This is a genomic window from Kitasatospora sp. NBC_01539 (assembly GCF_045040525.1).
GTDB lineage: Bacteria > Actinomycetota > Actinomycetes > Streptomycetales > Streptomycetaceae > Kitasatospora.
In genome coordinates this window covers 7,093,621-7,553,478 of the sequence record NZ_CP109390.1, presented here as the reverse complement: position 1 = coordinate 7,553,478, position 459,858 = coordinate 7,093,621, and the positions used below count along the sequence as shown (strand labels likewise).

At 74.9% G+C, this 459,858-nt stretch carries 370 protein-coding genes, 2 tRNA genes, 6 pseudogenes and 2 riboswitches (2 of these 380 cut by a window edge); of the genes and pseudogenes, 173 read left to right on the top strand and 205 right to left on the bottom strand.

The genetic code is table 11. The features are described from left to right. Positions 1-482 carry the end of a hydrogenase expression/formation protein HypE gene (hypE, locus tag OG335_RS32695; protein WP_405014748.1) on the top strand. 592 nt of this gene lie to the left of the window's left edge, so 482 of the gene's 1,074 nt are visible here — the last part of the coding sequence; the start codon falls outside the window, past its left edge; its stop codon occupies positions 480-482. A gap of 284 nt (positions 483-766) precedes the next feature. Then, complete coding sequence (locus OG335_RS32690) at positions 767-1,393, top strand: histidine phosphatase family protein (RefSeq protein WP_405014747.1); 627 nt, start codon at positions 767-769, stop codon at positions 1,391-1,393. Positions 1,394-1,454: 61 nt separating this feature from the next. Here OG335_RS32690 and OG335_RS32685 read toward each other — a convergent pair whose 3' ends face one another. The 5 genes from OG335_RS32685 to OG335_RS32665 form a co-directional block, all read right to left on the bottom strand. Continuing rightward, a complete protein-coding gene (locus tag OG335_RS32685; RefSeq protein ID WP_405014746.1) occupies positions 1,455-2,051 on the bottom strand; it encodes a hypothetical protein in 597 nt (198 codons plus the stop codon). 380 nt (positions 2,052-2,431) lie between these two features. After that, complete coding sequence (locus OG335_RS32680) at positions 2,432-3,187, bottom strand: hypothetical protein (RefSeq protein WP_405014745.1); 756 nt, start codon at positions 3,185-3,187, stop codon at positions 2,432-2,434. A 114-nt stretch (positions 3,188-3,301) separates the two neighbouring features. Continuing rightward, positions 3,302-4,381 (bottom strand): Gfo/Idh/MocA family oxidoreductase, encoded by a 1,080-nt coding sequence (locus OG335_RS32675; protein ID WP_405014744.1) that lies wholly within the window; start codon positions 4,379-4,381, stop codon positions 3,302-3,304. Between the two features lie 136 nt (positions 4,382-4,517). Beyond that, positions 4,518-4,859, bottom strand: a complete 342-nt coding sequence (locus OG335_RS32670; protein ID WP_405014743.1) for a hypothetical protein — start codon at positions 4,857-4,859, stop codon at positions 4,518-4,520. Positions 4,860-5,116: 257 nt separating this feature from the next. After that, the gene (locus OG335_RS32665; protein ID WP_405014742.1) at positions 5,117-5,281 is read right to left on the bottom strand and encodes a hypothetical protein; all 165 of its coding nucleotides are present in this window, start codon (positions 5,279-5,281) and stop codon (positions 5,117-5,119) included. 684 nt (positions 5,282-5,965) lie between these two features. Here OG335_RS32665 and OG335_RS32660 point away from each other — a divergent pair. The 4 genes from OG335_RS32660 to OG335_RS32645 all read left to right on the top strand — a co-directional run bounded on the left by OG335_RS32660 (position 5,966) and on the right by OG335_RS32645 (position 11,261). Then, positions 5,966-6,799 (top strand): glycoside hydrolase domain-containing protein, encoded by an 834-nt coding sequence (locus OG335_RS32660; RefSeq protein ID WP_405015607.1) that lies wholly within the window; start codon positions 5,966-5,968, stop codon positions 6,797-6,799. A 253-nt stretch (positions 6,800-7,052) separates the two neighbouring features. Then, positions 7,053-9,161: a SpoIIE family protein phosphatase gene (locus tag OG335_RS32655; protein ID WP_405014741.1), complete on the top strand. Its 2,109-nt coding sequence runs from the start codon at positions 7,053-7,055 to the stop codon at positions 9,159-9,161. Positions 9,162-9,271: 110 nt separating this feature from the next. Further along, on the top strand, positions 9,272-10,513 hold the full coding sequence (locus tag OG335_RS32650; protein ID WP_405014740.1) for a PP2C family protein-serine/threonine phosphatase: 1,242 nt from the start codon (positions 9,272-9,274) through the stop codon (positions 10,511-10,513). A gap of 442 nt (positions 10,514-10,955) precedes the next feature. Continuing rightward, the gene (locus OG335_RS32645; protein ID WP_405014739.1) at positions 10,956-11,261 is read left to right on the top strand and encodes a DUF4193 domain-containing protein; all 306 of its coding nucleotides are present in this window, start codon (positions 10,956-10,958) and stop codon (positions 11,259-11,261) included. Positions 11,262-11,306: 45 nt separating this feature from the next. On the opposite strand, the gene OG335_RS32640 is transcribed toward OG335_RS32645, so the two are convergent. Together OG335_RS32640 and OG335_RS32635 are read right to left on the bottom strand one after the other, a co-directional pair. After that, positions 11,307-12,017: a DUF4232 domain-containing protein gene (locus OG335_RS32640; protein ID WP_405014738.1), complete on the bottom strand. Its 711-nt coding sequence runs from the start codon at positions 12,015-12,017 to the stop codon at positions 11,307-11,309. 200 nt (positions 12,018-12,217) lie between these two features. Next, positions 12,218-13,690 carry a glycine hydroxymethyltransferase gene (locus OG335_RS32635; RefSeq protein WP_405014737.1) on the bottom strand — a complete coding sequence of 491 codons (1,473 nt, stop codon included), beginning with the start codon at positions 13,688-13,690 and terminating at the stop codon, positions 12,218-12,220. A 20-nt stretch (positions 13,691-13,710) separates the two neighbouring features. Further along, positions 13,711-13,804, bottom strand: a riboswitch (ZMP/ZTP riboswitch). A gap of 206 nt (positions 13,805-14,010) precedes the next feature. Here OG335_RS32635 and OG335_RS32630 point away from each other — a divergent pair. The 6 genes from OG335_RS32630 to OG335_RS32605 all read left to right on the top strand — a co-directional run bounded on the left by OG335_RS32630 (position 14,011) and on the right by OG335_RS32605 (position 27,629). Then, the gene (locus tag OG335_RS32630) at positions 14,011-14,790 is read left to right on the top strand and encodes a potassium channel family protein (RefSeq protein ID WP_405014736.1); all 780 of its coding nucleotides are present in this window, start codon (positions 14,011-14,013) and stop codon (positions 14,788-14,790) included. A gap of 280 nt (positions 14,791-15,070) precedes the next feature. Further along, positions 15,071-15,937: a DUF4132 domain-containing protein gene (locus OG335_RS32625; RefSeq protein ID WP_405014735.1), complete on the top strand. Its 867-nt coding sequence runs from the start codon at positions 15,071-15,073 to the stop codon at positions 15,935-15,937. A gap of 65 nt (positions 15,938-16,002) precedes the next feature. Then, entirely contained in the window at positions 16,003-20,859 is a 4,857-nt protein-coding gene (locus tag OG335_RS32620; RefSeq protein ID WP_405015606.1) for a DNA-binding protein, read from the top strand. Positions 20,860-20,947: 88 nt separating this feature from the next. Then, positions 20,948-22,111 (top strand): AAA family ATPase, encoded by a 1,164-nt coding sequence (locus tag OG335_RS32615; RefSeq protein WP_405014734.1) that lies wholly within the window; start codon positions 20,948-20,950, stop codon positions 22,109-22,111. Between the two features lie 8 nt (positions 22,112-22,119). Beyond that, a complete protein-coding gene (locus OG335_RS32610) occupies positions 22,120-25,695 on the top strand; it encodes a DUF5682 family protein (RefSeq protein WP_405015605.1) in 3,576 nt (1,191 codons plus the stop codon). Then, positions 25,692-27,629, top strand: coding sequence for a hypothetical protein (locus tag OG335_RS32605; protein ID WP_405014733.1), 1,938 nt, complete (start codon positions 25,692-25,694; stop codon positions 27,627-27,629). The genes OG335_RS32610 and OG335_RS32605 overlap by 4 nt, the downstream gene beginning before the upstream one ends. A gap of 107 nt (positions 27,630-27,736) precedes the next feature. On the opposite strand, the gene OG335_RS32600 is transcribed toward OG335_RS32605, so the two are convergent. Then, the gene (locus OG335_RS32600) at positions 27,737-28,033 is read right to left on the bottom strand and encodes a hypothetical protein (RefSeq protein WP_405014732.1); all 297 of its coding nucleotides are present in this window, start codon (positions 28,031-28,033) and stop codon (positions 27,737-27,739) included. Between the two features lie 70 nt (positions 28,034-28,103). Next, positions 28,104-28,520 (bottom strand): hypothetical protein, encoded by a 417-nt coding sequence (locus OG335_RS32595; RefSeq protein WP_405014731.1) that lies wholly within the window; start codon positions 28,518-28,520, stop codon positions 28,104-28,106. 360 nt (positions 28,521-28,880) lie between these two features. Here OG335_RS32595 and OG335_RS32590 point away from each other — a divergent pair, with 360 nt between their 5' ends. Both OG335_RS32590 and OG335_RS32585 read left to right on the top strand, forming a co-directional pair. Further along, complete coding sequence (locus OG335_RS32590) at positions 28,881-30,446, top strand: glycoside hydrolase family 43 protein (protein ID WP_405014730.1); 1,566 nt, start codon at positions 28,881-28,883, stop codon at positions 30,444-30,446. Positions 30,447-30,479: 33 nt separating this feature from the next. Beyond that, positions 30,480-31,538, top strand: a complete 1,059-nt coding sequence (locus OG335_RS32585) for a hypothetical protein (protein WP_405014729.1) — start codon at positions 30,480-30,482, stop codon at positions 31,536-31,538. A 75-nt stretch (positions 31,539-31,613) separates the two neighbouring features. Here the strand turns inward: OG335_RS32585 and OG335_RS32580 are convergent, their stop codons facing one another. From OG335_RS32580 to OG335_RS32565, 4 genes are all read right to left on the bottom strand, one after another. Next, positions 31,614-32,705, bottom strand: a complete 1,092-nt coding sequence (locus tag OG335_RS32580) for a PQQ-dependent sugar dehydrogenase (RefSeq protein ID WP_405015604.1) — start codon at positions 32,703-32,705, stop codon at positions 31,614-31,616. A gap of 430 nt (positions 32,706-33,135) precedes the next feature. Further along, entirely contained in the window at positions 33,136-34,215 is a 1,080-nt protein-coding gene (locus OG335_RS32575; protein WP_405014728.1) for a glycoside hydrolase family 19 protein, read from the bottom strand. Positions 34,216-34,551: 336 nt separating this feature from the next. Continuing rightward, the gene (locus tag OG335_RS32570; RefSeq protein ID WP_405014727.1) at positions 34,552-35,793 is read right to left on the bottom strand and encodes an FUSC family protein; all 1,242 of its coding nucleotides are present in this window, start codon (positions 35,791-35,793) and stop codon (positions 34,552-34,554) included. A 168-nt stretch (positions 35,794-35,961) separates the two neighbouring features. Beyond that, positions 35,962-36,633, bottom strand: coding sequence for an esterase/lipase family protein (locus OG335_RS32565; RefSeq protein WP_405014726.1), 672 nt, complete (start codon positions 36,631-36,633; stop codon positions 35,962-35,964). A 274-nt stretch (positions 36,634-36,907) separates the two neighbouring features. On the opposite strand from OG335_RS32565, the gene OG335_RS32560 reads away from it, so the two are divergent. The 6 genes from OG335_RS32560 (at position 36,908) to OG335_RS32535 (ending at position 48,212) form a co-directional block, all read left to right on the top strand. Next, positions 36,908-39,667: a LuxR C-terminal-related transcriptional regulator gene (locus tag OG335_RS32560; protein ID WP_405014725.1), complete on the top strand. Its 2,760-nt coding sequence runs from the start codon at positions 36,908-36,910 to the stop codon at positions 39,665-39,667. 262 nt (positions 39,668-39,929) lie between these two features. Beyond that, the gene (locus OG335_RS32555) at positions 39,930-41,915 is read left to right on the top strand and encodes a discoidin domain-containing protein (protein WP_405014724.1); all 1,986 of its coding nucleotides are present in this window, start codon (positions 39,930-39,932) and stop codon (positions 41,913-41,915) included. Positions 41,916-42,365: 450 nt separating this feature from the next. Continuing rightward, complete coding sequence (locus OG335_RS32550) at positions 42,366-43,676, top strand: ABC transporter substrate-binding protein (RefSeq protein WP_405014723.1); 1,311 nt, start codon at positions 42,366-42,368, stop codon at positions 43,674-43,676. 180 nt (positions 43,677-43,856) lie between these two features. After that, complete coding sequence (locus tag OG335_RS32545; protein WP_405014722.1) at positions 43,857-44,828, top strand: carbohydrate ABC transporter permease; 972 nt, start codon at positions 43,857-43,859, stop codon at positions 44,826-44,828. Beyond that, positions 44,825-45,724, top strand: a complete 900-nt coding sequence (locus OG335_RS32540) for a carbohydrate ABC transporter permease (protein ID WP_405014721.1) — start codon at positions 44,825-44,827, stop codon at positions 45,722-45,724. Before OG335_RS32545 ends, OG335_RS32540 begins: the two co-directional genes overlap by 4 nt. Positions 45,725-45,818: 94 nt before the next feature. Beyond that, complete coding sequence (locus tag OG335_RS32535) at positions 45,819-48,212, top strand: glycoside hydrolase family 2 protein (RefSeq protein WP_405014720.1); 2,394 nt, start codon at positions 45,819-45,821, stop codon at positions 48,210-48,212. Between the two features lie 26 nt (positions 48,213-48,238). Here OG335_RS32535 and OG335_RS32530 read toward each other — a convergent pair whose 3' ends face one another. The 3 genes from OG335_RS32530 to OG335_RS32520 all read right to left on the bottom strand — a co-directional run bounded on the left by OG335_RS32530 (position 48,239) and on the right by OG335_RS32520 (position 51,060). Then, positions 48,239-48,607, bottom strand: a complete 369-nt coding sequence (locus OG335_RS32530; protein ID WP_405014719.1) for a DUF6083 domain-containing protein — start codon at positions 48,605-48,607, stop codon at positions 48,239-48,241. A gap of 349 nt (positions 48,608-48,956) precedes the next feature. Next, on the bottom strand, positions 48,957-49,466 hold the full coding sequence (locus OG335_RS32525; RefSeq protein ID WP_405014718.1) for a hypothetical protein: 510 nt from the start codon (positions 49,464-49,466) through the stop codon (positions 48,957-48,959). A 76-nt stretch (positions 49,467-49,542) separates the two neighbouring features. Beyond that, on the bottom strand, positions 49,543-51,060 hold the full coding sequence (locus OG335_RS32520) for an alkaline phosphatase (RefSeq protein WP_405014717.1): 1,518 nt from the start codon (positions 51,058-51,060) through the stop codon (positions 49,543-49,545). Between the two features lie 409 nt (positions 51,061-51,469). Here OG335_RS32520 and OG335_RS32515 point away from each other — a divergent pair, with 409 nt between their 5' ends. The 4 genes from OG335_RS32515 (at position 51,470) to OG335_RS32500 (ending at position 55,952) form a co-directional block, all read left to right on the top strand. Then, positions 51,470-52,948, top strand: coding sequence for an APC family permease (locus tag OG335_RS32515; protein WP_405014716.1), 1,479 nt, complete (start codon positions 51,470-51,472; stop codon positions 52,946-52,948). After that, positions 52,945-53,385 (top strand): hypothetical protein, encoded by a 441-nt coding sequence (locus tag OG335_RS32510; protein ID WP_405014715.1) that lies wholly within the window; start codon positions 52,945-52,947, stop codon positions 53,383-53,385. The genes OG335_RS32515 and OG335_RS32510 overlap by 4 nt, the downstream gene beginning before the upstream one ends. Before the next feature lie 64 nt (positions 53,386-53,449). Further along, positions 53,450-54,799 carry a dipeptidase gene (locus tag OG335_RS32505; RefSeq protein ID WP_405014714.1) on the top strand — a complete coding sequence of 450 codons (1,350 nt, stop codon included), beginning with the start codon at positions 53,450-53,452 and terminating at the stop codon, positions 54,797-54,799. A 31-nt stretch (positions 54,800-54,830) separates the two neighbouring features. Then, positions 54,831-55,952 (top strand): M24 family metallopeptidase, encoded by a 1,122-nt coding sequence (locus OG335_RS32500; RefSeq protein WP_405014713.1) that lies wholly within the window; start codon positions 54,831-54,833, stop codon positions 55,950-55,952. Between the two features lie 100 nt (positions 55,953-56,052). Here the strand turns inward: OG335_RS32500 and OG335_RS32495 are convergent, their stop codons facing one another. Continuing rightward, the gene (locus tag OG335_RS32495; protein ID WP_405014712.1) at positions 56,053-56,721 is read right to left on the bottom strand and encodes a response regulator transcription factor; all 669 of its coding nucleotides are present in this window, start codon (positions 56,719-56,721) and stop codon (positions 56,053-56,055) included. Positions 56,722-57,096: 375 nt separating this feature from the next. Between OG335_RS32495 and OG335_RS32490 the strand changes: the two genes are divergently transcribed. Together OG335_RS32490 and OG335_RS32485 are read left to right on the top strand one after the other, a co-directional pair. After that, entirely contained in the window at positions 57,097-58,926 is a 1,830-nt protein-coding gene (locus tag OG335_RS32490; RefSeq protein WP_405014711.1) for a SpoIIE family protein phosphatase, read from the top strand. A gap of 463 nt (positions 58,927-59,389) precedes the next feature. Further along, the gene (locus OG335_RS32485; RefSeq protein ID WP_405014710.1) at positions 59,390-59,794 is read left to right on the top strand and encodes a PPOX class F420-dependent oxidoreductase; all 405 of its coding nucleotides are present in this window, start codon (positions 59,390-59,392) and stop codon (positions 59,792-59,794) included. Positions 59,795-59,849: 55 nt separating this feature from the next. Here the strand turns inward: OG335_RS32485 and OG335_RS32480 are convergent, their stop codons facing one another. The 8 genes from OG335_RS32480 to OG335_RS32445 form a co-directional block, all read right to left on the bottom strand. Beyond that, a complete protein-coding gene (locus tag OG335_RS32480) occupies positions 59,850-61,499 on the bottom strand; it encodes a glycoside hydrolase family 13 protein (protein WP_405014709.1) in 1,650 nt (549 codons plus the stop codon). A 73-nt stretch (positions 61,500-61,572) separates the two neighbouring features. After that, the gene (locus tag OG335_RS32475; RefSeq protein ID WP_405014708.1) at positions 61,573-64,539 is read right to left on the bottom strand and encodes a carbohydrate-binding protein; all 2,967 of its coding nucleotides are present in this window, start codon (positions 64,537-64,539) and stop codon (positions 61,573-61,575) included. Positions 64,540-64,760: 221 nt separating this feature from the next. Further along, positions 64,761-65,651, bottom strand: coding sequence for a carbohydrate ABC transporter permease (locus OG335_RS32470; protein ID WP_405014707.1), 891 nt, complete (start codon positions 65,649-65,651; stop codon positions 64,761-64,763). Positions 65,652-65,663: 12 nt separating this feature from the next. Further along, positions 65,664-66,629, bottom strand: a complete 966-nt coding sequence (locus tag OG335_RS32465) for a carbohydrate ABC transporter permease (protein WP_405014706.1) — start codon at positions 66,627-66,629, stop codon at positions 65,664-65,666. Between the two features lie 89 nt (positions 66,630-66,718). Then, positions 66,719-68,083, bottom strand: a complete 1,365-nt coding sequence (locus OG335_RS32460) for an ABC transporter substrate-binding protein (RefSeq protein ID WP_405014705.1) — start codon at positions 68,081-68,083, stop codon at positions 66,719-66,721. Between the two features lie 198 nt (positions 68,084-68,281). Then, a complete protein-coding gene (locus tag OG335_RS32455; RefSeq protein ID WP_405014704.1) occupies positions 68,282-69,298 on the bottom strand; it encodes a LacI family DNA-binding transcriptional regulator in 1,017 nt (338 codons plus the stop codon). Between the two features lie 132 nt (positions 69,299-69,430). Next, positions 69,431-71,767 carry an AbfB domain-containing protein gene (locus tag OG335_RS32450; RefSeq protein ID WP_405014703.1) on the bottom strand — a complete coding sequence of 779 codons (2,337 nt, stop codon included), beginning with the start codon at positions 71,765-71,767 and terminating at the stop codon, positions 69,431-69,433. A 151-nt stretch (positions 71,768-71,918) separates the two neighbouring features. Continuing rightward, positions 71,919-74,774 carry an RICIN domain-containing protein gene (locus OG335_RS32445; RefSeq protein ID WP_405014702.1) on the bottom strand — a complete coding sequence of 952 codons (2,856 nt, stop codon included), beginning with the start codon at positions 74,772-74,774 and terminating at the stop codon, positions 71,919-71,921. Between the two features lie 539 nt (positions 74,775-75,313). On the opposite strand from OG335_RS32445, the gene OG335_RS32440 reads away from it, so the two are divergent. Both OG335_RS32440 and OG335_RS32435 read left to right on the top strand, forming a co-directional pair. Continuing rightward, positions 75,314-76,981, top strand: coding sequence for a sodium:solute symporter family protein (locus tag OG335_RS32440; RefSeq protein WP_405014701.1), 1,668 nt, complete (start codon positions 75,314-75,316; stop codon positions 76,979-76,981). A 36-nt stretch (positions 76,982-77,017) separates the two neighbouring features. Next, positions 77,018-77,356, top strand: a pseudogene (locus OG335_RS32435) (hypothetical protein); the annotation flags it as partial. Positions 77,357-77,621: 265 nt separating this feature from the next. Here OG335_RS32435 and OG335_RS32430 read toward each other — a convergent pair. The 3 genes from OG335_RS32430 to OG335_RS32420 all read right to left on the bottom strand — a co-directional run bounded on the left by OG335_RS32430 (position 77,622) and on the right by OG335_RS32420 (position 79,609). Further along, positions 77,622-78,200: a YdeI family protein gene (locus tag OG335_RS32430; RefSeq protein WP_405014700.1), complete on the bottom strand. Its 579-nt coding sequence runs from the start codon at positions 78,198-78,200 to the stop codon at positions 77,622-77,624. 34 nt (positions 78,201-78,234) lie between these two features. Further along, positions 78,235-79,260: a LacI family DNA-binding transcriptional regulator gene (locus tag OG335_RS32425; protein WP_405014699.1), complete on the bottom strand. Its 1,026-nt coding sequence runs from the start codon at positions 79,258-79,260 to the stop codon at positions 78,235-78,237. A gap of 190 nt (positions 79,261-79,450) precedes the next feature. Further along, complete coding sequence (locus OG335_RS32420) at positions 79,451-79,609, bottom strand: hypothetical protein (protein ID WP_405014698.1); 159 nt, start codon at positions 79,607-79,609, stop codon at positions 79,451-79,453. A gap of 317 nt (positions 79,610-79,926) precedes the next feature. On the opposite strand from OG335_RS32420, the gene wecB reads away from it, so the two are divergent. The 4 genes from wecB (at position 79,927) to OG335_RS32400 (ending at position 83,784) form a co-directional block, all read left to right on the top strand. Beyond that, complete coding sequence (gene wecB, locus OG335_RS32415) at positions 79,927-81,153, top strand: non-hydrolyzing UDP-N-acetylglucosamine 2-epimerase (protein ID WP_405014697.1); 1,227 nt, start codon at positions 79,927-79,929, stop codon at positions 81,151-81,153. Positions 81,154-81,209: 56 nt separating this feature from the next. After that, positions 81,210-81,506: a hypothetical protein gene (locus tag OG335_RS32410; RefSeq protein WP_405014696.1), complete on the top strand. Its 297-nt coding sequence runs from the start codon at positions 81,210-81,212 to the stop codon at positions 81,504-81,506. Continuing rightward, complete coding sequence (locus OG335_RS32405; protein ID WP_405014695.1) at positions 81,503-82,885, top strand: glycosyltransferase; 1,383 nt, start codon at positions 81,503-81,505, stop codon at positions 82,883-82,885. The genes OG335_RS32410 and OG335_RS32405 overlap by 4 nt, the downstream gene beginning before the upstream one ends. Positions 82,886-83,016: 131 nt before the next feature. Further along, the gene (locus OG335_RS32400) at positions 83,017-83,784 is read left to right on the top strand and encodes a response regulator transcription factor (RefSeq protein ID WP_405014694.1); all 768 of its coding nucleotides are present in this window, start codon (positions 83,017-83,019) and stop codon (positions 83,782-83,784) included. 80 nt (positions 83,785-83,864) lie between these two features. Here OG335_RS32400 and OG335_RS32395 read toward each other — a convergent pair whose 3' ends face one another. The 3 genes from OG335_RS32395 to OG335_RS32385 form a co-directional block, all read right to left on the bottom strand. Beyond that, positions 83,865-85,109 carry an ATP-binding protein gene (locus OG335_RS32395; protein WP_405014693.1) on the bottom strand — a complete coding sequence of 415 codons (1,245 nt, stop codon included), beginning with the start codon at positions 85,107-85,109 and terminating at the stop codon, positions 83,865-83,867. A gap of 106 nt (positions 85,110-85,215) precedes the next feature. After that, complete coding sequence (locus OG335_RS32390) at positions 85,216-85,818, bottom strand: GNAT family N-acetyltransferase (protein ID WP_405014692.1); 603 nt, start codon at positions 85,816-85,818, stop codon at positions 85,216-85,218. Positions 85,819-85,907: 89 nt separating this feature from the next. Continuing rightward, a complete protein-coding gene (locus OG335_RS32385; RefSeq protein ID WP_405014691.1) occupies positions 85,908-88,133 on the bottom strand; it encodes a CBM35 domain-containing protein in 2,226 nt (741 codons plus the stop codon). Positions 88,134-88,598: 465 nt separating this feature from the next. Here OG335_RS32385 and OG335_RS32380 point away from each other — a divergent pair, with 465 nt between their 5' ends. Continuing rightward, entirely contained in the window at positions 88,599-89,804 is a 1,206-nt protein-coding gene (locus OG335_RS32380; RefSeq protein WP_405014690.1) for a GH12 family glycosyl hydrolase domain-containing protein, read from the top strand. Between the two features lie 114 nt (positions 89,805-89,918). Here the strand turns inward: OG335_RS32380 and OG335_RS32375 are convergent, their stop codons facing one another. The 3 genes from OG335_RS32375 to OG335_RS32365 form a co-directional block, all read right to left on the bottom strand. Further along, a complete protein-coding gene (locus OG335_RS32375; RefSeq protein WP_405015603.1) occupies positions 89,919-90,554 on the bottom strand; it encodes a DUF6939 family protein in 636 nt (211 codons plus the stop codon). A 197-nt stretch (positions 90,555-90,751) separates the two neighbouring features. After that, entirely contained in the window at positions 90,752-91,969 is a 1,218-nt protein-coding gene (locus OG335_RS32370) for a hypothetical protein (protein ID WP_405014689.1), read from the bottom strand. A gap of 100 nt (positions 91,970-92,069) precedes the next feature. Next, the gene (locus tag OG335_RS32365) at positions 92,070-93,710 is read right to left on the bottom strand and encodes an endo-1,3-beta-xylanase (protein ID WP_405014688.1); all 1,641 of its coding nucleotides are present in this window, start codon (positions 93,708-93,710) and stop codon (positions 92,070-92,072) included. A 302-nt stretch (positions 93,711-94,012) separates the two neighbouring features. Here OG335_RS32365 and OG335_RS32360 point away from each other — a divergent pair, with 302 nt between their 5' ends. From OG335_RS32360 to OG335_RS32340, 5 genes are all read left to right on the top strand, one after another. Then, positions 94,013-95,305 (top strand): extracellular solute-binding protein, encoded by a 1,293-nt coding sequence (locus OG335_RS32360; RefSeq protein WP_405014687.1) that lies wholly within the window; start codon positions 94,013-94,015, stop codon positions 95,303-95,305. A 181-nt stretch (positions 95,306-95,486) separates the two neighbouring features. Next, entirely contained in the window at positions 95,487-96,461 is a 975-nt protein-coding gene (locus tag OG335_RS32355) for a carbohydrate ABC transporter permease (protein WP_405014686.1), read from the top strand. 21 nt (positions 96,462-96,482) lie between these two features. Then, positions 96,483-97,382 carry a carbohydrate ABC transporter permease gene (locus OG335_RS32350; RefSeq protein ID WP_405014685.1) on the top strand — a complete coding sequence of 300 codons (900 nt, stop codon included), beginning with the start codon at positions 96,483-96,485 and terminating at the stop codon, positions 97,380-97,382. 59 nt (positions 97,383-97,441) lie between these two features. Further along, on the top strand, positions 97,442-99,187 hold the full coding sequence (locus tag OG335_RS32345; protein WP_405014684.1) for a glycoside hydrolase family 43 protein: 1,746 nt from the start codon (positions 97,442-97,444) through the stop codon (positions 99,185-99,187). 104 nt (positions 99,188-99,291) lie between these two features. Then, entirely contained in the window at positions 99,292-100,326 is a 1,035-nt protein-coding gene (locus tag OG335_RS32340; RefSeq protein WP_405014683.1) for a LacI family DNA-binding transcriptional regulator, read from the top strand. A gap of 28 nt (positions 100,327-100,354) precedes the next feature. Here the strand turns inward: OG335_RS32340 and OG335_RS32335 are convergent, their stop codons facing one another. Beyond that, complete coding sequence (locus OG335_RS32335) at positions 100,355-101,653, bottom strand: wax ester/triacylglycerol synthase domain-containing protein (RefSeq protein WP_405014682.1); 1,299 nt, start codon at positions 101,651-101,653, stop codon at positions 100,355-100,357. A 393-nt stretch (positions 101,654-102,046) separates the two neighbouring features. Here OG335_RS32335 and OG335_RS32330 point away from each other — a divergent pair, with 393 nt between their 5' ends. Then, a complete protein-coding gene (locus OG335_RS32330) occupies positions 102,047-103,321 on the top strand; it encodes a macrolide family glycosyltransferase (protein ID WP_405014681.1) in 1,275 nt (424 codons plus the stop codon). Then, the gene (locus tag OG335_RS32325; protein WP_405014680.1) at positions 103,318-103,800 is read left to right on the top strand and encodes an acyl-CoA thioesterase; all 483 of its coding nucleotides are present in this window, start codon (positions 103,318-103,320) and stop codon (positions 103,798-103,800) included. The genes OG335_RS32330 and OG335_RS32325 overlap by 4 nt, the downstream gene beginning before the upstream one ends. A gap of 160 nt (positions 103,801-103,960) precedes the next feature. On the opposite strand, the gene OG335_RS32320 is transcribed toward OG335_RS32325, so the two are convergent. Next, positions 103,961-106,417 (bottom strand): ATP-binding protein, encoded by a 2,457-nt coding sequence (locus OG335_RS32320; RefSeq protein WP_405014679.1) that lies wholly within the window; start codon positions 106,415-106,417, stop codon positions 103,961-103,963. 186 nt (positions 106,418-106,603) lie between these two features. Here OG335_RS32320 and OG335_RS32315 point away from each other — a divergent pair, with 186 nt between their 5' ends. Beyond that, the gene (locus OG335_RS32315; protein WP_405015602.1) at positions 106,604-107,047 is read left to right on the top strand and encodes a carboxymuconolactone decarboxylase family protein; all 444 of its coding nucleotides are present in this window, start codon (positions 106,604-106,606) and stop codon (positions 107,045-107,047) included. A 116-nt stretch (positions 107,048-107,163) separates the two neighbouring features. Next, positions 107,164-107,625 (top strand): iron chaperone, encoded by a 462-nt coding sequence (locus OG335_RS32310; protein WP_405014678.1) that lies wholly within the window; start codon positions 107,164-107,166, stop codon positions 107,623-107,625. A 153-nt stretch (positions 107,626-107,778) separates the two neighbouring features. On the opposite strand, the gene OG335_RS32305 is transcribed toward OG335_RS32310, so the two are convergent. Both OG335_RS32305 and OG335_RS32300 read right to left on the bottom strand, forming a co-directional pair. Beyond that, positions 107,779-109,536, bottom strand: a complete 1,758-nt coding sequence (locus tag OG335_RS32305) for a glycosyl hydrolase (protein ID WP_405014677.1) — start codon at positions 109,534-109,536, stop codon at positions 107,779-107,781. A 171-nt stretch (positions 109,537-109,707) separates the two neighbouring features. Next, positions 109,708-110,349: a TetR/AcrR family transcriptional regulator gene (locus OG335_RS32300; protein ID WP_405014676.1), complete on the bottom strand. Its 642-nt coding sequence runs from the start codon at positions 110,347-110,349 to the stop codon at positions 109,708-109,710. A gap of 101 nt (positions 110,350-110,450) precedes the next feature. On the opposite strand from OG335_RS32300, the gene OG335_RS32295 reads away from it, so the two are divergent. Further along, on the top strand, positions 110,451-111,233 hold the full coding sequence (locus OG335_RS32295; protein ID WP_405014675.1) for an MBL fold metallo-hydrolase: 783 nt from the start codon (positions 110,451-110,453) through the stop codon (positions 111,231-111,233). Positions 111,234-111,298: 65 nt separating this feature from the next. On the opposite strand, the gene OG335_RS32290 is transcribed toward OG335_RS32295, so the two are convergent. The 3 genes from OG335_RS32290 to OG335_RS32280 form a co-directional block, all read right to left on the bottom strand. Further along, on the bottom strand, positions 111,299-112,408 hold the full coding sequence (locus OG335_RS32290) for an amidohydrolase family protein (protein ID WP_405014674.1): 1,110 nt from the start codon (positions 112,406-112,408) through the stop codon (positions 111,299-111,301). A gap of 108 nt (positions 112,409-112,516) precedes the next feature. Then, complete coding sequence (locus OG335_RS32285) at positions 112,517-114,115, bottom strand: FAD-dependent monooxygenase (RefSeq protein ID WP_405014673.1); 1,599 nt, start codon at positions 114,113-114,115, stop codon at positions 112,517-112,519. Positions 114,116-114,521: 406 nt separating this feature from the next. Then, the gene (locus OG335_RS32280; protein ID WP_405014672.1) at positions 114,522-115,424 is read right to left on the bottom strand and encodes an IclR family transcriptional regulator C-terminal domain-containing protein; all 903 of its coding nucleotides are present in this window, start codon (positions 115,422-115,424) and stop codon (positions 114,522-114,524) included. Positions 115,425-115,542: 118 nt separating this feature from the next. Between OG335_RS32280 and OG335_RS32275 the strand changes: the two genes are divergently transcribed. Beyond that, positions 115,543-116,247, top strand: a complete 705-nt coding sequence (locus OG335_RS32275) for a GntR family transcriptional regulator (protein ID WP_405014671.1) — start codon at positions 115,543-115,545, stop codon at positions 116,245-116,247. Between the two features lie 262 nt (positions 116,248-116,509). On the opposite strand, the gene OG335_RS32270 is transcribed toward OG335_RS32275, so the two are convergent. Beyond that, complete coding sequence (locus OG335_RS32270; protein WP_405014670.1) at positions 116,510-117,280, bottom strand: FadR/GntR family transcriptional regulator; 771 nt, start codon at positions 117,278-117,280, stop codon at positions 116,510-116,512. 166 nt (positions 117,281-117,446) lie between these two features. On the opposite strand from OG335_RS32270, the gene OG335_RS32265 reads away from it, so the two are divergent. From OG335_RS32265 to OG335_RS32245, 5 genes are all read left to right on the top strand, one after another. Continuing rightward, complete coding sequence (locus OG335_RS32265; RefSeq protein WP_405014669.1) at positions 117,447-118,373, top strand: VOC family protein; 927 nt, start codon at positions 117,447-117,449, stop codon at positions 118,371-118,373. Positions 118,374-119,039: 666 nt separating this feature from the next. Next, positions 119,040-120,212 carry a S1 family peptidase gene (locus tag OG335_RS32260; RefSeq protein ID WP_405014668.1) on the top strand — a complete coding sequence of 391 codons (1,173 nt, stop codon included), beginning with the start codon at positions 119,040-119,042 and terminating at the stop codon, positions 120,210-120,212. 296 nt (positions 120,213-120,508) lie between these two features. Next, a complete protein-coding gene (locus OG335_RS32255) occupies positions 120,509-123,034 on the top strand; it encodes a SpoIIE family protein phosphatase (protein WP_405014667.1) in 2,526 nt (841 codons plus the stop codon). A gap of 31 nt (positions 123,035-123,065) precedes the next feature. Then, complete coding sequence (locus tag OG335_RS32250) at positions 123,066-124,241, top strand: sulfite oxidase (protein WP_405014666.1); 1,176 nt, start codon at positions 123,066-123,068, stop codon at positions 124,239-124,241. A gap of 64 nt (positions 124,242-124,305) precedes the next feature. Next, positions 124,306-124,836: a CGNR zinc finger domain-containing protein gene (locus OG335_RS32245; RefSeq protein ID WP_405014665.1), complete on the top strand. Its 531-nt coding sequence runs from the start codon at positions 124,306-124,308 to the stop codon at positions 124,834-124,836. Between the two features lie 81 nt (positions 124,837-124,917). On the opposite strand, the gene OG335_RS32240 is transcribed toward OG335_RS32245, so the two are convergent. Next, positions 124,918-125,793 (bottom strand): DUF1015 family protein, encoded by an 876-nt coding sequence (locus tag OG335_RS32240; protein WP_405014664.1) that lies wholly within the window; start codon positions 125,791-125,793, stop codon positions 124,918-124,920. Between the two features lie 676 nt (positions 125,794-126,469). On the opposite strand from OG335_RS32240, the gene OG335_RS32235 reads away from it, so the two are divergent. The 16 genes from OG335_RS32235 to OG335_RS32160 all read left to right on the top strand — a co-directional run bounded on the left by OG335_RS32235 (position 126,470) and on the right by OG335_RS32160 (position 145,053). Next, positions 126,470-127,843: a cystathionine beta-synthase gene (locus tag OG335_RS32235; RefSeq protein WP_405014663.1), complete on the top strand. Its 1,374-nt coding sequence runs from the start codon at positions 126,470-126,472 to the stop codon at positions 127,841-127,843. Between the two features lie 171 nt (positions 127,844-128,014). Next, a complete protein-coding gene (locus OG335_RS32230) occupies positions 128,015-129,157 on the top strand; it encodes a Glu/Leu/Phe/Val dehydrogenase dimerization domain-containing protein (protein ID WP_405014662.1) in 1,143 nt (380 codons plus the stop codon). Between the two features lie 164 nt (positions 129,158-129,321). Next, on the top strand, positions 129,322-130,089 hold the full coding sequence (locus tag OG335_RS32225) for an SDR family oxidoreductase (protein ID WP_405014661.1): 768 nt from the start codon (positions 129,322-129,324) through the stop codon (positions 130,087-130,089). Between the two features lie 67 nt (positions 130,090-130,156). After that, entirely contained in the window at positions 130,157-131,440 is a 1,284-nt protein-coding gene (gene thrC, locus OG335_RS32220; RefSeq protein ID WP_405015601.1) for a threonine synthase, read from the top strand. A gap of 101 nt (positions 131,441-131,541) precedes the next feature. Then, positions 131,542-131,823, top strand: a complete 282-nt coding sequence (locus tag OG335_RS32215) for a MoaD/ThiS family protein (protein WP_405014660.1) — start codon at positions 131,542-131,544, stop codon at positions 131,821-131,823. Positions 131,824-132,112: 289 nt separating this feature from the next. Continuing rightward, positions 132,113-133,237, top strand: coding sequence for a Glu/Leu/Phe/Val dehydrogenase dimerization domain-containing protein (locus tag OG335_RS32210; RefSeq protein ID WP_405014659.1), 1,125 nt, complete (start codon positions 132,113-132,115; stop codon positions 133,235-133,237). A gap of 3 nt (positions 133,238-133,240) precedes the next feature. Next, positions 133,241-134,293: an NAD(P)-dependent oxidoreductase gene (locus tag OG335_RS32205; protein ID WP_405014658.1), complete on the top strand. Its 1,053-nt coding sequence runs from the start codon at positions 133,241-133,243 to the stop codon at positions 134,291-134,293. Then, positions 134,290-135,432: a sulfotransferase family protein gene (locus tag OG335_RS32200; protein WP_405014657.1), complete on the top strand. Its 1,143-nt coding sequence runs from the start codon at positions 134,290-134,292 to the stop codon at positions 135,430-135,432. The genes OG335_RS32205 and OG335_RS32200 overlap by 4 nt, the downstream gene beginning before the upstream one ends. A gap of 58 nt (positions 135,433-135,490) precedes the next feature. Further along, on the top strand, positions 135,491-136,717 hold the full coding sequence (locus OG335_RS32195) for an ABC transporter substrate-binding protein (RefSeq protein WP_405014656.1): 1,227 nt from the start codon (positions 135,491-135,493) through the stop codon (positions 136,715-136,717). Beyond that, positions 136,714-138,450 carry a thiamine pyrophosphate-dependent enzyme gene (locus OG335_RS32190; RefSeq protein WP_405014655.1) on the top strand — a complete coding sequence of 579 codons (1,737 nt, stop codon included), beginning with the start codon at positions 136,714-136,716 and terminating at the stop codon, positions 138,448-138,450. The genes OG335_RS32195 and OG335_RS32190 overlap by 4 nt, the downstream gene beginning before the upstream one ends. Positions 138,451-138,460: 10 nt before the next feature. Next, positions 138,461-139,915, top strand: a complete 1,455-nt coding sequence (locus OG335_RS32185; protein WP_405014654.1) for an FAD-binding oxidoreductase — start codon at positions 138,461-138,463, stop codon at positions 139,913-139,915. Beyond that, a complete protein-coding gene (locus OG335_RS32180; protein WP_405014653.1) occupies positions 139,912-141,279 on the top strand; it encodes an APC family permease in 1,368 nt (455 codons plus the stop codon). The genes OG335_RS32185 and OG335_RS32180 overlap by 4 nt, the downstream gene beginning before the upstream one ends. After that, complete coding sequence (locus tag OG335_RS32175) at positions 141,276-142,451, top strand: pyridoxal phosphate-dependent aminotransferase (RefSeq protein WP_405014652.1); 1,176 nt, start codon at positions 141,276-141,278, stop codon at positions 142,449-142,451. Before OG335_RS32180 ends, OG335_RS32175 begins: the two co-directional genes overlap by 4 nt. A 12-nt stretch (positions 142,452-142,463) precedes the next feature. Continuing rightward, positions 142,464-142,976 carry an adenylyl-sulfate kinase gene (locus tag OG335_RS32170; RefSeq protein ID WP_405014651.1) on the top strand — a complete coding sequence of 171 codons (513 nt, stop codon included), beginning with the start codon at positions 142,464-142,466 and terminating at the stop codon, positions 142,974-142,976. Between the two features lie 118 nt (positions 142,977-143,094). Continuing rightward, positions 143,095-143,643, top strand: coding sequence for a CGNR zinc finger domain-containing protein (locus OG335_RS32165; RefSeq protein WP_405014650.1), 549 nt, complete (start codon positions 143,095-143,097; stop codon positions 143,641-143,643). A gap of 87 nt (positions 143,644-143,730) precedes the next feature. Then, the gene (locus tag OG335_RS32160) at positions 143,731-145,053 is read left to right on the top strand and encodes a cation:proton antiporter (protein WP_405014649.1); all 1,323 of its coding nucleotides are present in this window, start codon (positions 143,731-143,733) and stop codon (positions 145,051-145,053) included. A gap of 117 nt (positions 145,054-145,170) precedes the next feature. Here OG335_RS32160 and OG335_RS32155 read toward each other — a convergent pair whose 3' ends face one another. Further along, entirely contained in the window at positions 145,171-145,542 is a 372-nt protein-coding gene (locus tag OG335_RS32155; protein WP_405014648.1) for a DUF2511 domain-containing protein, read from the bottom strand. Positions 145,543-145,987: 445 nt separating this feature from the next. On the opposite strand from OG335_RS32155, the gene OG335_RS32150 reads away from it, so the two are divergent. After that, complete coding sequence (locus tag OG335_RS32150; RefSeq protein ID WP_405015600.1) at positions 145,988-148,093, top strand: TerD family protein; 2,106 nt, start codon at positions 145,988-145,990, stop codon at positions 148,091-148,093. A gap of 25 nt (positions 148,094-148,118) precedes the next feature. On the opposite strand, the gene OG335_RS32145 is transcribed toward OG335_RS32150, so the two are convergent. The 3 genes from OG335_RS32145 to OG335_RS32135 all read right to left on the bottom strand — a co-directional run bounded on the left by OG335_RS32145 (position 148,119) and on the right by OG335_RS32135 (position 149,379). After that, positions 148,119-148,643, bottom strand: a complete 525-nt coding sequence (locus OG335_RS32145) for a GNAT family N-acetyltransferase (RefSeq protein WP_405014647.1) — start codon at positions 148,641-148,643, stop codon at positions 148,119-148,121. A gap of 87 nt (positions 148,644-148,730) precedes the next feature. After that, on the bottom strand, positions 148,731-148,994 hold the full coding sequence (locus OG335_RS32140; RefSeq protein WP_405014646.1) for a hypothetical protein: 264 nt from the start codon (positions 148,992-148,994) through the stop codon (positions 148,731-148,733). 70 nt (positions 148,995-149,064) lie between these two features. Beyond that, positions 149,065-149,379: a WhiB family transcriptional regulator gene (locus tag OG335_RS32135; protein ID WP_405014645.1), complete on the bottom strand. Its 315-nt coding sequence runs from the start codon at positions 149,377-149,379 to the stop codon at positions 149,065-149,067. A 695-nt stretch (positions 149,380-150,074) separates the two neighbouring features. On the opposite strand from OG335_RS32135, the gene fusA reads away from it, so the two are divergent. Continuing rightward, positions 150,075-152,216, top strand: coding sequence for an elongation factor G (gene fusA, locus OG335_RS32130; RefSeq protein ID WP_405014644.1), 2,142 nt, complete (start codon positions 150,075-150,077; stop codon positions 152,214-152,216). 78 nt (positions 152,217-152,294) lie between these two features. On the opposite strand, the gene OG335_RS32125 is transcribed toward fusA, so the two are convergent. After that, positions 152,295-153,908, bottom strand: coding sequence for a peptide chain release factor 3 (locus OG335_RS32125; protein ID WP_405014643.1), 1,614 nt, complete (start codon positions 153,906-153,908; stop codon positions 152,295-152,297). Between the two features lie 315 nt (positions 153,909-154,223). Next, positions 154,224-155,075, bottom strand: a complete 852-nt coding sequence (locus OG335_RS32120; RefSeq protein ID WP_405014642.1) for a class II glutamine amidotransferase — start codon at positions 155,073-155,075, stop codon at positions 154,224-154,226. 292 nt (positions 155,076-155,367) lie between these two features. Between OG335_RS32120 and OG335_RS32115 the strand changes: the two genes are divergently transcribed. Then, positions 155,368-156,057 carry an alpha/beta fold hydrolase gene (locus OG335_RS32115; RefSeq protein ID WP_405014641.1) on the top strand — a complete coding sequence of 230 codons (690 nt, stop codon included), beginning with the start codon at positions 155,368-155,370 and terminating at the stop codon, positions 156,055-156,057. 21 nt (positions 156,058-156,078) lie between these two features. On the opposite strand, the gene OG335_RS32110 is transcribed toward OG335_RS32115, so the two are convergent. Further along, a complete protein-coding gene (locus OG335_RS32110) occupies positions 156,079-156,600 on the bottom strand; it encodes an AAA family ATPase (protein ID WP_405014640.1) in 522 nt (173 codons plus the stop codon). 534 nt (positions 156,601-157,134) lie between these two features. Here OG335_RS32110 and OG335_RS32105 point away from each other — a divergent pair. Next, the gene (locus OG335_RS32105) at positions 157,135-157,773 is read left to right on the top strand and encodes an HNH endonuclease family protein (RefSeq protein ID WP_405014639.1); all 639 of its coding nucleotides are present in this window, start codon (positions 157,135-157,137) and stop codon (positions 157,771-157,773) included. A 72-nt stretch (positions 157,774-157,845) separates the two neighbouring features. Here OG335_RS32105 and OG335_RS32100 read toward each other — a convergent pair whose 3' ends face one another. The 7 genes from OG335_RS32100 to OG335_RS32070 form a co-directional block, all read right to left on the bottom strand. Next, positions 157,846-158,106 carry a DUF6087 family protein gene (locus OG335_RS32100; protein WP_405014638.1) on the bottom strand — a complete coding sequence of 87 codons (261 nt, stop codon included), beginning with the start codon at positions 158,104-158,106 and terminating at the stop codon, positions 157,846-157,848. A 173-nt stretch (positions 158,107-158,279) separates the two neighbouring features. Further along, positions 158,280-159,590, bottom strand: coding sequence for an SUKH-4 family immunity protein (locus OG335_RS32095; protein WP_405014637.1), 1,311 nt, complete (start codon positions 159,588-159,590; stop codon positions 158,280-158,282). Positions 159,591-159,663: 73 nt separating this feature from the next. Next, entirely contained in the window at positions 159,664-161,469 is a 1,806-nt protein-coding gene (locus OG335_RS32090; protein WP_405014636.1) for an ATP-binding protein, read from the bottom strand. A gap of 170 nt (positions 161,470-161,639) precedes the next feature. Continuing rightward, complete coding sequence (locus OG335_RS32085) at positions 161,640-163,058, bottom strand: SUKH-4 family immunity protein (RefSeq protein WP_405014635.1); 1,419 nt, start codon at positions 163,056-163,058, stop codon at positions 161,640-161,642. A gap of 86 nt (positions 163,059-163,144) precedes the next feature. Continuing rightward, on the bottom strand, positions 163,145-168,361 hold the full coding sequence (locus OG335_RS32080; protein WP_405015599.1) for a toxin glutamine deamidase domain-containing protein: 5,217 nt from the start codon (positions 168,359-168,361) through the stop codon (positions 163,145-163,147). 105 nt (positions 168,362-168,466) lie between these two features. Beyond that, positions 168,467-168,847 carry a WXG100 family type VII secretion target gene (locus OG335_RS32075; protein WP_405014634.1) on the bottom strand — a complete coding sequence of 127 codons (381 nt, stop codon included), beginning with the start codon at positions 168,845-168,847 and terminating at the stop codon, positions 168,467-168,469. 247 nt (positions 168,848-169,094) lie between these two features. Further along, a complete protein-coding gene (locus tag OG335_RS32070) occupies positions 169,095-169,955 on the bottom strand; it encodes an alpha/beta fold hydrolase (protein WP_405014633.1) in 861 nt (286 codons plus the stop codon). Positions 169,956-170,580: 625 nt separating this feature from the next. Between OG335_RS32070 and OG335_RS32065 the strand changes: the two genes are divergently transcribed. The 3 genes from OG335_RS32065 to OG335_RS32055 all read left to right on the top strand — a co-directional run bounded on the left by OG335_RS32065 (position 170,581) and on the right by OG335_RS32055 (position 175,578). After that, positions 170,581-172,608: a ricin-type beta-trefoil lectin domain protein gene (locus tag OG335_RS32065; protein ID WP_405014632.1), complete on the top strand. Its 2,028-nt coding sequence runs from the start codon at positions 170,581-170,583 to the stop codon at positions 172,606-172,608. A gap of 181 nt (positions 172,609-172,789) precedes the next feature. Then, positions 172,790-174,349 carry a ricin-type beta-trefoil lectin domain protein gene (locus tag OG335_RS32060; RefSeq protein WP_405014631.1) on the top strand — a complete coding sequence of 520 codons (1,560 nt, stop codon included), beginning with the start codon at positions 172,790-172,792 and terminating at the stop codon, positions 174,347-174,349. A 116-nt stretch (positions 174,350-174,465) separates the two neighbouring features. Further along, positions 174,466-175,578, top strand: coding sequence for a ricin-type beta-trefoil lectin domain protein (locus OG335_RS32055; RefSeq protein WP_405014630.1), 1,113 nt, complete (start codon positions 174,466-174,468; stop codon positions 175,576-175,578). A 227-nt stretch (positions 175,579-175,805) separates the two neighbouring features. On the opposite strand, the gene OG335_RS32050 is transcribed toward OG335_RS32055, so the two are convergent. Then, positions 175,806-176,420, bottom strand: coding sequence for a helix-turn-helix domain-containing protein (locus OG335_RS32050; RefSeq protein ID WP_405014629.1), 615 nt, complete (start codon positions 176,418-176,420; stop codon positions 175,806-175,808). A gap of 98 nt (positions 176,421-176,518) precedes the next feature. On the opposite strand from OG335_RS32050, the gene OG335_RS32045 reads away from it, so the two are divergent. The 4 genes from OG335_RS32045 (at position 176,519) to OG335_RS32030 (ending at position 179,300) form a co-directional block, all read left to right on the top strand. Then, positions 176,519-177,565, top strand: coding sequence for an NAD(P)/FAD-dependent oxidoreductase (locus tag OG335_RS32045; RefSeq protein ID WP_405014628.1), 1,047 nt, complete (start codon positions 176,519-176,521; stop codon positions 177,563-177,565). A 64-nt stretch (positions 177,566-177,629) separates the two neighbouring features. After that, on the top strand, positions 177,630-178,274 hold the full coding sequence (locus OG335_RS32040; RefSeq protein ID WP_405014627.1) for a class I SAM-dependent methyltransferase: 645 nt from the start codon (positions 177,630-177,632) through the stop codon (positions 178,272-178,274). A gap of 130 nt (positions 178,275-178,404) precedes the next feature. Then, complete coding sequence (locus OG335_RS32035; protein ID WP_405014626.1) at positions 178,405-178,617, top strand: hypothetical protein; 213 nt, start codon at positions 178,405-178,407, stop codon at positions 178,615-178,617. A gap of 107 nt (positions 178,618-178,724) precedes the next feature. Then, complete coding sequence (locus tag OG335_RS32030; protein WP_405014625.1) at positions 178,725-179,300, top strand: GNAT family N-acetyltransferase; 576 nt, start codon at positions 178,725-178,727, stop codon at positions 179,298-179,300. A gap of 163 nt (positions 179,301-179,463) precedes the next feature. On the opposite strand, the gene OG335_RS32025 is transcribed toward OG335_RS32030, so the two are convergent. Then, positions 179,464-179,537: transfer RNA gene (locus tag OG335_RS32025), tRNA-Met, on the bottom strand. A 208-nt stretch (positions 179,538-179,745) separates the two neighbouring features. On the opposite strand from OG335_RS32025, the gene OG335_RS32020 reads away from it, so the two are divergent. Then, complete coding sequence (locus OG335_RS32020) at positions 179,746-180,141, top strand: nuclear transport factor 2 family protein (RefSeq protein ID WP_405014624.1); 396 nt, start codon at positions 179,746-179,748, stop codon at positions 180,139-180,141. Between the two features lie 117 nt (positions 180,142-180,258). On the opposite strand, the pseudogene OG335_RS32015 reads toward OG335_RS32020, so the two are convergent. Beyond that, positions 180,259-180,543 (bottom strand): annotated as a pseudogene (locus OG335_RS32015) (helix-turn-helix domain-containing protein); the annotation flags it as partial. Positions 180,544-180,695: 152 nt separating this feature from the next. On the opposite strand from OG335_RS32015, the gene OG335_RS32010 reads away from it, so the two are divergent. Further along, positions 180,696-180,866, top strand: coding sequence for a hydrophobic protein (locus tag OG335_RS32010; RefSeq protein WP_405014623.1), 171 nt, complete (start codon positions 180,696-180,698; stop codon positions 180,864-180,866). Positions 180,867-181,118: 252 nt separating this feature from the next. On the opposite strand, the gene OG335_RS32005 is transcribed toward OG335_RS32010, so the two are convergent. Beyond that, positions 181,119-182,636, bottom strand: a complete 1,518-nt coding sequence (locus OG335_RS32005) for an alkaline phosphatase family protein (protein WP_405014622.1) — start codon at positions 182,634-182,636, stop codon at positions 181,119-181,121. A 194-nt stretch (positions 182,637-182,830) separates the two neighbouring features. On the opposite strand from OG335_RS32005, the gene OG335_RS32000 reads away from it, so the two are divergent. Continuing rightward, positions 182,831-183,598 carry a GntR family transcriptional regulator gene (locus OG335_RS32000; RefSeq protein ID WP_405014621.1) on the top strand — a complete coding sequence of 256 codons (768 nt, stop codon included), beginning with the start codon at positions 182,831-182,833 and terminating at the stop codon, positions 183,596-183,598. Positions 183,599-183,669: 71 nt separating this feature from the next. Here the strand turns inward: OG335_RS32000 and OG335_RS31995 are convergent, their stop codons facing one another. Together OG335_RS31995 and OG335_RS31990 are read right to left on the bottom strand one after the other, a co-directional pair. After that, entirely contained in the window at positions 183,670-185,499 is a 1,830-nt protein-coding gene (locus OG335_RS31995; protein ID WP_405015598.1) for a SpoIIE family protein phosphatase, read from the bottom strand. Positions 185,500-185,694: 195 nt separating this feature from the next. Next, the gene (locus tag OG335_RS31990; RefSeq protein ID WP_405014620.1) at positions 185,695-186,459 is read right to left on the bottom strand and encodes a TetR/AcrR family transcriptional regulator; all 765 of its coding nucleotides are present in this window, start codon (positions 186,457-186,459) and stop codon (positions 185,695-185,697) included. A 216-nt stretch (positions 186,460-186,675) separates the two neighbouring features. Here OG335_RS31990 and OG335_RS31985 point away from each other — a divergent pair, with 216 nt between their 5' ends. Continuing rightward, the gene (locus tag OG335_RS31985) at positions 186,676-187,596 is read left to right on the top strand and encodes an NAD-dependent epimerase/dehydratase family protein (RefSeq protein WP_405014619.1); all 921 of its coding nucleotides are present in this window, start codon (positions 186,676-186,678) and stop codon (positions 187,594-187,596) included. 107 nt (positions 187,597-187,703) lie between these two features. Here OG335_RS31985 and OG335_RS31980 read toward each other — a convergent pair whose 3' ends face one another. Next, on the bottom strand, positions 187,704-188,390 hold the full coding sequence (locus OG335_RS31980; RefSeq protein WP_405014618.1) for an epimerase: 687 nt from the start codon (positions 188,388-188,390) through the stop codon (positions 187,704-187,706). 323 nt (positions 188,391-188,713) lie between these two features. Beyond that, complete coding sequence (locus OG335_RS31975; protein ID WP_405014617.1) at positions 188,714-189,328, bottom strand: NUDIX domain-containing protein; 615 nt, start codon at positions 189,326-189,328, stop codon at positions 188,714-188,716. Between the two features lie 313 nt (positions 189,329-189,641). Between OG335_RS31975 and OG335_RS31970 the strand changes: the two genes are divergently transcribed. The 6 genes from OG335_RS31970 to OG335_RS31945 are packed head-to-tail and all read left to right on the top strand — an operon-like array spanning position 189,642 to position 197,410. Then, positions 189,642-190,856: an ROK family protein gene (locus OG335_RS31970; protein ID WP_405014616.1), complete on the top strand. Its 1,215-nt coding sequence runs from the start codon at positions 189,642-189,644 to the stop codon at positions 190,854-190,856. Positions 190,857-190,881: 25 nt separating this feature from the next. Continuing rightward, a complete protein-coding gene (locus tag OG335_RS31965) occupies positions 190,882-191,679 on the top strand; it encodes an ABC transporter permease (protein ID WP_405014615.1) in 798 nt (265 codons plus the stop codon). Beyond that, complete coding sequence (locus tag OG335_RS31960; RefSeq protein WP_405014614.1) at positions 191,676-192,455, top strand: ABC transporter ATP-binding protein; 780 nt, start codon at positions 191,676-191,678, stop codon at positions 192,453-192,455. The genes OG335_RS31965 and OG335_RS31960 overlap by 4 nt, the downstream gene beginning before the upstream one ends. 58 nt (positions 192,456-192,513) lie before the next feature. Beyond that, entirely contained in the window at positions 192,514-193,530 is a 1,017-nt protein-coding gene (locus OG335_RS31955; protein WP_405014613.1) for an aliphatic sulfonate ABC transporter substrate-binding protein, read from the top strand. Beyond that, positions 193,527-195,038, top strand: coding sequence for a sulfatase-like hydrolase/transferase (locus OG335_RS31950; protein ID WP_405014612.1), 1,512 nt, complete (start codon positions 193,527-193,529; stop codon positions 195,036-195,038). Before OG335_RS31955 ends, OG335_RS31950 begins: the two co-directional genes overlap by 4 nt. After that, complete coding sequence (locus tag OG335_RS31945) at positions 195,035-197,410, top strand: family 43 glycosylhydrolase (RefSeq protein WP_405014611.1); 2,376 nt, start codon at positions 195,035-195,037, stop codon at positions 197,408-197,410. The genes OG335_RS31950 and OG335_RS31945 overlap by 4 nt, the downstream gene beginning before the upstream one ends. A gap of 108 nt (positions 197,411-197,518) precedes the next feature. Here OG335_RS31945 and OG335_RS31940 read toward each other — a convergent pair whose 3' ends face one another. After that, positions 197,519-198,943, bottom strand: coding sequence for a hypothetical protein (locus tag OG335_RS31940; protein ID WP_405014610.1), 1,425 nt, complete (start codon positions 198,941-198,943; stop codon positions 197,519-197,521). Positions 198,944-199,325: 382 nt separating this feature from the next. Here OG335_RS31940 and OG335_RS31935 point away from each other — a divergent pair, with 382 nt between their 5' ends. Further along, entirely contained in the window at positions 199,326-199,793 is a 468-nt protein-coding gene (locus OG335_RS31935) for a DinB family protein (RefSeq protein WP_405014609.1), read from the top strand. A gap of 18 nt (positions 199,794-199,811) precedes the next feature. Here OG335_RS31935 and OG335_RS31930 read toward each other — a convergent pair whose 3' ends face one another. The 3 genes from OG335_RS31930 to OG335_RS31920 form a co-directional block, all read right to left on the bottom strand. Continuing rightward, positions 199,812-200,366, bottom strand: a complete 555-nt coding sequence (locus OG335_RS31930; protein ID WP_405014608.1) for a TetR family transcriptional regulator — start codon at positions 200,364-200,366, stop codon at positions 199,812-199,814. Beyond that, complete coding sequence (locus OG335_RS31925) at positions 200,363-201,868, bottom strand: MFS transporter (protein ID WP_405014607.1); 1,506 nt, start codon at positions 201,866-201,868, stop codon at positions 200,363-200,365. Before OG335_RS31925 ends, OG335_RS31930 begins: the two co-directional genes overlap by 4 nt. A 159-nt stretch (positions 201,869-202,027) precedes the next feature. Then, positions 202,028-202,837, bottom strand: a complete 810-nt coding sequence (locus OG335_RS31920) for a peptidoglycan recognition protein (RefSeq protein ID WP_405014606.1) — start codon at positions 202,835-202,837, stop codon at positions 202,028-202,030. A gap of 318 nt (positions 202,838-203,155) precedes the next feature. Here OG335_RS31920 and OG335_RS31915 point away from each other — a divergent pair, with 318 nt between their 5' ends. Continuing rightward, positions 203,156-204,163 carry an endonuclease/exonuclease/phosphatase family protein gene (locus OG335_RS31915; protein ID WP_405014605.1) on the top strand — a complete coding sequence of 336 codons (1,008 nt, stop codon included), beginning with the start codon at positions 203,156-203,158 and terminating at the stop codon, positions 204,161-204,163. A gap of 64 nt (positions 204,164-204,227) precedes the next feature. After that, positions 204,228-205,169 carry an NAD(P)-dependent oxidoreductase gene (locus tag OG335_RS31910; protein WP_405014604.1) on the top strand — a complete coding sequence of 314 codons (942 nt, stop codon included), beginning with the start codon at positions 204,228-204,230 and terminating at the stop codon, positions 205,167-205,169. Positions 205,170-205,238: 69 nt separating this feature from the next. Here OG335_RS31910 and OG335_RS31905 read toward each other — a convergent pair whose 3' ends face one another. From OG335_RS31905 to OG335_RS31895, 3 genes are all read right to left on the bottom strand, one after another. Next, positions 205,239-206,447: a glycoside hydrolase family 64 protein gene (locus OG335_RS31905; protein WP_405014603.1), complete on the bottom strand. Its 1,209-nt coding sequence runs from the start codon at positions 206,445-206,447 to the stop codon at positions 205,239-205,241. Between the two features lie 423 nt (positions 206,448-206,870). Next, on the bottom strand, positions 206,871-207,704 hold the full coding sequence (locus OG335_RS31900) for a PhzF family phenazine biosynthesis protein (RefSeq protein WP_405015597.1): 834 nt from the start codon (positions 207,702-207,704) through the stop codon (positions 206,871-206,873). Positions 207,705-207,850: 146 nt separating this feature from the next. Then, a complete protein-coding gene (locus OG335_RS31895; protein ID WP_405014602.1) occupies positions 207,851-208,162 on the bottom strand; it encodes an EthD family reductase in 312 nt (103 codons plus the stop codon). 263 nt (positions 208,163-208,425) lie between these two features. Here OG335_RS31895 and OG335_RS31890 point away from each other — a divergent pair, with 263 nt between their 5' ends. After that, positions 208,426-209,328 (top strand): LysR substrate-binding domain-containing protein, encoded by a 903-nt coding sequence (locus OG335_RS31890; protein WP_405014601.1) that lies wholly within the window; start codon positions 208,426-208,428, stop codon positions 209,326-209,328. 86 nt (positions 209,329-209,414) lie between these two features. Here the strand turns inward: OG335_RS31890 and OG335_RS31885 are convergent, their stop codons facing one another. After that, positions 209,415-210,425 (bottom strand): YihY/virulence factor BrkB family protein, encoded by a 1,011-nt coding sequence (locus OG335_RS31885; RefSeq protein ID WP_405014600.1) that lies wholly within the window; start codon positions 210,423-210,425, stop codon positions 209,415-209,417. Between the two features lie 74 nt (positions 210,426-210,499). Then, positions 210,500-212,389 (bottom strand): Na+/H+ antiporter NhaA, encoded by a 1,890-nt coding sequence (gene nhaA / locus OG335_RS31880; RefSeq protein ID WP_405014599.1) that lies wholly within the window; start codon positions 212,387-212,389, stop codon positions 210,500-210,502. Positions 212,390-212,541: 152 nt separating this feature from the next. Between nhaA and OG335_RS31875 the strand changes: the two genes are divergently transcribed. Beyond that, positions 212,542-213,762, top strand: a complete 1,221-nt coding sequence (locus OG335_RS31875; RefSeq protein WP_405014598.1) for an antitoxin — start codon at positions 212,542-212,544, stop codon at positions 213,760-213,762. A gap of 78 nt (positions 213,763-213,840) precedes the next feature. Here OG335_RS31875 and OG335_RS31870 read toward each other — a convergent pair whose 3' ends face one another. The 3 genes from OG335_RS31870 to OG335_RS31860 all read right to left on the bottom strand — a co-directional run bounded on the left by OG335_RS31870 (position 213,841) and on the right by OG335_RS31860 (position 216,868). Next, positions 213,841-214,662, bottom strand: coding sequence for an SDR family oxidoreductase (locus OG335_RS31870; protein ID WP_405014597.1), 822 nt, complete (start codon positions 214,660-214,662; stop codon positions 213,841-213,843). Between the two features lie 236 nt (positions 214,663-214,898). Then, positions 214,899-215,798 carry a hypothetical protein gene (locus OG335_RS31865; RefSeq protein ID WP_405014596.1) on the bottom strand — a complete coding sequence of 300 codons (900 nt, stop codon included), beginning with the start codon at positions 215,796-215,798 and terminating at the stop codon, positions 214,899-214,901. After that, the gene (locus OG335_RS31860; RefSeq protein ID WP_405014595.1) at positions 215,795-216,868 is read right to left on the bottom strand and encodes an SPFH domain-containing protein; all 1,074 of its coding nucleotides are present in this window, start codon (positions 216,866-216,868) and stop codon (positions 215,795-215,797) included. Before OG335_RS31860 ends, OG335_RS31865 begins: the two co-directional genes overlap by 4 nt. A 194-nt stretch (positions 216,869-217,062) precedes the next feature. Between OG335_RS31860 and OG335_RS31855 the strand changes: the two genes are divergently transcribed. Continuing rightward, entirely contained in the window at positions 217,063-217,434 is a 372-nt protein-coding gene (locus tag OG335_RS31855; protein WP_405014594.1) for a hypothetical protein, read from the top strand. A gap of 35 nt (positions 217,435-217,469) precedes the next feature. Here OG335_RS31855 and OG335_RS31850 read toward each other — a convergent pair whose 3' ends face one another. The 3 genes from OG335_RS31850 to OG335_RS31840 all read right to left on the bottom strand — a co-directional run bounded on the left by OG335_RS31850 (position 217,470) and on the right by OG335_RS31840 (position 220,573). After that, complete coding sequence (locus OG335_RS31850; protein WP_405014593.1) at positions 217,470-219,044, bottom strand: protein kinase domain-containing protein; 1,575 nt, start codon at positions 219,042-219,044, stop codon at positions 217,470-217,472. A gap of 7 nt (positions 219,045-219,051) precedes the next feature. Next, positions 219,052-219,792, bottom strand: a complete 741-nt coding sequence (locus OG335_RS31845; RefSeq protein ID WP_405014592.1) for a serine/threonine protein kinase — start codon at positions 219,790-219,792, stop codon at positions 219,052-219,054. 205 nt (positions 219,793-219,997) lie between these two features. Continuing rightward, entirely contained in the window at positions 219,998-220,573 is a 576-nt protein-coding gene (locus tag OG335_RS31840; RefSeq protein ID WP_405014591.1) for a helix-turn-helix domain-containing protein, read from the bottom strand. 128 nt (positions 220,574-220,701) lie between these two features. Here OG335_RS31840 and OG335_RS31835 point away from each other — a divergent pair, with 128 nt between their 5' ends. Next, complete coding sequence (locus OG335_RS31835; protein ID WP_405015596.1) at positions 220,702-221,559, top strand: EamA family transporter; 858 nt, start codon at positions 220,702-220,704, stop codon at positions 221,557-221,559. A gap of 132 nt (positions 221,560-221,691) precedes the next feature. Here OG335_RS31835 and OG335_RS31830 read toward each other — a convergent pair whose 3' ends face one another. The 13 genes from OG335_RS31830 to OG335_RS31770 form a co-directional block, all read right to left on the bottom strand. Continuing rightward, entirely contained in the window at positions 221,692-221,922 is a 231-nt protein-coding gene (locus OG335_RS31830) for a DUF6480 family protein (RefSeq protein ID WP_405014590.1), read from the bottom strand. 211 nt (positions 221,923-222,133) lie between these two features. Then, the gene (locus tag OG335_RS31825) at positions 222,134-224,080 is read right to left on the bottom strand and encodes a protein kinase domain-containing protein (RefSeq protein ID WP_405014589.1); all 1,947 of its coding nucleotides are present in this window, start codon (positions 224,078-224,080) and stop codon (positions 222,134-222,136) included. A gap of 266 nt (positions 224,081-224,346) precedes the next feature. Then, on the bottom strand, positions 224,347-224,907 hold the full coding sequence (locus tag OG335_RS31820) for a DUF305 domain-containing protein (protein ID WP_405014588.1): 561 nt from the start codon (positions 224,905-224,907) through the stop codon (positions 224,347-224,349). Positions 224,908-224,995: 88 nt separating this feature from the next. Next, a complete protein-coding gene (locus OG335_RS31815) occupies positions 224,996-226,330 on the bottom strand; it encodes a DUF1996 domain-containing protein (protein WP_405014587.1) in 1,335 nt (444 codons plus the stop codon). Between the two features lie 364 nt (positions 226,331-226,694). Continuing rightward, a complete protein-coding gene (locus OG335_RS31810) occupies positions 226,695-227,663 on the bottom strand; it encodes a protocatechuate dioxygenase (protein ID WP_405014586.1) in 969 nt (322 codons plus the stop codon). Positions 227,664-227,817: 154 nt separating this feature from the next. Continuing rightward, positions 227,818-228,795, bottom strand: coding sequence for an endo alpha-1,4 polygalactosaminidase (locus tag OG335_RS31805; RefSeq protein WP_405014585.1), 978 nt, complete (start codon positions 228,793-228,795; stop codon positions 227,818-227,820). Beyond that, a complete protein-coding gene (locus OG335_RS31800; protein ID WP_405014584.1) occupies positions 228,792-229,499 on the bottom strand; it encodes a spherulation-specific family 4 protein in 708 nt (235 codons plus the stop codon). Before OG335_RS31800 ends, OG335_RS31805 begins: the two co-directional genes overlap by 4 nt. Continuing rightward, positions 229,499-230,407 (bottom strand): NAD-dependent epimerase/dehydratase family protein, encoded by a 909-nt coding sequence (locus OG335_RS31795; RefSeq protein WP_405014583.1) that lies wholly within the window; start codon positions 230,405-230,407, stop codon positions 229,499-229,501. The genes OG335_RS31800 and OG335_RS31795 overlap by 1 nt, the downstream gene beginning before the upstream one ends. Before the next feature lie 3 nt (positions 230,408-230,410). Beyond that, a complete protein-coding gene (locus OG335_RS31790; RefSeq protein WP_405014582.1) occupies positions 230,411-231,124 on the bottom strand; it encodes a sugar phosphate nucleotidyltransferase in 714 nt (237 codons plus the stop codon). A gap of 44 nt (positions 231,125-231,168) precedes the next feature. Continuing rightward, complete coding sequence (locus OG335_RS31785) at positions 231,169-232,182, bottom strand: GDP-mannose 4,6-dehydratase (RefSeq protein ID WP_405014581.1); 1,014 nt, start codon at positions 232,180-232,182, stop codon at positions 231,169-231,171. Between the two features lie 115 nt (positions 232,183-232,297). After that, positions 232,298-233,932 carry a hypothetical protein gene (locus tag OG335_RS31780; RefSeq protein WP_405014580.1) on the bottom strand — a complete coding sequence of 545 codons (1,635 nt, stop codon included), beginning with the start codon at positions 233,930-233,932 and terminating at the stop codon, positions 232,298-232,300. Then, on the bottom strand, positions 233,929-235,560 hold the full coding sequence (gene pelF / locus OG335_RS31775) for a GT4 family glycosyltransferase PelF (RefSeq protein ID WP_405014579.1): 1,632 nt from the start codon (positions 235,558-235,560) through the stop codon (positions 233,929-233,931). Before pelF ends, OG335_RS31780 begins: the two co-directional genes overlap by 4 nt. A gap of 129 nt (positions 235,561-235,689) precedes the next feature. Then, positions 235,690-237,906, bottom strand: a complete 2,217-nt coding sequence (locus OG335_RS31770) for a hypothetical protein (RefSeq protein ID WP_405014578.1) — start codon at positions 237,904-237,906, stop codon at positions 235,690-235,692. A 649-nt stretch (positions 237,907-238,555) separates the two neighbouring features. Between OG335_RS31770 and OG335_RS31765 the strand changes: the two genes are divergently transcribed. The 10 genes from OG335_RS31765 to OG335_RS31720 all read left to right on the top strand — a co-directional run bounded on the left by OG335_RS31765 (position 238,556) and on the right by OG335_RS31720 (position 251,438). Further along, a complete protein-coding gene (locus tag OG335_RS31765; protein ID WP_405014577.1) occupies positions 238,556-238,729 on the top strand; it encodes a hypothetical protein in 174 nt (57 codons plus the stop codon). A gap of 121 nt (positions 238,730-238,850) precedes the next feature. Then, positions 238,851-239,252, top strand: coding sequence for a YciI family protein (locus OG335_RS31760; RefSeq protein ID WP_405014576.1), 402 nt, complete (start codon positions 238,851-238,853; stop codon positions 239,250-239,252). A 5-nt stretch (positions 239,253-239,257) separates the two neighbouring features. Further along, positions 239,258-240,535 (top strand): RNA polymerase sigma factor, encoded by a 1,278-nt coding sequence (locus OG335_RS31755; protein ID WP_405015595.1) that lies wholly within the window; start codon positions 239,258-239,260, stop codon positions 240,533-240,535. Positions 240,536-240,771: 236 nt separating this feature from the next. Further along, positions 240,772-241,989, top strand: coding sequence for a radical SAM protein (locus OG335_RS31750; protein WP_405014575.1), 1,218 nt, complete (start codon positions 240,772-240,774; stop codon positions 241,987-241,989). Between the two features lie 87 nt (positions 241,990-242,076). Continuing rightward, a complete protein-coding gene (locus tag OG335_RS31745; protein WP_405014574.1) occupies positions 242,077-243,633 on the top strand; it encodes an NAD(P)-binding domain-containing protein in 1,557 nt (518 codons plus the stop codon). Next, positions 243,630-244,919, top strand: a complete 1,290-nt coding sequence (locus OG335_RS31740; RefSeq protein WP_405014573.1) for a sugar efflux transporter — start codon at positions 243,630-243,632, stop codon at positions 244,917-244,919. The genes OG335_RS31745 and OG335_RS31740 overlap by 4 nt, the downstream gene beginning before the upstream one ends. After that, the gene (locus OG335_RS31735) at positions 244,813-246,459 is read left to right on the top strand and encodes a PIG-L family deacetylase (RefSeq protein ID WP_405014572.1); all 1,647 of its coding nucleotides are present in this window, start codon (positions 244,813-244,815) and stop codon (positions 246,457-246,459) included. Before OG335_RS31740 ends, OG335_RS31735 begins: the two co-directional genes overlap by 107 nt. Before the next feature lie 20 nt (positions 246,460-246,479). Further along, entirely contained in the window at positions 246,480-249,038 is a 2,559-nt protein-coding gene (locus tag OG335_RS31730; protein WP_405014571.1) for a glycoside hydrolase family 3 N-terminal domain-containing protein, read from the top strand. A gap of 333 nt (positions 249,039-249,371) precedes the next feature. Further along, positions 249,372-249,779 (top strand): STAS domain-containing protein, encoded by a 408-nt coding sequence (locus OG335_RS31725; protein WP_405014570.1) that lies wholly within the window; start codon positions 249,372-249,374, stop codon positions 249,777-249,779. Between the two features lie 261 nt (positions 249,780-250,040). Beyond that, a complete protein-coding gene (locus OG335_RS31720) occupies positions 250,041-251,438 on the top strand; it encodes an MFS transporter (protein ID WP_405014569.1) in 1,398 nt (465 codons plus the stop codon). A gap of 77 nt (positions 251,439-251,515) precedes the next feature. On the opposite strand, the pseudogene OG335_RS31715 reads toward OG335_RS31720, so the two are convergent. The 3 genes and pseudogenes from OG335_RS31715 to OG335_RS31705 all read right to left on the bottom strand — a co-directional run. Continuing rightward, positions 251,516-252,067, bottom strand: a pseudogene (locus OG335_RS31715) (isochorismatase family protein); the annotation flags it as partial. 41 nt (positions 252,068-252,108) lie between these two features. After that, positions 252,109-252,720 (bottom strand): GDSL-type esterase/lipase family protein, encoded by a 612-nt coding sequence (locus OG335_RS31710; RefSeq protein ID WP_405014568.1) that lies wholly within the window; start codon positions 252,718-252,720, stop codon positions 252,109-252,111. Positions 252,721-252,857: 137 nt separating this feature from the next. Next, the gene (locus OG335_RS31705) at positions 252,858-253,886 is read right to left on the bottom strand and encodes a phosphotransferase family protein (protein WP_405014567.1); all 1,029 of its coding nucleotides are present in this window, start codon (positions 253,884-253,886) and stop codon (positions 252,858-252,860) included. A 224-nt stretch (positions 253,887-254,110) separates the two neighbouring features. On the opposite strand from OG335_RS31705, the gene OG335_RS31700 reads away from it, so the two are divergent. Both OG335_RS31700 and OG335_RS31695 read left to right on the top strand, forming a co-directional pair. Next, complete coding sequence (locus OG335_RS31700; protein WP_405014566.1) at positions 254,111-255,235, top strand: hypothetical protein; 1,125 nt, start codon at positions 254,111-254,113, stop codon at positions 255,233-255,235. Positions 255,236-255,512: 277 nt separating this feature from the next. Beyond that, complete coding sequence (locus OG335_RS31695) at positions 255,513-256,907, top strand: FAD-dependent oxidoreductase (protein ID WP_405014565.1); 1,395 nt, start codon at positions 255,513-255,515, stop codon at positions 256,905-256,907. Positions 256,908-256,934: 27 nt separating this feature from the next. Here OG335_RS31695 and OG335_RS31690 read toward each other — a convergent pair whose 3' ends face one another. The 3 genes from OG335_RS31690 to OG335_RS31680 form a co-directional block, all read right to left on the bottom strand. Beyond that, a complete protein-coding gene (locus OG335_RS31690; RefSeq protein WP_405014564.1) occupies positions 256,935-257,714 on the bottom strand; it encodes an MBL fold metallo-hydrolase in 780 nt (259 codons plus the stop codon). Between the two features lie 129 nt (positions 257,715-257,843). Beyond that, complete coding sequence (locus OG335_RS31685) at positions 257,844-258,224, bottom strand: RICIN domain-containing protein (RefSeq protein ID WP_405014563.1); 381 nt, start codon at positions 258,222-258,224, stop codon at positions 257,844-257,846. A gap of 45 nt (positions 258,225-258,269) precedes the next feature. Beyond that, positions 258,270-258,686 carry a YidH family protein gene (locus tag OG335_RS31680; RefSeq protein WP_405014562.1) on the bottom strand — a complete coding sequence of 139 codons (417 nt, stop codon included), beginning with the start codon at positions 258,684-258,686 and terminating at the stop codon, positions 258,270-258,272. A gap of 351 nt (positions 258,687-259,037) precedes the next feature. Between OG335_RS31680 and OG335_RS31675 the strand changes: the two genes are divergently transcribed. After that, positions 259,038-259,229: a hypothetical protein gene (locus OG335_RS31675; RefSeq protein WP_405014561.1), complete on the top strand. Its 192-nt coding sequence runs from the start codon at positions 259,038-259,040 to the stop codon at positions 259,227-259,229. A 210-nt stretch (positions 259,230-259,439) separates the two neighbouring features. Here the strand turns inward: OG335_RS31675 and OG335_RS31670 are convergent, their stop codons facing one another. The 3 genes from OG335_RS31670 to OG335_RS31660 form a co-directional block, all read right to left on the bottom strand. After that, positions 259,440-260,930: an NAD(P)/FAD-dependent oxidoreductase gene (locus tag OG335_RS31670; protein ID WP_405014560.1), complete on the bottom strand. Its 1,491-nt coding sequence runs from the start codon at positions 260,928-260,930 to the stop codon at positions 259,440-259,442. Between the two features lie 32 nt (positions 260,931-260,962). Next, positions 260,963-261,619: a helix-turn-helix domain-containing protein gene (locus tag OG335_RS31665; protein WP_405014559.1), complete on the bottom strand. Its 657-nt coding sequence runs from the start codon at positions 261,617-261,619 to the stop codon at positions 260,963-260,965. Positions 261,620-261,741: 122 nt separating this feature from the next. Further along, entirely contained in the window at positions 261,742-264,108 is a 2,367-nt protein-coding gene (locus OG335_RS31660; RefSeq protein WP_405014558.1) for a SpoIIE family protein phosphatase, read from the bottom strand. A 428-nt stretch (positions 264,109-264,536) separates the two neighbouring features. Here OG335_RS31660 and OG335_RS31655 point away from each other — a divergent pair, with 428 nt between their 5' ends. Beyond that, on the top strand, positions 264,537-265,658 hold the full coding sequence (locus tag OG335_RS31655; RefSeq protein WP_405014557.1) for a chitinase: 1,122 nt from the start codon (positions 264,537-264,539) through the stop codon (positions 265,656-265,658). An 85-nt stretch (positions 265,659-265,743) separates the two neighbouring features. On the opposite strand, the gene OG335_RS31650 is transcribed toward OG335_RS31655, so the two are convergent. Beyond that, positions 265,744-266,328 carry a hypothetical protein gene (locus tag OG335_RS31650; protein WP_405014556.1) on the bottom strand — a complete coding sequence of 195 codons (585 nt, stop codon included), beginning with the start codon at positions 266,326-266,328 and terminating at the stop codon, positions 265,744-265,746. A 145-nt stretch (positions 266,329-266,473) separates the two neighbouring features. On the opposite strand from OG335_RS31650, the gene OG335_RS31645 reads away from it, so the two are divergent. Further along, a complete protein-coding gene (locus tag OG335_RS31645) occupies positions 266,474-266,890 on the top strand; it encodes a YchJ family protein (RefSeq protein WP_405014555.1) in 417 nt (138 codons plus the stop codon). A 14-nt stretch (positions 266,891-266,904) separates the two neighbouring features. Here OG335_RS31645 and OG335_RS31640 read toward each other — a convergent pair whose 3' ends face one another. Beyond that, positions 266,905-267,342, bottom strand: a complete 438-nt coding sequence (locus OG335_RS31640) for a hypothetical protein (protein ID WP_405014554.1) — start codon at positions 267,340-267,342, stop codon at positions 266,905-266,907. A 112-nt stretch (positions 267,343-267,454) separates the two neighbouring features. Here OG335_RS31640 and OG335_RS31635 point away from each other — a divergent pair, with 112 nt between their 5' ends. After that, complete coding sequence (locus tag OG335_RS31635) at positions 267,455-267,829, top strand: RNA-binding S4 domain-containing protein (protein ID WP_405014553.1); 375 nt, start codon at positions 267,455-267,457, stop codon at positions 267,827-267,829. 208 nt (positions 267,830-268,037) lie between these two features. After that, a riboswitch (ZMP/ZTP riboswitch) is annotated at positions 268,038-268,125 on the top strand. Between the two features lie 20 nt (positions 268,126-268,145). Further along, positions 268,146-269,006 carry a bifunctional 5,10-methylenetetrahydrofolate dehydrogenase/5,10-methenyltetrahydrofolate cyclohydrolase gene (locus OG335_RS31630; protein WP_405014552.1) on the top strand — a complete coding sequence of 287 codons (861 nt, stop codon included), beginning with the start codon at positions 268,146-268,148 and terminating at the stop codon, positions 269,004-269,006. Positions 269,007-269,064: 58 nt separating this feature from the next. Here OG335_RS31630 and OG335_RS31625 read toward each other — a convergent pair. The 5 genes from OG335_RS31625 to OG335_RS31605 form a co-directional block, all read right to left on the bottom strand. Continuing rightward, positions 269,065-269,141, bottom strand: a tRNA-Met gene (locus OG335_RS31625). 191 nt (positions 269,142-269,332) lie between these two features. Continuing rightward, positions 269,333-270,478 carry a CapA family protein gene (locus OG335_RS31620; RefSeq protein WP_405014551.1) on the bottom strand — a complete coding sequence of 382 codons (1,146 nt, stop codon included), beginning with the start codon at positions 270,476-270,478 and terminating at the stop codon, positions 269,333-269,335. A gap of 150 nt (positions 270,479-270,628) precedes the next feature. Continuing rightward, positions 270,629-271,687: a LacI family DNA-binding transcriptional regulator gene (locus tag OG335_RS31615; protein ID WP_405014550.1), complete on the bottom strand. Its 1,059-nt coding sequence runs from the start codon at positions 271,685-271,687 to the stop codon at positions 270,629-270,631. A gap of 142 nt (positions 271,688-271,829) precedes the next feature. Further along, entirely contained in the window at positions 271,830-273,224 is a 1,395-nt protein-coding gene (locus OG335_RS31610; RefSeq protein WP_405014549.1) for a DUF1996 domain-containing protein, read from the bottom strand. Positions 273,225-273,302: 78 nt separating this feature from the next. Then, positions 273,303-276,794, bottom strand: coding sequence for a discoidin domain-containing protein (locus tag OG335_RS31605; RefSeq protein ID WP_405014548.1), 3,492 nt, complete (start codon positions 276,792-276,794; stop codon positions 273,303-273,305). A gap of 377 nt (positions 276,795-277,171) precedes the next feature. Between OG335_RS31605 and OG335_RS31600 the strand changes: the two genes are divergently transcribed. The 6 genes from OG335_RS31600 to OG335_RS31575 all read left to right on the top strand — a co-directional run bounded on the left by OG335_RS31600 (position 277,172) and on the right by OG335_RS31575 (position 284,439). Then, a complete protein-coding gene (locus OG335_RS31600; RefSeq protein WP_405014547.1) occupies positions 277,172-278,473 on the top strand; it encodes an extracellular solute-binding protein in 1,302 nt (433 codons plus the stop codon). Between the two features lie 80 nt (positions 278,474-278,553). Next, positions 278,554-279,519: a carbohydrate ABC transporter permease gene (locus OG335_RS31595; protein WP_405014546.1), complete on the top strand. Its 966-nt coding sequence runs from the start codon at positions 278,554-278,556 to the stop codon at positions 279,517-279,519. Then, positions 279,516-280,349, top strand: coding sequence for a carbohydrate ABC transporter permease (locus tag OG335_RS31590; RefSeq protein WP_405014545.1), 834 nt, complete (start codon positions 279,516-279,518; stop codon positions 280,347-280,349). Before OG335_RS31595 ends, OG335_RS31590 begins: the two co-directional genes overlap by 4 nt. After that, positions 280,346-282,784 carry a beta-glucosidase gene (locus OG335_RS31585; RefSeq protein ID WP_405014544.1) on the top strand — a complete coding sequence of 813 codons (2,439 nt, stop codon included), beginning with the start codon at positions 280,346-280,348 and terminating at the stop codon, positions 282,782-282,784. The genes OG335_RS31590 and OG335_RS31585 overlap by 4 nt, the downstream gene beginning before the upstream one ends. A 130-nt stretch (positions 282,785-282,914) precedes the next feature. Continuing rightward, entirely contained in the window at positions 282,915-283,913 is a 999-nt protein-coding gene (locus tag OG335_RS31580) for a Gfo/Idh/MocA family protein (RefSeq protein ID WP_405014543.1), read from the top strand. A 25-nt stretch (positions 283,914-283,938) separates the two neighbouring features. Then, complete coding sequence (locus tag OG335_RS31575; RefSeq protein WP_405014542.1) at positions 283,939-284,439, top strand: NUDIX domain-containing protein; 501 nt, start codon at positions 283,939-283,941, stop codon at positions 284,437-284,439. 15 nt (positions 284,440-284,454) lie between these two features. On the opposite strand, the gene OG335_RS31570 is transcribed toward OG335_RS31575, so the two are convergent. Further along, positions 284,455-284,856 carry a pyridoxamine 5'-phosphate oxidase family protein gene (locus tag OG335_RS31570; protein WP_405014541.1) on the bottom strand — a complete coding sequence of 134 codons (402 nt, stop codon included), beginning with the start codon at positions 284,854-284,856 and terminating at the stop codon, positions 284,455-284,457. 129 nt (positions 284,857-284,985) lie between these two features. On the opposite strand from OG335_RS31570, the gene OG335_RS31565 reads away from it, so the two are divergent. From OG335_RS31565 to OG335_RS31555, 3 genes are all read left to right on the top strand, one after another. Continuing rightward, a complete protein-coding gene (locus tag OG335_RS31565; RefSeq protein ID WP_405014540.1) occupies positions 284,986-286,407 on the top strand; it encodes a DUF2252 domain-containing protein in 1,422 nt (473 codons plus the stop codon). Positions 286,408-286,590: 183 nt separating this feature from the next. Continuing rightward, positions 286,591-287,802, top strand: coding sequence for a cytochrome P450 (locus OG335_RS31560; protein ID WP_405014539.1), 1,212 nt, complete (start codon positions 286,591-286,593; stop codon positions 287,800-287,802). Beyond that, positions 287,799-288,059, top strand: a complete 261-nt coding sequence (locus OG335_RS31555) for a ferredoxin (RefSeq protein ID WP_405014538.1) — start codon at positions 287,799-287,801, stop codon at positions 288,057-288,059. Before OG335_RS31560 ends, OG335_RS31555 begins: the two co-directional genes overlap by 4 nt. A gap of 136 nt (positions 288,060-288,195) precedes the next feature. Here OG335_RS31555 and OG335_RS31550 read toward each other — a convergent pair whose 3' ends face one another. Further along, positions 288,196-289,410, bottom strand: a complete 1,215-nt coding sequence (locus tag OG335_RS31550) for an MFS transporter (RefSeq protein ID WP_405014537.1) — start codon at positions 289,408-289,410, stop codon at positions 288,196-288,198. Positions 289,411-289,577: 167 nt separating this feature from the next. Further along, positions 289,578-291,476: an FUSC family protein gene (locus OG335_RS31545; protein WP_405014536.1), complete on the bottom strand. Its 1,899-nt coding sequence runs from the start codon at positions 291,474-291,476 to the stop codon at positions 289,578-289,580. A 188-nt stretch (positions 291,477-291,664) separates the two neighbouring features. Here OG335_RS31545 and OG335_RS31540 point away from each other — a divergent pair, with 188 nt between their 5' ends. Both OG335_RS31540 and OG335_RS31535 read left to right on the top strand, forming a co-directional pair. After that, a complete protein-coding gene (locus OG335_RS31540) occupies positions 291,665-292,021 on the top strand; it encodes a DUF805 domain-containing protein (RefSeq protein ID WP_405014535.1) in 357 nt (118 codons plus the stop codon). 323 nt (positions 292,022-292,344) lie between these two features. Next, positions 292,345-292,623, top strand: coding sequence for an acylphosphatase (locus OG335_RS31535; protein WP_405014534.1), 279 nt, complete (start codon positions 292,345-292,347; stop codon positions 292,621-292,623). A 183-nt stretch (positions 292,624-292,806) separates the two neighbouring features. On the opposite strand, the gene OG335_RS31530 is transcribed toward OG335_RS31535, so the two are convergent. Beyond that, the gene (locus OG335_RS31530) at positions 292,807-293,610 is read right to left on the bottom strand and encodes a RimK family alpha-L-glutamate ligase (protein WP_405014533.1); all 804 of its coding nucleotides are present in this window, start codon (positions 293,608-293,610) and stop codon (positions 292,807-292,809) included. Then, on the bottom strand, positions 293,607-294,518 hold the full coding sequence (locus OG335_RS31525; RefSeq protein WP_405014532.1) for a RimK family alpha-L-glutamate ligase: 912 nt from the start codon (positions 294,516-294,518) through the stop codon (positions 293,607-293,609). Before OG335_RS31525 ends, OG335_RS31530 begins: the two co-directional genes overlap by 4 nt. A gap of 387 nt (positions 294,519-294,905) precedes the next feature. Between OG335_RS31525 and OG335_RS31520 the strand changes: the two genes are divergently transcribed. After that, the gene (locus OG335_RS31520) at positions 294,906-295,568 is read left to right on the top strand and encodes an AAA family ATPase (RefSeq protein ID WP_405014531.1); all 663 of its coding nucleotides are present in this window, start codon (positions 294,906-294,908) and stop codon (positions 295,566-295,568) included. A gap of 210 nt (positions 295,569-295,778) precedes the next feature. On the opposite strand, the gene OG335_RS31515 is transcribed toward OG335_RS31520, so the two are convergent. The 10 genes from OG335_RS31515 to OG335_RS31470 all read right to left on the bottom strand — a co-directional run bounded on the left by OG335_RS31515 (position 295,779) and on the right by OG335_RS31470 (position 308,158). After that, positions 295,779-296,675, bottom strand: coding sequence for a phosphate ABC transporter ATP-binding protein (locus tag OG335_RS31515; protein ID WP_405014530.1), 897 nt, complete (start codon positions 296,673-296,675; stop codon positions 295,779-295,781). A gap of 31 nt (positions 296,676-296,706) precedes the next feature. Beyond that, the gene (locus tag OG335_RS31510; protein WP_405014529.1) at positions 296,707-297,480 is read right to left on the bottom strand and encodes a sortase; all 774 of its coding nucleotides are present in this window, start codon (positions 297,478-297,480) and stop codon (positions 296,707-296,709) included. Between the two features lie 185 nt (positions 297,481-297,665). Continuing rightward, complete coding sequence (locus tag OG335_RS31505) at positions 297,666-299,348, bottom strand: substrate-binding domain-containing protein (protein ID WP_405014528.1); 1,683 nt, start codon at positions 299,346-299,348, stop codon at positions 297,666-297,668. A 28-nt stretch (positions 299,349-299,376) separates the two neighbouring features. After that, on the bottom strand, positions 299,377-300,687 hold the full coding sequence (pstA, locus tag OG335_RS31500; protein ID WP_405014527.1) for a phosphate ABC transporter permease PstA: 1,311 nt from the start codon (positions 300,685-300,687) through the stop codon (positions 299,377-299,379). 135 nt (positions 300,688-300,822) lie between these two features. Continuing rightward, positions 300,823-301,953, bottom strand: a complete 1,131-nt coding sequence (gene pstC / locus OG335_RS31495) for a phosphate ABC transporter permease subunit PstC (RefSeq protein WP_405014526.1) — start codon at positions 301,951-301,953, stop codon at positions 300,823-300,825. A gap of 85 nt (positions 301,954-302,038) precedes the next feature. Next, entirely contained in the window at positions 302,039-304,570 is a 2,532-nt protein-coding gene (locus tag OG335_RS31490) for a hypothetical protein (RefSeq protein WP_405014525.1), read from the bottom strand. A 373-nt stretch (positions 304,571-304,943) separates the two neighbouring features. Next, positions 304,944-305,561 (bottom strand): hypothetical protein, encoded by a 618-nt coding sequence (locus tag OG335_RS31485; protein WP_405014524.1) that lies wholly within the window; start codon positions 305,559-305,561, stop codon positions 304,944-304,946. Positions 305,562-305,769: 208 nt separating this feature from the next. Continuing rightward, positions 305,770-306,828: a PstS family phosphate ABC transporter substrate-binding protein gene (locus tag OG335_RS31480; RefSeq protein WP_405014523.1), complete on the bottom strand. Its 1,059-nt coding sequence runs from the start codon at positions 306,826-306,828 to the stop codon at positions 305,770-305,772. A 620-nt stretch (positions 306,829-307,448) separates the two neighbouring features. After that, positions 307,449-307,745, bottom strand: a complete 297-nt coding sequence (locus OG335_RS31475) for a hypothetical protein (protein ID WP_405014522.1) — start codon at positions 307,743-307,745, stop codon at positions 307,449-307,451. Positions 307,746-307,816: 71 nt separating this feature from the next. Beyond that, positions 307,817-308,158 (bottom strand): hypothetical protein, encoded by a 342-nt coding sequence (locus OG335_RS31470; protein ID WP_405014521.1) that lies wholly within the window; start codon positions 308,156-308,158, stop codon positions 307,817-307,819. Between the two features lie 367 nt (positions 308,159-308,525). On the opposite strand from OG335_RS31470, the gene OG335_RS31465 reads away from it, so the two are divergent. Beyond that, complete coding sequence (locus tag OG335_RS31465; RefSeq protein ID WP_405014520.1) at positions 308,526-309,281, top strand: hypothetical protein; 756 nt, start codon at positions 308,526-308,528, stop codon at positions 309,279-309,281. A gap of 105 nt (positions 309,282-309,386) precedes the next feature. Here OG335_RS31465 and OG335_RS31460 read toward each other — a convergent pair whose 3' ends face one another. The 3 genes from OG335_RS31460 to OG335_RS31450 form a co-directional block, all read right to left on the bottom strand. Beyond that, positions 309,387-310,034: a response regulator gene (locus OG335_RS31460; protein WP_405015594.1), complete on the bottom strand. Its 648-nt coding sequence runs from the start codon at positions 310,032-310,034 to the stop codon at positions 309,387-309,389. A 32-nt stretch (positions 310,035-310,066) separates the two neighbouring features. Next, positions 310,067-311,719, bottom strand: coding sequence for a sensor histidine kinase (locus OG335_RS31455; RefSeq protein WP_405014519.1), 1,653 nt, complete (start codon positions 311,717-311,719; stop codon positions 310,067-310,069). 280 nt (positions 311,720-311,999) lie between these two features. Further along, complete coding sequence (locus OG335_RS31450) at positions 312,000-314,600, bottom strand: SpoIIE family protein phosphatase (RefSeq protein WP_405014518.1); 2,601 nt, start codon at positions 314,598-314,600, stop codon at positions 312,000-312,002. A gap of 584 nt (positions 314,601-315,184) precedes the next feature. Between OG335_RS31450 and OG335_RS31445 the strand changes: the two genes are divergently transcribed. The 3 genes from OG335_RS31445 (at position 315,185) to OG335_RS31435 (ending at position 317,140) form a co-directional block, all read left to right on the top strand. Further along, positions 315,185-316,123 carry a polysaccharide deacetylase family protein gene (locus tag OG335_RS31445; protein WP_405014517.1) on the top strand — a complete coding sequence of 313 codons (939 nt, stop codon included), beginning with the start codon at positions 315,185-315,187 and terminating at the stop codon, positions 316,121-316,123. A gap of 98 nt (positions 316,124-316,221) precedes the next feature. Beyond that, entirely contained in the window at positions 316,222-316,572 is a 351-nt protein-coding gene (locus tag OG335_RS31440) for a hypothetical protein (RefSeq protein WP_405014516.1), read from the top strand. 28 nt (positions 316,573-316,600) lie between these two features. Continuing rightward, complete coding sequence (locus OG335_RS31435) at positions 316,601-317,140, top strand: RBBP9/YdeN family alpha/beta hydrolase (RefSeq protein ID WP_405014515.1); 540 nt, start codon at positions 316,601-316,603, stop codon at positions 317,138-317,140. An 87-nt stretch (positions 317,141-317,227) separates the two neighbouring features. On the opposite strand, the gene OG335_RS31430 is transcribed toward OG335_RS31435, so the two are convergent. Next, positions 317,228-317,623, bottom strand: a complete 396-nt coding sequence (locus OG335_RS31430) for a nuclear transport factor 2 family protein (RefSeq protein WP_405014514.1) — start codon at positions 317,621-317,623, stop codon at positions 317,228-317,230. Positions 317,624-318,023: 400 nt separating this feature from the next. Here OG335_RS31430 and OG335_RS31425 point away from each other — a divergent pair, with 400 nt between their 5' ends. Together OG335_RS31425 and OG335_RS31420 are read left to right on the top strand one after the other, a co-directional pair. Beyond that, positions 318,024-318,875 carry a RimK family alpha-L-glutamate ligase gene (locus tag OG335_RS31425; protein WP_405014513.1) on the top strand — a complete coding sequence of 284 codons (852 nt, stop codon included), beginning with the start codon at positions 318,024-318,026 and terminating at the stop codon, positions 318,873-318,875. Between the two features lie 123 nt (positions 318,876-318,998). Continuing rightward, positions 318,999-319,394 carry a DUF3224 domain-containing protein gene (locus OG335_RS31420; protein WP_405014512.1) on the top strand — a complete coding sequence of 132 codons (396 nt, stop codon included), beginning with the start codon at positions 318,999-319,001 and terminating at the stop codon, positions 319,392-319,394. Positions 319,395-319,541: 147 nt separating this feature from the next. Here the strand turns inward: OG335_RS31420 and OG335_RS31415 are convergent, their stop codons facing one another. Beyond that, positions 319,542-319,937: a transglycosylase family protein gene (locus tag OG335_RS31415; protein ID WP_405014462.1), complete on the bottom strand. Its 396-nt coding sequence runs from the start codon at positions 319,935-319,937 to the stop codon at positions 319,542-319,544. A 430-nt stretch (positions 319,938-320,367) separates the two neighbouring features. Beyond that, positions 320,368-321,048 (bottom strand): lysine transporter LysE, encoded by a 681-nt coding sequence (locus OG335_RS31410; protein ID WP_405014511.1) that lies wholly within the window; start codon positions 321,046-321,048, stop codon positions 320,368-320,370. Positions 321,049-321,284: 236 nt separating this feature from the next. Here OG335_RS31410 and OG335_RS31405 point away from each other — a divergent pair, with 236 nt between their 5' ends. Beyond that, positions 321,285-322,874, top strand: a complete 1,590-nt coding sequence (locus OG335_RS31405) for a sigma-70 family RNA polymerase sigma factor (protein WP_405014510.1) — start codon at positions 321,285-321,287, stop codon at positions 322,872-322,874. A gap of 109 nt (positions 322,875-322,983) precedes the next feature. Then, a complete protein-coding gene (locus tag OG335_RS31400; protein WP_405014509.1) occupies positions 322,984-323,115 on the top strand; it encodes a DUF6126 family protein in 132 nt (43 codons plus the stop codon). Positions 323,116-323,174: 59 nt separating this feature from the next. On the opposite strand, the gene snpA is transcribed toward OG335_RS31400, so the two are convergent. After that, entirely contained in the window at positions 323,175-323,816 is a 642-nt protein-coding gene (gene snpA / locus OG335_RS31395; RefSeq protein ID WP_405014508.1) for a snapalysin, read from the bottom strand. A 218-nt stretch (positions 323,817-324,034) separates the two neighbouring features. Between snpA and OG335_RS31390 the strand changes: the two genes are divergently transcribed. Next, complete coding sequence (locus OG335_RS31390; RefSeq protein WP_405014507.1) at positions 324,035-325,024, top strand: LysR family transcriptional regulator; 990 nt, start codon at positions 324,035-324,037, stop codon at positions 325,022-325,024. Positions 325,025-325,299: 275 nt separating this feature from the next. Here the strand turns inward: OG335_RS31390 and OG335_RS31385 are convergent, their stop codons facing one another. Beyond that, positions 325,300-326,493: an ROK family transcriptional regulator gene (locus OG335_RS31385; protein WP_405014506.1), complete on the bottom strand. Its 1,194-nt coding sequence runs from the start codon at positions 326,491-326,493 to the stop codon at positions 325,300-325,302. 171 nt (positions 326,494-326,664) lie between these two features. Between OG335_RS31385 and OG335_RS31380 the strand changes: the two genes are divergently transcribed. Together OG335_RS31380 and OG335_RS31375 are read left to right on the top strand one after the other, a co-directional pair. Next, positions 326,665-326,946: a hypothetical protein gene (locus tag OG335_RS31380; RefSeq protein WP_405014505.1), complete on the top strand. Its 282-nt coding sequence runs from the start codon at positions 326,665-326,667 to the stop codon at positions 326,944-326,946. Between the two features lie 225 nt (positions 326,947-327,171). Next, positions 327,172-328,449, top strand: coding sequence for a D-arabinono-1,4-lactone oxidase (locus OG335_RS31375; protein ID WP_405014504.1), 1,278 nt, complete (start codon positions 327,172-327,174; stop codon positions 328,447-328,449). A 326-nt stretch (positions 328,450-328,775) separates the two neighbouring features. Here the strand turns inward: OG335_RS31375 and OG335_RS31370 are convergent, their stop codons facing one another. Next, positions 328,776-329,279: a MarR family winged helix-turn-helix transcriptional regulator gene (locus OG335_RS31370; RefSeq protein WP_405014503.1), complete on the bottom strand. Its 504-nt coding sequence runs from the start codon at positions 329,277-329,279 to the stop codon at positions 328,776-328,778. 60 nt (positions 329,280-329,339) lie between these two features. Here OG335_RS31370 and OG335_RS31365 point away from each other — a divergent pair, with 60 nt between their 5' ends. Beyond that, a complete protein-coding gene (locus OG335_RS31365) occupies positions 329,340-330,776 on the top strand; it encodes a DHA2 family efflux MFS transporter permease subunit (RefSeq protein ID WP_405014502.1) in 1,437 nt (478 codons plus the stop codon). Positions 330,777-330,783: 7 nt separating this feature from the next. On the opposite strand, the gene OG335_RS31360 is transcribed toward OG335_RS31365, so the two are convergent. The 7 genes from OG335_RS31360 to dacB (OG335_RS31330) all read right to left on the bottom strand — a co-directional run bounded on the left by OG335_RS31360 (position 330,784) and on the right by dacB (OG335_RS31330) (position 339,181). After that, the gene (locus OG335_RS31360; protein WP_405014501.1) at positions 330,784-332,094 is read right to left on the bottom strand and encodes a M20/M25/M40 family metallo-hydrolase; all 1,311 of its coding nucleotides are present in this window, start codon (positions 332,092-332,094) and stop codon (positions 330,784-330,786) included. A gap of 34 nt (positions 332,095-332,128) precedes the next feature. Beyond that, positions 332,129-332,962: a M55 family metallopeptidase gene (locus tag OG335_RS31355; protein ID WP_405014500.1), complete on the bottom strand. Its 834-nt coding sequence runs from the start codon at positions 332,960-332,962 to the stop codon at positions 332,129-332,131. Next, a complete protein-coding gene (locus OG335_RS31350) occupies positions 332,950-333,987 on the bottom strand; it encodes an LD-carboxypeptidase (protein WP_405014499.1) in 1,038 nt (345 codons plus the stop codon). Before OG335_RS31350 ends, OG335_RS31355 begins: the two co-directional genes overlap by 13 nt. A gap of 9 nt (positions 333,988-333,996) precedes the next feature. Next, positions 333,997-334,980, bottom strand: coding sequence for an ABC transporter permease (locus tag OG335_RS31345; RefSeq protein ID WP_405014498.1), 984 nt, complete (start codon positions 334,978-334,980; stop codon positions 333,997-333,999). Further along, on the bottom strand, positions 334,973-335,899 hold the full coding sequence (locus tag OG335_RS31340; protein ID WP_405014497.1) for an ABC transporter permease: 927 nt from the start codon (positions 335,897-335,899) through the stop codon (positions 334,973-334,975). Before OG335_RS31340 ends, OG335_RS31345 begins: the two co-directional genes overlap by 8 nt. A 61-nt stretch (positions 335,900-335,960) precedes the next feature. Then, entirely contained in the window at positions 335,961-337,598 is a 1,638-nt protein-coding gene (locus tag OG335_RS31335; protein ID WP_405014496.1) for an ABC transporter substrate-binding protein, read from the bottom strand. Further along, positions 337,592-339,181: a D-alanyl-D-alanine carboxypeptidase/D-alanyl-D-alanine-endopeptidase gene (dacB, locus tag OG335_RS31330; RefSeq protein WP_405014495.1), complete on the bottom strand. Its 1,590-nt coding sequence runs from the start codon at positions 339,179-339,181 to the stop codon at positions 337,592-337,594. Before dacB (OG335_RS31330) ends, OG335_RS31335 begins: the two co-directional genes overlap by 7 nt. A gap of 203 nt (positions 339,182-339,384) precedes the next feature. On the opposite strand from dacB (OG335_RS31330), the gene OG335_RS31325 reads away from it, so the two are divergent. Beyond that, entirely contained in the window at positions 339,385-340,974 is a 1,590-nt protein-coding gene (locus OG335_RS31325; protein ID WP_405014494.1) for a glycoside hydrolase family 10 protein, read from the top strand. Between the two features lie 168 nt (positions 340,975-341,142). Beyond that, on the top strand, positions 341,143-342,195 hold the full coding sequence (locus tag OG335_RS31320) for a hypothetical protein (RefSeq protein WP_405014493.1): 1,053 nt from the start codon (positions 341,143-341,145) through the stop codon (positions 342,193-342,195). Between the two features lie 7 nt (positions 342,196-342,202). Here the strand turns inward: OG335_RS31320 and OG335_RS31315 are convergent, their stop codons facing one another. The 9 genes from OG335_RS31315 to OG335_RS31275 all read right to left on the bottom strand — a co-directional run bounded on the left by OG335_RS31315 (position 342,203) and on the right by OG335_RS31275 (position 352,753). After that, positions 342,203-343,066, bottom strand: a complete 864-nt coding sequence (locus OG335_RS31315; RefSeq protein WP_405014492.1) for an amidohydrolase family protein — start codon at positions 343,064-343,066, stop codon at positions 342,203-342,205. Beyond that, positions 343,057-344,061, bottom strand: a complete 1,005-nt coding sequence (locus OG335_RS31310; protein WP_405015593.1) for an aldo/keto reductase — start codon at positions 344,059-344,061, stop codon at positions 343,057-343,059. The genes OG335_RS31315 and OG335_RS31310 overlap by 10 nt, the downstream gene beginning before the upstream one ends. 13 nt (positions 344,062-344,074) lie before the next feature. After that, on the bottom strand, positions 344,075-344,830 hold the full coding sequence (locus OG335_RS31305; protein ID WP_405014491.1) for an SDR family NAD(P)-dependent oxidoreductase: 756 nt from the start codon (positions 344,828-344,830) through the stop codon (positions 344,075-344,077). Next, on the bottom strand, positions 344,827-346,230 hold the full coding sequence (locus OG335_RS31300; protein WP_405014490.1) for an enolase C-terminal domain-like protein: 1,404 nt from the start codon (positions 346,228-346,230) through the stop codon (positions 344,827-344,829). The genes OG335_RS31305 and OG335_RS31300 overlap by 4 nt, the downstream gene beginning before the upstream one ends. Before the next feature lie 12 nt (positions 346,231-346,242). After that, on the bottom strand, positions 346,243-347,094 hold the full coding sequence (locus tag OG335_RS31295; protein WP_405014489.1) for a fumarylacetoacetate hydrolase family protein: 852 nt from the start codon (positions 347,092-347,094) through the stop codon (positions 346,243-346,245). A 224-nt stretch (positions 347,095-347,318) separates the two neighbouring features. Continuing rightward, positions 347,319-347,990: a FadR/GntR family transcriptional regulator gene (locus OG335_RS31290; protein WP_405015592.1), complete on the bottom strand. Its 672-nt coding sequence runs from the start codon at positions 347,988-347,990 to the stop codon at positions 347,319-347,321. 101 nt (positions 347,991-348,091) lie between these two features. Then, positions 348,092-350,191 carry an NAD-dependent DNA ligase LigA gene (gene ligA / locus OG335_RS31285; RefSeq protein ID WP_405015591.1) on the bottom strand — a complete coding sequence of 700 codons (2,100 nt, stop codon included), beginning with the start codon at positions 350,189-350,191 and terminating at the stop codon, positions 348,092-348,094. Positions 350,192-350,318: 127 nt separating this feature from the next. Beyond that, positions 350,319-351,929 carry an FAD-dependent monooxygenase gene (locus OG335_RS31280; protein ID WP_405014488.1) on the bottom strand — a complete coding sequence of 537 codons (1,611 nt, stop codon included), beginning with the start codon at positions 351,927-351,929 and terminating at the stop codon, positions 350,319-350,321. Between the two features lie 200 nt (positions 351,930-352,129). Next, positions 352,130-352,753, bottom strand: coding sequence for a TetR/AcrR family transcriptional regulator (locus OG335_RS31275; RefSeq protein WP_405014487.1), 624 nt, complete (start codon positions 352,751-352,753; stop codon positions 352,130-352,132). A 235-nt stretch (positions 352,754-352,988) separates the two neighbouring features. Here OG335_RS31275 and OG335_RS31270 point away from each other — a divergent pair, with 235 nt between their 5' ends. The 4 genes from OG335_RS31270 (at position 352,989) to OG335_RS31255 (ending at position 355,798) form a co-directional block, all read left to right on the top strand. Beyond that, positions 352,989-353,507: a DUF6584 family protein gene (locus OG335_RS31270; protein WP_405014486.1), complete on the top strand. Its 519-nt coding sequence runs from the start codon at positions 352,989-352,991 to the stop codon at positions 353,505-353,507. Positions 353,508-353,556: 49 nt separating this feature from the next. Beyond that, positions 353,557-354,018: a GNAT family N-acetyltransferase gene (locus tag OG335_RS31265; protein ID WP_405015590.1), complete on the top strand. Its 462-nt coding sequence runs from the start codon at positions 353,557-353,559 to the stop codon at positions 354,016-354,018. Between the two features lie 105 nt (positions 354,019-354,123). Beyond that, positions 354,124-354,810, top strand: a complete 687-nt coding sequence (locus OG335_RS31260) for a DUF6445 family protein (protein ID WP_405014485.1) — start codon at positions 354,124-354,126, stop codon at positions 354,808-354,810. 205 nt (positions 354,811-355,015) lie between these two features. After that, on the top strand, positions 355,016-355,798 hold the full coding sequence (locus OG335_RS31255; RefSeq protein ID WP_405014484.1) for a polysaccharide deacetylase family protein: 783 nt from the start codon (positions 355,016-355,018) through the stop codon (positions 355,796-355,798). An 84-nt stretch (positions 355,799-355,882) separates the two neighbouring features. On the opposite strand, the gene OG335_RS31250 is transcribed toward OG335_RS31255, so the two are convergent. The 10 genes from OG335_RS31250 to OG335_RS31205 form a co-directional block, all read right to left on the bottom strand. Next, entirely contained in the window at positions 355,883-357,643 is a 1,761-nt protein-coding gene (locus OG335_RS31250) for a discoidin domain-containing protein (RefSeq protein WP_405014483.1), read from the bottom strand. 214 nt (positions 357,644-357,857) lie between these two features. Further along, positions 357,858-358,874 carry a LacI family DNA-binding transcriptional regulator gene (locus tag OG335_RS31245; RefSeq protein ID WP_405014482.1) on the bottom strand — a complete coding sequence of 339 codons (1,017 nt, stop codon included), beginning with the start codon at positions 358,872-358,874 and terminating at the stop codon, positions 357,858-357,860. A gap of 415 nt (positions 358,875-359,289) precedes the next feature. After that, on the bottom strand, positions 359,290-360,345 hold the full coding sequence (locus tag OG335_RS31240) for a LacI family DNA-binding transcriptional regulator (RefSeq protein ID WP_405014481.1): 1,056 nt from the start codon (positions 360,343-360,345) through the stop codon (positions 359,290-359,292). A gap of 246 nt (positions 360,346-360,591) precedes the next feature. Then, positions 360,592-361,080: a hypothetical protein gene (locus tag OG335_RS31235; protein WP_405014480.1), complete on the bottom strand. Its 489-nt coding sequence runs from the start codon at positions 361,078-361,080 to the stop codon at positions 360,592-360,594. Further along, positions 361,077-361,700, bottom strand: coding sequence for a Rieske (2Fe-2S) protein (locus OG335_RS31230; protein WP_405014479.1), 624 nt, complete (start codon positions 361,698-361,700; stop codon positions 361,077-361,079). The genes OG335_RS31235 and OG335_RS31230 overlap by 4 nt, the downstream gene beginning before the upstream one ends. Further along, positions 361,697-362,314 (bottom strand): 4Fe-4S dicluster domain-containing protein, encoded by a 618-nt coding sequence (locus tag OG335_RS31225; protein ID WP_405014478.1) that lies wholly within the window; start codon positions 362,312-362,314, stop codon positions 361,697-361,699. Before OG335_RS31225 ends, OG335_RS31230 begins: the two co-directional genes overlap by 4 nt. A 5-nt stretch (positions 362,315-362,319) precedes the next feature. Then, positions 362,320-364,638, bottom strand: a complete 2,319-nt coding sequence (locus OG335_RS31220) for a molybdopterin oxidoreductase family protein (RefSeq protein WP_405014477.1) — start codon at positions 364,636-364,638, stop codon at positions 362,320-362,322. After that, a complete protein-coding gene (locus OG335_RS31215; protein WP_405015589.1) occupies positions 364,635-365,678 on the bottom strand; it encodes an MFS transporter in 1,044 nt (347 codons plus the stop codon). The genes OG335_RS31220 and OG335_RS31215 overlap by 4 nt, the downstream gene beginning before the upstream one ends. A 247-nt stretch (positions 365,679-365,925) precedes the next feature. Beyond that, positions 365,926-367,797 (bottom strand): hypothetical protein, encoded by a 1,872-nt coding sequence (locus OG335_RS31210; RefSeq protein WP_405014476.1) that lies wholly within the window; start codon positions 367,795-367,797, stop codon positions 365,926-365,928. A gap of 70 nt (positions 367,798-367,867) precedes the next feature. Next, positions 367,868-369,940 (bottom strand): SpoIIE family protein phosphatase, encoded by a 2,073-nt coding sequence (locus OG335_RS31205; protein WP_405014475.1) that lies wholly within the window; start codon positions 369,938-369,940, stop codon positions 367,868-367,870. Between the two features lie 162 nt (positions 369,941-370,102). On the opposite strand from OG335_RS31205, the gene OG335_RS31200 reads away from it, so the two are divergent. Further along, positions 370,103-371,782, top strand: a complete 1,680-nt coding sequence (locus OG335_RS31200; protein WP_405014474.1) for a SpoIIE family protein phosphatase — start codon at positions 370,103-370,105, stop codon at positions 371,780-371,782. Positions 371,783-371,789: 7 nt separating this feature from the next. Here OG335_RS31200 and OG335_RS31195 read toward each other — a convergent pair whose 3' ends face one another. Together OG335_RS31195 and OG335_RS31190 are read right to left on the bottom strand one after the other, a co-directional pair. Beyond that, positions 371,790-372,452, bottom strand: a complete 663-nt coding sequence (locus OG335_RS31195; RefSeq protein WP_405014473.1) for a hypothetical protein — start codon at positions 372,450-372,452, stop codon at positions 371,790-371,792. Positions 372,453-372,510: 58 nt separating this feature from the next. Next, on the bottom strand, positions 372,511-374,586 hold the full coding sequence (locus tag OG335_RS31190; protein WP_405014472.1) for an MDR family MFS transporter: 2,076 nt from the start codon (positions 374,584-374,586) through the stop codon (positions 372,511-372,513). A 100-nt stretch (positions 374,587-374,686) separates the two neighbouring features. On the opposite strand from OG335_RS31190, the gene OG335_RS31185 reads away from it, so the two are divergent. Both OG335_RS31185 and OG335_RS31180 read left to right on the top strand, forming a co-directional pair. Beyond that, the gene (locus tag OG335_RS31185) at positions 374,687-375,211 is read left to right on the top strand and encodes a 2'-5' RNA ligase family protein (RefSeq protein ID WP_405014471.1); all 525 of its coding nucleotides are present in this window, start codon (positions 374,687-374,689) and stop codon (positions 375,209-375,211) included. A 47-nt stretch (positions 375,212-375,258) separates the two neighbouring features. Continuing rightward, positions 375,259-376,794, top strand: a complete 1,536-nt coding sequence (locus OG335_RS31180; protein ID WP_405014470.1) for an ATP-dependent DNA ligase — start codon at positions 375,259-375,261, stop codon at positions 376,792-376,794. Here the strand turns inward: OG335_RS31180 and OG335_RS31175 are convergent. Then, positions 376,771-377,733 carry a pseudouridine synthase gene (locus OG335_RS31175; RefSeq protein WP_405014469.1) on the bottom strand — a complete coding sequence of 321 codons (963 nt, stop codon included), beginning with the start codon at positions 377,731-377,733 and terminating at the stop codon, positions 376,771-376,773. The genes OG335_RS31180 and OG335_RS31175 overlap by 24 nt on opposite strands. 108 nt (positions 377,734-377,841) lie before the next feature. Here OG335_RS31175 and OG335_RS31170 point away from each other — a divergent pair, with 108 nt between their 5' ends. Both OG335_RS31170 and OG335_RS31165 read left to right on the top strand, forming a co-directional pair. Beyond that, positions 377,842-381,549 carry a SpoIIE family protein phosphatase gene (locus OG335_RS31170; protein ID WP_405014468.1) on the top strand — a complete coding sequence of 1,236 codons (3,708 nt, stop codon included), beginning with the start codon at positions 377,842-377,844 and terminating at the stop codon, positions 381,547-381,549. 188 nt (positions 381,550-381,737) lie between these two features. Next, complete coding sequence (locus tag OG335_RS31165) at positions 381,738-382,040, top strand: hypothetical protein (protein ID WP_405014467.1); 303 nt, start codon at positions 381,738-381,740, stop codon at positions 382,038-382,040. A gap of 68 nt (positions 382,041-382,108) precedes the next feature. On the opposite strand, the gene OG335_RS31160 is transcribed toward OG335_RS31165, so the two are convergent. The 5 genes from OG335_RS31160 to OG335_RS31140 are packed head-to-tail and all read right to left on the bottom strand — an operon-like array spanning position 382,109 to position 387,750. Beyond that, positions 382,109-382,876, bottom strand: coding sequence for a 3-oxoacyl-ACP reductase (locus OG335_RS31160; RefSeq protein WP_405014466.1), 768 nt, complete (start codon positions 382,874-382,876; stop codon positions 382,109-382,111). A gap of 5 nt (positions 382,877-382,881) precedes the next feature. Next, positions 382,882-384,246, bottom strand: coding sequence for an aldehyde dehydrogenase family protein (locus OG335_RS31155; RefSeq protein WP_405014465.1), 1,365 nt, complete (start codon positions 384,244-384,246; stop codon positions 382,882-382,884). Beyond that, positions 384,243-384,956, bottom strand: coding sequence for a gamma-glutamyl-gamma-aminobutyrate hydrolase family protein (locus tag OG335_RS31150; protein ID WP_405014464.1), 714 nt, complete (start codon positions 384,954-384,956; stop codon positions 384,243-384,245). The genes OG335_RS31155 and OG335_RS31150 overlap by 4 nt, the downstream gene beginning before the upstream one ends. Beyond that, entirely contained in the window at positions 384,953-386,311 is a 1,359-nt protein-coding gene (locus OG335_RS31145; RefSeq protein ID WP_405014463.1) for a glutamine synthetase family protein, read from the bottom strand. The genes OG335_RS31150 and OG335_RS31145 overlap by 4 nt, the downstream gene beginning before the upstream one ends. Then, entirely contained in the window at positions 386,308-387,750 is a 1,443-nt protein-coding gene (locus OG335_RS31140; RefSeq protein ID WP_405015588.1) for an amino acid permease, read from the bottom strand. Before OG335_RS31140 ends, OG335_RS31145 begins: the two co-directional genes overlap by 4 nt. A 446-nt stretch (positions 387,751-388,196) precedes the next feature. Here OG335_RS31140 and OG335_RS31135 point away from each other — a divergent pair, with 446 nt between their 5' ends. Next, positions 388,197-388,913 carry a FadR/GntR family transcriptional regulator gene (locus OG335_RS31135; RefSeq protein WP_405015587.1) on the top strand — a complete coding sequence of 239 codons (717 nt, stop codon included), beginning with the start codon at positions 388,197-388,199 and terminating at the stop codon, positions 388,911-388,913. Positions 388,914-389,028: 115 nt separating this feature from the next. Here the strand turns inward: OG335_RS31135 and OG335_RS31130 are convergent, their stop codons facing one another. The 3 genes from OG335_RS31130 to OG335_RS31120 all read right to left on the bottom strand — a co-directional run bounded on the left by OG335_RS31130 (position 389,029) and on the right by OG335_RS31120 (position 392,750). Next, complete coding sequence (locus tag OG335_RS31130) at positions 389,029-389,424, bottom strand: transglycosylase family protein (RefSeq protein ID WP_405014462.1); 396 nt, start codon at positions 389,422-389,424, stop codon at positions 389,029-389,031. Between the two features lie 477 nt (positions 389,425-389,901). After that, positions 389,902-391,185, bottom strand: a complete 1,284-nt coding sequence (locus tag OG335_RS31125) for an acyltransferase family protein (RefSeq protein ID WP_405014461.1) — start codon at positions 391,183-391,185, stop codon at positions 389,902-389,904. 149 nt (positions 391,186-391,334) lie between these two features. Then, positions 391,335-392,750, bottom strand: coding sequence for a DUF6777 domain-containing protein (locus OG335_RS31120; RefSeq protein ID WP_405014460.1), 1,416 nt, complete (start codon positions 392,748-392,750; stop codon positions 391,335-391,337). 165 nt (positions 392,751-392,915) lie between these two features. On the opposite strand from OG335_RS31120, the gene OG335_RS31115 reads away from it, so the two are divergent. Beyond that, positions 392,916-394,229, top strand: a complete 1,314-nt coding sequence (locus OG335_RS31115) for a streptophobe family protein (RefSeq protein WP_405014459.1) — start codon at positions 392,916-392,918, stop codon at positions 394,227-394,229. On the opposite strand, the gene OG335_RS31110 is transcribed toward OG335_RS31115, so the two are convergent. From OG335_RS31110 to OG335_RS31100, 3 genes are read right to left on the bottom strand one after another with little or no spacing between them, the layout of a single operon-like run. Further along, positions 394,214-395,317: a serine/threonine-protein kinase gene (locus tag OG335_RS31110; RefSeq protein ID WP_405014458.1), complete on the bottom strand. Its 1,104-nt coding sequence runs from the start codon at positions 395,315-395,317 to the stop codon at positions 394,214-394,216. The two genes, OG335_RS31115 and OG335_RS31110, sit on opposite strands and share 16 nt — an antisense overlap. Then, positions 395,314-395,844, bottom strand: coding sequence for a hypothetical protein (locus tag OG335_RS31105; protein ID WP_405014457.1), 531 nt, complete (start codon positions 395,842-395,844; stop codon positions 395,314-395,316). The genes OG335_RS31110 and OG335_RS31105 overlap by 4 nt, the downstream gene beginning before the upstream one ends. A 7-nt stretch (positions 395,845-395,851) precedes the next feature. Next, positions 395,852-398,200, bottom strand: coding sequence for an FHA domain-containing protein (locus OG335_RS31100; RefSeq protein ID WP_405014456.1), 2,349 nt, complete (start codon positions 398,198-398,200; stop codon positions 395,852-395,854). A gap of 169 nt (positions 398,201-398,369) precedes the next feature. Between OG335_RS31100 and OG335_RS31095 the strand changes: the two genes are divergently transcribed. Together OG335_RS31095 and dacB (OG335_RS31090) are read left to right on the top strand one after the other, a co-directional pair. Next, positions 398,370-398,645, top strand: coding sequence for a hypothetical protein (locus OG335_RS31095; RefSeq protein WP_405014455.1), 276 nt, complete (start codon positions 398,370-398,372; stop codon positions 398,643-398,645). 313 nt (positions 398,646-398,958) lie between these two features. After that, on the top strand, positions 398,959-400,575 hold the full coding sequence (dacB, locus tag OG335_RS31090; RefSeq protein ID WP_405014454.1) for a D-alanyl-D-alanine carboxypeptidase/D-alanyl-D-alanine-endopeptidase: 1,617 nt from the start codon (positions 398,959-398,961) through the stop codon (positions 400,573-400,575). An 82-nt stretch (positions 400,576-400,657) separates the two neighbouring features. On the opposite strand, the gene OG335_RS31085 is transcribed toward dacB (OG335_RS31090), so the two are convergent. The 6 genes from OG335_RS31085 to OG335_RS31060 form a co-directional block, all read right to left on the bottom strand. Continuing rightward, positions 400,658-401,833 (bottom strand): hypothetical protein, encoded by a 1,176-nt coding sequence (locus tag OG335_RS31085; protein WP_405014453.1) that lies wholly within the window; start codon positions 401,831-401,833, stop codon positions 400,658-400,660. A gap of 83 nt (positions 401,834-401,916) precedes the next feature. Next, the gene (locus OG335_RS31080) at positions 401,917-402,987 is read right to left on the bottom strand and encodes a hypothetical protein (protein WP_405014452.1); all 1,071 of its coding nucleotides are present in this window, start codon (positions 402,985-402,987) and stop codon (positions 401,917-401,919) included. 16 nt (positions 402,988-403,003) lie between these two features. Continuing rightward, positions 403,004-404,662: a protein kinase domain-containing protein gene (locus OG335_RS31075; protein WP_405014451.1), complete on the bottom strand. Its 1,659-nt coding sequence runs from the start codon at positions 404,660-404,662 to the stop codon at positions 403,004-403,006. 179 nt (positions 404,663-404,841) lie between these two features. Further along, complete coding sequence (locus OG335_RS31070) at positions 404,842-405,144, bottom strand: dsRBD fold-containing protein (RefSeq protein ID WP_405014450.1); 303 nt, start codon at positions 405,142-405,144, stop codon at positions 404,842-404,844. Beyond that, the gene (locus OG335_RS31065; protein WP_405014449.1) at positions 405,141-405,311 is read right to left on the bottom strand and encodes a hypothetical protein; all 171 of its coding nucleotides are present in this window, start codon (positions 405,309-405,311) and stop codon (positions 405,141-405,143) included. Before OG335_RS31065 ends, OG335_RS31070 begins: the two co-directional genes overlap by 4 nt. A gap of 155 nt (positions 405,312-405,466) precedes the next feature. Continuing rightward, positions 405,467-405,970 (bottom strand): phosphohydrolase, encoded by a 504-nt coding sequence (locus OG335_RS31060; RefSeq protein ID WP_405014448.1) that lies wholly within the window; start codon positions 405,968-405,970, stop codon positions 405,467-405,469. An 80-nt stretch (positions 405,971-406,050) separates the two neighbouring features. Here OG335_RS31060 and OG335_RS31055 point away from each other — a divergent pair, with 80 nt between their 5' ends. Then, positions 406,051-406,686, top strand: a complete 636-nt coding sequence (locus OG335_RS31055) for a uridine kinase (protein WP_405014447.1) — start codon at positions 406,051-406,053, stop codon at positions 406,684-406,686. Between the two features lie 36 nt (positions 406,687-406,722). Here OG335_RS31055 and OG335_RS31050 read toward each other — a convergent pair whose 3' ends face one another. Then, positions 406,723-407,511: a DNA-formamidopyrimidine glycosylase family protein gene (locus OG335_RS31050; RefSeq protein ID WP_405014446.1), complete on the bottom strand. Its 789-nt coding sequence runs from the start codon at positions 407,509-407,511 to the stop codon at positions 406,723-406,725. Positions 407,512-407,591: 80 nt separating this feature from the next. Next, positions 407,592-409,076: a bifunctional phosphatase PAP2/diacylglycerol kinase family protein gene (locus OG335_RS31045; protein ID WP_405014445.1), complete on the bottom strand. Its 1,485-nt coding sequence runs from the start codon at positions 409,074-409,076 to the stop codon at positions 407,592-407,594. Positions 409,077-409,198: 122 nt separating this feature from the next. On the opposite strand from OG335_RS31045, the gene OG335_RS31040 reads away from it, so the two are divergent. Then, positions 409,199-410,260 (top strand): NAD-dependent epimerase/dehydratase family protein, encoded by a 1,062-nt coding sequence (locus OG335_RS31040; RefSeq protein WP_405014444.1) that lies wholly within the window; start codon positions 409,199-409,201, stop codon positions 410,258-410,260. 111 nt (positions 410,261-410,371) lie between these two features. On the opposite strand, the gene OG335_RS31035 is transcribed toward OG335_RS31040, so the two are convergent. The 3 genes from OG335_RS31035 to OG335_RS31025 all read right to left on the bottom strand — a co-directional run bounded on the left by OG335_RS31035 (position 410,372) and on the right by OG335_RS31025 (position 413,619). After that, a complete protein-coding gene (locus OG335_RS31035) occupies positions 410,372-411,526 on the bottom strand; it encodes a lytic polysaccharide monooxygenase (protein ID WP_405014443.1) in 1,155 nt (384 codons plus the stop codon). Between the two features lie 252 nt (positions 411,527-411,778). Then, positions 411,779-412,933: a sensor histidine kinase gene (locus OG335_RS31030; protein WP_405014442.1), complete on the bottom strand. Its 1,155-nt coding sequence runs from the start codon at positions 412,931-412,933 to the stop codon at positions 411,779-411,781. Positions 412,934-412,938: 5 nt separating this feature from the next. Further along, positions 412,939-413,619, bottom strand: coding sequence for a response regulator transcription factor (locus OG335_RS31025; protein ID WP_405015586.1), 681 nt, complete (start codon positions 413,617-413,619; stop codon positions 412,939-412,941). A gap of 239 nt (positions 413,620-413,858) precedes the next feature. Between OG335_RS31025 and OG335_RS31020 the strand changes: the two are divergent. The 3 genes and pseudogenes from OG335_RS31020 to OG335_RS31010 all read left to right on the top strand — a co-directional run. Next, positions 413,859-414,446, top strand: a pseudogene (locus OG335_RS31020) (glycosyltransferase family 2 protein); the annotation flags it as partial. Then, positions 414,420-415,100, top strand: a complete 681-nt coding sequence (locus OG335_RS31015; RefSeq protein ID WP_405015585.1) for a DUF2064 domain-containing protein — start codon at positions 414,420-414,422, stop codon at positions 415,098-415,100. The pseudogene OG335_RS31020 and the gene OG335_RS31015, both read left to right, overlap by 27 nt. Positions 415,101-415,104: 4 nt before the next feature. Continuing rightward, positions 415,105-415,758 (top strand): class I SAM-dependent methyltransferase, encoded by a 654-nt coding sequence (locus OG335_RS31010; RefSeq protein ID WP_405014441.1) that lies wholly within the window; start codon positions 415,105-415,107, stop codon positions 415,756-415,758. Positions 415,759-415,765: 7 nt separating this feature from the next. Here OG335_RS31010 and OG335_RS31005 read toward each other — a convergent pair whose 3' ends face one another. Both OG335_RS31005 and OG335_RS31000 read right to left on the bottom strand, forming a co-directional pair. Next, positions 415,766-416,710: an ADP-ribosylglycohydrolase family protein gene (locus OG335_RS31005; RefSeq protein WP_405015584.1), complete on the bottom strand. Its 945-nt coding sequence runs from the start codon at positions 416,708-416,710 to the stop codon at positions 415,766-415,768. Positions 416,711-416,745: 35 nt separating this feature from the next. Further along, the gene (locus OG335_RS31000; protein ID WP_405014440.1) at positions 416,746-417,462 is read right to left on the bottom strand and encodes an SMI1/KNR4 family protein; all 717 of its coding nucleotides are present in this window, start codon (positions 417,460-417,462) and stop codon (positions 416,746-416,748) included. Between the two features lie 568 nt (positions 417,463-418,030). On the opposite strand from OG335_RS31000, the gene OG335_RS30995 reads away from it, so the two are divergent. Then, entirely contained in the window at positions 418,031-418,921 is an 891-nt protein-coding gene (locus OG335_RS30995) for a GNAT family N-acetyltransferase (protein ID WP_405014439.1), read from the top strand. A gap of 33 nt (positions 418,922-418,954) precedes the next feature. Here OG335_RS30995 and ligD read toward each other — a convergent pair whose 3' ends face one another. After that, complete coding sequence (gene ligD / locus OG335_RS30990; protein WP_405014438.1) at positions 418,955-419,854, bottom strand: non-homologous end-joining DNA ligase; 900 nt, start codon at positions 419,852-419,854, stop codon at positions 418,955-418,957. Positions 419,855-419,945: 91 nt separating this feature from the next. On the opposite strand from ligD, the gene OG335_RS30985 reads away from it, so the two are divergent. Next, positions 419,946-420,128: a Ku protein gene (locus OG335_RS30985; RefSeq protein ID WP_405014437.1), complete on the top strand. Its 183-nt coding sequence runs from the start codon at positions 419,946-419,948 to the stop codon at positions 420,126-420,128. Positions 420,129-420,491: 363 nt separating this feature from the next. On the opposite strand, the pseudogene OG335_RS30980 reads toward OG335_RS30985, so the two are convergent. After that, positions 420,492-421,106, bottom strand: a pseudogene (locus OG335_RS30980) (hypothetical protein); the annotation flags it as partial. 694 nt (positions 421,107-421,800) lie between these two features. Here OG335_RS30980 and OG335_RS30975 point away from each other — a divergent pair. Continuing rightward, a complete protein-coding gene (locus OG335_RS30975; protein WP_405015583.1) occupies positions 421,801-422,910 on the top strand; it encodes a molybdopterin-dependent oxidoreductase in 1,110 nt (369 codons plus the stop codon). Further along, positions 422,910-423,323, top strand: a complete 414-nt coding sequence (locus OG335_RS30970) for a hypothetical protein (protein WP_405014436.1) — start codon at positions 422,910-422,912, stop codon at positions 423,321-423,323. The genes OG335_RS30975 and OG335_RS30970 overlap by 1 nt, the downstream gene beginning before the upstream one ends. A gap of 37 nt (positions 423,324-423,360) precedes the next feature. Here OG335_RS30970 and OG335_RS30965 read toward each other — a convergent pair whose 3' ends face one another. Further along, positions 423,361-423,777: an SHOCT domain-containing protein gene (locus OG335_RS30965; protein WP_405014435.1), complete on the bottom strand. Its 417-nt coding sequence runs from the start codon at positions 423,775-423,777 to the stop codon at positions 423,361-423,363. Positions 423,778-424,023: 246 nt separating this feature from the next. After that, the gene (locus tag OG335_RS30960) at positions 424,024-424,608 is read right to left on the bottom strand and encodes a helix-turn-helix domain-containing protein (protein WP_405014434.1); all 585 of its coding nucleotides are present in this window, start codon (positions 424,606-424,608) and stop codon (positions 424,024-424,026) included. Positions 424,609-424,715: 107 nt separating this feature from the next. On the opposite strand from OG335_RS30960, the gene OG335_RS30955 reads away from it, so the two are divergent. Both OG335_RS30955 and OG335_RS30950 read left to right on the top strand, forming a co-directional pair. Next, positions 424,716-426,239 carry an MFS transporter gene (locus OG335_RS30955; RefSeq protein WP_405014433.1) on the top strand — a complete coding sequence of 508 codons (1,524 nt, stop codon included), beginning with the start codon at positions 424,716-424,718 and terminating at the stop codon, positions 426,237-426,239. Further along, on the top strand, positions 426,236-426,391 hold the full coding sequence (locus tag OG335_RS30950; RefSeq protein WP_405014432.1) for a DUF6131 family protein: 156 nt from the start codon (positions 426,236-426,238) through the stop codon (positions 426,389-426,391). Before OG335_RS30955 ends, OG335_RS30950 begins: the two co-directional genes overlap by 4 nt. A 141-nt stretch (positions 426,392-426,532) precedes the next feature. On the opposite strand, the gene OG335_RS30945 is transcribed toward OG335_RS30950, so the two are convergent. Next, positions 426,533-427,399: an S-methyl-5'-thioadenosine phosphorylase gene (locus OG335_RS30945; protein ID WP_405014431.1), complete on the bottom strand. Its 867-nt coding sequence runs from the start codon at positions 427,397-427,399 to the stop codon at positions 426,533-426,535. A 155-nt stretch (positions 427,400-427,554) separates the two neighbouring features. Between OG335_RS30945 and OG335_RS30940 the strand changes: the two genes are divergently transcribed. After that, a complete protein-coding gene (locus tag OG335_RS30940; RefSeq protein WP_405014430.1) occupies positions 427,555-428,277 on the top strand; it encodes an alpha/beta fold hydrolase in 723 nt (240 codons plus the stop codon). Positions 428,278-428,437: 160 nt separating this feature from the next. After that, entirely contained in the window at positions 428,438-429,034 is a 597-nt protein-coding gene (locus OG335_RS30935; protein WP_405015582.1) for a YdeI family protein, read from the top strand. 145 nt (positions 429,035-429,179) lie between these two features. Here OG335_RS30935 and katG read toward each other — a convergent pair whose 3' ends face one another. Beyond that, the gene (katG, locus tag OG335_RS30930) at positions 429,180-431,414 is read right to left on the bottom strand and encodes a catalase/peroxidase HPI (protein ID WP_405014429.1); all 2,235 of its coding nucleotides are present in this window, start codon (positions 431,412-431,414) and stop codon (positions 429,180-429,182) included. 519 nt (positions 431,415-431,933) lie between these two features. Here katG and OG335_RS30925 point away from each other — a divergent pair. Then, positions 431,934-432,344, top strand: a complete 411-nt coding sequence (locus tag OG335_RS30925; protein ID WP_405014428.1) for a Fur family transcriptional regulator — start codon at positions 431,934-431,936, stop codon at positions 432,342-432,344. Positions 432,345-432,528: 184 nt separating this feature from the next. On the opposite strand, the gene OG335_RS30920 is transcribed toward OG335_RS30925, so the two are convergent. The 4 genes from OG335_RS30920 to OG335_RS30905 form a co-directional block, all read right to left on the bottom strand. Next, entirely contained in the window at positions 432,529-432,936 is a 408-nt protein-coding gene (locus OG335_RS30920) for a VOC family protein (RefSeq protein ID WP_405014427.1), read from the bottom strand. 10 nt (positions 432,937-432,946) lie between these two features. Further along, the gene (locus OG335_RS30915; RefSeq protein ID WP_405014426.1) at positions 432,947-433,393 is read right to left on the bottom strand and encodes a helix-turn-helix transcriptional regulator; all 447 of its coding nucleotides are present in this window, start codon (positions 433,391-433,393) and stop codon (positions 432,947-432,949) included. Positions 433,394-433,491: 98 nt separating this feature from the next. Beyond that, a complete protein-coding gene (locus OG335_RS30910) occupies positions 433,492-434,706 on the bottom strand; it encodes a serine hydrolase domain-containing protein (RefSeq protein ID WP_405014425.1) in 1,215 nt (404 codons plus the stop codon). A gap of 258 nt (positions 434,707-434,964) precedes the next feature. Next, positions 434,965-436,011, bottom strand: coding sequence for a magnesium and cobalt transport protein CorA (locus OG335_RS30905; RefSeq protein ID WP_405014424.1), 1,047 nt, complete (start codon positions 436,009-436,011; stop codon positions 434,965-434,967). A gap of 480 nt (positions 436,012-436,491) precedes the next feature. Between OG335_RS30905 and OG335_RS30900 the strand changes: the two genes are divergently transcribed. From OG335_RS30900 to pntB, 3 genes are all read left to right on the top strand, one after another. Further along, entirely contained in the window at positions 436,492-437,031 is a 540-nt protein-coding gene (locus tag OG335_RS30900) for a hypothetical protein (RefSeq protein ID WP_405014423.1), read from the top strand. A gap of 462 nt (positions 437,032-437,493) precedes the next feature. Then, a complete protein-coding gene (locus OG335_RS30895) occupies positions 437,494-439,062 on the top strand; it encodes a Re/Si-specific NAD(P)(+) transhydrogenase subunit alpha (protein WP_405014422.1) in 1,569 nt (522 codons plus the stop codon). Between the two features lie 5 nt (positions 439,063-439,067). After that, a complete protein-coding gene (pntB, locus tag OG335_RS30890) occupies positions 439,068-440,531 on the top strand; it encodes a Re/Si-specific NAD(P)(+) transhydrogenase subunit beta (RefSeq protein WP_405014421.1) in 1,464 nt (487 codons plus the stop codon). A gap of 123 nt (positions 440,532-440,654) precedes the next feature. On the opposite strand, the gene OG335_RS30885 is transcribed toward pntB, so the two are convergent. From OG335_RS30885 to OG335_RS30870, 4 genes and pseudogenes are all read right to left on the bottom strand, one after another. Then, on the bottom strand, positions 440,655-441,230 hold the full coding sequence (locus tag OG335_RS30885) for a hypothetical protein (RefSeq protein ID WP_405014420.1): 576 nt from the start codon (positions 441,228-441,230) through the stop codon (positions 440,655-440,657). A 576-nt stretch (positions 441,231-441,806) separates the two neighbouring features. Beyond that, positions 441,807-443,243: a non-reducing end alpha-L-arabinofuranosidase family hydrolase gene (locus OG335_RS30880; RefSeq protein ID WP_405014419.1), complete on the bottom strand. Its 1,437-nt coding sequence runs from the start codon at positions 443,241-443,243 to the stop codon at positions 441,807-441,809. 1,033 nt (positions 443,244-444,276) lie between these two features. Beyond that, positions 444,277-446,376, bottom strand: a complete 2,100-nt coding sequence (locus tag OG335_RS30875; RefSeq protein WP_405015640.1) for a hypothetical protein — start codon at positions 446,374-446,376, stop codon at positions 444,277-444,279. Between the two features lie 186 nt (positions 446,377-446,562). Then, positions 446,563-446,778, bottom strand: a pseudogene (locus tag OG335_RS30870) (hypothetical protein); the annotation flags it as partial. An 80-nt stretch (positions 446,779-446,858) separates the two neighbouring features. On the opposite strand from OG335_RS30870, the gene OG335_RS30865 reads away from it, so the two are divergent. The 3 genes from OG335_RS30865 (at position 446,859) to OG335_RS30855 (ending at position 450,734) form a co-directional block, all read left to right on the top strand. After that, positions 446,859-447,059, top strand: a complete 201-nt coding sequence (locus tag OG335_RS30865) for a hypothetical protein (RefSeq protein ID WP_405014418.1) — start codon at positions 446,859-446,861, stop codon at positions 447,057-447,059. A 414-nt stretch (positions 447,060-447,473) separates the two neighbouring features. Next, positions 447,474-448,973: a hypothetical protein gene (locus OG335_RS30860; RefSeq protein WP_405014417.1), complete on the top strand. Its 1,500-nt coding sequence runs from the start codon at positions 447,474-447,476 to the stop codon at positions 448,971-448,973. A gap of 516 nt (positions 448,974-449,489) precedes the next feature. After that, complete coding sequence (locus OG335_RS30855) at positions 449,490-450,734, top strand: PP2C family protein-serine/threonine phosphatase (protein ID WP_405014416.1); 1,245 nt, start codon at positions 449,490-449,492, stop codon at positions 450,732-450,734. A 31-nt stretch (positions 450,735-450,765) separates the two neighbouring features. On the opposite strand, the gene OG335_RS30850 is transcribed toward OG335_RS30855, so the two are convergent. Then, on the bottom strand, positions 450,766-452,028 hold the full coding sequence (locus tag OG335_RS30850) for an RNA polymerase sigma factor (RefSeq protein WP_405014415.1): 1,263 nt from the start codon (positions 452,026-452,028) through the stop codon (positions 450,766-450,768). After that, a complete protein-coding gene (locus OG335_RS30845; RefSeq protein ID WP_405014414.1) occupies positions 452,025-452,396 on the bottom strand; it encodes a YciI family protein in 372 nt (123 codons plus the stop codon). The genes OG335_RS30850 and OG335_RS30845 overlap by 4 nt, the downstream gene beginning before the upstream one ends. A 392-nt stretch (positions 452,397-452,788) precedes the next feature. Here OG335_RS30845 and OG335_RS30840 point away from each other — a divergent pair, with 392 nt between their 5' ends. Beyond that, complete coding sequence (locus OG335_RS30840; RefSeq protein ID WP_405014413.1) at positions 452,789-453,688, top strand: helix-turn-helix domain-containing protein; 900 nt, start codon at positions 452,789-452,791, stop codon at positions 453,686-453,688. Between the two features lie 98 nt (positions 453,689-453,786). Then, on the top strand, positions 453,787-454,770 hold the full coding sequence (locus OG335_RS30835) for a hypothetical protein (protein WP_405014412.1): 984 nt from the start codon (positions 453,787-453,789) through the stop codon (positions 454,768-454,770). Between the two features lie 151 nt (positions 454,771-454,921). On the opposite strand, the gene OG335_RS30830 is transcribed toward OG335_RS30835, so the two are convergent. The 3 genes from OG335_RS30830 to OG335_RS30820 are packed head-to-tail and all read right to left on the bottom strand — an operon-like array spanning position 454,922 to position 457,661. Next, the gene (locus tag OG335_RS30830) at positions 454,922-455,680 is read right to left on the bottom strand and encodes an ABC transporter ATP-binding protein (protein WP_405014411.1); all 759 of its coding nucleotides are present in this window, start codon (positions 455,678-455,680) and stop codon (positions 454,922-454,924) included. Then, positions 455,656-456,582 (bottom strand): ABC transporter permease, encoded by a 927-nt coding sequence (locus OG335_RS30825; protein ID WP_405014410.1) that lies wholly within the window; start codon positions 456,580-456,582, stop codon positions 455,656-455,658. Before OG335_RS30825 ends, OG335_RS30830 begins: the two co-directional genes overlap by 25 nt. A 5-nt stretch (positions 456,583-456,587) precedes the next feature. Continuing rightward, the gene (locus OG335_RS30820) at positions 456,588-457,661 is read right to left on the bottom strand and encodes an ABC transporter substrate-binding protein (protein ID WP_405014409.1); all 1,074 of its coding nucleotides are present in this window, start codon (positions 457,659-457,661) and stop codon (positions 456,588-456,590) included. A gap of 1,004 nt (positions 457,662-458,665) precedes the next feature. Between OG335_RS30820 and OG335_RS30815 the strand changes: the two genes are divergently transcribed. Next, positions 458,666-459,196, top strand: coding sequence for a flavin reductase family protein (locus OG335_RS30815; RefSeq protein WP_405014408.1), 531 nt, complete (start codon positions 458,666-458,668; stop codon positions 459,194-459,196). Further along, on the top strand, positions 459,193-459,858 hold the 5' end (the start) of the coding sequence (locus OG335_RS30810) for an LLM class flavin-dependent oxidoreductase (RefSeq protein ID WP_405014407.1). It continues 693 nt past the right edge of the window; only the first 666 of its 1,359 coding nucleotides appear in the window; the start codon lies at positions 459,193-459,195; the stop codon falls past the right edge of the window. Before OG335_RS30815 ends, OG335_RS30810 begins: the two co-directional genes overlap by 4 nt.

Genomic DNA, 459,858 nt, shown 5'->3' with positions numbered 1-459,858 from the left:
GCGTCGCGATCATGAGCGTGCGGGAGGGCCTCGAGTTCGGCGTGCAGATCGAGAGCGACTGCGCGCCGCTCGGCGGGCTGGTCGAGGCGATGCTGGCCGCGACCCCCGACCTGCACGTGCTGCGCGACCCCACCCGGGGCGGCGTCGCGGCGGCGCTGAACGAGATCGCGGCGGCGGCCGGCGTCGGCGTGGTCGTGCAGGAGCAGCGCGTACCGGTGCCGGACCAGGTGGCCAACGCCTGCGCGATCCTCGGCCTCGACCCGATGTACGTCGCCAACGAGGGCAAGCTCCTCGCCTTCGTGCCGCGGGAGCACGCGGACGCGGTGCTCGCCGCGATGCGCGCCCATCCGCGGGGTTCCGGTGCGGTGGTGATCGGCGAGTGCGTGGCCGAGCACCCCGGCATGGTCGTCGCCCGGACGCCCTTCGGCGGCACCCGGGTCGTGGACCTGCCGCTCGGCGAGCAGCTCCCCCGTATCTGCTGAGCCCGCCGGTCCGGCGGCCGGGAACCACCGGCCGCCGGGCAGGAGCGCGGCCGTGCAGGCCGGCATCCCGCCGGGTCGGGCGGGAAGGGCGGGGGCGGTCTCGGCCGGGCCTGCGACGGTTGAAGGGCGGGGCGGTCTCGGTCGGGCGGCGCCCGGGCCTGCGACGGTTGCCGGTGACGGCCGGGTGCGGTAGAAAACCGGTCGTACTCACGGGTAAGGAGCCCTGCATGGCCGTCCGCGCCGCCGGAGAACCGTCCCGCCGCACCGCAGGGACGGGCTGACGCGTGCCGACCGTCCACCTGCTCCGGCACGGCCAGGCCTCCGCCCACGCCGCCGACTACGACGTGCTCAGCGAGCTCGGCCGCGAGCAGGCCCGCCTGCTCGGCGGCGAACTGCACCGCCGGCAGGGCCGGATCACCGCGATCGGCACGGGCACGCTCGTCCGCCAGCGCGACACCGCGGCGATCGCCGCCGCCGCGGCCGGTCTGGCCCTGCCCGCCATCGAGGACCCGCGCTGGAACGAGTACGACCACCTCGCGCTGCTCGACGGGACGGCGCACGGCCCCGACTTCCAGGGCCGGCTGGACACCGCCCTCACCCGGTGGGCGCAGGACCCCGACGGCAGCTGGCCGGCGTTCCGCGACGGCGCGCGGGCGGCACTCGACGAGCTCGCCGGCCGGCTCGCGAGCGGCGAGAGCGGCCTCGTCTTCACCTCCGGCGGGGTCGTCGCGGCGATCTGCGCGAGCCTCCTCGGCCCCGGACCCGGCGGGTTCGTCGCCCTCAACCGGATCACCGTCAACGCCTCGGTCACCACGGTCGTGGTCGGACGCCGGGGCGCGCACCTGCTGAGCTTCAACGACCACGCGTACCTGCACGGCCGGGGGCGCAGCGACCTGGTGACCTTCCGCTGAGCAGCCCGGCCGGGCCGCGGTGTCCCCGTCCGGCGGCCCCGCCGGGCCGCCGGACGGACGGTCAGGCGCCGGGCCCGTCGGCCTCCTCGTCGGCGGGCAGCGGCAGCGCGGTCGCCGTGACGGTCGGCAGCAGGGCGGCCAGCTCGTCGAGGTGCCGGGCGAGGTCGGCGCCCTCGGGCAGCGGCTGGTAGAGGAAGCAGACCTCGTCGCCGATGACCGACACGGCCGGGGCGCCCGCCCGGAGGAGGCGTTCCACCAGGTCGGTGCCCTGCAGCCGGGTGTCCAGCGCGGCCGGGTCGTCGGCGAGCGGCAGGTACGGGCCGGGCCCGATCGACCGGACGCCGACCGCGGCGGCGCTCCAGCCGCGCTCCAGCCGCAGGTGCCGACAGGCCTCCGGCAGCGGGTAGACCACCGCGAGCCAGTACTCGTCGTCCCGTTCGTGCCGCCTGACGAGCACCGTCGCCTCGGCCCGGTGGCCCTCGGTGGCCGTCAGGACCACGTGGCAGCCGGCGCGCATCCACGGGTAGTGCCGCCGGTGCGAGCCGCCCGGCTCACGGAACCGGTACGTCAACTCCCAGCCGGGGCGCTCCGCGAGCGCCCTCATGGCCTTGCGGAGCCGTCCGACCCGGCGTGCGAGGCCGGCGGCCCTGACCGCCATGACCGTACAGAACACGACAACGACTGCGAGCACGCCGAGATACAGCACGCCGGTCCCCTCCCCCTCGGCGACGCGCCCCGCACGCACCGCCCTCCGACCACGATAGGCCGCCGGGGCGACACCGGGTGGCCGTGCGCCCCGAACCCACGTCCGGCGACGGCCGCGGGCGGTGACATGATCCTTGGCCCGCCCCGCCTCCCCCGACGGGTGTCCCGTGCCAGCCGCCTTCGCAGCGTCATGCCGCGATCCTGCGCACCCGCCCGGCAGCGGCATCCGCACCGTCGCCGACCGCTGCACGGCCCCTGCACGGCTCCGGTACGGCGGCCCCACGGCTCCGGTACGGCGGGCCCGTACACGGGACCGCCGCTGCAGGGCGCGGGTCAGTACACGGTGCCGCTCAGCCGGGCGATGCCGCCGAGGACGAGTCCGTCGCGGACGGCCCGTCCGAGCGCAGCCATGTCCTCCGGCGCGATCGTGCCCTCGCCGCCGGGCAGCACCACGAACCGGACCACCCCGGTCGTGTGCGCGGCGCGCCGCCACTCGCGTGAGGTGGCGACGCCGCCGGGCCTGGCCCACCAGAAGGCCGCGCCGTGGTCGTAGGTGACGGCGTGGATGCGGCCGGACACCACGTGCACCGTCCAGCCGGGGAGTTCCTCGGCGGGCACGGCACCGGTGATGTCGAGCGGCGGCAGTCCTTCGGTGAGGCGGTCGGCGAGGTGGCCGAGGAGGCCGTGCGGGTACGGTCCGCCGGGGTGGTGGACGGCGGCGGGCTGGACGTGGCCGGGCCCGCCGGACATGGCGGGGACGAGCACGTCCTCGGCGCGCGGCCGGTCGTCGGAGGTCACCGGCCCGCCCGCCGGGGCCCGGCCCGCCGCCACCCGGGCGGCGTCGAGCTGGGTCGGCGCCCACACTCGGCTCGGGGCGCACGCGGGGTGGGTGAGCAGGGCGCGGCGCTGCGCACCGGTGGGCCCCTCGACGAGGACGCCGGGCACCGGGTCGTCCCGGCGCGGGTCGAGCGGGCCGTCGCAGACCGCGCAGCCCCCGGCCGCGGGCGTGGCCGTGCCGAGCAGCCGTCGCACACCCGGGCCCGGAACTGTGCTGCCGTACGGCGGAGTTGCGCGGGGGTCCTGGTGCACGGCGTCTCCTGCGGGGCGTCGTCCGGCGGAACGGGCGGGTGGGCCGTCGCCGGCACGGCGTCAGCGTAGGCCACCTGCGGTGCCGCCGTGGCCGGCCTGCGCCTGCCGGTCCGGTCAGCGGGCCCAGGCCTCCGTGGAGGTGACGACCGTGCCGCCGCCGGCCGCGGCCTCGTCGATGGCGAGGCCGATCAGGTGGTCCTGGCAGCCGTCGGCGAGCGGGTACGGCGCGGGGCCCTCGTCGCGGGCCCAGGCGGCGGTGGCGAGGAGCAGCGAGGCGATCGCGATCTCCTCGTCCATCAGCCGCAGTCCGACGAACGGGTTGCGGTAGACGACCTCGCCGTCGAGGGCGATGTGTTCGGTGTCGTGGCCGTCGAGGTTGAGGTCGTGGCCGAGTTGGGAGCGGCGCAGCGTCGAGGTGAGGACGGTCTCCGGCGCGGTGAGGCGGACGACGGTGTCGTCGGCGATCTCGCCGTGGCTCCCGCGGACGAGGATGCGGCGCAGGCGCAGCCGGTTGTGCCACTGGTTGTCGGTGAAGTCGTACAGGCCGGAGGGGCCGCCGAAGTCGAGGGTGGCGAGGGTCGTCGTCGCGGGCCTGGGCGTGTCGTCGCCGGTCCAGCCCGCGCGGGTCAGCGGGTCGACGAGCGGCGCGGTGTGTCGGCTCGCCCGGACGGTGACGGGTTCGAACCCGGTGCCGAGCAGCCCGCGGATCATCGAGACCGCGTGGTAGCCGTGGGTGGAGGACACCTGGACGGAGGTCGGCGTGCCGATCGTGCCGCGTTCGACGACGGCCCGGCGGGCGGCGTGGCCGGGCATCAGCAGGTACTGCTCGGCGACCTGGACGGCCTGCCGGTCGCCGACCCGTGCCCAGAGGGCGCGCAGCCCGTCGAGGTCGGGGGCCGGGGGTGTCTCGGAGAGGACCCTGGTGCCGGCTTCGACGGCCTCGGCGACGACGGCCGCGTTGACGGCCCACGGCACCGCGCTGACGACGAAGTCGGGCCGGGTCGCACGGACGAGCTCGGCCGGAGAGAGGTGCGCGGGCACGCCCCAGGTGCGGCGGACCTCCTCGGCAGCCTCGGGGCGCCGGACGGCCGCGCCGACGAGCGTCAGCCTGTCGGGCAGGAGGGCGGCCAGCCTGGCGAAGAACCCGGCGCGCCAGCCGCTGCCGATGATGCCGAACGTCGCTGGTGTGTGCACCGGTCGCCTCCTGCGTGATCTTCCCGACCGGTCACTGTAGTACCGGCACACGCCGCCGGGCGCCGGCCGGCCCCGCCGGTGGTGCCGTCGGTGCGGAGGACGGTGGCGGGGGCCTCGACGGGGCCTGGGCTACGGCCTACCGCGCGCCGCGTCGGCGGCGGCCGCCCATCAGTGCGGTGCCCGCCACGGCGACGACCACGCCTGCCGCCATCACCCCGCGCGAGGAGCGCCAGGACAGCACGGAGAGGTGCGAGCAGGCGGACAGCAGCGAGCCCGAGCTCAGCCAGGAGCCGGCCGAGCCGACGGAGAGCGCCGAACCGGCCGAGCCGATCGAGAGCACCGAACCGACGGAGCCGACGGAGAGGACGGAGCCCACCGAGCCGATCGAGAGCACCGACGCCCTCGACCAGAGGGAGAGCAGCGAACTGCCGTCGCCTGCACCGGCGGAGGGGGCGGGGCGTGCGGGGTCCTGGGCCACGGCACCGATCGTAGCCTGCGGGCGCGCCACCGCGCCGGACCTCGGGCAGGCCGGCCGGGGACGGGCCCGGGGTCGCGCACCTGCTCGGCCGCCGGGCCCGCAGGTGTTACGGTGCGCGGTACGCCGCGAGCGGGAGGGCCGCCGTGCCGCGCCCGGTCCGCGCGGCGGGCCGTCCCGGTGCAGATCCTCGGTCGGGGTGCCCCCGTCGTCCGTCCGCCGCCGAGGAGATCCCCGCCCATGCCCGTGCGCACGGTCCGTCAGCGGTCGTTCCCGTCCCGGTCGGCCGAGCACGTCGCGGTGCCGCCGGTGCACACCGATCCGTGGGCGAGTCCGGCCCGGCGGCGGCATTTCGCCTGCACCGGCTGCGAGGTCACCTGGGCGGGCAGCGGGGCCGAGTGCTGGTGCTGCGGGGGGACGAGCACGGCGACGAGTCCGAGTCTCTCGGGGGTCCTGGAGTTGCTCGCCGGGCCGCCCGGTGCGGCCGACCGGTGGGCCGGGCCGGGGCTACCCGAGCGCCGCCACCAGCCACAGGACGTAGCCCGCCATGACGGCGGCCCAGCCCAGTCCGACGGCGAGGACGATCCAGCCCCCGACGCGTTCCGGCTTGTCGGCGCTGTCCATCCGCACCCCCTGTCCGACGCCTGCGACGCCCGTCACGGTAGTGGCGGAGCGGTCGGGCGCGCCTGAGTAGCCGTACTCAGATGCGGCCCGCCTGCCGGACTCGGCGGGAGGCGGGGCGCGTGGCGGCGCGTGGTGCGGCAGCCGTCACCCCGGGTCGGAGCTCGGACGGCGCAGGGTGATATTCATGCAGTCCGAACGACCTGCAGTCCGATCGGCACCACGCGTCGGCACTGCCCCTTCCCCCTGCGAGGAACCCCGTGGCCGACGGCCTTCTCCGTGAGCGGCGCACCGCCGCCGTGTCCGCCGCCTGCCTGCTGCTGGCCGGGGGGCTGGCCCTGGGCGGCTGCGCGACGACGGACGGCACGGCCGCGGGTGACGCCTCCGGCGCGACGGCGGTCGCCGCCGCCGGGGACGCGGGCGGTTCGCCGTCCGTCTCCGCCCCGGCGTCGGCCTCGGCGTCGGCCTCCGTGTCGGCGTCGGCGTCCGTGTCGGCCTCGGCGTCCGGTTCGGCGAAGCCCTCCGCGTCCGCCGGGTCCCCGGCCTCGCCCTCGGCCGGCACCACGGCCTCCGCACCCGCCGCGGCGCGGCCGGCCGGCACCTCCTCGGGCAGCGTGTTCACCGGCCTCGCCTTCGACACCTGCACCGCCCCCTCCGCCGCCGCCATGAACGCCTGGCGCGGCACCTCCCCCTACGGCGCGATCGCCGTCTACGTCGGCGGCAGGAACCGCGGCTGCGCCCAGCCCCAGCTCACCGCCTCCTGGGTGCGCACCGTGAGCACCGCCGGCTGGAAGCTCATCCCCCTCTACGTCGGCGCCCAGCCGCCCTGCCAGACCGGCTCCAGCCCCGAGAAGATCACCGCCGCCACCGCCGCCACCCTCGGCGCCACCGACGGCGCCGACGCCGTCGCCAAGGCCTCCGCCCTGGGCATGCGCGCCGGCAGCACCCTCTACCTCGACGTCGAGGCCTACAGCGCCGCCGACACCGCCTGCGCCGACGCCGTCCTCACCTACACCCAGGCCTTCGACCGCGCCGTCAGGGCCCGCTCCTACCGGCCCGGCTTCTACGGCTTCGCCTCCTCCAGCGCCGCCGGCATCGCCAGGGCCGCCGCAGCCGGCAAGCCCGACCTCCCCGAAGCCCTCTGGTACGCCAAGTACGACGGCGCCGCCGACACCACCGGCAGCTTCCCCTACGCCGCCGGCCTCTTCACCGGCCACCGCCGCGGCCACCAGTACCAGGTCAACCAGCGCGAGACCTACGGCGGCGCCACCCTCACCGTCGACCGCAACGCCTGGGACGCCCCCGTCGCCGTCACCGGCTGACCGCCCCCCACGACTCCGCCCGGACCGGGCCGCTGACCCCCCGTGGGCGGCCCGGCCCCGGCGAACGGCACCGGCACCAGTACCGGGACCAGCACCGCGAACGGCTGCGGGAACGGCCCCGGGAACGGCACCCGTCGCCCCCGGCCGACGGTGGTGCGGCGGGGTGCGGCCCCGGCGCGGTGCACCGGCCGTCACCCGCTCGCCCCGCCGACCGGGCAGCCGATGGCCGATACTGAAAGCGTTTGGGGTCACCATGTCAACGACTGGGCAGCCGGAGCCGATCCGGGCGGTGGCCGCCGACTCGGGCGCGGCCCGGGACGCCGGCGGATGGATCGGCGACGTCCCGATGGCCATGGCGGCGACCACGGCGGACGGCCGCATCGTCGCGTGGGACGCGGTGGCGCAGCTCGTGCTCGGCTACCGCGCGGACGAGGCCGTGGGCCGTCACATCTCGGAGGTGCTGCACCCCGGGGTGCACCGCGGCATGACGCGTGCCCTGTGGGAGCGGGCCGCGACGGGTCAGGGCATCATGGGCGCCGTCACCGCCCGTCACCGTGACGGCTCGTTCGTGCAGCTGGAGATCTGGGCGCGGCCGTGCACCGGGGCGGCCGTCGGCGCCGACGTGGTGGTGTTCGCCGCGGAGGCGCGCAGCACCGCGCGGGTGCGGGGCGCGTCGGCGGTCTGGGACGGGCTGTTCGCGCGGTCGCCGATCGGGATCGGCATCTTCGACACCCACCTGCGCTTCGTGCGGGTGAACCCGGCGCTCCAGGCGATGAACGGGCTCGCCGAGGCCGACCACGTGGGGCGGACCCTGCCCGAGGTGCTGCCGGCGGTGAACGCCCACGCCATGGAGGAGCACATGCGCACGGTGCTGGCGACGGGCACGCCGGTGCTCGACTTCCGCCGCATCGGGCGCACCGCCGCCGACCCGGGCACGGACCGGGTCTGGTCGTGCTCGTGGGTGCGGCTGGAGGACGGCCAGGGCACGCCGGTGGGCATCACGGCCTGCCTGGTCGACATCACCGCCCAGGAGGAGGCCCGGGCCGAGGCGGAGGCCGGTCGGCAGCGGCTGGCGATGCTGGCGGAGGCCAGTACCCGGATCGGCACCACGCTGGACCTGGAACGCACCGCGCAGGAGCTCGCCGCCTTCGCGGTGCCGGGCCTCGCGGACACCGTGACCGTCGACCTGCTGGAGGCGTTCGACGGGGGCGGCGACCTCGTCTCCGGGCTGTTCGGCGGGGCCACGCTGCGCCGTGCCGGCAAGGCGCCCGCCGCCGGCTCGCCCGTGGCGGACGTGCTGGGCGCGGTCGGCGACCGGTTCGTCTTCCCCGCGGCGGCGCCGTACACGCAGGCGTTCGCGCGGCGCCGGCCGTTCGTGGTCACCGACCTGGACGAGACGGCCGCCGGGGTCGCGGCACCGTTCTCGTCGGTCGTGCGAAACCTCCGGGCCCGGGGCGTGACGACGCTGATGATGGTGCCGCTCGTCGCCCGCGGCCTGGTGCTGGGCGTGGCGACGTTCTACCGCAGCAGCGACGGGCCGTTCGACGAGTCGGACGTCGCCCTCGCGGGCGAGCTGGCCGCGCGGGCCGCGGTGTGCGTCGACAACGCCCGGCTCTACGCGATGGAGCACGACACCGCGCTGGTGCTGCAGCGCAGCATGCTGCCGCAGCACGTGACGCCGCCGCCCGGCATCGAGATCGCGCACCGCTACATCGCGGCCTCGGACGTGAACGAGGTCGGCGGCGACTGGTACGACGTGGTGCCGTTGCCCGACGGCCGGGCCGCCCTCCTGATCGGCGACGTGATGGGCCACGGCATCGCGGCGGCGGCCGTGATGGGCCGGCTGTCCAGCACCGTGCGGGCGGTGGCGCGGCTGGGACTGCCGCCGGTGCAGGTGCTGCAGCAGTTGGAGACCGCGCTCGCCGACCTCGCCGAGCCGATGCTGGCGACGTTCCTGTACGCGGAGTGCGATCCGGTCACCGGGCGCTGTCTGGTCACCCGGGCCGGGCACCCGCCACCGGCCGTGGTGACGCCCGACGGCCGTGTGCACCTGCCGGAGATGCCCGCGGGCGCGCCGCTGGGCATCGGCGGCGTGCCGTTCACCACCACCGAGCTGCGGCTCGAACCGGGCAGCCTGCTGGTGCTCTACACCGACGGCCTGGTGGAGGCGCGCGGGCGGGACATCGACGAGCGGCTCGCCGAGCTGCTGCACGTGCTGGGCGGCCGTCCGCCGGAGTCGCTGCACGGCGTCTGCGAGCAGCTGATCGGCCGGATGGTGCCGTCGGGTGCGGAGGACGACGTGGCGCTGCTGGTGGCGCGGATCGGCGGCGCGGCGTACGGTCCGGGCGGGCCGCCGGGGTGAACCCGGCCGGGGCCGTCCCTCCGGCGTCCCGACACGCGGCGGTCCGCGCTGCCGCCCCGCGGTCGCCGGACTAGATTGAGGGCCCGGAAAGATCGCGATCGAGGAGCGGTGTGGCAGCGCCCGGTGTCGACTACGGCGCGGCGTTCAGGGCCGGGCCCAGCCCGATGCTCGTCCTGTCGCCGGAGCTGATCATGCTGGACGCCAACGACGCGTACCAGGCGGTCTCCGGGCGCACCCGCGAGCAGCTGCTCGGCCGCCGTCTCTTCGACGTCTTCCCGGACAACCCCCGGCACCCCGACGCCGGCGGGCCCAGCGCCCTGCGCGCCTCCCTCGACCGGGTCCTGGAGACCCGCGAGCGCGACAGCATGGCGCTGCAGCAGTACGACGTCGAGGACCTCGGCCACCCCGGCGAGTACGCCGAGCGCTACTGGAGCACGGTCAACACCCCGGTGCTGGACGGGGCCGGGGAGGTCGCGTTCATCCTGCACCGGGTGGAGGAGGTGACGGCCCTCGTCCGGCAGCTCCGGGGCGCACCGCCCGAGGGTCCGCTGAGCCCCGCCGACCGGATGGCCGCCGACCTGCTCGCCCGGTCCGAGGAGCTCGCCCTGCTCAACGAGGACCTGCGGCGGGCGCACGCACGGGAGCGCGAGGTGGCGCTGGCCCTCCAGCGGGCCCTGCTCCCGGCGGTGCCCGCGACGTACCGGCCGTCCGCCGCGGTGCGCTACCGGCCGGCCGCCACCGCGCTGAACGTCTGCGGCGACTGGTACGACCTCGTGGACCTCGACCGTCGCTCCAGCGCCGTGGCGGTGGGTGACGTCGTCGGGCACGGCCTGGAGGCCGCCGGGGTGATGGGCCAGCTGCACAGCGCGCTCAGCGCCGCCGTCCGGGCCACCGGGCGGCCCGCCCGCGCCCTGGAGACCCTGGCGCTGTTCGCCGCGTCGGTGGAGGGCGCCCTGTCGACCACCGTCGTGCAGATCGTCGTCGACCGGCGGATGCACACCATCCGGTACAGCTGCGCCGGACACCCGCCTCCCGTCCTGGTGCAGGCCGACGGCACCGCCGAGCTGCTCGACGCCGCGACCGACCCCCCGCTGGGCGCCTGGGACGAGTCCCTGCCCCGGTCGGAGGCGGAGGCGCACTACCGCCCCGGCGCCACACTGGTGCTCTACACGGACGGCCTCGTCGAGCGGCGCGGCGAGGACATCGACGCAGGGCTGGGCCGGCTCGTCGACAGCGTCACCCGGCACCGCCGCCTGGAGCCGGAGCAGCTCGCCGACGCGCTCCTCACCGACCTGGGGGCCGACGACGGCCAGAGCGCCGACGACATCGCGGTGGTCGTGCTGCGCCTGTGAGGGGCGGGGGTGTGCGGGCCGCCCGTGCGGGGGTGACCGCCGGCGGGTCGGCCGGTGCCGGGCCAGGCCGTGGCCGGGCCTCGCGCGCCGCCCGGGCAGGCGTCCCGTCCGCCGCCGCTCCCGCTCCCGCGCCCGATGGGCGGCAGCGTCGCGCCGGGAAGGCACGGCGCCGGGACCGGCGGGCCGGAGGGGTCCGCACGGTCCGGCAGGCGCCTCGCACGGTTCGCACGGCCTGCTCGTACATCTGATTCGTGGGCGGACCGGGAGTCGGACGGGTGATTCGGGGATAAAGTCGGGCGGGATTTTCTACCATGGGATTTCCGGGGTATTTCTCCTCCGCGGCGAACCGCCGCGACCAGGCCCGACAAATGTCGCGGCGGGCCCGCCTCCGGGAGAGGCTGGTGCGGCTACGGGGTCACCCATTCCACGGAAGGACAGTACTGTGGCAACCGATTACGACGCCCCGCGCGGCGGCGGCGACGAGAGTTCGGACGACAGCATCGAGGAGCTGAAGGGACGCCGCTCCGAAAGCTCCGACGGCAAGGTCGACGTCGACGAGTTCGACGCGGCCGAGGGCCTCGAACTTCCGGGTGCCGACCTGTCGGGCGAGGAGCTGACCGTCCAGGTCCTGCCGAAGCAGCAGGACGAGTTCACCTGCTCCACCTGCTTCATGGTGCGCCACCGCAGCCAGCTCGCGGGCGAGGACGCACAGGGCCGGCCGGTCTGCAAGGAGTGCGCGGGCGGCTGACCGCCCGTCCGTGCCGCCCGGCGACCGGGCGGCACGGGCCCGCGGTCAGGACAGCACGGTCGCCGGGAGGATCTCCGAGACCTGCACGGTGCCGCCGCAGGGCTGGAAGGCGAACGGCACCTTCTTGTCGGCGTCGGCCAGCGGGTCCACCGGTGCCCGGAAGACGAATCCGGCCGCCTTGGGGCACGGCGCGTCACCGACCGGCACGTTGCTCCACTTCACGAAGAACGCCGCGCTCTGGCCGGGCGCCAGCACGATCGTGCCGCCCTCCTGCCCGAGGTCACCGAAGCCCGCGGGGATCGCGCCGACCGTCAGTGGCAGCTCGGGCGCGGCCGGCGGGCCGTACGGGACGAACGTGGGGCGTCCGTCCATCGAGCAGGCGGCGGCCGAGACGTTCTTCACCACGAACCGCTGCACCATGGTGCCCGCGGCGCCGTCCGAGGTGGAGGCGGTCACGGTCAGCCAGGGGTTGACGCAGTTCTCCGTCTCGCCGCCGCCACCACCGCCACCGGCGGGCGAGCCGGTGGCGGGGGCCGGCTTCTTCGGCTTGGCCGAGGCCGACGCCGGGGCGGAGGAGGCGGCCGCGGACGGCGCGGCGCCGGACGCCGACGGCGGCACGGACGGCGAGGACGCCGCGGTGACCGCGGTCGTGACGGACGCACTGCCCGCGTCGTGGGCCGTGCTCCCGCAGCCCACGACGGCCCAGGGGGCGGCCAGGGCCAGGGCGACGGCGAGACTGCGGCGGCGAGTGTGCACAGAGGGGTCCTTCGGTCGGTCCACGCGGTCGGCGGCGGGACGCCGCCCTGCCGCAACCACGGCCGGCCTGCGCCACGGCCGACATCCCACACCCCGGCCGGGTCCGGAGTCCAGCACGGATCCATCACCACTCGCCCGTCCGGGGGCGGATGCGGCGACGGCCGCGCCCGGCCCGGCGCACCGCCGGGCCGGGCGGCGCGTCACAGCGCGCCGAGGCCCGGGTAGAGCGGGAAGCCGGCCAGCAGGTCGTCCGCACGCTTCGCGACGGCCTCGCGCACCTGCGGGTCGAGCACGTACTGCGCCTTGGACGGGCCGCCGGCCGCGGTCCGCGCGGGGGTGGTGCCGCGCAGCACGGTGTCGATGAGGTCCGCGATCTCGTCCATCTCGGCGGTGCCGAGCCCGCGCGTGGTGAGCGCGGGAGTGCCGATCCGGACGCCGGAGGTGTACCAGGCGCCGTTCGGGTCGTGCGGGACGGCGTTGCGGTTGGTCACCACGCCCGCGTCCAGCAGCGCCGCCTCGGCCTGGCGGCCCGTCAGGCCGTGGCCGGAGACGTCGGCGAGCACCAGGTGGTTGTCGGTGCCGCCGGTGACGAGCGCCGTGCCCCGGCGCAGCAGCCCCTCGGCGAGCGCCTGCGCGTTGTCGACGACGCGCTGCGCGTAGTCCCGGAACTCCGGGCGGCGGGCCTCCGCGAGGGCGACCGCCTTCGCCGCCATGACGTGCGGGAGCGGGCCGCCGAGCACCATCGGGCAGCCGCGGTCGACGTGCTCGGCCAGCTCGGAGGTGCACAGCACCATGCCGCCGCGCGGGCCGCGCAGCGACTTGTGGGTGGTGGTGGTGACGATCTGGGCGTGCGGCACCGGGTCGAAGTCGCCGGTGAGCACCTTGCCCGCGACCAGGCCCGCGAAGTGCGCCATGTCGACCATGAGGGTCGCGCCGACCTCGTCGGCGATCTCGCGCATCAGGCGGAAGTTCACCCGCCGCGGGTAGGCGGAGTAGCCGGCGACGAGGATCAGCGGGCGGAACTCGCGGGCGGTGGCGCGCAGCGCGTCGTAGTCGATGAGTCCGGTGGCCGGGTCGGTGCCGTAGCTGCGCTGGTCGAACATCTTGCCGGAGATGTTGGGGCGGAAGCCGTGCGTGAGGTGGCCGCCGGTGTCCAGCGACATGCCCAGCAGGCGCTGGTTGCCGAACTCGCGGCGCAGCTCGGCCCAGTCCCGCTCGCTCAGGTCGTTGACCTGCCGCACCTGTGCGCGGGCCAGCGCCGGGCTCTCCACGCGCTGGGAGAGGATCGCCCAGAAGGCCACCAGGTTGGCGTCGATGCCCGAGTGCGGCTGCACGTAGGCGTGTTCGGCGCCGAAGAGGGCGCGGGCGTGTTCGGCGGCCAGCGTCTCCACGGTGTCGACGTTGCGGCAGCCCGCGTAGAAGCGGCGGCCGACGGTGCCCTCGGCGTACTTGTCGCTGAACCAGTTGCCCATCGCGAGGAGCACGGCGGGCGAGGCGTAGTTCTCGCTGGCGATGAGCTTCAGGGAGGCCCGCTGGTCCTGGATCTCGGCGCCGATGGCGTCGGCGACGCGGGGTTCGACGGCGCGGACGGCCTCGATCGCGCTGCGGAAGGCGGTGTCCGCGGTGGGACCGACGGCGGTGTGGGGCGCGCGGGGGTAGCCGGACTCGGCCAAGGCTGTCTCCTCATGACGATTCGGACGGCCCAGGCGCACGGCGACAGCGTGAGAGACACGGAGCCGCTTCCCGATGGTCGAGTCCATCCCTGCGCGCCAGTCACGGCTCGCGGCGAGCCTACCAACCCGGGCGGGGCGGTGTGCACGGGGAGCGGCCGCGGGCGGTGCCGACCGGCCGGACCTGCACGGGAGTGCAAGCGGCCGGGCACGGATCGTGCAGGAGACCGGGCCCTCCCGTGAAAGGATGCCGGTGCGGCCGCCGACCGGGGCGCCCTCGCGCGTGCGGCGGTCCGCCGGCACCGTGCGGAGGAAGGCGGCCCATGACGACGCGACGTGAGCGCTGGGAGCGGCGCACGCAGGCCCCGCTGATCGCCCTGTCCGGGCTCTTCGCGATCGCGTACGCGGTGCCGGTGCTCGTGCCGCACGCGCCCGCCCCGCTGCTGCGCGGGGCCGCCTGGACGGAGTGGGCGGTGTGGGCGGTGTTCGCCGCCGACTACGCGGCCCGGCTGATCCTGGCCGAGCGCCGCTGGGAGTTCGTCCGGCGCAGTCCGTTCGACCTGGCGTCCGTGGTGCTGCCGCTGGTGCAGCCGTTGCGGCTGCTGCGGCTGGTGTCGACGCTGCTGCTCGCGGGCCAGCGGGTGCGGATGGCCTCGCAGGTGCGGCTCACCACGTACGTCGCGGGCGTGGTGGTGGGGCTGCTGGTGTTCGGGTCGCTGGCCGTGCTGGAGATCGAGCGGACCTCGCCCACGGCGACCATCCTGACGCTCCAGGACGCGCTCTGGTGGTCGTTCACGACCATGACGACCGTCGGGTACGGCGACCTGACGCCGACCACCGGTCTCGGGCGGCTGCTGGCGGTCGCCCTGATGCTGTCCGGCATCGCGCTGCTCGGTGTGGTGACCGCGAACATCGCGGCGTGGTTCATCTCCCGGTTCGAAGCCGAGGACCGTATCGACCACCTCAACCACCGGGCGATCCAGGACCTCACCGCCGAGGTCCGCGAACTCCGCCTGCAGGTCGCCGAACTGAGTGCGGCCTCGGGCCGGGACGGCCTGACCGGACCGCCGGCCTCGGCGGAGGCGGCCGTCCCCCTGGCGTAGGGCGTGTCCGACCGTTCGCGGCGGATCGGCGCGCGGCGCCGTGCGCCCGTCGGGAATGGCCGGACCCGCTCTGGTGCCGACCGTTCGTCAGCACAGGACCTGTGGCACGTCCGGGTCCACCCGCCGGGCGTGCCCGGGGGCCGGCCGGCGGGGCCGCACCCAGCGCGTGCGTTGTCCGCGGCAGCCGCTAGCGTTCCGGCATCACCTGCGGCGGAGTGTCCGACTCCCTCCGCGTCTGCGGTGGTTTTCGACGACTTGCACGAGACCGAGGTGGGGACCGATGGGTTGGCTGGCGGCGGGCGAGGGGTACGAGGTGGCCCTCGTGGAGGGCCGGGTGACGGCGCGGGCGACGGCCGGGCGTTCGGCCGGGAGGCAGCTGAAGACGCTGCCGAAGGCGGTGCGGGAGCACCCCGAGACGGACCGGCTGCGCCGGTTCGCGGAGTGGCTGGACCGGCACGCCGCGTCGTGCGTGGCGCAGGTGGACACCTGGATGGTCTCCTCGCTGCCGGTGCCGACGGGGCTGATCGCCCGTGTCTGGCCCGACGAGGCCTGGCAGGCCGCGCTGCGCGACCTGGTGGTCGTCGGCGACGACCCGGACGAGACCGGCTTCCTGCGCGACGCCACGGCCGACGGCTCGCTGAAGCTCGTCGACCTGGACGGTGAGACGGTGCGCATCGCCCCGGAGACGGTGACGCTGCCGCACCCGGTGCTGCTGCCCGACCTCGACGACCTGCGCGAGTTCGCCGCCGAACTCGGCGTCGTGCAGCGCGTCGAGCAGATCCACCGGGCGACCTGGCTGCGGCCCGACGACCTCGCGCCGACCGCCGCCGAGATCCGGGACTTCGCGGGCGGGCGGTTCCCCTCGCGGTTCGGCCTCGCCGCCCGCGCCTCCTCGCTGGGCTACCGGGTCTCCGGCGGCTACGCGACGTGCCGCGTGCGCGACACCGGACGCACCGTCGAGGCCTCCGTGTGGATCGGCGAGCCCTACTGGGACGGCGACTCGGAGACCGGCGCGCTCAGCTGGCACGACGGCGACGGCAAGTCGCTCCGCCTGCCGGACGTGGGGCGGGTCGCGTGGTCCGAGGGCATGCGGATGGCCGCCGCGCTGTACGCCGGCCGCACGGTCGAGGAGGGCAAGGGCGCATGAGCGGCATCACGGACACGGGTACGGACACGGGTACGGGCACGGACACGACGGGGGCGGCAGTGGCGATGACCGAGGCGGAGGCGGCGGACCTGCTGCAGGCGGGCGCGGTGCTGCCGCCCGGCACGGTGGGCGCGGGCGACCGGGCGGTGCCGCTGACCGCGCGCACGTACCGTCACCCCGGGCTCGACGGCCGGGTCGTGGTGCGGCTCGTCCCCGGCGAGCTCGGCGCCGCGGAGGACCTCGCCGCCGGCTACCTCGGGCTGGAGACCGGCGCCGAACCGGCCGGGGTCGGCCTGGGGCTGCGTCAGGCACTCGGCTTCCCCGAGTGGGTGCTCGCGCACCACCCGCAGGACGGCCACCACGCGCTCGGCATCATGCCCGAGCTGGAGCGGATCGCCCGGCAGGCGAAGTCCAAGCCGAAGGCCGCCCTCGACGCGTACCAGGAGGTCGCCGGACGGCTCGCCGCGGCCGTCCCGCACTTCCTGCCGACGTTCTACGAGCAGGCCGGCCGGACGTTCCTCGGCGTGGAGAACGCCACCTACGCCGCGCAGCTCTTCTCCAGGGCCCGCCGGGCCGAGGCCCAGCACGGCCTGCGCCTCGACGAGGCCCGGCTCGACGCGGTGTTCCTGGAGTTCGCCCTCGCGGGCGCACTGCCCGTCAAGGTGCTGACCGGCTACGCGAAGGAACTCGCCGCGCGGGTGCCCGCGCAGGAGGCGTTCGACCGCTTCCGGGTGCTGTGCGTCCGGCGTACCGCGGGCGGCCTGCAGCCCTCCGCGCAGATGGCCACCGACCTCCGGAAGCTCGCCCGCGCGGCGGGCGCCGACCCCGACACCGCCGAGGGCGCCTACCTGGCGGAGCTGCTCACCCTGCCCGCGACGCTGCGCGCCGCCGCCGGCTGGTGGAAGGGCCACCGGGCGGCCCTGGTGTCGCTCGCCCGGCGGGACGCCGCGGTGCGCGGGCTGATGCTCGGCCTGATGCCCACCGGCGACGACCGCGAACTGCCCGCCCTGTGGCTGGAGATCCTCACGGAGTCCGGCGCCGACGCCGGACTGTGCGACGACACGCTGCCCGCCGGGGAGCGGCCCGCGGACGGCCCGAGCGGCTGGTTCGGGCGGTTCAACACCTGGCGCGGCCGCGGCTGGGGCCGCCAGCCGCGCATCCCCGCGCTCTACCCGCTCGTCGACCGGATGGCCCCGGCGCTCCGCGCCGACCTGGCCGCCTCCGGCGGCGCACTGGGCTTCGTCGAGGCCGACGTCGACCTGCTCGACCAGCTGCTCGCCCTCGGGCTGCCGGTCGCCGACCCCGTCGACAACACCACGCTCGGCCTGAGGCGCTGGGCGCAGGACGACGTGGAGCGCCGCGACCTGCTCGCCCTGGCGGCGGACCCGCGGTTCCGGCCGGCGTTCCGGCGCGGCGCGAACCACTTCTCCGACGACCGGGAGAGCCGCACCGCGCTCGGGGTGCTCGCCCGTTCCCCGGGCGGGCGGCCGATGCTCGCCGAGTGGACGGCGAGGGTCGCGGAGGCCTCCTCGGCCAGCGGCCTGCCCGGCCTGCCCGCGGCGCTGGGCCGGCTGACCTGGCTGCCCGGCGAGGTGCTCGTGCTCGCCGAGAAGGAGGTGCGCGCGGCGGCCGCCTTCGACCTGTCGCAGACCCTCGCCCGCACCCTGCGCGCCGGCCTGCTCGACGAACTGGGCTGGCCCGCCTGGGACGACGCCGCCGCCTCGCTCGTGCCGCGCAAGGACCTCGACGAGATCGTCGTCGCCGACGCCTGGCCGCACCTGGTGGCCGCCGGCCCGGCGCAGGCCCGCGTGCTCGGCGCCGAGGGCACCGTCCTCACCCACGACCTGCGGATACCCGCCGGCGACTCCAACCGCGACACCGGCTTCGCCTACGTCGACGGCTCGCTCCTCGTGCAGTGGCACTCCCGCGCCGCGCAGCACCGCATCACCGGCTACTGGCACACCGACGCCGACCGGACGTTCGCCATGCCCGAGAACACCCGCACCCGCGGCATGCAGACCAACTGGCTCGGCACGCTGCGCAGTTACGGCCTGCCGCTGCCCGGCGGCGGTCGCACGCTCGGCGAGGGCGTCGTGCACGTCGGCGACACCGCGCTGCCGGGCGAACGCCACGTCATCGGCGACGGCACCTCCTACTGGGTGTGGGCCTCCCCGGGCGACGGCCTCCCGTACGCCTGGACGGAGTACGACCCCGCGACCGGGGCGACCGGCCGGGCCTCGGCGCCCGCCTTCCTCGCCGACGCACTGCGCGACACCCCGACGGGCAGCACCCTGCACAACGGCTGGGTGATGCCCGCCCCCGACGGGGGCGTGCTCGGCTGGCGCGTCGTGCGGCTGCCCGACGGCACGCTGCGCGGCGAGGACACCGCCGGGCGGCACGTCACCCTGCCCGCCGGCAGCGACGTGCCGGCCCGTCTGCTGTGCTTCCCCGGCGCGGAGCGTCCGCTGGCCGTGGTGCGGCAGAGCTACCAGGTGAAGCTGGTCGACGCGGACGGCGTGGTCACCGCGGAGGCCCGGACCGACAACCTCCCCGGCGTCTTCGCCGAGGGCTCCCTGATCCTGCCGCCGCTGCGGTACTGGCACTGCCTGCAGCCGCGGGACGTCGACGGCTCCCTCGCGCTGCGCCGCGTGGACGCGGAGACCGGGGCCGCGCTCCTCAAGGCCGCCGCCGCGGCGGACCCGCGACGGCCCGGCGACCTGCCCGCGGCCGTCCGGGCGATCCTGCCGCAGGTCGGCGACGACGCCCTGGTGGCGGGCGTCACCGGTGTGCTGCGCTTCGCCGCGCAGCAGCAGAAGGTGCTCGACGCCGTCGCCGAGCGCCTCGCCGAGGAGCTGGCGGGCGGGCGGAAGTCCGAGGAGCCGACCGGCCCCACCGATCCCGAACTCCAGGACGCCCTCAACGGCCTCGGCTCCTTCGGCTACTGGTACGGCCGCGAGAACAGCCGCAACGTCGGCACGCAGCTGCAGTTCCTCACCGCGGCCCTGCGGCCCGACCACCCGGCCGTGCCCGCGGGCACCCTGCACGTGCACGGCGCCCGCGCGCCCTACGAGCAGATCGGCTGGACCACGCTGCCGCAGCTGCCGGAGGTGCTCGCGCTGCGGGCTGCGTCGGACACCACCCCGCCGGACCACCGCGCCACCCTGACGGCGTTCGCCGGGGCACTGCTCGGCACCGGCCTCGGAGCGGACGCGCCGCACTGGCGGACGCTGGGCGTCCACCTCGACGGCCACCACCTGTCGGGCCCGGACGGCGAGACCCGCGACGGCAACCGCGAGGCGCTGGTGGCGCTGGGCGGCGGGGCGTTCCTGCTGTTCGCGGACTCCGAACTGTCGACCACCGGCGGCACCTCGTCGACCGTGCTCTTCCACGACCCGACCGGGCGCTTCGAGATGCCCGCGCCCTACACCGTGCGCTCGGTGGCGGCGACCGGCACGGCCGCGGACGGCCGGGCGGCGGCCGTGCTCGCCGAGGCGGCGGTCCGCGGGCCCGCGCCCTGGCAGCCCGCCGCGGCCGAGCGGTTCGCCGAACTGACCGGGGTCACCCCGACGACCGCCGCCCTGGTGGTCGCGGGCCTGCCGCAACTCGACGCGTACGAGCGGAACTTCCTGCCCGCCGCGACACGCGCCCTGCTCGGCCTGAAGGTGACCGACGCCGCGGTCGCCCGCAACGAACTCCGGTCGCTCTCCGCCGACGTCCGGCGGCGGCTCGTCGCGGCACTGCTGCCCGCCGACGCCACCGCGCTGTGGACCGACGGGCCGGACGCCGAGGCCGCCGCCGAGGTGTGGAACGCCGCGGTCGGACGGCGCGTCGCCGTACCCGAGGCACTGCTCGGCGAGGCCGTCCGCGCGGTGCGCTCCGACTGGGCGCCCGGCCGCTCGCTGCCCGCCCTGCTCGACCCCGCGCAGTCGCCCGAGCTGAGCCGCGACCTCGCCTGGACCGTCCGCGGCGACCGCTGCGTGCCGGTGCAGCAGGACGAGTCCGGCTTCACCGCGCAGACGCTCGTCGGCGCGGTCGCGGCGGCCGCCTGGCTCGCCCACCGGCTGCCCGCCGGCGACCCGCTGCGCGCCGCGCTGCCCGCGGCCCTCACCGCGGTCCGCGCCCGGCTGGCCAACCCGGAGCTGATCCTCGACCTGGGACGCTACGTCGACCTGCCGGCCTTCCGGAAGGCCGCCGGCACCCCGACCGAGCTCGGCGAGGGCTACGAGCGCTACGGCGCCGTCCTGATGGCCACGCACGACGACCGGCCCGCACCCGGCATCCGCACCAGCCTGCTCGACGAGGCCGGCGAGGACCCGTACCTGCCGGCCCTGCGGATCGACGGCGAGCAGCCGTTCCCCGCGGAGACGGCCCTGCGCATCGCCTCGTCGGACGGCTTCGCCGCGCTGCTCGCCGACCCCGGCGAGCCGGCGGCCGGTGCGCGCGGCACGGACGGCACCTGGTGGCCGCAGGACCCGTCGCGGTCGGTGCCCGACCTCGTCGCGCAGACCGCCGCCGAGCACGGCATCGGCGAGGACGCCGCCACCGTGCACCTGATGCTGCTCGCCATGCCCGACCCGACGGACCGCAACACCGCCCGCTGGACGGGCTGGCGCCCGGCCCGCCTCAAGGCGGCCCGCGCCGAACTCGCCGCGAGCGGCCTGGTCGTCGAGGCCACTCGCACCCGGGCGGGCCGGACGCTCTTCCTGCCCGGCGGCTGGACGGAGCTCCGCACGCCGCACCTGCCGGTGGAGACCTGGAAGCTGCCGCTGCTCGGCCCGGCCGGCGGACCCGGCGCCCCCCTGGGCGTCGTCGTCCCCGTCGAGCCCGCCGAGACGCTCTACCGACGCGCCTGGCAGCGGCTCACCGACGGCGACCTGCCGCGTTTCGAGGAGCTCAAGGTGCGGCGCGGCCGCCGCCGCTGACCCTCCGCCCCACCGGGTGCGGCGCCCCCGCCGGGCGCCGCACCCCTCCCGGCGACCTCTCACCGACCCCTGAACCCGGAGAATCCCCATGACCGTGACGACCGAGAAGCCGGCCCGGCAGATCCTGCCCGCCGAGGAGCGGTACGCCGCCGAACTCGCCTTCCTCGCCGCCCACGACGACGGCCCCCGCCCGCCCGGCTGGGCCCTCACCCCGAGCGCCGTGGTGACCTTCGTCTGCGGCAGCGCGGGCGAGGCCCTCACCCTGACGCCGGCCCGCCGCAAGGACGGCGGCCTGCCCGCCAAGCTGGTCGTCGCACCGAAGTTCGTCGGCGAGCGCGCCCTCGTCGAGCGCTGCGTCGTCACCCTGGCCGGCGAGCGCGGCCTGCTGCTCGTCGGCGAGCCGGGCACCGCCAAGTCGATGCTCTCCGAGCTGCTGGCGGCCGCCGTCAGCGGCACCAGCGAACTCACCGTGCAGGGCACCGCGGGCACCACCGAGGACGCCTTCCGCTACGGCTGGAACTACGCGCTCCTCCTCGCCCAGGGCCCCACGCCGCAGGCGCTCGTCGCCTCCCCCGTGCTCACCGCGATGCGCTCCGGGCGGGTCGCCCGCATCGAGGAGGTCACCCGCTGCCTGCCCGAGGTGCAGGACGCCCTGGTGTCGATCCTCTCCGACCGCCGGATCAGCGTGCCCGAGCTCTCCGGCACCCCCGACGCGACGGCCTCCGCCGTACCCGGCTTCACCGTCATCGCCACCGCGAACCTCCGCGACCGCGGCGTCTCCGAGATGTCGGCCGCGCTCAAGCGCCGCTTCAACTTCGAGACGGTGCGGCCGATCGCCGACGCGGACGCGGAGACCGCGCTCGTCCGCACCCAGGCCACCGCCGCCGTGCAGCGCGCCGGCGCGGCCTTCGGCGTCGACGACGCCGTGCTCGACGCCCTCGTCACCGTCTTCCGCGACCTGCGCACCGGCCGCTCCGCCGAGGGCTGGGACGTGGAACGCCCCGGCACCGTGATGTCGACCGCCGAGGCCGTGCACGTCGCCTCCTCGCTCGGCCTGGCCCGCGCCTACCTGCCCGGCGGCGGCGACGTGCTCGACCTCGTGCCCGGCCACCTGCTGGGCGCCGTCCGCAAGGACGACGCCGCCGACCACGGCCGCCTGCTCGGCTACTGGGACGGTCCGGTGCGCCGCCGCGCCGAGGACGGCTCCGCCCTGTGGCGCCGCCTCTGGGACCTGCGGGAGAACCTCCGTTGACCGGGCCCCTGACCCTCACCGCCGACGGCCCCGGCAGCGCCGCCGGCACCGCCGGCACCGATCCGCGGGACGCCGTCGAGGCGCTCGCCGCCTCGGCGCGGCCGTACCTCGTCGGGGTGCGGCACCACAGCCCGGCGCTGGCCGCCGTCGTGCCCGCCCTGCTCGACGCGGCCGACCCGCAGGTGGTCTGCATCGAGCTGCCCGCCGACTTCGCCTCCTGGCTGCCCCACCTCGCCGCCCCCGGCACCCGGGCCCCCGTGGCCCTCGCCGGCGCGGGGACGGACGGCCGGCTCGGCTTCTACCCGTTCGCGGACTTCTCGCCCGAGCTCGCCGCCCTCCGCTGGGCGCACGCACGCGGCGTCGAGGTGATCTGCTGCGACCTGCCCATGGACGACCCCGGCTGGTCGGCGCCCGAACTCCCCGGCAGCGCACTCCCCGAACACGGACGGCCCGACCACGCACGGCCCGCCGCCCGCCCGTACGCCGACGGCCTCGCCGCCTCCGGCACCGGCCGCGACGGCGACGACCTGTGGGACCGCACCGTGGAGGTCCGCGCGCCCGGCGCCACCCCGGAAGCCGTCCGGCGGGCCGCGCTCGCCGTCGGCTGGGCACTGCGCCGCGACGCCGCCGACCGCGGCGGCGTCCCCGCGGGCGACCTCGCCCGCGAGGCCCACATGCGCCGGGTGATCGCCGCGGCGGGCACCGGCGGGCGCCGGGTCGCCGCCGTCGTCGGCGCCTTCCACGGCCCCGGCCTGCTCACCCCCGACCCCCCGGCCGACCCGCCCGGGCCCGCCCTCGCGGAGCCCGGACCGGCCGTCACCACCTCGCTCGTGCCCTACACCTTCGGGCTGCTCGACGCCCGGTCCGGCTACCCGGCCGGGATCCGCGACCCGCGCTGGCAGCAGGCCGTCCTGGAGGCCGGCGGCGACCCCGACCGGGTGCGCGACGCCGCCGCCCGGGCCATCACCGACGTCTGCCGCGAGCTGCGCGCCGCCGGCCACCCCGCCGGCACCGGCGAGGCCGCCGAGACCCTGCGGCTCGCCGGCGACCTCGCCCGCCTGCGCGGACTCCCCGCCCCCGGCCGCGGCGAACTCCTGGAAGCCGTCACCGCCGTGCTCGGCCAGGGCGAACCGCTCGGCCGCGGCCGGGCCCTCGCCCGCGCCCTGGAGACCGTGCTGGTCGGCACCGACCGCGGACGCACCGCCCCCGGCACGCCGCGCTCGGGCCTCGGCCCGTCCGTGGAGGCCGAGCTCGCCGAGCTCCGCCTGCCCGACCCGGACGACCCCGAGGCCCGCGAGCTGCGCCTCGACCCGCTGCGCTCCCCGCTCGACCGGCGCCGCGAGACCCTGCTGCAGCGCCTCGCCGTCTGCGGGGTCGGCTACGCCGAGCCCACCGAGGTCGCCGGCACCGGCGACGGCACCGCGCTCACCACCCGCTGGCGCGCCTCGTGGACCCCCACCGCCGCCGCCCGGCTCGACCTCGCGGGGGTGCGCGGCGTCACCGCCGCCCTCGCCGCCGCCGGCACCCTGCGCGAGCGCACCCGCCACGAGACGGCCGAGGGCGGCCCGAGCTGCACCCAGCTGCTCGACGGCCTGCGCGCCGCCGCCGCCTGCGACCTGCCCGACCTCGTCGGCGAACGCCTCACCGCAGCCGGACGGATCCTGCCCGACTCCGCCACCCTGCCCGAACTCCTCACCGCCCTCGACCTGCTGGAGGCCCTGCGGCGCGGGCACCTGCCCGGCACCGACGAGGCCGGCCGGGCGCAGGCCGCCGAACTCGCCACCACACTGCTCGACGCGGCCGTCCGCGGCCTGCCGGGCCTCTCCGGCAGCGACGACCCCGGCGACGCCGCCGCCCTGGTCGCGCTCGCCACCCGCGCCGGCGAGCACCGCCTCGGCCTGCGCATGGACGACGCACTCGCCACCCTCGCCCGCACCGGCTCGCCCCTGCTGCAGGGCGCCGCCCTCGCCGCCCGCGTGCTGCTCGACCTGGACGGCCCGGACGCCCTCGGCGCCCGCGCCGCCGGGTGGATCGACACCGCCACCGGCCCCGACGCCCGCCGCCGGCTGGCCCGGCTGCTCACCGGCCTGCTCACCGCGGGCGGGCCGCTGCTGCAGTACGCGCCCACCGCCCTCGGGCCCCTGCTGGAACGCGTCGACCGGCTGCCCGACCGGGGATTCCTGGAGCGCCTGCCCGCGCTGCGCGCCGGATTCGACGCGCTCAGCCCCGCCGGGCGCGGCCGGCTGCTGGAGACCGTCACCGAGCGGCTCGGCGACCGCCCCGACCTCACGCTGGCCGCCCCTCCCGCGCTGCTCGCCCTCTGGACGGCCGCGGACTCGGCGGCCGCCGCCGCCCTCGACGCCCTCGGCCTGGGCCGCGGCCGGGCCGCCGACACCGGCACGTCGCCGGTCCTGGCCCCGGCACCGGACCAGGGTCCCGCCGACCGGCCCGCACCGGACCCGGCCGACCGGCTCGCGCCCGCCGACCGCTGGCGGCTGCTCCTGGGCCGCGAACCCGAACGGCTGCCCGAGGGCGCCCGCCGCTACGCGCACGCCCTGGACGAGCTGTACGGCGCCGGACGCGGCGAGGGCGCCCGCGACCTCGGCGGCACCACCGGCCCCGGCGGCAGCGAGGCGTCCTTCCCGACCGCCCGCGAGTGGGCGGAGGAACTCGACGCGCTCTTCGGCGGCGAGATCCGCGAGGAGGTGCTCGGCAGCGCCGCCGAGGCCGGCCGCACCGACGTGCTCGCCGAGCTCGACCCGGCCTCCGTACGGCCCTCGGTGGAGCTGCTCACCTCGGTGCTCAACCTCGCCGGCGGCCTGCCCGAGCAGCGCCTCGGCAAGCTCCGCCCCCTGGTCCGGCGGCTGGTCGACGAACTCGCCCGCGAACTCGCCACCCGGCTGCGCCCCGCGCTCAGCGGGCTCGCCACCCCGCGGCCGACCCGCCGCCCCGGCGGCCGGCTCGACCTGGCGCGCACCCTGCGGGCCAACCTGGCGCACACCCGCCGCCTCGACGACGGCCGCACCGTCGTCGTGCCGGAGCGGCCGGTCTTCAGCACCCGCTCGCGCAAGGAGGCGGACTGGCGACTGATCCTGGTGGTCGACGTCTCCGGCTCGATGGAGGCCTCCGTCATCTGGTCGGCCCTCACCGCGGCGGTGCTGGGCGGCGTGCCGACCCTGTCGACGCACTTCCTGGCGTTCTCCACCCAGGTCGCCGACCTCACCGACCGGGTCGACGACCCGCTGTCGCTGCTGCTGGAGGTGCGCGTCGGCGGCGGCACCCACATCGCCGCGGCGCTGGCCCACGCCCGTTCCCTGGTGACCGTGCCGAGCCGCACCCTGGTCGTCGTCGTCAGCGACTTCGAGGAGGGTGCACCGCTCGGCGGGCTGCTCGCCGAGGTGCGCGGCCTCGCCGCGTCGGGCGTCCACCTGATGGGCTGCGCGGCCCTCGACGACACCGGCAACCCGCGCTACTCCGTGCCCGTCGCCCGGCAGCTCGTGACCGCCGGCATGCCGGTCGCGGCCCTCAGCCCGCTCGCCCTGGCCCGCTGGGTCGGCGACCGCCTCCGTGGAGAGAACCGATGAGCCCGGACCCCGGCCCCACCCTGCCACCGGTCGCCCCCGACGTGCTCGCGGCCGCCGTCGAGTCGCTCACCTCCCGGCTGCGCAAGAAGCTCGACGCGGCCGTCGAGCAGTACGCCACCCTCCCCGTCACCGCCGCGGAGGGGGGCGGCGCAGCCGTCCGCTGCGGCGAGGACGCGCTCGTCACCCTCACCCCCGGCCCCGACGGCGCCGTGACGGCGGAGGACCAGGCGCACTGCAGCTGCCTGCTCGCACCGCGCTGCCTGCACCGGACGGCGGTGCTCCACTGCTGCCCGATCGCCGACCCCGCGGCTGCCGCCGCCGGGGATCCGACCGGTGGTCGGGAGCACGACCGTCAGGAGGGCGGGGGTCAGGAGGGCGGGGGTCAGGAGGGCACGGGTCAGGAGGCCGACCGTCAGGAGGCCGGGGGTCGGACGCCGGCACCCGGCCCGGAGTCCGGCACCGCCGCCGCGCCGACCCCCGCACAGCTGCGCGCCGCCGACGCGCTGTGGTCGGCCGCCGCCGCCGTGCTGGCGGCCGGGGTGCCCGCCGCCGGGGCCGTCCCGCAGGCCGAACTCCTGCGGGCCGCCCACACCGCCCGCCTCGCCGACCTGCACCGCGCCGAGGCCGCCGCGCTGCGCGTCGTCCGCGGCCTGCGCAGCGCCCGGGCCCGGCACGACGGCCACCGGCTGGCCGACCTGGCCGCCGCGCTGCGCGACCTGCTCCTCACCACGGCCCTGCTGCGGGCGGGCCGGGCCGACCGGGCGCTGCTCGGCGGGGCCCGCCGCAGCTACCGGCCGGGCGGTGCGCTCCGCGTGCACGGCGTGTGCCGCGAACCGGTGCTCACCGCCACCGGGTACGGCGGCGTGGTCACGCACCTGGTCGCGGAGGACGGGCAGTGGTTCTCCGTCGCCGACGTCCGGCCCGGCGGCCCCTCGCGCGCCCGGGGAGCGGCCACCGCCCCGGTGTCGGTGGGAGCCGCGGCCATCGACCACGCGCAGCTCTCCCGCGGCGGACTGCTGGTGTCCGGCGCGACCGTCTCGGCGGACGGCCGGCTCGGTTCCGGACGCGGCGTCCGCGCGAACCCGGTGGCCGGGCTCGACTGGTCGTCCGGCCCGCTCGGCGCGCTCTTCGCCCGGCCGCTGGCGCAGGCCGCGGCGGAACGCCTCGGGGAGGGCCCGCTCGCCGACCCGGCGGAGGAGGGCCTCCTGGGCCGCCCGGTCGGCTGCGACCTGGTGGTGCTGGGCGGCGCCGGTGACGCCGTCCTCGCCCGCGAGGTGGACCCGGTCGACCGGCAGGCCCGCGGACCGGTGATCCGGCTCGCCGCCGCCAACGGCCACCCGGAGCTGGCCCACACGGCCAACCTCGGCCTGCTCGCCCGGCATCCGGGCACGCTCGTCCGGGTGCTGGGACGCGTCGACCCGGACCGCGCCGCGACCCTGCGCCCGCTGGCCGTGGGCCCCGTGCCGGGCAGCGAGGCCACGCTGCGCCTGCCGGCGGCGTGGCAGGGCCGGGCCGACCTCGGCTACGACCTGCTCGTCGGCGCGCACTTCCCGCCGGCCGCGGTCGACGTGCCGCTGCCGCAGGCCGGGCCCGACCCGCTGGCCGACGCACCGCTGTGGCGGGTCCGCCGGCAGGTGGAGCTCGGGGTGGCGGGCGGGCGCCGCGCCGTCGCGGAGGCGGCCCGCAGCGGTGGCGCCCGGACGGACGGCGCGGCACTGCGCCGGACGGGCTTCCACCGCGCCGCCGTACTCGCGGCGGACCTCGCGGCCGCCGCCGACCGGCGCGGGCGCGACGTGTTCGGGCGCCTCGGCGACGGCACCGCCGACGCGGAGGGCTACGCGGAGGCCTGGCTGGCGGCGGCCGTCCACCTCACGGGCGCCGAGCGTGAACTCGTCCGCGCCACGTGGGGAGGCCCGGACGGAGAGGGGGGCTGACCCGGTTCCGCCCGTGTCCCGGGACTGCCACGCCTCGGGCCGGCCACGCCTCCGGGCGGCCACGCCTCGGGGCGGACGGGGCGGGCCCGGCCGGGCCCGCCCCGCGGTCAGGACATGACCAGGTTGAAGGTGCGGTAGGAGCGCGCGACCGCGGGCGGGAAGCCGTCCTTGCGCAGGATCGGCGCGAGGAGTTCGGCGAACTCCTCGAAGGCCTCCTGCGAGGCCCACACGTCGACGACGAGCCAGCCCTGCTCGGTGGGCGCGGCGGTGTGGCTCAGGAGTCCGCGCACCGGCCAGTCCGCCCGCCGGTGCAGTCCCTCGGGGTGCCCGGCGATGTCGGCACAGGCCTGCCGGTACTGGGCTTCGGAGACGCCCGGAAACTCCAGCAGGACAACGATCGGCATACCTCCCAGGAGAACCCCGCGCGGCACACGGCGCCAGTGCGCCGATGCGGCGGGACCCCGCGGGCGGCGGTCAGATGTGCGGCACCGTCGGGCCGCCGACCGTGCGGGCGGCACCGAAGGGCGCCAGGCTGGCGGCCGCGGAGGCCATCGTCGCGGAGAGCAGGGCGGCGGTGCGGCTCGCCTCGTAGAGCTGTTCACGGGCGTCGCGGGCGGCCCGGATGACGTCGTACTCCCGGTTGTCTGCGGGGCCGGGCCCGATCCGGCCGGCCGCCTGCTCGCTGCTGAGGAAGGTCTCCAGCTGGTCCAGGAGTTCCGGCAGGCGGCCGGTGAGGCCCGCGAGGGCGGCGACCACCTCCGCCGCCTCGGCGGTGTGCAGGAGGCCGGGCCGGCCTCCCTCGTGGGCGGCGAGGTCCGCGGAGCGGATCAGCTCGGCCGCCTCGCACGCGAGTTCGGCCACGGACAGCTGCGGCGTGACGGGACCGGTCATGGGGCTGCTCCTTCGCTGCGTGGTGCGGTGGATTCGCGTCTGCCCCGGCCCGCAGCCGGCGCACGGGCGGAAACCGGCCATTCCACCGGCGGCGCGCGGTGCACGAACGCTGCGGATCCCGCGCCCCTCGCCGATCCCTGACGGGTCTTGACGTGGGCGGGGGCGGCCCGTAGCGTCACCGAACGCGTTCGAGAAAGATGGCGAAAGTTTCCGCCCGCACCGCCCGCACCGCCCGCACAGCCCCCACAGCCCCCACCGCCCGCACAGCCCCCACCGCCCCCGCCGTCCCACCCGCGAAGGGAGACCCGCGGCCACCCCGCTCCCGGATCGCCCCGCGGGCGGCCCCGCGGCGCACACGCCATGACCGGAACGCACCACCAGTCGGCCCGCAACCCCGTGCTGCCCGGCTTCCACCCCGACCCGTCCGTCTGCCGGGTCGGCGACGACTACTTCCTGGTGACCTCGTCCTTCGAGTACTTCCCCGGGCTCCCCCTGCACCACAGCCGCGACCTCGTGCACTGGCGCCCGATCGGGCACGCCGTCGACCGGCCCGGCCAGCTCGCCCTCGACGGCGTCCGGCCCTCCGGCGGCCTCTACGCGGCGTCCCTGCACCACGCCGCGGGCCGCTTCCACCTGGTCTGCACGCTGGTCGACGGCCGTCACCGCTCGGGGAACTTCCTGCTGACCGCCGACGACCCGGCCGGCGACTGGTCCGACCCGGTGTGGCTGCCCGAGGCCCCCGGCTTCGACCCCTCGCTCTTCTTCGACGAGGACGGCTCGGCCCACCTGCTCGGCACCCGGCAGGTCCACGACGACGGCCGCACCGAGATCTGGATGCGCGCCCTCGACCTCGACGCCGGCCGCCTCACCGGCGAGGAGCACGTGCTCTTCCGCGGCGCCCTCGTCGACGCCCGCTGGGCGGAGGGCCCGCACCTGTACCACCGCGACGGCTACCACCACCTCGTCCTCGCCGAGGGCGGCACCGAGCACGGCCACGCCGTCACCACCGCCCGCAGCCGCACCCGCACCGGCCCGTACGAGAACAACCCGTGCAACCCGGTGCTGACGCACCGGCACCTCGGCCGGCACCACCCCGTCACCGGCACCGGTCATGCCGACCTCGTCCGCACTCCGGCCGGCGACTGGTACGCGCTGCTGCTCGCCTCCCGCCCGTACGGCGGCGGGCCGCACGCCAACCTGGGCCGCGAGACCTTCCTCGCCCGCGTGGTGTGGGAGGACGACTGGCCGGTCGTCAACCCCGGCAGCGGGCGCCTGGAGGAGCACACCGAGGTCGCGCTGCCACCGCACCCCTGGCCGGAGGCGGACCCGGTCGACCACTTCGACGGTGCCGTGCTCGGCCCGCAGTGGAACGTGCTGCGCACCCCCCGCACGGCCTTCCACAGCCTCGGTGCCCGGCCCGGGCACCTGCGGCTGGAGCCGCTGCCGCAGACCCTGGCCGAGCCCGCCACGCCCGCCTTCGTCGGACGCCGCCAGCAGCACCGGGACTTCACCGCGGAGGCGCTGCTCGACTTCGAGCCCGTCGCCCCCGGCGAGCAGGCCGGCCTGGTCGTGCACCACGACCCGGGCCACCACGTGCGGCTGCTCGTCGACCGCGGCCCGTCCGGCGGCCGGGTGGTGCGGCTGACCGTCCGCGACCGGGGCACGGACACCGTACGGGCCGAACTCCCCCTCGGGCCGGGTCCCGTACTGCTCGGCGTCACCGCCCGCGGGCAGGACCTCGCCTTCACCCGCACCCCGCAGGGCGGCCCCGCCGCCGAGGTCGGCCGCGTCGACGGCCGCATCCTCAACAGCGGTCACACCGGCAGTTTCACCGGCACCTACCTGGGGGTGTACGCGACCTCGCCGCACCCGACGGCGGCCCGCGCCGACTTCGACTTCTTCCGCTACTCCCCCGGCCCCGGCTGAGCACCGTCGGCGGCCCGCACTACGGTGGGCGGCATGATCTTCGCACGATGGACGCCCGCACGGTCCGTGGAGCAGCTCGCGGCGGCACTCGCCGCCGGGGACGGGCCGCGCAGCGAACGGGCGTTCGCCGCGCTGCTGAAGGCCGCCGGCCGGGCCCGTCCCGCCGAACTCGCCGCGGCGGGGCCCGCGCTGGCCGGGCTGCTGCCCTCCCTGCCGCCGGAGCCGCGCGGCCTCGCCGCCGTCCTCGTCGGCGCCTGCGTCGAGTCCGGTGCCGACCCGGCGGCCTGCGCGGGCCCGGTGCTCACGGGGCTGGCCGGGACGCTGCGCGAAGCCGTCCGCTTCTCCGTGCTCTGGTCCGCGGTCAGCTCCGACGACCCGCCGGAGTTCTCCTTCGAGGAGGCCGACGGCCCCGGGCGGGCCGACGCCGCCACGACCGCGCTCGGCGGCCCCGAGGCGCCCGGGGTACGGGCCGCGGTGGCCGCCCGGGGCACCCTCGACTCGTGGGAGCGCGCCGCCGTCGCCGTGCTCGCGCACCCGGCCGGTCGTGCCGCCGTACCGGACCGGGCCGCGCTGCTCGCGGACGTGGACGCGCTCGGCGGCGCCGACCGTCTGCGGTGCCTGCAGTACGCGCTGCTGGTGCTCGACGACGAGCCGCTCGTCGTGCTGCACCGGCCGACCGGCCGGGGCTTCGCCCTGCGGATGAGCGGTGTCGGCGACACGTTCCAGCTGCACACCCTGCTCGCCGACGTGCTGATCAACGGCGGCCACCTCGCGGGCACGGGCCCGACCGCGCAGGCCGCGGCGCTCTGCCGCACCGACAACGTCGCACCCGAGCGCCGGCCGACGACCACGGGCTCCTTCAACCTCTGCGGCCCGGACGGCACCTGGATCTGGAACGAGGGCACCCCGCAGGACATCCCGGTGGTCGACGGCGTGCGGCTGCTCGTGCTCGACCCGCCGCCGTACGTCCGTCACTGGCCGGCCGGGCGGTTCTTCCCGGGCATGGCGGCCGACCTCGTCCTGGAGCGGGTCCTCACGCCCGACGAGGCGCGGGCCCGTCTCGACCGGACCGCCCCCGCCGAACGGTGCTGAGCCCGGCCGGGAAGCGCCCCGACGACGGAGCCGAGTGGCGTCCGGTACGCGGCGCGGCCGGGCGAGGGACCGGCCTCAGCGGGGGTCGACGCGGAGGATGCGGTCGTCGCCCGGCTTCGGGTCGCCCCGGCCGTCGGTGTTGCTGGTGGTGACGAGGAGGGTGCCGCCGGGTTCGACGACGACGGTGCGCAGCCGGCCGTCGGTGTGGTCGAGGTGGGCGACGGGGGTGCCGGCGCGGTCGCCGTCGAGGGGGATCTGCCAGAGCCGCTGCCCCCGCAGGCCGGCCATCCACAGCGAGCCGGAGGCGTAGGCGAGACCACTGGGCGAGGCGTCGACCGGGTGCCACTGGACGACGGGGTCGGTGTAGCCGTCCCGGCCGGCCTTGCCCTCGACCACCGGCCAGCCGTAGTTCGCACCGGGGCGCACGAGGTTGAGCTCGTCCCAGGTGTCCTGGCCGAACTCGCTGGCCCAGAGCCGCCCTTGCGGGTCCCAGGCGAGGCCCTGGACGTTGCGGTGGCCGAGCGAGTACACCGGCGAGCCGGGGAAGGGGTTGCCGGGCGCGGGGGCGCCGTCCGGGGTGATGCGGAGGATCTTGCCGCCGAGGGAGTCGCGGTCCTGGGCGAGCTCGCGGTGGCCGGTCTCCCCGGTGCCGACGTACAGCATGCCGTCGGGGCCGAAGGCGATCCGGCCGCCGTCGTGGTTGTTGCCCTTGGGGATGCCGGTCAGCACGGTGGTGGCGTCGCCGAGCTGCGCCCCGGCCGGCCGGGACGTGTCGTAGTCGAAGCGGACGATGCGGTTGTCGTCCCGGGACGTGAAGTAGGCGTAGATCCGTCCCTGGCCGTCGACCGCGAGCCCGAGCAGGCCGGCCTCCCCGCCGGGGTCGACCCCGGGCACGGTGCCGACGTCGGCGCGGGCGCCGGTGGCCGGGTCGACGCGGAGGATCCGGCCGGTGTCACGGGAGCCGACCAGCAGGTCGCCGTCCGGCAGACGGGCCACGCCCCACGGCGTGTCCAGGGCGTCGGCGACGGTCAGCGCCCCGCCCGCGGACACGGGCGCACTCGACCGGTCGGAACCCGTGGAGGCGGTGGAACCGGTGGAGGCGGTGGAGGCCGACGCGCAGCCGGCGGCGAGGAGCAGCGCGAGGACGGCGCCGGTCGCGGTGCGGATGTTCACGGGGGCCTCCTGCGTCGGCCGGTGCTCCGGTCTCCTTCCAGCACACCACACTCCGGCCCGGCGCCCGGGCGGGTCCACGCATCCGGCCGGTGCGGCGTGCCGGGGCGGGTCGGCGGTCCCGGCGGGCGCGGGCCGCGGCGGGTGGCCGGCCACGGCGGGGGCCGGTAGCAGGAGCGGGCCGGGCGCGGCGGGCGCGGCGAGGGGGTGCGGACGGCGGCGGGCGGGCCCGTGCGGCCGCCGCGGCGGGCCTCGCGGGCGGGGGCGGTTCACCGGAAAGGATGACGGCGTTCCGCGGGGCGGACGGCGGGTGTGCGGCCGGGCCCGTCCGTTGCGGGGCGCACCGCGGGGGAATCCGCCGGAACGCGCCGTAGCGGGCGCCCCCGGATCGGGGGACGCCCGCGACGGACCGGTGACCGGTGACCGGTCAGCAGCTGAGGTTGCTGCCCGCGGTGGTACCGAGGATCTGGACGAAGCTCTGGTACGAGTTGATCCGGCTCTGCACCTGGGCGGGGTTGCCGCCGTTGCACTCGATGCTGCCGTTGATGCTGCGGATGGTCTCGCCGAAGCCGGCGCCGTTGACCATCGCGTTGTGCGGGGTCATGGTGCCGGGGCCGCTCTGGGTGTTCCAGTACCAGAGGCCGGTCTTCCAGGCGATCGCCGAGTCGGTCTGCACGAGGTTGGGGTTGGCGAGCAGGTTGATGCCGAGGGCGTCACCGGCGGCCTTGTAGTTGAAGTTCCAGCTGAGCTGGATCGGGCCGCGGCCGTAGTAGGCGGCCTGGCCTGCGGGGCAGCCGTACGACTGGCTGGTGTCGCAGTAGTGCGGGTAGTTGGCGGTGTTCTGCTCGACGATGTAGACGAGGCCGCCGGTCTCGTGGCTGACGTTCGCGAGGAAGGCCGCGGCCTCCTGCTTGCGGACGGTGTCGCTGCCGGTGTTCGTGAAGGCCGGGTAGGCGGAGAGGGCCGCCTTCAGGCCGCTGTAGGTGTAGAAGGAGTTCCGGTTCGGGAACATCTGGTTGAACTGCGCCTCGCTGACCGGGAATCCGCCGGGGTTGGCGGTCTGGGTCGGGGTCGGCGTGCTGCCGCCGGAGCAGGTGTAGGGCTCCCAGTACCAGGTGCTGATCACCGGGTCGTAGCCCGGGTTGTCGTGGGTGGCGCGGTAGAGGCCGCCGTTGGTGTAGCGGACGATCGCGCCGGTCGCGTAGGTCTGTCCGGCGACCCAGGCGGGGTAGGTGCAGCTGCCGCCGGTCGGGGTGGGGGTGCTGCCGCCGCCCCCACAGGTGCCCTGGTCGGCCCAGACGCCGGAGGAGCCGCCGGGGGTCTCGTTCTGGGTCCACCACTTGGCGGTCCAGTTGTGGCCGTTGTACGAAGCGGAGTTGCCGTTCGTGTAGACGGTGCCGGAGTTCCACGGCGTCGTACAGGTCGCCGCGGAGGCCGCGGACGGCAGGACGAACGCCAGGCCGACGACGGCGGCCACCGCCGCCAGGAATGCCAGGAATCGCTGCATGGTTGACACGTAATCACCCCTTCGTGCGGTGGGGGCCGCACGGTTCGTGGACAGGTGGGGCCGCCCGCACGCGGACCTCGGGGCGCACCGATCGGTGCGGACCGCCGGGACGGGGCTGAGGAGACTCAACCGTACTGGTCTATACCTGTCAAGAGGGTAGGTATGGACCAGTACGGACATGACCCGTCATCAGCAGTGCTCGCAGGCCTCGTTCGTCCCCGCCCGGATGCTCAGCCCGGACGCTCCGCCCGGTCGCGCCCGGGCGCTCCCGGGCGTGTCAGCCGTTCACCGGCGCCGGTGCTCCCCCGGCTGGCCCGCCCCACCCGGTCGCCCCGATCAGTCGCCCTGCCCGGACCCCCTGAACCGCTCGCCGCGGGCCAGCCGTCGCAGCCCGGCGAAGCGGCCCAGCCGGTTGAGGCGCTCCCGGTTGACCACCGCCGCCCGGTCGAGCTCCTCCATCAGCCGCCGCGACCGGTGCTCGGGCGCCAGCTCGTCGAGGATCCGGTCGACCTCCGCGAGCACCGAACCGTACAACTGCCAGGCCGTCGGGTCGGCCTGCACATGGCTCAGCAACTGCTGCGCCACCCGCTCCCGGCTCGCCCAGGCCGCACCGAGCTCGGACGCCAGCCGCGACTCCGCCTCCTCGGCACTCCGGCTCACCTGGGTGCTGACCAGCACGGCGAAGCTCACCATCGCGCCGCCGACATGATTCAGCAGCTCCTCCAGCGAGACGGCGACGTCCCGGGGGAACAGCAGCTCCTCGTCGCCGCGCCGCTTCGCGAGGTCGGTGAGCGACCGGGCCAGCACCCGGACGACGACCACGCAGATCTCCAGGGTGTCGAGGCCGGTGCGCAGCACCAGACGCGACAGCAGGCCCTCGCTGATCCGGGGGTTGAGACGCAGGCTGTCCTCGGCCTGGCGCAGCGCGCCGTCGACGTCCGCGATGGCCTGGTCGAGGCGGCGGGCCTCGTGCAGGCGGGCGGCGGCCTCCTCGACCGGGGCCGGGCCGCCGAGCTCCTCCGCGATCTCCAGCAGCAGGTGGCGGGCGCGGCGGGCGAGGTCCTCGATCGACTCTCCGGCGGTGTCGACCCAGACGGGCGGCGCGAAGACGACGTTGAAGGCCAGGCCGACGCCCGCGCCGATGAGCGTCTCCAGCACCCGGTCCCACGCCTGGGAGGCGAGCCGGGTCACGCCGAGCACGAGCATCGCACTGATCGCGACCTCGTTGACGAACTCGTCGACCCGCACGAACCGTCCGATGATCAGCGAGGCGAGGATGATCAGGCCGAGGCTCCACCAGGACAGCCCCACCACGGCGCTGAAGCCGACGGCGATGAGCACGCCGACCACCACCGAGTTGACCCGGCGCACGCTCGTCGTCAGCGTCGAGTAGACCGTCACCTGCACGACGAGCAGGGCGGTCAGCGGGGCCGTCAGCGGCGCCGGCTCGGCGCTGAGCTGCACGGCCACCACGTACGAGATGGTGGCCGCCACCGTCGCCCGCACCGTCAGGACGACGGCCGGGTCCTTGATCCACCTTCGTACGGCCGCGTCCAGCCGTGTCCACAGATCGCGCATTCCTCCCTTGTACCCGGCACGCGGCCGCGAACCGTGCCGACGTGGCGCGGCCCTCCGGGTGCGGCGGAAACGCCGCCGCCCCGCCCCGCCCGCGGGGGCGACGGGACGGGGCGGCGGCCGGGGCGTCAGCCGGGAGGCGTCACGCCGGCGGGGGTGCGGGAACGCGGCTCACGTGGACAGGTACGAGCGCACCTGCGCCAGGACCACGAGGTCGGTCAGGAACCCGATGTGCGTCTGGCAGGCGACCGTGGTGTTGGTGCCGCCGCTGACCGCGGTGCTGGTGTACGGCAGGATCACGCCGTCGCACGGGGACAGCCAGGTGCGGTACGAGGTGGTGCCCGGCGTCTCGTCACCGCTGTTGAGGGTGGCGAGGAAGCTGGAGCCCGGGTACATCTCCTGGCAGGACGGGTAGATCAGGCAGGCGCCGGCGTAGGTGGTGCCGTGGTTGGCGCCGGCCAGCGAGGCCCAGTGCGCGACCTTGGTGTTCCCGCCGAGCTGCTTGACGTACCAGCGGGTGACCAGACCGCCCATCGAGTGGTTGACGATGTCGACCTTGTCCGCGCCGGTCCTGGCGCGGACCTGGTCGACGAAGGTGCCGAGCTGGGCGGCGCTGATCTTGTTCGACTGGTTGAAGTCGTAGTCGAAGGTGAACAGCTGCGAAGAGCTGTAGCCGCCGCTCGCGAAGGACGACAGGGCGGTCGTCCAGTTGGTGGCGTTGCCGGTGTAGCCGTGCACGAAGATCACCGGGCGGGGGCCCGCGGCGTGCGCCGTGCTCGTCGGAAGGACGAAGGCCACGACGGCGGTCAGGCACAGGAACAGGGAGCCGAAAATCCGGCGCATCCCTACCTCCAGGGGGGTTGGGTGGGGGTCGACCCTGACAGGGCGCCAGGAACGGCCACAGTCTCCGCCGCGCCCCGCACCCCCGAATCGGTGAAAGCACCGGTCACCGTCCTGTCCGCCATCCTTGTGCCGGTGCCCAGTGCGGGCCCCGCCCCACTGGGCAGCCGGACAGCCTTCCTCCCCGGCACCTGGACCGGAGGCGGCCCGGTCTGCTGTCTTGGCTCTCGCCGGGGCCGAGTCCGATCGCCCCCGGGCACCACGAGAGGGGCCACCCGTGCACGGTCGCGACGCCGAACTCCGCGCCCTGGACACCCTGGTCACCGGTGCCCGGAACGGCGCCGGCGGCTGCCTCCTCGTCACCGCCCCACCCGGCCGCGGCCGCACCGCCCTCACGGCGCACGCCGTCCGCGCCCACGACGGGCACGGGCTCGCGGTCACCGCACCCGGCCACCCCGCCGAGAGCCGCCTGCCCGGCGCCGCACTCGACCTCCTCACCGCCGCCCTCACCCGGCACGGCGCCGGCCCCGGCCCCACCCCCGGCACCACTCCCGCCGCACGGGCGGCCGGTCTCCTCGACCAGCTCCACCGGGCCGCCCGCACCCGGCCGCTCCTCCTCGCGGTCGACGACGTGCACCACTGGGACGGCCCCTCCCGCGCCGCCCTCGGCATCGCCGCCCGCCGGATCGGCCCGCACGGACCCGCGGCACTCCTGCTCACCGCCGACTCCCACCACCTGCCCTGCCCGCACCTGGACGGCCTGCCCGAGCTCCGCCCCGGCCCGCTCACCACGGCCGCCTCCGCCGCGGTCGTCCGCGACACCGCGCCCTGCGGCGTCCACCCCGCCGTCCTGGACGCACTCGTGCACGAGGCGCTCGGCAACCCCGGCCGGCTCACCGCCCTCGTCGCCCGGCTCACACCCGACCAGCTCACCGGACGCGACCCCCTGCCGTCCCCCCTGCCCGCCACCCCGCTGCTGCGCCGCTACACCGCCCGCCTGCGCACCCTGCCGCGCACCGAACGGCCCGCCCTGCTGCTCCTCGCCGCCGAGGACGACGCCGACATCGGCACCGCGGGCCCGCAGACCCTGCAGAGCGCCCTCACCGCGGCCGGCTGCGGCGCCCTCCCCGAGGCCGAGCGGACCGGCGTCGTACGGACCGGCACCGACGGCGTGCCCCGCTTCACGGACCCGCTGTGGCGCACCGCCGTCCTCCGGTCGGCCTCGCCCGCCGAACGCCGCGCCGCCCACCAGCGACTCGCCCGGGCCAGCGCCGAGTACGGCCCGCACCTCGCCCACCTGTGGCACACCGCGGCCGCCGCCCCCGCCGCGGACCGGCGCACCGCCGACATCCTCGACGCCGCCGCCCGCACCGAAGCCCGCACCTCCGCCCCCGGCCCGCTCGCCGCCCTGCTCACCCGCGCCGCCGAACTCGGCCCGCAGACGGCCGTCGCCGCCGACCGGTACACCCGCGCCGCCGAACAGGCCCGCCTGGCCGGCCGCCACCACCACGCCCGCCTGCTGCTGGCCCGCGCAGACCGGCTGCCCCGCGACCCCGCCACCCGCGGCCGCGCCGCCTACACCCTCGGCATGGCCGGGCTGGCCGACGGGCCCGTACGGCAGGCCCGCGCCGCCCTCGGACTCGCCGCCGAACACCTCGCCGGCACCGACCCGCTGCTCGCCCTCGACGCCCGCCGCCAGGCCGCCGAGGCCGCCTGGACGGCGGGCGACCAGGCCGCCTGCCGCACCGAACTCGCCGAACTCATGGGCCGCTGGCCCGAATCCGGCGACGGCACGTCCACCGGCCCCGGCATCCTGCGCCACGGCGCGGACGGCGCGGTCGCCTCGATGGACCGCCACTACACCCGCGGCATCCCCGCGCTGCGCCGCGCCGTCGCCGACGCCGGGCACGAGACCCGCTCCGCCCCGCTCGCGCAGGCACTCGCCGCGGCCGCCGTCCTCGGCGACGCCGCCGCCGCCCGCGACCTCGCCGCCCGGGCGATCGCCCTGGCCCGCAGCCGCGGCCACGCGGCCGCCGTGCCGCACCTGTGGCAGCGGCTCGCCTTCGCGGAGCTGTACGCCGGGTGTCCCGAACGGGCCGGTCAGCACGCCCGGCACGGGCTGGCCGCGGCGGAAGGCTCCGGTCAGGACAACGCGGCCGCGCACCACCGGGCCGTGCTCGCGCTGGCCGCCGCCACCCGCGGTGACGCGGAGGAGTGCGCCGACCACGCCGCCGCGGCCGCGCGGACGGCCGGCGCGCACGGCCTGGCGACCGCCTCGACCGTGGTCACCTGGGCACTGGCCCGGCTCGACCTCACGGCCGGACGCCCCGACCGGGCCGCGAGCCGTCTGCTCGCCCTCACCGCGCCCGGCCCCGCGCAGGGGCACTTCTCCGTCCTGCTGCTGACCGTGCCCTGCCTGGTCGAGGCCTGCGCACGCACCTCGCGCACCGAGGAAGTACGCCCCGCCCTGAGGGAGTTCACCGTGTGGGCGACGTCCGGCGCCGGCCCGCACGCCCGGGCCCTCGCCGCGCACTGCCACGCCAGGCTCGTCGAGGCGGAAGGCGCCGGCGTCGACACCGTGGCGCGGCTGTACCGCGAGGCCCTCGCCCTGCACACCTCCACCGACTCGGTCTTCGAGCAGGCCCGTACGGCGCTGCAGCTCGGCAAGGCCCTGCGCCGGCACCGGCGGCCCGCGCTGGCCCGGCACCACCTGCGGGAGGCACTGGTGGCGTTCGAGCACTGCGGCGCCCGCCCGTGGGCCGAGGACGCCGGGCAGGAGCTGCGCGCGGCGGGCGCCGGCCACGCGCCCGGGGCGCCGGGTGCGGGGGGCGCGTCGGCCGAGCCGGCCCGGCGGCTGACGGCCCAGCAGGAGCACATCGCGCAGCGGGCCGCCGAGGGCGCCACCAACAACGAGATCGCCCGGGACCTCTCGCTCAGCCCCCGCACCATCGAGCACCACCTGCGCAACATCTTCGCCTCGCTGGGCATCCGCTCCCGCACGCAGCTCGGCCCGCTGCTCGCGGGTCGCGGGGCCTGACCCGGCCGCCCCGCCGGACGTGCCCGGGCCGCCGCGCTCTGCGCGAGGCCCGGGCTGCGGGGCGCAGGTCGGGGCGAACGGCCCGCAGGCGGGTCATGGCGCATTTCTTGCAGACACCTGACCATATTTTTCTTTCCTTGTTCTGTTCATTGCAGCCAGGTGTCGCGCTCGTTACGATCCCCGACACCGGACCCCGGCGGCACGGACCGTCCAACGGATCATCCGTGCAACGGAGTTGAGCAGCAACCAGAGGAGAGACCAGATGGGTGTCACACGCCGGGTGTTCCTGCAGGCCGCCATGGTGGCCGGCGCCGCGGGCACCACCGGGCTCGCCGCAGCCGCCCTCGCCGGGCCGGCCGCGGCCGCGAGCGGCCCCGGCGACGTGGTCGGCAAGGTGACCGTCGGCTACCAGGGCTGGTTCGCCTGCCCCGGCGACGGCGCCCCGATCAACGGCTGGTGGCACTGGGCGCAGAACTGGGGCCAGACCCCGTCCCCGTCCAACCACAGCATCGTCGCCTGGCCGGACGTCCGCGACTACGCCGCCACCTACCGCACCGGCTTCGGCAACCTCGGCAACGGACAGCCCGCGACCCTCTTCTCCTCGTACGACCAGCAGACCGTCGACGTGCACTTCGGCTGGATGAAGCAGTACGGCATCGACACCGCCGCACTCCAGCGCTTCAACCCGACCGGCGGCGAGGGCCCCACCCGCGACGCGATGGCCGGCAAGGTCCGCAGCGCCGCGGAGGCCAAGGGGGTCAAGTTCTACGTCATGTACGACGTGTCGGACTGGACGGCCATGCAGTCCGAGATCAAGACCGACTGGACGGACAAGATGCGGGCCCACACCGCGTCGTCCGCGTACGCCCGGCAGAACGGCAAGCCGGTGGTGTGCATCTGGGGCTTCGGCTTCAACGACAACCAGCGGCCGTTCGCCCCCGCCGCCTGCCTGGACGTCGTCAACTGGTTCAAGGCGCAGGGGTGCTACGTCATCGGCGGGGTGCCGACCTGGTGGCGCACCGGCGACCGCGACTCGCGGCCCGGCTTCGCCGACGTCTACCACGCCTTCGACATGCTCTCGCCCTGGATGGTCGGCCGGATCGGCAACGCCGGTGACGCCGACAACTTCTACAACGTCGCCACCGTCCCCGACCTCGCCGAGTGCACGGCCCGCGGCATCGACTACCAGCCGTGCGTGCTGCCCGGCGGCGTCTCCGGGCGCCAGCGCGCCCACGGCGACTTCATGTGGCGGCAGTTCTACAACATGGGCCGCGCCGGCGTGCCGAGCGTCTACATCTCCATGTTCGACGAGTACAACGAGGGCAACCAGATCGCCAAGACCGCCGAGACGCAGGCCTGGGTGCCGGCGGGCTCCGGCTTCCTCGCCCTCGACGAGGACGGCACCGCCTGCTCCTCCGACTACTACCTGCGCCTCACCGGCGACGGCGGCCGCATGCTCAAGGGACAGACCGCCCTCACCGCGACCCGCCCGACCCCGCCCATGACCGGCGGCGGCGGCGGCGACACCGTGCCGCCGACCGCCCCCGGCAGCCTGCACACCACCACCGTCACCGACACCACCGTCACCCTCGCCTGGACGGCCTCCACCGACAACGTCGGCGTCACCGGCTACCGCATCCGCCGGATCACCGGCGGCACCCCGGCCGTCGTCGGCACCGCGGCCGGCAACGCCACCGCGTACACCGTCACCGGGCTCACCGCGGCGACCGCCTGCACCTTCGACGTGCAGGCCCTCGACGCGGCCGGCGCCGTCTCCGCCGCCTCGAACCAGATCACCGTCACCACCGCGGCCGGCAGCTCGCCGGCCGCCGACCTCGCCCTCAACCGGCCCACCTCCGAGAGCGGCCACACCCAGGTCTACGGCTCCGCCAACGCCACCGACGGCAACCCCGACACCTACTGGGAGAGCACCAACAACGCCTTCCCGCAGTGGCTCCAGGTCGACCTCGGCACCGCGGCCGTCGTGCGGCGGATCGTCATCTCCCTGCCTCCGTCGGCCGCCTGGGGCGCCCGCACGCAGACCGTCTCGGTGCAGGGCGGCACCGACGCCACGAGCCCCGCCGTCCTCACCGCCCCCGCCGCGTACGGCTTCGACCCCGCCACCGGCAACACGGCGACCGTCACCCTGCCCGCCGCCGTCACCGCGCGGTACGTACGGCTGACCTTCACCGGCAACACCGGCTGGCCCGCCGGGCAGGTCGCCGCACTGAAGGTGTACGGCTCCTGACCCCACCGCCCCCTCGCTCCCCCCGCGCACCGCTCCCCCGCTCCGCAGGCTTCCGACGGTCCGCCGGGCGGGGGAGCGGCGTTCCCGCGCGCCGCGCGCCGCACGCCGCCTGCCGGGCACTGCGGCAAGCACTGCAACGGTTCAGAGGTCAAGGTCCAGGCGGTGGCCGGGATGGGCACCCCGGCGCCCCGAAGCGGCGGCCGGACCCGCCTGCGGCGTCGCCGCAGGCGGCAGCGGCCGACCGCCGCGGGAGCACCCCAACATGTGTCCACGACCGGCCCATCCGCCACGCCCGCCCGGATAACGGTTGAGCATCGGCGGCAATTCGACCTCTTTACGCTCCCCCACCTCCGTGCCACAGTTCCCGTCAACTGAAGCGCTTAAGCGCAGCGGCGCGGTACGCCCTCAGACCGCCCGGACCGTGAACGGATCTGATCGGAGATGGTGGGGATGACCAGACGTGCGCTGGCCGCGGCGGCGCTTGCCGGCGCGGTGCTGATCACGGGGTGCGGGGGCAGCGGCGGCACCACGTCGGGCTCCGCACTTCCGCCCGCCGACGCCGCGCAGGTGTCGGGCGACATCACCGTGCTGACGCACCGTACGGATCTCATCGCCGACGGCACGATGAAGAAGTACGCCGACGAGTTCACCAAGGTCTACCCCAAGGTCCACGTCACGTACGAAGGCATCACGGACTACGAGGGCGAAGTCAAGATCCGGATGAACACCTCCAACTACGGTGACGTCCTGCTCATCCCGGCCGCCATCGCGAAGAACGACTACCCGAAGTTCTTCGCCCCGCTGGGCGCCGCCGCCGACGTCTCCGGGACGTACGACTTCACCGCCAAGGCCACCGTCGGCGAACAGGTCTACGGCCTCGCCTCGTTCGCGAACGCCAACGGCTTCGTCTACAACAAGTCCGTCTGGGCGCAGGCCGGCATCACCACCTGGCCCAGGACCCGGGAGGAGTTCCTCGCCGACCTGCAGGCGATCAAGGCGAAGACCGGCTCGACGCCGTACTACACCAACTACAAGGACGGGTGGCCGCTCACCGCGTGGACGAGCGCCGTCGGCACCACCGGCTGCGACACGCTGGCCAACGACAAGCTGGCCGCCGGCGACCCGTGGGCGGAGGGCAGCGACCTGCGCGCGAGCGACACGCTGCTCTACGACATCGTGCACGGCAAGCTCGCCGAGGAGGACCCGGCGACCACCAACTGGGAGAACTCCAAGACCCAGCTGGCCACCGGCAGGATCGCCACGATGTGGCTCGGCTCCTGGTCGATCGTCCAGATGCAGCAGGCCGCGGTCAAGGCGGGCAAGGACGCCTCGGAGATCGGCTACATGCCGTTCCCGGCCCAGAAGGACGGCGCGTTCTGCTCGGTGGTCGCCCCCGACTACCAGTACGCCGTCAACGTCCACTCCGCGCACAAGCCCGCGGCGCGCGCCTGGATCGACTGGATGCTCACCAAGTCCGGCTACGCGGACGCCAGTCAGGCCGTGTCGGCCGTGAAGGGCGCACCGATGCCGCCCACCCTCAAGCCGTACTCCGACGCGGGCGTGAAACTGGTGACGCTGTCGGAGGAGAAGACCGCGCTCGTCAACACCATCGACAACGCCGCCGAGATCGGCCTGCAGAAGCCCGACTACCGCCAGCACCTGATCGACGTCGCCCGCGGCGCCGCATCCGGCGACCTCGCCTCGGAGTTCGCGGCGCTGTCGAAGAAGTGGAACGCGGCCCGCAAGGACGCCGGTTCCTGACGCCCCATCAGCCAGCGGCCGCGCAGCGACACCGCGATCTCCACCCGGCGGCCGGCCCGCACCGGGCCGGCCGCCGGCACCGCGCCGCAGCCGTCCGCGTCCGGCACCCCACGCGCACGCGCACCTCCACGCGCACGTCCAGGTCCACGTCCACGATCCACTCCGCGGAGAGAGGCAGGCATGAGCCGGCAGAGCACAACGACCGGGCGCAGCACGGACGGGCTCGCCCCGGCCGACCTCCCGCCGCCGGTCGGCGCCGGCCCGCGGCGGCCCTCCCCGGGGGCCCGGCGCCGCGCGCCGCGGCTGACCCCGTGGCTGTTCCTCCTCGCGCCGCTGGCGCTCCTGGTCACCTTCACGTACGTGCCGATCGCCGGGATGCTCTCCTACAGCCTCACCGACTGGGACGGCGTCAGCCCGGACAAGGCGTGGGTCGGATTCGACAACTACGTACAGCTGTTCACCCGGCCCGAGCTGTTCCGGGTGTTCTTCGTCAGCGGCTACTACCTCGCCGCGTCGGTGCTGCAGATGGCGGTGGCGCTGTACTTCGCCACGCTGCTCAGCTTCAGCACCCGCTTCCGGAACCTCTTCAAGGGCGTGCTGTTCTTCCCGTACCTGATCAACGGGGTCGCCGTCGGTTTCGTCTTCCTCTACTTCTTCCAGAGCGGCGGCACGCTCGACTCCGTGCTGTCGCTGCTCGGCCACCACGGCAGGCACCTGTGGCTGGGCGATCCCGACCTCGTCAACGTCTCGCTGTCGGGGGTGTCGGTCTGGCGCTACCTCGGCCTCAACTTCGTCCTGTTCCTGGGGGCGATCCAGTCCGTCCCGTCGGAGCTGTACGAGGCGTCCGAGCTGGACGGCGCCAACCGCTGGCAGCAGTTCCGCCACATCATCGCGCCGGGCATCAGGCCGGTGCTGAGCCTGAGCGTGATCCTGGCGGTCTCCGGCTCGCTGTCGGTCTTCGAGATCCCGTACGTGATGACGGGCGGCTCCGGCGACAGCAAGACCTTCGTCATCCAGACGGTCAAGCTCGCGTTCCAGTTCAACAAGACCGGGCTGGCCTCGGCGGCGGCCGTGGTGCTGCTGCTGATCATCCTGCTCGTGACGTGGGTCCAGCGCCGGCTGGTGCCCGACGAAAGGGTCGATGTCGTATGAGCGTCGCCTCCCCTGCCCGCCCGTCCCGCCCGGTCCCGCCCGCGGCACGCGCCGGCCGCCGGGCGGGCGGCCCGCAGACCCTGCTCGGGGTGCTGAAGTATTTCTCGCTGGTCCTGGCCTCGCTGGTGGTGCTGCTGCCGCTGGTGGCGGTGCTGATGACCTCGCTGAAGACGCCTGAGGAGATGGCCGCGGGCAGCGGCGCCCTGACCCCGCCCGGCGACTGGTTCAACCTCGCGAACTACGGGACGGCCTTCCGCGACGGTCACATGCTGACGGCCTTCGGCAACACCCTCTTCATCCTGGCCTTCTCGATCACCGGCACGGTGCTGATCGGCTCGATGACCGCGTACGCGATCGACCGGTTCGACTTCCGGCTGAAGAAGGCCGTCGTGGGGCTGTTCCTGGTGGCGACGCTCGTGCCCGGGGTGACCACGCAGGTGGCGACCTTCCAAGTGGTCGACGGGCTGGGCCTGTTCGGCAGCCGGTGGGCGCCGATCATGCTGTACACGGGCACCGACATCGTCGCGATCTACATCTTCCTCCAGTTCATCCGCTCGATCCCGGTGTCGCTCGACGAGGCCGCGCGGATCGACGGGGCCAACTCCCTCACCATCTACTGGAAGATCATCCTGCCGCTGCTGAAACCGGCGATCGCCACGGTGGTCATCATCAAGGGCATCACGGTCTACAACGACTTCTACACGCCGTTCCTCTACATGCCGGGCGAGGACATGGGCGTCATCTCCACCGCGCTGTTCCGCTTCAAGGGGCCGTTCGGCGCGCACTGGGAGGCGATCTCGGCGGGCGCGATCCTCGTGATCCTGCCGACCCTGCTGGCGTTCCTCCTGCTGCAGCGCTTCATCTACAACGGCTTCACCCAGGGCGCCACCAAGTGACCGCGCCGCCCGCGGCGGACCGGCCCCGCCACGGGCGGCGCGGTGACCGCCCCGCGTTCCCGTCCACGACGCCCACGATGCCCAGGAGGACCGCGTGACCGCCTTCCGTGCCCTGCACGACGGCTGGACCCTCACCGCCGTCTCGCAGGACGTCCAGATCGCCGACGTGCCCGCTGCCGTGCCCGGGTGCGTCCACACCGACCTGCTGGCCGCCGGGCTCGTCGACGACCCGTACCTCGACGACAACGAGACCCGGCTGGCGTGGATCGGCCGCACCGTGTGGGAGTACCGCACCACCTTCACCTGGACGCCCGACCCGCACGACCGCACCGACCTCGTCTGCCGCGGCCTCGACACCGTCGCCACCGTCACCCTCAACGGCACCCGCCTCGGCAGCACGGCCAACCAGCACCGCTCGTACCGCTTCCCCGTGCGCCACCTCCTGCGGGAGGGTGCCAACACGCTGACCGTGCGGTTCGACTCCGCCTACGCGTACGCCGAGGCGCTGCAGGCCGCGCTCGGCGACCGGCCCGGCCCGTACACCGAGCCGTACCCGTTCATCCGCAAGACCGCCTGCAACTTCGGCTGGGACTGGGGCCCGACCGTCGTCACCGCGGGCATCTGGAAGCCCGTCGGCCTGGAGAGCTGGAGCGGCGCCCGCCTCGCCGAGGTCAGGCCCGAGGTCACCCTCGACGGGCCGGACGGGCACGTCCGGGTGCACGTACGCGTCGAACGCGCCGACGAGCGGCCGGTCACCGTCCGCGCCGCCGTCGCCGGGGTCACCGGCGAGGCCGTCCTCGCCCCCGGGGCGCGCACCGCCCGTCTCGACCTGCACGTCCCCGCCCCCGACCGGTGGCACCCGCGGGGCCACGGCGCGCAGACCCGCTACGACCTCGCCGTCGACCTGCCCGGCCGGGACTCCTGGAACGCCCGGATCGGCTTCCGCGAGGTCGCCCTCGATCCGGCGACCTTCACCCTGAGCGTCAACGGCACGCCGGTGGAGGTGCGCGGCGCCAACTGGATCCCCGACGACGCGTTCCCCAACCGTGTCACCCGCGCACGGCTCGCCGACCGCTTCGGCCAGGCCCTCGGCGCCAACGTCAACCTGCTGCGGGTCTGGGCCGGCGGCATGTACGAGAGCGAGGACTTCTACGAGCTCGCCGACGAACTCGGCCTGCTCGTCTGGCAGGACTTCCTCTTCGCCTGTGCCGCCTACCCCGAGGAGGAGCCGATCCGCTCCGAGGTCGAGGCCGAGGCACGGGAGAACATCGCCCGCCTCGTGCACCGCCCGTCCCTCGTGCTGTGGTGCGGAAACAACGAGAACATCGAGGGCCACGCCGACTGGGACTGGCAGGACAGCCTCGCCGGACGCAGCTGGGGCGCCGCCTACTACTACGACCTCCTGCCCCGGCTCGTCGCCGAACTCGACCCCACCCGCCCGTACTGGCCCGGCACGCCGTACTCCGGCCGCCCCGACCTGCCGCCGAACGACCCCGCCGAGGGCACCGTCCACATCTGGGACGTCTGGAACCGCGAGGACTACACCCGCTACGGCGCCTACGCGCCGCGCTTCGTCGCCGAGTTCGGCTTCCAGGGGCCGCCCGCGCACGCCACCCTCCGGCGGGCCGTCAGCGGCGAACTCCACCAGGACGCACCGCTCGTGCTGCACCACCAGAAGGCGACCGACGGCAACGCCAAGCTGCTGCGCGGCCTGGGCGCCCATCTCCCGCAACCGTCCGGCTACGACGACTGGCACTACCTCACCCAGCTCAACCAGGCCCGGGCCATCACCTACGGCATCGAGCACTTCCGCGCACTCGCCCCGCACTGCCGGGGCACCATCGTCTGGCAGCTCAACGACTGCTGGCCGGTGACCTCCTGGGCCGCGGTCGACGGCGACGGCCGCCGCAAGCCGCTCTGGTACGCGCTGCGCCGCGTCTACGCCGACCGGCTGCTCGCCGTCCGCGACGGCGAGGTGGTGCTCGTCAACGGCGCGGCGGACCGCTGGAAGGGTGAACTCTCCGTCACCCGGCACCGGTTCGACGGCACGCTGCTCGCCGGGGAGGTCCACGCCGTCGACCTCGACGCGCACGGCGTGCTCCGGCTGCCCGCCATGACGGACGGCCCGGCCGACCCGGCCCGGGAGTTGCTGGTCGCCGCGATCGACGGCCACCGCACGGTCGCGCTCTGCACCGAGGACCTCGAAGCCGCCCTGCCGGAGGCGGAGTTCGACGCCCGGGCGGAACGCGTCGACGGCGGCTACCGGGTCACCGTGACGGCCCGTACGCTGCTGCGCGAGCTCGCGCTCTTCCCCGACCGGCTCGCCGCCGACGCGTGGGTGGACGACATGATGCTCACCCTGCTGCCCGGCGAGCAGGCCGCTTTCCACGTGACGACCGACGCCGTGCTCGACCCGACCGCCCTGGTCTCGGCGCCGGTGCTGCGCTGCGTCAACGAGCGCCGTGCCGGGGGCGCGTGGGAGCGCTGACCCGTCGGCCGGCGGGGCCGGCCGGTTCAGGCGCCGAGGCTCCGGGTGCTCCGGCTGCGCACGCTCCGAAGGTACGGGTCCCGCGGGACCGGTCCGGCCGGGCAGACGTCCGGGTGGCGGATCCGGCAGTGGTCGGACGGGGCGGCGGCGCGCAGGTTGACCACCGTGCCGTCGCCCGCGATCCGCCAGCGGTGGCCGGGGGGCACCAGCAGGGTGGGGTGGTCGCCCGGTTCGACCAGCATCCAGCGCCCGTGCACGGTGCGGTGCCACCGGGCGGCCGCTCCGCAGGAGGCGCACACCGCGCGGCGGCCCTCGACGGCGTCGTCCGCACGACGACCTGCGGCGGCGGCCCGGACCTGCGCCATCGCCCCGTCGAGCACCAGTCTCAGCACCACGGGCTCCCGCGGTCCGGGCGGCGGCCCGGTCTCGCCACCCTGCCCGCACCGGGCGCCGTGCCCGCCGTACGCCCCGCACCGGCCGCACGGTTCCTGACCGCCCATCTCCCACCCTCCCTCGGCGGACCGGACGCCGGCTCTCCCGTCCGGCCTGTCCCCCGCCCGCCGGAACCGACCGTAACCGGAGATCACGACACGCAGCGGGGCGAACCGGATTTTCCACCCTCACCGGGGACACCGCCCACCCGGCGGCCGTCGACGCCCGCGCGGCGGCAGGTGCCGCGCACCCTCCCGACGGTCTCCTTCCGGGTCGTGGCCCCGTCCCGCCCCGCTCGGGGCCGTGGTGCCGCTACTCGTTGACGAGCACCGGCAGCGAGAGCACGGCGGCGGCCGGGGTGCCGGTGAGGCCGCGGCCGGTGACGGTGACGTCGATGCCGTCACCGGCGGCGCGCGGCCCGTCGTGGCGGCCGGTCGCGGCCTCCTCCTCCTGGTACTCCAGGGTGCCGGTGCCGACCAGGTGCCCGGCGGCGTCGTAGTAGGCGGCGCGGAGTTCGAGGGCGAGCACGTCGCTGACGTCCGAGGTCACGGCGAGGTGGCCGGTGACCGTGCCGTCCGCGGCGAGCTTCAGGCCGGTGAGGCGGACCCGGTCGGTGAACGGCCCGTCCTCCAGGCGGACCTCGCCCGGGCGGGGCGCGGCGGACAGTGCGGCCGCCGGGGCGGCGGCCTGTCGCGGCGCGGGCAGGGAGACGGTCGGCAGCGCCTCCGGGGGCTCCGGTGCGGCCGGGCTACCGGAGCATCCGGCGAGGAGGACCGGCGCGAGAAGGGCCGCGGCGAGGAGGCCGGGGTGACGGTGCTTCATCGTGCTCCTGGGAGTGGGGTGGGGCCGGGAGGCGTGTGCCGCCTCCCGGCCCCGGTGCCGTCGGGTGCGGGTCAGGTCAGTGCCGCGGGGCCTTGCCGAACAGCGAGCGGTACATCTTGCCGTAGAGCTCGGTGTTGTCCTGGCTGGCGGCGAAGCGCTCGCCACCGGGGCCGTACGCGAAGATCGGCACGTCGGCGCCGGTGTGGTTGCCGGAGAGGTAGGTGAGCCAGAGGCTGGCGTCGGCGCTGCCGTCGGCGACGCCTGCCGGGTCGTCGGGGGTGCGGAAGGTGGCGGGGGCGAAGTTCTTCGCGTCCGCGGAGCCGGCGCCGTTGACGGGACCGGTGGAGCGGGCCGGGTCCTTGGCACCGCCGGCCGCGCGCGACGGCGAGCTGTTGTTCGCGGTGTTGCCGCCGTCGACGTTGACCGGCGGGGCCACCGCCTCGGCGTTGGTGTAGGAGCCCTTCTCGATGATGTTGAAGCCGGCGCACTCGTGGTCGGCGGTGACGACGACGAGGGTGTGGCCGTCCTTCTTCGCGAAGTCCACGGCGGCGGCGACGGCGTCGTCGAAGGCCTTGATCTCCCCGAGGGTCTGGGCCGCGTCGTTGGCGTGCGAGCGCTTGTCGATCTGGGCGCCCTCGACCTGGAGGAAGAAGCCGGTGCGGTTGCCCTTCGCCAGCAGCGAGACCGCCTTGCCGGTCATCTCGGCGAGGGTCGGCTCCTGCTTCTGCGGGGCGCCGTCCGGCAGGGCGGCCTTGGCCTGCTCGACCGTCAGGTTGCCGCGGTTGAAGAGGCCGACGACCTTGCGGCCCTTGGCGGCGGCGAGGTCGGCCCTGGTGGCGGCCTTCTGGCTGGCCGCGGTCTGGGCGGGCAGCGCGGCGTCGCCGAAGCTGCCGAGCACCTGGTAGCCCTGGGCCTCCAGGGCCTTCTGGTCGTCGGGCTCGAAGCGGGCGAGGCCGCCGCCGAGCACGACGTCGGCCGTGCCGTTGCGGGCGATCTGCTCGGCGATCGGCGTGACCAGGGTGCGGTCCGCGGGCGCGGTCTCGTAGCTGCCGTCGGCCTTCCTGGGCAGGCAGGCGGCGTCCGAGTAGACCGGGCCCTGGCAGCCGCGCAGCAGGGCGTGGCTGAACTGCCCGGCCGGGGTGGCGTCGGTGATCTCGGCGGTGGAGACGTTGCCGGTGGCGAAACCGGCCGCCTTCGCCTGCTCCATGAGCGTGGCGACCCGCTTCTCGTACGCGTCGACGCCGAGGGCGGCGTTGTACGTCTTCACACCGGACGACCAGGCGGTCGCGGAGCTGGCGGAGTCGGTGACGAGCGCGGGCTTGGCGCTGTCCTTCTCGACGGCGTAGGTGGCGACGGCGCCGGTGAACGGCAGCTTCTCCATCGCGAGACGGCCGGCCGCACCGTAGAAGCGCTCCCGGCCGGCGGTGACGTGGGTCCGGCCCATGCCGTCGCCGACGAGGTAGATGACGTTGCGGATGTCGGCGTGGCGGTCGCCGCGGTCGGACGGCGCGGAGCTGGCGGTGACCGCCGCGCCGCCGACCATGGTGCCCGAGAGGGCGAGCACGGTGGCGGCCTTCAAGGCCTTGCGCTGCATCAGGGTGTCTCCTCGACACGTCGGCGCGCGCGGCCGGTCGGGGCCGCTCGCACACCCGGGCCGGGCCGGGCGGCTGCGACGCTATGAGCACGAGGTGAACCCGCACCGCCGCCGGCATGACGGACGGTCGAACAGCTGACCGCGCGTCAGCGGCGGGAGGGGGCGGGTCGCGGATCCGGTGAGGGCCGGGCTCCCGCACCGAGGGGTGGGACCCGGCTCCGGCACGGCCGGGCGGAGGGGCGCAGCGGGCCGACGACGGGTCCGATCATGCCCGTGCGCGGCGGGCTGCGCCTTTCGGGTGGCCCGTTCCGGTTGTTCCGGCACCCCGACGGCCCGGGTGGGATGCGGCGGCCCCGGACGCCGGGAATGGTGGGTGGGCAGCCCTGTGGGCTGCCGGAAGGAGAGCGCGATGAGTGCGATGGACGTACCGGCCGACGGCGCGGGGAGGTCCGACACCACCACGCGGGCCGTGCAGGCCGTGTCCGCTCCGCGGCTGACCTGGCTGACGCTGGCGCTGATGACCACCAGTTCGGTGGCCAGCCTGCGGGCCGCGCCCACCATGGCGGTGTACGGCCTGGCGTGTGTGTTCCTGTACCTCGTCCCGGCGGTCGTGTTCCTGCTGCCGACCGCGCTCGTGTCGGCGGAGCTGGCGTCGGGCTGGAACGGCGGCGTCTACAACTGGGTGTCCCAGGGGCTGTCGAAGCCGCTGGGCTTCCTCGCGGTGTGGTGCCAGTTCGCGATGACGATCTTCTACTACCCGAGCCTGCTGGCGTACGTGGCGTCGACGATCGCGTACGTGATCAATCCGGCGCTGGCGAACAGCGGGCTCTACACCGCGATCGTGATCATGGTGCTGTACTGGACCGGCGTGTGGGTCTCGTCGAGCGGCACGAACGCCGTCGCGGGGCTCGCCTCCTGGGGTCTGGTCATCGGCACGCTGATCCCGGGTGCGCTGCTGGTGGTGCTCGGCATGGTCTTCCTCGGCCAGGGCAACCCGTCGGCGGCGCCGATGAACGCCGACCACATCCTGCCGGCCTGGACAGGGCTCGCCAGCCTGGTGCTGATCGTCAACAACTTCCTGAGTTACTCCGGCATGGAGATGAACGCGGTGCACGTCTCCTCGCTGAAGAACCCGGCGAAGGAGTTCCCGAAGTCGATGTTCCTCGCCATGGGCCTGGTCCTGCTGATCTTCATCCTGCCGGCCCTGGCGATCAGCTGGGTGGTGCCCTCGGACCAGCTCAGCCTCACCGCCGGCGTGATGCAGGCCTTCGACGCGTTCTTCCAGCACTTCCACATCGGCTGGCTGACACCGGTCGTGGCCGTCGGCCTGGTCGCCGCCTCCCTCGGCGGCATGCTGACGTGGCTCGCCGGCCCGTCGAAGGGGCTGCTGCTGATCTCCCGCCAGGAGGGCTACCTGCCGCCGTTCCTGCAGAGGCTCAACGCGCACGGCATCCAGCAGAACATCCTGGTCACCCAGGGCATCGTCACCACCGCCATCGCGCTGATGTACGCCTTCATCCCGAACGTCTCCAGCGCGTACTGGATCTTCTCGGTGATCACCACGCAGGTCTACCTCATCATGTACCTGCTGATGTTCGCCGCGGCGATCCGCCTGCGCCGCACCCAGCCCGACCACCCGCGCGGCTACCGGGCCCCGGCGCTCGTCGTGCTCTGCGTGACCGGCCTGCTGGCGTCGGCCGCCGCGATGATCATCGGCTTCGTGCCGTCGTCGCAGTTCAGCGGCGGCAGCGTCTGGTCGTACGTGCTCTTCATCGGCAGCGGCCTGCTGCTGCTGGGCGTGATCATCCCGTACGCGTTCCTGAAGTTCCGCAAGCCGTCCTGGCGCCGGCCGGAAGCGGAGGCGCAGGCCGAGGGAGGTGCGGCATGAGCCGGACCGAGATGGCCGCCCGGCACCGGTGGATCTACATCGGCGCGATCGTCCTCCTGGTCGCCATGGTGGTCATCGGCCTGATCACCTACACCCAGCAGCACGCCACCAACGAGTCCTACCGCAAGGCCGCGCAGCTCTCCGACGATCTCGTCGCGGCGGGCTACCCGGCCGTACCCGACCAGGGCCAGATCGCCCGCCTGCTCGGCACCGACGGCGGCGCCGTCTGCGAGAATCCGGCCGGCGCCCTCAAGAACGCCCTGTGGAAGGTCAACCTCTCCAACGGCGCCACCGGGCCCGGCCAGCGCCCGATCGTCGCCGACGCCCGGGCCGTCGAGGCCGAGGCCATCGTGCTGAACGTGTACTGCCCCGACCAGCTGGACGCCTTCCGCAACAAGCTGGACGACCTCGAGACCGACGACACCGTGAACAACTGACGCCGCGCCGGCCGTGCCCCGACCCGGGGACCGGCCGGCGTCCGCACCGAGGAGCCCCCAGCCCATGACCGACGACCTCGCCGGGCGGATCGCCGCCCTCATGCCCCGCGCCAAGGCCGACCTCACGGAACTCGTCGCCATCCCGTCCGTCGCCGACCCGCGGCAGTACCCGCCCGAGGCGTGCCAGCAGGCCGCCGAGTGGGTCGCCGCCGCCTTCACCGACGCAGGCCTGCGCGACGTCCACCTCGCCGAGACGCCGGACGGCAGCCACGCCGTCCTCGGCCACCGGCCGCCCCCGCCCGGCGCACCGACCGTGCTGCTGTACTGCCACTACGACGTGCAGCCGCCGCTCGGCGACGACGCCTGGAGTTCGCCGCCCTTCGAGCTGACCGAACGTGACGGCCGCTGGTACGGCCGGGGCACCGCCGACTGCAAGGGCAACATCGTCATGCACCTCACCGCGCTGCGGGCGCTCGGCGACGCCCTGCCGGTGGGCATCAAGTTCGTCGCCGAAGGCTCCGAGGAACAGGGCACCGGCGGCCTGGAGGCGTACGTCCGGCAGCACCCCGACGAACTGCACGCCGACGCGCTGCTGATCTGCGACACCGGCAACGCCGCCGTCGGCGTGCCCACCGCCACGACCAGCCTGCGCGGCCTCGCCAACGTCGTCGTGACCGTCTCCACCCTCACCGGCAACATGCACTCCGGGATGTTCGGCGGCCCCGCCCCGGACGCCCTCGCCGCACTCATCCGCATCCTCGACTCGCTGCGCGACGCCGACGGCGGCACCCGCGTCCAGGGCCTCGACGCGAACGGCCGGTGGGAGGGCGTCGGCTACGACGAGCAGCAGTTCCGCGCCGACGCCGGCGTGCTCGACGGCGTGGCCCTGACCGGCTCCGGCAGCGTCGCCGACCGGCTCTGGGCGCGGCCCGCGGTGACCGTGCTCGGCATCGACTGCCCGCCGGTGATCGGCTCGGCCGCCGCCGTCCCCGCCACCGCCCGCGCGCGCGTCAGCCTCCGGGTGCCGCCCGGCACCGACCCCGGCCACGCCCGCGACGCACTCACCGCCCACCTGCAGTCCGCCGCACCGTGGGGGGCGAAGGTCGAGGTGGAGACCGAGAGCACCGGCGCGCCGTTCAGCGCGGCCACCGGAGGCCGCGCCTACACGGCACTCGACCGCGCCGTGCAGGCCGTGTACGGCAAGCCGATCGCCTTCCTCGGCCAGGGCGGGTCCATCCCGCTGTGCAACGTCCTCGCCGACACGTACACCGACGCCGAGATCATCCTGATGGGCGTGGAGGAGCCGGGTTGCCTCATCCACGCACCCAACGAGAGCGTCGACCCCGGCGAGATCGAGCACATGGCACACGTCGAGGCGCTGTTCCTGCAGCACTACGCTGCCGGACGCGCCTGAACGCACCGCCGCACACCTCCGGAGGCCCGCCATGCCGCACCCGTTCACCACCGACGACTTCGCCGCCCGGATGGCCCGCGCCACGCGGGCCGCCGCAGAAGCCGGGCTCACCGGGCTGGTCGTCACGCCCGGACCCGACCTCACCTACCTCACCGGCTACCGCCCGACCGCCGTCACCGAACGGGTCACCGCCCTGCTGCTCGCCGACGGCCGGGAGCCCGTGCTCGTCGTGCCCAGGCTGGAACGCCCCGACGCGGAGGCCGCACCCGGCGCCGCCGCCGTCCGGTTCGCCGACTGGACGGACGGCACCGACCCCTACCGCACCGCCGTCGCCCCCGAACTCGACCCCGCCGGCCGGTACGGCATCTCCGACTCGGCCTGGGCCCTGCACCTCCTCGCCCTGCAGGAGGCCCTCCCCGACAGCTCGTACGCCTCCCTCACCGGCGCTCTGCCGATGCTCCGGGCCGTCAAGGACGCCGACGAGCTCGAACGCCTCGCCGCCGCCGGCGCGGCCGCCGACGCCGCCTACGAGCGGATCCTGAAGGTCGCCTTCGCCGGGCGCACCGAGAACGAGGTCGCGGCCGACCTCGCCGGCCTGCTGCGTGAGTACGGGCACAGCCAGGTCGACTTCACCGTCGTCGGATCCGGCCCGAACGGCGCCAACCCGCACCACGAGGCCGGCGGGCGGACGATCGGCGCGGGCGACACCGTCGTCCTCGACTTCGGCGGGCTGAAGGACGGCTACGGCTCCGACACCACCCGCACCGTGCACGTCGGCGAGGACGTGCCCGCCGAGGTCCGCGAGGTGCACGACGTGGTGCGCCGCGCCCAGCAGAAGGCCTTCGAGGCGGTACGGCCCGGCATCGAGTGCCAGGAGGTCGACCGGGTGGCCCGCGCCGTCATCACCGAGGCCGGCTACGGCGACTACTTCATCCACCGCACCGGCCACGGCATCGGGCTCACCACCCACGAGCCGCCGTACATGGTCGAGGGCGAACGGCAGGTGCTCGTGCCCGGCATGTGCTTCTCCATCGAGCCCGGCGTCTACCTGCCCGGCCGCTTCGGCGTGCGGATCGAGGACATCGTCACCGTCACCGCGACCGGCGGGCGGAGGTTCAACAACACCCCGCACGACCTCGGCATCGTCGGCTGAGGCCGCACGGTCGCCCCGGGCGCCGCTGCCCCGGCGCCGTTCCTCAGGGGCGACCGGCCTGGTGCCACTGCCCCGGCGCCGTTCCTCCGGGGCGACCGGCCTACGGGACGATGTCGTGCGCGACCGCGAACCGGGTGAGGTCGGCGCGCCGGCGTGAGCCGATCTTGTCGCGCAGCCGGTCGAGATGCGAGTGCACGGTGTGCTCGCTGATGCCGAGGCGGTGCGCGATGCCGTGGTCGGTCTCGCCGTTCGCGAGCAGCGCCAGGATCTGACGCTCGCGCTCCGTCACCCGGCACAAGGGCTCCGTCAGCGGACGGACGGCCAGCGCGGCGGAGACGTACGAGCACCCGGACGCCACCAGGCGGACCGCGGACAGCAGCTCCAGTTCGCCCGCTTGCCTGCTCAGACAGCCGCGCGCACCCGCCTGCATCTGCGGGACGACGTCCTGCTGCAGGCCCGAGCAGAGCACCAGCACCTCCGCCCCCAGCCCGCCCAGGCGGTGCACCACGGCGGCCAGCGGCGCCGGGGGTAGCTGCAGGTCGAGCAGGAGGACGTCGCCCGGGCGGAGGGTGGGGTTGGTGGGGGCGGGGGTGGCTGCGGGGTCGGGGGTGGGGGTGAGGTCGGGGATGGTCACGGTCTCCGCCTCCTCGGGCGAGGGGACCGAAAGGGTCAGCTGCAGGTCGGTGGCGGACTCGATCATCTGCGCCAGCCCGAGGCGGAACACCGGACAGTCGCCGACGACGGCGACGCGGATCGGTTGGGCACTCATGGGTGGTCCTCGGCCTGCCTGCCGGGCACGCTCGGCCCGGACGCGCCCGGCCACGGTACGGACGGCCCGCGCACCTCCAGTCTTCGCCCCTGTCGCGGACCCGGCATGCGGAGACGTCCGGCCGACCCGGGCGCCGCCGGAATCGGATCTGAAACCGGACTGGAACCGGCCCTGGAACCGGCCCTGGAACCGGACCCGACCTGGGTAGGACTGCCCCTGGCGCCATGGGTGCTTCCACCCCGTCCGGGGATCCGAGCCGTGGCGGGACTGGAGGCGCCTGGCAGGCAGGGGGCGACCCCCCGTGTGGATGCGCTCCGCCCGGCACGGCATGATCATGGGCAGAGTGGTTCCGGTCCCTCGAACGAGGAGGACGCGTTGCCCGCGGAGGCTTCGGGCCGGGACGCCGCCGACGCCTCGATCGACGCGGCCGCGGCCGCCCTGGCCACCGACAGCGCGGAGCTGATGTGCCACGTGCTCGACGCGGCACCGGTCGGGATCGCCTTCCTCGACACCGACCTGCACTGGCGCTACGCCAACCCGGCCTTCCGCGACGCGGCCGGACTGCCGCCGACCCGACCGGCCCGGCAGGACGGGCACGCAGGGCGGGACGAGCGGGGCGGGCCGCCGGAGCAGCCCGGAGCGCCGTCGGCGGCCGGCCTGGTCGGCCGCCACGCCGCCGACACGCCATCCACCGTCTCGGCACCCGGCCTTCCCGGCATCCTCCACCAGGTCCTCTCCGACGGCCGCCCGCGTGACACGGACGTCGGAGGACCTGCCGTGGCGGGTCGGCAGCTGTGCTGCCGGCGCCTGGACGTCGGCGGCCGGACCCTCGGCCTGATCACCGTGCTCCAGCAGCGGCCCGTGCCCGAGGAGCACCAGCGGCAACAGCAGGAGCTGGCCCGGGCCAGGGCCCGCCTCGCCGTCCTCGACGCCGCCGCCGACCGCATCGGCACCACCCTCGACACCGACACCACGTGCGCCGAACTCGCCGACTTCGCCGTCCCCTCGATCGCCGACCTCGCCGTCGTGGAGGTGCTGCCGCCGGAGGACGCCGAGCGGTCCCCCGCGGGAACCGGCCGTATCCGGCTGCACCGCGCGGCGACGGCCTGCACGCCGACCGTCCGGCCGCACCTCGCCACCCTCGCCCTCCCCGGTGGGCCGGTACGGCACGCGGAAGGATCCGCCGTCGCCCGCAGTCTCCGCACCGGACGCGCCGTCCACCTCGACATCACCGGGCCCGGCCCGGTCGTCCCCGGTACGGAGGCCGATCCGCCTGCCGCCGACCCGGTGACGCTGGCCGCGTACCGGACGGCCGGCATCGGCACCGTACTGAGCGTGCCGCTCACCGCGCGCGGCCGGACGGTCGGCGTCCTCACCCTTGCCCGCACCCGCGCACGGGGCCCACGCGCGGGCTTCGACGCGGACGACCTCGTGACGATCGCGGACCTCGCGGGGCGCGCCTCGATCGGCATCGACAACGCACGCCGCCACACGCGCACCCAGGGCATCACACTGGAGCTGCAGCGTGCGCTCCTCGCCGAACCGGGCAGCCCGCACCCCAACCTCGCACTCGCCTCCCGCTACCTGCCCTCCGGCACCAGTTCCGTGGTCGGCGGCGACTGGTACGAGACGGTGCGGCTGCCCTTCGGCCGCACCCTGCTCGTGATGGGTGACGTCATGGGCCACGGGGTCGAGGCCGCCGTCGACATGAGCACCTACCGCGCCGTCCTCCGCGACGTCGCCGGGATGGACCTGCCCCCGCACCGGATCCTCCGCCAGCTCGACGCCCTGATCTCGGAGAACGACTCGGCCCGGCCCGCGACCTGCGTGCTCGCCCTCGCCGACCCGGGACGCTCCCGCTGGACGTTCTCCAGCGCCGGGCACCTGCCGCCCGCGCTCGTGAGCGCCGATCGGCCGACCGAACTGATCGCCCTGCCGACCGGCCCACCACTCGGCACCGGCCTCGGCGGCTACGAGCAGGTGACCCGCCCACTCCTCGCCGACCACGTGCTGCTGCTCTACACGGACGGCCTCGTGGAGCGCCGCGGCGAGGACATCGACGACTCCCTCGCCCGGCTCGCGGCGCTGCACCTTCCGGTCACCGGCACGCTCGACGAGCTTCTCGACGCCGCCCTCCGCAAGCTCGCCCCGGACACCGCGGAGGACGACATCGCCCTGCTGGCCGCCCGGCTGCGCCGCCGCTGAGCCCGGACCACGGAACAGCCGCGCGGTACGGCGGCTCACCCGCGTTCCGGTGCCCGGTGCGGTCGGTGCAGTCGGTGCGGTCGGTGGCACACCGGGCAGCCACGGCGGCCATGGCGTCGCACCGTCAACGATCTCCCCTGCCATCAGTGCTCCCGGTATCTCGACGGATCGGCCTTCGTCGACAAGGAGGCCGCCACCGGGCAGGACGTTCCCTCCGATTTCCGGGCGGGCCGCCGACGACCCGAGGCGTCGGTGACCCGCCCCGCCGGGACCGGCACCGGCACCGGCACCGGCACCGGCACCGACCGGCGTACGGCCGTCCGCGGGACGGGCCCCACGGGCCGACGCGGTCGGCGGGGCCGCCACCGGGCGGCACCAGGGCGTGTCTGACGATTCGCGGCGGATCAGCGCGCGGCGTCGGGCGCCCGTCGGGAATGGTCAGGCACGCCCTAGACTGCCCGCCATGAACGCCACGCCCGAGGACGGGCTCGCACGCCTCGTCCGGCTCGCCTCCGGAAGCTACCTGCTCGTCACGACGTACAAGAAGGACGGCTCGACGGTGGCGACGCCGGTGTGGGTCGTACGGGACGGCGAGGCGCTCGGCATCTGGACGGTGACGGACTCGTGGAAGGTGAAGCGGATCCGCAACCGGGCCGACGTGCTGGTCGGCCCGTGCGACGTGCGCGGCAGGCCGACCGGCGAGCAGGTGCCCGGCACCGCGGAGATCTGCGGCCCCGAGCGGACGGCCGCGTACCGCACGCTGCTGCGCCAGAAGTACGGGTTCGTCGGCTGGATGACCCTGCTCGGCAGCCGGCTGCGGCGTGGCGACCGGGGCACGGTCGGCATCCGGATCACGCTCGCCGGCTGACCTCCGGCGGTGGGCCGGTGCACCGGTGACGGTGCACCGGCCCACCGGTCCGTCGTCAGGCCTGTGCGGTGGCGAGGAGCCAGGCGGCGGCGTCCGCGGGCAGCATGCCGTCGGTGCAGTCGGCGCTGCCGAGCACGACGTCCGCGCCGGCGGGCAGGGGCACCGGCTCCTGCGTGAAGTTGACGACGCAGGTGAAGGAGCCGTCCCGGGTGAAGGCGAGCACACCGGGCTGCGACGGCACCCAGGTGAGGGCCTCCGGCAGGGCGCCCACCCACGCGCGGCGCAGCCGCAGGGCCTCGCGGTAGAGGTTGAGGGTGGAGGCGGGGTCGGCGTCCTGGGCGGCGACCGACCGGTCGGTCCAGTCCGCGGGCTGGGGCAGCCAGGGGTCGGCGGCACCGGCCGGGGAGAAGCCGAACGGCGCTGCCGTGCCCGACCAGGGCAGCGGCACGCGGCAGCCGTCGCGGCCGCGGTCGGCGCCCTGCGAGCGGGCGAAGGTCGGGTCCTGGCGCAGGTGGTCGGGGATGTCCTCGACCTCGGCGAGGGCGAGTTCGTCGCCCTGGTAGATGTAGACGCCGCCGGGCAGTGCCATGGTGAGCAGGGCGGCGGCGCGCGCCCGGCGCAGGCCGAGGACGCGGTCGGTGGGGGCGCCGAGGCGCTTGTCCCCCATGTCGAAGGACGTGTCCTCGCGGCCGTAGCGGGTGACGTGCCGGATGGTGTCGTGGTTGGAGAGCACCCAGGTGGGGGGTGCGCCGACCTCGGCGTGGGCGGCGAGGGTGCCGTCGACGACGTCGCGGACGGCGTCGTGCTCCCAGGCACAGCACAGGAACTCGAAGTTGAACGCGGAGTGCAGTTCGTCCGGGCGCAGGTAGCGGGCGAACTGTCCGGGGGTGGGCAGCCAGACCTCGCCGACGAAGGCCCGCTCGCCGGGGTAGGAGTCGGAGATCTTCCGCCAGGAGCGGTAGATGTCGTGCACGCCGTCGACGTCCTGGTAGGGCAGGTCGGTGACGTCCGGGTCGGGGCCGACGTCGGGCAGGCCGGGCTTCTTGGCGAGGCCGTGGGCGACGTCGATGCGGAAGCCGTCGACACCGCGGTCGAGCCAGAACTGCAGCACCGACTCGAACTCCGAACGGACCTCGGGGTGCTCCCAGTTGAGGTCGGGCTGCTCGGGGGCGAACATGTGCAGGTACCAGGGGCCGGCGGTGCCGTCGGCCTCGGTGATGCGGGTCCAGGCGTTGCCGCCGAAGTAGGACTGCCAGTCGTTGGGCGGGAGTTCGCCGTGTTCGCCGCGCCCGGGCACGAACCAGAAGCGCTCGCGTGCGGCCGAGCCGGGTCCGGCGGCCAGGGCCTCCTGGAACCACACGTGCTGGTCCGAGCAGTGGTTGGGGACGAGGTCCACGATGACCTTCAGGCCCTGTGTGTGGGCCTCGGTGATGAGTTCCTCCGCCTCGGCGAGGGTGCCGAAGAGCGGGTCGATGTCGCGGTAGTCGGCGACGTCGTAGCCGCCGTCCGCCATCGGCGACAGGTACCAGGGGTTGAACCACAGGGCGTCCGCACCGAGGTCGCGCAGGTAGGGCAGGCGGCTGCGGACGCCCGCCAGGTCGCCGACGCCGTCTCCGTTCCCGTCAGCGAAGCTGCGCACGTAGACCTGGTAGATGGCGGAGTTGCGCCACCAGGCCGGTGCGGGGCTGTCGGGGAGGTGGTTCACGGGGGTCTCTCCTTGATCGGGGTTGGGCCGGTCCGCCCGGCGTCGGGCCGGGCGGACCGGGGGAATGCGGGTGTTACCAGCCGCTGTTGCCGCTGCCGCGGTTGACGGTGAACGAGCCGGCCAGGCTGAGGCCGCCGGACGGCGCGCCGGTGACGGTGACGCCGTTGAAGGTGCCGGAGCCGTTGGAGTTGATCTCCAGGCCGTACGTGCCGGTGTTGGTGATCTTGACGTTGCTCATCTGCAGGCCGGTGACGGTCTTCTGGTAGGAGATCAGCACGCCGGCGTAGGTGGAGTCGGCGATGTCGAGGTCCTGCACGACGACCGGGCTGGTGATGTCGCTGCTGCCCGGGTCGGCGTAGATCCACAGGGCGCCGAACCGGCTGTTCCAGTTGGGCTCCAGGCCGCCGGTGCGGGTGAGGGTGTTGCGCTTGACGGAGGTGGTGCCGGAGAAGGCGACCGGGGTGAAGCGGGTGCTGATGGCGATGCCCGCCGAGCCGGTCACGGTGTCGGCGAAGACGTTGTCCTCGATGCGGTTGCCGTTTCCGCCGTAGATGGCGGCGGCGTTGGCGAGCAGCGGTGCCTGTGCGGTGTTGTGGCGGAACGCGCTGTTGGTGACGGCCTGCGCCTCGGAGAACATCGCGAGGGCGTCGTCACCGGTGTTGCGGATGCTGGTGTTCCACACCTCGGTGTCGGTGGTGCCCTTGTGCAGGTTGACGCCGTCGGCGAAGGTGTCGCGGATGCGCAGACCGCCGACGTACAGGCCCTTGGTGGGGGCGTCGATCCACAGGCCGACCTTGGTGTGCTCGATCCAGACGTCCTGGACGGTCGAGCCGTTGCCGAAGTCACCCTCGATGCCGGCGTCGAAGTTGGCGTCGTCGCGGTAGGAGACGTCGCCGGCGATGGTCAGGTCCTGCACGGTGGAGGTGCCGCCCTGACCGAAGAGGCCGCCCTTGCCGTTGGCTCCGCGCAGCACCGTGTACCACTGGCCCGCGCCGCGCAGGGCGACGCCGGTGAGGTTGACGTGGCCGGAGATGTTGAACGTGCCGGACGGCAGCCACAGGCCCTTGCCCTGCGACTTCGCGGTGTTCAGCGCGGAGTTGAGGGCGTTGGTGTCGTCGCTGCCGTCGCCGGCGGTGACGCCGAGGGTGGTGGCGGAGACGAAGCCCGCGGGCATCGCCGCGGCGGCGGCGACCTGCTCGGTCTCGACGAGGTCGAGGGTGTAGGAGGCCGCGGTGTCGGCCGCGTCCTTCTGCAGCTTGATGACCGTGCCGGTCGGGAAGTCGCCGACGAGCTGGCGGGTCTCGTCGAAGTAGTGGTGCGGGGAGCCTTGCGACGGGGTGTTGGTGTAGGGGTAGGAGCCGTACACCCAGCTGTACTTGGAGGAGAGGTCGAGGGACTTCACCCGGGTGCCGTTGGCGTACACGCCGATGGTCGCGTTGGTGCCCGCGCCGTCCGCGCTGTCCGGGATCGAGTAGCGCAGGGTCAGCGCGTTGGCGGGCTTGGTCAGGGTGAACTGCACGTACTCGCCGGTGGAGTCGAGGACGACGGCGCTGCGGCCGGACGCCTCGGCGGCGACGGTGCCGTAGGTGCGGGTGGCGGCGAGCTTGGTGCCGTTGGTGGTGGTGGCCTCCGCCTCGTACGTGGTGTACGGGAGGGTCGCGCCGCGGGCGGCGTTGGCGGTGGAGCCGGAGACGTTCAGGCCGTCCAGGTCGAGGGCGCCGTTGTCGCCGCTCTCGGTGCGCAGTTGCACGGTGTTGAGGCCGGCCCGCAGGGGGACGGAGACCGTGGTGGAGGCCCAGCCGCCGTTCGTGGCGGGCAGGGTGAGCCGCTGCACGGTCAGGCCGTTGGCGCTCAGGGTGATGGTGGCGGCGGCGGATCCGGCGGTGCGGTAGCGCACGGCGGTCTGGTAGCTCGCGGCGGAGGGGGCGTTGACGGCGAGGACGGCGCGGGCGCCCTGGGCGGTGAAGCCGGTCAGGTAGCCGCTGCCCTCGAAGCCGGCCGCGGAGGAGGAGGCGGCGGGACCGCCGGAGAAGAACGCGTCCTCGGCCTGGTGGGTGAGGGAGCCGGTGGGCGGCGGGGTGGTCGGGCCGGTCGGCGAGGGGCTGGGGCTCGCGGTGCCGGTCGGTGCGGTGGGGGTGAGGCTGTCGAGGTTGATGTTGCCGCTGTCGGCGGTGGTGAAGGACAGCGCGACGGTGTTCGCACCGGCCTTCAGGGTGACGGCCTGGTCGACGGTCGCCCAGGTGTCCCAGTTCGCGGTGGCGGGGAGCTGGATCTGGCCGGCGTTGGTGCCGTTGACGATCAGGCTGAGCGTCTTGGTGGAGCCGGTGCCGTTGGCGTACCGGACGGCGACGCTGCCGGTGCCGGCCTGGCCGGAGGTGACGGCGAAGGCGGTGGAGGCGGTGCCCTTGTTGCCGTCGGTGTAGCCGCCGACGAATCCGGTGCCGGTGTAGCCGGTGTGGTCGCCGGCGACCACGGTGCCGCCGGACAGCGCGGCGGACTCGGCCTGGAGGGTGCCGCCCGCCGGGGCGGTGCCGGTGGTGGCGGTCAGGTTGTCGAGGTTGATGTTGCCGCTGTCGGCGGTGGTGAAGGACAGCGCGACGGTGTTCGCACCGGCGTTCAGGGTGACGGTCTGCTCGCTGGTCGCCCAGGTGTCCCAGTTCGCGGTGGCGGGAAGCGAGATCTGGCGGACCTTCGTGCCGTTGACGAGCAGGCTCAGGGTCTGCGCGGAGCCTGTGCCGTTGGCGTACCGGACGGTGACCGTGGCGGCGCCGGCGGCGGAGGCCTGCACGGTGAACGAGGTCTTGGCGGCGCCCTTGTTGCCGTCGGTGAAACCGCCGACGAATCCGGAGCCGGTGTAGCCGGTGTGGTCGCCGGCGACGACGGCGCCACCGGAGAGGGCCGCGGACTCGGCCTCCAGGACGACGGACGCGGCCTGGGCTCCGGGGGCGAGCGACCACAGGGCGAGACCTGCGACGATCGACGCGGCCGCGGCCACGGCCGTTGTTCTGATGGTGCGGGACTTGCCGGGTGCAGAGGACACGGGGGCTCCCGAAGGTCCACCGGCGCGCGGGGGCGACGGTGTGGGGTGGGTGGGGGTTCGGCGGCCGGTCGAGCCGAGCGGCTGTGCGGCCGGGCGCCGGGCTGGTGGGGGTCCGGGCGTGGGCCGGCGCGCGCCGGGTGCGGGGGAGCTGGTCGGCGCGCGCCGGAGCAGGAGACGGACCGCGGGGTGTCCGCCGTCGGGGCTGCCCGCAGTGGGGCGGATCAGCCCTTGAGGCTGCCGGCGGTCAGACCCGCCATGATGTTCTTCTGGAAGATCAGGAAGATCACCAGGAGCGGGACGCTCGCCATCACCATGCCGGCGAGGAGCTGGTTGGCCGGCATGTCGAGCGAGAGCGTGGCGAGGGCGACGGTGAGCGGCTGGCCCTTGGGGTCGGGCAGCGTCAGCATCGGCCAGAGGAAGTCCTTCCACACGCCGACGACGGCGAAGATGGAGACCACGCCGAGCACGGGCCGCGACAGCGGCAGGACGACGTACGCCAGGATGCGCAGCGGGCCGGCGCCGTCGATCCGCGCCGCGTCGATCATCTCCTCGGGGATCTGGTCGAAGAAGCGCTTCAGCACGAAGATGTTGAAGGCGTTGGCGCAGGCCGGCAGCCAGATCGCGAACGGCGTGTTGATCAGGTTGACGTGGATCAGCGGCACGTCCACCACGGTGAGGTAGGTGGGCACGAGCAGCGCGGACACCGGCAGCATGAGGGTGGCCAGCATCATGCCGAGCACGATGTTGCCGAGCACCGGCCGGAGTTTGGAGAGCGCGTACGCGGCGGCGACGTCCACGACGAGCTGGAACAGCAGCGCACCGGCCGCCAGCAGCAGCGTGTTGAGGAAGTACCGGCCGAGGCCGGTGCTGCTCCACGCGTCGGTGTAGCTCTCCGGGTGGAAGGAGTGCGGCAGCAGCGTGGGCACGGGCTCGGCGAGTTCGGCGGACGACTTGAGCGCGCCGGAGGCCATCCAGTAGAGCGGGAAGACGAACGCGGCGGTGAAGGTGACGAGCACGAAGGTCAGCACCGTGCGGTACAGGATGCGCCCGAGGGGGCGCTGCAGCTCGGCGGGGGCGACGAGGGTGCGGACCGGGGATTCGGCGGTGGCCATGGCGGTTTCCTCTCAGCCCTTCGAGCGGGTCAGTCGCAGGTACAGGCCGGCGAAGGCCCCGAGGACGACGAACAGGACGGTGCTCATCGCGCTGGCCAGTCCGAAGTCGTTGTAGACGAAGGCGTAGCGGTAGAGCAGCAGCAGGACGGTGACGGTGGCGTCGTTCGGGCCGCCGCCGGTGAGCACGAACGGCTCGACGAAGACCTGCATGGTGCCGATGATCTGCAGCAGCAGGGTGATCAGCAGGATGAAGCGCATCTGCGGGATCGTCACGTGCCACAGCCGCTGGCGGACGGACGCCCCGTCGAGCTGGGCGGCCTCGTACAGCTCGCCGGGGATGCTCTGGAGGGCGGCGAGGTAGATCAGCGTGGTGGTGCCCATGTTGGCCCAGGTGGAGACGAGGACCAGGGAGAGCATGGAGAGGTTGGACGACTCCAGCCACTGCTGCGGCGGCAGGTGCAGGATCTTCAGCGCGTTGTTGAAGAGCCCCGGGCCCGGATCGTAGAACCAGCGCCACAGCAGCACCGTGACGATCGGCGGCAGCATGACCGGCAGGTAGACGGTCATCCGCAGGTAGGCGCGGCCGTGCCGGAGTTCGTTGAGGACGACGGCGGTCACGAAGGGCGCCGCGAACCCGAGGACCAGGGCCAGGACGGTGAACCACAGGGTGTTGCGCCAGGCCGTGAGGAACAGCGGGTCGTCGAAGAGGCGCCGGAAGTTGTCCAGGCCGACCCACTCCGCGGGGGTGGCGAAGTTGACCTGCTGGAAGCTCAGCAGGAAGCCCCGCACGATCGGGTACCAGGAGAACACCCCGAAGGCCAGGACGCCGAGGCCCAGGAAGAGGTAGGCCACGAGGTTGTCGGTGACGCGGCGCCGGAGGCGGTCGCGGCGGGTGCGGTCGGAGCTGCGCGGCACGTCGGACTCGGTCCTGGGGGCGGGTGGCGCGGGACGGGCTGCGCCGAGGGGTTCGGCCGTCATGGTGGGTGGCTTTCGGGTCGTACGGAGGATCGGGGCGGGTGAGGGCGCGGCCGGCGGCGCCGGGGGTGGGCCGCCGGCCGCGCCCCTGCTCACTTGACGGAGGCCAGGATGGTGTTGGCCTTCTTCTCCGCGTCGGCGAGGAGCTGGTCGATGTTCGCGTCCTTGTTGGTGAGCACGGCCTGCATCACGCCGTCGAGGACGGTGTAGAGCTGCTGCGCGTTCGGCGGCTCGACCTTGACCTTGACGTCGGCGCTGCGGTCGACGAAGGGCTGGTAGTTCTTCTGCGGCACGTTGACGTACTTGGCGTGCGCGGCCTTGATCGTCTCGGCGCCCTTGCCGTTGAACAGGTCGGGCTGCGGGAGGCCGATCGGGATGTCGTCGGAGACCGCGGACTTCTTGGTGATCTCCTCCTCGCGGTCCGGGTTCAGGTACTTCCACTGGACCCAGGCGAGACCGGCCTTGATCTTCGCCGGGGTGTCCTTGGGGTTGAACATGAAGCCGTCGCCGCCGCCGAGCGTGCCGGTGCCGGGCATCGCGGCGAGGCCGAACTCGTCGTACTTGCGCTCGAACTGCTTGACGATGGTGGGGATGTTGTCCGGGCCGGCGAGGTACATGCCGAGCTTGCCGGAGCCCATCATCTTCTGGACGTCGGGGATCTCCAGGAGCTGGCGGCTGCCCATGGTGTTGTCGGTCCAGCGCATGTCGTGCAGGTACTGCAGGGCCTTGTGGCCCGCCTCGGAGTTGAAGGCGGCCTTCCAGGTGGAGCCGTCCTGCGTGGCGACGTCGCCGCCGAGCGAGTAGAGCCAGGAACTGAGGTGCCAGCCGCCCTGGTTGTTCTTGCTGAAGTCGGCGTAGCCGGTGACGCCGTCGCCGAGGGCGGTGATCTTCTGGGCGGCGGTGCGGACCTCGTCCCAGGTGGTCGGAGGCTTGTCCGGGTCGAGGCCGGCCTTGGTGAAGAGCGCGCGGTTGTAGACCAGGCCCATCGAGTAGTTGCCGGTGGGCAGGCCGTAGAGCTTGCCGCCCTTGTCCTCGAAGACGTCGAGCAGTTCGGGCTTCACGTCGGCGAGGGCCGGGACGTCCTTGACGTACGGGCTGATGTCGGCGGCCTGCCGGCGCTGGATCAGGCCCGCCGGGTCGGTGAAGTAGACGTAGAAGACGTCCTCCAGCTGGCCGCCGGCCAGCTTCGCGGCGAAGGTCTTCGGGTCCATCAGGCCCTCGTGGGCGTCGATCTTGATGTTCGGGTGGGCGGCCTCGAACGTCTTGACGTCGTCCTCGAAGTTCCGGCGGTCCACGGTCTGGGTGGCCGGCGGGAGGCCGTTGACCGAGATCGTGACGACACCGCCGGCCCCCTCGGCCGACGAACCCGAGGAGCTGCTGCCGCACGCGGTGACCCCGAGGGCGACCGCGGCGGCCAGCGCTGCGGCGGAGACTCGACGGGTTCTGTTGCTGTCCATGCTGTCCGGACCTTCCGTGGATCCTGCCGCCGGGCACAGCGATGCCCGGGAGCATCGCCGGGCCCGGCGCGGGTGGGTGAAGAGGCCCGATTGTTCGGCTCCGGGCACTCGACGATGCGCCGAGCGTAGACAGCCGAAACGCAAGCGGTCAACATATTCACGCAAGGTTTTGATAGAACGGCGGGACGGCGGAGGTGATCAGTGACTGCGAACGGCAGCCGGCGTGCAGGTCGACGACCGCACGATCAGCTCCGGCTCGAAGAGCAGCTCCTCGGAGGCCCCGGAACGGCCCTCCATCTGCTGCAACAGCTCCCCGGCCGCCGCCGCGGCCATGATCTGGATGGGCTGCCGGACGGTGGTCAGCGGCGGATCCGTCGCGATCATGTACGGCGAGTCGTCGAAGCCGATCACCGAGACGTCCTCCGGCACGGCGAGCCCCATCTTGCGCAGCCGGCGGATCGCGCCGAGCGCCAGCGCGTCGCTCGCACAGACCACGCCGGTCACGCCGGCGGCGATCAGCCGGGACACCGCGGCCGCTCCGCCGTCCATCGAGAACATCGTGTGGGCGACGAGTCTGGGCAGGTCAGCGATCTGCCCGCGGGCCCGGAGGAAGTCCGCGAAGGCACCCAGCTTGCGCACCGAGGGCACGTGGCCGACCGGCCCGAGCAGCATGCCGATGCGCTCGTGGCCCAGCGAGGCGAGGTGCCCGAGGGCCTGCCCGGCGGCGCTCGCGTCGTCGACCGTGACGCGCACCGCGCCGAGGTTCTCGTCCGCGGCGTTGATCAGCACGATCGGCACGCGCTGCTCCTGCAGGGCGCGGCCCTGCTCGGGCCCGGCGTCGGCGTAGCTGCCGCCGACGAACACGATGCCGGCGACGTTCTGCCGGAGCAGCATCTCGATGTAGTTGGCCTCCGAGACCCCGTCGGCGGTGCGGGTGCACAGCACGGGCATCAGCCCGCGCTTGCTGAGCGCTCCGGCGAGGACCTCCGCGAAGGCGGGGAACACGGGATTCTGCAGGTCGGGCACGACGAGCCCGACCAGCGGGGCCCGCTCGGAGCGGAACTGCGTCGGCCGTTCGATGCCCAGCACGTCCAGGGCGGTGAGCACCGCGTCCCTGGTGGCCTGCGCCACGCCCGGGCGGTTCCGCAGCACCCGGCTGACCGTCGCCGTGCTCACGCCGGCGAACTGCGCCACCTCGTCCAGTCTCTTCGTCACGGGCACAGCGTACAAAGATCGACGCAAAAATGCGACCGAACTTTGCAAGTCGAGCGATATTTTTGCGCCGGGACGACGACAGCGGCCCCCGGTGCGACGGGCGCACCGGGGGCCGGCAGGGAGCGGGACGGGTCAGGGCGCCCAGGGCCCGTCGACGGCCCAGGTGGAGTCGGCGACGTACGCCGGGGTGTTGGCGTCCCAGGCGTTGCCGCCGCCGTAGGTGGAGATCCAGACCTGGGAGTCGAAGTGGCGCAGGTAGCGGTCGGGGTAGTTGTACGCCGAGAAGCGCACCCCTCCGGTGCCGGGCCGCGCGCAGAACGTCGCGTCGGCGTTGTAGAGCGCACCGCTGCCGGCCTCGCGGTAGACCCGGCTGTCACGGTGGCGCAGGTACTCGCCGGGGAAGTTGCGGGACTCGAAGGAGTAGCAGCTGCCGTCGGCGAGGCCGGGGACGATCTTCCAGGTGGCGTCGGCCTTCAGCACGGCGCTGCTGTTGGCGTCGACCACGTCGGTGTTGGCGACGCCGTTGTAGTGCCGCAGGTAGCGGGTGGTGCAGCAGGCCGTGGTGACCCGCAGCGACTTGTAGCCGCCGGTCTGCAGCACCGGGTTGGCCGGGGTGGTGCGGGAGGCGTTGATCAGGGCGAGGTTGGCGGCCCGGACGCGGTTCTGGTCGACCTTGACCACCTGGCGGTCGTAGGTCAGGAGGCCGTTGGCCTCGTTCTCCACGTCGGTGATCTCGGTGTAGACCGAGGCGGAGAGGCCGGCCGGCATCTGGTTGACCCGCATCGAGTCCAGCAGGTTCACGAAGCGGTCGTTGAGCGCGGCGGTGCTCGCCTGGTCCTCGTAGCTGAAGCCGCCGCCCGGGTACCACTCGTGGCCGGCCACCTTCCAGCCGAGGCCGCCGAACTCGCCGAGCACGGCGGCGCGGGTGGAGGTGGGCACGGTGGCGCCGGGGCCGACGTAGACGTGGTTGTCGACGACGTCTCCGTTGCCGCCGTCGACGGCGCCGCAGCAGTTGACGCCGCTCATGTTGTCGACCAGGCGGGACGGGTCGTAGGCCTTGACGTCGTTCGCGATCCGGGCCTGGTCGTACTGGCCCCAGCCCTCGTTCTCGTCCACCCACTGGACGAGCGCGGGCGAGCTGCGGTGCTGGTCGATGATGCGGTGGTACTCGGCCTCCCACTGGGTGCGGGCGGCGGAGTCCGGGGTGCGGGTGTCCATCGCCGGCATGTCCTGCCAGACGAGCAGGCCCAGCTTGTCGGCCCAGTAGAACCAGCGCTGCGGCTCGACCTTGATGTGCTTGCGGACCATGTTGAAGCCGAGGTCCTTGTGCTTCTGCAGGTCGAACTTCAGGGCGTCGTCGGTGGGCGCGGTGTAGATGCCGTCCGGCCAGTAGCCCTGGTCGAGGGTGCCGGTCTGGAAGACGAACTGCCCGTTCAGCACCGGCCGCTTGACGCCGTTGACGGTGGCGACGGCGATGGAGCGCATGCCGGTGTAGCCGGCGACCGCGTCCACCGTGGTGGAGCCGGAGAGGAGTTCGGCGCGGACGTCGTAGAGGAACGGGTCCTCCGGGGTCCACAGGTGCGGGCTGGGGATCGACACCGTGAACTGGCTGCCGATCGGGCCGGTGCCGGTCGCGACGGTGGTGCCGCCGCTGGAGACGGTGATCCGGGCGGTGTGCCCGTTGATCCCCTCACCGAGGACGGTCACCCGCAGCGTGTTGTTTGCGAGGTTCGGCACCAGGTCGAGGCGGGTGATGTTGGCCGTGGCGACGGGCTCCAGCCAGACGGTCTGCCAGATGCCGGAGGCCGCGGTGTAGAAGATGCCGCCGCCGGAGTGCGGCAGCACGCCGTTGTTGTTGCGCTGCTTGCCGACCGCTCCGATGCCGGTCTGGGACGGGTCCCAGACGGACACGACGATCGTGTTGGAGCCGCCGTTGAGGTACGGGGTGATGTCGTACCCGAAGGCGTCGTAGCCGCCGCTGTGCACGCCGCCGGCCTGCTGGCCGTTGACCCAGACGGTGGTCTGCCAGTCGGACGCGCCGAAGTTGAGCTTGACCCGGCGGCCGCCCCAGTTCGACGGCACCGTGACGGTGCGCTTGTACCAGAGCTTGTCGTTCTGGCTGATCTGGCGCTGGATGCCGGAGAGCGCCGACTCGGCGACGAACGGCACCCGGATCTGCTCGTTGAAGCTCGCGGGCTGCCCGGCGTTCGCGGCGGTGACCGCGAAGTCCCAGATGCCGTTGAGGTTCATCCAGTCGGGGCGGGTGAGCTGCGGCCGGGGGTACTCGGGCAGCGGGTTGGTGGTCGAGACCTGGGCCGTCCAGGGCGTAGTCATCGGGGATGTCTTGGGTGTCCAGCTCGCCGCGCGGGCGTCGGGTGCACCGGCGGCCAGCAGACCGGCGACGGCCAGGGCCAGGACGGCGAACAGGGCGGTGATCCGCTGGCGCAGGGCGCCGGGGGGTGCGGACATGGTGGGTCGTCCTCCGGGTGGAGTCGGGTGGGGTGGATTTCGGTGGGGTGGAGTTCGGTGGGGTGGATTTCGGTGGGGGTGGGGTGGAACGCGGTGGGACGGGGTGGGGATCCGACGGGCCTCGGCGGGTGGGCGTCGGCACGACGGAGCGTCAGCGCATCCGCCACAGGTGGTCGGCGGTGCCGTTGTCGGCGTACTGCACGACGACGGCGCTGTCGGCGGTCGACATGCCGTCGACGCCCAGCACCTTGCCCGAGTTGCGGTTGCGGATCCGGAACCGGCCGGCGCCGTCGTGGACGAGCCGCCACTGGTGGTCGGCGGAGCCGTTGTCGGTGAACTGCACGACCCGGGCGCTGTCGGCGGTCGACATCAGGTCGACGCCGAGCACCTTGCCGGAGTGCACGTTGCGGATCCGGTACCAGCCGTCGGGGTCGGCGAGGAAGGTCCACAGGTGGTCGTCGGTGCCGGTGTCGCCGAACTGCACCACCTGCGCGCTGTCCGCGGTCGACATCCGGTCGACCCCGAGCACCTTGCCCGAGTTGCGGTTCTCGACGCGGAGTTGGCCGTCGGGGTGGAGCAGCCACAGGTGGTCCGCGGAGCCGTTGTCGGCGAACTGCACCACGCGGGCGCTGTCGGCGGTGGACATGCCGTCGACGCCCAGCACCTTGCCCGAGTTGCGGTTGCGGACGCGGTACCAGCCGTCGCCGTTGTCGACGAGCTGCCACAGGTGGTCGGCCGTCCCGCTGTCGGCGAACTGCACGACCCGGGCGCTGTCGGCGGTCGACATCACGTCGACGCCCAGCACCTTGCCGGAGTGCACGTTGCGGATCCGGTACCAGCCGTCGCCGTTGTCGACGAGCTGCCACAGGTGGTCGTCCGTGCCGCTGTCGGCGAACTGCACCACCTGCGCGCTGTCGGCGGTCGACATGCCGTCGACACCCAGCACCTTGCCCGAGTTGCGGTTGCGGATCCGGTACGCGGCTCCGCCGGCCGTCCACACCGTGCCGTCCGGCGAGGCGGTGGGGAAGGAGGAGATCCGCAGCCGGGCGGCGGCCATCGGGATGAGCGTGACGGTCTCGACCGCGGCGGACGACCGGGCCGGGCTGTCCTGCAGGAGCCCGACGACGTGCTGGGAGTCGGCCTGCCACTCGGCGATCCGGCGGGCCGGGGCGGTGATCCGGTACGGATTACCGCTCTGGGTGAAGGGGTTGGCGGGCAGGGCGCCGCCGCGCGCGGTGAACGCCAGCGCCGCGGTCGGGGCGGACGGGTCGATCGCCAGGCCGTAGTTCCACGGGGTGGTGGCGTGCACGTCGTACTGCGGGAAGACGTCGGTGCCGCCGGTGCGGACGTAGTTCTCGCCGATCTGCAGCGCGTAGCCGAGCGGGCCGCGGGCGACGCTCACCGCGCGGTGGTTGGCGTCCCAGGTGCGGACGGCGAGGCGCTGCGGCAGCCGCAGGACGACCTTGTCGCCGTTGTTCCAGGTGCGGCGGACGGTGGTGAAGGCGGGCCCGGCGGGAGCGGCCACCGTCTGCCCGTTGACGGTGAGTTGCGGGTCGGGGCACCAGGACGGGACGCGCAGGACCAGCGGGAACGCGAGCGGCCGCGGGGTGGTGACGGTGAACGTCACGGTGTCGCCGAACGGGTAGTCGGTGTCCTCGCGGACGGTGACGGTGGTGCCGTCGGCGACCTTGGCGGCGACCGTGCAGGGCGCGTACATGGCCGCGCACAGGCCGTTGTCGGGGGTGCCGAGCCACAGCTCCTGGGCGAACCAGGGCCAGCCCATGCCGTAGTTGTGCGGACAGCAGCGGTACTGGTCGACGCCGGCCATGTAGGCCTGCATCGCGAAGCCGTTCTGGTACTGCCCCTGGCTCTTGGGCTGGTTGTCGAGGTCGACGCTGTTGGCGCTGGTGATGTAGTGGATCGCCTTGCCGTCCGGATCCAGCGACGGTGGCAGGGAGTTGAAGGCGAGCTCCTCGCAGCGGTCGGCCCAGAGCGGGTCGCCGGTGATCCGGGTGAGGAGTTCGTGGCTGGCCATGTACTCCACGACGCCGCAGGTCTCGAAGCCCTGCCGGGGGTCGCCGTAGCCGGAGCGGGCGTTCTCGTCGCCGGCGAACCCGCCGCCGGGGAACTGCCCGTAGCGGCCCATGACGTTGTCGTAGGTGCGGTAGGCGGCGGCCGTGTCGGCGGCGAGGCCGGAGCGCTGGGCGTACTGGGCGGGCTCGCGGAAGCCCTGGGCGATGTTGACGTTGTGCCAGCTCGGCACGGTGTTCGTCCAGTCGGCGCCGTTGCGGTGGATCTTGTCCATCAGGTCGAGCAGGAAGGACTCGCGGGTGCGGTTGTAGAGCCAGACGACGGTGTCGAGTCCGTCGCCCCAGCGCACCGACACCCAGCTCTGGTTGAAGGCGCCGGGCCCCTGCGCGTTCATGTAGCGCAGGAACCGCGTGAGGAACGGCACGATCCGGCTGTCCGCCGCGTACTCGTACCAGGAGCGGAACGCCTGGAGCAGCGGCAGGAACGGCCAGAAGTCGGGGCCGCCGCCGAGCGAGGTGCGCAGCGCGGTGGGGCCGAAGAAGCCGTCGGACTGCTGGGTGGCCACGATCGCGTCGATCCAGCGGCGGGTGGTGGCGAGGGCGTTGGCGTCGCGGGTGACGATGGCCAGATCCACGTACCCCCGGAGCCAGTACGGGACCTCCTCCCAGCCGCCGCGCTCGGGGTGGGCCCAGCCGGTGGTGGCGAGGTCGAGGAAGTGTGAGGTCTCCGGGTAGCGGCCGCACAGGCCGGCGAGCTGGAGTGCGAGCTGGCCGGCGAGCCAGCCGGCCGGCCGGACCGCGTCGGGGGGCAGCCGTAGCAGGGCGGTGGGGTGCAGCGGTGCGGCGTTGGGGCTGTACAGGCCGCCTGCGGCGGGCGGCAGGCCGGCCGCGACGGCGGGGGTGAGCTGCGGGCCGAGTACGAGGGCTCCGGCGGACGAGCCGACGACGGTGAGGAGTTGTCGCCTGGTCAGGGGCATGCGGGCTCCGGTCGGTGGGGGCCGTGGTGCGGCGGACGGATCTCCGGACGGGGTGCGCACCCGGTCGGGGCCGGGTGGCGGCGGGCAGGACGGACTCGCAGGTGTGCGGCACAGCGGCGGTGCGGGAGGCGCGGTGGTGCGGGGCCGACGGCGGTGCGGCGGCCCGCTCGGTGCGGGCACGCAGGGGTGCGGAGGCGGTGCCGGGTGTGCGGTGTCGCGCGGTCGGCGGAAGCGGGCCGGGGTCGCGGTGGCGGGTGGGGCCACTGCGGGTCCGGTCGCTTCCAACGTTGGAAATTGCTGCGCCAAGCGGAATGACAGCACGCGGGCAATCCCGGTGTCCAGACCTCGCGCACCGATCCGACCGATCGGATCCGGCCATCCGCGGCGCACCGTCCGGCACCGGGGAACGCCGCCGACGATCACCTCGCGGGCGCGGGGTTTGAACGCCCCGAAGCGGAACAGACGGGCCGATGTTCGTTTCTGTTCGATCACGCGCGCGGGCTTCCGGCCCGGCCACCGAGGAGAGGGGTCACCGACCGATGCCGACCCAACTGGCAGGCGCGATGCGCCTGGACGTCGACTGGCTCGACTACGCGATACTCGCCGTCTACTTCGCCGTCGTACTCGGCATCGGGCTCGCCGCACGACGCTCCGTCCGCACCAGCCTGGACTTCTTCCTGTCCGGCCGGTCGCTCCCCGCGTGGATCACCGGGCTCGCCTTCGTCGCCGCCAACCTCGGCGCCACCGAGATCCTCGGCATGGCGGCCAACGGCGCCCAGTACGGCCTCTACACCGTGCACTGGTACTGGATCGGCGCGATCCCCGCGATGGTCTTCCTCGGGATCGTGATGATGCCGTTCTACTACGGCTCCAAGGTGCGCAGCGTGCCCGAGTTCCTGCTGCGCCGCTTCGGGCCGTCCTCGCACCTGCTGAGTTCGATCATCTTCAGCGTCTCCTCGGTGCTCATCGCGGGCGTCAACCTCTACGCGCTGGCGATCGTCATGAAGGCGCTGCTGGGCTGGTCGCTGTGGCTGTCGATCGTGGTCGCGGCGGCCTTCGTCCTCGCGTACATCCTGCTGGGCGGGCTGTCGTCCGCGGTGTACAACGAGGTGCTGCAGTTCTTCGTGATCCTCGCCGCGCTGATCCCGCTGACCGTCGTGGGCCTGAAGCGGGTCGGCGGCTGGGACGGCCTGAGCGGCAGCCTGGGCTCCGCGCACGGCGGCGACTTCATGACCGCCTGGGGTGGCACGGGCGTCGGCAGCGCCAACCCGCTGGGCGCCAACTGGCTGACCATCGTGCTCGGTCTGGGCTTCGTCATGAGCTTCGGCTACTGGACGACCAACTTCGCCGAGGTGCAGCGCGCCCTGTCGGCCAAGAGCGCCTCCGCGGCGCGGCGCACCCCGCTGATCGCGGCGTTCCCGAAGATCCTCATCCCGGCCGTGGTCGTCGTCCCCGGTCTGATCGCCGCCGTCGTCGAGCCGAACCTCGGCCGGGACGGATCGCAGTACAACGACGCGATCCCGATGCTCATGGGCGAGTTGCTGCCGAACGGCGTGCTCGGCATCGCCGTCACCGGCCTGCTCGCGGCGTTCATGGCCGGCATGGCTGCCAACATCTCCTCGTTCAACACCGTGTTCACCACCGACATCTGGCAGCCCTACATCAAGCCGCGGATGTCCGACGCCCACTACCTGCGGGTCGGCCGGGTGGTCACCGTGGTGGGCGTCGTCGCCGGCATCGGCACGGCGTTCATCGCGTCCTCGTTCAGCAACATCATGGCCTACCTCCAGACGCTGTTCTCGTTCTTCAACGTGCCGCTCTTCGCGGTCTTCATCCTCGGCATGTTCTGGAAGCGGATGTCGCCGGCGGCCGGGTTCTGGGGGCTGCTCGCGGGCACCGCGGCGGCGATGCTCAACTACTTCTGGCTGTACCAGGGTGGCGTGATCTCGATCCCGAGCGACCAGGGCGCCAACTTCGTGTCCTCGATCGTGGCGTTCGTGGCCGGTGTGGTCGTGAGCGTCGCGGTCACGCTGATGACCCGGCCCAAGCCTGCGGAGGAGCTGCAGGGACTGGTGCACGGCACCCGCGCGCCGGACGCGGAGGAGCCGGCGGAGCCCGGCGACGCGGTCTGGTACCGCCGCCCGGCCGTGCTCGGCTGGGCCGCGGTGGTCGCCGCCGCCGCCTGCTACGTGCCGTTCTGGGCCTGACCGGGCCGTCCCCTCACCAGCGAAGGAGCCGTCACCATGTCCGACCACCACACCCCCGGCCTCGACGGAGCCACCGGCGGGCCCGTGCCCGGCGCCGGTCCGGCCGCGCCGGAGCAGCCCGCGGAGGCGGCCGCGCGGCGGGTCTCCGCCGGCGCGGCCCGGCTGTTCGACATCCGTCGCGTCATCGGCGGCCTGTTCGTGCTGTACGGCGCCGTACTGACCGTCGTCGGCGCCACCGACTCGGCCGCCGAGATCGCCAAGGCCCAGGGCATTCGGATCAACCTGTGGACCGGGCTCGGCATGCTCGCCCTCGGCGCCGCGTTCCTCGTCTGGCTGCGGCTCAGCCCGACCGAGCCGCCCGCCGGCCCGGTCGGGGACGGGCCGGCCCCGTCGGCCGGGCGTCCGGCGACGGGCACGGTCCCGGCGCCGCGGGACGGCCTGGCCACCGACACCGCGTCCGACACCGGCACAGGCATCGGCACAGGCACCGGGCGGCCCGACCGGACGGCCACCGGCGAGTAGCGCCGCGGGAGCGTCGGCCGGGCGGCGGGGCGGGGTACCGGACAGGTGCCCCGCCCCGCCGCCGTCGTCCGGCCACGGCCGCAGGACAGCCGTGGCCGGACGACGGCCGTGGCGGCGCCTACGGCGTCCCCCGGCCCTCCGTCAGCAGGCGGAGGGCGCGCTCCAGCCGCTGCCGGCGGGCCGCCGGGGTGAGCGCCTGCAGCAGCGGCAGCATGACGAGGTAGCGCGCCGTGCGGTCGAGCGCCTCGAAGGTCCGCCGGGCGGCCGGGTCGGCGTCGAGCGCGGCCGCGAGGTCGGGCGGCACCTCGGCCGTCCGCTGCGAGCCGTAGGCGGCCGCCCAGCGGCCGTCCTCCTGCGCCCGGCGTACCTCGGCGAGGCCCGGTTCGCGCATCCGGCCCTCGGCGGTGAGTTCGGCGACCTTCTCAACGTTGACCTGCGACCACAGGCTCCGGGGCCGGCGCGGCACGTACTTCTGCAGGTAGAACCGGTCGTCGAGGGAGCGCCGCAGGCCGGAGATCCAGCCGAAGCACAGGCCGGTGTCGACCAGTTCGTCCGAGGTGACGGACGGGATGCCGGAGTTCTTCTTCGCCATCCGCACCCACACGCCCTCGTGCCGCGTGTGGTGCTCCCCGAGCCACCGCTCGAACGCCCCGGCGTCGGGGAACGCGATGACCTCCACACCGTCGATCTCGTCCATGGGCGCCAGGCTAGCGCCCCGGAGTGACACCTCGTCAGCTCCCGTCTCCCGCGGGTCGGCCGGCGCTGGACTCCCGGACGACCAGACGGTGGCCGGGTCTGGCCCGCCTCGGTTCGCCGGCCCCGGCACCCGCCATCCGCTCCATCAGGGAGTCGACGGCGAGCCGCGCGATGGCCGCCTTGTCGGGGGCGATGGTGGTCAGCGGCGTCCCGGTGAAGCGGGCCTCCTCGATGTCGTCGAAGCCGACGACCGCGACGTCGCCGGGGATGCGCAGCCCCCGGTCGACGAGGGTGCGCATCGCGCCGACCGCCATCGTGTCGTTGTAGGCGAAGACGGCGTCCGGGCGGGCGTCACGGTCGAGGAGGGCCGCCATCGCCCGGGCGCCGTCCTCCCGTCCGTACGCGTCGGTGCCGACCACGAGGTCGTCCCCGCAGGGGAGTCCGGCGGCGGTGAGCTCCTCGCGCCAGCCGCGCAGGCGCAGGTGCGCGGGGCGGCGGGCGCTCTCCCGGCGGGCACCCAGGAAGGCGATCCGGCGGCGCCCGAGGTCGATCAGGTGGCGGACGGCGAGCCGCGCGGCGGCGACGTTGTCGATCGCGATGTGGTCGTACGGCGCGTCGTACTCGCGCTCGCCGAGCAGCACCAGCGGCGCGGTGTCGGTGCGGGCGAGGAGGTCCTCCGTCTCCAGCTCGATGGGGCTGAGGATCAGTCCGTCCATGACGTGCGCCCGGAAGCCCTGGCAGACCAGGACCTCCTGGTCGCGGCGGCCGCCCGTGTGGTCGAGGAGCACGGTGTAGTCGTGGCGCGCGGCGGCGTCGATGACGGCACCGGCGAGCTCGGCGAAGTACGGGTTGCCGAGCTCGGGCACGGCCAGGGCGAGGATGCCGGTGCGCCCCTTGCGGAGGTGACGTGCCGTCAGGTTGGGCCGGTAGCCGAGTTCGTCGATCGCCTGCTGCACCCGTTCCCGCATGGCGGGGGTGACGTGCTGATAGCCGTTCACCACGTTGGAGACGGTCTTGATCGACACGCCGGCGCGCAGGGCGACGTCCTTCAGGCTGACCACGGTGTTCCTCTCGGCGGGCGGTTCGGCCGGCGGAGCGGCTGGCCGCGGCCCGCCGGGGCCTCGGGGACAGTTCTACGCCGTCCGGGGCATCCTGCGCGGTACTCCCGCACGAGGTCGACCACAACCGGAAGGCGGCGGCCGTCGGCCGGGGTAGGGGCGGATGGGGCGCCCGTCGGCCCCCGTCGTGCGGTCAGCCCTGCCGGTGCCGGGCGGCTCCGGCGGGTCCGGCCGTCCGGGCGGGCCGCAGGTCGCGGCGACCGCGGTGCCGGGGGACGCGCCCCGGGGCGGTCGCCGTGAGCACCGCCGCCAGCACCAGCGGGGTGACGAGCAGCACCATGACGAGACTCATCGCACACCTCCGTGTCGGGACCTCTTCGAGCATCCGTCTGCCCGCGGCGGGCCCGCCGTATACGCAGGATCCCGCGAACGGCCGAACCGGCACCCTCCGACGGCGCCCGCGCCGCCTCGCGGCCGACACCACGGACCGCGACGCCCCACCCTCGCGGCCGACACCACGGACGGCCCGGCGAGGTCCTGAGGAGATCTTGAGGTTCGGCAGACCCGGGCCAGAGGTCCCGTCGGCACCGTGGGGAGCAGGCCGAAGGTCCGGGCCCTCGGTCCACCGCCGACAGCCCCGCAGCCGCCGAACCGAGCGAGGAGACCGCCATGCCCGCCGCTTCCCTGCCCCGCCGCCGCAGCTCCGACCAGGTCGGCGACGTCGCCGTCGTCCTGGGCACCCGGCCGGAGATCATCAAGCTGGCGAGCGTCATCCGCGGCCTCGGCCGGCGGGCCCGGGTGGTGTGGACCGGCCAGCACTTCGACGCCGAGCTGTCCGACCGGTTCTTCGACGGTTTCGGCCTCCCCCGGCCGCACCTGCGGATCGACGGCGTGGGCGGCACCGGCCGCGGCGCCCAGATCGGCACCATGATCAGCGCGATGGACCGGCTCTTCGCGGCCGACACCCCGCACGCGGTCGTGGTGCAGGGCGACACCAACAGCACCTCCGCGGGCGCCCAGGCCGCGCACTACCGCGGCGCCGCCGTGGTGCACGTCGAGGCGGGCCTCCGCTCGCGCGACCGCGCCATGCCCGAGGAGATCAACCGCCAGCTGGTCGGGGTCCTGTCCGACCTGCACTGCGCGGCCACCCCGCGGAACGCCGCCAACCTGGTCGCCGAGGGCGTCTCCCCCGAACGCATCGAGGTCACCGGAAACACCGTCGTCGAGGCCGTCCGGGAGTCGATGCCCACCCCGGGGGCGGCCCGCACAGTGGTCCGCCGCCACGCCGGCGCGGGCCCGTACGTGCTGGCGACGCTGCACCGTCCGGAGAACACCGACGACCGCGGGCGGCTGGCGCAGCTGCTGGACGAGCTGGCCGCACTGCCGGTGCCGGTGCTGCTGCCGCTGCACCCCCGGACTCGCGCACGGATCGAGGCCTTCGGGCTGTCGGCGTCCGCCGGGCGGCTGCGGATGCTGCCGCCGGTCGACCACCCGGAGTTCCTCGCCCTCGCCTCGCAGGCGCGGCTGCTGGTCTCCGACTCCGGCGGCGTCCAGGAGGAGGTGACGGTGCTGAAGAAGCCGCTCGTGGTGGTGCGCAACAGCACCGAGCGTCCGGAGTCCGTGGACGCGGGCTTCGCGACGCTCGTCCGCCCCGGGCCGCTGGTCGGGTCGACGGCCCGGGCCCTGCTGGCCGACGCGCGGCTGCCGGCGCGGCTCGCCGCCACGCCGTCGCCGTACGGCGACGGTACGGCCGCGGCGCAGATCGTCGCCGCCGCGATCTCCCTCGCCGACGCCCGCCGGTGGTCCGCCGTCGGCCGCGTGCCCGCGCCGCAGCAGGTCCGGCCGCCGGTCGGCCGCCGCGCCTCGGACCGGGCCGCCGTGGCGGCGGCCGCCTGACCCCGGCCGCTCCCCCGGCCCGCCGCACCGGCCCCGCTCCCCGTTAGGACGCTCCCGTGAACCCCACCTCCCGGCTGATCGCCCCCGCCCGGCCCGTCGCCGTCTGCACAGCCGTCGTCGCCGCCCTGCACCTCGGGCTCGGCCTGGCCGTGCCGACCGCGCTGCTGGCGGCCCTGGTCCTCACCGCCGCGGCGGCGATGGCCCTCCGGTCGCTGCGCCACGGCGGCGCGGACCGGGCGGACGCAGCCGCGGCCCGGCCCGGCACCGCACCGTCCGCACCGGCCGCACCGGTCGGGGCCGGGGAGGCCGCGACCGCCGCCTCGGCCGGGGCGCTCGGCGGGAGGACGCGATGACCGCCGCCGGCTGGTCCGAGGGCGGCGTGCAGTTCATCGTGCAACTGTCGTGGCTGCTCAGCGCGGTCTTCCTGGTGTACGTGCTGCTGCTGGCGATCCCGTTCGCCCGCCGCCGGCCGGACGGGCCGGGTGACGCCGGGAAGTTCGTCTGGCACCTGTTCATCCCCTGCCGCGACGAGGAGGCGGTGATCGGCCACACCGTGGCCTACCTGCGCGCCCACCTCCCGCAGGCCCACGTGTGGGTGATCGACGACGACTCCGGGGACGCCACGGCCGCGCTCGTCACGGCGGCCGCGGCGGGCGACCCGATGGTGCACCTGGTGCAGCGGCGGCGGCCCGACGCCCGCACCGGCAAGGGCCACGCGCTGAACGCCGCCTGGGCCGCACTCGACCGCACCCTGCCGTCGGGCCCCGACCGCGACCGGGTGATCGTCGGCGTGGTCGACGCCGACGGCCGCCCCGCGGCCGACTGCCTGGACGCCGTCAGTGCGGACCACCTCTTCGGCGACCCGCGGGTCGGCGCCGTGCAGGTCGAGGTCCGGATGGTCAACCGGCACGACCGGCGGCCGCTGCCCGACCGCGGCCGCCTGGCCAACCTGTACGCCCGCACCCTGGTGCGGATGCAGGACATCGAGTTCCGCGTGCCGATGGCCGCCCTGCAGCTCGCCCGGCGCTCCACCGCGACGGTCTGCCTCGGCGGCAACGGCCAGTTCACCCGCGCGACCGCCCTCGACACGCTCGCCGAGCAGCACGGCCGGCCGTGGAACGGCGCCCTGCTGGAGGACTACGAGCTGGGCGTCCAGCTGCTGCTGGCGGGCTGGCGGAACGCCTTCTGCCCCGAGACGTACGTCGACCAGGAGGGGCTGTTCCACACCCGCCGGTACCTGACCCAGCGCACCCGCTGGACCCAGGGCGGCATGCAGTGCGCCCGCTACCTGCCGCAGGTGTGGCGTTCCCGGCACATCGGCACCGCCGGTGTCGCCGAGATCGGCTACCACCTCGCGCAGCCGTGGATGCACCTGCTGGGCACGCTGCTCTACCCGGTGCCGCTCGTGCTGACCGCGGCGGCCTGCATCGCCGAGCCGGAGCGCACCGGCGCGATCATGGCGCACGGCGGCTGGCTGCTGCCCGCCGCGCTGGCCGCGGTGGCGTTCGCGCAGTTCGCCGTCTGGGGCCCGCTGTACCGGGCCCGCGCCGAGCGGGGCGCGCCGCTGGGCCGGTCGCTGCTGTGGGGCCTGGCGTACATCCCGTACATGTACGTGATGTACCTGACCACGTGGCGGGCGCTGGTGCGGCTGATGACCGGGCGCAGCGGCTGGGCGAAGACCCGGCGCAACGCCGAGGCGCCGACCGCAGGTCCCGTCGCCACGGAAGCCTGAGGGACCGCGGCCGGGCGCGGAGGACCGGACGGCGGAGGCCCGACCGCCCCGCTGCGCTGCCCGGGGGGTCGCTGCGGGGACCCGGCGCGCCGGTCGGGCTGTGGGCCCGCGCCGACGGGCATCATGGCGCGGTGAACAGCCCCACCCGTACGGTCCGGGTCCTGACGGTCGAGGACGACGAGGCGATCCGCATCCTCGTGGCGCTGACGCTGAGCGAGGCCGGCTTCGAGGTGCGCGAGGCCGCCGACGGACCCTCCGGCGTGGAGACCGCCCGGAGCTGGCGGCCGGACGTCGTCGTGCTGGACGTCAACCTGCCCGGCTTCGACGGCCTGGAGACCTGTCGGCGCATCCACGCCTTCTCGCAGTCGTACGTGCTGATGCTCTCCGCCCGCTCCGACGAGGTCGACAAGCTGGTCGGGCTCGCCACCGGCGCCGACGACTACCTCACGAAGCCCTTCTCCCCGCGGGAGCTGGCCGCCCGGGTGCAGGCGCTCGTCCGCCGCTCCCGCCCGACGTACCCGGCGCCGCCCGCGCCGTACGCGCCGTACGGGACCGGCACCGCGGCCGGGGCCGCGGGGACGCCTGCGGGGACGGCGCACGTGGTGGGCGGGCTGCTGGTCGACGTCTCCCGGCGGGAGGCCCGGCTGGACGGCACGGTGCTGGAACTGACCCGCACGGAGTTCGACCTGCTGCTCGCCCTCGCCGAACGGCCGCGGCACGTGGTGACCCGTGCCCTGCTCAGGGAGCGGGTCTGGGGCGACGACCTGCTGGCGGACGACCACGCCGTCGACGTGCACGTGTCGAACCTGCGCCGCAAGCTGCGAGCGGTCGGCGCGGGCGGTCTGCTGCGCACCGTCCGCGGGGTCGGCTACCGCCTGGACCCGCCCGCCACGCGCTGACGCCGTCCACGCCCGGGGTCGGGCCGTTCCCGGCCGGACCGTCCCGCCGCCGGTCAGGCCGCCGTCCCGTCGCCGTCCGGTCACGCGGTCCCGGAGGGCGGCGGCTCCGGTGCGAACGCCGGCAGGCGGACGCTGAAGACCGTACCTCCCCGCTCGCCCGGCCGGGCGGACAGCGTGCCGCCGTGCGCCTCGACGAGTCCGCGGCTGATCGCCAGGCCCAGACCGGCCCCGCCCGGGTCTCCGCCCGCGGTGCGCTCCAGACGCACGAACTTGTCGAAGACCCGGCCGAGCTCGTCCGGCGGGATGCCGGGGCCCTCGTCGTGCACCTCCGCGACGGCCTCCGGCTGCGGACCGGGACGGCGCCCGACCACGACGTGCACCCGGGTGCCCGCCCCGGAGAACTTCACCGCGTTGCCGACGAGGTTGCCGAACACCTGCACGAGACGGTCCCGGTCGCCCATGACGGGCACCGGGTCGCCCGCCACCGAGAGCGCGATCCGCTGCCGCACCGCCTCCGGTTCCAGGCCCGCCACGGCGGTGGCGGCCGCGGCGGTCAGGTCGGTCACGGCGCGGCGCAGCGGCAGGGATCCGACGGCCAGCCGCTGGACGTCGAGGATGTCGTCGACCAGGCGGCGCAGTCGGCCGGTGTTGTCCTGGGCCAGCGACACCAGCTTCTCGTCGCGCGGGCTGCCGACATGGCCGTCGAGCAGTTCGAGGGCCGCGTTGACGGCCGAGAGCGGGGTGCGGAGCTCGTGGCTGACGACGGCGACGAACTCGTCCTTCAGCCGGTCCGTCTCACGGCTGGCCCGGCTCATGTGCACGACGCCGATCTCGAGTTCGGCCCAGGCCGCGAGGTCGGCCAGCGCCGCCAGGTCGTCCGCGCCGACCGCCCGGGGCTGCAGGTCGAGGACGCAGAGGGTGCCGAGCAGGTGCCCGGACGGTCCGGCCAGCGGGTACCCGGCGTAGAAGCGGATCCCGGGCGGGCCGGTGACGAGCGGGTTGCCGCTGAAGCGGGGGTCGAGGGTGGCGTCCGGCACGACGAGCTGCCGCCCGGCGGCGACGGCCCGAGAGCAGAACGAGACGCTGCGCGGCTGCTGCGTGTCCGTCACACCGACGCATGACTTGTACCACTGCCGGTCCCGGTCGACGAGCGAGATCATCGCGATCGGCACCTGGAGCAGGCGCTGTGCCAGCCGGGTGATCCGGTCGAACCGCTCCTCCCGGGGCGTGTCCAGGATCGCCAGCGCGTGCAGGGCGGCCAGCCGGTCCTTCTCCTCGTCGGACAGCGGGCTGTCGTCCTGCGGCTCCGCCGGTTGCGCGGCCATCGCGTGGTCCTCCCTCCGGACGGCGTCCCGGCCCACCACGCTCACCCGCCCGGGGCCCGGCCGCAACCGGCGAGGCAGGTCACGGGCGGCTCAGGCCACGGGCGGCTCAGGCCACGGGAGCGTCGACGTCCCGGTTCGGGTCCGGGTCCGCGGGCGCGGGCGCGGGCGCAGGCGCCGGCGCCGGCGCCGGCGTGGTGATCCTCAGCTGCAGGGCCGGGTGGCGCGGCGGGACGAACCCGAGCTCCCGGTAGAGGGCGATGCCGTCGCCGGTGGCGTTGAGGTTGACCACGCGGACCTCGGTGTCCCCGGCGAACCACGCCGTCAGGGCGTCCAGGCAGGCACGGGCGTGGCCGAGCCGCCGGCGGCGCGGGTCGGTGCTGACGTTGGAGACGTGCCCCTGCAGCCCGCTGGGATTGCCCGGGCCGGGGGCGTGCCGGTCGCAGGTGCCCACCGCGCAGCTGACGACGCCGAGTTCCGGGTCGTCCACCACGAAGGCCGCGAACTCGTCGGGCCGGCCGAGCTGTTCGGCGAACCACCGGCGGGCCTCGGCCCGCCACGGTGCGGTGTCGTCACCGACCGCCAGGCCCATCTCCGCCAGCATCAGGACGCGGAGCCCGACGAGCGCGTCGACGTCGGCGCGCACCGCCCGCCGGGCCTGCGGTGCGGCCGCGGCCGGGGGCCGCCCGGCACCGGAAGTACGGGTCGTCATGCGGGCATTCTGCCGCGCCCGTGACCCTCCGCCGCGCCCGGCCCCGGCCCGGCCGGCTCCGGGGCGGCGCAGCGGGGGCGGTGGGTGGGTCAGGCCGGGCTCACCGTCAGGAAGTCCAGCTCGGCGAAGCCCACTGCCTTCTGCAGGCGCACCCGGTTGATGCCGGGGTGGAGGTGCACGGTGATGCTGCTCAGCCGCTCCGGCCGGTCCTGCTGCGGGGTGCCGAGCCAGGAGCCGGTCGGCGGGTAGGCGGTGTCGCCCTGCGCCGCGCCGTCGACGGAGACGTGGTGCGAGGAGGTCGCGGCGGTGCCGTTGGCGTAGCCGACGTCCAGCCGGTACGTGCCGTCGGCCGGGGCGTCGACGGCGAACTCCACCGCACTGGTGGCACTGTCGAGACCGCCGACGTACCCCGGCACGTAGTCGTACGGGAAGACGCTGCGGCGGGCGTCGGTCACCGTGGCGGACTCCGCCTCGTAGCGGTGCGTGTCGGGCCTGACCTCGATCCGGTCGACCTCGGCGTAGCCGGTGCCGTGGCCCAGGGTCACGGTGTTGCGGCCCGCGGCGAGCAGCACCCGCCGGGTGGCGGTGCGCAGTTGGGCGGGTGCCCAGCCGGTGGTGGCGGGGTACGCCACCTGGCCCTGCGGGCGGCCGCCGACGGTGACGGTGTGGGTGGCGTCACCGACCCCGGCCGCGTAGCGGACGGTCATGGTGTAGAGGCCGGCCTTCGGCGCGTCGACCGCGAAGGCGAGCGCACTGTCCGCATGGTCCAGACCGCCGACGTACGCGCCGCCGGAGGCGAGCACCCCGTCGCTGCCGCCGTGCAGGACGGCGTGGGTGCGCTGCGCGGCCTCGGCCTCGTACACGGTCGGGTCGGCGACGGCGGCCGCGGGCGGGGAGACGGTGATCCGGTAGCCGTCGTAGCGGTCCATCCGGTGGATCGGCACGGTGAGGTCGCCGTCGGCGTCGAGCGTGGCCGTACGGTCGACGAGCACGTGCGGGCCGCTCTCGGGGTCGCCGCCGGCCTCGACGGTGGGGTCGGCCTCGTTCGGGTCCTTCGACCAACGGGTGTACTCGACGCGGACGCGGACGTTCGGGCCGAGCCCGCGGGCGGCGAGCCCCTGGACCTTCACGTCGACGTCGGCGTCCTCCCCGCCGGCCAGCACGGTCACCGTCCTGGCCGCCTGGTCCCAGGAGGCGACGGCGTCGGCGGCCTGGTAGTGCCGGGTATCCCAGCGGCTCACGGCGAGGCCGTTGCCCTGCATGGACTTGAACCAGCTCATGAACCAGAAGCCGCCGTTGGGCCTCGGAGCCGCGCCGTAGGTGCGGCGCAGCGAGTTCCCGAGCAGCCCGGGGTTGGTGTAGACCCCCATGGTGGCGTAGTCGATGCCGTACCGGGCGAACTCCGCCCAGTGCTTGACCATGGTGCCGGGCACGCCCTCGAAGTCGCCGCTGCCGGGCCCGTACTCCTCGATCACGATGGGCTTCGGCGCGCCGGGCAGGTGCAACTCCTGCTCCAGCGGGCGGTAGTAGGAGGTGAGGGCGGCGGGCACGTCGCCCGGGCTGGGGCCGAGGCTGTGCCAGCCGATGGCGTCGGGCACGGTGCCGGTGTTCATCGAGTTGACCAGGAAGGCCCGCATGCGGGGCTGCCGGTCGGCGGACTCCCAGGGGTTGTAGTGCTCGTAGTTGGGCCCCATCACGCGGATCGTCGGGTCGATGGAGCGGATCGTGCGGACGGTCTGGGTCCAGAGGTAGTTGACCTTGCTGTCGTAACTGCCCGCCGGAAGGCCGGGGTCGGTCATGAACGCGCCCTGCAGTTTGTTGTCGGGCTCGTTGAGCGGCACGACGGCGTAGATCTGGCTGCGGTACGCCGCGAGCGACTGCATGCCGCTGCGGACCTGGCCGAGCCACTGGTCCATCGACTTCCACTCGTACGGCCAGCCGCCCATCAGGTCGTTGAACCGGGCGATCATCTTCACGCCGGTGCCCTGGAGGGTGCCGGTGACCGCCTCGGTGGAGGTCGGGTAGTGGGCGTCGCCGGCCAGGCTCTGGTGCTGGCTGAGGAAGACCTGGGACTGCGCCACGAGGTCCTTGGGGGTGGCCGGGACCGAGGCGACGCCGAAGAGCGTGCCGAGCCCGGCCTTGGTGAGCGGGCCGGACTGCCGACCGGTGTCGACGGTGATGACCTCCGGCACGGCCACCGTGTCGGCGGCGTGGGCGCGCTGCGGGCCGGTGCCGGGCAGCGGGAGCGCCGCGGCGGCCGTCAGGGCGGTGAGGGTCACGGCGGTGCGGAGCAGGCGGGCTCTGCGGAGGTTCATGGGCGACTCACCTCGGAGCGTGTGCGGGACGGGGACGGGGACGGAGACAGGGACGGGGACGGTGGACGGGGACGGGGACGGGCAGGCCGGTAGCGGGCCGCCCGGGGACGGACCGGCCGGAGGGACGGACGCGGGGCGGGACGGACACGGGGCGGGGCGACGCCGGGCCGGGGGCCAAGGCCGGACCGCACGGCCGAGGGCTGCCGCAGCGGCGGCGCGGTGCAGCGGCACCACCGGGAGCGTGTGGGCCCGGCGCGGCCCTGTCAATGCCGTCGGGCCATATTTGGGAGCGCTCCCACAATGTTTCGAAGAACTGTGCCGTTTGACCTGCACCAATGGGAGCGCTCCCGAATCTTCTGCCCGACGGCTTCCGAACCGCCGCCTCCGCTCCTACCGTTCTCGGCACGCACCGGGCCGACCGCAGCCCGCCACCCGGCCTGCCCCGCACCCACCCACGGAGGATCCATGACCTCGTTACTCGGCCGCGTACGCTCCGCTCTCACGGCCGTCGCCCTGCTGGTCGGCGCCGCCGTGCTCCCCACCGCCGTGGCCCCGCCGGCCCAGGCCGCCACGCAGCTGTGCGACACCTTCGGCTCCGTCCCGATCTCGGGCGGCCACTACATCGTGCAGAACAACAACTGGGGCGACAGCACCCAGCAGTGCCTCTCCGTCACGGACACGGGCTTCACCATCTCCTCGGAGAGCCACAACAGGCCCACCAACGGCGCCCCGGCGTCCTACCCGTCCGTCTACGCGGGCTGTCACTACACCAACTGCTCCAGCGGCAGCGGACTCCCGGTGCGGGTCGGCGACTTCGCCAACCCGCAGACCAGCGTCGCCTACCGCACCGTCAACGGCGGTGAGTGGGACGCCGCGTACGACATCTGGTTCGACTCCTCCGCCAACCCGGCCGGCCAGAACAACGGCGCCGAGCTGATGATCTGGGGCAACCACCGGGGCGCCCCGCAGCCCGCCGGGCAGAAGGTCGGCACCGCCAGCCTCGCGGGCGCCGGCTGGGACATCTGGGAGGGCCGCCTCACCAACGGCGGCATCGGCTGGAACGTCGTCTCCTACGTGCGCCAGCAGGGCACCAACTCCCTCCAGGTGAACATCAAGGACTTCACCAACGACTCCGCCGACCGCGGCTACCTGAACCGCAACTGGTACATGACGAGTGTGCAGTTCGGCTTCGAGCCGTGGATCGGCGGCACCGGCCTCGGCGTCGACTCGTTCTCCTTCACCACCAACGGCACCGGTGGTGGCGGAGGAGGCGGCACCGGCAACACCGTCGTCGGCCAGGGCAGCAACCGCTGCCTCGACGTCCAGGCCGCCGGCACCGCCGACGGCACCGCCGTGCAGCTCTACGACTGCAACGGCACCGTCGCCCAGAAGTGGCAGCGCTCCGGCAACACCCTGGTCAACCCGAACTCCGGCAAGTGCCTCGACGTCGCCGGGCAGGGCACCGCCAACGGCACCCAGGTACGCCTGTGGACCTGCCTCGACAACGGCGCCCAGCAGTGGCAGATCAACGCGAACGGCACCTGGGTGAACCCCAATTCGGGCAAGTGCCTCGACGCCGCGGGCCAGGGCACCGCCAACGGCACGCGGCTCCAGATCTGGGACTGCTACGGAAGTGGCACCCAGCCCAACCAGGTGTGGTCGCTCCGCTGATCCCACCTCGGCCCGCCCACCTGGCCGGAAGCGGGGCGGGCAGGGTACAGGTCCCTCCGTACCCTGCCCGCCCCTTCGCGCGTCGCGGCGGCCCGGCCGTCCGCCGTCACCCGGTCACGCGTCGCCTCCGGCCACCGGCGGTGCCAGGCCCGCCGGGGCCTCGACCCCGGACTCAACCCCGTCCCCGTCGACGTACTCGTCGACGTCCTCGTGCTCGGCTTCCCGGGGCCAGCGGCCCTCGATGTACAGCTTGACGAGTGCGGCGTGGGAGAGCGGGCTCGCGGGATCCGCGACATCGCCGTTGGTCGTGTAGTCGAGGAGCACGGCGTCCACCCCCGCGCGGAGCCGGTCGACCAGATCCGCCACGCGGTTCTCGAGGACCCATCGGTACGACGGCAGGTAGATGCGGCGCCGGGCCGTCTCGTAGGACAGGAGTCGGTCGCCCTGCAGCCCGGTGCGGTGACCCCGGACGGGGCCGTACCGGCGCACCGTCCGTTTCAGGCCCTTCATCGTGGTGACGTCGAGCTTCCCGGGGTCGACGTCGTGGTGCTCGAAGACCTTCAGGGCCTGCCAGATGCCCTCCGCGGACCGGGCGGTGAGGCCGGTGGAGTACGGCACCGGGATGCCGCCGTGCGGGTAGAAGGGGCTGAGTCGTACCCATGGCTCCGCGGCCCTGGAGGTGACGTCGATGATCTCGGCGCCGGGGAACTCCGCGGTCAACGAGGCGCGTCCTCGACGGCGGCCGGCCACACTGATCGACACTCTGCACGTCCTTCCTGGGGCTCCGTGCCTCCAGCATCGCGGACGCCACCGACATCCCTCCCCCGGGCGCGGCCGGTGACGGAGCCGCCGCCCGGCGGTGTGCTCGCCGGGCGGCGGACCGTGCGTCCGTGGTGCGGACCGTGCCGCGGCGCGGCCGGAGTTGCGGATACGGCTACGGCTACGGGTCAGCGGCAGTGGGTGGTGAAGCCGTTCGCCGCGAGGCCCTGGCAGAACGCGGTACGGGCGGCGGCGTAGCGGGAGATGCGGCCGTCGACGAACCAGGTGGTGTCCGGGGGGAAGTCGAAGGTGCCGTCCGGGACGGCGTCCCAGCCGTAGCGGAAGTCGAGGTCGATGTAGGTGACGGCGGTGACGACGCGGGAGAGGTCGTACGTGCCGGACTGGTTGGGGATCGGGCCGCTGTAGTTCAGCAGGCCGAAGAGGCGCTGCATCCAGAGCGCGCCGCGGGCCTGCTCCATGCCGTCGGTGGCGCCGTTGTCGGCGGTGAAGTTCATCATGCCGCCCTCGGAGACGATCATCGTCTTGCCGTGGTCCTTGGTGAACTTCATCATGCCGAGGACGTTGCCGTCGTAGTCCCAGTTCTTCCAGATCGCGGCCGGGTTGCCCCAGCCGTCGGTGCCGATGTACGGGTTGCGGCACTGCAGGGTGCCGGTGTCGTAGTTGTTCGGCGGGGTGCCGTTCCAGAGGTAGCCGTGGTCGTAGATCGGCAGGCAGAGCTCGTGCGCGAAGATCGAGACGCCGATCCGGTCAACGACCGTGTCGCCGGGGTAGAGCTGCGCGTACTCGCCGCGCACCGGGTGGTAGACGTACTGGACGTTGCCCTGGCGCTTCCGGCCGTCGATCAGGGAGCGGATCCGGGCGAAGGCGCCCTTGTACGAGGAGCAGCTGCTGTCGGTGCAGTGGAAGGCGCTGCTGACCTCGTAGTCGACGCGGAGCAGGAACGTCGCCTGCGGGTACTGGTTGACGAAGGCGATCAGGGTGGCGAAGCGGTCGGTGTACTGGCCGTTGGCGAGTTCCTGGGTGACGGCGCGCGAGCGGGCGGCGCGGTCGCCGCCGGTGTAGCCGGGCGGGTTGTCCTTCCAGCTGATGCCGATCTGCACGGTGCGGCCCTGGGAGGCGAGGAAGGCCGCGTAGTCGCGGTGGGCGGGCGACACCCAGGTGCCGGAGGCGACCTCGTAGTAGACGGAGCCGCCGGCGGGGGCGTCGGTGACGGTGCTCAGGTCGTCCCAGGACGCCTTGGTGGACTGTCCGGCGAGCAGGATGCGCTGGGGCGGGGTGGCGGCGCCGGCCTGCGGCGCGGTGGCGAGGAGGAGGCTCGCGAGGAGGGCGAGCAGCAGGAGCGGCAGGGTCGTCAGGCGGACCGGCCGGTGCAGGGTGGGGGGCACGGGGTCTCCGGGATGTGGGGGCGGGGGGTGGGGGTGGGGGTGGGGGTGGGCTGCGGCCCGGCCCGCCGGCGCGTGCCGGGCCGCAGGTTCTGCGGTGGTGTCAGACGGTGACGGTGTAGGTGGGGGTCGACACCTGGAACGTCTGGTCGGAGCGCTGGTAGTCGAACCAGTAGGTGACCTTGTCGCCGGACTTCAGCGTGACGGGTTGCTCCCAGCGGCCCGCGCCGGAGTTCCAGGTGAGGAAGTAGTTGCCCTGGGCGCCGCCGTTGACGGTGTAGTGCACGGTGACGAAGGAGGCGGTGAAGCCCGCCGGCTTGAACCAGATCGCCGGGGCGGAGCCGGTGGCCACGCCCTGGGTGTACGGCGCCTGGCTGCCGCTGGGGCTCGGCGAGGCGGTGGGCGACGGCGAGCCCGACGGGGAGGGCGGGTTGGACGGCGACGGCGAGTTCGACGGGGTCGGGGAGCCGGACGGCGGGGGCGGGGTGGAGCCGCTGCCGTTCACCCACTGGCCGCCGCGGAGCTCGTTGAGGAAGTTCGCGAGCACGGTCGGGTCGGCCTGGACGCGGGAGTCGCCCCAGTAGCCGTTGGAGCAGCCGGTGCCGCCGGCGGAGGCGCCGTCGGCGCACTGCCACAGGGTCTGGCCGTCCCAGTTGGTGTTGATGTAGGCGGCGGCGCGGATGACGTCGCGGTTCTGGTTGATCCAGGCGAAGTAGGGGGCGTACCACTCGTTCCAGACGGCCTGGCCGGTGGCGGCGGTCTTGTTCTTCTTGAAGATGCAGCTCTTGGTGTGGGCGCCGGTCTGGTAGCCCTGGGGGGCCGATTCGGCGATCATCACGGGCTTGCCGTGGGAGCGGGCGAAGTCGAGGACGCGGTTCTGCAGGGCGACGGGGGCGGTGTCGTAGCTGCTGCAGCCCCACTGGGTCGCGAGGGAGCCGGAGTTGTAGAACGAGGAGAGCGCGACCCAGTCGACGTACTGGTCACCCGGGTACCAGGTGTTGTAGTGGTCGGGGTCGGTGATGACGTAACCCCACTCGGGGTGGTCCGGGTTGGCGTTGAGCGGCCAGACGGCGCTCTGCCAGACGGTGGCGACGTTGTTTGCGCCCAGGGCGTCGATGCGGCCCTTGATGTAGACGAACGCCTGCTTGTAGAAGTCCGCGCTGTAGCAGTTCCACGGGCCGTCGAACTCGTAGCCGATGCGCAGGTAGACGGGGCGGTTGTAGCCCTTGAGCGCGGTGACCATCTGGTCGGCCTTGGCGCGGTACTGGCTGATCAGGCTGGGGCTGCCCGCGGTCACGTCGGCGTCGTTGCGGCCGATGACGGCGCGCAGCGGCTGGTTGTTGCAGCCGCTGGTGGCGTCGGAGAGGTACAGGCCGACGGCGAGCGCGGAGCCGGGGTAGGCGGCGAGGGTGGAGTTGAAGTCGACGCGGCCGGCGCCCCAGTCGGCGGGGCCGACGATGCCGGCGAGCGGCTCGGGGGTGCCGCCGAGGACGAGGTTGGTGTAGAGCGTGACGCCGCCGGGCTTGGGCGCGTTGAGCGACGCCTTGTCGACGACGTCGGTCTTGTACTGGGCGAGGGTGTCGCTGTCCTGGCCCATGATCGAGAGGATCTTGCCGTCGGCGGGCAGGTTGCGGGCGCTGACAGCGGCCTGGGCGGGCTGCTGCAGGGCCGGCGCGGCGAGGACGGCTGCCGCGGCGGCGAAGGCCGCGGCGGCGGCCAGCCCTGCTCTGCGGAGGGGGCGCATGGAGGTGCTCCTTGGCGTTCCGGTGGGTGGGCCTCGAATGGTGCTGACCTTCGAATCCTCGCGTCAACAGTGTCGTAAACATTCGTCCGTTTTCGCAGCTCGAAGCACGTCGCTCCGAAACAGGAATCCGACCCCGGCACGGCCTTGACCCGGTAGTGACCTGCCAGTTGCTCCGAAACTTGCATCGAAACAGTTGACATAAAGTTTCGCTGAACGGCAGGTTGTGCACGTCGCCACAGCCGGTCGGACCGGCCGGATCCGGCGCCACCCCCACCCTTCTCCCGCCCTTCCGGAGGCTCGCCATGGGTTCCCCCCGTGCCCGCAGATCCCTCTCGATCGCCGCCCTCACCGCAGCGACCGCCCTGCTCGCCACCTCGTGCTCCTCGGGGAGCGGGTCCGGCGACTCCGCCGGCGGGAAGATCACGCTGACCGTCGCGATCTTCAGCGACTTCGGCTACAAGCCGCTGATCGCGGAGTTCGAGAAGTCCCACCCGAACATCACGGTCAAGGAGCGGGTCTCCCAGCTCGACCAGCACCACAACAGCCTCTCCACCCAGCTGTCCTCGGGCAGCGGCGCGGCCGACGTCGTCGCGATCGAGGAGGGCTACATGCCCAAGTTCCGCGAGGTGAAGGAGAAGTTCGCCAACCTCGCCGAGTACGGCGCGAAGGACCGCAAGGACGCCTACCTGCCCTACAAGTGGGCGCAGGCCACCACGGGCGACGACTTCGTCATGGGCTACGGCACCGACGTCGGCGGCCTGGCGATCTGCTACCGCAAGGACCTCTTCCAGCAGGCCGGCCTGCCCACCGACCGCGACGAGGTCGCCAAGCTCTGGCCCACCTGGGACGCGTACTTCAGGACCGGTGAGACCTTCCACTCCAAGGTCGCCGACCACGCGTGGTTCGACTCCGCGGGCAACGTCTTCACCGCGATGATGAACCAGACCGAGTTCGGCTTCTTCGACGGCTCCGACACCTACATCGGCGACACCAACCCGAAGGTGAAGCAGTTCTTCGACGCCACCGGCGGCGCCGTCGAGAAGGGCCTGTCGGCCTCGCTCCAGCCGTTCAGCCAGCAGTGGAACGCGGGCATCAAGCAGGGCCGGATGGCGACGATGACCTGCCCGGCGTGGATGACCGGCCTCATCCAGTCCGCAGCCGGCCCGGAGGCCGCCGGGAAGTGGGACATCGCCTCGGTGCCCGGCGGCGGCGGCAACTGGGGCGGCTCGTTCCTCACCGTCCCCGAGCAGGGCAAGCACGTCGAGGAGGCCGCCGAGCTCGCCGCGTTCCTGACCTCCCCCGAGGCCGAGAAAGCGATCTTCCAGGGCCCGGCCGGCTCGCTGCCCTCGCTCACCGACGTCCTCAAGGACCCGGCCGTCCAGGGCACCAGGCAGCCGTACTTCAGCGACGCACCGACCGGGCAGATCTTCGCCGCGTCCGCGAGCGACCTCAAGCCGAGCTTCCGCGGCACCAAGGACCAGCAGGTGCGCGTGCCGTTCGGCAATGCCCTCGGCCTGGTCGAGCAGAAGAAGTCGTCCACCACGGAGGCCTGGGAGAAGGCCCTCGCCGAGGCCGGGAAGAGCCTCTCGCACTGACCCGGTGGCGCCGGTGCCCCTCCCCCGGGCGCGGCGCCACCCCACCGGCCGCGACGACGCCGTCGCACCCGGCCGGTGCCCCCGGTCACGGAGCAGCGCCCGACCCCGCTTCCGGGCGCTGCTCCGGGCCCCCGGCCCGTCCGCCCCGCTCGTCCCCCCGACCCACCCAGAGGAGTACGCCATGGCGGCCACCACCAGCCTCGGCGCCGCGGCAGGCCCCGACGCGGCAGGCCCTGCCGGGGCCGTCCCCGTCCCCGCGGCACGCCGCGCCGGCCCGCTGCGTCACCTGCCCGCCTACAGCTTCGTCGCCCCGTTCTTCCTGGTCTTCGGGATCTTCGGGCTCTACCCGCTCGCGTACACCTTGTGGGTCTCGCTGCACCACTGGGACCGGCTCACCGGCGACGCGGGCTTCGCCGGCCTGGAGAACTTCCGCGAGCTCTTCGCCGACCCCGACTTCTACACCGCCACCTTCAACACGTTCAGCATCTTCGTCCTCTCCACCGCGCCCCAACTGCTCGTCGCGCTCGGCGTCGCCTGGCTGCTCGACCGCCGGCTGCGCGCCCGCACCACGTGGCGGGCCCTGGTGCTCGTGCCGCAGTACGTGTCGGTCGTCGCCGTGGCGCTGGTCTTCTCCCAGCTCTTCGGCCGCGACTTCGGCGTCGTCAACTGGGCGCTGGAGCAGGCCGGTCTGATCACCGACCCGGTCGACTGGACAGCCGACACGTGGAGTTCGCACCTGGCGATCAGCTTCATGGTGATGTGGCGCTGGACGGGCTACAACGCCCTCATCTACCTGGCCGCGATGCAGGCCGTGCCGCGCGAGCTGTACGAGTCGGCGATGGTCGACGGCGCGGGACGCCTCCTGACGTTCCGCCGGATCACCCTGCCGGCGATCCGACCGACCGTGCTGTTCACCGTGGTCATCTCCACCATCGGCGGTCTGCAGCTCTTCGCCGAGCCGATGCTCTTCGACCAGCAGGGCAACGCCGAGGGCGGCACCGAACACCAGTTCCAGACGCTGACGCTGATGCTCTACAAGTACGGCTTCATCGACAACGACGCCGGCTACGCCTCCGCCGTCTCCTGGGTGCTGTTCCTGCTCATCGCCGTCATCGCCGGGGCCAACGCCCTCATCGTCCGCCGCTCCGGCCGCTGACCCACCGCCCGGGAGACCACCATGGCCACCGCCACCACCCCCGTACCCGCCGCGCACGCCGCACCCCGGCGCCGCGCCGCCCGCGGCACCGGACCGCGCCACCACGACAGCGCGGGCCCGCTCGCCTACCTGCTGCTCGCGGCCGTCGTGCTCGCCTCGCTCTTCCCGCTGTACTGGACGTTCGTCGTCGCCTCGCACGGCGACAACTCGGTGCTCTCCGGGGCGACCCCGTCGCTCGTGCCCGGCGGCCACCTGCTGGAGAACGTGCAACGCGTCTTCGACACCGTCGACTTCTGGAAGGCCCTCGGCAACTCCGTGACGGTCGCGGCCTGCACGGCCGTCAGCAACGTGCTGCTGTCGTCGCTGGCCGGCTTCGCGTTCGCCAAACTCCGGTTCCCCGGACGCAACGTGCTGCTCGTCGCCGTCATCGGCACCGTGATGGTGCCGACCCAGCTCGGCATCATCCCGCTGTACCTGCTCGTCACCGACATGGGCATGTACGGCAGGCTCTCGGCCCTGATCGTGCCCGCCCTGGTCTCCGCCGTCGGCGTGTTCTGGATGCGGCAGGCCATGACCGAGAACATCCCGGACGAACTCATCGAGGCCGCCCGCATGGACGGCGCCGGGGCGCTGCGCACCTTCCGGCACGTCGCCTGGCCGGGCGTCCGCTCGACGGCCTCCGTGCTCGGCATGTTCACCTTCATGTTCGCCTGGAACGACTACTTCTGGCCGCTGATCACCCTGCCGCCGGAGAACGGCACCGTGCAGATCGCGCTCAACCAGCTCGCCGCCGGCTACTACACCGACTACACGCTGATGCTCGCCGGTGTCGTCGTCTCCGTCGTCCCCGTGCTGCTGCTGTTCGCCGTGCTCGCGCGCAGGATCGTCGCCGGTGTGATGGCCGGCGCCGTCAAGGGCTGACCACCCCGTCCGCGCCACCGCCCACGCCCCCGGCACCTCCCCCCGACCCGAGGAGTCCCATGACCGCCGCCGCACCGACCGCAACCGCCGGCGCCACCGACGCGGCGCACCCGGCCGGCCCGTCGACGACGATCCGCAACCCCGTCCTGCCCGGCTTCCACCCCGACCCGTCGATCCTGCGCGTCGGCGGCGACTACTACATCGCCACCTCCACCTTCGAGTGGCTGCCCGGCGTCGCCCTGCACCACTCCACCGACCTCGTCACCTGGCGCCCGCTCGGCGGCGCCCTCGACGAGGCCCGGCTCCTCGACCTCACCGGCGCCCCCGACTCCGGCGGCGTCTGGGCGCCCTGCCTCTCCTACACCGACGGGCAGTTCCACCTCGTCTACTCGGACGTCAAGAGCCTGACCGGCGCCTACAAGGACGTCCACAACCAGGTGGTCACCGCACCCGGCCCGCAGGGCCCGTGGTCCGACCCGGTGGCGCTGCCCGGGCACGGCTTCGACCCGTCGCTCTTCCACGACGACGGCCCCGACGGCGACGGCCGCAGCTGGCTGCTCTGGCTGGAGTGGGACCACCGGCCCGGCACCAACCCGTTCTCCGGCATCCTCCTCCAGGAGTACGACCGGGCGGCGCGGCGCGTCACCGGTCCGGTGCACCACGTCTTCGGCGGCACCGAACTCGGCTGCACCGAAGGCCCCCACCTCTACCGCCACGACGGCTGGTACTACCTGCTCACCGCCGAGGGCGGCACCTCCTGGGGCCACGCCGTCACCGTCGCCCGCTCCCGCACCCTCACCGGCCCGTACGCGCCCGACCCCGCCGGGCCGCTGCTCACCTCCGCCGGCCGGCCCGACCTCGCCCTCCAGAAGGCCGGCCACGGCAGCCTCGTCGAGACCCCGGACGGCGAGTGGTACCTCGCCCACCTCGCCGCCCGCCCTCTCACCCCGCTCGGCGCCTGCGTCCTCGGCCGGGAGACCGCCCTCCAGCGCATCGTGTGGACGGCGGACGGCTGGCCGCGGCTCCACGGCGGCGGCAACGCCCCCGCCGTCGACGTGCCCGCGCCCTCCGCCGCCCGGCCCGACACCGCCGTCGACGCCGTCGCCACCGCGGTGGCGGCCGCCGCCGGGCACACCGGCTTCGGCACCGACCGCCCCGGCCCCGAGTGGATGACCCTGCGCCGCCACCCCGACCCGTCCTGGCTCACCGTGCACGAGGGCCGGCTGCTGCTGCGCGGCGACGAGTCGCCCTCCTCCCGGCACCGGCAGAGCTTGCTGGCCCGCCGCTGCACCCACACCGACTTCACCTTCGAGGCCACGGTCGACGCCGCACCCGTCTCCGCCCGCCAGGCCGCCGGCCTGGTGCACTTCTACAACACCGAGCTGTGGCACTACCTCCACCTCAGCTGGGACGACGCCCTCGGCCGCGTCCTGCGGCTCGGCGTGTGCGACCACGGACGCTACGAGGAACCGGCGGCCCCCGTGCCGGTCGGCCCCGGACCGGTCCGGCTGCGCCTGGCCGTCCGCGGCGCCGCCGCCCACTTCGCCTGGACCCCCGCCGACGGCACACCCGCATGGCAGGAGGCCGGACCGGAGCTCGACGCGGCCCGCCTCTCCGACGACTACGCCACCGTCGGCGACGACACCACCGGCCACTACACCAGCTGGGGCTTCACCGGCGCGTTCACCGGCGTCTGCGCCCAGGACCTCACCGGCGCCCGGTTCCCCGCCGGGTTCACCGACCCCGTCCTCCGCCCCACCGGCCCGTCCGCCGCGCAGCGGCCCGGCACGGGGCCACGGCCGTGAGCCCCGACACCCCGGCCGGCCGGGCGCACTATCCTGCTGTGACCCGGGGCAGGGCCGACGGCCCGCCCGCCCCCGGGCCGCGGACCACGAGGAACGGACGGCAGATGGCGGGCCAGACACGACACAAGGTGACGATCGGCGAGATCGCCGCCGAGGCCGGTGTCTCCAACGCCACCGTCTCAAAGGTGCTCAACGGGCGCAGCGACGTCTCCGCCGCCACCCGGCAGCGCGTCCAGCAGATCATGGACCGCACCCACTACCAGCGGCGGCGCCCCCGCCGCCGCGGCGGCCTCGTCGACCTCGTGATGAACGAACTCGACAGCCTCTGGTCGATCGAGATCATCCGCGGTGCGCAGGAGGCCCTCGCCGAGGCCGGCGTCGGCATGGTCCTCTCCGCGGTGCACGGCAGCAGCACCGGCACCGGGGAGTGGCTGGAGCAGATCGCCGGCCGCCGCTCGGACGGCGCCATCCTCGTCGTCTCCGACCTGACGCCGCGCCAGCGCGCCCGGCTCGCCGCCCTCAAGGTGCCGTTCGTCCTGGTCGACCCGGTCGGCACCGCGGACGCCGGCGTGCCGACCATAGGGGCCACCAACTGGGCCGGCGCGATCTCCGCCGTGGAGCACCTCATCGGCCTCGGTCACCGGCGGATCGCCCACCTCGCCGGGCCGCGTCAGCTGCTGTGCAGCCGGGCCCGCGCCGACGGCTACCGCGCCGCCATGGAACGCGCCGACCTGGCCGTGCCCGAGGGCTGGCTGCGCTTCGGCGAGTTCAACGACCGCTCCGGCCGCCACGAACTGACCGCCCTGCTCGACCAGGTCGCGGCGGCCGGCCAGGAGCCGCCGACCGCCGTGTTCGCCGCCAGCGACCTCCAGGCCTTCGGCGCGTACTCCGCCCTGCGCGACCGCGGGCTGCGGATCCCGCAGGACATCAGCATCGTCGGCTTCGACGACGTGCCCGTCACCCGCTGGAGCGACCCCACCCTGACCACCGTCCGCCAGCCGCTCCAGGACATGGCGGCGATGGCCGCCCGCACGCTGCTGCGCCTCGTCGACGGCGAGGAGGTCGATCTGCCCCGGGTCGAACTCGCGACCCGCCTCGTGGAGCGCGAGAGCACCGCCCCGCCGCCTGCCGGCAGGTGACCGGCCGCCTCCGCCGCCCGGCGGGCCGTCACACCGTGCCGGCCGCGTGGCGGGTACGGTCGGCGAGCCGCTCCAGTTCCCCGACGAACGCGCCGGCCAGGATTCCGGCGTCCCCACTGCCCGCGTTGGTGGCCACGCTCAGCGTGTGACCGCCGGTGCAGCCGCCCAGCGCGAAGGTCACCGTGCCGGCCGGAGGCACCATCGGGATCGCGGTGACGCTCCGTACCGGCCGGCCGGCCAGCGTCTCCCCCCGGTCGCGCAGGTGGACGTAGGAGCAGGCCGCCGGTGCGTACGCCGGGAGGAAGAACTTCCGGCGGAGCAGGGTCTGGGTGGCCCCGGGGAGGGCCGTGAACGCCCCCTCGACCAGCTTCCCGACCCGGTCGCGGCCGCGGGTCGCGGTGGTCAGCAGACCGGTCACGGCGGCGAGCCGCGCCGACGCGTCGGGCAGCGCCACCGGCGCGGGCACCCGGATGTTGGCGAAGGCGTTGCCGAGGTAGGCGCCGCGGTCGGCGGGCCGCTCGTCGACGGGCACCGACAGCCAGACCTTCGGCGATCCGGGCCGATCGTCGTCCGCCCGGCGCGGACCGGGCAGCGTCAGCCGCGACCGCAGCACGCCGGAGACCACGGCCAGGAACACCTCGTTGGTGGTGGCCCGGCGGTCCGGCACGGCCTCGCGGGCGGCGCGCAGCGCGTCGGAGGGCAGCCGTACGACGGTGAACGCCGGCTCCCGCACGCCCTGGTCCGGCATCGGCACCGGCCGCCCCGAGGTCAGCATGCCGGGCGGGCCGCCCGCCCACTCCGCGGCGCGGGCCGTCCGCCTGCGGTCGCCGGGGGCGGCGAGGGAGGCGGCGGCGTCCGGCGGGCGGCAGCCGTCGAGGAGGGCGCGCAGCAGGGTGGTGACGGAGCGTCCGTCGAGCAGGCTGTGGTGCATCCGGAGGAGCAGCGAGAACCCGCCGTCGGAGGTCCCGCGCAGGAGGTGGAGGTTCCACGGGGGCCGGCCGGCCGGGAAGGGGTCGTCGAACCAGTCCCGCACGCCGTCCTCCAGGGTGCCGTCCTCGCTGCGGACGTGCCGCGCCGGCTCGTGGTCCTCGCACACCGCCCAGCGGTGCCGGCCGGCCCACCAGGCCGGTCCGGTGCGGGCGCCGGTGGGGGCGACCAGGACCCGGCCGAGCCGCGGCAGGGCGCCCCAGCGCTCGTTCACCAGGGCCCGCAGCTCGTCCGGGGCGGGCGGCGTGCCGACCAGGTCGAGGGCGACCCCGGCGTGGGGCGGCCCGAACGGCCAGCGGGCCATCCCCTCCTCGAAGAAGGGAAGATGCGGTCCGGACATGGGGAGGCTCCTGGTGGCGGCTGTCGATGGCCGGCGCCACCGCGGCGGGGTGCCGGGCGGACGAGGACCCGGCGCCCCGGCCGCGGGTGCGCACGCTGTGCGGTAGCTCAACGCCCCGGTGCGCGGGGAGGTCACGGACCGCGCCCCGCGCGCGCCGGGCGAAGGTGCGCCGCGACGCCCCCCGGACCGTCAACACACAGGCCCGGGACGGCCCGGATGGAGTGATTCTGCCGCGGTTCGGGAGCGTTGGACGGCGGCGCACCTGTTGGATCGCCGGAGGGGTCGTCGACCCCGCCCGGAGGTGTGCCCTCCGTCATCCTCCGCCGTACGCCGAACCACCGACCGCGGTCGGGCTCGCGCTCCCGGCTCCGTACAGGACAGGACCTCCGCATCGTGCCTGGCACCGATCCGTCGCGACCCCCCGGGAACGGCACCGAGGGCGGCCGGCCGCCCGTCCGGGGCGCCGCCCACATCGCCGTGGTCAACCTGCCGATGCACGGGCACGTCAACCCGAGCCTGGGGATCGTCGAGGAGCTGGTGCGGCGCGGGCACCGGGTCAGCTACGCCATCACCGCGGACTTCGCGCCCCAGGTGCAGGCGGTCGGTGCCGAGCCCGTGCTGTTCCCGGCGCCGGTCGGCGACACGGAGCCGCCGGAGCAGCTGGCCGAGGGGTTCGGGATGGCCGTCCGGGTGTCGCTGGACTCGCTGCCCGCCCTGACGCGGGCGTACGCCGAGGACCGGCCCGACCTGGTGCTGTACGACGTCTACGGTTTCGCGGGGCTGCTGCTGGGGTCCCAGTGGCAGGTGCCGACGGTGCTGATGTCGCCCACCCACATGTTCTACGACACGCTCGTCCCGGAGATGTTCGGCGTGCCCCGCCTCGGCGACCTGCCGGGGTACGCGGAGCTGGCGGCCGCCTTCGCCGAGCGCGGGGTGAGCAGTTCGAGGATCCACGACATCGAGCGGGCCGAGCACGCCGTGGCCTGCCTGCCGCGCGCCTTCCAGCGCAGGGCGGACACCGTCGCGGCGCAGCGTGTCGCCTACGTCGGTCCCCCGCTGGGCGACCGCTCCCACCAGGGCGCGTGGCGGCCCCCGCAGGACGGCCGTCCGGTCGTCCTGATCTCGCTGGGATCGCAGTTCACCCGGCGGCCGGAGTTCTACCGGTCCTGCATCGAGGCCTTCACCGGCCTGCCCTGGCACGTCGTCATGAGCGTCGGCTCCCGGGTCGACCCGGACGGGCTGGGGCCGCTGCCGGACAACGTCGAGGTGCATCCGGAGGTGCCGCAGCTGGCCGTGCTCGCCCACGCCGACGCCTTCGTGACCCACGCCGGCATGGGGGGCACGATGGAGGCCCTCCACCACGGCGTCCCCATGGTGGCGGTGCCGCAGATGGCCGAGCAGCGCGTGAACGCCGCGCAGATCGAGCGCCTGCGGCTCGGCGTCCACCTGCCACGCGAGAACGCCACCCCCCGGGCGCTGCGGGAGGCCGTGCTGCGGGTGACGTCCGACCCGGCCGTCCGCGACGGCATCGCGGCCATGCGCCGGGAGATGGCCGGGGCGGGAGGGGCGCGGGCCGCGGCCGACCTGATCGAGCAGACCCTGCGGCCAGGCCACCGCGTACCGGCCGGCCGGACCGCGCCCACCCCCCTCCAAGGAGTGACCGCATGACCCAGGCCCTGGTGCCCGGTGTCCGCCTCGCAGGTGCCGACCGGACGGGCGACGCCCCCGCGCCCCGGGCGCACCTCTACCGGCGCACGGTCCGGGTGAGCGACCTGGACGTGATGAAGCACGTGAACAACGCCCGCTTCCTCGAAATGGTCCAGGACGCCCACATGGACCTGCTGTACCGGCACGAGACGCAGGCCGGCCTCGGACTCCACCCGCGGGTCGTCTACACCCGGCACGAACTCGACTACAGCGCACCGCTGCTCGTGGCGCCCGAACCGGCCGTCATCGCGACGACCGTCGGTCTGGTGAAACGTTCGTCCTTCCGGCTCGTCAGCCGGATCACCCGCGACGGCCGGACGTTCTGCACCTGCACGAGCACCCTCGTCGCCTACGACCCTGACGGCCGGTGCCCCCGGCGGCTCGACGCGGACGAACTCGCCCTCCTGGCCCGCCACACCGACCCCGACACGGCCGGGTGAGTCTCGCCGGGGCCCGGAGAACGGCATCGGGCTCGCTCCTGCCCCGGGCGCGGCCGGCCACCGGTCGCACGGGCCTGCTCGACTAGGATCTCCGACCACGGGCCGGGCCGCCCTGCGTCCCGGCCGGTCCCGGGGCACCGCCTCGGCCCGGGGGTGTCGTTCAGTGCGTGCCGGGGCCGAGGTCCCGCAGGAGGGACTGTCCGGTCGTGCGGTGCTCGGCGGCCGCGGCGGGGTCCGTCGTGTCGAGCAGGCGCGCGATGCCCTCGTGGGCGAGTGCCTCCTCGTGCCGGTGTCCCAGCTTCGGGGCGAGCTCCAGGGCCTGCCGGTGCAGTGCGAGCGCCTCGTCGGGCAGGCCCGCCAGTCGGCAGGTCTCGGCGTAGCCGTCGAGGAAGCGGATCTTCCAGTGCTCCTCGAACAGCTCGTCCAGCAGCGCGAACGCCTCCCGGTGGCAGGCGAGTGCCTCCTCGTACCGGCCCATCCGGCGGAGCGCGACGCCCAGGCAGTTGAGGCACCAGGCCTCGTTGTGCAGGTGGCCGTCCTCGCGGGCCAGCGCGAGTGCCGTGGAGAGGTGCTCCACCGCCTCGTCGGGGGCCTCGTGGGCGATGGCCACGCCGAGGGTGATCCTGGCGGTCAGGGTGGGCGGCCACGCGGGGTCGGTGTGCGGGAAGCCGAGCACCTCGCGGGCGCGCTGTGCGGCCTCCTCGCGGTGTCCCAGCTGGAGCATCGCCCAGGCCTCCGACGCGGCGGCGTGGGCCGCGCCCGCCGGGCAGCCGGCGGCCTCGTACAGCGTGCCTGCCAGTCCGAAGAGGTGGAGCGGCTCCTCGACGTGTCCCTCGTCCCAGCTCAGATAGCCGCGCCGCATGGCCAGTTCGGCTTCGGACCGGACGTCCCCCGCCCGGGAGACCCACGGTTCGGCCGCCTCGTACGCGGCGCCCGCCTCGGCCAGCCGGCCCGCGTTGTAGCGGGCGAAGCCCAGGTCGAGGTGTGCCTCGGCCAGGTGCAGGGGATCGCCCAGGCGCTCGGCGGCGGCCAGCGACCGCTCGAAGAGCGCGTTGAGGTGGGTCGTGCCGCAGCGCCGTACGAAGTAGGCGCGGAGGAAGCGCGGCAGCTCGCACACGTGGGTGTCGGCGCCGACGGCGGCGGCCGTCTCGAAGGCGGCGACCAGGCTCTCGTACTCCGTGACGAGCCAGGCGAACGCCGCGTTCCTGTCCGCGAACCGGGGCACCTCGGCCGGGGGACGGCCCGCGGTGGCGGGGCGGGCCGGTGAGAGGTACGGCATCGCGGCGTCGGCAGCGGCCGCGGTGTGCACGTAGTAGTCGAGCATCCGGCCGAGGGCCCGTTCCCGCTCGGCCGGTGCGTCCTGTTCCGCGCCGGCCCGGCGCGCGTGCTGGTGCACCAGGTCGTGCAGCCGGTAACGGCCTGCGGTCGGCTGCTGGACGAGGTGGGCGTCGAGCAGGTCCTCCAGCATCGCCCGGGCGCTGTGCAGCGGTACGTCCGCCAGTGCCGCGGCGAGGTACTCGTCGAACGAGGTGCCGGGCAGCAGGCCCAGCAGGCGGAACATCCGGGCCTGGGCCCGGTCCAACTGCCGTACGGACATGGCGAACGCGGTGTCGAACTCGTCCGCGCCCTGCGCCATCCGCTCGACGAGGATGCCGACCGTCCAGCCGGGCCGGTGGCGCAGCCGGGCGGCGGCCAGCCGCAGGGCCAGCGGCAGGTGGCCGCAGAGCCGCAGCACCTCGGCGGCGGACTCCGGGTCCCGGGCCAGCCGGCCGTCGGGGCCTGCGGGGTCGCCGCTGGCGCGGGCCAGCAGGGCGGCGCTCTCCTCGGGGCTCAGCACGTCCAGCGAGACCGGGGGCACCTCGTCCAGGCCGATCAGCCGGTTGCGGCTGGTGATCAGGACGACGGAGGGTCCGGCGCCGGGAAGCAGCGGGCGGACCTGGTCGGCGTCGGCGGCGTTGTCGAGGATCACGACGGCCCGCCGTCCGGCCAGTTCGGACCGCCAGCAGGCGGCGAGCTGTTCGACGCCTTCCTGCGGCACCCGCTCGGACGGGACGTCGAGTGCGCCGAGCAGCATCCGCAGCGCGGAGTCGGGATCGACCGGCTCGCGGCCCTCGGTGAACCCGTGCAGGTCCACGTAGAGCTGGGCGTCCGGGTAGTCGGCGGCGAGCCGGTGCGCGGCGTGCACCGCGAGGCAGGTCTTGCCGACCCCGGCCATGCCGTCGACGGCGACCACCCGGTGGGTGGCCGCCGCGGCGAGCACCGCGGCGAGCTGGGCCTCGCGGCCGGTGAAGTCGGGTGCGTCGCGCGGCAGGTCGTTGCGGGGCCGCGGTCGGCCCTGGCGGCTGCTCCGCGGGGGTGCCGGCAGAGGGTTGGAGGCGCGTTCCCAGAGGGGACGCAGCGGGCGGGGGTCGCGTTTGACGAAGCGGCAGAGGGCGACCACCGCGGGCCAGGGCGGCGGCGTCCGGCCGCCGAGGTAGCGCGAGAGCGAGGACGAGCTGAGGCCGGTGTCCCGCGCGAGGGCGCGGACGCCGAGGCCGGAGAGGTCCTGCAGCAGGCGCAGTCGCGCGGCCAGTTCGTCGTGCGGGTCGGCCTTCGCCGTCCGCAGGTCCACATCCATGAGACCCCCCGTCCCGTTCCGCCGGAAACATACCGGGCCCGGTCGCCGCTGCTCAAGGCCGTTGCGCCTGTCCCACGGTGTCCCACCGCCGTGGTGCCGCGCTACGGACGGGGCTGGAATGGGGTCATGCCCCGGGGAGCACGGGGCGGCGAACCGGAAGAGGAGTTGACCGAGGTGCAGTCCCGTATGCGGAACCCGGCCGTCGTACTGTCCGACGCGATGCAGCCCGTCCAGGAGATCCTCAGGGCCGCGCACGCCGGCGGGGTGGACGCGCAGACGCTGGAGCTGGTGCACCTGAGGGTCAGCCAGATCAACGGATGCAGTGCCTGTGTCGACGGCGGCGCCAAGGCGGCCCGGCGTGCCGGGGTGGGCGAGGAGCGGCTGGCCGCGGTCGCCGCCTGGCGGGACGCGCCGTACTTCACGGCGGCGGAGCGGGCGGCGCTCGCGCTGGCCGAGGCCGCGACACGGCTGGCCGACCGTCCCGACCCGGTGGGCGACGAGGTGTGGGACGCGGCCGCCACGTACTTCGACGAGAAGCAGCTGGCGGCGATCGTCCTGACGGTCGGCGTCACCAACCTCTTCAACCGGCTCAACGTGACGACCCGCCAGCCCGCCGGCGCGTGGGGGTGACGGCGGCCGGGGCCCGCCCGGGCGGCCCCCGGCCCGACGACGCACCACCACGGACCCCGCACCACGCACCACGCACCACTGACCACTGACCACTGACACCCTTGAAGGGGAACACCATGACCAGCAGCACCGGCACCTCCGCGACCGGCACGGCGTCCGACGGCTTCACGCCCGAGGAGCGCGACGCGATCAAGGAGCGGGCCCGTGAGGTGAAGGCGGCGCGCCGCGGATCGCGGACCCCCAGGGCCGACGACCTGGCCGCCGTGCTCGAGAAGATCGCCGGAATGCAGGAGTCGGACCGTGTCATGGCCGAGCGGCTGCACGCCGTGGTCACGACGAGCGCGCCGGAGCTCGCCCCGAAGCTCTGGTACGGGATGCCCGCGTACGCCAGGGACGGCAAGGTCGTCTGCTTCTTCCAGAGCGCGCAGAAGTTCGGCTCGCGGTACGCGACGTTCGGCTTCAGCGACCAGGCGAAGCTCGACGACGGCGCCATGTGGCCGGTCTCCTACGCCCTGACGGAGCTGACCGCCGCCGGGGAGGCGCGGATCGGCGCGCTCGTGAAGCGGGCGGCGGGCTGACGTCCGGCGCGGCCCGGACCGGCGGCCGCACGGGCGGCCGCGCCGGCCCGGTGCCCGTGTGACGGACCGCCGGGCCCGCCCCTCGGGGGTGGGCCCGGCGGTCCGGGTGCGTGCGGGTGCGGCGGGCGGGTCGCCCGTCGCGGCGGGGGTCGGTCAGCCGGTGCCGCAGCTGGGGGCGGTGGCCACCGTGTAGGCCGGCGCGGCACTGGTGATCAGGTAGAACTCGGTGCTCTGCCCGGGCTGCAGGACGGCGTTCCAGCCGAGGTTGGCGGCGCGGACGGCGGTGCCGGCCGTGGTGAGGTCGGCGCTCCACGACTGGGTGACGGTGCCGCCGGCGGGGAGGTTCCAGCCGACCTTCCAGCCGGTGGTGGGCGTGCTGCCGGTGTTGCGGACGGTCACGCGGTACTGGGCGCCGGAGTTCCAGCTCGCCAGTGTGGTGATCTCGGCCTGGCAGCCGCCGCTGTGCTTGAAGTCGCCGAGTTCGTCGAGGGTGACGACGTACGGGTCGTTGTAGACCCGCTTCAGGAAGTCCTGGGAGTTGCTGGCGCCGTCGGTGAGGAAGCCGCCGCTCCAGGTGACGAACCAGCTCCAGTCGGCGCGGTAGGCGCGCAGGAGGTCCGGGTCGGGGATGGTGCCGACCTCGCCGAGGGCGACCGGCTTGGTGTCCCGGCCGAGGGCGACGAGCCTGTCGTAGGTGCCGCTGACGGCGCCGTGGTCGCCGGCCGGCGGGTAGGAGTCGGTGCTGACGATGTCGACGACGTCGTCACCGGGGTACCAGGCGGGGTCGACGGAGTTCCACACCCACACCAGGTTGTGCAGGTGGTTGTGGTTCACCATGCGGTCGTACATGAGGCGGTAGAGCTCCTTGGCCGGGCCGGGACCCTTGGCGCCCCACCAGAACCAGCCGCCCTCGGCCTCGTGCAGGGGCCGCCAGAGCACGGGCACGCCGGCGTCCTGGAGGCGGGTGAGCTGTACGGAGATCGCGTCGATGTCGCGGATCAGCAGCCGGTAGTCGTCGGAGGACGGGTCGGCGAGCGCGGCGGCGAGGTCGAAGGTGGTGGCGTCGGTGTAGAAGCCGCGCCACCACTCCTTGCCGGGCTGGTCGATGAGGTGGCTGGGGGCGTTCCAGTGCCAGACGAAGGTGGTGATGCCGCCGCGGGCGTCCCAGGCGAGGGCGTTCTCGACCTCCCGGGAGGTGGTGCCGCGTTCGACCCGGCTGGGCGTGTAGTCGATGAGGTCGAGGCCCTCGACGGCCGGTGCGCGGCCGGTGGTGTCCTCCAGCCACTGCACGGAGGCGGTGTCCTGCTGGCCGCTGAGGATCCGCTTGCCGTAGGAGTCGCCGAGGTAGCGGAGCAGGGAGCGGGCCTCGGGGGTGGCGGCCGGGTCGACGGTCGTGCCGGTCAGCCGGTGCGGCGGCGGGGGCGGCGCCGGGGCGAGGGTGATGGCGTCGATCTGGTACCAGCCCCAGTCGTTCTGCAGGGAGATGGTGTTGGTGCCGGCCTTGAGCAGCAGTCGGCCGGCGGACGCGTCGGACCACGAGGTCGTCTCGTCGAGGGAGACCTCGCCGGCGCCGGCGCCGTTGAGCTGGAGGGCGGTCTTCTTGAAACCGTAGGGCGCGCGGTAGCGGACCGTCAGGTCGTAGAGGCCGCCGGGGCTGTTCGGCACGGTGACGGTGACGTTGTCGTCGCCGGTGTCGAAGCCCTCGACGTAGCCGGTGCCGGAGTAGCCGGGCTCGGCGGCGGCCGCCTGGACACCGTTGAGCTGTCCGTCCTCGGCCTCGTAGACGGCCGGGGCTGCGGGGGCCGGGGTGTCGGCCGCCGCCGCCGAGGCGGGGGCGAGGGCGAGCAGCAGGGGCAGCAGGACGCCGGCGGCCAGCGCTGCCGTGGGACGGGTGGGGCGGGTTGTGGGCACGGGTCGGCCTTTCGGACGGCTCGGCTGGGGAGGGGCCGCACCGGTCGGCGGTGCACCCAGCGCCACAGGGGAGCCTTGAGCCTCGGCGGCCCGCTGTCAACGGTTCGGACGGAACTTTGGGAGCGCTCCCATGGCCGATGGCGGCCACCCGCGAGGCGTCCCGGCCACCGGTCAGGGCGCCGACAGGGTGGCGGCCAGCACGCCGGCCAGCCAGCCCTCGTACGCGTCGGCGCTCCAGCCCCGGTCCGCGGTGAGCCGGGTGTACACCTGCGGGCCGGTCAGCACCCAGCAGGCGTCCGCCACCGCGCCGAGGTCGGCGGCCGTGCACTGCCCGCGCCCGGCGAGGCGGCCGACGAACGCGGTGACGCCGGTCAGACGCTCCTCCTCGGCCACCGCCAGCAGCTCGGCCACCTCCGGGCCCGCCGCACCGAGGACGGCGAACAGCGGGGCGGTCCGTTCGTGCACGCCGCGCACGAACGCGGCGTAGCGCCGCAGCGCCGTAGCCGGGTCGGCGGCGCGGAAGACCTCCTGGAGCTCGGGCCGCTCGGCCATGGCGAGCGGCGCGTCGTCCCCGGCGAGGGTGGTGTCCCACAGCGCCTTCATCAGGCCCGGCTTGCCGCCGAAGCCCTTGTAGACGGTCTCCGGCGAGACCCCGGCCCGCTCCGCCACGGCCCGCACGGTGGTGGCGGCGTACCCGTCGAGGAACACCAGCTCGCGGGCGGCGTCGAGCACCGCGGCGCGACTGCGCCGGGCGGCGGCCAGGCGGCGGCTGGAGTCGTACGGGCGGCGGGGGGCCGGCTTGGGTGCGGTCACGGGAGGCATTCTCGCAAGAATTCGATACAGTCGACTGTATTGAATGCTGTGCGCCCCGCCCCGCACCCGGACGGGACGCCACCCCACGCCCGGAGGATCCCGTGCCCCAGCCCACCCGCCACGCCCCCGCCGCCCGCGAGGTCGCCCCCGGGGTGCACCGCCTCGGCGACGACGTGGTCGGCTTCTTCCTCGTCGAGTGCGCCGACGGCCTCGTGCTGGTCGACGCCGGGCTTCCCGGCCACCTCCGGCAGCTGGAGACCCACCTGGCGGACACCGGACGCAGCACCCGCGACATCTCCGCCGTGCTCCTCACCCACGCCCACCCCGACCACACCGGCCTCGCCGGACCGCTCACCCGCGCCGGAGCCACCGTGTGGATCCACCGCGCCGACGCCGCCACCCTCGCCGACGGACCCCGCAGCGCCATGCGCCACGCCCGGCCCGAACGCTCCCTCCTGCCGTACCTGCTGCGCCGCCCCGCCGCCCTCGGCACCCCCCTGCACATGGCCCGCAAGGGCGCCTTCACCGCGAAGCCCGTCCCCGGGGTGCGCACCTTCGACGACGACGCACGGCCCACCGGCGTACCCGGCAGCCCACTGGCCGTCCCCCTGCCCGGCCACACCCCCGGCAGCACCGGCTACCTCTTCGCCGACCGCGGCCTGCTCTTCACCGGCGACGCCCTCGTGACGCACGACGGCCTGACCGGACACACCGGCCCCACCCTCGTCTGCCGCGCCTTCACCCACGACGGCGCGGCCTCCCACGCCTCGCTCGACCGCATCGCGGCCCTGCCCGCGACCCTGCTGCTGCCCGGCCACGGCGAACCCCTCGCGGGCGCGCCCGGCGACGCCGCCGAGCTCGCCCGCCGCACCGGGCTGCGCTGACCCCGGCGGGACGGACGCCGGCACCGGGGCCGGCGTCCGTCCGGTGTCCCGACACCCTCGGAGGCTCAGGCCACGGCGTGTTCCACTCCGCCGCACCAGACCCGTCGGATCGCGCGGGTGGCCCGGATGTCGGCCAGCGGGTCGCCGTCCACGAGCACGAGGTCGGCGCGCAGACCCGGCGCGATCACCCCGCGGTCCGCCAGGCCGAAGTGCCGGGCCGGCAGGGAGGTGGCGGCCCGCAGCGCGTCGGCGGTCGAGAGGCCCGCGGCGACCAGCAGCTCCAGCTCGCGGTGGAGACTCGCGCCGTGCTCCACCCTGGCCGGCACGCCGGGCTGCACGTTCGCGTCGGTGCCCGCCAGCACCGGCACACCCGCGCGGTGGAGAGCGCCGACGCTGCGGCTCGCACCGGACAGCGCGTCCGCCACGCCGCGGGCGACCGCGATGCCCTCCATCATCGTGAGGGTGGGGATCGCCACCCGGCCTCCGGCCGCCGCCCGGGCCACCTCCGCGGGGTCCAGCGGCCGGCCCAGCGGGATGTGCGTGATGTGGTCGACACCGGCGTCCAGGGCCGTCGTCCACGCGCCGTGCGAGGAGGCGTGCGCGACGACCGCCCGGCCGTGCGCGTGGGCCGCCGCGACCAGGGCTGCCAGCACCGGCCCGTCGATGCCGCCGTCGCCCGGGGCCTCCAGCACGACCTTCAGGTAGTCGGAGCCCTCGGCCACCCGGTCGGCGACGAACTGCTTCGCGTGCTCCGGATCGGTGACGACCGCGGTCCCCGCGAGCCCCGGGATCCGCGCGTGCGGGCCGCCGGGCCCGATCGCCGGGGTGCCCGCACTGCGGATGTCGGTCACGCCCGGCACGTTGCGCAGCGAGGCCGCCAGCTCCGGCGGCCAGGTGGCCATGTCGAGCGCGGTGGTGACGCCGTGGGACGCGAGCCGCTCCAGCGTCTCCGGGCCGTGCAGGTGCACGTGGGCGTCGATCAGACCGGGCAGGAGCACCGCCCCGCCGCCGTCGACCCGCACCACGCGGTCGGTGCCGGAGTCGGTGCCGGAGTCGGTGCCGATGACACCGCCGTCGATCACGACCGTGCCCGGCTCGCCGATCCGCCGCCCGTCGAAGACCCGGACACGGGTGAGGACGGTGCGGGTACGGGCAGTGCGGGTGTGCTGGGTCATCTGCGGGCTCCGATGCGGCGGTCGCGGGCGGGTCTCGGGTGGCGGTGAAGCACTCGGGATGGGTGGGGGGCGGGGCTGTCGGGGCCCGCGGGTCCGGCGGTCACCGGATCAGTCGCGGTGGCCGGTGAGGCGGTGCCAGAGCCTCTGCGGGTCCGGGGCGGCGGTGCCGCGCCAGGCGACGTGCTGGTCGGGCCGGACGAGGACGAGTGGTGCCCCGAACAGCTCCTCGGCCCGGTCGAACGGCACCTCCACCAGCGGCACTCCCCGCCGCCGGGCCTCCTCGGCGATCGGCCCGGCACCGGGCGCCGCGAGGTCGCCGACCAGGCTGTGGCCCGGGCCGAGGCGGTCGTAGAGCGACTCGGTCGGGCTCAGCCAGGTGTGCGGAAGGCGCTCGCCGGGCGCGGCGCTGGGCGTGTACGCGGCGTCGTCGTGCCCGCGCGGGGTGCCGTCGGCGACGATCGGCGAGCCGGCGTAGGAGGTGCCGAGCACGAGCCCGAGGCTGTGGAACTCGGCGTCCTTGGTGCGGTGCACCGCGGCCGCCACGAGCGGCCGGACCTCGGCGAACTCCTCGTCCGGGCCGAGCAGGCGCGGGTCGGCGAGTTCGGGGGTGAGGGTGCTCATGTTGCGGGTGGCCACGTCGATGGTGGCGGCGGCGACGGCGCGGCGTTCGGCCTCGTAGCTGTCGAGCAGATCGTCGGGGGCCCAGCCGTGCAGCACCGCGGCGAGCTTCCAGCCGACGTTGACGGCGTCGCCGATGCCGGTGTTGAAGCCGTGCCCGCCCCACGGCGGGTTCAGGTGGGCGGCGTCGCCGGCGAGGAGCACCCGGCCGACCCGATAGGCCTCGGCGAGGCGCATCCGGGAGCGCCACGGGTCGGCGGCGACCACCTCGATCGCGATCCCGTCCGTCTCGTCGCCGATCAGGTTGCGGACCAGGCCGACCGGGTCGGCGGCACCCTCCGCGGCGTCCACCCCGACCCCGATGCACCACCAGGTGTCGTCGAGGTCGAGCCGGCCGACGAGACCGGGCTGCTTCGGGTCGAGCACCCAGTACTGCACGGCGTCGCCGTGCGGCACCCGGGCGGCGAGGCCGGGCGCGCGGAAGACGATGTTGTAGTTGGGGCGGCTGTCGTCGTCCCCGCCGAGCAGCACGTCGAGCGCGTGCCGGACGACGCTGCGGGCCCCGTCGCAGCCGACGGCGTACAGCGCGCGCAGGGTGCGGGTGGTGCCGTCCTCGTCCCGGACGTCCACCGACACGCCGTCGGCGTCCTGCCGCAGGCCGGTGGCGGTGACACCGGTGACCAGGGTGGTCATCGGCAGCGCCGCGACGCGCTCGCGCATCACCGACTCGACGAGCGGCTGCGGCACCTGCTGGCCGCCCTCGGCGACGAGCTCGTCGTGCAGCAGGTCCAGCGCGAAGCAGCGGTCGAAGCGGGTGACCTCGCGGTGCAGCAGGGTCGTGCAGAACACGACCTCATCGGACCATGCCTGCGGCAGCGGCGCGCGCTCGCGCAGGGTCCGGGCGATGCCCCAGCGACGCATGTGCTCCATCGTGCGGGCGGAGGTGGTCTTGGCCCGGGGGCGGGTCCAGGAGACCGTGGGCCTGGTCTCGATCACGGTCGAGGCCACGCCGTGCGCGGCGAGTTCCAGTGCCGTGGCCAGGCCCACAGGGCCGCCGCCGACGATGAGCACGGGGATCTGGTCGTTCACTGGGCGGTTCCGTTCGCTCTCAGGGTGGGGTGAGGGCCCGCCGGGCACCGGCGGAACGCCCGGGTGCGGTGCGTTCGGGCGGGGGCACGGGCACGCGATGGCGCGGGCGCGGTGAACGCGCCGGGCGCGGTGGCGCGTCCCGTCGCGGGGTGGCCGCGCAGCCCGCGCCCGTGGGGTGGCCGTGCGCCCATCGTGGCGTGGAGCGGTGCCCCCTCGCGCCGTGCGTGCCATTGGTCGGCACGGTTCCCGGCGGGAAGAACCGCGGCTCGGCACGGCGCTCGGCACGGCGCTCGGCACGGCGCTCGGCACGGCGCTCGGCACGGCGCTCGGCACGGCGCTCGGCGCAACGCGACGCCCAGCGCCGCACGACACCCGGCGCCGCACGACGCTCAGCGCGACGCGACACTCAGCGCGGCGGGGCCGGGCGCCGGGCGCCGAGGCCGCGGGAGATGGCGCGGGCCGTGGCGCGGACCGCCGGGACGAGCCCGCGGACGTCCTCGCTCTCCGCCGGCACCACGATCGAGAGCGCCGCCACCACCTGCTCGCCGCCGTCCCTGATCGGGGCCGCCACCGAGACCAGCGGCCGGGGCAGAGTGCGGCCGACGGTGGCGTAACCGTCCCGGCGGACGGCGGCGAGGGTCAGCCGCAGCTCGGCCGCGGAGACCGGGACGCCCTCCGGCTCGGTGGACCACGGCCGGGAGAGGTACGCCTGCCGGTCGTCGAAGTCGGCGAAGGCGAGCAGCACCACGCCCACCCCGGTGGCGTGCAGGGGCAGGCGTCCACCGACCCGGTAGAGGACGGGACCGGCACCGTGCGCGGAGAGCCGCTCCACCAGCAGGGCGTCGTCGCCGTCCCGGACGGCCAGCAGCACGTGCTGCCTCGTCACGAGGTTGAGGTCCTCCATGTACGGCATCGCCACCGCGCGCAGCCCGTGCACCTGCGGGGCCAGGGAGGCGATCTCCCACAGGCGCAGGCCGACGACGAAGTCACCGCCGTCGGTGCGTTCGAGGACGCCCAGCCCGACCAGGGTGCGGGCCAGCCGCAGGGCGCTGCTCTTCGGGATGCCGGTGAGCCTGCTGAGCTCGCCGAGGCCGATCGACCGGCGGTGCGCGGTGAACGCGCCGAGCAGCGCGAAGGCGCGTTCGACGACCGGGTCGCCCTGCGTCGGCCGCTTGCCCCGGCTCCGGCCCGCGGACTCCGGGGCGGCGGGGAGCGGCGGGCCCGCGGACTCCGGGGCGGCGGCCGGATCCGGCCCTTCGGGGGGCTGCGGGGCGCCGTCGGGTTCGGGTGCCGAGGGCTTCGTGGTCATGCTTCCTCCCCACGGGCGACCGGGCGCCTCCGGTCCGCCACGGCGGGCCGCCTTCCGTCGATCCGGTGGACTTTCGAAAATATTGTCCCCCCGAACCGCAGAACCGTAGGGTGTCGGCATGTCGCAGCCCAGCAGCAAGGACACCCGTACCCACGGCACCTACCGGCGGCTCCGGGAGGACATCCTGGGCGGGCGCCTCACGCCGGGGCAGCGCCTGAAGTTCCCGGATCTGTGCCGCGAGTACGGCACCAGTGTCGGCGCCGCACGGGAGGCCCTGGTGCGGCTCGCCTCGGAGGGCCTGGTCCGGACGCAGGCCCACCAGGGCTACACGGTCACGCCTCTCTCGTACGACGACCTCCGCGAGCTGACGAAGGCGCGGGTCGAGATGGAGTCGCTGGTGCTGCGGCTGTCGATGGAGGAGGGCGACACCCGGTGGGAGGCGCGGGCGGTCGCGGCGCACCACGTGCTGCGGCGCACTCCCTACCTGGGCCCCGACAGCCCGGACCACCCGAGCGACGACTGGGCCGCCGCGCACGCGGAGTTCCACCTGGCGCTGCTGGTCGGCTGCACCAACCGGCGGCTGCTGGACGTCGCCCTCGGCCTGCGCGAGGAGGCGGAGCTGTACCGGCAGTGGTCGGCCCCGCACGGGCGGGAGCGGCACCGCGACCTCGCGGCCGAGCACCGCGACCTGCTGGAGGCCGTGGTCGACCGCGAGGCCGGACGGGCGGTGGAGCTGATCCGCGACCACATCGCGCACACGGCGCAGTTGCTGATCACCTGCGCCGAGGACGAGCCGGCGGCCGAAGCTCCCGCCGTCGGCTGAACCGCCGACGGCAGACCGCCGGAGGCCGGGCCGCGGGCGGCGGGCGGCCGGGCCGGGGCGACCAGGCCGCGGGCGGCCGGCCCGCGGGCGGCGGACGCGCCGGATCACGGCTGCCCGGGGGCGGCGGGCTCGGCAGGTGCCCCAGGTGTGCGCCACCGGCTTCCGCCCGATCCACGGCTGTTTCGAACACGGGAATCCGATTCGAATCCAGTGCCACTGGATGGCCCCGGACGCCGGGATCGGGGGCGGTCGCGGCGGGGCCTCAGAGCAGGGCGCCGCCGGCGGCGTGCCGGTCGGGCGCACTGGTGCTGTGTTCGGCGATCAGCCGCAGCGCGGCCTCGCGGTCACGCCGGTCGAGGGCGTCGACCAGGTCGCTGTGGAGGCGGTGGCGTTCGGCGATGTACTCGGCGAGGGGCTGGTCGCCGTGGGGCAGCACGGAGAGCGTGTGCGACTCGATGAGGTCGAGCAGGTTGCTGTAGAGCGAGCGGAGCAGCGCGTTCGGGCTGATGGCGGCGATCCGGCCGTGCAGGCGCCAGTTGGCTTGCACGAAGGCGACCGGGTCGCCGGCGCCGGCGGCCCGGGCCATCGCGTCGATGTGCCGGCGGAGGTCCGCGATGTCGGCCGGGGAGGCGTGCCAGAGGGCGTCCTCGACGAGCAGCGGGTCGAGGGCGTCGCGGATGCGGACCGCGTTGGCGACGTCGGCCTCCTGGGTGTCGAGGGCGAGCACCGAGTTGCCGAGCCGCACCATCGGGGAGGGCTCGGCGCCGAAGAGGCCGCCGCCCGGCCCGGGGCGGACGGTCACGAGGCCGCGGGACTGGAGCAGGCGCAGGGTCTCGTTGAAGGTGCCGACGGAGACCCCGCAGAGCGTGCGGAGCTCCTCCTTGGTGCCGAGCCGGGTGCCGGGTGGGGTGGCGGCGGCGAGTTCGGCGATCCGGTCGGCGGCGAGTTCGGCGCGGCTGGCGGCCACGGAACGGGCCTGGCCCGCGATTGCCTTGCGCGGCGTGCCCGACACGCCGTCCTGGTTGGCGGCCACGACCACTCCCCTCGGGTTCGATGAATTCATTATGAAGGTTACCGGCCAACACCCCTTGACGTCGCCGTCCATGGCGACGCAATATCGATGTAATCATCATGGTGAATTGGTGAGGCCGGTGCGCACTCCCGGCCTGCCGGCCCGCGCCCCTCCCGAGGAGCATCCCATGGCACTGCACCGCCTGACCTCCGTCACCATGGGGGTGCCCGACGTCGCCGAAACCGCCGCCTACTACACCGACTTCGGACTCACCCCCGAGGAGGACGGCTGGTTCGCCAGCCGCGACGGCGGCCGCCAGCTCCGCATCGTCCACAGCCCCGCCCGCCGCCTCGTCGAGGTGCGCGTCGGCGTGGACGACCCCGACGACCTCGCCGCGGCCGCCGCCCGCCTGCGGCGGATCGACGTCGACAGCCACACCTCCGGGGGCACCCTCACCGCCGTCGAGAGGGCCACCGGCGTCCGCGCCGTGCTGGAGGTCACACCCCGCCTCACGCAGACACCGCCCGAGCCCACCGCGCACAACGGGCCGGGCCGCGTCGAGCGGGCCGGTGCCCGCGCCTCCGGCATCGTGCGCACCGGGCCGGTGCGGCCCCGCAAGCTCGGCCACGTGGTCGTCGGCACCACCGACCTCACCGTCACCACCGCGTTCTTCCGCGACGGCCTCGGCTTCCGTGCCAGCGACTACATCAAGGACCACGGGGCGTTCCTGCGCTGCTCCACCGACCACCACAACCTCCTCGTCCTCGCCGCCCCCGTCACGTTCCTGCACCACACCTCCTGGCAGGTCGACGACATCGACGAGGTCGGCCGCGGCGCCCACGCCATGCTGGAGGGCCACCCCGAGCGGCACGTCTGGGGCCTGGGCCGCCACCACGCCGGCTCCAACTTCTTCTGGTACCTCAAGGACCCGGCCGGCAACTTCTCCGAGTACTACTCCGACATGGACTGCATCGTCGACGACCAGCTGTGGACGCCCGAGACCCTCGAAGGCGCCAAGAGCCTCTTCACCTGGGGCCCGCCGCCACCGCCGCCCTTCCTCCACCCGGACGACCTCGCCGCGCTCATGACCGGTGCCCACGGCACGGGCGGGTGACCGGACGACCACCGCGACCCCCGCCCCACCCCCCTGAACGACGTCGCGGCCGTCGGCTTCGGACCGGTCGGACAGCTGCTGTCGCGGCTGCCCGCCCGCGACGGCCGCGACGTCATCGCCCTGGAACGCCGGCACCGCCCCCTGGCCGCACGGGGACGAGGTCGGCCCCCGGCCCGGGACGCCCGCACCCGCCCGCCGCCCGCCCTACGACTCCCTACGACTCCGCCCCGGCCGTTGTGTCCATTCCGAGGTTGCCCTGCCTCACGGCCGGGGCGGTCCGGCGCGCACCGCTCTGGAAGCGCTCTCACATCCCGTGACCGCTCAGCCACCCCACGCGCCGGAGGCCGACGGCAGTGCATCCGCGCACGTCGGCACAGGTCGGTGCAGGTCAGCACCCTCGACCTGACACCGCGACGGGGCAGGAGGGACACCGGCCGGCCCGCCTGCCGGGACCACGCGACCGCCGCTCCCGGCCCGGCCGATGGCACCCGAGGGCGGCGCCACCGGTCGTACGGGCCGTCAACTTCTCCTTGAATTCGCCTGGTTGCCGTTATTGACGCGGACATTCAACGCTGTAAAACTCGCTGCAGCGGTCTAGACCCGTCGACCTGAGAGCGCTCTCTTCCACGCAGGCGACCCCTGCCCCCCACACGAGGAGAACCAGCGATGCGGCGCACCACCGGCATACAGGCGGCCCTTTCCGCCCTGCTCACCCTCAGCACCCTCGGGCTCGGCCTGACCACCGCGACCGCGGCACCCGGCCCGGCCCCGGCACCCGCCGTGGCCTCCCCGCTCAGCCCCGGCCTGGCCGACGCCCTCCAGCGCGACCTCGGGCTGACGGCCGGCCAGGCCGAGGCCCGTCTCGGCCAGGAGGCCACCGCGGCACGGCTGCTGCCGCAGCTGCGCACGACGGCCGGCGCCGCGTACGGCGGCTCGTGGTTCGACCCGTCCCAGGGCAAGCTCGTGGTCGCCCTCACCGACCAGGCCAGGGCGGCGGAGATCCGCGCGGCCGGCGCCGCGACCACCGCGGTCGCCCGCACCGAGCAGTCCCTCGACCGGGCCAAGACCGCCCTCGACGCGGCCGCCCGCACCACGCCCGCACCCGCCGCGGTGGCGGGCTGGCGGGTCGACCCGCAGCGCAACAGCGTCGTGGTCACCGTCGCCCCCGGCAGCCGCCGGGACGCCGCGGTCGCCGCGTTCCTGAAGTCCGCGGGCACCACCGCGGCGGTCACCGTCGAGGAGGGCGCCGCGCAGGCCCCGCGCACCCTCTCCGCGGGTGTCGTCGGCGGCGACCCGTACTACATCAACGGCAACACCCGCTGCTCGATCGGCTTCGCCGTGCAGGGCGGCTTCGTCAGCGCCGGGCACTGCGGCGGCACCGGGAGCAGCGTGGTGGGCTGGGACGGCTCCGCGATGGGCACCTTCGCGGGCTCGTCGTTCCCCGGCAACGACTACTCCTACATCCGCATCGCGAACGGCTGGTGGACGGTGCCGGTGGTGCTCGGCTGGGGCACCGTCAGCGACGCGCTGGTGCGCGGCTCCTGGCAGGCCCCGGTCGGGTCGTCGGTGTGCCGCTCCGGCTCGACGACGCACTGGCACTGCGGTGTCGTGCAGGGTCTCAACGAGACGGTCAACTACAGCCAGGGCGCCGTCCAGCAGCTGACCCGCACCAGTGTCTGCGCCGAACCCGGCGACTCCGGCGGTTCGTTCATCACCGGTGACCAGGCGCAGGGCGTCACCTCGGGCGGCTGGGGCAACTGCAGCTCGGGCGGCCAGACGTGGTTCCAGCCCGTCAACGAGATCCTCTCGCGGTACGGCCTGACGCTCGTGACCGCCTGACGGCCACCACCGCGTGACGCACGTGACCGCCTGACGGCCACCACCGCGTGACGCTCGTGACGGCCACCGCCGCGTGACGGCCACGACCGTCTGACGCACCGGCCGCGGCGGCGGGCCCGCCCTCCGGCGGCCCGCCGCCGTGGCGGTGCCGCGCCCGGGACCCGCACCGGGCCGGTGCCGCGGTGACCTCCGACGGACGCCACAACCCCCGCCGGCGCCGTACGCCACGGCCCCGACCGCCCATCGGGCGGATAATGGACGGGCGATCGGGGGCCGGCCTAGCGTCGAGGAGCGGGATGGACGCCGTCGAGGGGCACCGCCGCACGGACTCGCCGACCTCGCACACCCCGACCGGCCTCGCGACCGCGGTCACCGCCGGCGACGGGACGGTGCTGCGGTGGTCGACCGGCGCCGCGGCGCTGCTGGGCCGGACGGCCGCCGAGGTCTGCGGCCGCCCCCTGACCGATCTCCTCGCCACGGTGCCGACCGGCGCCGGTACCGATGCGTCCCCGGCCGACCGCGCCGCGCCCGCGCCGGTGCGGGCCGCGCTCGCACCCGGCACCGCCACGGCGGACGGCGGCGAGGTGCGGCAGGCCCTGCTGCGGCACCGGTCGGGCGCGGAGGTCCCGGTGACGCTGCGCGCCGTGACGTTCGACGGCAGTGACGAGCGGCTGGTGCTCATCGTGCCGGACGGCCCTGCCGGGGAGTCCGACGACGGCACCGCCCTGCTGCGGGCGCTGCTCACCCAGGACCGGATCGGTGTGAGCATCCACCGCCCCGACCTCAGCGTGGCCCGCGCCAACACCGGCCACGGCACCGCCGCCGCGCCCGCCCTGCCGGTCGGCGGCCACCTCGACGACCTGCTGACCGAGGGCGACGCGGCCGCCACCGAGGCGGCCCTGCGGCACGTCCTGGAGACGGGCCGGCCCCTGGTGGGTCTGGAGCACCGGCTCCGGCCCGCCCTGCCGGGGGCCGCGGAGCGGTCGGCGTCGCTCTCCGCCGTCCGGCTGGAGGACGCGCTGGGGCGGCCCACCGGGCTGGCCGTCCTGCGGACCGACGCCACCGAGCAGGCCCGGGCCCGTGACCGGCTGGAGCTGCGCCACCTCGCCTTCTCACGGGTCGGCGGGTCGCTGCGGGTGCACCGCACCGCGCAGGACCTCGCCGAGGTGCTGGTGCCGGCGTTCGGCGACCTGGCGTGGGTCGACCTCGCGGAGGCCGTCCTCGTGGGCGACGAGCCGCCGCGGCACCTGGGCGGCGGCGACCTGCACCTGCGGCGGCAGGCGGTGAGCCCCTCGGACGGCCGGTGGCCGGACGGGATGATCCGGCCCGGCGGGGTCATCCCGCCGTTCCCGGACGTGCCGTTCGTCCGGGCGATCCAGGTCGGCCGGGCGGTGGCCTTCGACCGGGCGGCGGTGGACCGCGGCCTGGTCGCGCCGGCCCACATCCGGGCGGCCGTCCCCGAGGGCGGGCACGCGCTCGCGGTGGCGCCGCTGTTCGCCCGGGGGCTGGTGCTCGGCATGGTCGCGGTCTGGCGCACCGCCCGTCCGGAGCCCTTCGACCGGGCCGACACCGACCTGCTGACCGAGATCGCGGCGCACGCCGCGCTGAGCGTCGACAACGCCCGGCGCTACACCCGCGAGCACCGGGCGGCGGCCGCCCTGCAGCAGCGGCTGCTGCCGCGGGCCGGGGTGCGCACCTCGACGGTGGAGACCGCGGGCAGCTACCTGCCGGCCGCGGGCGGTGCCGAGATCGGCGGCGACTGGTTCGACGTCATCGAGCTGCCCTCGCTGCGGGTGGCGCTGGTCGTGGGCGACGTCATCGGCCACGGGCTGCACGCCACCGCCACCATGGGCCGGCTGCGGACGGCGGTGCAGACCCTCGCCGACCTGGAGCTGGCGCCCGACGAACTCCTCGCCCACCTCGACGACCTGGTGGCGCGGCTCGGCGCCGAGGCGCGCCCGGAGGACAGCGACGGTGTGGGCGCCACCTGCCTGTTCGCGCTGCACGACCCGGTGAGCGGCCAGTGCGCCATGGCCAGCGCCGGTCACCCGCCGCCGCTGCTCGCCGACGCGGACGGCACCGTCCGCGCGGTGCCGCTGAGCCCGGGGCCGCCGCTCGGCGTGGGCGGGCTGCCGTTCGAGACGGCGACCGTCCGGCTGGCGCCGGGCAGTGTGCTCGCGCTGTACACGGACGGGCTGCTCGACCGGCCCGACCACGACCTCGACGCGGCCGTGCGCCGCCTGCGCGACAGGCTGGCCGCGTCGCTGCCGCGCGGCTCGCTGCAGTCCGTCGGCCGGGGCATGCTCGCCGACGCCGTGCTGCCGGCCCGCGACGACATCGCGCTGCTGCTGGCAAGGGTCCGTGCGCTGCCGCCGGAGGCGACCGCGCAGTGGGAGTTCCCGGCGGAGCCGTCCGCGGTCGCCCCGGCCCGGGCGGCGGTGGCGCGGCGGCTGGCGGACTGGGGGATGGCGGAGTCGGCGTTCGGCGTGGAGCTCATCGTGAGCGAGCTGGTGACCAACGCCGTCCGCTACGCCGGCGGGCCGGTCGGGCTGCGGCTCATCCGTGACCGCGTGCTCGTGTGCGAGGTGACCGACCCGAGCAACACCCAGCCGCGGCTGCGGCGGGCCCGCAACACCGACGAGGGCGGGCGGGGCCTGTTCCTGGTGGCGCAGCTCAGCAGCCGGTGGGGCAGCCGGTACGGCCCGTCCGGGAAGACGATCTGGGCGGAGCTGCCGCTGCCCGCCCCCGTCCGGCCGGCCTCCGGTCCGGCCGCGGCCCCGCACCCGGCGGGCACCGCCCCGGCCGCACCCGGCCCCGGATGACCGCCGCCGGTGCCGGGTCGACAATGGAGGCATGGAAACCGCCCCTGCGGGCCCGGAGCTCGCCGCCGTCAGCGCCCCCGCCCGGGTGGCGCGGCCGGGCGAGGGGATCAGCGCGGAGGAGCTCGTGCTCGCCTCCCGCAACCACGCGCTGCCGCTGGAGGCGCTGCGCGACGACGTGACCCCGCCCGGTCTCCACTACGTGCTCACCCACTACGACATCCCGCCCGCCGACGACCACCGCTGGCGGCTGTCCGTCGGCGGTCTGGTGCGCAGCCGGCTGTCGATCGGCACGGCCGAGCTGCGGGCCATGCCCGCGACCACGGTGCGCGTGACGCTGGAGTGCGCGGGCAACGGCCGGGCCGGGCTCGACCCGCGGCCGGTCAGCCAGCCGTGGCTGGACGGCGGCGTCGGCACGGCCGACTGGACGGGTGTGCCGCTGCGCGACCTGCTGCACCGCGCCGGGCCGGCCCCGGAGGCGGTGGAGGCGGTGTTCACGGGGGCCGACCACGGCGTGGAGCGCGGAGTCGAGCAGGACTACCGGCGGAGCCTGCCGATGGCCGTCGCCCTCGACCCGGACCGCCCGGTGCTCGTCGCGCACACGATGAACGGCGCGCCGCTGCCGCCGCAGCACGGCCGACCACTGCGGCTGGTCGTGCCCGGCTGGTACGGCATGGCGAGCGTGAAGTGGCTGTGCGGGATCACCCTGACCGACACCGCGTTCGCCGGCTACCAGCAGGCCGTCTCCTACCGCTACCGGCAGTCGGCGGACGACCCCGGGGAGCCGGTGACCCTGATCGCCCCGCGTGCCCTGCTGGTGCCGCCCGGCTTCCCCGACTTCCTGTCGCGCACGCGGGTGGTGCGCCCCGGGCCGGTCCGGCTGGAGGGCCGGGCGTGGTCCGGGCGGGCGCCGGTCACGGCGGTGGAGGTCAGCACCGACGGCGGCACGCACTGGGAGAGCGCCGTGGTCGAGCCGGCGGGCGCGCACCCGTGGGCGTGGCGCCGCTGGCACCACCCGTGGACGGCGGTCCCGGGCCGGCACCTGCTGACCGTCCGCGCGACCGATGCGGACGGCAACGGCCAGCCGTCGCGGGCTCCGTGGAACCGCGGCGGGTTCGGCAACAACCTGCCGCAGGCCGTGGAGGTGGTGTGCGCGGCCGGGAGCGGGACGTCCGGCGTCCGCCCCGGTGATGGCGCCGAACTCCCCTGATACAGTGGCGGGCCGGGGTGCCGCACCCCGTTCCGGTGCACAGGGCGATCAGCGGACGGAGCCGGTGGACGATCTCGAACTGGCCGTCAAACTGGTCAACACGGTCTACGCGCTGGCCGACCCGCCCGACCGTCTCACCGACGTCGCGTTCTACCGGGACGAGCTCGTCCGGCTCGACGCGGCCGCGCTCGCCGTGCAGTTGACCCCCTCCGATCTCCAGCCGCTGCGCGTGCTGCGCGAGCGGCTGCGCGGCGTCTTCCACGCGCGCACCGACGCGGAGGCCGCCCCGCTGGTCAACTCCCTCGTACGGGAGGCGAACGCGGTGCCGCAGCTGCTGCCGGACGCCCGCGGCGTGCTCACCCTCGACTGGGGCAGCGACCGCTACGGCTACTCGGCGCTCGCCGCCCGGCTGCCCGGCGCGCTGATGACCTTCGTCACCGAGAAGGGTGTCGGCCGGCTCGGGATCTGCGCGGCCGCGCCCTGCGAGTGCGTCTTCGTCGACCGGACCCGGCCGGGCAACCGCCGCTTCTGCTGCGAGGCGTGCAACGACCGCGCGGCGGCGGCCGCCTACCGCGGCCGCCGCCGCGCGGGCTGAGGGCCGCCGGCCCCGGCCCCGTCCCACCGGACCGGCGCCCCACCGGACCCGCCGTGCGGGCACCGCGCGGCGGACGCCGTGTCACACCCGGTGCACCGACCGGATCACCAGGCCCGCCGCGGGCGGCGGCGGACACGGGTGCCGGGTGCGGTCGACGAGCATGACGAGACCGGCGCCGCCGCCCGGCACCCGGCCGTCCCGCAGGCGGTGGTAGGCGAGGTAGCGGTGGTGGCCGTCCAGGACGGCGGCCCGGCGCCGCGCCAGGTCGGCGTCCACGGCCGCCCACTGCGCGGCCCCGCGGATCGCCCAGATCCGGTGGCGCACGCCGTCGGCCGTCCGGACGTCCGCGAGCGGCGGCCCGGCGGCCGCCGCGTCGACCACCCGGGTGGCCGGCCCGCCGCCGTCGTAGCCCAGCACGACCGGCTCCGCCTGGATGCCGACCACCCGCATCCGGGACAGCTCCTCCTCCACCCGGGCCGGGTCGGCCTCCTCGGCGGGCAGACCGACCGCGGTCGGCCCGACGGGCAGCGGCAGCGCGCCGAGCAGACCGCGGACCCGCCCTGACGGCCCGTCCTGCTCGTGCACGTACAGGGCGGGCGCCCGGTCGGGCCGGAGGGCCCCGGTGGCGAGCCAGCTGCGGAACCGCGCGGACGCCGGGCCGTACCCGGCCGCGGGGGCACCCGCCCCGTCCTCGGGGAGGACCAGCCGGAGGATGCTGTGCTCGCCCTCGGCGCGGTGGCGCTGTGCCTGTTCGGGGCGGAGCCCGCGGACCGGCGCCACGACGCGCTCCAGTGGTCCGGCGGTGCGGGGGTCGGGGCGCACCCCTCGGAAGGGGAGCAGGCGGAGCGGCCGGGGGCCGAGCGGGCCCGGAGCGCCGGGGTGGCCGGCCTCGGACGACGGCAACGACGGCGACGGCGACGGCGACGGGCGGGACGGTGCTGAGCTGCTGGTGGGCATGGACGCCTCCGTGACGGTCTGTGGGGGGAGCCGCCCGGCCGGGGCAGGGTCCGGGCGGCGGCGGCCGCGGCGGGGCCGCGGAGAAGGGCGGCGCGCACGATCCGGCGGCCCGGCGCGGGCGGGTGCCGCGCGGGGAGGTGGCGTACGGGAGGTGGGCTTCGGGGTGTGCGGGAACAGTAGCCGCGCCCCGGCGGCCGCGAACAGGCCCGGCCGCGCGGGCGGGACGGGATCAGGGCGCGGAACCGGCCGACGGATCGTCATGTCGGCGCTGGTAGGCCCGGGTTGAGACCACGACCGGCCCGTGGCGGTGGCGCCGCCATCCATCGGTGATGCCGATCGGAGTGCCTTGACCTGAGCGCGACGGGCAACCTACAGTCGACCGCATCATCAGCTAGACGCACTTAGCCAGGAACGAACTCCGGTCAGATTCGAAAGAAAACTGATTCCGGGGAGTATCTAAGGCTCGATAGCACGTGACTCGGCAGCGCCACCCCGAACGTGTCCCGGCCGGATGGGCCCGTGCGTCGCCCACCCGCCGGACCGGACACCTCGGAACCGGCCCTCGCCCATCACCGGCCCGTCCACGCCCCCGGGGTGTCGGCGCGGCACGGCCGGCCCCCGTCAGGTGCGCAGTCCGTCGTCCCGCAAGGCCACAGACCAGTCCGGGAGCCATGACATGCAGTTCGCTGATTCGATACTCGAGGCGATCGGTGACACACCGCTGGTCCGCCTCAGAAACGTCGTCGACACCCAGGCCCTCGTGCTCGCCAAGGTCGAGTACGTCAACCCCGGCGGCTCCGTGAAGGACCGCATCGGCCTCGCCATGCTGGACGCCGCCGAGAAGTCCGGCGCGATCCGGCCCGGCGGCACCATCGTCGAACCGACCTCGGGCAACACCGGGATCGGCCTGGCCATGGCCGCCCAACAGCGCGGCTACCAGTGCGTCTTCGTCGTCCCCGACAAGGTCAACGAGGACAAGCAGGCGGTCCTCCGCGCCTACGGCGCCCGGGTGGTGGTCTGCCCGACCGCCGTACCGCCCGACCACCCCGAGAGCTACTACAGCGTCTCCGACCGCCTCGCCCGCGAGATCCCCGGCGCCTGGAAGCCCGACCAGTACGCCAACCCGGCCAACCCGCAGGCCCACTTCGACTCCACCGGGCCCGAGATCTGGCGGCAGACCGGCGGCCGCATCACGCACTTCGTCGCCGGTGTCGGCACCGGCGGCACCATCACCGGCACCGGACGCTTCCTCAAGGAGGCCTCCGGCGGCGCCGTCCGAGTGATCGGCGCCGACCCGGTCGGCTCGGTGTACTCCGGCGGCGACGGCCGTCCCTACCTGGTGGAAGGCGTCGGCGAGGACATCTGGCCCGGCAACTTCGACCCGTCGGTGTGCGACGACGTCCTCGCGGTCAGCGACCACGAGGCGTTCGCCACCACCCGGGCCCTGGCCCGCACGGAGGGCCTGCTGGTCGGCGGCTCCTCCGGCCTCGCGGTCGCCGCCGCGGCCCGCGCCGCCCGGAGCCTCGGCCCCGACGACGTCATGGTCGTGCTGCTGCCCGACGGCGGCCGCGGCTACCTCTCCCGCATCTTCAACGACTCCTGGATGGACGCCCACGGCTTCGGCGTCGAGACCCCCGCCGGGGACTTCTGCGTCCAGGACATCCTGCAGGCCAAGCGCGACGCCCTGCCGCTGCTGGTCTTCGCCCGCCCCCACCAGACCGTCGGCGACTCGATCGCCCAGATGCGCCGGCACGGCATCTCCCAGCTGCCCGTCCTCCTCGACCGGCACCCGGCCAACATCGCCGAGGTGGTCGGCTCGGTCACCGAACTCGACCTCTTCGACGGACTCTCCAGCGGCCGGATCTCCTCCGGCGACCCGGTACGGGCGCACATGTCGGGGCCGATGCCGTTCGTCGGCGCGGCCGAGCCCGTCGCCACCGCCATCGGCGCGCTGACCCGCCACCCGGCGGTCATCGTCGCCGACGAGGGCAGGTCCAGCGACATCCTCACCCGGCACGACGTGCTCGGCTTCCTCACCCGCAACGGCTGACCGGCCGCACTGCCCGGCCCGCCGCCCTCCGTACCGCGACGTACCGCGACCCCGCACCAGGGCCTCGTACCCGGACCCCGTGGTGCCGGTGCCCGACCCGCACGGCGCGACGCGTACCGCAGCACCACCCGCACCGCACGACCGTCCCCCCACTCTCCGAAGGAGCACCTCATGAAGATCCGTGTGTTCGTCGACAACGACGAGTCCGACCTGCACGCCTTCGTCATCGTGGACAGCCTCGCCCAGGGGCGCGCGATGGGCGGCACCCGGATGACGCCCGGCGTCACCCCCGACGAGGTCGCCGAGCTGGCCCGCAAGATGACGATGAAGCTGGCACTCGCGGGGCTCGACATCGGCGGCGCGAAGGCCGGCATCGTCTGCGGCCTCCCGCTCGGCGCCGAACGCGACCGGGTGCTGGCCGAGTTCGGCAAGGCCGTCTCGCCGCTGCTGCACGGCGGGCTCTACCTCGGCGGCGACCAGGGCATCTCGCACCGCGACCGCGACGTCTTCTTCGACGCCGCCGGCTTCGACGCCACCCTCGCCACCCCCGCCGACGACGGACTCCCCTGTAGCTGGGCCGAGTTGTGGAAGAAGTGTTCGGACGTCACGGGGTTCGGCGTCTGCGAGGGCATCGACCAGGGCGTCGACAGCCTCGGCATCCGCGGCGAGTGCCGCACGGTCGCGATCCAGGGCTTCGGCTGCGTCGGCAGCGCCGTCGCCGCCGGCCTGACCGCACGCGGCTTCACCGTCGTCGCCGTCGCCGACCGCGAGGGCACCGTCAGCGCGCCGGAGGGCCTGCCGCTGGAGGCCCTGCTCGCCGCGACCGACAGCGCAGGCACCATCGACCGCAGCCGCCTGCCCGAGGGCCTGTGCCTCGACTCCGCGCCGGACGCCTGGCTCGACGTCGACGCCGACATCCTCGTGCTCGCCGCGGGCGGCGACGCGGTCACCGAGGCCAACGCGCACCGGGTGCGGGCGAAGCTCCTCGCCGAGGGCGGCAACTGCACCTGCACCCCCGGCGCCCAGGACGCGCTCGACGCCCGCGGCGTCAAGGTGCTGCCCGACATCGTCGTCAACACCGGCGGCGCCGCCGTCACCGGCCTGCTCCTGACCGGCCAGGCCCCCGCCGAGGCGCTGGCCGACGCCGACGCCCTCACCGCCTGGCTCTACCGCGAGGTCGGCCGGCGCATCCGCCGCAGCGTCGACGACCTCCTCGCGCTCGCCGAGGCGAACGGCAGCCGCCTGATGGACGCCGCCGCCGAACTCGCCGCCGACCGCCTGGCCGGACGGACCGCCCGCCCCAGCCTGGTCTGACCGACACCCGGCCCGGGCCCGCTCCGACCGGGGCCCGGGCCGGTCCGGCGGTATCCGGGAGAGGGCGGTATCCGGGAGAGGCGGCGGCCGCGCGGCGACGGCCCCCCTCCCGGCGCCCCCGGCACCCCGGCCGCACCCGGCCCCACGAATCCAGGGAGAGAACCGTGCGTTTCACCGACAAGGCACTGCTCATCACCGGCGGCACCGCCGGCATCGGGCTGCGCACCGCCGAGCGGGCGCTGGCGGAGGGCGCGCGGGCCGTCGTGGTCACCGGGCGCGACCGCGACCGGGGCGCCGAGGCCGTCCGGCGGCTCGGCGGGCGGGCCTGCTACCTGCCGCAGGACGTCACCGACGAGGACCGGTGGGCGGAGGTCGTCAAGGAGGCCGAGGCCGCGTGCGGCCCGCTGGACGTCGTCGTCAACAACGCGGGCACCGCCGGCTCCGCCGAACGCCAGGACCCGGAACACCTGTCGCTGACGGAGTGGCGGCACCTGATGGCGGCCAACCTCGACAGCGCCTTCCTCGGCTGCCGGGCCGCGATCCGGGCGCTGCGCGAACGCGGCGGCGCGATCGTCAACCTCTCCTCCACCGCCGGGCTGGCCGGCACGCCGGCCTTCGCCGCGTACGGCGCGGCCAAGGCCGGGGTCGCCCACCTGACCCGGTCGGTCGCGCTGCACTGCGCCCGCAGCGGCTACGCGATCCGCTGCAACTCGGTGCACCCCGCGCTGGTGGAGACGGACCTCCACGACCGCATCCTCGGCCACTTCCACCCCGACCGGGGCACCGCCCTGGCCGGCTACCTCGCACGCGTCCCGCTGGGGACGCTCGGCAGCACGGACGACGTGGCCGCCGCCGTCCTGTACCTCGCCTCGGACGAGGCCTCGTACGTCACCGGCACGCAGCTGGTGGTCGGCGGAGGACTCGGCAGCTAGCAGCCCGCCGGTGCGCGCGCCGCGGGCACCGGTCCCGAACCGCAGAAGTGAGGAAGAGCCCGTGAGCATCCTGGACCTGGGCCCGGAGGCCCTCGCCCCGAAAACCTCCGGCCGGACCCCCGGCCGGACCCCCGACCTCGGCCCCGCCACCGCGTTGAAGTGCCGGGAGTGCGGCAGCACGTACCCGCTGGACGCGCTCTACGTGTGCGGCGAGTGTTTCGGGCCACTGGAGGTGGCGTACGAGTTCCGCGGGGTCAGCCGGCGGTCGATCGAGGCCGGGCCGGCGAACATCTGGCGCTACCGCGGCCTGCTGCCGGTGCCCGCGGACGTCATGACGACCCGTAACACCGAGCCGGGCTGGACCCGGCTGATCCGGGCCGACAACCTGGCGCGCGAGCTGGGCATGCGCGAGCTCTGGATCAAGGACGACTCCGGCAACCCGACGCACTCCTTCAAGGACCGCGTCGTCGCCGTCGCGCTGGCCGCGGCGCAGGAGCTCGGCTTCGACGTGCTGGCCTGCCCGTCGACCGGCAACCTGGCGAACGCCGTCGCCTCCGCCGCCGCCCGGGCGGGGATCCGCTCGGTGGTGCTGATCCCGGCGAACCTGGAGGCGCCGAAGATCGTCTCCACCGCGGTCTACGGCGGCACGCTGCTGGCGGTCAGGGGCGACTACGACGACGTCAACCGGCTCGCCTCCGAGCTGGCCGGGGAGGAGGACTGGGCGTTCGTCAACGTCAACGTCCGCCCGTACTACGCCGAGGGCTCGAAGACGCTCGGCTACGAGGTCGCCGAGCAGCTGGGCTGGCGGCTGCCGGAGCAGGTCGTCGTGCCGATCGCCTCCGGCTCCCAGCTCACGAAGGTCGACAAGGCGTTCGGCGAACTGACGGCGCTCGGCCTGGTGGAGGAGCGCACCGTCAAGGTCTACGGCGCCCAGGCGGCGGGCTGCTCGCCGGTCGCGACGGCGTTCAAGGGCGGGCACGACGCGATCAGGCCGGTGCGCCCCGACACCATCGCGAAGTCGCTGGCGATCGGCAACCCGGCGGACGGCCTCTACGCGCTCGACGTGTGCCGCCGCACCGGCGGGGCCGTCGAGAGCGTCACCGACGAGGAGGTCCTCGACGCGATCCGCCTGCTGGGCCGCACCGAGGGCATGTTCGCCGAGACGGCCGGCGGCGTCACCGTCGCGACCCTCCGCAAGCTGCTCCGCGAGGGCCTGATCGACCCCGGGGCGACCACGGTGCTGCTGAAGACCGGTGACGGCCTCAAGACGCTCGACACCGTCTCCTCGCTGGTCGGCCCGACCGCGGTGATCGACCCGACCCTCGCGGCGTTCCGCGCCGCCGGCCTCTGACCCCGGCCGCACCCCCGCACCCCCGTACCCCCGTACCTCCGTACCTCCGCACCCGTCGGACCATCCCCCCCTGCACGCCGCCACACCCCGAGGAGCCCCCCGTGACCGTCACCGTACGCATCCCGACCATCCTGCGGACCTACACCGGCGGCATCGGCGAGGTGAGCGTGGCGCCGGCCGGCGCCACGGTCTCCGACGTCCTGTCGGCGCTCGACGGCGACTTCCCCGGCATCTGCGGCCGGGTCCTCGACGAGCGGGGCGCGCTGCGCCGCTTCGTCAACCTCTACGTGGACGAGGACGACATCCGCATGCTCGACGGCCTGGCCACCGGTACCCGGCCGGGCGCGCTGCTCTCGATCATCCCGGCCGTCGCCGGGGGCTGAGCGGCGGTGCGGTGCCGCCCGCCCCGACGTGCGGCACCGCCCCGGGCCGGGTCGGCCCCTCTGACGCCACCTCAGGTCGGCACGGATCAAACAAGGCTTTGACCCGTACTGCCACCCGAAACGTCCCATCACGCATTCCGATCACAACTGCTCAGCACAGAGGGCTTCTTGACGTGCCGTCATCATCGCTCTAGCGTCATACGTGGCTAATCAAGCTTTGGTCATGACGATCAGGCGGCCCCCTCCTCCTCGGCGGCGGGGGCCGGCCCGGCCGGGAGAGGAGCACCCCGTGACCGCACACCCCGTGACCGCACACCCCGCGCCCCTGCTGGCGACCACCGTCAGCTCCCCCGCCGACGCGCTCACCGGATGGGTCGTGGTGGACTCGCTGGTCGACGGCATCGCGATGGGCGGCACCCGGATGACCGGGTCCGTCACCGAGGCCGAGGTGGCCCGCCTCGCCCGCGCCATGAGCGTGAAGCTCGCCCTCGCCGGCCTTCCCGTCGGCGGCGCCAAGGCCGGCATCCGTGCGGTGCCCGGCCCCCGCGAGCCCGTCCTGCGGGCGTTCGGCCGGTCGGCCGGCCCGCTGCTGCACGGCGGCGTCTACCTCGGCTGCGACCTCGGCACCACGCACGCCGACCGCGACCTCTTCTTCGCCGCCGCCCGCTACGACGTGGAGCGCGACACCCGCACCCCCCGGCTGCCCGCCGACTGGACGACCCTGTGCGCCCGGTTCGTCGACATCACGGGCTTCGGGGTCGCCGTCGCGGCCCGTACCGCCGCCACGGCCCGCCTCGGCGGCGCCCCCTGCCGGGTCGCCGTCCAGGGCTTCGGCACGGTGGGCCGCGCGGTGGCCGGGGCCCTCGCGGACCGCGGGCACCGCGTGGTCGCCGTCGCCGACGCGCACGGCACCCTCCACGACCCGCGGGGCCTGCCCGTGGCCCGCCTCGCGGCCGCCACCGACAGCGCCGGCAGCATCCGCCGCGCCGGCCTCCCCGACGGCACGACCGCCGCGGCCGGACCGGAGGCGTGGCTCGACACCGAGGCCGACGTGCTCGTGCTCGCCGCCACCGGCGACGCGCTGCGCGCCGACAACGTGCAGCGCGTCCGCGCCTCCGTGGTCGTCGAGGGCGGCAACCTCTGCTGCACGCCCGAGGCCGCGGCGGCACTCTCCGCGCGCGGCATCGCCCTCGTCCCGGACGTCGTCGCCAACGTCGGCGCCGCGGCCGCCGTCGGCTCGCTGCTCACGGGTGCCGCACCCGCGGGCCTGACCGCCGACGGCCTCGTGCGGTGGCTCTTCGACCGCGTCGAGGCACTCGTGCACCGCAACACCCTCGACGTCCTGGAGATCGGCGCGGACGGCGGGGCCGACCCCGTGCCCGCCCTCCTCGCCCACCGCAGGAAGGCGGCCTGACCCATGACGACCTCCACCGACCGCCGGCCCGGCGCCGGGCCCACCGGATGGCACGACCTCGACGTGCGCCTCGCCCACAGCAAGATGGCGCCGCAGCTGCTGCCGGTGCTCGACGGCACCCCCGGCGTACGGCTGCACGTCTCCGAGACGGTGACCTCCGACGACGCCGACGTGCTCGTCGGCTTCCAGTTCCCGCCGGGCAGCCTCGCCGGCCTGGAGCGGCTGCGCTGGCTCCACCTGACCGGCACCGGCACCGACCACCTCGCCGCCGCGGGCCTGCCTCCCGGCGTGCTCGTCACCAACTCGGCCGCCGTGCCCGTGACGGCCGTCGCCGAGTACGCCGTCTCCGGGCTGCTCATGCTGCTGAAGGACCTGCCCGAGCTGGTGGGCCGGCAGGACCTGCCCTGGTACCGCTCGGGTGCGGTGCTGCTCGCCGGCAGCACCGTCGCCGTGGCGGGCACCGGCCGCATCGGCCGCGCCGTGGTCGGCCTGCTCGCCGCGCTCGGCGCCCACCCGGTGGCGGTCACCCGCCGCGGCGACGTGTCGGTGCCCGGCGCGGTGCGCACCGTCGCGGCGGCCCGGCTCGCCGCGGAGGCACCGCACCTCGACCACCTGGTCGCCTGCCTGCCGGGCAGCGCCGGCACCCGCGGGCTGATCGGCCACGACGTACTGGCGGCGCTCCCGCCGCACGCGGCCGTCGTCAACGTCGGACGCGCCGACACCGTGGACAACCGGGCCCTGCACGCGCTGCTGCGCGCGGGGGCCCTGCGCGGGGCGTTCGTGGACGTCCACGAGACGGAGCCGCTGCCCGCCGGCGACCCGGTGCACGCCGTGCCCCGGCTGGTCGTCTCCCCGCACCGCGCGTTCGCCTTCCCCGGCGAGCCCGGCGAGGTCGCCCGCACCTTCCTCGCGAACCTCGACGACCTCCGCGCGGGCCTCGCCCCCCGCGACCTGACCGGCCGTGACCCCCGCGACCCGACCGGCTCCGACCCCACCACTCCCGACCCCACCACTCCCGACCTCACCACCCGGCCCAGCGAGAGGAACGCGACATGACCACCGCAGCCGCACCCGCGAACGCGCCGGCCACGGCGCTGCCGGACGGCCCGGCGCCCTTCACCGAGGGCCTGCACCGGTTCGCCGACGCCCTGCGGGCGGAGGCCCGGCTCCGGCCGGAGGACGTCCAGCCGGTCTGGCGTTCGGTGCTGCGCTCGCAGGAGGTGCTGGCCGACACGGCGGCCCTGCACCGCAGCCGCCCCGACCTCGGCCGGATCGACCTCGGCGGGCCCGTCTTCGTCATCGGCTTCCTGCGTACCGGCAGCACCCTGCTGCACAACCTGCTCGGCCTGCACGAGCACCTGCACAGCCCCCTGCTGTGGGAGCTCACCAGCCACACCGACGCCGTGCGACTGCCCGCCGCCCACGACCGGCTCCGCGCCGAGGCGCAGGAGTACGTCGACGACTACTACCGCAAGGCGCCGGACCTGCCCGGCATCCACTTCATCGACTCCGGCCGCCCCGACGAGTGCCACCGGCTGCTCGCCAACACCTTCCACAGCATGGTGCTGGAGATGCGCTACCGGGTGCCCTCGTACGGCGAGTGGCTGCACCGCCAGGACCTCGCCGAGCCGTACGGCTGGCACCGGCGGCAGCTGCAGACCCTCATGAGCCTGCACCAGCGGGTCGACGGCACCACGCCGGTGCCCGTGCTCAAGTGCCCGTTCCACACGTGGTTCCTCGACGACCTGGTGCAGGCGTACCCGGACGCCCGCTTCATCCACCTGCACCGCGACCCGGTCGAGGTCGTCGGCTCCACCGCCAGCCTCTGCCGCACCCTGCGCGGCGCCCGCAGCGACGACGTCGACCTCGCCGAGATCGGCGACCAGTGGTTCACCCGGATCACCGGCCTCTCGCAGCAGCTCGCCGACGACCGCGACGGCCTGATCGCCGGCCGCCCGGTGCTCGACCTGCCGTACGGGCAGCTCGTCGGCGACCCGCAGGACGCGATGCGGCGGATCTGCGCGTTCCTCGACGTGCCGTACACCGCGGGTTTCGCGGCCGCGGTCGACGACCACCTCGGCTGGCGGCCCGCCGCGAAGCACGGCCGGCACGTCTACAGCCTGGAGGAGTTCGGCCTGTCCGCCGAGGCCGTCACCCGCTCCACCGAGGCCTACCGCCGGCGGTTCGGCGTCTGATCCCGCCGGCCGTCCCCGCCGGGGCGGCCGCCCGAGCGACCCCACCAAGGAGCTGATCGTGTCCCACTCGCAAGAGGCCGTCATACGGGCCGCCGAACTGATCGAACGGCAGAACCGCAGCGCCGGGCAGCACGCCCTGCCGGTCGGCGTGCTGACCCCGCTCACCCTGCCCGGCGACCCGGTCGCCGGCGAGCTGTGCGTGCGCGGCGCCGTGCTCGGCGCCCGCTACGCCGCCGAGCACGGGCTCGGCCCGGGGGTGCGGCTGTTCCTCGCCAACGACCAGGTCGGCGCCGACCTGGAGCACATGTCGCGCACCGCGGTCGGCGGGCTCGCCAAGCTCGCGTTCATCGACCGGGTCAGCGCCCTGATCGGGCAGTGGCACCTGCGCACCACGCCGTCGGTCGCCGCGATGGCCGAGGAGATCGGCCTGCCGACGTTCGTCGAGAACGGCCACAACACCGTCAACCTCGGCCGCCGGCACCTCTTCCGGACGTACTTCTCCATCGCCGACCGGGCGCCGCTGATGGCCGGGTTCATCCGCGAGCGCGGCTGGAAGCGCATCGCGCTGGTCGCCGCCGACACCGTCTTCGGGCAGATGCTCGCCGACACCCTGGAGCAGACCCTCCACAAGACGGTCGAGGGGGTGGAGGTGCTGCGCATCGACTTCGCGCAGGACGGCGTCAGCGACCTCGACGCGCAGCTCGGGGAGGTCGCGGCGTTCGCCCCCGACCTGCTGCTCAACGCGGCGGTCGTCCGCACCAACTACATGGTGATCGCCTCCGCGGTGGCCACCGGCGTGCTGCCGGGCGTGCCGATGATGGCGTGCTTCCCGTTCCCGATGCGCTCGCAGGACTACTGGGGCCTCGCCGGGGAGGCCGGTGCGGGCGTCGTGTGGCCCGCCACCCGCTTCAGCCCGGACTGGCCCGGCCTCGCCCCGGTCGGCCGCTGGTTCGTCGACCGGTACGAGAGCGAGTTCGGCAGCGCCCCGCCGGACAACGCGCTCAACGCGTTCACCGACGTCGTGGTGCTCGCCCAGGCCGCCGCGAAGGCCGCCTCCACCGGCCGCGCCGACCTCCAGCAGGCCCTGGAGGAGGGCACGTTCGAGACGTGGCGCGGCCCGGTGTCGTTCCGGTGGACGGAGGAGACCGGACACCACGACACCCCGGAGATCGTCCTCATGCACTACCGGCACACCGGCGACAGCGCCCAGGACGCGGTCGTGGTGTGGCCGCCGGAGTCGGCGACCGGCGACTACCTCGACCCCTCCACGGGGGTGACGCGATGACCGTCGCCGCCGCCTCCGGCGCGACCACCGCCGCCACGGACCGCACCCGCACCGTCGCCGGCGCCGTCCTGCACTTCCTGCGCGACACCCTGGGGTGCGACCGGCTGTTCACCGTGCCCGGCGAGGCGTTCCTGCCGCTCCTCGACGCCGCGGGCGACGACGGCCTGACCGTCGTCACCTCCCGCCACGAGGGCGGCGCGGCCTTCGGCGCCCTCGCCGACGCCCGGCTGACGGGCCGTCCGGCGGTCGTCGCCGTCAACCGCTCCCCCGGCGCGACCAACGCGTCGATCGCCCTCGACGCGGCCACCGCCGACCCGACGCCGCTGCTGCTGGTCGTCGGCGGCGCCGACCGCGGCACCGACCCCGTGCTCGGATTCCAGGGCACCGACATCGCCGCCCTGCTCGGCGGGATCGCCCCGGTCGTCGTCCTGGCCGGACCGGACGACCTGCCCGCCGCCTGCGCCCGGATCGCCCAGGCCCTCGGCGGGCCGGTGCCCGGCCCGGCCGTGCTGGTCGTGCCGGAGGACCTGTGGGACGAGCCCTCCGGCGAGAGCGGGCCCGCCACGCCCCGGCGGCCCGCCGCCCTGCGCCCGACCGGGCACGCCCGGCAGCCGCTCCGGGCCGCGCACGCCGCCGCCGGACGCGTCCGCGACCTCCTCGCCGGGGCCGACCGGCCGGTGCTCCTCGCCGGACGGCTGCTGCGCACCGGCGGCTCCCCCGAGCCCGGGCCCGCGCTCGGCCGGCTCGCCCACACCGCCGTCCTGCCGGTGCTGCTCGGCAACAAGCAGCAGGACCTGCTGGACAACCACCACCCGCACTACGCCGGGCACCTGCACCTCGGCACCCCCGCCGTCACCCGTGCCCGGCTCGCCGGGGCCGACCTCGTCGTGCTGCTCGGCGACCTGCCCGACGAGGTGCACCTGACCGGCTGGTACGACGGCCGGCAGCGCCTGGTCACCGTGCACCCGGACCCGCGCGGGCCGGGCGAACTCCTCGCCGCGGACCCGGCCGAGGTGCTCGCCGAACTCGCCGCCGACCCCACCGGGGCCGAGGCCCCCGGGGCGGCCGGCGAGGACGGGCGGCCCGACGGCGACCGCCGGGCCTGGCTGACCGGCTGGCGCACCCTGGAGACCGGACTCGCCGCGGCCGCCCCGCGCCCCCGCCCGGACGGCCTGGACTTCGCCCTGATCGCCGACGCCCTCGACCGGCGCCTGCCGGACGACGCCGTGCTCACCCTCGACGCCGGCAACTTCAGCAGCTGGATCCACCGGCACGTACGGCTGCGCCCCGGGCAGCGCCTGCTCGCCCTCGCGGGCGGCTCGATGGGGTTCGGCGTGCCCGCGGCGGCCGCCGCCGCACTGCGCCACCCGGACCGGGTGGCGGTGGCCGTGGTCGGCGACGGCGGTGTGCTGATGACCGGCAACGAGCTCGCCTCCGCGCAGGCCGGCGGCCGTCGGCCGGTGGTGATCGTCGCGGACAACGGCAGCTACGGCACGATCCGGGCGCACGCCGCCCGGCGCGGCGCCGCCACCGACTGCGCGACCGCCCTGCACACCCCCGACCTGGTGCGCTGGGCGCGCTCCTTCGGCCTCCCGGCCGAACTCGTGACCGAGCCGCACCAGGCCGACCCGGCCGTCCGCCGGGCCCTGGCCTCCCGTGACGGGTACCTCCTGCACGTCCGCACCAGCCTGCAGGCCGTGCACGCCAACTTCGACCTGCCGTCCTCCTGTTAGGAGAAGTCCGATGACCACACGACCGCCTCTCGTCCGGGAGGGCACGGCATCCGCCGGGGCCCCGCAGGGTGTCGCCGCGCACGCCGACGTGCTGCGCCTGATCGTCGGCGACCGCCACGTCCTCACCGGCCCCGACCTGCCCCTGCGCTACACGCAGGACCTGTGGGGCAGCGACCGCGTCGGGGTGGCCGCTGTGGTCGTCCGGCCCGGCACCGCCGAGGAGGTGGCCCTGGTCCTGCGCTACTGCCACGACCACCACCAGCCGGTCGTCGTGCAGGGCGGCATGACCGGCCTGGTCTCCGGCGGCGTGCCCGCCGCCGACGAGGTCGTGCTCTCCACCGAGCGGCTGACCGCCGTCGGCCCGGTCGACGAGGCGTCCGGCACCGTCTCCGCCGGCGCCGGCGTCACCCTCGCCGCCCTCCAGGAGCACGCCGCCGCGCACGGCCTGATGGTGCCGATCGACATCGCGTCCAAGGACAGCGCCACCATCGGCGGCTGCGTGGCCACCAACGCCGGCGGCGTCAACGTCGTCGGCTACGGCATGACCCGCCGGCACGTCCGCTCGCTGCGCGTCGCCCTCGCCGACGGCACCCTGCTCGACCTCTCCACCGACCTGGTCAAGGACAACGCCGGGTACGACCTCAAGCAGCTCTTCGTCGGCAGCGAGGGCACCCTCGGGGTCGTCGTCTCCGCGACCCTCGGGCTGCTCCCGGCACCCACCGGCCGCACCGGCGCGTTCTGCGCGGTCGCCGACGTCGACGCCGCCCTGCGCCTGCTCGGCGCGCTGCGCGGCCGGCTGCCCGGGGCGCTCACCGCCTTCGAGGTCGTCTGGGCCGACGCGTACGCGGTGCTCGACGGCACCGGCGTGCGGCTGCCGCTGCCGCTCGGCCACCCGCTGTACGTGTTGGCGGAGTGCCGCACCACCCGGCCCGACGACGAGGCGGCCTTCCTGGAGTGCCTGGACGACCTCGCCGACGAGCTCGTCGACTCGGCGGTCGCCTCCTCCGCCGCCGACCTCAAGGCGTTCTGGCAGGCCCGCGAGCGGATCCCGTCCGAGGTGCTGCGGATGCAGCCGCTGTTCGGCTTCGACGTGAGCGTGCCCGCGCGGGAGCTGACGGCGTGCCTGGAGACCGTCGGCGAGCGGCTGCGCGCCGAGTGGCCGCAGGTGCGGCTGCTGGTCTTCGGCCACCTCGGCGACGACAACGTGCACATCGCGGTCGCCACCGGCGAGAAGACCCGGGAGCGCAAGCCCGAGGTGGAGCACATCGTCTACGCGGCGGTGTCGGCGTGCGGCGGCTCCATCTCGGCCGAGCACGGCATCGGCTTCGAGAAGCGCGAGTACCTCGGCTACACCCGGTCCGCGGGCGAGCTGGAGCTGATGCGCACCCTGAAGGCGGCCCTCGACCCGCGCGGCGTCCTCAACCGCGGCCGGGTCCTTCCGTGGGACACGGAGGCGGCACGATGACGACCACCGAGACCGCCCCCGAGCCCGGTACGGGCCGCCGCGGGCTGACCCGCTGGCAGGCGATCCCGCTCGCGATCGGCTCGATCGCCGGCTCCGGCATCCTCTTCCTGCCGTCGGCGGTGTACGCCAGGGCGGGCCACAACAGCCTGCTGGTGTGGGCGCTGTCGACGCTGCTGTGCCTGCCGATGCTGCTGATGTTCGACGACATGGTGCGCAGCAACCCGGACGGCCGCGGCATCGAGGCGTTCATCCGGGCCGGGCTGGGCGACATGTTCGGCCGCTGCGTGCCGGTGATGTTCATCGCGCTGGTGATCGTGGGCCTGCCGTCCGGGGCGTTCGTCGCGGGCCGGTACGTGGCGCGCACCTTCGAGGTCGGCCGGACGGTGACCGTCGTCGTCGCGATCGCGGTGCTGCTCGCCGCCGTGCTGGTCAACCTGGCGGGCGGCCGGGCCAGCACCCGGGTGCAGACCGTCGCCACCTGGGGGCTGGTGCTGGTGGCGACCGTGCTGCTGGTGTCGGCGGTGCCGTCGGCCCGGGAGGGCCTGCACACGGTGGCGCCGGGCACCCAGCAGCTCGGGGTGGTGCTGCCGGGGGTGATCCTCGCCTTCTGGGCGTTCGCGGGTTTCGAGAACCTGACGTTCCTCGCCCGGGAGTTCCGCAACCCGGAGCGCGACTTCCTGCCGGTCAGTTCGGTGGCGCTGGCGGTGTACGGCGTGTTCACCATCCTGCTGACGGTCGCGATCGCGGTGACGGTGCCGCGCGCCGACGTCGACCAGGTGGTGGGGCTGCTGCAGCTCGCCTCGGTGGTCGGCTACGGCAAGATCATCATCTGGGCGGTCACCTTCATCGCGTGCAGCGCGATGCTGCTCAACGCCGTCGCCTGGGTCTGGGGCGCCTCCCAGATGGTGCGGGACGCCGCCGACAACGGCATGCTGCCGCGGGCCTTCGCCGTCCTCGACGGCCGCGGCACCCCGCGCCGCGCCCTCGCCCTGCTCGTGGCGCTGTTCTCGGCGACCTCGGTGCTGCTGAGCCTGCGGCCCGCCCTCGTCATCGACACCACCGCGACGGCCAGCGCGATCTTCATGCTGCTGTACGTCCTGAGCATCGTCTCCTACCTGCGGGTGCGCGGCCTGACCGTCCGTTCGGGGCTCAACCTGCTGCTGCTGGTCGTCATCGCGGTCAGCCTGGTGCAGTCCCGCTGGCAGGCGCTGTACGGCGTGCTGGCGCTGCTCGCGGCGCTCGGCGTCCAGGTGGTGCAGCGCCGCCGGGCCGCCCGCGCCGCCGGCACCACCGGCACCACCGGCACCACCGCGCCGGAACCCGTCGACGCCCACGGGCACGGCCCGGAAGGAAGCCCCCGATGACCCCGACCACGGCCGCCACGGCCCCCGCCACGCCTCCCGCTCCCGCTCCCGCCGCGGAGTCCGTCTTCGTCCGCATCCCCGCCCTCGCCGCGAAGTACGGCGCCGTCAACCTCGCGCAGGGCGTGTTCGACCACGGCCCCGACCGGGCCCTGCTCGACGCCCTCGCCGCCCTCGGCGACGGCACCGAGCACCAGTACGCGCCCAGCGCCGGGCACCCGCTGCTGCGCGCCGCCCTCGCCGGGTACCTGCGCCTGCACGAGGGCACGCCCATTGACCCGGACACCGAGGTCACCGTCACCGTCGGCGCCACCGAGGCCCTGCACTGCGTGATCGCCGCACTCGTCTCGCCGGGCGACGAGGTCGTCCTCGTCGAACCCGCCTACGAGCAGTACGCCCCCGCCGTGCACTCCGCGGGCGGCACCACCCGGGCCCTGCGGCTGGCCGGGCCCGACGACCGCATCGACGCCGCCGCCCTCGCCCGGGTGGTCACCCCGGCCACCCGCGCGGTGATCGTGAACACCCCGTGGAACCCGCTCGGCCGCAGCCTCGACGCCGACGAGTGGCGGGCCGTCGCCGACCTCACCCGCCGCGGCGTCGTCGTCGTCTCCGACGAGACGTACGAGCACCTCAACCTCGACGGCACCCCGCACACCGGCGTGCTCGCCGCGGTCGCCGACCCCGAACTCCGGGTGAAGATCTCCTCCGTCTCCAAGAGCTTCGCCGCGACCGGCTGGCGGATCGGCTGGGCCGTGGCCGGCCCGGAGCTGACCCGGCGCATCCGCGCCGTCCACCAGTTCGTCACCTTCTGCCCGCCCACGCCGCTGCAGGTCGCGGTCGCCGCGGTGCTGCGGGCACCCGGCACCCCGGCCGTCCTGGAGCGCCGGGCCCGCGACCTGCGGGCCCGGGTGGACGGCTTCGTCGCCGACCTCCGCGCGATGGGCCTGCCCGCCACCGCACCCGGCAACGGCTTCTTCGTCCTCGCCGACGTCGGCGAGGACGCCGAACGCTGGTGCGACCGCACCATCGCCGAGGCCCGGGTCGCCGCCCTGCCGATGTCCGTCTTCTACGCCGACCCGCCGGCCGCCATGGCCACCACCGTCCGCTTCGCCGTCTGCAAACGGCAGGAGACCCTCGACGAGGCCGTACGGCGGCTCCGCCGCCACCTCACCTGAAGGAGAAGACCGATGGCCACCAGCGCACGCACCGCCGGACCCGCCCCGGCGCCGCCGCCACCCGGCGGCACCCTCCGCTGCACCTGCCGCTCGGGCGCCACGGTCTGGCTGACCGGCCCGCCCGGCCCGCGCAAGGCCGCCCTCGCCCGCGCCGTCCGCGACGAACTCCGCGGCCGCGGCCGACGCGTCGAGGTGCTGTACGGCGACGAGCCGCCGCACCCGCCGCTCGCCGGACCGGCCCCGCACACCGCCGACGCCGACCGCCTGCGGATCGGCCTCGCCGCCGAGACCCTCGCCCGCAACGACGTCACCGTGCTGGCCCTCGCCCCGGGCCCGCACCCGCACGACGCCGACCCCGTCCGCGCACGCCACCACGCCGCCGACGTGCCCTACCTGGAGGTACAGGTCGGCCGCGGCACGGCCCGCACCGCCGGCTCCGCGGCCCACGTCGACGTCACCGGGCAGGACACCCCCGCGGCCGCCGCGGCCCTGCTGCACCTGATGACCGAACGGGGCCTGGTGTGAGTGCCCGCCGTGCAGGGACGCGCACGGCGTACGCGCTCACCGCAGCACCCCCGCACCAGCCCGCCCGGCCCGTCGAACGGCGCTGTCGCGGTCGGGGAGGCCGCCCGCAGGGACGGCCGTGAGCCCGGCCCGGCCGGTCGACGACCTCGACCTGGCCGTCGAACTCGTCAACAGCGCCTGCCCGCTGGCCGATCCCGCGGACCGGCTGGCCGACCTCACACACCTGCGGCAGCGGCTCACCGAACTCGGCGAGCACCGGCTGGCGCAGGAGACCGCACCGCACGACCTGCCGTCGCTGCGCCTGCTCCGCGACCGCCTGCGCGGGGTGTTCGGCGCCGGCAGCGCCACCGAGGCCGCCCTGCTGCTCAACGGCCTGCTCCGCGAGGCTGCGGCCGTCCCGCAGCTCACCACCGCCGCCGACGGCACGGCCCGCCTCGCCTGGGGCGCCGACCGCTCCGGCTACCCCGCGGTGGCGGCCCGACTGCCCGGCGCGCTCGCGGAGTTCGTCACGGCACAGGGTGTGCGCCGGCTCGGCCGCTGCGCGGCCGCTCCCTGCGCCTGCGTCTTCGTCGACCGCACCCGCCCGGGCAACCGGCGCTACTGCTGCGACCAGTGCACCGACCGGGCCTCCGCCGCCGCCTACCGCGGCCGGCGCAGGGCCCACTGACGGCCCCCGGGCCCGCCCTCGCCGGCGGTACGGGGTGCCGGCCCCCGCCCCGTCCCGTCCCGCCCCTCGTAGAAAGGCTTGCGGACCATGACCGCTCCCGGTCTCGACAGCACCACCGCCGTCGTCCTCGCCGACGTGGCCCTGATCATCGGCGCGGCGCACCTCTTCGGCCGGCTCGCCCGCCGCCTGCGCCAGCCCCCCGTGGTCGGCGAGATCGTCGCCGGGCTCGCCCTCGGCCCGAGCCTGCTCGGCCTGCTGCCGGGCAACCCGACGGACGTGCTCTTCCCCGCGTACGTCCGGCCGTTCCTCCACGTGCTGGCGCAGTTCGGCCTGGTGCTCTTCATGTTCGGCATCGGCTACCGGCTGGAGGCCTCGCACGTCCGCGGCAGCGGCCGGCAGATCACCCTCGTGTCGCTCAGCTCGGTGGCGCTGCCGTTCGCGCTCGGCGCGGGCCTCGCCTACCTGCTGTACCCCTGGTACGACCACGGCTTCCTGCACTCCACCGGCCCGCTCGGGCCCGCGGTGTTCCTCGGTGCCGCGATGTCGATCACCGCGTTCCCCGTGCTGGCCCGGATCATCAACGACCGCGGCATGCACCGCGAGCGGCTCGGCGGCATCGCCCTGACCTGCGCCTCCCTGCAGGACGCCCTCGCCTGGTGCCTGCTCGCCGCGGCGGTGGCCGTGGTCACCGCCGACCGGCCGCAGTCGCTGCTCGTCCTCGCCGCCGAGGCCGCGGCCTTCGTGCTGGTGCTGCGCTACGCCGTCCGGCCGCTGCTGGAGCGGCTGCTGTCGTCCACCGACCGGTGGTCGGGCGGCGCGGCCGCCGCGTACCCGGTGCTGATGATCGGCCTGCTGCTCAGCGCCTGGTGCACCTCGGTGATCGGGCTGCACGCGGTGCTCGGCGCGTTCGCCTTCGGCGCGGTGGTGCCGCGCGGCCGTCTGGAGGCGATCGCCCCGCAGGTGCCCGAGCGCATCGACCAGACCGGTTCGCTGCTCCTGCCGGTCTTCTTCACCCTCACCGGCCTGTCGGTCGACTTCAGCGGCCTCGGCGTGCGCGGTGCCGTCGCCCTGGCGGCGATCATCGTCGTGGCCTGCGCCGGCAAGTTCGCCGGGGCGACCCTCTCGGCGCGGCTCACCGGCTTCGACCGGGGCGACGCCCTGCGGCTGGGCGTGCTCCTCAACGCCCGCGGCCTGACCGAGCTCATCATCCTCAACGTCGGCCTGTCGCTGCACGTCATCGACCGGCGGATGTTCACCGCCATGGTCGTCATGGCCCTGGTCACCACCGTCATGACGGGCCCGCTGCTCGACGCCGTGCAGAAGCGCCACCCCGCCGCCGTACCGCTGCCGCCGAAGGCGCCGCCGGTGCCCACCGGGGCCTCGGCGTCCGCCACCGCGGCGCACAGCTGAGCGGGCGTCACCCGGGCGCGCCACCCGGGTCGGCCGGTCAGGGCGCCCGTCCGGTGGGCACCGGCGGCCGGCCGGACCGTCCCGGCGGGAGGCCGCCCCGGGTGCGGGGCTCTTCGGTCAGCAGAGCGCCTGGGCGGCGTCCAGCGCCGGCAGCATGTCCATGTGCAGACCGCCGCCGCCCTGGGCGTCCGCCCACACCGGCAGCGGCGCCGGATAACCGGCGTCCTGCGCAGGCCCGTTGAGGCCGTACTCCGTGCCGCCGGCCTCGAAGGTCAGCGCGCCGCCGGAACGGCAGTGCAGGGTGCCGGACGCCACGGTGAAGGGCCACGGCGAGACCGTGGACGCCGAGACCTCCCGGGTGTGCTCCTCGCCGCCCAGCATCCACCAGCCCGCGCCGCCCGCGACCAGCAGCCCGCCGACCACGGCATACACCACTCTGTTCCTGGACCGCGGCACCGCCCGATCCGCCGTCATCTCCAAGCCAGCCATCAGGCCCTCCTCGGTAGGGCGCTCAGCGTAGGGGCGGAGTGATCGACTGACCAGACATCGAGCACACTTCGTTTTCCCCATGATCACATCGGGCCGCTCCCGGCGCGGCACCACCGGCCCGACCGCGGTGACCTGCGGCCCACCCTCCACCCGGCGGTACGTCCCCGACCGACGCCCACGGCACATCGCCCGGCCCCGGGTCACCCCCGGGAACCGGCGGGCCCGCGCCGCACCCCCGCCGACCCGCGCCGCCGGCGCATCCGGAGCCGCAGTGATCACAAAATCTTTACCGCGCACGCTCCGTGTGCACTCAGGGGCACTAAGCTGCGGGCACCCCGGCATCGCGGGGCCTGCGGCCCGCATCAGCGGCCGCAGAGCGGCCGACGGCGCCCGGATCCCGGCTCCGGAATCGGCCCGGCACAGTGGGGGGACATCCGTGCAGGACATGGTCAAGGGTTCCAACGTGGGACTGGCCGCACTGGGTGGGAACACCGACTCCCTCGTGGTGAGCCTGGGTTGGAACAGTCCCGGCGGCGACGGCGACGCCGACGTCTCGGTCCTGCTCCTCACCGCGGACGGCAAGGTACGGAGCAACGCCGACTTCTACTTCTACAACAACCCCACCGCGGCCGACGGAAGTGTGGAACTGCTCGGCCAGACGCCGACCGAGCACGGCACGGAGGACCGCATCCGCCTCGACCTCACGGCCGTGCCCGACGGGATCGAGCGCCTCGTGGTCGCGGCCAGCCGGCACCAGCGCGGCGAGTTCGGCCAGTTGGAGGACCTGCGCCTGCAACTCGCCGACGGCGGCGGCGAATCGCTCCTCGGCTTCGCCATCACCGACGCCGGGCGGGAGAGCGCCTTCGTGTTCGGCGAGATCTACCGGCGGAACGCGGAGTGGAAGTTCCGGGCCGTCGGCCAGGGCTACGACACCGGACTCGCCGGGCTCGCCACGGACTTCGGCATCGACATCGACGAGGACGACGCGGACGCCGAAGCACAGGCAGAGACGGAGACGGAGACGGAGGCCACGGGCCCGGAGCCCGGCGGATCCGACACCCCGACGGCCCCGGCCGACACGCCCGCCGCCGTACCCGCCGGCGCGGTCGTCCCGGCGCAGGCCTCGGCTCCGCCCGCACTGCCACAGGCCCCGGAACCGGCCCCGGCCCCGGCCCCGGTGGACGCCGCCGCCCAGCCGCCGGCACCCAAGCGGCTGCGCACGGCGCGGAGGAAGGTGACGCTGCCGAAGGTGCAGAAGCCCTCCCTCGCCGAGAACGACGCCTGGCGTTCGGCACGCCTCTTCCCCGCCACGACGCTCAAGAGCGACCGGGAGCGCGAACTCCGCGCCACCTCCGTCCTGCTGTCGGTCATGGCCCAGGTGCCGGAGTTCGGCCGCCGGCTCACCGCGGGCTTCGGAGCGCCGGCCGGCCGGATGGAGACCTTCACCGAGGTGACGCTGCCCCACGGCGACACGCCCCGGCGTCCGGACGGCGTCGTCCGCGTGGAGCGGGCCGGGCGGCTCTGGACGGCGCTGGTGGAGAGCAAGACCAACGGCAACCCGCTGCGCGCCGAACAGGTCCAGGACTACATGGACATCGCGGCGCGCCGCGGCTACGAGGTGGTCCTGACGATCTCCAACGACGTGGCCCTGGAGGGCAGTCCGCTCGTCCCGGTGAAGATCGACGGGCGCCGCCGGCACAAGGTGGCGCTCCGGCACCTCTCCTGGGCCGAGGTCGCCTACCAGGCGAAGATGCTGATCCGCCACGAGGGCGTGGGCAACCCGGCCCACGCCTGGCTGCTGCAGGAACTCCTGCACTACCTCCAGCACGAGAACTCCGGCTGCCACGGCTTCCAGAACATGGGCCCCGCCTGGGTGCCCGTACGCAAGGGCATCGACGAGGAGACACTGTGCCGCGGCGACGACCGCGCCCGGCAGGTCGTGGAGAGCTGGGAACGGCTCATCCGGCAGGTCTGCCTCCAACTCGGCGGGGAACTCGGCGTCAAGGTGCTGCCCGTGCAGCGGTCACGGCGCAGCGAGGACCCGGGACTCCGACGGGCGGCCCTCGCCGACGGGCTCTGCGAGGACGGCCGGCTGCAGGCCGAGATCAGGATCGACGACTCGGTCGGCACCGTCGCCATCACCGCGGACCTGCGGGTGGGACGCCTGCGGACGTCCGTCGAGATCCCGGCACCGGAGCAGGGCTACCCGCTGTCCTGGGTCAAACGACTCGTCCGGCAGCTCGCGGAGGCCCCGGCCGACCTGCACGTCGAGACACTGACGGACGGCCCGGGGCCCGGGCCGCGGGGCACCCTGGAGCGGCTCCGGCCCGAGCCCGGCGATCTCCTCCCGAAGGACGCCGCGCAGATCACGGGCTTCCGGCTCTCCCTCTCCAAGAGCACGGGGAGCAGCCGGGGCAACGCCGAGACCGGCTTCATCCGCAGCGTCGACGCCGCGGTCGAGCGTTTCCACGGCGGGGTGCTCGCCCACCTCGACCCCCGTCCGGCCCGACGGGGGCAGCCGTCCGCCGCGAGGACGCCGACGACGGTCTGACGCCGGCCGGCCCGGGCACCCTCCGCTACGGGTGCCCGGGCCGGTGGACGTCGCGGCGCATGCAGACGCGCGGCCAGCGGTCCAGGCCGTGGTCCGCCTCCCGTCGGCGGACCTCCCGCAGATCCGGGCCGATCTCGGCGTCGGCGAGCGGGCGGAAGCCGCAGCGCTCGTAGTACGGGGCGTTCCACGGGACTTCGGCGAACGTGGTGAGGGTCAGCGCGGGCAGGCCGTCGGCGGCCGCCAGGCCGGCGAGGTGGTCGAGCAGCGCCCGGCCGACACCCCGGCGGGCCGCCGACGGGTGCACCGAGACCTGCTCCACGTGGAGGCAGCCGTCGACGGGCTCCGCGAGGAGGTAGGCGACCGGCCTGTCCGTGTCGTCCGCGGCGACCCAGGCCGACCCGGCCTGCGCGTACCGGGACAACTCCGCGACGGTGAACGGCTCGTCGTCCGCGATCTCCGGCATGCCGATCGCACGGAACGCCTCACCCGCCGTCCGCTCGATGTCCTGGAGCAGCGGCAGGTCGTCCGGCTGTACGGCGCGGATGTGCATGCGCTCATCCTGCCATTCCGGCCGCGGCCGGCCCGGCCGTCCGACCGGCCGTCCGACCAGCCGTGAACGACGCGGGACGGCCCCGGGTCAGCGGACGTCGCCCTGCCAGTCCCATCGCAGCGGGTCGCCGTCCCGCGGGGCGTAGCGGGCCCGGCCGCCGGGGCCGTGAGCGCCGAGTTCGGTGGGCAGGGCCGCACCCTGGGCGAGGTCGGCGGGGCTGCGGCCCGTCACGTCGAGGAAGAGGCCGTCGAGGGGGCCCGCCACGAGCTCGCGGTAGACGTGCCCGGGCCTCGGATTGGGGTCGTCGTAGTCGGCGCCGTACACACGGCCGCGCAGAAGTTCCTCGTCCATGCCGTCAGCATCGCAACCGGCACCGACAAATGCCGCGCGGGACGGCGCACCGCGGCGGCGCCGGTCCGTCTCACCGCCCGACGGGCATCCGGCGCCGCCGCGGTGCGCGCCGGGCCGGGCCGGCGAGTTCCTGGCGCTCGTCCTCGGTGAGACCGCCCCACACCCCGTAGCGCTCCTTGACGTGCAGCGCGTGCGCCAGGCACGCCTCGCGGACGGGGCAGCCCGCGCACACCTGCTTCGCCGCCCGTTCGCGGCCGTCGTGGGCGCGGCCGCGTTCGCCGGACGGATGGAAGAAGAGGCTGCTGTCGAGCGTGCGGCACGCCGCGTGGAGCTGCCAGTTCCAGTGGTGCTCGAAGGCGCCGGGCAGGCGCGAGACGGGGTTCATCGGGTTTCGTCCTCCGCGGTCGGTGTGCATGCGGTGCGCCCCGGCCGGGCGCTCCGGATGCCGGGTTCGCGGCAGCGCCTGCCCGGCCGGACGGCGAACATGCGGGGCCACCGGCCGGCATCCGTTCGCGGACGGAACGGGACGGGCGACCTCGTCGGGGGTGCCCTGCGGGCCCGTCGCCAGGATGCGGCTCTCCCGGGCCCGGAGGGCTGACCGGTACCGGGGGCTGACGGTGACGGCCCGTCCGTCGGTCACCGCCGGCGGACGGGCCGTCAGGAAATCCGGGTGCGGGCACCCGTCGCCCGTCCCTACACTCACCGGCAGAGCGCACCGCCCAGGGCCGCGGTGCGCACCGTGACCCAGCCGAGGAGGGACGTGCCGTGCAGGACCGCATCGCCGCCGTCGCCTCGCTGTCGCGCCACGAGGTGATCCTGGTGTCTCCGTCCGCCCGGTGCACGCTGCGCGGCCTGCACCGGATGTCCGTGACGAACGCCTGAGGCCCGTCGGCCCCACCGGGGACCGCAGCGGGACCGCACCGGGAACCCTTCGGAGACCGGAGGTACCGCGAGGTCCCCGGCAGGCCTCCGGCCGCGCCCTCCCCCGAGCGGGGGCGTGACCCCGCGCGGCGGAGCCGCGCCGTTCCGTCCGGCAATCGCGCCGCCCCTTTCCCGGATTCCTCCGAAAGGCCACGGGCCGTGCGCACCGACCTTCACCGCCACCTCACCACCACAACTGCCGCCGCTGCTGCCGCCGCTGCCGCCGCCGCCGCCGCGACCACCGTCCGCAACCTGGGCATCCTCGCCCACGTGGACGCCGGCAAGACCACCGTCACCGAGCGGATCCTCTACCTCACGGGTGCCACCCACAGGCGCGGCGAGGTGCACGACGGCACGACCGTCACCGACTTCGACCCGCAGGAGCGCGACCGCGGCATCACCATCTTCGCCGCGGCCGTCAGCTGCGCCTGGGACGGCCACCGGATCAACCTGATCGACACCCCGGGTCACGTCGACTTCTCCGACGAGGTGGAGCGCTCGCTGCGCGTGCTCGACGGCGCGGTGGCGGTGTTCGACGCCGTGGCCGGCGTCGAGCCGCAGAGCGAGTCGGTGTGGCGCCAGGCCGACCGGCACGGCGTGCCGCGGATCGCGTTCGTCAACAAGCTCGACCGTGCGGGTGCCGACCTCGACGCGGCCGTCGCCTCGATCCGGGAGCGCCTGCACCCGGTGCCGCTCGCGGTGCAGTTGCCGATCGGCAGCGAGGACGGCTTCACCGGCGTCGTCGACCTGCTGCGCATGCGGGCCCTGGTCTGGGCGGACGGCCACGACACGTACACCGGGGGCGAGGTGCCCGAGGGGCTGCGCGAGGAGGCCGTCCGGCGCCGACGCCTGCTGGAGGAGGCGGTGGCCGAACTGCACCCGCTCGCCCTGGAGGAGTTCTGCACCCGGGGGACGCTCTCCGCGGACACCCTGGCCGGGTCGCTGCGCGACCTCACCCGCACGGGCGAGGCCGTGGTCGTGCTCTGCGGCTCCGCCTACCGCAACCGCGGGATCGAGCCGCTGCTGGAGGCCGTCGTGGCCTACCTGCCGTCGCCGCGGGACGTGCCGCCGGTGCGCGGCACCGTCGACGGCACCCCCGGCGGTGCGGTGCAGGAGCGCGCCGCAGACCCGGCGGCACCGTTCGCCGGGCTGGTGTTCAAGGTCAACTCGACGGCCACCGGCCGGCTGACGTACGTCCGGGTGTACGCCGGGACCGTCCGGAAGGGGGACGTGGTGCTGGACGCCGTGGCGCGGCGCACCGAGCGCGTCGGGCGGATTCTGCGGGTGCAGGCCGACCGGCACGCCGAGGTGGACGCCGCCGTGGCGGGCGACATCGTCGCGGTGATCGGGCTGAAGGCGGCCCGGGCCGGCGCGACGCTCTGCGCCCCGGCCGCTCCGCTGGTGCTCGAACCGCCCTCGGTGGCCGACCCGGTGGTCTCCGTCGCGGTGGAGGCGGCACGGAGCACCGACACCGACCGGCTGGCGTCCGCACTGGCCCGGCTGGTGGAGGAGGATCCGTCGCTGTCGGTCCGGACGGACCGCGAGACGGGCCAGACCGTGCTGTCCGGCATGGGCGAGCTGCACCTGGAGGTCGCGGTGGAGAAGATCCGCCGCGCCCACGGGCTGGAGGTCGGCGTGGGCCGGCCGCAGGTCTCGTACCGGGAGACGGTCGCCCGGGGCGTGTCGGGCCTGGTGTACCGGCACGTCAAGCAGGACGGCGGCGCCGGGCAGTTCGCCCACGTGGTGCTCGACGTCGAGCCGATGGCGGCGGCGGAGGGCGCCGGCGCGGACGAGGGCCGGGAGCGGTTCGCCTTCGCGTCCGTCGTCGTCGGCGGCCGGGTGCCGAAGGAGTACGTGCAGGCGGTGGAGGCGGGCTGCCGGGACGCGCTGGCGGAGGGTCCGCTGGGCGGCCACCCGGTGACCGGGCTGCGGGTGACGCTGACCGACGGCGCCACGCACAGCAAGGACTCCTCGGAGATGGCGTTCCGCACGGCCGGGCGGCTCGCGCTGCGCGAGGCGCTGCGGGCGTGCGCGATGCAGCTCCTGGAGCCGGTCGTCGAGGTGACGGCCACCGTGCCGGACGACGCCGTGGGCGGCGTGCTCGGTGACCTGGCGGCCCGGCGCGGCCGGGTGTCGGGCTCGACGCCGCGGGGTGGCACGGCGGTGGTCACCGCCACCGTGCCGCTGGCCGAGCTGTTCGGCTACGCGACGCGTCTGCGCAGCCGTACGCAGGGGCGTGGCACGTTCACGACCCGGGCCACCGGCTATGCGCCGGCCCCGGGCGCGGCACCGGCCCGCTAGGGCGTCCGAAGGTGCGCGCACGGGTGCCCCGCCCCGCAGGAACGCGGGGCGGGGCACCCGTGGACGGCCGGGCGGGGGTCAGTCCGCGGTGGCGATCAGCGGTTCGAGCATCACGTCGGGCTTGGCACGCTGGAAGGAGTTGAGGTGCCACTTGTCGGCGAAGACGGCGAGCAGCACGTCGTCGGAGCGGCGGGTGAGCACCTCGGCCTGGGTGAGGCGGTCCTTGCCGAGCACCTCGGCGCCCTTCGGGTCGGTGACCCGGGCGAGCCGGTACGGCAGGTGGTCGAGGGTGATCGGCGAGGAGAACTCGTGCTCCATGCGGTGGAGCACGACGTCGAACTGCATCGGGCCGACGGCCGCCATGACGGGCGCCTGGTCGCCGCGCCGGTCGGAGGTCAGCACCTGGACGACGCCCTCCTCGTCGAGCTGCGAGACGCCCTTGCGGAACTGCTTGGAGCGGCTGATGTCCTTCGGCCGGGCGACCGCGAAGTACTCCGGGGCGAAGGCCGGCAGCCCCGGGAACTCGGCCTTCCGGCCGGAGTAGAGGGTGTCGCCCACGCGCAGCGCGGCCGCGTTGATCAGGCCGACGACGTCGCCGGGGTAGGCCGTGTCGACGACGGTGCGCTCGGCCCCGAAGACGGTGTGCGCGTACTTGGTGGTGAGGGAGCGGCCGCTCGCGGCACGGGTGACGTTCATGCCGCGCTCGAAGACGCCGGAGACGACGCGCACGAAGGCGATCCGGTCGCGGTGGGCCGGGTCCATGTTCGCCTGGATCTTGAAGACGAGGCCGGAGAAGTCCTCGCCGACCTCGCGGTCGCCGCCCTTGGCCAGCGGACGCGGGCCGGGGGCGGGCGCGATGTCGACCACGGCGTCGAGCAGCAGCTTCACACCGATGTTGGTGAGCGCCGCCCCGAAGAAGACCGGCGTGATCTTGCCGGACTCGAAGGCCTCGCGGTCGTAGCCGGGACCGGAGGAGAGCACGAGCTCCAGTTCCTCCAGCGCGGTCTGCCAGTCCTCGCCCTCCTGCTCGGTGGCCTCCTCCGCGGTGAGCTTCTCCTCGATCGCGGCGTGCGTACCGGCCGGCACCTTGGTGTAGCGCAGCATCTGGTCGGTGTTCTCGGCCTCGACGAGCCCGCGCAGGTTGCCCGCGTTGCCGACCGGCCAGACCACCGGCACGGGGGTGATGCCGAGGTGCGTCTCGATGTCCTCCAGCAGGGTGAGCGCCTCGCGGCCGCGGCGGTCCCACTTGTTGATGAAGGTGATCACCGGGACGCCGCGGTGACGGCAGACCGCGAAGAGCTTGCGGGTCTGCTCCTCCAGGCCCTTCGCGGCGTCGACCAGCATGATCGCGCAGTCGACGGCGGCGAGCACCCGGTAGGTGTCCTCGGAGAAGTCCGCGTGACCGGGGGTGTCGACGAGGTTCATCACGTGGCCGCGGTGGCCGAACTGCAGGGCGGCCGAGGTCACCGAGATGCCGCGCTCGCGCTCCAGCTCCATCCAGTCGCTGGTCACGCCGCGCCGCCCGCCCTTGGCGTGCACCGCGCCGGCCGAGGTGATCGCGCGGGCGTGCAGCGCCAGCGCCTCGGTGAGGGTGGACTTGCCGGCGTCCGGGTGGCTGATCACGGCGAAGGTCCGGCGGCGGCCGGCCTCGTTGAGGACCTGCAGGACGGGGATCGACTGTTCGCTGCTCACGTGTTCCTCGGGTAGGCGGGCATCGGACCGGTGACGCCGCTCCGCACCTGCCGGGCCGGGTCGTCGATTATCGGGCCGAAGGGCAATTCTAGCCAGCCCGGCCTCCATTCCCCGAACGGGACGGATCGCGCACCCCGGCGACCGCCTCCGGGCGCGGGGCGGGGCGAGGCCGGGCGGGGGCGGGGGCGGCACCGGGCGGCGACGCGGGCCCGTGGACCGGCGGACCGCGGACCGCGGACTGCCGGACCGGCGGACCGGCGGACCGGCGGATCGGCGGACCGGCGGACCCCGGGCTCAGGGCTCAGGGCTCAGGGCTCAGGGAAGCCGCGGGTGCAGGGTGTGCAGCGAGTCCTTCCCGTCCTGGACGGTGCCGTACGAGGACTCGGGCACCGGGTTCCACGCGCCGGGGAGATCACCGAGCGGTTCGGAGACGATGATCCGCGTCTCCTCCGACACCTCCTGCAGCACCGGGTTGTCGGGGTGCAGGGCACGCAGCGCGTGGACGCTGGAGCTGAAGAACAGCGAGCGCGAGTGCCGCTCGGTCGAGTAGCGGAAGGCCCACAGCCGGTCGCCGTCGGCGACGGCGACGGTCATCTGCAGGACGTCGGGCACACCGTGCCGGTCGGCGGTCGCCTCGATGAAGCCGATCATGCGCTCGATCGCTCCCGGGGCGTCGTCCTCCAGCCCGAACGTCAGCGCCAGGTGGAACATCACCTCCGAGTCGGTCGACCCCTCGATCGAGGGGAAGAGCGAGGCGTCGACCGCGAGCATCAGATCGCGCTTGAGCTCGGGGAAGCCGTTCACGGCCCCGTTGTGCTGCCACAGCCGGATCCCGTGCCGGAACGGATGGCAGTTCGTCTGCTGCACCGCCGTACCCGTCGACGCGCGGATGTGCGCGACGAACAGCGGGGAGCGCACGCAGTGCGCCAGCTCGTGCAGGTTGCGGTCGCTCCACGCCGGGCCGACCCCGCGGAACACCGCCGGCTCGCCGGGGCCGTGCGGGCCGCGCCGCTCGTCGGGGTACCAGCCGATGCCGAAGCCGTCCCCGTTGGTCGTCTCGACGCCCATCCGGGAGTGGCGGCTCTGGTCGATCAGCGAGTTGGCCGGCTTGTAGAGGAGTTCTTCCAACAGGATCGGGGTCCCCGAGTACGCGAGCCATCGACACATGCGTCCCACCGCCGTCCTCGCGCGAACGCCCGCCGCGCGTGGTGCGGGCGGGGCCGCGGCCGATCGTGCACCGCTCCCCAGGGTAGGTCCGCACGGGTGACGCCCGCCCGTCGACGGGACCCGGCCCGGCCGCCCCGCCGCACCACTGCACCGCTGCGCCGCCCCACTGCCACCACACCGCCGCGCTGCCGCCGGACCGCCGCCGTTCCGGGCCAATCCGCCGGGCCGTCCGCTCCGGATCCCCTGGGGGCGGCCGCACGGGCCGTCACCGACCGCGGAGGAGAGCATGGCGATGACGGCGGGGACCGGGTCCGTACGGGAGGGGAGCGGCCGGCTCGACGTGCACCGGGCGGCCGGGGAGCCGTGCGGAGCGGTGCTCCTCCTCCACGGCGGCCGGGCCGACGGCCTCGCCCCACCACCGCGGGTCGGCCTGGCCGCGCTGCGGATGCGGCCGTTCCGCGCCGCGATCCTGCGGGGGCTCGGCGACCGGCCGGTGATCGCCGCGTCCGTGCGCTACCGGCACCGCGGATGGAACGGCAGGCACGCGCACGCCGCGGCCGACGCCCGGGCGGCGCTGGACGAGCTGGCGCCGCTCCTCGGCGACGCCCCCGTCGTGCTCGTCGGCCACTCCATGGGCGGCCGGGCGGCACTCGCCGCCGCGGGGCACCCCCTCGTGGCCGGCGTCGTCGCACTCGCCCCCTGGTGCCGGCCGGACGACGGCACCGCGCACCTGCGCGGCCGGGCGCTCGCCCTGCTCCACGACGAACGCGACCGGGTCACCGACGCGCGCGCCACCTGGGTGTTCGGCGCCCGCGCCGCCGGGGCAGGGGCCCGGGTGCGGGCCGTCGCCATGCCGCGCGGCGGCCACACGATGCTGCGCGACGCCCGCCGCTGGCACCGCCTGACGGCGGAGTTCGCGGTGGCGATCCTCGACGGCCGCCCCCTGCCCTCACCGCCGGGCACCCTGGGCATCGACCCCTGACGGCACGGACGGCCTGCGGGCCTACTCCTGGACGATGACGCGCTCGCCCTCACCGACGGGTTCCTCGAAGGTGGCCGCGTAACGGTCCAGGAGTTCGTCGGAGACGGTGACGCTGTTCGCGTCGTCCCGCCGGTTGCGGACGGCCAGTCGGCGCCGCAGGGTCTCACGATCGGCCTTGAGGCGGATCAGCTCCCACCGGCATCCGTGGTTCTCGATCACCGCCTTGTACCGGTCCCGGGTGGCCCGGCTCCAGAAGCTGTAGTCGATGACGACGGGCCGTTCCGCCTCCATCAGGCGGATCAGCTCGCCCCACAGCTCCTGCTCGACGGCGGACCTGAGGTGCCCGTACTCCAGCGGGTCGAGTTCGGCCGCGTCATGGCCGATGCGTGCCCAGACCACCTCGTCGATCGACAGGCGGGTGTAGCCCCGGCGTTCGAGTGCCTGCGCGTACGTGCTCTTGCCCGAGCCGGGCAGACCGCACATCATCACGACGACCTTGCGCTCCGCGCTCTCCGGATGCGGCGGCCGGTCCTCTGCTTCCATGCGGGTGAGGCTAAGACCGACCGGCAATAGGGCCCGCGGCGTCGCGGCACCGGGGCACGCACCTCGCCGCGTTGTCGTCGGTCGCCGCAGCTCCGCTGCTGCTTCCTCCTCCGCCTTGCGATGCACGCACCCCAGCCCCGCTCCTTGACCCACGCTCCCTATCGCCGGCCGGTCTAACGCGCGGACGTACGGGGCACCTTGGGGTTTTTGCCGGGCGAGGCCGCTGCCCAGCGGACGGGTGGAGTGAACAGCCGCGCCTGATCGCGCACTTGCCTGCGCAGCCGTCAACTCACCTCCTGCGCAGCTCCGTTGGCGTGAGGCCGCGGGCCGCTCCGCGGCGACGCGCGCCCGATTCGCCCGGGAGCGACCCGTTCTGCGCCTTCGGCCGGTCTCCGGGCGCAGGGGCGACCGCTGGAAACGCGCGGGTCATGAACAATTCACGCGCAGACATCTACCCGCATAGACCTCGCGGGCCCCATCCTGGTCCGGCACCGCTCGCCCCGTCCAACTCCCCTGCCGCAGGAGCGATCTGTCATGCCCGGAACCATACGTCGCATTGCCAGCACCCTCGCCACCGCCGCCCTCGCCGCCGGCGCGCTCACCGCCACCACGGGCACCGCGCACGCGGCCCTCCCCACCCCGGTCTCCGCCGCGACCGCCCGCACCTACCTCGCCTCGCTGGCCGTCAAGACCGAGAACCGCACCGGCTACAGCCGCGACCTGTTCACCCACTGGATCACCATCTCCGGCTCCTGCGACACCCGCGAGACCGTGCTGAAGCGCGACGGCTCCAACGTCGTCACCAACTCCTCGTGTTCGGCCACCTCCGGCTCCTGGTACTCCCCGTACGACGGCGCGACCTGGACGAACGCGTCGGACCTCGACATCGACCACATGGTGCCGCTCGCCGAGGCCTGGGACTCCGGCGCCTCCGCCTGGACGAGCGCCAAGCGGCAGCAGTTCGCCAACGACCTGACCCGCCCGCAGCTCATCGCGGTGACCGACAACGTCAACCAGTCCAAGGGCGACCAGGACCCGGCCACCTGGCTGCCCTCGGTGAGCAGCTACCGCTGCACGTACGTCCGCGCCTGGGTGCAGGTCAAGTACTACTACGGCCTGGCCGTCGACACCGCGGAGAAGAACGCCCTCACCGGCGTGCTCAACGGCTGCTGACCCTTCACCGTCCGTGCCGTGCGCGCCCCCGCCCCGACCGGGCAGGGGCGCGCACCGCCGCACCTTGCAGTACTAGGCCTGCGGGAAGAAGGGCGGCCTGCCGTCGCCGGTGATCATCTGGTAGGCCGCGGCGTAGGTGTCCGCGACCGCGACGGGCTGCCACGTGCTGCCGTCCCACTCGACGACCAGGCGTGGCACGTCCCGGAAGAGCGGGTGTCCGCCGGGCCGGGGCTCGCCGTCGAGGACGAACGCGTCCCGGGTGCCGACCGGAGGCTTCAGGCCGACGCGGTCGGCGTACCAGTCGGGCAGTGGTTCATCGCCGGGGACGAGCACGTCGCGGATCCTCTCACCGGCGGAACAGAAGTCTGAGCCGAGGTTAGCCGCCGACGGCGAGAACGGCGCGCCGGGACGCGAGGCACCCGGGCCGTCCGGGGAGAGAGCCGAACGGCCTCCCGGCCCACGGACGGGCCGCCCGCTGCGGGCGGCCCGTCCGTGCCGCGGGTGCCTCAGAGCATGCCGTCCCAGAGCTGCTCGACGACGACCGCCCACCAGTTCTCCGGGTCCTCGAACACCGTGCCGTCCAGTGCGGCGAGTTCCTGCTGGAACGCGTCGACGGCGACCGCCGCCGCGTACGGGTCGAGGCCCCGCAGTGCCGGTCGGCGCGCGGCGAGCAGCGCCAGGCAGCGGACGTACGAGGCGAGGTCGGCGTTCAGGTAGCGGCCGGTGCCGTTGTCGGGGTCGACGGCCCAGATGCGGCCGACGCCCGCGCCGGTGCCCGTGCCCCCGTCACCGCACTGCACGGCGACCAGTGCGTGGCCGTCCGTGCCCAGCAGCACGTACTCCGCGAGGATGCCGCGGGCCTGTTCGCCCACCCGGGTGCCGCGGCCGGCCGCCGCGAGGTGCGCGGCGACGTCGGTCAGGCCCGGCAGGGCCGTGAAGAAGTCGTCGACGTGCGCCGGCACGCCCGCCCAGACGAGGGTGCCGCGGGCCGCCTCCGGGAGGGGGGCGCGCGCGGCGTCGTCGGCGTCGACCCGGTGCACGCCGTCCGGTCCGAACTGCTCGGCCAGGCGGCGGCCCAGCGCCGCGTCGCGTTCCGGCGCGGCGGCCGGCACGGCCCGCGGGAACGGCACCCGGTTGGGACGCGGCGGCGCAGGCCGGCCCGCGTCGCGGTACAGCTTCTCGGCCTGCTCCGTGAGCGCCCGCACCCCGGCGGCCCGCCGGTCGTAGCGCGGCCCGTGGTCGTGCCCGTACGAGAACGACGCCGCCGGGAGTTCGGCGAGCAGCCGGGCGGCGCAGTAGCCGCCGGGCAGTTCGCAGGGCCGCAGGTCGGTGTGGACGGCGAGGACGTCCTCCGGCCGCACCCCCCGCGCCCGCAGCTCGCGCCACGCCTCCGTCTCGGGGTGGCCGGTGCCGGGGGCGGACATCCGGAACAGGCTCAGCTCGGCGCCCTCCGCGTCCCGGTAGGTGAGGACGGCCGTCGCACCCGGCCCGACGGCGGGCCGCAGCGCGGGGTCGTACGAGCCCGCGCCGAGCTTGTCCCGGTAGAGCTGCACGACCTCGTCGACCGGCACGGACGGCCAGGTGGTGAGCTCGCCCGTCTCCCGGTCCACCACCGCGGACGCCGAGCCGATGTCGGCCGGTGCCCGCCGGGCGCCGCCGTCCGGGTCGGCCGGGTCCGCCTCGACGGCCTGCGGTTCGGCCCAGAGCACCCAGCCCAGGTCGAACTCGTGCACGCCGATCCGGTGCCACTGCTCCTCGGGCAGGGCACCGTTGACCCACTGGTGTGCCGCCTCGATCGCCTGCTCACGGGTCGTCACGCGGTCGCTCTCCTTCGGAGCCGGATGGAATGGTTCACAGTAGCCGCAGTGACCGGCGCGGCCCCGGGGCCGATCACCCCGGCACCGGCACGGCCAGCCGCAGCGCGGCCACCCCGCGGGCGTCGGCGAGCAGCAGCAGACCGTCCGGGGTGACGTCCGCGCCGCCGAGCGGCTGCGGGGACACGAAGGCGGCGAGCGGGGCGCCGCCGTCCCGCGGCCAGATCCGCACGTAGTCGCCGCCCACGCCGAGCCGCACCGGGCACGCCGCGCGCTGCTCCTCCGTCGCCGGCAGCAGTGCCTGCGGATCGGCGGCCACCGGCTCGCCGGTGCGGACGTCGTACGCGACCAGGCCGGGCTCGGCACCGGCCGCCGCCGCCACGGGGGTGCCGTCGGCGGTCGACGCGAACGTCACCGCCCGCGCACCGGGCAGCGGCCGCGTCCAGAGCGTCTCCCACGGCAGGTCGAGACCGAAGTCCGGCACGGGCAGGCCGTCCTGGCGGCACGCGTGTTCCAGCAGCGCGGCCCGCAGCACGGCGTCCGGCCGGTTGCGGGTGAACACCGGCGCCAGCCGCAGCCACGTACGGGCCAGGTCGGGCAGCGTGACGCCGTCGGCGGCCAGCCGCTCGGCCGCCGTCCGCAGCCGCACCTGATCGGTGTGGAGCAGGAACCCCGGGTCGGCGAGCAGTTCGGGCAGCACCCCGCCCTCCAGCGCGTGCCCGACGAGCTGCTCGCGGACGTACGCCGGGGCGGACGCCCACCGGGAGGGGCCCGCGTCGGTGCCCGGCAGGGTCGCGACCAGCGCGGTCGCGATCCGGCGCTGCACCTCGCGGACGGTCGTGCCGAACCGCTCGCGCACCTCGTCCGCGACCGCGGGGTGCACCAGGCGCACACCAAGGGTCCCGGCGCCGTCGGCCGGTTCGACGAACGGCGCGAGCAGGGCGCGGCCGCCCGCCAGCAGCGGGCCGACGTCCCGGCCTGCCACGGCGGAGGCGAGCGGCGCCCAGAGCGCCGACGGCAGTGCCGCGCCGGTGCCGGTCAGCGCCAGCGGCGCCAGCAGCCGGCGCAGCACCAGCTCCTGGCTGCCGCACCGCTCGGCGTGCAGGTCCAGGGCGTCGCCGACGTCGGTGGGGAAGGCCGCCGGGCCGCCCTCGGGCGCGGACCGCAGCGACCACGCGGCGAGCCGCACGACGAGCGGGCCGGCCGCCTGCGCGGCCAGCCGGGCGGCGTCTTCGGGCCGGTCGAGGAGGTGCTCGGCCTGCATCAGGAGCGCCTGCCGGTCGGTCCACGGCTCCTCGTCCAGGTCGAGGACCCGGAGCCGGTCGGCGGGCAGGTGTTCGGCGAGCCACCTGGCCTGCTCGCGCGGCACGTCGGCCAGCAGCCGCACGGCCGGGCACTCCGCGAGCGGCACCAGGACGTCCGCGGCCACGTCGGTGGCACCGGCCGGGCCCGGCAGCACACCGGCCCGGTCGACGTCCGGGACGACGACGGGCACCAGCGGCGCCCCCTCGCCGGGCAGCTCGCGGAGCAGCCGACGGACGTCCGCGCTGCGCTCCACCTCCATGCCGAACTCGTCCGCGACCGACCACAGCAGCTGCGCGGCGGTCAGCCCGGTCGCGGGGAAGACCAGCGGGGCCGGGAGGCCGGTCGGCGGCACGGTGGCCGGGTCGAGCGTGTCGACGTCGATCCGGGCCCGCTGCTCGGGATCGCAGAGCATCAGGAAGCCGGTCACCAGCCGGGAGCGGCCGCTGCCCGGCGCACCGGTCACGAGCAGCACCTTCGGCGCCGACGGCAGGCCGGCGTGCCAGGCGGCGAGCTCGCGCAGGGCGGCGGCCCGGCCCCCGGTGTAGGGGTGGGGCCGGTGGTCGGCCTGATCGGTCACGGTCGGGCTCCAGGGTCGTGGGACACGTGCGGGTGCGGACGTCGGTGCCGGTTCCGGTGCCGGGACTCTTCCGGTGCCGGGACCGTTCCGGCGACGGCCGGTGCCGGTCGGGTGACGGCGGGTCGGGTGACGGCGGGGCGGGTCGGGTGACGCCGGGGCGCCCTCCGGCGCTACACGAAGTCCTCGCGGTCCTGGAAGATCTCCTGCCAGAACAGCGAGGACGCCGTCACCGGGTCGAGCTCCTGCGCCCAGTCGCGCAGCAGCCGACCGGCGTCGGCGAGTTCCTCCGGGCCCGTCCCGTAGTAGTAGGTCGTGTAGAGGCGCAGCAGCGCGGCGAAGCGCTCCGCCGAGGAGGCGACCACGCCGTAGTCGTAGTCGCCCTCCCAGCGCTCCGGGTCGTAGAGGGTGACCCGGCCGGTGGAGCCGTCGACGGCGAACATGCTCAGTCCGTCCCGCGCGAGGACGTACGAGTGGGTGCCGTGCTCCCGCGCCTCGGGGTCGTCGGACGCGTAGAGCTCGGCGTTGCGGAGCTCGGCCGCGCCCTCGGTGCGCAGGTGCTCGGAGCCGAGCTGCAGCAGTGCGCTGTGGAACGCCGGGAAGCCGGGGCCGGTCAGGAAGTCGCGGGTGGGCGCGTGTTCGAGTCCGGCGGGCAGCGTCTCCGGGGCGGGCTTCCACAGGTGCTGCTCGCCGAAGCAGGCGGCGAGCCAGGTGTGGTCCGGTGCGGCGGCCGCGGCAGGGAGCGCCGCGGGGGCGAGCGCGGTCGTGAGGGTGTCCTCGGCCGGCATCGGCCATGCTGCGGGGCCGGCGGGGGCCGGGTCCTCCGCGGTCTCGACGGCGTAGCAGCCCCAGCCGCCGCCCAGCACGGCCAGCCGGTCGAGCCGGACGGCGTGCGTCACCTGCTCGTGGCAGGCCGGCAGGCCGGCGGCGCCGGCGCCCTGCCAGCCCTCCGGCGTGTTGCGGGCGGGGCTGCCGGCCTCGGGCAGGTCGGCGGCCACCACGGGCACGTACGGGCGGGGGTACTCGTCGTGCGCGTACGGGCGGTACAGCTTCGGGCCCGCGACGACCCGGCCGGTCCCGGGTGCGAGCGCGTACTCCTCGTACCCCTCCTCGTCGTCCGGTTCCTCGCGCTCCAGCCGGGCGAGCACGAAGGCCTCGTGGACGGCGAGCAGCGGTTCGCCGTCCCGCTCGACGGCCCGCAGCCCGACGACCTGCCCGCCCGGGGCGGGGCGGCCGGCCCGGGCCCCCGGCGGCACCCACCGCGACCAGACGGTGCGCCAGGGCAGCCGGGGCGCGGCCGCGAGGAGGGCAGCGGCGTCGGCGTCCCGGCCGTGGCTGACGAGCAGCAGGTGCAGCCAGGCCAGCCACTCCGGGTGCTGCCCGGGGCCGGGCCTGACGCCCAGCCGGTCGAGGTGGTGGATGTCCTCGGCGAGCGTGCCGCGGGGCACCCCGTCCGGCCAGACGGCGGCCATCCCGGCGAGCAGGCCGGCCCGGCCGACCTCGGCGAGGAAGACCGGGTCCTCGATGAGCACGGGCAGGTCGGCGGGGTCGAACGGCCGGTCGGGGTGGGTCGGCTCGGGTCCGGTGGTCATGCGATCTCTCCGTCAGGGCGTCGGGCCGGCGTCGCGCGGCGGCGTCGTGGTGTGCGGCCCCACGGTGTGCGGCGCAGTCCCGATTGTCACTCGGCGGCCGCCTGGTACTGGTTCCTCGGGCGGTCAGGATCGAGCTCGCCGGAGGTCGCCAGGTCGTACCAGAGGTCGCCGAGACCGTTCAGGTGGTCCTGCATGTCCTGCTTCATGCCCTGGGCGGCGGCCGCCCGGTTCTCCGGGGTGTCGAAGCCCTCGGCCATCTGCCCCTTGCGGTAGCCGACGCCGTAGCCGACGTCGGTGTCGGGCATGGAGCTGGTGAGGTAGGCCGAGCAGTGCCCGTGGCCCTGCCCGCCGCCGCAGGGCTCGCGCTCCGTCCAGAGGTGGCTGATGGTGTAGTCGTCGGTGTCGGCGTTGGCGTTGACGCGGTCGATCCAGTTGCCGAGGTGCGGCTCGGAGTGCTCCGACTGCCAGCCGAAGCCGTTCACGGGGATCGAACTGTCGACGACGTAGCGGACGTTGCCGTCGGAGTCGACGGTCTCGATGACGGCGAAGTTCTTGCCCGAGAAGTCGGGACGGTGCTCGCCGTCCACGAACGCCTTCGTCTCCTTGCGCAGCAGCCGCTCCGCCTGCTTCTCCGCCATCCCGTTGTGCTCTTCCTGGTAGCGCGCCGTCAGGTGCTCGCGGACCAGGCGGGCCGGGTCCGGCTCCCGGATCTTCTCGCCCTCCTTCAGCTCCGAAGGGTCCTTGTGGGCGTTGCCCCGGTCGCCGCCCCAGAAGTCGTGGCGTTCGTGGAGGTTGACGCCGCGGGAACCCTCGGTGTGCTCCTCGGCGGTGTCGCCGTCCTGGCTGCCGGCGTCGTCACCGTCGTGGCCGGCGTCGTCGGCATCGGGCATGTCGGTGTCGGAGTCGTGGCCGTCCTGGCCGGCGCCGTTCTGGCTGTCGGCATCCTGGTCGTCGTCGTGCGAAGGGTCGGCGTAGGCGTCGGGCAGGTGCTCGGGGCTCGCGCCGACCGCGTAGTCGGAGTGCACGGCGAGGCTGAGGCGGCCGAGGGACGCCAGGACGGCACCCTTCTCGTCGCGGTTGAGGTCCGCGAAGCCCGGCAGCCTCTGCTCCAGTTCGTTCCTGTCGAAGCCGACCTGGAACGGCTCGTCGCCGGTCCGGTTCTCCTGGATCCGGTCGGCGGTGTCCTGCAGGAAGTCGCCGAGCGACTTGTCGTCGGCCCTCTCCCGCAGGAAGTCGTGCGCCACGTCGAGGTCGGACTGCTTGACGGTCGCGTTCGGCCGGTCCCGCAGCCCCTGCTGCTCGCCGTCGCCGAGCATGTTGCGGTGGGTGTGGTCGGAATCCTGGTCCTGGTCGTACGGCGTGGACCCGAGCCTGTCGTCCGGGTCACCGTCCTGCGACCCGTCGTCGTCGTTGTCGCTGTCGTCGAGTTCGGTGAGCTCGCTCTCGGTGTCGCTGATCTCGGTGAGGTCGCTGCTCGCGTCGCTCGCGTCGTCGTGCTGCGTCGCGGGGGGCTCGGTCTGCGTGCCGTCGTTCGTGCCGTCGGTGCTGCTGACGTCCATGGCGTCGTCGTTCGGCTTCTGCCGCTTGGGCGGTCGCTCCTCGGACGGTCCCGCCTGGGGCTCGCCGGCGTCGTCGGCCTCCGCGTCCGCGTCGTCGGCGGTGCGCTTGCCCGCCGGGTCCTCGGGGCGACGGTCGGAACCGCCCGGGGTCTCCGCGGTGCGGTCGGCGCCGTCGGCACCGTCGCGGTGGGGAGTGCCGTCGCCGTCCGGGGTCAGCGGCCTGCGGTCGGAGTCCAGCGGGATCGCCCAGACGCCGTGGTCGCCGTCGTGCAGCGGCTTGTCGCTGCGGGCGCCGGTCTGGTTGTCGAGGTAGGTGATCTTGCCGTTGTGGTTGACGACGTTCCAGGCGTGGGCGCGGCCGTGGGCGTCCTGGGTGACGATGACGGCCTGCGACCCGTGGCCGGACTGCCGGAGCTGGTCCTCCAGCCGGTGGAACGCCTGGTCGCCGTTGCCCAGGTCGCGGAAGGGCGCGCCGAGCTGGCGCTCGGCCCGGTCGCGTCCGCCGCGCTCGCCGTCACCGGTGCCGTCGTCGCTGCGCGGCGCGGCGGCGGTCGGGTTGCCGCTGTACGTGTCGGCGCTGGACAGCGCCACGTCGAGGCAGTTGTTGTCGCGGCCGGGCTCCCGGTGGCCGTCGCCGTTCACCGCGCCGGGCCAGTCGCCGTGCGGGTCGGGGTGGCGCTGCGGGGTGCCGTCCGGGTTCTTCGGGATCCGGCTCTCCAGCTCCTGCTGGTGCCGCGGGTCGACCGGGGCCAGCCCGCCCGGTGTGTCGTGCGGACGGCTCGCCGACAGCGGCCGCTCGTGCGCGGGCGTGTCGTCGGCGCCCGGACGGTCGTCCGCGGTGGGGCGGTCGTCCGTGGCGGGGCTGGAGTCGTCGGTGGGGCGGTCGTCCGCGGTGGGGTCGGCGTGCTCGTCGGCCCGGGCGTCGTCCGCGGCAGGGCGGTCGTCCGTGGCGGGGCGGTCAGGCCGGGGGCCGGCCTCCGGGCTCGGGGTCGCGGCGGGCCGGTCCGTGGACGGCCGGTCCGTGGACGGACGGTCGGTGGACGGACGGGTGTCCGAGGTACGGGTGTCCGAGGTACGCGGATCCGGCCGGTCGGTGCCGCGGGCGGGCCGGTCGCCGAAGCCGGGGCGGTCGGGGGCGTCCCGGTGAGGGCCCTGGCCCGGCACGGTCGGACGGTCCGTCGCGGGCCGGTCGGAGGGTGCGCCGCCGGGCACCGGCCCGCCGCCGGGCCGCGTCGTGGTGGGGCTGCCGCCCGGGGCGGCGGAGGTGGGAATGCCTCCCGCGGGCACCGGGCCGGTCGTGGCGGGCGGGGTGTTCTGCTGTCCGGCGGGCCCCGTCGTGCCGTCGGGTGCCGGGGTCGGGGCGGAATGCACCGGCGGCGCCTCCGCGACGCCCGTCGAGGCGGTCTGGACCGAGCCCGCACGGTGCGATCCGTCCGGGGAGCCCGGGCGCGAGCCGTCGGAGGCCGGCATGTGCGGCACCGATCCCGAGGGCACGGTGCGCGGATCCGTACCGCCGTGCTGTGCGGGGGCGGGATCGGCGGTCGGACCGGGCGTCGCGGACCGCTCCTGGTGCGGGGCGGCGTCGGGCCGGGGTGCGGACTCGTGCCGCTGCGCGGGCCCGTCCGCGTCCGTCCGGGGCGGGGCGCCTCCGTCCGCCGTGTGGTGGGCGGGGCCGGGCGACTGCTCGGTGCCCCGGACCGGCCCGTACGACGGTGTGCCGCGGTCACCGTGGTGGCTCGGCCCTGCCGACCCGCCGTCGCCCGACCGTGCCGGGCCCGACGTGGAGCCGCTGTGGTCTCCCCCGCCGCCGTCACCGCCGTGGGCGGACGCGACATGCGCGGGAGCCGTGTGCGCGGGAGCCGTGTGCGCCGGACCGGAGGACGCGTCGTCGCCCCCGCGCACGGGACCGTACGACGGGGCCGTACGGCTGTCGCCGTGGCCCGCGTGGTCGGCGTGCGCCGGTGCGGGCGAGGAATCGGCCGTCGTACGGCCGTCCGTACCCGTCGGGCGCGGACCGGCGTCGGCGGACGTGTGGGTCGGCGCCGGCGACGAATCCGGTGCCGTGTGAGCCGGACGCGCGTCGGCGGACGTGTGGGTCGGCGCCGGCGACGAATCCGGTGCCGTGTGAGCCGGACGCGCGTCGGCGGACGTGTGGGTCGGCGGCGCTGCGGCGGTGTCCGACCGCGGCGGTGCGTCACCCTGCCGGGCGCCCGCGCCGTCCCCGGTCGACTGCGGACCGCCGTCGGACGGCCGTGCACCGCCGTCGGACACCGGGTCCGGGCGGGCATCGGTATCGGTGTGGGCCGAGGTGTCCGCGGCAGGCGCCGGACGGCTGTCAGGGCCGGTGCCGGTGTCGGCGGAAGGCGTGTGGGAGGCGGGCGCCACACCGTCGCCACCGCTCGGCGCGGGGCCGGACGGAGCCGGGGCGGAGTCCGTCGTCAGGCGCGTGCCGAACGGGTCCAGGGGCGCCGCGCCACGGTTGTCCGAGGCGTGCTGGGCAGCGGGCCGGCTGTCGCCGCGGTCGCCGCCCGTACCGGAGCCACCCGAACCGGTGTCCGCGGACGGACCGCCCTGACCCGCGCCCGAGTCGGAACCCGAACCGCCGTCGCCCGCGGAGGCGGGACGCGGCACCGAGGCCGACGGCGTCGGTGAGTTCGAGGAGCCGCTCGCCCCCGAGCTGTTGGGTGCTGACCCGTGGGGAGTGGAGCCGTTGGGCGTCGAGCCGTTGGAGGAGGACCCCGAGCTGTCGCCGCTGCCTCCGTGGCCGGAGCTTCCCGACGTGCCGGAGTCGCCCGAACCGCCCGTGCTCCCCGAACCGCCCGTGCTCCCCGAACCGCCCGTGCTCCCCGAACCGCCCGTGCTCCCCGAGGCGGACGGATTCCCCGAGCCGCCTGAGCCGCCGGTACTCCCCGAACCGCCCGAACCGCCGGAGTCGCGCGTGGTCCCGGAGTCGCCGGAGTCGCCCGAGCCGCCGGAATCCCCGGTGCTGCCGTTGGAGTCGCCGTGACCGGCCGCGTTGTCGATGTGGTGCCGCGCCGCGCCGCCGGCGCGGGAGCCGAGGCCGTCACGGAGCGACTCGGTGAAGGTCTGGTCCCAGTTCTTCGCGGACTCCTTCCCCTCCTCCCAGCCCGTCTTGACGGTGCGGCCGAGGTCGTAGCCGTCCTGCGCGCCGAAGCCCTGGTTGACGGTCTGCGCGATGAGGTCCGAGATCATCGCCTGCACCGCGGAGACGATCGGATCCTTCAGCGTCTCCATGATCGCCTCGATCAGGGCGTCCCGGAGCTCCTTCAGCAGCCGGCGCACGATCATCTTCGTCGCCTGCGTCGCGCCCAGCGCGCCGACCTCGGACAGGCCGAAGGTGAACGGCGCGGCGGCCTGCGCCGCGATGAGTTCCGCGGCCAGGATCACGAGCTGCGTGATCACCGCGATCTTGCACACCACCACGATCACCGCAGCGGCCTCGAACGCCGCCGCGATCAGCCGCGCCGCGGTGGCCGCATCCGCGAGGTAACCGTCCCCGCCCGTCGTGAACTTGTCGAACGCCGTCCCGAACGCCTCGATCGAGTCACCGGAGTTCGCCGACCGCACACTGTTCGCCGCACTCAGCGCACGGTAGTTGAGATCGTCGACCTGATCCGCGAAGTCACGCCACACCTGGGCGCACTCACGCAGCTTGTCCTCGTCCGCCTTCGGCCAGTCGAAGCCGAGCATCTCCAGGACCCACTCGACGCCGTCCGGCAGCATCAACGACACGGTTCAACTCCCCCTGAAGGCGTCCCCCTGCGGCGGACGTGCCTGGTGAACGGAAGCGGCCTGCGGCCGCCCGTCGGTGCGGACCCGGCGCCGAGGTCAGACGATCTGCGGGCGGTTCATGGACTGAATCTCGTTGCCCAGGGCGTCCGTACGCCCGCCGATGGCGCCCATCGCCCCGCTGGTCGACGCCTCGTTGGCCTCGTGGTTGTTCGCCATCGCCTGGAGCTTCTGGCCGATCTCGCCGATCCGCTGCGCGAGGGAGTCCATCGACTCCTGCATGCCGTCGCGCAGGCCTTCGTACACGATGCCGAACTTCTCACCCAGGCTGTCGTCGCCCCACGGCGGCTCGCCGCCCTCCAGCGCCGCCAGGCGGGACTTCATCTGGTCCGCCGCCTGCTGGAAGTCCTGACCGACGGACTCCAGCGCCCGGCCCTGGGCCCGCAGGTTGCCCTCGTCGACGATGATCTGCTCGCCCATTGCCCCGCCCCCGTCCACCAGTGCCGCCGGGCACTGCCCCATGACGCCATCTCAATCATCAGATCTTACGCACACGAGGGCACCCCCGGTTCCATGCCCGGGGAGTACGCGGATCCTTCACGGGTCACCCCGACCGACGGCACCGATCTTCACCGTCGCTCCCGCTCCGGCGTCCGCGACGGCGGTGGAGCGCCGACGAACGGCCGTTCCGGGGACGGCGACCCCGGCGGCCCCGGAGCCGGCGCCATCACCGCCACCGCCGTCCGGCCCCGGCGGTGTGACCGAGGATCGCGGGCACGATCGTCGCCCAGTCGGCCCGCTCGACCCCGTGGCCGGCGTCCTCCAGGGTCAGCAGCTCACCGTCCGGCAACTGCTCCGCGAGCGCCTCACCGTGGCCGAGCGGGAACAGCGGATCGGCGGTCCCGTGGATCACCAGCGCGGGCACGGCGATCGAGGACAGCGGTGCGTGCACACGCTCGCCGCCCGGAAGCACGTCGTGGTTGCGGGCCGCGGTGAAGTCCCGCGCGCGCTCGACGTCGCGTCGGGCGAGGCCGCGGACGGCGGCCTCGTCGAACGGCCGCCGGCCTCCGGCGAGCACGCGCGCGTAGGCGACCTGGTGGTCGACCACGGAGTCGGCGTCCGGCCCGGCGGCGTGCGCGGCCGAGACGAACCGGACGAACTCCTCGGTCGGAGGCGGGAGTTCGCGGTCGCCGGGCACGGCGGAGGTGGTGCTGATCAGCACGAGCGAGCGGACGCGCCGGGCGTGATCGAGCGCGAACACTTGCGCGAACGCCCCTCCGGCGGAGACACCCACCACGTGCGCGGCCGACACCCCGTGGGCGTCGAGCACCCGGCCGAGGTCGTCGACCAGGTCCGCGCCGGTGTACCCGGGACGGCCCGGCCCGTAGGTGACCGAGCGGCCGGTGTCCCGGTGGTCGTAGCGGATCACGAAGCGCCCGCCCCCGGCGAGCATCCGGCAGAAGCCCTCCTCCCACCAGAGCATCGAGACCCCGGCGCCCATCACGAGCAGGACCGCCGGATCCGGCGGGTCACCGAACGACTCGGTGCAGAGCTCGACGCCGTCCACCGCCACCATGCGCTCGGCCATTGCCGCGCCTCCTCGCCTCTCCCCGTCCCGTCCCGTCCCGTCCCCATGGTGCCCGGTAGCGGGGCATCGGGCCGCCGGAGGCCCCGCCCGGCCGCACGGCCCTCACGTCGGGTCACTCGATCGGGCTCTCCGATCAGGCTCTCCGATCGGGACTCGAAGGCGGTCGGGGCCGGGCGGTTTCGTTTTCGGCAGGTTCAGGGTGATTCAGGCTTCACTGCATCGCTGTTCAGGTATCGGAACAGACGCCAACGCCCGTTTCATCCAGGGGCGTTCGGCCCGCCTGTCCGGCCCGGTGGCCGCCGCAGGCGATTCGGGACGGGCGCCGGGGCTACAACTCCTGAAGCCCGGGGGCCGATTCGGTCCGCTCCGTTGACAACGTTGCCAGGCTCAACTTTGCTTACCCGCACACGACCCCCGACGGTCCGGTGACAGTCCGTCCGTTCAGCCCTGGAGCCGTAGCGATGTAGCGACGGCGCACCCTTCCCGCCCGGTCCGATCCGCCGCCGACCGGAACGCCCCACGACGCCCGACATCCGTGCGCGTGGCGTCCAGGCACGTCCCGACAACGTTGTCATTCGACCGCCCGGCAGATGCACCACCACCCGTTCATCCTTGGAGGCAGACGATGATCAGCATCATGCGCGGACCGCGCCGGCGGGAACGCGGCGGTGACGGTACGGCACCGGTGGCCGGTCCGCCCGCCGCCCGGGCCCGCCGACCCAGGAGGACGGCCGCGCTGGGCGCCCTGGCGCTCTCCGCGGCCGCCCTCTCCGGCGTGCTGCCGTCGGCCGGTCCGGCGGGCGCCGCCGACACGGCACGGCCCGGCCTGAGCTTCGCCGCCCCGGGCACCCAGGCGAAGCTCGGCACCGCGTACACCAAGGCCCTGGCCAACCTGCTCGACACCAACACGGTCGGCTACGACCCGGCGGTGTACAACTCCTCCGGCCTGATGACCGGTTCGCCACAGACGTTCATCCGTGCGGGCGGCGGCTACGCGCAACCCTGGACCAGGGACGCGGCCGTGAACTCGTGGAACGCGGCCAGCCTGCTGGAGCCCAAGGCCGCCGCGAACACGCTGTGGGCGGCGGTGGTCAGGCAACCGAACGGGCAGCTGATCGTCCAGCAGGACAACCAGCTGTGGGACCAGGTCATCTGGATGACCGGCGCCTGGAACCACTACCTGGTCACCGGCGACCGGACCTTCCTGACCAACGCCTACCAGGTGGCGACGAACACCCTCGACCTGCGCAAGAGCCAGAGCTTCAACGCGTCGTACGGACTCTTCCAGGGGCCGTCCTTCTTCAACGACGGCATCGCGGGCTACCCGGCGCCGCCGGCGGACAGCACCGAGAGCCACGGCGGCTACGTCGGCAGCTACTCGGCGACCAGCACGATGATGACGCTGAGCACCAACGAGCTCTACTACTCCGCCTACCGGAGCGCGGCCCGGATGGCCACCGCACTCGGCAGGTCCGCCGGCGAGGCCGCGGCGCTGAACTCGGCGGCCGACACGCTGAAGAACAAGATCAACCAGTACTTCTGGATCCCGGGCAAGGGCCTGTACGGCTACTTCGTCCACGGCAACGACAGCATGGCCGGTCAGCTGGACCAGACCGAGGAGGGCACCGGCCTGTCGTTCGCCGTCCTGTTCGGCATCGCCAGCAGCAGCCAGGCCCGGTCGATCATGCAGAACACCCACGTCCAGCCGTACGGGATCGCCGACACCTACCCCAACTACGCCCGTTACAGCGACGCCAAGCCCGGCCGCCACAACAACGTCGTCTGGCCGATGGTGCAGGGATACTGGGCCGACGCAGCCGCGCGCACCGGCGACCAGACCCGCTTCGCCAACGAGGTCCAGACGCTGGCCGGACTCGCCGTCGCGAGCAACCAGTTCGCCGAGATCTACAACGCGCAGACCGGCGCGGTGGACGGCGGGTGGCAGACCGGCGGCCACTGGGGCGCCGCCCCGGACCAGACCTGGTCGGCCACCGCCTACCTGCGCATGATCCACAACGGCCTCTTCGGGATGACGTTCACCTCCGACGGCATCACCTTCCAGCCGACCCTGCCCGCGGGATGGGGGGACGCCACCCTGTCCGGCGTCGCCTACCGGGGGGCGAAACTCACGGTCACGCTGCACGGGTCCGGCAACACCGTCACCGCGTTCAAGCTGGACGGCGCGACCACCGCCGGCACCTCGGTACCCGCCTCCCTGACCGGCACGCACACCGTGGACATCACCCTGACCGGCGGCCAGTCCGCCCAGGGCACGGGCACCGTCCTGTCCGCCGTGAACAGCACCAAGTGCGTCGACGTCAACGGCAACTCGTCCGCCGACGGCACCGCCGTGCAGCTCTGGGACTGCAACAACACCACCGCGCAGAACTGGACCAGGCAGCCCGACGGAACGGTCCGGGCCAACGGGTCGTGCCTCGACGTCAACGGCGCCGGCACCGCCGACGGCACCCTCGTACAGCTGTGGACCTGCAACGGGGGCGGCAACCAGCAGTGGACCGTCGTCAACGGCACCCTCGTCAACCCGGCCTCCGGCAAGTGCCTCGACGACCCCGGCTACACCACCGCGAACGGCACCCGGCTCGACCTGTGGACCTGCAACAACGGCGCCAACCAGCACTGGGCGATCCCCTGACCCGCCGACGGCCGACCGGCCGTTGAAGGACCGCTGAAGGACCACTGAAGATCCCGGTGCGATCCGGACTGCCGCCGGAAGTGGAAGGTCGGCACCGACGGAACCCTCACCGGCGTGCGGGGACAAGCACGGATCGGACCCGGACGACCACGGAGAAGCACGGGAGAGACGCATGCCGCACATGAAGAGGACAGCCGCGGTTTCCCTGTCGGCACTGGTGGCGGCGCTGGGCGGAGCCTGGGGCACCGCCGCCCCCGCGCACGCCGCCGCCCCTGCGCAGGTGCAGGCCGCCGCCCCTGCGCAGGTGCACGCCGCAGCCTTGGCGGCGACCACGGCGCTGCGCCTGGAGCCCCTGGGCGACTCGCTCACCTACGGCTCCCACAGCAGCGCCGGAAACGGCTACCGCCAACCCCTGTGGAACGCGCTGACGGCGGCCGGGTACCGGCTGGACTTCGTCGGCTCGGTCCGGGAGGGCACGATGGCCGACGCGGACAACACGGGCCTGCCGGGCTGGCGGATCGACGCGATCGCCAGTATCACGGACGGATCGCTGGCCACGTACAAGCCCAACGTCGTGACCCTCATGGCGGGCACCAACGACCTGGTGCAGAAGCACGACGTGTCCACCGCGCCCGACCGGCTGAGCGCGCTGGTCGACCGGATCCTGGCCGACGACCCCGGGGTGACCGTGCTGGTCGCCAACCTGATCGCCTCCACCAACCCCGACGTGGCGGCCGCCGAACCAGCCTACAACGCGGCGATCCCGCCGATGGTCAGGACCAGGCAGAGCGCGGGCAAGCACGTGCAGTTCGTCGACATGGGCGCGGTGACCACGGCCGACCTGGTCGACCCCGAGCACCCGGGGGACGCCGGCTACCGGAAGATGGCCGACGCCTGGAGCCGGGGGATCCAGGCGGCCGCCGCCGCCGGCTGGCTCAACCCGCCCGCCGCGCTGGGTGCGCCGAGCGCCGGTGCGGTCGGCGGGGTCTTCTCCGGCATCCGGGACAAGTGCCTGGACGTCGACACGGGGAGCAGCGCGGACGGCACGCCCGTGCAGCTGTGGAGCTGCAACCGCAGCCCGGCGCAGCAGTGGTCCGCGTACTCCGACAACACGCTGCGGGCACTGGGCAAGTGCCTGGACGCGACCGCCGGCGGCACGGCCGACGGGACGAGGACGCAGCTGTACACGTGCAACGGCTCGGCGGCCCAGGTGTGGCAGCCGTACAACGGCGGCTACCTCAACCCGGTCTCCGGCAGGTGCCTGGACGACCCGGGTGGTTCCGCCACCGACGGCACCCGGCTCGCCCTGTGGGGTTGCAACACCACGGCGGCCCAGCAGTGGGGGGCACCGGGGGTGGGGCCCGTCACCTCGGGCGTCGCGGGCAAGTGCCTCGACGACGCCGCGGGCTCGAACGTCAACGGCACCAAGGCCGAGGTGTGGGACTGCAACGGCTCGGCGGCCCAGCAGTGGGTCGCGCGGGGCGGCACGCTGGGCGCAGGCGGTCTGTGCCTGGACGTCAGGGGCGGCGCCACCGCCAACGGCACGCTCGTACAGCTCTGGGACTGCAACGGCGGCAGCGGCCAGAGCTGGAAGGCGGGCGCGAACTCGGCCCTGGTGAACACGGCCTCCGGCCGGTGCCTCGACATCCCGAACAGCGCCACCTCCAACGGCACCCAGCTCGTCATCTGGGACTGCAACGGCGGCGTCAACCAGACGTGGGCACCGCCCGCGAACGCGTAGCGGCCCGCCGTGCGCGCACCCGGCCCACGCCGCCGGGCGGGGCCGGCACACCCGCGACGCCGTGCGCGCACCGGCGCACGGAGTGATCCGATCAACCACCCTTGAGAGGACGAACGATGAAGAAACCGGTGGCGGTACTCACGACGGCTCTGCTGGCCGCAGGCGGTCTGGTCGGTGCGACGGCGGCTCCGGCCGCGGCCGACAGCAACACCCATGTGCGGCTCATGCCGCTGGGCGCCTCGATCACCGAGGGCGCCCTGAGCTCGACCGGCAACGGCTACCGGGGTCCGCTCTTCAACGAGCTGGCGGCCGAGGGCTACACGCCGGACTTCGTCGGCAACCTGCGCAACGGCACCACGTCCGACCCGGACCACGAGGGGCACTCCGGCTGGCGGATCGACCAGATCGCCGGCATCGCGGACGCCACGCTCGCCCGGTGGAAGCCCAACGTCGTCACGCTGCAGATCGGCACCAACGACCTGTCCCAGGGTTACCAGGTGGCGACGATCTCGGACCGGCTGCACTCCCTGATCGACCGGATCCTCGCCGACGTTCCCGGCGTGACCGTGCTGGTCAGCCCGCTGCTGGTGACCACCAGCCCCACCATCCAGGCGACCAGGGCCGAGTACGACCGGCAGGTCCCGCTGATCGTCAGGGCCGAGCAGGCCGCGGGCAGGCACGTCGGGTTCGTCGACACCGGCTCGGTGCGGGCCTCCGACCTGGCCGACGACCGCCACCCCAACGACGCCGGGTACCAGAAGGTCGCCGACGCGTTCAACGCCGCCCTCCGGACCGCGGACCAGGCCGGCTGGATCAAGGCCCCCGCCCCCAACGGCGGCCCGGTCAGGTCCGGGGTCGGCACCGCCGGCAAGTGCCTGGACGTCAAGGGCGGCAGCGCCGCCAACGGCACGCCGGTGGAGATCTGGACGTGCAACGCCACCGACGCCCAGTGGTGGACGCTGCGCGCGGACGGAACGCTGCGGGCCGTGGGCAAGTGCCTCGACGCCACCGGCTACGGCACCGCCAACGGCACGCCCGTGGAGATCTGGGACTGCAACGGCGGCGCCAACCAGGTCTGGCAGCCGTACAACGGCGGTTACCGCAACCCGCTGTCCGGCCGCTGCCTGGACGACCCCGGTTTCGCCACCGCCGACGGCACCCGGCTCGACCTCTGGGACTGCAACGGCGGCGCCAACCAGAAGTGGACGACGCTGCCGGTCGTCCAGTAGCGGGATCGGCAGCACCGGGCCTGCGTCGCGGTCTCCGGTTCGACGGCGGTCGCCGCCGGCCGGGGCGCAGGCCCGTACCGCTCCTCCCCCGTCGTCGGCGACGGATCGTTCGGACAGCTCGTTCGGACAGCCGGCGGTCGGGCGTGACCGGAGCCGGTCCTGGGCAAGGCCGCACCCGTCCGGGCAGCGGGGACGCCTCGGGCCCCGCGAGGTCCCCCGGCGTGTTTCTAGGGGCCGTCCTCGGGCGGGGGCCGGCGGGCGGTGGGCCTGGCCCGTACGTGCATGCGCTCGCCCTGCGGCCCGTAGAGGGTGAGGAGCTCGACGGGCCGGTCGCCCGCGTTGGCGATGCCGTGGGGCGTGCGGGTGTCGAACTCCGCGGCCTCGCCGGCCGTGAGCACGAGGTCCTGGTCGCCCAGGGCCAGCCGCAGGTGTCCGGAGAGCACGTAGAGCCATTCGTAGCCCTCGTGCACGCGCTGCTCGGGCGGGGAGGCGTCGGCCGGACGGCGCACCGGGAGGATCTGCTTGTATGCCTGGAGGCCGCCGAGGTGGCGGGTCAGCGGGACGAAGGTCTGGCCGTGGCGGGTGAAGGGCTCGGGGTGGATGCGCGGGTCGCCGGTGGCGGGTGCGCCGACGAGTTCGTCGAGCTGCACGCCGAAGGCCCTGGCGAGCGGCAGGAGGAGTTCCAGCGTCGGTTTGCGCCCGCCCGACTCCAGCCGCGACAGGGTGCTGACGGAGATCCCGGTCGTCCCGGCGAGCTGGGCGAGCGTGGTGCCGCGGGCGCGGCGCAGGGCGCGCAGGCGCGGCCCGATCGCGGTCAGGACGGGGGTGATGTCGTCGGCCATCCTCCCATTTGCCGATTCGGCAACGCTGTTTGTCAATCCCGTCGGCCGGGCGCAGAGTCGGTCCGTAAGGGCACGGCGGACGGACGGGCGGAGGACCGATGCAGGGCGGAACGGGAGACGGACCCCACTACGACGTGGTGGTGGTCGGCGGCGGCAGCGCAGGTCTGAGCGGCGCGTCGACGCTCGGACGGGCGCGGCGCTCGGTGCTGGTGGTCGACTCCGGGGAGCCCCGGAACGCCCCGGCGACGGGGGTGCACACCTACCTCGGCCTGGAGGGGGTGGCGCCCGCCGACCTGCTGGCGGCCGGCCGCGACGAGGTGCGCAGGTACGGCGGTGCCGTCCGGCACGGCACCGTGGTGACCGCCGAGCGGCACGAGCACGGGGGCTTCCGGGTGGTGCTGGCGGACGGCGGGGTGGTGCACGGCGACCGGCTCCTGGTCACCACCGGCCTGACCGACGTGCTGCCGCCGGTGCCCGGCCTCAGGGAGCTGTGGGGCCGCGACGTGCTGCACTGCCCGTACTGCCACGGCTGGGAGGTCCGTGACCAGCCGATCGGCGTGCTGTCGACCGGCCCGCTGGCCGTGCACCAGGCCCTCCTGTGGCGGCAGTGGAGCGCGGACGTGACGCTCTTCCGCCACACCGGACCAGCGCCCTCCGACGAGGAGGAGGAACAGTTGGCGGCCCGCGGCATCACGGTCGTGGAGGGCGAGGTGGCCGCCCTGGGGACGACCGGCGGGCGGCTGTCCGCCGTACGCCTGGCGGACGGCTCCGACGTGCCCTGCCGGGCCCTGGCCGTCGCCGCCCGCCTGGACGCCCGGGCGGGGTTCCTCGCCGGACTCGGGCTCGTGCCGGTCGGTCAGGAGATGGCCGGGCACGAGATCGGCGGCCGCATCCCGTCCGACCCGACCGGCGCCACGTCCGTCCCCGGGGTGTGGGTGGCGGGCAACGTCACCACCCTGACCGACCAGGTGATCGCCGCGGCGGCCGCAGGGGTGCGGGCGGGCGCCGCCGTCAACGCCGACCTCGTCGCCGAGGAGACCCGCCGGGCGGTCGCCGCCCGGCGGGAGGCCGTGTCGGTCTTCTCCGCCCCGTCGGAGCGCGAGGTCTGCGACCGCGTGCTCGGCGACCGCCGGCACGGGGTCTGACCCCCTCCCTCCCCCGGGCCCCACGTACACGTCCACGAGAAGTACACGAGAAGGAGAGCAGCACGTGACGACCGACGACACCCGGACGGCCTCGGCCCAGGAGTTCTGGGACACCCGCTACGCGACGGCGCACCGCATCTGGAGCGGCAACCCCAATGCCGCCCTGGTGCGCGAGACCACCGGCCTCACCCCCGGCCGGGCGCTCGACCTGGGCTGCGGCGAGGGCGCCGACGCGGTGTGGCTCGCCCGGCAGGGCTGGCGGGTCACCGCGGTCGACGTCTCCGCCGTGGCCCTCGACCGTGCCGCAGGGCACGCGGCCGACGCGGGTGTCGGCGATCTCGTCGACTGGCAGCGGCACGACCTGTCGGTGTCGTTCCCGGCGGGCTCCTTCGACCTGGTCTCCGCCCAGTTCCTGCACTCGCCGGCCGACCTGCCGCGGGAGCAGGTGCTGCGGGCCGCGGCGGAGGCCGTCGCGCCGGGCGGCGTCCTGCTGGTCGTCGGCCATGCCGGGCCGCCGTCCTGGGATCCCGAGCACCACCACGCCCTCGGCCTCCCGACGACCGACGAGGTGCTGGCGTCCCTCGAACTCCCCTCCGGGCACTGGGAGGTGCTGGTCAGCACCGAGTACGAGCAGCAGCTGACCGGCCCCGACGGCCGGCCCGGCACCCGGCGCGACAACACGCTCGTGCTCCGCCGCCTGCCAGCCTGAGCACCGGGCGCGCCGGGCCGGTCGGCGGCTCGGCGCGGCCGAACGTGTGGTGCGCACCGCGCCCCCGTGACCGGGCCGCCGCACCGGCGTTGTGCGCTCGGGACCTCACCACCCGCCGCACGGAGGCATCATGCGTACGACCGTCCGACTCGCCCTCGCCCTCACCGCCGCCGCGGTGCTCGCCGCCACCGCACCCGCCGGTGCTGCCGCGGCCGCACCCACCGCGGCCGAGCTCGCGCAGCAGCCGCACAGCATCCCCGTGCTGGCGGTCACCGACCTGGGCGCGCTGACCACGCTCGGCAAGCTGGGCTACGACTTCTCCGGGCTCCTCGGGCAGTCCTGAACCCCGCCGGGCAGGCCCGCCGGTTCGTGGTCGGCCGGTCCTCCGACCAGGCACGATGCCGCCACCCCGCCCGGCGCCGGGCGGGTCGGCCGTGAGAGCGTGAGGCCATGAGCGAGACGATCACGGTCACCACCTGGCACCTGGAGCAGACCTCCCCCGCGGACCTTCGGCCCACCCCGGCCCCGGCCGGCGCACCGCTGCAGGTCGTCAGGTCGGAGCGGACCGGCCCCGAGTTCGCCCGGTTCCTGTACACCGCCGTCGGCGGGCCCTGGACGTGGACCGACCGGCTGCCCTGGACGTACCGGCAGTGGCGGGACTGGCTCGACCAGGACGGCCTGGAGACCTGGGTCGCGTGGGTCGCCGGCAGCCCCGCCGGGTACGTCCAGCTGGAGCCGCTCCCGGACGGCGAGGTCGAGATCATCTACTTCGGCCTGCTGCCGGGCTTCATCGGGCAGGGCATCGGCAGCCACCTGCTCAGCCTCGGGACCGCCCGCGCCTGGGACCTCGCCGACCGGCACCCCGCCCGCCCGGCGACCCGCCGCGTGACCGTGCACACCTGCTCGCTCGACGGCCCGGCGGCGCTGCGCACCTACGAGGCGCGCGGCTTCCGGGTGTTCCGCACCGATGACGCCGAGCAGCCGGTGACCGCCGCCCCCGGCCCCTGGCCGGGCGCCGAGGCCTGACCCGGCTTCGTACGGATCCGGCCTCGCACGGATCCGCGGGCGCCCGCCGCCCCCTCACCCGGGGTGGGGCGGGCGGCGGGGCCCGGGCGGCGCAGGCCGCCCTCCCCGGGAACGACAAAAAGCCGGGCCCGGTGCGCTTTCGCGCACCGGGCCCGGCCGACAGTAGCGGGGACAGGATTTGAACCTGCGACCTCTGGGTTATGAGCCCAGCGAGCTACCGAGCTGCTCCACCCCGCGTCGTTGATCAGGACTGTACGGCACTCCCCGGCGAAACACGAAATCCATTGCGTCCCGCGCGTTCCACGAGGGATTCCGCGGGGTCGGCCACGACGACACGGGAGCGGACGGAGGGGGACGGCCAGGAGTGGACTCCCCCGCCGGGGCGGTGCACCGTGGAGGTGTCGGCCCTGTCGTCCCGTCGCACTCCGGGAAGGTGGCGATGATCATGGCTGAACACCCGCACGCCGCGCTCGTCCGCAGAGGATACGAGGCCTTCGTCAGCGGCGACATGGAGGCGATGGTCGGCCTGCTGGCCGCCGACGTCACCCACCACGTGCCGGGGGGCAACCCGCTCTCCGGCGACCACAAGGGGCGGGACGCCGTCCTCGACCTCTACCGGCGTCTCGGCGAGGAGACCGGGGGCACGATGCGCGCCGAGCTGCAGCGCGTCCTCGTGGACGGACGCGGGCACGCGGTGTCCGTCCACCGCTGGACGGCCACGCGCAAGGGGCGCGCACTGGACAGCACGGGGGTGCTGGTCTTCCGGATCCTCGGCGACCGGATCACGGACATCGACGAGTGCGTGGAGGACATGGACGTCGAGGACGCGTTCTGGTCGTGACCGGCCGCCCGCTCCGGGCGCTGCGCGCCGCAGGACCGTGGCGGCGTGGGGCTACGGGGACGGAGCCACCGCCGGGCCGGCCGACCGGGCGCCGTCCGTGCCGCCGTAGCCGTCCGCCGGAGCGTCCGGGGTCGTCCCGGCGAGCCGGAAGAGGTGCTGCTGCTCCTGGTCGGTGAGCCGGAGGGCGCGGGCGATACCGCCCAGGACCTGGGGGGAGGGGTGCCGGCCGCGGGCCTGTTCCAGCCGTGCGTAGTGGTCCACCGAGACGTGGGCGAGGCCGGCGACCTCTTCACGGCGCAGGCCCGGGGTGCGGCGGCGGGCGCCTGAGGGCAGGCCGAGGTCCTCCGGCCGCAGCCGTTCGCGTGTGCCGCGGAGGAAGGCCGCGAGGGCGAGCGTGTCCATCCCCTCACCGTACGGGGGCGCGGGCACCACCTGGAGCGGGGGTGGCGCGCGCGGCCGGCGGAGCGCCGGGCCCGGACGCCGACGGGCATGCATGCACCCGCGAAACCGGGGCATCCGCAGGGCTGTACGCAACCCGTCGAAAGGACGTTCCCATGCTGCCCCTGGTGCTGGTCCTCCTGCTCGCCCTGCTGCTGTTCGGCCTCGGCTTCGCGGTGAAGGTGCTCTGGTGGGTCGCCGTCATCGTCCTGGTCCTGTGGCTGGTCGGCTTCGTCGCCCGCGGCACGAACGCCGGGGGCAGCCGGGGCCGCTGGTACCGCTGGTGAGCCGGCCCCGGCAGGCCGCCCGGGCACGGGCTCGGCACGTGCCGCTCACCGTGCTCCTCGCCCGCCTGCTGGCGGCGCGCACCGCGGTGCTGCTGACACCCGGCACGCGCCGGTAGCACCGGTAGTACAGGCAGGGCCGGAAGTACGGGCCGGGCCGAGCGGGGCGGTACGGGGTTCGTCCCCCGTACCGCCCCGCTCGCCGCGTCCGGACGCCGACCGCCGACCGCTCGCAGCCGGACCGGCAAGGGCCCGTCAGAGGGTGGTGAAGGCCACCTGGTCGACCGTCCAGAAGGCGCTGTTGGTGCCGGTGTAGCGGAAGCGCAGCCTGGCGGTGGAGGCCCCGGCCGGCACGGTGACCGGGATGCTCTCGAAGGCGTTGCGGTCGGCGCGGTACGACGCGATCAGCTGCGGGGTGCCGGAGTCGAAGACGACGTACACGTCGCCGGTCTGCGGGCCGTCGACCCGGTAGTCCGTGGCGAAGGCCAGGGTGGCCCGGGTCGCGCCGGCGACCGGGTAGGCCGGGCTGATCAGGGTGGAGTCGAACTGCCCGGTGCCGTGCGCCTTGTCGTCCCACTCGTCGGAGTCGGCGACGGCGAAGACGTTGCGGGCGCGCACGTTGGTCTCGCGCGCCTGGCCGCGCTGCGCGGCCGTCCAGAACTCGTCGGTGGCGAAGGCCCAGCCGCGCCATTCGGTGACGCCGCCGGTCGGCAGCGCGGAGTTGTCGATGCTCCAGCCGCTCGGCGCGGTGTGCGTCCAGCCCTTGGTGGCGGCGGCGATGCCGGTCTCGTCGACGCGGGTCTGCAGCGAGGGGCGCAGGGCGTCGAAGGCGTCGGGCACGATCTCGTCGATCGGCCTGCCGTCGAGCTTCCAGGCGGGGTCGGCGGTGACGCCCTCGTGCTTCAGCACGGTCGGGGCGATGTCGACCAGCTTGACGTCCTGCCGGACGGAGCCCGCCGCATAGCCGGCGCCGTTCGCGATGACGAAGGTCTGCCGCTCGTAGGCGCTGTTGCCGCCGTGGCCGCCCGCGTCGGTGTGGCCGTGGTCGGTGGTGACGAGGATCAGCCAGTCCTCCGAGCCGTACGTGGGACGGGAGGTGACGGCCTGCACGACCTGGCCGACCAGCGCGTCGACGCTGTGGATCGCGTTGGCGTACTGCGTGCTCGCGCCGCCGTAGCCGTGACCGGCCGCGTCGACCTGGTCGAAGTGCACGAAGGCGGTGTCGGGGTTGCCGTTGCGCAGGTAGTCGGCCGTGTCGGAGGCGGCCTTGGCGTCGTTCTCGGCCTCGGCGATCCGCAGGTCGGGGCTGCCGTGGAACACGGTGTCGGCGATCGGGCTCCACGAGCCGACGACCAGGGTGGAGGCGGCGGGCTGCGCGGTCTCCAGGCGGGTGGCGAAGTCCGGGTGGAGGTCGTAGCGGGCCCCGGCGAAGGTGTTGTCCTTGACGAGGTGCTTGTCGGGCCAGACGCCGGTGGCGATGGTCGACCAGCCGGGGCCGGAGAGGGTGGGCGCCATCGGGTCGGCGTAGAGGCTGCCGGGGGCGGTGAGCCCGGACGCCATCAGGCCCTTGAGGACGGGGGCGTCCGCGGTGAGCAGCTTGTCGTACCGGGTGCCGTCGATGCCGATGACCAGGGTCTTCGCCTGCTTGGTGCCGTTCGGCAGGCCCTTGTACGGGCCGGTCGCGGCATCGGCCCGCAGGGCGCTCAGCGGTAGGAGGACGGCCGCGGCCGCCGTGGCGGCGAGGGCGGTCCGGAGGGACGGGGAGATGCGCACGGGTGCTCCTCGGTGGAGGGGGCGGTGCGGAACGGCACCGGCACCGAGCGTGGGGCCCTCCGGCGAGCCGTACGCCTCGCCGAGGGCACCGCCGCATGAACAGCTCCCGAAGTTCGGTCCATACCCGTTACCGTTCCGTGATATTCATGACGGCCTGTCACCCTGCCCCCGGCGGCGGCCTGTACGGTGGCGCCGTGAGCCACGGCACCCCGCACCCGCCGCCCGCGCCGGTCCGTTCCGGTGTGCCGGAGCACGGACGCGTGCCGAAGTACTACCTGGTCAAGGCCGAACTCGAGGAGTTGCTCACCCGGCTCGGGCCCGGCGGCGCACTGCCCACCGAGGTCGATCTCGCCGCCCGGTACGGCGCCGCGCGGGCCACGGTCCGTCAGGCCCTGCGCGAGCTGCTGCTGGAGGGCCGGCTGCGGCGGCGCGGACGCAGCACCGTGGTGGCCGGGCCGAAGATCGAGCAGCCGCTGTCGCTCGCCAGCTACACCGAGGGCGTCACCCGTCAGGGCCTGCGCCCGCACCGCACCCTCATCGGGCTGGACCGCCTCCCCGCCGACCCGGCGATCGCCGCCTGCCTGGGCGTCGCCGAGGGCGAGCCCGTCTGGCACCTCGAACGCGTGCTGCGGGCCGACGAGGAACGGATCGGCCTGGAGAGCACCTGGGTCGCGGTGGCCCGGGTGCCGCGCCTGGACGAGGACTTCGACCCGGCGGGCTCCTTCTACCGGTACCTCCGCGACCAGGGGGTGGCCCTCGGCGGCGCCGAGGAACGGATCGAGACGGTGCCGGCGTCCCCCCGGGAGGCCCTGCTCGTCGGCACGCCGCCGGCCCTGCCCATGCTGCTGCTGCACCGCCGCAGCCGGGACACCGCCGGACACCCCCTCGAACAGGTGCGGACGCTCTACCGGGGCGACCGCTTCAGCTTCACCCTCGACCTGGCCGCGCCGACGACGGACTGACCGCGCCGCGCTCCCACCCTCCCCCGGGCCGCGCCGTGCTCCCGCCCTCGCCCGGGCCGTGGCGGGCGCGGTCAGCTCCGGGTGCGCGGCAGGTTCTGCTCGGCCCAGATGACCTTGCCCTCGGGGGTGTACCGGGTGCCCCAGCGTTCGGAGAGCTGCGCGACGAGGAAGAGGCCGCGGCCGCCCTCGTCGGTGGCCGAGGCGTTGCGCAGGTGGGGGGAGGTGCTGCCGGAGTCCCCGACCTCGCAGATCAGGGCCCGGTCGTGGAGCAGCCTGATCCTGATCGGTCCGGCGGCGTGCCGGATCGCGTTGGTCACGAGCTCGCTGAGGATGAGTTCGGTGCTGAACACCAGTGCGTCCAGACCCCACGCCTCCAGCTGCCGGGTGGCGGTGGCGCGGGCGGCGGCGACGGCGGCCGGGTCCGTGGGGACGTCCCACTCGGCGATCCGCTCGACCGGCAGGCCGCGGGTGCGGGCGACGAGCAGGGCCACGTCGTCCTCCGGCCGGGAGGGCAGCAGCGCCTCCAGCACCGCCTGGCAGGTCTCCTCGGGCGATCTGCCGGGGTGCGCGAGGGCGGCGCGCAGCAGGTCGAGGCCGATGTCGATGTCGCGCGTGCGGGCCTCGACGAGGCCGTCGGTGAACAGCACGAGCTGACTGCCCTCGGGGAGTTCGAGTTCGGCGGTGGTGAACGGCAGACCGCGCAGGCCGAGCGGCGGCCCGACGGGCGTGTCCGGGATCTCCACCGTGCCGTCGCCGTGCACCAGGACGGCCGGGAGGTGCCCGGCCCGCGCCAGCTGGCAGCGCCGGGTGGCCGGGTCGTAGATCGCGTACAGGCAGGTGGCGCCGATGATCGCGGACTCCGCGCCGTTGGCGGCCTCCTCCTGGTCGATGCGGCTGACGACGTCGTCGAGGTGCGTCAGCAGTTCGTCGGGCGGCAGGTCGAGGGCGGAGAAGTTGTGCACCGCGGTCCGCAGCCGTCCCATCGTGGCGGCGGCGTGCAGGCCGTGGCCGACCACGTCGCCGACCACCAGCGCCACGCGGGCGCCGGAGAGCGGGATGACGTCGAACCAGTCGCCGCCGACCCCGGCGTGGGCGGGCAGGTAGCGGTAGGCGGCGTCGACGGCGCTCTGCTCGGGCAGGCCGCGGGGCAGCAGGCTCTGCTGCAGCGTCACGGCCATGGCGTGGCTGCCGGTGATCGCGGAGGTGATCTGCTCCTGCGTGGTGTACCGCACCTCGAAGAAGCCGTTGTTGCGGCCGAGCCGGAGGACGGCCACCCGGTCGGCCACCGCCTGGACGTCGTCGAGGTTGTGCGTGACGAGGATGACGGCGTGGCCCTGCTCGCGCAGCCGCCGGATCATGTCGAGCGTCTGCGCGCTCTGCTCCAGGCCCAGGGCGGCGGTCGGCTCGTCGAGGATGACGAGCTCCGGGCGGCCGATGAGCGAGCGCGCGATGGCGACGGCCTGCCGCTGGCCGCCGGAGAGCGACGCCACCGGGATGCGCACGCTCGCGAGGCGGACGGAGAGTCCCTCCAGCACGGCCCGTGAGCGGCGTTCCATCTCCACCTCCCGCAGGAGGCCGAAGCGGCGCAGCTCGTGGCCGAGGTAGAGGTTGGCGACCGCGTCGAGGCTCTCGCAGAGCGCGAGGTCCTGGTAGACGGTGGCGATGCCGAGGTCCTGGGCGTCGTGGGGCCGGCGGATGGCCACCGGACGGCCGCGCCAGCGGATCTCGCCCGTGTCGGGCGGGTTGACCCCGGCGATGGTCTTCACCAGGGTCGACTTGCCTGCACCGTTGTCGCCGACGAGGGCGACGATCTCGCCTGCGTGCACGTCCAGGTCGATGCTGCTGAGGGCCTGGACGGTGCCGAACCGCTTGCAGACCCCGCGCAGCGACAGGAGCGGCACGCGGGCCAAGGGAGCACCTCCGGTCGGGCGGCGGGGTCCCGGAGCCGTCGGTTCCGGGCCGTGCGCTGCCAAGTCTGCCCGTCCGGTCCCTCCGGCCGTGTCACCAACGCGCTGCGACAGGGTGACGCCCCCGGGAGCCGGACGGGGTGCGACCGGGCGGGGCCGTGCTGCCGCCGGCGCGGCGGGCCGTCAGCGTCAGGATGCGGACGGCGCCGCTTCCGCGCGGGCGGTCCGGTCGGGGGCGGTCCGGTCGGGGCCGAGGCCCAGGAGGATGCCCATGCGGCGCACCTCGTGGTCGAAGTAGGCCCGGTGGTCGCCGACGATCGCGGCACGGTGGCCGAAGAGTTCGAAGGAGACCGCGCCGAAGAGGTACGTCCAGGCGGAGAGGCCGGCGACGACGAGGACGTCGGGGGTGCCCTCGGGCAGGCGGCCGAGGAGGGGCTGCAGGGCGCGGTGCGTGTCGGCGGGCACGGGGGTGTCGTCGAGCGGGTGGTACGCGCCGGCCGCGGCGGCCTCGGCGAAGAGGCCGCCGATCAGGAAGGGCACGCGGATGCCGGGCGCGGTGGTGTCCGGCGGCGCCTCGTAGCCGGGGACGGGCGAGCCGTGGATCAGCGCGTACTCGTGCGGGTGGGCGAGCGCCCAGGCGCGGACGGCGTGGCAGACGCCGGTCCACCGGGTGAGGTACGGCTCGGCGCGTGTCGCGGCGGCGGCCGCGTCGGCGGCGTCGCCGAGGGCGTCGTAGGCGTCCGCGATGAGGGCGGTGAGCAGGGCGTCGCGGCCGGGGAAGTACCGGTAGAGCGCGGACGCGGAGGCGAGGCCGATGTCGCGGGCGACCCCGCGCAGGGAGAGGCCGGCGGGACCGTGCTCGGCGAGCTGGCGGCGGGCCGCCTCCTTGATGTCCCGGGTGAACTCGATGCGGGCCCGCTCGCGGGCGGTGAGGGCCTTGGGCGCGGTGGACATGCGGCTCATCCTGACAGCCTGCGAGAACACCTGCAACATTCGAGCACGCCCGCCTCCGACGAGAACGGCACAGTCGGACGAGAACACCGTTCTTGACAGCGGCAGCCGTATCCGCCAGTCTCTCCATCGAGCGAGAACGGTGTTCTCGCAACACCCGGCACAACAGCCGGCACAACAGTCGGCACAACGGCCGGACCCATTCCGTCGGAGGACCCAGTGAGCAAGCACCTGATCGTCGGCGCCGGACCGGTCGGCACCGCCGCCGCCCGCCTCCTCGCCGAGCGCGGCGAGGACGTCACCGTCGCCACCCGCTCCGGCGCGACCGCCGCCCCGCTGCCCGGCGTCACCCACGTACGGCTCGACGCCACGGACACGGCCGCGCTGACCGAGGCCGCGACCGGCGCGGCGGTGCTCTACAACTGCGCCAACCCGGCCTACCACCGCTGGGCCACGGACTGGCCGCCGCTGGCCGCCGCCCTGCTGCAGGCCGCGGAGCGCTCGGGCGCCGTGCTCGCCACGGTCGGCAACCTCTACGGGTACGGCGAGGTCACCGCCCCCATGACGGAGGAGACGCCGCTGAACGCGCACACCGTCAAGGGCCGTGTCCGCGCCCGGATGTGGGAGGACGCCCTCGCCCTGCACACGGCCGGGCGGATCCGGGCCACCGAGGTCCGCAGCTCCGACTACCTGGGCCCCGGCGCCGTCGCCGCCCTCGACTCCCGGGCGTTCACGCGGGCCCTCGCGGGACGCGGCGTGCAGGTGCTGCGCGACCCGGACACCACGCACAGCTGGACCTACACCCTCGACGCCGCCCGCATGCTGGTGACCGCCGGCACCGACGAACGCGCCTGGGGCCGGGCCTGGCACACCCCCACCGGTGCGCCGCGCACGCAGCGCGAGGTCGTCACCGACCTCTGCCGGGCCGCCGGTGTGACGCCCGTCGCCGTCAGCCGGATGCCCGACGCCGTGCTCGCGGTGCTGGGCCTGGTCAACCCGACCGTCCGCGCGCTCAAGGAGACCGCGTACCAGCTGGACCGGCCGTTCGTGGTGGACTCCTCCGCCGCCCGGCGGACCTTCGGCCTGGAGCCGACGCCGTGGGAGCAGGTGCTCGACGCCGTCGCCGCCGCCCACCGGTGACCCCGGCGGCGCCGGCGCCCACGCTCGGGCCGGCGCTGCGGCCGGTGCCGGGGCCACGGCCGGTACGGCAGCCGGTGCCGGGGCCACGGCCCGTACGGCAGCCGGCGTCAGGCCCGGCGCGAGGCCTCGGACTCCGCGAAGGCCACCAGGTCGCGGTTCTCCAGCACCCGGGTGCCGGGGTGGCCGTGCCGCGCGAGGCCGAGCACGGCGCGGCCGAGCTGCCCGGTGGTGACCACCACCGAGGGGAACAGCCGTCGCAGCACCGGCGCGACCGGGGTGAGGGCCGTCGCCGCCCAGCGGTACAGCGGCGTCCTCGACCGGACGCCGTGCACGGGCTGGACGAACGCGGGCCGGACGGCGTAGCCGTTCGGGAAGAGCGCCAGCACCGCGTTCTCGGTGCGGCCCTTGACCCGGGCCCAGCGGGTACGGCCCCGGCCGCTGCTGTCGGTGCCCGCACCGGAGACGTAGACGAAGGTCAGGTCGGGGTTCACCTCCGCCAGGGTCCGGGCGGCGGCGAGGGTGTAGTCGTGGGTGACGCGCTCGTAGTCGGCCGGATCCATGCCGACGGCGGAGACACCCAGGCACCAGAAGCAGGCGTCGGCGCCGGCGAACTCCCCGGCGAGCGGCGCGAAGTCGAGGAAGTCGGCGTGCACGGCTTCGCGGAGCCCCGGGTCGGCGAGGCCGGTCGGCGTGCGCCCCACGGCGAGCACCTCGGTGACCTCCGGGTCGCGCAGGCACTCCTGCAGCACGCCGTACCCGATCAGCCCGGTCGCACCGAACACCACGGCCTTCATGACCACTCCCTCTCCGCGGGCACCTCCGACGGGCCCGGGGAGAGGCTACGCCCGCCGGCCTGTCAGTGGGCGCCGAGGATCGCCAGCACCACGAGGCCGGTCAGCGCCACGAGCCAGGCCCACCACGTGTCCTTCAGGTCCATCGTTTCCTCCTCCGGGCGTCGATGCGCCGATCAGAGCACCGATGGCGGGGGCGGTCAACACCCCACGCACGGAGGGGTGCCCGGCACCACCCGGAGGCGCACGCGGGCCGGGGCAGGCCCGGCCGGGCACGGGGCGCGGAGCAGCGGGCCGGGGGCGCCCGGAGGCCCCGGGGCGCCCGGTCAGGCGCGGGCGGCGGGCCCGACCGCGCCCGGTACGACGGCGCCCGGTACGGCGATGCCCGGTCCGACCGCGCCCGGTGCGGCCGACGCCTCGACGCCGTCGCTGAGCAGCAGCGGCACGCCCGCCCGCCGTGCGCGGGACAGTGCCCGGAACCACGGGCGCTGGGCCGGCTGGAGCAGCGGCCGCCAGGCGGCGGGGCTGCGCCAGGCGTGGGTGTCGTGCTCGGTGCTGAGTGCGATCGGGGTGTCGGCGGGCAGCACGCCGCCGTCGAAGCAGAAGTCGATCACCTGCGGCCAGCCGTCGGCGGCCGCGCGGTGGTCGACGGCGAGGAGCCTCGGCGGGCCGTCCGCGACGATGCCGGTCTCCTCGCGGGTCTCCCGCACGGCGGTCTCGTGGGGCCGCTCGCCGTCGTCCGCGAGACCGCCGGGCAGCTGCCACCAGGCGGGGTGCCCGGGGTAGGGCCGGGCCTGGTGCAGCATCAGGACGCGGCCCGCCGGGTCGGTGAGCAGCAGGCCTGCCGAGACGACGTGCCGGGGCAGGCCCGCGGTGAACTGCGCCGCGGGCAGGAACGGCCGGAGGGGTGCCCCCGGCGCGGTCGGGGTGGTCGGTGCCATGTGCGGCCCTCCGGCGGTGCGGATCGGAGCGGAACGGCGGGGAGGGTTCCCGGGGCGCGGGCGAGCCTGCCCGGCCTCTCGCGCCCACCGGCCCCGCTCCGCCCTGCCCTGACCCGCCTGCCCCGCCCGGCCGATCATGGCGATGTTCGATCTTCGGCTTCAAGCCGGGAGATTCCGGTCGATTGCCCGCCTTTGACGGCTTTTCGATTCCGTCCGACCCGGCGTCACGGCGCCGGCGTTGCCGATCATTGCGGCCCGTTGCGGCGGCATGACATTTATTCCGGAGTGTTGACGTTAATTCGGGGCGCTCACCATGCTGTGGGGCATGCACCATCACGACGGCCCCCTGGCCCGGCTGCGCCAGGGCCACGAGACGCTCGTCCTCGACCTGTTGCGGCGGCACGGACCGCTCACCCGGGCCGGGCTCGGCACCCACACCGGACTCTCCCGCACGACGCTGTCCGACATCGTCGGCGGCCTCGTCGCGGGCGGCGCCGTGGTCACGGCCACCCCCGCGCCGGCCACCGGCCGCCGCGGGCGCCCGGTGGAGACCCTGAGCCTCAACCCCGCCGCCGGCCAGGCCGTCGGCATCGACTTCGCCCGCCGCGCGGTGCACGTCGCCGCGGTCAACGTCGCACACGAGGTGGTCGGTTCGGCGGGCGAGCCGCACCCGGCCGGGCTGCCGTGGGAGCAACGCGTCGCCATCGCCGAACGCCTGGTCGGCGGCCTCGCGGGAGGCGGGATCGGCCTGGGCTCGCTCACCGGCATCGGCGCGGGCGTGGTCGGGCCGGTCGGCCCGCCCGGCGAGCCCGACGGCTCCCCCGGCGGCACCGGCACCGTGCGCGCGCTGCTCGGCGCCGCGTTCGGCGTGCCGGTGCTGGTCGACAACAACACCCGGCTCGCCGCGCTCGCCGAATCCGTGTGGGGCTCCGCCACCGGCTCCCGCGACGTGCTGTACCTGCGGCTGTCGCACGGCGTCGGCGGCGGCCTGGTCGTCGGCGGCGCCCTGCACGGCGGCGCGTACGGCCTCTCGGGCGAGCTCGGCCACATCACGGTGGACCCGGCGGGCGCCCCGTGCGACTGCGGCGGCCGCGGCTGCCTGGAGACCGTCGCCTCGATCGGCGCGGTGCTGGAGGCCCACCGGGCCGCGGGCGGACGGGCCGCGGACGTCGCGGAGTTCACCGCCGCCGCCACGGCCGGCGAGGAGGCCGCGCTCGGGGTGCTGCGCACGGTCGGCGGCCACGTCGGCACCGTGCTCGCCGCGGTGTGCAACGCGGTCGGCCCGGGCGTCGTCGTGGTCGGCGGCGAACTCGCCGGGGCCGGCGCGCTGCTGCTCACCCCGGTCGAGGAGGCGCTCGCCGCGCACGTGCTGCCGCTCGCCCGCAGCCGGCTCGACCTGCGCCGCGCCGCCCTCGGCGAGTACGGCGGCGCCCTCGGCGGCATCGCCCTGGTACTGCAGGCCTCGCCGTTGCTCTCCCACTACCCCCATCGCACCCCCACCCGACCGGACGGCGAGGACACCCCGTGAACGGCACTCACCGAAGGGCACCGCGATGGCCGTGACCACCGCCGCGGGACGGCCCGCGGGCCGTCCCGCGGTCCGCCGGATGGCCCGCTCGCTCGCCCTCAACCTGCTGGCGGTCGCCGCCGGCCTCGCCGCCTGGTCGCTGCTCGCCAGGGCCGGCGTGCAGGGCCTGCCCGGGCCGGCCACGGTCGCCTCCCGGGCCGGCGAGCTGATCGCCGACGGCACACTGCCGGACGACACCCTGGCGAGCCTCCGCCGCGTCCTGCTGGGCTTCGCGCTCGGCACCCTGGCGGCCGTGCCGGTCGGCTTCCTGATGGGCTGGTACCCGACGGCGCGGGCGCTGCTGGAGCCGTACGTGCAGTTCTTCCGGACGATCCCGCCGCTGGCGCTGATCCCCCTGGCGATCGTGCTGCTGGGCATCGGCGAGGTGCCGAAGGTCTTCGTGATCTTCCTGGCGGCGTTCCTCTCCAGCGTGGTGGCCGCCTTCCAGGGCGTGGTCGACGTCGACGTCACCCTCGTGAACGCCGCCCGGGTGCTCGGCGCGGGCGACCGCGCGATCTTCCTCCGGGTGGTGATCCCCGCGGCGGCGCCGTTCATCCTGGTGGGCATGCGGATCGGCCTGGGCTCCGCCTGGGGCACCCTGGTCGCCGCCGAACTCATCGCCGCCCAGGAGGGCCTGGGCTTCCGCATGCAGCAGGCGCAGCTGTACTACGACCTTCCGACGATCTTCGTGGGACTGATCACCATCGGCGTCCTCGGCCTCGTCATGGACCGCCTGCTGCAGCTCGCCGAACGCCGCCTCACCCGATGGCAGGAACGCCGATGACCAGCAAGATCTCCTTCCGCGCGGTCTCCCGCACCTACCCCGTCAAGGACACCCTCTTCACCGCGCTCGACGCCGTCTCGCTCGACGTCGCGGACAACGAGTTCGTCACCGTCGTCGGCCCGTCCGGCTGCGGCAAGAGCACCCTGCTCGGCATGGCCGCCGGACTCGTCGCCCCGACCGCCGGGGAGGTGCTCGTCGACGGCCGGCCCGTCACCGGGCCGGGCCCCGACCGCGGCGTCATCTTCCAGCAGTACGCGCTCTTCCCGTGGCTGACGGTGCGCCGCAACGTCGAGTTCGGACTGCGCCTCGCCCGGGTGCCGGCCGCCGAGCGGCGGCGCCGCGCCGAGCACGCCATCGACCTCGTCGGCCTCGGCGACTTCGCCGACGCCCTGCCGAAGACGCTCTCCGGCGGCATGCGGCAGCGCTGCGCCATCGCCCGCGCGTACGCGGTGGACCCCCAGGTGCTGCTGATGGACGAACCGTTCGGCGCACTCGACGCGCTCACCCGCATCCAGCTGCAGGACCAGCTCCTCGCCACCTGGAGCCGGGAGCGGCGCACCGTGCTGTTCGTCACCCACGACGTCGACGAGGCGGTCTACCTGGCGCGCCGGGTCGTCGTCATGGCCTCCCGGCCGGGCCGCGTCCACCGGATCGTCGACGTCGACCTGCCGTACCCGCGGACCGAGGAGATCCGGCTCTCCCCCGCGTTCGCCCGGATCCGCAACGAGGTCTGGCACTCCGTCTACCACCAGGCCCCGGCCCCCTCGGCCGTCTGACCGCCCCTCACCTCGCCCCACCTCCACCGCACGACCCTTCCTAAGGACCTCCCACGCCATGCGTATACTCCGTCGCGCCCTCTTCGCCGCCTCCGCCGCGACCGTGCTGTCGCTCTCCGTCACCGCCTGCTCCTCCGGCTCCGCCGCCTCCACCGGCTCCACAGCCTCCACCGGTGGCGCCGCGAAGACCGCCAAGGTGCGGTTCGGATACATCAGCGACTTCAACGGCGCCAGCCTGCTCGCCATCGCCGACAAGCAGGGCCTGTGGAAGAAGCAGGGCCTCTCCCCCGAGCTGAGCGTCTTCACCAACGGCCCGCTGCAGATCCAGGCCCTCGGCGCGGGCGACCTCGACTTCGGCTACATCGGCCCCGGCGCGCTCTGGCTGCCCGCCTCCGGCAAGGCCAAGGTCGTCGCGATCAACACCCTCGCCTACGCCGACCGCGTCATCGCCCGGCCCGGCATCGGCTCGATCAAGGACCTCAAGGGCAAGAAGGTCGGCGTGCCGGCCGGCACCTCGGGCGAGATGGTGCTCAACCTCGCGCTCCAGCAGGCCGGACTCTCCCCGAAGGACGTCCAGAAGGTGCCGATGGACCCGTCGACCGTGGTCTCCGCGTTCGTGTCCGGGCAGATCGACGCGGCCGGCATCTGGTACCCGCTGATCGACACCATCAAGGCGAAGAAGCCCGGCCTCACCGAGATCGCCAGCACCCGCGACTTCACCGGACGGGCCTTCCCCACCGCGTTCGTCTCCGGCACGAAGACCGACGCGGGCCTCTCCGCGAAGGTCGTCAAGGTGCTCCAGGAGGCCAACGACTGGCGCGCCGCCCACCCCGACGAGGCCGTCGCCGCGGCCGCCGCCCTGCTCAAGCTCGACCCGGCCAAGGTCAAGGCCGACGCCGCCAACGTGCAGACGCTGACCACCGCCGACCTCGTCGCGAAGACGAAGGACGGCACGGTCGACGGCTGGCTCAAGGGCCTCGGCGACTTCTTCGTCTCCACCGGCCAGCTGAAGAACTCCCCGGCGCCGTCCGACTACTACGCGGGCGACGCCTACGCGGAGGCGTACGCCAAGTGAACCTGCTGTTCCTGATGACCGACCAGCACCGGGTCGACACCCTCGGTGCGTACGGCAACCCGCACGTGGCGACCCCGCACCTCGACCGGCTCGCCGCCACCGGCACCCGCTTCGACCGCTTCTACACGCCGACCGCCATCTGCACCCCGGCCCGCGCCAGCCTGCTCACCGGCCAGAATCCCTTCCGGCACCGGCTGCTGGCCAACCAGGAACGCAACGTCGGCTACCTGGAGGACCTGCGCGAGGACGTCTTCACCTTCCCCGAGGCGCTGAAGGCCCGCGACTACCGGCTCGGCCTCATCGGCAAGTGGCACGGCGGCACCGAGCGCAACGCCGCCTCGTACGGCTTCGACGGCCCCGACCTGCCCGGCTGGCACAACCCCGTCGACCATCCCGACTACCTCGCCTACCTCGCGGAGCGCGGCCTGCCGCCGTACCGGATCTCCGACCCGGTGCGCGGCACCTCGCCCAACGGCAACCCGGGCAACCTGCTCGCCGCCCGCCTCCACCAGCCCGTCGAGGCGACGTTCGAGCACTACCTCGCGACCCGGGCGATCGAGCAGTTGGAGCGGTACGCGGAGGACGGACGGCCGTTCTTCCTCGCCACGCACTTCTTCGGCCCGCACCTGCCGTACCTGCTGCCCGACGCGTACTACGACCTGTACGACCCGGCGCTCGTCGACATGCCCCCGTCGACGGCCGAGACCTTCGAGGGCAAGCCGCCCGTGCAGCAGAACTACTGCGACCACTGGGCGTTCGACACCATGCCGACGGAGGTCAGCCGCAAGCTCATCGCCGTCTACTGGGGGTACGTCACGCTCATCGACGAGCAGATCGGGCGCATCCTCACCCGGCTCGACGAACTCGGCCTGACCGACGCCACCTCGGTGTTCTTCACCGCCGACCACGGCGAGTTCACCGGCGCGCACCGGCTGCACGACAAGGGCCCCGCGATGTACGAGGACATCTACCGCATCCCCGGCATCGTCCGGGTGCCCGGGGCGCCGCCGCAGGTCCGCGACGAGCTCGTCTCGCTCACCGACTGCACGGCGACGATCCTCGAACTCGCCGGCGCCGACCCCTCGCCCGCCGTCGACAGCCGCAGCCTGCTCCCCCTGGTACGCGGCGAACGACCCTCCTGGCCTGCCGAGTTGGTGGCCGAGTTCCACGGCCACCACTTCCCGTACCCGCAGCGGATGATCCGCGACGACCGGTACAAGCTCGTCGTCAACCCGGAGTCCGTCAACGAGCTGTACGACCTCGACGACGACCCGCACGAGCTCGTCAACCGCCACCCCGACCCCGCCTGCGCCGCCGTCCGGGCCCGCCTCACCCGGCGGCTCTACGACCTCCTGCGGGAGCGCGGCGACAACTTCCACCACTGGATGGCCCCGATGTACGACATCGGCAGCCACCACGAGGACTCCACCCTCAGCGCCTTCGAACCCGACGGCACGGCCCCCGCCCCGCGGACCGGCCCGGCCCGGACGACCAGGGAGACGGTATGACCCGCACCCGACGGACCCGCACAGGACGGCTGCTGCGGCTGGCAGGCGCCTGTGCCCTGGCCCTGGGCCTCGCCACCGGCACCCTGCCCGCCGCCCACGGCGCCGACGACCCGCAGGCCGCACCGCAGGCCGGCGCCCAGGCCGCCACCTACACCAACCCGGTGTCCGCGGGCACCGTCGACACCTTCCCCGACCCCACCATGATCCGCGGCAAGGACGGCCTCTGGTACGCCTACGGCACCCAGAACCCCGTCTTCCAGAGCAAGGGCGAGGACGGCGAACGCATCCTGCCGATCCTGCGCTCCGCCGACCTCGTGCACTGGGACTACGCCGGGGAGGTCTTCACCCCCGCCACCCAGCCCGCCTGGCAGGGCGGTTCACGTCTCTGGGCGCCGGACATCCGCTACTTCGACGGCCACTACAGCCTCTACTACTCGGTGCCCGGCGCCGGCACGGTCGCCATCGCCACCGCGCCCACCCCGACCGGGCCGTGGACCGACGGCGGCTCCGTCCTGCCCTCCCCCAGCGGCTGCCCCAGCGGCAACATCGACCAGGCGCAGTTCACCGACACCGACGGCCAGCCGTACCTCTACTGGGGCAGCTACGACACCATCTGCGTCGCCAAGCTGAGCCCGGACCGCACCCGCACCCAGGGGGCCGTCACCCAGGTCGCCAGGGGCCGGCGCGTCGAGGGCGGCTTCACCGTCCACCGCGGCGGCTACTACTACCTCTTCTACTCCGACGCGGGCTGCTGCTCCGGCGCGTTCAGCGGCTACCAGGTCAAGGTCGGCCGCGCCACCAGCCCGACCGGCCCGTTCCTCGACGACCAGGGCACCGACCTCAACGCCCTGACCAGCAAGGCCGGGTTCGTCGCGGGCGCCAACGGCAACCGCTGGATCGGCCCCGGCCACAACGGCATCCAGACCGACCTCTCCGGCCAGGACTGGCTGGTCTACCACGGCATCCCGTCCGAGTCACCCGACCTGGCCCCCGCCTCCGGCGGCACCCTCAACCTCTCGCGCCGCCCCCTGCTGATCGATCGCCTCGACTGGATCAACGGCTGGCCCGTGCTGCGCGCCGGCGCCGGCCCCTCCGACACCGCCCAGACCGCCCCCGTCACCTCCTGGGCCGCCGGAGGCACCTTCAACGACCGCACCCTGAACGGCTGGCGCACCGAGGGTTCCGGCACCGCCGGCTGGTCCACGCCCACCGAGCAGGACTCCGGCGGCTACGCCGTGCACGCCGACAGCGGCACCGCGCCCGCCCACCTGGTGAGCACCGCGACCGCGCCGCCGAACGTCCGCGCCGAGGCCGAGCTGCGGGTCACCGCCCCCGGCGGCTCCGCCGGGCTCGACCTCGCCTACACCGGCACCGGCGACCGCGTCACCGCCTGGCTCGACCGCGGCCGCAACGCCCTCGTCACCGAGGCCCTCGTGGCCGGCGTCTCCACCGGTGAGCAGCTCACCGCGCTGCCCACCGGCTTCACCTGGAACACCTGGCACACCGTCAGCGCCGAACTCCGCGGCACCGCACTGACCGTGGAGGTCAGCCACGACCGGCTGCACGACCCGGTCGCCGTCCAGCAGCGCACCGTGCCCGCCGGTGCGGTGCGCTCCGGATCGGTCGGCCTGGCCGCCCGGGGGCCCGGCGCGGCGGGCGACAACGCCACGGCCACCGCGCTGTACACCCCGGTCACCACGCGCGTCGCCGACCCGGCGCCGGGCGCCCTGCTGCCCGCGTACAGCGACGAGTTCGACACCACGACCGTGCCGGGCACGACCGCCGGCTCGCCCTGGAGCTGGGTGCGCGGCCCCGCCGCCGGCGTCACGGCGGGGAGCGGCTCCCTCACCTGGCCGACCCAGACGGCGGAGCTCTACCTCGGCGACAACTCCGCCTCGGTGCTGCAACGCCCGGCCCCGTCAGGTGACTTCACCGTCGAGACCAGGATGGTCTTCGCACCCGGCCAGTCCTCGCAGCAGGCCGGCCTGGTGCTGTACGAGAACGACGACCGGTGGTTCAAGCTCGTCCACTCGGTGCTGCCGCTCGCCAACGGCAACGGCGCGCTGCTCCAGGTCAGCGAGTTCGGCAAGGAGGGCGAGCGCCCGACCACCACCCCGCCCACCGCGGTGGCCAACGCCCCGATGTTCGGCGGCCCGACCGCCGACACCCTGTGGCTGCGGCTCGTCCACCACCTCGACACCGCCCACAACGAGCACGAGGTACGGGCCGCCACCAGCCGCGACGGCGTCACCTGGACGTACGCCGGCGTGTGGACGCAGACCGTCAAGGGCCCGCTGAGGATCGGACTCGTCTCGATGAACAAGGCCGGGGCGACCGCCCGGTTCGACTACCTGCGCACCTACGCCGGGTAGCCCGGCCGCCCCGGAGGCCGCCCCGCACGACGCATCGTCGTGCGGGGCGGCCCGTCGTGCGGGGGCGGCCCGTCGCGTGGGGCGGCCGCGGCGCCGTACGCCGCGCCGTCAGCCGCGCCGCCGGGGGAACCGGCCGAGGAGCCCCCCGCCGACCGGAGCCGGCATCATCTCGTCGCGCAGGTGCGGGCCCGGGGCCGCCGCGCCGCGGCGGGGGCCGCCCGGCCCCAGGTGCGGCGCCAGCCGACCGATGTGCCGGGCGACGGCGGCCGGCGGCATCCCCCGGTCCGCCAGCACGTGTTCCAGCCCGCCCAGGGCGAGCCGCTCGCCGTCGGGGTCGCCGTTGGCGTGGCAGAGCCCGGCGCTCCGGGTGAAGCTGGCCATCGCGTCGTCGAGCCACCCTGCCCTGTGCTGCACATCGCCCAGACCCAGGTACGAGACGGACTCACCGCGCCACTCCCGGATGCCCCGGAACACCGCGGCGGCCTGCACCAGCATCGCCACCGCCTCCTGCGGCCGGCCGGCCTTCCCCAGCGCCGTGCCCCCGGAGAGCAGCGCCTTGCCCTCGTCCTGGGCATGGCCGGCCTCACGGAGCAGGGCCGCGGCACGACCGTGCTGGACCACGGCCTCCCCGAACCGACCCAGGTCCTCCAGCGCGCCGCCGTACCGGCTCAGCGCCGCGGCCTCACCGACCGGGTTCCCGCTCTCGTGGTGGAGCGCGGCCGCCCGGTGCAGGTGCCCGGTCGCCTCCGCCGCACGCCCCGTCCGGCGCAGGGCCCCGCCCAGCACCTCCAGCGCGTCCGCCTCACCGGAGGGGTCGCCCGCCTCGTGGAGGAGCGCGGCCGCGCGGAAGGCGTGGCCGGGCACCTCGTCCGGCCTGCCCTCGTCCGCCAGGACGGAGGCGAGTCCCAGGAGCGCACGCGCCTCACCCGCCGGCTCGCCCGCCTCGTGGTACAGCACGGCCGCGCGGTGCTGGTGGTCGACGGCCGCCTGCGCGTGGCCCTCGATGTGCCGGGCGAGGCCGAGCATCATCAGCGCGTCCGCCTCCGCCACGCCGTCCCCCGCGGCACGGTACAGCTGCGCGGCACGCGTGTACGCCCCGGCCGACTCCGCGTACCGCTCGTCACCGACCAGCGCATCACCGAGCCCGAACACCGCCTCGGCCTCACCCGCACCGTCCCCCGCGGCACGGTACAGCTCCGCGGCACGCGTGTACGCCCCGGCCGACTCCGCGTACCGCTCCTCGTCCGCCAGCACCGCGCCGAGCGACTCCAGCGCACCCGCCTCGGCCGCCCCGTCCCCGGCCCCGGCGTACAGCGCCGCCGCCCGGGCGAAGGCCGCGGCGGCCTCGTCCGGGCGTTCACCGTCCGCCAGCACCGCGCCGAGGTCGTGCAGGGCGCCGGCCTCGCCGGCCGGGTCGGCGGCCTCCCGGCAGCGGGCCGCCTCCCGGGTGAGGCGGTCGATCTCCCCGTCGGGCCCGGTCCCGGGATCGGGCTCCTCGCGGTGGCCGTGGGCCGTGCTGTCCTCGGTCGTCACGCCTGGTGCTCCTCACCGGTCCGGCTGGTGGGGGCACCCGTGACGGTGACGTGACGGCGGACCGTACGGGCGCACCGGCCCCCCTGGGGCGCCCTACTCGGACACCGTATGCCGGACGGCCCGGCGGACCAACCCCCCGGCCGCCGCCGGACGGCCGGGCGGGCGGCCTTCGCCGCTCCTCCGACTCCCCTCGCCCCCAGCGGATCCGACGGAAACCCGCCCTTCGCCGGCGGCGGGCCGGCGTGCGCGGGCCGCCGCCGCGACCGGCCACCGGATTCCCTCACCACACACCCGCCCCGACCCGTTACTCTGACCACCCGTGGAGCAATGGGGTGCAGATCTTTACGGAAATCCCTGCCATGACTGCGGCTGGGACTGGTTCTTGACGCCACGTCAGGCCGTCGACCGGGTCCGGGCGGTGCCGGCGGACATGGCGCTGCTGCTGGACGGGCGCAGCGGCGACGAGCGCCATCCGGACCTCGCGTGGACACCGGCCGGGTACGTCAGTCACGTGACCGACAACCTCCGCATCTGGGCGGAGCGGCTGGCGGGTGCGCGGCTGGCCGGGGTGGTGGACGTGCAGGGCTACGATCCGGACGCGCTGGCGGAGGCCCGCGGCTACGGCAGTGTGCCGGCGGCGGCGGCGCTGTGGTCGTTGCCGATCGCCGCGGACGCCTGGGCGCGGTCGGTGTCGGCGGCGCTGGAGGAGCAGGTGGTGCTGCGGCACGCGAAGCGCGGACCGCAGCGGGCGGAGGACGTCGCCCGCAACAACGCCCACGACGCGGTGCACCACCTGTGGGACATCCGGCGGATCCTCGCGCACGCGGACGGCGCCGGGGGCGGCGCGTAGCGGCCCCCGGCGCCGGGGTCAGGCGCCGTCGAGGAGGCGTTGGAGGCCGGGGGCGTACAGGTCCGCGAGGCGTTCCGGCGCGGTCTCCCCGAGGGCGCCGCCGTCGCGGTGGATGCTCGCGGTGGCGCCGAGGCCGAGCAGTTGCCCGACGACGAGTTCGGCCCGCAGCAGCGGGTCGTCGCCGGGGAGCAGCGCGGCGAGCCGGGTGGTGACCTGCTCGCGGAAGCGGTCGCGGAGGAGGGTCCGCTCGTCGTCCGTGCCGAGGGCGAAGACGACGCGCAGCAGCGGGTCGGTGCGGCGCTGCCGCCGGGTGTGGACGAGGGTGAGCACGAGGTGCCGGCCGAGGCGGTCGAGGGGGGCGTCGAGGAGTTCGTCGGCGTCGGCGGAGAAGTCGGTGGTGCGGGCGAAGAGCTCCTCCTTGGTGCCGAAGAGTTTGACGATGAGGGAGGCGCTGACCTCGGCGTCGGCGGCGATGCCGCGGAGGGTGACCTCGGCGTAGGGGTGGAGGGCGAAGGCGCGGCGGGCGGCGCGCAGGATGGCCTGGCGTCCGGTGGGGGCGGGGGTGCCGGTCATGCGCGGGGCTCCGCGGCCGTGCCGGCCTGCCGGGTGCTGCCGTGCCCGGTGGCGGCTCCCGGGATGCGGCCCGCGGGGACTTCCGGTCCGGCGGGCCGGCGGCCGGGCAGTCCGAGGGTGACGAGCAGGGCGAGGACGGCTGCGCCCGCGGCGACGAGGAAGACCACCAGGTAGGCGTGGAGGGTGGGCGCGGTGCGTCCGGCGGCCCGGAAGGTGAGGCTGGAGAGGACGGCGGCGACGACGGCGCTGCAGAAGGCCTGGCCGAGGGAGCGCATCAGGGTGTTGAGGCCGTTGGCGGCGCCGGTCTCGCCGGCGGGGACGGCCCGGATGACCAGGGCGGGCAGGGCGCTGTAGGCGATGGCGGTGCCGGCGGAGACGACGGTCGCGCCGGCGATGATCATCCACAGCTGGTGGCTGGTGAAGAAGCGGACGAGGTAGCCGGCGGCCATGATCGCGGAGGCGACGACGAGGGTGACCTTGGGCCCGAAGGTGGCGGAGATCCGGGCGGAGAGCGAGGAGAGGGCCACCATCGAGAGGCCGCCGGGGAGCAGGCACAGGCCGCTGACGACGATCGACGCTCCGAGGCCGTAGCCGGTGCTCGTCGGCTCCTGCACCATCTGGGCGGTGACGAGGGCGTTGGCGTAGAAGGAGAAGCCGATGAGCAGGGCGGCGATGTTGGCGAGGAGGACGGCGGGGCGGGCGGAGACCCGGATGTCGACCATCGGGGTGGGGTGGCGGAGTTCGTGGCGGGCCCAGAGCGGGCCGAGGAGGGCCGCGAGGGCGAACAGGCCGAGGATGCGGCCGGAGGTCCAGCCCCAGTCGGCGCCCTGGGTGACGGCGAGCAGCAGGCTCACCACGACGGCCGAGAGGCCGAGCGCGCCCAGCACGTCGAAGCGGCCCCTGGTGCGGATCGGGGATTCGGGGACCTGCCGGAGCACGAGGGCGATGTCGAGCAGGCCGAGGCCGGCGGACACCCAGAACATCGCGTGCCAGTCGGCGTGCTCGACGACGAGCGCGGCGACCGGCAGGCCGACGGCGGCGCCGATGCCGAGGGTCGAGCTCATCAGGGCGACGGAGGGCAGCAGCCTGGCGGGGGGCAGTTCGTCGCGCATGATGCTGATGCCGAGCGGGACGACGGCGAGGGCGGCGCCTTGGAGCGCCCGGCCGGCGATGAGCACGCCGATGTGGGAGCTGACCGCGCAGAGCACGGAGCCGAGCACGAGCACGCCGAGGGCGGCGAGGAGCACCCGGCGCTTGCCGTACATGTCGCCGATCCGGCCGAGGAGCGGGGTGCAGACGGCGCCGGTGAGCAGGGTGACGGTGACGAGCCAGCTCGCGGCGGCGGGCGTGCTGCCGGTCAGCGCGGGCAGGTGCGGCAGCAGCGGCACGACGAGGGTCTGCATGACGGCCACCACGACGCCGCAGAAGGCGAGCACGGCGACGAGGAAGCGCGGCGGGGTGGTCGGGGCAGGGGGGACGGCGGGGGCGTCCGGGTCGGACATGGCGCTCCGTACGGGCCGGTGGGGAGGGGTGCACAGCTGTTCACCGCCAAGGGTAAACACCTGTGCACCACGCCCGGCACCGGGGTGCCGCACAGGACGCACGGGGCCCGCGGCACGGGGCTCGCAGCACGGGCGCCCGGGGCACGGACGCCCGTGGGGTCAGACGGGGAGCGCGCTGTCCGCGGCCGACATGTTCTGCCGGGCGACGGCCTCCTCCTGCAGGCTCTCGGCGCGGTCGATGATCCCCGGGATCTGCGCGTAGAGGGACTCGCCCGGGCAGAGCGTGCAGAACGCGTCGCGGTGGCCGGAGACCGCGGTGAACTCGTGGGTCGCGCCGACCGGGAACCGGCTGCCGCTGTTGGTGGACGTCAGCGTGGAGCGGTCGCCCGGGTGGATGCCGTACGTGCCGAGCTTCCAGGCGGCGACGCGGGCGATGGACTCCAGCACCGCGTCGGGCACCGGGATGCCGGCCGTGTAGGTGCCGATCGCCGCGACGCCGACCGTGTCGCGGTTGAAGCCCATGGTGTGGGCGCCGACGACGGGCCGGTCGATGCCGCCGAGGCGGCCCTCGTAGACGGTGCCGAAGCGGTCGACGAGGAAGTTGTAGCCGATGTCGTCCCACCCGCGGAACTCCAGGTGGTCGCGGCGGATCGCCCGGAGGATGTCCGGCACGTCCTCCGGGCCGTACGAGTTCGGGTCGTCGGTGTGGTGGATGAGCACCGCCCGCACCTCCCGGTCGTACTGGACGGCGGGCGGGTTCGGCTCGGTCTGCCAGGTGGAGCGCAGCACGATCGGCGGCGCCTGGGGGACGGCGCGCGGGCGGGCCACCGGCTGCACCGGGGTGGGGGCGCCGCCGTCCTCGGACTCCGCCCGGCGCCACGGGCGGGCGGCGGCGGGCAGCGCGGTGACGGCCCCGGCAGAGACGGCTTGCAGCGCGCGGCGCAGCACCAGACGGCGGTCGATGTCCATGTCAGGAAGCTACGGGCAGTGCGGCGGCGGCGCATGCGGTCGCCGCCGCACGGGGAACGGACGCACCCGGCCGTCGCGGGCGCGGCGGGCCGCCCGCCTGACGGCCCGTGGGGCTGACGCGCCGTCGGACGGCCGGTCGGCCCGCGCCCGGCGAACGGGTGGCGGCGTGCAGCCACGCGGAGCAACGGCGCCGGGCGGGCGGGAACCGTCCGCCGGGGGCGCGCGTCTCCCCTGCACGTCGGCGGGCGGTGATCACGGGCGCCCCCGGCCCCGCGCGGACGGGCGTCCGCCGGGAGGCCGGGAGGGCAGGGAGTGCGGATGACCGGGGTGGCCACGGAGCACGGACCGATGGCGGGGGCGCCGGTGGTGGCGCGGCAGGGGCGCCGGTGGTGGCGGGTGCTGCGGACGGTGCTGCTGGTGCTGTGCGGGATCGCCCTCGCCGGACCGGCCGGGCTGGCCGTGGTGCGGCTCGGCGGGCTGGACGACGGCACCGACCTGGCGATGCCGGTCGCGGGCCTGCCTTACGCGGCGGCGGCCACCCTGCTGCTGGTGGCGGTGGCGGCCGTCCTGCGTGCCCGGTGGCTGACGGCCGTCGCCCTGCTCGTGGCGGCGCTGCAGGTGTGGTGGCTGGTGCCGCGGCTGGTCGCGGACGGCGGTGCGGTGCCGGCCGCCGCGCCCCGGCTGCGGCTCGCCACGAGCAACGCCTACCTGGGGCAGGTCGACCCGCGGGCGCTGGTCGGCCTGGTGCGGGCGGAGCGGATCGACGTGCTGGCCGTCGAGGAGCTGAGCCCGGGTCTGGCCTCGGCGCTCGACCGGGCCGGGCTGGCCGGGCTGATGCCGTACCGGATCCACCGGGACGGCTCGGACACGTCGCTGTACTCGCGGCTGCCGCTGGCCGACCCGGGCGGCACGGCCGCGACCCCGACGGCCGGCGAGGTGACCGTCGGCGGGCACGCCGTGCGGGTCGTCGCCGTGCACACCTACTACCCGCTGGGCGACTCCCGCCGGTGGGCGGCCGACTTCGACGGGCTCCGCACGGAGGCCCGGCGGCACCCCGGGCGGACGGTGCTCCTCGGGGACTTCAACGCGACGCTCGACCACGCACCGATGCGCGCCCTGCTCGGCAACGGCCTGACGGACACCCACGCCGAGCTCGGGCGCGGCTTCGCCGGCACCTGGCCGGCGGACCGGCCGGTGCTGCCGCCGGTGATCCAGATCGACCACGTGCTGCACGGCGGCGGCCTGACCGCGGTCTCCGTGGCCGAGCACACGCTGCCCGGCAGCGACCACCGGGCCGTCGTCGCGGAGCTCGCCGTCACCGGCTGAGCCCTCCCCTGCGGCACCCGGGAGTTGCGGTCCCGCGGGCCCGGCCGTTCGCCTACGCTCGGCGGTGGACCCGGCCCGCCGGCCGGGCCGCCACCGACCGCAGGAGGACACCACCGTGGACGTCGGATTCGTCGGGCTCGGCACCATGGGCCGCGAGATGGCCCGCCGGCTCCTCGCGGACGGGCACCGGGTGACGGTGTGGAACCGCTCGCCCGGGCCCGTCCGCGACCTCGCCGCGGCCGGGGCGGTCGCCGCGGACGGCCTCGCCGACGTGTGGCGGGCCGAGGCGGTGGTGTCGATGCTCGCGGACGACGCCGCGGTCGAGGCCCTGCTCCTCGACGAGGAGCACCTGGCGTCGGCCCGGGCCGACGTGCACGTCAACATGGCGACCGTCTCCCCCGCGCTGGCGGTCCGGGCGGCCGGGCTGCACACCCGGCACGGGGTCGGCTACGTCGCGGCGCCCGTCCTCGGGCGGGCCGACGTCGCCGCGGCGGGCAACCTCGCCGTGCTGGCCGCCGGCCGGGCGGAGCACCTCGACCGGGTGGCGCCGCTGCTCGACGCGATGGGCCGCCGCACGTGGCGGCTCGGGGAGCGCCCCGAGGTCGCCAACACCGCCAAGATCAGCGCCAACTTCATGCTGGTCTCCGCCGTCGAGGCGCTCTCCGAGGCGACGGCGCTCGGCGAGGCCAACGGGCTCGCCGCCGCCGACCTCCTCGACGTGCTGACCGGCACGGTCTTCCCCGGCCCGGTCTACGCCGGGTACGGCGCGATGATCGCCGAACGCCGTTACGATCCGGCCGGGTTCCGGCTCGCCCTGGGCCTCAAGGACGTCGGGCTGGCGCTGGACAGCGCCGCCGCCGCGCACGTGCCGATGCCCTTCGCCGGGGTGCTCCGCGACTCCCTGCTGGAGTCGATCGGCCACGGCCACGGCGACCGGGACCTCGCGGCCCTCGCCGAGACCGCCCGCCGCCGGGCCGCGCTCCCGCCCGCCGGGGACGGCGCGTAGCCGCCCCGACGCCACGGGTCCCCGCCGGGCATGCCCTCCCGGCAGGGACCCGCTGCGCGGCCGCACCCGTCAGTTGAGCGGGTCCAGCGTCATGTACGCCTGCTGCGGGCTGCCGTCGTGGACGAGCGACTCGTGGTGGCCCACGTCGTCGAACGCGAAGGCGTAGGCGTTGCCGTCGGCCATCTGCGCGTGGATCCTGCGCGCGTACTGGTTGGTGACGGAATCCTGGTAGAACCCCGCGGCGGAGGTGTCGGGCTGGTTGGGGTTGGTCAGCAGCGTCGACCGGTTGTACCCCGCGCACAGGGTGCGCGAGATCGGACCGCGGACCAGGTCGTTCGGCGCGTCGAGCAGCTTGTAGCAGCCGAAGATCGAGTCGGAGTCGGGCTTCTGGAAGCTCGTGACGACGGCCCCGGCGCTGTTGGTGAAGTTCATGGTGTTGCCGGAGACCCGCCCGTAGTACCTGGTGCCGGGCTGGTCGGCGAACGGCGTGACGGTGAGCGTGGAGGTGGCGTACTTGCTCCACACCCGGTTGACGTAGTCGTTCATGACGGTGGCGGGCAGCGCGCCCGACTCGATGCCGTGGCCGGGCGAGAGCGCTCGCAGGATCGTGCCGTCGGAGCGGGTCTGGACGAGGTTGGCCCAGCCGCCGGGCTGCGCCTTGAGCGCGGTGTAGAAGCCCTGGTAGCCCCCGGCCTTGAGGTGGCCGGTGCTGCGGGTGACACCGTCGCCGCCCTTGACGCCGACGGCGTACGGCACCGAGAACATGTCGACCTGCGTGCTGTTGATCCACAGCCCGGCGTCGTTGAGCGTGTACTCGGACCAGTTGAAGAGGATCGGGCGGTTCGGGTCGCTCGGGTTCTGCACGGCCGGCTGGACGAGGCCGCCGGTGGTGAGCTTGAAGACCAGCTTCTGCCCGTACGAGAAGTAGATGCGGCCGGAGAACTTCGGCATCCGGATCGTCCTGGAACCGCCGTTGGCGGGCCCGGCGATCGACGCGTCCGGGGCCGGCACCGGCGGGTTGGCGCCGCCCGGCCACGGGTGGAAGGCGCCGGCGGCGTCCGCCCAGCCCTGCTGACCGGTGGTCAGGAGGGTGCCCAGGTTGTAGATGTAGACCGGCTCGCCACGCCCGGAGCTGTTGGTGAACGTGAGCGGGATGGTGGTGGGGACGGCCGCCTCGGCCCGCCCGGCGGGGGCGGTCAGCGTCAGGCCGGCCGCTGCGGCGGCGGCCAGGGTGGTGGCGAGGGCCGCACGGCGGGTGGGTGCTCGTCTGGTGCCCATCGGGTCGTTCCTCCGGGGTCGTGGGGGTGGCGACGGCGGCCGGGCGTCCCCGGTGCGGAGCACCGGAGGGAGGGGGGACCGGCCGACGGCGGTGGTGACGCCGCTTCCTGAGAGCGCTCTCAGAATGCGACTCTCGACGGGACATGTCAATGGTCCAGACATGACGGGCCGGCCGGACGAGCCACATCGGCGGCCGTCCTCGCGCCCCAACCTCCGAACAGATCGCCGACGCCCGCCTCCCGCTCGGCACCGGAGAGACCCGAACCGCCGTCGCCGCCCGGCTGCGCGTCTCCCGATGGACACTCAGCCGCGCCCGCGGCGCCGCGTCCCGCCGGCGCCCGCCACCGGGTGCCGGCGCTTGACCGCGGCGGACAGCCCCGGCCCCGTGCGCGGATCGCAGAAGAGGACGGTCCGGTCGTCGCCTCAGCGTCCGTCGCGGACCACCGCCAACCCGCCGACCCGGGTCGTGATGCCCGCCGGCCCGCGTCGGGCCGAGGCGAGCACGCCGGCCGGTCGACCGAGAGCGTCGCCCTGCTCCACCTCGATCGCGACCGTCTGCGCCCCTGTCGTGTCGAGCAGGTGGGCGGCCAGGCAGCCGGTGCTGTTGGCGTTGGCGACGTCCTCGTCGACACCGATCGCCGGCGCGAACATCCGCGCCGCACCCGGCCGGCCGCCCACCGGCGGCACGTACACGAAACAGCCGAGGAGCCCGTACCGCCGGCACGCCGCCGTCAGCCTGCCGAGGTGCGGGTGGACCCGGAGCAGCGCCGACCGGTCGTGGACCGGTACCAGCATGCGTGGTGCGCCGGGCGAGGCGATCCGCGGCGCGTCGGTCGGATGCGGGTCGTCCGCGGTGAGCCCGAGCGCGGCGACGATCGCGGCGCGCTCGTCCGGTGCCGGGTGACGCAGCGCGACGAGGCCCTGGTCGAACCACACCTCGATTCCGGCGGGGCGGCGGATCGCGACGGTGTCGAACGTGCGCCCGCCGGTGTGCTGGCGGTCGTTCAGCTCGCCCAGCGCGGTGCGGGTCAACCGGACGGCCTGCGCGGCGACGGTGCCGTGGCCGCAGCCGGACAGTTCGGCGGTGGCGGTGAAGAACCGGACCGGCCGGCCACCGTCCGGCGTCCGCCCCGGGCCGAGGAACGCCGCGTGCGAGGTGCCGGCCGCAGCGGCGACCGCACGCCGGTCCGCGTCCGTCGCCGCCGGGTCGTCGTCGGTGACGGCCGTGGGGCTTCCGCCCCGGCCGTCGCGCCGCACGCACGCATCAACCACCGTGACATCCCGCCAGGACAACGGCCCACCTCCGACGCTCGACGAACCGGCGACCGCGAACGGCGGCCGCCGATGACCGGACCTGGCCCGCAACGGCCGACCGAACGCGTCCCGGAGCGTCCCGGCCTGCCTCAGCCGGTGCCGTCCTGCACCGGGTAGTCGATGACGACCGCACCGCCGGTGGCGTAGTTGACGACATCGGCGGCTACCCGCCGGCCTTCCGGCGACGCCCGCGCCGCGGCCATGGCGGCGGCGTCGGCGAAGTCGCCTTCGAAGACCGCGAAATACGGCGCTTCTCCCATGGCCGCCGCCACGTCGAAGCTGTAGCGCCACGCCAGCAGGCCGGGCCACTTCATGACCAGTGGAAGGTGGTTGGTCACGTAGTAGTCGCGGAAGTGGTCGGGGTCGGCGGGCTCGGGATACAGGACCACCACCTTATGCATGACGACCTCCGTCCGGCGACGAGACCGTCACACTCCGGGTGACCCGGGAGCTCCTGCCACGAACTGCCACCGACCTCGCCAGGTGCGGAGCACCGGGATCCGGGTGAGGACGGAGGCAATCGGCGGTGTGCGTGAGTCTGTTGTCCGGTACCGCGGTCGGTCGATTCGTCATATCCGCAGGTTAGGGCTCGATGTGCGGTCGGGGGAAAGACCGGTCCGGGATAGGCTCAGAACGGATCGTTATCAAACGGCAGGGAGGGCACGTGGCGCCGGATACGGTGAGCCTGCGGTACTTCCTGGTGCTGGCGCAGGAGTTGAACTTCACCCGCGCGGCCGCACGGATCGGCATCGCACAGCCCGCACTCAGCGCCCGGATGCGCCGACTGGAGGCGGAACTCGGCACGGCCCTGCTGGTCCGCAACACGCGCAGCGTCGTATTGACCACGGCCGGGGCGGCTCTGGCGGAGTCCGCGCCGCCCGCGCTGGCGGCGCTGGACCGGGCATGGGACACCGTCCGGAGCGCGGCGGCCGGTGAACTGGGCACGCTGCGCATCGGATACAGCCTCAGCGCCGGGGCCGAGACGGCACCGGCCCTGGTGGACAGGCTGATGCGCGGCAACAGCGGACTCGAGGTCGGCGCGGCCCCGATGGCGACACCGGAGATCTCCCCCGCGGTCGCCGACGGCCGCATCGATGCCGGGATCACCCGCGGTGAACAGCCGGGCCGTGGCGTGCGCCGGTTCCTGCTGCGGCGCGAGCGCATCGGGGTCCAGCTGGCGCAGCACCATCCGCTGGCCGAACACCCGGAGATCGAGCTCGCCGACGCGGCCGCGTATCCGCTGCGGCTCCCGGACCGTGCGGCCAACCCCGTGATCCACGATCAGCTGTCCGCACTGTTCCGGGACACCCGGCCACACCCCCGGTTCCACACGCCCGCAGTCTCCTTCGACATGTCTCAGCGCGACCTGCGCGACGGGGCCACCCTCGCCCCGGCCGGAGAAGCCGCGGTCACGGCATCACCGGCCGGTCTCACCTGGCGACCGCTGCGGGGCGCGCCCGGCCTGACGATCCACCTGGTCCTCCCACGCGAGCAGTCGCCACTGCACCGCCGCATCCGTGCCGTCGCCGGAACCCTGGCGCACGAGCTGCACTGGCTGCCGGACTGACGCGCAGGAGGCCGGACGACAGGCCCGCCGGACACGACAGGCCGGCCGGGCCGACGCGCCCGCCCGGGGCGGACGGGGCCCACCCGTCAGTCCTGCTCCCAGGTCTGCGTGGACCGCGGCTCCACGTACGGCTCCTCCCCCGCCGGGCGGCCGCCCGCGACGGCCCTGGCCCGGGAGAGCTCGGCGTCGAACTCCAGGCCCGCGAGGATCGCCAGGTTCGACAGCCACAGCCACACCAGGAAGACGATCACCCCGGCCAGCGCCCCGTACGTCCGGTTGTAGGAGCCGAAGTTCGCGACGAACACCGCGAAGCCGCCCGACAGCAGAAGCCAGACCACCACCGCCAGCACGCTGCCCGGCGACACCCAGCGGAAGCCCCGGCCGCGGACGTTGGGCGCCGCCCAGTACAGCACCCCGATCATCACCACGACCAGCATCAGCAGCACCGGCCACTTCGCCACCGACCACGCCTGCACCCCGGCGTCGCCCACCCCCAGCGCCTCGCCCGCCTCCCGCGCCAGCGGACCGGTGAAGACCACGATCGCCGCACTCGCGACCAGCAGCAGCAGCATGAGCACCGTCAGCCCGAGCCGCAGCGGCGTCAGCCGCCACACCGGCCGGCCCTCCCGGATGTCGTAGACGACGTTGGCCGCGCGGATGAAGGCCGCGATGTAGCCGGACGCCGACCAGAGGGCGCCGCCGAGCCCCACCACGGCGAGGGTGCCGCCCGCGCCGCGGTTGCGCTGCAGGTCCTCGATGCCGTGGTGGAGGATGTCGCGGGCCGGCCCGGGCGTCCAGTGCTGGAGGTTGCCCACGATGTCGTCGGTGGCCGACGGCCCGGCCAGCCCGACGAGCGACAGCAGCAGGAGCAGCGTGGGGAAGACGGCCAGCACGCCGTAGTAGGTGAGTGCGGCGGCCCGGTCGGAGAGTTCGTCGTCGAGGAGCTCGGCCAGGGTGCGGCGCAGCGCCCTCGCCCGTACCCGCAGGGGCAGCCCGGAGGGGCGGTCCGGTGCACGGCGCGGTGAGGTGCGGGTGCGGCCGGGTCTGCCGGCGGGCCCGGCCTTCGACGGCTCGGGGCGTGGGCGCGGTGTCTTCACGGGCGTCTTCTGTCCGCTGCGGCCGCGGCCAACCGTCCGCCGGGCCGGCCGCGGGGACGGCTGCCGGGCCGGCGTCAGCGCACCAGCGCGGCCCGCTCGCGGGCGGAGCGGACGGCCTCCTTCAGCCCGGCGATGTCGTACGCGCCGTGGTGGCGGCGGCCGTTGACGAAGAAGGTGGGGGTGCCGGAGACGCCGCTGAGGTCGGCCGACTCGACGTCCTCGGCGACCCGGGACGCCCCGGCGCGGGCCCGCAGGTCGCGGCGGAACCGCTCGGCCTCCAGGCCCGCCCGCTCGGCGTAGCGCATCAGGTCGGCCACGGTGAGGTCGCCCTGGTGGGCGAGCAGCAGGTCGTGCATCGCCCAGTAGCAGTCCTGCTCGGCGGCGGCCTCGGCCGCCTCCGCGGCCAGCTGGGCGTGCGGGTGGACGTCGTTGAGCGGCAGGTGCCGCCAGACGTAGCGGATGTCGCCGGCGCCGGCGAGCAGCTCGCGCACGACGGGCTCGGCCTGCCCGCAGTACGGGCATTCGAAGTCGCCGTACTCGACGACGGTGACCAGGGCGTCGGCGGGGCCGCGCACGTGGTCGCGGTCGAGGTCGACGGAGGCCGCGAGGTCGATGATGCCCTCGGCCGTGCCGAGCAGGGCGCGCATCCGGCCGCGCCGCGGCAGGAGGCCGATCACCCGGGTGACCAGCCAGGTCGCGGCGGAGGAGCAGGCGACCGCGGCGAGGATGCCGACCTTCGCCTCGTCGAGGCGGGGTCCGTCGAAGGCGAGGGTGGCGATCAGCAGCGAGACGGTGAAGCCGATGCCGGCGATCGAGCCGCCCGCGGCGACGGCCCCCCAGCCGACCGGGGGGCGGAGGCGGCCGCGGCTGGCGGCGGTGGTCAGCAGGGCGGAGCCCAGGATGCCGACGGGCTTGCCGAGGAGGTAGCCGAGGAGGATGCCGAGGGTGACGGGCGAGCGGAAGGCCTCGCCGAGCCGGTCGGCGCCGAGGGTGATCCCGGCGTTGGCGAGCGCGAAGAGCGGCACGATGACGTAGCTCGTCCACGGGTGGTAGACGCGCTGGAGGCGCTCGTTCGGGGAGATGGCGGTGGCGAGGCCGGCCCGCACCGAGCGTTCCAGCTCGGGCGTGGGCTGCTCGCGGAACAGCCGGAACAGGTCGCTGGCCCGTTCGAGGTCGCTGCGCGCCGCCGGGTAGGCGTAGGTGAGCAGGCCCATGGCGAGGCCCGCGACGACCGGGTCGACGCCGGACTCCAGCAGGGCGACCCACAGGGCGGTGGCGAGCAGCGCGTACACCGCGCCGCGGCGGACGCCCGCGGCGCGGGCGAGCAGCACGACGGCGAGGATGCCGACGGCCGCGAGGAGGGCGGGCACGGCGATGTGGCCGCTGTAGGCGACCGCGATGACGCCCAGCGCGACGAAGTCGTCGACCACGGCGACGGTGAGGATGAACACCCGCAGCGCGTCGGGCAGGCGGCTGCCGACGAGCGCGAGCATGCCGAGGGCGAAGGCCGTGTCGGTCGACATGGCGGCGCCCCAGCCGTGCGGCTCGCCGCCCGCGCCGGTGTTCACGGCCAGGTAGATCGCGACGGGCACGGCCATCCCGGCGATCCCGGCGATCAGCGGCAGGGCGATCCGGCGCCGCTCGCGCAGCTCGCCCATGTCGAACTCGCGGCGCGCCTCCAGACCGATGACGAAGAAGAACAGCGTCATGAGGCCGCTGTTCACCCATTCGCGCAGGTCGAGGGAGATCCCGTGGTCGCCGAGCCGCACGGCCAGCACGGTCTCCCAGAACGACTCGTACGTGCCGGGGGCGACGTTGGCCCACACCAGGGCGGCGAGGGCGGCGGTGAGCAGCACGGCGGCGCTGCCGGTCTCGGTGCGCAGGAAGTCCCGCAGCGGGGTCCGCATTCCGGTGCCGCACACGGTCTGTCCGGAGTGTCCGGGGAGCTCTGAGGGGACGGGCATGTGATCATTCTCCGCCCGGTCGGCCCCCGGTCGCGGCGCACCGCCGGACGGTCCCCGTGACGGCCCTCACACCGGGGGTCGCGGAGCGTGCCGGGCGGCCCCGGGAGTGCCTCGTCCCGCGTACGCGGGGCGGGGCCGGGTACACGGGTGCCATGGGACTTTTTCACAGGCGAGGTGGGTCCGACCCTTCCGGGCCCGGGCCCGGCGGGTCCGGGGGCGGTCCCGGCACCGGCCCCGACGGCGCCGGTGCGGGCGCGACCGTCCCGGCCGGGACCGGCGCCGGTGCGGGCGGGCCCGGGGCCGGGGCCGAACTGACACCGGAGGCGGCGGCCGAGGAGCTCGCGGCGCTGACGCGCGAGATGGAGGAGGGCTCGCAGGCCTCCCGCCGCCGCGCCCTGGGCCGGGCGACCGCGCTGGTGGTGTCGACGGGCCGGGCGCTGGGCCGCGGCGGGGCCCGGACGGCCCGGGCGACGATGGTCGGCGGCCGGGCGACGACCGAGCGGCTGCTGCAGGCGGCCCCGCGGATCCCCGTACGCGACCTGGCGACACTCCGGTCGCAGCACCCCGGGGCGCAGGACCCGGAGGCGCTGGCCGACCTGCTGGTCACCGGTGCCACGCGGGCCTCCGCGGCGGTGGGCGCGGGCGTCGGAGCCGCGGCGATGCTGCCGGTGCCGCCCGCGATGGCCGCGGAGATCGCCGCCGAGACCCTGGTGGTGGCCGCCGTGGAGATCAAGCTGATAGCCGAGCTGCACCAGGTGTACGGCGTGCCCGCCGTCGGCACGGCGGCGCAGCGCACGACCGCGTACGTGACGGCGTGGGCGGACCGGCGCGGCATCGACCGGACCGCCCTGACGAGCCCGGCCGGGCTGACGGCGATGGCGGGCCTGGCGGTCGGTTCGGAGGTGCGCAGCAAGGTGCGCAAGCGGCTCACCCGCAGCACGCTGCGCAAGCTCCCGTCGATGGTGCCCCTGATGGTGGGGGCGGCGCTGGGGGCGACGATGAACAGGCGCGACACCGGGCGGCTCGCCGCGCGGGTGCGCTCGGACCTGCGGAAGCGCGGGAGCGCTCCGGAGGGGTACTGGGAGGCCGCGGAGCCGTCCGGCGGGAGGGGCCCGCGCAAGCGCGAAGATGTGGATCTCGGCGCAGTCGGCGATGGTGGGAGGACCGGCAGTTCCGAAGGAGGAATCCCGATGTCCATGCTCGACAAGCTCAAGAACATGATCAAGGGCCACGAGGACACCGCCAGGCAGGGCGTCGACAAGGCCGGCGACGCCGTCGACGCGAAGACCGGCAACAAGTACCAGGGGCACGTCGACACGGCCCAGCAGAAGATCAGCGATCAGCTCGGCGAGCAGCCGCCCGAGCAGCGGTAGCCGCTCGCCGGACCGTCGGCCGCCGCCCCCGCAGCGCTGCGGGGGCGGCGGCTCCGTGTCCGTCCCGTCCCCGGACTGTCAGGTACCGAGGATCAGGGCGCGTGCGGCGGCCAGCTCGTCACGGGCCGCGTCCTCGACCGCGGCGAGGTAGCCGTAGGCGTCCTCCCCGAGGGGCACCCGCAGCGGCGTCCCCCCGGCGTCGACGATGCGCAGGAGATGGCGGGCGAAGTCCTCGGGGCGACTCAGCGCCGGGTCGGACCGCATGCCGCGCATCCCCTGGAGCATGGGGGCGGTGACCGCCTCGTAGGCGGGGATCCGGACGGCGGTCTCGGCCAGCGCCTCGCCGTAGCCGGTGGCGAAGCCGCCGGGTTCGAGCACGGTCACGCGGATGCCGAGCGGCCCCGCCTCGGCGGCGAGGGCCTGGCTCATGCCCTCCAGGGCGTACTTGCCGGTGACGTACGCCGCGAGGCCGGGGAAGGCCATCCGGCCGGCCAGCGAGGAGACGTTGACGATGTGGCCGCCGCCCTGCGCCCGCATCACCGGGAGGGCGAGGCGGGCCAGCCGCCAGGGGCCGACCACGAGGGTCTCCAGCTGGTCGCGCAGCTCCTCGTCGCCGACCTCCTCGACGGTGCCGAAGATGCCGTTGCCGGCGTTGTTGACGAGCACGTCGAGGCCGCCGAGGCGGTCGACGGCGGTGGCGACGGCGGCCTCGCACTGGTCGGGGTCGCGGACGTCCAGGGCGGCGGTGGTCACGTGCCCGGGGTGGCGGGCGGCCAGCTCGGCCACCGTGTCGGGCTTGCGGGCCGTCGCGAGGACGTACTCGCCCGCCTCCGCGAGTGCGGTGGCGAGGGCGTGGCCGAGCCCCGAGGAGCAACCGGTCACCAACCAGCGACGGGCCATGGACGACCGCCTTCCGTTTCGGCCGGAGGGGTGGGTGCTCCGGCGATGGGCCCGGCAGATGCCCCGCCGGGCCGGACCAGCCCGCCCACTCTGGCAGAGGCGGTCGCACCACCGCCGTGGTCCGGGGACACCGCGCGGAGCACGGCAGGGGCGCACGGAAGCGTTCCGGGCCGCCGGTGCGCCCCGCACGCGAACGGTCCGCACACGCGGCGACGGGCGCCCGGCGGCGGGCGCCGTCAGGCCAGCAGCCGCAGCCGCTCGCCGGCCGCCCCGACCGTGAGGCGCTGTCCCCAGGTCAGCTCCAGGGCGTCGGCCTCCATGCCGTCGCCGAAGACCACCAGCCGGTCCGACTCGACCGTGACGGCGAGCCGCTCGGCACCCCCCAGCAGGCCCTGCACGTGGTCCGTGCCCGTCACCGGGGACGGCCAGGCCTCGCGGACGAACCAGGCGACGCCCGCACCGGCCGGCTCCGGCAGGCGGATCGGCTTCCCGCGTTCGAGCCAGAGCGACCGGCACCAGCCGGTGGCGCCGGTGCCGGTGCCGACCAGCACCCCGGAGGACGCCTGGCTCTCCGCGGCGCCGCCCGGCAGGTGGATGCGGTAGCGGGCCGTCCCGTGCCCGCTCCGGCCCAGGTAGACCTCGTTGAGCGCGAGGAGCCGCTGCCCGTCGTCGGCGACCGCCTCGACCATCGTCCGCTCCTCCAGGCGCGACCCGGCACCCGGCCCGACCGCGGCACGCAGCAGCCGCCGGGCCTGCGCCGCGCCGTGGCGCACCAGGACGCCGGGGTTGCGGCCCGGCTCGGTGTCGATGCCCACCACCGGCTGCCCGGCGAGGTACTTGGCGGTGTTGGCCACCAGCCCGTCCTGGCCGACGACCACCACGACGTCCTCCGGCGTGAAGAGGAACCGGTCGAGGTCGCCGCGCTCGACGCGGGCGCTGCGCCAGTCCAGCGGGACGGCCCCGGCGACCTCGGCGAGCGCGTCCCGGGTGCGGTGGTGGCGCAGCTCGACGTCGACGAGGGAGCGGCCGCGCGACTCCAGGAAGAACGCGGCCTGCCCGCGGGAGCCGTGGCGCGCGAGCAGTTCCTCGTACTCGCTGCGGCGGTGGACGAGCACCACCCGGGGGGCGAGGGTCATCGCGGTGCGCCCGCCTCACCGGCGGGGGCGGCGGGGACGGCCGGGGCGGCTCCGAGCCGGGCGAGCAGGCCGGTGAGGACGTCGGGGGTGAGGGTGATGCTGTCGATCCGCGGCAGGTGCTCGGCGAGGCCGATCAGCGCGAGGGCGTGCAGCACCTCCGGGCCGGCCTCCCGGTGGGCCTCCAGCCAGGCCTGCCGGGCGGCGGCGCGGGCCTCGCCGAGGGCGCGTTCGGCCTCGGCCCGGGCGGCGGCGAGGAGCCGGTCGGCGTCGGCCTCGGCGGAGGCGAGCCGGGTGCGCCGGACCGCCTCGGCCTCGGCGCGGACGGCGTCGGCCCCGGCCTCCTGCTCGGCGCGGCCGCGGGCGTTGGCGCCCTGGCGGGCGACCAGCTCCTCCTCACGGCGGGCGAGTTCGATCTGGTTGGCCATCTCGTTCTCGGCGATGGCGCGTTCGCGTTCGACGGCGACCGCGCGGCGCTCGTAGGTGGCCCGGTCGGCGTCCTGCTGCACCTGCTCGCGCGCGGGGGTGCGCAGGGCGCGCTCCATCTCGGCCTCGGGGCGCAGCGCGGTGACGCGGACGGCGATGACGGCGAGGCCGATCTCGGCGAGCCTGGCCTCCGCGGCGAGCCCGTCGGCGATCCGCCGCCGCACGGCGCCGATGCCGTCCGCGAGGGCGGCGGCGAGCGGGGTGCGGGCGACGAGTTCGAGGGCGTGCTGCTGGGCGGTCTCGGTGAGCAGGGTGCCGATCTGCTGGAGGGGTTCGGCCCGCCAGGCGCCGGTGTCCGGGTCGATGCCGAAGTCGAGGCGGGCCGCGGCGACGGCGGGCTCGGTGATCCGGTAGGTGACCGCGGCCTGCACGGTGAGGTCCTGGAAGTCGGCCGTCCTGGCGTGGAAGAGCATGGCCAGTTCGCGGTCCTCGGCGGGGACTTCGGAGATGGCGGCGGTGCGCGGGCGGAACCAGAACGCGAGGCCGGTGCCCTCGTGGACGGTCCGGCCGCCGCGGAGGCACCGGATGTGGGAGGTGGGTGCGGCGCGCAGATGCCGGAACCCGAGGCGCCTGGTGATGTCGGCCACGGTCGGCCCCCTTTCTCGTCTCATTGACGATAACCGATCGGAGCCATTGTCGTCAATACGACGAAAAGAGGAGTCGCCGACGGCCCGCGCACCCCTGACAGATGTCGGGTACCGCGGGACGGGCCCGGCTGATTGCCTGGTGGAGGCGGGCACCGACGGATGCACCGCCTCCCCTCACCACGCAAGGAGAACCCATGTCCCGTGTCCGCACGCTCGCCCTCGCCGGGGCCGCGGCCGCCGTCGGCCTCGCCCTCAGCGGCCTCACCACCCTCCCGGCCGACGCCGCGAGCGGCTGCTACGGCATCGGCGGAGGCCGCTACAACTGCCAGGTCTGGAAGACCGCGCCCTCGTACTTCGCGGGCGACGTCCGCGCCGGCACCCTCAACGCCGGCACCAACTACTTCTACTGCCAGGCCGTCGGCAGCGAGGTCGTCGACGGCCCCTACCGCAACCACTGGTGGGCGAAGACCGACGACGACAGCGGCAACAAAGGCGTGTGGGTCAACGTCGTCTACCTCTCCGGCGGCGACAACGACCAGCCGGTGCCGGGGCTGCCCACCTGCTGACCACGGCGGGGATCCCGTGCGGGGCCGGGTGCGGCTCAGCCCGTGTAGTCGGCGAGGTACCGCCTGACCTTCGCCGCGTGCGCCGCCACCCGCGCGGGCACCCCGCCCTCCTCCGCGACCGTCTTGTCGCTCGTCCGGTACCCGGCCGCGAGCAGGCCCGGCAGGTCGTCGTGCAGACCGCGCGCCTTCATCCGCTGGGCCAGCCAGCAGACGTACGACCCCATCGACACGATGGCGTCGGCGGGCTGCCGGTAGTCGGCCCGGCCGTCGCCGTCGCCGTCCTGCGCCCAGGCCCGGAACACCGAGGGCGTCCACATCGCGACGCCGTACTCGTCGGTCTCCGGGCGGGACGCCGCCGGGTCGAAGCCGCTCTCCGCCTTCACCATCGCGGCGAGCAGCGCCGGGGTCACCTCCGGTTCGGGGCAGCGGCGGGCCGCCCGGTCGATCGGCCCGCGCAGCGCGGCCGGCACGTCCGCCCCGGGCGGCAGCGCCCCCGGCGACCGGTCCCCCGCGACGGTCGGGCGTCCGGTCGGGCTTCCGGTCACGGCGGTACCGGTCGTACCGGCGGGCCCCGCCGTACCGGTCGCACCGGTCGGGAGCACCGCGACGGCCACTGCGGCCGCCGCGCCCGCGAGCGCCAGGCCGGCGGCCCACGCCGCCCGGCGGGCCGACCACGGGCGCGGCGGGCGGGCCCCGTCGGCGCCGTCCGCCCGGGCCGGGGCCGGCGGCAGCCGCGCGGCGAGCTCCCCGGCGTCCGCGGGCCGGTCCGTCCGGACCGGCGCGAGGCAGGCGGCGATCGGCGGACGCCACGGCCCCGGCACGCGCGCGTCCAGCCGCAGCGGCTCACGGCCGCGCGCGTACGCCTGCGCGGCGAGCGCCCGCGCCCGGGGCGTGGCCCCCGGGAAGGGGTGCAGGCCGGCCGCCAGCACCTGGTGCGCCAGCACCCCGAACGCCCACACGTCGGACGCCGGGCGCAGCGCCACCCCGCGGGCGCCGGTCCGCTCGGACCACCACTCCGGCGGCACGTGGTCCGGCGTGCCGAACGGCGCCGCGTACGCGTGCGTGCCCTCCAGCTCGGCGGTGAGCCCGAAGTCCGCGAGGCGCGCGCCGCCGTCGGCCATCAGCAGCACGTTGGCGGGCTTGAGGTCGCCGTGCACCCAGCCGTGCGCGTGCATGTGGGCGAGCCCTTCGCACACCTCGGCCAGCAGGCGCCCGGCCACGGCGGGCGGCAGCGGCGCACCGTCCGCGAGCAGGTCCGCGAGGCTCCGCTCGGCGCGTTCCATGACGAGCACCACGGCGCCGTCCAGCCCCGGCAGTTCCGGGTCGCGGACGGTGGCGGTGGCGAGGGTGCGGATCAGCCGCGGGTGCGCCAGCCTGCGGCCCGCCTCCGCCTCCCCGAGGGCGGCCGCGGCCGCGGCAGGGCTCAGCCCGCCCGGACGGCCCGCGGCGGGCAGGAACTTCGCGGCCGCGGGGGCGCCGTCCGCCAGCCGCTCGGCCGCGTGGACGGTGCCCCACGCTCCGGCCCCGATCCGGTCGGTGATCCGGTAGCCCGCCACGCGGTAGCCGTACGGCACCTCCGGGCCCGCGCCGGGCGGGGCGTCGCCGCTCACCGGGCGCTCAGGACCGGGGGCGGCGCGGGGGCAGCAGGACGAGGTGCTCCTCGCGGACCAGGTCGAACCGGAGCGCGAGCCCGACGAGTTCCTCGCGCTTGCGCAGGCCGCCGTCGCCCGGGACCAGCCGGAGCTTGCACTCCGCCAGGTAGTCGATGTGGTAGTTGACGGCGGACCGGGTGACGTCCCGGCAGGCCGGGTCCGCGCGCAGCCGTTCGACGACCTCGCCGACCCCGGGGACCGCCGCCGCGGTGGTGCCGCGCAACCGGGGCTCGCAGAGCGCCACCAGCACGAGGAAGTACTTCGCGGTGGCGTCCAGCGCGAACGGGCTGACGGTGCAGTCGCCCGGCGCCCGCTGCCGCACGGGGTCGAGATAGGCGTGCTGCGGGGCGAAGACCTTGAAGCGGCAGCCTCCCCCGAGCGAGGGCAGGACCACCCGTGAGAACTCGAACGGCACGGGCGCGCCCAGCCGTCCGGGCGCCACCTTCAGGTGCTCGCCCGCGCCCTCCAGGTTCTCCACCACGTACGTCGCCGAGCGGCTGAAGTTGGAGAGCCGCCAGTGGTCCTCGGCGGCCGTCACCTCGCCCGCGCGGCGCGAGACGCCCTGGTCGGGCAGCGGGATGGCGACCGGGCACGCGGGGGCGCCGCGGCCGAACTCCGCGGCGTCGCCGGGGCCCATGCGCAGCAGCGCGGGCGCACCCGGCGCGGCCCCCGGCCCGTCCGGAAGTTGCACGATCACGGTGTCCATACGCCCCCTCGACGGCCGGCTCGCACGGCTCCGCGGCGCCGCCCCGGGGGGACCGGGGACGTCCGCGACCCGGTCACACAGTGTGTCAGAAAACGTACGCTGCGTGTGCGACGTTTCCGCCGGGGACGGCCGGGGCGTCGCGGGGCGGTCAGGGCGCAGCGGGGTGGCCGGGGCGCCCTGCGGTGGTCAGGGCGCCGCGGGGCGGTCAGGGCGTCGCGGGCGGCAGGTGCACCGTCATGATCAGGTCGCAGGGCCCGTCGCCCGCGCCGCGGTAGGCGTGCCCGACGTCGGCGCCGAAGGTGGCGCTCGCACCGGCGACCAGCGGGTGCCCGACGCCGCCGACCTCCAGGACCATCCGCCCGGCGGTCACGGTGAGCGTCTCGGTCACGCCCGCCGGGTGCGGATGGCTCTCGTACACCTCGCCGGGGTGCAGCCGCCAGTGCCACAGCTCGACCTGGGCCGGGCCGGGGGTGGTGAGGACGAGCCGCGCCCAGCCGCCGCCCTCCCCCGTCCACAGCGGGGCGGCGGCGGCACCGTCGACGATCTGCACCCGGCCCTGCCGGGGTTCGTCCACCAGGTCGGAGACCGCCAGGCCGAGGGCGTCCGCGAGCCGCACCAGGGTGCCCAGGTTGGGGTTGCCCTGGGCGTTCTCCAGGCCCACCAGCGCACCCTTGCTGACCTGGGCGCGCACGCTCAGCTGCTCCAGCGACAGGCCCGCCCGCGCGCGGGCGGCCCGCACGTTGCGCGCCACCGTCCGCAGTGTCAGCGACACCTCGGCCACCGGACCACCCCTTGCCGTGTCGGCCTCGTCCTCGGTCGCCCCAATGTACCCTCCGGTCGGAGCAGTGCACCCCTTCGGTCATTCGAATGTAGACTCAGGTCGGTCCGATGAACCGAAAGGGGCCGCCCGTGCTCGCCGTCCTCCTGGCCCTGGGCAGCTCCCTCGCCTACGGGTGCTCCGACTTCCTCGGCGGCCTCGGCGCCCGGCGCGCCCACGTGCTGCGCACGGTGATGGTCGCCGCGCCCGTCAGCCTCGCGGTCGAGCTCCTGCTGTGGCCCCTCCTCGGCGCCACCTGGAGCGCCCCCGCCCTCGGCTGGGGCGCCGCCTCCGGGCTCGCCTCCGCCGCCGCGTTCGCCCTGCTCTACCGCACCCTGGCGATCGGCCCGATGAGCGTGCTCTCGCCGGTGAGCGCGGTGGTCTCCGCGGCACTGCCGGTCGGCGTCGGACTCGCCCTGGGCGAGCACCTGGGGGCCGCGGCCGTCCTCGGGATCGCCCTCGCCCTCGTCGCCGTCGTGCTGGTCGCCGGGCCCGGCAGCGACCGGGACACCGGACCCGGCCACCCGCCCGCACGCCCCGGGCGCAGCGCGCTGCTGCTCGCCGTCGCCGCGGGCACGGCCATCGCCCTGCAGCTCGTCTGCCTCGACCGGGCCCCCACCGACAGCGGCCTGGCCCCGCTCATCACCGGCCGCGCCGTCTCCTCCGTCGTGACCGTGGCGGCGGCACTCCTGCTGCACCGGCGACTGGGCCCGGAACGGCCCTCGCTGCCGATCGCCGCCGGTGCGGGCGCGCTGGACTCCCTCGCCAACCTCGCCTTCCTGCTGGCGGTCCGCAGCGGCGACCTGGCAGTCGTCGCCGTCATCACCGCCCTCTACCCGGCCGGCACCGTACTGCTCGCCCGTACCGTGCTCGCCGAACGACTCGGCCGCGCCCAGCTGGTCGGCCTCGGGACCGCCGCCGCCTCGGTCTGCCTGCTGGCCCTCGGCTGAGCCGCCGCCCGGCCCCCGGGTGTCCTGAGGCCCGGTTGCCGGTACGAGGGCGCGAGGGGCACGGCGGCACAACGGTCCGGCCCGCCGGGTGGCGGGCCGGACCGGATGAACGGGTGGGGTGCCCGGCCGGGGTCAGAAGGCCAGGATCCGGCCGACCGCGAAACCTGCGCAGGCGACCACCAGCAGGCCGATGAGCAGCAGCGGGATCCAGCCGGGCCAGGCGTCGTGCAGCTCGACCCGCTCGGGCGTCGAGATGGCGTGACAGGTGGACGCCTCGCACTCCGGGGTCTCGGTGGGACGGACCGCGGGCACCGCGAGCGGGCGCGGGAGGGGAGACGAGAGGGGAACGGACGCGATCGACATGACGGCCTCCACAGGCCGGGTGAGGTGACCTCTCCACTCTCCCGCGGGGGCGGCGGCGGGGTGACCTGCATCGTTCACGCACCGGCTCGGACACCCGGCCGCACTCCGCAGCCGCACTCCGCAGCCGAAATCCCGGGCCGACTTCCCCGGCCCTCACCTGCGCACCCGCCGCCCGCCGCCCCGCCGTCCCCCTGCCCCACCTCCGGCCCGGTCAGCTCTCGGCCGGGTAGCTCCGGATGACCTTGCCCTTGAGGTCCGCGGCGAGATAGCCGCTGCCGTACTCGTCACCGATGTAGATCGACAGGCTCTTCACGTCGTCGAAGAAGAACGTCGGGTCGATCGAGAGGTAGCGGGTGGTGGGCTTCGGCACGTTGAGGGTCTCCTCGCCCTTCTTGAACAGGCCGGGGACGAGATCCCAGTTGTAGACGGTCAGGTCGACGGGCTTCTCGTCGCCGATCTGCGTGCTGCCGTGGCGCTTGGTGGCGGCGCCGTTGCGGTAGTCGACGTAGTCGTACTGCTTGGACCCGGGCGCCTTCGGCACCTCGGCGATCGCGTAGGTGGGGTAGACCACCAGGCTGTAGACCTCGGTGGTGCCGGCCGTCTGCTTGATCGCTTCGACCACGGCGCGCAGGCCGGCCGGGGTGTGGAGGTTCTTGGCGTCCGCAGGCGGTGCGGCCGTCCGCGAGGCGCCGGCCTTCGAGGTCGCCGCGGCCGGCGACGCCCCGCCGGACGCCGTACCGCCGGAGCCCGTGCCGCCGCCTGTGGAGCTGCCGGCCGAGGACGTGGAGAGGCCCTGGTTGCCGCCCTGGTTCGAGGCGTTGCCGTCGGACCGGAGCGACCAGGCCAGGCCGCCGGCGAGGACCACGCCCGCCACGGAGACCGCCACCATCGCCGTACGGCTGCGACGGGCCGGCGCGGCCGGGAACGGCCCGGTGTGCGCACCGCTGTCCGAGACGCCGTACGGGCCGGGCGACGGCGCGTAGGAGGGGTGGCCGGCCTGCGCGTTCCACGGGTTCGTCGGGCCGGTCTGCGAGGGGTGGCCATAGCCGCCGGGGGCGCCGCCGCCGAGCGGCATCTCGCCGTAGGGCGCGACCGGGTGCGCCGGGCCGGCCGTCGGGGCGTCCGCGCCGTGGCCGTTCGGGCCGGTGTACACGTTCGTACCGGTGTGGACGTTGGGGCCGGTGTGAACGTTGGGGCCGGAGTGGACGTTCGGGCCGGAGTGCGCGCCCGGGTCCGGCTTCGCGAACGGTGCGGCGGACGGGCCCGGGCCCAGGTTGTCGAGCGAGGTGGGCGTCCAGCCGGCGGACGGCGCCGACCCGCCCTGCTCCGCGGCGGCGAGCAGCCGGTCGAGCGTCTCGGCGTCGGGCCGGGCGGCCGGGTCGCGGGCGAGCAGCGAGGAGAGCAGCGGCCCCAGCCGGCCCGAGCGGACCGGCGGCGGGAGCGTCTCGTCCAGCACCGCGGCGAGGGTCGCCAGCGTGGTGGCGCGGCGCAGCGGGTGGTGGCCCTCCACGGCGACGTACAGCATCATGCCGAGCGACCACAGGTCGGAGGAGGGGTTGCCCTCCTGGCCGCGGATGCGTTCGGGGGCGATGTACTCGGGCGAACCGATCAGCGAGCCGGTCGCGGTGAGGGCGGTGGCGCCCTGCATCGCCGCGATGCCGAAGTCGGTGAGCACGGGTGTGCCGTCGGTGCGCAGCAGGACGTTGCCGGGCTTGACGTCGCGGTGCTGGATGCCGGCCGCGTGGGCGGCCCGCAGGGCGGAGAGCACGCCGCGGCCGATCCGGGCGGCCTCCGGCACGGTGAGCGGGCCCTGCTCCAGCCGGTCCGCGAGGCTGCCGCCCCCGACCAGCTCCATGACGAGCCACGGGTGCGGGTGTTCGGGGCTGTCGACGATGTGATGGATGATCACGACATGGGGGTGCTGCAGCCGGGCGAGCGCCCGTGCCTCGCGCAGGACCCGCTCGCGCAGTTCCAGGGCCCCCGCCGGGTCGGCGGCGGCCATGGCCGGGTCGGGCGGCCGCACCTCCTTGAGCGCCACCTCGCGGTGCAGCGCGTTGTCGCGGGCCCGCCAGACGAGGCCCATGCCTCCGCCCCCGAGGCGTTGCAGCAGTTCGAAACGGCCGTCGATGAGCCGTGATTCGGGCCCCCCAGTGTTCATGCCCGCCATGGTAGGAGACGGCACGGACCGTCGGTGCCCCCGGGAGCGGGCGTCCGGGCCCCGGGCCCCGGCCACGGGCCTGCTTCGTGTGCGGCACTCGGGGTGCCGGGGCACGGCGACGCCTCGGGCGGCCCGCGGCTCTCGGCCGCGACCCTCCGCCTCCGGGGCGCCCGATCTCCGGCCTCCGACGGCCGGTCCCGCCGCCGGCCCTGTACGCCGACCCGGTCCCGGCCCTGTACGCCGGCCTTGTCCGCCGGCCTTGTCCGTCAGCCCGGGAGTCCTCCGAGTTCGGCGGTGCGGTTGCGCCGGATGTCGGCGGCGAGGGCGCGGACGTCCTGTCGGCTGCCCGCGGTGTTCTCGGCCTCGGCGAGGTGCACCGACTGTTCCAGGTATTCGCGCAGGTGCGTGGTGGCGAGGCGGTCGAAGGCCGCGCCCTGCTCCTTCTCGACGGCGGCGTACTCGGCGGCGGTGGTCATGCCCGGCATGTCGTGGCCCTCGTGCGGGTTGGCGCCGCTCGCCCCGGCCTGCGCGATGAGCGCGCGGAGGCGGCCGAGGTCGGCGGTGTCGTCCCGGGTGACGGTGTCGGCGAGGGCCCGCAGTTCGGGCGACGCGGACCGGGTGGTGACGAGTCCGGCGAGGTGGACGGCCTGCTCGGTCATGGGCGCGGCGAGTTGGAGCCAGGCCACGTCGGTCGGGTTGAACGGTGCGGCGGAGGCGGTGCCCCCGGCGTCCGGTGCGGCCGGTCCGCCGCCGGGCCGGGCGACGGCCACCAGGCCGCCGCACAGGGCGAGCGCGGCCACGGCCGCGCCGACGAATGCTCTTCTCATCGGGTCCCCTCCCCGGGGATGGCAGGTCGGGCGGGGCCCGGGCGGGACGTCGCCGTCCCGCCCGGGCCCCGGGTGTGCGGTCGAACCGTCACGGACGGCCGTCGGCACCGCACTTGACGATCGGGTTGATGCAGTCGCGGACGCGCCGCTCCATCTCGGCGGCGGGCCACACGTTGAAGAAGTCACCGTGCATCGTGTAGCCGGGCCCGGAGGCGAGCCGCAGCCGGGACGGGTCTCCGGTGACCGGGTAGCGCAGCACCTGACGGAGCTTGGGCACCGGCACCGGGTGGGTGGCCGGGCAGGCCCCGCCGACGGGGTACGCCATGTGGCTCTTGTGGTCGGCCGAGTCGAGGTCCTTGCCGTTCCAGCACTGCGGGAAGTCGAGGTACGACTCCAGCATCGTGCCGGCCGGGCAGTTCACGAAGTCGTGCGACGGGTTGACCTGGCCGGCCCACAGGCAGGACCAGCGGGAGATGGTGTTGTCGTCCGGGCCGGTGGACTTGGCGTTGCCCGCGACGATGCGCAGACCGCGGGGGAACGGCTGGGTGTTGGCGATGACGTCGTCGCGCACGCCCTCGCCGAGGTAGTAGAAGGTGGTGCCGGTGGGCTCGACCGGCACGTTGTCGGCGTACAGGGTGGGCACCCAGTACGAGGAGATGTCGGCGACCGGGTTGCACGTGCCGCCGGCCGTCTCCAGGCTTCCGAGGTTGGAGTTGCCGTTGGTGGCGTTGTTGCCGAAGAAGCTGTGCATGTGCGAGGCGCCGGGCAGGCCGGGGAAGACGATCGGGTCGTCCGGCAGGCGGTGGCTGTACGGGCAGTCCGCGAGGAACTCGGCGACCCGGACGGCGCCCGGCGGCACGGTCTGCGTGCCGAGTGCGCCGAACACCTGGAACTCCCAGAGCGATACGCCCCAGGCGGTGGCCCGCGTGGTGGCGAGCACCCGCACGTACCGGCCGGTGGCCGACAGGTCGAGGGTCTGCCGGCCGCCGGTGGCACCGGCGACCACGCGGACGGTGACCCAGCTCGTGCCGGTCGCGGAGACCTGCACCTGGTAGGCGCTGGCGTAGGCGGCCTCCCAGTCGAGCACGATCCGGTTGATCGAGGCGTTGGCGCCGAGGTCGACCTGGATCCACTGGTTGTCGGCGGCCGAACTCGACCAGCGCGTGCCGCCGTTGCCGTCGACCGCGAGGCCGGCGGGGTAGGCGGCGTTCTCCAGGGAGGAGGCGGTGACCGGGCGGCCCTGCGAGATCGGGGTGTCGGCTGCCTGGGCCTGGACGACCGTGCCGGTCAGCACCGCCGCGGCGGTGAGGACGGCGGCGAGGAGCCCGGCCAGCCGCCGGCGGGCGGGGGTGCGGAGGCGGGGCAGGGTGGGCGGACGCGGGTGTGCACGCGGTCGTGACCGCAGGCCGAAGGACGACCTCATGGCTCTCCAATCGGGTGGGGGAAGGAGCCTGAAGGTGCGGTGTGCGATGGTGCGGCGAGTGTTGGGGCTCACCGAGAGAGCGCTCTCTGACGGGAAGATAGGAGGCCCTGCGGACACTGTCAAGACATCCTGAAGATGCTCCGTCAACGCCCCATCGGCTCCCCGCAGGCCGTACGATCCGGGGGAGCGCTCTCCCGGACGCCCCGGTCAACGGCCCGGTCAACGACCCACCGGCGGCGCCCCGGGCCACGGAAGCACGCCCCACCAGCGGCGCACCGGCCCGTCCCGGCTCCCCCGGGAACGACGGAAGGCGGCACCTCCGCACGGGGAGGTGCCGCCTCGGGGCCCGTGGCCGACTGCCGGGCTACGTGCCGTTCCTGTCCGGATCCACCGCGAGCGTGATGACGCCGAGGTAGCCGTCGCCGTCCTCGGTGATCTTGAGCAGCATGCCCGGCTTGTAGATGCCGTCGCCGTCGTTGAAGGTGTCGCGGCCGGTGTGCACGGCGTACGGCGCCTTCGCGAAGACCGCCGAGTTGAGCTTCTCGTCCATCATCAGCTGCGTGGTGAGGGTGCGTTCGTCGTTCACGTGCACCATCGCGTGGACGTGCACCGTGCGCCCGCGGTACCAGCCGGGCCAGATCGTGGTGAACTCGACGATGCCGTCCTTGTTGGTCACCTGGGCCCCGCGCAGGTAACGCTTGTCGTCCTTCGGGGTGAGGTCGCCCTGGTCGCCGGCACCGCCCGCTCCCCCGGCACCGCCGGCGCCACCGGGCGCACCGGACGGCATCCCCGAGGGCATGCCCGACGGCGGCGTGCCGCCGGGGCCGCCGCCCGGGCCACCGGACGGCATCCCACCCGGCGCCCCGCCCTCCGGTGCACCGGAGGGCATCGCGCCACCACCACCGCCACCGCCGCCGGAGAGGCTCTCGGCGCCGGAGTAGAGCCCGTCGGCGTCGCAGTGCCAGATCTCCACCACGGCGTTCGGCAGGGCCGCGCAGCTCTCGCTGTCCTGCACCCGCAGCGCCAGCTTGAGCCGCGTGCCCTTGCGGTCCTCGCGGATGTCGGCGCGGATCCTGTCCGCGTCGAAGTAGTACGGGCCCTGTGTGGTGGAGGCCGTGAGCGTACAGGTGTTGGAGCCCGCGAAGAGCCCGGTCAGGTCCTCGGCGGTCGACGACTGGGGCGAGATGCCGACACTCACGCCGTCCGACGCGGTCGCGGTGGTGCTGCCGCTCCTGCCGCACGCCGCGAGGAGGGCCCCGAGGCCGATGCTGCTGATACCGGCCAGGGCCGTCCGGCGGCTGACGCGCCGGCCCTCGTCGTGGTCATGTTCCATGGGCCGAAGCTAAGGACGGCGGATGAGATCTTCCTGTGGACACTCTCGACCCTCCATGAGAAGCCCGCCAGGTCCACCCCGGGGGAGGCGACGGCGGCCACCGCGGGCCCGGAGTCGACGGCGGCACCGCGCCGGAGGCGGAACCGGCGCCACGTCAGCAGGGCTTGCGCCAGGCGTCGAGTTCGAGGTGCTTGGTCATGGAGCTGAGACCGAGCTGCCGGCTCCGCGCGCAGTACCGGTCGTTGGGGGTGGTGTACTCGACGTGGAAGACCGCCTTGCCGGCCGCGATGAACGGCCTGAGCGCGTCGCACTCGTCGAACTCGGCGCACTGCTCGTTGACGGCGAAGTCGAAATCGCCGACGAGGGAAGGGATCTGGTCGAGGTCGTTCTTCAGCCCGACGGCGAGGCCGCGGTCGTGGGCGAGCTTGGCGATCGCCCGGTTGTAGGCGAGCTGGTCGACCGCGCTGATCTTGAAGCCGGTGTCGGCGTGGTAGTTCTCGACGAGGTCGGGCTCGACGGCGTCGAAGCCCTTCGCGCGGCACATGTCGAAGCGGCGGGCCATGAGCGGCAGCAGGACGTCCGTGCGGCGGACGTCGAGGGAGGCCTCGCCCTTCCAGCCGTTGCCCTCGCCGCGGACGGCGGCGGGGAAGTCCCCGGCGTCGCTGCGGTAGTCCTCGTACGCGCCGACGTTGACGTAGCAGATGACCTTGCGGCCCTGGGCGTGCAGCCGCGCGACGGTGGCGGCGTCGTTCTCGAAGCCGTCGATGTCGTAGACCGGCACGTCGACGCCGGTGTCGACGCGGCCGTCGAGCTGCCACTGCCAGGCGGTGCCGGGCCGGGGCTGCCAGCGGGCCCGGGCGGGTGGCGGGTGGGAGCCGGCGGTGCCGCCGGTGGCGGATCCGCCGGGCACCGGGGAGCTGCCGGCCGGGGACGGCGAGGACGGGCCGGGCGAGGCGCTCGCGGCGCCGGACGCGCTGCCGGCACCCGTGCCGGTGGGTGCGGCGGTGACGGTGTCCGGCGCGGGGGCGGCCCCGTCGTCGTCGCCGGCGGAGGAGCAGCCGGCGAGGGCGAGCAGCAGGGCCGCGGCGACGGCGGTGGCGGGTGCGGCGGTGCGGGTCCGGCGGGTCGTCACGGGCTCTCCGTCGTCGGGGCGGGTGTCGTCGCGGCCAGCGCCGGGACCGGCGCCAGGACGGGTGACAGGGTGCTCCACGGATTGTCCCCCGTGCCGTGGGTGGCGTAGTGCAGGGCCGCGCCGCGCAGGCGCGCCTCGCTGGCCACGGCGCGCACCCGGCCGGGCGGGACGCCGTGCACGAGGTGGCAGAAGCGTTCCGCCGGGTGGTCGAGCGTCCAGCGCGGCACCCGGTCGCTCTCGTACGCGTCCCAGTCGCCCTCGAAGGTGACGAGGACGTCGGCGACGTCGTCCGCGGCGTACGCCGGGTCCGGGTGGGTGCCGTGGCCGAGCACGACCGTCCCGCAGCCCAGGGCGCGGGCGGCGACGGTGAGCCGCCGCTGGTGCGGCAGGAACGCCGGGTCGGTGGGCGCCTGGTCGAAGTAGACGCCGTCCGTGCCGTACCAGTCGCGGTGGCGCAGCAGGTCGTCGGTGACGGCGGCGTGCGGGCGCTGCCCGTAGGCGGTGTCGGCGTATCCGAGGATGCGGACGCCGGCCTCGCGGAGCTCCGCGAAGGGTTCGGCGAACACCGGGTCAGGGGCGGTGCCCGGGCCGTCGGCGGCGTTCAGCACGACGGCGTACAGGCGCGGTGCGGCCCGTACGAGGGCCCGCCAGGCGGACGGGTCCTCGGCGGGGTGCACGTAGAGGGGGACGAGGAGTCGCTCCATCAGAAGGTGGGCTCCCGGGTGTCCTTCAGGCTGTGCCACAGGTCGGCCAGCGAGTCGGCGAGCGGGATCAGCGGCTCCCAGCCGAGGCCGCGGGCGGTGGTGATGTCGGCCTGCTGCCAGGAGACGGCGGCGGAGCGTTCGGAGCCGGCGCCGTGCTCCTCGATGCGGCCGCGGAACCCGGCGGCCTCGGCGAGGGCGCGGGCGGCGTCGCGGACGGGCCGGGCGGCGCCTCCGGCGATGTTGACGACGGGCGGCAGCGGGCCGGTGGCGGTGAGGACGGCGGACACCGCGCGGGCCACGTCGCGGGCGTCGACGAAGTCGCGGTGCGCGGAGAGGTCGCCGACGGTGACGGTGCCGTCCGGGCCTGCGCGACGGATCTCGGCGGCGAGCCGGCCGGGCAGCGAGGCGGCGGGGGCGCCGGGCCCGACCGGGTTGAACACCCGCAGCACGACGGCGTCCTGGCCCGCGGCGGCGGCCTCGGTGACGGCCAGCGTGCCGGCGAGCTTGGTGGCGCCGTACAGGCCGCCGGGACAGGCGGGGGCCTGCTCGTCGAGCGACGTGCCGTGCGGGCAGGCGCCGTACTCGGCGGCGGAGCCGAGGTGCACGAGGCGGCTCGCGGGCAGGGCGGTGCGCAGGGCGGCGGCGAGCACGGCGGGGCCGCGCGCGTTGAGGCCGGTCTGCCGCAGTCCGTCGCCGGTGACGGCGCCCGCGCAGTTGACGACGGCCGCGGGGCGCAGCTCGGCGAGCAGGGCGGCGAGGGCGGCCGGGGTCGCCTCGGCGAGGTCGAGGGCGACGTCGGCGGTGGCGGTGCGGCCGGCGCGGACCACCCGCGCGCCCGGGAGGGCGCGCAGGTGGTCCGTGATGTGGCCGCCCAGGAAGCCGGTGGCTCCCAGGACGAGGACGTCCATCGGTCAGGCACCCCGCAGCAGGAGGTCGCGGTGCTCGTGGAAGTCGGCGTTGGCGCGGTCGTAGTCGTCGGGGCGGCCGATGTCGAGCCAGTAGCCGTCGAACTCGTAGGCCTGCGGCGGGGTGCCGGCGGCGAGCAGGTCGAGGACGAGGTCGTCGAAGCCGAGCGGCCGGCCGGGGGTGTACCGGGCGAGGGTGGTGCGGGAGAGGCCGTAGACGCCCATCGAGACGTGGTAGTCCATGCTGGGCTTCTCGCGGAACTCGGTGACCCGGCCGTGCTCGGTGGTGAGGACGCCGAAGTCGATGTTGACCTTGCGGGCGTAGGTGGCGATGGTGAGCGGCGCCTCGGAGTCGATGTGCTGCTTGAGGACGTCGCCGTAGGGCAGGTCGGTGAGGACGTCGCCGTTCATGACGAGGAACTGCTCGGGGAGCCGGTCGAGCATGGTGAGCAGCGGGCCCATGGTGCCGAGCGGGCTGTCCTCGCTGGTGTAGGTGACGTCGAGGCCCCACTGGGAGCCGTCGCCGACGTAGGCGCGGATGATGTGGCCGAGGTGGCCGATGGCGAGGGTGCAGCTCTCGAAGCCGGCCGCGGCGAGCTGCCGCATGACGATTTCGAGGATGGCGTGCTGGTCGCCGATCGGCACCAGCGGCTTGGGCAGCGCCGTGGTGTACGGGCGCAGGCGTACGCCCTTGCCGCCGGCCAGGATGACAACGTGCATGCTGGTGCTCCTTGTCTGGGGTGCGGTGGGTGCGGGCGCCGGGGTCAGACGTTGTACAGGTCGGTCTTGTAGCGGGCCAGGTTCGCCGGGTCGCGGAAGAACGCGATGGTGGCGAGCAGGCCGTCCTCCAGCGAGTGGGCGGGGGCCCAGCCGGTGGCGGTGCGCAGCCGGGTGGCGTCGGCGACGAGGCGCATGACCTCGGAGGCGGCGGGCCGGATGCGGTCGGTGTCCTCGCGGACCGTCAGGTCGGCGTCCATGAGCTTGCCGATCAGGGAGACGAGGTCGCCGACGGAGATCTCCCCGCCGGTGCCCGCGTTGAAGGTGCGGCCGACGACCTGCTCGGCGGGGGCGGTGCCGACGGTCGCGAAGGCGGCCGCGGTGTCCTTGACGTAGAGGAAGTCGCGGGTGGGCCGGAGGTCGCCGAGGGTGATGGTGCGCTCCCCCGCGGCGACCTGGCCGATGACGGTGGGGATGACGGCGCGCATCGACTGCCGCGGCCCGAAGGTGTTGAACGGGCGCAGCGTCACGACCGGGGTCTCGAAGCTCGCGTGGTAGCTGTCCGCGAGGCGGTCGCCGCCGGCCTTGGAGGCGGCGTACGGCGACTGCGTGTTGATCGGGTGGTCCTCGGTGATCGGCACGGTCTGCGCGGTGCCGTACGTCTCGCTGGTGGAGGTGTGGACGAGCCGCGGGATGTCGAGGTGGCGGACGGCCTCCAGCACGTTGAGGGTGCCGGTGACGTTGGTCTCCACGTACGAGTGCGGGGCCCGGTAGGAGTACGGGATCGCGATGAGCGCGGCCAGGTGGTAGACCGCGTCGGTGCCCTTGACGAGGCCGGTCACCGAGCCGGGGTCGCGGACGTCGCCGAGGACGATCTCGACGTGGTCGAGGATCTCGGCCGGGAGCGTCTCCAGCCAGCCGAACGACGAGAAGGAGTTGTACTGGACCATCGCGCGGACCCGGTGACCGCCGGTGACCAGGGTCTCGACGAGATGGGACCCGATGAAGCCCTCGGCGCCGGTGACGGCGGCCAGGGGGTTGCCGGTGGTGCTGCTGCTCATGGCGAGCCTCCGATGTGTGGGAACGCGGATTCGGCGGGCGGCCCGGGCGCGCGCGGCGCGTTCGGGCGGGGCGTGCCGGGCGGGGCGGCGGTGGCCGGCGTGTGCCGGCGCGGCGTCATCTGTGCGCGGTGACGCGGCCGGTCCTCGCCCGGGTGATGAGGATCATGGCGGCCACGGCGAGGCCGGTGGCGGCGAGCCCGGCCGCCTCGGCGGCGGCGGGGTGGACGGCGGTGGCGGTGGTCTCCGCGACCGCCGCGGCGGTACAGATCAGGGCCGGCGGCCAGACCGCGCCGAAGACCTGGAGCAGCAGGGCCGTCCAGAGCAGGGCCCCGAGCAGGAGCAGCGCACCGAGCTGGCCGGCGCCGGGGAGCCGTGCCGTCCAGAGCAGGGCGGCGCCGCCGCCGAGGGCGGCGAGCACGACGAGGTAGCCGGCGAGCAGCCCGAGCAGGGTGCGGTCGGTGCGGGTGCGGAACTGCTCGGCGGTGGTGCTGGTGTGCAGGGCGGTGACCGAGCGGCTGCGGAACCGGAAGAGGAGCCACTCGGCGAGGCCCATGCTGAGGGTGAGGGCGACCGCCGCGGAGGCGCCGCCGGCCGGGGCGGGCCGCCACGGGTCGCCGAACGACGCGGTGAGGACGAGCGCGCCGACGGCGAGGCCGAACAGACCGTGCGGCAGGCTGTCGGCGACGGGCACCCCGGCGGCGGGCGGCGGGTCGCCGGCCCGCAGGCGCTGCCCGATCTCGATGCCCGCGAAGACGGCGGCCAGGGAGAGGGAGAGCGCGGGCCCGGCGAGGGCGAGCTGCTGCGGCAGGTCGGTGGCGAGGGTCGCCGCGGCGGCGACCGCGGTGGGGGCGAGCGCGCCCATCAGCCGCTTGGCGCGGCGGGTGACGAGCAGCACGGTCGCCGAGGCGAGGTAGAGCGACTGCCCGGTGGCGAACAGCAGCACCGGCCAGGTGGCGCCGGCGAGGGCGGCCGCGCCGGCGCCGAGGACGGTCGCCGCGAGGCCGCCGCGCAGGAGGCTGCGGCCCACGGCGTAGCGGGCGCCGAGGGCGCGCCAGGCGTAGGCGCGGTGGGCGAGGGCCTGGTTGAGGGCCCAGCCGACGAGCGCGGTGAGGGCGAGGGCGCCCGCCGCCGTGCCGGAGCGCAGGAAGGGCGCGGCGGGCAGGTAGGCGAGGCCGGGCAGGGCGAAGAGCAGGCCGCGCAGCAGGGTGCGCAGCGGGTCGGCCTGCCACGGGTCGGCGGGCTCGGGCGGGGCGCTGTGGCGGCGTTCGGTGCGGGCGAAGAGCTCGTCGGCGATGGAGAAGGAGTCGGTGCGGCCGTAGAGGACGGCGGCCTGTTCGTCCGTCAGGCCGTCGGACTCGAGGACGGCGGCGATCTCGAAGGGGTGCACGGCGCGGGCGCAGACGTCGGCGAGGCGCTCGGCGAGTTCGTCCAGCGGGTCGGCGGGCAGCGGGACGGGCGGCCCGTCCTGGGCGGCACCGGGGCCGGCGGCCTGCGGGTCGACGACGCGCAGGGCGAGGGTCTCGTCGGGCGAGGGCTGTGCCTCGCCGGGCCTGAGGACGCGCAGCGCCATGGTCTCGTCGGGCGCGGGCCGGGCCTCGCCGGGCCTGAGGACGCGCAGGGCGACGGTCTCGTCGGGCCGGTGGCCCGCGCCGTCGCCGTCGGCGGGTGCCGTCCGGCGGCGGGGCAGGCGCAGGAGCACGGTGTCCTCGGGGCGGGGCCCGTCCTCGGAGAGGTTCAGCAGGGTGCTCATCCGGCGGCTCCCACGGCGGCGGGGCCGAGGTCGGCCGGGCGGGCGTCGGCCTGGCCGTCGGCGGCGGCGCGCAGGGCGGGGCTCCACCAGTCGAAGGGGCCGCTGTCGCGGGCGGGCCGGAAGCGGTCGCGGCGGTCGAGCTCGTGGTAGATCTCGCGGAAGGAGTCGATGGTCTGCCGGAGCGTGAACTGCTCGACGACGCGGGCCCGGGCGCCGCGGCCCATCTCGGCGCGGCGGGCGGGGTCGCGGAGCAGGTCGACCGCGGCGCGGGCCATCGCCTCGGGTTCGCGCGGCGGCACGACGAGACCGGTGTCGTCGACGGCCTCGCGGACCCCGCCGACGTCGGTGGAGACGGTGGCGCGTCCGCAGGACATCGCCTCGATGAGGGTGAAGGGGAAGCCCTCGCTGATGCTGGAGAGCATCACGATGTTGCCGGCGGCGTAGGCGTCCCGGATGTCGTCGACCCGGCCCTCGAAGACCACCGCGTCGCCGACGCCCAGGTCGGCGGCGAGCGCCTCGCAGCGCTCGCGGTAGGCGGCACCGCCGGCCGGGGTGCCGCCGAAGAGCCGGAGCCTGGCGTCGGGTATCTCGGCGCGGACGAGGGCGAACGCCCGGATCAGCGTCTCCAGGTCCTTGATCGGGTCGACCCGGCCGGCCCAGCTGAGGGTGGGCACCTCCGGCTCGGGCCCGGCGGGCGGGAACGCGGCCGGGTCGACGCCGTTGTAGACGGTGCGGATGCGGTCGGCGGGCGTGCCGGCGCGCTCCTCCCAGCGGCGGTTGTAGCGGTTGCCGGGGGTGACGAGGGCGGCGCGGGCGTAGCTCTCGACGGCGAGCATCCGGTAGAAGCCGAGCACCAGGGCCTTGACCGGCCACGCGTAGCCGGTGCCGTAGCCGAGGTAGCGCTCACGCAGGTAGATGCCGTGCTCGGTGAGGAGGAACGGCGTGCCGTGCAGGTGGTTGCCGACCAGGCCGGGCAGGGCGGCGAGGCCGCCGCTGACGGCGTGCAGCACGCCGCCCGGCTTGGGGTGGGCGGCGAGCGGGCGCAGGGCGTGTTCGAGGAGCTCGGTGGCGGTGAGCGCGTCGTGCAGGCTGGGGCGGGCCGCGGAGGTGGCGAGGTGCGGGCGGTTCCACACGTCGGCGAGGACGCGGAGCGCGGCCTCGGACCGCAGGGCGGGGCTGAGCCGGCCGGCCCGGGCGTGGACCGCGAGGACGTACAGCTCGGGGCCGAACGCGGCCTCCTCGGCGGGGTCGAGGAGGGAGAGCAGGAAGCGCTCGTAGCCGGTGAGGAAGGCGCGCATCGCGTTGCCGCGGGGGGCCTGGCCGGCGGGCGCGGGGCCCCACAGCGGCACTGCCCGGACGTCGGTGACGTGCGGGGGGAGGTCCCAGGAGAGCGGCTGGCCGCCGGTGCCGGTGACGGCGATGACGCGGAACTCGACGTCGGGCATGCCGGTGACGAGCTGGTCGCACCAGACGCTGACGCCGCCGTGGCTGTGCGGGTAGGTGCCCTCGGTGAGCAGGGTGACCCGGGTGCCGACGAGGTGCGCGAGGTCGGCGGTGCGGGTGGCGCCGGCCGACGGTGTCTGCGGTTCGGGGACGGCCGCCGGGACGGCGTGCAGGTGGTTGGTCATGGTTTCCCCCCCAGGAAGTGCCGCCCCCGGGACGGCGGGCGGTGCGGAGCGCGTGGTGCGGGGCGGGGTGCCGGGCCTGGGCGTGGTGCGCCCCGGCCCGGCCCGCCCGTGGCGGTGCCGCCGGCCGGATCAGCCGGTGGCGCCGCCGGCGGTCTGGTCGAGCGTGTCGCTGTCGGCGGCGGGCCCGGCGGGCACCGGGGTCTTGACGCCGCTGGGCACGGGCAGGATGCGGACGGTGGCGGTGGTGGTGGTCTTGAGCACCTTGGCGACGGTCGTCAGGAGCCCCGCGCTGCCGCTGGGCAGCTTGAGGGTGACGCTGCTCTGCAGCAGACCGGGACCGGCCCAGCCGGACAGCCTGCCGGCGTAGGCGGAGCCGAACGCGGTGGTGCCGACGAGCTGCTGCTGCACGGTGCCGGTGGGCACGGTGGCCTGGGCGAGGGTGCCCGAGGGCGCGGTGATGGTGACGGTGTCGCCGACGCGGTAGGCGTTGACCTGGCCGTTGGCGATCGCGTGGGCCCAGGCGGCGCGGCGCTTCAGCTCCGTGCCGATGTCCTTCTGGCGGAGGTTCACCAGCGGGGTGTCGGCGGTGAAGAGCGAGTCGTACTCGTTGAGGATGCCCTCCATCACCGGGTAGGCGATGCGGTCCTCGGCGTAGTTCGACTGGTGCACGAAGTGCGGCCGCGGGTCGTTGCTGATCGCCCGGTTGACGGCGAGGCGGGCCTCCAGCGGCACGATGTAGTCGCCGTAGCCGGTGGTGGTGTCGAGCGGGGTGGGCAGGCAGGTGGTGGTGGCGGGGTTGTCCTCGCAGATGCCGCTGCCGCCCTGCGCGCGGGAGGTGTAGATCCAGTTGTACTCGTCCACCTCCTCGCCGGCCGTCGCCGCGTTGTAGAACACGTTGAGGGGGTAGCGGGGGATCGTGAGGGCGTTGCCGACGGCGCGCTGGTCGTGCTCGCGGGAGGCGTCGCTGGCGAGCCAGGTGGTGCCGGTGGCGTTGACGGCCGGGCCGAGGTACGGGTTGTCGGTGGGCTGCTGCGGGTTGGTGACCAGCCCGGAGTGCTCGCCGGTGACCAGCTCGGTGTTGTCGGCCGCGGTGAGGCCGTTGGTGGCGGCCCAGGTGCGGTTGTTGGTGATCTGCGAGGTGATGTCGGACTGGCTGGTCCACACGGTGGCGCCGCTCGCGTTGGTGCTGCAGCGCCACGGCACGACGGTGACGTCCTGCACGCACCCCAGGAAGGCGTGCGTGTAGGTGTGGTTGATCCAGCGGTAGGAGCTCTGGTCGGCGATCAGCTGGGCGGCCAGCGGGTCGGTGCCGCCGTTGTCGTCCTTGAAGTCCTCGCTGCCGGCGCCGTTCCAGGCCAGGTCGACCTTGAAGCCGTGCGCCTGCTGCCACTGCTTGAGGTACAGGGCGTCGGCGGCGGTCATCCGGATGGGGTGCTCGTCCGGGTTGCTGCCGGGCGGGCAGGTGACGTCGCCGGGGGTGCACTTGAGGGTGGTGTCCCAGCGGTCGTCGGACAGGAAGACGTCGTCGACGTGCAGCGCGAAGTAGTTGCGGTCGTAGCCGAGGTGGACGCCCTGGGTGGCCCACTCGACGATGCCGCGGGCGAGCTGGCGGTACTGCCGCTGGTAGGCGTTGTAGACGAAGCTGACGACGAGCTCGCTCCGCCCGTCGTGGGCGTACTCGCCGACGAGCGAGCCGCGGCTGCCGCTGTGGCCGGGGATCGGCGCGTCGACGTACGGGGTGAAGGTGGCACCGGCCGCCTGCTCGGCGAGCGGCGGTGCGAGGAAGCCGTAGCTCTCGGGCACGCTCGGCGAGTTGTCCTCGAAGGCGATGCCGCCCTCCAGGTAGCCGAACGGTCCGGCGGTGCCGGCCGCGGTGACCTGGGCCTGCGTGCCGTCCAGGGTGCCGGCGTAACCGGTCGTGCCGGCACCCCAGTCGAGGCCGACGGCCGGCTGCGAGTACGTGTAGGCGTCGACCTGGCGGATGCCGAACTGCTGCTCGTAGGAGGCCAGGGCGGCGAGTTCGTCCGCGCCGAGGCCGGCGGGGGCGTTGCTGGGCATGACGACGGCCTGGAACTTGGCGCGCGGGGCGCCGGAGACCGTGTCGCTGAGGAAGGCGGCGGCGATGGTCGGCCGACCGGATGCGTTGAGGTCGACACGGGTGTACGGCACGCCGGTGCTGTCGAGTTCGGCGACGATCGCGCCGACGGCGGGGCCGCCGTCGTCGACGATCAGCAGCCGCAGGTCGATCCTGGGCGTCGTGACGGCGGCTGCGCCTGGCATCGGCGACAGCGCCATCACGAGTCCGGCGACCGTGCAGGCAGCGGCAATTCGGGCTCTACGCCCCATGAGGTGTCCCTCCCCCTCGGACGGCGCGCGGCTACGCGAAGAACCGCCGTCCGACTTGTGCGATGTGCGAAGTGTGTGTGTGATGCGTGACCACGGATGCGCGCCGCCTACCGGGCGTCACGCACTGTCATCCCCCGCCGCACATCGTATGACCATCCGACCCCTGCGCATCCACCGAATCCACCCGACAGGTTCAAAATTGACCGACTATCAGCACATTGGTCAGACGCCGTTTCACCTGCGCGCATGCCACGCGCCCCCGCACGCCCCACGGGCCGTGCACGACCGGCCGGGCCCTACCGTGGCACCTGCCGCCCGGGCCCGCCCCCTCCGCGGCCGGACCGCCCGCCGACCCGCTCCGGCGCGTGTGACGAGCACCACATTTCGGCCGACCGGGCGTGTCGCCGACGCTGCGCACACGGCCGTTCCCGGCCACCACGGCGGCCCGCCCCGGCCGGCGGGCGGGCGGCCCGGCGCGCGGGCACCCGGGGCGGAGCACGGTGCGGGGCGGAGCGGCCGCCCGCGGCCCGGCGCAGGCCGCGGAGGTCCCGCGGCGCGCGGGGCGGACGGCGCGTCAGCCCGGACGGGAGTAGCGGCCCCGGTACCCTTTCGTGACGAGACCGCGACCGTACGTGGGAAGGCCAGGCCCATGACACCGTGCTCCTCCTCCCCCAGCTGCACCTGTTCCCGGCAGGCGCTCGCCGAGCAGGCCCGCGCCTGGTCGCTGCCGCGGCACCGGCGGCCGGTACCGGCAGGCACGGGGCAGGTCGTCGACTCGTTCCTCTCCTGGTGGGGACGCGCCCGCCGGGCGGACCTGCGCTGACCGCAGGGCCGGAAAAAAAATTCCCCGGAATCCCGGCCGGGGATGTCGAAATCGGCGCGGCGGCTTCTACCCACCCGTGACAGCACCCCGTACCCGGGTGCCGGGACATGAGGAGAGAACGATGAAGTACATGCTGCTGATGCAGTTCAGTGCGGCGACGGCCGATTTCCCGATCATCTCCGAGTGGGCGGAGAGCGAGGTGCAGGCCCACATCGCCTTCATGCGCGACACCAACGCGAAGCTCGTCGCGGACGGCGAGTTCGTGGACGCGCAGGGCCTGGCGTTCCCGGAGGCCGCGAAGGTCGTCAGGGCCGGGCACGACGGCGCACCGCTGGTCACCGAGGGCCCCTTCCCGGAGACCAAGGAGTTCCTGGCCGGCTACTGGATCGTCGACTGCGAGACCGAGCGGCGCGCCGTCGAGATCGCCGCGCACGCCTCCTCGGCCCCCGGCCCCGGCGGCAAGCCGCTGAACATGCCGATCGAGGTGCGACAGGTGATGTCCGCCCCGCCCACGGAGCTCTGACCCCGATCACCGGCGGGCCCCGCGTCGACGACCTGCTGCGCACCCTCGCGCCGCAGGTCGTCGGCGTGCTCACCCGCCGCCACGGCGACTTCGACGCCGCCGAGGACGCCGTGCAGGAGGCCCTGCTCGCCGCCGCCGCGCAGTGGCCCGAGGACGGCCTGCCGCAGTACCCGAAGGCGTGGCTGGTGCACGTCGCGGGGCGCCGGATGACGGAGCACGTCCGGGGGGAGGTGGCGCGGCGCCGCCGCGAGGAGGCGGTCGCGGCGCAGGTGCCGGACGACCGCCGGGCCGCACCGCCCGCCGACGAGGACGCCGCCGCCGACCGCGACGACTCCCTGACGGTGCTCTTCCTCTGCTGCCACCCGGTGCTCACCCCGCAGGCGGCCGTCGCGCTGACGCTGCGCTCGGTCGGCGGGCTGGGCACCGCCGAGATCGCCCGGGCCTTCATGGTGCCGGAGCCGACGATGGGGCAGCGGATCAGCCGCGCCAAGCAGCGGATCAAGGCCTCCGGCGTGCCGTTCCGGCTGCCCGGGCCCGAGGAACTGCCGGGCCGCCTCGCGCTGGTGCTGCACGTGCTCTACCTGGTCTTCAGCGAGGGGTACGCCACGAGCACCGGCCCCGAGCTGCAGCGCGTCGACCTCTCGGTGGAGGCGATCCGGCTCGCCCGGGCGCTGCACCGGGAGGTGCCCGGCAGCAGCGAGGCGGCCGGCCTGCTCGCGCTGATGCTGCTCACCCACGCCCGCAGCGCGGCCCGTACGGGCCCGGGCGGGGAGTTGGTGCCGCTCGCCGAGCAGGACCGCGGCCGGTGGGACGCGGCGGCGATCGCCGAGGGAGTGGCCCTGATCACGGCGACCCTGCCGCGCGGTCCGGTGGGTCCGTACCAGGTGCAGGCGGCGATCGCCGCGCTGCACGACGAGGCGGCCACCGCCGGGGAGACCGACTGGCCGCAGATCCTGGCGCTCTACGACGTGCTGCAGGGACTGGCGGACAATCCGGTGGTGGCGCTCAACCGGGCCGTCGCGGTGGCGATGGTGCACGGCGCCGGCGCGGGGCTCGCGTCCCTCGCCGCGGTCGAGGCGGACGGACGGCTGGCCGGACACCAACGGCTGTACGCCGTAAGGGCTCACCTGCGGGAGACGGCCGGCGAGCGGTCGGCTGCGATCACCGACTACCGGGCCGCCGCCGAACGTACCACCAGCCTGCCGGAAAGACACTACTTGACCTTGCGCGCGGCCCGGCTGGCCGGAGAATCGGGTGGGGTGGGCGACGACCTGCGACACTGATGGTGATCAAGTGTCAGAATGTAACCGGTGTGACGCTCTTGACAGGGCATCTGGGCATCGTAAGAGTGTGGGAGCGCTCCCAGAGAACCCTCTCCCGAAACCCCCTCCAGAGCACCCCGAGCCTCTCCTCCCGAAGCACCACCCTCCCGTCACCGCACCGAGACGGCGCACCGTCGCGCCGTCATCACCCCCCGCCCGCCGGCCCCGTCATGTCCGGACAGCACGAGGAGTGATCCATGCCCGCCCTTTCGCAGGACCAGCCGGAACCCGGCGTCGTCAGCAGCGGATCGTCCGCCAGAGCCACCCGGCTCGCCGACCTGCCCGCGCCCGCCACGGCGCAGATCGGCACGGCGCACGTCGCCGACAACCTCGACCTCGTCGGCAAGATCTACCAGGAGTCGATCTTCCCGGAGGTCTCCCGCGTCGCCAACGGCGAACGCCTCGCCACCCCGCTCGTCATCGACCTCGACCCGACGACGGTCTGCGACCTCGCCTGCCCCGAGTGCATCAGCTCCAACGTGCTCAACCACGGCCAGATAGCCAAGGACCGCATCGTCGAACTCGCCGAGGAACTCACCGGCACCGGCGTCCGCGCCGTCATCCTCATCGGCGGCGGCGAACCGCTCATGCACCGCTCCGTCGGCACCGTCATCGAGACGCTGCACAACGCCGGCATCAAGCTCGGCCTCGTCACCAACGGCACCCAGATCCACCGCTACCTCGACGAGTTGGCCGGCATGCTCTCCTGGGTGCGCGTCTCCATGGACGCCGCCACCGGCCCCACCTACGACGCCTTCCGGCCGACCCGCACCAAGCGGAGCATCTTCCCGCAGGTCGTCGAGAACATGCGCAGCCTGGCGGCCCGCAAGGCCGGCCGGCTCGGCTACTCCTTCCTGCTGATGCAGCGCCACGCGGCCGACGGCACCGTCACCGACTCGAACTACGACGAGGTGTACGAGGCCGGGGTGCTCGCCAAGGACATCGGCTGCGACTACTTCGAGCTCAAGGCGATGCTCGACATGGACCACTTCACGGTCAACCAGGACGCCGCCGACCTCGAACGCGTCGAGGAGCAGTGGCGTCGGCTCGGCGAGCTGGAGGACGAGAACTTCCACCTGCTGCGCTCCTCGAACTGGCTGGCCGTACGCAGCGCCGACGACCCGCACCAGGCCAAGGACTACGCCTCCTGCGCGGTCGCCGAACTCCGCACCACCGTCACACCGACCGGTGTCTACATCTGCCCCTACCACCGGGGCAACGAGAAGGCCAAGCTTGGTGACATCCGCGACACGTCGTTCGCGGAGATGTGGCACAAGGCCGACACCACGGTCATCGACCCGCGTAAGGACTGCCGGTTCATGTGTGCCCGGCACCCCAGCAACGTCGAGATCGGCGGTCTCGCCGGGCGTACCGAACCGCCCGCGCTGATACCGGACTTCGACCCGTTCATCTGACGGCGCGGGCCGGGCGGAAGCCCGGCCCGTCCGTCGGACGGGGGTCCCCACGTGATGGTTTCGAGCAACCCAGGGAAAGGGGTGGCCATGCGGGTCGCAGTGATCGGCGCCGGACCGGCCGGGCTGACCAGCGCCAAACAGGCACTGGAGCGCGGGCACGAGGTCGTGCTGTACGAGCGGCTGCACGCCGTCGGCGGGATCTGGAACCCCGCCTCGGGCGGCGCCTACGAGAGCGTACGGATGCAGAGCTCGCGGATGAGCTTCCCGTACTCCGACTTCGCGCCCGCCTTCGGCACCGACTTCCCCACCCTGCACGAGGTGCACGGCTACCTGCACGCCTACGCCGAGCACTTCGGCGTGCTGCCGGTCACCCGGTTCGGCAGTGACGTGCAGGAGGTCGTCCGGCGCGACGGCCACTGGGAGGTCACCGCCGGCACGGCGGACGCGGCGCCGTCCACCGAACGGTTCGACGCCGTCATGGTCGCCAGCGGCGAGCTCTGGGAGGCCCGCACACCGGACTTCCTGCCGTCCGCGGACACCGGCGTCCAGGTGCTGACGGCGAAGCAGTACCGCAGCGCCGACGGCTTCGAGGGCCGCCGGGTCCTCGTGGTGGGCGGCGGCGTCAGCGGCGCCGACATCGCGGCCGAACTCGCCGCCGGCGGCGCCTCGGTGGACTGGTCGGTGCGGCGGCTCCAGCTCTTCCTGCCGCGCATGGTGGGCGGCGTCTACAACGACGCCCTGCTGTCGTACGCGGCCCGGGTCGCCGTGGAGGAACTCCCCTACCAGGACTACCTGAAGTGGCTGGAGCAACTCGAACCCGAGTATTTTGCGCTCTATCGGGAGAGCGCTATCCTGCCGACGGACGGCTTCCACGGCGCGGTGCACGTGAACGACCGGATCGTGCCCGCGGTCGCCAACGGGCAGGTGCGGGTGCGGCCCGCCTTCGGCCGCTTCGAGCCGGACGGCGCCGCGGTGTTCGCCGACGGCCTGCGCGCCCGTTACGACACGGTCGTGCTCTGTCTCGGCTACGGCCTGCCGGACTACTCGTTCCTGCCGGAGCTGCGACGGGAGGATCTGTACGAACACTTCTTCCACGCCGCCGACCCCACCCTGGCGATCATCAACACCCCGGTCGACACCGAGGCGTTCGGCACCGCGTGCCCGTACTTCGAGGCCATCGCCGGCTGGGCGCTGCAGGTCTTCGAGGGCGGCGCGGTGCTGCCGGACGCGGACGAGCGCGCCCGCTGGTGCGCCGAGAACATGCACCGGCTCGACGACCGCCGCTACTACGACTGCTGGCTGGAGACGGTGCGCATCGGACTGCTGGCCGGCACCGTGCCCGACCCCGCGCAGGACTTCGCCGCGTTCTGGCGGCTGGTCTCGGGCCAGGTCGACCCCGCCGGACTCCAGCCCGGCACCCCGGCGCAGCCGCCCGGCGTGCACGACGCGCTGTTCGACCCGGCGCAGCTGCGCCTCCGCATGCTCGCCGCCCTGGACGCCACCGTCCTGGACGCGCTCGTCGCGGACGGCACGGTGACGGCCGCGGAGGCCGCCACGGCCCGTACGGTGCCGCCGGGTCGGGAGATCGCCCCCTGGCTGCCGTACCGGCAGCGTGAGCACGGCACGGCGGGGGTGGCACGGTGAGCGGGATCCGCACGGTCGTGTCCAGCATCGGGCCGCTGCTGCGGGACCGCGCGCTGGGCGGGCTGGTCGGCGCGACCGGCATGATCGGCATCGGCGGGGCGATGGTGACCACCTCGGTCAGCCTCTTCCTCTCCGACGAGGTCGGCGTCACCCCGCTGCTGATCGGCCTGTTCTTCGCCGGCCGCGCGGTGATGGAGATCGTCTCCGACCTGGTCGTCGGGGCGATGTCCGACCGGATCGGCAACCGGCGTGCGCTGCTCGCCATCTGCTCGCTGCTGTCGGGCATCGGCGCGCTCTGCTTCGCCGGGCTGCGCAACTACTACCTGCTGTTCGCCGCCGCGGCGGTGTTCTTCGGCATCGGCAGCGCCTGCTTCTCCCAGCTCTTCGCCTACACGCGGGAGTTCGCCGACAACCGGGCGATGAACCCGACCTTCTTCAACTCGGCGCTGCGCTCCGTCACCTCGCTGGCCTGGATCGTCGGCCCGCCGCTGGGCTTCCTGCTGATCGACGTCCGCGGCTTCCCGACGCTCTTCCTGACCGCCGCCGCGCTGTACACGGCGGCGGGCGCGCTGTGCCTGTGGTGGCTGCCGAACCTGCGGGTCGAGAGCGGCGACGCCTCGGCCGGCAGCCCGTACCGGGGCATCGGCGGGCAGATGCTGCTGCTGATGATCGCGGTGGTGCTGCTCCTCGCGGTCAACAGCATCTACCAGATCAACATCGCGCTGTTCGTCACCAAGGACCTCGGCTTCGACGCCGGGTTCACCGGCATCATGCTCGGCACCGCCTCGGCGCTCGAGGTGCCGGTGATGATGTACCTCGGCTCGCGGGCCGAGCGGTTCGGCAAGTGGCGGCTGGTGACGGCCGGTGCGCTGTGCGCCGTCGTGTTCTTCTCGCTGCTGCCGCTGGCGGACGAGAAGTGGATGCTGATCGTCCTCCAGCTGCCCAACGCGGCCTGGACGGCGGTCGTGCTGAGCATCCCCGTGACCATCCTCCAGGACGCGATGGCCGACCGGGTCGGCGCCGCGTCCGCGCTCTACTCCAGCTCGTTCAAGGCGGGCATCGCGCTCGGCGGGGCCACCGCCGGCACGGTCGCCCAGTGGGCGGGCTTCACCGATGTCTTCTGGGTCTGCGCGCTGCTCTCCGCGGCGGCGGCCCTGCTACTCGCCCTCGGGAGGGGTCGTGGACACCAAGGTTCCGCAGGTCAGCGTGATCGTGCCGACGTACAACCGGGAGCGGCTGCTGAGGCTCACGCTGGAGTCGCTGGCACGGCAGAGCCTGCCGTCTGACACCTTCGAGGTGATCGTCGTCGACGACGGCTCCTCCGACGGATCCGCCGACGTCACGGCGGAGTTCGCCGACCGCCTCGACGTGACGTACCTCTTCCAGGAGGACCAGGGCTACCGCGTCGCGGCCGCCCGCAACCTCGGCCTCGCGCACGCCGCCGGCGAGGTCTCGGTGTTCGTCGACTCCGGGGTGCTGCTGCACTCGGGCGCGCTCGCCGCCCACCTGGAGAGCCACACCTCCTCGCCGGTGCCGGTCGCGGTCTGCGGCTACGTCTTCTGCTTCAACGAGGACAACGAGGACGGCGCGGTGATGGAGCGCGCCATCGACTACGCGAACCCCGACGCCACCATGAACGAACTCCGTTCCGAGGGACGCTGGCTGGACATCCGCGAGGAGTGGTACGAGAAGTACGGCGACGACTTCGCGGACCTCCCCGCGCCGTGGCTGATCTACTGGACGTGCAACGTCTCGGCCCGCACCGAACGGCTGCGCGAGGTCGGCGGGTTCGACGAGAACTACCGCGCCTGGGGCGCGGAGGACGTCGACCTCTCGTACCGCCTGCACCGGGCCGGCGACCGCTTCGTGCTGAACCGCGACGCCGCCGCCATCCACGTTCCGCACCCCAAGAGCTACACCGAGAACATGCGGTCGGCCGCGGCCAACTACCGCTACTTCGGCGAGAAGTACGACACCCCGATCACCCGGCTGGTGCCCGACAACCACTTCTTCCTGATCAACGACCTGATCCGGGAGGGCGGCCTGCCCTCCTGCGCGGACCACCTGGCCGCGCAGGACCCGGACGCCGGCCTGGTGCTGGTCTTCTCGCCGCACCCCGACGACGAGACCATCGCCTGCGGCGGCACGATAGCCCGGCGCACCGCCGCCGGTCACCGGGTCGGCATCGTCTGGGCCACCGACGGCTCCCGCTCGCACTCCGCGGTGCTCGGCATGGACACCGACCCGACTCCGGACGAGCTCGCCGTGATCCGGGCGGGCGAGGCCCGGAACGCCGCCCGCGTCCTCGGCGTCGCCGACGAGGACGTGCACCTGCTCGGCTTCACCGACACCCTGCTCGCGGAGTCGGTCGACGACTGCCGGGAGGCCGTCCGCAAGGTCCTCGCCTCGTACCCCGAGGTCTCCGAGGTCTACCTCCCGCACGACGTCAAGGAGCTGAACGCGGACCACCGGCTCACCGGTGAGATCGTGCTCGGCTGCCTGGCCGACCTCGGGCTGACCCCGGCCGTCTTCAAGTACGTGGTGTGGGACGAGCGGACGGAGGCGGAGTTCGTCTTCGTCAACCGCAACGAGCCCGTCGCCGTCGCCGAACGGGCACCGGAGCGGATCACCGCCCGCGACATCGCCCCGCAGCTCACCGTCAAGCGTGCCGCGATGGCGGAGCACCGCACCCAGGTCACGCTGTACGCGCCGGGGCAGCAGCGCACCGTCGTCCCGCCGGAGTTCCTGGAGCGGGTCACGACCCGGCCCCTGGAGGAGTTCTGGGTCGCGGTCGACGCGTACCCGATGCCCGCCCCCCGCTCGTAAGACCGTCCGGAGAGGACCCCATGGCAGTGCAGGAACCCCTCGTCCACCACCCCGACTGGCCCGCCGTGCAGTCGGCCGTGCCACTCGACCCGTCCGTCGAGGCGCGCATCGAGGACATCCTCGGCCGGATGACCCTGGAGGAGAAGCTCGGCCAGATGATCCAGCCGGAGCTGGCCGAGCTCACCCCGGAGGACGTCCGCGCGTACGCCATCGGCTCCGCGCTGAACGGCGCCGGAATCTGGCCCGGCGGCGACCGCCGGGCCAGCGCGGGCGACTGGGTGAAGACCGTCGACCGCTTCTGGGAGGCCGCCGAGAGCGCCTACGAGGGCCGCGGCTTCCGCATCCCGTTCATGTGGGCGACCGACGCGGTGCACGGTCACAACAACGTGTACGGCGCCACGATCTACCCGCACAACATCGGCCTCGGCGCGGCCCGCGACCCGGAGCTGATCCGCCGGATCGGCGAGGCCACCGCCCGCGAGATCGCCGCCACCGGCATGTCCTGGACGTTCGCGCCCACCGTCACCACCCCGCGCGACCGCCGCTGGGGCCGGTACTACGAGGGCTACGCCGAGGACCCGGAGGTCGTGCACGCCTACGCGCCCGCCATGGTCGCGGGCGTGCAGGGGGCCGACGCCGGCTCCGGCGTGATCGCCTGCATCAAGCACTGGGTCGCCGACGGCGGCACCGTGAACGGCGGCGACCGCGGCACCGCCGTCTGCGACGAGGACCTCGTCCGCAACATCCACGCCGTCGGCTTCCTCTCCGGCATCGCCGCGGGCGCGCAGTCGGTCATGGTCTCCTTCAGCAGCTGGGAGTCGGAGGCCAACTACGACCACGCACCGGAGTGGGGCGAGCCCTACAACCACAAGCTGCACGGCAGCCGCTACCTCGTGACCGACGTGCTCAAGGAGCAGATCGGCTTCGACGGCATCGTCATCAGCGACTGGGACGCCCACGCCGAGGTCTCCGGCTGCACCGTCGGCGACGCCGGCTACGCCATCGCCGCCGGGATCGACGTGCTCATGGTCGCCGGACGCGACGCCTGGCAGTCGGTGCACCGCACCGCCGCCGAGCACGTCCGGGCCGGGCGCATCACCCAGGAGCGCATCGACGACGCCGTGCGCCGCGTGCTGCGCGTCAAGATGCGCGCCGGACTGTGGGACACCCCCCGGCCCGCCGACCGCACCGTCGACCCCGCCGTGCTGGGCTGCGACGAGCACCGGGCGATCTCCCGCGAGGCCGTCCGCAAGTCGCTCGTGCTGCTCAAGCACGAGCCCGGCACCCTGCCGCTGGCACGCACCTCCCGGGTGCTGGTGGCGGGCAGCGGCGCGGACGCCATCCAGAAGCAGACCGGCGGCTGGACGCTGACCTGGCAGGGCAACGACGTCACCCTGGACGACCTGCCCGGCGCGCAGACCGTCGCCGACGCGGTGCGCGAGGTCGTCGGCGACGGCCACTGCACCGTCGACCCGTACCTGGAGCAGGCCGACCCGGCGGCGCACGACGTCGCCGTGGTGGTGATCGGCGAGGACTCGTACGCCGAGATGCGCGGCACCATCAAGCCCTGGGGCACGCTCGCCTACGCGGGCCTCAAGCGCTCCTACGCCCGCGACCTGGAGACCCTGCGGCGGCTCCGCGAGAGCGGCACCACCGTGGTCACGGTCTTCTTCTCCGGCCGGCCGATGTACACCACCGAGGAGATCAACCTCTCGGACGCCTTCGTCGCGGCCTGGCTGCCCGGCACCGAGGCCGGCGGCATCACCGACCTGCTGTTCGCCGCGCCCGAGGGCGGCCCGGCGTACGACTTCCAGGGCCGGCTCGGCTTCTCGTGGCCGAGCACCGCGCGCTCGCACACCGTGAACCGCATCCCCCCGCACATCCCCGACTACGCGATGCCGGCGGAGGAGCAGGCCCCGGAGGGCGAGCACGCGCCGCTCTTCGCGTACGGGCACGGGCTGCGGCTCGCCGACCCGGGCGCGCCGACCGGGACGCTGCCGGAGGACACCTACGTGGACACCACGCCGGTGCCCGCCGCCGACGGTCCGCTGGAGATCCTGGGCGGGCCGGACGGCCGGGCGTTCGACGTCCGCATCGGCGGGCACAACACGTGGTCGCGGCCGCACATCTCCTTCGACGGGCCGACCGACGTGCTGGTCGTCCGCTCGGAGCCGCTGGACGACCCGGCGCGGCCGGACGCGCTGTCGCTGGAGTTCAAGGGCTACGCCGCCTTCGTCTACGCCCAGGACCCCTCCGGCGAGCCCGCCGACCTGCGCGGCTACGCCGAGGCGGGCGGCGCGGTCGAGTTCGAGGTACGCGTGCTGGAGGCCCCCTCCGGTCCGCTCTACCTGGCGTGCCACGACGACTACCCGGCACAGCCCGGTCTCGACCTCGCACCGCGGCTCGCCGAGCTCGCGGAGCAGTCGCCCGGCGAGTGGTCGCGGGTGTCGGTGCCGGTGGCGGAGCTCGGACGGATCGGCTCCGACCTCCAGCACGTGGACGTGCCGTTCATGCTCTACACCGAGGGCACGGCGACGCTGGAGCTGAGCCGGGTGCGCTGGCGGGCCGGTCAGGACTGACCGCCCCGCGTGGGGGCCGGACCCTGATCCGGCCCCCACTTTTTTCCACTCTTTTTGGGAGCGCTCCCAGGGTGCGCAGGGCCCCACTCGACGGCCGCACCCGCCGCGGGCCTTCCGGCCCGGGCCGAAGGACTGCCCGCGGCCCGCCCGATCCCGCCTGAACTGCACCGATAAGGCCACGGACGGACCGCCTCGCCGTCATCTGCCCGTAACAATACCGGCACGCCGCTTGACACCGGCCCGGGCCGGGCGGCAACCATGGACCGAGGGAGCGCTCCCACGCTCCCGGCACACCCCCCGCCCCACCGGCGGGGCCGGCCCCTGGAGCAGCCCATGTACGCCAACGGCTACGGCCACGGACGCGTCCTCCTGGACCTCCCGTTCGAACCGGGCCGCCACGCGATCGCCGTCAGCCGCCGCGGCGGCCGGGTGGTCGTCGGTTTCCGCGGCAGCCTCGACCAGTCGACCGCGCCCACCCTGCGCGAGACCGTGATCAGCGAGCTCGCCAAGGGCCCGGAGCTGGTCGTCGTCGACCTCTCGGACGTCGACTTCTGGGACTCCTGCGGCATGAGCGCCGTCCTCGTCGCGTACAAGCGCTGCCGCGCCAACGGCACCGCCCTCGGCCTGGCCGGCCTGCGCGGCAGCGCCGAGACCTCCTACCGGGCCACCCACCTCGACTCGGTCATCCCGACCTACCCCGACGTCGCCTCCGCCGTCGCCCACTGGGCCGCCGCCGCCTGACCGCGCGCCCACCACCCCGGCGCAGGACCCGGGCGCTACAGGACCCGGGCAGGCGCACGGCCCGGTCGCGACAGGACCCGGTCGCGGCAGGACCCGGGCGATCGACCCGGCGGAGGGGGAAGCCCGGGCGGGAGCCCTCGACGGCAGGCCCGAAAACCCGTGGCACCCGGGCGCGCGCTGCGCCTAGCTTGTGCGTTCGTGACCGATCATCCTCCCCGCCCGTCGAGTGGCCCGCCCGCGTCCGAGGGGTCGGCCGCGCCGGTGTCCGGGGGACGCACGCCGACGGCCGACCGTCCTACGCCCGTCGCAGCGGCCGAGAGGCTCTTCTCCGGCCCGCACACCGCCGCCACCGTCTGCTTCGCCCTCGTGATGTTCCTGACCGGGTTCGCCGCGCTCGCCGTCGTCCCCACCCTGCCGACGGCCGCACAGGGCCTCGGCCGGGTGTCGCTCTACCCGCTGGTCGCGGGCTGCTTCGTGGCCGCGGGGCTGCTCGGCGGGGTGCTCGGCGGCCACTGGTCGGACCGGGCCGGACCGCAGCACCCGCTCGCCGCGGGCATGGTGCTCTCGGTGGTCACCCTGCTGCTCTCCGGGGCCGCCACCTCGATCTGGCAGCTGGCGGCCGGCCGCTTCCTGGACGGGCTCGCCGGCGGGATGGTCGCGGTGTCGATCAACGCGGCCGTCGGCCGGGCCTACCCCGACCGCCTGCGCCCGCGCGTGCTGGCGCTGATGAGCGCCTGCTGGGTCGTCCCCTCCCTGGTCGGTCCCCCGCTGGCGGGGCTGGTCGCCGCGTCGTGGTCGTGGCGGGCCGTGTTCCTCGGGCTCGCCGCCGTCACCGCGCTGCCCGCACTGGCCGTGGTGGCGCTGCTGCGCCGCCCCTCGTGGGCGGCCGCCCGTGCCGCGTCCGGGGCCGCGCCACCACGCCCGGCGCTGCTCGTGGCCTGCACGGTGAGCCTCGGAGCGGCGCTGGGACAGTACGGCGCCTCCGGCCGGGACACCCGCCATCTGCTGACCGCCGCCGGCGGGATCGCCCTGCTGGCGGTGTTCGCACCGCGCCTGCTGCCGCCGGGCACCGGGCGGGCCGCCCGCGGCCTGCCCGCCACCGTGCTGCTGCGCGGGCTGGGGTCGGGGGTGTTCTTCACCCTGGAGGCCTACGTACCCCTGCTGCTCCTCACCGACCGGCAGGCGCCGCCCGTGGTGATCGGCCTCGGCTTCACCGGTGCCGCGCTGGCCTGGGCCGCCTCCTCCTGGGTGCAGGGCCGCCTCGACCGCTGCGCCCGCCACCGGCTCGTCATGGCCGGCGCCCTGGTGCAGACCGGGGCGGTCGGCCTCGCGATCGCCGGGACGCTGCCGGCGACGCCCGCGTACACCGCCGTGTCCGCCATGGTGGTCGCCGCCGTCGGCATGGGCCTGTACGTGCCGTCGGTCACGGTCCTGTCGCTCACCCACAGCCCGCCCGGCAGGCAGGGCTACGCGGGCAGCGCGATGCAGACCTCCCAGAACCTCGGCCAGGTCACGGTGCTCGGGATCGCCTCGGCCGTGTTCAGCGCCTGTCTCGGCACGGGCGCGTCCGGCGCCGTCGGCTACGGCACGGCGTTCGCGGCGCTGTTCGTGCCGTGTGCCCTGTCCGTCCTGGTCGCCTCCCGCGCCCGCGCCACGTGAGCCTCCGCCGCCTCTGCCGTCTCCGTCTCCGTCGCTGCCTCTGCCTCTGCCTCTGCCTCTGCGGTGGGAACGGCGGCGGGGAAGCCCGCCGGGGCGAAGTCCACGGCGGCGGCGGGCAGCACCCGGATGCTCCGGCCGGGGAAGTCGAGGTGCCGGAAGATCTCGTTGTGGTGCGCGACGGACCGCGCCGGCGAGGCGTACTCGCCCGCGTCGGGCCGGACGGACGTCGTGTGGCCGTCGGCCACCAGCACCACGTCGTACCCGTGGCTCAGCGCCTGACGTGCCGTGGTGTCGACGCAGATCTCCGTGGCGAACCCGGTGACGACCACCTCGGTCACCCCGGCCGCCCTCAGCGTCCGGTCGAGATCGGTACCGAGGAAGCCGTCCGCGCTGGTCTTGTGGACGACCGACTCACCCGCCCCGGGGGCGAGTCCGGGCACGATCCGCCAGCCGTCGGTGCCCTCCGGCAGCCCGCCGCCGCGGTGCTGCACCGTGACGACCGGCGCGCCCGCCGCTGCGGCCCGGCTGCGGAGCCCGGCGATCACGGCGACGGTCTCGGCGGGCCGGTGGGCGATCGCCACCAGAGCCCGCTGCATGTCGATGACGAGGAGCGCCGAGGTGCGCCGCACCGGCACGGCACGGCGGTCGCCCGCCGTGGCCGCCCGAGCGGTCACGCCTGCCCGCCGTCGGAGATCCAGGCGTGCCACCGCGGCGCGACCAGGTCGGCGAAGACCTGGTAGCCGCCCGCGCCCGGGTGGGCACCGTCGCCGACCCGCACCTCGCGCATCCAGACCTCGCTGGCGAGCAGGGTCGGGAGGACGGACACGTACGGCACCCCCGCCTCGGCGCAGACGGCGGAGAACTGCTCGTCGAGGGCGGCCGTGCGGGCGTTCTGCCCGGCGTCGGCCACGGGCGGCGGGCCGACCACGAGCACCGACCAGCCGCGGGCCGCCGCGACGGGCAGCAGCTTCCGCAGGTTGGCCGGCGACTCCTCGGCGGGCACGCGGGTGCCGTCACCGAGGGCCGTGGTGTCGTTGACGCCGAACGACAGCACGACGCGCCGGTCGGTGCCCTCCGCCAGGCGCTGGGCGCACTCGTGCTCCCAGCGGGCGAGGATGTCGGCGGAGGTCTGCCGCCGCACCCCGAGGTTGTACCCCGTGAGCGGCTGACCGGCGTTCTGGCTCTGCGCGGCGAGACGACCCGCCCAGCCGAGGAACTCCGGATCGCCGATCCCCGCGACGAACGAGTCACCGACGAAACAGAGACGAAGATCGCGTGTCATGCCGTCATCCTCGCACGGCCGTTCACGGTGCCGTTCGGAATTTCGGCCCGCCCCCGCGGGGACGTCCGCCACCCTCCCGGCGCCCTCCGGTGCGTCGTGCCGCCCACGCCCCTCCCCGCCCCCGCCTGCGCCTCCGCTCAGCCCTCCAGGGCTTCCAGCACCGCGAGTTGCTCCTGGATGCGTCCGTCCGACCAGCCGTCGAGCCAGGCCGCGTGCCCGCCCTCGTACGCCCGCGGGACGGCCTCGACCCGCATGATCAGCGCGAGGTAGAGGCGGTAGAGGGCGAGGCGGGCGCGGGCGGCGTCATCGAGCGGCGGACCGGGCGTGACACTGCGGTAGCCGGCCGTGAAGTCCGCGTCGTCCTCGACCGCGCCGATCGGGTCGAGACCGACGAGCTCGGCGAGCGGGTCACCGAAGAAGGCGCGCTCGCCGTCGATGATCCCGGCCAGCCGCCAGGCGCCGTCGGCGTCCTGGGTGAGCACGAGGTTGCCCTCCCAGGCGTCGAAGTGGACGAGCGCGGGCCGCCGCACCTCGGCGAGCTGCGCCGCGAAACGCGCCGGCAGGGCCGCGAGGCGCTCGGCGGGCACGGGCAACGACACCTCGAAACGGGCGGCGTCCGCGAGGACGGCGTTCAGCATGCCGGTGAAGGCGGTGGGCCAGTCCGGTCCGCTCAGGCCGGGCACGGGCTGCGGGTAGCCGAACTCCGTTCCGGTGACGGTGGCGAGACGCGCCGCGGCCTCGCCGAGCCGGTGGCGCAGCGCGGCGCGGTCGTCCGGGGTGAGCCGGTCGCGGGCGGCGTCCCAGGTGGTGCCGTCGAGGAAGCCGAGCAGGAGCCACTCGGACGCGGTGCCGGGGCCGGCCGGCTCGTGGTGGAGCACGGTGGGCACGGTGACGCCGGTGGCGGCGGCGAGTCGGTGGAAGAGCGCCTCGGTGCCGAGGAGGCCCTGCTCGTGGGTGAGGGCGGGGGCGTCGGCCGGGGGTGCCACCTTGAGCACGAGGCGCCGCCCGTCGGCGAGTTCGAGCAGGCGGGCGGCGTTGTAGAGGCCGCCGCTCAGTACGGTGCTGCTCAGGACGTCGACCGGGCCGAGGGCCTGGCGGAGGCGGCGGACGGCGAGCCCGTGTGCGTCGTCGGGGGCGGTGGAGGGGGTGGTGGAGGCGGCTGTCATGGCACTCCTCGGAAGCGTGCGGAACGGGTGGGGTGAGGGTGCAGGGCGAGGTGCAGGGTGGGGGGTGCGCGGGATGCGCGGGTGCGCCGCGACGACGCGGGCGGGAGGGCGGCGGCACCTCCGACCGGATTCTAACGACCGCGCGGGGGCTTATGTCGAGCCGTGAAATAAGGAGTCCCGGGGGTGGCAGGGCGGCTGTCCGCCCCGGGCGCTAGCCTCCGCGCATGGAGATCGATGAACTCGTCGGCAGACTGACCGATCCGGGTGCCGACGGAGCCGACCTGGCCGCCGCGCTCGCCGGGTCGGGCGGCGCCGCGGCGCCCGCGCTGCTCCGGGCCTTCCGCCGTGGCGGCCCCCGGACGGCACGCCTGCTCACCGGTCTCCTCCCCCGTCTCGACGACGCTCTCCTGAACGCGGTCGCGGTGGCGCTGCTGACCGACCACCACCCCGGTTCCACAGCCGGTTCCACACCCGGCACCGCTCACGGGGCCGGTGCCGCCGGCTTCGAGACGCTGCTCGAACGGATCGGCCCGGGTCTCGTCCCGGCGCTGCAGCGGGTGCGGGCCGACGGCCGGCCTCCGCTGCGGCGGCGCGCGCTGCACGCGCTGGCGGCCGTCGGGGGCGCGGGAGCGCTGTCCGACCGCGACCGGGCGCTGGTGGAGCGGCTGATCCGGGTGAAGCTCACGGCCGAGCGCCCCCGGCCGCTGCCGGACCACTGGTGGATCGCCGTGCCCGGCGACCGCTACGAGGGCGTCTTCGAGGCGCTCGGCCTGCACGACCGGGTGCCGGTCACCCTGGAGCTCGGGCTGTCGGTGCGCCGGCACGACACGCACTACCCGGACCTTCCGGACGGCAGTCACGGCGCCGTCCACCGCGTCTTCGTCACCCCGGAGCTCGCGGGCTGGCGGCTGGTCTACGCGGAGACGCCGATCGCCGAGATGCAGTGGTGGCCGCACGACACGATCGCGCGGATCAGCGCCGTCTGCGGGCAGGCGCAGTTCTTCCACCGCGACGCGCACGGCGACTCCACGATCTGGGCGGTCGCGGTGGACGGCCGGGTGCGGCGCGGTTACTGGTCCGACGCCACGCCGGAGTGGACGGGCGCACCGCTGCCCTGGGAGGAGCCCGCCGACGACTCCGACCTGGGGGAGCTGGACGACGATGCGTACGCGGAGGAGCCGCTCGACCCCAACCGGGCCGCGACGGTCGGCATCACCACGGCGGCCCGGCAGCTCTCCGTCGATCCGGCGTCCGTCTCGGCGGACACGCCGATGCGCGGGCACGGCTGGCTGGCGGTGACCGCGGCGGGTGTCGGGCACGGCCCGTTCGCCGGGGCGCTGCGGATCTGAGCGGCGCACGGCGGATCCGGGTGGCGCACCGCGGATCCGGGCGGCGCACGACCCTCCCCCTCGCCGGGTCCCGCCCGGTCCGCGCCGTGACCGGCGACGCACCCCCCGACCACCACCGGCCCGGATTCGTGCCCGCCGTACCCATAGGTCCGCCTTATGCCTCCATAACCCGGAGGCACGTACCGGCCGGGCGCGGCACGGGTGAGGCTGAGACCCAGACCCTCTCCGTCGTCCGCCCCGGGCCGCCCCGGCCCGCTCCGCACTGAAGGAAGCCGCCATGTCCCGCCCTGTCCGGGTCGCGATCGTCGGAGCCGGCCCCGCCGGTGTCTACGCTGCCGATGCCCTGCTCAAGTCCGAGATCGCCGCCGACCCCGGCGTCTCGATCGACCTGCTGGAGCGGCTGCCCGCGCCGTTCGGGCTGATCCGCTACGGCGTCGCACCGGACCACCCGCGGATCAAGGGCATCGTGACCGCGCTGCACCAGGTGCTCGACAAGCCGCAGGTCCGTTTCTTCGGCAACGTCGACTACCCCGGCGACATCTCCCTCGACGACCTGCACCGCTTCTACGACGCCGTGGTCTTCGCGACCGGTGCCGTGGCCGACCGCGATCTGACCGTGCCCGGCGTCGGGCTGGACGGCTCCTACGGCGCCGCCGACTTCGTGTCCTGGTACGACGGCCACCCGGACGTCCCGCGGACGTGGCCGCTGGAGGCCGAGAAGGTCGCCGTCCTCGGCGTCGGCAACGTCGCCCTGGACGTCGCCCGCATCCTCGCGAAGACGGCCGACGAGCTCCTGCCCACCGAGATCCCCGGCAACGTCTACGACGGGCTGGCGGCCAACCGGGCCGTGGAGGTCCACGTCTTCGGCCGCCGCGGCCCCGCGCAGGCGAAGTTCAGCCCGATGGAGCTGCGCGAGCTCGACCACTCCCCCACCATCGAGGTGGTCGTCGACCCCGAGGACATCGACTACGACGAGGGGTCGATCGCCACCCGGCGCGCCAACAAGCAGGCCGACATGGTGGCCTCCACCCTGGAGAACTGGGCGATCCGCGACACCGGCGACCGCCCTCACCGCATCCACCTGCACTTCTTCGAGTCTCCGGTGGAGATCCTCGGCGAGGACGGCCGGGTCGTGGGCCTGCGCACCGAGCGCACCACCCTCGACGGCACCGGCGACACCACCGGCACCGGTGTCTTCCGGGACTGGGACGTCCAGGCCGTCTACCGCGCCGTGGGCTACCGCTCGGACGAGCTGCCCAAGCTCCCGTTCGACCCGATCTCCGCGACCGTGCCGCACGAGGCGGGCCGGGTCCTGGAGGCGGGCGCGCACCTGCCGTCGACGTACGTCACCGGCTGGGTCAAGCGCGGGCCGGTCGGCCTCATCGGGCACACCAAGGGCGACGCCAACGAGACCGTCGCCTGCCTGGTCGCCGACCACCGCGCCGACCTGCTGCACCGCGCGTCCGCGCCCGGCGAGGACGCCGTGACGGCGTACCTCGCCGAGCAGGGCGTCGACTACACCACCTGGGAGGGCTGGAAGCTCCTGGACGCGCACGAGCGGGCCCTCGGCGAGCGCGAGGGCCGCGAGCGCGTCAAGGTCGTCGAGCGCGACGCGATGCTCCGCGCCTCCCGGAGCGCCCTGACCGAACCCGGCGGGCCGTCGGAGGGCTGAGCGGGGGTCGCCGCCGCGGGGCGGCCGTCACCGCACGAACGCCTCACCGGGCTTCAGCAGGTGCAGCCGCTCCGCCAGGCCCGCCGCCTCGAACGCGGCGACGAGCGCGGCCCCGTCCTCGCTGAAGTGCGCCCAGTGCTCGAAGTGCAGCGGCACGACGTCGCGTGCGCCGAGGACGGCGGCGGCCTCGACCGCCCGGTCGGCCGTGAGGGTCAGCGGCTCGCCCGGCACGAGCGGGGTCCGGGCGGCGCCCGCGAAGAGCACGGCGACGTCGACCGGCCCGACCCGGTCGGCGACGGCGCGCACGACGTCCACGGAGGCGTTGTCGCCGCTGACGTACACGGTGGGGAGCCCGGCCCCGGAGAGGACGAAGCCGGTCACCTCGCCGACCAGGTGCTCACTGCCCGCGGGGCCGTGCAGGGCCGGCACGCCGGTGATCCGCAGGGTGCCGCCGCCGGGCCGGGCCAGCTCGGTGTGCTGCCAGTTCGGCAGCCCCCGTACGCTGCCGCCGAGGCGCTCCTCGGCGGCAGCGGTGGAGAACACCGGCGGCGCGGCGACCGGATCGGTGACGAAGGCGCGCCCGGCGGTGTCCAGGTTGTCGGGGTGGTGGTCGTGCGAGAGGAGCACGGCGTCCACCGGCCCGATCCCGGCGAGCGGCACGGCCGGACCCGCCGTCTTGGCGAGGGTGCGGGAGCCGACCGGGTACTCGCCGGGCGGGTCGAAGGTGGGGTCGGTCAGCAGCCGGAGGCCGTCGATCTCCAGGACGGCGGTGGGACCGCCCAGGTAACGGACCGTCAGTGTGCTCATCGTGTGCTCCCCCTCGGGGCGGCGGCGGGTGTCACCGGGACAATCCGCCGGCCGCCCCGGTTGTTCCCGGCGGTCCCGCGGCACTGCCGCCGCCGCCGCGAGTGCGGCCAGGGCAGGGGGCCAGGGGGATCAGGGCAGGGGGACGATCTGCCAGCGCTGGTTCGGGTTGGTGAGCTCCCCGCACTCGTGCAGGTAGACGTTCTCGCCGTCGCTGTCGAGGCACTGCAGCGTCTGCTGGTTCTGGATCGTCACCACCGGGCCGGCCTTGTTCTTCTCCCACCAGTGCTGGTAGCCGCTGTTGTTGCAGTCGTGCGCGTAGGCGGCGGTGCCGTTGTTGTCCACGCACTGGCCGGAGGCGACACCCTTGTACACGACGGAGCCGTCGCCGAGCACGTCCCGCGCGAACTGCTGGCGCAGGTCGTCGGTGTGGCAGTCCCGCAGCTTGTAGTTGGAGGACCGGCCCGTCCCGGTGACGGACGCTCGGACGGACCGCTCGACCGAACGGTCCATCAGGCAGGCCCGCCCCACGGTGACGGACGGTCCGTCACCGGCGGGTCAGCGGGCGCCGAACCCGGTCGCGACCGCCACCAGCACGGTGAGCAGCATCAGGCCCGCGGTGAGCACGGCCTGGGCGGGACCATGGCCGAGCGGCTGTGCGTGGCGCATCCGCTGCTGGCGCACCCGCCACTGCCGGTAGCCGACCAGCGTCGTCGCCAGCGAGAGGACGAGCAGGTACCCCGCCATCGCCAGGCGCAGGCCGTACGGCACCAGCGTCGCGAGCTGCAGCACGGCCAGGGCGCCGGCGAGGAGCGCCAGCGCCGTACGCGACCAGGCCAGGAAGGTGCGCTCGTTGGCGAGGGTCGCCCGGTAGTCGGGCTCCTCGCCGGTCGCCCACCAGGCACCGGCGTCACCGGCACCGTCTCCGGCCCGGTCGGGGTCGTGCCCGGGCTCCGGTCTCGGCATGTCGTCCATGCCCGGAGTATCGCCGCCCGAGCGCACCGGGCCCGGCAAAGGGCGGGAACCACGTGCCCGTGGCGGGCCGTCCGGAGGACGATGCCGCGGTGAACGCCGTACTGCGCGGGTCCGCCGCGCATCCGTCCCGGCCGCCCGGTCCGCTCGACCGGCTGATCGCGACGGCGACCCCGCGACGGAGGCCCTGCTGCCCGGCGGTCACCATCCGGCGTAAGGGGGCGAAACCCCGGCGGCACGGGTCGGCCGGGCCGAGGACCGGGCCCGGGCAGGAATGTCCGCGCGTCGCCGATCCACCTCCGGGGTCGGATCCGAATAGGCTGTGAGAACAGACCCTCCGGGAAGGAGGACGCCGTGATCGACCAGGAGTTCACGGACGCAGCCAGCGAAGCGGTCACCACGCTCCGCCACTGCGGTGACCCCGAGCAGGACCACCTGCTGGACGAGATCCAGCATCCCGAGACCACCTTCGCGCTGTACGCGCTGGCGGCCCGGCCCGATCAGCCGCCGGGCGGCGTCACCCTGCTGCCGGTACCCGAGCGCTGAGCGTCCCGGCGGCCGTCCGCCCGGACGGCCGTCGGCCGGCATCACCCGTACGGCCGCAGGGCCGGTCCCGGAGGGGGTCGGCCCTGCGGCCGGGGTGCCGGGGCCGGTCGGCCGGCGAGGACGTCACGGCATCGAGCGGTGTGCCCGCCGCGTCGTCCTTCTCCGGCGAGCGAGAAGGCGGGCATCCCGCCCGGGCCCTCGTCCCCGCTCTCAGCGGCCGCTCAGCAGGTCGGCGGCGCGGGCGATCCGCGAGGTGCGGCCGAGCCCGCCGTCCTCCCGGCGGTCGGCCGCGCGGTAGGCGGCGTACAGCCCGCGGATGCCGAGCCAGCGCAGGGGCTCCGGTTCCCAGCCTCGGACCCGGCGGCCGACCCAGGGCAGCCGGGTGAGTTCGGTGTCGCGGCCGAGCACGAGGTCGCACAGGGTACGACCGGCCAGGTTGGTGGTGGCGACGCCGTGGCCGACGTAGCCGCCGGCCCAGCCGAGGCCGGTCGCCGGGTCGAGGCCGACGGTGGCGCACCAGTCGCGGGGCACGCCGAGCACGCCGGACCACGCGTGGTCGACGGGCGCGCCGGCCGCGGCGGGGAAGAGCCGTCCGAGCAGGTCGGTCAGCTGGCGCTGCGTCGAGGCGTGCGTCTCGCCGCGCGCGTCGACCCGTGAGCCGAACCGGTACGGGACACCCCGGCCGCCGATGGCGATCCGGTCGTCGGCGGTGCGCTGCAGGTAGCAGTAGGCGTGGGCCTCGTCGCCGATGACCTCGGCGCCGCGCCACCCGATCTCGTCCCACACGGCCTGCTCCAGCGGGGCGGTGACGATCATGCTGCTGTTCATCGGCACCCAGGTGCGGCGGTGGCCGTCCAGGCCGGCCGTGAAGCCCTCCAGGGCACGGATCACGTGGCGGGCGCGCACGGTGCCCTGCCGGCACACGGCGGCGCCGGGGCGCACCGCGGTGACCTCGGTGTCCTCGTACACCGTGACGCCCAGGCGTTCGACCGCGGCGGCCAGGCCCCGGACGAGGGCGGCCGGGTGGACGCGGGCGCAGTGCGGGGTCCACAGGGCGCCGCGGGCCCCGGCGACGCGCACCCGGTCGGCCAGTTCGTCCGGGCCGAGCCGGACCATGTCGTCCTCGCCCCAGCCCTCCTCGCGCAGGGCGGGGAGGTGGGCGAGCATCCGGCGTTCCTGCACCTCGCCGACGGCGACGTGCAGTTCGCCGTCCTTGCGGACGTCGGCGTCGATGCCTTCCGTGCGGGCGGCGTCGATCACCTCGTCGACGGTGGCGAACATGGCCCGCTGCATGGCCGCGGCGGCGTCCGGCCCGTGCGTGGCGGCGTAGCGGCGGAACTGCCCCGGGAGGGCCGCGGTGAGCCAGCCGCCGTTGCGGCCGGAGGCTCCGAATCCGGCGAACTCCTTCTCCAGCACGACGATCCGCAGCGAGGGGTCGGCCCGCTTGAGGTAGTAGGCCGTCCAGAGTGCGGTGTAGCCGCCGCCGACCAGGGCCACGTCCGCCTCGGCGTCGCCGTCGAGGGCGGGCCGGCGGGCGGGCAGGCCGTGCGCGGCGTACCAGAAGGCGACCTCGCCGTTGGTCCGGGCGGTGCCGGTCGCGGGCACGGCGGGCACGGCGGGCACGGTGGGCACGGTGACCGGGGCGGGCACGGCGGCCGGGGCGGTGGCGGGGGTCGGGGACGGCTGCGGGGTCGGGCTCATGGGGGTCCTGTGCCTCGGTGGGGTGTGCGGTCTCAGTCGGGGGTGGGCGGGCTGACGATCCAGAGCACCTCGGCGGGCGTGTCCGCGGGGTTGGCCACCCGGTGCGGGGTGGCGGTGCGGTAGTCGAGGCTGTCGCCGGCGTCCAGGGTGTAGGGGTGGCCGTCGAGTTCGACGACGACGCGGCCCGCCAGGACGACCAGGATCTCCTGGGAGTCGCCGTGCGTGTAGGCCTCCGCCCCGGTGGACGCCCCGGGGTCGAACTCCCCCGCGTACACCTCCAGATGGGAGAGCGGGCGCTGCGAGACGAGGTACTTGCGGGTGCCGGGGGCGGTGAGGAGCGCGGGCCGTGCGGCGCGCCGGACGACCCGGGGCCCGGCCGGTGCGGCGTCGTCGAAGAGGTCGGCCATGGTGAGGCCGAGCGCGCCGGAGATCCGCCGCAGCATGCCGATGCTGGCGCCCGCCAGGCCGCGTTCGACCTGGCTGAGGAAGCCCGGGCTGGCCCCGGCGGCCTCCCCGAGGGCGCGCAGCGACAGGCCGCGCATCTCGCGGTAGCCGCGGATCCGGGCGCCGAGCGCCCTGCCGTCCGGACTGCTGTCGGCAGGACCGCCGTCCGGGCTGCTGCCGGCCGTGCGGTCCGGGCCGTCGTCCACGGCGAGGGGGGTCTCCGGCAGGGCCGGCGGGTCGGTCATGGGGCACCGGTTCCGGGTCGGGCGGACGGCGCGGCGGCCGGCGGCCTCGATCAAACACTCTGTTCGATGAGGTGCAACACACCGTATGACGCGTGACGGCCGCACACAAGGGCCTGCCCGGCCTACCCGGCGGGCGGCAGTTCCTGCTCCGTCCAGATGGTCTTGCCGCGGGCGGTGTAGCGGCTGCCCCAGCGGGAGGCGAGCTGCGCGATCAGGTAGAGGCCGCGGCCGCCCTCGTCGGTGAGCCGGGCCCGGCGCATCCGGGGCTGGGTGCTGCTGCCGTCGGAGACCTCGCAGGTCAGCGTGTCCGCGCGGATCAGGCGCACGCCGACCGGGCCTCCGGCGTAGCGGATCGCGTTGGTGACGAGTTCGCTGAGGATGAGCTCGGTGGTGAAGACGAGATCGTCCAGCCCCCACTCGGTGAGCCGGGCGCTGGCATCGGCCCGCACCCGGCCGACCGACTCCGGCTCGGGCTCGACCGACCAGATGGCGGTGTCCGCGGCGGGCACCGCCCGGGTGCGGGCGAGGAGCAGGGCGACGTCGTCGCGCAGCCGGGTGGGCGGCAGACCGGCGGTGATCCGGACGGCGGCCTCGCGCAGCGGCCGGTCGGGGCCGGTGAGGTCGAGCAGGCGCCTCCGGAGCTCGGCCATGCCCTCGTCGATGTCGCCCTCGCCGCGTTCGATCAGGCCGTCGGTGTAGAGGGCGATGACGCTGCCCGGGGCGAGGACCGCCTCGGCGGCCTCGAAGGGCAGGCCGCCGACGCCGAGCGGCGGCCCCGGTGAGACGGGCAGGTAGCGCGCGGTGCCGTCGGGGTCGACGACGGCGGGCGGGGGGTGGCCGGCGCTGGCGAGGGTGCAGCAGCGGGTGACGGGGTCGTAGACGGCGTACAGGCAGGTCGCGCCGAGGGAGCCGGGTTCGTGGCGGGTGCGGCTCTCCTCGACGCCAGCCGCGGGGTCGTCGCCCTCCGCCTGGAAGTCGCCCTCGATGAGGAGCTGGGAGACCAGGTCGTCGAGGTGGACGAGCAGTTCGTCCGGTTCGAGGTCGAGGTCGGCGAGGGTCCGCACGGCGGTGCGCAGCCGGCCCATGGTGGCGGTGGCCTGCAAGCCGTGGCCGGCGACGTCGCCGACCACCAGGGCGACGCGGGCGGAGGAGAGCGGGATGACGTCGAACCAGTCGCCGCCGACCCCGCCCGCGCTGTCGGTGGGCAGGTAGACGCCTGCGGTGGTCACGGCGGCGACCGTCCGGACGGACGGCGGCAGCAGGCTGCGCTGGAGGGCGACGGCGGCCCGGTGCTCGCGGGTGTAGCGGCGGGCGTTGTCGACGGCCAGGGCCGAGCGGGCGGCGATCTCGGCGAGCAGCAGGCGGTCGCCGTCCTCGTACGGGTCCTTCCAGCGGTCGCGGTGGGCGGTGACCTGGCCGAGGAGGATGCCGCGGGCGGTGAGCGGGGCGTGCAGGGCCCAGGCGCCGGCCGGGTCCTCGGAGGGGGTGGCGGGGTCGGCGCCGGGCCGTACCAGCACGCTGTCGCCGGTGGCGGGGGACGATCCGGGCGGCCCGGCGACGGCGGTGCGGCGCAGCAGGAGCAGGCCGTCGCCGTCGGCGACGGGTTCGTCGCCGGTGAAGACGGCGGCGGCGATGTCGACGACGGCGACGTCGGCCAGCTCGGGGACGAGGGCGCGGGCGAGGTCCTCGGCGGTGCCGGAGACGGAGAGCGAGACGCCGGCGGCGGCGGTGACGCGGTGCAGGAGGGCCAGGCGCCTGCGGCTGCGATGCTGCTCGGTGATGTCCGTGAAGAGCACGGTGACGCCGATGACGGTGCCGCCGGCGTCCTGGAGGCGGAACGCGGAGATCGCCATCATGCGTCCGCTGCGCGGGTCGACGACGGTACGGGCGAGCTCCTCGGCGAGCACCAGCGGGCGGCCGGTCTCCAGCACCTCGCGCAGGTGGGCCTCGACGACGACGGCGTCCTCGGGCTGCAGGAAGTCGGCGAGTCTGAGCCCGGTGAGCGTGGGCGGCACGCCGGTGTAGGGCAGCAGGTGGGTGTTGGTGCGGACGACCCGCAGGTCGGTGTCGAAGACGGCGAGTCCGAAGCGGTCCTGCAGGAAGAGCTCACGCGTGAAGGCCTGGTCCTGGCGCCATCCCGCGGCGGTGGCGGAGGGCGCGCCGAGGACGACCTGCCGGACGGCGCCGGGGTCGGCGGGGTCGCCGCCGTGCAGGGGGAGGACGCGGACGTCGAGGCCCAGCGGCCGTCCGTCGCCGGTGCGCACGGTGACCCGGCCGTCGCGGGTGCCGGGGCCCTCGTGGGGGCCGTCGTGGGGGCCGTGCCAGTCCTCCGGCCGGGCGAGGAGGTCGCGCAGGGGGCGGCCGACGAGGGCGCGGGCGGGGAGGGAGAGCAGGTCCTCGAAGGCGTCGGTGCAGCCCACGATCGTCCCCCTGCCGTCGACGAGCGCCCCTGCGACGCCGTCGAGGAAGGGAAAGCGGCGGTCGTCCATCGCGATCACCTCGCCGGCTCGTCCTCTCCCCACATCCTCCACCGGGGTCCGGCACTCGGCGCCCCGGACACGCGGAGTGACGGCCTCCCGCTCTTCGACCTGTGGAGGCGGAGGCGTCGACGCGGTTCGGTCGACGGGCCCGACCTCACGTTCCGGAAGAAGGGGTCCAGGCCGATCCCGGCGCCCCGCCCGGCTGCGCCCGACACGCCGCCCCACCTGGTGACACCTCGGCACGACCGCGACCTGTCAGGATTCTGACGGTCCGTCCGCCGTGCGCGCGCTCCGGCCGTCCGCGCTCCGGCGGGCCCGCCACCGGGACGCCGACCGGGACGCCGCCGAGCACCCCGCGTTCATCTTCCGAACGCCTGCAGCAGTCCTTCCTCACCCCCACCGCGCCTGCGCCCCGGCGCGGGCAGCGAGGAGAAACCGTGCTCCGTCCCCTGGCCCGCGCCGCCGCCACGGCCGCCGCCCTGCCCGCCCTGGTCGCCGGCCTGCTGCTCGCGGCCGGCTCCCCGGCGTCCGCCGCGGCCGACCCCGGCCCCGGGTTCCCCGCCCGCTTCGCGGCCCCCTACCTGGAGACGTGGAACGCCCCGTCGGTGATGGCCGACGTCCGCAACGCCACCGGCCTGAAGTACTTCACTCTCGCCTTCGTGATCAGCGACGGCAGCTGCAACGCCACCTTCAACGGCGACACCGCGATCACCTCCGCCTCCTGGCAGAGCGCCGTGAACGGCCTCCGCGCGGCCGGCGGTGACGTCATCGCCTCCTTCGGCGGCGCGGCCGGCACCGAGCTCGGCCGGGCCTGCACGAGCGTCTCCGCCCTGCAGGCGCAGTACAAGCGGGTGGTCGACACCCTCAACCTGACCCGCATCGACTTCGACATCGAGGGATCCGCGCTCAACGACACCACCGCCAACGACCGGCGCAACCAGGCGCTGGCCGCCCTCCAGCAGCAGTACGCGGCGGCCGGTCGCCGCCTCGCGGTCAACTACACCCTGCCGGTCAGCCCCACCGGTCTGCTGCAGAACTCGCTGAACCTGCTCACCAACGCCAGGAGCCGCGGCCTCGACGTCAACCTCGTGAACATCATGACGATGGACTACGGCCCCGCGACGGACATGGGCCAGGCCGCCATCGACGCCGCGAACGGCCTGCACACCCAGCTCGGGCGGATCTGGACGGGCAGGACCTCCGAGCAGCTGTGGGCCATGGAGGGCAACACGCCGATGATCGGCGTCAACGACACCACCAGAGAGGTCTTCACCACCTCCGACGCCACCGACCTGGAGGCGTTCGCCGCCGCCCGCGGCATCCAGCAGCTCGCCTTCTGGTCGGTCGGCCGCGACAGGGCGTGCGCCGTCGACGGGACGCTCTCCGACACGTGCAGCGGCACCCCGCAGTCCGCGTACCAGTTCACCCGCACGTTCGACGCGCTCACCGGCACCACCACCCCGGGCACCGGCACCGGCACCGTCGACCACGTCGTCGACTCGACCGGAGGACCGTCCGGCTCCTCCACCGACGTGGCGGGCCTGGTCGCCCACCCGTAGCGGGCGCCCCCGCGCACGAACGCTCCCCGGCCGGGTCCGCACCCGGCCGGGGAGCCCGTGCCGTTCCGTACCGTGCCCGTACGGCTCAGCGGGTGGCGCTCCAGCTGTGCGCCACGTCGATGACCAGCCGGTTGTCCAACTGGAAGACCCGGAACGGCAGTCGGGCCCGCACACCGAGACCGACCTGGGTCTGGCCCTCGAAGCTGGACGCGAACTTCGCGTCCCGGAAGGTGCTGTAGCCGGCCAGGTTCACCCCGGGCAGTGCCTGCCCGGCGTGCGCCGGGTACGTCGGCGAGCCGGTCGCCGGGTCGTACGCGGGCGCGACCGCGACGATCTCCAGCACCGCGCCGCCCGCGATCGGGAGCGGCTTGCCCGAGCCGTCCTGGTAGAGCGTGGTGACGTACTGCACGTGGTAGCCGACCAGCGCCGACGACGAGGCGCCGGGAATGTCCAGCACCATGCGGTCGAAGCAGGGCTGCTGCCCGGTGCGGATGCCGGTCAGCGCATGCTGGCCGCCGGTGCCGGAGGCCGCCTTCGGCAGGCTGCCCCACCCGGTCGGACACGTGGTGACGGCCGCCGCCGGGGTCGCGGCGGAGGCCGCGAGCGGCACCACCGCCGAACCGGTGCCGGCGAGGACGAGTGCCAATGGGAGCATGATCCACCGTCGCATGATGCGCCTCCTCGGGGCCGCGCCAGGATCTCTCACCCGGGAAGACGTGCACGGCGGCCGCCCAGTTGCAGCGCCGCCGCACCGAGTTCCGGCGGCGGCCGCCCCGCGTTCAGGGGGCGAGCGCCCGGAGCGGCACAATGGGCCCATGCCGAACCGCCGCCACCAGCCACGACTCTCCCCCACCGCCCCCTGCCCCTGCGGCCTGGCCGGCCCGTACGGCGGCTGCTGCGGGCGGCTGCACCGCGGCGCGGCGGCCGCGGCCACCGCGGAACAGCTCATGCGCTCGCGCTACAGCGCCTTCGCCGCCCGCGACGCGGCGTACCTGCTGCGCACCTGGCACCCGGACGCCAGACCGCCCCGGATCGACTTCGACCCGGGGCTGCGATGGGACCGGCTGGAGGTGCTGTCCGCCACCGACGGCGGCGCCTTCCACACCGAGGGCACGGTGCACTTCCGCGCCCACTTCACCGACGGCGGCGAGCGCGGCGCGATGGAGGAGCACAGCCGCTTCGTCCGCCTCGACGGCGCCTGGGTGTACGTGGCGGCGCTGCCGGCGGACTGAGCCGGCTGCCGCGGTCAGTCGTGGTACTCCGAGACCAGGTCGTCGAGCGGCTCCGGCTCCACGGCGGGCACGGTGCGGTCGAGGCCGCTGGTGAAGGCCGAGGCGGACGCCACGTGGGCGCGGGCCACCTCCAGGATCTCGGCGGCCCGGGCGAGTTCCTCGGAGACCCTGGCCTGGCGGGCGGCGGCGGTGTCACGGTCGTCGTCGGCGAGGGCGACCCTGATCTGGGCGGACGGGATGGCCGCCAGCCCGGCGGCCGCCTGGCCGAGCGCCTGCGGCAGGTGGAAGAGGATCGCGTGCAGCGCCGTGATCACGTCGTGCACGCTGACGGGGTCGGGGAAGGCGCCGACTCCGACGGCGGTGCGGTGGTTGAGGACGCGGATCTCCTCGCCGATGGCGTTGGCGATCTCGTACGGGGTCCGGGCAGGGCCCGGTGCGCGGTCGGGGCTCATGGCGGCCATGGTCGCCCGTTCGATCCGTCCGAACACGCACGGCAGGCCGCGGCGTGCCGGTCGGTCACCCGTTCGACCTAGTGGGGGCCGCGGCGGGTACTAGGCTCGGGGCATGGCGGAGGACGAGGGCCCGGTACGGGTGGACAGCTGGATCTGGTCGGTCCGGCTGCTGAAGACGCGTTCGCTGGCCTCGGCGGCCTGCCGGGCCGGACACGTGCGGGTCAACGACGACCGGGCGAAGCCCGCCCAGGCCGTACGGCCTGGCGACGAGGTGCGCCTGAAGTACGACGGCCGGGAACGCGTCGTGGTGGTCACCCGGCTCATCCGCAAGCGGGTCGGCGCCGAGGTGGCCGTGCAGTGCTACACCGACCACAGCCCGCCGCCGCCCCCGCGCGAGGCCGTCGCCCCGGCGGCCGTCCGCGACCGCGGCACCGGCCGGCCGACCAAGCGCGACCGCCGGGAGATCGAGCGCCTGCGCGGCAGCTGAGCCCTGCGGTCCCGGCGGACCGGGGCCGCCAGGGCCGCCGGTCGGCGCGCCGTTCCGTGGGGACGACGGGTGGCATGTCCCAACCGGCTGCTGCCGGAACTGCGTTGGTGGTCGCGCTCGCCGGGGTACCCCGCCCTGGGCCCGAGGATCTGGATGGACACCGTCGACACGTTCCGAGGACTCCTGCGGCGGCCCCGGGGGTAGGGTGGCACCGGGCCGTGACTGGCGCTGAGGTGGGCCACCACCGGGGAGCGGCCCGGCGGACCCCGCCGATGCCGCGCGCCTGGGCGATCCGCCACGGACCCCGGAGCGCCCGATGCCCCGCACCCCCTCCCCCGCACGCCTCATGGACGGCACCGCTCTCGCCCGCCGTACCCTCGCGGCCGCCGCCGAGCGCGCCGCGGACCTCACCCGCCGCACCGGCACCGCCCCCTGCCTGGCGACCGTGCTGGTCGGTGACGACCCCGCCTCCGCGACGTACGTACGGATGAAGCGCAACCGCTGCGCCGCGACCGGCATCCGCTCCCGGCACGTCGCCCTGCCGGAGCACACCACTACGGCGGAACTCGTCTCCACCATCCGGGAGCTGTCCGAGGATGCGGAGGTGCACGGCATCCTGCTGCAGCACCCCGTGCCCGCCCACGTCGACGAGCGTGCGGCCTTCGAGGCCATCGCCCCGCACAAGGACGTCGACGGGGTCACCCTGCACTCGTTCTCCGCGATGGCCTTCGGCCGGCCCGGCTTCACGTCCTGCACCCCCGGCGGCATCCTCCGCCTCCTGGACGCCCACGGCATCGGCCTCGCGGGGCGGCGGGCCGTGGTCGTCGGACGCAGCGCCATCCTCGGCAGGCCGGTCGGCATGCTGCTGCTCGCGCGGGACGCCACGGTGACGTACTGCCACTCCCGGACGGAGGGGATCACCGAGGTGATCGGCGAGGCGGAGGTGCTGGTCGTCGCAGCCGGCCGCCCGGGGCTCGTGCACGGCACGCAGATCCGGCCCGGCGCGGTGGTGGTGGACGCCGGCTACCATCCGGGCGGGGTCGGCGACGTCGACGCCGCGTCCGCCCGGGAGCGGGCCTCGCTGCTCACGCCGGTACCGGGCGGGGTGGGGCCGATGACGATCGCGGTGCTGCTGGAGCAGACCGTGACCGCGGCCGGTCGGCAGCTGGGTGCCTGAGTCGGCACGACGAACAGGCCGGGCCCGGTGCGCTCTCACACACCGGGCCCGGCCTGGTTGGTAGCGGGGACAGGATTTGAACCTGCGACCTCTGGGTTATGAGCCCAGCGAGCTACCGAGCTGCTCCACCCCGCGTCGGTGAACCTCACTGTACGGCACGGACGGGGCACGAAGGAAATCCGTCGATCCGCAGCCGGTGGGCGGCACCGCGGGTCCGACCCTGCGGGGCCGTCCTGGACCGGGCCCGGTGTGAGCGTTCAGGGCGGCTCACACCGGGCCCGGCGGCATGGTGCGTCCGGCCGCCGCGGGCGGGCCGGACGGAGGGGTCAGCCCTGGGCCCTGGGGGCGGCGGCGAGGCCGGTGCAGGTGCGCAGGCCGTCGCGGCGGGTGCGGGCGGCCGTGGCGGCCGCACCGGTCGACGGGACGGGCACGCCGCGCTTGTCGATGTGGGCCGGGGTGAAGGCCTCGCCGACGGTGCGGCCGTCGCCGGTGAGCGTCAGCGTGGTGACGCCGGTCTCGTCGGAGTTGGAGTAGCTGGAGGTGCCGTACCAGAGGAAGTTGCCGAAGCCGTAGGCCACGTACGTCCGCCCGAGCATGCCGGAGCCGAGCATGGTGTGGGCGTGGGTGCCGACGACGGCGGTGGCGCCGGCCGCGGAGAGCTTCTTGGCGATGTCGGTCTGCGCGGCGGTGGGGCAGGTCTTGCCCTCGTCGCCCCAGTGCAGGTAGACGAGGACGACGGGCGCCTGCTTCTTGGCGGCGGTGACGGCGCGGACGAGCGCCGCGCTGTCGAGGGCGGAGGCGATGCCGGGCTTGCCGGTGCCGGCCCGCCACTTCTGGTTGGTGAGGTCGACGACCTGACTGGCCGCCAGCACCGCGACCTTGACGCCCTTGACGGTCGTCACGTACGGCGCGTACGCCTCCTTGGCGTCGTGGCCGAACCCGACGATCGGGATGGGCGAGGAGTCCTTCGCGGCGAGGGTGTCCTCGATGCCGGGTGCACCGAAGTCGGCGGCGTGGTTGTTGGCCATCGACACGATGTCCACGCCGGCGTCGTGGAGCAGTTGGAGGGCCTTGGGGCTGGTGCGGAAGGTGTACGTCTTGGGCTCGGGGGCGCCGCGGCCGGTGATGGCCGTCTCCAGGTTGAGCACGGAGAGGTCGGCGCCGGCGAGGGTCCGGGATATCGGGCCGAGCGCGGTGTCGGAGCCGGTGGGGCTCATCCGCGCCTCGGTGCGGCCCTCGAAGTGCACGTCGCCCGCGAAGGCCACGGTGATGGTGCGGTCGGGGTCGCCGCCCGACGGGCCGCCGGCGCTCGCGTCTCCGTCGGGCGCGGCGGGGTCGGAGGAGTCCGCGGTGCCGGGGGCGCCGGGCGTCCCTGCGGTGGCGTGGTCGGAGGCCGGACTACTCGAACTCCCGCAGGCCGTCAGGCAGATCAGGCTCAGCAGAAGTGCGGCAGCAGGCGCGGCACGGCGCACGAGAATCCCCCGGTGATCGATGCGAGGCGCCCAGCGTACGGTACCGACCGCACAGATATCCACATGATCCCCATGAGTCGATCACATATGCGGAGGATTCGCGTCCGCATCCGGCCGGGAGCCCCCGCCCCTCCCCGACGGGCTTGCCGATCAGGCGGACTGACGGACCACCAGGATCGGTTCGAAGATCATCGCGGTGGCGACACGCTCCGGCCGGGCGAGGTGGTCGAGCAGGATCCGCGCCATCTCCGCGGCCATCTCCTCCACCGGCTGGCGCACCGTGGTCAGCAGGGGGCGCCCGGAGGTCGCCGCGCTGCTGTCGTCGAAGCCGACCACCGCGACGTCCTCCGGCACCCGCAGGCCGTGGTCGCGGAGCACCGCGACGGCGCCCTGCGCCATGAGGTCGTTCGCGGCGAACACGCCGTCCAGGTCAGGGTTCTCCGCCAGCAGCCGGGCCATCGCCCGCTCACCGCCGCCCTGCGTGAAGTCCGCCTCGACGTGCGGCAGGTACGGCATGCCGTGGCGGGCCATCGCCTCCTGGAAGCCCTCCAGCCGGTCACGGCCGGCACGGACGGCGGCCGGGCCCGCGATCACGACGACCCGGCGCCGCCCGATGCGGTGGAGGTGGTCGGCGGCGAGCCGGGCGCCGTCCCGGTTGGCCAGGTCGACGCAGCTGACGGGCAGCGGGAGGTGCGGACGCCCGAAGAGCACGGTCGGCACCCCCGCGGCGAGCAGCAGGCCGGGCATCGGGTCGTCGGCGTGGGTGGAGACCACCATCGCGCCGTCCGCGTTGCCCTGCCGCAGGAAGGCCAGGGCCTGGTCGCGGGCGGCGGGGGTGTCGGCCAGCATCAGCACGGGGTGCAGGCCCTGGGGCCGCAGGCCGGTGAAGACCCCGCTGACCACCCGGCCGAAGAACGGGTCGGTGAAGACGTGGGACCGCGTGGAGTGGTCGTCGGCCTCGTCGGCGCCGGTGCCGGTGACCACCAGGGCCAGCGCGCCGGCACGGCGGGTCACCAGCGAGCGGGCGGCACCGTTGGGTACGTACCCGGTGGCGGCGACGGCCCGGCGGACGCTCTCCTGGATCGACGGGTCGACGTTGCGGATGCCGTTGATCACGCGGGAGACCGTCGCACGGGAGACACCGGCGACCCGGGCCACGTCCTCCAGCGTCGCGGAACGGTTGGCGGCCGGGCGGAGGGCTTCGCTCATAGGCCCTTTATAGCACGCGGGAGAGCGCTCTATCTGCCCGTTCCAGTGCTTCTACCAGGCAGTTCGCCCCCACCCGCCCCCGCGGGGAGGCGGAGGCGGGCAGGGGCGGGTCACTCACGGTGCAACGGGTGGGACGGGTGCGTCAGGGCAGCAGGTACTGCTCGTTCAGCGCCGCGCCCCGCTGGGGCAGCGTCTCGTCGTAGCCGCGGGCGTTGCACTGGAGACCACCGATGATGCAGTGGTTCACCAGGGCGGACAGGGTGGGCGCGTCCCACGCGTTGAAGAAGTCGTAGTGGAACGAGTATCCCCGTCCACTGGCCAGTCGCAGCTGCGACATGTCCCCGTTCGCCGGAGACGGCCACGCCATCTTGAACTCGATCATCGGAAGCGCCACCGGGTGGGTGGTCGGGCAGACACCGTTGACCGGGTAGGCCATGTGGCTCTTGTGGTCCGGGGTGTCCAGGTACAGACCGTTCCAGCAACTCGGAGCCTGGTAACGGAGGTTGATCGCACCGCCACCGGGGCAGCTGGTGGGCAGGTCGGAGTTGTGGTAGCTGTTCCCGCACTCCCAGCCGGCCACGTAGCCCGGGTTGGTCGCGAACTCCGTCTGGGTCGCGGACGGGCTGCCCACGACGAACCGCAGACCCGGCGGGAACGGCCGCACCGAGGTGTAGTCGTTCACCCCCGTCTTGTAGTAGATGGTCTGCAGGCCGACCGGGTTGATCTCCGCGGAGCCGTTGTACATGGTCGGCATCCAGTACGCCGACCGGTCACCGGGCGCCAGGCAGGTCGTCGTCGAGGCCTGCAGCGAGGACAGGCTGGACGTCGCGGTGGTGCTGTTGTTCGCGAGGAACGTGTGCATGTGCGAGGCGCCGGCCAGACCCGGGAAGACGATCGGGTCGTCCGGGAGGTTGTGGTTGGCCGAGCAGTTCGCCTGGAACTCGTGGAAGTACGTGTGCGGCGGGTTGGCCGTCGACGGCGTCACACCGGTCACCTGGGGGTTGGCCAGGATGTAGCCGGTGGTGGGCGTCGTGGCGGTGCCGTACACCTTGAACTCGAGCAGCGAGTAGCCGTACTGCGTGGCCCGCTGGGTGGCGTACAGCCGGATGTACCGGCCGCTGCCGCTGACGTTCAGGCTCTGCGCGCCGCCGGTCGAGGTGGTCGTCGAGTAGATCGTCGACCAGTTGGCGGCGTCGTTCGAGACCTGCAGCTGGAAGGCCTTGGCGTACGCGGCCTCCCAGTTGAGCCCGACCTTGCTGACCGTGGCTCCGGCGCCGAGGTCGATCTGGAGCCACTGCGGGTCGCTCCAGTTGCTCGCCCAGCGGGTGGTCAGGTCACCGTCGACGACGGCGCCGGCCGGGAAGTTCAGGCTCTCGATCGACGAGGCGGTCGCGGGCCTGGACTGCGAGATCAGCCCGTCGGCCGCAACGGCCTGCTGGGTGGTGGCGCCGATGCCCGTAAGGGCGAGCACCGCCGCGAAGGCGACGGCGAGCGCCGTCCTCCTCGGCCTGCCCCGGGACAGGAAACGGGGTCGCATGGGACCTCCATTCGAACGGATGGGTGGGGGTTGCCCCGGGACGCGCCTGGTGGGGCCGACGCGTCCCGGGAGTCTTCATCAGGCGTAGACGCCGAACTCGTAGAGCGAGTCGCCGTACGCGGTGCCGCGCTGCGTGATGTACGCGCGCACGTACCGGCCGGTCGCGTTCACGTCGATGTCGTCGATGCCGCCGGTGCCGCTCGTGGTCGACCAGGCGGTCGTCCAGTTGGTGCCGTCGTTGGACGTCTGGATCTGGAACGCCTTGCCGTAGGCACCCTCCCAGCCCAGCTGGACGTGCTTGAACGTCCGCGAGGAGCCGAGGTCGATCTGCACCCACTGCGGGTCGGCCCACTCGCTGGCCCAACGGGTGCCCCAGTTGCCGTCGGTGACGTTCGACGGCGGGTAGGGGGCGCCGTTGCCGACGGCCTGGTAGGTCGAGGCGGTGGCGGGTCGGCCGAGCGCGATGTTGGTGCCGCTCGGCGTCGGCGCGACCACACGGAACGACTTCGTCTCGATGCCCACGTTGCCGTGGCCGTCGTAGGCGTAGACGTAGACCTTGTACACGCCCAGGTTCTTCGGCGCGACCGCGGTGAAGCGGCCGTCGGCGGTCTGGGTGAAGGAGACCTGGCTGAAACCGGTGCCGCCGCCCGCGTACTTGGCGCAGTAGTACAGGTTGTAGCGGATCAGGTCGCCGTTGGGGTCGGTCGTGGTGGTGGCGATGTCGAAGGTGCCGCCGGCCGGCACGGTGGCCGTGTTGCTCAGCGTCATGTCCGAGATCACCGGCGGGGTGTTGGTGCCCACGTTGCCGCCGTAGTTCTTGGCGACCGAGTAGAACGCGAGGCGCTTCCAGCCCGCGGGAACGGTGTTGTACCAGACGCCGCCGAAGTCGTTCTCGGTGCCGTAGTGGAAGACCGTCGCGCCCAGCGCGACACCCGTGTGGCTCGTGATGCAGCCCCAGTTGGAGAGGTAGGCGTCGCGCTTCTTGATGTCGGTGGGCTCCAGCGGCACGCCGTTGGCGTCGTTGGGCACCTCCCACTCGCCGTCCTCACCGGACTCTGTGATGATGTACGGCTTGGTGTAACCCCCGCTGATCCAGTCGTTCTTGACGTTGCAGACCGAGCCGTAGGAGTTCACCGCGAGCAGGTCGAGGCTCGGGGTGTAGTCCTTGTAGTACTTCCAGGCCGCGGTGTACGCGTCGGTGGAGGTCACCGGGTGCGTGGTGTCGATCGCGTGGATCGCCTGGGTGACCCGCTCCACGTACTTGGCGTACGCGACGCGCTGCTGCTCGACCGTGGTGCCGTTGTAGGTGTGGTCCTGGGTGGTGAGGATGACCTCGTTGCCCACGTCCCACATCAGCACGCCGGGGTGGTTCTTGTAGGTCGTGACCCACTGCTTGATCTGGTCGATCGTGGTGTTCATGTACGCCGTGTCGTTGACGTAGTCGGCGCCCTGGTTGAGCCAGAAGCCGTTCACGACCTTGAGGCCGTGCGCGGCCGCGGTGTCGAGCAGCGGCTTGCTGCCCGCGTCGGTGCCCCAGGTGCGCAGGGTGTTGACGCCCATCGCCTTGAGCTCGCGGATGTGGGCGTCGGCCGCGGTGTTGGCCGGGCCCCAGGTGATGCCCTTGACCTGGTACGGCGCGCCGTTGACCTGCAGCTGCCAGTTGCCCTGCGAGCCGGTCACCTTGACGGTGGACGGCGTGGTGGGGACGGCCGGGTCGGTCAGTGCGGCGGGGGTGGTGCCGGTGGCAGTGGAGACGGTCACCTTGTCGATGCTCAGCGCACCGCCGGAGGTGGTGGCGTCGGTCGGCGAGGTGCAGCCGCAGACGGCGTTCGGGTAGCCGCCGCCGATGCCGAGGTTGAAGAGCAGGTAGAAGCCGTGGTGCACGGCCGCGTCCCAGGTGGCGACGCCGACCTGCGACTCGCTGACCTGCCAGACCTGCCGGCCGTCGAGGTACCAGCGGATCTGCTCGTCGGAGAGGGTGCGGTCGATGATCTGCGAGTACGTGTGGTAGCCGGTCAGGCAGCCGGTGCAGGACGCCAGACCGCTGGTCATGCCGTCGTACTCTTTGCAGTTGCCGCCGGGGGCGGTACCGCAGTGCAGGGTGGCGGAGAGCTGGCTGCGGCCGTTGACGCTCTCCATGATGTCCGTCTCGCCCGCGCCGGGCCAGACGGTGAAGTTGCCGCGGTTGGCGGCGCCCATCGCGCGGAAGGACGGCCAGTAGCCCAGGCCGTTGGCCACGCTGGGCTGCTTGATGGTCGCGGAGATCTGGAGCTGGCCACCGGCGGGGGCGGTGAAGTCGGTGCGCTTGGACTCGACGCGGCCGGAGGTCCAGGCCGTGCCGTTCTTCAGCGCGGTCAGGTTGAGCGCGCCGCTGCCGTTGAGGCCGACGTTGGCCGGGGAGTTGGTCGCGGTCTCGACCTCGCCACTGCCCCAGTTGGCCGGGCCGCCGGCGTAGCCGGTGCCGGTGTCGACGATCCAGTCGTTGCCGTTCGGGGCGGTGCCGGAGGTGCCGGTGAAGTCCTCGTTGAAGACCGTCGTCCAGTTGCCGGGCGGCGGGGTGGTCGGCGGGTCGGTGGTCGGCGGGTCGGTCGGCGGGTCGGTGGTCGGCGGGTCGGTCGGCGGGTTGGTGGTGCCGCCGGTGCGCACGGCGAACTCCCAGAGCGAGTAACCGTATCCGGTGGCGCGCTGGGTGCCGTACATGCGGACGTACCGGGCGCTGCCGGTGACGGTGAGCGTCTCGGTGCCGCCGGCTCCGGTGGTGGTGGAGTAGGCGTCCGTCCACGCGGTGCCGTTCGCGGACAGCTGGATCTTGTACGCCTTGCCGTACGCCGACTCCCAGCTGAGCACGACCTGGCAGACCGTCTGGGAGGAGCCGAGGTCGACCTGGATCCACTGCGGGTCGGTGTTGGCGGACGACCAGCGGGTGCCGGCGTTGCCGTCGACCGCGTTGGCGGCCGCGGTGCCGTAGTTCTCCTCGCTGGAGGCCGTCGCCGGCTTGCCCTGCGCGGCGTTCGCGGTGCCGCAGGTGCCGGTCGGGGTGCCGCCTAGGACGCCGAAGACCTGGAACTCCCAGAGGGAGTAGCCGTATCCGGTGGCGCGCTGGGTGCCGTTCATCCGGACGTACCGGGCGCTGCCGGTGACGGTGAGCGTCTCGGTGCCGCCGGCTCCGGTGGTGGTGGAGTAGGCGTCCGTCCAGGCGGTGCCGTCCGTGGAGAGCTGGATCTTGTACGCCTTGCCGTACGCCGACTCCCAGTTGAGGACCACCTGGGAGACGGTGGCGACGGCGCCGAGATCCACCTGGATCCACTGCGGGTCGGTGTTGGCGGACGACCAGCGGGTGCCGGTGTTGCCGTCGACCGCGTTGGCGGCCGCGGTGCCGTAGTTCTCCTCGCTGGAGGCGGTCACGGACTTGCCCTGCGAGAGCAGCGCGGCGGCGGCCTGGGCGCGTCCGGCGGGCAGGAACAGCATCAGCCCGGCGACGAGCGCGGCGGCGAGCACGGCGGCCAGGGCGCGCCACGGCGGTGACGCGTGGAGGTCCGGGGCCGCCGCTCGGGCGGGTGGAGCGAGCATGGGGTATCTCTCCTGACGAGACGGTGGGGGTGGGCAGCGGCACCGCCTCGGACCGGACCGAGCCGTCGGGGTGGGCCGGTCGGAGGGTGTGGGCAGGCCGCCATGTCTGGGAGAGCGCTCTCGCAGTCAGGGGAATGGTTGCCCCGAGGTTTCTGTCATGTCAAGACCCGTGCGGCAATCCGACCGGTCGTCAGCGCCGTAGCAAATTGCCAGGTGCGGAGAGGTGTTGAGCGCAAACCCTTGACTTGTCGCAGCTCGGGCGCCAGAGTCCAGGTCGATGGGAGAGCGCTCTCCAGATCGTTTCCCCGTCACCTGTCATTCCCCATCCCGAAACATTCGCCCCGCGGCCGAGCGCCACCCCCCGCAAGGAGTCACCCATGTCCAGCGCCCACCCCGGCCGGAGAGCTCCCTTCCTCGCCGCCGCCACCGCCCTCGCCGCCGCCACCGCCCTCACCCTGGCCGGCTGCTCCAGCAGCGGCGGATCGGCCGGCGACGACGCCGACGCGAAGATCACGCTCACCGTCAACCTGTTCTCCGAGTTCGGCTACGCCGATCTCTACAAGCAGTACGAGCAGGCACACCCCAACATCACCATCAAGGAGAACCGCGCCGACCTGGGCGCCCACCACCAGAACCTCCAGGCGCACCTGCTCGCCGGCTCCGGCACCGCCGACATCGAGGCGATCGAGATCGGCCAGGTCGCGGGCTTCCAGCCGCAGGCGTCGAAGTTCGTCAACTTCCTCGACAACGGCGTCAGCAAGGACCAGTGGGTGCCGTCCAAGACCGCGCCCGCCTCCAGCGCCGACGGCAAGACGCTGTTCGGTGTCGGCACCGACATGGGCGGCATGGCCCTCTGCTACCGCAGCGACCTCTTCAAGGCCGCCGGCCTGCCCACCGAGCGCGACCAGGTCTCCGCGCTGCTCACCGACTGGCCCGCGTACGTCGCCGCCGGCAAGGAGTTCCTCGCCAAGAGCCCCAACAAGGGCGCCAAGTGGTTCGACAGCGCGGGCAACCTCTTCAGCGCCGTCGTCGCCCAGGCCCCGACCGGCTTCTACGACGAGTCCGGCAAGGTCGTCGTCACGGAGAACACGGCCGTCCGCTCGGCGTTCGACCTCGTCGCCGGCGCCGTCAAGGAGGGCCAGTCGGCCGGCATCCAGGCCTTCACCCCGGCCTGGGACACCGGCTTCCAGAAGAGCCAGTTCGCCACCGTCGCCTGCCCCGCGTGGATGAGCTACGAGTTCAAGGCCAACCCGCCCGTCGACGGCGGCACGTGGGACATCGCCCGCATCCCCGGCGGCGGCGGCAACTGGGGCGGCTCGTACCTCACCGTGCCGAAGTCCGGCAAGCACACCAAGGCGGCCGTCGAGCTCGCCAAGTGGCTGACCGCGCCCGAGCAGGAGGCCTGGCTCTTCAAGAACAAGGGCTACTTCCCCTCCGACCAGGCGCTGTGGAGCCAGCCGGACATCGCGAACTACACCGACCCGCTGTTCAACAACGCGCCCACCGGCAAGATCTTCTCGCAGTCCGCGAAGGACCTGAAGCCGCAGCCGCTCGGCGCGCACGGTGCGGAGATCGGCACCGCCCTCGGCAACGCCCTCACCTCCATCGAGCAGGGCAAGGCCGACGGCGACACCGCCTGGAAGAAGGCCCTCGCCGACGTCGCCAACATCACCGGCTGACCATCCCCGACTCCGCGGCGCCGGCGCGCACCTGACCCGCCGCCGGCGCCGCGGCCCACCGCAGCAAGGAGCACCTCGCCATGGCCGCGACCGTGTCCGCCGACACGCCGCTGCGCCCCGCCCGCGCACCGGCCGCCCGCTGGCACCGCATCGAGCGGAAAGCCTCGCCCTACCTGTACGTCGCCCCGTTCTTCCTGGTGTTCACCGTCTTCGGGCTCTTCCCGATGCTCTACACCGGCTACGTCTCCCTCACCGGCTGGCGGGCCGACCAGCCCGGCTCGGAGAGCACCTGGGTCGGCCTGGAGAACTACGGCAAACTGATCGACGACCCGTTCTTCTGGAACGCCCTGAAGAACACCCTGGGCATCGGCGTCCTCGCCACCGTGCCGCAGCTGCTCTTCGCCCTCGGCCTCGCCCACATGCTCAACTACCGCATGCGCGGCCGCACGTTCTTCCGGCTCGGCATCCTGCTGCCCAACGTCACCTCGGTCGCCGCGGTCACCCTGATTTTCGTCCAGCTCTTCGGCCGCGACTTCGGCCTGATCAACTGGGTGCTCGAACTCTTCGGCGTCGACCACATCGACTGGCAGGCCGGCACGCTCTCCTCGTGGACGGCGATCGCCTCCATCGTCACCTGGCGCTGGACGGGCTACAACGCGCTGATCTACCTCGCCGCGATGCAGTCCGTGCCGTTCGAGCTGTACGAGGCCGCGGCGATCGACGGGGCGAGCCGCTGGCGGCAGTTCCGGTCGATCACCGTGCCGATGCTGCGGCCGACGATCCTCTTCACCGTGATCGTCTCCACCATCGGCGCCCTGCAGCTCTTCGGCGAGCCGATGCTCTTCAGCCAGCAGCAGGACCCGACGACCGGCGGCTCCCAGCACCAGTTCCAGACGCTGGCGCTCTACTCGTACAACCAGTTCTGGGGGCGCTTCAAGTACGGCTACGGCGCGGCGATCTCGTGGGCGATGTTCCTGCTGATCGTCGTCATCGTCGCGGCCAACCTGCTCGCCGCCCGCCGGATGAAGGGGCTGGACACCTCATGAGCCGCAACCGCCAACTCTCCGCCGGCAAGGGCGTGTACGCGACCCTGGCGGTCGGCGTGCTGCTGTCGGTGTTCCCGCTCTACTGGACGGTGGTCGCCGCCTCCCGTACGAACACCGACATCCACCGGGTGCCGCCCGTGCTGCTGCCCGGCGGCAACCTGTGGCACAACGTCACCGAGGCCTTCGCCCAGACCGACATGCAGCTGGCCCTGGTCAACTCCTTCGCCGTGTCGGCGACCGTGACGGTCTGCGTGGTGCTGACCTCCGCGCTGGGCGGGTTCGCGTTCGCCAAGCTGCCGTTCCGGGGCCGCAACCCGCTGCTCGCCACCGTCGTCGCCACCATGATGGTGCCGACCCAGCTGGGCATCATCCCGCTGTACATCATGATGGCCAACTGGTTCCACTGGGCCGACCACCTGCAGGCCCTGATCGTGCCGGCCGTCGCCAACGCGTTCGGGCTGTTCTTCATGCGGCAGTACCTCGTGACCGCCGTGCCCGACGAACTCCTCGACGCCGGACGGATGGACGGCTGCACCACGCGCGGCCTCTTCTGGCACGTCGCCCTTCCCGCGGCCCGTCCCGCGATGGCCGTGCTCGGCATGCTCACCTTCATGGCCACCTGGAACGACTTCTACTGGCCCAAGGTCGTCATGACCCAGCAGAACCCGACCATCCAGCTCACCCTGTCCGAGCTGGCCAGCGGCTACATCAAGGACTACTCCCTCGTGCTCACCGGCGCCCTGGTGGCCAGCCTCCCCGTCATCGCCGTCTTCCTCGTGATGGGCCGTCAGATCATCGACGGCATCATGCAGGGGGCGGTGAAGGGATGACCACCATCGACAGCATCCTCGACCACCTCGCAGCCTCCCTCGACACCGCGCAGAAGGCCCGACTGCTCTCCGGCGGCGGCGTCTTCCGCACCAGCGCCGAACCCGCCGTCGGCATGCGCGCCATCGTCACCTCCGACGGCCCCATCGGCGTCCGCGGCGAGCGGTGGGACGAGGCCGACACCGCCCTCGCCCTGCCGTCCTGCACCGCCATGGCCGCCAGCTGGGACGAGGAGCTCGTCACCCGGCTCGGCGCCCTGCTCGCCGCCGAGGCCCGCCGCAAGGGCGTCGACATGCTCCTCGGGCCGACCCTCAACCTGCACCGGTCGCCCTTCGCCGGGCGGCACTTCGAGTGCTTCGCGGAGGACCCCCTCCTCACCGCCCGGATCGGCGCGGCCTACATCCGCGGCGTGCAGGGCGGCGGAGTCGCCGCCACCGCCAAGCACTTCGTGGCCAACGAGTCGGAGACCGAGCGCCTCACCATGAGCGCCGACGTCGACGAGCGCACCCTGCGCGAGGTCTACCTCGCGCCGTTCGAGGCCGCCGTCGACGCCGGCGTGTGGGCCGTCATGACGGCGTACAACGGCGTCAACGGCGAGCCCATGGCGGAGAGCCGGCTGCTCGACGAGCCGCTCAAGGGCGAGTGGGGCTACGACGGCCTGGTCGTCTCCGACTGGGGCGCCGTCCGCTCCACCGACGCCACCGTCGACCTCGCCATGCCCGGCCCGAACGAGCACTGGGGCGAGCGCCTGGCCGACGCCGTCCGCGACGGCCGGGTGCCGGAGTCCGTCCTCGACGACCGCGTACGGCGGCTGCTGCGCCTCGCCGAACGCGTCGGCGCCTTCGAGGAGGCCCCGCCCGCCGTCGGCGCCGACCCGGCCGAGGCCCGCGGACTGCTCCGCGAGGCCGCCGCGGCGGGAGCCGTGCTCCTCACCAACCGGGACGGCCTGCTGCCGCTCGACGCCACGGCGCTGCGCCGCATCGCCGTCATCGGCCCGAACGCCGCCACCGCGCGCATCCAGGGCGGCGGCAGCGCCGCGGTCTTCCCCGCGTCCGTGGTGTCACCGCTGGACGGCATCCGCGCGGCCCTGCCCGCGGGCACCGTGCTCGACCACGCCTCCGGCGTCCGCACCTCGGTGCGTCCGCGGCCCGTCGAGCCGGCCGACTGCCGTAACCCGTCCACCGGCGCCCCCGGCGTCCGGGTGCGGTTCCTCACCGCCGACGGCACCGTGCTGCACGTCGAGGACCGGCCCAGCGGCCGCTCGTTCGAGGTCGACGAGAGCGTCGACATGAACGGCCTCCACACGATCGAGATCCGCACCGTGCTGCGGGCGCCGTCCGCCGGCCGCTGGCAGATCGGCGTCGTCGGCCTCGGCGCCGTCCGGCTGGAGGCCGACGGACGGCAGCTGGTCGGGGAGTACGTCTCCCCCGAGTCCGACGACCCGACCTACCTGCACGTCTCGCCGTCGTTCCGGCAGGTCGGCCTCGACCTCGCCGACGGCCAGGAGACCGAGCTGCTGGCCTGCCGGGTCTTCGAGCCCGGCCACGGCCGGGTGCTGGCCCTCACCGCCGACCCGCCGTCCGCCACCCCCGCGGAGGAGCTGGCCGCGGCCGTCGAACTCGCCCGCGGGGCCGACGCCGTGGTCGTGGTGGTCGGCACCTCGGCCGAGCACGAGAGCGAGGGCTTCGACCGCGCCACCCTGCGGCTGCCCGGCGAGCAGGACGCCCTGGTCTCCGCCGTCGCCGCGGCCAACCCGGCCACCGTGGTCGTCGTCAACTCGGGCGGACCCGTCCTGATGCCCTGGCGCGACGAGGTCGCGTCGGTGCTCCTCGGCTGGTTCCCCGGGCAGGAGGGCGGCGACGGCCTGGCCGACGTGCTCTTCGGGCACGCCGAACCCGGCGGCCGCCTGCCGACCACCTGGCCCGCCGCCGACGACGGGCCCGCCGTGCCGCACACCCGCCCCGACGGCGGCCGGCTCGCCTACCGCGAGGGCCTGCACCTCGGCCACCGCGGCTGGCTGCGCGAAGGCGCCACGCCCGCCCACTGGTTCGGGCACGGCCTCGGCTACGGCGACTGGGAGTACCTCGCCGTGGAGGTGCCGCAGCAGATCGCCCCGGACCGCGGGTTCAGCGTGCGCGCGGTGCTCCGCAACAGCGGCACCCGGCGCTCCCGCGAGATCGTCCAGGTGTACCTCTCCCGGCCCGGCAGCGCGGTGGAGCGGCCGGTGCGCTGGCTGGCCGGCTTCGCCCCGGTGCACGCCGGACCCGGCTGCCGGGTCGAGGTGCAGATCGACGTGCCCCCGCGGGCCCTGGCCCACTGGTCGACCGACGAGCGGCAGTGGCTGGCCGAGAAGGGCGTCTTCACGGTGCTCGCCGGGCCGTCCTGCGGCGACCTCCCGCTGACCGCGACCGTCGAGGTGACGGCCACGCGGACCTGACCGCCCCCGGCGGGCGGGCACCGGAGCGGCGGCGGCCGCGCCGGTGCCCGCGGGCCGGACGGCGCCGCCGGGCGGCCGCAGCCTGGAGCTAGGCTGGCGGCCGCCCGGCACCACCACCCGAGGGAGCACCATGAAGGCCGTCACCGACCGTCCGATCCGCTGGGGCGTGCTCGCGACCGGCGGCATCGCCGCCTCCTTCACCGAGGATCTCCTCGGCGTCGAGGGAGCCGAGGTCGTCGCCGTGGCCTCCCGCGCGGAAGGGCCGGCACGCGCCTTCGCCGACCGCTTCGGCATCCCCCGGGCGTACGGCACCTGGCAGGAACTCGCCGCCGACCGGGACGTCGACGTGGTGTACGTCGCCACGCCGCACGCCTACCACCACCGGGCGGCCACGCTGCTGCTGGAGGGCGGAAGGTCCGTGCTGTGCGAGAAGCCGTTCACCCTCAACGCCGGGCAGACCGCCGACCTCGTCGCCACCGCGCGCACGCACGACCTCTTCCTCATGGAAGCCATGTGGACGTACCTCGACCCGACGATCCGGCGGATCACCGCGCTCGTCGCCGACGGCGCGATCGGCGAGGTGCAGTCCGTGCACGCCGACTTCGGCTTCACCGCCGCGCACGACCCGACGCACCGGCTGTGGGACCCCGCCCTCGGCGGCGGCGCCCTGCTCGACCTCGGCGTCTACCCGGTCTCCTTCGCCCAGTTGCTCCTCGGCGAGCCGGAGTCGGTGCACGCCTGGGCGAAGCTCAGCCCCGAGGGCGTCGACGCCAACACCGGCATCGTGCTCGGCCACGCGAACGGCGCCACCGCGCTGCTGGCCTGCTCGCTGACCGCGCAGAGCGGGCAGCGCGCCACCGTGCAGGGCTCCGCCGGCCGGATCGAGATCGACCGCGACTTCTTCCACCCCGACGGCTTCGTGCTGCACCGCGACGGCCGCGAGCCGGAGGAGTACCGCGCCGCGCCCCGCGTCGGCCACGGCTACGGCCTGGAGGCCGCCGAGGTCGGCCGCTGCCTGAGGGACGGCCTGACGGAGTCGCCGCTGGTGCCGCTCGACGGCTCGCTCGCGGTGATGCGTACGCTGGACGCGGTCCGGGACCGGATCGGGGTGCGGTACCCCGGCGAGTGACAGCCCCGGCCGGGAGGGGACTGCCGTGGAACTGCTGCCGACCGCGGAGTTCGTACGCACGCTTCCGCACGGCACGGTGTTCGCCGCCGCCCATCTCACCGACGCCGACGGGCATCCGCTGATGCTCCGCTCCGTCTACGACCCGGAGCTGTGGCAGCTGCCCGGCGGCAACCTCGACTTCGGCGAGGACCCGTGGGGCTGCGCCCGGCGCGAGACGTGGGAGGAGACCGGCCTGATGCTCCCCGAGGAGCCCGGCCGGCTCCTCACCGTCATGTACGCACCGCCGGTCGGCGAACTCCCCTTCAAGATCGGGTTCGTCTTCGACGGCGGCGCCCTGGACTCCGGCCAGCTCGCCGCGATCCGGGTCGACCCGGCCGAGCACACCCGGTTCTGCGTGCAGCCGCTCGCCGACTGGGCGGCCGAACTCACCCCACGGCGGCTGCGGTTCCTGGAGTCCGTCGACCGGGCACGCAGCACCGGCCGGGCCGACTACCTCTTCCTCGGCCCGATGCCGGGCAAGCGGTGAGACCCCGGACGGAGGTCAGGCCCGGCCCATCGCCCGGTCGACGCGGATCTCGATCACCACGCGCTCGGGGTTGACCCGCGGCTGCCGGTAGCGCTCGGCGTAGCGGCGCACGGCGTCGGCGACCGCGTCCGGGTCGTCGCTCACCCGGGCCACGCCCTCGATCGTCGCCCAGCGGGCCCGGTCGACCTGGCAGAGCGCCACCCGCGCCCCGGCCTCGCCCGCCTCGACGACGTTCCGCACCTTGCGGCTCGTCCGGCTGCTGATCACCCGGGCCGTCAGGGTCTCCGGATCGAAGGTCGCCCCGACCGGCACCACGTGCGGGCTGCCGTCCGGGCGCGGGGTGGTGAGTGTGCAGAGCTGGTACTCCCGCCAGAAGGCGAGGTAGGCGTCGTCGAGTGCGTGCAGGTCATGGGCCATGACGGGCATGCTACGGGTCACCGCGGGCCGCGCTGTCCACCGGCGGAGGTCGGCGGTAGCGTTCGGCCCTGCAGCATGTCCGCTCACGGGCACGCGCGGAGTCCGACGTGACGAAGGATCGGGGTACCCGTGGTGGGGTTGGCCGAGCAGGCGGCAGAAGCGGCGAGCGGCAGACCGGCGGTGCCGGGGTTCGCACCGTGGCCGCCGCAGGGGGACGGCAGGGAGCGGGGCAGGGCGTTGCGCCGGCGGACGCCCAGGGCGGCGCACGGCGGGTTCGAGGCGGCGGCCGACCGGCCGTCCGTGGCCGACGCGGTGGCGGAGGCCAACGCCGGGCGGCTGGACCACCTGGTGCCGATAAGGGTGGGCCGGATGGCGGCGTCGCCGTTCTCCTTCCTGCGCGGCTCGGCCGGTCTGATGGCGCACGACCTCGCGGGCACCCCGGCCTCCGGGGTGGTCGCGCAGCTGTGCGGCGACGCGCACGCCGCCAACTTCGGCCTGTACGGCGATCCGCGGGGCCGGCTGGTGATCGACATCAACGACTTCGACGAGACCGCGCCCGGTCCGTGGGAGTGGGACCTCAAGCGGCTGGCCGCGAGCCTGGTGCTCGCCGGGCGGCAGGCCGGCGCGGGCGAGGACGTGTGCCGCGACGCGGCGTTCCACGCGGCCGCGTCGTACCGGCGGACGATGCGCAGACTGGCGAAGCTGCCCGCGGTGGACGCCTGGAACGCGATCGCCGACGAGAACCTCGTCGCCTTCACCGAGGCGCACGATCTCACCGGGGTGCTGGCCGCGGTGGGTGAGAAGGCGCTGCGCAACACCAGCGCGCGGTTCGCTGCCAGGTCGACCGCCCGCCGGGAGGACGGCAGTTGGCGGTTCACCGAGGCGCCGCCGGTGCTGAGTGCGGTGCCGGACGCGGAGGCCGCGGCCGTCGCCGGTTCGCTCGCCGGCTACCTCTCCACGGTGGCACCCGAGATGGTGCCGCTGCTCGCCCGCTACAGCGTGCAGGACGTGGCGTTCCGCATCGTGGGTACCGGCAGCGTCGGCACCCGGGCGTACGTGGTGCTGCTGGTCGACCTGCGGGAGCAGCCGCTGGTGCTGCAGGTCAAGGAGGCCCGCCCGTCGGTGCTCCTGCCGCACCTGGCCCGGGCGGGCTTCGCGGTGAGCGGTGCGGCCGAGCACGAGGGGCAGCGGGTGGTGCTGGGGCAGCGGCGCATCCAGGTGGTCAGCGACGTGCTGATGGGCTGGACGACCGTCGACGGACTCCCTTACCAGGTGCGGCAGTTCCGCAACCGCAAGGGCAGCGTCGACCCGGCCGCCCTGCTGCCGGAGCAGCTCGACGACTACGGCCGGATCACCGGCGCCCTGCTCGCCCGGGCGCACGCGCACACCGCCGACGCGGCGGTGATCGCCGGATACGCCGGCAAGAACGCGGAGTTGGACGAGGCGATGGCGGCCTTCGCCGTGGCGTACGCCGACCGCAGCGAGGCCGACCACGCCGAGCTGCTGGCGGCCGTGCGCGCCGGGCGGCTGCCCGCCGAGACCGGCATCTGACCGGAGCCCGGCCGGCCCGATGATCTGACGAATCGTCAATCGGCCAACGGGCATGCCTGTTGGCCGGTTCGCATCCTTCCAGGCGCCCCTGCCGTACGCGTACGGTCGGGTGCGGTGCCGCCCCGTGGCACCGCACCCGGCCCGCACGCCGGGTCTGCGCACGACGACGGCCTGGAGGACAGGATGACCACCGCGCGCCCCGCCGCCCCCGACGCAACCGACGCCCCCGCACTCGTCCCGCTGCACTGCCTGCGCCACGCGGAGCCCGGCCCGCCGCGGCAGGCCGCCCTGCCCACCGGCACCCCGGTCTGGCTGGTGACCCGGCACGGCGACGTCCGCCAGGTGCTGACCGACCCGCGGCTCGACCGCGCCTCGCTGTACGCCCCGGGCGCCCCCGCCGTCTCCCTCACCCCCAACCTGCTGGACGACCCGCAGGCGCTGCTCAACCTGGACGGCGAGGAGCACCGGCGGCTGCGCCGCACCGTGCAGCGGGCCTTCACCCCGCGGGCCATCGCCCGCTGGCGGCCCTGGGTCGCGTCCGTGGTCGACGGCCTGCTGGACGAGCTGGAGAAGTCCGGCTCCCCCGCCGACGTGATCGCCGGGTTCAGCCGCCCGCTGCCGGTCGCCGTGATCAGCCGCCTGATGGGCCTGGACGGCCTCGACCTGCAGCGCCTCGGCCACTGGAGCGACCACGCCCTCTCCGCCGGCGCCCACACCGCCGAGGAGATCGGCGCGGCGATGCGGGAGTTCGGGGAGTTCGGCGGCAAACTCGTCGCCGAACGGCGCGCCGCCCCCGGTGACGACCTGGTGAGCAGCCTCGTCGAGGCCGCCGACCACACCGAGGGCGTCACCCCGCAGCAACTCGTGTCGCTGGTCTGCGGGCTGGTGGTGGCCGGGCACGAGACCACCATGACCTCGCTCGGCAACGCGATCGTGCACGTCCTCTCGGAGGGCCGGGACAGCTGGCCCCGGATCGCCGGGAGCGAGGAGCAGGCGGCCCTGGCGGCCGAGCAGTTGCTGCGCGCGGTGCCGCTCGGCGACGGGACCGCCCTGCCGGGGCTGCTGCGGCGGGCCGTCGAGGACGTCGAGATCGGCGGGGTGCTGATCCCGGCGGGCAGTGTCGTCGCGGCGGACGGCGCCGCGGCCAACCACGACCCCTCGGTCTACCCGGAGGACGTCCCGCTGTTCGAGCCGCTCGGCACGCCGAGCCTGACGTTCGGCGCCGGTCCGCACCACTGCCTGGGCGCCTGGCTGGCCCGGATGGAGCTGGAACTCGCGCTGCACCGGCTGGCGGTGCGCTTCCCGACGCTCCGGCTGACCGGACCGCTGGAGGCGGTGGAGTGGCGCCGCGGCCTGCTCACCCGCAGCCCGCTGCGCCTGGAGGTGGCCTGGTGAGCGGGGACGCGCCGCACACCGTGGCGTCGCCGGAGGCGCTGGAGGTGCGGGTCGACCGGCTGCGGTGCGTGGGCACCGGGCTGTGCGCGGCGGCCGCGCCCGCCGACCTGGCGCTCGGCGCCGACGGCAAGGCGCGGCCGCTGCACGGGGCCGCCGCCGGCTCGCCCGAGCTGACCGAGGCGGCGGAGATGTGCCCGACCGAGGCGATCGCGGTGTACCGCGCCGCCACCGGCGAGCTGGTCGCCCCGCTGGACTGAGCAGGCCGCCACCGCGGGCACCGGCCGGTGGCCCGTGGGACCACCAGCACCGCGGTCCCACGGGCCGGTCCGCGGGCCGGCGTCGGTGCACAGGCCGGCGTCGGTGCACAGGCTGACGTCAGTGCACGGGCCGGCGTCAGTGCACCGGCTGGTGCCGGGGCTCCCCGGCGGCTCCGGCGGCTCCGGCGACGACCGCGGACGGTTCGCCGGACCGCCGGTCGACCGCCCAGGAGACGGTGGCGATCAGGCAGCCCGCGAGCGCGAGTGCCGCGCCGACGAGGGTGGGCGAGGTCCAGCCGAACCCGGCGCTCAGGGCGAGGCCGCCGAGGAAGGCGCCCTGGGCGTTGCCCAGGTTGAACGCGCCCTGCACGGTCGCCGAGGCGAGCGTCGGCGCGTTCCGGGCCTTCTGGAGGACGAGGGTCTGCACGGTCGGCACGACGGCGAACCCGGCGATGCCGATCATCACGACGGTCAGCGCGGCCGACCACTTCGCGTGCGAGGTCACGGCGAAGAGGCCCAGCATGAGGGCCATCAGCAGGAACGCCGCGCAGATGCTCGGCCGCAGCGCCCGGTCGGCCGCGTAGCCGCCCACCACGTTGCCGATCGTCATGCCGACGCCGAAGAGCGCCAGGACGACCGTCACCGAGCTCTCCGCGAAGCCGGAGACCTCGGTGAGGGTGGGGGTGATGTAGCTGTAGCAGGCGAAGAGCCCGGCGCAGCCGATCACCACGGTGGCCAGCGCCAGCCAGAGCTGGCCGCTGCGGAACGCGGACAGTTCGTGGCGCAGGCCGGCCTGCGGATGGCTCGGCAGGTGCGGGACGAGCCGGGCGATCGCGGCGGCGCCGAGCGCGCCGATCAGGACGACGACGAGCATCGCGGCGCGCCAGCCGAGCTGCTGCCCGAGCAGGGTGGCCGCGGGCACGCCGAGGATGTTGGCGACGGTCAGGCCGGAGAACATCACGGACACCGCGCGGGCGCGCTTGTCCGGGGTGGCGAGTTCGGCGGCGGCGACCGCCCCGGCGCCGAAGAACGCACCGTGCGGCAGGCCGGTGACGAGCCGGGCGACGGCGAGGAACGCGAAGTTCGGGGCGACGGCGCAGAGCAGGTTGCCGACGGTGAAGAGGACGGTGAGGCCGATCAGCACCGTCTTGCGCGGCATCCGGGCGCAGACCGCGGTGAGCAGCGGTGCCCCGATGACGACGCCGATCGCGTAGAGGGCGATGAGCCAGCCGGCCTGCGGGATGGAGACGTGCAGGCCGCCGGCGATCTGCGGCAGCAGGCCCATCGCGGCGAACTCGGTGGTGCCGATGGCGAAGGCGGTGACGGCGAGGGCGACGAGCGCCAGTGGCATGGGGAGGCTCCGTGGGTGGCCCGTCGTGGTGGCGGGTGCGCTGGTGCGACGGGCGGTCGCCGCTGACCGCCGGAGGATGCCCGCCGGTCCGTGGGATGCGGTGGGGGATCGGACGGGTTCGTACAGAATTCTACCAACAGGTGCCGGGCCGTCCCGGCCGGGGCGGGTCACGCGGCGGTGGTGAGGTCCCGGAGGCGGTGCAGCTCGGTGACGATGTCGTTGAGGGTCCGGCAGTCGGCGGGCAGGGCGCCGAGTGCGGGGTCGGCGGCGGCCGGGCCGCCGCGGCGGTCGAGCGCGTCGGCGACGGCGTCCAGGGCGTCGGTGACCTGACGCGCCGCCGGTCCGTCCGGACGGGACGCCCCGTGTTCCAGGCGGACGGCGCACGCGGTGGCGGCGTCCACGATCCGTTCCGCACCGGCGGTGACGCGCAGCCAGTCGCGGGCGTGCCCGGTGCGGAGCTCGACCGCCGCGGTCTCGGCGGCGGCCCGGGCCTCGGCGAGCGCCTGGTACGCGGCCCGCCGGAGGTCGGCGCGGTGGTCCTCGTCGGTGACGACGGTGTCGCCGGCGGCCAGCACGTGGTCGAGGTAGCGGCGGGTGTGCCGCAGGGCGTGCGCGGAGCGGTGGCCGACCCGTGCGCGGGTGTCGGCGAGCCTCGGCAGGTGCCCGACGAGCAGGACGAGCAGGCAGGCCGCGACGGTGTCGGCGAGCCGTGAGGGTGCCGCCTGCCGGTCGCCGCCGACGGAGACGAAGGTGAGCACGGTGACGGTGACGACCGCCGTCTGCAGGGCGAAGTGCCGCAGTGCGAAGGGGATGAGCGCCCCCAGCGCGGTCACCGCGACGGCCGGCCACCAGCGGCCCGCCGCCCAGGCCGCGATCGGCACGAACGCCAGCACCCCGACGGCCGTGCCGGCGAACCGGCTGACGACCCGGGAGAAGAGCGGCCCGAAGTCGGGCTTCACCAGGAACGCGGCGGTGGCGGGCAGCCAGTACCAGTGCTCGGTGTGCAGCAGCAGGGCGACGGCGGTGCTGACGGTCACGCACGCCGCCACCCGCAGGCCGTACTCGCGGCCGGCCGGGCCGAACGGGTGCACCGCGGGGCGCCGCCGCAGCTGGGGGCCGGTGTGCGCGGGCGCCGGCGGGTCGGTGTGGAAGGCGAGCCCGGCGGCGAGGACGGCCCGGTCGAAGGCGCTGCGGGCGGGGGTGTCGGAGACCGGGGCGGGCAGCGCACCGGGCACGCCGTCGCGGCGGACGGCGTCCGCGAGGCGGCGGGGGCCCTCGGCGATCCGGGGCGGGAGCGCGGTGCCCTCCCAGAGCAGGGCGACGCCCGCCTCGCAGAGCGCGGCGGCGGTGGCGAGGCGTCCGGCCAGGCGGTGGTCGGCGGTGCGGCGGCTGCCGGGCAGGCGCAGCAGGGCGCGCAGCCGCAGGGCCTCGTCGGCGCGGTCGAGTGCGGCGGTGAGCGCCCGGCGGGCGGGCTCGGCCCGCGGTGTGCCGACGGCGTCGAGGGCGTCGGCGAGCGCGTCGTAGACGGCGGCGACGACGGCCCGCTCGCCCTGGCCGCGGCCGCCGGTGCGGCGGCGCAGCGTCAGACGGAGCAGCAGGGGCCAGGCGGCGCCGGCGAGGAAGACGAGTGCGGCGGACCAGCCGGGCACGGGGAGCTGCATGCCGCTGCCGACCGCGGTCAGCACGAGCAGCTGCATCCCGGCGAGCGACCAGACGGCCCCGGCGACGCTGACGGCGCCGGAGACGAGGCCCACCGCGGCCAGCACGGGCAGCGCCCACCAGCCGCCGGGCCGGCCGAGCAGCAGGCCGAGCGCGCCGCCGAGCGCGGGCACGGTGATCGAGACCGCGGCGCCGCGCCACGGGCCGGGGCGGTCGTTGATGCCGGCGAACATCGCCCCGAGCCCGGCCAGCACACCGGCCTGCGGGCGGCCGGTGGCGAGGCACACGGCGAGCACCGGGCCCATCCCGAACGCCCCGCGCGCCATCGCCGCCCACGGGGCGGGTCCGCGCTGCCAGCGCAGCGGGTGCAGCAGCCAGCCGGGTGCGGGATGCGGGGTCCGGGTCACGGTCCTCCTCGGTACGGGATCTTCCGGAAGTCTAGACGGGGAGTTTGTCCCGGTTGCTGCGGCACGGTTACGGAATCGTGTCCGGCGGTGCCCGGAAAGAGAAATTGACGACCGTTCATCTCCTTGACGGCACCTGGGGTCGTCAGTACATTCCCGGTACCCCATAGGCATGACAGCAAAGGCACGAAGTGGACTGGTACCTGACCGTTCTCAAGAATTACGCCGGATTCAGCGGCAGGGCCCGCCGCAAGGAATTCTGGATGTTCTCGTTGATCAACTTCGTGATCGCGGTCCTCCTCGCCGGCATCGGTACGGCCCTGGACACGAACCTGCTGTCCCTCATCTACTCGCTGGCCGTCTTCGTCCCGTCGCTGGCCGTCCTCGTCCGCCGTCTGCACGACACCGGCCGCTCCGGCTGGTGGGCGCTGATCGCGGTGATCCCGATCATCGGCGGCATCGTGCTGATCATCTTCACCGTGCTCGAAGGCGACCAGGCGCCCAACGCCCACGGCGTGAACCCGAAGCTCGCCGCGGCCCAGGCCTGACGGCCCCGGACGCCCCGCAACGCCCGGCCCGGGAACCGCCCCACAGCGGCGCTCCCGGGCCGGGCGTTTTGCGCGGCCGTCCTCCCGGAGAATGTCCGGTGAATACCGGGCGGACCACTCCGGAACTCCTGGACCACCTCCCGCCCCTTCCGTAACGTCCGGCGCCCCTGCGCCATTCCTGGACGGGTTCCGGAAGAGCGCCGGTCATTCACCCGCGGTCCGCCGTCCGCGGAATTCAGCCGACCGACCGTCACCACCGGCCGCCGGGGCGCGGGCGCGGCGCGGCGGCACGCCCGCGGGCCGGTGGGGTATACCTGGCGCTCGTGATGCGCAGGCGAGTGGTGGTGTCGGGTGTCGTCCAGGGAGTGTTCTTCCGGGACACCTGTCGGATGGAGGCCCAGGCGGGCGGGGTCGCCGGCTGGGTGCGGAACCTGCCCGACGGCCGGGTGGAGGCCGTCTTCGAAGGGCCGCCCGACGCGGTCGGGCGGATGCTCGACTGGTGCGGGCACGGCCCGCGGCAGGCCGTCGTCCGGGAGTGCCGGGTCACCGAGGAGGCCCCGGAGGGCCTGACCGGCTTCGAGGTCCGCCACACCCCGAGGTAGCCGCACGGGGGCTCTCGCTGCGGCGTCCACGCCCTGCCGCCGCTCCCGTACGCCCCGGACCCGACCCCGCGAGGCCGTCCTCGCCGGCGCCCTCGCCGCCGTCCTCGCGCCGGACGCGCGGGCGGCGCCGGTGGCCGGGTTCCTCGACTCCTCGGCTTCTCGGCTTCTCGGCTTCTCGACTCCTCAGAGCCGGGCGGGAGCACCGGCGCGGGCGAGGGCCAGCGCGGCGAGGGCCGCGGGGGCGCCCGCCTGGCCGCGGATGCCGGGGAAGGCGTTGACGTCGACGATCAGCGGGCCGTCCGGGGTGTCGAGCAGGTCGACGCCGTACACGTCGAGCCCGAAGACCTCCCCGGCGGCGTCGGCGAGGCCGCGCCAGGCGGCGGGCAGGTCGGCCGTGGCGAGCGGCCTCCGGGCGGCGGCCGGGTCGGCGGCGAGCTCGGAGCGGCGGCGCTCGGCGAAGACCTCCCCGCCGACGACCCAGAGCTTGACGTCCCAGCCGTCCGAGGGGGCGAGCGGCTGGACGACCACCGGCTCGTCGGGCCACGCGTCCGCGAGGCGGCGGGCGTCCGCCGGTCCGCGGACGGCGGCGACGAGGTCGCCGCGGCGGCTGTGCAGGCTCTTCACGACCAGCTGCCCGTCCGCGAGGAGGGCGGGGAGGTCGGCGGTGCCGGCCGTGCGGGTGGGCGCGAACGGCAGGCCGGCCGCGGTCGCCCGGTCGGCCATCCGCTGCCGGTGCTGGCAGAACGCGGTGGCGGCCACCCCGTTGAGCACCGGCACGCCCGCGGCCTCCCACCACGCGGCACGGTCCAGCGCCGCCGGGGTGCGCGCCTTGAGCAGGCACACGTCGGGCAGCCCGCGCGGCGGAGGACCGGTGGGGTGCTGGGTGTCGACCCGGTGCCCGGCGTCCCGGAGCAGGGCCGCCGTCGCGGCCAGCAACGGGTGCGCGGCGTCCGCCGTGAGCAGCCGGACGTGCAGCGCGCCGCTCACGCGGCCCCGCCGACCACGGCCGGCACGGTGTGCGCGGCGGTCGGCACGGTGTGCGCCGCGGCCTGCGCGGGCACCGCCGCGACGGACGGCCACGACGAGCCGGAGCGGGCGAGGCGCAGCACGGCCCGCGCCACCGTGGAGACGGCGTGCGGCACCTGCCGGAAGCTCGGGAAGTCGTTGACGTCGACGACGACCGGGCCGTCCGGGCCGAGCAGCACGTCGACGCCGAAGAGGTCGAGCCCGAAGACCTCGCCGACCTGGGCGGCGACCGCGGCGACGGCCGGGGCCAGCGTCACGGGCCGCTCGCGGTGCGGGCGGCCGGGGTGGAGCGGCGAGGTGCGCTCGGTGGCGAACAGCTCGCCGCCGGCGCTGTAGATCTTGAGGTCGGTCCCGCCGTTGGGCACGTACGGCTGCGCGATGAGCAGGCCCTCGCCGGCCAGCACCGCGCCGACGCGGGGCAGCAGGTCGGGGCGTTCGACGAGGTGCACGGCACGGCCGGAGCTGCCGTCGGCGGGCTTGACGACCAGCGGGTAGTGGGCGTCGGGGATCCGCGCCAGGTCCTCCCAGCTCGCCGCCGCCCAGGTCGGCGGCACCGGCAGGCCCCGGTGGGCGGCGATGACGGCGGCCTGCGCCTTGTCGCGGACGGGACGGATCGCCCGCGCGTCGTTGACGGTGGTCAGGCCGACGGCGGCGGCGGCCTCCAGCAGGCCGAGCCCGGGGCCGCCGGAGACGGTCTTCAGGACCCAGGCGTCGTGGTCGCCGGCGCGCACCAGCCCCCCGAGGTCGAGCAGGGAACTGCCCGGCCGCACCACGTCGACGTGGTGACCCCAGTCCGTCAGCCGGCGCACCACGTCGAGCGGCATCCCGTCGTTGCGGTAGTGCTCCTCGACCAGGAAACAGAACCTCATGGACAACTCCCGTCCCCTGCCGTGCAGCCACGGCGTGTTCACAGCGCTCCAGAATGCCACGAACCATCGGGGCAAGATCACCCAAGTCGTCCCCGAACCGCTACGAAATCGTCACGGGCGCCGCCCCGTTCGCGCACGGACGGGCAGGCCGACCGGACCGGCGGCTGCACCGGACGCCGCGTCACGAGGACGGCGGGGCACGGGATGTCACCGTCCTGTCCCGGATCCGTCCCGGCGGAACACAACCAGGTCACGGCCCGGAACGGCTCCGCACCGCGTCCGATGATCCCATTACTCTCACATGGTGAACCCTTGCCCTGTTCCGGGTAGGGGCCCCGGGACCGGAAGGAGGGGGCGGTGCACGAAACCGTCAGTACCGGACCCTTGATGACCACTGCCGCCGGCACCACAGGGACGACCGCGGCGACCCCTGCCGCCGGACCGTTCGCCCAGCGGACCACCCCCGACGTGCTGCACCCCGACGGCCTGCACGACCTGCGCGGAGGCCCGGTGCCCACCACGCTCCGCTACCCGCCGCAGGACCTCGTCGTCGTCACCGGCCTGCCCGGCAGCGGCAAGTCCACCCTGATGCGCCGCACCGCCCGCGCCCGGGTCATCGACTCCCAGCAGGCCCGCGAGCACTACGAACAGGCCCTGCCGCCACGACTCCCGTACGCCCTCTACCGGCCGCTCGTCCGGCTGCACCACTACCGCGGCCTGCACCACGCCCTCCTCGCGGGCGGCCCGCTGGTCGTGCACGACTGCGGCACCCTGCCCTGGGTGCGGAGCCGGCTCGCCCGCACCGCCGCCCGGCAGGGCCGGCGGCTGCACCTCGTCGTGCTCGACGCCAGCCCCGAACAGGCCGCCCGGGGCCAGCGCGAACGCGGCCGCCGCGTCTCCGCCTACGCCTTCGCCCGGCACCGCCGGGCCACGGCCCGCCTGCACGCCGAACTCGCCGCGGCCGACGGCCCCGTCGCCGGCTGCGCCTCCACCGTCGTGCTCGACCAGGACGGCGCGCTGCGGCTGCAGGCCATCGACTTCGGCGGCTGACGGCCCCAAAGGCCCGGCCGGGCGGCACGGACCTGCGGCCCGGCCGGGCGCACCGACACGGCTCAGGGCGTCAGGGGCCCAGGGCGTCAGGGGCCCAGGGCGTCACGGGCTCAGGGCGTCAGGGGCTCGGCAGGTGGCGCGCACGTACGCCTCGAAGCCGGCCGGCGGGTGGGGCTCTCCCCCGCCCACACCTGGCCGGGCCCGGCCCGCTCAGCCGAAGCGGCCGTTGACGTAGTCGGCGGTACGCGGATCGGCCGGGTCGGAGAACACCCGCGCCGTCGGGCCCGACTCGACGACCCGGCCGGGGCTGTCGTGGCCTGCCAGGAAGAACGCGCAGGACTGCGAAACCCGCTGCGCCTGCTGCATGTTGTGGGTGACGATGACGATCGTGAGCCGCCCGCGCAGCTCCGCGATGGTCTCCTCCACCCGCCGGGTGGAGGTCGGGTCGAGCGCCGAACAGGGCTCGTCCATCAGCAGGATCTCCGGCTGCACGGCCAGCGACCGGGCGATGCAGAGGCGCTGCTGCTGGCCGCCGGAGAGCGCGCCACCGGGGGTGTACAGCCGTCCGCCGACCTCCGCCCACAGCCCGGCGCGCCGCAGGCTCGACTCGACGAGGTCGTCGCGCTCGGCCCGGCCGGTCCTGAGTCCCGCCAGCTTCAGCCCGCTCACCACGTTGTCGTAGATCGTCATCGTGGGAAAGGGGTTGGGCCGCTGGAAGACCATGCCGATCCGCCGGCGCACCTCCGCCGGTCGCCGCCCGGGGGCGTAGACGTCGTCCTCGCCGAGCAGCACCCGGCCCGCGAGGGCGGCTCCCCGCACCATCTCGTGCATCCGGTTGAGGATCCGCAGGTACGTCGACTTGCCGCAGCCCGACGGGCCGATCAGCGCCGTCACCTCGCCCGCACGCATCGTCAGCGACACCCGGTCGAGCACCTTCCGCTCGCCGAACCACGCCGACACCCCCTGGGTCTCCAGCCCGAAGACCGGCGGGCGCGGCCCGGCCGCGGTCGGCAGGACGGCGGTGTCGTCGTGCGGCCCGGTGGTGGCGAGGGCGGTGCCCCCGACGGGCGGCAGCACCGCGGTGTCGGGGTCGGTCGCGTCGTTCATGGTGCGGTCCTTCCGGGAGCGTGCCAGGGGATCAGTACAGGTTGGGCAGCAGGGCGGCCGCGTTCTCGTAGACCGCCCACAGCAGGGCGACCGGCACCGGCGCGAGGCTCGTCCAGGCCGCCGCGGCGTGCCAGCGGCGGACGGCCGCGGTGAGCACCGCGACCGAGCCGAGCAGCGCCAGCGCCCACAGCTGGAGCCCGCCCAGGGCGGCCGTGTCGGCGGCGAGCGCCCGTTCCCCGGCGGGCAGTGCGGGGCGTCCGCCCGGGGCGGGCTGCGGTCCGCCCTCCAGCCGTGCGCCCACCAGCACCGTGCGGCCGGGCAGCGCACCCGGCCCGGCGGTGACGAGGACCAGCCGGTCGGCGGCGGTGTCCGCGATCGGGCGGTCGCCGTCGCCGAAGGCGTTGACGGTGTAGGTGAAGGCGCCCTGGCCGGTGGTCACCTCGATCCGGTCGCCGGCCCGCAGCCGGGCGAGACCGGCGAACGGCGCGCCGAAGGCCGTGCCCCGGCCGAAGAGCACGCTCACCCCGTGCTGCCCGGGCAGCACGGTGTCGCGGCGGTGGCCCGGCCCGCGCATCAGGTCGCGGCCGGAGGTGCCCTCCACCACCACCGTGTCGTGCAGCCCGATCGCCGGGATGCCGATCACCGCCACCGGCGCGCCCGGGTCGGTGGGCCCGGTCGGCGCGACGGCGTTCGCGAGCCGGTCGCGGAAGGTCTTGTAGGCGGTGGACTGCACGTGCTGCTCCTGGAGTCCGGAGAGCGCGGTGACGTAGCCGGCGAATCCGAGCAGCAGGGCAGCGGCCAGCACCGCGGCCCAGCCTGCCTGCACCGTCCGCCGGGCCGCGGATCCGGGCGCCCTCCCCCGCGAAGGGCCGGACGGCGCACCGGGCGGCGGGCCGGAGGGCGGCGCGGTCACGGATGCCGGGCCCGGCGCCGGGCCGGACGCAGACGGCGGTGGCGTCCCGGTGCCGGGACGGGCCTGCACGGGCGCGGTCACCGGACACCCCCCGCGGCCCGGCGGCGGCGCAGCCAGTGGCCGAGCAGCGGCGGCACCAGGACGACGCCGAGCAGTTCGAGCGCGGTGAGGGTGGAGAGCACCCAGTCCTCGGGCCGGCCGCCGATCGCGACGACGGAGGCGGGCACGGCCGCGCCACCGCTGCCGCCGCCGGTGCCGAGCGGTTCGCCGGTCTGCGGGTCGATCACGGCCTGCCCCGGGTCGGTGCCTGCCGCGCCCGGGGCGGCCGTTCCGGTGCCCCCGCCGCCGGTGCCGGACGCCCCGCCGGCCCCGCCGCCGCTCGAACCGCCGGACGAGGAGGAGCCGCCGCTGTTCGGGGCGACGGCCGTACCGTTCTTCACCACGCAGTCCAGCGGCGCGCCCTGCCGGTCGCAGGGGCTCGGCTGCGGTGCGTTCTTCAGGACGGTCAGCTCGCCCGCGGCGTTGAAGGTGGGGTTGGCGCAGTTGCGCAGCGAGTCCGGGTCGACCGGGGAGGCGTTGCCGGGGATGTGCCGGACCTGCAGCATGCCGCCGCGCACCAGGTTGCGCGGGATCGGCGAGTAGCCGAGCTCGTCCGCCTCGCCCTGGCCCGCGCAGAGCACGTGCGAGATGAAGCGGCTGAGGGCGTTGCCCTTCGCGTCGGTGAAGCGCGGCGGCACCGGCCGGGACGCCCCCGCGCGCGGCACGATCAGGTAGCTGTAGCTGGAGACCGGGTACGACCGCGGGTCGGCCATCGTGTAGACGCCGTCGAGGTTCTGCTGCAGGTAGTCCGGGTCGTTCGGCGAGGTGGAGTCGTCGACCCCCTTGATGCGGGCGGCGGTCAGCGCGACGGCGACGTTCGAGGCGGTCGGCAGGCTGTAGTACCCGGCGGGGTTGAGCACCTTGACGACGGGCCAGTTGCTGCGCTTGGCGAAGGCGTACTCGTCGTAGCCGATGGCGCCGAGGCCGGTCGGCGACTGCACGTAGCCGGCGACGACGTCCGAGCCGTTCTGGGCGACCATCCGGCCGGACGGCGGGAAGAACTCGGTGTAGTCGCCGCAGGCGACGCCGTTGACCCGCGCGCAGTAGGCGTCCCACACGGAGCGGTGGGTGTGCTCCATCCAGCGGGTGAACTGGGCGGTGGCGCCGGAGCCGTCCGAGCGCACCACCGGCGTGATCGGCAGCTTCGGCAGGGCCCGCCCGTACTCGCGGGTGATCGCCGGGTCGTCCCAGGAGGTGATCCGGTCGGTGAAGATGCCGACGAGGGTGTCCGGCGAGAGCCGCAGGTCGGTGACGCGCTTGCCGCCGACGACCAGGTTGTACATGAAGGCGGTGCCGCCCGCCGTGATCGGCACGTACGAGTAGCCGTACACCGGGTTCTCCGGCTGCCCGGCGCCGGAGCCCGCGCCGCCGCCCGAGACGCCGCTGTCGGCCTTCGAGCGGAACGGCACGTCGGAGGCGGTGAAGTCGTCCTGGCCGATGGCCCACTGGTTGCGGCCCGCGGCGGAGCCGATCGGGTTGAAGTTGATCTGGATGCCCTGCGGGGCGACGTCCTGGCGCCACTGGTCGATCGCCGGTCCCGCCCAGCTGGAGCCGTCGGCGTTGAGCGCGGTCGCGGCCTGCGCGGGCGCGGCGGCCGTCAGCAGGGTCAGGGCGGCCAGCAGCAGGGCGGCCGCCCGCCGCAGGGGCACGAGCCCGGTCATGGGCACTCCTTCAGGTGGTGGCGGCGCATCAGGCGGCCCTGGTTCCAGGGCGGGAGGTGTCGGGGCGGGAGGTGTCGGGGCGGCGCCCGGCGGGCGGCTCCGCGGCGCGGCGGGCGGCGCGGTCCGCCCGGGCCTGCCGGCGCCGCCGGAGCAGGGTCTGCCGTCCGGGCGGGCGGCCGCCGAGCACCCGGGCGAGGACGAAGAGCACCAGCACCACGGCCATCAGGGTGAGCGCGGCGGCGAACGCGCGCGCCACCATGTCCGGATACGGCTGCTTGACGTAGTTCCAGATGTAGAGCGGCAGGCTGACCTGGTTGCCGTGCAGCGGGTCGAGGTTCATGCCCGCCGTGAAGCCCGAGGTGAGCAGCACCGGCGAGGTCTCGCCGACGCCGCGCGCCATGCCGAGCACGACGGCGGTCGTCAGCCCGGGCCGGGCGGTCGGCAGCACGACGTGCCACACGGTGCGCCACTGGCTCGCGCCCAGCGCGTACGACGCCTCGCGCAGGGTGCCCGGCACCAGCCGGATCACCACCTCGGCGGCCCGGGTGACGATCGGCATCATCATCACGGTGAGCGCCAGCGAGGCCGCGAAGCCGCTCTTCTCCGCGCCGAGCGTGAGGATCACCACGCCCAGCACGAACAGGCCCGCCACGATGGACGGCAGGGCGGTCATCGCCTCCACGAGGGTGCGCACCGGACGGGCCAGACGGCCGCCCACCTCCGACATGAAGACCGCCGCGGCGATGCCCAGCGGCACGGCGAACAGCGTGGCGAGGCCGAGCTGTTCGAGTGATCCGACCACCGCGTTCAGCGCGCCGCCGGAGGTGATCGGGGAGAGCGCGGCGGTGTGCTCCATCGTCTGCGTGAAGAAGTTGGCGTGCCGGGCCGCATCGAGGCCGCGCACCAGCACGTAGCCGATCTGGTCGACGATCAGCCCGACGACCAGCAGCCCCGCGCTCCACGCCACCACGGCGACGACGCGCTCGCGGACGGTCTGCCCGTCCCACTGCAGCACGCCCACCACGGCGAACAGGCCCAGGAACAGGGCGTACCAGCAGAGCAGGAAGCCGAGGGCGCCACTGAAGGGCAGCACCCGCTCGTACAGCAGCCAGTCGAGGGCGAGCGCGCCCGCGGCGGCCGCGCACGGCGACCAGAGGTCGGCGGGCGCGAACCCCCCGAGCCTGACGCGCCGTTCGGGCGGCTCCGGGTCGGCGGCCGCCGGGCGGGCGGTCACCGGCGCCTCGGCGCACGGGAGTTCGGCGTCCGGGGGTTCGGCGTCCGGGGGTTCGGCGTCCGGGGGTTCGGTCACCGGCGGTGCGGCGGGTGTGGCGGTGCTCATCTGGCGTCCTTCGGCTTCCTTCGTGGACCGGTGCGGGCGGTGCGGAGCGGAGCGGGCTGCGGCGCGCGTGGACCGGTGCGGTGCGGTGCGGTGCGACCGGTGCGGGAGCGGAGGTGCGGGCGGTGCGGGAGCGCGTCAGTCCGCCGTCGCGGCGCCGGAACGGGACCGGTTGATGACCACCCCGGCCGCGAGGTTGACCAGCAGGGTGAGGGCGAACAGCACCAGGCCGGCCGCCATCAGCGCGGACAGCGAGAGCGGGTCGGACTCGCCGAACCGCAGGGCGATCAGCGCGGAGATCGAGTTGGCGCCGTTCTCCAGGATGTGGCCGGTGACCTCGAACGACGGCGAGATGATCAGCGCGACGGCGATCGTCTCGCCCATCGCCCGGCCGAAGCCCAGCATCACCGCGCCCACCACGCCGCCCCGGCCGAACGGCAGCACCACCGTGCGGACCATCCCCCACCGGCTGCTGCCGAGCGCGTACGCGCCCTCCCGCTCGCCCTGCGGCGCCTGCGAGAACACCTCCCGGCTCAGCGAGGTGATGATCGGGATGATCATGAGCGAGACGACCACCCCCGCGATGAACGTGGACGAGGTGTACGAGGTGCCGATGTCGCCGGTGCGCACCTCCAGGAACGGCACCGCCCCGCCCAGGTGCAGCGCCGTCCACCGGACGAGGCCGACGATCCGCGGTTGCAGGAAGAACAGCCCCCACAGCCCGTACACGATGCTCGGGATCGCCGCCATGAGGTCGACCAGCGAGATCAGCACCGACCGCAGCCGCACCGGTGCGTACTCGGCGACGAAGACCGCCGCCGTGAGCGAGACGGGCACCGCGATGCAGAGCGCGACGAGCGCGATCAGCAACCCCTGCGGCAGCACCGCGGCGATGCCGAACCGGTGCGCGGCGGTCTGCCAGCGCTGCTCGGTGAAGAAGGACCAGCCGACCTCGCGCAACGCCTGGGAGCCGCGCAGCATCAGGAAGAACGCGATCAGCCCCATGATCAGGAAGACCGACAGGCCCGCGACCCGCAGCACGCCGCGGAACACCCGGTCGCCCGCCGACGCCGGGGCGGCGATGGCGCGCGGCCGGTCGCCGTCGTCGGCCGGGGCCGCACCGGGCGGGACACCGCCGGACGGGCCGGCCGCAGGCGGAACGGCGCCGGACGGAACGGGGGCGGACTCGACGGGGGCGGACTGGACGGCGCCGGGCGGGACGCCGTCGGACGGGACGGGCGGACCGGCGGGTCGGACGTCGGATGCCATCGGGCAGGCTCTCTCCGTGGTCGGGGGTGGCTCGGGCTCGGGCAGGGGACCCGCCGCACGGAGGACCGGGCGGCGGGTACCGGTGTCAGCCGCCGGACCCGGTCAGCCGGTTCCACCGCCTGCGGGCCGCAGCGGTCACCCGTCCGCCCGCAGCCGTCCCGCCGAGGAGCAGCACCGCCGGACCACCGAGGAGCAGCACCCCGCCGGCGACCAGCGCCACCGGCAGGAGGTACCGGGTCGCCCCGGCCCGGTCCGGCGAGGGACGGCCGGCCGCGGCCGACACCGTGCCGCCCGCCGCGCCGCCGGCGGTGCCCGGCGCGGCGGAGGACGCGGCCGCCACCGGGGTGGCACCGCTCCCGCCGGCCGACCCCGCCGCGCCGCCCGTGAGGGAGGATCCGCCGACCGAGCCGCCGGAGCTTCCGCCCGTCGTACCCGCGCCGCCCGTGCTGCCGGACGATCCGCTGCCGCCGGCCGACTGGTTGCCGGGCAGGGCGCCGTCCTGCGCGGCCACGTGCTCCGCGGCCTGCCGGGCCTGCGCTGCCTGGGCGTCCGTCAACGATGCGTAGCCGATGGCCAGTCGGCCCGGCGCCGTGCCGTAGACCTGGCCGCCGCCCGGGTCGGTGACCTGCCGGACGAACCGCGCCACCGCGGCCGCCTTCGGCGCGGCGAGGCCGGCCGTGGGCAGCATCGCGTACTGCACCGTGGTGAGCGGGTAGGCGGCGGTGTCCCGGGCGAACGCGGATCCCCGGTCGGTGTAGGGGAGTTCCTGGGTGCCGGTCGTCGCGTCGACCGGCATGCCCGCGACGGCAGCCTGCAGGCCGGTCAGCGTCGGCGCGACGAAACTGCCTGCTGGGTTGCGGAGTTCCGCCTCGGGAAGGCTCAGCGCCTGGGCGTCGCCGGAGTCCAGCACCGCGAAGAACGACCGCGCGCCGACCGTCTGCACCTGGCACTTGTTGTGGCCGCCGGTGGCCGTCACATCGGTCGACAGGCACGACGGCTGGCTCTGCATGGCATGGCGGGCCACCTCCCCGAGCCCGCCGAGCACCGGGTTCCACTCGTACTGCTTCCAGCTCTGCGGGCCCGAGAAGTCCTGCGGCTGCAGCGCCTCCACCGGATAACCGGGGTACGCCGGACGCAGGTAGAAGGTGTCGAGGTGCATGCCCCACGGGTCCTCGGCGCCCTGGAGGAACTGCCCCGCCTCCGGGTCGGCCGCCAGCCACGAGGTCACCTGGTGCACGAGGTCGGTGGTGCCGCCGACCACCACCGGCGACGTCGCCCGGAAGTCACCGGTGACCACGCAGGACGGCCAGTTGGGCCCCTCCCCCGGCGTGCTCGGGTTGAGCGACCGGAACTCCGGGTCGTCGAAGATGCAGGCGGGGTTGCCGGCCACCGACTCGACGGTGTCCTCGCCGTTGAGCCGGTACGACTGCGTGAGCATCTTCGCCACCAGGCGGGCGTTGAGCCGCAGTCGGCGGATCTGGCGGTGCGTCTCGGCGTCGTCGACCACGTACACGACGGAGATCGAGGTGACGGCCAGCGGCGCGTACACGTACGGGCGCGGGGCCGGGCCGCGGTCGGGGCGGGCGGTCAGTGCCACGTCCGCGCCCGAGCGCCGCAGGAAGCCGGAACGGGCCTGCGGCTCGCCGCCGCCGAAGGTGTACTGGACGTTCAGCGGGTCCTGGCCGTGGCACAGGCCGGCGCGCCACTGCTGCATCGCACGGGTCGCCATCTCCAGTCCGATCGCCGAGAAGTCGGCCGCGCGCGACTCGCAGTCCGCGGCGGACGGGGCGAACGTCAGCGGCACCACCGTGCGGTGCTCCCACGCGCAGGCCTCGCCGCTGCGCCACGGATGGCCCAGGTTCTCGATGAAGAGCGAGGCGTCGGTGGCCTCGTTGAAGAAGAAGTCGTTGTCGCCCGCGTGTTCGGCACAGTTGACGGTGCCGAGCGGGTCCTGGTAGGCGCCGAGCGCGTCACCGCCGTACTCGGGCTCCACGACGATCGAGCAGGGCGTGTCGGCGTCGCAGCCGAGGCTCTGGCTCTGCTGCGAGGTCCACACCTCGACGGCCACCTCGCCGGTGCCGTCCGGCCGGGTCGCCCCGATCGCCATGTTGGAGGGGAACTCCGGTGTCGTCAGGCCCGCTTCCGGGGCGGCCTGCCGGAAGCCCTTCGCCGGGTCGCCGCCGTAGAGCGTCGAGCCGTAGCAGTCGGTCACGGCCGGCTGCAGGCCCCGGCACTGGTAGACCCGCACGGGGTACACGGCGTTGGAGTCGGCGGACCCGTCGTGCGGGTTGCGCACCACCGCGACCGGGCTGCCGAACACGTCCACCGTCGGCGTGAAGCCCCGCCACGAGACCCGCACCACCTGGTTGCCGAGCCCCGTCGCCGGCGACACCGTCACCGAGCCCTCCGGGCCGTACGTGCCGTCGCCGGGCTGCCAGACCGGCGGGCCCGTCACGGTGACACCCGTGTCCGCGTGCGCGGGCGGCGCCCCGCCGAAGCCGAGCGGGCCGACCCCCGATGCCACCACCACGGCCCAGGCGAAGGACACCACGAGGAGCGTCCTCGTCCACCGCGGCCGGAACGGGCGGCGGGGCGGACCGGGCGGGCGGAGTCTCATGGCGGGGCACCTCCGGGTGCGGAACGACAGCGGGTACGGGACGACAAACGGGTACGGGACGACAGCGGGCCGGCCCGGACAGGCCGGTCCCGGCGGGACGGTGGGGATCGCGACGGCCGGGGCGGTCGCTGCCCCGGCGCGACCGGGCGCACGGGCGCAGGACCCACGAGGCAGGACGCAGGCGCTGGACGCACGGCGAAGGACGCACGGCGCGGGCGCAGCGGCCCGGCCGGTCGACGGTGACGGTTCCATTGACCCGCCCGCAGATGGACCTTGATGGACCGTCAGATGTACGGGACCACAACGGTCTTGCCCCCGGAGACGATCCGGGGCCCGGCCGTCGGACGGCGCGGGCCCCGGACGCTCCCGCGCGTCAGGACGCGGGCGTGTAGGTGAGGGCGAAGGAGCCGACCGACTGCCCGGCGGTGAAGAAGGAGGTACCGAGGCGCTGGTCGAGCAGCAGGGCGCCCTCGGCGTCGACGGTCAGCGAGGAGGCCGTCAGCGACTGCACCGCACCGCTGCGGGTGACGGTGTTCTCGCCCGCGGGGTCGAACAGGGCCACCGGCGCGGCGCCGCCCGCGGGCACGCCCGTCAGCTGCCAGGTGTCCGCGCTGAAGGCCAGCTGCGTGAACGCCACCGAGCGGCCGGTCCGCACGTCGACGACCAGCAGACCCCCGCCGAGCTGCACCTGGCCGTAGTAGTCGGTGAGGCTGCCCGTGCCGCCGGTCACCGGGAACGAGCCCGAGAACCCGGCGCTGCCGTCGTACGAGGCCGTGGCCGAGGGCAGCGGCACCGCGACGATCCCGGCGAGCGCGGCCTGCTGGAAGAACGCGTTGCTCTCGGTCACCACGGCGCTCCCGGCGGCCGGGACGGCCGCACCGGCCGACGGGGCCACGGCACCCGCGGTGACCAGGGCGAGGGCGGCAGCGGCCACGGCGGCGGCGAACCGGGCCACGGGACGGGCGGGACGACGGGTGGTGGCGGTGGACATGGGCGGGTCTCCTCGACTGCGGGAACCACACGGGTTCCGGGGATGGCGGGTGGTTCAGGTCGTGCGGATGGTGCAGGTGGTTCACGTGGGTGGTGCGGGAGCGGGGACACGGACCGGCCCGCCCGCCGGAACGACCCCTGGGGTCGCCCGGCGGGCGGGCGGGCTCGGAGCGGGGCCGGCGTGCGGGACCGGCCCCGGCCCGTGTGGATCAGATGTGGGTGACGCTGCCGCAGGCGGCACCCGGGAGGACCAGGAAGCCGTAGCCCGCGATGTCGGCCTTGGCGGTGGTGTTGGTGCAGAGCCAGCCGGAGGTGCCGAAGATGGCGCGCAGCGCGTCGGGCTGCGTACCGGTGCCGGTCCACTCGGCGTGGCGGACCACGTTGTAGAGCACCCGCCCGTAGGAGGTGGCGGCGAAGCCGGCGCTGAGGGTGTTGGTGCCGGTCAGCGGCGCCACGTTGTTGATCTTGCGGACCGTCAGCACACCCTTGTCGTCGGTCGCCGTGACGTGGCCGTTGAGCTGGCCGACGTAGTGGCCGACGGAGTAGGGGAAGACCACGTTGGCGTCGTTGAGGACCGCGTCCGTGCCCTGGTTCTCCTCCGGGCCGGTGACGACGCAGGCGCCCGGGGTGACCGGGGTGCCGCCGCCGATGGCCTTGAGGAAGAACGAGCGGGTGCCGGAGCTGGCCTGCGGCAGGTACGGCTTGATGGTGGCGTTCGGGCCGGTGTAACCCGTGATGTCGGTGATCTGGTTCCAGTTGGTCTTGGTGCAGGTGTAGATGGCCACCAGGTCGGCGGTGGTGAGGTCGGCCGGGGCGTTGCCGCCGGTCGCCTTGGCGGACCACGTCACGGCGTCCTTGGCGAAGGCCACGAAGTCGTCCGTGGTGAGGTCGCCGGTCTGCGGGCCGCGGGAGGTGCGGGCGAAGTCCAGGGTGGCGCTGGTGTTGGCGTTCAGCGCGCTGATGCCCGCGCCGGAACCGTTCGGACGCGCGATGGAGGTGGCGCCGGTCTTGGTGGTGACCGGCGAGGTGCCGGTCGCGTCCCAGCTGTAGAGGCGCGGCGAGGTGGTGTTGCCCGCGGCGGTCAGAAAGGCGTTGTAGTCGGTGGAGAACTGGTTGAACACGGCCTGCGTGGTGTCGGAGCCCGCGCCGACGATCGAGCCGGCGGCCGGGGTGGAGGCCGGGTCGGCGAGCGCGGGAACGGCGGCGAGCGTCGCGAGAGAGGCGGTGATCGCGGTGACGGCGAACAGCCTGGCGGCGTTGTGACGCATGGTGTTCTTCCTCCGGTGGAAGAGACGTACATCGCATGGCCGGGGCACCGGTGGGGCCCTCGGCGCCGGCGGCCATCCCCTGATCGGCCGCCGGCGGCACCGATCCTCACCGCCCGCCGCACCGGGCGGGAAGGCCCGCCGGCTGCGGGCACCGGGGGCGCCGGGGCGGTGCCGCGCCGACCTGGCGGTCGCGTTCCCCCTGGTCGGAGCGGTACCGGCGGCCGGCGGCAGCCGGAGCGCGTGGGGGCCGGTGCCCCGGCACCGTTCTTCTCCAGGTGGCGGCTCGGGGGGCGGCCGGACATCTCTCCGCCACCACCCGGCCCGGGAGAGGGACCGGTGGTGGGGCAGGCCGCGTCTCGGCCCGCCGCACGGCCGAACCGGTGCTGGACGGCCCGGGGGTCCGGCCTCACGGGCGACCCGGCGACCCGGCGTTCAGGCATCCAGGCAACAGGCGTCCCGGCATCCGGGCGTGACGACGCGCCCGGCGGCCGTCACCACCGGGTCGTACCGCCGGGTGCCGGGATACAGCGTCACCGGGTCACGCCGCCGGGTCCTGCGCGCAGCCCGCGCCCTCGGGCCCTGCCATCGGACGCCTGCCTCCGGGCCACCTGCCTCCGGGCTCAGTCGAGCCAGTGCTGCACGTCCTGCAGGCCCGAGCGGAAGCTCTCGATCGTCTGCCGGCACTGGTCCCGCCGAAGGTAGCCGCGGGCACTGCGGGCGATGGGCTCGGGCTCGGGCGCGCCGGGCCTGGTGCTGCGGACGGGCGGCAACGCCGTCCATCCCCAGAGCTGCGGGCCGAGCAGGCCGAGCCGGTACCGGAGGGCGGTCCGCTCGCGGAGGAGCTCGCGCAGCGAGTCGGCGAGCTGGGCCTCGTCACGGAAGGGCCGGGCCGAGCAGGCCAGCTGTCGTCCGTTCACGGCACGCATCGTCCAGCCGACGGTCCCGTCGGCGCCTCGGACGGCGAGGAGCCGGGCACGCCGCTTGGCGGTCACCTCCGGCCCCCGGGTCCGGCGGGGCTTCGTCCGCCCTGCTTCACCAGCAGGGCGACGAATCTTCGGAACGCGTTCTGACAGGTCGCGTACCGTTCGTACGCGCGGTGCGAACGGACCAGTGCCGCCCCGTTCGGGCCGGGTACCACCCAGACCCAGCCCAGCCCGTCGCGGACGTGCGTGATCCTGGCGACCAGTGCCGGCGCGGCCTCGACCAGGTCGGCGAAGGCCCGTTCGGCGTCGGCCGGCGACGCGTGGACGGGGAGCGAGACGGCGACCAGCCGACCGTTCTGCGCCTTCAACTGCCAGCGGAACCGTCCGCCTCCGACGGGCTCGGCCAACAGGCCGTCCCACTGCTGCGACCGCTCGCCGCCGTCGTGTTCACGTGCCGAACCCTCCACTGTCCCGCCCCTGTGGTTCGCACCCCGCGGGCCCGCGCCACCGGGTCCCGGGGCGGTGGCGGCGCGGACATCGTGCAAAGACTTGACCAAGCAGGGTCACGCTACGTGTGCACCGTGCATACCGAAAGCTCGATCGAGCCCCAACCACTCTTCTTTACGGGGAAGTTCTCCCCCATTAAGGAGACGTACCGTCGGGCGGGTGTCTGTCACCCCGCCGGCGGGTCGGACGGGCATCCACCGGGTGAGGCCCGCCGCGCGTCGCCGCGCATGCCGCGGCGGTACGACCGGCGGTGGCTACTGTGCAGCCATGCCCACCCACCACTCCCCGCGCGGGCCCCGCCTGCGCCGGCTCGCCGACCGCCTCGGCGTGCAGTACCGCACCCCGTTCGAGCCGCAGTACGACCCGGCTCACCGCACGTGGACGCTCCGCTGGTACGACGGCCCGCCGCCGGCCACCGTGCTGGCCGCCCTCCGCTCCGCCGGGCCGGACGCGAACGGCGTACTCGTCCGACGCGACCTCACCACCCGTTCGCTGGCGCTGGCCGCCCTGCGCGAGACCCGCGCGGGCGCCATGCACCGGTGGGTGGGCAGCTGGGGCCAGCGCTACCACCTCGCCCAGCTGCTCGCCGACCAGGACCATCCGGACCGGCCCGCCGGGCCGCGGGAGGCCGCGATGCTGGAACGCCTGCTGCAGGCCGCCACCGGCGGATGGTCGGTGCCGGACGAGTCGAGGGCGTTCGAGCTGATCGCCCGGGACGGCATCGCCTGGCTGCTCCCCAGCGACCGGCTCGCCGGGCCGGACGACGCCGACGGCCTCGCGCTGGGGCCCCTGGAGTACCTCACCTCGCGGTACGCGGCAGGCGTGCACCGGGCCGCGTGGGAGACCGCCCTGACGCTCATGCCGCTGCGGTCGGCGGTGCTCGCCGCCCAGGCCGACCCGGAGCCGACGGCGGACGCGGCGCGGGCCGCCCTGGCCCTGCTGCCCGCGCTGCGGGCCCAGATCAACGGCGAGCTCGACCGGGCGCAGGCCCAGCTCGCCGGGGTGCTGCAGCCGCAGGACTGACCGGGCGGGCGCGGTCGGCCGCCCGGGTCAGGCCTGCCGGTGCCCCTGACCGGTGACCGGTGGCTTGTGGCCCGTTACCCGTGACCTGTGGCTTGTGACCTCCCGTCAGAGCCCCGCATCGCGGGCGAGCAGCGCGGCCTGGACACGGTTGTCGCAGCCGAGCTTGGCCAGGATGCGGCTGACGTACGTCTTCACGGTGGCCTCGCTCATGTGGAGGCGGCTGCCCGTGTCGGCGTTGGAGAGGCCCTCGCCGAGCAGGTCGACGACCTCGCGTTCGCGTGCGGTGAGCACGGCGAGGCGGCCGCGGGCCGCCTCGCCGCGTGCCGTGGCGGGGCCGGCGGCGAGGCTGTCCACGATGTGCCGGGTGGCGGCCGGGGAGAGGAAGGCGTTGCCGCCGGCCGCGGCCCGTACCGCCTGGATGAGTTCGCCGGGGGCGGTGTCCTTGAGCAGGAAGCCGGCTCCGCCGGAGGAGACCGCCCGCAGGACGTTCTCCCGCTCGCCGAAGGTGGTGAGGATGAGGGCGCGGGTGCCGGGGGCCGCCCGGGGGAGCTCGGCGAGGGCGGTGAGTCCGTCCATGACGGGCATCTGAATGTCGAGCAGCACGACGTCGACCGCGTGGGCGCGGGCCAGGGCGAGCGCCTCGCGGCCGTCGCCGGCCTCGGCCACCACGTCGATGTCCTCCGCCGAGGTGAGGATCATCCGGATGCCGGCCCGGATGAGCGGTTCGTCGTCGGCGACGAGGACCTTGATCACGGTTGCGGCCTCCTGTGCGGCGGTACGGGTCGTCACCTGGCAGGGTAGTGCTGCTTCTCGGCGAGCCGGCCGTCGGCGAAGCAGAGCCGCAGGACGGTCTCGTGTTCCAGCGTGCCGGTCTCCTCCCCCGATATGAACCAGTCGCAGCTGGCCCCGGTCGGCACCGGCGGCCCCTGGGTCCGGTACTCGCCGGTCATCAGCTCGCTGCCCGCGGGCAGCCGGGAGCGCACCTCCCGCTCGCTCTGACCGACCCTCAGCGCGTCGTACGTGTCGCGGGGCAGGGTGGCGTTGCCGAGCACCTCGAAGAAGAGGAAGGCCCCCCACACCACGATGCCGAGGGCGGCGAGCAGCACCAGGCCCGCGCCGAGGGCGCAGCCCAGTGCGGGGCTCCGGCGGGTGGCCGGGTCGGGCGGCACCGGCAGGGCCGTCTCAGGTTCGTCGTCCGGGCCGGGGATGCCCGCCGCGTCGTACGGGAAGACGCCGGCCAGCCGGTAGCCGCCCTCGGGGGTCGGGCCCGCGTGCACCATGCCGCCGAGCAGTCGGGCTCGCTCCCGCAGGCCGGTCAGGCCCTGGCCGCCGCCGATCGCTCCTTCCGCCGGGGCGGGCGGCGGACCGTTGTGCACCTCCACCACGAGGGCGTCCGGCTCGTAGCGCAGGGAGACGGAGACGGGCGCGCCGGGGGCGTGCTTGTGGACGTTGGTCAGCCCTTCCTGCACGGTGCGGTAGGCCGCGTGGCCCGCGGCGGCGGCGAGCGGCCGGGGGTCGCCCGAGCGGTGCAGCGAGACGTCCGCGCCCGCGGCCCGGGAGGTCTCGGCGAGCTGCTCGACGGCCTCGACGCCGCCGGCCTGGCTGAGGGTGTCGTCGCGCAGCAGGCCCACCACCTCGCGCAGTTCGCGCATCGCGCCGGAGGCCGCCCGGCGCAGCACGGAGACCGCCTCCCGCTGGTGGTCCGTCAGGCTGCGGTCGACCTCCAGCGCGCCGGTGTGGACGGCGATGAGGGCGAGCTGGTGACCGAGGCTGTCGTGCATGTCCTGGGCGATCCGGTGGCGTTCGCGCAGCCGGGCCTGGTGGGCGATCATGGCGCGTTCGCGCACGAGTTGCGCGTTGCGCTCGCGCAGGGCGGCGAGCAGCGCGACCCGCTGGGCGCGGTACCGGCCGATGACGGCGGGCAGCACCGCGAGCAGCAGGAACCCGATCACCGAGATGAACAGGTTGGCCCGCACCGGCAGCTCGTCGGTGTTGGACCACAGCGAGGTGGTGAGGACGGCGGCCAGGGAGGTGCCGAAGACCGCGCCGAGCAGCGGCGGGCGGGCGATCCGAAAGCCCGCGGACCAGCCGGCCACGACCAGCACGGGCGCGAAACCGCCGAGGACGCCCACGCCGACGCCGACGAGCACCAGGACGGCGGCGGGCAGGCCTCGGCGCAGCAGCAGGAGCACCGCCGCGGCCAGGCCGACGGCCGCCGCGGACGCAGCGGACGTGTCGGCCAGCTCGACGAGGGCGGCGAGCCCGCCGAGCAGCAGCACGGTGGCGGCCTCGGCGGCGATGCGGCGCCCGTCCCAGGGGCCGGGCAGGACGCGGCGCAGCAGCGCCCGCGGCGCCGAGCCGGCCCGGGCGGGAACGGCCCCGCCGCGGGCGCCGGGCAGCGGTCGGCCGGGGCGGACTGCGGTCGTCTTCGAGGTCACGGGCCGAGGCTAGCGGCCGCCGCGGAGGCGCCGCCGTCACCCTCCGTCTCGACCTGCCGCGACGAAAGTCGTGCTCCGCGGCCCTCCAGCGGCACGCCCGTCCGACCGAAGTGGACAGGGGCACCCCCGACGGACATCCGAAGGTCGGAGCACCCTGGCACCGCACACCGACGCCGACGCCGACGCCGACGAGCACCAGGACCGCGGCGGGCAGGCCGCACGCAGCCCGCACGCACCCGGCCGCCGGACGACACTCACCCGGACGACACTCACCCGGACGTCACTCGCGCCGGACGAGGAGCAGCGCGATGTCGTCGAGCCGCTGGGCGGTCCGCCGGGCCCGGCTCACCAGCCGGTCGGCGAGCAGGTCGAGGCTGCCGGTGCCTCCCGTCCCGACCGTCGGGTGGTGCACGTCGCGTCCGCCCCCCGGCTCGTGGTGGCCGCCCGGGGTGTGGTGGCCGCCTGCCGGGCCCGGCCCTGCGAACAGCGCGGGATCGCTGTGGGCGAGGGAGGTGCGGAGCTCGTCGATGCCCGTGTCGATCGCGGTGGAGGGCGTCTCGACGAGGCCGTCGGTGTAGAGGGCGAGCACGGCGCCGACGGGCAGGTGCAGCCGGGTGGTCGGGTAGTGGGCGGTCCGGTCGACGCCGAGCAGCGGGCCGCCTTCGAGGTCGACCAGTTCGGTACGGCCGTCCGGGCGACGCAGCAGCGGTGGCAGGTGGCCGGCCCGGACGCCGTGCGCGCGGCCGTCGGTCGGGTCGAGGTGGATCAGGCAGCAGCTGGCGAGCAGTCCCGGGTCGAGGTCGACGAGGAGGTGGTTGGTGCGGACGAGGACCTCGGCGGGCGGGCTGCCGCCCGAGGCGAAGGCGCGGACGGCGCTGCGCAGCTGCCCCATGATGGCGGCGGCTCCGACGTTGTGGCCCTCGACGTCGCCGATCACGAGGCAGAGGCCGTGCGGGGTGGCGATGGCGTCGTACCAGTCGCCGCCGATCTCCATGCCGCGGGTGCCGGCGAGGTAGCGGGCGGCGATGGTGATGCCGGGGACGTCCGGGAGGCGGTGGGGCAGCAGGGCCTGCTGGAGTCCGCGGGCGAGGGCGAACTCGGCGTCGTAGAGGCGGGCGCGTTCGAGGGCCTGGGCGATGAGGCCGCCGAGTGCGGTGAGCTGCACCCGGTCCTCGGGGGTGAAGGTGCGGGGCTGCTCGAAGCCCAGGATGAGGCTGCCGACGGGGTGGCCGGAGGCGATGAGCGGCAGGAAGGCCCAGGCCCGCATCTCGTCCTGGGGGATGCCCGGGTAGGCGGCGAGGAGTTCGCCGGACGACTGGAAGAACAGCGGTGCTCCGGTGCTGAGGGTCTCGGTGCCGGGCAGCCGGGCCCGCATCGGGGTGGCCTCGAACCGGTCGAGGAACCCCTCGGGGTAGCCGCTCTGTGCGACGAGGTGCATCCGGCCGTGCTGGGCGAGGTAGACGGCGAGCTCCTGGCCGCCGAAGCCGGGCAGGATCTGCTCCAGCACGGTGTCGCAGACCTCCTGGACGCTCACCGCCTCGGTCAGTGCGCTGGCGAGCTGGAGCAGGTGGTACGTGGCGCCGAGGCTGGCGGGGGTGGCGGGCGGGGCCTCGGGCAGCGGGGCGGGGTGGTCCCCGGTGCCGGCGGGGGCCGCCGCGGCGAGGACGCGCCCGGTGACGCCGTGCGCGTCGGGGTAGAGCGAGAAGGCCAGCCAGTGGTCGGGGGGCCGGCAGGCGAGGAACGCGGTGGGCCGGCGGGAGAGCATCGCGGCCCGGTAGCGGTCCTCGTACGCCGGGTCGGCGAGCCAGGCGAGGACGTCCCAGGGGTGCCGTCCGAGGAGTTCGTCGCGGCGGGCCTGGAGGAGCATCTCGGCGGTGCGGTTGGCGTAGACGACCATGCCCTCGGCGTCGAGCGCGAAGACGCCGTCGCGGAGCCGTTCGACGGCGGCGACGGCGGCCGATCCGGCCGAGTCGTCCAGGACGACGATGACCAGGTGCGTGCCGTCCGCGACCCGCCGGGCGCGCAGCTCGACGGTGCGGTGCCCGCCGCGGGCGTCGCGGACCCGCACCGGCCGGTCGAAGGGCCGCCCGTCGCGGGCGGCGCGGCGCAGGTCGACGCGGAGGAGCGGTACGTCCTCCGGTGACAGCCGGCCGAGGAGCGTGGCGCCGCGGCCGTCGAAGGCCGCCGGGTCGATGCCGAGGATGCCGCACAGCTCGTCGTCGACGGTGACGGTGCGGCCCCGGATGTCCCAGTCGAAGATGCCGACCCGGGTCGCCGGGCCCGAGGGCGGGGGCAGCTGCACCACGGTGGGCTCGGCCGCCGCGGCGACGACGCCGTGGCCGTAGGAGCCGAGGGCGGTCGCGATGCGGTTGGCGGAGCTGCGGAGCTGCCGCCTGGCGCCGGGGGGCAGCCCGGCCTCGGCGCTGGGCCACAGCACGCAGAGCACCCCGTGCACGCCCTCCCGGGAGGCGATCGGGGCGGCGGCGAAGGAGTACGCGTAGGGCAGGCCGACGGAGAGCCGGGGGAAGCGGCGCATGGTCTCGTCGGGGTCGACGAGCACGATGGTGCGTCCGGTGCGGTACGCCTCGCTGGGCGGCAGCGGGGCCGCGACGGCGATCCGCCGGAAGGCGCTGAGCAACGGGAGCGGCACGCCGACCACGGTGCTGAGCACGAGGGAGCGGCCGTCCGCGGAGGGCAGGTAGAGCAGGCCGCCGTAGCCCGCGGTGACGTCGACGGCCCGGGTCAGGGCTTCGGCGAGGAGCCGTTCGAGTTCGTCGCGCTCGGCGGTGGCCCTGGCCGCGGCGGCACGGGCGGCGGCCTGGGCCGCGGCGGTGAACGCGCCCGGGGCGGGCGGTGCGGCTGCGGGGGTGTGCGGCTCCACGGAGGCGGCCGGAGCCGCGGCCGGGCCCGCGGAGGACGCGGTGACGGGAGCGGGAGCGGTGACGGGAGCGGTGACGGCACCGGCCGGGTCCGCGCCGGTGGCGGATCCGTCCGGCGCGTGGCTCCGGTCCGGGGCGTCGCGGGGCGCGGGGCCATCCCGGTTCCCGGTGTCGGCCCCCGGCCTGCCTTCAGCCGGCACACCCAGGCGCATTCTCCCTCTCTAGCCCCGGTGGTCCGAAGGTGTCAACCGGAGGTGTGCGTTCCGGTACGCGGTGGACGGCCCAGGAGGACGTGCGCGGCGGACGACCCGGGCGGGCCTGCGGCGCACGACCGGCGCCGGGCGGCGACGGAGGGCGACGGAGGGCGACAAGTCGACCACGTGGTGCCACGTCCCGGTCTCGCCTCCGCCGACACCTCCGCCCACCCGTCCCCCCGTCCACCCGCCGCGATCACAGCCGCAGCCGGGCGGGGCCCTAGCACGGCAGATCGCCTGCGCGCGGCCGACACTCCGGCAGATCGGCCGCCCGTGGGACGCTCGACGGTCGACCGGTTGGTACCTGTCGGGCCCGGGGATCATCCGCCGGTATGCAGATCGGATCATCAGGTAGTCATCGCGTCGCACCCGCACTCTGGGTCGGCCTCGCCCTCGCCCTGACGGCCTGCAGCGCGTCCCCACCGCCCGCCCCGCCCACCCACCCCACGACGAGCTCGGCGGCACCGCTGCCACCCGCGGCGGTCGAACTCCCCGGCCGGGCCGGCCAGCAGGAGGTCAACGCCGCCACCGCGGCCCTCGCCCGCGACCTGGCGGACCGCAGGGCCCAGGCGAAGGCCCGGAGCTGGGGGCTCGAACGGCTGCCGCGCACCGCGCCGCCCCCGCCCGGGCAGCGCCCGGCCGTCGCCGCCGGACAGAGCGGCGTCATCCTCCGGCCCGGGCTGCCCCCGGTCGTCCAGCGGGTGCCGACCGACGACCGCGTCATCTTCCTCACCATCGACGACGGCGCCGCCAAGGACCCGGAGTTCGCCCGGATGACCGCCGAACTCGGCATCCCCTACAGCACCTTCCTCACCGGCTACCTCGCACGTTCCGACTACGGCTACTTCCTCGGCCTCGGCGGGAACGCCCGCGTCGCCGTCAACAACCACACCCTCGACCACCGCGACATGCGGCGCCTCACCCCGGCCGACCAGCGCGCCCAGATCTGCGGCCAGCAGGACGAACTCGCCCGCGCGACGGGCATCCGTCCCCAGCTGTTCCGCCCGCCGTACGGGGAGTACACGGACGACACGCTGCGGGCCGCGCAGGAGTGCGGCATCCGCGCCGTACCGCTCTGGAACGAGGAGGCCTTCCCCGACCGGATCGAGTACCGCTACGCCGACCACCGGCTGTACCCGGGCGACATCGTCCTCACGCACTTCCGCGGGCCCGGCGAGTGGTCCGGCACGATGGCCGACATGCTGCGCCGCGTGCTGCGCACCGCCGACGAGCAGGGCTTCACCCTCGCGCTCCTCGACGACTACCTCTGAACCGGGACGGGTGCGGGCCGTCCCAGCATCCGGAAACCCCGGGCAGGGCCGCGCACGGCCGTGATCGACTGGCGGCCCCGCACGGAAGGAGCCCGCCCATGCTGCCATCCCTCGACGGCCTGGTCTTCTCGCCCATCGCACGCGCCGAGCACGGCGAGGCCGACCCGGGGACGAGCTTCGCCTACCGCGAGCAGGACGACCGCGTCTGGGCCTCCTACCAGGGCGGCGACATCGCGCACGGCCACCTCGTCGGCACCCGGGACGGCGACACCCTGGACTTCCGGTACGTCCAGCTCAGCCGGGCCGGCCGCACCAGCAGCGGACACTGCGTCAGCCGGCTGTCCCGGCTCGCCGACGGCCGGCTCCGGCTCGACGAGACCTGGCAGTGGGAGTCGCGTCCGGGTGCGGGCACGAGCGCCGTCGAGGAAGTCCTGCCGCCCGCGTCCTGACGTCCGACCCCGAGGAGAGACCCGACCCGTGAGCACCGACGCCCTCAACCTCGTCCTGCCCGGCTACCAGAACTCCGGCCCCGCCCACTGGCAGAGCCGCTGGGAGGCCGCCGACCCCGCGTTCGTCCGGGTCCGCCAGGACGACTGGGACCACCCCGACCTCGATGCCTGGACCACCGCGCTCGACAAGGCCGTCGACGCCGCCGGACGGCCCGTCGTCCTGGTGGCCCACAGCCTCGGCTGCATCGTCGTGGCGCACTGGGCGGCCGGCCGCGACACGGCCGCCGGCGTGCTCGGCGCCCTGCTCGTCGCCCCGGCCGACGTCGACACGGCGGACGTCCCCGACCTCTTCGGCTTCCGTCCGGTGCCGCTGCAGCCGCTGCCGTTCCCCAGCACCGTCGTCGCGAGCAGCGACGACCCCTGGTGCGCCCCCGCCCGGGCCGCCGTGTTCGCCGAGGCGTGGGGGTCCCGGCTGGTCGACCTCGGCGCGTACGGGCACGTCAACGCCGACTCGGGCCTCGGCGACTGGCCCGAGGGCCGCCGCCTCCTCGCCGGAGTCGTCCGGTAGCACCGCCAGGACGCCCCGGGTTTCCCGGACGCCCCGGCGCCACGGCGCGGGGGCGTCCGTCCGCTCTCCCGTCCGTCCGCTCTCCCGTCAGGCGGTGATGCCGCCGGCCGGGGTGCCGCCGGCCTCGTCGAAGGTGAACTCCCGCAGGAGCGTGCCCCAGCGGCCGCCCTCCCGCCGCCAGACCAGGGTGTGGAGCACGGCAGCGCCGTCCCTGACCCGCCGCACGACGACGGCCCCGTGGCCGTCGTGAACGCGTGCGGCCAGCAGACGGACGTCGTCGAGCGTCCCTCCGACGGTGCACCCCTGCGCCCGCAGGGCACGGAATCCGGCCAGGCACCGGTCCTTCGCCACGGTCACCACGCGGCCGGCGTCGCAGCGGACGCTCGCGAACTCCGGGTCGTACAGCGCGTCCAGCGCCTCCACGTCCGCGGCCTGTCCGGCGTTGAGGTACTCCCACACACGGTCCACGAGCTGCTGGTCCACGATCGCCCTCCCTTGCTCCCGCCGGGCCCGCGGGCCCGGGGGCGGTGCGGCCCCCGGGGCACGCCTCCGGCCTCGTCCCCCCACGGTCGCAGGGCGCACCGGCAGGACACCGACAGATCGCTGTCACCCCTCGGCGCACGACGGCCTGCGCGCCCCCGAAGCGTCCCTCCGCCACGGACGCGGAGGCGGCGATCAGCGCCCGCCCCTCGCCGTTGCAGAGGTCGAGCCATGCCCCGGGCTGCCGAATCAGGCCGGTTTCCCCCACCGGTTCGGTCATGGCCACACCCTGCGGGCTGCGCGCCGGGCCCCGCCTCGGGCGTCCGGCGGCCCGGCCCTAGGGTGGTGGTCCGACGAACCGTCCGGCCCGCCCGACCCCGTGCGCAGCGAGGAGAGCACCCCCATGACCGCGACACCGCAGGCCGCCGTGGCGTACGTGACGAGCCGTGAGGCGCCCGACCTGGAGAAGGCGACGGCGCTGGCCGCGTTCGCCGCGGCGGGCCTCGCGGCGGAGGCCGTGGAGTGGGACGACCCCGCGGTGGAGTGGTCGCGCTACGGGGTGGCCGTGGTCCGCAGCACCTGGGACTACACCTGGCGGCGCGCCGAGTTCCTGGCCTGGGCCGGACGGGCGTCCGCGGTGACGCGGCTCTGCAACCCCGTCTCGGTCCTGGAGCGCAACACCGACAAGACCTACCTGCGTGATCTCGCCGCGGCCGGGATGCCCGTCGTACCGACCGCCTGGGTCGCCCCCGGGCAGCGGCTGACGGAGGCTGCGGCGCCGTGGCCCGAACTGGTGGTGAAGCCGACCGTCTCGGCGGGCGCCCGCGACACCGTGCGCACCACGGACCGGGAGGCCGCCGCGGCCCACGCCGCCGCACTGACCGCGGCCGGGCGCACCGCGATGGTGCAGCCGTACCTGCGGGCGGTGGACGGCGAGGGCGAGACCTCGCTGGTGTTCATCGGCGGCGACCTCAGTCACGCGGTGCGCCGCGGACCGATGCTGTCCGGCCCCGAGGGCCGGTTCGCCGACGAGCTGCGGGAGCCGGACGCCGACCAGCTGACCGTGGCCGAGCGGGTGCTCGCGGCGGTGCCGGAGCGCGCCGACCTGCTCTACGCCCGGGTCGACCTCGTCCGGGGCGAGGACGGCGCGCCGGTGGTCATCGAGCTGGAGCTCACCGAGCCGCGGCTGTTCCTGCAGTACGACGCCGCGGCCCCGGGCCGGCTGGCGTCCGCGGTGCGCGCGCGGCTGGCCTGACCCGCCGTTCCGGCGTCCCGCCCCGGTGGCGGCCGTGTGCCCGGGCCCGCCTGTCGGTGCCCCGTGCGACGCTGGCAGCACGCGGCGTGACAGCCGTGGACCGGCATCGACGAGGGGACAGCGATGGGCACGCAGGCCGAGGGTTCGTTCACGGTGGACAGCTGGGAGCCGGAGGTCGTCGACGAGCAGCCGGGGGCGACGCTGGCCCGGGTGCGGCTCACCAAGACGTTCGAAGGCGCGCTGACCGGCACCAGCACCGTGGAGATGCTGAGCGCCGCCGACGGGGACGGCCAACCTGCCGCGTACACGGCGTTCGAGCGGTTCACCGGTGAGCTCGACGGCCGCAAGGGCAGCTTCGTGCTGCAGCACAGCGCACCCGGCAGCGGCGGCGAGCGGCTGGCCGTCAGGGTGGTGCCCGGCACCGGCACCGACGGCCTGGCCGGGATCACCGGCCGGCTCGACATCCGGATCGACGACGCGGGAGTCCACACGTACGTCTTCGAGCACGAGCTCGGCTGAACGCGGTGCGGGCCCGCACCCCCGGTCCGGGGATGCGGGCCCAGGGGCACGCGGTACAGCCGTCAGCCGTGCACCGGGTCAGCTGCACATCGGGTCAGCCGTGCGCCGGGTCAGGGCTCAGCGGGTCAGGGCTCAGCGGGTCAGGGCTCAGCGGGTGAGGCCGGCCTTGACGGAGCAGACCGGCCAGGCACCGGGGCCCTGCGCGGCCAGGACCTTCTCGGCGACGGCGATCTGCTGGGCCTTGCTGGCCTGGTGCGCGTTCGCGGCGTAGGCGTGGCCGCCGAAGGCGCCCCAGGTCTGCGAGGTGAACTGCAGACCGCCGTAGAAGCCGTTGCCCGAGTTGACCGCCCAGTTGCCGGTCGCCTCGCACTGCGCGACCTTGTCCCAGGTGGAGACCGGCGCGGCGGAGGCGGTGTTCGCCGTGACGAGGCCGGCCACCGGCAGGACGGCCAGCGCGCCGCCCATGACCGCCATCCGCACCCGGCGCTTGCCCGGGGTGGCGGTGGTGGTGCCGGCGGTGGCGGTCTCGCGACGGAAGATCATACGGTTCCTCTCGGTGTCCCGGGCGGTTCCGGGCGGGCCACGACCGTACGGCCGGACCCTGCGTCGACAGGCCCAGTGGTGGGCCTTGCGTTCCTCGGTGCTGCGGAACCCGCTCCTTCGGCCCGGGGGCCGCGGTGGCTCGCTGCACTGGTTTCGAAGCTACGAGGCCGAACCGGACAAATCCAGCATTTCGGTTTCACCGCAGGCCAGAGCACCGTTACCACCGGTACGACACCCCACCGACCCCCACCGTTGAGCCACCCACCACCCACCACCACCCCCCGATGTGGCCCCCGTCACCGAAAAACCCCCGTGACCCCGCCCACACCATCGACAGACCGTCACCACCACCCCACCCCCCGCCCACCACCCACCCCCACACCACCACCCCCGACATGGCCCCCGTCACACGGAGCCGGTGGCGACCCCGTCAGCCGGTCGGCCAGGCCAGCCGGACGGCGAAGCACAGCACCAGGCCGTAGCCGAACGCGTACGTCACGCGACGGGTCCGGGCGGTCAGCCGAGTGCCCGCGAAGGCACCGGCCGCGGCCAGCACCTGCTGCCAGAGGAGCGAGGCCACGAACACCGCCCCGGCGAACACCGCTGCCGTCGCGACCCCGGAGGTGGCAGCACCCCGGGCGGCGGTCAGGGCGGTGAAGTAGAGCGCGGTCGTGGGGTTCACCAGCGTGAGCACGCCGAACCGGAGGAAGGACCGCCGGGCCGACCCCGGATCGGCCGTGGCCCCCACCGCCGGACCGTCCACCCCCGCGGCACCCACCCCCGCGCCGTCCGCTCCGGAACCATCTCGCACCGAACCGCCGCGCAGCGACAGCAGGCCGCGGACGGCGATCGCCGCGAGCACCACGCCCGCGCCCAGCCGCACCCACGCCTCGCCGCCGCCGAGCAGTCCGGCGAGCCGCGGCCCGACCAGCACCGCCACCGCCGCGTACAGGAGGTCGACCAGGGCGACCGCCGTCGCGGCACTCGCGCCCCGGCCCAGGCCCCGGCCGCCCTCCTGCAGGAGCAGCACGCCGACCGCACCGAGGGGCATCGCCACGCCCAGCCCTGCCGCGGCACCCGCCGCAGCCGTACTCACCAGGGAATCGACCATCGCGCCAGGGTGGCGGAACGTGCCGTTCCGGCGCGACGGATTTTCGGCGCCGATGGCCCCGCCGCGGGCGCGGACACGGCTGCGCACGCTGCTGACGGACCGGGCCCGGGGTCGGCTACTGTCCATCGCACGGATTCCCGGTGTGATTTTCCGTTATCCGGTACCCGCTGCCCGATCTCCTAGTACGACAGCAGCACAGGGCCGGACGACGGCCGACCGAGAAGGTGGACCACGCGATGGACAGTGACCGCGCAGCGATGCTGGTCGTGCAGGCCCGGGCCGGGGACCAGCGGGCCACGGACGAGCTGATCAGCGGGCACCTGCCGCTGCTCTACAACATCGTCGGGCGGGCGCTGGGCGGGCACCCGGACACGGACGACGTCGTCCAGGACACCCTGCTCCGGGCCATGGACGGCCTGCCGGGGCTGCGCGAACCGGCCGGCTTCCGCTCCTGGCTCGTCGCCATCGCGATGAACCAGATCCGCCGCCGCCACCAGGACCGCATGCAGGCCACCGCGGGCACGGACCTCGATGACGCGTACGGCGTGGCCGACCCCGGCGCCGACTTCGTCGACCTCACCATCGTGCGGCTCGGCCTCTCCGGGCAGCGCCGGGAGGTCGCCGAGGCGACGCGCTGGCTCGACGTGGCAGACCGCGAGCTGCTCTCGCTGTGGTGGCTGGAGGCCGCCGGCGAACTCACCCGCACCGACCTCGCCGCGGCGATGGAACTGCCGCCGCAGCACGCCGCAGTCCGGGTGCAGCGGATGAAGGGCCAGCTGGAGACCGCCCGGGTCGTCGTCCGGGCACTGGCCGTCGTCGACCGCTGCGCTCCGCTCGCGGAGCTCACCACCCGCTGGGACGGCGCGCCCAGCGCGCTGTGGCGCAAGCGCATCGCCCGCCACGCCCGCGAGTGCAGCATCTGCTCGCGCCACTGGAGCGGGCTCTTCCCCGCCGAGGGGCTGCTGGCCGGCCTGGCGATGGTGCCGGTGCCGATGGGCGGCTCCGGTGCGCTCGCCGGGGCGGTCGCGCACGCGGCCGGACACCCGGGGGCGGGGGCCGCGGGCGGCTCGCCCACGCACGGGCTGCCGACCGTGCACCGCCGCGGCGGGGCCCGGCGCGCGGGTTCCCGCGGGGGTGCGCACCGCGCGGCCGGTGCGCGTCCGAGGATCCCGCTCGCCGTCGGCGGCACCGTCGCGGCCACCGTGGTGACGGCCGCCATCGTGGCCGTCGGCCTGCCCGACACCGCCGGCCGCACCGCCGCCGTCGAGCCCCCGCCCCCGGCCGTCACGGCACCGGCGACGCCCTCCCCCACCCCTTCGCCGAGCCCCTCGGCCTCGCCGTCCCCGAGCCCGACCCTCTCGCCGAGCCCGAAGCCCAAGCCCACCCGCACGGCGACCCCGAGCCCGAGCCCGACCCGGGCCCGGAGCGCGAGCCCGACCGCGCTCGGCATCAAGCAACAGGTGCTGAAGCTGGTCAACGAGGAGCGGAGCAAGGCCGGCTGCACCCCGGTCGAAGCCGACGCCGCGCTGGAGACGGCGGCGCAGCGGCACTCGGACGACATGGCGGCACGCAACTTCTTCGACCACACGAACCCGGACGGCCAGGGCCCGCAGCCGCGCATCGACGCGGCGGGCTACAAGTGGAGCAGCTGGGGCGAGAACATCGCGCGCGGCCAGGCCGACGCCGCCGCGGTCATGAACAGCTGGATGAACAGCCCCGGCCACCGGGCCAACATCCTCAACTGCGGTTTCACCGACCTGGGCGTCGGGGTGCACCTCGGCACCGGCGGCCCGTGGTGGACGCAGGACTTCGGCTCCGCTCCGTGAGCGGGGGTCGGCCGGCACACGGGTGACGGCGGGAGGCGTGGGCGGCCCGTGCACAATGGACGGCGGGCCCGCACCGCGGACGCGCGGGCCCGGAGACGAGGGAGCTGTCGTGAGCGAGGCCGTGCGGGACGAGCGGACCAAGCGCCGGGCCATGATGATCCGGGCGTCGATCTACATCGCGGGCACGCACCTCTTCGCCGGCTTCGTGATCCTGCTGTTCACCCTGGGCGGCCGCCGCTGACACGGCCGGCGGCCCGGCCCCGCGGGGGGGACCGGGCCGCCGGACGGCTGTGGCGGGGGTCAGCCCACCGCGGCGAGGCCGTTCACCCAGAGCGACTGCACGCGGCTGCGCTCGGCGGAGTTCGGGTAGGCGTTGGTGCACGAGGTGCCGGGGCCACCACCGGACATCAGCTCGCTGCACGGGCCGGAGTAGTGGTCGGGCAGTCCGAGCACGTGGCCGGTCTCGTGCGCGGTGACGCGGACGGAGTTGTACTGCCGGTTCTGCGCGTAGTCGAGGAAGACGTAGCCGCCGCCGTGGCCGTCGGTGCTGGCGTAGGAGCCACGGGAGTCGTTGCCCTCGTAGTAGCGGAAGTCGGCGTTGGTGCCGGAGCGGAGCTGGACGTTGCTGACCGAGCCGTTCCAGATCTGCGCGCTGCGGGATATCTGCGACGCGAAGGACGGGGCGCGGCTGGCGTCGTAGGTGACGACGACCGACGCCAGGTACGGCTGGGCGGCCTGCTTGGCGAGCGCCGACTTCATGACGGCCTGGTAGAAGGCCTTGTTGTCGGCCTCCTCGGCGGCCGAGCCGGCGTACGCGGTGGGGGTGTAGCCCTGCTGCACCGCGGCGGGGGCCGTGGTGGCCGCGGTGGCGGGCACGGCGGCGGTGCTCGCGGCGAGTGCGAGCCCGAAGGCGGCAGCGAGCACGGTCATGGAGCGGTTCATGTGGGGGACTCCATTCGCGTTTCCCGCGGCGGTCAGGGGGAGCCGCGGGACACGGTGTCGGTTGATGCACCGATCGTGGCCCGCCGGTGCTGCCCCGGGATGATGCCAGCGGACGATAGCCCCGGCCGATAGCCCTGCCGCGCACGGATGGTGACGGCCCGTCGGCCAACGATTGACATGCACTTGGCGGGAAGGCGGCGGCTGGCTATGCTCCCGTCGTGGAGCTCGACGTCAGACACCTCCGTGTCCTGTGCGCGGTGGCGGACACCGGCAGCGTACGCAAGGCCGCCCGGCACCTCGGCATGAGCCAGCCCTCCCTCACCACCCAGCTCCACCGGATCGAACGCGCCGTCGGCGGACGGCTCTTCACCCGCGAACAGACCGGCAGCCGGCCCACCGCTCTCGGCCACTCCGTGCTCTCCCGGGCACGCCCCGTCATCACCGGCCTGGACACCCTGGTGGCCGCCGCGCGCGAGGAGGCCACGGGCGGCGGCCGCCGACGGCTGCGCATCGGCAGCGTCGGCTGCCGCGCCGTACCCGCCTGGCTGCGCCGCGTGCACGACCGCCTGCCGGACACCGACACCACCATCCACATCGACACCTCGCCGAGCGCCCTCGTGCGGATGGTCGCCGCCGACCAGCTCGACATCGCCCTCGTCTACGAGAACGAGGGCTTCCCGCTGCGCATCCCCGCGGCCGCCGAGCAGCGCGTACTCATCGCCAGGGAACCGCAGTTCGTCGCCCTGCCCGCCCGCCATCCCGCGGCCGGGCAACCGGTGGTGCGCCTCGCCGACCTCGCCACCGACACCTGGATGGTCGACCCCGAGGCCGACCACGAGTACGCGGCGCTGCGCCGGGTGTTCGCCGAGGCCGGGCTCGACCCGCGCGTCGTCCAGGTGCGCGACAACGCGACCGCCGCCGAACTGGTCGCCTCCGGCGAGGCCGTACGCCCCTGCCAGCCGACCTCACCGCCCGGGCCGGGCACCGTGGTCCGCCCGCTGCACGGCGACCCGTTCGCCGTGCGCCTGCTCTTCACCTGGCGCACCGGCTCACTCGGCCGGCCGGCCCTCGACGCCCTCCACGCCGACCTGCGGCGCGCCTACCTCGACCTCGCCCGGGCCAACCCCGCCTACCGGGGCTGGCTCCGCCTGCACAACCGCGCGCTGCACCGCCTCCTCCCGCCCGCCCCGCGGCCGTCCGACGTCTGACGCCTGACATATGCCATCCGACATCCGACGTCCGCCGCAGCTGCTCTGACGGAGCGTCACCCACGGCCGGGCACAGCGCACCGGCGCCACCTCCGACCTCCGGTGCCGGTGTCGCCGCCGGTCGAGTCCATCGTCGTGAAGCCCGTCCTCGTGAAGCCCGTCGTCCGGGCCGGGCCCGAGGTGCCGACGGCGACACCGGCACCGTCCACCGCCTCGCCCGGAAGCACTGCGCCTGACGCCCGGGACGGGACGGGCGCCCCCCGGCGCCCGTCCCGTCACGTGCGGGTCCGGCGCCTCCCGGCGGCCATCACCAGGGCGCCGTGCAGCTCGGCCCGGACGCCCAGGGCGCCCGCCATGACCTCCACCCCCTCGGCCACCGCCGGCTGGGCGTAGCGGTCGATGGACTCCCGCACCCCGGCGATGAGCGGCGCGCCGGCCCGGCCGAGTTCACCGCCGACGATCACCGCGGCCGGGTTGAGGAAGTTCACCAGGTCCGCGAGGACGCGGCCCAGGGTGCGGCCGGCGTCGGTGATGACCCGGGCGGTCGCGGGCCGGGCGGCGAGCTCGGCGAGCGGCGGGAGCTCCCGCGGGACGGGTCTGCGGTCCGCGCCGGCCAGCACGTGGCCGAGCTGCCGGCGCACCTCGACGACCGACACGGCCGTCTCCAGGCACCCCCGGTTGCCGCAGCGGCACCAGTTCGACGCCCCGGGCAGCTGGATGTGGCCGATCTCGCCGGAGAGTCCGCTCGCACCGCGGTAGACCTGGCCGCCGAGCACCAGGCCGCTGCCCACGCCGTGCGAGGCCTTGACGTAGATGAGGTCGTTGAGGCCGCGTCCGGCACCGAGGGCGCGCTCGCCGCGTGCGCCCATCTCGGCGTCGTTGGCGACCTCGAACGGCACGCCGATGCGGCGTTCCAGCTCCGCGGCCGGATCGAGGCCGATCCACCGGGCCAGCACCGTGGGGGCCCGGACGGCCCGGGTGCGGAGGTCCATCGCGGCGGGGATGCCGGCCGCGGCGGCGGCGATCCGGCCGGGCTCGCAGCCGGCCTGCCGCATGGCGTCGGCGGCGAGGGCGGCCGCGGTGTCGAGGGCCTCCTCGGGCCGGTCGTCGATGTCCAGCGGCGCGGTGGCCTCGCCGACCACCGTGCCGTCGCCGGTGCCGACCGCGGCCGTGATGTGGGCGTGGCCGAGGTCGATGCCGAGCACGAGGCCGGACTCCCGGCGGAGCGAGACCACCGAGGCGGGCCGGCCACGGCCGGCCGCGTGGGCGTGGGGGGCGGTCTCCTCCGTGACGGCGCCCTGCTCGCGCAGGTCGGCGACGGCGCTGCCGACGGCGGACCGCGACAGGCCGGTGAGCCGCCCCAGGTCGGCGCGGCTGAGGGCGCCGTACTCGGCGAGCACGGCGAGGAGGGCGGAGCGGGTGCGCTGCCGCCGGGCGGAGAGGGCGGCCGACTCGTGGAGGTCGCTCATAGGTGCACCGTACCGGCCGGGCGGTGATTTTTTCCTCCGAACAGATTATTTGCCCCACATCTCGCCTCTTGACGGACATAATCCCCGCCCCTACGGTGAAACGGGCCGTCCGGGCCCACGCCGCGGAGCTCCAACGCCCGTCACATCCGCACGGGAGAGGAAGCGCAGCCGATGTCCACGAGGTCCAGACCCACCGCACCGCACCTCTTCCGCTGGCGGGTGGAAATTCCGCACTGCACCGCCCAGGGGCAGCCGGAGGAGTCCGTGCCCGGCCGGGACGGCACCCGGCCCGGTGTCCACCTCTTCATCGTCGACGCCGCCGAGCCCGGCCACGCGCTCGCCGAGGCACTCGCCCGGGCCGAGTCCGAGGAGGCCCGCCGGCACCGACGGCACGCCCCGCTCGCGATCGAGCCGGACCTGGTGTCCGTGGTCAAGCTCTGCCACGTCGCCTGAGCGACCGGGCTCCGACCGCCGCCCCGCACCACCCCTCACCACCCCTCACCACCCGCACCCGCCCGCCCCCCGGTCTCCCGGGGTGCCGCACCGGAGCGGCACCGCCCGCCGTCCGCGCCTCCGCGCGACGGCCCCGGGCTGCTCCGGCCTGCACGGGCTTCCGGTACGGACCGTCCTCGGGTTAGTTTGTCAGTCGACCTGACAAATAGCTGGAGCGAGGACGCGATGACCCGCACGGACGCCCCCACCAACTGGGCCCGCAACACCGTCTTCCGCGCCCGGCGAGTCCACCGGCCCGCCTCGCTCGACGAACTCCGGCAGATCGTCGCCGCCTCGGACCGCGTCCGCGCGCTCGGCACCGGCCACTCCTTCAACCGGGTCGCCGACACCACCGGCGACCTCGTCCGCCTGGACGCCCTGCCCGGCGAGGTCACCGTCGACCCCGGGCGCCGGCACGCCGTCGTCGCCGCCGGCCTGCGGCACGCCGAGGTCGCCACCCGGCTGCACGCCCAGGGCCTGGCCCTCGCGAACCTCGCCTCGCTGCCGCACATCTCCGTCGCCGGCGCCTGCGCGACCGGCACCCACGGATCCGGCCGCGCCCTGCAGGGCCTCGCCGGCTCGGTGGCCGCCCTCGACCTCCTCACCCCGGACGGCGGCACGGTCCGCCTCACCCGCGACGACCCCGCCGGGCGGTTCGACGGCGCCGTGGTCGCCCTGGGCGCGCTCGGCATCGCGACCGCCGTCACCCTCGACGTCGAGCCGGCCTTCGAGATCGCCCAGTGGCTGCAGACCGGCGTCCCGCTGGACGCGATCGCCGCGGACACCGCCGCCGTCTTCGGCAGCGCGTACAGCGTCAGCGCCTTCACCGACTGGCGCAGCGGCACCGCCACCGTCTGGCAGAAGCGCCGCACCGACCGGGAGGGCGGCGGCGACCGCCCGGCCCTGCTGGCCGCCGGGGCGGAGCACGCCGACCGTCCGCTGCACCCCATCCCGGGCATGCCGCCCACGTACTGCACCGAGCAGCTCGGCAGGCCCGGCCCGTGGCACGAGCGGCTGCCGCACTTCCGGCCCGAGTTCACCCCCAGCAGCGGCGACGAGCTGCAGTCGGAGCTGCTGCTGCCGTTCGAGGCCGCGGCGGAGGCGGTGGCGGCCGTCCGGGGCCTCGGCGAGCGGATGGCCGGGGCGCTGCAGATCTCGGAGATCCGCACCGTCGCGGCGGACGACCTCTGGCTCAGCCCGGCGTACGGGCGCGACAGCATCGCCCTCCACTTCACGTGGACGTCCGACGTGCGGGCGGTGCTGCCGCTGATCGCGGCGGTCGAGGAGCGGCTGCTGCCGCTCGGCGCCCGCCCGCACTGGGGCAAGCTCACCTGCGCCGACCCCGCCGACCTGGCCGCTCGCTATCCGCGCGCCGCGGACTTCGCCGCGCTGGCCGCCGAGCTCGATCCGAAGGGCGTCTTCCGCAACGACCTGACGGAGGCGCTGTTCCCGTCGGCCGCCTGACGGCGCGGGTCCCGCAGGTCACCGCGCGGGGCGTGAGGGCCGGTCCCGCGCGCCCCGCCCAGCCGCTCCCGCACGCTCCCGCACGCTCCCGCTCAGCCGGGGCCGTCGTCCTCACTGCGGCTGCCGGCGCGCGCCGCGGCGAGGAAGACGACCAGGGCGGCCGCCGAACAGGCCAGGCCGAGCCCCAACAGGACGTAGCGCACGGCGAATCCCCTCCTTCTGCTCACGAACCCTTTCGGCACGAAGGTCCGTGGGCCTGACCTCCCGGGCGGTCTTTCACCCGTGGGTGGCGATCAGGGTCCGTTCTGCCCGCCGGGGGCCGCCGTTCACCCGTCCGGGCGGCCGTCCCGGTCCGCGGCGGCGGACGCCGGGGGTTCGTCCGTGACCGCGGCGCGGATGCGCCCGAGGAGCGTGCGCAACTGCTCGCGCTCCGCCGGCGTGAGGGCGCCGGTGGCGGCGGCGAGGGCGGCCCGGTCGAGCTCCTCGGCCTCGCGGTGACGGCGGGCCCCCTCCTCGGTGAGGGTGATGAGGAACGCGCGGCGGTCCTCGGGGTGGCGCACGCGTGCGACCAGGCCGTCTCGTTCGAGGCTGTCGACCAGCGTGGTGGTGGTGCGGGGGGCGTTGCCGACGAGGTCGGCGAGGTCGCGCATGCGCAGCGGCTCGCCGGAGAGGGCGAGCACCCGGAGGGTGCGCAGCCGCGACACGGAGGCACCGTGGTCGCGCAGGCGGCCGTCGACGAAGGAGCGCAGCCGGTGGGTGGTGGCGAAGAGTTCGTCCACCAGGACGTCGCTGCTGCCGAACCGGCGCGGGCGCGCCTCTTCCTGTGCCATGCCGTGCCTTTCGCGTCCCCGGACTTTATGAGCACCATCATAGTGAGTATGCTCAGCTTTATGAGCACCCGCCTGAGCCAGCGCCGTGTCGTGCCCATCATGGCCGTCCTGACCACCTTCATCTGCATCGTCGACGGTGCGATCACCATCGTCGCCCTCCCCAGCATCGCCAGGGAGTTCGCGCTCACCCCCGCCGCCCTGACCGGCGTCGTCGTGGTCTATCCGGTCTGCCTCGGGATGATGATCCCGGCGTCCGCCTGGCTGGTGGAGCGGTTCGGCGGCCGCCGCATGCTGCTGCTCTCGCTCGCGACGTTCACCGCCGCCAGCGGCCTGTGCGGCGCCGCCCCCGACCTCCCCGCGCTGGTGGCGGCCCGCGCCCTGCAGGGCCTGGCCGCAGGTCTGCTCATGCCCACCTCGCAGGCCCTGCTCTTCCGCACCTTCACGCAGGCCGAACAGGTGCGGCTGTCACGGCTGATGGTCATCCCCCAGCAGATCGCCCCGGCCATCGCACCCCTGATCGGCGGCCTGCTGATCACCAGCCTCTCCTGGCGCTGGGTGTTCTACGTCAACGTGCCGTTCGGCACGCTGGCCGTGCTGTTCGGCCTGCTCTTCCTCGCCGAGCACCGCGACCACACGGCCGACCGGATCGACGTGCCGGGCCTGCTGCTGCTCGGCGCGGGCACCGCCACCCTGATGTACGGCGTGTGCGCGGGCCCCGACCTCGGCTGGGGCCGCCCGCAGGTGCTGGCGGCGCTCGCCGCCGGCGCCGTGCTGCTCGCCGTCGCCGTCCGCCACGAACTGCGCACCGGCGAACCGATCCTGCGGCTGCGGCTCTTCCGCGACCGGCTCTTCCGCGACACCAACGTGATCAGCCTGGTCGGCTACGTGCCGATGATGGGCGCGATGTTCCTCGGCCCGATCTTCATCCAGGAGGCCCGCGGCGGCACCGCCCTGGAGAGCGGCAGCACCACCTTCACCGAGGCGTTCGGCGTGCTCGTGACGATGCAGGTGGTGGGTGCGGTCTACCACCGCATCGGCCCCCGGGTCATCATCGGCACCGGCCTGCTCGGTGTCGCCGGGGTCATGGTGCTGTTCGCCACCGCCGACGCGGACACCGGCCTGTGGACCTTCCGCTTCTACATGTTCCTGCTCGGCCTGGCCATGGGCGGGGTGTTCATCCCCACCACCATCGCCTCGTTCAGCACGGTCGACCGGGCGGACATCGGCCACGCGGCCACCCTCAACACCGTCGTCCGGCAGACCGGCAACGCCCTCGCGCCCGCCGTGGTGACCTCGGTGCTCGTGCTCGGCGCGAGCGGCGAGGAGCGCCTCCACCCGCCGCTGGCGTCCTACCAGCTCAGCTACTTCGTCCTCGCCGCGGTCGCGGTGGCGGCCGCGCTGTTCGCCTTCACCGTGCCGGACGGCCCGGCCCGGACCGCCGCGGCCACCGGCGCCCGGGCCGCCCGCCCCCGCCGCGAGAAGGTGGGCCGGGGCTGACACGCCGTCAGTACACGGAGAGGAACCGGTCGAGGACCCGCACGCCGAAGGCCAGTCCTGCCACCGGCACCCGCTCGTCGACCCCGTGGAACATCGCCGGGTAGTCGAGCTCCGGGTCGAGCAGCAGCGGCGCGAAGCCGTAGCAGGCGATGCCCAGCCGGTTGAAGGTCTTCGCGTCGGTGCCGCCCGACATCAGGTACGGCACCGGGTGCCCGGCCGGGTCCTCGGCGCGCAACGCGGCCGCCATCGCGGCGAAGGCCGGGCCGGTGTGGTCGGCGGCCACGGCCTCCTCCAGGTTGATGAACTCCCGTGCCACGCCGGGCCCGAGGAGCCGCTCCACGGTCTCCAGGTACTCCTCGCGGGTGCCCGGCAGGAAGCGGCCGTCCACCTGGGCGCGGGCGACGCCGGGCACCACGTTGACCTTCTGCCCGGCCTGCAGCACCGTGGGCGTCGCGGAGTTGCGCACCGTGTGGGCGAACAGCCCTCCCGCCCGGCCGAGTCGCGCCGCCTCGGCCTCCAGCCGGCCGCGGTCGACCGTCGTGCCGAGCACCCGCTCCAGCTCGGCGACGAGCGCCTCGACCGGCGGGGTGAGCAGCACCGGCCAGGGGTGCGCGGCAAGCCGGGACAGGGCGTGCACCAGGGTGGCCACCGCGTTGTCGGCGCCGCCGCGCGAGCCGTGCCCGGCGGTGCCGGTGGCGGTCAGCCGCATCCACGCGGTGCACCGCTCCCCCACCGCGACGGGGTAGAGCCGGTGGCCGTCCGCCGTCAGCGAGTACCCGCCGGACTCGCCGATCGCCTCGCGGCAGTCCTCCAGGTACGCGCGGTGCCGGGCGGCCACGAAGCGGGCTCCGTGCTCGCCGGTCGACTCCTCGTCGGCGAGGAAGGCCAGCACCAGGCCGCGGCGCGGGCGGCGCGCCGTCCTGGCCCAACTCCGCACCAGCGCCAGGGTCATGGCCAGGGTGCCCTTCATGTCGACGGCGCCCCGGCCCCACAGGCAGCCGTCGTGGAGCTCGCCGGAGAGCGGGTGCCGGGTCCAGTCCGCGGCGTCGAACGGCACGGTGTCCAGGTGGCCGTGCACCAGCAGCGGCGGCAGGGTGTCGTCCGTGCCCGCGATCCGGGCGAGCACGTTCGTCCGCCGCGGCGCCGACTCCACCACCACCGGCTCGATCCCCACGGCGGCGAGCTGCTCGGCGACGTACTCGGCGGCGGCCCGCTCGCCGGGCCCGGAGCCGTCGCCCGGGTTGACGGTGTCGATGCGCAGCAGGTCGTGGCAGAGCCCGGCCACCTCGGTGTCGACGGTCTGCGGGGTGACGGTCACGCGGGTTCCTCTCCTCGGACGGCGCCGGGCGGCGTCAGCCGTAGTGCTTCTCGGCGGCCGCGTTGGCCACCACGGTGCAGATCTTGAAGGTCCGGGCGGCCCTGGTCGCGCCGGGGGCGGTGTACGCGACCGTGCGGGGGCCGATGAGCTCCACCGTGGGGACGGCCGCGACCGCCTCGGCCTGGTGGGTGGCGTGGAAGTCGATCTCGAAGCGGTGCGGCCCGGTGACCGGCTCGGGCCGGCCGACCAGCAGGTGGTCGCGGACGGCGAGTTCGGCGCGGGCCCGGATCAGCGCGGCGCTGCGCGCGGGTGGCAGGCAGACCGCCGCGTACCGGCTCACGCACTCCTTCACCGCGGCCGTCCGGGCCTCCGGCGCCCACGCCGCGGCGGCCTCGCAGGTGCGGTCGTCGCCGGTGACGAGGATGACGGGCACGCCGTGCTCGGCGGCGGTCAGGGCGTTCATCCGGCCCTCGTCCGCGTCCTCGCCGTCGATGCGGAACCCGGTGAGGCCGGCCCCGAGGTAGGTGTGGGCGAGCACCCCGGCGACACCCGTGCCGGTGTGGTAGCCGAGGAAGACGACTGCGTCGGCCTCCTGGACCCCCTGCATCATGCCGAGCGGTTTGTGACGGCCCGTCAGGAGGCGTGCCCGGTCGTCGAGGTCCTCCAGCAGCACGTTGCGCTGGGTGTCGTGGGCCTCGTTGACGAGCACGTCGTCGGCACCGCCCGCGTACAGGCCGGCGATGCAGGCGTTGACGTCGGAGGTGAGCATCCGGCGCATGCGCTGCCAGGCCGGTGCGCCGGGCTCGACGTCCTCCGGCCAGGTGGTGCCGGTGGCGCCCTCCATGTCGGCGGAGATCAGGACGCGCATCGGGTCTCCTCGGTGCGGGCGGCGTCGGAGCGGGGGGCTGCGTCGGAGCGGGCGGCACCGTCGGAGCGGGGGGCGAGCGGCGGTTCCAGCAGGGTGAGCGAGCCGGTGGCCAACTCGGCCATGACCCCGAGCGGCACGGTCAGTTGGAGCGGTCCGTGCCCGGCGGGCAGGCCCGAGGCGACGGGCACGCCGAGGCCGCCGAGCCGGTCGGCGAGGAGCGCCTCCACCTCGTCGGGCGGCCCGCAGTCGGTGAAGTCGCCGAGCACGACGCCCGCGGCGCGCTCCAGCACGCCCGCCCGCAGGAGCTGGGTGAGGATCCGGTCGAGCCGGTACGGCTCCTCGCCGACCTCCTCCAGGAGCAGCAGGCAGCCGTCCGCCGGCAGGGCGGTGGGGGTGCCGACGGAGGCGGCGAGCAGACTGGCGTTCCCGCCGGCGAGCGGGCCCCGGGCGGCACCGGGCACCAACTGCGGTCCGGTGAGCGGGAGCCCGGTGACCCGCTCGGGCTCGAAGAGCACGGTGCGCAGGTGCGCGGCACTGGTGGGGTTGTCGGTGAGTGCGCCGGTGGCCGGCATCGGGGCGTGGAGGGTCGTGGTGCCGAGCCGCACGGCGAACGCCTCGTGCAGGGCGGTGATGTCGCTGGAGCCGATCAGCAGGGCGGGCGGGGCGGCGGCGAGGGCGTCCCAGTCGACGAGGTCGACCATGCGCTGCGTGCCGTAGCCGCCGCGCGCGCAGAACACCGCCCGTACCTCGGGGTCGGTGCAGGCTGCCGTGAGGTCGGCGGCGCGGTCCTGGTCGCGGCCGGCGAGGTGGCCGAGGTGGCGGTCGCGGACGTGCGGCAGCACGGTGACGTGCAGGCCCCAGGACTCCAGCAGTGCGGTGCCGCGGTCGAGCAGGTCGGGGTCGGGGGGTCCGGCGGGCGCGGCGACGGCCACCCGGTCGCCGGGGCGCAGACCGGGCGGCGCGGTGCGGGTGCCGGGCGCGGGCGTCCGGGTACCGGGCGCGGGGGTGCGGGACGGGTTCGGCACGGCGGGGCCTCATCTCAGCTTCGGGTCGTAGGCGTCCCGGACGGCGTCGCCGAGCAGGATGAAGCTCAGCACGGTCGCCGAGAGGAACAGTGCGGGGAAGGCGAGCAGGTGCGGGAAGTCGAGGAAGTACGCCTGGGCGGCGTTGAGTTGCAGCCCCCAGGAGAGGGCAGGGTACTGCAGGCCCACGCCGAGGAAGTCGAGGGTGGCCTCGCCCGAGATGACGTTGCCGACGTTGAGCATGGCGACGACGACGACCGGGGTGATCGCGTTGGGCAGCAGGTGCCGGCGCATCAGCCGGATCGGTCCGGCGCCGCTCGAACGGGACGCCTGCACGTAGTCGGCGTCCTTCACGCCGATCACCTGGGCACGCATGACACGGGTCATGGTCGTCCAGCCGAGGGCGACCAGCACGAGCGTCATCGCGCCGAGCCCGTGGTCGGGGAAGGCCACCAGCACGACGGTGGCGCCGAGCACGAACGGCAGTCCGAAGAAGACGTCGGTCACGCGGGAGACCAGGGCGTCGACCCAGCCGCCGTGGTAGCCGGCGAGCAGGCCGAGCAGCACGGACAGCGTGAGCGCCCCGGCGGTCACCGCGAGGCCGATGACCAGGGACGGCCGGCTGCCGCGCACCACCTGCGCCAGGTAGTCGCAGCCCTGCAGGTCGAAGCCGAACGGGTGGTCCAGGCTGGGGCCGACCCGGGAGTCGGCGAGTTCGCAGCGGCCCGAGTCGTGGGTGAGCAGCGCGACGAACGGGTCGGGCACGGCCGCCATCAGCGCCATCAGCACCAGCACGGCGGTGCAGGCGATCACCAGCGGGCGTGAGCGCAGCTCCCGCCAGGCGCTCGCGGACGGCCGTGCGGCCTGCGCGTCGTCCGCGGACGGGTGATCCGCCGGCGGGTCGGCCGCGGGCCGCCCGCCGCCCTTCGGCGGGAGCAGCAGGTCGTCCGTGGGCACCGCGACGGGGGCGGCGGGGGCGGGCTGGGGGCTACTCATGGCGGATCCTCGGGTCGAGCAGGCCGTACAGGACGTCGACGAGCAGGTTGGCCAGGCAGAACACCAGCACCAGCAGGGTGGTGATGCCGACCACCGTCGGGCCCTCCCGCAACTGGATGGCCTGGAAGACCTGCTGGCCGACGCCGGGGAGGTTGAAGATGTACTCGGTGACGACCGCGCCCGCCATCAGCGAGCCGAGTTCCACGCCGAGGAAGGTCACCACGGGGATCAGCGAGTTGCGCAGGGTGTGCCGCAGCACGACCCGGCGGCGGCGCAGGCCCTTCGCCCCGGCGGTGCGGACGTAGTCGGCGCGCAGGTTCTCCAGCAGCGAGGCCCGGGTGAGCCGGGCGACGTACGCGACGCCGAACGAGGCGAGCACCAGGCCGGGCAGCAGGTACGCGGTCGGCCAGCCGCCCTCCGTCCCGGAGACGGGGAACCAGCCGAGGCGCACGCCCAGGAACAGCTGCGCGAGATAGCCGACGATGTACACCGGCACGGCGATCACCACGGTGGTGCCGGCGAGGACGGCGTTGTCGGCCCAGCGGCCCTTGCGCAGCGCGGCCCACACCCCGAGGGCGACACCGAGCACGGTCTCCAGGAACCAGGCGGTCAGGCCGAGCCGCAGGGTGACCTGCCAGCGGCCCGCGAGCGTCTGCGCGACCGGCTCTCCGGTGAACGTGCTGCCGAGGTCGCCGGTCAGCAGGCCGCCCAGGTAGGCGAAGTACCGGACGAACAGCGGGTCGTCGAGGTGGTACCGCTCGTGGAGCTCGGCGAGGACGGCGGGGGGCACGGGCCGGTCGCCGGCGAGTCCCTGGATCGGGTCGCCGGGCAGCACGAAGACCATGGTGTGGATGAGGAAGGTGGTGGCCAGAAGTACGGGGATGGCGTACAGCAGGCGTCGGGCGATGTAACGGCCCATCAGGGCGCCCCCGGTTCTCGAGTGGTCGTGTCCGGCCCGTCGTCCCTGCCGGCCGGTCGGTTCAGTGCCGCACGGTCACCTTCTCCAGGTGCAGCCCGGCCACGTACGGGTCGACGGTGACGTTGCCGACCCGGCTGCTCCAGGCGGTCTGGTCCTGCCAGTTCCAGAGCGGGATGAGCGGCAGCTCGGCGAGGGCGATGTCCTCGGCGCGGTGGTACTGGGCGATGCTCTCCGCCGGGGTGGCGGCGGCGTTGCCGCGGGTGAGGGCGTCGTCGAAGGCCGCGTTCGACCAGCCCGTGCGGTTGTCACGGCCGAGCAGTCCGGCCAGGTAGTTCTGCACGCTGGGGTAGTCGACCACCCAGTTCTGCCGGTACGGGCCGGTGGCCTTGCGGCCGTTGAGGATCGGGCCGAGGTCGGCACCGGACATCTTGCGGAACGCGATGTCGCGGATGCCGAGGTTCTGCTTCAGCTCGTTGGCCACGGCCGTCATCCACTGCTCGTACGTGGGGTCGGAGTTGGCGAAGTACAGCTCCAGGGTGCCGGTGAACCCGCCGGCCCGGTCGAAGAGCGCCTTCGCCTCGTCGGGCCGGTAGGCGCAGGTGTCGCCGCAGGCACCGGCCCGGTGGCCCGGGATCATCGGGGCGACCAGGGAGTCGGCCGGGGCGAACACCTCGTTGAAGATCGCCCGGGTGATGCCCCTGCGGTCGATCGCCATCGAGAGGGCGCGCCGGAGTTCGGGCCGGGCGTAGCGGGCGTCCCACAGCGGGAGGCCGAGGTAGTCCATGGTGCCGCTGGGCCGCACGGTGTAGCGGCGGCCGAACGTGCGCTTCGCCTCGTAGGCCCGCGCGGCCGGCACGTTGGTCATGAAGTCGACGTGCCCGGCGCGGAGTTCGGTGAAGGCGGTGTCCTTGCTGGTGAAGATGCGGAAGTGCACCCCGTCGGCCGTCGGCGGCCGCAGCCCGGCGTAGCCGGCCGCCCGGTGCAGGTCGATCCGCTGGTTGTGCTGCCAGTCGCCGTCCATGGCGAAGGGCCCGTTGCCCAGCGGGTGCCGGTCGTAGCCGGCCGGGTCGGCGAACGCGGCGGCGGGCAGCGGCGCGAACGCCGGGAAGGCCAGCAGCATCGGGAACTGGCTGAACGGCGCGCCGAGGGTGACCCGCAGTGTGCTGTCGTCGACGACGTCGAGCCCGCGGAGTTCGCTGGTGGGCGGTTCGGCGCCGTCGGCCGGGTTGAGTTCGGCGTAGCCGTCGATCTGTGTGAAGTACCCGTTGGTCTCCCACCCGTTGGGGCCGTACGCCGCGGCGTTCCAGGCGGCGGCGAAGCTCCGCGCGGTGACGGGCTCGCCGTTGTGGAAGACGCCGCCGGGCCGCAGCCGCAGCGTCCAGACCCGCTGGTCGTCGGAGGTGACGGACTCCGCGGCGAGCGGCACCGCGTGGCCGTCCGCCGGGTCGAGGCTGACCGGTGTGTCGAACAGCCCCTGGATGACCTGCAGGGCGTAACTGCTGGTCGTGCGGCCGGGGGTGAGGTGGTCGGGCTCGGTGAGCGCCACGGTGTAGCTGCCGCCGGGCACCGCCGGCGGGTCGGGGAGGTCGTCGCTTCCGGTGTGCCGGGCGCAGCCCGGTACGAGCGCCAGCAGCAGGGCGAGCAGCGCGGGGGCGGCGCGCCGCTGCGGGCGGGTCAGGTGGTGCGGGCGGGTCAGCACCGCGCCTCCGTGAAGCAGGTGTTCTCCCAGTCGTGGCGGTCCGCCGTACCGGCCGGCCCGGTACGGGTGGTGGGGGCCTCCGCCGGGGCGGGAGCGGCCGCCGTGCCTTCGGCGAGGCGCACCGCGAAGGCGTCGATGACGGGTCGCGGGCTCGTCCCGGCGAAGTTGTCGACCAGGACGGCGAAGGCCAGCGGGTGCCCGTCGGGGGTGTCGACGTAGCCGGTGAGGGCGTCGACACCGGTCATGGAGCCGGTCTTGGCGTGCACCCTGCCCTCCGCGGCGGTGCCGCGCAGCCGGTTGGTGAGCGTGCCGCCGACCATCCGCCGGGCGTCGCCGGCCACCGGCAGTGCGTCGTACCAGGGGGTGAACCAGCTCTGGCGGCGGGCGAACGCGAGCAGCGCGGTGAGCCGGCGGGCGCTGAGCAGGTTGTGCCGGGAGAGGCCGGAGCCGTCGACCTGCCGGGCCTCGCCCGCCTCCAGGCCGCCGCGCTGGAGGAAGGCCCGCACCTGTTCGGTGCCGGCGGCCCAACTGCCCGCGCTGCCGCGGACCTTGCCGATCTCCTTCACCAGGTGCTCCGCGATGCCGTTGTTGCTGAGCTTGAGGAAGGGCGTGAGCAGCGCGGACAGCGGCGCGGAGTCGTGGGCGGCGAGCGGTGCGGCGCCGTCCGGGGCCGGGCCCTCGGCGACGGCTCCGCGGACGGTGACGCCGTGCCGGGCGAGGGCGGCGGCGAAGACGGCCGCGGCGATCCGGGCGGGGCCGTCCACGGCGATCCACTCGTCGCCGGGGGCGGCGCCGACGGGCACGCTGCCGGAGAGGACCAGGTCGTTGCCGCCGGGCCGCCGGGCGACGTCGACGGTGCGGGCGCCGTCCGCCGGGCCGGTCTCGACCTGCCCGGTGAGGCGTACGGGCGCCTCCGCCGGGGTGACCCGCACCGTGGCGGGCAGGCCGGCCGCCCCGCCGGGCGTCACGGTGAGGCGCACGGTGCCCGGGTCGTAGTCGCCGTCGGTGGTCAGGGTGAGGGCGGAGATCTGCGGGCTGTAGTACGCGGCCTGGTCGTCCCACGCCCAGCTCGGGCCGAGCGGCACGTCGTCGTAGCGGGTGGCGTCCGCCAGCAGGCCGCCGTTGACGGTGGTGACCCCGGCGGTGGCCACCTCGGCGGCCAGGGCGTCGAGGTCGGCGGGCAGCAGGGTCGGGTCGCCGCCGCCGCGCAGCACGAGGTCGCCGTCGACGACGGCGCCGGTGCGGCGGCCCACGGCGAGCACCTCGGTGCGGAAGCGGTGGTCGGGCCCGAGCAGGTCGAGGGCGGCCGCGGCGGTGACGGTCTTCTGCGTGGAGGCGGGCAGCATCAGCGCACCGGGCGCCCGCTCGTACAGCACCTCGCCGGTGGCGGGGTCGGTGACGAGCGCGGACACCTGGGCGCCCGTCAGCCGGGCGTCGCCGAGGATCCGGTCGAGGTCGGCGGCGAGCGGGCCGGCCGCCGCGGCGGCCCGGGGCACCGTGCCGGGTGCCGCCTCCGCCGGGATCAGCACGACGAGGGCGGCGGCGAGCGGCACGGCCAGCAGCCGGGCCGGAAGGGTGAGCACGGTGATTGCCTCCAGGGAGCTGGGCCGGGCAGGCACCACCTTCGCGCCGACGGTCCGTCACCACGGTCCGTCGACACCGTGGCCGCCCGGAATTCCCCCGCACGGAGCACTCCGGCGGTGTGTCGGTGACGGCACGGCGGCAGGCCCGGGGAGAGTGGGGGTCCGTTTCGCGGCGGCGGTCGCGTCGAGCCGAGGAGATCCGCATGGTGTCGTCGCCTCCGGCCACGCCGAGCCGGCGCGCGTTCCTGGCGGGCTGCGGGGCGCTGGGCGCCGTCCTCGCCGAGGGCTCGGCGGCCCACGCGCACGCCGGGGCCACGGAGGGTGCCACCACGGCGGACGGCGGTGCGGCGGTGCGGCGGATGCGCGGTGTGTGGATCGCCTCGGTGGACCACCGCGACTGGCCGGCGGCCCCCGGGCTGCTGCCGGAGCGGCTCAGGGAGACGTTCACCGAGCACCTGGACGCGGCGCGGGCGGCGGGCGTCAACGCCGTGTTCGTGCAGATCCGGCCCACCGCGGACGCCTTCTGGCCGTCCCCCTTCGAGCCGTGGTCGCAGTGGCTGACCGGCGTGCAGGGCCGGGACCCGGGCTTCGACCCGCTGGCGTTCATGGTGGCGGCCGCGCACGCCCGCGGCCTCGCCTTCCACGGCTGGTTCAACCCGTACCGCATCGCCACGCACGCCGACCCGGGCGCGCTCGTGCCCGGGCACCCGGCGCGGCGGCACCCGGACTGGGCGGTCGCGTACGGCGGCCGGCTCTACTACGACCCGGGGGTGCCGGCCGCACGGGCGTTCGTGCAGCAGGCCGTGCTCGACGCGGTGGCCCGCTACGACCTCGACGGCGTGCACCTGGACGACTACTTCTACCCGTACCCGGTGGCCGGCGAGGATTTCCCGGACGACGCGTCGTTCGCCGCGTACGGCGGCGCGTACGCCCGCACGGCGGGCGGCCGGGGCGACTGGCGGCGTCGCAACGTCGACCTGATGATCCGCGGACTCCGCGACCTCGTACGGGCGGCCAGGCCGGAGGCCGCGTTCGGCGTGAGCCCGTTCGGGGTGTGGCGCAACGCGTCGTCCGACCCGGCGGGCTCGGCGACCGAGGCGTTCCAGTCGTACGACGGCGTGTACGCCGACACCCGCGGCTGGGTACGGGACGGCCTGCTCGACTACGTCGCCCCGCAGCTCTACTGGCACCTCGGGCATCCGCAGGCCGACTACGGCGTGCTGGCCCGCTGGTGGGCCGCGCAGACCGCGGGCGGCGACACCCAGCTGTGGATCGGGCAGGCCGGTTACAAGGCGGGCGCCGCCGGGCAGCCCGCGGCCTGGCAGGACCCGGCCGAGCTGTCACGGCACCTGGCGCTGGCCGACGGCCTCCCGGGGATCGGCGGCGACATCCTCTTCGGCGCCCGCGACCTGCGGGCCGACCGGATCGGTTCGGTCTCGCGACTGACCGCCGACCACTGGCGGCGGCCCGCGCTCGCCCCGCTGCTCCCCCGGCTCGCGGGCGGCCCGGCGCCGGCCGGACCGGTGCTGCGGCCGGACGGCGACGGGCTACGGGTCACCGCCGGCGCCGGGGCGGGCCGCCCGGCGCCGTTCACGTACGCGCTCCGGCGCAGCGACGACGCCGACGCGGCTGGCGACGCGACCGGCGACGCGACCGGCGGTGTGCTGACGGCCGTCCTCCCGGCGGGCGGGGACGGCCTGCACCGGGTTCCGGCCGCCGGGGCCTGGTGGACCGCCTCCGCGCTCGACCGCGCGGGACGCGAGAGCCCGCGGAGTCCCGCCGTCCGGTGGTGACCCGACCGGCCCGCCCCGATCCCACCGGCGCCGGGGCCGCGTCGCGGGAGGGGCCGCCGGGACAGGCACAGGGACGGGCGCCAGGACGGGCGCAGGGACGGGCCGCGGGCGCGACCGGCCCGGCCGGGATCCGCCGGGATCGCCCGCGGCCGTCCTACCGTGGGAGCTGTGACCACGCCGACGCCTCCGCCCAGCGGCCCCGGCCGGGCCCTCCCCCGGCGGGCCGTGCTGCTCGGGCTCGGCGGGGCGCTGCTGGGCGCGTGCACCGGAGCACCGCCGTCCGGGTCGTCCGGGCCGTCCACGGCGTCCGGCCCGGCCCCGGCCTCGGCCTCGGCCTCCGGATCGGGCCGGTCCTCCGGCTCCGCGGCACCGTCCGGGGCCGCGCTGCCGGCGACCACGGTGTGGCGGCCGGGACCGGGCGAGGTGCGGCCCGAGATCAAACTGCGGGCGGTCGAACTCGTCGAGGCGATCGGCGCGTGGCCGCCCGGGCAGCAGGGCGTCGGGGCCGCGCGCGCCCGGGTGTCCGCCCTCGGCCTCGACCCCGCGCTCGCCGAGCAGGCGGCGGCCGCCCTGCTCGGCCCCGGCACGCAGGCGGCGCTCCAGGTCGTCAACGCGCAGTACGGCGGCCTGCTGCTCGACTCCGCGAGCGTGATGGTCGTCTGCCGGCAGTGGACGGCCGCGCCGGGCGGCGGCACCACCGCGGGCGGCACCACCGTCGACGTGCGGCTGCGGCAGGCCTCGCCGCGCTGGAACGTGACCTCGCTGCACCCGGCCGAGCCGGGGCCGCCGGCCGCAGCCCTGTCCGCGGCGGCGCAGCGGGTGCTGGCGGAGCCGCGGATCCAGCTGCCGCCCGCCGCCGCGGCCGACGTCCGGGCGGGCGTCGTGCACGACAGCGTGCTGGAGTCGATGCTGACGCTCGCGCGCTCGCACACCTTCGCGGTGACGGTGCTGAGCTCGGGCCATCCGCTGGACGTCTTCGGCACCACCCGGCCGAGCGACCACCCGCCGGGCCGGGCGGTCGACGTCTGGCAGATCGACGGCCGGGCGGTGGTGGATCCGGAGACGCCGCACGCGCTGGTCGACGGCTTCATGCGGGAGGCCGCGGCCGCCGGCTCGTACAACGTCGGCGGCCCCCGCCGACTCTCCGGCGGGCGGACACCGAACCAGTTCTTCTCCGACGAGACCCACCACGACCACGTGCACCTCGGATTCAGGACCTGACGATCCGTCAGGCGAGCCCGTAGACCCGTCGGGCCGTCCCGGCGAACACCGCCTGCTGCTCCGCCGGGCTCAGCTCCGCGGTCAGTGCCCGTGCGGCGGCCAGCACCTCGCCGTACGTGGCGGCGAGGGTGCAGACCGGCCAGTCGGAGCCGTAGAGGAGACGGCCGGGGCCGAACGCGTCGAGGGCGGTGTCGGCGTACGGCCGGAGGTCGGCGACGGTCCAGTGCCGCAGGTCGGCCTCGGTGACGAGACCGGAGAGCTTCGCGACCGTGTTGGGCAGGGCGGCGAAGGTGCGCAGCCGGCCGGCCCACGGCTCGAACCCGCCCGCGGCGACCGGGGGTTTGCCGAGGTGGTCGAGGACGAACGTCAGGCCGGGCAGCCTCGCCGCCGCGGCGGCCGCCGCGGCGAGCTGGTGCGGGCGCACGACGAGGTCGTGGGCGAGGCCCGCGGCGGCGACGGCGGCCAGGCCGCGCAGCACGTCCGGCCGGAGCAGCCACTCCGGGTCGGGCTCGGACTGCACCTGGTGGCGGATTCCCACCAGCCTTCGGCCGCCGGGGAGTTCGCGGAGTGCGGCGAGGGTGTCGGCCACGCCGGGCGCGGTGAGGTCCGTCCATCCGACCACCCCGGCCACCAGCGGGTCGCCGTCCGCCGCGGCGAGCAGCTCGGGGGTCTCGGCGGCCACGGTGACGGTCTGCACGACGACGGTCGCCACGACACCGGCCGCGCGAGCTGCCGGGCGGAGGTCTTCCAGGGTGAAGTCTCGTCGCAGCGGCCGGAGTTCCGGGCCGGTGATCCACTCCTGGTCGCGCACGGCGAGCTGCCACAGGTGGTGGTGCGCGTCGACGACCGGCGGCTGCGGGGTCACGTCCATCCGGTCGGACTCCCTTCGGGGGTGGGCGCGTCGGCCTCCAGCAGGCCGGCGGCCCGGAGGCCGGCCCACAGGGCGGTCGGCAGCGGTCGGCCGAACTGCTCGGCGGCGTCGTGCACCTGGGCCGCGTCGCGCAGGCCGAGCAGGACGGCGGCCACCGCCGGGTGCCCGAGCGGGAAGCGTGCCGCGGCGGCCCGCAGCGGCACGCCGTACCGCGCGCAGACCTCCTCCAGTCGCAGGGCGCGTTCCAGGAGGGCGTCCGGGGCGGGCGCGTAGTCGTAGCCGGCGCCGGGCCGGGGGTCGGCCAGCAGGCCGGAGTTGAAGACGCCGCCGACCACGACGGAGGTGCCGCGGCGTTCGGCCTCGGGCAGCAGGTCGGCGAGGGCGGAGCGGTCGAGCAGCGTGTGGCGGCCGGCCAGCAGCACGACGTCGATGTCGGTGTCGCGGACGAACCGGGCGGGCAGCGCGCTGCGGTTCATGCCGATGCCGATCGCCCGCACGACGCCCTCGGCGCGCAGCCGTTCGAGCGCCGGGTAGGCCTCGGCGAGGGCCTGTCCGGCGTGGTCGTCGGGGTCGTGCAGGTAGACGGTGTCGACCCGGTCGAGGCCGAGCCGGGTGAGGCTCTGCTCCAGGCTGCGGTGTACGCCGTCGGCGCTGAAGTCCCAGGTGCGGTGGTGGGTGGCGGGTACGGCGAAGCCGTGCGCGAGGTCGTCGCCGGCCGGTGCGGGCAGCGGCACGAGCAGCCGGCCGACCTTCGTGGAGACGGTGTACTCCTCGCGCGGGCGGTCGGCGAGGGCCGCGCCGAGGCGGCGTTCGGAGAGGCCCAGGCCGTAGTGCGGCGCGGTGTCGAAGGAGCGGATGCCGACCGCCCAGGCCGCGTCGACGGCCCCGGCGGCGTCCCGGTCGGTGACGGGCGTGAAGAGGTTGCCGAGGGGGGCGGCGCCGAAGGAGAGCCGGGTGACCCAGGCGTCACTCCGGCCGAGCGGCACGCGGCGCACGGATGTCACGGCGTCACGTCCCGGCGGGGCGCAGCCGCAGCCCGGCCATGCCGCCGTCGACCGCGAGGGCGGTGCCGGTGACGGAGCCCGCGCCGGGGCCTGCCAGGTAGAGGACGGCTGCGGCGACCTCGTCGGCGGTGACGAGCCGGCCGTGCGGCTGGCGGGCGCCGAGGGCGGCGCGTTCGGCGGCCGGGTCGGGGGCGGCGTCGAGCAGCCGGCCGATCCACGGGGTGTCCGCGGTACCGGGGTTGACGCAGTTGACGCGGATGCCCTCGCGGAGGTGGTCGGCGGCCATGGCCAGCGTGAGGGAGAGCACGGCGCCCTTGCTCGCGGAGTAGAGGGCCCGCTGCGGGAGCCCGGCGGTGGCGGCGATCGAGCACATGTTGACGATCGCCGCGTGCCGGGAGCGGCGCAGGTGCGGCAGGGCGGCGCGGCTGGTGCGGACCGTGCCGAGCAGGTTGACGTCGAGCACGTGGTGCCACTGCGCGTCGTCGTTGTCCGCGACGGTGCCGACGGCGCCGATGCCCGCGTTGTTGACGAGGATGTCGAGGCCGCCGAGCGCCTCGGCCGCCCGGGCGACGGCGGCCCGGACAGAGGTGTCGTCGGCGACGTCCGCGGTGATGCCGGTGAGCGGGGGCTCGGCGCCGGACGGGTCGAGGTCGAGCACGGCGACCTTTGCCCCCTCGGCGGCGAGCAGCCGGGCGGTGGCCAGCCCGATGCCCGACGCTCCGCCGGTGACCACGGCGGTCAGGCCGGTCAGTTGGCTCATGGTGCGGTCTCCTCCGGTACGGCGCAGGGGGTTTCGGCGCAGGGGGTTTCGGCGCGAGGGGTTTCGGCGCGGCGGGGCTCGGTGCCCCGCGCGGCGAGGTCGGCGGCCCAGAAGGTGCCGCCGGGGTAGGTGTAGGCGGCGATGGAGTCGGGGTGCATCTCAGCGGAGAACCCGGGCGCGGTGGGTGCCACGTAGTGGCCGTCCCGGACGACCGCCGGGGCGAGGAAGTGCTCGTGCAGGTGGTCGACGTACTCGACGACGCGGTCCTCGGTGGTGCCGGAGAGCGCGAGGTAGTCGAACATCGAGAGGTGCTGGACGAGTTCGCACAGGCCGACGCCGCCGGCGTGCGGGCAGACCGGCACGCCGAACTTCGCGGCGAGCAGCAGGATCGCCAGGTTCTCGTTGACGCCGCCGACCCGGGCCGCGTCGATCTGCACGATGTCGACGGCGCCTGCCTGCAGCAACTGCTTGAAGACGATGCGGTTCTGGACGTGCTCGCCGGTGGCGACCCGGATCGGGGCGACCGCCCGGCGGACGGCCGCGTGGCCCAGCACGTCGTCGGGGCTGGTCGGCTCCTCGATCCAGTACGGGTCGAACTCGGCGAGGGCGGTGGTCCAGGCGACGGCTTCGGCGACGTCCCAGCGCTGGTTCGCGTCGACGGCGAGGCGGATGCCGGGGCCGACCGCGGCGCGGGCCGCCCGGCAGCGGCGGACGTCGTCGGCGAGGTCGGCACCGACCTTGAGCTTGATCTGGGTGAAGCCGTCGGCGACGGCCTGCCGGGCGAGCCGGGTGAGCTTGGCGTCGCTGTAGCCGAGCCAGCCGGGCGAGGTGGTGTAGGCGGGGTAGCCGCGGCGGCGCAGGTCGGCCTCGCGGTCGGCGCGGCCCGCGCGCCCGGCGCGCAGCAGGCCGAGCGCCTCCTCCGGGGTGATCGCGTCGGTGAGGTAGCGGAAGTCGACCTGGGCGACCAGCCAGGCGGGGTCGGCGTCGGCGAGCAGCTGCCACAGCGGCACGCCGGCCCGTTTCGCGGCGAGGTCCCAGACGGCGTTGACGACGGCGCCGACGGCCATGTGCATCACGCCCTTCTCGGGCCCGAGCCACCGTAGCTGGCTGTCGCCGACGAGGTCGCGGCTGAGGCTCCCGGGGTCGGCGCAGAGCGCGTCGACCGGGCGGCCGAGAACGTACGGGCGCAGGGCGTCGAGGGCGGCGACCTGCACGTCGTTGCCGCGGCCGATGGTGAAGGTGAACCCGTGCCCGGCGGGGCCGCCGGGCTCGTCGGTGCGGAGCACGACGTAGGCGGCCGAGTAGTCGGGGTCGGGGTTCATCGCGTCCGAGCCGTCGAGCTCGCGCGAGGTCGGGAAGCGGATGTCGTAGGTGTCGACGGCGGTGATCAGCGCGCTCACGGCGGCAGCCCCTCAGGCCTGCACGAAGGTCTGGCGCTGGCTGCCGAGACCGTCGATCGCGAGGTCGACGGTGTCGCCGGCCCGCAGGTACGGGTGGTCGGGCAGGCCGAGGGCCACGCCCGCGGGGGTGCCGGTGTTGATGACGTCGCCGGGCTCCAGCACCATGTACTGGCTCAGGTACCAGAGGACGTACCCGACATCGAAGATCATGTTCTCGGTGTTGCCGTCCTGGCGGCGGCGGCCGTTGACGTCGAGGCGCAGGCCGAGGGCCTGCGGGTCGCCGGCCTCGTCGGGGGTGACCAGCCAGGGGCCGAGCGGGTTGAAGGTCTCGCAGGACTTGCCGAGGTCCCACTGGCCGGAGAAGTCCAGCTGGAACTCGCGCTCGGAGACGTCGTTGCTGACGGCGTACCCGGCGACGGCGCCGAGCGCCTCCTGCGGCGAGTCGAGGTAGCGGGTGCGGCGGCCGACGACGACGGCGAGCTCCACCTCCCAGTCGGTCCTGACGGACCGCCGCGGGATCAGCACGTCGTCGTACGGGCCGACGACGGTGGACGGGTCCTTCAGGAAGACGACCGGACGGGGCGGGATCGCGGCACCGGTCTCCTCCGCGTGGTCGCGGTAGTTGAGGCCGATGCAGACGACCTTGCCGGGGCGGGCGACCGGCGGCCCGAGGCGCAGGCCGTCCGCGTCGAGCTCGGGCAGCGCACCGGCCGCGACGGCGGCGCGGGCGGCCTCGACGCCGCCGTCGGCGAGGAACCGCCCGTCGATGTCGTCCGTGACCGGGGAGAGGTCGAGCAGGCGGCCGTCGGCGGCGAGGACCGCCGGGCGCTCACCGCGGGCGGGGCCGACGCGCAGCAGTTTCACGGGGTGGACTCCTGACCGGGAGGCGGCGGCCTCCCCGGCGTACGGGCGCCGGCTGGTGCCCGGCGGTTCGGCTGCACCCTACGCAGCGACCCGGCGGCCGCACCAGGCATTCATCGGAGGTCTGGCCGGATTGTCCGCTGTCGGCCACCGCGGGCGGCACCGCCGTCGGGCAGCCGGTCGGGCAGCACGGCCGGACGGGCGCCGCCGCCCTGCGCCGGTGGCCGTCAGAGCGCGGTGCGCAGCCACTGGGCGACGCCGTCGATGTGCACGGTGGCCCAGGCGCGGGCGGTCTCGGGGTCGCCGGCCGCCAGCGCGTCGAGGATCGCCGTGTGCTCGGCCATGGTGCGCTCGACGGCGCCCCGCTGGGTGATGCCGCGCCAGATCCGGGCCCGGGCGGTCGGGCCCCACAGCGAGTCGATCAGCGAGCAGAGCACCGAGTTGCCCGCCGCCTCGGCGATGCGCCGGTGGAACTCGACGTCGGCGGCGACGAGTTCCTCCACGGTGGGGTGGTCACCGAGCCCCGCCAGCAGCGCCCGCAGCTCCGCGACCTGCGGGGCGCCGATCCGCCGGGCGGCGAGCGCGACGGCGGCCGGCTCCAGGATGGCCCGCACCTGGAACACCTCCAGCACGGTGTCGTCGCGGTGCAGGTCGAGGAGGAAGCTCACCGCCTCCAGCAGCCGGGTGGGCTCCAGGGTGGAGACGTACGTGCCGTCGCCCTGGCGGACGTCCAGCACGTTCAGCAGCGAGAGGGCCTTCACGGCCTCCCGCAGGGAGTTGCGGGAAAGGCCGAGCAGGGCCGCCAGATCGGCCTCCCGGGGAAGGCGGTCGCCGGGCCGGAGCTCCCCGGAGACGATCATCGCCTTGATCCTGCCGATTGCCTCGTCGGTGACGGCCACGCCCTGCCCCTCAGTCATCGGATGTCCGAGGCCATGGAACCACAGCCGTCGGGGTGACCGGGGCAGGGGCGGCCGGGGCAAGTCGGCCGGGTGGCTCCGGCTCAGGGAAGCAGGTCGGCCACGAGCAGCGCGAGGTCGTCCGGCGTGACGACCCGGATGCCCAGCTCCTCCGCCTTGGACCGCTTGGAGCCGGCCTTCTCGCCCGCCACCAGCAGTGTGGTGCGCTTCGACACGGACGAGGAGGCCTTGCCGCCGGCCAGCTCGACGAGTTCGTTGATCCGGTTGCGGCTCAGCTCGGCGAGCCGCCCGGTCATGCTGCCCGTCACCACCACCGCCTCGCCCGCCAGCGGGCCGCGGGCCGGGGCGGCGGCGGTCGGTGCGCCGTCCGTACCGGTGCCCGCGTCCGTACCGGTGCCCGCGTCGGTGGCGGTGCCCGCGTCGGTGGCGGGCCGTGCGGGCGCCGTCACCGTGAGGCCGACACCGTGCGCGGCGAGCTTGTCCAGGACGGGTGCCAGCTCGGCCAGTTCGGCGACGATCACCGCGGCCTTCTCCGGGCCGATGCCGTCGACCCCGGCGAGCGCCGCGGCGTCCGCGGCCCGGACGGCCGCCATGCTGCCGAAGTACGCGGCGATCCGGCGGGACATCGACCGGCCGGTGCCGCGCACGCCGAGCGCGCAGAACACCCGGTTGAGCGGCCGGTCGCGGGCCTCGGCGAGGGCCGCCAGCAGGTTGTCGGCGCTGGTGGTGCCCATCCGGTCGAGGGTGAGCAACTGCTCCCGGGTCAGCGCGAAGAGGTCGGCGACGTCCGTGACCAGCCCCGCCTCGACGAGTTGCACCGCCCGGGTGCCGCCGAGCCCCTCGACGTCGAGCTGGTCGCGCCCGACGGCGTACCGGATCGAGGCGACGGCCTGGCAGCCGCGACCCCGCACGCAGCGCCAGCGCTGCTGCGAGGTGTCGATGGCGTCGCCGCACCGCGGGCACACCGCGGGGAACTCGATCGGCTGCTCGGCCCCCGTGCGCTGGTCCACCAGCGGCGCCTCCACCCGGGGGATGACGTCGCCCGCGCGGTGCACGAAGACCTGGTCGCCGAGGAGGAGTCCGCGCCGGGTGATGTCGGCGGGGTTGTGGAGGGTGGCGTACGTGATGGTGACGCCGTCGACCTCGACCGGCTCCAGCACGGCGCGCGGGGCGATGACGCCGGTACGGCCGACGTTCCACTCCACGCCGAGCAGGCGGGTCACCTTGTGCACCGCGGGCAGCTTGTGCGCGACCGCCCAGCGGGGTGCGCGGGAACCCGCGCCCGCCTGCTCCTGGTCGGCGACGGAGTCCGCCTTGACGACGATGCCGTCGATGCCGAACGGCAGGGACGCCCGCAGGGCGGCGATCCCGGCGATCCGCTCGCGCACGCCCGCGACGCCCGTGCAGCGGACCGGCGCGGCCGCGGTGCTCGCGGCGGTGTTGGCGCCCAACTCGGCGAGCCGGCCGAGCAGCGCGTCGTGCCCGAGGCCGCTCAGGCCCACGGCACCGTACGCGAAGAAGGTGAGCTCGATGCGGTACGGGCGGTCCTTCGCGCGGAGCGTGCCGGCGGCGCCGTTGCGCGGGTTGGCGAACGGCGTGGCGCCGTGCTCCACCCGGACGGCGTTGGCCTGCTCGAACTGACTCTGCGTCAGCAGCACTTCGCCGCGCAGCTCCACGTCGACCGGCTCGGTGAGCCGCGCGGGGAGACCGAGCACGGCGTCCGCGGCGTGGCCGATGTCCTCGCCGGCGAGCCCGTCGCCGCGGGTGATGAGGCGTTCGAGGCGGCCCGCCCGGTAGCGGGCGGCGACGGCCAGGCCGTCGAGCTTGGGCTCGACGCACCAGCCGTCGACCGGCCGGCCGAGCCGCCGCTCCAGACCGGCGGCCCATGCCTCCAGCTCCTCGGCGGAGAAGACGTTGTCGAGACTGAGCATCGGCACCGAGTGCGGCACGTCGCCCACGGCGGCGCCGCCCGCGACCTTGCCGGTCGGCGACTGCGGCAACACCTCACCGGGGTGGGCGAGTTCGTACGCCTCGATGCCGCGCAGCAGCGCGTCGTACTCGTCGTCGCCCAGCGGCGTGGAGCCGTCGGCGTAGTAGGCCGCGGACGCCGAGACGGCGGTGGCGACGGCATCGGCGTAGGCGGCGGGGGTGGCCGGGGCGGCTGCGTCCTTCATGTCGAACATCATCCCGACCGGCACTGACATCGCAGGGCACCGGACCGCACCGCACCTCACCCCCCCGGCCGGCGCCCGCTCGTGCGGCCGGTACCGGCCGGGGGGACAGCGCCGGGTGCCGGCCGGGGCGGTGGCGTCACCCGACGGGGGTGCCGAACCACGCGGCGAGCGCCCGCCGCAGGCCGTCCGCGGCCTCGGCGGTGCGGGCGTCCGCGGCCCAGGCGACGTACCCGTCGGGCCGGACGAGCACCGCGGCGGCGGGCGCGGCGCCTGCGGCCGGGGCACCGGCGGGCGCGGCGACGGCATCGGCGCGTACGTGGTCCACCCGGTCGGCCCAGGCGCCTGCCACGGCGGCGAGGTCGGCCTCGCCGCCGCCGTCCCCGGGGGCCAGGTCGAGGAGCAGCGGGCGGGCGGAGCGGGCGAGTTCGGCGATCCGGGTGGGCCGGCCGGCGAGGTCGAGGATGAGGTCGGGCATCCAGCGGCCGGTGAGCGGGTGGGTGCCGGTGCCCGTGCCGCCGTCGGCCCGGTAGACGGTGTCGGCCTCGGACATCAGGTCGGAGATGTGCCGCACGGTGCTCTGGTCCTGCAGGAGTTCGCCCATGAGCGTGCGCAGGGCGGTGACGTCGGGGCCGGGCGAGAGCAGGGCCATCTGGGCGCGGCTGTGCATGATGACGCGTTCGGCGACGGGGCGGCGCTCCTGCTCGTAGGTGTCGAGCAGGCCGGGCGGCGCCCAGCCTGCGGTGACGGCGGCGAGCTTCCAGCCGAGGTTCAGGGCGTCCTGCAGGCCGAGGTTGAGCCCGGGGCCGCCGACACCGGACTGCACGTGCGCGGCGTCGCCGACGAGCAGCACGCGGCCGTCCCGGTAGCGTTCGGCGACGCGGGAGTTGACGCCGGTGACGGCCCGCACGTGGGCGGGCGCGGTGTCGGCGGGCAGCGCGCTCATCGGCACGTCCCTACCGAGCACCCGCTCGACGGCGTCCCGGAGTTCGGCGATCGGGAGGTCCGTACGGCTCTCCGCCGGGGGCCGGCCCCATTCGAGGACGGAGACGCGGTACACCCCCGGCCGGAACATCCCGTACGCGAAGACGCCCCGCTCGGTGCGGGTGAAGGACGCCGGGTGCAGCCGTCCGACGTCGCCGCCGATGTCGAGGTCCCCGCCGCCGGGCACCGCGACGGGTGGGTGGATGGCGACCTCTCCGCTGATCGAGACGAAGCCGTGGTCGGTGGTGCCGGGGAAGCCGATGCCGCCGAGCTTGCGGACGAGGCTGTGTCCGCCGTCCGCACCGACGAGGTGCCGGGCGGTGAGCCGGTACGGGCCGTCGGGCGCGTCGACCTCGGCGGTGACCGCCTCCGGATCCTGCCGGAGGTCGGTGAGCCGGTGGCCGCGGCGGATCTCGACACCGAGGTCCAGGGCCCGCGCGGTGAGGAGTTCGACCATCCGCGCCTGAGGCAGGGGCAGGGTGTGGAGGGCGTTGCCGGCCCAGCCCGCCATGTCGAGGATCAGTCCGGCGAAGGGGAAGTACGGTGCGGGCGCGGGGGGTTCGGCACTGCCGCTGAAGAGCCCGTACAGTCCGCGCCGGTCGAGCGCCTCGACGACCCGGCCGACCAGCCCGTTGGCGCGGGGCTCGGTGGACGGCTCGGGGCCGGCCTCCAGGACGACCGGGTGCGGCACGCCGCCGAGGGCGAGTTCGCAGGCCGTCAGCAGGCCGTTGGGCCCGCCTCCGACGATGACGACGTCATGGGTCATGGCTGTGCTCCTACGGGTTCCGGAAGGGATGAGGGCATGCCGGGGACGGCCCGGGCGCGGCGAGCGCGGCGCCCGGGCCGAGGCGGCGTGGGACCGGGAAGGGTCGGGGCGAGGGCCGGGTCGAGGTGTACGCGCGCGGACGGCTACCGCGGGTACGGGCCGCTACGGCGGGTGCGAACGGCTACGACGGGTACGGACCGCTACGGCGCGGAGGGTGCCGGCAGCCCGGCGGCGAGCAGCTCCAGCGCCTCGCGCAGGAGTGCGGACATGGAGGTCGCGGCGTCCTCCCGGAGCCACTGCGCGGTGGCGACCTGGACGGCGGCGCCGACGGCGGCCGCCACGAGCTGCGGGTGGAGGTCGCGTTCGGCGTCGGCGCCGGTGCGCTCCGCGACCGCGACGGCGAGTTCGCGGGCGGCTTCGGCCCCGGCCTTGAGCATCTCGCCCTGCAGGGTGGGGTCGGCGACCATCAGGCGGACGCCCGCCGCCCACTGCGGGTCCGGCACGGCCTCGCCCCCGGCCTCGGCGAGGACGGCGGCGAGGAGGGCCGGCCAGAGGGGTTCGGCGGCGGGGCGTTCCCGGAGGGCGTCGGCGACCCGCCGGGAGCGGTCGAGGTGGCGGGCGGCGATCGCCTCGGCCTTGCTGGAGAAGTAGTTGTTGAAGGTGCGGGCGGACACTCCGGCCTCGGCCGCGATGTCCTCCACCAGGACGTTGTCCAGGCCGCGTTCGACTGTCAGCCGGACGGCCGCCCAGCTGAGCGCCTGGCGGGTGGCCTGCTTCTTGCGCTCGCGCAGTCCGGGGGCGGGCGGCGTCCGGGGGGTGTCCATGGGACGACGGTACCGACGAATCTGCGTGATGCGCAATAGTGCGCACTAAGCAATATTTCTGGATGCGCAATTTTCCCGGACGGCCACCACGACGAGATCCGCCGCCCCGGCGCCACCCGGCGCACCGACCTGCTCCTCCCGCTGCCGAACGGCTTCCCGCCCGATCCCGACGACCGGCCGCCGTGCCCCCGGAAACCGCGTTGATCGGGCACGTCCGTCCCGACACCATGCGGGGGTGACCATCGAAACGACCCTGGCCAGAGCCGAGGCCGACCTCCGGGCCGGACGCGTGCCGCTCGCACGGCAGCGCCTCCGCGGGCTGGTCGGCAGCCGCCCCGCCGACCTCACGGTGCGGAGCCGGCTCGGCGCGGTCTACCGGCTGTACGGCGAGCCCGCCCAGGCCGGCCGCTGGACGTACCTCGACGACGACCGGGACGAGGCCGAGGCCGCCGCCTTCGAGGCCGCGTACGCGGACCCGCAGGCCCGGATGACCGCCCTCGCCTGGCGCGACCCGGAGGAGAGCGCCCCCACCGGCACCGCCCGCGAGCGGCTGACGGCGGTCCGCACGGCCGCCTCGGCCGCGGCCGGTCGGCCGCTCGCCTGGGGCGCCGCCGAGGAGGACGAGGACGAGGAGGAGGCGAAACCGGGCACGGACTGGCCGGGCGTCCTGGGCTGCACCGTGGTCGTCCTGGTGCTCCTCGCGGCCTGCGGGCTCATGGTGTTCGGTGCCGTCACCCTCGTCCGGCAGTTCTGATCCCCCGCCGACGACCGCCCGACCGGTCCCCTGCGATCATGAGGCCATGATGTCACCCCCTGCCACCTGGTCCCTTCGCCCCGCCGAGCCCGCCGACATCGAGACGATGGCCGAGGTACGGGCCGCGGCGCTGCGCCCGGACCTTGAGCGCCTGGGCCGGTTCGACCCGCACCGCGTGCGGCAGCGGATGCGCGACACCTTCTCGCCGGGGCACACCTCCGCGATCACCGTCGGCGGCACCGTCTCCGGCTCGGTCACCCTGCGTCCCGGCGACGACGGATGGTGGCTCGAACACTTCTACCTGGCACCGGAGTTGCACGGCAGCGGGATCGGCACGGCCGTACTGCGCACACTCCTCGCCCGGACGGACGCCGACGCCCGGACCGTCCGCCTGATCGTCCTGCAGGGCAGCGCGGCACGGCGGTTGTACGAGCGTCACGGCTTCGTCCTCGAACACCAGGACCCGATCGACGTGTTCATGGCGCGGCACCCCCGGCCCGCCACACCGTAGCCGACCGGCACCGTCGCCCACCCGGGCCGCCTTGGCCACGCCTTGACGCACAATTGACCGGTTCACGGGCGAAGCGGCGCAACGCGCGTCACTACCGTCGGGTCCATGTCACCTCTCCCCCGAACGCCGGCGACCCCGACGGTCCCGGTGCTCCCCTACCGCAAGCCCACCCGCGGCCGCGACTACTGGGTCATCGACGACGTGCTGCCCGACCCCGCGGCCGTCCGGGCCCGCGTGCTGGCCCGCTCCGACTGGAGCCAGGGCTACCCGCACCGGCCGGAGACCTGGCCCGGCCTGCGGACGATGCCCGGCCTGGAGCCGGACGAACTGGCCCACGTGGAGGGCCTCGTGAGGGAGGCGACGGGCGCCCGGCGGATCTGGGCGGAGACCTCGGCCGGGGGTGCGACCGTCAACCACAACTGCATCCAGGTGGTCGGCGCGGACGAGTGCGAGCCGCGCCCGCACACGGACTCGCGCGCGGTGTGCCGCTACGCCGCGGTGCTGTACCTCAGCCCGGACGCGCCGAAGGACTGCGGCACGAGCTTCTACCGCCAGCAGATGCCGGGCGGCGCGCTCGGCGGCAACATCGTGGCGGCCCCGCACAACAACCTGGTGGACGCCCTCGGCACGCGGTTCGTCCCGGCGGACTCCTTCGTCGAGGACGTCCGGGTGCCGCACCGCTTCAACCGGCTGCTGCTCTACAGCGCCAACATCATCCACACCGCCACCGGCTACTGGGGCGGATCGCTGGAGGAGCGGCGGATGACGGCGGTCTTCTTCTGGATGGCCTGACCTCCGGACGACCCCACACCCGGGATACGCACAACCCGGGATGCCCACACACCCCGGGATGACCGGACCGCCGGATGACCCGACCGCGGCTGCGCCCCGGACCGGATCGGACCGGACCCCGCATGCATACCCGGTATGGCCCCTCGATATAGTCGCGTCCGAACCAGCCTCCCGTGCGGAGGAAGACGCCACGGGGGGAGACTCGATGCCGATCGGCATACCGGGAGTTCGCAGACGCATCATATCCGCGCTGGCCGCGAGCACGGCCCTCGCGGCCCTGCTCGGCGGCTGCGCCTCGTACGACACCACCACGCCGCGCAGCGCACGCGACAAGGCCTCGGGCAGCGTCTCCGGGGACGGCGCGGCCGCGCAGACCGTCGACTGCCGCAAGGCCTCCTGCGTGGCCCTCACCTTCGACGCGGGGCCGAGCCCGTACACCCCGAAGCTGCTCGACGTGCTGAAGCAGCAGGGCGCGCACGCCACCTTCTTCATGCTCGGCAAGAACCACGTCATGAAGTACCCGGACACCGTCCGGCGGCTGGTCGCCGAGGGCAACGAACCGGCGAACCACACCTGGACGCACAAGATCCTCACCGAGGTGAAGCCCGCGGAGGCGCGCGCCGAGATCGAGCAGACCGAGGACGCCGTCGAGCGGATCAGCGGCCGCCGGCCCGTCCTGATGCGCCCGCCGCAGGGCCGCACCGACGAGGACGTCTCGGCGATCTGCAAGGAGCTCGGCGTCGCCCAGGTGCTGTGGAGCGTCACCGCCAAGGACTACGCGACCGACGACTCCGAGCTCATCCGCAAGCGCGTCCGCGAGCAGGTGAAGCGGGACGGCATCATCCTGCTGCACGACATCTACCCCGGCACCGTGCCCGCCGTGCCGGGCATCCTCGCCGACCTCAAGGCGGCGGGCTACACCGTCGTGACGGTCTCGCAGCTGCTCTCCCCCGCGAAGCCGGAGCCGGGCCGGGTCTACAAGCCCTGACCCGGACGCCCCGGGGCCACGTACGGCCTCGTGCACGGCACGGCCGGCCGCACCCCTGACGGGTGCGGCCGGCCGGCCCGCTTCCTACTGGTAGACGCGGACGTAGTCCACGAGCATCTTCTGCGGGAACACGGTGGTCGCGTCCGGCGCGCCCGGCCAGTCGCCGCCCACCGCGTTGTTGAGGATCAGGTAGAACGGGTGGTCGTACACCCACGGGCCGCGGGTGGTCTCCAGCACGTTGCGGTCCACGGTGAAGAACGCGTTGCCGTCCACGTAGAACGTCATGTGGGTGGAGTCCCAGTCGACGGCGTAGGTGTGGAACGCGTCGGCGAAGTTCTGGCCCGCCAGGGTGTACGGCGCGCCGTAGCCGCCACCGCCGTTGTAGGCGGGAGCGTGCAGCGTGGAGTACACCGAGTCGGCGACCTTGCCCACGTGCTCCATGATGTCGATCTCACCCGAGTACGGCCACGCGGTGCCGTTCTTGAAGTTCGAGCCGAGCATCCAGAACGCCGGCCACAGGCCCTGCGTCCCGGTCACCTTGATCCGCGCCTCGGCGTGGCCGTACGCGAAGTCGAAGTGGCCGTAGGTGTTGATCCGGCCCGAGGTGTACTGGCAGGTCGTGCTGCCGGACAGCGGGTCGCGCGGGCAGGCCGACCCCGGGGTGACCTCCTTGCGGGCCTCCAGGACGAGGTTGCCGGTGCCGTCCTGGTAGAGGTTCTTGTTGCCGGTCGTGTAGTACTCCAGCTCGTTGTTGACGCCGGCCCCGGGGTCGGTCGTCCACTTCGAGGCGTCGGGCGCCGTGCCGTTGGTGCCGTTGAACTCGTCACTGAACACCAGGCGGGTCGCCGGGAACGACGGGTTCGCGGGCAGCGCCGGCGGCGTGGCAGGGGCGCCGCCCGTGCCGAACACCTGGAACTCCCAGAGCGAGTAGCCGTACTGGCTCACCCGGGTGGTGCCGTACATGCGCACGTACCGGCCGGTGCCGTTCAGGTTGGAGATGGTCTCCTTGAAGCCCTTGCCGGTGGTGGTGGAGTAGATGTCGGACCAGTTCGCCGCGTCGTTGGAGACCTGCAGCTTGTAGGCCGTGGCGTACGCCGGGTCCCACTGCAGGATCACCTTGTGGATCGTCGCGGTGGCGCCGAGGTCGATGTAGATCCAGGCCGGGTCGCTCCACGCGCTGGTGGCCCAGCGGGTGGCCGGGTCCTGGTCGACGGCCTTGCCGGGCAGGCAGTTGCCGCACCCGCCGTCGTTCTGGCTGGTCGAGGCGAAGGCCGGCTTGTTGTACGAGAGCTGGACGTCGCCGCCGCCCGGGTTGCCGCCGCCGGGGGTGCCGTAGACCTGGAACTCCCAGAGCGAGTAGCCGTACTGGGTGGCCCGCGCGGTGCCGTACATCCGCACGTAGCGGCCGGTGCCGTTCACGGTGAGGTTCTGCGTGCCACCGGTGCCGGTGGTGGTGGCGTAGATGTCCGTCCAGGCGTTGCCGTCGGGCGAGGTCTGCAGCTTGAAGCCGGTGGCGTACGCGGCCTCCCACTGCAGCACGACCCGGCTCACCGTGGCGGTGGCGCCGAGGTCGACCTGGATCGACTGCGGGTCGGAGAAGGTGCTCGACCAGCGGGTGCCCGCGTTGCCGTCGACCGCCGCGGTGGCGGGGAACGCGACGTTCTCCGCGGACGTGGCGACGACCGGCTTGTTCTGCGAGAGCAGGCTCTCCGCGGCGGGGGCGGCCGAGGCGAAGGGGACGAGCAGCGCACCGACGGCCAGGGCGAGGGCCGTCAGGAGCCGGGTCAGGACCCGGCGGTGGTGGCGCTGCGGGCGCACGGCTGCGCCCGTCGGTGCCGTTGTCATGGAAACTCCAGCTGGGTGGGGGTGGTGCGGAGTCGGTACTGCGGGGTGGGGCGCGTGGGGCGGATCAGGGTGCCGGGCACGGGGCACGGCGGACGGTCCGGCATCGCGCGGGGCGGGCCGCGGGCCGTCGTTCGGCGGTACTCGGGATCCATGGCCGTCCTCGGGTGGGGGGTGAGGCGGTGACCCGGTCGGTGGGTGGCCGGTCGTCCGTCGGTCAGGCGGACCCCCGCACGACGAGGCCGGTGGGCAGGACCAGCGCCGGGGCGGCCGGCTCGCCTGCCGCCAACCGCTGCACACTGCGGATGAGTTGGCGGCCGAGCTCGTCGATCGGCTGCCGCACGGTCGTGAGCGGGGGGTCGCACTGGCGGGCGCAGTCGACGTCGTCGAAGCCGACCACCGCGACGTCCTCCGGCACCCGGTGGCCGGCCCGCCGCAGGGTGTCGAGCGCACCGACCGCCATCTGGTCGGAGGCGGCGAACACCGCGTCGATGCGCGGCTCCTCCTTCAGCAGCCGGGCCATCGCGGCCCGGCCGCCCTCCACGGTGAAGTCGCCCTCGGCGACCAGCGGCCGGAAGCGGGCCCGGGCGGCCTCCCGCCGGTACGCGGCGAGCCGCTCGATACCGGCGGGCATGTCGGACGGCCCTGCGACGGTCGCGATCCGCGTCCGGCCGAGCGCCCGCAGGTAGCGCACGGCGGAGGTGGCGCCACCGGAGTTGTCCACCGCCACGTAGGGCAGGTCCGGCCCGTGCACGGGGCGTTCGCTGCACACCACGGGCACGCCGGTGCGCGCGAGGAACTCCGGCAGCGGGTCGGGGCCGTGCAGCGAGGCGAGCACCACGCCGTCGACGTGCCCGGCGCGCGCGTACTGCTCGATACGCCGCCGGCCGGCCGCCGAGCCCGCCAGCAGGATCACCAACTGCTCGTCGGAGGCTTCGAGTTCTTCGGTGGCACCGCGGATCAGCGTCGGGAAGAAGCCCTCGGAGAAGACCTGCGACATGCCCTCGGGCAGCACCAGCGCGTAGCAGCCGGTGCGGTGGGTGACCAGGGAGCGCGCGGCCTGGTTGGGCACGTACTGCAGGTCGGCGACGGCCCGCATCACGGCCGAGCGGCGCCGTTCGCTGACGGGGTGGGAACCGCTGACGACCCGGGAGGCGGTGGCCCGCGACACGCCGGCGAGCTCGGCGACGTCCTCCAGGGTCGGCCGGTGCCGGTCGAGGGCGGTCAGCTCCACGGGTACTCCCTCCGTGCGGGTCGGGCCCGGCGGCAACCGCGCCGCCATGAGAGAGCGCTCTCTCAACTGGCGCTCAGAGACTGCCCCCGCGGCCCCGCCCGTGTCAATGAGCGCGCATCAATTGGCGGCGATCTCCACGCGACCGCCAACACCGATCACAGAGAGCGCTCTCCTCCGAGCGCGTGAACCGCCACGTCGAAAGGCCTGCCCGGGCCGCCTGTGTACCTGCCTGCAGGCCCGTCCCCAGGACCGACTCCCGAGGACCGATCCCCGAGAATCCCCCCGAGAGCCGCCTCGGAGCACCCGGGCCCCGGAGACGGGCCCGTCGGCCCCGGCAGCAGCCCGAAGCCCCGCCCCGCGCACGGGCACGGGACGGGGCTTCGGGCAGCCGGGGGCAGGCAGCCGGGGAGGGCCGCTACGCGGTCTGCCGCACCACGAGCGTCGGGCGGAAGACCACCATCGGCATCGTCTTCGCCGGCTCCGCGATCTGCCGGAGCACCAGCCGGGCCATCTCCGAGGCCATGTCCTCCACCGGCTGCCGCACCGTGGTCAGCTTCGGGTCGCAGGCCAGCGCGGCGCTGCTGTCGTCGAAGCCGATCACCGCGACGTCCTCCGGCACCCGCCGCCCGCTGCGCGAGAGCACGGGCAGGGCCCCGAGGGCCATGAGGTCGGAGGCGATGAACACGCCGTCCAGGTCCGGGCAGCGGTCCAGCAGGTGGCGCATCGCCGCGCCGCCGCCGTCCTGGGTGAAGTCGCCCTCCACGTGCACCGGTTCACCGTGGCCGTGCGCGGCGAGCGCCTCACGGAAGCCCGAGAGCCGCTCCCGGCTCGCGGGCATGTCGAGCGGGCCGGTGATCGTCGCGATCCGCCGGCGCCCGAGGCCCACCAGGTGGTCCACCGCCAGCCGGACGCCCTCGCGCTGGTCCACGTCCACGTAGGCGATCGGGCAGGAGGAGGCCGGGCGCGAGGCCAGGACCGCCGGGATGCGCGCCTCGGTGAGCCACTGCGGCAACGGGTCCACGGTGTTGGAGGACACCAGGATCACGCCGTCGACGTGCCCCTGCCGCAGGTACCCGAGGAGCTGGCTGCGCGACTCGCTGTCGTCGGCCAGCATCAGCACCATCTGCATCCCCTGCGGGCGCAGCACCTGGATGACACCGCTCACCACCCGGCCGAAGTGCGGGTCGGTGAACATCCGGCCGACGAACGGGTCGAGCGGCTGGTTGCGGCGCTCGGCCTCGGAGACCACCAGGGCCACCGAGTTGGTGCGCCGGGTCACGAGCGAGCGGGCGGCGGAGTTCGGCACGTAGTTGGTCGCGGCAACGGCCTCCTCGACGACCCGCCGCAGCTCGGGATCGACGGTGGACTTGCCGTTCACGACCCGCGAGACGGTCGCGCGGGACACGCCGGCCACCTTCGCGACGTGTTCCAAGGTCACAGGTCGGGTGGACGGCGGGAGATCGGTGGTCACGCAGCAGTTATACCTCCTGCGCACACCGCCGCGACGCCCCCCTCCCGTACGGCTGTCCAGGATCCGCCGCCGCCACCGCCCGCAGGGCCGGCCGGCGGCGCCGATCGGGCCCGCACGTTCGCGGCCGAGCGACCCGTCGGCGCCTCGTCCGGCCGGCCGTCGGGTAGGGCACGAACGGCTCCGCCGCGTGCCGTACCAGCACCTCCGCACCGGGGATCACCGGGCCCGCCGAGGGCCCGGGCGAACTCACCGCTCGCGGCGCGGCACCGCCAGCCACACGGCCAGCACGACGAGGAAGGAGAGGGCGGAGAAGCCCGTGCACCACCAGGCGGTGGCCGTGTGCCCGGCCATGAAGGCGTCGGTGGCGACGGTCAGGGCCCACAGCTGGCCGATCACGACGGTGGCCGCGAGCACGACCCGGGCGCTGAGCATCGCGGAGCGCTCCGGCTCGTGCTCCCCGCCCGCGCCGGGGCCGGGCCCGGTCGCGCGGATCCGGGGGTCGGCGTAGCCACTGGTGGCCCGGATCTGCGGGTACCGCTCGTGGACGGGCCGGTTGAGCGCGGGCTCGGCACTGCCCGGGTGGTAGGCGCTGCCTGTCCCGTGAGCACTGCCAGGCCCGTGAGCACTGCCAGGCCCGTGAGCGCTGCCCGTCCCGTGACCACCGCCAGGCCCGTGGAGTCCTCCGCCCGCGGGCGCGGGGTCAGGCTCTCCGGGTCCGTCCCCGGGCGTGGTCATGATCCGCTCCCGCAGTCGATCCGGTCGGCGAGGTCCGGGTCGCGTTCGCGCAGCCCGCGGCAGAGTCCGGCGCGGTCGCTCTCGCCGGAGCGGGCGGTGCCGACCGCCCAGACGGCCCCGCGGGCGTCCTCCACGAGCAGCACCCGGGGCAGTGCCCGCGGGGGCGGACCGGCCGTGACCTCGCCGGTGCGGATGTCGAACTCGCCTTCGTGGCACGGGCAGTACAGGTCGCCGTCGGGTCCGTGGTCGGGTCGGCGGACGACTCCGCAGGCGAGGTGGGTGCAGATCGTCGACCAGCCGACGAGGGTGCCGTCGGCGAGGCGGACGGCCACCGCGTGGTCGTCCTCGCCGGGGTAGGCGAAGGCGACGGCCTGGCCGCGGGTGATCCGGTCGGCGATCCGGACGGGGGTGGCGGCGCCGTCGCCGTGCCGGGGCAGTACGCCTGCGGCGACGGCGGTGGAGCCGACGGCCAGGCCTCCGGAGACGGTGGCGACGATGCGGAGGTAGTCGCGGCGGGTGGTGAGGGAGTCGGCGGCGATCCGGTCGACCAGGGCCGCGTGCTCCGCCGGCAGGGCGCTGCCGGGGGCGTCGTCGGCCGGCCGGGGGTCGGGCGTGCTCATCGGGCGGCCCCGTTCCCCGGTACGGCGCGCCCGTTGACCTCGACGAGCGGCAGGAGGCCGCCGGGCACGGGGGCGCCGTGGTCGGCGGGCACCACCATGGCGACGCCGGTGGCGATCCCGGTGTCGCCGAAGGCGAAGTACGCGGAGACGTCCACGCCCGGTCGTTCGTTCTGGAGTTCCTCCAGGGTGCCGTAGAAGAGCGCGCCGGTCGGGCAGACGGTGGCGCACATCGGCGCGAGCCCGTAGGAGGTGCGGTCGTAGCAGAAGTTGCACTTCATCTGGAGCTTCGCCTCCAGGTCGATCTTCGGAACGCCGAAGGGGCAGGCGTTGACGCAGTTGCCGCAGCCGATGCAGCGGGTGGGGTCGGCCTCCTGGACGACGCCGTCGGCGGTGACGAGGATGGCGTCGGCGGGGCACACCTGGGCGCACGGGGCGACCGGGTCCTCGCAGTGCATGCAGACGGTGGGCAGCGAGGCGACGGAGTGTCCCTCGTCGGGGTAGTCGAGGTGGATCATCGAGGTGCCGCGGTGCGAGTCGCATTCGCGGCAGGCGGAGACGCAGGCCTGGCAGCCGATGCAGCGGCCGGGGTCGATGAAGATGGTCCTGCCGAGCATCCGGTTCAGCCCCTCTCGGCGGTGCCGCGGCCCTGCGGGGCGGTCGGCGGCAGCGGGTCGGTGGACGGGGTCCGGGCCCCCGGGCGGGTGCCGTGGCCGGGCGGGACGGGCGGCTCGGGCGGGGCCGGCGCGCCGTCCGGGGCGTCCGCGCGCTCGATGCGGACGGCGCAGACCTTGTACTCGGGGATCTTGGAGCGCGGGTCGAGGGCGTCGATGGTGAGCTGGTTGGCCGCGACGGGGAAGGGCCAGTGGTAGGGCACGAAGACGTGGTCGGCGCGGATCGCCTCGGTGACCAGGGCGGGCAGCACGGTGCTGCCGCGCCGGGTGACCACCCGCACCGGGTCGCCGTTGCGGAAGCCGTGCGAGGGGTGCACCTCGACCCAGGGCCGCGGGGTCTGCTCGACGAGGCCGTCGAGGCGGCGGGTCTGGTTGCCGGAGAGGAAGTGCGCGACCGTGCGCCCGGTGGTGAGCCGCATCGGGTAGTCGTCGTCGAACGGGTCGGCGGGCGGGTGCCACCCGACGACCTGGAGGTGCACCTTGCCGTCGGGGTGGTACGTCCGGCCGTCCTCGAACAGCCTTGGTGTGCCCGGGTGTTCCGTGGTGGGGCAGGGCCAGGCGATGCCGCCGGTCTCCTCCAGCCGCTCGTAGGTGATGCCGGCGTAGTCGATGACGGTGCCGGCGGAGGCGCGGCGCAGCTCGTCGAAGACCTCGCGGGAGCCGGCGAAGTCGAACTTGTCGCCGGCTCCGAGCCGCCGGGCGAGTTCGCAGAGCACCCAGGTGTCGGTGCGGACGCCGGGCGGCGGCTCCTGCGCCTTGTTGTGCTTGACGACGCGGGCCTCGGCGTTGGCCATCACGCCCTCGTCCTCGGCCCAGGTGGTGACGGGGAAGACGACGTGCGCGTTGGCCGCGGTCTCGGAGAGGAAGAAGTCGCACTGTGCGTGGAAGTCGAGGGTGTCGTAACCCTCTTTGACCACGGCGTAGTTGGGCAGGGAGACGAAGGGGTTGTTGCAGACGCCGAGCAGGCCGCGGATCTCGCGGCCGCTCATCTGGTGCACCATCTCCATCATGGACGTTCCGGCGGTGGGGAGTTCGGCTTCGTCGATGCCCCAGATCTCGCTGATGCGGCGGCGGTGGTCGGGGTCGAGGATGGAGCGGCCGCCGGGCAGGAGGTCGGCCTTCTGGCCGTGTTCGCGGCCGCCCTGGCCGTTGCCCTGGCCGGTGATGGTGCCGTAGCCGCGGCCGGGCCTGCCGAGGTTGCCGGTGGCGGTGCACAGGTTGATCACGGAGAGGCAGTTCTCCACGCCCTGGGTGTGGTGCTCGATGCCGCGCGCGTGCCAGGCCATCGCCCGCGACGCGCCGGCGAACAACCGGGCCACCCGGACGACCTGTTCGGCCGGGATGCCGCAGATCTCGGCGGCCCGTCCGGGGGTCCAGGCGGCGACGGCCGTCCTGACCTCCTCCCATCCGGTGGTGTGGGCGGCGAGGAACGGCTCGTCGGTGAGGCCCTCCTGGACGACGACGTTGAGGACCGCGTTGAAGAAGGCCGCGTCGGTGCCGGAGCGCAGGGCCACGTGCACGTCGGCGGTGCGGGCGACGGCCGTCTCGCGGGGGTCGACGACGATGAGCACGGCTCCGCGGTCGCGGGCGCCCCACACGTACTGGGTCATCACGGGGAAGCACTCGCCGACGTTGGCTCCGGCGATCAGCAGGCAGTCGGTCTGCAGGATGTCGGCGAAGGGGTTGGCGGCCCGGTCGATGCCGAAGGCGAGCTTGTTGGCGCCGGCCGCGCTGACCATGCACAGGCGTCCGTTGTAGTCGACGTGCCGGGTCCGCAGTGCGACCCGGGCGAACTTGCCGACCAGGTAGGTCTTCTCGGTGAAGAGGCTGGCGCCGCCGAGCATGCCGAAGGCGTCCCGGCCGTACTCCGTCTGGATCTGCCGGATGCGGTCGGCGGTGTGGTCGAGCGCCTCCTCCCAGCCGACCTCGCGGAACGGCTCGTCGCGGGTGCGGCGCAGCAGCGGGGCGGTGAGCCGGTCGGGGTGGTTGACCTGCTGGTAGGCGTTGATGCCCTTGGGGCACAGGCGCATCCGGTTGATGTCGTGGTTGCGGGGTTCGACGCCGAAGACCTTGCCGCCGGCGTCGACGCGCAGGTACATGCCGCACTGCACGCCGCAGAAGCAGCAGTGGGTGGGCACGAGCGTCTGCTCGGCGAGGCCGGCGCGCCAGCCGGCGGTGGAGGGGCTTCCGGCGTCGTGGAACAGCCGGGTGCCGGGCGGGGCGAGGACGGGGTCGAGGCGTCCGGCCTCGGCGGGCGGCCGGTTCACCGGAACCCCCGCTTCACCTGGGTGAGGTAGGCGCTGCCGCGCAGCACGCGTTTGCAGCGCGGGCAGGTCTCGGCCCAGGCGTCGAAGTCGAGGTGCAGGTCGCGCATGGTGCCGCGGAGGTTGGCGACGTACGCGGCGGTGTCGACCGGGCGGCCGCAGTTGCGGCAGGGGAAGGGCTCGCCGTCGGTGCGGGAGACGAGTTTGAAGAGTTGCATGCCGACGGCGGCGGGCCGTTGGACGATGTGGAAGAACTTGCCGAACGGCAGGTAGACCAGGGTGAGCACGACGGATGCCATGTGCAGCACCGAGAGGAACGCGTAGCCGCCGCCGTGCAGGAGGATCTCGGAGAAGGTGAGCAGCAGGCCGGTGACGGAGACGGTGATCAGGGCGAGCAGCGGGACGAGGTCGTAGCCGAAGCGCTGGCCGGTGGTGGCCTGCCGGTCGTGCAGGCGGCGCCACAGGAAGTAGCCGCTGCCGGCGACGACCATCACGGCGGCGAGGTCGAGGCCGTGGTAGAGCACCCAGCCGAGGAGGCTGTCGTAGGTGAAGCCGAGGACGGCGACGCCCCACAGGCGCATCCGGTAGCCGGGGCCGTCGGGTCCGACGGCGGTGAAGGTGAACCAGCCCCAGGTCAGCGGGAAGGTGATGGCCGCGGCCAGCAGGCAGCCCCAGAAGACGAGTTGGTGCGCGGCCCAGCGGGCGTGCGAGCGGGCGCCGAGGAACTTCTGGAAGCCGAGGTAGGTGAGCGCGAGCCGGGGCAGCGCGGTGGGGGCGCGGCGGAGGTTCTGCCAGGACAGGACGGAGGCCCAGCCCCGGCGGAAGAGGCGGCGGGCCGCCGGGGCGGAGACCCAGACGGTGTACCGGTAGGCGACGCCGAAGGCGAGGAAGACGGTCGCGACGGCGTAGGGCACGAGGGCGGAGTCGAAGTCGCGGAGTCCGCGGCTGCCGAGCACGATCGCCACGGTCAGCAGGGCGGCGACGGCGGCCCCGGCGAGCGAGGCCCGTAGGGCCGTCCGGGGTGGCGGGCCCGGTTCGGGCACCGGCGGGGGTGTCTCCGGCGCCGGGTCCGTCCGGGTCGTCGTCGCCACCCTGTGCCTCCCGCCGTCGCACGCCACCGATCGCGACGACCGTATGCGTGCGCGGTCGGCCGGGCCTGCCGGGTCGGCCGGGTGGGTGAGCGGTCGGCCGGGTGGGTGAGCAGCCGGGTGGGCGGGTGAGCGGGTGAGCGGGCCGGGGACGGCGACACGGCGGGCGGCTGGGCCGGACGGATGGACGGACGGGGCGGGGTCAGGGCAGCGGGCGGACGACGGTGCCGTCCTCGCGCGCGCCCTCGACGTCCGGCCGGCCGGTCGGCGGCCGGTCGAGCGCGAGGGTGTGGTCGGCGGCGGTGCGGTCGGCCAGGCCGGCGTCGCCGTGCACGGTGAGGCGGGTGATGCGGCGGCTGCTCGCGACGAGCAGCAGGTCGCGTCCGTCGGGGGCGTGCCAGCGGCTCCAGGCCACGGCGTCCTGGTCGAAGCGGCTGCATGCGCGTCCTTCGGCGGCGCCGGTGCGGACGGCTTCGGGGGCGCCGGGCAGCAGGAGTGCGGTGGTGGCGGCGCCGGTGCCGTTCCAGCGGTCGGTGCGCAGGCAGACCCAGGCGGCGGTGCCGGCCCGGGCGGGCAGCGGCTGCTCGGCGAAGGCCCACGCGTTGAGGGATTTCACGCCGGGGACGGGGGCGGGCAGGGTGCAGACGCTGCGGGCCCAGGTGGTGAGGGCGTCGGCGCCGGTGGCCTCGCGGGGGGTGCGGGCGATCCCGGCGGAGGGCGGCGGCAGGTAGGTGAGGTGGGCCGGGGCGAGGCCGCCGGTGTCGGCGAGCAGGAAGGCGTGCTTCTCGGCGACGGTGGGGGCGGAGCGGAGTTGCAGCACGGGCTGCCGGCCGCAGTCGCCGGAGGGCAGCGGTACGGGGCCGGTGACGCCGTCGCGGCGGTCGAGCTCGCGGGCCGGGCGGTCCGGCTCCCGCAGTTCGCGCAGTTCGGCGGTGTCGACCCAGGGGGCGAGGAGGTAGCGCACGGTGCCGTCGCCGCGGTGGAGGGTGAGGGCGGCGGCGGTGGTCACGTCGGCGTCGTCGGCGCGGGCGAGGGTGAGTCCGGCGCCGTCGGCCCAGTGGGCGATCCGGGTGCCGTCGTACAGCAGGACGACGGGCGTGCCGTCGACCGTGCCGGCGTAGAGGAGGTGCGGCGGTGCGGCGGGGGGTCCGTCGGGGGTGCCCGGCTCCAGGTGGGCGGCGGTGCCCGACCGCCAGGTGCCGAGGGCCCTGGCGAGGAGGGCGGTGTCCGTGGTGCGGTCGCCGCGGGCGGGCCAGACGCCGTGGTCGAGGCGGGCGCTGCGGGTCCAGGCGTCGGGGTCGACGCGGACGAGCACGGAGGGGTCCGGGATGCGGGCGGTGGCGTGGTGGGCGGCGCTGTCGGAGGAGGGCAGCCGGGTGGCGGGGGCCTGGGCCTCACCGGTGACGGCCGCGGCGACGGCGAGGAGGGAGACGAGCAGGGCGGCGGCCCCGGTGAGCCGGGCGGCGCGGCGGCGGCGGATGAGGTCGCCCGGCTGGACCCGCACCGTGCAGGGGTCGAAACGTTCCTCCTCCCATCCGTCCGCGAGGTCCGCGGGCACGGCGGCGGCCTCGCGGCGGGCCCGGGCGGGCCTGCTCTCTCCGGCGCGGACGAGCAGCGAGGAGACCTCCGCGGTCTGCAGTCCCTCGACGACGCGCAGCGCGTACGCGGCGCGGCCGGAGGGGCTGAGCCGGGCGAGGGCGCGGTCGAGCGCGAGGGCTTCGCCGCCGCCGTCGGCGGTGGTCAGGCGCAGGCCCCACACCTGGGGCAGGGTCTGCGGGCGGGGTGGGCGGCGGGCGGCCGTGAGGGCGCCGCGGACGACGCGTTCACGCAGCAGCCCGTACAGCTCCTCGGCGGGGCCGCGCCGGGCGGAGTGCCAGGGGCGGCCGGCCAGGGCGCGCTGGGTGACGGCGTGGGCGAGCAGCAGGCGCCGGCCGCGGTCGCTGCCGGCGGGGAGCACGAGGTAGGCGATCCGGGCGAGGCGGCGGTAGTTGACGACCAGCACCTCCTCCGCGTCGCTCTGCACGGCGCGGCCGGCGGGGGCGGGCGCGGCCCGGCGCAGGGTGGGGCGGTCCATGGGCGCACGCTCCGGTGACTCGCGGGACGACGGCAGCCGGGGTCGGACTGCAGATCATCCAACGAGTGGATCATGCGATGGTTTCGGGGCCCTCGGTTGCCGGGATGGGCTGCTCGGACCAGACCGTCTTGCCCCGCCCGCCGTAGCGGGTGCCCCAGCGGCGGCTGAGGTGCATCACGAGGAAGAGTCCGCGGCCGCCCTCGTCGCCGCTGCGGGCGAGGCGCATCTGCGGCGAGGCGGAGTTGCCGTCGGTGACCTCGCAGACCAGGCCGCGGTCGCGGATCAGCCGCAGCCGCACGGGCCCTTCGCCGTACCGGATGGCGTTGGTGACGAGTTCGCTGACGATCAGCTCGGTGTCGTCGACGAGGACGGGCAGGCCCCAGGCGGTGAGCTGCTGGGCGGCCAGGGTGCGGGCGGTGGCGACGACGGCGGCGTCCGCGGGCAGCGTCCAGAGGGCGACCCGGTCGGCGCCGAAGACCCGGGTCCGGGCGAGCAGCAGCAGGGCGTCCTCGTCGAGCCGCTGCGGCACGGCGGCGTACGCCACGTCGTCGCAGAGCTCCTGCAGGGTGCGGTCCGGGTGGGCGAGCACCCGGCGCAGCCGTTCGCCGCCGCCGAGCAGGTCGGCGTCGCTGCCGGCGGCCAGGCCGCGGGTGTGCAGGGCGAGCAGGGTGCCGGGTGCGAGCTCGGCGCCGACGACCTCGTACCCGCCGCCGCCGCCGCGGCCGAGCGGGGCGCCGGCGGGTACGGCGAAGGGCACCGGTTCGCCGTCCGCGGCGGTGACGACGGGCGGGGGGTGGCCGGCCGTCGCGGCGGTGAGCCGCCCGCCGACGGGGTCGTACACCAGGTACAGGCAGGTCGCGGCGACGGGCGGCTCGCCCGGTTCGAGGACGGCTTCGGCGGCGAGGCGCTCCACGGTCTCGTCGAGGCAGGCGAGCAGTTCGTCCGGAGGGAGGTCCTGGCGGGCCAGCGTCTGGACGACGGTCCGCAGCTGCCCCATGGTGGCGGCGGACTCGACGCCGCGCCCGGCGACGGTGCCGCAGACGAGGGCGACCCGCGCCCCGGAGAGCGGCACCACGTCGAACCAGTCGGCGCCGGCGTCGCCCGACAGGTGCAGGAACGCGGTCTCGACGGCGGGCAGGTCGGGCGGCCGGACGGGCAGCAGCCGCCGCTGCAGTGCGGTCGCGACGGTGCGCTCGCCGACGTACTGGCGGGCGCGGTCGATGCTCAGGGCCGTGCGGTCGGCGAGTTCGGAGGCGAGTTCGACGTCCTGGGCGTCGAAGGGCTGCGAGTCGCCGGTGCGCAGGAACACGGCGAGGCCCAGGGCGATGCCGTGCAGGGTGAGCGGCGCGACGATCAGCGAGTGCACCCCGGCGTCGGCGAGGCAGCGGGCCTTCTCCGGGTCGGTCGCCAGCCAGGGCTCGTCCGGGGTGAGGCGGCCGACCAGCCTCGGGCGCCGGTCCTGGAGGCTCTGGGTGAACGGCGTCGGGAACGAGAGCGAGCTCAGCCCGCTCCCGGTGCCGGTGCGGCCGTCGGCGGACCGGAAGGCCGCGCGGCGCAGCGGCACGTGCGGCGGCAGCGGGCCGGGGCGGAGCCGTCGCCCGCGGACGACGTCGTCGAGGAGTTCGACGACGACGGTGTCGGCGAAGCGGCCCGTCGCGACCTCGGCGAGCTCCTCGGCGGTCACCGTGGCGTCGAGGGTGCTGCCGATGATCCGCTGGGCGTCGTGGATCAGGCCGAGCCGCCCGACGGCGGCCTGCTGCGCGGTGATGTCGTCGACCATGGCGGCGAGGCCGAGCACCCGTCCGCCCGGCGCCTGGAGGCGGAACATCGACACGGCGACGACCATCCGGAAGTCGGGCTCGCCCTGGATGTAGCCGTCGAACACCTGGCCGCGGACGGCGTTGCCGGTGGCCAGCACGGTACGGGCCAGCGCGGTGACCTGCTCGGCGGGGAATCCGGGGGCGAACTCCTCCACCGTGCGGCCGAGCACGGAGTCCTGCGCCCGCCCGCGCATGCCGCGCGCGGCGGTGTTGAAGCGCAGCACCCGCAGTTCGGTGTCCAGGACGAACAGGCCCGCCGGGGCGCGGGTGAACAGCGCTTCCAGCAGCGCGTCGTCGGTGCTCTCTCGGTCGGTCCGCTGCACGGCGCCCTCCTTTCGTGCTCGGGCTTTCGTGCTCGGGCCAGGTCTCCACCTTCCCAGTGCGGCCCGGGGGGGCAACTCGGCCGGGCGCGGGCGCGGGGGTGCAGCGTCCTGCGGATGCCGCGAGGATGGGGGCGGGGTCCCGGGCGGGAAGGTGGTGACGCCGTGCCGGACGACGGCGCGTGGCAGCGGCTTCCGTCACCGCTCCGCGAGCTGCTGGAGGGCACTCCGGGCGCGGTGGGCGTGCTCGACCCGGAGCTGCGCTACGTGTACGTCAACCCGGCGCTCGCCCGGATCAACGGCGCGCCCGCCGACGCGCACATCGGCCGGACGATCACCGAGATGGTGCCGGGCATCGACGCCCGGGTGGACGTGCTCCGGGCCGTCCTCGACGACGGTGTGCCCCGCGAGACGACGTCCAGCGGGCACACCCGCGCGCGCTCACCGCTCGCCCGGCGGTACTTCCACGGCGCGTACCACCGGCTGGAGGTCGACGGGAAGGTGGTCGGCGTGGCCGGGATCCTGCTGGAGGTCACGGCCTCGCGGCAGCAGCAGCACGAGCTGGAGCAGGCCCGCGAGCGGCTCGCGATGCTCGACAGGGCCTCCGCACGGATCGGCACCACCCTGGACATGGACACCACCTGCGCGGAGCTCGCGGAGTTCCTCGTCCCGGTGCTCGGGGACGCCGCGACGGTGGACATCCTGCCGCCGGACGACACGTCCGCCGCCCACGGCGCCGCTCCGGGCCTGCTGCGGCTGCGCCGGACGTCCCTGGTCGTCGCCCCGCACCTGGCGGCGCTGGCCCGCGACATCGGCCCGGCCGGGGAGTACCTCGACTACCGGCCCGGGTCGCCGACCCGGCGGGCACTGGAGTACGGCCGCCCGGTGATCGAGAACCTGCCCGGGGCGGACCGGGTCCGGCGTGCCGTGTCGCATCCGGGCAGGGCCGCCGCGTACCGCGCGGCGGGCGTGCACTCGGAGCTGGTGGCGCCGCTGGTGGCGCGCGGCCGCCGGCTGGGCACGGCGACGCTGCTGCGGGCGGGCGCGTCCCCGCCGTTCACCGAGGACGACGCCGTGGTGGCCGCCGACCTCGCGCTGCGTGCCGCGATGACCCTCGACAACGCCCGCCGCTTCACCCGGGAGCACAGCATCGCCCTCGACCTCCAGCGCGCGCTGCTGTCCGAGCCGGGCGCGCCGCCGCCGGGCCTGGAGGTGGCGTTCCGCTACCGCCCGGCCGGTACGAGCGCACTCGTGGGCGGCGACTGGTACGAGACGGTGGCGCTGCCGGACGGCACCGCGCTGCTGGCGATCGGTGACGTGATGGGCCACAGTCTGGAGGCCGCCGTCGACATGAGCCACTACCAGGCGATGCTGCGGATGGTCGCGGCGGAGGGCCTGTCGCCCGGCCCGATCCTCGACCGGATGGACCGGCTGATGTCGCCGCTCGACCCGGGCCGCCCGGCGACCTGCCTGGCGGTGGTGGTGGACCCGGCGACCGGCAGGTGCGTGTACGCCAGCGCGGGCCACCTCCCGCCGGCCCTGGTGGCGCCGGACGGCACGGTGACGCTGCTGCCCGTCGACCCCGGGCCGCCGCTCGCGACGGGCTTCGGCGGCTTCCCGGAGGCCACGGCGCTGTGCCCGCCCGGGCACCACCTGCTGCTGTACACCGACGGGCTGGTGGAGCGGCGCGACGAGTCGATCGACGCCTCGCTGGCCCGGCTGACCCGGTTGCGGCTGCCGCCGGGCGCGCACGCCGAGGAGCTCCTGGACGCCGTGCTGGCGGGCCTGGCGCCGACCGCGGACGACGACGTGGCGATGCTGGCCGCCTCGCCGCGGGCGGGCTGAGCCGGGGCTACGCGCGCGGTTCGCCGTACCAGCGCCAGGTGGTCGGGCGGGGGCGGCCGGGGAGGTCGGCGCGGCCGGTCGCCCAGAGGAGCGTGAGGCGGCGGTCGGTGTCGGCCGGGGCGTCGGGGAACAGCCGGTGCAGCGCCCGGGCGCAGAGCGCGGCGGGCGGCTCCCAGGCGAAGCCGAGGCCGCGGGCGAGGTCGTCGAGGTGCACGAGCGTCTCGACGACGCCCATCGCGGCGAAGCCCTCCGGGTCGGCGGCGCCGAAGCCGTGGTGCGCGCGGACCTCCGGCCCGGTGGTGCGCACCACCGCGGCGAGCATCGTCCCGCAGGCCTCCAGCACCTGCACGAGCCCGGCGGGGCCGGCGGGGCCGGCGGCGCGTTCGGCGAAGATCACGTTGGCCGGGCCGCCGGGCCGGTCGCGGCGCCACAGGAACGGCACCTCGCGGTCGAGCGGCGGCCGCGCGGGGCCGAGCTGCGCGGCGTACGCGAAGAGGTCGTCGGCGAGGTGCTCGGCGGTCTCCCAGCAGTCCCAGGTGAGCGGACCGGCCGGGACGGACCAGTCGGCGTCCAGGGCGCCGCGCAGGGCGGCGGTGCCGAGGCGGACGGCCTCGGCCACGTCGTCGGCGGTGACCGGGCCCGGAGGTGATGATCCGTCGAGGGGTGGCATGCGGGGGACGGTAGCAGCTCGGGTTGCCGCGACGCCGCGGGCCTGTGGCCGGTCGGTCTCAGTCGGCGCGGGCGCCGGTGAGTTCCCGGGAGGGCAGCCCGGCCTCCAGGTCCTCCAGGATGAGGCGCTTGGCGATGGCGTCGACCGCGGCCCGCAGCTCGGCACTGCGCGGGCGGCCGACCTCGGCCTCCAGCCGGTCGTTGAGCCAGCCGGCCCAGGCCCGGCCGATCACGTCGGCCTCCTGCCGGCCGGCCCCGGTGAGCGTGTAGTAGCCGTCGATCCGGCTGAGGTAGCCGTCGTTCGCCGCCCGCTCGAAGACCGGGGCGAGCACCTCGGGGGGAAGCCGGCGGCGGCCCGCGATGAGGCTCAGCTTGGCGTGCCCGACCGTCCGGGTGAACAGCTCGACCTGCATGACGGCCCAGGCCCCGGCGATGTCGAGCCGGGTGCCGGACGCCGCGACGATCCCGCGGGCGGCCTCCTGGTCGGTGCCGCGGATGATCGTGGCGACGGCGAGCTCCAGCACGCGGGCGGAGTTCCCGGAGTTGGGCGACGCGAAGCCCTCGCCCATGTCGGTGGAGGTGGCGCGGGCGGAGTCGCGGAGCTTGACCTGCTTGAGGAAGAGCGCGACGACGAAGCCGATCGCGGCCACCGGCACCGTCCACAGGAAGACCGTGTGCAGGGCGTCCGCGTAGGCGTCGATGATCGGCGCGGCCTGGTCGGCGGGCAGCTCGTGCAGGGCCTTCGGGCTGCGGGCGGCCGCGGCGAGCACCGCGGGGTCTGCGCCGGTGGTGCGGACGGAGGTGGCGATGCCCTGGGCGAGCCCGTCGTCGATCGAGTTCGTGTAGATGGTGCCGAAGACGGCGGTGCCGAAGGAGCTGCCGAGGGTGCGGAAGAACGTGACGCCGGAGGTGGCGGTGCCCAGGTCGGCGTAGTCGACGGTGTTCTGCACGGCGATGGTCAGCACCTGCATGCACAGGCCGATGCCGGCGCCCAGCACGAGCATGTACAGCGACTGCAGCCAGGCGGCGGTGTGGGCGTCCATCAGGGAGAGCAGGAACAGGCCGACGGCCATCACCGCGGAGCCGATGATGGGGAAGATCCGGTAGCGGCCGGTGCGGCTGACGACGGTGCCGCTGAAGATCGAGGCGACCAGCAGGCCGAACACCATCGGCAGGGTGCGCACGCCGGAGACCGTCGCCGAGTCACCGTCGACGTACTGCAGGAACGTCGGCAGGAAGGTCATCGCGCCGAGCATGGCGAAGCCGACGATGAAGCTGAGCACCGAGCAGACGCTGAAGACCGGGTTGCGGAAGAGCCGCATCGGCAGCATCGGCTCGGCGGCCCTGGTCTCCACCCAGCAGAACAGGCCGAGGGCGAGGACGCCGAGGACGAACAGGCCGATGATCGTGGGCGAGGCCCAGGCGTACTCGACGCCGCCCCAGCTGGTCGCGAGGATGACGGAGCTCGCGCCGACCGCGACGAGGGCGATGCCGAGGTAGTCGATCACCGGCCGCCCGGCCACCCGGATCGACGGGATGGTGCGGGCCGCGGCGATCACCACGACGATCGCGATCGGCACGTTGACGTAGAACGCCCACCGCCACGTCAGGTGGTCGGTGAACAGCCCGCCGAGGAGCGGGCCGATGACCGTCGCGACCCCGAAGACCGCGCCGATCGCGCCCTGGTACTTGCCGCGCTCGCGCAGCGGGATCACGTCGGCGATCAGGGCCATCGAGGTCACCATCAGACCGCCCGCGCCGACGCCCTGCATGGCGCGCCAGGTGATGAGCAGTGACATGTTGGTGGCGAGGCCGCACAGGAACGAGCCGGTGATGAAGACGATCGCCGAGACCTGGAAGACCACCTTGCGGCCGAACAGGTCACCGAACTTGCCGACCAGCGCGGTCGCCACCGTCTCGGCGAGCAGGTACGACGTCACCACCCACGACATGTGCTCGGCGCCGCCGAGGTCGGAGACGATCGTCGGCAGTGCGGTGCCGACGATCGTCTGGTCGAGGGCGGCGAGCAGCATGCCGAGCATGATCGTGACGAACACGACGTTGCGCTGCCGCCGGTCCAGGACGGGCGGCGCTGCGGCGGGCGCGGGTGCGGGGCCGGTCTCACTGGTAGTCACCCTGGCATCGTCACCCGGGCGGCGGCCTGGCGCCCGCGCTGGCAGCCGCCGCGGTGAACCCGGCGGCCGGACGGCGGGTGCCGGCGCGTAGCGTGACGCCATGCAGACCGTGGAGCTGACCTGCGCGCCCGCCCTCGACACGGCGGTGCGGGAGGTCTGGGAACGGCTCTCCGAGGCGGGGGTGCCGAGCCTGGCCCGCAACACCCATCCCGGGCACCGGCCCCACCTGACGCTCGCCTCGTGCGGCACGGCCCCGCCGGACGCCCTCACCGCGATCGGCGAGCTGGTCGCGGGGGTGCTGCCGCTGCCCGTACGGCTGACCGGGCTGCTGTCGTTCTCCGCGCGCAGCCGCCGTCGGGTGCTGAGCTGGTCGGTCGTGCCGACCGTCGACCTGCTCGGCCTGCACCGGCGGGTCTGGGAGCTGCTGGACGGCGCCGACGAACCCAACCCGCTCTACCTGCCCGGCCGGTGGGCGCCGCACCTCGGCCTGACCCGCCGTCTGGAGCCCGCCGAGCTGGCCCTCGCCCACGACGTGCTCGGGCGGATGCCCGACCTCACGGGGGTGTTCGACGCGGCGCGCAGCTACGACGGCACCACCGGCGCCACGGTGCCGCTGCCGGGCTGAGCGGGGAGGATGGCCGCGAGTCGCCGCCTCGGGTCGGGAGGTCCGTCGTGCTGGAACGCGTGGCACGGGTGTCGGAGGCGGTCGCCGCCGAACCCGGCCGGACCGCGAAGATCGCCCTGCTGGCGGCCTGCCTCCGGGAGCTCGGACCGCAGGACGGACCGGCCGCGGTCGCCCTGCTGTCCGGCGAGTCGCGCCGGATGCGGATCGGCGTCGGGTACGCGGCGCTGCGCGAACCGCCCTCCCCCGCCGGGTCGGCCTCGCTCGGGGTCACCGAGACCGAGGACCTCCTCGCCGGGATCGCCGCGGTGCGCGGACGCGGCGCGCAGGCCGGGCGGCGGCACCTGCTGGACGAGTTGTTCGGCCGCGCCACCCCGGCCGAACAGCGGCTGCTGCAGGGCGTGCTGGTCGGCGAGCTCCGGCAGGGAGCGCTGGACGGCGTGATGGCGGAGGCCGTCGCGAAGGCCGCCGGGGTACCGGCCGCCGCGGTGCGGCGCGCCCTGATGTTCCGCGGGTCGGCGCGGGCGGTCGCGCAGGCCGCGCTGAGCGGCGGCGCCGCGGCCCTCGACGCCTTCGGGCTGGAGGTCGGACGGCCGGTGCGGCCCATGCTGGCGTCCTCCGCCCCCGGCGTCGCCGAGGCGCTGGCGAAGGTCTCCCCCGCGGCCCTGGAGTGGAAGCTGGACGGCATCCGGGTGCAGGTGCACCGGGACGGCGACGCGGTCGCGGTGTTCACCCGCGGCCTCGACGACATCACCGCGCGGGTACCCGAACTCGTCGAGGCCGCACGGGCGCTGCCGGTCCGCTCGGCCGTCCTGGACGGGGAGGCGATCGCCCTCGGCCCGGACGGCCGCCCCCGGCCGTTCCAGGTGACCGCCGCGCGCACCGCCTCCCGGCAGGACCCGCGGCGCCTGCGCGCCGAGGTGCCGCTGCACCCGTACTTCTTCGACCTGCTGCACCGGGACGGCACCGACCTCGTCGACGAGCCCGCCGACCGCCGCTGGGCCGCCCTCGCGGAGGTCGTCGACCCGGCGCAGCAGGTGCCGCGGATCGTGACGGCCGGGCCCTCGGAGGCCGCCGCCTTCCTCGACGACGCCCTCGCGCACGGCCACGAGGGCGTGGTCGTCAAGGACCCGGCGGCGCCGTACGCCGCGGGACGGCGCGGCGCCGGGTGGATCAAGGTGAAGCCCCACCACACGCTCGACCTCGTCGTGCTCGCCGCCGAATGGGGCAGCGGACGGCGGCGCGGCCTGCTCAGCAACCTCCACCTGGGGGCCCGCTCCGGCGGCGAGGAGGGGCTGCCCGCGTGGGTGATGCTCGGCAAGACGTTCAAGGGCCTCACCGACGAGCTGCTCGCCTGGCAGACCCGGGAGCTGCTCGCCCGCGAGACCGGGCGCGGCGCGTACGAGGTGCGGGTGCGGCCGGAGCTCGTCGTGGAGGTCGCCTTCGACGGCCTGCAGCGCAGTCCGCGCTACCCCGCCGGGCTGGCGCTGCGCTTCGCCCGGGTCGTGCGCTACCGCGAGGACAAGACCGCCGCGGAGGCGGACACCGTCGCCACGGTGCGCTCACTCGCCGCCGACGGTGTCTGAGCCCGCCCGCCAGGCGGCCTCGTCCTGCCACGCGAGCAGGGTGCGGCGGGTCTCGAAGCGCAGCGGCACACCCGTCACCGGGTCGGTGAACTCCAGCACCGAGGCGAGCAGTTGCAGCGGCCGGCGGAAGTCGTCCGGGGCCGGGTCGGGCAGCACCGCCGGATAGAGCGGGTCACCGAGGATCGGCACGCCCAGCGCCGACATGTGCAGGCGCAGCTGGTGCGTGCGGCCGGTGTGCGGGGACAGCCGGTAGCGGGCGAGACCTCCGCGGCACCCGACCGGCTCGATCCCGGTCTCGCTGTTGGGCTCCCCCGGCTCCTCGTACGCGGCGAGCTCACCGCGCACCTTGACGATCCGGCTGCGCCGGACCGCGGGCAGACCGGGAGCGTGCGCGGCGACGGCCTCGTACTCCTTGCGGACCTCGCGGCGCTCGAACAGGCTCTGGTAGGCGCCGCGCAGCTCGGGGCGGACGACGAACAGCACCACGCCCGCGGTGAGGCGGTCCAGCCGGTGCGCGGGGCCGAGCCCCGGCAGGTCCAGCTCGCGGCGGAGCCGGGCCAGGGCCGTCTCGGTGACGTGCCGCCCGCGCGGCGTCGTGGCCAGGAAGTGCGGCTTGTCGGCGACGACGATCCGCTCGTCGCGGTGGAGCACCGTGACCGGGAACGGCACCGGGGTCTCCGGCGCGAGGTCGCGGTGGAACCAGACCGACCCGCCCGGCTCGTACGGGGTCAGCGCCGTCAGGGGGCCGTCCGCGGTGACGAACACGCCCTCCCGGAGCATCGCCGTCAGCCGTTCGGCGCCGATCACCCGGCCGTACCGCTCCGCGAGGTACGCGGCGGCGGTCGGCCACCCGCCGTCCGCGGGCAGCCGCAGCCGCACCGCGTCGATACCGTCCCGCTGCGGCAGCGGACCCGCCGGACCACCTCGCCTGCGTCTCACCGGGCGAACCCTACCGGTCGCCCGTCCCGCACCCCGCTGCCCTGCGCAGCCTCCGGCCCGCATGGGAGGATGGCAGGGCGGAACGCCGATCTCTGGACGGTGCCTGGCATGGAGACCCACGAGCAGGGCACGGACCCACCGGACCGCCGGGATCCGGCTGCGGAGGGTCCCGGCGGCCACGCACCCGACGGCCTGATGAGCGTGCCGATCGCCACCGCGCTGATCTCCGACGACGGCCGGATCCTGCACTGGAGCCGCGACGCGGAGGCCCTGCTCGGCTACACCACCGAGGAGGCCGTCGGCACCTACGCCACCCACCTGCTGATCACCGACGACCAGCTCGGCGAGGTCCTCGACCTCTTCGACGCCATCCTCGGCGGCAAGGCGTGGTCCGGGGTGTTCCCCGTCAAGCACCGCGACGGCCACCACGTGAACCTCGAATTCCGCACCCACCCCGTCGTCGGCCCCGACGGCCGCCCGCTGGTACTGGCCATCGCCTCGGACGTCACCGCGCTGCGCCGCCTCCAGGCCGACCTGGCCGTGCTGGACGGCTTCTTCACGCAGTCCCCGGTCGGCATGGCCGTCTACGACACCGACCTGCGGTTCCTGCGGCTGAACGACGCCCTCGCCCGGATCAACGGCGTGCCGGCCTCCGACGCCGTCGGCCGCCGCATCACCGAGGTGCTGCCCGGCATCAACGGCCAGGAGATCGAGGCCGCCATGCGGCGCGTCCTGGAGGGCGGGCCGCCGGTGGTCGACTCCCGGTCGCACGGCCGCACCCCCGGCGACCCCACCCACGACCACGCCTGGTCCGCCTCGTACTTCCGGCTGGAGGAACCCGGCGGGGACGTGCTCGGCGTCAGCTCGACCATCGTCGACGTCACCGAACGCCACCGGGCGGAACGGGCGGCGGCCGTCGCCCGGGAACGCCTGACCGCCCTCGCCGACGCCACCGCCTCCATCGGCACCACCCTCGACCTGCGCCGCACCGCCCGGGAGCTCGCCGAGGCCATCGTGCCGCGGCTGGCCGACACCGCCGGCGTCTTCGCGCTGGAGCACCTCGTCTCCGACACCGACCCGCCCGCCGGGGACGCCGACCTGCGCGTCCGCAGGCTCGCCGTCGCCACGGCCGACCCCGGACACCCGTTCGGCAGCCTGCCCACCGACGAGGTGTACACGGTGCCGCCCGGCTCCGCCTACGCCGAGGCCCTCACCGGCGGCCGCAGCGTGGTCACCACCACCGGCGGACTGCCACTGCTGGCCGACGAGGCCACCGTCGACCGGGTGCGGGACTACCTGGACGGCCGGGCCCGGACGGTACGGGTCACCCCGCTCGTCGCCCGCGGCAGCGTGCTCGGCATGGTCGTGTACGCGCGCAGCCCCGACCGCGCCGCGATCGGCCCCGAGGACGGCACCCTCGGCGACGAACTCGCCTCCCGCGCCGCCGTCGCCATCGACAACGCCCGCCTCTACCTGCACCAGGAGCAGACCGCGCAGGCCCGGGAACAGGCCCTGACCGAGGCGCGCGCCGCGCAGGAGCGCCTCGCCGTCGTCAACGCCGCCTCCGCCCGCATCGGCACCACCCTCGACCTCGCCCAGACCGCCCGCGAACTCGCCGAGACCGCCAGCCCCCGGCTGGCCGACACCGTCGTCGTGGAGGTGCTCGACGCGCTCGTGCGGGGCGCGGAGACCAGCACCGACCGGGCCGACCGGTCCGCCGTCCTGCGCCGGATGGCGTTCCACACCGTGCCCGGCAGCGGCATGTCCCCGGTCTCCCCGCCCGGCAGCGTGCACCGCTTCCACCCGTCGACGCCGTACGCCTGGGTGCTGGCGCACCGGCGGCCCGTCCTGCTGCCGCACCTGGACGAACAGGCGCTCGGCTGGTTCAACGACGACCCGGAGCGGGCCACCGCCGTCCGCGCCCAGCACGTGCGCTCGGTCATGGTCGTCCCGCTGATCGCCCGCGGCGCGGCCGTCGGCATCGCCGCCTTCTACCGCAACGTCACCGACCGTCCCTTCGACCAGGACGACCTGCGCCTCGCCCGCGAACTCGCCTCCCGCGCGGCCGTCGCCATCGACAACGCCCTGCTCTTCACCCGCGAACGCGACGCCTCCGAGCAGCGGCAGCGCGCACTGGAGGCCGCCGGCGCCGCCCAGGCCCGCCTCGCCCTGCTCAACGAGGCGTCCAGCCGCATCGGCACCACCCTCGACCTGCAGCGCACCGCGCAGGAGCTCATCGACGTGGTCATCCCGCGCTTCGCCGACTTCGTCACCGTCGACCTGCTGGAGTCGCTGCTGCAGGGCGACGAACCGGAACCGGTGCCACGGGACGGCTCCGTCCTGCTGCGCGCCGTCGCCGTCGGCGAACTCGACGAGCACGGCGGCATGGTCAGCGCGGCCGACCCGGTCGGCGGCACCTCGCGGTCCGCCCAGCTGTACGCGCAGAGCCTGCGCACCGGCCGGTCCGTCCTCGTGCCGCACGTCGACGAGCAGGCCCTGCGCCGGATCGTCGCCCACCCCGGCCGCATCGGGCCCAGTCTGGAAGCAGGAGTGCACTCCTACCTGATGGTGCCGCTGCTGGCCCGCGGCACCGTGCTCGGCGGGGTGGAGTTCGTCCGCACCCGCACCCCGGACTCCTTCACGCACGCCGACGTGGCGCTCGCCGAGGAGCTCGCCGCCCGCGCCGCCGTCTGCATCGACAACGCCCGCATCTACCGGCGCGAACGCGACACCGCCCTGACCCTGCAGCGCAGCCTCCTGCCGCAGGACGTGCACCGCACCCCCGGCCTGGAGATCGCCCACCGCTACCTGCCCAGCAGCGTGATCAGCGAGGTCGGCGGCGACTGGTTCGACGTCATCCCGCTCAGCGGCGGCCGGGTCGCGCTGATCGTCGGCGACGTCATGGGCCACGGCATCCGGGCGGCCGCCACCATGGGCCAGCTGCGCACCGTCGCCCGGACCCTCATCACCCTGGAGATGGACCCGGCCCGGGTGCTGCGCCGCCTGGACGACGCGGCCGCGGCGATCGGCGAGAGCCAGTTCGCGACCTGCGTGTGCGTGCTCTTCGACCCCGTGGACCGCAGCTGCATCGCCGCCACCGCCGGACACCTGCCCCCGGTCATCGCCCGCGCGGACGGCTCCACCGAACTGCTGGTGCTGCCGCCCGGCGCCCCGCTCGGCGTCGGCGGCGTGCCGTTCGACTCGGTGCGCGCCACCCTCGACGAGGACGCCATCCTGGTGCTCTACACCGACGGCCTGGTGGAGCGCCGCGACCGCGACATCGACGACGGCATCGACCTGCTGCGCCGCACCGTCGCCGAGCGCCGCGGCTCGCTGGAGCAGACCTGCGACGCCGTGCTCGCCGCGCTCGGAGCCTCCGCCGGGCAGGACGACATCGCGGTGATCATGGCGCACTCCCGGCCGATCGGCACCGACCAGCTGGCCCTGCTGCAGCTCGCCGGGGACCGGGCCATGGTGCGGCACGCCCGCCGGTTCGCCCGGGAGACACTGACCGGCTGGGGGCTCGCCGGGCTCACCGACATGGTCGAGCTGCTCACCAGCGAACTCATCACCAACGCCCTGGTCCACGCGGGCGCGCCCGTGCAGCTGCGGCTGTTCCGCAACCAGCTGCTGACCGTGGAGGTCGCCGACCGGGACCGGCACGAACCGCGGCTGCGCCGTGCACGCGCCGAGGACGAGGGCGGCCGCGGGATGCACCTGGTCAACGAGCTGGCCCACCGCTGGGGCGTGCGCGGCAGCCAGGACGGCAAGGTCGTCTGGTTCGAGCTGGAGCTGCCGCCGGGCGCCCGGTTCTGACGCCCTGCCGGCGGTCGCGCCGGGCGTCCTGCCGGGCGTCCTGGCGGGGCGGGTGCGCCTCACCCGACCGGAGCAGCGGCGTCCCCCGTCGGGGTGGGGCCCGCGGCCGGGCGGCCGTGTCGGTTCGTGTGCGGGCCACCGCGGACCGGAGGATCGGTGGCGTCCGGCATTCCGACCAGGAGGACCTCATGCGTTCCAGCCTTGCCAGGATCACCACCGCCGCCCTCGTCTCCGGCCTCGCGCTGTTCGGCGCCGCGGGCACCGCGTCCGCGCACATGGACCACCCGCACGGCGCGTTCGCCGTCGGCGGCGACGCGTACGCCACGGAGGGCGGTGCGCTCGCGGTGGGCGGCGACGCCGAGGCGATCGTCGAGCACGCCCTCGCGGTCGGCGGCGACGCCTTCTCCGAGGAGGGCCCGGCCCTCGCCGTCGGCGGCGACGCGGACGGTGCCGGCCTCGGCCTCGCGGTCGGCGGGGACTCCTCCTCCTGACCTCCCGGCAGCGCGACGGCCGGGCCGCCCGAGAGGGGCGGCCCGGCCGTCGCGCCGTCCGGCCCCCGCTACTGGGGGGTGACGTACGCGCCGGAGATGCCGCCGTCCACCAGGAAGGTGCCGGCGGTCATGAACGAGGAGTCGTCGCTGGCCAGGAAGGCCACCGCGGCGGCGATCTCCTGCGGCTCGGCGAACCGGCCGAGCGGGATGTGCACCAGCCGGCGGGCCGCCCGCTCCGGGTCCTTCGCGAACAGCTCCTGCAGCAGCGGGGTGTTGACCGGGCCGGGGCAGAGCGCGTTGATCCGGATGCCCTCCCGGGCGAACTGCACGCCCAGCTCGCGCGACATCGCCAGCACGCCGCCCTTGGACGCCGAGTAGGAGATCTGCGAGGTCGCCGCGCCCATCACCGCGACGAACGACGCCGTGTTGATGATCGATCCCCTGCCCTGCCGCTGCATGTGCGGGATCGCGTACTTGCAGCAGAGGTACACGCTGGTGAGGTTGACGTCCTGCACCCGCTTCCAGGCGTCGAGGCCGGTGGTGAGGATCGAGTCGTCGTCCGGCGGGGAGATGCCCGCGTTGTTGAAGGCGATGTCGAGGCTGCCGTACTCCGCGACGGCACGCTCGTACATGCCGCGCACGGCCGCCTCGTCGGTCACGTCGACCCGCAGGAACAGGCCGTCGACCTCGTTGGCGGCCTTCGCGCCGGACTCCTCGTCGATGTCCGCGCAGACGACCTTGGCCCCTTCGGCGGCGAACCGCCGCGCGGTGGCCAGGCCGATCCCGCTGCCGGCGCCGGTGATGACCGCCACCCGGCCGTCCAGTCGCTTGGTCATGCTGGTCACTCCTCCGTGGAGATGAAGACGTTCTTGGTTTCGGTGAAGGCGTCGAGGGCGTCCGGGCCCAGCTCGCGGCCCAGCCCGGACTGCTTGAACCCGCCGAACGGCGTCGTGTGGCGCACCGAGGAGTGCGAGTTGACGGACAGGTTGCCCGCCTCCACGCCGCGCGCCACCCGCAGGGCGCGGCCGACGTCGCGGGTCCAGATCGAGCCGGAGAGGCCGTAGTCGGAGGCGTTGGCGATCCGCAGCGCGTCCTCCTCGCCGCGGAACGGCACGACGGCGACGACCGGGCCGAAGATCTCCTCGGTGAACGCCCGGTCGTCGTGCCGCACCGGCGCCAGCACGGTCGGCGGGTACCAGAAGCCGGGCCCCTCGGGCGCGCTGCCGCGGAACGCCGCCTCCGTCACGTACGAGGCGACCCGCTGCCGGTGCGCGGCCGAGATCAGCGGCCCCATCTCGGTCTTCTCGTCGGCCGGGTCGCCGACCCGCACGCCGCGGACGGCCGGTTCGAGCAGCGCCATGAAGTCGTCGAAGACCGACTCCTCGACGAGGATCCGCGAACGGGCGCAGCAGTCCTGCCCGGCGTTGTCGAAGACCGCGTACGGCGCGGTGGCGGCGGCCTTCGCGAGGTCGGCGTCGGCGAACACGATGTTGGCGCTCTTGCCGCCGAGTTCGAGGGTGACGGGCTTCACCTGGGCCGCGCAGCCCGCCATGATCTCCCGGCCGACCCGGGTCGAGCCGGTGAACACGACCTTGCGGACGTCCGGGTGGGTGACGAAGCGCTGCCCGACGACCGGGCCGCGGCCGGGCAGGATCTCCAGCACACCCGCGGGCAGGCCCGCCTGCAGGGCGAGTTCGCCCAGGCGCAGGGCGGTGAGCGGGGTCAGCTCGGCCGGCTTGAGGACGACGGTGTTGCCCGCGGCGAGGGCGGGGGCGAACCCCCACGCGGCGATCGGCATCGGGAAGTTCCACGGCACGATGACGCCGACGACGCCGAGCGGTTCCTTGAAGGTGAGGTCGATGCCGCCGGCCACCGGGATCTGCCGGCCGAACAGCCGCTCGGGGGCCGCCGCGTAGTACTCGACGACGTCGCGGACGTTGCCGGCCTCCCAGCGGGCGTTGCCGACGGTGTGGCCCGCGTTGGCGACCTCCAAGGCGGCCAGGTGCTCGCGGTCGGCGTCGACCGCGGCGGCGAACGCCCGCAGCAGCCGCGCCCGGTCGGCGGGGGCGATCCGCCGCCACGGGCCGAAGGCGGCCCGGGCGCGGGCGATCGCGGCGTCGGTCTCGGCGAGGCCGGCCATGGCCACGGTGGCGATCACCTCCTCGGTGGCCGGGTTGAGCACCTCGAAGAGGTCGGGCTGGGTCATCGGGCTGCCTCCTTGCAGCTGGCGGTGACGAACGCCGCGAAGAGGCGGAGGTCGTCCGGGTCGGTCTCGGGATGCCACTGCACGCCCACCGTGAAGCGCCGGCCGGGCAGTTCGAGCGCCTCCACGGTGCCGTCGGTGCTCCAGGCCGTGGCCCGCAGGCCGGCGCCGAGGCGGTCGGCGGCCTGGTGGTGGTAGCAGGCGACGTCCGCGGCGGTGCCGAGCACGGCCCCGAGCCGGCTGTCCGGGGCGATCCGGACCGGGCGGCGGACGAACACCGCGGGCACCTGCTGGTGGCTGCCGTCCGGCAGGTGCTGGACGAGCGTGCCGCCGAGCGCCACGTTGAGCACCTGGAGCCCGCGGCAGACGCCGAGCAGCGGGAGGTCGCGGGCCAGGGCGTCCCGCAGCAGGTCGAACTCCCAGGTGTCGCGAGCCCGGTGGGGATCGCCGGTGTGCGGTCCGGCGGCGGCGCCGTACCGTGCCGGGTCGACGTCGGAGCCTCCGGCGAGGACCAGCCCGTCGAGGGCGTCGAGCAGGTGGGCGGTGCCGCCGGGCTGCGGCGGCAGCAGCACGGGTGTGCCGCCCGCACGGGACACCGCGTCGACGTAGGTCTGCGGGACGAGGGAGGCGCGCTGGCGCCACACCGACCAGGCGGCGTCGTCCTGGTAGCTGGTGATGCCGATCAGGGGTCTGCGACGGCGGTCGGTGTTCACAGGCGCTCGAAGCCGCGGCGCCGCTCCCAGTCGGTCACCGCCCGGTCGTACGCGGCGACCTCCACCCGCCCGGCGTGCGCGTAGTGACGCACGACGTCCTTGCCGAAGGCCACGGTGGCGGCCTCGCTGCGTTCGAAGGCGTCGACCGCGTCGCGCAGCGTGGCGGGCACCCGGGGTGCGTCGGAGGCGTACGCGTTGCCGGTGAACTCCGGCTCCAGCGGCAACTGGTGCTCGACCCCGTGCAGCCCGGCGGCGATCAGGGCGGCGACCGCGAGGTAGGGGTTGACGTCGCCGCCGGGCACCCGGTTCTCGAAGCGCAGGGAGGAGCCGTGGCCGACGACGCGCAGCGCGCAGGTGCGGTTGTCGCGGCCCCAGGCGACGGCGGTGGGCGCGAAACTGCCCGGCACGTACCGCTTGTAGGAGTTGACGGTCGGCGCCAGCAGCAGGGAGAACTCGGCGAGGCAGGCGAGCTGCCCGGCGAGGAAGTGCTCCATCGTGCGGGAGAAGCCGTACGGGCCGTCCCCGGCCATGACGGGTGCGCCGGCGGCGTCCCGCAGGCTGAGGTGGATGTGACAGGAGTTGCCCTCGCGCTCGTCGTACTTCGCCATGAACGTGAGGCTGCAGCCCTCCTGCGCGGCGATCTCCTTGGCGCCGGTCTTGTAGACGGCGTGGTTGTCGCAGGTGGCGAGGGCCTCCGCGTACTTGAACGCGATCTCGTGCTGGCCGAGGTTGCACTCGCCCTTGGCGGACTCGACGGTGAGCCCGGCGCCCGCCATGCCGCTGCGCAGCCGGTGCAGCAGCGGTTCGACGCGGGAGGTGCCGAGGATGGAGTAGTCGCCGTTGTACTGGTTGGCCGGGGTGAGGCCGTGGTAGGCGCGGTCCCAGGCCTGCTCGTAGCTGTCGCGGAAGACGATGAACTCCAGCTCGGTGCCCGCGTACGCCTGCCAGCCGTAGCCGGCCAGGCGTTCCAGCTGGCGGCGCAGGACCTGCCGGGGGGAGACGGTGACCGGGCGGCCGTCGTGGTGGTGGACGTCGCACTGGACCATCGCGGTGGCCGGGTGCCAGGGCACCATGCGCAGCGTCGCGAGGTCGGGGGTGAGGACGAGGTCGCCGTAGCCGCTCTCCCAGGAGGAGAGGGCGTAGCCGTCCACGGTGTTCATGTCGGTGTCAACGGTCAGCAGGTAGCCGCAGCCCTCGGCGGCGCCGGGCACGACGTCGGAGAGGAAGAAGTCGGCGGCGAGCCGCTTGCCCTGGAGGCGGCCCTGCATGTCGGTCATGGCGAGCACGACGGTGTCGACGGCGCCGTCGGCGATCAGGGTGCGCAGCCGGTCGAGGGTGAGCCGGGGGCTGCTCATCGGTCCTCCAGGTGGGCTTCGAGGGCGGCGAGTTGCTCCGGCGTGCCCTGGATGCGGGGGCCGGTGAACCAGTGGCGGGCGGAGGCCAGCCACCAGATGCCGGCGAAGCCGAGGACGACGCCGACCGCGACGGGCGTGTAGTTGAAGCTGGCGGCGGTGACGGGGCTGGCGGTGGGCAGCATGAACAGCACGGTGATCACGGCCGTCCAGCAGACCGCGACGGTCCCGATGATCCTGCTCCAGCGGCCCAGATGCCAGGGGCCGCGCGGGAAGGCGTCACCCTGGCGGATGCGCAGGTACACCGGGATGACGTACGAGAGGTACAGCCCGATGACGGAGATCGAGGTGACCGCGGTGTAGGCGGTGGAGTTCCACAGGGCGGGCAGGCCGAGCAGGAGGGCGCCGCCGGTGGCGAGCCACACGGCGTTCGCCGGGGTGTGCGTGCGCGGGGAGATCCGGTGCCAGAGCGCCGAGCCCGGCAGTGCGCCGTCCCGGGAGAAGGCGTAGATCATGCGGGAGTTGGCGGTGACCGAGGCCATGCCGCAGAAGAACTGGGCGCCGATGACGATGAGCAGGAGGAGTTCGGCGCCGGTGGTGCCGAGGGCGTCGATGAAGATCTGCGCGGGCGGCACGCCGGTGGGGCCGTCGAGGGCCCCGGCGTAGTCCTGCACGGCGAAGGTGATGCCGAGCAGCAGGACCCAGCCGGCGACGAGGGAGACGGTGATCGCGTTGACGATGCCGCGCGGACCGGAGCGGGCCGCGTCGCGGGTCTCCTCGGTCATGTGTGCGGAGGCGTCGTAGCCGGTGAGGGTGTACTGCGCGAGCAGCAGGCCGAGCATGGCGACGTAGAACTGGTTGTGGAAGCCGGTGTTGTTGACGAACTCGGTGAACACGAAGGACGCGGAGGCGTGCTTCGCCGGGACGAGCGCGAGGACGCCCACGATGACGGTCACGCCGATCAGGTGCCACCAGACGGAGACGTCGTTGAGCCGCGCCACCAGCTTCACGCCCAGCGTGTTGAGCAGCCCGTGGAGCAGCAGGATGACGGCGAAGATCGCGACGGTGTGGCCGGGGGTCGCGGAGAGGCCGAACTGGAGCGAGAGGAAGGCGTTGGTGAAGAACGCCGCGCCGTAGTCGACGCTCGCGGTCACCGCGACCTGTCCGAGGAAGTTGAACCAGCCGGTGAACCAGCTCCACGCGGCGACCCGGCTGCGGGCGAGCTTCGCCGACCAGTAGTAGAGGCCGCCCGCGGTGGGGTAGCTGGAGCAGATCTCGGCCATGGCCAGACCCACGCAGAGGGTGAGCAGGCCGACCAGCGGCCACCCCCAGACGATCATCGCGGGGCCGCCGGTGTTCATGCCCATCCCGTACAGCGTCAGGCAGCCGGAGAGGATCGAGACGATGGAGAACGAGACGGCGAAGTTGGAGAAGCCCGACATGGAGCGGGCGAGCTCCTGGGTGTAGCCGAGCTCGTGGAGGCGCTGTTCGTCGGCGGAAACCGGCGCGGCGGCGGGCGGAAACACGGCGCTGGGAGCGTGGCGGGCGGCGGCAGCCGGGTCGGTCGGTGTGCTGCCGGCGTCGGGGTCGGCGGACATGGGCACCCCTGGGGAGTGAGGCGGGCCGGGACACGCGCACACGCGGCGGTGCGGTGCGCCTCCGAGCACCCAATGGCCCGGAAACAGACCATTGGGCCGGTCAGCATCGTTCACCCTCCGTCGCGGGCCGTCAAGAGCGCCGGCCCCCGGCGGGTCGCCGGACCGTCACCGGGACACCGCCGGACCGTCGCCCGGGCATCGCCGGGGGCATCGCCCGGGGCGGACCGGCCTCCCGCGGCCGCGGGCCCCGGCCGGCCCGTCGGTACGATGCCCGCGTGGACGAGGCACCGATGAACCTGCAGGCCGAGGCGATCTTCCGGCCGGTACGGACCGGGAACGCCTTCGAGGAGACGGTCGAGCGGCTGCTGCAGGCGATCAAGCTCGGCGTCCTCGGCCACGGCGACCGGCTCCCCGCCGAGCGCGACCTCGCCGTGCGGCTCGGCGTGAGCCGCGAGACGCTGCGCGAGGCGATCCGCTCGCTCCAGCAGGCGGGCTGCGTCGAATCCCGCCGCGGCCGGTACGGCGGCACGTTCGTCACCTACCGGATGCCGCCGCCCGACGTCGGCGAGCTGCGCCGGGCCGCCCGCGACCTCGGCGGCGAACTCGAGGACGCCCTCACCTACCGGCTGGTCCTGGAGGCGGGCGCGGCCGAGACCGCGGCCCGCCGCGCCCTCACCGGCGAGCAGCGGGCCTACCTGCAGCGGAGGCTCGCCGACCTGGAGGCCGCACCTCCGGAGGAGTACCGCGCGCTGGACTCGCGGTTCCACCTGGCGATCGCCGAGCTGACCGGCTCGCCCTCGCTCGCGGCGAGCATCGCGCAGGCCCGGATGCGTCTCAACGACCTGCTCAACGCCATCCCGATGCTGGAGCGCAACATCGACCACGCGGCGCACCAGCACCGGGCGATGGCCGGCGCGATCCTGGCGGGTGACGGCGACGCCGCCCGGCGGGCGACGGAGGAGCACCTGGCGGCGACGGCGGCACTGCTGCGCGGGTTCCTCGGCTGAACGCGGTGCGGGCCCGCACCCCCGGTCCGGGGATGCGGGCCCACGGGCACGCGGTACAGCCGTCAGCCGTGCGCCGGGTCAGGGCTCAGCGGGTCAGGGCTCAGCGGGTGAGGGCTCAGCGGGTGAGGCCGGCCTTGACGGAGCAGACCGGCCAGGCACCGGGGCCCTGCGCGGCCAGGACCTTCTCGGCGACGGCGATCTGCTGGGCCTTGCTGGCCTGGTGCGCGTTCGCGGCGTACGCGTGGCCGCCGAAGGCGCCCCAGGTCTGCGAGGTGAACTGCAGACCGCCGTAGAAGCCGTTGCCCGAGTTGACCGCCCAGTTGCCGGTCGCCTCGCACTGCGCGACCTTGTCCCAGGTGGAGACCGGCGCGGCGGAGGCCGTGTTCGCCGTGACGAGGCCGGCCACCGGCAGGACGGCCAGCGCGCCGCCCATGACCGCCATCCGCACCCGGCGCTTGCCCGGAGTGGCGGTGGTGGTGCCGGCGGTGGCGGTCTCGCGACGGAAGATCATACGGTTCCTCTCGGTGTCCCGGGCGGTTCCGGGCGGGCCACGACCGTACGGCCGGACCCTGCGTCGACGGGCTCTGCGACAGGCCCAGCGATGGGCCTTGCGTTCCTCGGTGCTGCGGAACCCGCTCCTTCGGCCCGGGGGCCGCGGTGGCTCGCTGCACTGGTTTCGAAGCTACGAGGCCGAACCGGACAAATCCAGCATTTCGGTTTCACCGCAGGCCAGAGCACCGTTACCACCGGTACGACACCCCACCCGCCCCCACCGTTGAGCCACCCACCACCCACCACCACCCCCCGATGTGGCCCCCGTCACCGAAAAACCCCCGTGACCCCGCCCACACCATCGACAGAACGTCACCACCACCCCACCCCCCGCCCACCACCCACCACCACACCACCACCCCCGACATGGCCCCCGTCACACGGAGCCGGTGGCGACGGGCGGGCCGGAGCAGGGACCGCACGGGTGCGGCAGGGCTCAGGCGACCGCCTCCGCGGACTCCGCCGACGCCTGCCCGGCGGGCATCGCGGCCGGCGGCAGCAGGACGAGCGCGGTGCCCGCCGCGAAGGCGAGCCCGGGCAGCACCCCGCCGTGCGCGAAGCCGTGCCCGGCCCAGTAGGCGAGCGCGGGGACGACCGCCGCGTACCCGAGGACCAGCGGCAGCGGGCTGCGCGGCTCCGCCTCGGTGCGGGCCACGGCGTGCAGGCGGCGGAGCACCCGGTCGAGCGGGCGCAGGGCGCGCAGCACGGCGACCAGGACGGCGGCCAGGGCCGCGATCCACACCGCCCGCAGCGCCCAGAACCCGCCGGACCCGACGGCCGGCTCCGGCGCGAGGCCGGGCAGGTAGAGGGCGGCCGCGAGGACCAGGACGGGCACCATGTGCCACAGGTACAGCGCCATGCTCGCCGCGGCCGTCGCCCGGGCGGCCCGGCGTGCGCGGGCCGGTCGCAGGGCGCGTCCGGCGGCGGGCGCGAGGAGCAGGCACACCGCGCACTGCGCGACGGCCCACGCGAGCATGGCCGCCGACGGCGGATCGGTGTTGCTCACCTCCTCCCCGGTGACCAGGATCAGGCTCACCGGGTACGGCCCGTACGCGACGAGCAGCGCGAAGGCCGCCGCGCCGCCTGCCGCGAGCGCCGCGAGGACGGTGCGGCGCACGAGCAGGCCGTCCCGCCAGCAGAGGCCGAGCTGGTAGGCCACCGCCCAGACCAGCAGGTGGTCGAGGTCGCGCAGCGGGGTCGGGCCGACGGCCGCCGCCGCGGCCGCCAGGACGGCCGGCACGGCCGCACCCCACCGCCGGTGGGCGGCGGCCAGCAGCGGGGTGAGGGCGGTGATCAGCAGGTAGACGGGCAGGAACCAGAACTGCATGGCGAGCGCCCAGCCGACCATGCCGAGCAGCCCGGGGTCGGCGCCCGCGGTCCGCGCGAGGGCGAGGCCGGCGAGCGCGAGCGCCGCGTACGCGGCGGTGGGCAGCAGCAGGCGGACGGCGCGCTGCCGCACCCAGCGGGCCGCGGTGCCGCCCGCCGCGCGGTGCCGGTCCCACGAGCCGGCGGCGGCGTACCCGCCGGCGAGGAAGAAGACCGGCATGATCTGGAAGAGCAGCGTGAGCCACCGGGTCCACGGCAGCGTGGCGAGGAGTTCGGGGGCGACGAGCGCGCCGTCGCGGTGGGCGAGCACCGTGATCAGCCAGTGGCCGGAGACGACCAGGCAGATGGCGAGGGCGCGCAGCAGGTCGACGTACCGGTCGCGTCCGCTGCTCACGGTGCGTCAGTCTGCGGGCGGGCAAGGCGCTTCGTCGGCATGACGGCCACTATGGCCGGTGCCGGGAGGGCCGGTCCAGGCCCGGGAGGTTGCGGTTCGGTCGCGTGCGGAGCAGCACGGCCCGCGGGCCTGGACGGCGGGACGGACGGTCAGGACGGCGGGGCGCTCGCCCCGCCCGGGGACCCGCCGGCCGGGCTGTTCGGCGCGGGTGCCGACGAGTCGCTCGACCCGCTCTCCGGCGCGCCCCCGGAGGAGGGGGCCGACGACGGCGGTGACGCGGGCTCGGACGGTCCCGAGGACGGGCCGGACGACGGGTGCCCGGAGGACGGCCCGCCCGAGGACGGCTCGCCGGACGACGGTTCACCGGAGGTCGCGCCCGGCGACGACGGCTCACCCGACGACGGCGCGGCCGACGGCGAGGTGGACGGCACCGCCGTGTTGTCGCCGCTCGCGGCACCGCCGGTGGGCCGGGCGAACATGCCGCCGTTGCCGACGTCGACCAGCACCACGGTCGGCACCGGGCTCGGCGCGGGCGACACCACGACGACGTCCGTGCCGTCGAAGCCCGGCCACGCCGTCCCGGAGTACGTGGCCGGCCCCTGCGGGTCGACCGGCGGGAGCAGCGGGTTGCCGCAGGCGCAGCGGACCCGCGGCACGCCGTGGCCGTCGATCAGCACGGCGGTGCCGGCCTGCAGCACCGCCTGGTACGGGGTGGCCTTGCCGTCCGCGAAGCCGTGGTTGGTGACGCGGGTGTCGACGCGCAGCAGGACGGGGGTGAGGCCGTTGAGGTAGCCGTCGACGGAGTCCGTCGGGATGCCCTCGACCCCGGCCCAGGCGCCGGCCTTCTCCGGGTTCTCCTTGAGGTAGCCGCTGAGTTTGGGCACGTCGCAGCTGGCGGTGTTGAGCGTGCCGCCGTACAGCCCGGCGTCGCCGCCGCCGCGGGTGCCGCCGGTCGAGGAGGCGGTGGCCCCGGCCGCGGTCGGGGTCGCGGTCTGCTGGGCGACGGAGCCGGTGAACGGGTCCTTGCCCTCGGCGGCGACCGGCTGCAGGGCGACCCGCTGGGCGGCCTGCGCGCTGCCTCCCCCGCCCGCGGTGAGCAGGACGCCCGCCGCGATGCCGCCGGCCGCGACGACGGCGACCGCCGCCAGTGTCCGGGGCCTGCGGTACCAGGCCGGGCGCCGGTGCGCCCCGCCGCCCGCACCGGCAGCAGCCCCGCCGCCGGCGCCGGCGCCGCCACCCGCACCGCCACCCTCACCGCCGCCCGCACCACCGGTGACGACGGTGCGCGGACCGGAGGGCGGCCCGGACGAACCGCCGGGGCCACCGGGTGCGGCGGGGCCGCCGGGGCCACCGGGTGCGGCGGGGCCGCCCGGGTGCGCGCCGGGGCCCGAGGTCGGCCCGGAGGGCGGGCCTGCCGGCGCTGCGCCGGAGGTGGTTCCCGGGTGCGAGTCGGACGGCGGCGGGCCCTGCGAGGACGGGCCGGAGAGCGGTCCGGACGGCGGGCCGGCGGGCTCCTCCGGCTCCGGACCGGACGGCCGGTCGGCTGACGGCGGTTGCGGGCTCACGGGTGATCCTCCCGTCCTCGGCATCCCCGCCCCATTCTCCGCGCGCCCGCCGCCACCCGCGCGACCAGTCGCCGATCCCCGGCCGCACGACCAGTCGCCGATCCCCGGCCGCTGACGGAGTCTGGGAGGAGATCCGCAGGGGGCGCGACCCGGCAGGAGATCGGTGTGGGAACCACTGGCGGGCCCGGGGCCCGGACGACCGGCCCCGGCGGCGGCGAGCTGCGCCGCTGGGGCGAGGCGCTGACGGCCGTCGCGGCCGCTCTGGCGGCGATGCTCGTGACGGCCGTCCTCGGCCTGCTGTTCGCCGGGGCGAACGACCTGCCGTCCGGCGGCTTCGGCCCGGTGGTCGCCGCGACCGTGCTGATGGCGTTCGGCGCGCCCGCCCGGATCGAGGGCGGCGCCGCCTTCGTGGCGGGCGCCCAGGGCGGCATCACCGCGCTGCCGCTGACCGTCGGCGTGGTCGGCGCCCTCCTCCTCGGCTGGCTGTTCCTGCGGCCGATGCGGCTGCACGCGACCGTCGGCGGCCGGGAGCTCGCCGCCCGGGCGGCCCGGGTCGCCGCGCTGTGGGCGGTGGTACTGCTCCTGCTCTCGTGGGCTGCCCGGCACAGCTTCACCGTCGTGACCGGGGAACCGATCGTCGACGAGCTGGGCGGGCTGCTCGGCGCCTCCCCCACGGTCGGGTTCGCGGTGGACGCGGGCCCGGCGGTCGGGTACGGCCTGCTCTGGCTGGCCGTGGTGCTGGCGCTGGCGCTCGCCGTGTCCCGGCGCACCCCGCTGCCGCTGCCGCTGCTGCGCTTCCACACGGCGGTGCGCCCGGCCGCGCACGCCACGCTGACGCTGCTGCTGGTCTACGCGGGCCTGGCGGTGCCGGCCGGTCTGGTGGAGGCCGCGGTCGGCGGCCACGCCCGGCAGTCCCTCGCCGTGATCTTCCTGGGCCTGCCGAACCTCGCCTGGCTGGCACTCGGCATCGGCATGGGCGGGTCCTGGCACGGGCACGTCGGGGGCAGCCTGGGCCTGCCGATGCCGAAGCCGCTGGCCGACGTGCTCCGCGAGGACCGCGACGTGCGGCTCGACATCGGCACCCTCACCGCCCAGGACACCCGGGCCTGGCTGCTCGTCGCCCTGGCCGTGGTGGCCCTGCTGGTCACCGGGGTCGGCATGGCGATGCACGCGCCGCCCGAGGTGAGGCCGCTGCGGCACGCGCTGCACCTGGCGGCGGCGCTGGCGGTGGCGATGCTGCTGGTCGGCCTGCTGACCCGGATCACCGCCGCGTACGGGCTGACGCTGCTCGGCTTCGGCGGCAGCGGGTCGGCGGTGCTGAGGCCGGACCTGGTGACCCTGGTGCCGGCCGGGGCGCTGTGGGGGGCGGTGGCCGGGCTGCTCGGCGGCCTGACGGCCGCCCGGGTGCGGCGCGCCCACCCCCGTCCCGACCACCAGCGTCCCGAGCAGGACGGGGAGGGGCGTCAGGAGGCGTCGTAGACCGGCAGCGCCCAGGACGGCGGGCCGGGCAGGGCCGCGGGCCGCCGGGGGTGCGAGGCCGCCGGGGGCGGGGAGGGTTCCGGGACGTGCGGGGCACCGGTCAGCCGGGCCTCAGGGGGCAGCTGGGCCTCGGGCGGGGCCGGGGCGCCGGGGAGCTGCTGGACGTCGGGCAGCGCGCCGTCGGGGACGAGCGGCACGAGCTCGGTCGGTGTCGGCACCGGGATCGCCGCGACGTGCTCGGCCCCGTGCAGCGCCCCGACGAACGCCAGGCAGCTGTCGTAGCGTCCGTCCGGGGTCTTGGCGAGCGCCCGGACCAGCACCGCGTCGAGGGCGTCGGGCAGCTGGGGGCGGCTGGAGCCGATCAGCGGCGGCGGGTCGTTGAGGTGGGCCCAGAGCTGGGCGAGGTCGTCGTCGCGCCGGTAGGGCGGCTCGCCGGAGAGCATCTCGTAGACCACGCAGGCGAGGCTGTAGACGTCGCAGCGGCCGTCGACGGGCTTGCCGTTGATCTGCTCGGGCGCGACGTAGTCGAGGGTGCCGACGAACTGGCCGACCGTCGTCAGGCCGGAGAGCGAGAGCGACTTCTTGGTCAGGCCGAAGTCCGTGAGGTAGACGTGCTCGGGGTGGTCGGCGTCGGTGCCCTCGGCGACCAGGATGTTGCCGGGCTTCACGTCGCGGTGGACGAGCTCGTGGGCGTGCGCCGCGTCCAGCGCGGACGCCACCTGCGTGGTGATCCGCACGGTCTGGCGCAGCGAGAGCGGGCCCTCGCGGTCGAGCAGCGCCCGCAGGTCGCGGCCGCGGACGTACCGCATCGCGATGTAGAGGAGGCCGTCGGCCTCGCCCGCCTCGTAGACGGGCACGATGTGCGGGTGGTCGATGGCCGCGGCGATCTTCGACTCGCGGGCGAAGCGCTCGCGGAAGACGTCGTTGCGGGCGAGGTCGGGGGCGAGCAGCTTGACGGCGACGGTGCGGCCGAGCCGGAGGTCCTCCGCGCGGTAGACGACGGCCATGCCGCCGCGGCCGATCAGCTGCTCCAGGCGGTAGCCGGCGAGCTCCCGCCCGGTCAGGTCGGCCGGCGCCGCGGTGGTCATCCGCCCTCACCCCGGGTGCCCGCGCCGGAGGCGGCGGCGCCGGGCGGCTCGACGGTGGCGTACGTCTGGAGGCCGGTGCCGTCGCTGTAGTACCAGCGGCCCTTGTCGAGGTCGAGCAGCCAGGCGGAGGGGCCGTCGAGCACGGCGCCGAGCCGCAGGTTGCGGGTGCGGTCGCGGAAGGTCTCCAGGTCGATCAGGCCGTCGGCGTACTCGCCGACCAGGCGGCGGTAGGAGGCGAGGGCCTGTTCGAGGGCGGCGAGCAGGGGGCGCGGGTCGTCGGCGCCGCCGAGCGGCCGGTCGGTGCCGGGCGGCGGGTGCGGCAGGGCGACGAGCAGCCGGCCGTCCACCCAGGCCGACCAGCCGTTGGAGCACACGACGCGCGCCCAGTTGCCGCTGCTGTCGGCGAGCCGGACGGGCAGGAGCGGGTCGAGGCGCACCGACGGGCGCGACGGGTCGGGGCTCGCCCAGGTCTGGAGGCCGTCGGCGGGCGCGACGTGCGTCGGGTGGAACGCGAGCGGTGCGGTCATCCGGCGGTCACCTCCGCATCACGGCGGGCTCGTGGCGGCGCAGCAGTCGCGCGACGACCAGGCCGTACGCGACGGACAGCACCACCATCATGCCCATGTTGAGCAGCCAGGCGGCGCCCGTGGGGGCGAAGAACGGGTCGGCGGTGAGCGGCTTGGGCACGGTGCTGTGCAGCTCGACGGTGCCGGCCATGGCGGCGAACGCCCAGCGGGAGGGCACCAGCCAGGAGAGCTGGGCGAGGACGGGCGTGGCGTCGAGCCGGATGAGCGCGCCGCAGAACACCACCTGCACGATCGCGACGAGCACCAGCAGCGGCATCGTCACCTCCTCCTTCTTCACGAGGGCGGAGATGAGCAGGCCGAGCATCATGGCGGTGAAGGAGAGCAGCGCGACGGCGAGGGTGATCTCGACGAGCGGTGGCAGGAAGACGCCGCTGCCGCCGTCGGGTCTGATGTCGACGCCGAGCAGGGCGACCATGGTGAGCACCACGGCCTGCACGACGGTGACCGTGCCCAGCACGATGATCTTCGACCAGAGGTACGCCGATCTGGAGAGCCCGACGGCGCGCTCGCGCTGGTAGATCACGCGTTCCTTGACGAGCTCGCGGACGGCGTTGGCGGCGCCGGTGAGCACGCCGCCGACGCAGAGGATCAGCAGGGCGTTGAAGACGCTGTTCTCGTCGAGGCTGCTGCCGGCCAGCGCCCGGGCCATCGCGCCCATCACGAACGGCAGCGCGATCATGACGGCCAGGAAGGTCCGGTCGGCGGTGAGCGCGGTGGCGTAGCGGCGGACGAGGGTGGAGACCTGTTTCGTCCAGCGCTGCGGCGGCCTGGGCGGCGGCGCGTTGGTCTCCGCGGCGGGGGCCGGTACCCCGGCGGGGCGCGGGTGGTCCATCGCCCCGGTGACGTAGCGCCGGTACGGCGCGGAGTCGCGGTAGTCGCCGGCCCAGTCGCGGTCGGTGTCGTTCTCGAACGCGTCGAAGGCGTCCGGCCACTGCTGGAAACCGAAGAAGTCCAGGGTCTCGCCGGGCGGCCCGTAGTAGGCGATCCGGCCGCCGGGGGCGAGCAGCAACAGCCGGTCGCAGAGCTCCAGGCTGAGCACGCTGTGGGTGACCACGACGACCGTGCGGCCGTCGTCGGCGAGGTTGCGGAGCATCTGCATGACCGAGCGGTCCATGCCGGGGTCGAGGCCGGAGGTGGGCTCGTCGAGGAAGAGCAGGGACGGCTTGGTGAGCAGTTCCAAGGCGACGCTGACGCGTTTGCGCTGACCGCCGGAGAGGCTGGAGATGACCTGGTCGGCGCGCTTGCCCAGGCCGAGTTCGGCGATCACCTCCTCGACCCTGGCCTCCCGCTCGGCGGCGGCGGTGTCGTCGGGGAAGCGGAGCTCGGCGGCGTACCGCAGGGCGCGGCGCACCGGCAGCTGGGTGTGCAGGATGTCGTCCTGCGGGACGAGACCGATGCGGCGGCGCAGCTCGGCGTAGTCGCGGTAGAGGTCGCGGCCGTCGTAGCGGACGGTGCCCTGGTCGGCGGGGCGCAGGCCGGTCAGCGCGTTGAGCAGGGTGGACTTGCCCGCGCCGGACGGGCCGGCCACCGCGAGCAGGGTCTTCTGCCCCACGGGGAAGGTGACGGAGTCGAGCAGGCGGCGTCCGCCCGCGACGGTGACGGTGAGGCCGTCGACGTCGAGGTCGACGTCGCCGGTGTCGACGTACTGCTGCAGCTCGTCGCCGACCAGGCAGAACACGGAGTGGCCGATGCCGATGAGGTCGCCCTCGCCGACCAGGGCGTTCAGCACCGGGCTGCCGTTCAGGTAGGTGCCGTTGTGGCTGCCGACGTCGGCGATCTCGTAGCGGCCGTCGGGGCGGGCCCGGAGTTCGGCGTGCCGCCGGGAGACCGAGAGGTCGCCGACGACGAGGTCGTTGTCGAGGGACCTGCCGATCCGCACGACCTTGGCGGGCAGCGGCCGCACGGTGGTCGGCGGCCGCATCGACCCGGTGATGTAGGTCAGCGCGGAGGGCCGGCGTTCGGGCGTGACCCGTTGGGGCACCTCGTGGAGGGTGCAGCACGGCCCGTCGGCGGCACTGCCGAAGCGCATCACGCTGCCGGGGCCGACGTCGAGGTGCTCGACGCGGTGGCCGTCGGTGAAGGTGCCGTTGGTGGAACCGGAGTCGTCGAGGATCCAGTGCGTGCCGTCGGCGTGCAGCACCGCGTGGTGCCAGGAGACCCGGGGGTCGCTGAGGACGATTTCACTGGCGGGGTCACGACCGAGGTGATACGTGCGGCTCGGGCTGATGACCTGCGAGTCGCTCTCGGTCTCGAGTACCAGCTGCGGCGCGGTGAGCGCGGCGGGTCGCTCTCCCATACCGCCGATGGTAGCCGCGCCCCGCTCGCCCTGCCCGGTGCCGCCGTCCGGCCGCAGGTCGGGGCGGACATGCCCACGGCAGGGTGATTCGGCCGGAAAGAGGAGTGTCACCCGGTATGTCTTGGGGCATGACGTGTTCGTACTGTCGGCCGCAGATCGGGGAGGCTCCGTGAACACCTGGGCGACCTGGACCACGCAGGGCATTCTCGCCGGCACCGGAGGGGTGCGAACGGTCGAGTTGGGCGTCATCAAGGGCGACCTGACGGTCCACACGACGTGGATCGACGGCGAGGTCCGCCTCACGGTGCAGTACAGCGGAGCGCTGGACTGGTTCACCGTCGAGGGCAGCCCGGTGAAGGCCGGGGACGAGGCGACGGCCCGCGAGCTCCACCAGCGGATGGTGGAGGCCGTGAAGGCGGGCGGCGGCGCGGGCGCGCCGGACTGACGCTGCCGCAGGCGGGCCCCGCGGACGTACCGCGGGGCCGTCCGAACGCGCAGGCGCAGGCGGGCCCGGCGGACGCACGGACGCAGGCGGCACCCGGGACACGCCCGGGTGCCGCTCAGCGGACGGGCGCGTCCGCCGGGCCCGCTCTTTTTTTCGTCGGTGTGCAACCTTCGCGGCCGTCGAGGCGTGGGGAAGGGGGGAGGCTCCGCCCCACTCCAAGATCAACTGATGGTCCATCAGGTGATAACGTACAGGTCAAGGGGGGCGCGGGGTGCCGCGCGTGCCTCCGCCGCACCCGACTTCTGGAGCACCTGTGCCCGCACGCCTGAACCGCCGCGCCCTGCCCCTGGCGGCCGCCGCACTCGCCGCCTCCCTGCTGGCCGGCTCGGCCCAGGCCGACGATCCCGCCCCGGCGGACGCCACCCTCACCGCCGACCTCGACACGCTGCTCGCCGACGCCCGCCTGGCCAACGCCCAGACCGGCGTGCAGGTGCTCGACGCCACCACCGGCGACGTCCTGTACTCCCGCCAGCCCGGCGCGCTCCTCACCCCCGCCTCCACCATGAAGACCGTCACCTCGGCCGCCGCCCTCGACCTGCTCGGGGCCGACCACCGCTTCACCACCGAGGTCCGCACCACCGGCACGGTCGCCGCCGGACGGCTCCGCGGCGACCTGGTGCTCCGCGGCGGCGGCGACCCCAGCCTGCTCGTCCAGGACCTCGACGACCTCGCCGCGAAGGTCGCCGCGACCGGCATCACCACCGTCACCGGCCGGGTGCTGGCCGACGGCACGCGCTACGACACCACCCCCCTCGGCCCGGGCTGGGCCTGGGACGACGAGCCGTACTCCTACAGCCCCCAGATATCCGGCCTGACCGTCGCCAACGACACCGAGTACACGATGGACACCGTGCAGGTGACCGTCACCCCCGGCACCGCCGGCAGCCCCGCCGCCGTCACCCTGGTGCCCGCCGAGGCACCGATGAAGCTCACCGGCACCATCACCACCGGCGCCACCGGCAGCGCCGCCACCGCGGGCGTCCAGCGCCGCCGCGGCGTCAACGAGCTCCGGCTCTCCGGCAGCATCGCCCAGGGCGCCGCCCCCACCACCACCTGGCTGACCGTCGAGGACCCGGCCACCTACACAGCCCGCGTCTTCGCCGGCGCGCTGGCCCGCCACGGCGTCACCGTGGGCCACGAGGTGCGCGCCGCCACCGGCACCGAGACCTCCCAGACGCTCGTCTCTCACGACTCGAAGACCCTGGCCGAGCTGATCGTGCCGATGCTGAAGATCAGCAACAACGGCATCGCCGAGCACCTCGTCAAGGAGATCGGCAAGGTCAGGGGCGGCTCCGGCGACTGGGGCACCGGCATCAACCAGATCAAGGGCTTCCTCACCGCCAACAACCTGGCCGGCCCCGCCGGACGCCAGGTCGACGGCTCCGGCCTCTCCCGCTACGACCTCATCACCCCGGGCAAGATGGCCGCCCTGCTGAAGACCGCGCAGGACAAGCCCTGGTTCTCCGCCTGGTACGAGGCCCTGCCGGTCGCCGGCAACCCGGCCCGCATGGTCGGCGGCACCCTGGCGGCCCGCATGCGCGGCACCGCCGCCGAGAACAACGTGCACGCCAAGAGCGGCTCGATGAGCGGCGTCGACAACCTCATGGGCTACGTGACCGCGCCCGACGGCCGCAAGCTGATCTTCACCGTCATGGTCAGCAACTACGCCGGCACCAGCCCCCGCCCGGTGATCGACGCCATCGCCGTCCGCCTCGCCGCCGGACACCCGGCCGCCGCGGCAGCCGCGCCCGCCACCACCGCCGTCACGCCGAAGCTGCGCTCGCAGCAGGCACCCGCCCGGGGCGACGCCGCGGGCACCGCCACCGGCGGCACCCGCTGGGAGGACTGCGAGACCATCGGCCGCTGCTGACCGGCCCCACAGGTCCGCCCCCGGAACGCCCACCGGCCCCGGGGGCGGACCTGCGCCCCGGCCCGCGACGGCGAACGGCGCCCTAGGTCCGGCGGCGCCCCCACGGCCTGCCGCCCGGGGCGCGGGTGGGGATGCGCTCCACCGGGGGCTCCGGACGGTCCGCGGCGGGGTGCCCGGAGCCGCCCGACACCGGACGCGGCACCTGCTCGACCGGCGTCCACCGGCCCGCTCCCCCGGCGGTCCGCGCCTCGTCCCGGCCGCCGCCCGGCCGCTCGCCGCCCTGCCGGTCACGCGGTCCGCGCGGGTCGGACGCCGCCGTCCGGACCAGCGGCAGGGTACGGCCGCGCACCACCCGCCACACGCCGGTCGGGCACGGCCCGGCGTAACGGCGCAGCCGGCCGGTGTCGAGGGTGCGCAACCGCAGGTCGAGGCAGCTGTCGTGGTCGGCCTCCGGGTTCCAGCTCCGGGTGGGCAGCCGGATGTGGTCGCTGCGGCTGAGCCAGTCCTGACTCGTGCTGTTGAGCGTCTCCAGCCGGTCGCCGAGGACACGCACCACGAGCACCGGCCGGTCCTTGGACCCGGGCCCGTTGGCGAAGGGCACGTCGGCCCACCAGATCTCCCCGGGCACCGGCTGCCGCTGCGGGTGGTGGACGCCGCCGCGCGTCCAGTCGACCGGCGGCAGGCCGACGCGCAGCCGTACGGCCGGGATGCGCCAGACGGCGACCAGCGCGGTCGCCGCCGCCACCGCGCAGGCCAGACCCGCGGCCACGGCGACGCGCGAGTCGGCGGGGGCGCGGACCGCAGCGGCCGCCGCGGCCGCCAGAGCGGCACCGGCGACCGCCGGGCCCTGCAGCGGCCCCCGGTTGAGCACCCCCCAGGCGATCACGCACAGTGCGGTGGTCAGGGTGGTCACGCCGGCGAGCACGGGGAACGACCAGAGGGACTCCACCCCGGAGGCGTAGGCCAGGACGATGCCGAGCCCGGCCGCCGCCATGAGGGCGGCGGCCCGGGCCGCGAGCCTCCGCCGGGCCAGTCGGCGGCGCCGGTCGGGCCGGTAGCACCAGGCGATGAACAGCGCGACGCACGGCGCGACGGCGAGCATGACCAGCCACTGGCCACCGCTCTCGGCGAGCGCCCTGTCGGCCTCGGGGTCGTCGGCGAAGAGCGCGATCGGCAGGATCCCGCACACGGTCAGGAAGGCCGAGCCCATGGCGAGCAGCGGCAGGACGAACACGAAGCGGATCGCGGACCGGATCATGACGGCAGCGTAGGGCACCCGGCCCGGCGGCCAACAGGGTCTCCCCGATGATCCGCTGACGGGCGATCAGCCGGGTGCGGTCGTCAGCGGCAGGTGTAGGGGAAGGCGACCGTGGCGGACCCGCTGCCCGGCCCGACGATCTCCAGCGTCGCCGTGGCCTGCATGGTGCCCTTGCCCTGGAACGTCCAGCGCAGCACCACGTCCGTGCTGCGCCGGCCGTTCGGCACCGGCTGGGTGAGCACACCCGAGTCGGTGCCGTCGCTGCGCCGCCAGCGGTAGCGGACGGTGCCCGCGCCCCCCTCGGTCCGCACGGTTCCGGTGATCACGGCCGTGCCGTCGCACCCCGGGCCCTGCGTCGCGTCCGTGCGGACCGACACCCCGGTGACCGCCACCGGACGGCCGTAGCGGTCCCAGGCCAGCCACGCCAGCACGGCGAGCAGCAGGACCAGCGGCAGGATCATCCAGCGCCGGCGGCGCTTGCGCGGAGCGGGCCCGGGCGGCTCCGCCGCCGTGCCGTGCCAGACGGCGGCGGCCTGCGGCGGCACGCCGGGACCGAACCGCTCCAGCCCGTCCGACGGGCCGGCCGCGGGAGCGGGCCGTGGGTGCGGCTGGGCGTAGGGCTGGGGCTGGGGCTGTGGGTACGGCTGGGGCGCCGTGGCGGGCACCTGGGTGCCGAGCGGCGGGGTCGGCCACACCTGCGGGTCGAGGAAGGTCGCGCTCTCGAAACCCTCCTCCTGCGGCGGCCGGGACTGCGGCGCGTACGGCGGCGGGACGGGCGCGGAGGCGGGCCGCCCCTTCACCGGGCCGAGCCGGACGGTGCCCTCGACGTCCGGCGCGGGCTTCGCGAGCGGCAGGCGGACGGTGCCGTCCGGGTCGGCGGGCGGCACGCCCAGCCGCACGGTGGCGTCCGGATGCGGGGCCGGAGCGACCGGGCCGAGCCGGACGGTGCCCTCGGGGTCGGGGCCGGGCTGCGCCTGCGGCAGCCGTACCGTCCCGTCGTCCGGCGCCACGGCGGGCGGACCCAGCCGGACGGTCTCCTCCGCCTGCGGAGCCGCGGGCGGGCCCAGCCGGACGGTGCGGTCGTCGTCCGGCGGCGTCGCGGGCGGGCCCAGGTGGATCGTGCGGTCGTCGTCGGGCTGCTGCGGTGCGGTCATGTGATCAGTTCCAGGCTCAGCCGATGACGGGGGGGCAGTTCACGATGTTGTTCTGGCCTTTGCTCGCCGCCGGGTCGGTACCCGCGCTGACGGCCCAGAACCGGATCCGGCTCACCGGCGCGGGTACCGACCGGGCTCCGGTCGCTTGGCCCTTCGCCAACGGCACCGAGGTGGTGGCCGCGGGTGCACCGGCCGCGTTGTACCAGGTGACGGTCAACGTACCGGCGCCCGCGTTGTCCGATCGGATGGTCACGTTCGCCGACGATGCGCCGTTGACCCCGCAGACCGGCGAGACGGCGACCAGGGAGACGTGCAGCACCGGGGCTGGCGGGACGCTCGTCGTCACGGACGGGCTCGGCGACGGGGCGGTGGTCGTCTTCGACGCGCTGGGGCTCGGCTTCTTCGTCGGCGAGCTGCTCGGCGACGCGCTGGGCGAGGCCGACGGGCTCGCGCTCGCGGAGGGCGAGGCGGAGGGCGAGGCCGACGGGGAGTCCGGCGCGGACGGGCTCGGCGAGCCCCCCTCCGGCGCGCCGGAGCCGAAGGTGGTGGTCGCCTCCGGCGAGGCGAGGGCGGTGGTGCCGGTGGCGTCGGACGCCCCGGCGGCGGCGACACCGGCGAGGGCGCCGCCGACCAGGACGAGGCCGACCGCCGCGCTGAGCAGCTTGGCGCGCGGGCCGAAGCGCCGCACGGCGACGGGGACGGCCGGCGGGGGCGGCAGCGCCGGCATCGTCGTGGTGGCGAGCGAGGTGTTGCCGACCGCGTGGCCGTGCGGGTACGGCAGCAGCAGCGGGAGCAGTGCGACGAGCCCGGCGAGTTGCCCGCGGCCGCGCTCCTCCCACTCCCGGCCGTACGCGCCGACGGCGATCGACTCCAGCTCGGTGACGAGGGCGGCGGCTCCGGCCGGGCGCTCGTGCGGGGCCTTGGCGAGGCCCGCGCGGATCAGCGGGCGCAGGGCCTCGGGGGCGTGCTCGTCGGGGATGTCCGCCTCGTTGTGCTGGACGGCGAGCTCCATGAGCGTGGTGCCGCCGTACGGCTTCGCCCCGGTGAGGCACTCGTAGAAGGTGGCGGTGGCGGCGTAGACGTCGCCGGCCGGGGTGGCGGGCTCGCCCGCCCACTGCTCGGGCGCCATGTAGGCGGGGGTGCCGGCGATGTCGCCCTTCGCCCCGCTGGGCAGGGCGATGCCGAAGTCGACGAGCTTGGAGACGCCCTCGGTGGTGACGAGGACGTTGCCGGGCTTGTAGTCGCGGTGCACGACGCCGGCCCGGTGGGCGTCGGCGAGGCCGAGCAGCGAGCCCTTGAGCACCGTGAGGGCGGCTTCCGGCGTGGTGGCGCCCTCGGCGCGGAGCAGGTCGCGCAGCGAGAGGCCGTCGACGAGCTCCATGACGATGGCGGCGCCGCGCGGGCCCTCGACGTATTCGTACAGACGGGTGACGTGCGGCGAGGAGAGTCCGGCGAGGAGTTCGGCCTCGGTACGGAAGTTGGCGTGGTCGGCGTGCTCGCCGGTGAGGTACTTGACCGCCACGGGGGTGCCGGTGGCGTCGTGGCGGGCCAGGACGACGCGTCCGGCCGCTCCTGCGCCGAGCTCCCGCTCGTGGGTGTAGCCGGGCAGCTCCCAGCGTGCGTCCTGCGGCGCCGTCGGAGGCTGCCGGCCGCTCGTGCCTCTGTTGTCTTCCACCGTTCCCGCCGCCCTGGTGTCCGCGCACCGTACGGTCGTACGGCCACCCGGAGTGACGCGCCCGCGGGCCGGAGGGTTCCGGCGCGCGGGCGGTGGAAGGTCACGATTCGGCTGTTTCGCACACTACGTGTCGCGGCCCGTCCCCGGGGGCCGGGCGTCACGGGATCGATCGTGCACGGTCACTCCGTGTCGCGACGGCGGGCGGACTCGGCGGCCTCGGCCGCGACCGAACCGGCGTGCACGAGGCGGTGGCCGAGGTCGAGCAGGGCCCGGCCGACGGCGAGCTCGTCGCCGATCACCGGTTCGACCGGGTCGTGGGCGCTGCGGCGCGCCTCGGCGTCGGCCGCGAGGGGGGTGCCGCCGAGCGCGGTGCCCGGCTCCAGGACGGCGTGCGCGCGGGTGAGGTCGCCGTCCTCGGTGACCAGCAGCCTCACCTGCCACTCGCTGGTGTGCGGGCCGCCTCCGGCGAGCGGGCCGCTCACCGCTGGAGGTCCTGCACGGTGTCGTCGAGGCGGTCGCCCTCCGCCATGGACTCGTCCTGGGCGTGGGCGGTCTGGTAGGAGGTGATGCCTTCCTCGGGGTCGCGCGAGCGCACGTTCTCGTCGTCGCGTTCGCTCTTGTCGTTCAGCCGCTCGTACATGTCCGACATGACCGGCTCCCTGTGTTCGGGCGGTCGGCGGGCGCCCGGGCCGGGTTCGGCGGGTGGGGGCCGTCGCCGGTGCGGGCGCGGCCGGCACGGCCGCGTTCCTGCATCCAGCGTGCTCCTGCCCCGGCGCTGCTGCCACACACCCGGCCGGGCGTCGGTCAGGCGAGCTCGTCCAGCAGCGCGGGGTTGACGATCGACACGATCGCCCGGACGTCGTCCGCACCGGCGGCCGGCCACAGGACCTGCCGGGCGGCGCGGTACTTCCCGGCGAGCCGGGCGCGGTCGTCGGCGTCGAGCAGGGCGCTGCGGGAGGCGAGCGAGTTGTGCGCGTTGTCGGCGATCTTGACGAGGACGGCGGCGTGGTCGGCGGCGACCTCCCGCACCATCACGTCGTACGGGGTGCCCTCGTCCCGGGTGAGCCGGCGGACGGTGGCGACCACCGCGGACGGCACGCCCGCGCGCAGCAGGTCGTCGGCGGTCAGGTCGGTGTCCTCCAGCACGTCGTGCAGCAGCCCGGCCATCTGCAGGCCGGTGCCGAACGGCGCCATGCCGGCGGCCACCGCGCGGACGTGCGTGACGTACGGGGCGCCCGTCTTGTCGACCTGCCCGGCGTGCGCCGCGGCGGCGAGGGCATCGACGTCGGCAAGGGTCGGTTCGGGCACGGCGGGGTCCTCCTCGGTCTCCGGCGGCCCGTCGGTCGGGGCGCCCTACAGTGGTGTCGGCCCAGGGAAGGGAGCACAACGTGCGGGTCACCCCGATCTCCGCGGAACGGCTGGCCGGGCTGGCCGCCGACCGGGTCGCGGACGCGTTCGGCGCGGGCGCCCCCTGGGTCCGGGTCGCCGTGGACGGCGCCGCGGCGGCCCGCCCGCACGTGCTCGCGGACGCGCTGGTGGGTCCGCTCCGGCTGCGCGGCCACCCGGTGGTCCGGGTCTCCGCGGCCGACTTCCTGCGGCCCGCCTCGCTGCGCCTGGAGTACGGCCGACACGACGCCGACGCCTTCCACGACCTGTGGCTCGACGACGGCGCGCTGCTGCGCGAGGTGCTGGCGCCGCTCGACCCGGGCGGGAGCGGCAGGGTGCTGCCCTCGCTGTGGGACGCGGCCGCCGACCGGGCCACCCGGGCACCGTACACCGAGCTCGCGCCGGGCGGGGTGCTGCTGCTGGACGGCCCGCTGCTGCTCGGCCGGTGGCTGCCCTTCGAACTGACGGTGCACCTGGCGATGGGCGGGCCCGCCCTGGCGCGGCACACGGCGGAGGCGGACCGCTGGACGCTGCCCGCGTTCGCCCGGTACGAGGAGGAGACCCGGCCGCGCGAACTCGCCGACCTGACGGTGAAGGTGGACGACCCGCGGCATCCGGCGCTGGTCGAGGACGTCTGACCGGCCGCCGGGCCCGCGGGAGCGGAGTGCCGCCGGTCAGCCCGGGGCCGGTCCGCGCTGGCAGTGCGGGCACCAGAACGCCGGCCGGTCCTGCGCGTACGGTGCGGTGCGCACCGTCGTGCCGCAGCGCGAGCAGGGACGGCGGGCCCGCCCGTACACCCAGGTGCGGCGGCCGGGGGCGTCCTCGCGGGTGGTGAGGCGCTCGGTGCGCAGCTTGTTGGCGTCGAGCAGGTGGTGGGCCTTGGCGACGACCCGGTCGAGCGCGGCGACCTCCCCGACCGGGGTCCACGGGGTGGTCCCGGCCATGAAGCAGAGCTCGTTGGCGTACACGTTGCCGATCCCGGCGAGGTTGCGCTGGTCGAGCAGCGCCTCGCCGACCGGGCGGGCCGGGTCGGCGGTGAGCCGGCGCAGTGCCTCGGCCGCGTCCCAGTCGGGGCCGAGGAGGTCCGGGCCGAGGTGGCCGACCGCCCGGGCCTCGTCGGCGGTGGGCAGGAGTTCGACGACCGGCAGCCGGAACCCGACCGCGGTGAGCCCGGCCGTGGCGAGCACGGCCCGGATCTCGTACGCGGGGCCGCCGCTCCACCGCTCGCCCGGGCGGAACACCGACCAGCGGCCGTCCATCCGCAGGTGGGTGTGGAGGGTGAGGCCGCCGTCGAAGCGGGTGAGCAGGTGCTTGCCGCGCGGCACGACGTCGAGCACCAGGCGGCCCGTCAGATCGGCGGTGGCGTGCGCCGGCACCCGCAGGTCGGCCGCGGTCAGCCGCCGGCCGGCCAGGGCCTCGCGGAGGCTCGCGGCCGTGCGGTGGACGGTGTCGCCTTCGGGCACTCCCCCATCATGCCCGCCCGGCGGCCCGCGCGGGCCGCCGCTTCACCCGGCGCTCGGGTCCCGTCCCGGGGGCGGGGCGGTCATGCGCCGCCCGCGCCGGCCGGGTGCGGCCGGTAGACGGTGAGCCCGCCCGGCCGCTTGCCGAGCAGCAGGCGGTCGGGCGCGTCGACGACCTCGCCGTCGATCGCCGCGTGCGGCACGCCGCGCAGGTCGGAGACGTCGAGGGCGCGCAGCCGGGCCTCCTTGTAGACCGGGGACCGGCCGAGGGTGCCGGTGAGGAACGCCAGCACCAGCCGGGTGCGGGCGAAGGGGTGGCTGCCGTCGACGATCCGCACGTCGAGGATGCCGTCGTCGAGCCGGACGCGCCGGGTCGGCGCGAAGCCCGGCGGGTCGTACGCGCCGCTGCCGGCGAAGAGCAGCCACAGGCTGCGCGGCACCCCGGAGACCGACACCCGGACGGGCTCCGCCCGGGAGAGCACCTCCACCAGGGCGACGCCCAGGGCTGGCCACTTGCCGATCCGCTTCTCGTGCCGTTCGCGGATCCGCACGAGGTCCGGGTAGACGCCGATGCTGAAGGTGTTGAGGAAGTGCAGGTCGGTGCCGTCGGGGCCCTGCGCGCGGCCGATGTCCACGGAGACGGCGCTGCCGTCCTCGACGGCGCTCGCGGTGCCGGCGAGGCTCGCCGTGCCCAGGTCGAGGGCGAAGTGGTTGAGCGTGCCGCCGGGGAAGACCGCGAGCGGCAGGCCGGCCCGGCGGGCGGCGTCCGCGGCGAGGTTGACGGAGCCGTCGCCGCCGCACACGCCGAGGGCGCCGCCGTCCGCCGCGGCCCGGCGGGCGGCCTCCTCGACGAGGGCGGGCAGGTCGTCGCCCGGCCCGCGCAGCACGAGGTCGGCGTCCGGCAGCAGGCGGCGCAGCTCGGCGACGGCCGTGTCGGGGCCGTCCGGGCCGGAGTCGGCGTTGACGACGACCACGAGCCCCGCGCCGCGCGGCAGTGCGGGCGCGTGCACCTGCGGCGGGGCCGCCTGCGCGGGCGCCTCCGCCGCGCGGGGCCACCAGCGGGTGGTGAGCAGGGCCGCACCGGCGCCGAACGCGGCCCCCGCGAGGACGTCGCCCGGGTAGTGCACGCCGACGTACACGCGGGAGGCCATCACGCCGAGCGCGACCGGTGCCACGCACAGCGCGAGGGCCGGCGACTCCAGGGCCACGCCGACGGTGAACGCCGCCGCCGACGCCGAGTGGCCGGACGGGAAGGAACTGGTCAGCGGCTGCACCCGCAGGCGGCGGGCCAGCGGCACGGTGTCGAGCAGCGGTCGCGGGCGGCGCGTGGCGGACTTCGCCGGGAGGTTCGCCACCAGCGACGCCAGCGCGAGCGACCCGACGCCGCGCAGGGCCGCCCGGCGGGCCGTCCGGCTGCCGGAGGCCGCGAGCACGGCCGCCGCCCCGAGCCACAGCACGCCGTGGTTCGCCGCGGTGCTCAGCCGCGGCAGTACCGGGTGCGCGCCGCGCAGCCGGCTCTCGGCGACCCGGGCGAACAGACGGCGGTCGAGCGTGCGCAGTGCTCTCATGACGCCCAGCCTAGTGCGGCACACCGCGCGGGCCCGTGCGCCCGCACCCCGGGTCTTACGGGACGCTGACGGCACGCCACGCCGCGGCCCGGAGCGACCGCGGGCGGACTAGCGTCGGCGGCATGGAGATTCTTCTCACCGGGGGTGCCGGGTTCATCGGGTCGGCCGTGGCGCGCCGGCTGGCGTCGGCGGGCCACCGGGTGCGGGTGCTGGACGCGCTGCTGCCCGCCGTGCACCCGGACGGGTGCCCGCCGGAGCTGCCGGACGGCGTGGAGTTCGTCCGCGCCGACGTCCGCGACCGCGACGCGGTGGAGCGGGCACTGCACGGCGTCGACGCGGTCTGTCACCAGGCCGCGATGGTGGGCCTGGGGCTCGATCTCGACGACGCGCCCGCCTACGTGGGGTGCAACGACCTGGGCACCGCCGTGCTGCTCGCCGCGATGGCGCGCGCCGGGCTCCGCGATCTGGTGCTCGCCGGGTCGATGGTCGTCTACGGCGAGGGCCGGTACGCCTGCGCGGTGCACGGCGAGGTGGCCCCCGGACCGCGGCAGGTCGCCGACCTCGACGCCGGGCGCTTCGATCCGCCCTGCCCGCGCTGCGGCGCCCCCCTGACGGCGGCTCCGGTCGGCGAGGACGCCCGGCCCGACCCGCGGAACGTGTACGCGGCGAGCAAGCTCGCCCAGGAGCACCTCGCCGCCGTCTGGGCCCGCGCCTGCGGTGGACGGGTGCTGACGCTGCGTTACCACAACGTGTACGGGCCCGGCATGCCGCGCGACACGCCGTACGCGGGGGTCGCCTCGGTCTTCCGCTCGGCGCTGGCCCGCGGCGAGGCGCCGCAGGTGTACGAGGACGGCGGCCAGCGGCGGGACTTCGTGCACGTCACCGACGTCGCCGAGGCCAACGCGGCGGCCCTCGACGCCGTCGGGTCGGCCGCGCCGGGCAGCGCCCGGGTCTACAACGTCGGCAGCGGCGAGGTGCGGACGGTCGGCGCGATGGCGCACGCGCTGGCCGACGCGTACGGCGGTCCCGCCCCGGTGGTGACGGGCGCGTACCGGCTGGGGGACGTCCGGCACGTCACGGCGGACTCCGGCCGGCTGCGGACCGAGCTCGGGGTCCGGGCCCGGGTCGGGTTCGCCGCGGGCATGCGGGAGTTCGCGGCGGCCCCGCTGCGCGGCGGCGGCTGACCGGCGCACGCCGCCGCCGCGCAGCGGGGCCGCGCGGTGCGGCCGCACGGGGACCGGCCCGCCGCCCGTGGGGGACGGCGGGCCGGCCGGGTCATCCGGGCAGGGCCCGGGTCACATGACCATGCAGCTGTACGTCACCGACGCGCTCGGTGCCCCGCCGTTCACGAGGAAGCCGAAGGTGGTGGTGCCACCGGCGGCGAGCGAGCCGTTCCAGGACGCGTTGTCGACCGTCGTCTCCGCGCCGGTGCCGGTGGAGACGCCGTTCCAGACCTGTGCGACGGTCTGGCCGCCCGGCAGGGTGAAGTGCGCCATCCAGCCCAGGATCGGGTGGCTGCCGGTGTTCTTCACCGTCACCTCGCCCTGGTAGCCGCCGTTCCAGCTGCCGACCGTCCGGTAGACGGCGGAGCAGGAGGGATCGGTGGTCGGAGCCGTCGGCGACGGCGAACCCGGGGCCGGGGAGCTCGGGGCGGGCGAACCCGGGGCCGGGGAACTGGGCGCGGGCGAGCTGGGTGCCGGGGAGCTCGGGGCGGGCGAGGTGGGGGTGCCCGTCCCTCCGACGCCGGTGACCTCGCCGTTGCCGCCGTCGAACGTCACGTCGGAGCAGCTGTAGAAGGTCTCCGTGCTGTCCGAGCGCTGCCACACGGTGTAGATGATGTGGCGCCCGGACTTGCCGGCGGGCAGCTTGGTCGTCCAGGAGTACTTGCCCTCCACGGTGCCGACCGAGCCGGTCTTCGGCGGGTCGGTCACCGAGTAGAACGGCGTGCTCTCCAGCGCGTCCCAGGTGAACGTCTTCGAGGCGTCGAAGCCGTCCTTGGTGACGTACTGGATGAACGTGCCGGGGTGGGCCGCCCAGGAGTTGTAGGTGAAGCCGTAGGTCGCGCCCGAGGTGAGGTGGGTGAGCGGCCAGTCGGTGCGGGGCAGGTTGAAGCCGGTGAAGTTGGTGTTGCCGCCGCTGCACAGCTCGCCGTCCGGGACGAAGCCGCGGGTGCGGCCCGCGCCGTCGGACCGCAGCACGGAGAACCAGTTGTAGAACGGCGTGGTGCCGCTGACGGCCTGGGCGGCCGCGCAGGCGGGGTTCTGCGGCTTGATCTCACCGGTGGAGGTGAGGCCGTCCTGCCAGCAGAGGAACGTGCGGCTGCCGGGCGTCATCGGAGCGCCGTGGGCAGCCGCTTTCGGGCCGGTGGTGAACACCATCACCAGCGCGGGCAGGGCCGCGAGGAGGGTGAGCAGGCTGAGCAGGTGTAAGCGGTGACGGAACCTCTTCATGGGGCGGGTGTCCCTTCGACGGGTGGGGGGTGGTGCTGGACGAAGGATGGGAGCGCTCCCATTCGGAACGTAGCGCGACCCCGGACACCTGTAAATGGATTCGGTCACTGCGGTGACAAATATGTTGGCGGAACACCGCCAACACCGGCCCCACCGGTCACCGCCACCCCGCCGGTGCGCCGCCCTCCGACCCCGGGCCGCCTAGGCCCGGGGCCCCATCCCCGTCGCCGACACCGGGCCGGGCCGGGCCGCCTAGGCCCGGGCGCCCGCCGTGGCGGGCAGCGCGATCTCGAAGCAGCAGCCGCCGGTCACGTTGCGCACCGTCGCCCGCCCCGCGTGCGCCTCCACGATGCCCCGGACGATCGCCAGGCCCAGGCCCGCCCCGGTGTCCCCGTGGTGCGGGCCGGAGCCGGCCGCCGGCCGCGGGGTCCGCGCGGCCGCACCGCGCCAGCCCGTCTCGAAGACCCGCCCCAGATCGGGCTCGGGGATGCCGCCGCAGCCGTCCGTCACGGACACCAGCACCTCGTCCGCCTCGCGGCGCGCCGCGACCGCGACGACACCGTCCGCCGGGGTGCAGCGGATCGCGTTGACCAGCAGGTTCGCCAGCACCCGGGTGATCTCCCGGCCGTCCACCTCCACCGGCTCCGGCGCCACCAGGCCGCCCTCCAGCCGCACCCCGCGCTCACGGGCCAGCGGCGAGGCGCCCGCTATGGCGTCACCCACCAGGTCGTACACCGACACCCGGGACGGCGACAGCGTCAGCGCACCGGCCTGGATCCGGGACAGCTCGAACAGGTCGTCCACCATGCCGTTCAGCCGGTCGACCTCGGTGCGCATCCGCACCAGGTAGCGGGCCGGGTCCTCCGCGACGCCGTCCTCCAGCGCCTCGGCCATCGCCCGCAGACCCGCCAGCGGGGTCCGCAGGTCGTGCGAGATCCACGCGATCAGCTCCCGCCGGGAGTGCTCCAGCGCCTGCTCGCGCTGCCGCGACTCCGCCAGCCGCGCGCTCGTCGCCGCCAGTTCACCGCTCAGCTGGGCCAGTTCGCTGCCGAGCGGCTGCGCGGGCGCGGCGAAGCCCGCCTCGCTGCCGACCGTTCGGGCCGCCACCGCCAGCGCCCGGCTGCCCGCCACCACCTGCCGGCCCAGCAGCGCCGCGGTCACCAGCGAGACCACCGCCGCCATGCAGGTCACCGTGATCACCACGCCGAGGTCGTGGTCGGAGAGGAACATCGCCTGCGCCACGGACACCGTGCCCGCGGTCATCGCCAGCACCGTCACGGCCGCCACGCACAGCAGCGACAGCGCCACCGAGCGGCGGCGCAGCAGGCGCACCGCCGGCCAGCCCACCAGACCGGCGGCGCCGGCCCCCAGGGCGGCGAAGAGGGCGATCAGCAGCATGTCGTTCACGGCGGTCAGCTCCCCACCGGGTCGAAGCGGTAACCGACGCCCCACACCGTGCTGATCAGGAGCGGCGCCGCCGGGTCGTCCTCGATCTTCTCGCGCAGCCGCCGCACGTGGACGGTCACCGTCGAGAGGTCGCCGAAGTCCCAGCCCCACACCCGCTGCATCAGCTCCTCCCGGCCGAACGCCGCGCCCGGATTCCGCAGGAAGAACGCCAGGAGGTCGAACTCGCGCAGGGTGAGCGTGAGTTCGCGCCCGCTGCGGTACGCACGACGGGCCTGCGGGTCGAGCGTGAGGTCGCCGCGGGCGACCGTCCCGGCCGCCGGCACCGACGCGCCGGCCCGGCGCAGCACCGACTGGACGCGCAGCACGAGCTCGCGCGGGCTGAACGGCTTCGTCACGTAGTCGTCCGCGCCGAGTTCCAGGCCCAGGATGCGGTCGGCCTCGTCGCCCTTCGCGGTGAGCATCACCACGGGCAGGGCGGCGCCGTACTCGGTGGCGCGCAGGCGGCGGCAGACCTCCAGGCCGTCGATGCCGGGCAGCATCAGGTCGAGCACGACGAGGTCGGGCCGGCGGGCGGCCGCGGCCAGGGCCTGGTGCCCGTCGGCGGCGCGGTCGACGTCGTAGCCGGCCCGCCGGAGGTAGCCGGTGACGACCTCGGCCACGGTGGGGTCGTCGTCGACCACCAGGATGCGGCCGGGCGGTGGGGTGGTGTTCACACCGTCGAGGATAGGAAACCCGCAGGCCCCCGCGGAGCCGCCGCCGCTGCTCCGTACGACTTCCGTAAGGTGCGGGCAGCACGGCCGGGAGCCCCGCCGCGGGTACGTTCGGTGACGTGACTCCTCCCTCCGCCGCCGACGTGGCGGCCGCCGTCGACGTGGTGCTGCCCTGTCTCGACGAGGCCGCCGCGCTGCCCTGGGTGCTGGACCGCATGCCGGCCGGCTGGCGGGCCGTCGTCGTGGACAACGGCTCCACCGACGGCTCCGCCGAGCTCGCCCGCTCGCTGGGCGCCACCGTCGTCGTCGAGCCGCGCCGGGGCTTCGGCGCGGCCTGCCACGCCGGGCTGCTGGCCGCCACCGCCGACACGGTGTGCTTCATGGACTGCGACGCCTCGCTCGACCCCCGCCAGCTGCACCGCGTGGTCGACCCGGTGGCCGACGGCACCGCCGATCTGGTGCTGGGCCGGCGCCGGCCCACCGCCCGCGGGGCCTGGCCGCTGCACGTCCGGCTCGCCAACGCCGAGCTGGCCCGCCGCCTGCGGGCCCGCACCGGCGCCCCGCTCCACGACCTAGGCCCGATGCGGGCGGCCCGCCGCGAACGGCTGCTCGCCCTCGGGCTGGGCGACCGCCGCTCCGGCTACCCGCTGGAGATGGTGCTCGCCGGGGCCGCCGCGGGCCTGCGGATCGCCGAGGTGCCGGTCGACTACCGGCCGCGCGCCGGACGGTCGAAGGTGACCGGCACCGTCCGCGGCGTCCGGCAGGCCGTCCGCGACATGCGGGCGGTGCTCGCCGCGCCGCCGCCGACCCTGCTCGTGATCGCGAAGGAGCCGGTGCCCGGCCGGGTCAAGACCCGGCTCACCCCGCCGTTCACGCCCGACCAGGCGGCCGCCCTCGCCGCCGACGCGCTCGCCGACACCCTGCGCACCCTCGCCGCCGTGCCGGCCGGGCGCCGGCTGCTGGTGCTGGACGGCTCCCCCGGGCCGTGGCTGCCGCCCGGCTGGGAGGTGGTGCCGCAGACCGCGGGCGGGCTGGACGAGCGCCTCGCCGCCGCGTTCGCCCACGCCGGGCCGCAGGCCCCGGCCGTGCTGGTCGGCATGGACACCCCCCAGCTCACCGCCCGCACCCTCGCCGAGCCCCTCGCCGCCGCCCGGCGGGCCGGCGTCGACGCCTGGTACGGCCCGGCGGCGGACGGCGGCTTCTGGGCACTGGGCCTGGCCCGGCCCACGCCGGAGCTGGCCCGCCGCCTGCTGGTCGGGGTGCCGATGTCGGCCCCGCACACCGGCAGCACGCTGGAGCGGCGGCTCGCGGCCGCCGGCCTGTCCGTCGCGCGGCTGCCCGTGCTGCGCGACGTCGACACCGCCGCGGACGCCGACGCGGCCGCCGCGCTCGCCCCGCACGGCCGGTTCGCCGCCCGCCTGCGGTCGCTCCGCGCAGCGGCCGGGGTGACGGGGTGACGGGGTGACGCTGACCCTGCCCTGGGTCGACGACCCGTTCGCCGAGGCCATGCGCACCGGCCGCGGCCCGCTCTGGCTGCGCCGCTCGGACGGCGGACGCGTCGTGCTCGACGTGGAGCGCTGGTGCGCGCCCGCCGCCGGCGCCGACCACGGCCTGCTGGAGCGGTGCGTACGGGCCGGTCGGCCGGTGCTCGACATCGGCTGCGGCCCCGGCCGCCTGGTCACCGAGCTCCTCGCGCTCGGCGTGCCCGCGCTCGGGGTGGACGTGACCCGCGCGGCGGTGGCCCGTACGGCCGGGCTCGGCGGGGCGGCGCTCTGCCGGTCCGTGTTCGAGCGGGTGCCCGGCGAGGGCCGCTGGGGCACCGCCCTGCTGGCCGACGGCAACCTCGGCATCGGCGGCGACCCGGACGTCCTGCTCCGCCGCTCCGCGCACCTCCTGGCCCCGGGCGGCACCCTGCTCGTGGAGGTCGAGCCGGCCGAGGTCGACGAGCGGCTGCTCGTCCGTGTGGAGGGTCCGGGCGGCCGCTCCGGACCCGAGTTCGCCTGGGCACGCCTGGGGGCGGCCGCCGCCTCCGCCCGCGCGGCCGCCGCCGGACTCGTCGAGGCCGAGCGGTGGGTGTCCCACGGGCGGCGGTTCCTCGCCCTGCGGCGCCCCTGACGGCGGGTCACACCGCCGTCGTGCCGCCGTCCAGGCGGCGGGCGAGGCCGAGGAGGTCGGGCAGCCGGAGCACCCGGCCGTCGGAACCGGGCAGCGGCACGTGCAGCGGATCCGTCCAGCGGGCCGGGATCGCGTCGAGGCCGTACACGGCTCCGGCGAGGCCGCCGGTGACCGCGGCGACGGTGTCGGTGTCGCCGCCGAGGTCGACCGCGGCCCGCAGCGCCTCCTCGAAACCGGTGGTGGTGCGCAGCGCCCACACCGCGGAGCCCAGACAGGGCCAGACGGCGCCGTTGGACTCGGTGGCGTCCGCCGGGTGCCAGCCGTCGGCGAGGACGACGGCGTACCGGATGCGGTGGTCGGGGTGCACGGCGGCCAGCGCCTCGGGCAGGACGGCGAGCGGGTCGCCGCCGTCCAGGGCGACCCGGACGAGGTCGTGGAAGAGCGCGGTGCCCTCCCAGGCGGCGCGGTCGCCGTGCGTGAGGGCGGCGATCCGGCGGGCGGCGTCCATCGTCCCCGTCCGGCCCGTACGGGCGAACGCGACGGCCGAGGTGGCGGCGCGCATCAGCGAACCGTTGCCCGCCGCACGGAGGTTGACCTGGAAGTGGACGGCGGCCGCGAGGTCCCACGGCATGCCGTTGGTGAGCACGTCCTCGGTCTGCAGGCCGATGTCCTTGGGCCCGGACGCCGCCCAGTGCCGGAACCGGGCGAAGAGGTCCGGCAGGTCGAGCCCGCCGTGTGCCAGCAGCGAGTCGGCGACGAGCACCGCCATCTGGGTGTCGTCGGTGGCCTCGCCCGGGTCCCATCCGCCGCCGCCGCACATCTCGCCGCCCGCGCCGGGCGTCGGGAAGCGCTCCGAGAACGCGTCCGCGGGGCCGAACTCGAAGGGGGCGCCGAGGGCGTCACCGACCGCCGAGCCGACGACGGCGCCCGCCGCCCGGGCGCTGCGGCCCACGCTGTGGCCCACGATCCCGCACGCGTCCCCGCCGTTCACGCGTTCAGCCAGTCCCCCGGGACGGCGGCCCGCAGCTCGTCCAGGGCCGGCACGGTGCGGGTGCGGACGAGCAGCACCGCGCCGTCGTCCTCGCGCAGCAGGACGTCGGCGCCGGCGAACCAGCGGCTGCCGCCGGTCACGGCGGACGTCGGGTAGGCGGGGAACGGCAGTTGCACGTACTGCTCCTCGACGAGGCGCAGCGCCTTCTCGTCGAGCGCGTCGAGGAAGTCGCTGCGGTCGGCCGGGGCGTGGAGCGACTCGGAGAGGACCAGCTCGACGAACGCCACCGAGAGCCGGTCGAGCCAGCCCTGCCAGGGCGCGCCGGTCGCGTCCATCCGGACGGCGACGGCCGGGTCCGGCCGGTGCAGCTCGGTGAGGAGGACGCCCCAGGCCGCGGCGCCCTGGTTCTCGTGCCGGAACACCAGGGCCACACCGAGGTCGTCCACGTGGAGGTCGGCCGGGCACAGCAGCACGTCGTGACTGGCCGTCAGGTCGCGGCGCCGGCCGAACAGCCCGTACGCCTCGCGCAGGGCCGCCGGCAGCCGGAGGCCGAGCCGCTGCTCGGCCGCCACCAGATCGGCCTCGCTCCAGCCGTCGGTGTCGGTGAGCGGCGCCACCCAGTGCCGGGCGAAGTCCTCCACGAACCACCAGGCCTCGGCGCGGTCCTCAAGACCGGCCGCGACACCCTCGACGAGATCGAACCCCTGTGTCATGGACCCGACCCTACCGGTCGGACGGAAGTGCTCCGCAACGCCCGGGAATCCGGGCGACGCGACGTCACCCGGCATGGCATCCTGCGCACATGGACGAGGAATGGGTGAGGATCTTCAGCGTCGAGAACACCGCCGGCCTGCCGCAGCCGGGGTTCGCACTCACCGTTTGACTGCGCGACCGCGGTATCGACTGGTGGCCCTTCGAGGAGGACGACCTGCGCGGCGACCTCTCCTGCGGCCCGGACCCGGCCCGCGGCGGACGGTGGCGCGGATGGCACACCCTCCGGATCCGGGCCGACGCGCTGCGCCGCCTCGGTCTGCACCCCGACCAGCCGGCGTCCAGGCCCGGCGGCCCGCTCGCGCCGGACTGGTGGGGGCCGTGGACGGGCCACCGGAAGTGGCAGGTCACCCGGCAGGCGGTCGCCGGGGCCCGGCAGCTGTGGGCGCCGTGACCGGGCGGCCGTGCGGGGCCGTCGGGGTCCGCGATCCGGTGCCGGCCGTGGGGGCCGGCCGCTGCGGGCCCGGTCAATCCGGTGGCGGGCCGCCACCCCGGATGCTTCGATGCCCCGTGCCCCTTTCACACGAGACCGACCGCACCGCCCTGTTCGGCCCCGCTGCCGACCGCGCCGCCGCCCTCGACCGGATCGAACGTTTCTACGACGCCGTGCCGCGGTCCGCCGCCCGCGCCGAGGACCTCGGCCCGCTCACCCTCTTCGTCCGCGAGGACGAGGGCATGCCGTACTACGCCCGGCCCGGCCTCGGCCGCTGCACCGCGGCGGACGGCGTGACGGCCGCGGACGTGCGGCGGGTGCGCGAACGGCAGCGCGCGCTCGGTCTGCCCGAGAGCTTCGAGTGGGTGGCGGAGACGGCCCCCGCGCTGCGCGCCGCCGCCGAGGAGGCGGGGCTCGCCGTGCACGCCTATCCGCTGATGGTGCTGGCCGCCGACCCGGACGGTCCGGACGCCCCCGGCGGCCCGGACGTGCGGCCGGTCGGCCCGGACGATCCGGCGTTCACGAGTGCGCTGGCCGTGCCGTACCTGGCCTTCGCCGACCCCGGCACGGGTGTCGGCACCGCCGGGCCTGCCGAACTCGCCTCCGCGGCCGCCGGGATGGCCGCCGACGGCTCGGTGGCCCGGGCCGCGGCACGGGCCAGGGCCGGGCTGACGGTCACCGCCGCGGCCCTCGCGGCGGACGGCACCGCCGAGTGCTCCGGGCAGTACCAGCCGGTCGGTGCGGTCGCCGAGCTCGTCGGCATCGGCACCCTGCCGACCGCCCGCCGCCGTGGCCTCGCCCGGGCCGTGACCGCGGTGCTGGCGGCGGACGCGCGGGCGCGCGGCGCGGAGACCGTCTTCCTGACCGCGGGCGGCGACGACCAGGCCCGGCTGTACGGACGGGTGGGGTTCCGGCGGATCGGCACCGCACTGATCGCCGGGCCCGCGGAGGAGGGCGGCGCGGCCTGACCGGGCGCGTCCGGAGGCCGTGGCGCGGGGCCGTCAGCCGCCCGGCGGGGGCAGCTCCGCCGCCTCGCCGAGCAGCGGCGCGAGCAGGTCGCCGTGCTCGGCGACGCGGGCGAGCACGTCCTCCGGGGTGAAGGCGAGCGCGGACGCCGACCGGCACCGGTCGACCTCCTCCCAGGTCAGCGGGGTGGAGACGCCGGGGCGCGCGGTCGCCCGCAGGGTGTAGGGGGCGGCGGTGGTCTTGGCGCTGGTGTTCTGCGACCAGTCGACGAACACCTTGCCGTGCCGCAGGTTCCTGGACATCCGGTGCACCACGTGGGCCGGGTGCGCGGCCGCGAGGCTCTCCGCGAGGCCGCGGGCGTAGCCGACGACGGCGGCCGCGTCGGCCGGGCGCAGCGGCACGTACAGGTGCAGGCCCTTGCTGCCGGAGGTCTTCGGGTACGCGGGCAGGCCGTCGGCGGCGAGCCGCTCGCGGATCAGGAGGGCGACCCGGCAGCAGAGGGTGATGTCGGCGCCGGGGCCGGGGTCGAGGTCGATGACGAGGCGGTCGTGGGCGTCCCGCCCGGTGTCGGCGCTCCACTGGGGCACGTGGAGTTCGAGGGCGTAGCCGTTGGCGAGGGCCATGAGGGTGGGGAGGTCGTCGACGGTGACGCGGTCGCGCGGGCCCTCGTGGCTGTCGACGACCATGGTGCGCACCCAGTCGGGCAGGCCGGGCGGCGGGTTCTTGGCGAAGAAGCCCTCCTCGCCGACGCCGGAGGGGAAGCGCAGCAGCGTCGCCGGGCGGCGCCGGACGTGCGGCAGCAGGTGGGGCGCCACCTGGGCGTAGTAGTAGAGCGCCTGGCCCTTCGTCCAGCCGGTGACCGGCCAGAGCACCTTGTCGAGGTGGGAGAGGACCAGGCGACGGCCCTCGACTTCCGTGACCTGTCGCTCCGGCATACCGTGGTGAATCCCCAGGAAAGGGACGGCTCATGCCCCAGGTCACCTGGAAAGGCGTCATCACGTTCGGGCCGGTCGGCGTGCCCGTGAGTTGTACGCCGCCACCGAGGAGCACGGCGGCCCGGCGCTGCACCAGGTGCACGTGAAGGACGGTGCCCGCGTCCGGCAGAAGCGGTTCTGCGAGGGGGAGGGCGTGGAGGTGCCGTACGGCGGGGTCGCCAAGGGCTACGAGAGCCAGGACTGCCGCCCCACGGCGCGCGTCCTGACGGCGTGAACCCGCCCGCCGCCGGGCCGTACCTGCCGGTGGCCCGGCCGTTTCACGCCCGCCGGGACGGCCGCGGTCCGGCGGGGCGCCGCTCCGCCCCGGGCCCGGGGGCACGGCCGCCCGCCCCGGCCCGAGCAGGCGGCGGAGCAGCACGCCGGTCAGCACCACGGCCGCCGCCACCCCGTAGCAGGCCTGCTGGGTGTCGCCGCCGAGCAGGTAGACGGCCTGTCCCGCAGCGGGCACGGCGAGCCACTCCCACCGGCCGTCCAGCCCGACCAGCCCCACCACCAGCAGCGCGTACCACGGGTAGGCCGGGGTGACCAGCAGCAGCGCGGTGCCGGTGACCAGCAGGGCCCCGGCCCACGGCCGGGCCGGATCGCCACGGCGCAGCACGTGCAGCACGACGGCGAGCAGCAGCACGGCCGCGCCGTACGGAGCCGCCGCCCCCGGGAGGAGCAGCCGCACCAGGCCGAACCGGGCCGGCTCGCCCTCGTAGCCCTCCTCCTGGAGGTAGCCGGGCAGGTAGCCGAGCACCCCGGCGCCGGAGGCGAGCACGAACGGCAGGTAGGCGAGCAGGAAGGCGCCGGCGGCGGCCGCCGGGAGCAGCAGGTCGCGCGGGGCCGGGCGGCGGGCCAGCACCCCGGACATCGCGCCCGGCAGGGCGAGGGCGGGCAGGAGCTTGACGGCGGCGGCCGCGCCGAGCAGCGCGCCGCCGGCGACCGGTCGGCGGCGGGCGGCGAGGAGCAGGGCCGCGGTCATCAGCAGGGCGCCCAGGGTGTCGACGTGGGCGTCGTTGACCGCCCAGAGCGCGACCCCCGGGAACCACCCCCACAGGGCGGCGTGCACCGGTCGGCGGCGCAGGAGCAGCAGACCGGTGGTGGCCACCGCGAGCAGCGCGCCGCCCGCCTGGACGGCGCGGACACCGCCGCCGACCGCGGCGAGCCCGCGGAACCAGCCCTGCGCGACCGGCGGGTAGACGGTGTGCACGGCGGGCCTGTTGATGTGCGTGCAGGCGCCTTCGGCGGTGCGGCGCTCGTCCCAGCCGGTGCACGGGCCGCCGGGCGGGAAGAGGTCGGGCGAGGCGGCGCGCAGACCGGCCAGGGCGGCGTCGTCCGGTGCGTAGCGGTATGGCGGGAGGCCCGCGGCCTGCACCCGGCCGTCCCAGACGTAGCGGTAGGCGTCGTCGCTGGTGCGCGGCGGGGCGAGCAGGCCGGTGGCGGCGACGGCGACCGCACCGGCCAGCACCAGCGCCGTCCGGTGCCCCCGGGGCGCGTACCGCAGCAGCGCGACGGCGAGGGCGAACAGCGCGAGGTCGGCCGGGTACCAGCCGTACAGCGGGCCGGGGTGGCCGAGGGTGCCGCCACCCGTCACGGTGCGGGCGAGGGCCGCGACGAGGGCGATCAGGGCGGGAACGACGGCGAGGCGCACACCGCCACCCTGCCACCGGACCGGGCCGCCGGACCGCCCACCGGGCCCGGCGTACGACTTCCGTAAGGCCGGGCCCCGGCTGCGCGCGCGAGGGCCGGGCCGGGCGGTGCGGTCCGGTGCCCGTACGACTTCCGTAAGCACGTCGAAGCGCTCCGCGCGGCCCGGCACGGGGTCTGATGGGGAGGTGGACGACGACACCCCCGCCCCGCGCCGAGCGCCGTACGACCTCCCGCTGCCCACCCCGCCGCAGGCGCTGCGCCGCGGGCCGCTGCGCGAGGGCGCCTTCACCTCGAAACTGCACGACCCGCGCACCGCCGTGGTGGTCGGCCGCCGGCTCGGCACGGCCCTGCTGGTGTGCTTCGCGACGGGCCTGCTCAGCCACCTCCTCCAGGAACCGCCGACCTGGCTGCGCGACCACCTCACGAGCCGTCCGGTGCAGGGTTACCGCGTCACCCAGGGCCTCCACGTGATCAGCGGCATCGCCGCGATCCCGCTGCTCGGCGCGAAGCTCTGGACGGTCTACCCAAAGCTCTTCGAGTGGCCGCCCGCCCGCAGCGTCGCGCACGCCCTCGAACGGCTCGGCATCGCCGTGCTGGTGGCCGCCATGCTGCTGGAGCTCTTCACCGGCCTGCTCAACACCGTGCAGTGGTACCCGTGGCCGTTCCCGTTCCGGCAGACGCACTTCTGGCTCGGCTGGCTCGCCACCGGCGGGCTCCTCCTCCACCTGGCCGCCAAGGCGCCGCTCGTCGCCGCCCACTGGCGACGCACCGGGCCCGCCCTCGCGCAGCGCCGGGCCTTCCTCGCCGGGGTGACCGCCTCGGTCGCCGTCGTCACCCTCACCACCGCCGGCCAGACCGTGCCCTGGCTGCGAGCCCTCACCCTCTTCGCGCCCCGCCGCCCCGACATCGGCCCGCAGGGCCTGCCCGTCAACCGCACCGCCGCGCAGGCCGGCACCACCACCGCACCCGCCGACTGGAGCCTGCGGGTCGACGGGCCGAGGCCCTACGAGCTGACGATGAGCCGGCTCCTCGCCATGCCGCAGTACGAGGCGGACCTCCCGATCGCCTGCGTCGAGGGCTGGAGCGCCTCCGCCCGCTGGGCGGGCGTCCGCGTCCGCGACCTGCTCGACCTCGCCGGCGCCCCCGAGGACGCCCGGCTGCGCGTCACCTCGCTGGAGGCCGACGGCCCGTACCGCGTGACGGACATGCCCGCCGCCTACGCCCGCGACCCGCTCACCCTGCTCGCCCTGCGCGTCAACGGCGAGGTCCTGGACCCGGACCACGGCTACCCCGCCCGCATCATCGCCCCCGACCGGCCGGGCGTCCTGCAGACCAAGTGGGTCGCCCGGATGGAGATCCTCTGATGCGCACCCTGCGACTGCTGCTCGGCGCCGCCGGCCTCGCCCTCACCGGCTACGGCCTGTACGGGCTGCTCACCGACGCCTACGTCACCGACCCGCTCGGCGTGCTGCGGTGGGCCGTCGGCGGCGTCCTCCTCCACGACGGCCTCTGGGTGCCGCTGCTCTGCCTGCTCGGCGCCACCCTCGCGCGCACCACCCCCGTGCGGACCGGCCTCGTCGTCGCCGCCGCCGTCACCGCCGTCGCCCTCCCCGCCGTACTCCGCTCCGGCGACGACGGCGGCAACTCCTCGGTGCTGCCGCTGCCCTACCTCCGCAACTGGCTCCTCACCCTCGCCGCGCTCGCCGTCGTGACCGCCGCCTGGGCGGTCCTGGCCGCCGCCCGGCGCCGTCGCCGTCGCCGATCTGACCTGACCTGACCCCGGCCCGCGCGGGCCGGGGTCGGGTCAGACCGGGTCAGGTCAGGATCCTGGCCTTGGCCTTGGCGAACTCCTCGTCGGTGATCTGGCCGGCGGTACGCAGTTCGGAGAGCTTGGCCAGCTGGTCCGCCGTGGAGCTCTGCCCGGAACTCGCCGCCGTCTCCCGGACGTACGCGCGGAACCGCTCGTCGCTCTTCTGCGCCGTGCGGAGCTCGCGCTCGCCCATGCCCCGGCCACGGGCGATGAGGTAGACGAAGACGCCGAGGAACGGCAGCAGGACCAGGAACACGGCCCAGCCGGCCTTGGCCCAGCCACTCAGGTCGTCGTCACGGAACAGGTCGACGATGATCCGGAAGAGCAGGACGAGCCAGAGGATCCACAGGAAGATCCAGCACGTGGTCCAGAAGATGTTCAGCAGCGGGTAGTCCGCCGCGAGGTTCACCGCGAGGTTCATGGCTCTGATCTCCTGTCCCGGTGCAGCCCGGGTCGGCCCTGGCTGCGGGCGGGGTCGGCGGGTGACGGGGGATCGCCGGACGGCACCCCGGCCCGCTGCGGGGCGGCCCGGCCCGTCCCGGCACCGTGCGCGCCCCGCAGCGGACCCGGGTGGCCGCGTCCACCGTCTCGTGCATGACCTCATGCTGCGCTCCGGTCCGGGCCCGCGCATCCGGTCCGGGCCCGTGCGCACACCGGTTCCTCGGTGTCAGCCGCGCGGCTTCGCGCGGACGTGCATGCGTTCCCCCTGCCGTCCGAAGAGGCTGAGCACCTCGACGGGACGCCCGTCCGCGCTGCTGAACCAGTGCGGCAGCCGGGTGTCGAACTCGGCGACCTCGCCCACTCCGAGCACCAGGTCGTGCCCGGCGAGGACGAGCCGCAGCCGCCCGTCCAGCACGTACAGCCACTCGTAGCCCTCGTGCGTCCGGAGGTCCGGTTCGGCGCCCCGGTCGGCGATGACCAGCTTGTACGCCTGGATGGGGCCCGGGCTCCGGGTCAGCGGCACGAACGTGCCCCCGCTCGCCAGCGGACGCGGCTTCATCCGGACCCGCGGATCGCCCGTCTCCGGGGCGCCGACCAGGTCGTCCAGGGGCACCCGGTACGCGGCCGCGAGCGGCAGCAGCAACTCCAGACTCGGGCGGCGCAGACCCGACTCCAGCCGGGAGAGGGTGCTCCGGGAGATGCCGGTCGCCTCGGAGAGCGCGGCCAGGGTGAGCCCGCTCCGGGCACGCAGCCGTCGCAGCCGCGGCGCGACCTCGTCGAGGACCGCCTGGTGGGTCGGTGGTTCGTCCATACGGGCATTCCACCGCGCCGTCCCGGAAACGGCAACGAATGTTGCCGGAGTCGCACACCGGGAAGCACGCTGCCCGCACGACTCCCCATCGGAGAGAGGAACCCCTGGTGAAGCCCCTCCGCACCGAACGCAGCGCCGTGCCCACCGGCCGCCCCGAGCAGGCCGCCTCCGCGAGGTGGGCGCTCGCCGCGCTCGCGCTCGCCGTGCTGCTGCCCTCGCTCGGCACCGGCATCGCCAACGTCGGCCTGCCGACGCTGGCGAAGGAGTTCGGCGCCTCCTTCCAGGAGGTCCAGTGGGTGGTGCTCGCCTACCTATTGGCCGTCACCACCCTCGTCGTCGGCGCCGGACGGCTCGGCGACCTCACCGGCCGCCGACGGCTGCTGCTCGCCGGGATCCTGCTCTTCACCGCCGCCTCGGTGCTGTGCGGCCTCGCCCCCACCCTGCCGCTGCTGATCGCCGCCCGGGCTGTGCAGGGCCTCGGCGCGGCCGTCATGACGGCCCTCACCACGGCGTTCGTCGCCGAGGCGGTGCCGGCCGCGCGGACCGGCCGCGCAATGGGGCTCCTCGGCACGGTGTCCGCCGTCGGCACCGCCCTCGGCCCGTCGCTGGGCGGCGCCCTGATCTCCGGCCCCGGCTGGCGGACGGTCTTCCTCGTCAACGCACCGCTCGGCCTCCTGGCCCTCGTCCTCGCCCGCCGCCACCTGCCCGCCGACCCGCACCGACCCGCGGGCCGCCGACCCGGCTTCGACCACCCGGGCACCCTGCTGCTCGCCCTGACGCTCGGCGCCTACGCGCTCGCCATGACCACCGGCAGCGGCGGCGGCCCGCTCGGCGCCGCGCTGCTCCTGGCCGCCGCGGTCGGCGCGGTCCTCTTCCTGCGCACGGAGGCACGGTCCGCGTCCCCGCTGGTCCGGCCGGCGGTGCTCCGGGATCCGGTGCTCCTCGGGTACCTCGTCCCGAGCGCGCTCGTCTCGGCGGTGATGATGGCGACACTGGTCGTCGGACCGTTCCACCTCTCCCGCGCGCTCGGGCTGGACGCGGCCCTGGTCGGCCTCGCCTCCTCGGCCGGTCCGCTGGTGGCCGCCCTGACCGGGGTGCCGGCCGGCCGGGTGGCGGACCGCTTCGGCACGCGGCGCACGACCGCCGCCGGGCTCACCGCGACGGCCGCGGGATCCCTCGCGCTGACCGTCGTGCCCACCTCCTTCGGCATCGCCGGGTACCTCGTCCCCCTCGCCGTCGTCACCGCCGGGTACGCGGTGTTCCAGACCGCCAACACCACGGCCGTCATGGCGGGCGCGCCCGCGGACGGACGCGGTGTCGTCTCCGGCCTGCTCACCCTGTCGCGCAACCTGGGGCTCGTCACCGGCGCGTCCGCCATGGGCGCGGTGTTCGCGCTCGCCTCGGGATCGGCCGACCCCGCCACGGCGGCGCCCGGCGCCGTCGCGACCGGCACCCGGGTCACGTTCGCCGTCGCCGCCGTGCTGCTCGCCGTCGCACTGGCCGTCGCGGCCCGGCGCCCCGCGCGCGCCCTGCCGCGGCCCGACAACCCGCACCGGGCACCGCGGTTGGACACGTCCCCACCGGGCAGACGCCGGGCGACGGACCACCTCACCGAAGGAGGCACCCCGTGATAGTCCTCGGAGTCGTCCTGCTCGTCATCGGATTCCTCACCGGAATCGCGGTGCTGTGGAGCATCGGAGCGTTGCTGCTGGTCGTAGGGCTCATCCTGTGGGTGCTCGGCTCCGTGGGACACGCGGTGGGCGGCCGCAACCACTACTGGTGACGGCATCCGCCGGCAACGGCAGCGCGCAGTACGGCGGTGGGCCGGCCCCGGCGGATCCGGGGCCGGCCCACCGCCGCACCCACCGCCGCCGTCTCCGCCGCCGTCGCCGTCTTTACCGTCCCGCACGACCGCCGGGGCGGCTCAGACGCCGTGCAGCCCGGTCTCCAGGCCGTCGAGGGCGTGCGCGCACACGCAGTCACGGGTCGCCGGCAGGCTCGCCAACGCCTTGAACAGCACGGTGCGCAGCCGGTCGACGTTCCGCCCGAACACCTCCAGCACCTCGGCGTGCGTGACCCCCTCACCGGTCTCCACCCCCGCGTCGAGATCCGTCACCAGCGCCAGCGAGGTGTAGCAGACGCCGAGTTCGCGCGCGAGGACGGCCTCCGGATGCCCCGTCATACCGACCACCGACCAGCCGTTCGCCGTGAACCACCGCGACTCCGCGCGGGTCGAGAACCGCGGGCCCTCGACCACCACCAGCGTGCCGCCGTCGACGGGCTCCCACGCGTGGTCGCGCGCCGCGCCCAGCGCCGCCGCCCGGCCGTCCGGGCAGTACGGGTCGGCCATCGAGACGTGCACGACCTCGGGCACGGAGCCGTCCGGCAGCGGCAGCCCGTCGTAGTAGGTCTGCACCCGGCCCGCCGTGCGGTCGACGAACTGGTCCGGCACCAGCAGCGTGCCCGGCCCGTACTCGGCGCGCAGCCCGCCCACCGCGCACGGGCCGAGCACCTGCCGCACCCCCAGCGCGTGCAGCGCCCACAGGTTGGCACGGTAGTTGATGCGGTGCGGCGGCAGCGTGTGGCCGCGTCCGTGTCTCGGAAGGAAGGCGACGCTGCGCCCGGCGACCTCGCCGAGGAACACGGAGTCGCTGGGCGGCCCGTACGGCGTCTCCACGGTGAGTTCGGTGACGTCGTCGAGGAGCGCGTACAGGCCGGAGCCGCCGATCACGCCGATCTCGGCCCGCGGCGGGACGCCGGCGGTGCGAGGGGTCGAGGGGGCGTCAGGCATGGCCTCTCCTAAGGGTGTCGTGGTGCGGCGCCCTGAAGACCGGTGCGCCGTCGCCACCCTACGAGAGCGGTGGCCGGGTGTGCCTTCCGTGCACGCTTACGGTCCGCGGACGTCGCCGCGTACAGTGACAGCCCCGACGGACAGGAGTGACGGCGATGGAGGCACAGGCGGTGCTGCGACCGGCCGGCCACCGCGCGCTGGTGTGGCGCGAGCGGCCCGCGACGGCGGGTGCGGCGGTGCTGGTGCTGCACGGCGGCCAGGAGAACGGTCTGCGCGGCCCGGGCACGCCGAACCTGCCCGGCCAGCGGATGCGGCCGTTCGCCCGGGCCGTGGAGCGGGTCACCGCCGGACGCGAGGTCGCCGTGGGCGTGGTCCGGTACCGCTGCCGCGGCTGGAACGGCGACCGGGCGGACGCCGCCCGGGACGCCGCCGCCGCGCTGCAGGAACTCGCCGAGGAGCTCGGTCCGGTGCCGACCGTGCTCGTCGGCCACTCGATGGGCGGCCGGGCCGCGCTGGCCGCCGGCGGGCACCCGTGCGTGGCGGGCGTGGTGGCCCTGGCCCCCTGGTGCCCCGCCGGCGAGCCGTACGCCCACCTCGGCGGCCGCCGGGTCGTGGTGCTGCACGGCGACCGCGACCGGGTGACCGCCCCGGACGACACCGTCCGCTTCGCCGCACTGGCCAGGTCGGCGGGGGCCCGCACCGCCGGGTACCTCGTCGCCGGGAGCGGCCACGCGATGCTGCGCCGCGCCACCGCCTGGCACCGCGCGACGGCCGCGCTCACCGCGGGACTGCTGGGCCTGCGCGGCCTGCCGGAGGACGTGTCCGCGGCGCTCGCGCTCGACGGGCCGGGCCCCGAGGGCCTGCGGCTCCCCCTCTGAGCACCCCGGACACCCCGGACACCCCGGGCACCCCGGGCACCCCGGGCACCCCGGGCACCCCGGGCACCCCGGGCACCTGAGGGTCCCGGCTCCGGGGACGCCGGGCGCGCCGACGCGCCGTCACCGGGTGTCCGGTGGGGCGGCCTCAGCTGTCGGCGGGCTGTGGTTGACTGCCGGGGTGGCTCAGGAGCTGGACATCATCGCTTTCGCCTCGGCGGACGACTTCGACGCGTGGCTGGGCGGGCATCACGCCTCCTCGCCGGGCATCTGGCTGAAGCTGCGCCGGAAGACCCCCGGGGTGGTCTCCCTCGACTACGCGCAGGCGCTCGACGTGGCCCTGTGCCACGGCTGGATCGACGGCCGGAAGGCCCGGTCCGAGGAGGACGGGTGGTGGCTGCAGCGTTTCACCCCGCGCTCCGCGCGCAGCCGGTGGTCCCGGATCAACCGGGACAAGGCGCTGGCCCTGATCGAGCAGGGCCGGATGCGGCCCGCCGGGCTCGCCGAGGTGGAGCGCGCCCGGGCGGACGGCCGCTGGGAGGCCGCGTACGACAGCGCGCGGACGGCCGAGGTGCCGGAGGACCTCTCCGCGGCGCTGCGGGCCGAGCCCGCGGCGGCGGCGGCCTTCGAGGCGATCGACCGGCAGAACCGCTACGCGATCCTGTACCGCGTGCAGGAGGCGAAGCGGCCGGAGACCCGGGCCCGCCGGATCGCGACGTACGTGGCCATGCTGGCCGAGGGCCGGACGATCCACCCGTAGGCCCGTACGGCGAGGGCCCTCCCGGCGCCGCGCCGGAGGCGGACGGGCCGGGAGGGCCGCGGACGTCCGGGCCGGCCGGCGAGGGCCGGCCCGGACGTCGTGATCACCGGACGTCGTGCCGGGACGTCGTGCCGGGACGTCGTGGTCAGACGAGGTCGAACCGGTCGAGGCCCATGACCTTGTCCCACGCCGCGACGAAGTCGTTCACGAACTTCTCCTTCGCGTCGTCGCTCGCGTAGACCTCGGCGACCGCGCGCAGCTCGGAGTTCGAGCCGAACACCAGGTCGGCGCGGCTGCCGGTCCACCGGACCTCGCCGGTGGCGGCGTCGCGGGCCTCGAACGTGTTGGCGTCCCCGGACGTCGCCGTCCACACCGTGCCCAGGTCGAGCAGGTTGACGAAGAAGTCGTTGGACAGCACGCCGGGGGTGGCGGTGAGGACGCCGAGCGAGGACTGCTGGTGGTTCGCACCGAGGGTGCGGAGACCGCCGACGAGCACCGTCAGCTCGGGGGCGCTCAGGTTGAGCAGGTTCGCCCGGTCGATCAGCAGGTACTCGGCCGGCAGCCGGCTGCCCTTCCCGAGGTAGTTGCGGAACCCGTCGGCCACCGGCTCCAGCGCGGCGAACGACTCCACGTCGGTCTGCTCCTGCGACGCGTCCACGCGGCCCGGCGTGAAGGGGACCTCGACGGCGGAGCCGCCGTCCTTCGCGGCCTTCTCCACCGCCGCGGCACCGGCGAGCACGATCAGGTCGGCGAGCGAGACCTGCACGCCGCCGGCGTGGGCGGTGTTGAAGGACTCCTGGATGCCCTCCAGGGTGCGCAGCACGGTGGCGAGGCGGTCGGGGTCGTTGGCCGCCCACCCGCTCTGCGGCTGGAGGCGGATGCGCGCACCGTTGGCGCCGCCGCGCTTGTCGCTGCCGCGGAAGGACGAGGCCGACGCCCACGCGGTGGAGACGAGGTCGGAGACCGACAGGCCCGAGGCGAGGACCTGCTCCTTGAGGGCGGCGATGTCGGCGGCGCCGACGAGCGGGTGCGTGACGGCGGGCAGCGGGTCCTGCCAGAGCAGGGTCTCGGAGGGGACCTCCGGGCCGAGGTAGCGCACGACCGGGCCCATGTCACGGTGCGTCAGCTTGAACCAGGCGCGGGCGAAGGCGTCCGCGAACGCGGCCGGGTCCTCGTGGAAGCGCCGCGAGATCTGCTCGTAGGCCGGGTCGAACCGGAGCGAGAGGTCGGTCGTGAGCATGGTCGGGGCGTGGCTCTTCGACGCGTCGTGGGCGTCGGGCACGGTGCCGGCGCCGGCGCCGTCCTTCGGCCGCCACTGGTGGGCGCCCGCGGGGCTCTTGAACAGCTCCCACTCGTAGCCGAAGAGGATGTCGAAGAAGGTGTTGTCCCAGGTGGTCGGGGTGTTGGTCCAGATGCCCTCGAGGCCGCTGGTGATCGTGTCGCCGCCCTTGCCGGTGCCGAAGGAGTTGGCCCAGCCGAAGCCCTGCTGCTCGATCGGCGCGGCCTCGGGGTCGGCGCCGACGCTCTCCGCCGGGCCCGCACCGTGGGTCTTGCCGAAGGTGTGGCCGCCGGCGATGAGGGCGACGGTCTCCTCGTCGTTCATCGCCATCCGGCGGAACGTCTCACGGATGTCGCGGGCCGCGGAGATCGGGTCCGGGTTGCCGTTGGGGCCCTCGGGGTTGACGTAGATGAGGCCCATCTGGACGGCGCCGAGGGGCTCCTCCAGCTCGCGGTCGCCGGTGTAGCGCGCGTCGTCGAGCCAGGTGGTCTCGGGACCCCAGTAGACGTCCTCGTCGGGCTCCCAGACGTCCGCGCGGCCGCCGCCGAAGCCGAACGTCTCGAAGCCCATCGACTCCAGGGCGACGTTGCCGGCGAGGATCATGAGGTCGGCCCAGGAGAGGTTCCGGCCGTACTTCTTCTTCACCGGCCAGAGCAGGCGGCGGGCCTTGTCGAGGTTGCCGTTGTCAGGCCAGCTGTTGAGGGGGGCGAAGCGCTGCTGGCCCGCGCCGGCGCCGCCGCGGCCGTCGCTGATCCGGTAGGTGCCGGCGCTGTGCCACGCCATGCGGACCATGAACGGGCCGTAGTGCCCGAAGTCGGCGGGCCACCAGTCCTGCGAGGTCGTCAGCACCTCGGCGATGTCGCGCTTCACGGCGGGCAGGTCGAGGCCGAGGAACGCCTCGGCGTAGTCGAACTCCTCGCCGAGCGGGTTGGCCACGGCGGGGTTCTTGGCCAGGATCTTCACGTTGAGGCGCTCCGGCCACCACTGGCGGTTCCCGCCGCCCTGGGTCGGGTGCGGGGCGCGCCCGTGCGCGACCGGGCAGCCACCCCCGCTCTCCTCCGTCTTCGCGTCGACGACGATTGCGTCATGGTTGTCGGACATGGGAATCCCTCCGGACCTGGCGGACATCGGTGCTGAAAATCTGCGGGCGGTGGACGAGCGGGGGAAGCCGACCGTGCCGGTGGCCTCGACCCCGTCCGTCCGGGGGCCACGGCCGCAGCCGTGGCCCTTGGGGACGCTCGGGCAGGGGACGTGCGGGCGCCGCGGCCGACACGGACGGCGGCACGCCGTACGGACGGCCGGCGACGTACGGGCGGGCCGCGGCCACCGGGGCGTACGGCCCGGACCGGACCGCCCGGACACCCTCCCGGACGGCTCCGGTCAGCACGACGCGGGTGCCCGTCACCCGCAGGCCGACACCGCCCGCCTTCCCCGCGGTGGCCGTCACGTCACTCTCTCCTGCCGTACCGGGCGCTTCCTGCCCCTTGGCTATTGCTGGAACCGATCCTACGATGGACACCGTCCAAGTCAAGAAGCGCATCAGAGCTGTAGCAGATCGGATCGGCAGAGACCGCTGGTAAAGTCCGAACATCCCCCATGAGCCTGAATAGGTGAACCGATATGAGTGACCTACTGGAGCGACTGCGCGGACGCGGCTGGCGGATGACCTCCCAGCGGCGTGTCGTTGCGGAGGTCCTCGACGGCGACCACGTGCACTTCACCGCCGACGAGGTGCACGCCCGAGCGGCCCAGCTGCTGCCCGAGATCTCCCGGGCGACCGTGTACAACACGCTCGGCGAGCTGGTCTCCCTCGGCGAGGTCATAGAGGTCTGCACCGACGGCCGCGCCAAGCGCTACGACCCGAACGCGCACCACCCGCACCAGCACCTGGTGTGCTCCCGCTGCGGCACCATCCGCGACGTCCACCCGACCGGCGACCCGCTGGCCGACCTCCCCCGGGAGGAGCGGTTCGGGTTCACGGTGGCGAACGTCGAGGTCACCTACCGCGGGCTCTGTCCGTCCTGCGCCTGACCTCCGACACCCCGGACCGGCCTGACCGGCCTGACCGCCGGGACCGCCCTGACCTCCGGGACCTCCGGGACCGCCGACCCGGGCGTTCCGGAAGGCGTCCGCCCGCACGGAAGAGCCGCGGCGGCTCCGGAGGGTGCGTGCCCTCCGGAGCCGCCGCGGCTCCCGGTGCGTACTGCGGCCGGCGCTACTTCGCCGCCTGCGAGATCCGGACCATGTTGCCCGAGGGGTCGCGGAACGCGCAGTCCCGAGGCCCCCAGGCCTGGTCGATCGGCTCCTGGAGCACCTCGGCACCGGAGGCCCGGACCTTCTCGAAGGTGCCGTCGAGGTCGTCCGTACGGAAGACCATCGTCGGCAGGACCCCCTTGGTCAGCAGCGCCTGGAGGGCGTCGCCGTCGGCCTGCGACCGGCCGGCGTGCGGCTCGGAGATCACGATCTCCAGGCCCGGCTGGGCCGCGCTGCCGAGGGTGACCCAGCGGTACTCGCCCGAGGCCACGTCGTTGCGGACCTCCAGGCCCAGCGCGTCGCGGTAGAAGGCGAGCGAGTCGTCGACGTCGTTGACGGTGATGTTGCAGTACTGAAGGGCGATGTCCATGGGAGCAACGCTAGGCGGCGGTCGGGTCGCCTGCTTCTCCGTTCCTGCTCGCCGGTGAACCGGCCCTGCTCGGCCGGGTGCGCAGCTTCGCCACGCACGCCGGCATCGCCAGCACCGCGGAGTGCTCGCGGGCCCGGTAGGCGCTCGGCGTCTCGCCCACCACCTCGCTGAAGCGCGAGCTGAACGAGCCGAGCGAGGTGCAGCCGACCGTCATGCAGGCGTCGGTCACGCTCATCCCGGCACGCAGCAGGGCCATCGCCCGTTCGATCCGGCGGGTCATGAGGTAGCTGTACGGCGTCTCGCCGTAGGCCGCGCGGAACTGCCGCGAGAAGTGCGCGGGGGACATCAGCGCGTGGCGGGCCATCGTCGGCACGTCGAGCGGGCGGGCGTACTCGCGGTCGATGAGGTCCCGCGCCCGTCGCAGGTGGCCGAGGTTGGCGAGGTCCTCCGGTGTCATGCGTCCAGCGTACGGTCCCCCTCCGACAGCCGGCCCCGCACGCCGCCGCCCCTGCCGCACCACCGGACGGCGGGGGGCCGTCCGGCGGTGCGGTGTGCTCAGCCCTCGGCGGGGAGCTCGTAGACGTGGTCCGGGGTGATGATCGAGGTGATCGCCCGGGCGAAGAGGGTGCTCGGCTCGAAGCCGTCGTGGAGGATGTCGGTGTTGATGAGGATCACCATGGTGGCGTCCTGCTCTGGCAGGTACATCGTCACGCTCTCGTAGCCCGGCAGCGAGCCGTTGTGCCCGATCCAGCCATGGGTGTTGAAGAGGCCCAGGCCGTACCCGGCGCCGTCGAAGCCCGGAACGGTGATGAACTTCTCCCGCTCCGCCTGGGTCTCCGGGGTGAGCAGGGTGCCGGTGGCGACCACCTTGGCCCAGCGGTGCAGGTCGTGCAGGTCGGAGATCACCGCACCGGCCGCCCAGCCCCAGCTCGGGTTCCAGTCCGTCGTGTCGGCGACCGCGCCGGACAGCGTCTGGTTCGTGTACCCGTGCGCGTGCGGTTCCGGGAACTCCGCGCCCTGCGGGAGGAAGGTCCGGTGCAGGTGGGACGGTCCGGTGACCCGCTCGCGGAGGAAGTCGGCGAGCGGCATCCCGCTCAGCTTCTCCACGAGCAGACCGAGCAGGATGTAGTTGGTGTTGGAGTACTGGAACCGCGTGCCCGGAGGGAAGACGTTCGGGTTGTCGAAGGCGTAGGCCAGCAGCTCCTGCGGCGTGAAGGGACGGGTCGGGTCGCTGAGCAGGGCCTGCACGAAATCCGGGTCGGCGCTGTACGAGAAGAGGCCGCTCCGCATCTCGGCGAGCTGCCGCACGGTGATGTGTTCGCCGTCGGGCACACCGTCGAGGTAGTCGGAGATCGGGTCGTCCAGCCCCACCAGCCCGTCGTCGACCAGCTCCAGGACGGCGGTCGCGGTGAAGGTCTTGGTCTCGCTGCCGATCCGCATGTTCATCCGGGGCGTCATCGGCGCGCCCGTCGCCGTGTCGGCCACCCCGGTCGCCCGGATGTAGCTGCCCCGGCCCGGCATCCACAGGCCGACGATCACGCCAGGGGTGCCGGTCTCCTGACGGGTGCCCTCGATCGCCTCGTCGAGGCGGGCCACGAGCGCGGGGTCGAGGCCGTGGGGCGGACAGTCGTCGGCGTACGGGTCGGCCGGGGCGGCGGCCGCCGGACGCGGCTGGACGGCCTGGGCCTGGGGCGCGATCAGCGTGAGGGGTACCAGGGTCGAGATGGCGAGCAGGGCGGTGGCGAGTCGGCGGGCGGGCGCACGGCGCATGACGGGATGTCTCCTCCAGCAGTGGGCGGACCTCGGGAGGCCCACGTCACCACCCGCCACCGCCCCTGACCCCGCGCACCCGGCGCACGCACGGCGAGTCCATCCGTACGGACCACCGGACGGACCACCGCGGCCGATCGGCCGAACGCCCGCGCCGGCGCGTGCCACGGGGTGCGCCACCGCGGTCCGGCGGCCGCCGCGCACCGGGGAGGACGACCGCGCAGTCCGCGGCGGCGGCCGGGGCCCGGGGCCGGAACGTCAGTTCTTCCCGTCGGCGGCGTCGGTGCCGTCCGTCGTCGGTGCCGGCGGTTCCGCGGCGCGGCGCTCCCGGCGGAGCCAGACGGTCAGGAGCAGGCACGGCAGCAGGAGTCCGACGGCGGTGAGCACGACGAAGCGCGTGAAGCCGGTGATGTGCGCGACCAGCCATTCGAAGTTCTGCCCGAAGAAGCCGACCACGAAGGACAGCGGGAGGAACACCGTCGCGATGATCGTCAGCCGCTCCATCGTGGCGGTCTGCCGGAGGTTGATCCGGCTCTGCTCGACGGAGATGACGGCGATGTTCGCCTCCAGCACGGTGGTCAGGAGGTCGCGCTGGGCGGCGACCTCCTCGTCGACCAGCAGGAGGTGGTCGTGCACGTCGCGGAAGTACGGCAGGAGCCCGGTCGGCGACCTGCCGGGCTGGAGGCGCCGCCCGAGCACCGCCAGCAACGGGTGCACGGCGCGGTAGAAGTCGGTGGCCTCGCGGCGCAGGAAGTAGATCCGCTCGGTCGGAGCGACCGCCCCGGAGAACACCGTGGCCTCGATCTGCTCGATGTCGCGTTCGAGTTCGGCGACGACGGGCGCGTATCCGTCGACGACCTGGTCGAGGATCGCCCAGAGTGTCGAGGTGCTGCCGGTGCGCAGCAGTTCGGGCCGGTGTTCGAGCCTGCTGCGGGCGTCGGCCAGTTCGCTGGCGACGCCCTGGCGGACGGTGATCACGAAGTGTTCGGCGAGGAAGACGCTGATCTCGCCGGTGTCGACCTCCTCCCGCTCGTCGTCGTACCTCGCGGTGCGCAGGATGACCAGCTCCGTGCCGTCCTCGTACCGCTCGGCCTTGGGTCGCAGGTGGAAGGCCTGGGCATCCTCGACGGCGAGTTCGTGGAGGCCGAAGCTCTCGCGCACCTTGTCCAGCTCCCCGGCGGTCGGTTCGAACATGCCGAGCCAGACGAACCCGTCCTGGGTGCAGCGTGCGGCCGCCTCCTCCAGCGGCATCGCGCCCTGGTGCTGCCGGCGTCCGTCGCGGTAGTGCGCGCAGTCGACGATCATGGCCTTCCTCCTCGCGTCCACCCCCGCTGCCGCCCGTCGCCCTTCGGCGGTCCGTGACGCCGTGCGCGCCCCCCAGCACCACATGCTCCTCCGATTCCTCCGGAACCGCGCAGGTCCGGGCCCGCGCAGGTCCGGGCCCGGCACGGACGGCGTGCAGGCGGCACCCGGTCCGGACCCAGCCCATCCCGGGCTCGTGGTCGCGCAGCACGCCGGGCAGGCACATCCGGACGGTCGACAGTCCGTGCTCGGCCCCCGACCTGCCCGAGGATGCCTGGGCCCGAGGATGCCCGGGCAGGGCTCGGTCACCGCCGCGGGCATCGTCGCCGAACCGCCGTCCCTGATCGGCCTGAGCTCCTCGGGCGCCCTCGCCGTCGCGCACCGCCCGCGCCCCCGGCCGACGGTCCACGGCCCTGCCGGGATCACGACGCGGACGGCGACGGCCTGCCGGAATCCGGTTGACCCGGGGTGCAGGATGACCTCGTGATCCCCGAGGAGCGCGCCGTCGAACTCGTCGAGTCCCTTCTGGCCGACCAGCGGCTGGCATGGCCCCGGAAGGGGCCCGTCCCCGACCTGGTCGTCCGTCACGTGGAGGAATTCGCGGTCGGCTGGCTCGTCCGCTGGAGCACCGCGGCGTGCGACCGCCCCGGCGCCGAGCACAGAGGCGTCATGGGCGGCAGCCACTACCTGGTGGACCGGCACGACGGCAGCATCCACCACGTCCCCGCAGCCTGGTGGCAGGACGAGGGCCGGCAGGAGGACTACCTCCTGCAGACCAGGGGCACCCGACCGCCCGACCCGCCGGCCGCCTCCGTCCGCGCGCTCGCCCACTCCGCCGGGCTCGTGGCCGCGATGAGCCACCTGCGCAAGCAGGCCCCGCGGCTGAGCCCGCAGCAGGCGAGGGCCTACGTCACGACCGTCCGAACTGGCGCCGAGCCACCGGAGGAGCCGGCGAACCTCACCAGGAGAGTACGGACGTCGCCGCCCCTGCCCGTCGAGACCCTCACCGGTCCGGTCCTGTAGCGGCCCGGCCGACCCGCAGATCCGCCGCCGCGCCGCCGCGCCGCCCGCCGTCACCCCGTCCAGGCCCGCCCGCAGGCCGGTGTGACGGCACGCCACATCGCCGGTGCCGCGCCACCGGGACGGCCGGACGTCACACCGCGCCCCGCGCAGTGCCGACCGACCGGCCGCCCGGATCATCGAACGGAGTAACCCGCCGTCGCCGCAGCCACGGTCCTGACGGCGGTCGGCCGGCCCTGCCGGCCGTCCCGGCACCGTGGCCCACCTGGCGGCGGCCTCCGCCGGGGTCGTACGCGCCTGCCCCGCACGGGCCGCGCCCCTTCACGCAGTGAGGCTAATCACTGGCTCACGGTATCGGTCCGCACCGCCGGGTAGGTGTACGTTCCTGCGACCAGTGGGTGAAGCACTCCCGCCGCTTTCGCAGATGCCCGGTCAGCAGCGCCTCCGACGAGAGAGACACCAGACATGTCTGCACAGGTCCCGACCCACCACCCACCACAGCGCATCGGTGTCGTCGCCGAGTCGACCGCCGGGGAGACCCGCGTCGCGGCGACGCCCGCGACGGTGCGGCAGCTGCTCGGCCTCGGTTACGAGGTCGTCGTCGAGTCGGAGGCCGGCACGGCCTCCGGATTCACCGACGGGGCCTACACCGAGGCCGGTGCGAGCATCGGCGACGCCTGGGCGGCCGAGGTGGTCCTCAAGGTCAACGCACCGTCGGACGACGAGATCGCCCGGCTGCGCGCGGGCGCCACCGTCGTCGGCCTGCTCGCGCCGGCGCAGCGGCCCGAGCTGGTGCGGGCGCTGTCCTCGCGCGGTGTCACGGCGCTCGCCCTGGACGCCGTCCCGCGGATCTCGCGCGCCCAGTCGATGGACGTGCTCAGCTCGATGGCGAACATCGCGGGGTACCGGGCGGTGATCGAGGCGGCCCACGTGTTCGGGCGTTTCTTCACCGGCCAGGTCACCGCCGCGGGCAAGGTGCCGCCGGCGAAGGTCCTCGTGGCGGGCGTCGGCGTGGCCGGGCTCGCCGCCATCGGCGCGGCGTCCAGCCTGGGCGCGATCGTCCGCGCCACCGATCCGCGGCCCGAGGTCGCGGACCAGGTCCGCTCGCTGGGCGGCGAGTACCTGGGCGTGAACGTCGCGCAGGAGGCGAGCACCGACGGCTACGCCAAGGCGACCTCCGCCGACTACGACCGTGCCGCGGCCGCGCTCTACCACGAGCAGGCCGAGGACGTGGACATCATCGTGACGACCGCGCTGATCCCCGGCCGGCCCGCCCCGCGGCTGGTCACGGCGGAGGACGTGGCGGCGATGAAGCCGGGCAGTGTCATCGTCGACATGGCCGCCGCCCAGGGCGGCAACGTCGAGGGCACCGTGCCCGGCCGGGCGGTGGTCACCGACAACGGCGTCACCATCATCGGCTACACCGACCTGGCCGGCCGGCTGGCCACCCAGGCGTCGCAGCTGTTCGGCACCAACCTGGTGAACCTGCTGAAGCTGCTGACGCCCGGCAAGGACGGCCGGCTGACCATCGACTTCGACGACGTGGTGCAGCGGGCCGTGACGGTGGTCCGGGACGGCGAGGTCACCTGGCCGCCGCCGCCCGTCGCCGTGTCGGCCGCCCCCGGGGCGGCGCCCGCGGCCCCGGCCGTACCGGTGGGGCCCGAGCCGTCCCGGACCACTCCTGCGGTGCGGTTCGGCCTGATCGGTCTGGGGATGCTGGCGGTCTTCCTGCTGATCGCCTTCGCTCCGGCCCAACTCGCCGAGAACTTCACGGTGTTCGCGCTCGCGGTGGTCATCGGCTACTACGTCATCGGCAAGGTGCACCACGCCTTGCACACCCCGCTGATGTCGGTGACCAACGCGATCTCCGGAATCGTCGTGATCGGCGCCCTGCTGCAGATCGGCCACGAGAGCTGGGTCGTGACCGCGCTGTCGTTCGTGGCGGTGCTGCTGACGAGCGTGAACATCTTCGGAGGCTTCGCCGTCACCCGCCGCATGCTGAGCATGTTCTCGACCGCCCCCGAAAGGCGCTGAGCCCGATGACTTCCACGACGGCCTCACACGCCGCGGACCTGGTCGCCGCCCTGCTCTTCATCCTCAGTCTCGCCGGACTGTCCCAGCACCGGACCTCGCGCGCCGGCGTCGTCTACGGCATCGCCGGCATGGCCCTCGCCCTGGTCGCCACCGTCGTCCTGGCGTCGCGGAGCATCACCGCCGGCGCGGTCGCCCTGATCGTCCTCGCGATGGTCCTCGGCGGGGCGGCGGGGCTGTGGCGGGCGCGGCGGGTCGAGATGACGCAGATGCCCGAACTCATCGCCGTCCTGCACAGTTTCGTCGGCCTCGCCGCCGTCCTGGTCGGCTGGAACAGCTACCTGGAGGTCGAGGCCCACGGCTCGGCCCAGACGGTGGTCGCCGGCGGCCTGCTGGGCATCCACCACGCCGAGGTGGTCATCGGCATCTTCATCGGCGGGGTCACCTTCACCGGCTCCGTCGTGGCCTTCCTCAAGCTGTCCGGCCGGATCGCCTCGCGTCCGCTGACGCTGCCCGGCAAGAACGCCCTCAACCTGGGCGCGCTGGCCGCGTTCGCGGGGCTGACGGTCTGGTTCACGGTGAGCCCGAGCCCGGGCCTGATGATCGCGGTGACCGTCCTGGCGCTGGTCCTCGGCTGGCACCTGGTCGCCTCGATCGGCGGCGGCGACATGCCCGTCGTCGTCTCCATGCTGAACAGCTACTCCGGCTGGGCCGCGGCCGCCGCCGGGTTCCTGCTCGACAACAACCTGCTCATCGTCACCGGGGCGCTGGTCGGCTCCTCCGGCGCCTACCTCTCGTACGTCATGTGCCGGGCCATGAACCGCTCCTTCGTCTCCGTCATCGCCGGCGGCTTCGGCATCGAAGCGCCGACGGGCGGCGACGAGGAACAGGGCGAGCACCAGGAGATCCGCGCCGAGGAGACCGCGGCGCTGCTCGGCCGGGCCCGCTCCGTGGTCATCACCCCCGGCTACGGGATGGCGGTGGCCCAGGCCCAGCACCCGGTGGCGGAGCTGACGCGGCGGCTGCGCGAGCGCGGCGTCGACGTCCGCTTCGGCGTGCACCCGGTCGCCGGGCGCCTGCCGGGACACATGAACGTGCTGCTGGCCGAGGCGAAGGTGCCGTACGACATCGTCCTGGAGATGGACGAGATCAACGAGGACTTCGCCGAGACCTCCGTCGTCCTCGTCATCGGCGCCAACGACACCGTCAACCCGGCCGCCCTCGACGACCCCTCCAGCCCCATCGCCGGAATGCCGGTGCTGCGGGTCTGGGAGGCGGAGCACGTGATCGTCTTCAAGCGCTCGATGGCGTCCGGCTACGCGGGGGTGCAGAACCCGCTGTTCTTCCGCGAGAACAGCAGCATGCTCTTCGGGGACGCCAAGCAGAGCGTGGACGCGATCCTCCAGGCCCTCACCGGCCCGGCCCAGGACGCCCCCGCCCCCGCCGTCCGCCAGCCGACCGCCGCCGGCTAGACCGCACGGCCCCTGAACGGACCGCCCGGGCACACCGGCCCGGGCGGTCCGCCCGGCTTCGGCCCGGCCCGGCGTCCGACCCGTGCGGCGGCCGGTGCGTCAGCTCGTCAGCTCGTCAGCTCGTCAGCTCGTCATCCGTAGATTCCAGATCGTGACCTCGGTATCCAGCTCGCCGTAGCTGCCCTGGTCGTAGTGGGTATCGGTGATCTTGAGTACGGCGATCGGCGAGTTCTCGTTGACGACGCAGACGGTGTCGCCCCCGACCACGTCGACCTGGTCGTGCGGCTGGGTCAGCAGGAGGTCGCGGCAGCCCTGCGCGGTGGGCTCCCCGGGCCCGGTCCACCGTGCGACCGTGCCCTTGACCATCATCCCGCTGCTGCCACTGCGGCCCGCGGCCGGCCGGAAGAACGTGAACGAGGTACTTCGCGCCGGCGGCACCTTCGTCAGATCGATACCCTCCAGGCCCAGCACCCACTTGCCCGTCCAGCGCACCGGCGAGGCCACCGTGGGAGTCGGGGCCGGGGCCACGGCGGTACTCGTCCCGGCGGGACCCGCACCGGGCGGCGGCGCCACGGTGACCGCCGCCGAGGTGACGGGAGCGGCGGACGGCTGTGCCGTACCGCCCGTGAACGCGGCGATCGCGCTGGCAACTCCCGCGCACGCGCTGACCGCTGCGGCCACCACTCCCCAGAGCTTCATGTTCGATCTCCCGCCGGCCCCCGCCGGGACGGGTGCGTGCGGCGGCCAGGGCTGGTGACCGGGCTGGTAGCCGGGTTGGTGACCGGACGGGTAGCCGGGCTGGTGGTCGGGTTGGTGACCGGACGAGTGGTCGGGCTGGTGGTCGGGCAACGGCGGATGAGTCATGGATTCCCCCGAGTCTGCCGACGCACCGCGGCACACTCCGCGACCGCCGGACCATTGGACCAACGGCACGATAGCAATGACCGGACCACCCCCGCGGCCCCCACCCGCCCCCTGCTGACGGCACGTCATCCTCCTGACGCGCGGGAGCTCGGAGCACGTGGGGTGGCTGCGGGCGGGCACCGGCGACGGTCCGCCGGCCGCTGGCCGCCCGCCGCCCACCGCCGATCGCGCCGCGGCGCTTGAGTCCGCACCCGCGCTGAAAGTCCACGGAGGAGAGGAGCCCCGGCCGACGTACGGCCGGGGCTCCTCGAAGGGTGAGCACGGTCAGCAGGTGGAGCTACCCGTGCCGTGGACCGTCCGTCGACGCGCAGGCGGGCCGCACCCGATGGCGGTCACGGTGGGTCGGGCGGGTCAGTGCTGCAGGGTGAGGACGCCCGGGCGCCACGGCAACTGGTCGTAGGGGCCGCTCGCGGTGGGGGACTTGCCCTGGTAGAGGAACTGCAGGTTGCAGGGGTCGATGGTCATGGTCTGGTCGGGGTTGTTGCGGACCAGGTCGCCGTGGCTGATGTCGTTGGTCCAGGTGGCACCGCTGTTGGCCCTGCCCGCGAACGGGTTGCTCTCGGTGGCCGCCTGCGGGGTCCACGAGCCGCTCAGGCTAGTGGCCGTGAAGGACCGGAAGTAGCGTCCGTTCGCGCCCTGGGCCTCGACGATCATGAGGTACTGGTTCTGGCCCTGGACCTTGTAGACCTGCGGCGCCTCGAACAGGTTGGCCGTGGTGTCGCTCATGACCGTCGTGTACGACGAGCCGAAGCTGCCGGGGAAGTTCCCGATCGGCATGCTCGCCCGGTAGATCTTGCCGTTGTCACCGGCGAAGAACAGGTACATGTTCTGGCCGTCGGCGATCAGGGTCTGGTCGATCGGGCCGGTACCGGAGCCCTGGATGCTGCCGGTGAACAGCGGCTGCGGCGAGGACCAGCCGTTGGGGTTGGTGGGGTCGCTCGACGTGCGGTAGATGAAGGGCCACGCGCCCCACTGGTAGGCCAGCACCCAGATGTTCCTGGGCGCGAAGTAGAACAGCGTGGGCGCCACCGCGGCCTGGCTCATCCCGCTCTGGCCGGCCGAGGCCATGTCCGACCAGTTCGTGAAGGGGCTGAACGCCATGGAGCCGTACGAGGATCCCGACACGTTCGACGCGTAGACCAGGTGCTTGCCGTTGTAGACCACGTCGGTGAAGTCCTTCACCGCGGCCCACCCGTTCGCCGGCTGCGCCAACGCGCCCGTCGACGTCCAGCGGTAGGCCGACGGAAGGGCACAGGTGCCGCCCGTCGGCGGGGGCGTGGTCGGGGTCCCGGACAGGCCGGTCCACTGCTGGTTGCTGCGGCCGTTGCACGTCCAGATCTCCACGGCCGTGCCGTTGGCCGTGGCACCGCCCGTGACGTCCAGGCACAGTCCGGACTCCACGCCGACGATCGTGCCGTCGGAGTTCACCCGCCACTGCTGGTTCGCGGCGCCGCTGCAGGCCCAGATCTGCACCCGGGTGCCGGCCGTGGTGGCGTGGCCCGGAACATCCAGGCACTTGTTGCCGTACACGGTCAGCTGGTTGCCGGACGTCGACGTCCACAGCTGGTTGGCGCCGCCCGAGCAGTCGTAGATCTGCAGCAGCGCGCCGTCGCTCTGGCCGGCGTTCGACACGTCGAGACACCGGCCGGAAGCGACACCGCGCAGGGCGCCGCTGGTGGCCGCCTGGGCCGGGCCGGCGACGAGCATCGCCGCCAGCGCCACCACGGCCGCAACCGCGGCGGTGAGCACCACCGACAACTGCCTGCGGGGGGAACTCTGTTCGAGCATGGGTACCTCCTCTGTGAACGGATGGAGCTGTCACACGGCTTTGTTATCGCTCACATAGGCGCGCCGCCGTGAGCGCGCGCATGCATGGCCGCCGACCGGCCCGGACAGGAGTCCTCGCCCCCGACCTGCGGGGGCCCACAGTGCCGCCCGGGCTCTGACCGGCACGCCTGCCCGGCTCCGCCGACTTCGTCAGACCGGGCTGCGACCCCGGGTGGGCCGCACCCCCGGGGCGGGATCCGGCGGGCGGGAGGGATCGACCGGGCCTCCCACCCAGACTGTTAACGCTAACAATTCATGGCGCACGAACGCCCTCGACTCCGAGCCTCCACCGACGTCAGTTCACGACGGCTACGCCTGGCAGGATCAGGACGACTGCGAGAGTCGACGCGAGAACGTGAGCCCGGCTGACGATCCGCCAGAGACGTTCAATCCTGGCGCCCTTGAGGCGACGAGAATGCACCGGGAGGATCCGTCCTGTCGATGGTCCGGGTGGGGGTTGGGGTGGATGGGTGGGGTGGATGGGTGGGGCGGGTGCCGCCCTGCGCCACCGATGACCGCGACGGGACGGGGCGGTCATCGGTGGCGACGAGCAGCGGTGAGGAACGATGGGTCATCACTGTCGTTTCGCCCGAAGCTTGTTGGCGCACAGGAGTCGGCTCCGGAGTCGTTCGGACGTGTCGACGGCGACAGTGTCGACCGACGCTCGACAGGCCGTCAATACTTTCGGACGAAACAGCGAAACGGTCGACTCCCCCCAAGCCCACCCGTTCCAGCAAGTGCGCTGGCCGGATGCTCGGCCGCCGTCGCGAGCCGGGGAAACCCGACCACCAGTCAGCCGACTCTCCGCGATCACCGCTACGACAGGGCACAGAAGACGACAGAGGCCATCGAAAGTTTCGAAAGCTCAAGGCGTACGGGGCCTTCGGCGTCCGCCTCCGCGTCTCGAAGTCGACGCGCACCAGGCCGAGCCGCCGGCCGGAGCCCTCGACCGTCGATCAGGGTGTCGTCCCGGCGGGCCGTGAACGCGGAGCGTTCATTCCCCACCCGCACGCGTCACGGAGACCCGGACGGGCACTCCGGAACGCTCTCCGTCTCTCGGAACGCTCCCACCCGATTCTCCCCTGGCCGGCTCTGGTCGCACGTGGTCGGACGAGCCGTCAACGGTGCTCGCCGCTGCCGACGGCAGCTCAGGTCCAGGCTGGAGCGGGCGCCCCGTTCGGGCCCGCTCCGCACGACCACCCGGCTGCACCGGAGAACGGGACGTCGGCGTCGACGGCCCGGCGGCAGAGACGTCCGCGGCCTCCCGATCCCCCTCCTGGTCCCTCAGCCGTACCAGCTCGGTCAGGGCGGCGCTGTATCCGGCGTCAGCGACCTGCCGGTAGAGGAGTTCCGCGCCCTTCGGGTCCCCGTACAGCTCCCTCAGCCGCGCCAGCTCCGCCAGGGCGGCGCCGTACCCGGCGTCGACCGCTCTCCGGGCGAAGGCTTCAGCACCCTCCGGGTCGCCGTCCTGCCGGCTCAGCCGCGCCAGCTCCGCCAGGGCGGCGCCGTACCCGGTCTCGGCGGCCCGCCGGTAGAGCACCTCCGTGCCCTCCGGGTCGCCGTCCTGCTCCCTCAGCCGCGCCAGCTCCGCCAAGGTCGTGTCGTATGCGGCGTCAGCGGCCTGCCGGGCGAGCACGTCCCCGCCCCTCAGGTCCCCGTACAGCTCCCTCAGCCGCGCCAGCTCCGCCAGAGCGGCGCCGTACCCGGCGTCAGCGGCCAGCCGGTAGAGGAGTTCCGCGCCCTTCCAGTTCGTCGTCTGCACCCGCAGCCGCGCCAGGGCGGACAGGACGACGCTCCGGCCAGGGCCGGCGGCCTCACGAGCGAGCGCTTCGGGGGCAGCCGGGCTCCTGTGCGGCTCGCCCGACCGCGCCGACCCGGTCAGGCCCTCGTCGGGGCCGACGGCACGCGACCGGAGGAGGGAGGCCCACTCCAGCCGGTACCTGCTCTCAGCGGCGTCCGCGAGGCAGCTGAGGTCGTCATGGTCGGTGAGGTGCCTGTACGCGGCGTACCAGAAGGAGGCAGGCGGGCAGAGCCTCCAGCGGGTCGCGCGGCCGTGCTGTTCGAGGTAGTCGGCGAGGCGGAACACCGGACCCGCCGCGGCCCCTCCCGGTGGCCCTGGCTCCGCGCCGGGCGTCGGCCGGTCCGGCGGCAGGCCGGAAGGGCGCGCGGCGTTGCGGCGCAGCGGTGCCAGCTTGCCGTGGACGCGGCGGGCAAGGTCGGTGAAGGCGGATTCGGCCCAGTCCTCGGCGAGTTCCTCCCAGTCCTCGTCGGCGAGGTAGTCGGCGGCGGCGACGACGAGGAAGTCCTGCCGGAGGTGGAGACCGACGCCGAGGCGGCGAGCGTCCATCGCGGCCTCCAGCAGAGCTCGGACCGGGGGGCTCCCGTGCTCGTAGCGGCGAAGGAGCTCCGGAGCCCCTGCCAGATCCTGGGCGAGGCGCCCGTGCCCGGCAGCCCGGGTCAGGGCGTCGGCCAGGAGCCGGTCACCCGCCCTTGCGAGGGACTCGGCGGCCGCCAGCGAGTCGGAGGCGAAGATCTCGGGGACGGTGAGGGTGCGGAAGGCCAGCAGTTCGCGCACCCGGCTGTGCGGGTCCGGGCTGCCGGGTGCGGGCAGCGCCGTGTACCGGTCGGCGAACTCCGGCCACAACGTGCCCAGAACGAGCACCGGAGCGCGGCCGGACTCGCTGAGGAGAGTGTGGAGGGCGGCCGCGATCCGCTCGCCGACCCGGGAGTCGCCGAGGTAGTGCTGGGCCTCGTTGAGCCACACCACCGTGCGCGGCCCGACGTGCCGGATACCGGCGAGCGCGGCTTCGGCCCGCGTCGGGTCGACGGGATGCCACAACCGCCATCCCCGGTCAGCGAGGGGCTGCACGGCTTCCCAGCACGCCCGGGTCTTGCCCGTCGAGGACGATCCGACCAGGACCAGCATCCGGCTGAGGCCGTCCTGTGCCGCCCTCACCGCGTCCGCCAGGATGCCGTCGTGGGTGCGCCGCACGTAGCCGGGCAGTGCCCGCGGCCGGCGAGCCCCGGCCGGCCTGGTGACGGTTCCGGCGGGATGGACCTCCAGGGCGTGCGGGTCCCAACCACGGATGGGCAAGCCCGGGCCCGGCTCCGACACAGGCACGGGCACGGGCGCTGGCGCTGGCGCTGGCGCTGGCGCCGGCGCTGGCACGGACGCTGGCCCGGGACCGGGATGCGCCGCTGCCGTCCGCCGCAGCTCCAGAAGTTCCCGGCGCTCCACCTCCGGCAGGCCGAGCGCGCCCGCCAGCGCGGCCACCGTCTCCGCCGACGGCGCGCCCGCTTCGCCGCGCAGCGCCTCGTGGACGGTGGTACGGCCCAGACCCGCCCGGGCGGCAAGCTGGGTCTTGCTCAACCGGGCATCGGCCAGGCGGTCGGTCAGCCTCTCACGAAGGACGGCCAGTGCCCGTTCCCGGTCCCCGTCCTGCCGTACCCCACCCACGCGGCCACCGGCCCGTTGGTGTCCGACGATGTTCGTCATCGTTCGGTCCGAACCACGGCGGACACCCTCTGCACGACCCTCGGTCACGTCAACAGTCCGCCCCTGCAGAGGAGACCGTCGTGAACCGCACCTCCGCCATCCTGCTCACCGCCGCAATCGTCGTCGTGCTCGCGCTCCTGGCGGCCGCCGTCGCGGGCAAGCTCGCCCGCCTGGACGGCGCCTCCCACCCCGCCGCACTGATGCGCGGCGCCAGCGCCTTCGCCGCCGTCCTCACCCTTGCCGTAGGCGCCATCGGCACTCTTGCCCCGTTCCTCACCTGAGCGTTCCGCCGCGGACCGGCCTTCCGCCCGGAATCCACACCGAGCCCGACGAGGACATCGCACCCGACCCGGCGCCCAACCACCGTACATTTCCAACCTCATGAATGACCATCAGATCAGGATGCCGGGCGCACGACGCGCTCGGAGCGGGGCGCCGGGTCGCACGATCGACGTGCACCGGCCCGCCGGGGCGCACCGCTGCGCCCGCACCGGGGAGCGGGCGCCGCGGTCGGACAGGGACGGGAAGCGCCGGGTGGCATGCCGCACGAGCGCCGGGCCCGGCGCAACGGAGCCCGCCGACGATTTCACGGTTGCCAGGACCGGCCGTGTTGGGCAGTATCCACGTCATGACTACGCGAGGCCCTCCTGTCGTTGACCGGCTCGTGGTGGGTGCGCAACGGCGATGTCGCCGGCGTGAATCCCACCCTCTTCGACCATGCACGGGCCCTCCGTCGTCGCCACGGTCCCGGCCCGTGGCCGCGGTTCGGCGATCCGCTTCCCGATGTACGCCCGGGCGGCACTCGTCCGGTCTTCGTCGGCGGCGGTGAAGACGCCCTGGTACGACACGTACCGGACGGCGACGGTGTCGCGCCTCCCACCGGCATCGAACTCGCCGACCACCTCGAACACCTGCTGCTGTCCTCGGAACCCAGCCCCGGCGGCGACGAACTCAGGTGCTTCCACGACCTCCTGGCCATCTGCTCACCGGTCGAGGTCGCCGACGGGCTCAGCACCGAGGTCCGCCGCCGCGGCCTGCCGTCCGACGGCCTGCGCCGACTGGGCCGGCAGTTGGCGGAGCACGGTACCCACCGGACCCCGGTGAAGATCGGCCTGGTGCTCCTGGGCCTGGGCGGAGACAGCCGCGACCGGGAACTGCTGCTCCTGCTCGGCACCCTGGACGAGCTCACCCTCTACGCCGCCGTCGCACTCCACCGCTCCCAGCCCGACGGAGACCCGGCAGTCCACGCCCTGGCCCGACAGGTCGCGGGCTGGGGACGCATCCAGGCGGTCCGAACACTGCGCGACACCACCGACCCCGGCATCAGAGCGTGGCTGCTGCGCGAGGGCTTCCGGAACACCGTCATGAACGAGTACCTCGCCCACCTCGCCGCGACCACAGGCGGCCTGCACAGCGCGCTGAGCCGCCCCCACGTCGACAGCGCGCTCCTGAACGGCGGCGGGGGAATCCTCGCCGCGATGGCCGACAGCCAGGGAGGCCCCGCACCCGGCCTGGCCGACTACTCGCACGCCGTACCCGTGCTGCACCGCTACGCCGACCTGATCCAGGTCCGGACGGCCACCGTCACCCGGCTGTGCGACCTGATCAGCATCGCCATGTTCTTCCGCCACCCGCCCCGGGAACTGCCCTGGACGCCCACCGCCATCGAGAGCCTGACGGCACGCTACGAGCGCCTGCTCCACGAACCCCGTTGGCGTGCCGTCGTCCTGGACCACCTCGCCGACCCCCGGCGCCCCGACTTCCACCTCGCCCTGCGACCTGCCGAGGTCCTGCACCTGAGCCCCACGGCCCAACTCCTGGCACGTCTGGAGACCGGCCCGTCCCTGCTCGACCCGACCTGGGCCCATGCACTGCGCAACCACGACCACCGGCGCGCCGCACACATCCTCGACCTCGCCGAACAACGCCTCGCCACCACTCCCCTCCCCGAACGCGACCACGCCCTCCTGCGCGACCACGCCCTCCTGCTGTTCGCACATCTCCTGCGACGCCACCCCGGACACGGCTGGCCCCTGCTGCGGTCCGCACTCACCGCTAGCACGCCCGAAGTACGCCGCACCGCGCTGACCACCCTCGCCGGCTGGCCCGCCGACACCCTCACGCAGGAGGCCGCCCACCACCTGCGCACCACCCGGGCACCTCGGCCGAACAATCCCCGGGAGACACACCCGTGACCGCAACTCCCCACCGCTTCGAGCCGTATGCCCCCGGAAGAACGCGGCCGCCACGACGCGCTGGCAGTGGTCATGGACGGCACCGATGTTCACGAGGTGCAGGAAAAGGCCGCCCCCGCATCTCTGCGGAAACGGCCCACGCCCTGAATGAACGCTGATTCGAACAGCAGCATGTGTACCCGCGGCCCCCCACGCCTGCGTGGTCCCGTCATCCCCCGGCCGAAAGGGCGGGCCGGGAGTTCGCGATCACGAGCCGCAGAATCAGGGCTCCTGCTTCTCTGATCTGCACATGTACCTCCTCGCGATCGCCCTGCCGGCTAGTGCTCCGGCGCCTTCCAGGCTACTCCGCAAAGCGCGCGTCCGGGCCCGCCGGACGCACGAGTACCGTCCGGGTGTCGCGGGGTGGGAGCCGGTGCGATGCTGAGACGGAGAAGACGCCGGTGAGGCCCTCGCGTATCTGCGTGGAGCAGGGCAGGGAAGCCGACCGGAGGGCTGCTGCGGGGAACCGAGGTACCCATGCCGGAATTCGCGCAGGAGAACCGCAGGGCTGCGGTGAACCGGTCGGAGGGCTTCGGTGAACGGCTGCTGGGCCAGTTGCTCGACCGGGCCCACGAGATGCCGCCGCAGCTCATCGCTCCGCTGGTGGCGGAGGAGATACGCGCGATCGGCGGCCGGGACGTCTCGATCCTCCTGCAGGACTACGGCCAGCTCATGCTGGTACCGCTCCCGGGGAGAGGACTCACCACCGGAGATCCGATGCCCATCGACGGCTCGCGGGCCGGCGACGTCTTCCTCCGCGCGACCGCGGCCGAGTACCCCCGGGCCGACGGGACACGGATGTTCCTGCCACTGCTGGACGGCAGCGACGAGGTCGGGGTGCTCGTGGTCACCCTCGACGACGTCGACGACGACGACCGCCGGCTGCTGCGGCGCCTCGCAGGGCTCGTGGCCGACATGCTGGTCACCAAGAACGGCTACACGGACCAGTTCTTCCAGGCGCGGCGCCGCGAGCCGATGAGTGTGGCCGCGGAGATCCAGTGGTCACTGCTGCCGCCCCTGTCGATGAACACCCCGCAGGTCGCGGTCGCCGGAATCCTGGAGCCCGCCTACAACGTCGCCGGCGACAGCCTGGACTACGCCCTCAACGACGAAGTCCTGCACCTGGCCGTCATCGACGCGATGGGCCACGGACTGAACGCCGCCGTGCTGGCGACCGTCGCCGTCGGCGCCTACCGGCATGCCAGGCGGGCCGGTGTCGGGCTCGCCGAGCTCTACGCGTTCATGGATGCCGCGATCGACGAGCAGTTCGGCCCGGACCAGTTCGTCACCGCACAGATGATGCGCCTGGACATCGCAACGGGCGAGCTGCAATGGGTCAACGCCGGCCACCCGGCACCGCTCCTGATCCGCGGCCACCGGGTCGTCCAGGCCCTGGACAGCCCCGGAACCCTGCCGGTCGGCTTCGGCGGTGACACGCCCCAGATCAGTGCGCGCCGGCTCCGGCGCGGTGACCGGCTGCTGTTCTACACCGACGGCCTCGTCGAGGAACACGACTCCGGCGGGGAACAGTTCGGCGAGGAACGCCTGATCGCCACCATCGAGCGCGTCGGACCCGCCGGTGGAGGAGTGCAGCAGATGGTACGAAGCCTCTCGCACACACTGATGCGGGAGCGGGGCGGAACCACAACCGATGACGCGAGCCTCTTCCTGGTCGAGTGGCGCGGCGGCAGCGCCGACCACCTCGCCAGCCCCGAGCTGTGAACGGCCCGTCGTTCGGTGACGGCGCGCGGGCTCACCTCCCGGTGCCGTAGCCGGAGGGCTCTGGGCCGGAGGGCCCTGGGCCGCACGGCCTCACCCGGGCCGCCCGGGACTCCAGGTGGCGCCGCTCGGCGATGCTGCCCGTGGACTTCGCGGCCCGCCGGTAGTGCTCGTACGCCCCGGCCCTGTCGCCGGCCCTCTCCAGCAGGTGCGCCCGCACGGACAGCAGCCGGTGGTGCCCGGCCATCCGCTCGTCACCGTCCAGGGTGGACAGCAGGGCCAGCCCGGCCGCCGGGCCCTCCGTCTCGGCGAGCGCGATCGCCCGGTTGAGGGTGACCACCGGGTTGGGCGCGATCCGTTCCAGGATCAGGTACAGGGCGTGCACCTGCGGCCAGTCGGTCTCCCCGGCCGTGACCGCGTCGGCGTGCGTGGCGGCGATGGCGGCCTGCAGCTGGTAGGGCCCCAGCGCCGGGCCGGCCAGCGCCGCCTTGACCAGCTCCGTGCCCTCGTCGATCAGCCGGCGGTCCCACTTCCCGCGATCCTGCTCGTCCAGCGGCACCAGATCGCCGGCCGCCGTCGTACGGGCCTCCCGGCGGGCGTTGGTCAGCAGCATCAGCGCGAGCAGCCCCGTCGCCTCGGTGTCCTCGGGCAGCCGCGCGTGCACCGCCCTGGCCAGCCGGATCGCCTCCTGCGCGAGGTCGGCCCGGTGCAACTCGCTGCCGGAGGAGGCCGTGTAGCCCTCGTTGAAGATCAGGTACAGCACGTGCAGGACGACCCGCAGCCGCTCCTCGCGATCCGCGCCGTCCGGCAGGCCGAACGAGCTGCCGGCCGCCCTGACGCGCTGCTTGGCGCGGCTGATCCTGGCCGCCATCGTGGCCTCCGGCACCAGGAACGCACGGGCGATCTCGGCCGTGGTCAGGCCGCCGACCGCCCGCAGCGTCAGGGCGGTCTGCGACGCCGCGGTCAGCGTCGGATGACAGCACAGGAACAGCAGGACGAGCGTGTCGTCGGTGTCCGGCACGTCCCCGGGCACCACCTCGGCGGCCGCCGCCCACTCCCGCTCGCGGCGCGCGCGGTCGCTGCGCATCCTGTCGATGAGCCGCCGGGTCGCGACGGTCACCAGCCAGCTGCGCGGGTTGTTCGGCACGCCCTCGGCCGGCCACTGCACGGCGGCGGCGAGGACGGCCTCCTGGACGGCGTCCTCGCACTCCTCGAACTGGCCGTACCGGCGTACCAGCGTGCCGAGGACCTGCGGCGCGAGCCCGCGCAGCAGGTCCTCGAAGCCCGGTGCCGTCATGCCTCCAGGTGTCCGTCGGCGAACATCACCTGGCGCACCTCGATACCGAGACCCTCGATCGCGGCGTCCGGGATCCGTGCCGCCAGCTCGACCGCCCGCTCCCGGTTCTCGCAGTCGATCAGGTAGAAACCGCCCAGGTACTCCTTGGACTCCAGGAACGGGCCGTCGGTCACCACCGGCCGGCCGTTGCGCACGAACACCACGGCGGCCTGTGACGGATCGACCAGCGCCTGCGTGGTGATCAGCTCGCCGGACGTCTTCAGCGCCTCGATGAACGTGCCGTGGCCGTCGCCGATCGCCGCCCTCTCCTCGTCGGTCAGCGCGTCCAGCACGGCCGGGTTGATGTACAGGCTGATCAGGAACTTCATCTCGTGCTCCTCGTCGTTCGCGAGCCCCGGCCGGGGCCCTTCGACCGGTTGGTCGGAGCCGCCGTCGCCGTCTTGACATCCCCCGCCGGTAATCTCGCACGATTCTTTCGCGGCGGGACGGCGCCCGAGGCCCCGCCGGTGTCCCTGGCGAAGGTGAAGGGCGTCAGATCGAGGCCGACCAGCGGATTTCGCGGGCCGGCGGCGGTGCTCCGGGACGTTGCGGTGCTCATGGTCCTCCCGAGGGTGAGGACGGCTGGTCCTCCCGAGAGTGAGGACGGCGCAGGGGCGATACCGCCCATCGCGGCGGCCGGTGCGGGGAGCAGCCGGGCCCTGCTGATCCGCACCCCGGCAGGGTGAGGCGCGGCTCGGTCGTGCTGCCCATACTCGGTTCCATGAACAAGCACGGGCAGCTCGCCGACTTCCTCCAGGCACGCCGGGGCCTCCTGCGTCCCGAGGACATCGGGTTGCAGACCTACGGCGAGCGGCGCCGGGTGCCGGGACTGCGGCGGGAGGAGCTGGCGATGCTCGCGGGCATCAGCTCGCCGTACTACGCCCGGCTTGAGCAGGGCCGGTCGCGCAACGCCTCGCGCGAAGTGCTCGACGCCATCGCGACTGCCCTGCGCCTGGACGAGTCCGAGCGGACCCATCTGCACGAACTCGCCCGTGCGCCGGAGCGGGGCAGAGCCACACCCCGTCCCCGTCCCGAGCGCGTCACCCCGGCCACCGCCGCGTTGCTGGCGGCTCTCGAAGGCACACCCGCCATCGTCGTGGGCCGCCGTGGTGACGTTCTGGCCTGGAACACGCAGGGCCACGCGTTGTTCGCCGGCCACTTCGACCGGGGCGGTCCCGCCGAACCGGGCCGTCGGCCGAACATGGCGAAGCTGGTGTTCCTCGACGCTCACACCCGGGACCTCTATGCCGACTGGCCCGCCAAGGCCAGGGCCGTGGTCGGCAACCTGCGCCTCACCGCCGGCCGGTACCCGGAGGATCCTCTGCTGGCCGGGCTGGTCGGTGAGCTGACCATGCGCAGCCCGGAGTTCGCGGCCATGTGGGCCGATCACCGGATCCTGGCCTGCGATGTCGCCGATTACGAGATGCACCACCCCACGGTCGGGACCCTGACCGTCACCCAGCAGACGCTCCAGAGTCCGCAGGGAACCGGACCCGCCGTGGTGATCGCCACGGCCGCCCCGGGATCCCCCTCCGCGACAGCCCTCAGCCTCCTCGCCCAGGCCTGCGGGCCGAGCGAGGCGGTCCGGCCCCGCAGGGGCGCCGGCTCCCGTCCCTCCTGACCCGAGAAGCCCCCTCTCCAGCACCTGCCGGGCTCCGCACACCCCCGACACCCCCTGGCTGCGGCATGCCCGCATGCTGGAAAACAGAGAAGGAACCCATGCTCAAGCGAAGCAGCCTCGTCGCAACAGCCGCGGCGACGGTCGCAGCGGCCATCGCCGTGGCCCTCCCCGCCCACGCCGCCCACGCCGCCCCGACGGCCAAGGAACCCCTGGGCCACGTCCGGATCACCCATCACTTCGACCTGGCCGCGGGCCAGATGCCGGAGAACATCGCCCTGCTGCCCGACGGCACGGCCGACGTGACGTTCGCCGGCAGCCGCCAGATCGCCCGGATCACCCCTGGGGGCGGCACCCGCATCCTGGCGACCCTGCCCGCGCCCGCCGACGGCGGAGTCAGGACCCCTGTCCTCGGATTCCCCCTGGCCACCGGCATCGTCCAGGCCGCGGACGGAAGCACGTACGCGCTGTACGCGACCGGCACCGCCGACCTGACCGGCCTGTGGCGGCTGGCACCCGGCCGGGCACCGGAGCGCATCGCCGCACTGCCCCCGGACGGCCTGCCCAACGGCCTGGCGCTGGACCCGCACAGCAAGCAGCTCTACATCACCGACTCGGTGCTCGGCACCGTGTGGACCGTCCCCCTCTCCGGGGGCCGGCCCACCGCCTGGTCGACTGCGCCCGAGCTCGCTCCGACCGGCTTCCTCGGAGCCAACGGCGCGAAGGTGCACGACGGCGCGCTCTGGGTGACCAACCTCGACAAGGGCACCCTCGTCCGCATCCCGATCCGTCACGGAAACCGGGCGGGAGTGCCGCAGGTGAGGGCGTCCGGCCTGGCCGGTATCGACGACTTCGCCTTCACCGGCCGCGGCAACGAGGTGCTCGCCGCCCTCAACGCCCCCAACGAGGTCGTGCTCATCCGGCCCGACGGCACCCACAGCACCGTTCTGAACGCCGACGACGGACTCCAGAACCCCACCTCCGTCGCACTGCGCGGCAAGGAGGTGTACGTCCTCAACGCCGCCTACACCACGGCCGAGGACCCCAACCTCCTGCTCGCCCGCCTGCCCGGCCGCCACCGCTGAAAGACCGCTGAAGACCTTGTCGTGGCCTCCCGTCCCTGCCCCGCTGCCGCCGCTCGACCGGGCACCGGGCCGACACCGCAGATGCCGGCCGCCCGTCGCCGCGAGGATCGACGGGCGGCCGGCCCTGGCCCGGCGGGGCGTGTCGCCCGGGTCACACGGCGTCGTGCGCCGTCCGCGGTTCGGCGTGCTCCGCGACGCCGAGTGCAGCGAGCAACTGCTCCCGGAACTCGGCGAGGCGCGGGTCCCGGTAGGACCGCGGGTGGTCGAGGTCGATGGTCAGGTCCAGGCTGAAGCGGCCTTCGTCGAGCACCAGAACGCGGTCGGCCAGCACGATCGCCTCGTCCACGTCGTGGGTGACGAGAAGCACCGAGGGCCTGTGCCGCTCCCACAGTTCGCGGAGCAGGGTGTGCATCTTGATCCTGGTCAGCGCGTCGAGGGCGCCGAACGGCTCGTCGGCCAGCAGCAGTTCAGGTTCCCGGACCAGGGAACGGGCGAGTGCCGCCCGCTGCTGCTCGCCGCCGGACAGCTCACTGGGCCAGGCCCGTTCGCGGCCGGCCAGGCCGACCTCGGCCAGGGCCGCGCGGCCGCGTTCGGCGGGGTCCTTGCCCTGGACACCGAGCAGGACGTTGTCGAGCACTCGGCGCCAGGGCAGCAGCCGGGAGTCCTGGAAGACGACCGAGATGCGCTGCGGCGCCTCCAACTCGCCGGAGCCGGTGACCTCGTGGTCCAGGTCGGCGATGGCCCGCAGCAGGGTGCTCTTGCCCGAGCCGCTGTGTCCGAGCAGTGCGACGAACTGCCCAGGGGGGATGTCCAGATCGATCCCGTCCAGGACGACGCGCTCGGCGAAGCCCCGCGTCAGCCCGCTGATCCGGACCGCGGGTGGGGTCAGCCGTTCAACGAGCGCCGCCATGACAGCACCCTCCGTTCCAGGATGCGGACGATGGAGTCCGAGACGAAGCCGAAGATCCCGTAGATCAGCAGGCCGAGCACGATCACGTCGGTCTGGCCGTAGTTCTGCGCCTGGAACATCATGTAGCCCAGGCCGCTGGTGGAGTTGATCTGCTCCAGCACGACCAGCGAGAGCCACGAGCCGGTCACGCCCAGCCGGAGCCCGACGAAGAATCCGGGCAGTGCGCCGGGGATGACGATCTGCCGGACGAACTGCGGTCGGCTGAGCCCGAGCACCTCGGCGAGCTGGACGAAGCGCTGGTCGATGCCGGACAGCGCCGAGTACAGGTTGAGGTAGATCGGGATGTAGACCACGATCGTGATGATCGCGACCTTGAAGGTCTCCCCGATACCGAGCCAGAGGATGAACAGCGGGATCACACCGAGCGTCGGGACCGCCCGGTTGATCTGGACCGAGCCGTCGATGAGGGCTTCGCCGATCCGGCTGAGCCCGGCCAGCAGTGCCAGCACGACACCGAGGGTCAGGCCGATGGCGAATCCCTGGGTGGCGCGCCACAGCGAATCCGCGATGTCGGTGGCCAGCGGCCCGTCCGTCCATCGCTGGACGCCGGTCTGCACAACCGTCCAGGGCGCGGGCAGGACCCGTGGGTCGAGCACACCGGCCAGGCTTGCGATCGACCAGACCAGCGCCAGTGCCGCGGGCCCCAGCAGGCGGGCGTAGGGGAGGCGACGGCCCGGACCGAGACGCCTGAGCCGTCGGGGTCCGGGCCCGGTCGGGGTACCGGCGGCGGTCCCGGAAGAGGCGGAACCGGAAGAGGCGGAGGACGGAGCGGAGGAGGACGGAGCGGCGGCAGACGGAGCGGCGGCGGGCGGCGCGAGTGCCGCGGAGGCGGTGTCGGTCATGGAGCTCAACTCCGGTACTCTGCCGCGACGGCGCCGGCCGCGATCGACTCGAAGCGGCGGTCGAACAGCGCGTCGGCCTTGAAGGGCTTGACGAAGCCGCCCTCAGCGAGCAGGTCGGCCGTCTCCTGCTCCCAGGCGAGGGCCTCGTCCCAGGTCGGCGGGAACAGCGGCTTGTTGGTCAGCGCGGTGATGCCCTTGGCCTGCTCCAGCGTGATGTTCTGGGTCTTGACGTAGTACTCCTGGTTCCAGGTGTCCGGGTTCTCGTACACCCAGACCAGGCCCTTGGCCCAGAGCGGGATGTACGCGGCGACGGCCGCCGCCTTCCCGGGGTCGGCCAGGACCGAGGACGGCGCCCACAGGACGTTGAGCAGGTCCACGACGTCGGTGGTGATGGTGTGCGCGCCGTCCGAGCCGTACCGGGACAGGTAGGCGGGCACCTGGGAGATGGCGAGTGGGGCGATGTCCACCTGGCCGGCCTGGAGCGCGGTGAGGAACTGGTTGCTGGTCAGCGGGACGAGGGTGACGTCGGAGGCCTTCAGCCCCGCCTTCTTCAGGGCGCGCAGCAGCACGACGCCCTGGGCCTGGCCCTGCGAGAACGCCAGCTTCCTGCCCCGGAAGTCGGCGGCCGACCGGATGTCGCTGTGCGGCTTGGTCGCGAACACGTAGGTGGGCTTGCGGGTCAGTGCCACGGCCACGATCCGGGCGTCGAAGCCCTGGTAGTGGGCCTGGATCGGCGGGATCCCCGCGTTGTTGGCCACATCGAGGGAGTGGGCGCGGAAGGCGTTGATGACGTCCGGGCCGGCTCCGATGTTCGGCCACGCGGAGGCGGTGAAGGGAAGGTGGTCCAGGAGCCCGGCGAGCTTGAGCTGGAGTTCCTGGGCGCCGGTCGCCGAGGCAATGCTCAGTGCGGTGCCGGACGGCACCGCACTCGGCAGTGGTGCGGACGTCGACAGCGCGGGCCCGTTCGCGGCGGCACTCGCGCAGGCACTCAGCCCGAGGGCGGCGCCCGTCCCGAGCAGGGCCTGCAGGAAGAGTCGGCGGTTCGGGCCGGAGGTGGACGTCGATCTGTAGCTCGGCACGTGAAGGTCCTTAGGTACGGTCGGCACACGTGACCACCGCGCGGCGGCGCGGTGAAACACGTACGGTGCTCGGGAATTCGCCGACGGCCGTGCAGCCCTCGGGCTGAAGGGGCGCACGACGGCAGCAGGATGTGGGTGCAGGCGAAAGGCGCCGGTTGTCAGGGGGAAACGCCCCGCAGATGGGTCGACGCCGTGCCGGAGAATCCGGACGACAGAGCCGGAGACGAGCCTGGCGGAGCCAGGTCAGGCGGAATTACGCCGACAGCGGCGGTTACATCGCACGGCGCCGATGCCGGCGCGTCGCGCCCGCTCACCGAGATGCCGAATCGATTCCATGCCCGGACTTTAACCAGACCGACTTCGGCCCTGCAATGTTTGTTCCAGACGTGAAATCAATTCCCCCCACCGCGGTCCGCGGCTGCGACCGCCAGGGCCGCGCGGGGCGGACACGCCGGAGCGGTGGAGATGTTCCGGGAACGGGCGAGGCCGGCACGACGGGCCGCCGGACGTCCTCGGTCCGGAGGTGCTGGTGGTCGTCGGGCCGGGGACGGTGCCGGCTGCCGCACGTGCCCGGTGGAACCCGGATCGGAGGCCGAGGCGCGTTCCCGGGTGTGCGAGGAGCCGGAACGGACGGTACCGACGGGCAGTTTCGCGGCAGGAGTGCTGCCGGGGGCGCGGTGGTGCCCGACTCGCCGTACGCCGACCCGACGGGCATGTCGGCGAGGCTATCCGACGTGTCGTGGCGGCGAAACCGAGTTAATTCAGAGGGTTAAATTGTTGACGGACGCCGAACGCAGTGGCAAGGATGGATTCATGACCGACCGGCGGCACGGAATCCAGGAAGCGCCCGCAGAGCGCTCCTGTCGAGTCCGCTGTCAGGCGTGACCGGCCGCCACCTTCGGGTCAATTCCCTGTGAATTCCCTGTAACCGCGCATTGCGCGTCCGCGCGGCCCGGCATGCCGCCTTCCGGCCCGTTCCGTCCCCTTCACCCACAGGAGTCGTGATGACTGCTGATCTTTCGACGTACGCACAGCCGGGCGCCGCCCCGGACCGCTTCAGACAGGTGTTCCGGCGCTATCCGGCGGGCGTCGTGGTGCTCACGCTCGACGCCGGCCGGGGACCGGTCGGCTTCACCGCCACCTCGCTCGCCTCGCTGTCGCTCGACCCTCCGCTGGTCTCCTTCTCGGTCTCCGAGACCTCGTCCAGCTGGCCGCACGTCAGAGACTCCGACACCCTCGTGGTGAACTTCCTCGGGGCCGAACAGGAAGCGGTGGCACGGCGGTTCGCGACCAGCGGCATCGACCGCTTCGCCGAGCCGACCCGCTGGCGGCGGCTGCCCGACGGTGGTCCGGTGCTCGACGACGTGTCGGGGTGGCTGCGGCTCCGGGTGGAGAACGTGGTCCCGGCCGCCGGCCACCGCATCGTGATCGGCCGGGTCGAGGACTCCTGGCTCTCCCCCACGCCCAGCCCGCTGGTCTACCACGACGGCCGTTACCACTCGCTGGAGAACCCGGCAGACGGAGGGACATCATGACCGACAACGACGACCGCTCGCTCCACCTCAACGCGTTCCTGATGAACGTCGGCCATCACGAGGCGGCCTGGCGGCTGCCCGAGAGCAACGTGCTGGCCACCACCGACGTCGAGCACTGGAAGAACCTGGCCAGGATCGCCGAACGCGGCAAGCTGGACTCGCTGTTCCTCGCGGACGCCCCCGTCCAGTGGGGCGACCCCGGCCGACGGCCGAGCGGGCAGCTGGAACCGACCGTGCTGCTGACCGCCCTCGCCGGGGCGACCAGCCGTATCGGACTCATCGCCACCGCGTCGACCAGCTACAACGAGCCGTACAACCTGGCCCGCCGGTTCGCCTCGCTGGACCACGTCAGCGGCGGACGGGCCGGCTGGAACATCGTCACCACAGCGGGAGCCGAGGCGGCGCGCAACTTCGGCCTCGACGACACCCCGCTGCACCGGGACCGCTACGAGCGGGCCGCGGAGTTCGTCGAGGTGTCCACCCGGCTCTGGGACAGCTGGGCCGACGACGCGATCGTCGGAGACCGCGAGCGCGGTGTCCACGCCGAGGCCGACCGGGTGTTCGCCGCCGACCACGTCGGCAAGTACTTCAAGGTGGCCGGAGCGCTGAACGTGCCCCGCTCACCGCAGGGTTACCCGCTGCTGGTGCAGGCCGGATCGAGC

What these genes read in the sequence shown, in the direction of transcription:
- OG335_RS32685 (WP_405014746.1), bottom strand. Translation starts at nt 2,051, where the DNA reads ATGGCGGTCAGGGCCGCCGGCCTCGCACGCCGGGTCGGACGGCTCCGC.
- OG335_RS32655 (WP_405014741.1), top strand. Translation starts at nt 7,053, where the DNA reads ATGTCAACGACTGGGCAGCCGGAGCCGATCCGGGCGGTGGCCGCCGAC.
- OG335_RS32630 (WP_405014736.1), top strand. Translation starts at nt 14,011, where the DNA reads ATGACGACGCGACGTGAGCGCTGGGAGCGGCGCACGCAGGCCCCGCTG.
- OG335_RS32625 (WP_405014735.1), top strand. Translation starts at nt 15,071, where the DNA reads ATGGGTTGGCTGGCGGCGGGCGAGGGGTACGAGGTGGCCCTCGTGGAG.
- OG335_RS32620 (WP_405015606.1), top strand. Translation starts at nt 16,003, where the DNA reads ATGACCGAGGCGGAGGCGGCGGACCTGCTGCAGGCGGGCGCGGTGCTG.
- OG335_RS32615 (WP_405014734.1), top strand. Translation starts at nt 20,948, where the DNA reads ATGACCGTGACGACCGAGAAGCCGGCCCGGCAGATCCTGCCCGCCGAG.
- OG335_RS32605 (WP_405014733.1), top strand. Translation starts at nt 25,692, where the DNA reads ATGAGCCCGGACCCCGGCCCCACCCTGCCACCGGTCGCCCCCGACGTG.
- OG335_RS32600 (WP_405014732.1), bottom strand. Translation starts at nt 28,033, where the DNA reads ATGCCGATCGTTGTCCTGCTGGAGTTTCCGGGCGTCTCCGAAGCCCAG.
- OG335_RS32595 (WP_405014731.1), bottom strand. Translation starts at nt 28,520, where the DNA reads ATGACCGGTCCCGTCACGCCGCAGCTGTCCGTGGCCGAACTCGCGTGC.
- OG335_RS32590 (WP_405014730.1), top strand. Translation starts at nt 28,881, where the DNA reads ATGACCGGAACGCACCACCAGTCGGCCCGCAACCCCGTGCTGCCCGGC.
- OG335_RS32585 (WP_405014729.1), top strand. Translation starts at nt 30,480, where the DNA reads ATGATCTTCGCACGATGGACGCCCGCACGGTCCGTGGAGCAGCTCGCG.
- OG335_RS32575 (WP_405014728.1), bottom strand. Translation starts at nt 34,215, where the DNA reads ATGCAGCGATTCCTGGCATTCCTGGCGGCGGTGGCCGCCGTCGTCGGC.
- OG335_RS32570 (WP_405014727.1), bottom strand. Translation starts at nt 35,793, where the DNA reads ATGCGCGATCTGTGGACACGGCTGGACGCGGCCGTACGAAGGTGGATC.
- OG335_RS32565 (WP_405014726.1), bottom strand. Translation starts at nt 36,633, where the DNA reads ATGCGCCGGATTTTCGGCTCCCTGTTCCTGTGCCTGACCGCCGTCGTG.
- OG335_RS32555 (WP_405014724.1), top strand. Translation starts at nt 39,930, where the DNA reads ATGGGTGTCACACGCCGGGTGTTCCTGCAGGCCGCCATGGTGGCCGGC.
- OG335_RS32550 (WP_405014723.1), top strand. Translation starts at nt 42,366, where the DNA reads ATGACCAGACGTGCGCTGGCCGCGGCGGCGCTTGCCGGCGCGGTGCTG.
- OG335_RS32545 (WP_405014722.1), top strand. Translation starts at nt 43,857, where the DNA reads ATGAGCCGGCAGAGCACAACGACCGGGCGCAGCACGGACGGGCTCGCC.
- OG335_RS32540 (WP_405014721.1), top strand. Translation starts at nt 44,825, where the DNA reads ATGAGCGTCGCCTCCCCTGCCCGCCCGTCCCGCCCGGTCCCGCCCGCG.
- OG335_RS32525 (WP_405014718.1), bottom strand. Translation starts at nt 49,466, where the DNA reads ATGAAGCACCGTCACCCCGGCCTCCTCGCCGCGGCCCTTCTCGCGCCG.
- OG335_RS32520 (WP_405014717.1), bottom strand. Translation starts at nt 51,060, where the DNA reads ATGCAGCGCAAGGCCTTGAAGGCCGCCACCGTGCTCGCCCTCTCGGGC.
- OG335_RS32515 (WP_405014716.1), top strand. Translation starts at nt 51,470, where the DNA reads ATGAGTGCGATGGACGTACCGGCCGACGGCGCGGGGAGGTCCGACACC.
- OG335_RS32510 (WP_405014715.1), top strand. Translation starts at nt 52,945, where the DNA reads ATGAGCCGGACCGAGATGGCCGCCCGGCACCGGTGGATCTACATCGGC.
- OG335_RS32505 (WP_405014714.1), top strand. Translation starts at nt 53,450, where the DNA reads ATGACCGACGACCTCGCCGGGCGGATCGCCGCCCTCATGCCCCGCGCC.
- OG335_RS32500 (WP_405014713.1), top strand. Translation starts at nt 54,831, where the DNA reads ATGCCGCACCCGTTCACCACCGACGACTTCGCCGCCCGGATGGCCCGC.
- OG335_RS32495 (WP_405014712.1), bottom strand. Translation starts at nt 56,721, where the DNA reads ATGAGTGCCCAACCGATCCGCGTCGCCGTCGTCGGCGACTGTCCGGTG.
- OG335_RS32485 (WP_405014710.1), top strand. Translation starts at nt 59,390, where the DNA reads ATGAACGCCACGCCCGAGGACGGGCTCGCACGCCTCGTCCGGCTCGCC.
- OG335_RS32470 (WP_405014707.1), bottom strand. Translation starts at nt 65,651, where the DNA reads ATGGCCACCGCCGAATCCCCGGTCCGCACCCTCGTCGCCCCCGCCGAG.
- OG335_RS32465 (WP_405014706.1), bottom strand. Translation starts at nt 66,629, where the DNA reads ATGACGGCCGAACCCCTCGGCGCAGCCCGTCCCGCGCCACCCGCCCCC.
- OG335_RS32460 (WP_405014705.1), bottom strand. Translation starts at nt 68,083, where the DNA reads ATGGACAGCAACAGAACCCGTCGAGTCTCCGCCGCAGCGCTGGCCGCC.
- OG335_RS32450 (WP_405014703.1), bottom strand. Translation starts at nt 71,767, where the DNA reads ATGTCCGCACCCCCCGGCGCCCTGCGCCAGCGGATCACCGCCCTGTTC.
- OG335_RS32445 (WP_405014702.1), bottom strand. Translation starts at nt 74,774, where the DNA reads ATGCCCCTGACCAGGCGACAACTCCTCACCGTCGTCGGCTCGTCCGCC.
- OG335_RS32440 (WP_405014701.1), top strand. Translation starts at nt 75,314, where the DNA reads ATGCCGACCCAACTGGCAGGCGCGATGCGCCTGGACGTCGACTGGCTC.
- OG335_RS32430 (WP_405014700.1), bottom strand. Translation starts at nt 78,200, where the DNA reads ATGGACGAGATCGACGGTGTGGAGGTCATCGCGTTCCCCGACGCCGGG.
- OG335_RS32420 (WP_405014698.1), bottom strand. Translation starts at nt 79,609, where the DNA reads ATGAGTCTCGTCATGGTGCTGCTCGTCACCCCGCTGGTGCTGGCGGCG.
- wecB (WP_405014697.1), top strand. Translation starts at nt 79,927, where the DNA reads ATGCCCGCCGCTTCCCTGCCCCGCCGCCGCAGCTCCGACCAGGTCGGC.
- OG335_RS32405 (WP_405014695.1), top strand. Translation starts at nt 81,503, where the DNA reads ATGACCGCCGCCGGCTGGTCCGAGGGCGGCGTGCAGTTCATCGTGCAA.
- OG335_RS32395 (WP_405014693.1), bottom strand. Translation starts at nt 85,109, where the DNA reads ATGGCCGCGCAACCGGCGGAGCCGCAGGACGACAGCCCGCTGTCCGAC.
- OG335_RS32390 (WP_405014692.1), bottom strand. Translation starts at nt 85,818, where the DNA reads ATGACGACCCGTACTTCCGGTGCCGGGCGGCCCCCGGCCGCGGCCGCA.
- OG335_RS32385 (WP_405014691.1), bottom strand. Translation starts at nt 88,133, where the DNA reads ATGAACCTCCGCAGAGCCCGCCTGCTCCGCACCGCCGTGACCCTCACC.
- OG335_RS32380 (WP_405014690.1), top strand. Translation starts at nt 88,599, where the DNA reads ATGACCTCGTTACTCGGCCGCGTACGCTCCGCTCTCACGGCCGTCGCC.
- OG335_RS32365 (WP_405014688.1), bottom strand. Translation starts at nt 93,710, where the DNA reads ATGCGCCCCCTCCGCAGAGCAGGGCTGGCCGCCGCCGCGGCCTTCGCC.
- OG335_RS32360 (WP_405014687.1), top strand. Translation starts at nt 94,013, where the DNA reads ATGGGTTCCCCCCGTGCCCGCAGATCCCTCTCGATCGCCGCCCTCACC.
- OG335_RS32355 (WP_405014686.1), top strand. Translation starts at nt 95,487, where the DNA reads ATGGCGGCCACCACCAGCCTCGGCGCCGCGGCAGGCCCCGACGCGGCA.
- OG335_RS32350 (WP_405014685.1), top strand. Translation starts at nt 96,483, where the DNA reads ATGGCCACCGCCACCACCCCCGTACCCGCCGCGCACGCCGCACCCCGG.
- OG335_RS32345 (WP_405014684.1), top strand. Translation starts at nt 97,442, where the DNA reads ATGACCGCCGCCGCACCGACCGCAACCGCCGGCGCCACCGACGCGGCG.
- OG335_RS32340 (WP_405014683.1), top strand. Translation starts at nt 99,292, where the DNA reads ATGGCGGGCCAGACACGACACAAGGTGACGATCGGCGAGATCGCCGCC.
- OG335_RS32335 (WP_405014682.1), bottom strand. Translation starts at nt 101,653, where the DNA reads ATGTCCGGACCGCATCTTCCCTTCTTCGAGGAGGGGATGGCCCGCTGG.
- OG335_RS32325 (WP_405014680.1), top strand. Translation starts at nt 103,318, where the DNA reads ATGACCCAGGCCCTGGTGCCCGGTGTCCGCCTCGCAGGTGCCGACCGG.
- OG335_RS32320 (WP_405014679.1), bottom strand. Translation starts at nt 106,417, where the DNA reads ATGGATGTGGACCTGCGGACGGCGAAGGCCGACCCGCACGACGAACTG.
- OG335_RS32315 (WP_405015602.1), top strand. Translation starts at nt 106,604, where the DNA reads ATGCGGAACCCGGCCGTCGTACTGTCCGACGCGATGCAGCCCGTCCAG.
- OG335_RS32310 (WP_405014678.1), top strand. Translation starts at nt 107,164, where the DNA reads ATGACCAGCAGCACCGGCACCTCCGCGACCGGCACGGCGTCCGACGGC.
- OG335_RS32290 (WP_405014674.1), bottom strand. Translation starts at nt 112,408, where the DNA reads ATGACCCAGCACACCCGCACTGCCCGTACCCGCACCGTCCTCACCCGT.
- OG335_RS32280 (WP_405014672.1), bottom strand. Translation starts at nt 115,424, where the DNA reads ATGACCACGAAGCCCTCGGCACCCGAACCCGACGGCGCCCCGCAGCCC.
- OG335_RS32275 (WP_405014671.1), top strand. Translation starts at nt 115,543, where the DNA reads ATGTCGCAGCCCAGCAGCAAGGACACCCGTACCCACGGCACCTACCGG.
- OG335_RS32265 (WP_405014669.1), top strand. Translation starts at nt 117,447, where the DNA reads ATGGCACTGCACCGCCTGACCTCCGTCACCATGGGGGTGCCCGACGTC.
- OG335_RS32260 (WP_405014668.1), top strand. Translation starts at nt 119,040, where the DNA reads ATGCGGCGCACCACCGGCATACAGGCGGCCCTTTCCGCCCTGCTCACC.
- OG335_RS32255 (WP_405014667.1), top strand. Translation starts at nt 120,509, where the DNA reads ATGGACGCCGTCGAGGGGCACCGCCGCACGGACTCGCCGACCTCGCAC.
- OG335_RS32250 (WP_405014666.1), top strand. Translation starts at nt 123,066, where the DNA reads ATGGAAACCGCCCCTGCGGGCCCGGAGCTCGCCGCCGTCAGCGCCCCC.
- OG335_RS32240 (WP_405014664.1), bottom strand. Translation starts at nt 125,793, where the DNA reads ATGCCCACCAGCAGCTCAGCACCGTCCCGCCCGTCGCCGTCGCCGTCG.
- OG335_RS32235 (WP_405014663.1), top strand. Translation starts at nt 126,470, where the DNA reads ATGCAGTTCGCTGATTCGATACTCGAGGCGATCGGTGACACACCGCTG.
- OG335_RS32230 (WP_405014662.1), top strand. Translation starts at nt 128,015, where the DNA reads ATGAAGATCCGTGTGTTCGTCGACAACGACGAGTCCGACCTGCACGCC.
- OG335_RS32205 (WP_405014658.1), top strand. Translation starts at nt 133,241, where the DNA reads ATGACGACCTCCACCGACCGCCGGCCCGGCGCCGGGCCCACCGGATGG.
- OG335_RS32200 (WP_405014657.1), top strand. Translation starts at nt 134,290, where the DNA reads ATGACCACCGCAGCCGCACCCGCGAACGCGCCGGCCACGGCGCTGCCG.
- OG335_RS32190 (WP_405014655.1), top strand. Translation starts at nt 136,714, where the DNA reads ATGACCGTCGCCGCCGCCTCCGGCGCGACCACCGCCGCCACGGACCGC.
- OG335_RS32185 (WP_405014654.1), top strand. Translation starts at nt 138,461, where the DNA reads ATGACCACACGACCGCCTCTCGTCCGGGAGGGCACGGCATCCGCCGGG.
- OG335_RS32180 (WP_405014653.1), top strand. Translation starts at nt 139,912, where the DNA reads ATGACGACCACCGAGACCGCCCCCGAGCCCGGTACGGGCCGCCGCGGG.
- OG335_RS32175 (WP_405014652.1), top strand. Translation starts at nt 141,276, where the DNA reads ATGACCCCGACCACGGCCGCCACGGCCCCCGCCACGCCTCCCGCTCCC.
- OG335_RS32170 (WP_405014651.1), top strand. Translation starts at nt 142,464, where the DNA reads ATGGCCACCAGCGCACGCACCGCCGGACCCGCCCCGGCGCCGCCGCCA.
- OG335_RS32160 (WP_405014649.1), top strand. Translation starts at nt 143,731, where the DNA reads ATGACCGCTCCCGGTCTCGACAGCACCACCGCCGTCGTCCTCGCCGAC.
- OG335_RS32155 (WP_405014648.1), bottom strand. Translation starts at nt 145,542, where the DNA reads ATGGCTGGCTTGGAGATGACGGCGGATCGGGCGGTGCCGCGGTCCAGG.
- OG335_RS32150 (WP_405015600.1), top strand. Translation starts at nt 145,988, where the DNA reads ATGGTCAAGGGTTCCAACGTGGGACTGGCCGCACTGGGTGGGAACACC.
- OG335_RS32145 (WP_405014647.1), bottom strand. Translation starts at nt 148,643, where the DNA reads ATGCACATCCGCGCCGTACAGCCGGACGACCTGCCGCTGCTCCAGGAC.
- OG335_RS32140 (WP_405014646.1), bottom strand. Translation starts at nt 148,994, where the DNA reads ATGGACGAGGAACTTCTGCGCGGCCGTGTGTACGGCGCCGACTACGAC.
- OG335_RS32135 (WP_405014645.1), bottom strand. Translation starts at nt 149,379, where the DNA reads ATGAACCCCGTCTCGCGCCTGCCCGGCGCCTTCGAGCACCACTGGAAC.
- OG335_RS32120 (WP_405014642.1), bottom strand. Translation starts at nt 155,075, where the DNA reads ATGTGTCGATGGCTCGCGTACTCGGGGACCCCGATCCTGTTGGAAGAA.
- OG335_RS32115 (WP_405014641.1), top strand. Translation starts at nt 155,368, where the DNA reads ATGACGGCGGGGACCGGGTCCGTACGGGAGGGGAGCGGCCGGCTCGAC.
- OG335_RS32110 (WP_405014640.1), bottom strand. Translation starts at nt 156,600, where the DNA reads ATGGAAGCAGAGGACCGGCCGCCGCATCCGGAGAGCGCGGAGCGCAAG.
- OG335_RS32105 (WP_405014639.1), top strand. Translation starts at nt 157,135, where the DNA reads ATGCCCGGAACCATACGTCGCATTGCCAGCACCCTCGCCACCGCCGCC.
- OG335_RS32085 (WP_405014635.1), bottom strand. Translation starts at nt 163,058, where the DNA reads ATGACCACCGGACCCGAGCCGACCCACCCCGACCGGCCGTTCGACCCC.
- OG335_RS32080 (WP_405015599.1), bottom strand. Translation starts at nt 168,361, where the DNA reads ATGCTGCCGGACGGCGTCGAGTGGGTCCTGGAGATGCTCGGCTTCGAC.
- OG335_RS32075 (WP_405014634.1), bottom strand. Translation starts at nt 168,847, where the DNA reads ATGGGCGAGCAGATCATCGTCGACGAGGGCAACCTGCGGGCCCAGGGC.
- OG335_RS32070 (WP_405014633.1), bottom strand. Translation starts at nt 169,955, where the DNA reads ATGGCCGAGCGCATGGTGGCGGTGGACGGCGTCGAGCTCTGCACCGAG.
- OG335_RS32065 (WP_405014632.1), top strand. Translation starts at nt 170,581, where the DNA reads ATGATCAGCATCATGCGCGGACCGCGCCGGCGGGAACGCGGCGGTGAC.
- OG335_RS32060 (WP_405014631.1), top strand. Translation starts at nt 172,790, where the DNA reads ATGAAGAGGACAGCCGCGGTTTCCCTGTCGGCACTGGTGGCGGCGCTG.
- OG335_RS32055 (WP_405014630.1), top strand. Translation starts at nt 174,466, where the DNA reads ATGAAGAAACCGGTGGCGGTACTCACGACGGCTCTGCTGGCCGCAGGC.
- OG335_RS32050 (WP_405014629.1), bottom strand. Translation starts at nt 176,420, where the DNA reads ATGGCCGACGACATCACCCCCGTCCTGACCGCGATCGGGCCGCGCCTG.
- OG335_RS32045 (WP_405014628.1), top strand. Translation starts at nt 176,519, where the DNA reads ATGCAGGGCGGAACGGGAGACGGACCCCACTACGACGTGGTGGTGGTC.
- OG335_RS32035 (WP_405014626.1), top strand. Translation starts at nt 178,405, where the DNA reads ATGCGTACGACCGTCCGACTCGCCCTCGCCCTCACCGCCGCCGCGGTG.
- OG335_RS32030 (WP_405014625.1), top strand. Translation starts at nt 178,725, where the DNA reads ATGAGCGAGACGATCACGGTCACCACCTGGCACCTGGAGCAGACCTCC.
- OG335_RS32020 (WP_405014624.1), top strand. Translation starts at nt 179,746, where the DNA reads ATGGCTGAACACCCGCACGCCGCGCTCGTCCGCAGAGGATACGAGGCC.
- OG335_RS32010 (WP_405014623.1), top strand. Translation starts at nt 180,696, where the DNA reads ATGCTGCCCCTGGTGCTGGTCCTCCTGCTCGCCCTGCTGCTGTTCGGC.
- OG335_RS31990 (WP_405014620.1), bottom strand. Translation starts at nt 186,459, where the DNA reads ATGTCCACCGCGCCCAAGGCCCTCACCGCCCGCGAGCGGGCCCGCATC.
- OG335_RS31980 (WP_405014618.1), bottom strand. Translation starts at nt 188,390, where the DNA reads ATGAAGGCCGTGGTGTTCGGTGCGACCGGGCTGATCGGGTACGGCGTG.
- OG335_RS31975 (WP_405014617.1), bottom strand. Translation starts at nt 189,328, where the DNA reads ATGGCACCGACCACCCCGACCGCGCCGGGGGCACCCCTCCGGCCGTTC.
- OG335_RS31970 (WP_405014616.1), top strand. Translation starts at nt 189,642, where the DNA reads ATGCTGTGGGGCATGCACCATCACGACGGCCCCCTGGCCCGGCTGCGC.
- OG335_RS31965 (WP_405014615.1), top strand. Translation starts at nt 190,882, where the DNA reads ATGGCCGTGACCACCGCCGCGGGACGGCCCGCGGGCCGTCCCGCGGTC.
- OG335_RS31960 (WP_405014614.1), top strand. Translation starts at nt 191,676, where the DNA reads ATGACCAGCAAGATCTCCTTCCGCGCGGTCTCCCGCACCTACCCCGTC.
- OG335_RS31955 (WP_405014613.1), top strand. Translation starts at nt 192,514, where the DNA reads ATGCGTATACTCCGTCGCGCCCTCTTCGCCGCCTCCGCCGCGACCGTG.
- OG335_RS31945 (WP_405014611.1), top strand. Translation starts at nt 195,035, where the DNA reads ATGACCCGCACCCGACGGACCCGCACAGGACGGCTGCTGCGGCTGGCA.
- OG335_RS31930 (WP_405014608.1), bottom strand. Translation starts at nt 200,366, where the DNA reads ATGACCGGCACCCCCGCCCCCACCGGACGCCAGGCCATCCTGCGCGCC.
- OG335_RS31925 (WP_405014607.1), bottom strand. Translation starts at nt 201,868, where the DNA reads ATGTCCGACCCGGACGCCCCCGCCGTCCCCCCTGCCCCGACCACCCCG.
- OG335_RS31920 (WP_405014606.1), bottom strand. Translation starts at nt 202,837, where the DNA reads ATGGACATCGACCGCCGTCTGGTGCTGCGCCGCGCGCTGCAAGCCGTC.
- OG335_RS31915 (WP_405014605.1), top strand. Translation starts at nt 203,156, where the DNA reads ATGACCGGGGTGGCCACGGAGCACGGACCGATGGCGGGGGCGCCGGTG.
- OG335_RS31905 (WP_405014603.1), bottom strand. Translation starts at nt 206,447, where the DNA reads ATGGGCACCAGACGAGCACCCACCCGCCGTGCGGCCCTCGCCACCACC.
- OG335_RS31895 (WP_405014602.1), bottom strand. Translation starts at nt 208,162, where the DNA reads ATGCATAAGGTGGTGGTCCTGTATCCCGAGCCCGCCGACCCCGACCAC.
- nhaA (WP_405014599.1), bottom strand. Translation starts at nt 212,389, where the DNA reads ATGCCCGTCCCCTCAGAGCTCCCCGGACACTCCGGACAGACCGTGTGC.
- OG335_RS31875 (WP_405014598.1), top strand. Translation starts at nt 212,542, where the DNA reads ATGGGACTTTTTCACAGGCGAGGTGGGTCCGACCCTTCCGGGCCCGGG.
- OG335_RS31870 (WP_405014597.1), bottom strand. Translation starts at nt 214,662, where the DNA reads ATGGCCCGTCGCTGGTTGGTGACCGGTTGCTCCTCGGGGCTCGGCCAC.
- OG335_RS31865 (WP_405014596.1), bottom strand. Translation starts at nt 215,798, where the DNA reads ATGACCCTCGCCCCCCGGGTGGTGCTCGTCCACCGCCGCAGCGAGTAC.
- OG335_RS31855 (WP_405014594.1), top strand. Translation starts at nt 217,063, where the DNA reads ATGTCCCGTGTCCGCACGCTCGCCCTCGCCGGGGCCGCGGCCGCCGTC.
- OG335_RS31845 (WP_405014592.1), bottom strand. Translation starts at nt 219,792, where the DNA reads ATGGACACCGTGATCGTGCAACTTCCGGACGGGCCGGGGGCCGCGCCG.
- OG335_RS31830 (WP_405014590.1), bottom strand. Translation starts at nt 221,922, where the DNA reads ATGTCGATCGCGTCCGTTCCCCTCTCGTCTCCCCTCCCGCGCCCGCTC.
- OG335_RS31825 (WP_405014589.1), bottom strand. Translation starts at nt 224,080, where the DNA reads ATGAACACTGGGGGGCCCGAATCACGGCTCATCGACGGCCGTTTCGAA.
- OG335_RS31820 (WP_405014588.1), bottom strand. Translation starts at nt 224,907, where the DNA reads ATGAGAAGAGCATTCGTCGGCGCGGCCGTGGCCGCGCTCGCCCTGTGC.
- OG335_RS31815 (WP_405014587.1), bottom strand. Translation starts at nt 226,330, where the DNA reads ATGAGGTCGTCCTTCGGCCTGCGGTCACGACCGCGTGCACACCCGCGT.
- OG335_RS31810 (WP_405014586.1), bottom strand. Translation starts at nt 227,663, where the DNA reads ATGGAACATGACCACGACGAGGGCCGGCGCGTCAGCCGCCGGACGGCC.
- OG335_RS31800 (WP_405014584.1), bottom strand. Translation starts at nt 229,499, where the DNA reads ATGGAGCGACTCCTCGTCCCCCTCTACGTGCACCCCGCCGAGGACCCG.
- OG335_RS31795 (WP_405014583.1), bottom strand. Translation starts at nt 230,407, where the DNA reads ATGGACGTCCTCGTCCTGGGAGCCACCGGCTTCCTGGGCGGCCACATC.
- OG335_RS31790 (WP_405014582.1), bottom strand. Translation starts at nt 231,124, where the DNA reads ATGCACGTTGTCATCCTGGCCGGCGGCAAGGGCGTACGCCTGCGCCCG.
- OG335_RS31785 (WP_405014581.1), bottom strand. Translation starts at nt 232,182, where the DNA reads ATGAGCAGCAGCACCACCGGCAACCCCCTGGCCGCCGTCACCGGCGCC.
- OG335_RS31780 (WP_405014580.1), bottom strand. Translation starts at nt 233,932, where the DNA reads ATGAGCACCCTGCTGAACCTCTCCGAGGACGGGCCCCGCCCCGAGGAC.
- pelF (WP_405014579.1), bottom strand. Translation starts at nt 235,560, where the DNA reads ATGACCAACCACCTGCACGCCGTCCCGGCGGCCGTCCCCGAACCGCAG.
- OG335_RS31770 (WP_405014578.1), bottom strand. Translation starts at nt 237,906, where the DNA reads ATGGGGCGTAGAGCCCGAATTGCCGCTGCCTGCACGGTCGCCGGACTC.
- OG335_RS31765 (WP_405014577.1), top strand. Translation starts at nt 238,556, where the DNA reads ATGACACCGTGCTCCTCCTCCCCCAGCTGCACCTGTTCCCGGCAGGCG.
- OG335_RS31760 (WP_405014576.1), top strand. Translation starts at nt 238,851, where the DNA reads ATGAAGTACATGCTGCTGATGCAGTTCAGTGCGGCGACGGCCGATTTC.
- OG335_RS31750 (WP_405014575.1), top strand. Translation starts at nt 240,772, where the DNA reads ATGCCCGCCCTTTCGCAGGACCAGCCGGAACCCGGCGTCGTCAGCAGC.
- OG335_RS31745 (WP_405014574.1), top strand. Translation starts at nt 242,077, where the DNA reads ATGCGGGTCGCAGTGATCGGCGCCGGACCGGCCGGGCTGACCAGCGCC.
- OG335_RS31730 (WP_405014571.1), top strand. Translation starts at nt 246,480, where the DNA reads ATGGCAGTGCAGGAACCCCTCGTCCACCACCCCGACTGGCCCGCCGTG.
- OG335_RS31725 (WP_405014570.1), top strand. Translation starts at nt 249,372, where the DNA reads ATGTACGCCAACGGCTACGGCCACGGACGCGTCCTCCTGGACCTCCCG.
- OG335_RS31710 (WP_405014568.1), bottom strand. Translation starts at nt 252,720, where the DNA reads ATGACACGCGATCTTCGTCTCTGTTTCGTCGGTGACTCGTTCGTCGCG.
- OG335_RS31705 (WP_405014567.1), bottom strand. Translation starts at nt 253,886, where the DNA reads ATGACAGCCGCCTCCACCACCCCCTCCACCGCCCCCGACGACGCACAC.
- OG335_RS31700 (WP_405014566.1), top strand. Translation starts at nt 254,111, where the DNA reads ATGGAGATCGATGAACTCGTCGGCAGACTGACCGATCCGGGTGCCGAC.
- OG335_RS31695 (WP_405014565.1), top strand. Translation starts at nt 255,513, where the DNA reads ATGTCCCGCCCTGTCCGGGTCGCGATCGTCGGAGCCGGCCCCGCCGGT.
- OG335_RS31690 (WP_405014564.1), bottom strand. Translation starts at nt 257,714, where the DNA reads ATGAGCACACTGACGGTCCGTTACCTGGGCGGTCCCACCGCCGTCCTG.
- OG335_RS31685 (WP_405014563.1), bottom strand. Translation starts at nt 258,224, where the DNA reads ATGGACCGTTCGGTCGAGCGGTCCGTCCGAGCGTCCGTCACCGGGACG.
- OG335_RS31680 (WP_405014562.1), bottom strand. Translation starts at nt 258,686, where the DNA reads ATGGACGACATGCCGAGACCGGAGCCCGGGCACGACCCCGACCGGGCC.
- OG335_RS31670 (WP_405014560.1), bottom strand. Translation starts at nt 260,930, where the DNA reads ATGAGCCCGACCCCGCAGCCGTCCCCGACCCCCGCCACCGCCCCGGCC.
- OG335_RS31665 (WP_405014559.1), bottom strand. Translation starts at nt 261,619, where the DNA reads ATGACCGACCCGCCGGCCCTGCCGGAGACCCCCCTCGCCGTGGACGAC.
- OG335_RS31660 (WP_405014558.1), bottom strand. Translation starts at nt 264,108, where the DNA reads ATGGACGACCGCCGCTTTCCCTTCCTCGACGGCGTCGCAGGGGCGCTC.
- OG335_RS31650 (WP_405014556.1), bottom strand. Translation starts at nt 266,328, where the DNA reads ATGCGACGGTGGATCATGCTCCCATTGGCACTCGTCCTCGCCGGCACC.
- OG335_RS31645 (WP_405014555.1), top strand. Translation starts at nt 266,474, where the DNA reads ATGCCGAACCGCCGCCACCAGCCACGACTCTCCCCCACCGCCCCCTGC.
- OG335_RS31640 (WP_405014554.1), bottom strand. Translation starts at nt 267,342, where the DNA reads ATGAGCCCCGACCGCGCACCGGGCCCTGCCCGGACCCCGTACGAGATC.
- OG335_RS31635 (WP_405014553.1), top strand. Translation starts at nt 267,455, where the DNA reads ATGGCGGAGGACGAGGGCCCGGTACGGGTGGACAGCTGGATCTGGTCG.
- OG335_RS31630 (WP_405014552.1), top strand. Translation starts at nt 268,146, where the DNA reads ATGCCCCGCACCCCCTCCCCCGCACGCCTCATGGACGGCACCGCTCTC.
- OG335_RS31615 (WP_405014550.1), bottom strand. Translation starts at nt 271,687, where the DNA reads ATGAGCGAAGCCCTCCGCCCGGCCGCCAACCGTTCCGCGACGCTGGAG.
- OG335_RS31610 (WP_405014549.1), bottom strand. Translation starts at nt 273,224, where the DNA reads ATGCGACCCCGTTTCCTGTCCCGGGGCAGGCCGAGGAGGACGGCGCTC.
- OG335_RS31605 (WP_405014548.1), bottom strand. Translation starts at nt 276,794, where the DNA reads ATGCTCGCTCCACCCGCCCGAGCGGCGGCCCCGGACCTCCACGCGTCA.
- OG335_RS31600 (WP_405014547.1), top strand. Translation starts at nt 277,172, where the DNA reads ATGTCCAGCGCCCACCCCGGCCGGAGAGCTCCCTTCCTCGCCGCCGCC.
- OG335_RS31595 (WP_405014546.1), top strand. Translation starts at nt 278,554, where the DNA reads ATGGCCGCGACCGTGTCCGCCGACACGCCGCTGCGCCCCGCCCGCGCA.
- OG335_RS31590 (WP_405014545.1), top strand. Translation starts at nt 279,516, where the DNA reads ATGAGCCGCAACCGCCAACTCTCCGCCGGCAAGGGCGTGTACGCGACC.
- OG335_RS31585 (WP_405014544.1), top strand. Translation starts at nt 280,346, where the DNA reads ATGACCACCATCGACAGCATCCTCGACCACCTCGCAGCCTCCCTCGAC.
- OG335_RS31580 (WP_405014543.1), top strand. Translation starts at nt 282,915, where the DNA reads ATGAAGGCCGTCACCGACCGTCCGATCCGCTGGGGCGTGCTCGCGACC.
- OG335_RS31570 (WP_405014541.1), bottom strand. Translation starts at nt 284,856, where the DNA reads ATGGCCCATGACCTGCACGCACTCGACGACGCCTACCTCGCCTTCTGG.
- OG335_RS31560 (WP_405014539.1), top strand. Translation starts at nt 286,591, where the DNA reads ATGACCACCGCGCGCCCCGCCGCCCCCGACGCAACCGACGCCCCCGCA.
- OG335_RS31550 (WP_405014537.1), bottom strand. Translation starts at nt 289,410, where the DNA reads ATGCCACTGGCGCTCGTCGCCCTCGCCGTCACCGCCTTCGCCATCGGC.
- OG335_RS31525 (WP_405014532.1), bottom strand. Translation starts at nt 294,518, where the DNA reads ATGAGGTTCTGTTTCCTGGTCGAGGAGCACTACCGCAACGACGGGATG.
- OG335_RS31520 (WP_405014531.1), top strand. Translation starts at nt 294,906, where the DNA reads ATGACCACTGCCGCCGGCACCACAGGGACGACCGCGGCGACCCCTGCC.
- OG335_RS31515 (WP_405014530.1), bottom strand. Translation starts at nt 296,675, where the DNA reads ATGAACGACGCGACCGACCCCGACACCGCGGTGCTGCCGCCCGTCGGG.
- OG335_RS31505 (WP_405014528.1), bottom strand. Translation starts at nt 299,348, where the DNA reads ATGACCGGGCTCGTGCCCCTGCGGCGGGCGGCCGCCCTGCTGCTGGCC.
- pstA (WP_405014527.1), bottom strand. Translation starts at nt 300,687, where the DNA reads ATGAGCACCGCCACACCCGCCGCACCGCCGGTGACCGAACCCCCGGAC.
- pstC (WP_405014526.1), bottom strand. Translation starts at nt 301,953, where the DNA reads ATGGCATCCGACGTCCGACCCGCCGGTCCGCCCGTCCCGTCCGACGGC.
- OG335_RS31490 (WP_405014525.1), bottom strand. Translation starts at nt 304,570, where the DNA reads ATGAGACTCCGCCCGCCCGGTCCGCCCCGCCGCCCGTTCCGGCCGCGG.
- OG335_RS31485 (WP_405014524.1), bottom strand. Translation starts at nt 305,561, where the DNA reads ATGTCCACCGCCACCACCCGTCGTCCCGCCCGTCCCGTGGCCCGGTTC.
- OG335_RS31480 (WP_405014523.1), bottom strand. Translation starts at nt 306,828, where the DNA reads ATGCGTCACAACGCCGCCAGGCTGTTCGCCGTCACCGCGATCACCGCC.
- OG335_RS31465 (WP_405014520.1), top strand. Translation starts at nt 308,526, where the DNA reads ATGCCCACCCACCACTCCCCGCGCGGGCCCCGCCTGCGCCGGCTCGCC.
- OG335_RS31445 (WP_405014517.1), top strand. Translation starts at nt 315,185, where the DNA reads ATGCAGATCGGATCATCAGGTAGTCATCGCGTCGCACCCGCACTCTGG.
- OG335_RS31440 (WP_405014516.1), top strand. Translation starts at nt 316,222, where the DNA reads ATGCTGCCATCCCTCGACGGCCTGGTCTTCTCGCCCATCGCACGCGCC.
- OG335_RS31425 (WP_405014513.1), top strand. Translation starts at nt 318,024, where the DNA reads ATGACCGCGACACCGCAGGCCGCCGTGGCGTACGTGACGAGCCGTGAG.
- OG335_RS31420 (WP_405014512.1), top strand. Translation starts at nt 318,999, where the DNA reads ATGGGCACGCAGGCCGAGGGTTCGTTCACGGTGGACAGCTGGGAGCCG.
- OG335_RS31415 (WP_405014462.1), bottom strand. Translation starts at nt 319,937, where the DNA reads ATGATCTTCCGTCGCGAGACCGCCACCGCCGGCACCACCACCGCCACC.
- OG335_RS31410 (WP_405014511.1), bottom strand. Translation starts at nt 321,048, where the DNA reads ATGGTCGATTCCCTGGTGAGTACGGCTGCGGCGGGTGCCGCGGCAGGG.
- OG335_RS31405 (WP_405014510.1), top strand. Translation starts at nt 321,285, where the DNA reads ATGGACAGTGACCGCGCAGCGATGCTGGTCGTGCAGGCCCGGGCCGGG.
- snpA (WP_405014508.1), bottom strand. Translation starts at nt 323,816, where the DNA reads ATGAACCGCTCCATGACCGTGCTCGCTGCCGCCTTCGGGCTCGCACTC.
- OG335_RS31385 (WP_405014506.1), bottom strand. Translation starts at nt 326,493, where the DNA reads ATGAGCGACCTCCACGAGTCGGCCGCCCTCTCCGCCCGGCGGCAGCGC.
- OG335_RS31380 (WP_405014505.1), top strand. Translation starts at nt 326,665, where the DNA reads ATGTCCACGAGGTCCAGACCCACCGCACCGCACCTCTTCCGCTGGCGG.
- OG335_RS31375 (WP_405014504.1), top strand. Translation starts at nt 327,172, where the DNA reads ATGACCCGCACGGACGCCCCCACCAACTGGGCCCGCAACACCGTCTTC.
- OG335_RS31370 (WP_405014503.1), bottom strand. Translation starts at nt 329,279, where the DNA reads ATGGCACAGGAAGAGGCGCGCCCGCGCCGGTTCGGCAGCAGCGACGTC.
- OG335_RS31365 (WP_405014502.1), top strand. Translation starts at nt 329,340, where the DNA reads ATGAGCACCCGCCTGAGCCAGCGCCGTGTCGTGCCCATCATGGCCGTC.
- OG335_RS31355 (WP_405014500.1), bottom strand. Translation starts at nt 332,962, where the DNA reads ATGCGCGTCCTGATCTCCGCCGACATGGAGGGCGCCACCGGCACCACC.
- OG335_RS31345 (WP_405014498.1), bottom strand. Translation starts at nt 334,980, where the DNA reads ATGAGTAGCCCCCAGCCCGCCCCCGCCGCCCCCGTCGCGGTGCCCACG.
- OG335_RS31340 (WP_405014497.1), bottom strand. Translation starts at nt 335,899, where the DNA reads ATGGGCCGTTACATCGCCCGACGCCTGCTGTACGCCATCCCCGTACTT.
- OG335_RS31325 (WP_405014494.1), top strand. Translation starts at nt 339,385, where the DNA reads ATGGTGTCGTCGCCTCCGGCCACGCCGAGCCGGCGCGCGTTCCTGGCG.
- OG335_RS31315 (WP_405014492.1), bottom strand. Translation starts at nt 343,066, where the DNA reads ATGGACGTGACCCCGCAGCCGCCGGTCGTCGACGCGCACCACCACCTG.
- OG335_RS31305 (WP_405014491.1), bottom strand. Translation starts at nt 344,830, where the DNA reads ATGAGCCAACTGACCGGCCTGACCGCCGTGGTCACCGGCGGAGCGTCG.
- ligA (WP_405015591.1), bottom strand. Translation starts at nt 350,191, where the DNA reads ATGTTCGACATGAAGGACGCAGCCGCCCCGGCCACCCCCGCCGCCTAC.
- OG335_RS31280 (WP_405014488.1), bottom strand. Translation starts at nt 351,929, where the DNA reads ATGACCCATGACGTCGTCATCGTCGGAGGCGGGCCCAACGGCCTGCTG.
- OG335_RS31275 (WP_405014487.1), bottom strand. Translation starts at nt 352,753, where the DNA reads ATGGACACCCCCCGGACGCCGCCCGCCCCCGGACTGCGCGAGCGCAAG.
- OG335_RS31265 (WP_405015590.1), top strand. Translation starts at nt 353,557, where the DNA reads ATGTCACCCCCTGCCACCTGGTCCCTTCGCCCCGCCGAGCCCGCCGAC.
- OG335_RS31260 (WP_405014485.1), top strand. Translation starts at nt 354,124, where the DNA reads ATGTCACCTCTCCCCCGAACGCCGGCGACCCCGACGGTCCCGGTGCTC.
- OG335_RS31255 (WP_405014484.1), top strand. Translation starts at nt 355,016, where the DNA reads ATGCCGATCGGCATACCGGGAGTTCGCAGACGCATCATATCCGCGCTG.
- OG335_RS31250 (WP_405014483.1), bottom strand. Translation starts at nt 357,643, where the DNA reads ATGACAACGGCACCGACGGGCGCAGCCGTGCGCCCGCAGCGCCACCAC.
- OG335_RS31235 (WP_405014480.1), bottom strand. Translation starts at nt 361,080, where the DNA reads ATGACCACGCCCGGGGACGGACCCGGAGAGCCTGACCCCGCGCCCGCG.
- OG335_RS31230 (WP_405014479.1), bottom strand. Translation starts at nt 361,700, where the DNA reads ATGAGCACGCCCGACCCCCGGCCGGCCGACGACGCCCCCGGCAGCGCC.
- OG335_RS31225 (WP_405014478.1), bottom strand. Translation starts at nt 362,314, where the DNA reads ATGCTCGGCAGGACCATCTTCATCGACCCCGGCCGCTGCATCGGCTGC.
- OG335_RS31210 (WP_405014476.1), bottom strand. Translation starts at nt 367,797, where the DNA reads ATGGACCGCCCCACCCTGCGCCGGGCCGCGCCCGCCCCCGCCGGCCGC.
- OG335_RS31195 (WP_405014473.1), bottom strand. Translation starts at nt 372,452, where the DNA reads ATGCCACCCCTCGACGGATCATCACCTCCGGGCCCGGTCACCGCCGAC.
- OG335_RS31185 (WP_405014471.1), top strand. Translation starts at nt 374,687, where the DNA reads ATGCAGACCGTGGAGCTGACCTGCGCGCCCGCCCTCGACACGGCGGTG.
- OG335_RS31170 (WP_405014468.1), top strand. Translation starts at nt 377,842, where the DNA reads ATGGAGACCCACGAGCAGGGCACGGACCCACCGGACCGCCGGGATCCG.
- OG335_RS31165 (WP_405014467.1), top strand. Translation starts at nt 381,738, where the DNA reads ATGCGTTCCAGCCTTGCCAGGATCACCACCGCCGCCCTCGTCTCCGGC.
- OG335_RS31160 (WP_405014466.1), bottom strand. Translation starts at nt 382,876, where the DNA reads ATGACCAAGCGACTGGACGGCCGGGTGGCGGTCATCACCGGCGCCGGC.
- OG335_RS31155 (WP_405014465.1), bottom strand. Translation starts at nt 384,246, where the DNA reads ATGACCCAGCCCGACCTCTTCGAGGTGCTCAACCCGGCCACCGAGGAG.
- OG335_RS31145 (WP_405014463.1), bottom strand. Translation starts at nt 386,311, where the DNA reads ATGAGCAGCCCCCGGCTCACCCTCGACCGGCTGCGCACCCTGATCGCC.
- OG335_RS31140 (WP_405015588.1), bottom strand. Translation starts at nt 387,750, where the DNA reads ATGTCGGGCTTCTCCAACTTCGCCGTCTCGTTCTCCATCGTCTCGATC.
- OG335_RS31135 (WP_405015587.1), top strand. Translation starts at nt 388,197, where the DNA reads ATGAACCTGCAGGCCGAGGCGATCTTCCGGCCGGTACGGACCGGGAAC.
- OG335_RS31130 (WP_405014462.1), bottom strand. Translation starts at nt 389,424, where the DNA reads ATGATCTTCCGTCGCGAGACCGCCACCGCCGGCACCACCACCGCCACT.
- OG335_RS31110 (WP_405014458.1), bottom strand. Translation starts at nt 395,317, where the DNA reads ATGACCACCGCGGCGCCGGCCGACCTGACCGGGCGGGAGCTCGCCGGC.
- OG335_RS31105 (WP_405014457.1), bottom strand. Translation starts at nt 395,844, where the DNA reads ATGACCGCACCGCTCGCGTTCCACCCGACGCACGTCGCGCCCGCCGAC.
- OG335_RS31100 (WP_405014456.1), bottom strand. Translation starts at nt 398,200, where the DNA reads ATGGGAGAGCGACCCGCCGCGCTCACCGCGCCGCAGCTGGTACTCGAG.
- OG335_RS31085 (WP_405014453.1), bottom strand. Translation starts at nt 401,833, where the DNA reads ATGATCCGGTCCGCGATCCGCTTCGTGTTCGTCCTGCCGCTGCTCGCC.
- OG335_RS31080 (WP_405014452.1), bottom strand. Translation starts at nt 402,987, where the DNA reads ATGACCGCACCGCAGCAGCCCGACGACGACCGCACGATCCACCTGGGC.
- OG335_RS31065 (WP_405014449.1), bottom strand. Translation starts at nt 405,311, where the DNA reads ATGTCGGACATGTACGAGCGGCTGAACGACAAGAGCGAACGCGACGAC.
- OG335_RS31045 (WP_405014445.1), bottom strand. Translation starts at nt 409,076, where the DNA reads ATGAGAGCACTGCGCACGCTCGACCGCCGTCTGTTCGCCCGGGTCGCC.
- OG335_RS31040 (WP_405014444.1), top strand. Translation starts at nt 409,199, where the DNA reads ATGGAGATTCTTCTCACCGGGGGTGCCGGGTTCATCGGGTCGGCCGTG.
- OG335_RS31035 (WP_405014443.1), bottom strand. Translation starts at nt 411,526, where the DNA reads ATGAAGAGGTTCCGTCACCGCTTACACCTGCTCAGCCTGCTCACCCTC.
- OG335_RS31015 (WP_405015585.1), top strand. Translation starts at nt 414,420, where the DNA reads ATGCGGGCGGTGCTCGCCGCGCCGCCGCCGACCCTGCTCGTGATCGCG.
- OG335_RS31000 (WP_405014440.1), bottom strand. Translation starts at nt 417,462, where the DNA reads ATGACACAGGGGTTCGATCTCGTCGAGGGTGTCGCGGCCGGTCTTGAG.
- ligD (WP_405014438.1), bottom strand. Translation starts at nt 419,854, where the DNA reads ATGCCGGAGCGACAGGTCACGGAAGTCGAGGGCCGTCGCCTGGTCCTC.
- OG335_RS30970 (WP_405014436.1), top strand. Translation starts at nt 422,910, where the DNA reads ATGCGCACCCTGCGACTGCTGCTCGGCGCCGCCGGCCTCGCCCTCACC.
- OG335_RS30965 (WP_405014435.1), bottom strand. Translation starts at nt 423,777, where the DNA reads ATGAACCTCGCGGTGAACCTCGCGGCGGACTACCCGCTGCTGAACATC.
- OG335_RS30960 (WP_405014434.1), bottom strand. Translation starts at nt 424,608, where the DNA reads ATGGACGAACCACCGACCCACCAGGCGGTCCTCGACGAGGTCGCGCCG.
- OG335_RS30945 (WP_405014431.1), bottom strand. Translation starts at nt 427,399, where the DNA reads ATGCCTGACGCCCCCTCGACCCCTCGCACCGCCGGCGTCCCGCCGCGG.
- OG335_RS30940 (WP_405014430.1), top strand. Translation starts at nt 427,555, where the DNA reads ATGGAGGCACAGGCGGTGCTGCGACCGGCCGGCCACCGCGCGCTGGTG.
- katG (WP_405014429.1), bottom strand. Translation starts at nt 431,414, where the DNA reads ATGTCCGACAACCATGACGCAATCGTCGTCGACGCGAAGACGGAGGAG.
- OG335_RS30925 (WP_405014428.1), top strand. Translation starts at nt 431,934, where the DNA reads ATGAGTGACCTACTGGAGCGACTGCGCGGACGCGGCTGGCGGATGACC.
- OG335_RS30920 (WP_405014427.1), bottom strand. Translation starts at nt 432,936, where the DNA reads ATGGACATCGCCCTTCAGTACTGCAACATCACCGTCAACGACGTCGAC.
- OG335_RS30915 (WP_405014426.1), bottom strand. Translation starts at nt 433,393, where the DNA reads ATGACACCGGAGGACCTCGCCAACCTCGGCCACCTGCGACGGGCGCGG.
- OG335_RS30910 (WP_405014425.1), bottom strand. Translation starts at nt 434,706, where the DNA reads ATGCGCCGTGCGCCCGCCCGCCGACTCGCCACCGCCCTGCTCGCCATC.
- OG335_RS30905 (WP_405014424.1), bottom strand. Translation starts at nt 436,011, where the DNA reads ATGATCGTCGACTGCGCGCACTACCGCGACGGACGCCGGCAGCACCAG.
- OG335_RS30895 (WP_405014422.1), top strand. Translation starts at nt 437,494, where the DNA reads ATGTCTGCACAGGTCCCGACCCACCACCCACCACAGCGCATCGGTGTC.
- pntB (WP_405014421.1), top strand. Translation starts at nt 439,068, where the DNA reads ATGACTTCCACGACGGCCTCACACGCCGCGGACCTGGTCGCCGCCCTG.
- OG335_RS30885 (WP_405014420.1), bottom strand. Translation starts at nt 441,230, where the DNA reads ATGAAGCTCTGGGGAGTGGTGGCCGCAGCGGTCAGCGCGTGCGCGGGA.
- OG335_RS30880 (WP_405014419.1), bottom strand. Translation starts at nt 443,243, where the DNA reads ATGCTCGAACAGAGTTCCCCCCGCAGGCAGTTGTCGGTGGTGCTCACC.
- OG335_RS30855 (WP_405014416.1), top strand. Translation starts at nt 449,490, where the DNA reads ATGCCGGAATTCGCGCAGGAGAACCGCAGGGCTGCGGTGAACCGGTCG.
- OG335_RS30850 (WP_405014415.1), bottom strand. Translation starts at nt 452,028, where the DNA reads ATGACGGCACCGGGCTTCGAGGACCTGCTGCGCGGGCTCGCGCCGCAG.
- OG335_RS30845 (WP_405014414.1), bottom strand. Translation starts at nt 452,396, where the DNA reads ATGAAGTTCCTGATCAGCCTGTACATCAACCCGGCCGTGCTGGACGCG.
- OG335_RS30840 (WP_405014413.1), top strand. Translation starts at nt 452,789, where the DNA reads ATGAACAAGCACGGGCAGCTCGCCGACTTCCTCCAGGCACGCCGGGGC.
- OG335_RS30835 (WP_405014412.1), top strand. Translation starts at nt 453,787, where the DNA reads ATGCTCAAGCGAAGCAGCCTCGTCGCAACAGCCGCGGCGACGGTCGCA.
- OG335_RS30830 (WP_405014411.1), bottom strand. Translation starts at nt 455,680, where the DNA reads ATGGCGGCGCTCGTTGAACGGCTGACCCCACCCGCGGTCCGGATCAGC.
- OG335_RS30825 (WP_405014410.1), bottom strand. Translation starts at nt 456,582, where the DNA reads ATGACCGACACCGCCTCCGCGGCACTCGCGCCGCCCGCCGCCGCTCCG.
- OG335_RS30815 (WP_405014408.1), top strand. Translation starts at nt 458,666, where the DNA reads ATGACTGCTGATCTTTCGACGTACGCACAGCCGGGCGCCGCCCCGGAC.